Origin of the sequence: Stieleria magnilauensis (genome assembly GCA_007753675.1) — a bacterium.
GTDB lineage: Bacteria > Planctomycetota > Planctomycetia > Pirellulales > Pirellulaceae > Stieleria > Stieleria magnilauensis.
In genome coordinates, this window is sequence record CP036432.1 from 7,106,072 (window position 1) to 7,567,444 (window position 461,373).

Annotated in this window: 307 protein-coding genes (2 of these 307 only partly in view); 163 read left to right on the top strand and 144 right to left on the bottom strand. The window is 59.2% G+C overall.

Annotated elements, in window-relative coordinates; genetic code table 11:
* The 4 genes from TBK1r_RS25415 to TBK1r_RS25430 all read left to right on the top strand — a co-directional run.
* Positions 1-739, top strand: the 3' portion of a protein-coding gene (locus tag TBK1r_RS25415) for an alpha/beta hydrolase (protein WP_419580386.1). The gene continues 86 nt to the left of window position 1, outside the view; 739 of the gene's 825 nt are visible here — the last part of the coding sequence; its start codon lies beyond the left edge, outside the window; it ends in the stop codon at positions 737-739.
* Positions 740-769: 30 nt separating this feature from the next.
* Positions 770-1,186: a response regulator gene (locus TBK1r_RS25420; protein ID WP_095739134.1), complete on the top strand. Its 417-nt coding sequence runs from the start codon at positions 770-772 to the stop codon at positions 1,184-1,186.
* Positions 1,183-1,608: a DUF423 domain-containing protein gene (locus TBK1r_RS25425; protein WP_145217273.1), complete on the top strand. Its 426-nt coding sequence runs from the start codon at positions 1,183-1,185 to the stop codon at positions 1,606-1,608. Before TBK1r_RS25420 ends, TBK1r_RS25425 begins: the two co-directional genes overlap by 4 nt.
* Positions 1,609-2,078: 470 nt before the next feature.
* Positions 2,079-3,350: a hypothetical protein gene (locus tag TBK1r_RS25430; protein ID WP_145217276.1), complete on the top strand. Its 1,272-nt coding sequence runs from the start codon at positions 2,079-2,081 to the stop codon at positions 3,348-3,350.
* Positions 3,351-3,439: 89 nt separating this feature from the next.
* Here the strand turns inward: TBK1r_RS25430 and TBK1r_RS25435 are convergent, their stop codons facing one another.
* Complete coding sequence (locus tag TBK1r_RS25435; RefSeq protein WP_145217279.1) at positions 3,440-3,949, bottom strand: response regulator; 510 nt, start codon at positions 3,947-3,949, stop codon at positions 3,440-3,442.
* A 457-nt stretch (positions 3,950-4,406) separates the two neighbouring features.
* Between TBK1r_RS25435 and TBK1r_RS25440 the strand changes: the two genes are divergently transcribed.
* From TBK1r_RS25440 to TBK1r_RS25465, 6 genes are all read left to right on the top strand, one after another.
* Entirely contained in the window at positions 4,407-4,973 is a 567-nt protein-coding gene (locus TBK1r_RS25440; RefSeq protein WP_145217282.1) for a type 1 glutamine amidotransferase domain-containing protein, read from the top strand.
* Between the two features lie 423 nt (positions 4,974-5,396).
* Positions 5,397-5,879, top strand: a complete 483-nt coding sequence (locus TBK1r_RS25445) for a pyridoxamine 5'-phosphate oxidase family protein (protein ID WP_145217285.1) — start codon at positions 5,397-5,399, stop codon at positions 5,877-5,879.
* A gap of 78 nt (positions 5,880-5,957) precedes the next feature.
* Complete coding sequence (locus tag TBK1r_RS25450) at positions 5,958-6,614, top strand: hypothetical protein (RefSeq protein ID WP_419580387.1); 657 nt, start codon at positions 5,958-5,960, stop codon at positions 6,612-6,614.
* A 32-nt stretch (positions 6,615-6,646) separates the two neighbouring features.
* Positions 6,647-6,814, top strand: coding sequence for a zinc ribbon domain-containing protein (locus TBK1r_RS25455; RefSeq protein ID WP_372895244.1), 168 nt, complete (start codon positions 6,647-6,649; stop codon positions 6,812-6,814).
* Between the two features lie 83 nt (positions 6,815-6,897).
* Positions 6,898-7,242 carry a DUF4235 domain-containing protein gene (locus TBK1r_RS25460; protein WP_419580388.1) on the top strand — a complete coding sequence of 115 codons (345 nt, stop codon included), beginning with the start codon at positions 6,898-6,900 and terminating at the stop codon, positions 7,240-7,242.
* An 83-nt stretch (positions 7,243-7,325) separates the two neighbouring features.
* Positions 7,326-8,447, top strand: a complete 1,122-nt coding sequence (locus TBK1r_RS25465; RefSeq protein WP_145217291.1) for a carboxylate-amine ligase — start codon at positions 7,326-7,328, stop codon at positions 8,445-8,447.
* 17 nt (positions 8,448-8,464) lie between these two features.
* Here the strand turns inward: TBK1r_RS25465 and TBK1r_RS25470 are convergent, their stop codons facing one another.
* The 4 genes from TBK1r_RS25470 to TBK1r_RS25485 form a co-directional block, all read right to left on the bottom strand.
* Positions 8,465-9,850 (bottom strand): phospholipase D-like domain-containing protein, encoded by a 1,386-nt coding sequence (locus tag TBK1r_RS25470; protein ID WP_145217294.1) that lies wholly within the window; start codon positions 9,848-9,850, stop codon positions 8,465-8,467.
* Positions 9,851-9,991: 141 nt separating this feature from the next.
* On the bottom strand, positions 9,992-10,699 hold the full coding sequence (locus TBK1r_RS25475; RefSeq protein WP_145217297.1) for a CAP domain-containing protein: 708 nt from the start codon (positions 10,697-10,699) through the stop codon (positions 9,992-9,994).
* 38 nt (positions 10,700-10,737) lie between these two features.
* Positions 10,738-11,286, bottom strand: a complete 549-nt coding sequence (locus TBK1r_RS25480) for a DUF421 domain-containing protein (protein ID WP_145217301.1) — start codon at positions 11,284-11,286, stop codon at positions 10,738-10,740.
* Between the two features lie 4 nt (positions 11,287-11,290).
* Positions 11,291-12,163, bottom strand: coding sequence for a DUF1206 domain-containing protein (locus TBK1r_RS25485; RefSeq protein ID WP_145217304.1), 873 nt, complete (start codon positions 12,161-12,163; stop codon positions 11,291-11,293).
* Positions 12,164-12,192: 29 nt separating this feature from the next.
* On the opposite strand from TBK1r_RS25485, the gene TBK1r_RS25490 reads away from it, so the two are divergent.
* Both TBK1r_RS25490 and TBK1r_RS25495 read left to right on the top strand, forming a co-directional pair.
* Positions 12,193-12,384 carry a hypothetical protein gene (locus TBK1r_RS25490; RefSeq protein WP_145217307.1) on the top strand — a complete coding sequence of 64 codons (192 nt, stop codon included), beginning with the start codon at positions 12,193-12,195 and terminating at the stop codon, positions 12,382-12,384.
* A gap of 49 nt (positions 12,385-12,433) precedes the next feature.
* Positions 12,434-12,766, top strand: coding sequence for a hypothetical protein (locus TBK1r_RS25495; protein ID WP_145217310.1), 333 nt, complete (start codon positions 12,434-12,436; stop codon positions 12,764-12,766).
* 319 nt (positions 12,767-13,085) lie between these two features.
* Here TBK1r_RS25495 and TBK1r_RS25500 read toward each other — a convergent pair whose 3' ends face one another.
* Complete coding sequence (locus TBK1r_RS25500; protein ID WP_419580389.1) at positions 13,086-13,835, bottom strand: DUF998 domain-containing protein; 750 nt, start codon at positions 13,833-13,835, stop codon at positions 13,086-13,088.
* 269 nt (positions 13,836-14,104) lie between these two features.
* On the opposite strand from TBK1r_RS25500, the gene TBK1r_RS25505 reads away from it, so the two are divergent.
* Entirely contained in the window at positions 14,105-15,214 is a 1,110-nt protein-coding gene (locus TBK1r_RS25505) for a baeRF3 domain-containing protein (RefSeq protein WP_145217313.1), read from the top strand.
* Positions 15,215-15,314: 100 nt separating this feature from the next.
* Here the strand turns inward: TBK1r_RS25505 and TBK1r_RS25510 are convergent, their stop codons facing one another.
* Positions 15,315-16,373, bottom strand: coding sequence for a sodium:calcium antiporter (locus tag TBK1r_RS25510; protein ID WP_145217316.1), 1,059 nt, complete (start codon positions 16,371-16,373; stop codon positions 15,315-15,317).
* Between the two features lie 411 nt (positions 16,374-16,784).
* Here TBK1r_RS25510 and TBK1r_RS25515 point away from each other — a divergent pair, with 411 nt between their 5' ends.
* From TBK1r_RS25515 to TBK1r_RS25535, 5 genes are all read left to right on the top strand, one after another.
* The gene (locus TBK1r_RS25515; protein WP_145217319.1) at positions 16,785-17,144 is read left to right on the top strand and encodes a hypothetical protein; all 360 of its coding nucleotides are present in this window, start codon (positions 16,785-16,787) and stop codon (positions 17,142-17,144) included.
* An 81-nt stretch (positions 17,145-17,225) separates the two neighbouring features.
* The gene (locus tag TBK1r_RS25520) at positions 17,226-17,402 is read left to right on the top strand and encodes an AI-2E family transporter (RefSeq protein WP_145217322.1); all 177 of its coding nucleotides are present in this window, start codon (positions 17,226-17,228) and stop codon (positions 17,400-17,402) included.
* 183 nt (positions 17,403-17,585) lie between these two features.
* The gene (locus TBK1r_RS25525) at positions 17,586-18,644 is read left to right on the top strand and encodes an NAD-dependent epimerase/dehydratase family protein (protein WP_145217325.1); all 1,059 of its coding nucleotides are present in this window, start codon (positions 17,586-17,588) and stop codon (positions 18,642-18,644) included.
* 5 nt (positions 18,645-18,649) lie between these two features.
* Positions 18,650-19,282, top strand: coding sequence for a vitamin K epoxide reductase family protein (locus TBK1r_RS25530; protein ID WP_145217328.1), 633 nt, complete (start codon positions 18,650-18,652; stop codon positions 19,280-19,282).
* Positions 19,282-19,629, top strand: a complete 348-nt coding sequence (locus TBK1r_RS25535) for an SPW repeat domain-containing protein (RefSeq protein WP_145217331.1) — start codon at positions 19,282-19,284, stop codon at positions 19,627-19,629. Before TBK1r_RS25530 ends, TBK1r_RS25535 begins: the two co-directional genes overlap by 1 nt.
* 4 nt (positions 19,630-19,633) lie before the next feature.
* Here the strand turns inward: TBK1r_RS25535 and TBK1r_RS25540 are convergent, their stop codons facing one another.
* Positions 19,634-21,226 (bottom strand): glycoside hydrolase family protein, encoded by a 1,593-nt coding sequence (locus TBK1r_RS25540; RefSeq protein ID WP_145217334.1) that lies wholly within the window; start codon positions 21,224-21,226, stop codon positions 19,634-19,636.
* Between the two features lie 400 nt (positions 21,227-21,626).
* Between TBK1r_RS25540 and TBK1r_RS25545 the strand changes: the two genes are divergently transcribed.
* Positions 21,627-22,358, top strand: coding sequence for a CDP-alcohol phosphatidyltransferase family protein (locus TBK1r_RS25545; RefSeq protein ID WP_473772459.1), 732 nt, complete (start codon positions 21,627-21,629; stop codon positions 22,356-22,358).
* 16 nt (positions 22,359-22,374) lie between these two features.
* On the opposite strand, the gene TBK1r_RS25550 is transcribed toward TBK1r_RS25545, so the two are convergent.
* Both TBK1r_RS25550 and TBK1r_RS25555 read right to left on the bottom strand, forming a co-directional pair.
* A complete protein-coding gene (locus TBK1r_RS25550) occupies positions 22,375-23,346 on the bottom strand; it encodes a diacylglycerol/lipid kinase family protein (RefSeq protein ID WP_145217337.1) in 972 nt (323 codons plus the stop codon).
* A 7-nt stretch (positions 23,347-23,353) separates the two neighbouring features.
* A complete protein-coding gene (locus tag TBK1r_RS25555) occupies positions 23,354-23,539 on the bottom strand; it encodes a hypothetical protein (RefSeq protein ID WP_145217340.1) in 186 nt (61 codons plus the stop codon).
* Between the two features lie 160 nt (positions 23,540-23,699).
* On the opposite strand from TBK1r_RS25555, the gene TBK1r_RS25560 reads away from it, so the two are divergent.
* The 5 genes from TBK1r_RS25560 to TBK1r_RS25580 all read left to right on the top strand — a co-directional run bounded on the left by TBK1r_RS25560 (position 23,700) and on the right by TBK1r_RS25580 (position 27,517).
* Complete coding sequence (locus tag TBK1r_RS25560) at positions 23,700-24,449, top strand: phosphatase PAP2 family protein (RefSeq protein ID WP_145217344.1); 750 nt, start codon at positions 23,700-23,702, stop codon at positions 24,447-24,449.
* A 209-nt stretch (positions 24,450-24,658) separates the two neighbouring features.
* Positions 24,659-25,576, top strand: a complete 918-nt coding sequence (locus TBK1r_RS25565) for a YihY/virulence factor BrkB family protein (protein WP_145217346.1) — start codon at positions 24,659-24,661, stop codon at positions 25,574-25,576.
* A 171-nt stretch (positions 25,577-25,747) separates the two neighbouring features.
* Positions 25,748-25,939, top strand: a complete 192-nt coding sequence (locus TBK1r_RS25570) for a hypothetical protein (RefSeq protein WP_145217349.1) — start codon at positions 25,748-25,750, stop codon at positions 25,937-25,939.
* A gap of 262 nt (positions 25,940-26,201) precedes the next feature.
* Positions 26,202-26,990, top strand: a complete 789-nt coding sequence (locus TBK1r_RS25575) for an SDR family oxidoreductase (protein WP_145217352.1) — start codon at positions 26,202-26,204, stop codon at positions 26,988-26,990.
* Between the two features lie 38 nt (positions 26,991-27,028).
* Positions 27,029-27,517: a DUF1269 domain-containing protein gene (locus tag TBK1r_RS25580; protein WP_145217355.1), complete on the top strand. Its 489-nt coding sequence runs from the start codon at positions 27,029-27,031 to the stop codon at positions 27,515-27,517.
* 18 nt (positions 27,518-27,535) lie between these two features.
* Here TBK1r_RS25580 and TBK1r_RS25585 read toward each other — a convergent pair whose 3' ends face one another.
* Positions 27,536-32,737: a chemotaxis protein CheB gene (locus TBK1r_RS25585; protein ID WP_145217358.1), complete on the bottom strand. Its 5,202-nt coding sequence runs from the start codon at positions 32,735-32,737 to the stop codon at positions 27,536-27,538.
* A 340-nt stretch (positions 32,738-33,077) separates the two neighbouring features.
* On the opposite strand from TBK1r_RS25585, the gene TBK1r_RS25590 reads away from it, so the two are divergent.
* Together TBK1r_RS25590 and TBK1r_RS25595 are read left to right on the top strand one after the other, a co-directional pair.
* Positions 33,078-41,399 carry a tetratricopeptide repeat protein gene (locus tag TBK1r_RS25590; protein ID WP_145217361.1) on the top strand — a complete coding sequence of 2,774 codons (8,322 nt, stop codon included), beginning with the start codon at positions 33,078-33,080 and terminating at the stop codon, positions 41,397-41,399.
* A gap of 1,082 nt (positions 41,400-42,481) precedes the next feature.
* Positions 42,482-43,732: a Na+/H+ antiporter NhaA gene (locus tag TBK1r_RS25595; RefSeq protein ID WP_372894311.1), complete on the top strand. Its 1,251-nt coding sequence runs from the start codon at positions 42,482-42,484 to the stop codon at positions 43,730-43,732.
* A 61-nt stretch (positions 43,733-43,793) separates the two neighbouring features.
* On the opposite strand, the gene TBK1r_RS25600 is transcribed toward TBK1r_RS25595, so the two are convergent.
* From TBK1r_RS25600 to flgB, 12 genes are all read right to left on the bottom strand, one after another.
* Positions 43,794-44,861, bottom strand: coding sequence for an EscU/YscU/HrcU family type III secretion system export apparatus switch protein (locus TBK1r_RS25600; RefSeq protein ID WP_145217363.1), 1,068 nt, complete (start codon positions 44,859-44,861; stop codon positions 43,794-43,796).
* A gap of 3 nt (positions 44,862-44,864) precedes the next feature.
* Positions 44,865-45,635: a flagellar biosynthetic protein FliR gene (locus TBK1r_RS25605; RefSeq protein ID WP_145217366.1), complete on the bottom strand. Its 771-nt coding sequence runs from the start codon at positions 45,633-45,635 to the stop codon at positions 44,865-44,867.
* Positions 45,632-45,901 (bottom strand): flagellar biosynthetic protein FliQ, encoded by a 270-nt coding sequence (locus TBK1r_RS25610; protein ID WP_095739164.1) that lies wholly within the window; start codon positions 45,899-45,901, stop codon positions 45,632-45,634. The genes TBK1r_RS25605 and TBK1r_RS25610 overlap by 4 nt, the downstream gene beginning before the upstream one ends.
* 15 nt (positions 45,902-45,916) lie before the next feature.
* Complete coding sequence (locus TBK1r_RS25615) at positions 45,917-46,642, bottom strand: MotE family protein (protein ID WP_145217368.1); 726 nt, start codon at positions 46,640-46,642, stop codon at positions 45,917-45,919.
* Positions 46,643-46,645: 3 nt separating this feature from the next.
* Positions 46,646-47,080, bottom strand: a complete 435-nt coding sequence (locus tag TBK1r_RS25620) for a flagellar FliJ family protein (RefSeq protein ID WP_145217371.1) — start codon at positions 47,078-47,080, stop codon at positions 46,646-46,648.
* Positions 47,077-48,378 carry a FliI/YscN family ATPase gene (locus TBK1r_RS25625; protein ID WP_145217373.1) on the bottom strand — a complete coding sequence of 434 codons (1,302 nt, stop codon included), beginning with the start codon at positions 48,376-48,378 and terminating at the stop codon, positions 47,077-47,079. The genes TBK1r_RS25620 and TBK1r_RS25625 overlap by 4 nt, the downstream gene beginning before the upstream one ends.
* A 1-nt stretch (position 48,379) precedes the next feature.
* Positions 48,380-48,982 (bottom strand): FliH/SctL family protein, encoded by a 603-nt coding sequence (locus tag TBK1r_RS25630; protein WP_145217376.1) that lies wholly within the window; start codon positions 48,980-48,982, stop codon positions 48,380-48,382.
* A gap of 1 nt (position 48,983) precedes the next feature.
* Positions 48,984-49,997 (bottom strand): FliG C-terminal domain-containing protein, encoded by a 1,014-nt coding sequence (locus tag TBK1r_RS25635; RefSeq protein ID WP_145217379.1) that lies wholly within the window; start codon positions 49,995-49,997, stop codon positions 48,984-48,986.
* A 20-nt stretch (positions 49,998-50,017) separates the two neighbouring features.
* The gene (gene fliF, locus TBK1r_RS25640; protein WP_145217382.1) at positions 50,018-51,550 is read right to left on the bottom strand and encodes a flagellar basal-body MS-ring/collar protein FliF; all 1,533 of its coding nucleotides are present in this window, start codon (positions 51,548-51,550) and stop codon (positions 50,018-50,020) included.
* A gap of 70 nt (positions 51,551-51,620) precedes the next feature.
* Complete coding sequence (gene fliE / locus TBK1r_RS25645; protein WP_145217385.1) at positions 51,621-51,944, bottom strand: flagellar hook-basal body complex protein FliE; 324 nt, start codon at positions 51,942-51,944, stop codon at positions 51,621-51,623.
* The gene (gene flgC / locus TBK1r_RS25650; RefSeq protein ID WP_145217388.1) at positions 51,944-52,375 is read right to left on the bottom strand and encodes a flagellar basal body rod protein FlgC; all 432 of its coding nucleotides are present in this window, start codon (positions 52,373-52,375) and stop codon (positions 51,944-51,946) included. The genes fliE and flgC overlap by 1 nt, the downstream gene beginning before the upstream one ends.
* 55 nt (positions 52,376-52,430) lie before the next feature.
* Positions 52,431-52,784, bottom strand: a complete 354-nt coding sequence (gene flgB / locus TBK1r_RS25655; RefSeq protein ID WP_095739173.1) for a flagellar basal body rod protein FlgB — start codon at positions 52,782-52,784, stop codon at positions 52,431-52,433.
* 283 nt (positions 52,785-53,067) lie between these two features.
* On the opposite strand from flgB, the gene TBK1r_RS25660 reads away from it, so the two are divergent.
* From TBK1r_RS25660 to TBK1r_RS25670, 3 genes are read left to right on the top strand one after another with little or no spacing between them, the layout of a single operon-like run.
* Positions 53,068-53,841, top strand: a complete 774-nt coding sequence (locus TBK1r_RS25660) for a motility protein A (protein ID WP_095739174.1) — start codon at positions 53,068-53,070, stop codon at positions 53,839-53,841.
* 4 nt (positions 53,842-53,845) lie between these two features.
* Positions 53,846-54,499 (top strand): flagellar motor protein MotB, encoded by a 654-nt coding sequence (locus tag TBK1r_RS25665; protein WP_145217391.1) that lies wholly within the window; start codon positions 53,846-53,848, stop codon positions 54,497-54,499.
* Positions 54,496-55,239, top strand: a complete 744-nt coding sequence (locus TBK1r_RS25670) for a flagellar motor protein MotB (RefSeq protein ID WP_145217395.1) — start codon at positions 54,496-54,498, stop codon at positions 55,237-55,239. The genes TBK1r_RS25665 and TBK1r_RS25670 overlap by 4 nt, the downstream gene beginning before the upstream one ends.
* On the opposite strand, the gene TBK1r_RS25675 is transcribed toward TBK1r_RS25670, so the two are convergent.
* Positions 55,240-58,500 (bottom strand): dockerin type I domain-containing protein, encoded by a 3,261-nt coding sequence (locus TBK1r_RS25675; RefSeq protein WP_419580390.1) that lies wholly within the window; start codon positions 58,498-58,500, stop codon positions 55,240-55,242.
* 439 nt (positions 58,501-58,939) lie between these two features.
* On the opposite strand from TBK1r_RS25675, the gene TBK1r_RS25680 reads away from it, so the two are divergent.
* The gene (locus TBK1r_RS25680) at positions 58,940-60,628 is read left to right on the top strand and encodes a hypothetical protein (protein ID WP_145217402.1); all 1,689 of its coding nucleotides are present in this window, start codon (positions 58,940-58,942) and stop codon (positions 60,626-60,628) included.
* Positions 60,629-60,833: 205 nt separating this feature from the next.
* On the opposite strand, the gene TBK1r_RS25685 is transcribed toward TBK1r_RS25680, so the two are convergent.
* Both TBK1r_RS25685 and TBK1r_RS25690 read right to left on the bottom strand, forming a co-directional pair.
* Entirely contained in the window at positions 60,834-62,873 is a 2,040-nt protein-coding gene (locus TBK1r_RS25685; RefSeq protein WP_145217405.1) for a M13 family metallopeptidase, read from the bottom strand.
* Positions 62,874-63,568: 695 nt separating this feature from the next.
* Positions 63,569-64,996 (bottom strand): sulfatase family protein, encoded by a 1,428-nt coding sequence (locus TBK1r_RS25690; RefSeq protein WP_419580391.1) that lies wholly within the window; start codon positions 64,994-64,996, stop codon positions 63,569-63,571.
* 241 nt (positions 64,997-65,237) lie between these two features.
* Between TBK1r_RS25690 and TBK1r_RS25695 the strand changes: the two genes are divergently transcribed.
* The 5 genes from TBK1r_RS25695 to TBK1r_RS25715 all read left to right on the top strand — a co-directional run bounded on the left by TBK1r_RS25695 (position 65,238) and on the right by TBK1r_RS25715 (position 73,086).
* Entirely contained in the window at positions 65,238-67,064 is a 1,827-nt protein-coding gene (locus TBK1r_RS25695; RefSeq protein WP_145217408.1) for a peptidylprolyl isomerase, read from the top strand.
* Positions 67,065-67,911: 847 nt separating this feature from the next.
* Positions 67,912-69,306 (top strand): aldehyde dehydrogenase family protein, encoded by a 1,395-nt coding sequence (locus TBK1r_RS25700; protein ID WP_145223028.1) that lies wholly within the window; start codon positions 67,912-67,914, stop codon positions 69,304-69,306.
* 71 nt (positions 69,307-69,377) lie between these two features.
* On the top strand, positions 69,378-70,967 hold the full coding sequence (locus tag TBK1r_RS25705; protein WP_145217411.1) for a phytoene desaturase family protein: 1,590 nt from the start codon (positions 69,378-69,380) through the stop codon (positions 70,965-70,967).
* Between the two features lie 83 nt (positions 70,968-71,050).
* A complete protein-coding gene (locus TBK1r_RS25710) occupies positions 71,051-71,875 on the top strand; it encodes a lysophospholipid acyltransferase family protein (RefSeq protein ID WP_145217414.1) in 825 nt (274 codons plus the stop codon).
* Positions 71,872-73,086 (top strand): glycosyltransferase family 2 protein, encoded by a 1,215-nt coding sequence (locus TBK1r_RS25715; RefSeq protein ID WP_145217419.1) that lies wholly within the window; start codon positions 71,872-71,874, stop codon positions 73,084-73,086. The genes TBK1r_RS25710 and TBK1r_RS25715 overlap by 4 nt, the downstream gene beginning before the upstream one ends.
* A gap of 110 nt (positions 73,087-73,196) precedes the next feature.
* On the opposite strand, the gene TBK1r_RS25720 is transcribed toward TBK1r_RS25715, so the two are convergent.
* From TBK1r_RS25720 to efp, 3 genes are all read right to left on the bottom strand, one after another.
* Entirely contained in the window at positions 73,197-74,621 is a 1,425-nt protein-coding gene (locus TBK1r_RS25720; RefSeq protein ID WP_145217422.1) for a class II fumarate hydratase, read from the bottom strand.
* A 103-nt stretch (positions 74,622-74,724) separates the two neighbouring features.
* Positions 74,725-76,071, bottom strand: a complete 1,347-nt coding sequence (gene mgtE / locus TBK1r_RS25725) for a magnesium transporter (protein ID WP_145217425.1) — start codon at positions 76,069-76,071, stop codon at positions 74,725-74,727.
* Positions 76,072-76,641 carry an elongation factor P gene (gene efp, locus TBK1r_RS25730; protein ID WP_095737819.1) on the bottom strand — a complete coding sequence of 190 codons (570 nt, stop codon included), beginning with the start codon at positions 76,639-76,641 and terminating at the stop codon, positions 76,072-76,074. It abuts the gene before it with no gap.
* Positions 76,642-76,800: 159 nt separating this feature from the next.
* Between efp and epmB the strand changes: the two genes are divergently transcribed.
* Both epmB and TBK1r_RS25740 read left to right on the top strand, forming a co-directional pair.
* On the top strand, positions 76,801-77,844 hold the full coding sequence (gene epmB / locus TBK1r_RS25735; protein WP_145217428.1) for an EF-P beta-lysylation protein EpmB: 1,044 nt from the start codon (positions 76,801-76,803) through the stop codon (positions 77,842-77,844).
* A gap of 126 nt (positions 77,845-77,970) precedes the next feature.
* Positions 77,971-79,635, top strand: coding sequence for an ABC transporter permease subunit (locus TBK1r_RS25740; protein WP_372895014.1), 1,665 nt, complete (start codon positions 77,971-77,973; stop codon positions 79,633-79,635).
* Between the two features lies 1 nt (position 79,636).
* Here the strand turns inward: TBK1r_RS25740 and TBK1r_RS25745 are convergent, their stop codons facing one another.
* Complete coding sequence (locus TBK1r_RS25745; RefSeq protein WP_145217431.1) at positions 79,637-80,305, bottom strand: glycine zipper domain-containing protein; 669 nt, start codon at positions 80,303-80,305, stop codon at positions 79,637-79,639.
* A gap of 560 nt (positions 80,306-80,865) precedes the next feature.
* Here TBK1r_RS25745 and TBK1r_RS25750 point away from each other — a divergent pair.
* Positions 80,866-83,316: a YidC/Oxa1 family insertase periplasmic-domain containing protein gene (locus tag TBK1r_RS25750; protein WP_145217434.1), complete on the top strand. Its 2,451-nt coding sequence runs from the start codon at positions 80,866-80,868 to the stop codon at positions 83,314-83,316.
* A gap of 65 nt (positions 83,317-83,381) precedes the next feature.
* Here TBK1r_RS25750 and TBK1r_RS25755 read toward each other — a convergent pair whose 3' ends face one another.
* Together TBK1r_RS25755 and TBK1r_RS25760 are read right to left on the bottom strand one after the other, a co-directional pair.
* Positions 83,382-84,617, bottom strand: coding sequence for a PHP domain-containing protein (locus tag TBK1r_RS25755; RefSeq protein WP_145217437.1), 1,236 nt, complete (start codon positions 84,615-84,617; stop codon positions 83,382-83,384).
* Positions 84,618-84,709: 92 nt separating this feature from the next.
* The gene (locus TBK1r_RS25760; protein ID WP_145217440.1) at positions 84,710-85,471 is read right to left on the bottom strand and encodes an exodeoxyribonuclease III; all 762 of its coding nucleotides are present in this window, start codon (positions 85,469-85,471) and stop codon (positions 84,710-84,712) included.
* Positions 85,472-85,800: 329 nt separating this feature from the next.
* Between TBK1r_RS25760 and TBK1r_RS25765 the strand changes: the two genes are divergently transcribed.
* The gene (locus TBK1r_RS25765; protein ID WP_145217443.1) at positions 85,801-86,577 is read left to right on the top strand and encodes an RNA polymerase sigma factor; all 777 of its coding nucleotides are present in this window, start codon (positions 85,801-85,803) and stop codon (positions 86,575-86,577) included.
* A 92-nt stretch (positions 86,578-86,669) separates the two neighbouring features.
* On the top strand, positions 86,670-88,541 hold the full coding sequence (locus TBK1r_RS25770; protein WP_419580392.1) for a serine/threonine-protein kinase: 1,872 nt from the start codon (positions 86,670-86,672) through the stop codon (positions 88,539-88,541).
* A 47-nt stretch (positions 88,542-88,588) separates the two neighbouring features.
* Here the strand turns inward: TBK1r_RS25770 and TBK1r_RS25775 are convergent, their stop codons facing one another.
* On the bottom strand, positions 88,589-89,341 hold the full coding sequence (locus TBK1r_RS25775) for a ThuA domain-containing protein (RefSeq protein WP_145217449.1): 753 nt from the start codon (positions 89,339-89,341) through the stop codon (positions 88,589-88,591).
* Between the two features lie 143 nt (positions 89,342-89,484).
* The gene (locus tag TBK1r_RS25780) at positions 89,485-90,843 is read right to left on the bottom strand and encodes a DUF4912 domain-containing protein (RefSeq protein WP_145217452.1); all 1,359 of its coding nucleotides are present in this window, start codon (positions 90,841-90,843) and stop codon (positions 89,485-89,487) included.
* Positions 90,844-91,774: 931 nt separating this feature from the next.
* Here TBK1r_RS25780 and TBK1r_RS25785 point away from each other — a divergent pair.
* The 10 genes from TBK1r_RS25785 (at position 91,775) to TBK1r_RS25830 (ending at position 99,951) form a co-directional block, all read left to right on the top strand.
* Positions 91,775-92,134: an AtpZ/AtpI family protein gene (locus TBK1r_RS25785; protein ID WP_419580393.1), complete on the top strand. Its 360-nt coding sequence runs from the start codon at positions 91,775-91,777 to the stop codon at positions 92,132-92,134.
* Positions 92,135-92,216: 82 nt separating this feature from the next.
* On the top strand, positions 92,217-92,681 hold the full coding sequence (locus TBK1r_RS25790; RefSeq protein ID WP_419580394.1) for a hypothetical protein: 465 nt from the start codon (positions 92,217-92,219) through the stop codon (positions 92,679-92,681).
* Positions 92,682-92,701: 20 nt separating this feature from the next.
* Positions 92,702-93,745, top strand: coding sequence for a F0F1 ATP synthase subunit A (gene atpB / locus TBK1r_RS25795; protein WP_145217461.1), 1,044 nt, complete (start codon positions 92,702-92,704; stop codon positions 93,743-93,745).
* 93 nt (positions 93,746-93,838) lie between these two features.
* A complete protein-coding gene (atpE, locus tag TBK1r_RS25800) occupies positions 93,839-94,084 on the top strand; it encodes an ATP synthase F0 subunit C (protein ID WP_095737805.1) in 246 nt (81 codons plus the stop codon).
* A gap of 119 nt (positions 94,085-94,203) precedes the next feature.
* A complete protein-coding gene (gene atpF / locus TBK1r_RS25805) occupies positions 94,204-94,854 on the top strand; it encodes a F0F1 ATP synthase subunit B (RefSeq protein ID WP_145217464.1) in 651 nt (216 codons plus the stop codon).
* 33 nt (positions 94,855-94,887) lie between these two features.
* The gene (gene atpH / locus TBK1r_RS25810; protein ID WP_145217467.1) at positions 94,888-95,514 is read left to right on the top strand and encodes an ATP synthase F1 subunit delta; all 627 of its coding nucleotides are present in this window, start codon (positions 94,888-94,890) and stop codon (positions 95,512-95,514) included.
* A gap of 86 nt (positions 95,515-95,600) precedes the next feature.
* Positions 95,601-97,115 carry a F0F1 ATP synthase subunit alpha gene (gene atpA, locus TBK1r_RS25815; protein ID WP_145217470.1) on the top strand — a complete coding sequence of 505 codons (1,515 nt, stop codon included), beginning with the start codon at positions 95,601-95,603 and terminating at the stop codon, positions 97,113-97,115.
* 40 nt (positions 97,116-97,155) lie between these two features.
* Positions 97,156-98,040, top strand: a complete 885-nt coding sequence (gene atpG, locus TBK1r_RS25820; RefSeq protein WP_145217473.1) for an ATP synthase F1 subunit gamma — start codon at positions 97,156-97,158, stop codon at positions 98,038-98,040.
* A 72-nt stretch (positions 98,041-98,112) separates the two neighbouring features.
* A complete protein-coding gene (atpD, locus tag TBK1r_RS25825) occupies positions 98,113-99,561 on the top strand; it encodes a F0F1 ATP synthase subunit beta (protein WP_145217476.1) in 1,449 nt (482 codons plus the stop codon).
* Between the two features lie 3 nt (positions 99,562-99,564).
* Positions 99,565-99,951: a F0F1 ATP synthase subunit delta/epsilon gene (locus TBK1r_RS25830; protein WP_095737799.1), complete on the top strand. Its 387-nt coding sequence runs from the start codon at positions 99,565-99,567 to the stop codon at positions 99,949-99,951.
* A 68-nt stretch (positions 99,952-100,019) separates the two neighbouring features.
* Here the strand turns inward: TBK1r_RS25830 and TBK1r_RS25835 are convergent, their stop codons facing one another.
* Together TBK1r_RS25835 and TBK1r_RS25840 are read right to left on the bottom strand one after the other, a co-directional pair.
* Positions 100,020-101,225: a tetratricopeptide repeat protein gene (locus tag TBK1r_RS25835; RefSeq protein ID WP_145217480.1), complete on the bottom strand. Its 1,206-nt coding sequence runs from the start codon at positions 101,223-101,225 to the stop codon at positions 100,020-100,022.
* 27 nt (positions 101,226-101,252) lie between these two features.
* Entirely contained in the window at positions 101,253-101,852 is a 600-nt protein-coding gene (locus TBK1r_RS25840) for a DUF456 family protein (RefSeq protein ID WP_419580395.1), read from the bottom strand.
* Between the two features lie 475 nt (positions 101,853-102,327).
* On the opposite strand from TBK1r_RS25840, the gene TBK1r_RS25845 reads away from it, so the two are divergent.
* Positions 102,328-103,587, top strand: a complete 1,260-nt coding sequence (locus TBK1r_RS25845; protein ID WP_419580396.1) for a M20 family metallopeptidase — start codon at positions 102,328-102,330, stop codon at positions 103,585-103,587.
* A gap of 58 nt (positions 103,588-103,645) precedes the next feature.
* Here the strand turns inward: TBK1r_RS25845 and TBK1r_RS25850 are convergent, their stop codons facing one another.
* From TBK1r_RS25850 to TBK1r_RS25870, 5 genes are all read right to left on the bottom strand, one after another.
* The gene (locus TBK1r_RS25850; protein ID WP_145217489.1) at positions 103,646-104,590 is read right to left on the bottom strand and encodes a CHAD domain-containing protein; all 945 of its coding nucleotides are present in this window, start codon (positions 104,588-104,590) and stop codon (positions 103,646-103,648) included.
* A 354-nt stretch (positions 104,591-104,944) separates the two neighbouring features.
* Positions 104,945-105,532 (bottom strand): hypothetical protein, encoded by a 588-nt coding sequence (locus TBK1r_RS25855; RefSeq protein ID WP_145217492.1) that lies wholly within the window; start codon positions 105,530-105,532, stop codon positions 104,945-104,947.
* 165 nt (positions 105,533-105,697) lie between these two features.
* Positions 105,698-106,417, bottom strand: a complete 720-nt coding sequence (locus tag TBK1r_RS25860; protein WP_145217496.1) for a hypothetical protein — start codon at positions 106,415-106,417, stop codon at positions 105,698-105,700.
* 204 nt (positions 106,418-106,621) lie between these two features.
* Positions 106,622-109,087: a polysaccharide biosynthesis tyrosine autokinase gene (locus tag TBK1r_RS25865; protein ID WP_419580397.1), complete on the bottom strand. Its 2,466-nt coding sequence runs from the start codon at positions 109,085-109,087 to the stop codon at positions 106,622-106,624.
* A gap of 186 nt (positions 109,088-109,273) precedes the next feature.
* A complete protein-coding gene (locus tag TBK1r_RS25870) occupies positions 109,274-110,731 on the bottom strand; it encodes a tetratricopeptide repeat protein (protein ID WP_419581595.1) in 1,458 nt (485 codons plus the stop codon).
* Between the two features lie 158 nt (positions 110,732-110,889).
* Between TBK1r_RS25870 and TBK1r_RS25875 the strand changes: the two genes are divergently transcribed.
* Complete coding sequence (locus tag TBK1r_RS25875) at positions 110,890-112,050, top strand: multiheme c-type cytochrome (protein ID WP_419580398.1); 1,161 nt, start codon at positions 110,890-110,892, stop codon at positions 112,048-112,050.
* A gap of 169 nt (positions 112,051-112,219) precedes the next feature.
* Here the strand turns inward: TBK1r_RS25875 and TBK1r_RS25880 are convergent, their stop codons facing one another.
* The 5 genes from TBK1r_RS25880 to glgP form a co-directional block, all read right to left on the bottom strand.
* Positions 112,220-113,485 carry a DUF1559 domain-containing protein gene (locus TBK1r_RS25880; RefSeq protein ID WP_145217505.1) on the bottom strand — a complete coding sequence of 422 codons (1,266 nt, stop codon included), beginning with the start codon at positions 113,483-113,485 and terminating at the stop codon, positions 112,220-112,222.
* Between the two features lie 485 nt (positions 113,486-113,970).
* A complete protein-coding gene (locus tag TBK1r_RS39110; RefSeq protein ID WP_419580399.1) occupies positions 113,971-114,117 on the bottom strand; it encodes a hypothetical protein in 147 nt (48 codons plus the stop codon).
* 49 nt (positions 114,118-114,166) lie between these two features.
* Positions 114,167-114,349: a hypothetical protein gene (locus tag TBK1r_RS25885; RefSeq protein WP_145217508.1), complete on the bottom strand. Its 183-nt coding sequence runs from the start codon at positions 114,347-114,349 to the stop codon at positions 114,167-114,169.
* 222 nt (positions 114,350-114,571) lie between these two features.
* A complete protein-coding gene (locus TBK1r_RS25890; RefSeq protein WP_145217511.1) occupies positions 114,572-115,702 on the bottom strand; it encodes a glycerate kinase in 1,131 nt (376 codons plus the stop codon).
* An 85-nt stretch (positions 115,703-115,787) separates the two neighbouring features.
* The gene (glgP, locus tag TBK1r_RS25895) at positions 115,788-118,010 is read right to left on the bottom strand and encodes an alpha-glucan family phosphorylase (protein ID WP_145217513.1); all 2,223 of its coding nucleotides are present in this window, start codon (positions 118,008-118,010) and stop codon (positions 115,788-115,790) included.
* Positions 118,011-118,278: 268 nt separating this feature from the next.
* Between glgP and TBK1r_RS25900 the strand changes: the two genes are divergently transcribed.
* Positions 118,279-119,403, top strand: coding sequence for an acyl-CoA dehydrogenase family protein (locus tag TBK1r_RS25900; RefSeq protein WP_145217515.1), 1,125 nt, complete (start codon positions 118,279-118,281; stop codon positions 119,401-119,403).
* A gap of 72 nt (positions 119,404-119,475) precedes the next feature.
* Here TBK1r_RS25900 and asnS read toward each other — a convergent pair whose 3' ends face one another.
* Entirely contained in the window at positions 119,476-120,870 is a 1,395-nt protein-coding gene (gene asnS, locus TBK1r_RS25905; protein WP_145217518.1) for an asparagine--tRNA ligase, read from the bottom strand.
* 176 nt (positions 120,871-121,046) lie between these two features.
* Here asnS and TBK1r_RS25915 point away from each other — a divergent pair, with 176 nt between their 5' ends.
* Together TBK1r_RS25915 and TBK1r_RS25920 are read left to right on the top strand one after the other, a co-directional pair.
* Positions 121,047-125,084, top strand: coding sequence for a DUF7133 domain-containing protein (locus tag TBK1r_RS25915; protein ID WP_419580400.1), 4,038 nt, complete (start codon positions 121,047-121,049; stop codon positions 125,082-125,084).
* 958 nt (positions 125,085-126,042) lie between these two features.
* On the top strand, positions 126,043-127,437 hold the full coding sequence (locus TBK1r_RS25920; protein WP_145207138.1) for an IS4 family transposase: 1,395 nt from the start codon (positions 126,043-126,045) through the stop codon (positions 127,435-127,437).
* Positions 127,438-127,672: 235 nt separating this feature from the next.
* Here the strand turns inward: TBK1r_RS25920 and TBK1r_RS25925 are convergent, their stop codons facing one another.
* Positions 127,673-129,382 (bottom strand): IS1182 family transposase, encoded by a 1,710-nt coding sequence (locus TBK1r_RS25925; RefSeq protein ID WP_419580133.1) that lies wholly within the window; start codon positions 129,380-129,382, stop codon positions 127,673-127,675.
* A gap of 355 nt (positions 129,383-129,737) precedes the next feature.
* Between TBK1r_RS25925 and TBK1r_RS25930 the strand changes: the two genes are divergently transcribed.
* Positions 129,738-130,490, top strand: coding sequence for a hypothetical protein (locus TBK1r_RS25930; protein ID WP_145217524.1), 753 nt, complete (start codon positions 129,738-129,740; stop codon positions 130,488-130,490).
* Positions 130,491-130,553: 63 nt separating this feature from the next.
* On the opposite strand, the gene TBK1r_RS25935 is transcribed toward TBK1r_RS25930, so the two are convergent.
* From TBK1r_RS25935 to TBK1r_RS25945, 3 genes are all read right to left on the bottom strand, one after another.
* Entirely contained in the window at positions 130,554-130,904 is a 351-nt protein-coding gene (locus TBK1r_RS25935; RefSeq protein ID WP_145217528.1) for a P-II family nitrogen regulator, read from the bottom strand.
* Positions 130,905-130,948: 44 nt separating this feature from the next.
* Complete coding sequence (locus TBK1r_RS25940) at positions 130,949-131,980, bottom strand: Gfo/Idh/MocA family protein (protein WP_145217531.1); 1,032 nt, start codon at positions 131,978-131,980, stop codon at positions 130,949-130,951.
* A 61-nt stretch (positions 131,981-132,041) separates the two neighbouring features.
* Complete coding sequence (locus tag TBK1r_RS25945) at positions 132,042-132,938, bottom strand: AAA family ATPase (RefSeq protein ID WP_145223037.1); 897 nt, start codon at positions 132,936-132,938, stop codon at positions 132,042-132,044.
* Between the two features lie 170 nt (positions 132,939-133,108).
* Here TBK1r_RS25945 and TBK1r_RS25950 point away from each other — a divergent pair, with 170 nt between their 5' ends.
* Both TBK1r_RS25950 and TBK1r_RS25955 read left to right on the top strand, forming a co-directional pair.
* On the top strand, positions 133,109-134,812 hold the full coding sequence (locus TBK1r_RS25950) for an outer membrane protein assembly factor BamB family protein (RefSeq protein WP_145217534.1): 1,704 nt from the start codon (positions 133,109-133,111) through the stop codon (positions 134,810-134,812).
* A 75-nt stretch (positions 134,813-134,887) separates the two neighbouring features.
* Positions 134,888-135,970: a hypothetical protein gene (locus tag TBK1r_RS25955; RefSeq protein WP_145217537.1), complete on the top strand. Its 1,083-nt coding sequence runs from the start codon at positions 134,888-134,890 to the stop codon at positions 135,968-135,970.
* Between the two features lie 14 nt (positions 135,971-135,984).
* Here the strand turns inward: TBK1r_RS25955 and TBK1r_RS25960 are convergent, their stop codons facing one another.
* Entirely contained in the window at positions 135,985-137,262 is a 1,278-nt protein-coding gene (locus tag TBK1r_RS25960) for a hypothetical protein (RefSeq protein WP_145217541.1), read from the bottom strand.
* Positions 137,263-137,792: 530 nt separating this feature from the next.
* Here TBK1r_RS25960 and TBK1r_RS25965 point away from each other — a divergent pair.
* Complete coding sequence (locus tag TBK1r_RS25965; RefSeq protein ID WP_145217543.1) at positions 137,793-139,019, top strand: outer membrane protein assembly factor BamB family protein; 1,227 nt, start codon at positions 137,793-137,795, stop codon at positions 139,017-139,019.
* Positions 139,020-139,211: 192 nt separating this feature from the next.
* Here the strand turns inward: TBK1r_RS25965 and TBK1r_RS25970 are convergent, their stop codons facing one another.
* Both TBK1r_RS25970 and TBK1r_RS25975 read right to left on the bottom strand, forming a co-directional pair.
* Entirely contained in the window at positions 139,212-140,477 is a 1,266-nt protein-coding gene (locus TBK1r_RS25970; protein ID WP_145217546.1) for a lactonase family protein, read from the bottom strand.
* A gap of 377 nt (positions 140,478-140,854) precedes the next feature.
* Positions 140,855-143,059, bottom strand: coding sequence for a transglutaminase family protein (locus TBK1r_RS25975; RefSeq protein WP_419580401.1), 2,205 nt, complete (start codon positions 143,057-143,059; stop codon positions 140,855-140,857).
* A 151-nt stretch (positions 143,060-143,210) separates the two neighbouring features.
* Between TBK1r_RS25975 and TBK1r_RS25980 the strand changes: the two genes are divergently transcribed.
* From TBK1r_RS25980 to TBK1r_RS26080, 20 genes are all read left to right on the top strand, one after another.
* Positions 143,211-143,870, top strand: a complete 660-nt coding sequence (locus tag TBK1r_RS25980) for a bifunctional 4-hydroxy-2-oxoglutarate aldolase/2-dehydro-3-deoxy-phosphogluconate aldolase (protein ID WP_145217553.1) — start codon at positions 143,211-143,213, stop codon at positions 143,868-143,870.
* The gene (locus TBK1r_RS25985; RefSeq protein ID WP_145217556.1) at positions 143,867-144,958 is read left to right on the top strand and encodes a sugar kinase; all 1,092 of its coding nucleotides are present in this window, start codon (positions 143,867-143,869) and stop codon (positions 144,956-144,958) included. Before TBK1r_RS25980 ends, TBK1r_RS25985 begins: the two co-directional genes overlap by 4 nt.
* A 17-nt stretch (positions 144,959-144,975) precedes the next feature.
* Entirely contained in the window at positions 144,976-147,006 is a 2,031-nt protein-coding gene (locus TBK1r_RS25990) for a glycoside hydrolase family 127 protein (protein WP_145217559.1), read from the top strand.
* Positions 147,007-147,249: 243 nt separating this feature from the next.
* Complete coding sequence (locus TBK1r_RS25995; protein ID WP_419581596.1) at positions 147,250-148,824, top strand: alpha-L-fucosidase; 1,575 nt, start codon at positions 147,250-147,252, stop codon at positions 148,822-148,824.
* A 584-nt stretch (positions 148,825-149,408) separates the two neighbouring features.
* Complete coding sequence (locus tag TBK1r_RS26000) at positions 149,409-165,830, top strand: Ig-like domain-containing protein (protein ID WP_419580402.1); 16,422 nt, start codon at positions 149,409-149,411, stop codon at positions 165,828-165,830.
* A 30-nt stretch (positions 165,831-165,860) separates the two neighbouring features.
* Positions 165,861-166,484: a hypothetical protein gene (locus TBK1r_RS26005; protein ID WP_145217565.1), complete on the top strand. Its 624-nt coding sequence runs from the start codon at positions 165,861-165,863 to the stop codon at positions 166,482-166,484.
* Positions 166,485-166,752: 268 nt separating this feature from the next.
* Positions 166,753-169,041, top strand: coding sequence for a glycoside hydrolase family protein (locus tag TBK1r_RS39500; RefSeq protein ID WP_473772460.1), 2,289 nt, complete (start codon positions 166,753-166,755; stop codon positions 169,039-169,041).
* 304 nt (positions 169,042-169,345) lie between these two features.
* Complete coding sequence (locus TBK1r_RS26020) at positions 169,346-170,821, top strand: sulfatase family protein (protein ID WP_145217568.1); 1,476 nt, start codon at positions 169,346-169,348, stop codon at positions 170,819-170,821.
* On the top strand, positions 170,822-173,548 hold the full coding sequence (locus tag TBK1r_RS26025) for a hypothetical protein (RefSeq protein ID WP_145217571.1): 2,727 nt from the start codon (positions 170,822-170,824) through the stop codon (positions 173,546-173,548).
* Between the two features lie 348 nt (positions 173,549-173,896).
* Positions 173,897-175,540 (top strand): Glu/Leu/Phe/Val dehydrogenase dimerization domain-containing protein, encoded by a 1,644-nt coding sequence (locus tag TBK1r_RS26030; protein ID WP_145217575.1) that lies wholly within the window; start codon positions 173,897-173,899, stop codon positions 175,538-175,540.
* Between the two features lie 382 nt (positions 175,541-175,922).
* The gene (locus TBK1r_RS26035) at positions 175,923-176,555 is read left to right on the top strand and encodes an RNA polymerase sigma factor (RefSeq protein ID WP_419580403.1); all 633 of its coding nucleotides are present in this window, start codon (positions 175,923-175,925) and stop codon (positions 176,553-176,555) included.
* 19 nt (positions 176,556-176,574) lie between these two features.
* Positions 176,575-180,885 (top strand): protein kinase domain-containing protein, encoded by a 4,311-nt coding sequence (locus TBK1r_RS26040; protein ID WP_145217581.1) that lies wholly within the window; start codon positions 176,575-176,577, stop codon positions 180,883-180,885.
* Between the two features lie 229 nt (positions 180,886-181,114).
* Positions 181,115-194,812: a putative Ig domain-containing protein gene (locus TBK1r_RS26045; protein WP_145217584.1), complete on the top strand. Its 13,698-nt coding sequence runs from the start codon at positions 181,115-181,117 to the stop codon at positions 194,810-194,812.
* A gap of 220 nt (positions 194,813-195,032) precedes the next feature.
* A complete protein-coding gene (locus TBK1r_RS26050) occupies positions 195,033-195,662 on the top strand; it encodes a hypothetical protein (RefSeq protein WP_145217587.1) in 630 nt (209 codons plus the stop codon).
* 67 nt (positions 195,663-195,729) lie between these two features.
* Positions 195,730-196,245, top strand: coding sequence for a hypothetical protein (locus TBK1r_RS26055; protein ID WP_145217590.1), 516 nt, complete (start codon positions 195,730-195,732; stop codon positions 196,243-196,245).
* 80 nt (positions 196,246-196,325) lie between these two features.
* Positions 196,326-196,985, top strand: coding sequence for a dockerin type I domain-containing protein (locus TBK1r_RS26060; protein ID WP_419580404.1), 660 nt, complete (start codon positions 196,326-196,328; stop codon positions 196,983-196,985).
* A gap of 163 nt (positions 196,986-197,148) precedes the next feature.
* Positions 197,149-197,376, top strand: coding sequence for a hypothetical protein (locus TBK1r_RS26065; RefSeq protein ID WP_145217598.1), 228 nt, complete (start codon positions 197,149-197,151; stop codon positions 197,374-197,376).
* A gap of 278 nt (positions 197,377-197,654) precedes the next feature.
* Complete coding sequence (locus tag TBK1r_RS26070; protein WP_419580405.1) at positions 197,655-199,142, top strand: sulfatase; 1,488 nt, start codon at positions 197,655-197,657, stop codon at positions 199,140-199,142.
* Between the two features lie 91 nt (positions 199,143-199,233).
* A complete protein-coding gene (locus TBK1r_RS26075; protein ID WP_145217606.1) occupies positions 199,234-200,418 on the top strand; it encodes a ThuA domain-containing protein in 1,185 nt (394 codons plus the stop codon).
* 4 nt (positions 200,419-200,422) lie between these two features.
* Positions 200,423-201,016, top strand: a complete 594-nt coding sequence (locus TBK1r_RS26080) for a YdeI/OmpD-associated family protein (protein WP_145217609.1) — start codon at positions 200,423-200,425, stop codon at positions 201,014-201,016.
* A 120-nt stretch (positions 201,017-201,136) separates the two neighbouring features.
* Here the strand turns inward: TBK1r_RS26080 and TBK1r_RS26085 are convergent, their stop codons facing one another.
* Positions 201,137-202,186 (bottom strand): glycoside hydrolase family 5 protein, encoded by a 1,050-nt coding sequence (locus TBK1r_RS26085; RefSeq protein ID WP_145217612.1) that lies wholly within the window; start codon positions 202,184-202,186, stop codon positions 201,137-201,139.
* Positions 202,187-202,397: 211 nt separating this feature from the next.
* Here TBK1r_RS26085 and TBK1r_RS26090 point away from each other — a divergent pair, with 211 nt between their 5' ends.
* Both TBK1r_RS26090 and TBK1r_RS26095 read left to right on the top strand, forming a co-directional pair.
* Positions 202,398-204,665, top strand: coding sequence for a sulfatase-like hydrolase/transferase (locus tag TBK1r_RS26090; RefSeq protein ID WP_145217615.1), 2,268 nt, complete (start codon positions 202,398-202,400; stop codon positions 204,663-204,665).
* Between the two features lie 31 nt (positions 204,666-204,696).
* A complete protein-coding gene (locus TBK1r_RS26095) occupies positions 204,697-205,389 on the top strand; it encodes a phospholipase D-like domain-containing protein (protein ID WP_145217619.1) in 693 nt (230 codons plus the stop codon).
* A 215-nt stretch (positions 205,390-205,604) separates the two neighbouring features.
* Here TBK1r_RS26095 and TBK1r_RS26100 read toward each other — a convergent pair whose 3' ends face one another.
* Complete coding sequence (locus TBK1r_RS26100) at positions 205,605-206,672, bottom strand: alpha/beta hydrolase (protein ID WP_145217622.1); 1,068 nt, start codon at positions 206,670-206,672, stop codon at positions 205,605-205,607.
* 319 nt (positions 206,673-206,991) lie between these two features.
* On the opposite strand from TBK1r_RS26100, the gene TBK1r_RS26105 reads away from it, so the two are divergent.
* The 7 genes from TBK1r_RS26105 (at position 206,992) to TBK1r_RS26135 (ending at position 218,532) form a co-directional block, all read left to right on the top strand.
* Positions 206,992-207,978: an AAA family ATPase gene (locus tag TBK1r_RS26105; protein WP_095737955.1), complete on the top strand. Its 987-nt coding sequence runs from the start codon at positions 206,992-206,994 to the stop codon at positions 207,976-207,978.
* 91 nt (positions 207,979-208,069) lie between these two features.
* Positions 208,070-209,020, top strand: coding sequence for a DUF58 domain-containing protein (locus TBK1r_RS26110; protein WP_145217625.1), 951 nt, complete (start codon positions 208,070-208,072; stop codon positions 209,018-209,020).
* Positions 209,021-209,142: 122 nt separating this feature from the next.
* Positions 209,143-210,324, top strand: coding sequence for a DUF4381 family protein (locus TBK1r_RS26115; RefSeq protein ID WP_145217628.1), 1,182 nt, complete (start codon positions 209,143-209,145; stop codon positions 210,322-210,324).
* Positions 210,317-211,348 carry a VWA domain-containing protein gene (locus TBK1r_RS26120; RefSeq protein WP_145217631.1) on the top strand — a complete coding sequence of 344 codons (1,032 nt, stop codon included), beginning with the start codon at positions 210,317-210,319 and terminating at the stop codon, positions 211,346-211,348. The genes TBK1r_RS26115 and TBK1r_RS26120 overlap by 8 nt, the downstream gene beginning before the upstream one ends.
* 1 nt (position 211,349) lies before the next feature.
* Complete coding sequence (locus TBK1r_RS26125) at positions 211,350-215,270, top strand: VWA domain-containing protein (RefSeq protein WP_145217634.1); 3,921 nt, start codon at positions 211,350-211,352, stop codon at positions 215,268-215,270.
* Positions 215,270-217,285, top strand: coding sequence for a BatD family protein (locus TBK1r_RS26130; protein WP_145217637.1), 2,016 nt, complete (start codon positions 215,270-215,272; stop codon positions 217,283-217,285). The genes TBK1r_RS26125 and TBK1r_RS26130 overlap by 1 nt, the downstream gene beginning before the upstream one ends.
* A gap of 467 nt (positions 217,286-217,752) precedes the next feature.
* Positions 217,753-218,532, top strand: a complete 780-nt coding sequence (locus TBK1r_RS26135; protein ID WP_145217640.1) for an SH3 domain-containing protein — start codon at positions 217,753-217,755, stop codon at positions 218,530-218,532.
* A gap of 152 nt (positions 218,533-218,684) precedes the next feature.
* Here TBK1r_RS26135 and TBK1r_RS26140 read toward each other — a convergent pair whose 3' ends face one another.
* Positions 218,685-220,088: a DUF1501 domain-containing protein gene (locus TBK1r_RS26140; RefSeq protein WP_145217643.1), complete on the bottom strand. Its 1,404-nt coding sequence runs from the start codon at positions 220,086-220,088 to the stop codon at positions 218,685-218,687.
* A 3-nt stretch (positions 220,089-220,091) separates the two neighbouring features.
* Positions 220,092-223,268 carry a PSD1 and planctomycete cytochrome C domain-containing protein gene (locus TBK1r_RS26145; protein ID WP_419580406.1) on the bottom strand — a complete coding sequence of 1,059 codons (3,177 nt, stop codon included), beginning with the start codon at positions 223,266-223,268 and terminating at the stop codon, positions 220,092-220,094.
* Between the two features lie 143 nt (positions 223,269-223,411).
* On the opposite strand from TBK1r_RS26145, the gene TBK1r_RS26150 reads away from it, so the two are divergent.
* Entirely contained in the window at positions 223,412-224,176 is a 765-nt protein-coding gene (locus TBK1r_RS26150) for an AraC family transcriptional regulator (RefSeq protein ID WP_145217645.1), read from the top strand.
* 117 nt (positions 224,177-224,293) lie between these two features.
* Positions 224,294-224,740 carry a universal stress protein gene (locus TBK1r_RS26155; protein ID WP_145217648.1) on the top strand — a complete coding sequence of 149 codons (447 nt, stop codon included), beginning with the start codon at positions 224,294-224,296 and terminating at the stop codon, positions 224,738-224,740.
* Between the two features lie 209 nt (positions 224,741-224,949).
* Here TBK1r_RS26155 and TBK1r_RS26160 read toward each other — a convergent pair whose 3' ends face one another.
* From TBK1r_RS26160 to TBK1r_RS26170, 3 genes are all read right to left on the bottom strand, one after another.
* Positions 224,950-226,800 carry a Xaa-Pro dipeptidyl-peptidase gene (locus TBK1r_RS26160; protein WP_145217650.1) on the bottom strand — a complete coding sequence of 617 codons (1,851 nt, stop codon included), beginning with the start codon at positions 226,798-226,800 and terminating at the stop codon, positions 224,950-224,952.
* Between the two features lie 341 nt (positions 226,801-227,141).
* The gene (locus tag TBK1r_RS26165) at positions 227,142-228,626 is read right to left on the bottom strand and encodes a DUF1501 domain-containing protein (protein WP_145217652.1); all 1,485 of its coding nucleotides are present in this window, start codon (positions 228,624-228,626) and stop codon (positions 227,142-227,144) included.
* A gap of 1 nt (position 228,627) precedes the next feature.
* Entirely contained in the window at positions 228,628-230,940 is a 2,313-nt protein-coding gene (locus TBK1r_RS26170; protein ID WP_419580407.1) for a PSD1 and planctomycete cytochrome C domain-containing protein, read from the bottom strand.
* A gap of 616 nt (positions 230,941-231,556) precedes the next feature.
* On the opposite strand from TBK1r_RS26170, the gene TBK1r_RS26175 reads away from it, so the two are divergent.
* The 4 genes from TBK1r_RS26175 (at position 231,557) to TBK1r_RS26190 (ending at position 235,056) form a co-directional block, all read left to right on the top strand.
* Positions 231,557-231,937: a hypothetical protein gene (locus TBK1r_RS26175; RefSeq protein ID WP_145217656.1), complete on the top strand. Its 381-nt coding sequence runs from the start codon at positions 231,557-231,559 to the stop codon at positions 231,935-231,937.
* A gap of 797 nt (positions 231,938-232,734) precedes the next feature.
* Positions 232,735-233,151 (top strand): hypothetical protein, encoded by a 417-nt coding sequence (locus tag TBK1r_RS26180; protein ID WP_145217658.1) that lies wholly within the window; start codon positions 232,735-232,737, stop codon positions 233,149-233,151.
* A 1,011-nt stretch (positions 233,152-234,162) separates the two neighbouring features.
* Positions 234,163-234,399 (top strand): hypothetical protein, encoded by a 237-nt coding sequence (locus tag TBK1r_RS26185; protein WP_145217661.1) that lies wholly within the window; start codon positions 234,163-234,165, stop codon positions 234,397-234,399.
* 105 nt (positions 234,400-234,504) lie between these two features.
* Positions 234,505-235,056 carry an ankyrin repeat domain-containing protein gene (locus TBK1r_RS26190; protein WP_419580408.1) on the top strand — a complete coding sequence of 184 codons (552 nt, stop codon included), beginning with the start codon at positions 234,505-234,507 and terminating at the stop codon, positions 235,054-235,056.
* Positions 235,057-235,107: 51 nt separating this feature from the next.
* On the opposite strand, the gene TBK1r_RS26195 is transcribed toward TBK1r_RS26190, so the two are convergent.
* Positions 235,108-236,982, bottom strand: a complete 1,875-nt coding sequence (locus tag TBK1r_RS26195) for an alpha/beta hydrolase (protein ID WP_419580409.1) — start codon at positions 236,980-236,982, stop codon at positions 235,108-235,110.
* A 460-nt stretch (positions 236,983-237,442) separates the two neighbouring features.
* Here TBK1r_RS26195 and TBK1r_RS26200 point away from each other — a divergent pair, with 460 nt between their 5' ends.
* The 3 genes from TBK1r_RS26200 to TBK1r_RS26210 all read left to right on the top strand — a co-directional run bounded on the left by TBK1r_RS26200 (position 237,443) and on the right by TBK1r_RS26210 (position 241,910).
* A complete protein-coding gene (locus TBK1r_RS26200) occupies positions 237,443-238,993 on the top strand; it encodes a Do family serine endopeptidase (protein WP_145217668.1) in 1,551 nt (516 codons plus the stop codon).
* Positions 238,994-239,136: 143 nt separating this feature from the next.
* Positions 239,137-240,546, top strand: a complete 1,410-nt coding sequence (locus TBK1r_RS26205; RefSeq protein WP_145217672.1) for a sensor histidine kinase — start codon at positions 239,137-239,139, stop codon at positions 240,544-240,546.
* Between the two features lie 8 nt (positions 240,547-240,554).
* Positions 240,555-241,910 carry a sigma-54-dependent transcriptional regulator gene (locus TBK1r_RS26210; protein WP_419580410.1) on the top strand — a complete coding sequence of 452 codons (1,356 nt, stop codon included), beginning with the start codon at positions 240,555-240,557 and terminating at the stop codon, positions 241,908-241,910.
* Between the two features lie 163 nt (positions 241,911-242,073).
* Here the strand turns inward: TBK1r_RS26210 and TBK1r_RS26215 are convergent, their stop codons facing one another.
* The 4 genes from TBK1r_RS26215 to TBK1r_RS26230 form a co-directional block, all read right to left on the bottom strand.
* Entirely contained in the window at positions 242,074-243,114 is a 1,041-nt protein-coding gene (locus TBK1r_RS26215; protein ID WP_419580411.1) for an SMP-30/gluconolactonase/LRE family protein, read from the bottom strand.
* A gap of 337 nt (positions 243,115-243,451) precedes the next feature.
* The gene (locus TBK1r_RS26220; protein WP_145223049.1) at positions 243,452-244,846 is read right to left on the bottom strand and encodes a DUF1501 domain-containing protein; all 1,395 of its coding nucleotides are present in this window, start codon (positions 244,844-244,846) and stop codon (positions 243,452-243,454) included.
* A 59-nt stretch (positions 244,847-244,905) separates the two neighbouring features.
* A complete protein-coding gene (locus tag TBK1r_RS26225) occupies positions 244,906-247,860 on the bottom strand; it encodes a PSD1 and planctomycete cytochrome C domain-containing protein (protein ID WP_473772524.1) in 2,955 nt (984 codons plus the stop codon).
* Positions 247,861-248,201: 341 nt separating this feature from the next.
* The gene (locus tag TBK1r_RS26230; protein WP_473772461.1) at positions 248,202-249,227 is read right to left on the bottom strand and encodes an alcohol dehydrogenase catalytic domain-containing protein; all 1,026 of its coding nucleotides are present in this window, start codon (positions 249,225-249,227) and stop codon (positions 248,202-248,204) included.
* Between the two features lie 190 nt (positions 249,228-249,417).
* Here TBK1r_RS26230 and TBK1r_RS26235 point away from each other — a divergent pair, with 190 nt between their 5' ends.
* Positions 249,418-250,272 carry a sugar phosphate isomerase/epimerase family protein gene (locus TBK1r_RS26235; protein ID WP_145217682.1) on the top strand — a complete coding sequence of 285 codons (855 nt, stop codon included), beginning with the start codon at positions 249,418-249,420 and terminating at the stop codon, positions 250,270-250,272.
* 413 nt (positions 250,273-250,685) lie between these two features.
* Positions 250,686-251,750 (top strand): beta/alpha barrel domain-containing protein, encoded by a 1,065-nt coding sequence (locus TBK1r_RS26240; protein ID WP_145217684.1) that lies wholly within the window; start codon positions 250,686-250,688, stop codon positions 251,748-251,750.
* Between the two features lie 152 nt (positions 251,751-251,902).
* Here TBK1r_RS26240 and TBK1r_RS26245 read toward each other — a convergent pair whose 3' ends face one another.
* Positions 251,903-253,048, bottom strand: coding sequence for an SGNH/GDSL hydrolase family protein (locus TBK1r_RS26245; protein ID WP_145217687.1), 1,146 nt, complete (start codon positions 253,046-253,048; stop codon positions 251,903-251,905).
* Positions 253,049-253,565: 517 nt separating this feature from the next.
* Between TBK1r_RS26245 and TBK1r_RS26250 the strand changes: the two genes are divergently transcribed.
* Positions 253,566-254,963, top strand: a complete 1,398-nt coding sequence (locus tag TBK1r_RS26250) for a hypothetical protein (protein ID WP_145217690.1) — start codon at positions 253,566-253,568, stop codon at positions 254,961-254,963.
* Positions 254,964-255,115: 152 nt separating this feature from the next.
* Here TBK1r_RS26250 and TBK1r_RS26255 read toward each other — a convergent pair whose 3' ends face one another.
* The 14 genes from TBK1r_RS26255 to TBK1r_RS26320 form a co-directional block, all read right to left on the bottom strand.
* Entirely contained in the window at positions 255,116-255,385 is a 270-nt protein-coding gene (locus TBK1r_RS26255) for a hypothetical protein (RefSeq protein WP_145217694.1), read from the bottom strand.
* 33 nt (positions 255,386-255,418) lie between these two features.
* Positions 255,419-258,772, bottom strand: coding sequence for a M56 family metallopeptidase (locus tag TBK1r_RS26260; protein ID WP_145217697.1), 3,354 nt, complete (start codon positions 258,770-258,772; stop codon positions 255,419-255,421).
* On the bottom strand, positions 258,769-259,152 hold the full coding sequence (locus TBK1r_RS26265; RefSeq protein ID WP_145217700.1) for a BlaI/MecI/CopY family transcriptional regulator: 384 nt from the start codon (positions 259,150-259,152) through the stop codon (positions 258,769-258,771). The genes TBK1r_RS26260 and TBK1r_RS26265 overlap by 4 nt, the downstream gene beginning before the upstream one ends.
* Positions 259,153-259,327: 175 nt before the next feature.
* The gene (locus tag TBK1r_RS26270) at positions 259,328-260,353 is read right to left on the bottom strand and encodes a SecDF P1 head subdomain-containing protein (protein ID WP_145217703.1); all 1,026 of its coding nucleotides are present in this window, start codon (positions 260,351-260,353) and stop codon (positions 259,328-259,330) included.
* Positions 260,354-260,953: 600 nt separating this feature from the next.
* Positions 260,954-261,604, bottom strand: a complete 651-nt coding sequence (locus TBK1r_RS26275) for a hypothetical protein (RefSeq protein WP_145217706.1) — start codon at positions 261,602-261,604, stop codon at positions 260,954-260,956.
* Between the two features lie 114 nt (positions 261,605-261,718).
* Positions 261,719-263,152, bottom strand: a complete 1,434-nt coding sequence (locus tag TBK1r_RS26280) for an NAD(P)(+) transhydrogenase (Re/Si-specific) subunit beta (protein WP_473772462.1) — start codon at positions 263,150-263,152, stop codon at positions 261,719-261,721.
* A gap of 68 nt (positions 263,153-263,220) precedes the next feature.
* A complete protein-coding gene (locus TBK1r_RS26285) occupies positions 263,221-264,756 on the bottom strand; it encodes a Re/Si-specific NAD(P)(+) transhydrogenase subunit alpha (RefSeq protein WP_145217709.1) in 1,536 nt (511 codons plus the stop codon).
* A gap of 125 nt (positions 264,757-264,881) precedes the next feature.
* Positions 264,882-266,408: a glycerol-3-phosphate dehydrogenase/oxidase gene (locus tag TBK1r_RS26290; RefSeq protein ID WP_145217712.1), complete on the bottom strand. Its 1,527-nt coding sequence runs from the start codon at positions 266,406-266,408 to the stop codon at positions 264,882-264,884.
* Entirely contained in the window at positions 266,395-267,903 is a 1,509-nt protein-coding gene (glpK, locus tag TBK1r_RS26295) for a glycerol kinase GlpK (RefSeq protein ID WP_145217714.1), read from the bottom strand. Before glpK ends, TBK1r_RS26290 begins: the two co-directional genes overlap by 14 nt.
* 537 nt (positions 267,904-268,440) lie before the next feature.
* On the bottom strand, positions 268,441-268,656 hold the full coding sequence (locus TBK1r_RS26300; RefSeq protein ID WP_145217716.1) for a hypothetical protein: 216 nt from the start codon (positions 268,654-268,656) through the stop codon (positions 268,441-268,443).
* Positions 268,657-269,012: 356 nt separating this feature from the next.
* Positions 269,013-269,711 (bottom strand): hypothetical protein, encoded by a 699-nt coding sequence (locus TBK1r_RS26305; protein WP_145217718.1) that lies wholly within the window; start codon positions 269,709-269,711, stop codon positions 269,013-269,015.
* Positions 269,712-269,891: 180 nt separating this feature from the next.
* Positions 269,892-270,998 carry a zinc-binding dehydrogenase gene (locus tag TBK1r_RS26310; RefSeq protein ID WP_145217720.1) on the bottom strand — a complete coding sequence of 369 codons (1,107 nt, stop codon included), beginning with the start codon at positions 270,996-270,998 and terminating at the stop codon, positions 269,892-269,894.
* Positions 270,991-272,364, bottom strand: a complete 1,374-nt coding sequence (locus TBK1r_RS26315; protein WP_145217722.1) for a DUF5690 family protein — start codon at positions 272,362-272,364, stop codon at positions 270,991-270,993. Before TBK1r_RS26315 ends, TBK1r_RS26310 begins: the two co-directional genes overlap by 8 nt.
* Before the next feature lie 108 nt (positions 272,365-272,472).
* Positions 272,473-273,354, bottom strand: a complete 882-nt coding sequence (locus TBK1r_RS26320) for an inositol oxygenase family protein (protein WP_145217724.1) — start codon at positions 273,352-273,354, stop codon at positions 272,473-272,475.
* Between the two features lie 203 nt (positions 273,355-273,557).
* Between TBK1r_RS26320 and TBK1r_RS26325 the strand changes: the two genes are divergently transcribed.
* Positions 273,558-274,982 carry a hypothetical protein gene (locus TBK1r_RS26325; RefSeq protein ID WP_145217726.1) on the top strand — a complete coding sequence of 475 codons (1,425 nt, stop codon included), beginning with the start codon at positions 273,558-273,560 and terminating at the stop codon, positions 274,980-274,982.
* Positions 274,983-275,017: 35 nt separating this feature from the next.
* Here the strand turns inward: TBK1r_RS26325 and TBK1r_RS26330 are convergent, their stop codons facing one another.
* The 5 genes from TBK1r_RS26330 to TBK1r_RS26350 all read right to left on the bottom strand — a co-directional run bounded on the left by TBK1r_RS26330 (position 275,018) and on the right by TBK1r_RS26350 (position 284,312).
* A complete protein-coding gene (locus TBK1r_RS26330) occupies positions 275,018-279,577 on the bottom strand; it encodes a PVC-type heme-binding CxxCH protein (protein ID WP_419580413.1) in 4,560 nt (1,519 codons plus the stop codon).
* A gap of 59 nt (positions 279,578-279,636) precedes the next feature.
* Positions 279,637-280,374 (bottom strand): tRNA (5-methylaminomethyl-2-thiouridine)(34)-methyltransferase MnmC2, encoded by a 738-nt coding sequence (gene mnmC2, locus TBK1r_RS26335; RefSeq protein WP_145217730.1) that lies wholly within the window; start codon positions 280,372-280,374, stop codon positions 279,637-279,639.
* A gap of 216 nt (positions 280,375-280,590) precedes the next feature.
* The gene (locus TBK1r_RS26340) at positions 280,591-280,908 is read right to left on the bottom strand and encodes a WYL domain-containing protein (protein ID WP_419580414.1); all 318 of its coding nucleotides are present in this window, start codon (positions 280,906-280,908) and stop codon (positions 280,591-280,593) included.
* 121 nt (positions 280,909-281,029) lie between these two features.
* Complete coding sequence (locus tag TBK1r_RS26345) at positions 281,030-282,328, bottom strand: DUF1501 domain-containing protein (protein WP_145217732.1); 1,299 nt, start codon at positions 282,326-282,328, stop codon at positions 281,030-281,032.
* 31 nt (positions 282,329-282,359) lie between these two features.
* Entirely contained in the window at positions 282,360-284,312 is a 1,953-nt protein-coding gene (locus TBK1r_RS26350; RefSeq protein ID WP_419580415.1) for a DUF1549 and DUF1553 domain-containing protein, read from the bottom strand.
* A 1,093-nt stretch (positions 284,313-285,405) separates the two neighbouring features.
* Here TBK1r_RS26350 and TBK1r_RS26355 point away from each other — a divergent pair.
* The 3 genes from TBK1r_RS26355 to TBK1r_RS26365 are packed head-to-tail and all read left to right on the top strand — an operon-like array spanning position 285,406 to position 287,845.
* On the top strand, positions 285,406-285,963 hold the full coding sequence (locus tag TBK1r_RS26355; RefSeq protein WP_145217736.1) for a hypothetical protein: 558 nt from the start codon (positions 285,406-285,408) through the stop codon (positions 285,961-285,963).
* A gap of 3 nt (positions 285,964-285,966) precedes the next feature.
* The gene (locus tag TBK1r_RS26360; RefSeq protein ID WP_145217738.1) at positions 285,967-286,947 is read left to right on the top strand and encodes a hypothetical protein; all 981 of its coding nucleotides are present in this window, start codon (positions 285,967-285,969) and stop codon (positions 286,945-286,947) included.
* Positions 286,948-286,954: 7 nt separating this feature from the next.
* On the top strand, positions 286,955-287,845 hold the full coding sequence (locus TBK1r_RS26365; RefSeq protein WP_145217740.1) for an alpha/beta hydrolase: 891 nt from the start codon (positions 286,955-286,957) through the stop codon (positions 287,843-287,845).
* 28 nt (positions 287,846-287,873) lie between these two features.
* Here the strand turns inward: TBK1r_RS26365 and TBK1r_RS26370 are convergent, their stop codons facing one another.
* The gene (locus TBK1r_RS26370; RefSeq protein ID WP_145217742.1) at positions 287,874-289,364 is read right to left on the bottom strand and encodes an SLC13 family permease; all 1,491 of its coding nucleotides are present in this window, start codon (positions 289,362-289,364) and stop codon (positions 287,874-287,876) included.
* 586 nt (positions 289,365-289,950) lie between these two features.
* Between TBK1r_RS26370 and TBK1r_RS26375 the strand changes: the two genes are divergently transcribed.
* Positions 289,951-294,660 carry a PVC-type heme-binding CxxCH protein gene (locus tag TBK1r_RS26375; RefSeq protein ID WP_419580416.1) on the top strand — a complete coding sequence of 1,570 codons (4,710 nt, stop codon included), beginning with the start codon at positions 289,951-289,953 and terminating at the stop codon, positions 294,658-294,660.
* A 510-nt stretch (positions 294,661-295,170) separates the two neighbouring features.
* Complete coding sequence (locus tag TBK1r_RS26380) at positions 295,171-296,703, top strand: hypothetical protein (RefSeq protein WP_145217747.1); 1,533 nt, start codon at positions 295,171-295,173, stop codon at positions 296,701-296,703.
* Positions 296,704-296,740: 37 nt separating this feature from the next.
* Here the strand turns inward: TBK1r_RS26380 and TBK1r_RS26385 are convergent, their stop codons facing one another.
* Positions 296,741-297,157, bottom strand: a complete 417-nt coding sequence (locus TBK1r_RS26385; RefSeq protein ID WP_419580417.1) for a response regulator — start codon at positions 297,155-297,157, stop codon at positions 296,741-296,743.
* A 413-nt stretch (positions 297,158-297,570) separates the two neighbouring features.
* Between TBK1r_RS26385 and TBK1r_RS26390 the strand changes: the two genes are divergently transcribed.
* From TBK1r_RS26390 to TBK1r_RS26400, 3 genes are all read left to right on the top strand, one after another.
* Complete coding sequence (locus TBK1r_RS26390; RefSeq protein WP_419580418.1) at positions 297,571-300,921, top strand: sulfatase-like hydrolase/transferase; 3,351 nt, start codon at positions 297,571-297,573, stop codon at positions 300,919-300,921.
* Positions 300,922-300,983: 62 nt separating this feature from the next.
* Positions 300,984-301,730 (top strand): metallophosphoesterase, encoded by a 747-nt coding sequence (locus tag TBK1r_RS26395; protein ID WP_145217754.1) that lies wholly within the window; start codon positions 300,984-300,986, stop codon positions 301,728-301,730.
* A gap of 204 nt (positions 301,731-301,934) precedes the next feature.
* On the top strand, positions 301,935-303,056 hold the full coding sequence (locus tag TBK1r_RS26400) for an ATP-binding protein (RefSeq protein ID WP_145217756.1): 1,122 nt from the start codon (positions 301,935-301,937) through the stop codon (positions 303,054-303,056).
* Between the two features lie 847 nt (positions 303,057-303,903).
* Here the strand turns inward: TBK1r_RS26400 and TBK1r_RS26405 are convergent.
* Together TBK1r_RS26405 and TBK1r_RS26410 are read right to left on the bottom strand one after the other, a co-directional pair.
* On the bottom strand, positions 303,904-304,935 hold the full coding sequence (locus TBK1r_RS26405; protein WP_145217758.1) for a hypothetical protein: 1,032 nt from the start codon (positions 304,933-304,935) through the stop codon (positions 303,904-303,906).
* Positions 304,936-305,051: 116 nt separating this feature from the next.
* Positions 305,052-305,504 (bottom strand): hypothetical protein, encoded by a 453-nt coding sequence (locus TBK1r_RS26410; RefSeq protein ID WP_145217760.1) that lies wholly within the window; start codon positions 305,502-305,504, stop codon positions 305,052-305,054.
* A gap of 318 nt (positions 305,505-305,822) precedes the next feature.
* Between TBK1r_RS26410 and TBK1r_RS26415 the strand changes: the two genes are divergently transcribed.
* Positions 305,823-306,986: an ISAs1 family transposase gene (locus TBK1r_RS26415; RefSeq protein WP_145207505.1), complete on the top strand. Its 1,164-nt coding sequence runs from the start codon at positions 305,823-305,825 to the stop codon at positions 306,984-306,986.
* A gap of 488 nt (positions 306,987-307,474) precedes the next feature.
* Positions 307,475-308,386: an alpha/beta hydrolase gene (locus TBK1r_RS26420; RefSeq protein ID WP_145217762.1), complete on the top strand. Its 912-nt coding sequence runs from the start codon at positions 307,475-307,477 to the stop codon at positions 308,384-308,386.
* Positions 308,387-308,687: 301 nt separating this feature from the next.
* Here the strand turns inward: TBK1r_RS26420 and TBK1r_RS26425 are convergent, their stop codons facing one another.
* Positions 308,688-312,176, bottom strand: a complete 3,489-nt coding sequence (locus tag TBK1r_RS26425) for an aminotransferase class I/II-fold pyridoxal phosphate-dependent enzyme (RefSeq protein ID WP_145217764.1) — start codon at positions 312,174-312,176, stop codon at positions 308,688-308,690.
* Between the two features lie 325 nt (positions 312,177-312,501).
* Here TBK1r_RS26425 and TBK1r_RS26430 point away from each other — a divergent pair, with 325 nt between their 5' ends.
* Positions 312,502-313,764 carry a hypothetical protein gene (locus TBK1r_RS26430; protein ID WP_419580419.1) on the top strand — a complete coding sequence of 421 codons (1,263 nt, stop codon included), beginning with the start codon at positions 312,502-312,504 and terminating at the stop codon, positions 313,762-313,764.
* Between the two features lie 246 nt (positions 313,765-314,010).
* The gene (locus tag TBK1r_RS26435) at positions 314,011-315,684 is read left to right on the top strand and encodes a cation:proton antiporter (RefSeq protein WP_145217766.1); all 1,674 of its coding nucleotides are present in this window, start codon (positions 314,011-314,013) and stop codon (positions 315,682-315,684) included.
* Here TBK1r_RS26435 and TBK1r_RS26440 read toward each other — a convergent pair.
* Positions 315,673-317,151, bottom strand: a complete 1,479-nt coding sequence (locus TBK1r_RS26440; RefSeq protein ID WP_145217768.1) for a sulfatase — start codon at positions 317,149-317,151, stop codon at positions 315,673-315,675. The two genes, TBK1r_RS26435 and TBK1r_RS26440, sit on opposite strands and share 12 nt — an antisense overlap.
* Positions 317,152-317,281: 130 nt before the next feature.
* Between TBK1r_RS26440 and TBK1r_RS26445 the strand changes: the two genes are divergently transcribed.
* Both TBK1r_RS26445 and TBK1r_RS26450 read left to right on the top strand, forming a co-directional pair.
* The gene (locus TBK1r_RS26445) at positions 317,282-318,460 is read left to right on the top strand and encodes an FG-GAP repeat domain-containing protein (protein WP_145217770.1); all 1,179 of its coding nucleotides are present in this window, start codon (positions 317,282-317,284) and stop codon (positions 318,458-318,460) included.
* Between the two features lie 220 nt (positions 318,461-318,680).
* Positions 318,681-319,739, top strand: a complete 1,059-nt coding sequence (locus TBK1r_RS26450; RefSeq protein ID WP_145217773.1) for an ROK family protein — start codon at positions 318,681-318,683, stop codon at positions 319,737-319,739.
* A gap of 113 nt (positions 319,740-319,852) precedes the next feature.
* Here the strand turns inward: TBK1r_RS26450 and TBK1r_RS26455 are convergent, their stop codons facing one another.
* The gene (locus tag TBK1r_RS26455; RefSeq protein ID WP_473772463.1) at positions 319,853-321,418 is read right to left on the bottom strand and encodes a sulfatase; all 1,566 of its coding nucleotides are present in this window, start codon (positions 321,416-321,418) and stop codon (positions 319,853-319,855) included.
* Between the two features lie 111 nt (positions 321,419-321,529).
* Here TBK1r_RS26455 and TBK1r_RS26460 point away from each other — a divergent pair, with 111 nt between their 5' ends.
* Positions 321,530-322,393: an ABC transporter ATP-binding protein gene (locus tag TBK1r_RS26460; RefSeq protein WP_419580420.1), complete on the top strand. Its 864-nt coding sequence runs from the start codon at positions 321,530-321,532 to the stop codon at positions 322,391-322,393.
* A 270-nt stretch (positions 322,394-322,663) separates the two neighbouring features.
* Here TBK1r_RS26460 and TBK1r_RS26465 read toward each other — a convergent pair whose 3' ends face one another.
* The 6 genes from TBK1r_RS26465 to TBK1r_RS26490 form a co-directional block, all read right to left on the bottom strand.
* The gene (locus TBK1r_RS26465; RefSeq protein ID WP_145217777.1) at positions 322,664-323,350 is read right to left on the bottom strand and encodes a 3-keto-disaccharide hydrolase; all 687 of its coding nucleotides are present in this window, start codon (positions 323,348-323,350) and stop codon (positions 322,664-322,666) included.
* 68 nt (positions 323,351-323,418) lie between these two features.
* Entirely contained in the window at positions 323,419-325,569 is a 2,151-nt protein-coding gene (locus TBK1r_RS26470; RefSeq protein ID WP_419580421.1) for a Tex family protein, read from the bottom strand.
* Between the two features lie 78 nt (positions 325,570-325,647).
* On the bottom strand, positions 325,648-326,745 hold the full coding sequence (locus tag TBK1r_RS26475) for an NHL repeat-containing protein (protein ID WP_419580422.1): 1,098 nt from the start codon (positions 326,743-326,745) through the stop codon (positions 325,648-325,650).
* 50 nt (positions 326,746-326,795) lie between these two features.
* Entirely contained in the window at positions 326,796-328,268 is a 1,473-nt protein-coding gene (locus TBK1r_RS26480; protein WP_419581597.1) for an RtcB family protein, read from the bottom strand.
* A 21-nt stretch (positions 328,269-328,289) separates the two neighbouring features.
* Entirely contained in the window at positions 328,290-331,334 is a 3,045-nt protein-coding gene (locus TBK1r_RS26485; protein ID WP_419580423.1) for a CHAT domain-containing protein, read from the bottom strand.
* Positions 331,335-331,637: 303 nt separating this feature from the next.
* Complete coding sequence (locus TBK1r_RS26490; protein ID WP_419580424.1) at positions 331,638-333,200, bottom strand: UxaA family hydrolase; 1,563 nt, start codon at positions 333,198-333,200, stop codon at positions 331,638-331,640.
* A 283-nt stretch (positions 333,201-333,483) separates the two neighbouring features.
* Between TBK1r_RS26490 and sucC the strand changes: the two genes are divergently transcribed.
* On the top strand, positions 333,484-334,671 hold the full coding sequence (gene sucC / locus TBK1r_RS26495) for an ADP-forming succinate--CoA ligase subunit beta (RefSeq protein ID WP_145217783.1): 1,188 nt from the start codon (positions 333,484-333,486) through the stop codon (positions 334,669-334,671).
* Positions 334,672-334,798: 127 nt separating this feature from the next.
* A complete protein-coding gene (gene sucD, locus TBK1r_RS26500; RefSeq protein WP_095740718.1) occupies positions 334,799-335,671 on the top strand; it encodes a succinate--CoA ligase subunit alpha in 873 nt (290 codons plus the stop codon).
* Positions 335,672-335,958: 287 nt separating this feature from the next.
* Here sucD and TBK1r_RS26505 read toward each other — a convergent pair whose 3' ends face one another.
* The 4 genes from TBK1r_RS26505 to TBK1r_RS26520 form a co-directional block, all read right to left on the bottom strand.
* Entirely contained in the window at positions 335,959-336,384 is a 426-nt protein-coding gene (locus TBK1r_RS26505) for a hypothetical protein (RefSeq protein ID WP_145217785.1), read from the bottom strand.
* Positions 336,381-337,481: a hypothetical protein gene (locus TBK1r_RS26510; RefSeq protein WP_145217787.1), complete on the bottom strand. Its 1,101-nt coding sequence runs from the start codon at positions 337,479-337,481 to the stop codon at positions 336,381-336,383. The genes TBK1r_RS26505 and TBK1r_RS26510 overlap by 4 nt, the downstream gene beginning before the upstream one ends.
* A gap of 1 nt (position 337,482) precedes the next feature.
* A complete protein-coding gene (locus TBK1r_RS26515) occupies positions 337,483-337,758 on the bottom strand; it encodes a DNA-directed RNA polymerase subunit alpha C-terminal domain-containing protein (protein ID WP_145217789.1) in 276 nt (91 codons plus the stop codon).
* Positions 337,759-337,926: 168 nt separating this feature from the next.
* Complete coding sequence (locus TBK1r_RS26520; protein WP_145217791.1) at positions 337,927-342,693, bottom strand: DUF4332 domain-containing protein; 4,767 nt, start codon at positions 342,691-342,693, stop codon at positions 337,927-337,929.
* A 375-nt stretch (positions 342,694-343,068) separates the two neighbouring features.
* Here TBK1r_RS26520 and TBK1r_RS26525 point away from each other — a divergent pair, with 375 nt between their 5' ends.
* Together TBK1r_RS26525 and alaS are read left to right on the top strand one after the other, a co-directional pair.
* The gene (locus TBK1r_RS26525) at positions 343,069-343,938 is read left to right on the top strand and encodes a hypothetical protein (protein WP_145217793.1); all 870 of its coding nucleotides are present in this window, start codon (positions 343,069-343,071) and stop codon (positions 343,936-343,938) included.
* 78 nt (positions 343,939-344,016) lie between these two features.
* Positions 344,017-346,848 carry an alanine--tRNA ligase gene (gene alaS / locus TBK1r_RS26530; RefSeq protein WP_145217795.1) on the top strand — a complete coding sequence of 944 codons (2,832 nt, stop codon included), beginning with the start codon at positions 344,017-344,019 and terminating at the stop codon, positions 346,846-346,848.
* A 285-nt stretch (positions 346,849-347,133) separates the two neighbouring features.
* Here the strand turns inward: alaS and TBK1r_RS26535 are convergent, their stop codons facing one another.
* Entirely contained in the window at positions 347,134-347,577 is a 444-nt protein-coding gene (locus TBK1r_RS26535; protein WP_419580425.1) for a TM2 domain-containing protein, read from the bottom strand.
* Positions 347,578-347,735: 158 nt separating this feature from the next.
* Between TBK1r_RS26535 and TBK1r_RS26540 the strand changes: the two genes are divergently transcribed.
* The 7 genes from TBK1r_RS26540 to TBK1r_RS26570 all read left to right on the top strand — a co-directional run bounded on the left by TBK1r_RS26540 (position 347,736) and on the right by TBK1r_RS26570 (position 356,540).
* Positions 347,736-348,209: an HD domain-containing protein gene (locus tag TBK1r_RS26540; protein WP_145217797.1), complete on the top strand. Its 474-nt coding sequence runs from the start codon at positions 347,736-347,738 to the stop codon at positions 348,207-348,209.
* Positions 348,210-348,495: 286 nt separating this feature from the next.
* Complete coding sequence (locus TBK1r_RS26545) at positions 348,496-349,494, top strand: glycosyltransferase family 2 protein (protein WP_145217799.1); 999 nt, start codon at positions 348,496-348,498, stop codon at positions 349,492-349,494.
* Positions 349,491-351,059, top strand: coding sequence for a hypothetical protein (locus TBK1r_RS26550; protein WP_419580426.1), 1,569 nt, complete (start codon positions 349,491-349,493; stop codon positions 351,057-351,059). Before TBK1r_RS26545 ends, TBK1r_RS26550 begins: the two co-directional genes overlap by 4 nt.
* Positions 351,060-351,176: 117 nt before the next feature.
* A complete protein-coding gene (locus TBK1r_RS26555; protein ID WP_419580427.1) occupies positions 351,177-354,542 on the top strand; it encodes a hypothetical protein in 3,366 nt (1,121 codons plus the stop codon).
* A 42-nt stretch (positions 354,543-354,584) separates the two neighbouring features.
* On the top strand, positions 354,585-355,046 hold the full coding sequence (locus TBK1r_RS26560; protein ID WP_145217803.1) for a hypothetical protein: 462 nt from the start codon (positions 354,585-354,587) through the stop codon (positions 355,044-355,046).
* Positions 355,047-355,147: 101 nt separating this feature from the next.
* Positions 355,148-355,513 carry a DUF2200 domain-containing protein gene (locus tag TBK1r_RS26565; RefSeq protein WP_145217805.1) on the top strand — a complete coding sequence of 122 codons (366 nt, stop codon included), beginning with the start codon at positions 355,148-355,150 and terminating at the stop codon, positions 355,511-355,513.
* A 133-nt stretch (positions 355,514-355,646) separates the two neighbouring features.
* Positions 355,647-356,540 (top strand): DUF4349 domain-containing protein, encoded by an 894-nt coding sequence (locus tag TBK1r_RS26570; protein ID WP_419580428.1) that lies wholly within the window; start codon positions 355,647-355,649, stop codon positions 356,538-356,540.
* Between the two features lie 292 nt (positions 356,541-356,832).
* Here TBK1r_RS26570 and TBK1r_RS26575 read toward each other — a convergent pair whose 3' ends face one another.
* The gene (locus tag TBK1r_RS26575) at positions 356,833-358,542 is read right to left on the bottom strand and encodes an IS1182 family transposase (RefSeq protein WP_419580133.1); all 1,710 of its coding nucleotides are present in this window, start codon (positions 358,540-358,542) and stop codon (positions 356,833-356,835) included.
* Positions 358,543-358,901: 359 nt separating this feature from the next.
* Here TBK1r_RS26575 and TBK1r_RS26580 point away from each other — a divergent pair, with 359 nt between their 5' ends.
* On the top strand, positions 358,902-359,162 hold the full coding sequence (locus TBK1r_RS26580) for an acyl carrier protein (protein ID WP_095741252.1): 261 nt from the start codon (positions 358,902-358,904) through the stop codon (positions 359,160-359,162).
* Positions 359,163-359,200: 38 nt separating this feature from the next.
* Positions 359,201-360,631 (top strand): phytoene desaturase family protein, encoded by a 1,431-nt coding sequence (locus tag TBK1r_RS26585; protein WP_372897144.1) that lies wholly within the window; start codon positions 359,201-359,203, stop codon positions 360,629-360,631.
* A gap of 349 nt (positions 360,632-360,980) precedes the next feature.
* Here the strand turns inward: TBK1r_RS26585 and ppdK are convergent, their stop codons facing one another.
* Entirely contained in the window at positions 360,981-363,620 is a 2,640-nt protein-coding gene (gene ppdK, locus TBK1r_RS26590) for a pyruvate, phosphate dikinase (protein WP_145217807.1), read from the bottom strand.
* A gap of 412 nt (positions 363,621-364,032) precedes the next feature.
* On the opposite strand from ppdK, the gene cysS reads away from it, so the two are divergent.
* The 3 genes from cysS (at position 364,033) to ruvA (ending at position 366,951) form a co-directional block, all read left to right on the top strand.
* Positions 364,033-365,601, top strand: a complete 1,569-nt coding sequence (gene cysS, locus TBK1r_RS26595; protein WP_145217809.1) for a cysteine--tRNA ligase — start codon at positions 364,033-364,035, stop codon at positions 365,599-365,601.
* Positions 365,602-365,660: 59 nt separating this feature from the next.
* A complete protein-coding gene (gene ruvC, locus TBK1r_RS26600) occupies positions 365,661-366,140 on the top strand; it encodes a crossover junction endodeoxyribonuclease RuvC (RefSeq protein WP_419581598.1) in 480 nt (159 codons plus the stop codon).
* Positions 366,141-366,321: 181 nt separating this feature from the next.
* Positions 366,322-366,951 carry a Holliday junction branch migration protein RuvA gene (gene ruvA, locus TBK1r_RS26605; protein ID WP_145217813.1) on the top strand — a complete coding sequence of 210 codons (630 nt, stop codon included), beginning with the start codon at positions 366,322-366,324 and terminating at the stop codon, positions 366,949-366,951.
* Here ruvA and rny read toward each other — a convergent pair whose 3' ends face one another.
* Positions 366,952-368,541 carry a ribonuclease Y gene (gene rny, locus TBK1r_RS26610; RefSeq protein ID WP_419580429.1) on the bottom strand — a complete coding sequence of 530 codons (1,590 nt, stop codon included), beginning with the start codon at positions 368,539-368,541 and terminating at the stop codon, positions 366,952-366,954. It abuts the gene before it with no gap.
* A gap of 311 nt (positions 368,542-368,852) precedes the next feature.
* Between rny and tilS the strand changes: the two genes are divergently transcribed.
* Entirely contained in the window at positions 368,853-369,908 is a 1,056-nt protein-coding gene (gene tilS / locus TBK1r_RS26615; protein WP_145217816.1) for a tRNA lysidine(34) synthetase TilS, read from the top strand.
* Positions 369,909-370,047: 139 nt separating this feature from the next.
* Positions 370,048-372,153 carry an FAD-dependent oxidoreductase gene (locus tag TBK1r_RS26620; protein WP_145217818.1) on the top strand — a complete coding sequence of 702 codons (2,106 nt, stop codon included), beginning with the start codon at positions 370,048-370,050 and terminating at the stop codon, positions 372,151-372,153.
* A gap of 197 nt (positions 372,154-372,350) precedes the next feature.
* Here the strand turns inward: TBK1r_RS26620 and TBK1r_RS26625 are convergent, their stop codons facing one another.
* Entirely contained in the window at positions 372,351-374,063 is a 1,713-nt protein-coding gene (locus TBK1r_RS26625; protein WP_145223074.1) for a cation:proton antiporter domain-containing protein, read from the bottom strand.
* A 353-nt stretch (positions 374,064-374,416) separates the two neighbouring features.
* On the opposite strand from TBK1r_RS26625, the gene TBK1r_RS26630 reads away from it, so the two are divergent.
* Entirely contained in the window at positions 374,417-374,986 is a 570-nt protein-coding gene (locus TBK1r_RS26630; RefSeq protein WP_145217820.1) for a GNAT family N-acetyltransferase, read from the top strand.
* Between the two features lie 518 nt (positions 374,987-375,504).
* Here the strand turns inward: TBK1r_RS26630 and TBK1r_RS26635 are convergent.
* Together TBK1r_RS26635 and TBK1r_RS26640 are read right to left on the bottom strand one after the other, a co-directional pair.
* A complete protein-coding gene (locus tag TBK1r_RS26635) occupies positions 375,505-377,298 on the bottom strand; it encodes a 30S ribosomal protein S1 (protein ID WP_095736354.1) in 1,794 nt (597 codons plus the stop codon).
* Positions 377,299-377,953: 655 nt separating this feature from the next.
* A complete protein-coding gene (locus TBK1r_RS26640) occupies positions 377,954-379,057 on the bottom strand; it encodes a glucose 1-dehydrogenase (RefSeq protein ID WP_145217822.1) in 1,104 nt (367 codons plus the stop codon).
* 362 nt (positions 379,058-379,419) lie between these two features.
* Here TBK1r_RS26640 and TBK1r_RS26645 point away from each other — a divergent pair, with 362 nt between their 5' ends.
* The 11 genes from TBK1r_RS26645 (at position 379,420) to TBK1r_RS26695 (ending at position 390,047) form a co-directional block, all read left to right on the top strand.
* Positions 379,420-380,127, top strand: coding sequence for a helix-turn-helix transcriptional regulator (locus tag TBK1r_RS26645; protein WP_145217824.1), 708 nt, complete (start codon positions 379,420-379,422; stop codon positions 380,125-380,127).
* A gap of 60 nt (positions 380,128-380,187) precedes the next feature.
* The gene (gene sufC, locus TBK1r_RS26650; protein WP_095736312.1) at positions 380,188-381,012 is read left to right on the top strand and encodes a Fe-S cluster assembly ATPase SufC; all 825 of its coding nucleotides are present in this window, start codon (positions 380,188-380,190) and stop codon (positions 381,010-381,012) included.
* Positions 381,013-381,123: 111 nt separating this feature from the next.
* On the top strand, positions 381,124-382,536 hold the full coding sequence (sufB, locus tag TBK1r_RS26655) for a Fe-S cluster assembly protein SufB (protein ID WP_145217826.1): 1,413 nt from the start codon (positions 381,124-381,126) through the stop codon (positions 382,534-382,536).
* A gap of 216 nt (positions 382,537-382,752) precedes the next feature.
* A complete protein-coding gene (gene sufD / locus TBK1r_RS26660) occupies positions 382,753-384,072 on the top strand; it encodes a Fe-S cluster assembly protein SufD (RefSeq protein ID WP_145217828.1) in 1,320 nt (439 codons plus the stop codon).
* Positions 384,073-384,195: 123 nt separating this feature from the next.
* Complete coding sequence (locus tag TBK1r_RS26665) at positions 384,196-384,516, top strand: metal-sulfur cluster assembly factor (protein WP_095736315.1); 321 nt, start codon at positions 384,196-384,198, stop codon at positions 384,514-384,516.
* An 11-nt stretch (positions 384,517-384,527) separates the two neighbouring features.
* Positions 384,528-385,544, top strand: a complete 1,017-nt coding sequence (locus TBK1r_RS26670; RefSeq protein WP_145217830.1) for an ATP-grasp domain-containing protein — start codon at positions 384,528-384,530, stop codon at positions 385,542-385,544.
* A gap of 197 nt (positions 385,545-385,741) precedes the next feature.
* Positions 385,742-386,758, top strand: a complete 1,017-nt coding sequence (locus tag TBK1r_RS26675) for a hydantoinase/oxoprolinase family protein (protein WP_145217832.1) — start codon at positions 385,742-385,744, stop codon at positions 386,756-386,758.
* Between the two features lie 96 nt (positions 386,759-386,854).
* Positions 386,855-387,430 (top strand): amino acid kinase family protein, encoded by a 576-nt coding sequence (locus tag TBK1r_RS26680; protein WP_419580430.1) that lies wholly within the window; start codon positions 386,855-386,857, stop codon positions 387,428-387,430.
* The gene (locus TBK1r_RS26685; protein ID WP_145217834.1) at positions 387,427-389,160 is read left to right on the top strand and encodes a carbamoyltransferase family protein; all 1,734 of its coding nucleotides are present in this window, start codon (positions 387,427-387,429) and stop codon (positions 389,158-389,160) included. The genes TBK1r_RS26680 and TBK1r_RS26685 overlap by 4 nt, the downstream gene beginning before the upstream one ends.
* Positions 389,161-389,419: 259 nt before the next feature.
* Entirely contained in the window at positions 389,420-389,812 is a 393-nt protein-coding gene (locus TBK1r_RS26690; RefSeq protein ID WP_145217836.1) for a hypothetical protein, read from the top strand.
* A 4-nt stretch (positions 389,813-389,816) separates the two neighbouring features.
* Positions 389,817-390,047 carry a DUF5989 family protein gene (locus TBK1r_RS26695; RefSeq protein ID WP_145217838.1) on the top strand — a complete coding sequence of 77 codons (231 nt, stop codon included), beginning with the start codon at positions 389,817-389,819 and terminating at the stop codon, positions 390,045-390,047.
* A 384-nt stretch (positions 390,048-390,431) separates the two neighbouring features.
* Here TBK1r_RS26695 and TBK1r_RS26700 read toward each other — a convergent pair whose 3' ends face one another.
* The 3 genes from TBK1r_RS26700 to TBK1r_RS26710 are packed head-to-tail and all read right to left on the bottom strand — an operon-like array spanning position 390,432 to position 393,300.
* Entirely contained in the window at positions 390,432-391,682 is a 1,251-nt protein-coding gene (locus TBK1r_RS26700; RefSeq protein ID WP_145217840.1) for an MlaD family protein, read from the bottom strand.
* A gap of 2 nt (positions 391,683-391,684) precedes the next feature.
* Positions 391,685-392,488 (bottom strand): ABC transporter ATP-binding protein, encoded by an 804-nt coding sequence (locus TBK1r_RS26705; protein WP_145217842.1) that lies wholly within the window; start codon positions 392,486-392,488, stop codon positions 391,685-391,687.
* On the bottom strand, positions 392,485-393,300 hold the full coding sequence (locus TBK1r_RS26710; protein WP_236649088.1) for an MlaE family ABC transporter permease: 816 nt from the start codon (positions 393,298-393,300) through the stop codon (positions 392,485-392,487). Before TBK1r_RS26710 ends, TBK1r_RS26705 begins: the two co-directional genes overlap by 4 nt.
* A 431-nt stretch (positions 393,301-393,731) precedes the next feature.
* Here TBK1r_RS26710 and ileS point away from each other — a divergent pair, with 431 nt between their 5' ends.
* Positions 393,732-397,241, top strand: coding sequence for an isoleucine--tRNA ligase (ileS, locus tag TBK1r_RS26715; protein ID WP_145217844.1), 3,510 nt, complete (start codon positions 393,732-393,734; stop codon positions 397,239-397,241).
* Positions 397,238-397,822 carry a phosphoribosylglycinamide formyltransferase gene (gene purN / locus TBK1r_RS26720; protein WP_145217846.1) on the top strand — a complete coding sequence of 195 codons (585 nt, stop codon included), beginning with the start codon at positions 397,238-397,240 and terminating at the stop codon, positions 397,820-397,822. The genes ileS and purN overlap by 4 nt, the downstream gene beginning before the upstream one ends.
* An 18-nt stretch (positions 397,823-397,840) precedes the next feature.
* On the opposite strand, the gene TBK1r_RS39115 is transcribed toward purN, so the two are convergent.
* On the bottom strand, positions 397,841-397,972 hold the full coding sequence (locus tag TBK1r_RS39115) for a hypothetical protein (RefSeq protein WP_419580431.1): 132 nt from the start codon (positions 397,970-397,972) through the stop codon (positions 397,841-397,843).
* 238 nt (positions 397,973-398,210) lie between these two features.
* Positions 398,211-399,662 carry a sigma-54-dependent transcriptional regulator gene (locus tag TBK1r_RS26725; RefSeq protein WP_145217848.1) on the bottom strand — a complete coding sequence of 484 codons (1,452 nt, stop codon included), beginning with the start codon at positions 399,660-399,662 and terminating at the stop codon, positions 398,211-398,213.
* Between the two features lie 306 nt (positions 399,663-399,968).
* Between TBK1r_RS26725 and TBK1r_RS26730 the strand changes: the two genes are divergently transcribed.
* Complete coding sequence (locus TBK1r_RS26730; RefSeq protein WP_372895148.1) at positions 399,969-400,610, top strand: response regulator transcription factor; 642 nt, start codon at positions 399,969-399,971, stop codon at positions 400,608-400,610.
* Between the two features lie 5 nt (positions 400,611-400,615).
* On the opposite strand, the gene TBK1r_RS26735 is transcribed toward TBK1r_RS26730, so the two are convergent.
* The 9 genes from TBK1r_RS26735 to TBK1r_RS26775 all read right to left on the bottom strand — a co-directional run bounded on the left by TBK1r_RS26735 (position 400,616) and on the right by TBK1r_RS26775 (position 413,871).
* On the bottom strand, positions 400,616-402,223 hold the full coding sequence (locus TBK1r_RS26735) for a sulfite reductase subunit alpha (protein WP_145217852.1): 1,608 nt from the start codon (positions 402,221-402,223) through the stop codon (positions 400,616-400,618).
* A 55-nt stretch (positions 402,224-402,278) separates the two neighbouring features.
* Positions 402,279-404,093, bottom strand: a complete 1,815-nt coding sequence (locus tag TBK1r_RS26740; protein WP_419580432.1) for a NirA family protein — start codon at positions 404,091-404,093, stop codon at positions 402,279-402,281.
* An 18-nt stretch (positions 404,094-404,111) separates the two neighbouring features.
* The gene (locus tag TBK1r_RS26745) at positions 404,112-406,388 is read right to left on the bottom strand and encodes a molybdopterin oxidoreductase family protein (RefSeq protein WP_145217857.1); all 2,277 of its coding nucleotides are present in this window, start codon (positions 406,386-406,388) and stop codon (positions 404,112-404,114) included.
* Between the two features lie 12 nt (positions 406,389-406,400).
* Positions 406,401-408,113, bottom strand: a complete 1,713-nt coding sequence (locus TBK1r_RS26750; protein WP_145217859.1) for a DmsC/YnfH family molybdoenzyme membrane anchor subunit — start codon at positions 408,111-408,113, stop codon at positions 406,401-406,403.
* 15 nt (positions 408,114-408,128) lie between these two features.
* Positions 408,129-408,980 (bottom strand): hypothetical protein, encoded by an 852-nt coding sequence (locus TBK1r_RS26755; RefSeq protein WP_145217861.1) that lies wholly within the window; start codon positions 408,978-408,980, stop codon positions 408,129-408,131.
* Between the two features lie 21 nt (positions 408,981-409,001).
* Complete coding sequence (locus TBK1r_RS26760; protein WP_145217863.1) at positions 409,002-409,853, bottom strand: ABC transporter ATP-binding protein; 852 nt, start codon at positions 409,851-409,853, stop codon at positions 409,002-409,004.
* A gap of 245 nt (positions 409,854-410,098) precedes the next feature.
* Positions 410,099-411,031, bottom strand: coding sequence for an ABC transporter ATP-binding protein (locus tag TBK1r_RS26765; protein WP_145217865.1), 933 nt, complete (start codon positions 411,029-411,031; stop codon positions 410,099-410,101).
* Positions 411,032-411,072: 41 nt separating this feature from the next.
* Complete coding sequence (locus tag TBK1r_RS26770) at positions 411,073-412,188, bottom strand: ABC transporter permease (protein ID WP_145217867.1); 1,116 nt, start codon at positions 412,186-412,188, stop codon at positions 411,073-411,075.
* 219 nt (positions 412,189-412,407) lie between these two features.
* On the bottom strand, positions 412,408-413,871 hold the full coding sequence (locus TBK1r_RS26775; protein WP_473772525.1) for a CmpA/NrtA family ABC transporter substrate-binding protein: 1,464 nt from the start codon (positions 413,869-413,871) through the stop codon (positions 412,408-412,410).
* Positions 413,872-414,512: 641 nt separating this feature from the next.
* Between TBK1r_RS26775 and TBK1r_RS26780 the strand changes: the two genes are divergently transcribed.
* Complete coding sequence (locus TBK1r_RS26780) at positions 414,513-416,243, top strand: alginate export family protein (protein WP_145217869.1); 1,731 nt, start codon at positions 414,513-414,515, stop codon at positions 416,241-416,243.
* Between the two features lie 332 nt (positions 416,244-416,575).
* Here TBK1r_RS26780 and TBK1r_RS26785 read toward each other — a convergent pair whose 3' ends face one another.
* The 4 genes from TBK1r_RS26785 to TBK1r_RS26800 all read right to left on the bottom strand — a co-directional run bounded on the left by TBK1r_RS26785 (position 416,576) and on the right by TBK1r_RS26800 (position 421,234).
* Positions 416,576-417,010, bottom strand: a complete 435-nt coding sequence (locus TBK1r_RS26785; RefSeq protein ID WP_145217871.1) for a globin family protein — start codon at positions 417,008-417,010, stop codon at positions 416,576-416,578.
* An 87-nt stretch (positions 417,011-417,097) separates the two neighbouring features.
* Positions 417,098-417,715 carry a Tll0287-like domain-containing protein gene (locus TBK1r_RS26790; protein WP_419580433.1) on the bottom strand — a complete coding sequence of 206 codons (618 nt, stop codon included), beginning with the start codon at positions 417,713-417,715 and terminating at the stop codon, positions 417,098-417,100.
* Positions 417,716-417,761: 46 nt separating this feature from the next.
* Positions 417,762-419,180, bottom strand: coding sequence for a cytochrome c3 family protein (locus TBK1r_RS26795; RefSeq protein ID WP_145217873.1), 1,419 nt, complete (start codon positions 419,178-419,180; stop codon positions 417,762-417,764).
* Between the two features lie 2 nt (positions 419,181-419,182).
* A complete protein-coding gene (locus TBK1r_RS26800; RefSeq protein WP_145217875.1) occupies positions 419,183-421,234 on the bottom strand; it encodes an FAD-dependent oxidoreductase in 2,052 nt (683 codons plus the stop codon).
* 438 nt (positions 421,235-421,672) lie between these two features.
* Here TBK1r_RS26800 and TBK1r_RS26805 point away from each other — a divergent pair, with 438 nt between their 5' ends.
* From TBK1r_RS26805 to TBK1r_RS26815, 3 genes are all read left to right on the top strand, one after another.
* The gene (locus TBK1r_RS26805) at positions 421,673-423,010 is read left to right on the top strand and encodes a L,D-transpeptidase family protein (RefSeq protein WP_419580434.1); all 1,338 of its coding nucleotides are present in this window, start codon (positions 421,673-421,675) and stop codon (positions 423,008-423,010) included.
* Positions 423,011-423,155: 145 nt separating this feature from the next.
* Positions 423,156-423,713 (top strand): orotate phosphoribosyltransferase, encoded by a 558-nt coding sequence (gene pyrE, locus TBK1r_RS26810; RefSeq protein ID WP_145217877.1) that lies wholly within the window; start codon positions 423,156-423,158, stop codon positions 423,711-423,713.
* A complete protein-coding gene (locus TBK1r_RS26815; protein ID WP_145217879.1) occupies positions 423,713-424,375 on the top strand; it encodes a DUF8091 domain-containing protein in 663 nt (220 codons plus the stop codon). Before pyrE ends, TBK1r_RS26815 begins: the two co-directional genes overlap by 1 nt.
* A 2,667-nt stretch (positions 424,376-427,042) precedes the next feature.
* Here TBK1r_RS26815 and TBK1r_RS26820 read toward each other — a convergent pair.
* The 4 genes from TBK1r_RS26820 to TBK1r_RS26835 all read right to left on the bottom strand — a co-directional run bounded on the left by TBK1r_RS26820 (position 427,043) and on the right by TBK1r_RS26835 (position 437,148).
* Positions 427,043-427,483 carry a hypothetical protein gene (locus TBK1r_RS26820; RefSeq protein WP_145223082.1) on the bottom strand — a complete coding sequence of 147 codons (441 nt, stop codon included), beginning with the start codon at positions 427,481-427,483 and terminating at the stop codon, positions 427,043-427,045.
* Positions 427,484-430,867: 3,384 nt separating this feature from the next.
* A complete protein-coding gene (locus tag TBK1r_RS26825) occupies positions 430,868-432,346 on the bottom strand; it encodes a hypothetical protein (RefSeq protein WP_419580435.1) in 1,479 nt (492 codons plus the stop codon).
* A 132-nt stretch (positions 432,347-432,478) separates the two neighbouring features.
* Entirely contained in the window at positions 432,479-433,153 is a 675-nt protein-coding gene (locus TBK1r_RS26830) for a hypothetical protein (RefSeq protein ID WP_145217881.1), read from the bottom strand.
* A 206-nt stretch (positions 433,154-433,359) separates the two neighbouring features.
* Entirely contained in the window at positions 433,360-437,148 is a 3,789-nt protein-coding gene (locus TBK1r_RS26835; protein ID WP_145217883.1) for an outer membrane protein assembly factor BamB family protein, read from the bottom strand.
* Between the two features lie 269 nt (positions 437,149-437,417).
* Here TBK1r_RS26835 and TBK1r_RS26840 point away from each other — a divergent pair, with 269 nt between their 5' ends.
* Positions 437,418-438,800, top strand: coding sequence for a mechanosensitive ion channel family protein (locus tag TBK1r_RS26840; protein ID WP_145217885.1), 1,383 nt, complete (start codon positions 437,418-437,420; stop codon positions 438,798-438,800).
* Positions 438,801-439,034: 234 nt separating this feature from the next.
* On the opposite strand, the gene TBK1r_RS26845 is transcribed toward TBK1r_RS26840, so the two are convergent.
* The gene (locus tag TBK1r_RS26845; protein WP_145217887.1) at positions 439,035-439,334 is read right to left on the bottom strand and encodes a hypothetical protein; all 300 of its coding nucleotides are present in this window, start codon (positions 439,332-439,334) and stop codon (positions 439,035-439,037) included.
* Between the two features lie 527 nt (positions 439,335-439,861).
* Between TBK1r_RS26845 and TBK1r_RS26850 the strand changes: the two genes are divergently transcribed.
* Positions 439,862-440,137 (top strand): RNA recognition motif domain-containing protein, encoded by a 276-nt coding sequence (locus TBK1r_RS26850; protein ID WP_145217889.1) that lies wholly within the window; start codon positions 439,862-439,864, stop codon positions 440,135-440,137.
* 120 nt (positions 440,138-440,257) lie between these two features.
* Here the strand turns inward: TBK1r_RS26850 and TBK1r_RS39120 are convergent, their stop codons facing one another.
* A complete protein-coding gene (locus TBK1r_RS39120; protein WP_372898769.1) occupies positions 440,258-440,401 on the bottom strand; it encodes a hypothetical protein in 144 nt (47 codons plus the stop codon).
* 42 nt (positions 440,402-440,443) lie between these two features.
* Between TBK1r_RS39120 and TBK1r_RS26855 the strand changes: the two genes are divergently transcribed.
* Positions 440,444-440,869: an STAS domain-containing protein gene (locus TBK1r_RS26855; protein WP_419580436.1), complete on the top strand. Its 426-nt coding sequence runs from the start codon at positions 440,444-440,446 to the stop codon at positions 440,867-440,869.
* A gap of 93 nt (positions 440,870-440,962) precedes the next feature.
* On the top strand, positions 440,963-442,108 hold the full coding sequence (locus TBK1r_RS26860; RefSeq protein WP_145217893.1) for a zinc metalloprotease: 1,146 nt from the start codon (positions 440,963-440,965) through the stop codon (positions 442,106-442,108).
* 256 nt (positions 442,109-442,364) lie between these two features.
* On the opposite strand, the gene TBK1r_RS26865 is transcribed toward TBK1r_RS26860, so the two are convergent.
* Positions 442,365-442,871, bottom strand: a complete 507-nt coding sequence (locus TBK1r_RS26865) for a hypothetical protein (RefSeq protein WP_145217895.1) — start codon at positions 442,869-442,871, stop codon at positions 442,365-442,367.
* 220 nt (positions 442,872-443,091) lie between these two features.
* Here TBK1r_RS26865 and TBK1r_RS26870 point away from each other — a divergent pair, with 220 nt between their 5' ends.
* Positions 443,092-444,006: a hypothetical protein gene (locus tag TBK1r_RS26870; RefSeq protein ID WP_145217897.1), complete on the top strand. Its 915-nt coding sequence runs from the start codon at positions 443,092-443,094 to the stop codon at positions 444,004-444,006.
* Between the two features lie 298 nt (positions 444,007-444,304).
* Positions 444,305-445,855 (top strand): hypothetical protein, encoded by a 1,551-nt coding sequence (locus TBK1r_RS26875; RefSeq protein ID WP_145217899.1) that lies wholly within the window; start codon positions 444,305-444,307, stop codon positions 445,853-445,855.
* A 331-nt stretch (positions 445,856-446,186) separates the two neighbouring features.
* Here the strand turns inward: TBK1r_RS26875 and TBK1r_RS26880 are convergent, their stop codons facing one another.
* The 5 genes from TBK1r_RS26880 to TBK1r_RS26900 form a co-directional block, all read right to left on the bottom strand.
* Positions 446,187-447,644, bottom strand: a complete 1,458-nt coding sequence (locus tag TBK1r_RS26880) for an IS1380 family transposase (RefSeq protein ID WP_145208447.1) — start codon at positions 447,642-447,644, stop codon at positions 446,187-446,189.
* Positions 447,645-448,311: 667 nt separating this feature from the next.
* Positions 448,312-449,412: an alanine dehydrogenase gene (gene ald, locus TBK1r_RS26885; RefSeq protein WP_145217901.1), complete on the bottom strand. Its 1,101-nt coding sequence runs from the start codon at positions 449,410-449,412 to the stop codon at positions 448,312-448,314.
* A gap of 237 nt (positions 449,413-449,649) precedes the next feature.
* Entirely contained in the window at positions 449,650-450,840 is a 1,191-nt protein-coding gene (locus TBK1r_RS39125; RefSeq protein WP_419580437.1) for a hypothetical protein, read from the bottom strand.
* Positions 450,746-452,110: a hypothetical protein gene (locus tag TBK1r_RS26895; protein ID WP_145217903.1), complete on the bottom strand. Its 1,365-nt coding sequence runs from the start codon at positions 452,108-452,110 to the stop codon at positions 450,746-450,748. The genes TBK1r_RS39125 and TBK1r_RS26895 overlap by 95 nt, the downstream gene beginning before the upstream one ends.
* Before the next feature lie 5 nt (positions 452,111-452,115).
* Positions 452,116-452,760, bottom strand: coding sequence for an RNA polymerase sigma factor (locus TBK1r_RS26900; protein ID WP_145217905.1), 645 nt, complete (start codon positions 452,758-452,760; stop codon positions 452,116-452,118).
* A gap of 278 nt (positions 452,761-453,038) precedes the next feature.
* Here TBK1r_RS26900 and TBK1r_RS26905 point away from each other — a divergent pair, with 278 nt between their 5' ends.
* On the top strand, positions 453,039-453,725 hold the full coding sequence (locus TBK1r_RS26905) for a rhamnogalacturonan acetylesterase (protein WP_419580438.1): 687 nt from the start codon (positions 453,039-453,041) through the stop codon (positions 453,723-453,725).
* An 87-nt stretch (positions 453,726-453,812) separates the two neighbouring features.
* Here TBK1r_RS26905 and TBK1r_RS26910 read toward each other — a convergent pair whose 3' ends face one another.
* Complete coding sequence (locus tag TBK1r_RS26910) at positions 453,813-454,304, bottom strand: hypothetical protein (protein ID WP_145217907.1); 492 nt, start codon at positions 454,302-454,304, stop codon at positions 453,813-453,815.
* 310 nt (positions 454,305-454,614) lie between these two features.
* On the opposite strand from TBK1r_RS26910, the gene TBK1r_RS26915 reads away from it, so the two are divergent.
* On the top strand, positions 454,615-455,967 hold the full coding sequence (locus tag TBK1r_RS26915; protein ID WP_145217909.1) for a hypothetical protein: 1,353 nt from the start codon (positions 454,615-454,617) through the stop codon (positions 455,965-455,967).
* Here TBK1r_RS26915 and TBK1r_RS26920 read toward each other — a convergent pair.
* Positions 455,959-456,906, bottom strand: coding sequence for an amidohydrolase family protein (locus TBK1r_RS26920; RefSeq protein WP_145217911.1), 948 nt, complete (start codon positions 456,904-456,906; stop codon positions 455,959-455,961). The genes TBK1r_RS26915 and TBK1r_RS26920 overlap by 9 nt on opposite strands.
* A gap of 205 nt (positions 456,907-457,111) precedes the next feature.
* Between TBK1r_RS26920 and TBK1r_RS26925 the strand changes: the two genes are divergently transcribed.
* Together TBK1r_RS26925 and TBK1r_RS26930 are read left to right on the top strand one after the other, a co-directional pair.
* The gene (locus TBK1r_RS26925) at positions 457,112-457,528 is read left to right on the top strand and encodes a hypothetical protein (RefSeq protein WP_145217913.1); all 417 of its coding nucleotides are present in this window, start codon (positions 457,112-457,114) and stop codon (positions 457,526-457,528) included.
* Positions 457,529-457,672: 144 nt separating this feature from the next.
* Positions 457,673-458,869 (top strand): phosphorylase family protein, encoded by a 1,197-nt coding sequence (locus TBK1r_RS26930; protein WP_145217915.1) that lies wholly within the window; start codon positions 457,673-457,675, stop codon positions 458,867-458,869.
* Positions 458,870-458,878: 9 nt separating this feature from the next.
* On the opposite strand, the gene TBK1r_RS26935 is transcribed toward TBK1r_RS26930, so the two are convergent.
* Together TBK1r_RS26935 and TBK1r_RS26940 are read right to left on the bottom strand one after the other, a co-directional pair.
* Positions 458,879-460,147: a tetratricopeptide repeat protein gene (locus TBK1r_RS26935; protein ID WP_145217917.1), complete on the bottom strand. Its 1,269-nt coding sequence runs from the start codon at positions 460,145-460,147 to the stop codon at positions 458,879-458,881.
* On the bottom strand, positions 460,144-461,373 hold the 3' portion of the coding sequence (locus TBK1r_RS26940) for an ATP-binding protein (RefSeq protein ID WP_145217919.1). 153 nt of this gene lie beyond the right edge of the window; only the last 1,230 of its 1,383 coding nucleotides appear in the window; its start codon lies beyond the right edge, outside the window; the stop codon is at positions 460,144-460,146. The genes TBK1r_RS26935 and TBK1r_RS26940 overlap by 4 nt, the downstream gene beginning before the upstream one ends.

Genomic DNA, 461,373 nt, shown 5'->3' on the forward strand with positions numbered 1-461,373 from the left:
GCCGGTAGAACACGACGGCGAGGCACCGAGCAGTTGGTCCGCGGCGATCCGTGCCCAGACCTTTTTTGTGCCGCTGCATTACGAAGCGAACTACCGTTACCCGTTGATCGTCTGGCTGCACAGCGACGGCTTCAACGAAAACCAAGTTTGTCACGTGATGCCCCACGTCAGCTCGCGGAACTACTTGGCCACTGGCCTTCGCGCCCCGATGGCGTCCGACGCGTCGGGCCACCGGTTTTGGTGGAGCAACTCGGCGGCAGCCTTAGAATCGGCAGAGCGAAGTGTGCTCGCCGCGATCGACCGTGCCGCAGATCAATACAGCATTCATGCCGAACGCATCGTGTTGGCGGGGTACCAAAGCGGTGGTACGATGGCGACGCGGATCGCGATGCGTCACCCCGAACTGTTTGCCGCCGCAGTCTCACTCGGCGGCGCGTTCAATCTGCCCGCCCATCCCGAGTTAGACCGGCAGCGGTTAAAGGAACGACGATTGCCGATGCTGTGGCAGCGATCCATCGAAAGCGAGTTCTACGACGAGACGCGTTTGGTTTCCGAAATTCAAGCCGCCAGCTCAATCGGAGCACAACTGGAAATTCGCCAGTATCGCAACGACGACGAAATGAATACCGTCGTTTTGTCGGATCTGGACCGATGGGTCATGAATCATGTGGTGAGCGGTGCTCCAGTTGCTAAACTAAGCCATTGGGATACAAGTCCGACTTCGTTCTCGGACAACTAAACTTCCAGTTTCACCTCCAGGTTCCACTGTATGGCCGACGAAGACTCTGACGATCTCCCCGAAGTGGTTCAAAGCGATCGCGGTGCCAAGATTTTGATCGTCGACGACGATGTCGAAATCATCGAGTCGGTGCGTTATGCGTTGGAAGACGCCGGGTACGAAGTCGTCGTTGCCCGCGACGGAAACCAAGGCTTGGCGTTGGCCGAACGCGAATCCCCGGACCTGATCATCTTGGACATGATGATGCCCAAACGCAGCGGGTTCCTGGTGCTCGAGAAGCTGCGGCGGATGTCCGAAACCATGGTGCCGGTGATCATGATCACCGGCAATGAAGGCAGCCGACACAAAGCCTACGCCGAACTGCTGGGCGTCAGCGAATACATTCGCAAGCCCTTCCAAATGGACAAGCTTCTGCGCGCCGTTGACACCCAACTGACTTCGGCATGAACCCGCCCCTCCGATTCCTGCTCGTTGCCGCCGCGATCGCCGGCGCCACGGGTGTCTCCCTGGGTGCCTTCGCAGCCCACGGTCTGGAGGGGTTGCTGCAGTCCCAAGGGCTGGAGCCCGAACTGATCGCAAAACGCGTGGGGCAATTCGAAACCGGATCGCGGTACCACCTCGTGCATGCCGTTGCCCTTTTAGCCCTGGCGGCCTGTGGCACCAACGCGTCCTCGTTGATCGTAAAATCCGGTTACTTGTTCGTGGCCGGCATCGTGCTGTTCAGCGGCAGCCTGTACCTGCTGGTGTTGACCGAAACACCTTGGATGGGCGCGATCACGCCGCTGGGAGGTGTTGCCTGGATCGTCGCCTGGATCTTGCTCGCGTTCGCGACTCCCAAGCGGCCGGATGAGTCCACCACGCCTGCGTAACCGAGACGTCACGCAACGCACGTCGTTGAGGCAATGTCCCTCGCTGACGCAGCTAACCTGAAGGGATTCTGACTCCATCGACAGGCCGCAGGCCTGGTCGCCAATCCGACAGGATGCTCGACAGTCGTTCGGCCTAGTCACGTGTCGCATGCCGGCCGTGAATCTGCTTCGACGGATCGCAGCGTGAACCCGCGGAATTTTCGCACCCTGTCATCCGTGGGTTCGCGCCGCCATCGCTGGGGAATCTTTTGGGCACGGTCTTTGCATCACCGGCAGGTGGTCACCTACCGCGTGCTTATTCGAATTGGAGATTGCCAGCGCCCTCCGAACCAGCGCCACCCAATACAAAGCCTCCTCGCCATGCCGGCCTTGCCATCTCGGCATCATGGTCTCCCGCGATTGGATCTGCACGACTAAACCCGCACGAAAAGCAACCAACGTGTTGCCACCCAAAGCCACCGAGTCGTTCCATGAGACACCAACGAAACCTTCTTTACTTCGCCGCTTACATTGTTCTGTCGATGGCGGCACTGATGACCGTCAAGGCGGAGCAACCATTGCAAACGGCCCCGGCGGTGCCTGACGGAGCGGCCCAAGAGATCAGCGACTGGGCCCTGGCAGGAGTGATTTGGAGCGATGCCAGTCTCACCAAAAAGCTGGCCATCGAGGCCGCCAAACGTAGCGAGTCGAACGAACAGAAAAAACAACTGCAAGCCATCGCCGAGCAGTCAAACCAAGTGATTGCTGAGTTGGAGGCGTTTGGTTGGACACAAGTCAAACGCTCCGCCAACTCGACCGTTGACCGCGATTCCGAACGTGCGCTGCCCGATCCGAAAACAGTCGGTGCCGCCCTGGCAAAATCGATTGATCGCCCCAAGCGTGATCAAAATGCCCGCCCGTCCAACGACGACAAGGCATCCGAACGCGCATCGTCGTCACGCCGTTCGTCACCGGCACGAACCGCTGCCGACGCCAAAGGGATTAAACGGCTCGACACCGAAACTCCGGCAGGTGTAGACGATCCGGGGCTAGATGACGAACGAACCGCCGACAGACCGCGATTGGATATCGATCAGTACCGTGTAGACGACTACATCGACGAGACACAACGTGAGGCCGGCAATTTGGCCGACGCAATCGAAGACGGGACGGAAGCTGCGATCGCTGCCGCCGCGGGACGTCGTGCCGTCAGCGGCCCCGTGGCCGGACGGATCAGCCTGCGTGAAGCCCAAACACGTTCGGCAACCTTGCCTTATTCAAAAGACTCAATCTACGATCGCGATGATTATGATCCCGATGCGGACTACAACATCGACAATCCGCTCGGTACGGAATTCACTAACCCGGAAAGCGTCGATTCGGGTGACGGTGATGATGACATCGACAGAGACAATCCGGCAATAGTCATTGACGGCGAAGATGAACTGACCGCCGCGCTGCAACGCGAGAATCGCTCCACTGCTGGCTCTACCGCCCAATCGGCACAAACCACTGTTGCTGCAGAAGCCACTGTCGATCTAGATCGCTATACCAGCGATCGCTCGGGCCATCTTCAAGATGCAAATTGGGTGCAGTTTCACTTGAACGCCAACCAAGCGACGTGGTCTCGTTTCACTACCCGGGACAACCTCGTCGAGCGAACCGGTGATGCGGTCACGAAGCTAAAAGCCGACGCCGCGGCTGCCCTGCACGCGACCGACAACCCCAAGCTGGCGAGCATCCTGAAGAAGATCGTCGAGTAATTCAGCTGGTGAACATTGCCGTCAACTCACTTTCGTCTCGGGTGGCCTTCATCACCAAACCCGCCCGAGGCGAGTTGACGACAAACCGGCTATCGAGGCCGCTTGCCTTTGGCGACAGTCTTGATCAGCCGTCGGAGTGTCGGTGAGATCACTCCCTCGCCGCACGGAATGGAATCCGAGTCTGCGACGCTGATTTGCTCCAGACACTTTTTTCCTGCGATTAAATCGAGGATGACCGAAAGAGTCGTCTCCCTGTCGAGCGGCTTTTGAAGCAATCCATCGCCACCCATCCTGCTCACGACGTTGAATGTCTGGCCATCGAGCAGGCTGGTCATCACCAGAACGGGCAGTTTCCGAATCCGCTCGTTGTCGGATTGGCGAACCTTCTCAAGAAGCTCCAGTCCGCACAACAACGGCATCTCCAGGTCCGTCACCAGCAGATCGGGCGGATGGTTTTGAATCGATTCCCATGCTTCTAACCCGTTTTCGGCCAGCACGCAATCGAAACCGCAACCGTCGAGCCATTTTCCAACCTTTGCTCGCGACGATCGCACATCATCCGCAATCACACATCGTTTGGGGAGGGCAACGTCCGTCATCACAGGCTGAAGCAGAAAGGGAGTGAATGCGGGTTCTACTGTGATTTTGATTGGGTTTTAAGAGTGCAACGAGAGTGCAACTCTCGTGCCCTTGGCGGACCGGCCTGTCGGGCATCTCCAGCGAATCGATGCCATCTCCATAGCAGTCTTAACAGCAACGCACCTCGTCCACCACTCAAGCGGGACGGTTTGTCCTGACAGACTCTGTTCCTGACACACTCTTTTCGCGGCACATCGTTCTTCGCCGTCAACCGCTGCGTTCGGTGAGTGAGACGAACGCTGTTCGAGAATGCCTCGCACTGGTCACTGATCGACCGGCGATACCGGGCCGAGCCCACCGGTTGTGGTGACGGCAATGGAAAGCCGCCTTTGGCATGGAAACTGCAACGTCAGTCAGCAACGACAGTCAATGCAACCGCTTCTACACGAACCATCGTGTCCCGTTCCGGAGAACAAGATGAGCAAGCAATCGCTCCAACAAAAACGAATCGCATTTCTCGCAACCGACGGCTTCGAGCAAGTGGAGCTGACCAAGCCCTGGGAAGCGCTCAAAAACGCCGGTGCTGAGGTGGTGTTGGTGTCACCGAAGTCCGGTGAAATCCAGGGCGTGAATCATGACGAAAAGGCGGACACGTTTCCAGTCGATCAGTCGGTCCACTCGGCATCCGCCGAACAGTTCGACGGACTGGTGTTGCCCGGTGGTGTTTTCAATCCAGATGCGCTGCGGATGTGCGAAGATTCCGTCAGTTTTGTGCGAGACTTTTTTAAACAACACAAGCCGGTCGCCGCCATCTGCCACGGGCCTTGGACGCTGATCGAAGCCGACGTCGTCCGGGGACGCAAGGTAACGTCGTGGCCGAGTCTGAAGACTGATTTGATCAACGCCGGAGCGGAATGGGTCGACGAAGAATGCGTTTGTGATCAGGGCTTGGTGACCAGCCGAAACCCCGACGACCTGCCAGCGTTTTGTGACAAGGCGATTGAAGAATTCGCCGAAGGTCGCCATGCCGAGCAAACGACATAAACGCGTTTTGCAACTGCTCCGAATACCCAACAGGCAACGCCGTGAAGCATTTATTAGCGGTAGGGCGCGAGCCCTCCGGTGTTTCGGGAACGATGAGGGACCGGAGGGCTTGCGCCCTGCCGCTAACACCTCATTTTTTAGCGGTAGGGCGCGAGCCCTCCGGTGTTTCGGAAACGATGAGGGACCGGAGGGCCTGCGTCCTGCCGCTAACACCTCATTTTTTAGCGGTAGAGCGCGAGCCCTCCGGTGTTTCGGAGACGATGAGGGACCGGAGGGCCTGCGTCCTGCCGCTAACACCTCGTCAAACGCGGGGAATCAATGCTTCACCGCGTTGCCCAGCAGGGACGCCGTCGGCCGATCAGCCGACGGCGACCCTGACAAGCTGGCGATTCAGTGACCAAGCACTCAACAAGGACTAGGACCATGAACACTCATAAAAAACTGATCGACTTACTCAAAGACTTCGACACAGCGATGCTCGTCACCCGCAGCGTCGATGGTTCAATCAACGCCCGTCCGATGGCGGTCGCACAGGTGGAATCAAACGGTCAAATCTGGTTTGTGACCGAACGCGACTCCGGCAAAGTCTCCGACGTGGCACTTGATTCAGAAGTTGCCGTGACCATGCAAGCGTCAAATCAATTCGTGTCGATCTCCGGGACTGCACATCCGATCGATGATCAATCGAAGCTGGACGAACTCTGGAGCGAAGGCTGGAAGGTTTGGTTTCCCGACGGCAAGTCCAGTGAAAAGATTTTATTGCTGCGGATCGAACCGTCACGGGGCGAATACTGGGACCACTCCGGTCTGACCGGTGTGAAGTATTTGCTGAAAGCCGGCACCGCCTATTTGCAAGGCGAACGTCCCGCGACTGACGCCGAAACCAACGCCTCTGTTTCGATGTAAACCCGCGCAAGCTGTGATGGAGACAGGGCCGGATACCGGCCCCTCATCAACAGCACCACGTTTTTCACTCCCCCAAAAATGACCGAGAAAACCATGCGACTCGCTGCCTCCCTACTAACGATGATGTTCGTCACAATCGCAATCGCCGATGACGGGTTGTTTGACGACAATGACAACACAACCGCGGCGGGCGACGTTCTCGAAGCCCGCGGCGAACTGGCCACCGGCCTCGGCAAAGGTGCCTATCTAAAATCTCTGTCAGCCGAACAGTTGCAAGAAGCTATTTCGCTACGCCTCAAGAATCGCGAAGAGCGGGTTGAGCAGTACTATAAACTGCGAGATCTACGGGACGCGGAAATCGCGGAGGAACACAAGCCGCTATCGGAAGAGAAGCGTCGTGAAATCGGCAAACGGATGGCCCCGGACCGATTGCAAGAAAACCAGATCGATCGACAGTCCGGCGAACTCTACTGGCCTCAGCCCCTGGACCATGACGCCCTTGAACCTTACCGCAAACCGATCGAAGAAACGTTTGCGAAGCGTTCCAGCCCCGGGGAAACGTATCGGCGGATGGATTACGCCAAAGTCCACCGGATGGTCAACCTGATCCACGAAGCGGTGGATTCGATCAAAGACCAACTGGATCCCCAAGAGTTCACCGCTTTAAAAAGCTATCTCCGTCAAATCGATTATGAAGCCAGGTTCAACGGCTCCGACGAGAGGATCGACTACTGATGAACACTGACAAATCCGCTTCGCCGTTGAACATGACTCCCTGTCCGCGCTGCGGCATTGATGTCCACGACCGCGCGGTCGCATGCCCCAACTGTGGCACGAAAATTTACGTGAACTCGCCCGCCGATATCACGCCGACCAGGCACCCGCCTGGTTCATCCAACGACCGCTCGGTTCAAAACCGACCAGATGGTCGCTAGGACGGTGTGACACCTCAGGGAGTGTTTTCCCCACAAACCTCTTCTTCTTCCGCTGCCAGAATTGACCTATCGAGGAACCAACAATGATTGAACAGATGCAAGAAAAGCTTAGCGATTTACGCGACACGGCGGCGGACCGCTTTCACGATGAACCGGATGGACGCAATACCGGGATCGGAAAAACGGAGAACTTGCTGGCCTACGCGGCCGCCTTGGGCGCGACACTGGTGGCACGCAACGCGCTGCAAGCCGGTTGGCGAACCACGCTCAATCGCGAGCCACCGAAGAATCCCGCCTCTCCGGAAGTGGATTGGAAAGACGCGTTGCTTTGGGGTGCCGTCTCCGGCGCACTCGTTGGCATCGTGCGAATTGCTTCGCGGCGTGCCTCTTCCGGCGCTTACAACCGCTACGTGTCGAAACGACGCTGAAGTGCCTTTTTTTAGGATCGACCTCTTAAGTCCAGGGGCTTTCACTGCCCGCAACTCGCTTCTTCGAATAAGGAAATGACGCCATGGCCCCCTCCATCCCTTCAATTGGTGTCGAAGAAGAATACCAGCTTGTCGATCCCACCAGCGGACGACTGTTACCCAATTGCAAACGGGTGATCGAACAGATCGGTAAACAGACGACGGCGGAAATCCAACACGAACTTCACCTCACTCAAATCGAGATGGCGTCGAAGGTTTGCAAGACACTGGACGAGGTGCGTCGAAGTGTCAGCATCGTGCGCGGCGACCTGATCGTCGCGGCGGGCAACACGGGCTCTGCTCTGGTCGCTGCCGGAACCAATCCATTGCCCGTCCCCGCTTCGGACTCCTTCACTCCCAAGCGGCGCTACCAAGTGATGAGCCAGCGATTCCAACAAATCGCCCGCGACATGCTGATCTTCGGTTGCCACGTCCACGTCTCAATGGAAGATCGATCCATGGGCGTGCAGGTGATGAATCAATGTCGTCGTTGGCTGCCGATTCTGCAGGCACTGTCGGCCAACTCACCGTACTGGGATGGAGAAGACACAGGATACGCGAGCTATCGACGAGAGCTATGGGCGCAATGGCCGATGGCGGGACCACCGCCGCATCTCGATGACCTCGCCGACCATGAAGCATGTGTCGATGAGTTGGTGCGAGCCGGGGCGATCAAGGATGAAAGCTTTATCTACTGGGACATCCGTCTGCCAACCAAAGTCCCAACAATTGAGTTTCGTGGTGCCGATGTGATGTTGGCGGTGGAAGAGACCGTCGGTTATGCAGGCCTGATAAGGGCCATCGTGATGCAAGCGATGCAAGACATCCATTCGAATCGAATCAACCGACCGATACGACCGAGTTTGCTGTCGTACGCGATGTGGCATGCCGCTCGTTATGGCATCAGCAAGGACCTGGTGGATCCACTAACCTGCGAAAAGCTCGCCGCCAAGGAAGCTGTGTTTCGGTTACTCGACGAGGTGCGTCCGTCTTTGGAAAGGGCCGGCGACGAGCAGTGCGTCAATGGTTACGTCCAGCGGCTCTTTGATGTGGGAATCGGAGCAGACCGACAGCGAGCAGCAGTCGGTCCGGATGGCGACGTGGCACAGGCGGTGCATTACGCTATCAGCGAAACGGGACGCAGTGCGGTGGTCAACGAATGCTGAACGTCTGAAAGCTCGGCCTACAGTTCGGATGCAAACATTCGGACGGCGGTCGCCATTGCCGACTGAAGCCTGGTCCGTTCCTTCGATTTGGATTCACATTTGTTCGCCAGCTGTTCAAACCAATCGCTCACCACAGCGATGGTCTCTTTGTCGTGAATCGCGACCGACAACTCGTAATTCAAGTAGAACGAACGGATGTCGAAATTGGCCGAGCCGACCAAGGCAACCAAATCGTCGACGATTCCGATTTTGGCGTGCACCATCCGGTCCATGTGTCGATGGATCTTGCAGCCCTTTTCGACCAGATCCTCGAAGTAGTCTTCGCGGGCATAGTCGACAGGTCTCAGATCGCTGACCTGTGGGATCAGGATTTGAACGTCGATTCCCCGCCGGCACGCCATCTCCAGCGATTGCATCGCGTGGGGTGGCGGCACGAAATAGGGCGTGCAAATCCAGATGCGATGTTTGGCTTGATTGATGGCGCACTGCCAAAAGTCGGCAAGGATTTCCTCGGGACCGTCTGGACCGATCGGCACGACCGTGATTCGTGAACCGCTATTCGAATCCGCCCTGTCGTTCTCGGTCAATTCACTCGGCGGCAAGTCTTCATCCGTCTCAAAATTCCAATCGCTGCAGAAGACAGACTGCAATTGAGTCGCCGCGGGGCCTTCGATGTAAAGGCTCATGTCAACCCACGCGTCTTCATCAGGCGGATCGGCGAGTTCGTCTTCGACGATGTTTGCCCCTCCCAAAATAGCCCGTTCACCGTCGACCACCGCCAGCTTTCGGTGGTTGCGAAAGTTCAAATAGGCGAGCCGCGAAAGTTGGGACATGCGTTTGAATCGATGGACACGTCCACCGGCGTCCTCCACACGCTGCAGCAGCTCCTCGGACAGGAAGAACGATCCAAAGCCGTCGACCAGCAACCGGACCTGAACTCCGCGACGGGCTTTGTCGCACAACAGATCGACGAGCTTGGTACTGCTATCCTTCTCATCCATGATAAAGGTCATGACATAGATGGCTTTCTCCGCACTGGCAATCAGTTCGATAAACGCATCGCGAACCTCTGGCGGATCACTGAGCAATCGAACTTGGTTGCCCCATGTCGGTGGGCACAGGTCTCTCGCGACCAACAGCCGCTCGACCGCGTCGCGTGGCTCTTCGGTGGCACCTGGAAAATTCGGAATCTCCACCAACTTGCGGGTCACGTGCTCTTCAGAAATCTTCCGCCCACCGAGCCAGAGAAAAAGCAGCAGACCGATGGGCGGAGACAGCAGAATCAGCCCCAGCCAACCGATTCGACCAACGTTATGACGTTCCTCATTACGGATCATCGTCATTGCCAGGATCGTCAGGAAGGCTCCGACGACCGAACTGATGTAAGCGACGATCCAAATCATGACGAAGTCCTTGGCGGTCCGTGTCCGGCTGAAACAGGAAGAGCAAAACTGAGCAATTGTTCGTCGGTTTGTGTAGTGGACCCCGCGTGCATGCGGCAGCAACCGTCCACCCGACGCCTGATGCTGACGCATTGACGTTTATCAACGACTCAGTCCATCGTCTGAAATGGACAGTTCGATGGAGTCTTTGACTTCAATTTTCGAATCCGATCCGGTCAAGCTTAACGTTGCCGGGAAACAGCGTTTCATGGTGATGATGGAGCGTGATGGAAGTTCGACTTCGTCTTCGCTGTCGTTGGAGGTGACGACGAGGGTTTGATTTTGTTTGGTCAGGTTGGTCACTTTGACTTGGATTGCAGCTGATTTCGGCCGTCCGAACAATTGGACGGCGTAATACGTCACGCCATCAGTGGTCGCGACCGAAACGCCGGTTTCGGTGACGAAGTCGGCCAAAATGTTTTCCCGGTGTGGCGGTGATTCGATCCAGCCTTGCACAAAGACTTCGGTCAGCGACTCTTCCGTCACCTCGCCGGTGTTCGTGCGGTAGGCGATATTCTCCCGCACCACGCAATACTGGTAACCGGCGTCTTTGGCACGCTCGGCCGGTGTGCGGCCGTCGGCATGGTGACCATACTTTCCCGACTCGGCCATGAAAGTTGCGAATTTGGATGCCGTTGCGACCAAATCATCGTTCGAACCGACCGGCGACAGGCCATGTTTTTCCCGATAGTCGTTGGTCTGATCCACGATCGCCTGCTGCACTGCTTCAACCATCTTGCTCTCGGGATCGTCAGCGTGGATCACCGTGCTCACGGCGACCAGCAGGAGGAGGGCTGCGGATTCTCGCATTTTAGAATTCCAGTGGTGGTTGGTAACGGGATAACGGTCTAACGACTTTCGAACAATCGTTCTGCGCCGATGACGGAGCCGAAGATCGCGGGTTCTATTTTGGGTTCGTCGGCGGAGTGCAAGACGGACACGTCACCCGTGGTCTCAAACACTACCGCTTTGACCTGATCGAAACTCATCGCATTGGCTTCCCGGAGCTTCGCAAAAAGATCACTTTCAGTCATGTTGGCTTGGCGAAGATTGTCGTGCAGAATTTCAGGGCCAGCCATCAGCAACAACGGCTGATTGTCGATAGCATTGCTGACCCGGTTAGAACGCACCCTGAGTGCCGCCAGGATCCACTGGCCCCCGAACAGACAGAGGATTGAGAACAGTCCCATCAAAAGCGTCGGCGACGGTCCGGAAACGGTCGACCCGAACATCGATCCGACGGCAATGGTCATTGCAAAATCGGCCGCAGACATCTTCGAAAAACTGCGTAGACCCACGATTCGTGTGTAGACCAAAATGCTGGCGTACACCACCATCGCTGACAGGGCAACCATCGCCAGGTCTTCCGCAGTGGCGGAGATCCATTTTTCAAACATCGGATCACCCTACGTTGAACTTGCGGAACCAACCCAACAGCATCGAGTGGACCGCGTAGCACATCAGTCCAAACCCGGTGATGCCGAGGAGGACCTTTCCGTAGGCTTGTGAGGCGATCGCAGCCAAGGCGTCACTCATGCCGGCGATCTCACCATCGGACGTCCCCTGGACTGCCGAGATGGTGATGAAGGTGCCGATGATTGCGAATGCGATGCCGCGCGTGCTGAGCCCCATTCGGCCAACGTGCAGTGCAATCGTGCGAGTCGTCTCGCTCATCGCGTCCAAATCATACTTGGTCATGAACTTGGCCTGATACGCCTTGTAGACCAAATAGAACGCGACCCCGATGGTGATGACGCCCGCAATCGCGAGCACGATTCGTCCCCAAGTCGAATCCAACAACCAACTGCCAGGCCCACCCTGGGAGTTCCCCGAACTCGACGTCAGCCCCAAAGCCATCGATCCGGCATATCCGCCGAGTGCAAGGTATGTCAGTCCGCTAATCACGTATCCGATGCGTTTGAAAATGCCCTTCAAGTCCCGCCCCTCGCCTTCGGTATCTTTCGCCGCTTGCACCCATCGCCATGCGGTGTAACCGAGCAACCCGATCGCAACCAAACCAAGCAACAATCTGCCAAAGGGTTGTTGCCCGATCTCTTGAATCGCTTCTCGTGACCCCGAGATTTCCCCACCCGCCCCGATCGCCAACTTGAAGGCCAGGAAGCCGATGATGAAGTAGACGACACCCTTGGCGACATATCCCGAACGCCCCAGTGTTTCGATCCACGACGGGACCTCCGGCATCGAACGGGTCTCAAATCCGTGCCACGAGGGACGGTTGGATGCACGGGACGTCGAAGCTTGATGGGTGGACATGAGACGAATTCCAATGGGAACGGAGGACGGTGGATCTGGACAGTGGACGTGGACAGTGGACGTGGACGGTCGACGTGGACGGTCGACGTGGATGGTGGCAAGAGCAACCCCAAGCCCTGTCGCTGCCTGGGGGCAAACAGCGTGCCAAGGGATGTACCCCGATTCACTGGGTCGTTTATTTGGCACAGTGTTTGCTTCATCTGCCGCTGAGCCGGCGTTAGTCGACGTCCGACTGCACGGCAAGAGAACGAAACCAACGAGGAAACCAAAATGAAGTATGCACTGAGCCTGTTGATGCTGACCGCTGGAATGACCATGGTTGGATGCAATGACAGCGTGTACGACGAACAAGCAGACGCCGTCCGCGAAAGCTCTCAGGAATACGCTGAAAGCGTTCGCGAACAAGCCGACAATCAGGCCGAACAGGTCGAAGACCGCTATGAAGCTGCCAAGCCGGCGTTAGAAGAAGCGGCCGATGAGAAAGCGGATGCGATCGAAGAACGCGGCGAAGAGAAAGCCGACGCAATCGAAGAAGCCGGCGAACAACGCGCTGACCAACTGGAAGAGATGGACGATGAGGAAGTCGTCGAAGAAGTCGAGTGATCCGTCGCCGGGATAAACACGCCCACGCGTCGACAGCTTCTTTTCCCCGTCGCTTTCTCAGAGAATTTACGGTCTGTTGAACCAGCCGACCTTGCCAATGCAACGCGATCAGGTCAGGTGCGACGTGTAAGCGGGGGGCACCACGCGGCCCCTCGCGAACGCGTGCGGGCTTCAATCGACAGGCCATTTCGACACCGGCAGTGGTCACCCCACTGCCGGTTTTTTTGTCGGGAGCTTTCACCTCACATGAAACGCACCGCCCGTCACGTCACTGCCTCGGTCAACCGAGTTGTCCCGGACTGGTCCGTTATCCGCCGGTTTACGATCCCCGCCGCCAGCCATCATTGGCCGGTAATTGACCATCTGGTCGCTGATCGTCCAACACCAACTCGGACGCGTACGCCAAGACGTCCACAGCGATTTCAGCAACGATCACACGTCCTTTCGCGAGCCAGGCCGCCGCGAACGACCACACCGCGATCGATTCCATCCACAGCAGAAAATTAAAATCGTTGAACCACTGCTTCCATCGGCCGCCGAGTAGAAACAAATACGCGGCCATGGCGACCATGCAGAGCAAGATGACCAATCCACTGGCTCGGTAGATCCAACTCCGCTCACGCAGGTGTGGCTCTTGTTCAAGTCTCGCGTCACGCGGGAAGTGGTACAGCGAGTAACACGCCAGCGTCAGAAAGAACACACCACCGCTGACGGTATGCAAATAGCCGCTCAGCGATTTTTGCACAAGCGGATCGCTGGCATAGTCCAGCGGGAACAAGGCGATTCCCAACGCTGAAACGCCGCCGACATTCGCCGACCAGTTTTCCACCCAATCGTAGCCGCGATAGCAGAATAAAAACACGCCGATCGCACACAAGGTCCCGACGAACACATCGCGCATCGGCGTGTGGTAGTAACTGCTCATGTTGTCCTGAATCGGGACGCCGGTGAGCCAACCGCCGCCGACAAGCATCACAGGGAGCGCCAGCCCGCTCAACCCCACTGCACGCCGGATCGTCAGATACGAAGCAACCAACGTGCTCGTACTCGCGGGCGCATCATGAATCACTTGAGTGCCTGGATAAGGTGATGATCGATCAGATCCGTCAATTTTAGAGCATGTCGCGTGCCATTGACAATCGCGGCTTCGCAATCGGGTCTTCGGTACTCTCCGAAGTATTCTCGACGTCGCTTGCCGATCCGCACCGTAGGCACCCGCGACTCCACCAAGGCATTCGGCATCGCGTTTGCAACTGAGTTTGAGATCAATACCGCTAAACTTAGCGGTATTGAGCTTGAGATAGCAGAACGTTTCCTCCCTTTCAAAGCGAGATGGCGATGTCCACGATCACCAATGAACTCACACCAACGCGTCTGAAAACGGGCGATTTGAAAGAACTGGCCAATACAAGTGCGAATCCTTGTGTCTCGATCCTGATGTCGACCTATCGAAGTGGCCCCGAGACCCAACAGAATGCGATTCTTTTCAAGAATCTACTCGGCGACGCGAAACGGCAACTCGAGGCGGCCGGCCATGAGTGTTCGATCGTTGCCCCCCTTGAATCGCTTTCCGCCAAGTACGATTTCTGGCAACATCAAAGCGAAGGACTGGCCATCTTTGTGACACCCGACAAAACACGTCTTGTTCGCGTCAACCGATCCTTGCCAGAACGTGTCTTCGTGGGGGAGACGCTTTGGCTGCTACCGTTGGTCAGGCAGTGGAACACGGGCGACACCCAGTTTGTTCTCTCGTTGACCTGGGACAGTGCCAGCCTGTTCCGATTCGACGGCGAATCGCTCGAACTGATTGAGACCGACGTGCTTCCAGCCACCTTTCACGACCTCGTCGTGCCGCGTGATCCCGAAGAGAGCTTGCAGAACACGAGCCACCGCAGCCACGGAGGCGCCGGGGCGACGTCGACGGCGATCTATCACGGCCATGGAGAAGGCGAAGATAAAATTGAGGCGGATCGAGACCAGTACCTTTCGCTGGTCGGCGATCAGGTTGCCGCCGCGATTTACAACACCGGCATTCCGTTGGTGTTGGTCGCGACAACCGAAGTGGCGGGCCATTTCGAAGCAACGACCGACGTGAGCGTCGACGCCAGGATCGAAGGCAGCCCCTCTCAATGGAGTGACCAGGAACTGCGGGAACGAGTCCTCCAAGCGGTTTCCGACCAACCGAGTGGTGGCAGCGAAGAGGATCTGGACCAGTTCGCCACCGCCATCGCGCAGTCACAAGGATCCAGCAAGCTCTCAGAAATCGTCGCCGCCGCGGCCAACGGACGCGTCGATTCGTTGTTGATCTCCGCGGACGAAACGGATACCGACGCGACGCAACGGAACACGGCTGTCGTCGAGACCCTGCGTCAGGGAGGACGCGTTTACCGGTGCGAGCCGGATCAGATGCCGGACAACGTAGCGGTCATGGCCATCTTCCGTTACTAAGCGACGAGCAGTCAATGGCTGGTCTATCACCAACCAAACCGGGCGGTGATTGACCGCAATGGCGGTCGCCGGAATCCTGGTTCTACAGCGTGGAGTAAATTTACAGCGTCGAGTAGATCACCAATCCGATGCCGTACACCAGCAAGACGGCAAACGAGTCGGTGCCCATCCCCAGAATCGTGCGGTCACGCCGCTCCAGAATCCCCCACAGGTACAGGCTGGTGACGACAATCCCCAGCGCGGCGAGGAAGCCGGACGGCGGGGCCATGGCGTCAAAAATCGCACCGTCGCGATAGGTCAGGTCGGCCGGCAAGAAGAGCGCGATTTCAATTGAATTGGTCCCCAGAATGTTCGCCGCTGCCATACTGTAGGCTCCGAACCGAACCGCCGAATACGTCGTGCTGACCTCCGGCAAACTGGTTGCCAACGCGACCAACGTCGCTCCGACGAGACTCTGCCCGATTCCGGTTTGTTCGGCAATCGCTTCGCCGGTTTTCGCCACGAAGAATCCTCCGATCAGGACGGCAAGTGAGGCGATCGCGAAGAAACCGACCAACGCCCCGGTCGAGGTTTCTGCGTAGTCGGATTGGTAAGCATCCTTGAGATCACGCGCCGATTCGGGCGGCTGGGCCAAGTCACCGCTCGGTTTCCAGCGTGGGTCGCCTTCGTAACGATAGATCACCCACACGGAAAAGACATAGAAACCGAAGATCACCAGCGGCCACAGGCCGACGTGCGCGATGGACCCCAATTCGCCGCTGCTGAGCGCCGCCGCCGCAAGCGCGATCAGCGCGATCAACATCACCCCAACCATCAGCAACGAGGAGCGAGGTGAGAACAATGTCAGTGCTCGGCCTCGCAGCACCACCGCGTCGATGATCCCCAGCACCGCTATCTGCATGGCGACTCCGCCAAGCAGGTTCGCTCCGGCCAGCTGCGCCGCACCTGAGTACGCGGCTGTACAGGTCGTTGCCATCTCCGGCAGGCTCGTCGCCCCACCGAGCAACAGGGCACCGGCAAAGGCTTCACCGATCCCTGTTCGATCGGCGAATAAGTCGACGTAATGGCTAAGTTTTGCGCCTGCCAGCCAAACCAGGATCGCCCCGGCCACGAAGATTGCGGCGTTGGCCAGCAACGGAAGTTCCAAGAAAGAAATCATGCTCGATCGCCGGTGCAACGAACATGCCAGTCGGGTCGTATCGAGCGTTCACGCGACCAGTACCTGTGTGATGCACCTGGGTGACAAGAACGCCAGTCCATCCGACATTGTCCCCCCAAGGGCACGCCGCGTCGCGATGCATTGGCATATCGATTGCTCTCCATCCCGGATGCAGAAACCATTCCGGGGCAGTGGAACGGGCCCCAACAGCAATTCGATTGAGCGACTGTTGGCGATCCTTTGACACTGCACCTGACACTGCATTCCCAATCGAACTGGCTGGTCAAATTTTGATCGGCTTGGTCGCTGGGGATGACCGCTTGTTTGCCGGTGACGTTGAAAAATGATTCATCAATCCACCGCAACACTCGGTCAGTGCTTACCAATGAACTTCACACAGAAAAACGAAACATGAGCAATACAAATCCGCAGATCGAAAAACAACTCGACAAACTTGCCTCGATCTGTTGCACGCGGCTGGAGCACTCTTCGACGGATCCGACATTGGAGGATTCGTCAATCGACGAACTACTGAAGTCGCTGTTGATGAGTGGCTATGCTCGCCATGCCGACCGGTCGTTACAAGTTGACATCGAGAATCGCGTCAAAGACATGTGCCGTGAACCGGCGATGCATCGGGGCGGCGGGTTGTCGGGACTGACCGAGCAATTGCAAAACAAGTTCAACCAACTGAAAAGCTGGGAATCGCGTCAACCCGACGACAAGAGCAAGGCCAAAGCGGCCAACATCAGCTCAGCGACGGACGCGTGAGCCACTCGTTGCCCCCAAAGGGACTCGCCACGCTCCCACAACAGCTCTGTTGGATCGACACGATGGAGTGATCCTACCTATGTGATCGGCAATCAAGCAAAGCTACATCCATTGGTTGCGTTGGTGACCGTGTTGGGGGCGCTCAAGTTGATGGGGTTGTGGGGCATCTTCGTCGGCCCAATGGTTGCCGCGTTCTTTTATGCCCTGCTGAACATTACCCGTGATCGTGTTGCCAACCAAAGACAGCTGGCTGCATGACCGCGGCTTGCAAGTGCGGAGTCATCGCGGCCATTCGCAGTGTCTTGGCGTTCGCAGTGTCTTGGCGTTCACAGTGTCTTGGCGTTCGCAGTGTCTTGGCATTCGCAGTGTCTTGGCATTCGCAGTGGCATGGTGTTTGCAGAGTCAAAGAGGCGTACGTTTTCTTTCCAAGCGGAGTGATTCATGTCTGTACCACGTCCTGCCGTCATCGTCACGGGAAGCTCGGGTCTGCTGGGGCAACCGGTTTGCCGTGCGTTGGCCGATCGCGGTTATGAAGTGTTCGGATTCGATCGAGTCGGATTGCCTGAGCCGCCGAAAAGCCACGCCAACGTTTATGACATCGAGTGCGACCTGACCAGCTACGAAAATGTGCGAGGCGCGGTCGCGGATGTTCGACGACGCACCGATGGCAAGCTCGCCAGCGTCGTTCACCTGGCGGCGTACTACGATTTCTCCGGTGAGGACAGCGAAGCGTACGAAGAAGTCACGGTCAACGGAACCGATCGGTTGCTAAACGCGCTGGACGAGTTTGAACTGCAACAGTTTATTTTCAGCAGCACGATGCTGGTGCACGAACCGTGTGAGCCAGGCCAACACATCGCTGAAAATGACCCGCTGTTAGCGAAGTGGCCTTATCCCGAAAGCAAAATCCGAACCGAACGGCTGATTCGTGAGGGTCACCCCGGCGTGCGATCCGTGTTTCTGCGGATCGCCGGCGTCTACACCGATTACGGGCGTCAACCAACCATCGTGCAGCAGATCAAGCGGATCTACGAAAAGGATTTTCAAAGCTATTTCTTTCCCGGCGATACCGAGACCGGACAATCGGCCGTTCACCTGGACGACGCGGTCGATGCGGTCGTGGCCACCGTCGAGCGTCGCGATCAGATCGAAGCCAAGACGGCCATCTTGATCGGCGAGCCGGATCCTCCCTCTTACGAAACGCTTCAAGATCAAATTGGGCGTCAGATTCATGGCAAGGAGTGGACAACGCTGTGCGTTCCAAAACCACTTGCGAAAGTCGGCGCGTCGGTCACCGACACGCTGTCCGATGGCGAAGCGTTCATCAAACCGTTCATGGTCAACATGGCCGACGACCATTACGCACTCGATCTCTCGCGGGCTAAAGAAATGCTGGGCTGGGAACCCAAGCACCGACTGATCGATCGGCTGCCGAAGATCATTGACGCGTTGAAACAAGATCCCGATCTGTGGTATCGCAAGAACGGTCTGAAACGATAGCACCGATGTCGCACGCAACACTTCCTGTCGACGACTTGGACCGCAACGTCCCGCCCTATCAACACAACCCCTCGGCGTGGTCACAGCGAATCCCGATTTGCATCCTGGCGTTCGTCGCCGCAGCCATCTCCGCGCACCTGTCGATGTACCAGTGGGGGCTGATCGACACCGCCTGGGATCCTGCCTTTGGCAGTGGCACGGCCGAGGTCTTGAAGTCAAAAACGGCCACGCAGATGTATGCCATGATCGGCATTCACGATGCGGCGCTGGGAGTCTTGGCCTACCTGGGGGACGCCATTTTGGGTTTTGCCGGATCGACGCGTCGCTGGCAGTACCGCCCCTGGTTGGTGATCCTGTTCGGGATTGACGTGATTCCGCTGGGCATTGTCAGTGTCGTGTTGGTCTTGATCCAGGCGTCGATTATCGGTTCATGGTGCTTTCTGTGCTTGGTAACGGCGGCGATCTCGTTGATCCTCGTCTATTGGGCGTGGGATGAAGTCCGGGCGTCGCTGATGTACTTGTGGATTGTTTGGAAACAGAACCACAATTGGCGACTACTGTGGGATGCGTTTTGGGGCAATCGTTGCGAAGCGATCGATCACGCCGCGGAAACCTTGTTGTCGCGGGGGACTGCGTGATGTGGGGACGCGTCGTTGAGATCATGACCGCGGTGTGGCTGGCGGCCAGCCCGTTTATCTTTCAGGTGCAAGGCAGCGATTCTTTTGTGCTGATCGATTCGTTGGCTGCGTTGCTGATTGTGATTCTGTCAGGGTTGTCGTACTGGCATCCGACCCGGCATGCGCACTTGCTGATCCTGGTCGTCGCGACCGGGCTGACGTTGTGGGGGCGTTTCGCAGATGCTCCCCCGCCACCGATTCACCAAAATCACATTGTCGTCGGTCTCTTTCTACTGATGATCGCCATCATCCCGAATGAAGCCTCACGCCCGCCCCACGCCTGGCGATCGCCTGCCGAATCGCATTAATCGGTCAGCCGCTGGCCAGATGTTCGTCGGTTTGATTTGGTGGTGCGAGTCGTTCCAATTGGATTTCGGAAACTCTTACTTTCGCCGTCTCCAAATAGACGCCCATCTTTCCCGTGTCAAAACTCTGGTCGGCCAATGACAAAACGACTCGGCCATTGACCGACACTTCGATGTAGCTTCCGAAAACGATCAGCCGCACGGCGATGGCGTTGCGAACCTCGGTGTACCAGAAACCGGATTGCAGCGGTTGAAACTGCATCATCTGTTCGCCACTCCCGTCTTCACCGGTTCCCCAAGCCCGCAGCTGGGCGACGCCTTTGAGGATGTCCAGTGAAAGGTAGTACCCATCGCGTGTTTCGGGATCGATGCGAAAGACCAGTCCGCACTTGCCGAGCCCCTGCATTTCCAACTTGGCTTGAAATCGAAAGTGGTCCAACCGGTCATCGAACAAGAAGGCCTGAAACCCACTTTCACAGGCCAGGTCCAGATGCCCGCCTTCGACGCGACACTCTCGCATCTGCGGCCCCACGTCATCGATCAGACTGTGAATACACTTCGCATCGAGTGATTCTCGCAAGTATTGGTTGATGCCTTCGAACGTCACCGCTCGCAGTAATCCGTGTTCGTTCTTGACCAGACGTTTGGGCGGCAGCATCAAGTTTTCCGCCGTTCGGTCTTCCCGATTCATCGAATAGAAATTCCACAGCAACCATCCTTGATCGTCACGGCAGACTCGACCTGCATAGTTGCCTTGGGGCAGCAACACGTTGTCGTGATAGCTTTGCCAACGGTGGCCGATCTCGTCGGTGTGCCAGTAACGGATTTTTGCGTCTTCGCGAATACTACCGATCAAGTAATGATCGTCGTCGACGACGATCAAATTCGGCACTTCGATATCATCGTACAATCGCGGGTGGTGCAGCGGCGGGTGCGCCACGAAATGGTTGGGTTCGACTTCCTTCATCAATGCGACGCAGCCGCGGCGCACGACCGGTCCCGTCTTGACGCGTCCGGCCGCCATCAGCCAGCCATCGTTCCCATCATGATGGTAGAACGGATCGCGAAAACTGACCCAGTGTCGGCCCTCGGTGAGCGACGCTTCGTAATACTTCGGATCCGGCTCCAACGGGAAACAACTCGTTGGATCAAACATCGCATGGCGGGCATCCGCGGACGTCGCCCGACTTTGCTGTACCGCACGCTTGACACGCTCAGGGTCCCTCGGGCCGCGGTGATCCTCCCACCGGACCGGGGCCTTTTGCCAATGAAACAGATCGTCGCTGACCGCCATCCCCAACCGCTGAAAGTTGCCTTGGTCGCGCCGCGACAGGCCGGTGTAGAACATCCGCCAGCGCCCGGGATGATAGGGATCGGGCGAAACATGCATCGTCCACAGCATCAAGTCGTCCCAACTGCCCGGATCGCCGATGAACAGCGCGTTGTTGACTCTCCGCCAATTCAACGCGTCGGTGCTGACGGCGTGGGCGATGAAGTCGTGGTTGGGCAGGACGAGGTGGAACAAGTGGTACAGGCCGTCGTGAAACAAGACGTCCACGTCGCCGATCGTTTTTCTGCTGCCATCAGTTTCTGCAAACATGGTCAATAATGTACACCAACTCGGTCGCGACGCCCCACCCCAATTGCTCTGAAGCCGACTCGGCTCCGCAGCCAATCGCAGCTCACCGCTCGCATCGCGCACTGCTCACATCGCGGTCTGCTCGAAAATCCGTCGCGAGGGTCAATGAGCGACCGGCGGACGAGTGGAGAGACGCGCCTCTGCCGGCGCGGTCAAGGAAATCCGCCTTTGGCATGGGAACTGCTTTGGTTGGCTCCGGACTGCATCGAATCGCGCAGGGCGGTTGAGTCGTCGAGTTGCCAACCGACAGAAACACCTCCCCCCCGGGCGTCCGATCGACATTCAAGAATTCTTGCCCGCCTGGGAAGCACCCTTCCAACTCAATTTTGACGGTCACCACTGAAGAGAATGAAACGCGATCGTGATTAGCAAGTCAACGACATCTGATTTCGCATGGGCTTCTTACGGTGTCCACTTGCTGACTGCGTCGGGGATCGTCCCCGCAGGCCTGGCAATGGCCGAGATCGTTTCCCCAGACTGCGATCCACGAATCGTATTCGTCTACCTGTTGTTGACCAATGTGATCGACGCAATCGACGGTCCTTTGGCGAGGCGATTCGAAGTCAAATCGCGAGCCCCGGCGTTCGACGGGCGGACGATTGATGATTTACTGGACTACCTCACCTTCGCGTTCATTCCGTTGATGTTGATCTGGCGGATGGATTGGCTGCCGCAGGGATGGGGTTGGACGGTCACGTTGGCGATGGGAAGCAGCTTGCTCGGATTCTCGCATCGCCACGCGAAAGACGAGGACGGCGGATTTTTTCGGGGCTTTCCATCCTACTGGAACATCTTTGCGTTCTACGCGGGGATTCTGTTCGTGTGGGGCGGTGGTTGGGCGGTGGCCTTCTTGATGTGGACGCTAAGCGTGATGACCCTCAGCCCGCTGCGATTCATCTATCCCAACCTGGCTCCAAGACGTTTGCGCAGAATTCTGCTCGGCGGAGCAGCGGGTTGGGTCGCGGTGATGATCTTGATGCTCTATCCATACCCCCACTCGCCGGGATGGCTTACCCTGGTTTCATTGGCCTATCCGCTGTTTTACGTCGCCGCCTCGTGGCAACTGGCTTCCAGCCACGGAAAAACAACCTGATTGGGAAGATCGTTTCCTAACCGAGTTCGGCCCGCTCGACATGGGATTGAAACTGCCTGCCGACAAACATTTTGATCGGCGCCGGCTCGACACAAAACCGGATTGGTTCCGCGTTTACGATTTCTCCGTCGAGTGTGAAACGCATCGACGGACTGGATTGCAGCTCTAGACGCTTGGCTTGTCGATGAATCACTTGATCACACTCCCCGAATGTTCCGGTCAGGTTGCGTGTCACAATCTCGGCCATGTCGGCGACCGTACCATCTTTGATCAAGACGATGTCTAGCAATCCATCGGTCGGCGACGCCCAGGGAGCAACTTCGATCCGTCCTGCGTTGGTACGGCCGTTGGCGACCAGGATTGCCCAGCTATCAAGTTCCAACTGCTCGCCGTCGATGTCGACTTGAACCCGATAGCTGATCATGTCCGCCAATACGGACACCGCACCGCGAATGTAGCTCATCGCGCCCCAGCGTTGTTTGATTTCGTCGGTCATCAGTTCCGACACTCTCACGCAATTCCCGCCGGCAGCAACGTTTGCAAAGTACTGCTGAAACCCATCGGCGTGCACCTGCACGATGTCGATGCTCAGCGGCTCGCTTTGGCGCATTTGCTGGACCGCTTCGGCGACCTCATCCGAAATCGCGAGCGTGCCTGCAAAGTCGTTGGCCGTCCCCAGTGGAATGATCGACAGACTGGGACGCGACCGAGCATCGACTTCCATCAAAGCGTTCACAACCGCGTTGACGGTACCATCGCCGCCGGCGGCGACGACGGTGCGGCAACGAGAATCGATGATCGCTTGTGGCAAATCCAACTCGCGACGGATTTTTGTCCATCGCGTTGCAAAACAAGACAGTAGTTGGCGAAGCTGGTCGATTTGAGCCGCTCTCCCCGATCCGTCATTCCAGATCACGTGGTAGTCCAGCTCCAGCAAAGCCGATCCAGTCCACTCGTCGTGGAGCAGATGGTTCGTGATGGCTGCCATCCGTTGTTCAATCCTGCGAAGAATCTGACGTTTGCTCGGCTCGGGCCGCCTCGATGCTCCGCTTAAGACGTTTGGCAGTTTCCTCGCGATACCTTTCGATCGAGGTCTCGTCGGCATCTTCGATCAGCGGAGGGCCTGCGACAAACGGGTGCGTGACGCCATGGACGGTCTGGATATTGATGGTATTGGTCATTGTCTTATGATCAGTTTTGAAGTGAGGTGAAAGGATTCTTCGGAGACACTCATGCAGATGCCGTGCCATTTCGACGTCTCGTCGCGACCGCCGTCTGGCGCCGACAGCACGAGACAGGTCCCCCGACTGATCGGCATGCGACTTGCGAAGGAAATCGAGCATGAAGACCTTCCGTAATCGCAAATTCCATCCACACCTCGTCCGCCTGGTCCGCTTCTTCCGTGACCGTGAACCGATTGTGCTGCTAGGACTGCTGGTCGTCGTACTGGCGGCATGGGGTTTTATCGAACTGACGGACGAAGTTTTGGAGGGGAGTACCGATTCGATTGACCGTTGGGTGGTGCTCAGTCTGAGAGATTCCGCTGATGTCTCCGATCCGGTCGGACCGACCTGGATGGAGGAAGCGGGACGCGACTTGACGGCGCTTGGCGGAATATCGGTCATGTTGATCGCCGTTGTATCAGCGGCCGGGTTTCTGGCGATCAATCGCGCTTATCGGACCATGGTCGTTTTGGTGGTGTCGACGTTGAGCGGAATGGGCGTGAGTTTGTGGATGAAGTCGCTGTTTGCTCGTCCACGCCCCGACTTTGTCCCCCATCTGTCGCACGTCTACACCAGTAGCTTCCCCAGCGGACATTCAATGATGGCGGCACTTGTCTATCTGACCCTCGCGGCGCTGATCGCTCCGGTGCTGCGGCACTTTTGGTTGCGGTTCTACACGCTCGCCGTCGCGGTCATGTTAACGGTGTTGGTCGGAATCAGTCGGGTTTACATGGGTGTTCACTATCCCACCGATGTCTTGGCCGGCTGGGCAGCCGGATTGGTCTGGGCGCTGGCGTGTTGGCTGATTGCCCGTGCGGTCAAGACAAAGCGTGACCGAACAAGGCCCGAGGGGGCCGAGCCACCTTGAATGACGACGGCGGAACGTCAGGCCACAAGCCTCCCACGGCGGGCAAGTCTGGCCTGGCATCTATGAACGTCACGATTGCGAAGAGAGCACTTGTCTGAGCACATCGCTGAGCACTGGCCTGAACAATGCTGGCATGGAATTTGCCCCGTTCCCGGGACATCCGCCTCACTGAAAACTGAATCCGGGGTCGCTCCACCGGCACCACGACGATGGACTTTCTGAAACAAACCTTCGAAGAGTTTATTAACGACCGCTGTGCGACCATGGCAGCGGCGCTTGCCTACTACACCGCCTTTGCGCTTCCGCCGTTGCTGTTTCTGTTGCTGACCGTGCTGACGTTCGGATTGTCGCTTGCGTATGAGTCCGAAAACGCCAAGCAGCGGGCACAGGCGGTGCTGGAAGATCAAGCCACGGAAATGCTCGGCAACGAATCGGCTGCGGAGGGGATCACCACGATCCTGCAGAACAACCGTGCATCCGGAGGGACGTGGTGGAAGTCCTTGATCAGCTTTGCGGGCATCATCGTCGGGGCAACCGGAGTCGTCGGGGCGTTGCAAGATTCACTGAATCGAGTCTGGCAGGTGAAACCCGACCCGGACACGTCCAGCATCCTGACGATCTTGATCAAACGAATCATCTCGTTGGCAATGATTCTGGCGCTCGGCTTTCTGCTGCTGGTTTCCATTGTCGTTTCCTCGGTGCTCTCCAACGCGGGAGAACAACTGGGTTCAATCCTGGGAGTCGACGTGGGAGTCGCTGCAATCATCAACTACCTGGTCCAGGCCGCGGTGGTGTTTATCGTGTTTGCAGCCATCTTCAAGTTCATGCCCGACGCGGTGGTCCAGTGGCGCAATGTGACTGCCGGCGCAGCGATCACGACGGTGCTGTTTCTGGTGGGCCGCTATGCGATGCAGTTCTATTTCTCGTACAGCGAGCCGGGGGCTGAGCTAGGCGCAGCGGCGGCATCGCTCGCAGTGATTTTGGTCTGGGTTTATTACTCGTCGATGATCGTGCTGCTGGGCGCCGAGGCCACTCAGGTGTATGCGGTCCGCTATGGGAACGGTATCCAGCCGGCGAGCAATGCAGTGCGCGTGGTCGAAGAGATCCGTCGTCCGGAAGCGGGTTAGAGCCCAACCCTGTCTTCGGCCGATGACACGACCGACATTCACTGTCGGCTTGCTGTTTCGCCGATTTTTGGCGCGCCCCTTGCAACACTTCTTCTCAACAGCGTCACTCGGGCGCAGGGCGGACGTTTCGACGATCGCCGATTCAGCGACTCAACCAAAAGGTAGACAACCATGAAGACGAACACGCAACGAAACGATTCCAACGACTCGCGTGAGCGACGACGATGGGTTCTCGCCGCTGCTCTCGGCGCGATGATCCCCATCGTTGGTCAAATTACGACCATCCAGGCCGATGAACCATTCGGACATCACAACCAGTACTACGAAGAAGATGCTTGGTGGGACGTCAGCGAATGGCGTTGAAGCAGTAACGTGCCTCGACCTGTTGGTTTTACCGATACGCGTCCAAGTACTCGCTGGCGTCGGCCCGACGGCGTCAGCGAGAGGCTTTCCTAAGCAACGAGCGGGAAATGAGAGTCGCATTGTCTTGGATCGCTCGTTGCTAACACGACTTGATGGGTTCGACCAATGCGCATCTGCCCGGCGTCGGGCAGGTGGTTTTCGCCGTGTAATTTACCCACGGCCGGATCGCCGAACGACCGGCCACTTTTAGGATGACCTGCTGATGAAGATCGATCTGAACGACCGGGTGATCATGATCACCGGTGGAAGCGAAGGGATCGGAAAGGGAATCGCGGACGTTGCCGCGCGATGCGGGGCAACCGTCGTGATCGCCAGTCGTGACGAAGACGACATGCAAACCGCCGTCGAATCAATTCAATCTGAAGGCGGCAATGCATCGTGGGTCAGAGCCGATGTGACGCAGGACGATCAAGTCGCCGATGCCGTCCAAAAAACCATCGAGCGATATGGTCGACTTGATGGACTCGTCGCAAACGCGGGAATCAACGGAACCTGGGCGCCTGTGGACGAATTAACGCCGGAAGAGTGGCGAAAAACGATCGAGGTCAATTTGACCGGCACCTATTTGAGCGTTCATCATTGCGTACCGCACCTCCGCAAGGCGGGCGGCGGCAGCATTGTGATCATGTCTTCGATCAATGGAACGCGGACATTCAGCAATGAGGGGGCGACGGCATACGCGGCGAGCAAGGCTGGCCAATTTGCGTTGGCGAAAATGCTGGCCCTCGAACTCGCCCCGTCAAAAATTCGCGTCAATGTGATCTGCCCCGGCGCGATTGAATCAAACATTCACGGCAAGACCGAACGTGAAAACCTCGAACGCATCGAAACTCCGGTGATTTATCCCGAAGGAGAAATCCCACTGACCGGAGGTGACTTCGGCACTCCTGATCAAGTCGCCAGCCTAGTGGCGTTTTTGATGAGCGATTTGGCCAGTCACATCACCGGCACCCCGGTGTGGATCGATGGCGGCCAATCACTGATCCGCTAACCACACCTTTGAACCGTCAACCCCAAGGAAACCCAACCGTGACTCAGAATTGCCTGATTGCCGAATTTAATAACGAAGAAGACTTTCGAACCGCGATCGAAGTGCTGGACAAGGCACATTTCACTGAAGACGAAGTATCCATTGTCAGGCATGCCGACGACGAAGGTTTGTCAGAGCTTGACGCCGCACAAGACAAGACGCCGGTCTCGCCGTCGAGCGAGAAGACGGCGGCAGCGTCGACGGTGGCGGGTGGAACACTCGGCGCTGCACTCGGTGCGATGACTTTGATGGGCCCCATGCTCGTCGCCGGGCCGATTTTTGGAATGACAGCCGGGGCCGTCGGCGGCGGGCTGCTCGGTGCGGTCGAAAGCTGGGGCGTTGATGATCAGGTCGCCGAGAGTTACGAAGCCAAGGTTCGCGACGGGGCGAGACTCTTGATCGTCACCGGTGACGACATCCGATTGGCCGACGCTGAGAGCATGTTAAAGACCACCGGACCGACCTCGCTGGAAACGTTTCAACGGTGATGCGCCGTCGAAGCGGACTTACGGCGCGTCACCTGACGTCGCCTCGCGTATGACACGGAGCATCTTTCCCGCATCGATCGGTTTGGACAGGTAGTCGTTGCAGCCCGCTTCCAAGCATCGGTTCATGTCACCTTGCATGGCATCGGCCGTCAAGGCGATGATCGGACCACGGTATCCGATCTCGCGCAGTTTTTTCGAAGTCGAGTAGCCGTCCAAATTGGGCATCTGCATGTCGAGCAAGATCAGATCCGGACAGTCCCCCGTTTTCAAACATGCGGTCAGATGCTCGACGGCGAGCAACCCGTCCTCGCACTCATCCACCGTCGCGCCGGCTTTGGAGAGGATGTGCTTGCTCAAATAACGGATGTCTTGTCGGTCGTCGACGACGAGGACATGGCAAGAGAGTTTATGCGGTTGTGAATCCTCAAGCGTCGATTCCGAACCGTCGTCTGGGCGGGGTTCGACGTAGCGGACCAGATCCGATTGAGAGACATCGCCCGTTGCGATACGCAGCGTGAAGGTACTGCCGACGCCTTCGGTGCTGCTGGCGGTGATGTGGCCACCGAGCATCTCGGCCAGCCGTTGACTGATGGCAAGGCCCAGGCCGGTGCCACCGAAGTGGCGGGTGACGCTGGCATCGCCCTGTGAAAACGGTTTGAACAGTTGCGACATCTGATCGTCTGAAATGCCGATCCCCGTATCGATAACATCGAACTGCAACTGCTGCAATGCAAGATCGAACCGAATGCGAATGTTCACCCGGCCATGCTTGGTGAACTTGATCGCATTGCCGACGAGATTGATAAGAATTTGTTTCAGCCGTTTCGCATCGGACCGGATCATCTTGGGCAGTTTACCGTCATACTCGATATCCAGCGTCAAGCCGCCCTCTTTCGCCCGGACTTCCATGATGCTTCTGACGTCTTCGATCAATCGGCTGGGTTCGAAACATTCCTGTTGGACCTCCAGTTTCCCGGCTTCAATTTTGGACAGGTCCAGAATGTCATTGATGATTTCCAGCAGGTAATCCCCGTTGCGTCGAATGGTCTGCAGGTATTGCAGTGACTCCTCGTGATCGACCAGCTCTTTTAACAATTCGGCGTACCCCAAGATGGCCGTCATCGGCGTACGGATCTCGTGAGACATATTCGCCAGAAACTCACTTTTGGATGCACTGGCTTGATGGGCTCGCCGTTCACTCTCGCGGAGAGCTTCGGCCTGCAAATGCTCCTCGGTCGAATCCCAGTTGACGCCGTACATTTGAATCACTTTCCCCTCGTCACGAACGACTTCGCCGAGTCCGTTCATCCAGCGAACTTCACCGTCGGGGCGAATGATGCGGAACTCGCTGTCGTAGGTGTCCAACCCCTCGATCGCATCTTGCCACGCCTGTTTGAGCGGTTCGACATCGTCGGGATGCACCAGGGAGAAGAACAGATCGGGACATGCTTCTTGGTCCGCTTGGATGCCGAGCAGCTCGTACAACGCGGGCGTCCAGACGCTCTTCGTCGGAGTCCATTCCCATGCGGCCATGCCGCCGGCACGCAACGCCATCTCCATCCGGCGAGTCACTGACCGCTGTTCCTTTTCGATCTTGACCCGTTCGCGAATGTCGACACCCGATGGGACCAAAAATTCGATATTGCCTTCGGCGTCAAAGACCGGCGCGATCATGAAATCGATCATCACTCCGTCGCTGCCGTGTGCGAACAGTGACACGTCATACCGGACGACCTCCCCGGCAAAGGCACGGGCCATGGCCTCTCGCGTCTGCTGCACCACTGCCGGGTCGTAGTTCCACCAAGGTGCTTCGGCAAAGGGCTTGCCGATCACATCCTCTCGCCGAGCCCGAGCGATCTCCAGCGACCCGTCGTCAATTTCTACCAACAGCCCCTCGCGGTCGATCACACCGACCAAGCCCAATTGGTTGTTGATGACGCGACGAAGGTGCGCTTCGCGGTCGGCAAGGTCCAGTTCGCGACGCTTCCGCTCGGTGATGTCGACGACGACGCCGTTGAAATCCTCGGCCACACCCGACGCCGACATCCGGACACGGCCACGAGCGCGCAGGTGCCGCACCTCTCCACCGGGTAGATGAACGGGATACTCCTCGTCATAGATATGCCCCGTCGCGATCGCGTTTTCGATCGCCGACGAGATGTAGTCTCGAACCGACGGATCGATACGTTGCAAAAAATCATGGAGCGTTGGTTCCTCGTTTTCGTCAAACCCGAACAACCGGTTGAGAATCGGGTTGCTGATCGGATCTGGCGACTGCAAGCTCCAGGTCCAGGGCGCCACGTCGGCGACCTCCAAGGACAACTCGAGCCGGTCCTTGGCATCGGCCAGTGCGGTTTCGGCGTCTCGACGCTCGGTGATATCGATAAAGGTGACCACACATCCGACCAATCGCCCGTCTCGAATCTGCGGATGTGACCAATACTCCACATCAAACGACGACCCATCGGCACGCCAGAAGCGTTCGTCATCGACGTGCACCTGTTTCCCGCTGCGAAAGGCCCGAGCGATTTGGCATTCCTCGGCAGGGTACGTTGACCCGTCCCGATGCGAGTGGTGGATCATGTCATGCATGCACTGCCCAAGAAACTCGTCCGCACTTTGATAGCCGAGCAATTTGGCACAGGCAGCGTTCGCAAAGATGCATCGGCCCTCGAGATCAATGCCATAGATGCCTTCGGCGGTCGAACTCATCAACGATGCCAACATGGCCTCACGCTCGACAAGTTCGGAAACATCGACGAAGGTCACGACGATGCCATCGGTTTCACCAGGCTGGGATCGGTAGGGCGAAATGCGACGAATGTAGGATTTGCCGGATTCGGCAACAATGGTGTCTTCAATGACACCGGTCGAGTCAACGGAGGCAGGATCGGGTAGCGGGGGCATGTCGTGGACGCGCGGGACAAAATGTTCCAGCGGTCTGCCGACGTCCGTCGGGATCAGTGAGTAGATTTCCGCTATCGCCGGCGTGAAGCTTCGGATCCGCCGATCGTTATCGAGAAACACGGTCGCGATCTGCGTGCTTCGCAGCAGGTTCTCCAGATCGGCATGGGCGCGTGCCACGGCCTCACTGCCGGCTCGAATCTCCTCCTTGGACGTTTCCAATTCCTCGTTGGCCGATTGAAGCTCTTCATTCATCGACAACAATTCTTCGTTGGACGATTTCAGCTCCTCGTTGGCCGCTTCCATGTCTTGGAGCGTCCGCTCCAGATCGCTTCGAGTCGATTCGAGTTCACGCTCCAATTGGGCGATGATGACATCGGCGTCTTGATCGCCGGTGGAGGTGGCGTCCGGTGGCTGATCGAATTCTTCACGCCGCATCGGTTCGCCGACGTCATGAAACACGACCATGAACAACTCATCGTCCTCTCCCAACTGGGGCATCGGCTGGACGGTCAACATGACCCGTTGCATCAGATCATCATCGCGGATGGAAAGATTGTCGTGCGTGATCCGTCGACGCAATTTCTTCGCCTCGTTGAGAGCGGCTCGCAAGCCGATCCGCAAACTGGGCAAGGCCATTTTGACGATGTTGTTGTGAAAATCTCCGCCGGAGACTTCCAGATACTTCGAGATGCCATCGGAGGCGTTCAGAACCGTCCCGGTCTGATCGATCACGACGGCCTTGGGCGTGAACTCGTCCAACAAGATGCGTTGACGGATGACGTTCAAATCGATCGTCGCATCGGATTGTGTCTCGCCGCCGTAAACCGGCTTGACTTCTCCGTGGCGTGTCACCAGCGCACTGATCGATCCCGTCGCAGTGCCCTTGCGTTGTGAGATGCGGCACTTGGTATCGAATGGCTTGAACAGTTCGCCGTGAGACGAAACGGTTTCGCTGGGGCCGAGAAACAGGAACCCCGCCGGCCGCGTGGCGTAGTGAAACAGCGGAATTAATTTTTCTTGTAAATGCTCGCCCAGGTAAATGAGCAAATTCCGACACGAGATCAGGTCCTGTCGCGAGAACGGCGGGTCACTGATCAGATTGTGCTTGGAAAAGAGCACGAGTTCGCGGATCTCTTGAGTGACCTGATATCGCTTGCCGCGTTTGATGAAAAACCGTTTCAATCGCGACGAGCTGACGTGATCTTCAATTCCGGTTGGATAAGATCCCACCCGCGCGATCTGCAACGCGCGATCGTCGATGTCGGTCGCAAAAATCCGGACTTCCGGCGGTTCGTCCAGTTCGTCGATCTGCTCGCGACAGAGCATGGCCAAGGAATAGGCTTCTTCACCGGTGCTGCATCCGGCCACCCAAATTCGGACGACGTCTTGGGGACTTCTGCCTTCAAAGATTTTCGGCAGGACCGTGGTTGCGATCGCGTTGAAGGCTTCGGGGTCTCGAAAAAATGCGGTCACACCGATCAACAATTCGCGAAAGAGCGCACGCGTTTCCTCTTCACTCTTTTGCAAGTGAAACAGATAATCGCTGGCTGTTGCAATCTTCAAAACGTGCATCCGTCGCAGGATACGACGCATCAGCATGGTGATCTTGTAATGCTGGAAATTATGGCCGGTCGCTTCCAAAAGGTGCTCTGCGATCCGCGGAACCGCCTCAGCGATTTGGTTTCGGACGCGACCGACGGATTCCTCGTCGCCGTATTGAGACAGATGAGCCGTGTACCGTCTCACTTCTGCCGCCATCTCGCTCGGACGGCAGACGTGATCGGCCACCCCCATCGTGGCGGCGCTGCGCGGCATGCTGTCATATTTTGCCGACGCGGTGTCCTGGGCAAACGTCAGCCCTCCGGCATCCCCGATCGCCTTCAGCCCGACGGTTCCGTCGCTACCGGTTCCCGACAGGACGATCCCGATGGCACGCTCGGCTTGATCCTGGGCTAACGAATGAAAAAAGTGGTCGACCGAGGTGAGCTGACTTTTGGCGCTGTCGGGGACGATCGGCAGAAGACCGCCGTGCGTGACGTCCAGAAAGCGTTTTGCGGGGGCGACATAGACACAACCGGGCCGGAGTTTCGTCCGCTCGGTGACTTCGACCAACGGCATCTCCGTCGCCGCAGCCAACAATTCACGGAGCAACGTTTCGCTGGCAGCATCATGATGCAAGACGAGAACGATCGCCAGATCCTCACACCTGCCCAGGTGCTTCAGGAACTCGCAAACCGCTTCCAGCCCACCCGCCGACGCACCGATACCGACGACGAGTGGTATTTTGTTCGCTTTCATTGACTGGCTAGTCATGATCGGTTTCCAAACCGCCGGCGCCACTGCCGAGGGTTGTCATCTTGCCGCCAGCAAATCGCTCTCCAAACACGTTGACACTGCCCCGGATGACCTTCATTGGCGATACTCCAAACAAACAGAAACGACACGCCGGTCAATTGGAAGCGACTCAAGCGGTTTGGTCAATCTGGAAACAGGCAATCACCCCGGCCTGACGCAGAGAATGTTTTTACAGTTGGTTTAGGCGGAGTTCGTCCGTCGGTCGGTTGTCATGCGTTAGAGTGGTAGAAAACCTCTTCTGGCCCGGCACGCTGCTTCGATTGGCGGTCGGACGCCTGCTACTGTGGAGTATCGACAGATGGCTCGAATCGGCTCGAACGTGTTGCGTGGGGTGTTCCTGGTCTCGCTCATTTGGGGTGGCGTCGGGACGGGCGTCGCCGCCGACCCCGGCGGTCCGGTGGACTCCGACGGACGCCCCTCCATCACCAGCGTGGTCCGCATTCCGACGGCCGTTCACGACGCAATGCAGGCGCGACGGTACCAGGACGCCGTCAAGGCGATCGAGTCGGAATTGCAGAACGACGCGGTCACCGCGCCGGACTACTTGATTTATTTGAAAGCGCTCGCGCTATCGCACGCCGATCAACGGGACGATGCCGTCGCGGCCTATCTGGAACTGGAAAACCGGTTCCCCAAAAGCGAATGGGTCAGCCGATCCAGGTTCGGGCGTGCGGCCGTCGCGGTCATGAATCGTCAGTACAACGTTGCCGGCGAAATCTATCAACGCGAAGCCGAACGATTGCTCTCACGCGGCAGAAAAGACGAACTCGCAAAAATCTATCTGGAGTTTGCCGACCGGTTCTTCGAGGGTGTCCCCGCCAACGATCCCTCTCGTGCCAAACAACCCGATTACAAACAGGCGTTGGAATACTACCGCGAGGCCAACAAGCTTGGACCGACCGTTCGCCGCCGGCAGCAAATTGAATTTCGCGTGGCCCGCTGTATCGAAGCGCTCAATCAACTCGATCAGGCCGCCAAAGCCTACCAAGACTTCCTCGCCCAGCACGGCGATCCGAGTCCAAAATCCGGGGTGTCCGCGTCGATCGAACTGCAGTCCGACGCGATGTACCGACTCGGGTTGGTCCAGCTCGAAAACAAGCAGCCATCGGCGGCGCGTCGGACCTGGCAAGACTTTCTGTCCAAACACGGTCCACCGCTCGACCCAAGCGACGCCTTGGCCGACCGACTGGCCAATGCGACGTACCGACTGGCCCACACCTACGGGCTGCCGAACCCGGCAACCGACGGGAACCTCGAACTCGGCGTCACACTGGCGGAACGGTTCCTCAAAGCCTACCCCGACCACAAACTCGCTCCCAAGGCCGAGCTGGAGATCGCCCAAGGCTACGAATCGCGGCGACGCAACGTCCAAGCGATCGACCGGTTGGAAAGTTTGATCGCCAATCCAGACTATCGAGGATCCGACCAACTGGCGATCGCACGACGCATGCTGGGGCAGTCGTATTTCGCCCAGAACGAATTTGACAAAGCGATCGAAGCGTGGAAGGAATTCCTTGAAAAACATCCGACCGATTCACAGTGGCCCGACGTTCAACAAAAGATCATCGGGGCCGAATTCGCCGCCGCCCAATACGCGCTCAACGAAAAAGACTTCGCCAAGGCCAGGGCGCTCTGGCAAACCTTCCTGAACAAGTATCCGCTGGACCAACGGGCGCCGAGCATCCTGTTGCAGTTTGGCGAAATGAACAAACGCGACGCGCTGGATCGACATCAACAGCGTGTCGACGCGGCGATCAAGAAGGGCCAATCCGGGGCCGAGATTCGACTCAACCAAACCTGCCGAGACCTGCTGGAAGACGCGATCGCTGATTGGCAGCGTCTGGTCGAAAAGTACCCCGACACCAACCAGGCCTCACTGGCGTCGTTGCGGATCGGGATCACCTTGGAAGAACAACTTGAGCGCCGCAAGGAAGCCCTCGAGTCGTACAATAAGGTCAAGGGAGCCAGTGAAGGCGCCGCCAAACAGCGGATCGCACGGTTGACCCGCCCGGAGTTGCAAGTGATGACGAAACGCAAATTCCGCAGCGACGAACAGGCCGGAATTCTGCTCACGACGCGGAACTTGGAAAAGGTTTCGGTCGCCGTCTACACGATCGACATGACCGATTACTTTCGAAAGATGCACTTGGCCACCGGCGTCGAAAAGCTGGACATCGCATTGATCGACCCCGACCAGCAATTTGAACATTCGGTCGATGATTACGAGCCGTTCAAACGGATCGATCAGGAGGTCACGATTCCGATCGATGGGCCGGGCGTCACCGCGGTCACCGTCAGCAGCGACAAGATGGAAGCAACGACCATGGTCGTCGTCAGTGATTTGGACATCCTGGTCAAATCGTCTCGCAACGAATTGTTTTTGTTCGCGCAGAACATGCGAACCGGGAAACCGGCCGAGGGAGTCAGTGTGCTGGTCAGCGACGGTGCGTCGGTGTTCGAGGAACTGGTGACCGATGCCGAAGGGATCGTGCGCTCGCAGTCGAAGCGTTTGCGTGACATCAAAGACTTGCGCGTGTTTGCCGTCCACGAAGGCCAGATCGCATCGACGGTGACCAATCTGAACGGCCTGGATTTCGCCGTCGGCTTGGTGCCCACGGGATACCTGTTTACCGATCGTCCCGTCTATCGACCGGGGGAATTGGTCAACATCAAGGGCATCGTCCGGTGGGTGGATCAAGACCGATTCACGTTTCGCGAAAGCGAGACGTTCTCATTGGACGTTTACGATGCCCGCGGTCGAAAATTGAAGACGGAAAAGGTGACACTGAACGCGTTCGGTTCGCTTCACACCAACATGGTGCTGCCGCCCAGCGCGGTGCCCGGACGATGCCGGATCCATCTGCATCGACGCTCCACTCCGAATCAACCCGAGTTGTCCTTTGAATCGCAATTCGAGGTCAAACAATTCAAGCTGGAACCGGTACAGCTGACGATCCAGACCGATCAAGACGTGTACTTTCGTGGCGACGCAATCACCGCCACTGTTGCGTTGAAGTATTATTACGGCGCACCGCTGCCGGGTGAAGAAATCAGCTACTCCATCGGCGGCGAAAGTGAACGCCAGATAGCGAAAACCGATGCCGACGGGAAAATCGAACTCAAATTTCCGACCCGCCGGTTCAGCGAATCACAAGCGATCACGATCGATGTCGCGTGCCCCCAACGCAACGTCGCCGAATCCCAACGGGTCTTTCTCGCCACACGCGGATTCAACGTCAACGTCACCACAGGCCGATCGGTCTACATCGCCGGTGAAACCTTTGACGTAACGATCAAAGTGGTCGACCCGGCGGGCAAACCGGTCGGAACGGCGGTCCAGTTGGAGGTGTTCGAAGTCACAGGGGCAGAGAGCGCGAACCAGACTGGCAACCAAGTGACCGCGCGACGCAATCGGAGCGGTCGAACGGGAGAGCGGCGGGTGGAAGCCTTCGACCTGACGACCGATGCCGAAGACGGGCAAGCCAGCGAGACGGTCCAGATCGAACGCAGCGGTACCTACATCGTGCGGGCAACGGGCAATGACCGATTTGGGAATTCCGTCAGCGGCCAGGCACGGCTGCAGATCTCGGGCGACGACGACACCACGCGGCTGCGGATTTTGGCCGACCAGCACAACTATCGCGTCGGCGACAACGCCAACGTGCGGTTGCACTGGCGCGATGCCCCCGCATTGGCGTTGATCACGTTCGATGGAGCGTCGGTGCTGGGCCACCGCTTGGTGCAACTGAAGCAGGGGGAAAACAAGATCGACATCCCGATCGACGCGGATCTGGCGCCGAATTTTCATCTGTCCGCCAGCGTGATGCAGCGCAGCAAGTTGCATCATGCCCTCAGTGGTTTCGTCGTCACCAAACGATTGCAGGTCAAACTGACGCCGTCGACAACGGATCTCAAGCCGACCGACCGCGTCAAGGTCGACATCGAAGTGACCGACTCGAGTGGCCGTCCGGTGGCCGCGGAGCTGGCGATGTCGTTGGTTCAGTCGAGTTTGCTCGATCGGTTCGGCTCCGCCGGCCCCGAGATCATGACGGCGTTCACCAGCGGGCTTCGTCAACGACGAATGCGGCAAACCTCCAGTTGCGAATTCAGCTACGCCACCCAGACTCGCTCGATCAACGAAGCCTTGCTCGTCGAAGCGGAACGCCGATCACGGCGATTGGCCGAGGCGGGCGCGATCGTGGACCTGTTCGCTGACAACGACGTCTCCTTGGAATTCGCGGAGATCGCAGGCGACGTCATCACCGAGGATGAACCGTTCGATCGAAATCAAACCGTCGACTTCGGTTACGCCGGGGGCGCGACGTCTTGGCGCTCTCTCGACGCCAATTTCGACGTGGACAGCGACGGTGCAGTGGAGCAGATGCAGCAAGAACTCATGATGCAGCGGCAATGGTCGCGTGGATCGACGGCAACGTCCAACGCATTGTCGTTGTACGTCCAAATGAACGGCCGGGGCGGCGCATCGCGAGGCCGCGGCATTGAAGCGGCCCAACTGGGTGACCGCCCCTGGAATCAGGATGCGTGGTTCTGGGGTGCAAATGCCCCCGCATCGATCAGTCAATTCGGTCGTGTCGACAGCAAGTCGTTGCAACGCCGCGATGTCACCATCAACGGGTTGACCCTGGATGGAAAACTGGTGGTGGTCAATGGAATGAGTGACGATGAAGTCAACCGATTGAACCAGTTCACCGGCGTTCGAATGTTTGGCCAAGCGATCAGCGGCGAGACCGGGTTTTGGGACCCCGTCATCGTGACCGACCAAGACGGCAAGGCCGAGATCGAAATCACCATGCCGGCCGTCTCAACCGCCTGGAAACTCAGTGCAAGCGCAATCAGTAAGGACACGCTTGCCGGCTCGGAGTCGGTCGAGCTGACCACGCGTAAAACGTTGTTCGGACAACTACGCGTTCCGCAAGCGTTTACTGTTGGCGACAAAGCGGACATTCAGGTCGAAGTGCACAACTCGCTGGAAGGCCCGCGGACCCTTCAAGTGGCGCTTAAAGCAACGATGGGAAACCAGTCGCTGGAACAGAACAAGACCCTCGAAGTCAAGGATGCCGGGATCGAAACACTGACGTTTCCCATCGAGATCGTTGAATCGGACCAAGTGGAATTGGAATTAACGATCGCGAGTGAAGGCGTCGCCGGGGACACCCATGTTTCCACAGCCGAGGTCCTGCCGTATGGATTCCCGGTCTATCAAACCGCAAGCGGGGCTGCGTCCCAAAACACGCTGGCATTGATTCAATTGGAACCGAATCAAAAAGCGCGCGGTCAGTCGCTGGAATTGATGATCGGCGGTGACCGACAGCAGTCATTGCTGGACAGCCTGTTGCGTGGCGAGACGTATTTGCCGCTGCGTTGTGTGCCGACCAGTTTGCTCGCTCGCAGCGTGTCGGATTGTCTCGGAGGCGTCGCGATGCTGAACCATCTCCGCCGATCCGCCCAACAAGATTCACCCGAGGGCGCGCAAGTCAGCGGCATCGTCGCCGCTGCGGTCAGCCATCTGATCGCGTCGCAGCGGGACGATGGCGGTTGGAGTTTGGCGGGTCATTCGGCCGGCCCGGCTGATCCGATCAGCACGGCACGCGCGATGTGGGCGTTGGTCCAGGCACGACGCGCGGGATTCGCGGTGCCGGAGCGACAATTTGAATTGGGTGTCGCGTCACTGAAAAAGGCGTTTGCCGGCGAAACCGATTTGAACCGTCAAGCGGTGCTGTTGGCGGCGTTGGCCGAGTGTGGAGCCGGCGATTTTGCACTGGCCAATCGGTTGTACCGTGAACGCAATCGATTAGACGATTACGGCCTGGTGCAATTGATGTTGGCTCTGACGGCGCTTCAGCACGACGAGATGGCGGCGGAACTACTCCCGCTGGTCAATCTCGACGCGGCCGGCGGGCGACCGAGTGTCGGCCGGACCTCGGTGGAACTCGCCGCGCTCGAGTTGATCGCGTTGCAACGGATGGAGCTGCGACCAGAGCTGAGGGTAAAACTTGCCGAGCGGCTGATGGCCGCGCGGGCCGGTTCACGCTGGCCGGTGGAATCGGATAACGGTCCGGCAATCGCAGCGTTGGCGGCGCATTTCGGCCAAAGCCCGCCGCAGCGGGAGCGGGTTGAAGTGACGATTTACGTCAACGGTGAACCGCTGGAACCGTTGACGCTGGATCCAGGTGCGGAGAGTCGCCGTATCCGCGTGCCCGATGAGATGCTCGTCGACGGCCAGCAACGGATCGAATTTGAGTTGGAAGGTCGCGGCGAATTTTCTTACAGCGCCGTCCTGACCGGTTTTTCAGATGCCGACTCGATCAGCAGCACCACAAAAGACTGGTCGATCGGGCGACGTTACGAACCCGATCAATTGCGCGTCGACGGCCGGCCGATTCTCCGCGGATACCGCGTGATCGATGGCAGCCACCCCTGGGCGCCGAACAAGTTGAGCCAGCTTCCCGTCGGAGCGCGTGCCCTGGTCACGCTGACGCCACGGGTCCGCTACCAGAATTCGCGTCCGCTGCGGACGTACTTGATGTTGGTCGAGCCGATCCCGGCGGGTTGCACGATCTTGGAGGAAACGATCAGCGGCGTGTTCGATCGCTACGACATCACTCCCGGTGCGATCACGTTTTACATCGGCGATTCGAAAACCCCCGGTGACATTCGTTACTCGTTGGCGGGCTACTTGCCCGGCAACTACCGGACCGCTCCTGCGGTCTTAAAAAGTTACTATTCACCCTCGGAGATTGCCGTCACCGAGCCGCAATCGTTACGCGTGCTGCCACTCGGTGAAACGTCCGCCGACGAATACAAGCTGACCCCCGACGAGTTGTTCGAACTCGGTAAAGTTCATTTCGACAAGGGCGAATTCCAGAAAGCATACGATTCACTTCACCAATTGCACGAGAACTGGCAGCTTCAGACGGCCCCCTATCAAGAAACGGTGTCGCTGCTGTTTCGCGCCTCGATGAAACTGGGCAACGATGCGGAGATCGTCAGATTCTTTGAGATCATCAAGGAACGATTCCCCGAAGTCGAGTTGTCGTTTGAGGAAATTTTGACCGTCGCAAAGTCGTATCGAGAAATTGCCGAGTACGAACGCAGCTACTTGGTTTATCGCACGACCGTTCAAGCGAGTTTCGAAAAAGAGAATCAGGTCGCCGGTTTTTTGAATGCGCGCGGCGAGTTTCTGCGAAGTGTCCAAGCGATGGAGTCATTGCTGCGTGATTACCCCGCTGAATCCTATGTCGCCACCGCCAGTTATGCGCTCTCCCAAGAGGTCTATCGGCGAGCCGAGACGGTCGCCGAGGATGAGAAGTTGATGGAGTCGGGGGTCACGCGTGTCGATTTGATCGACAGTTCGATTCGCAAGCTCGACGACTTTGTCACCAACTGGCCCGAAGACCCGTCCAGCGATCAAGCCAGCTTTGCGCTCGCGACGGCATTGATCGATCTGGAGCAGTACACGCTGGCGATTCGACGTGGTCAGCAATACGCCCAGCGTTATCCCGACAGCCGGTTGCTCGATTCGTTCTGGTACATGATCGGATTCTGCTACTTTGAACTTCAGGATCACGAGCAGGCGCTTCGGATGTGTCAGAAGGTTGCCGAGGCAACGTTTACGGATCCCCAATCGGGTGCGTCGCGCCAAGCGGATAACAAGTGGGAAGCCGTCTACATCATGGGGCAAATCCATCACAGTCTCGGTCAGGCGGCCAAGGCGATCGATGAGTACGCCAAAGTAAGCGACCGATTCAAGGATGCAGCGGAAGCGATCGAATTCTTCAGCCGTCAATCGGTATCGTTGCCCGATGTGACGACGCTGTTGGCCAAGGACGAGAGTGAAGTGTTACTGCAGCACCGAAACGTCTCGTCGGTATTAATCAAGGTGTATCGGATCGACTTGATGAAGTTCGGGTTGACGCAGCGGAATCTGGACAAGATCACCGCGATCAATCTGGCGGGGATCAAACCGTATCACCAAGAGACAGTCGAACTGGGCGACGGAAAGGATTACCGAGACCGCGAAACGAAGATCGCATTGCCGCTGAAAGAGCAAGGCGCCTATCTCGTCGTCGGACGATCCGACAATCTCTACACGTCCGGGCTGATGGTCGTCAGCCCACTGGCTTTGACGGTAGAAGAAGATTCCGTGTCGGGCCGGGTCCGCGTCAGCGTCAAGGATCAAACCGCGGATGCGTTTGTCGGCGACGTGCACGTCAAGGTGATCGGCTCGGCCAACGACCAGTTTGTCTCCGGGCAAACGGATCTGCGCGGGTTGTTCGTCGCCGACGGGATCGAAGGGACCAGCACGGTGATCGCGGTCGGTCAAAACGACCAGTATGCGTTTCACCGCGGATCGGTCTTCCTGCAGCAGCCGCGCGAAGAAGAACTGAACCGACAACCCGCTCAGGCCAACGACCCGTTCGGAGGTCCCGCCGATGCCCTGCCTCAACAACCCGCCGCGGGGCAAAACGTGAAAGGCGGCAAGGCATTGCTGAACAATCTGTTCAATCAGAACGGCGTCTTTCAGCAGGAGCAAAAGATGAACATCGAGGGGTTGATGAACAATCGTCGCGAAGGCGTGCAATCCAAAGAAGCGTATTGATCCCGCTCTGGTGTGCAGGCTTCAGCCGCCCATTTCGCTGCTTCGCAGCGCGAGCAGATGCGTCTCAAGGCTGGACACCAACCTGCGCTGGTGTGCAGGCTTTAGCCGCCCATTTCGCTGCTCCGCAGCGAGCAGATGCGCCTAAAGGCTGGACACCAACATGGGCTGGTGTGCAGGCTTTAGCCGCTCGTTTCGCTGCTTCGCAGCGAGCAGATGCGCCTAAAGGCTGGACACCAACCTGCGCTGGTGTGCAGGCTTTAGCCGCCCATCTTGCTGCTTCGCAGCGCGAGCAGATGCGCCTAAAGGCTGGACACCAACACGCGCTGGTGTGCAGGCTTTAGCCGCCCGTCTTGCTGCTTCGCAGCGCGTGCGGATGCGCCTAAAGGCTGGACACCAACACGCGCTGGTGTGCAGGCTTCAGCCGCTCGTCTTGCTGCTTCGCAGCGCGTGCAGATGCGCCTAAAGGCTGGACACCAACCTGCGCTGGTGTCCAGGCTTTAGCCGCTCGTCTTGCTGCTCCGCAGCGCGTGCAGATGCGTCTCAAGGCTGGACACCAACACGCGCTGGTGTGCAGGCTTTAGCCGCCCATCTTGCTGCTTCGCAGCGCGAGCAGATGCGCCTAAAGGCTGGACACCAACACGCGCTGGTGTGCAGGCTTCAGCCGCTCGTTTCGCTGCTTCGCAGCGAGCAGATGCGCCTAAAGGCTGGACACCAACCTGCGCTGGTGTGCAGGCTTCAGCCGCTCGTTTCGCTGCCTCGCAGCGAGCAGATGCGCCTAAAGGCTGGACACCAACACGCGCTGGTGTGCAGGCTTTAGCCGCCCATCTTGCTGCCTCGCAGCGACCCGGATGCGCCTAAAGGCTGGACACCAACGGCATTCACGCTTCCCTCGCCAATGACGGCGAGTCTCACGCGTGACGGTTGTCCCTCAGTCTTGGCGATCCAACGTCAATGGTTTGCGATTGAGGGGCAATCGTCAGTCATGCCGGCGAACTTCTGGCGCCCCGCTTTAACCGCGAACTACGCTTGCGAGACCTCCAAGATAGTGCTTCCCTACCAAGTAGATGATGAGATAAAGCCTGATGGCGACAGCATCGACGAATGCGAATCCGGTTCGATCATTCCTATACAACAACTCCATGTTCCTGGTCCTGGGATCGTTGGCTGCCTTGTTATGGGCCAACGCCGATGGCTTGTTTTCCGGGCATTCGTATCACAACTTTGTGCACGTCAACCTGTGGCCGTTTGCCGGATCGGGGCACGGCGATCACGGCGGTCATGGTTTGACATTCCACTTTGTGGTCAACGATATTCTGATGGCATTGTTCTTTGCCATTGCCGCCAAAGAAGTTTGGGAATCGATTTTGCCCGGTGGGGCACTCTCCAACATGCGGACCGCCGCGACACCCCTGTTGGCAACCGCCGGCGGTGTGGTCGGTCCTTCGGTGGTCTATCTGGTCGGTGCCGTTGCCGTGGGGCAATACTCCGAACTTGGAAACGGATGGGCGATCCCCTGTGCGACCGACATTGCCTTCAGCTATCTGATTGCGCGTTTGATCTTCGGCAACGGGCATCCGGCGATTTCGTTCTTGCTGCTGTTGGCGATTGCCGACGATGCCTTGGGGCTGGCGATCTTGGCGGTGTTCTATCCGTCCAGCGAGGTCAACCTCGCGTGGTTGGGCCTGACGGCGATCGCCGTCACGACAGGCTTGGGTTTCAAACGCAGCGGGATACGAAATTTCTGGTGGTATTTGGCCATCCCGGGAATCATGAGTTGGATCTCGTTCTACATGGCCGGCATTCACGCGGCACTCGGTTTGGTGCCGATCATCGCCACCTTGCCCCACGCGAACACTGATGCGGGACTGTTTGCCGAAACCGGTGAAGAAACAGATACATTGAACCAGTTCGAGCATTGGTGGAAAGAACCCGTCGAGCTGATCTTGGGTCTGTTCGCCTTGGTCAACGCCGGCGTGGTGTTGTCGAGTGTCGGCGCGGGAACCTGGCTGGTGACCATGGGGCTGTTCGTGGGCAAACCCCTCGGGATTTTCGCTTTCAGCTACTTCGCCGTTCGCGTGTTAAAACTCGATTTGCCCGGCGGAATGAACCTCAAACACGTCGCAGTGATCGGTTGCATCGCCAGCTTAGGGTTCACCGTGGCCCTGTTCGTCTCGACCGCTGCATTCCCGAATCCGGGTCCGATCCAAGACTCCGTCAAGATGGGCGCGTTGCTGAGCTTCCTGGCGCCGGTCAGCGCCTTGGCGACGGCCTGGTTGATGGGCATTCGCCCGGCGTTCCTGGGCGGTGGCGAGGACGTTAGCCCGGACGCGTAGGCAAGAGTCGCCGCGTTGCCCCTTCGCAACGCACGTGTGCTGACCTGATCGCGTTGAAGCGTTAGATCGCCGAACGCATGCGATTGACGAAGTTCAGGATTTCGGCGACCGCCTGGTACAACTCGAACGGGATCGCGTTGCCGATTTCGACATTCTTGAACAGGAATCGCGCCACCGGTTTTCTCTCGACCACGGGCACACCGTTTTCCTTGGCGATCGCGATGATCTTTTTCGCCACGAAGTCCGCTCCCTTGGCGATCACGATCGGTGCTTCCATGTTGTCGCGGTCGTATTGAACCGCGACGGCGAAGTGGGTCGGGTTGGTGATGACGACGGATGCCTTGGGCACGTCCGAAAGCATCCGCTTACGCCCCATTTCGGCTTGCAGTTGTTTGATCCGTGCCCGAACCATCGGATCACCCTCGGACGATTTGTGTTCCTCCTTGATGTCTTGCCGGCTCATCTTCATGTCTTCCAGGTGTTTCCATTTTTGGAATCCCAAGTCGACCATGCCGATGAAGGTGATCGTGGCGGCGATGGCCAGTGAGCATTGGACCAACAATCCGCCGAGAAAGAACATCAGTTCTTGAATCGAACCGAATCCGGAGGTCGTGATCTGGTCGATCTTTGATTGACCGACAAACACGGCGATGGCGACGATGACGGCGGCTTTGGCCAGCGAAAGTGCTCCGCGGACGGCGCTCTGCATCGAGAAGATTTTCTGGAACCCCTTGATCACGCTCAGTTTGTCGACATTCAATTCCAAGGGTTTAAAGCTGAGGTTGAAACTGGTTTGCAGCAGTCCGGTGGCTGCCGCGAGAATGCCCAGGGGAGCGACAATCGCCATCACGGCCGCACCGATGCGAAGGGTTTCGTCGATAAAGGCTTTGACCAGCAGACGAGGATCAACCACCACTTCCTCAAATTCGGTCATGCGGTGTTCGATCGATCCCGTGAGGGTGCCAAAGAACCAATCTCCCAAGGACCAATAGAAAAACGCGGTCGTCGCCAGAATCACTCCGCCGACCAGCTCCGCGCTGAACCCGATTTGGCCGTCCTCGCGGGCTTTGCGCAACCGCTGCGGTGTTGCTTCCTCGGTCCTCTGATCGCGATCTTGATTCTCGGCCATCGATCACCCCAACAACGATTGCATCAGGTATTCGATGTCTTCTTGCACGCGATAGAAATAGATTTCGACCGCACCGAACAGGATCGGGCAAAACAGAAACAGCAACAGGCCGCCGAAACCGACGCGGATCGACATGCCGACCGAAAACAGATTCATGGCCGGCGCGGCACGATTGAGAAATGCCAGGACCAGCGTGACCAGCATCAGCAGCACCATCAGCGGCGCGACGATCAACAGCCCGTAATCGCTGGTCCGATTGAAGGCAGTCACCAATTCTTCGGTGGGCAATTCGAGCAGGCCCACCCGCGTCATCGTCTCGTTGAACGAAAGGTGCAGCGAGAGGATGATGAAGTGATGCAGATTGAGAGAAAAGAACAACAGCATCGAAAAGGCTTCGAAAACGCGTGAGACCAGCGTTGACGAATCCTGGCTGCCCGGATCGCTGATCGCAGCGAGGGAGAGCCCGAGTTCCTGGGCGATGTAAGACCCGGCGATTCGCGCCGGCCAAAAGAACAGCCCCAGCACCAGGCTGAGTAACAAGCCGATACAAATCTCTTTGAACACCAGGAACAAGAACAGCAAGCTGCCGACGTCGTCGAGTGATAGTTGGGGCATCACGTTCTTGGCGTCGGCCAACCAAAAAACAGAGAGCGCTGTCGCCAGTCCCGCTTTGACCTGATTGGGAAGTTGTTTTTTGCTGAACAGCGGAAAAAACGCAACGAATACCGAGACGCGGGCGAGCACCAATAAAAACAGGACAACGTCGCCGGTCATTTCACAAATTCGACCATTTGTGTCATCAAGCCCAGCGTGTAGTTCTGGAGCGTGACGAGGTACCAGTTGGACATGAAGATCAGCACGAAGACCACGCAAACGATTCGGGGTGCAAACGAGAGTGTTTGTTCCTGGATGCTGGTGACGGTTTGGCCGATGCTGATCAGCAAGCCGACAACCAGGCTGACCACGACGACCGGCGCGGTCAGCAGCAACGCCATCGCGAAAAACTCACGACCGATCAGTACGACGTCTTCAATTTCCATCCTTGGATCCGGTTGCTATTTGTTTGTCAAGGCTTCGATCAACTGGTCGACCAGAATGGGGTCGTTCATGGCGCCCAGGATCTTCGACTTTTGGCGGTCGGGCATCTTCTGCAGCAGCGAAGCGGCAAAGCCCATCTTGCCGTTGTTGGAAAACTCGCGAATGTATTCGGCGGCCTGTTCGGGTTGCAGGCCTTCGAACCAGCCTTTGACTTCATCGGCTTGGGTGTCAGCGCTGGACACCGTGTTGACCTTCTTGGTGTCCGCCTTTTTGGTCAGTTTTTCGAGTTCTGTTTTTTTCTGTTCGACGTCGGACAAGGTCGATTTCAATTCTTCGGTCATCCGGCTCAGCATGTCCAATTTGGTGTCGATGCCTTCGCTGAACGCACGCAATTCGTCCTGTTCGGTGGCCAGGTCATCGAAGATCAATTTGACCCTCATCTCGTCGCGTTTGACGCGTTCTTCGCGCTCGGCGAGTTCCTGCTCCATGCGTTTGATCGAGTCGCTCATCTGCAGCACGGCTTCGACCGAGACGTTGTTATCGGGGCGAAAGGAGACGGGGACGGCATCCCCCTGGGGATCGATCGCCTCGTCGGCGGCGAGTTCGCCCCGCGGTTCGGTCGGATCGGCCGAGTCGGTGGCTTCCAGATCGGCGGGCGTCTTTTTGAGCAGGAACTGGGTTGCACCGGCAGACAAGCCGAAAATGACGGCGCAGGTAATCATCGCCGTAATGATCGCTTTCATGTTCTAATTCCTTGCGTACTTTTTAAGCGCGTTTTCATCTGCCAATAACATTTGTTGCGTCATGGCGTCTGCATCAAATTCGAGCCTTCGCTGGTCCATCAGGATTTCCAGTCCGCGAACCCGCGTGCGTTGATCCATCACGCGCGAACGCGCCTCGGCACGCTCGGATTCGCATTTGGAGAGGACTTCGCGGACGATTTTGATGGAACGATCGATGCTGTCGATCCAGAGATTGGTTTGCGTGAGCGATTCAATCGAACAGTCCTGGTTGATTTCCAGTCCCTGCCGTTTTAGCGCTTCGAATTCATCGAGTCGTTTTTGGTGCGACGCCAACATCGCATCGATGCGAGCGAGTTCTCCGATCAAAACATTCAACTGGCTGGTTTCCAGCGAATGAATGCGACGAATTCGATCGATCTTTTTCTTTAATTCGCTCATTGTGGCTGCCCGATCAGTTGGTGCAGCCTACTGAGACCGGCTTGGGTCGACGCCAAGGTGCTCGGTGCGTCCATGGCCTGTCGCAAGAACCGGTTGACCTCGGGGTAGGTCTCAATCGCGCGATCGGAATCCGGCATGGCGCCTTTTTGGTAGGCGCCGATTTGGATCAGATCTTCGACTTCGAAGTACTTTGCCAAGACCCGGCGGATGCTGGCGGCTTGCTGCTGATGCGGTTTGTCGGTGACCTCTTTGAACAGCCGGCTGGCGCTCTTGAGCACATTGATCGCGGGAAAGTGGCCTTCGTGGGCGAGTTTTCGATCCAGAACGATGTGTCCATCCAGGATCGCCCGCGCCGAATCGGCGACCGGTTCGTTCATGTCGTCGCCGTCGACCAGCACCGTCAGTAAACCGGTGATGACGCCCTTGTCGCTGGTCCCGAGCTGTTCGAGCAACTGGGCCATCTTCTGGAACACGCTGGGGGTGTAGCCGCGAGACGTGGGCGGTTCGCCGAGCAGCAGCCCGAGTTCGCGTTGTGCGTGTGCCAAACGGGTCAGGCTGTCGAGCATGAACAGGACGTTCATGCCTTGCGAGCGAAACCAACTGGCGATCGCGACGGCGGATTCGCTGGCACGGATCCGGGCCAAAGGCGGCTGGTCGGAGGTCGAGACGATGACGACGGATCGGGCCAGGCCTTCTTTTCCCAGCGTGTCTTCGATAAAGGGACGGACCTCTCGCCCACGTTCGCCGATCATGGCGACGACGTTGATGTCGCATAAGGCGTGTTTGGCGATCTCGCCCAACAGTGTGCTCTTGCCCACACCGCTGCCGGCGAACAGTCCGACCCGTTGGCCTTGGCCCATCGTCAGCAACCCGTCGATCGAACGGACGCCGGTGACGAAAGGCTGGCGGATCAGCGGACGTGTCAGTGGATCGGGTGATTCAAAGTGCAGTTCGGCCGTCGCGTCGCAATGGATCGGACCGAGTGAATCGATCGGGCGTCCCAGCGAATCGATGACACGTCCGAGCAGTTGGCGACCGACAGGGACACGCATGCGTTTGCCGGTGGACACCACGACGTTGCCACGTTGAAAATCGACGCCGGAATGATACGGCATCAACTGCGCTTTGTCGTCGTTGAACCCGATCACTTCGGCCAACACGCTCTGACCGGTCGACGAGGTGATTTGCACCAGCTCACCGAGCCCGGCATCGATGGTCGCACACATCCGGCCTTCGACGCTTTGCAAGCGCCCGGTCGCTTGAAGCCATTGGTCGTTTCGCAGCGTCGACGTCAGCATGCTAGGCGTCTCCCCTGATCATCGACATCTGTTTCCCCGCGGCGTCGAGGAACGATTCCAGTGACGCGAGGAACCCCTTGCCGTTGGATTCGATTCGGCAGTCGCCCGGCTGGACCGTGGCATCGGCTTGAATCTCGATCGCCTCGTACTCCACTTGGGACAACCAGGATTCCAACGGCGTGACACAGTCCGGGTTCACGAAGATGACCGCGGATTGGCTGGGGTGCACTTGGCGAAGCAAAATGTTTGCGAAGTGTGCGACGCGTTCTTCGACAAGGCTGCTGTCGCTGCCGAGAGCCTGTTTGGCCAATTGCGTGGCCGCCGCGGTCAGCTGCACACCGATTGAGGAAAACTCTTCATTGAGTTTGGCGTCGAGGTGCTGCAGTTGCTGCTCGATCGATTGCAGTGTCTTCAGTGCGGAGGCGGCGATGTCGTCGCGGGACTCCGCGGCGGACCGGGCGTTCGGATTTGATGCTGCCGGAGCATTCGCCGAGACATTCATCGCGGCGCTGGACACGCCACTGGTCGACGGCATCGCAAGTGGGCCGCGTGCGACGGTGACGTTGGCCAGGGATTGATCGAAGGGGATTTGAATCACAGCCATATCAATCGATTTTCACCTCACCGGCTTCGCACAGGCCGGCCAAGATTTTGGCAATCGAGCCCCGTGCCTCCATGATTTCCTCTTCGGTCGCGTTGGTCTTGAATTCCATTTCCTCTTGCAGCGACTCTTTGGCCCGTTTGGACATGTTGGACAAGATGAACGTCAGCAAGGATTCATCGACCTGCTGGAGGGCACAGACCAGGGCATCGGTCTGGCATTGTCCGAGCAGTTTTTGCAGGTCTCGGTCACCGAGTTTCTCGATGTCTTCGAAGCGGTAGAGTTGATTTCGAACGGTTTCGGCCAGGTCGCTGTCGCGTTTTTCCAGTTCGTCGAGCATCGGTTTGCGGAGCGCCCTGGGAAGCGAACGCATCAGGTTCGCCATTTGGGAGGTGGTTTCCTGTTCGGTCTCACGCTCTTCGACCTGGAGCGACAACTGCAGTGCTTTGGCGAGAATACGTTCTTGGATCAACGATGAAACGGTCAGCGGCTGGGCCAGTTGCAGGAACACGTTGGGGCGAACCGCTTCGGGCAGGAATTCGAGTGTTTTCGCGGCGTGTTCGTTGGCCAGTTTGCGCAGCACGATCGCGGTGGCGACCGGGTTTTCGTTCTTGAGCGCCTGGGCGACTTGATAGGGGTGCATCAAGTTGAGATCGCGAACGGTGTCGCCGGTCAATTTTGGCGGTGTGAAGCGTTTGGTCGGTTCGATTTCGACGTCAAAGCTTTCTTCGGCGATCTGCAGGATCTTGGGGCCGTCGTCGTCGTGCTGCTCGTCTTCCGGCGTGGGGTCCTTTTTATCGACCGTCTGCAGAGCCATGTGGAAGTAGTCTTCAAAGTCGCCGAGGACCATATCGACTTCTTCCTGACTGGGCGGATAGGACTCAAAGTCCTTGAGTGCCTGATCGAGTTCGTCCAAGGCTTCGCCGGAGAGATCTTGCCGGGCCATCTCGGTGGCCTCGTCCCCCATCAGGTGCAAGAGCAGCGCGAGACGCTCGGGTCGAGTCAACATCATCTTCATCGTTGCCAACCCTCCTGTGGTCACGCGGCGTTGCGTTTATCGGAATCTCGATCGGAATCGGCTCCGGACCAAGATCGAACGACCTGTGCAAACACTTCGGGGTTTTCTTTGATCATCCGGGACAATTCGCTGACGTTTTCCAGGCGGGTACCGTCGATTTGTTGATCGGCTCCGATGCCGCCCGGTTTGCTGGCCGGTCCGAACCGGCGAAGCAGCATGAGGCCTAACACAAAGGCCAGCAGGGCGGCAATCGCAAGTGATGCCTTTTCAACAATCGACGTGATCTTGGTCCAGTCAAACGTACTTTCCGGAGCCGTCATGGTGAGCAAGGGCTCGGGAAATGGCAGGATTTCGACGGAAATGGTGTCGGTGTCGTCGCGAAAACCGACCGCATTCTTGACAATCGCGCTGACTTTTTCGTTCAGCCCCGGCGTCAACGCGCCGTCTTCGCCCTTGATGCCGTTGGCTTCGGAGTTGACCAGGACACTGACGCTGAGGAAATTGCGGACGGGCGTGGAATTGGCTTGCGTTTCTTCGGTGATCGGGACCAGGTAGCTGGTTTTGACGTTTTCGGTCTTGTTGAGAATGTTGCTGGTGCCGGTCGCCCCCCTGCGTGAATTCAAATTGGACGCAACTCCCGCGGCACCGACGGCGGCCGGGGCGGTGTTGGTGGTCGTTTCGGAGATCAAGTCCTCTTGGCTGGGGACGGCGCCGTCGGCGTCGTATTTGGTGGTTTTGGTCGAACCCTGGGTGAACGTCATGTCCAAGCTGACTTGGACACTGGCGTTGCCATAGCCAAGGAACTGCAGCAGTTGCGATTCGGCCTTGTGGGCCAGTTTGCGTTCGGCCTCGGCGATGTACTCGACTTGGCTACCGATTTGCTGTGCCTGCTCGTCCGGCACGGTATAGCTGCGACCGTCTCGGTCGGTGATTTGAACGGCTTCGGGACGCAGGTCTTCGACGGCATAGGCGACAAAGGAAGCGATCGACGCGGCTTGCTGGTCGTTCAACCGGGCTCCGTAACGCAGGGTCAGCATGACGCTGGCCGAGGGCGGAGAGGTTTTGCGTTCGAACGGGCCCTTGTCGGGAATGTTCAGGTGCACGTCGGCGTTTTCGACGATCTCGAGTTTCTTGATCGTCGAGGCGAGGCTTTGTTGCTTTTGCAAACGCGCTCGGTTGCGGCGTTCGGTCGGGCTGCCGAACGCACCCCCCATGGGCAGATCGGCGACGGCCCCGGCGTCTGCAACGCCATTGGTGCGTGCCAACAAACGGGCTTTGGCGAAATCGCGTTTGTCGACCAACAGATTCCCGCCGGCTCCGGAGAGCTGGTAATCGATCCCGGCCTTGTCCAAGGCGTTGATCACACGATCGACTTGGTCCCCTTCGGCCTGGCTGACCAGCACGACGTAGCTGGGTTGGACCGACCAATAGCCCACGCCTCCAACGGTGACCGCACACAGCACCGCCAACAGCAGGATTCCGATCCTTGCTGAAGGAGAGCTGTGCCGCCAGATATTCAGGAGGGCATCGATATAGGGCTGGATAACGTTCAAGGCAAATCAAGCAAGCGAAAGTCGCGTTTGGGAGGTAACACGAAGGTCGTCTAAAACTGCAGGGGGTTGGCTAGAATTGCATGCGCATCAGTTCGTTGTAGGAATCGACGATTTTGTTGCGGACTTCCATAAAGACTTGAAACGACATCTCGGCCTTGACGACCTCCATGACGACTTGCTGGACGTCCTGGTTTTCACCCGAGACCAGGCCTTGGATCGCTTCTTCGGATCGGATCTGGTCTTCGTTGGCACGGGCCATCAGGTCCATGAACAGATTGCGATCCCCCGCCTCGGGCTTTTCGACCGCGGTGGGGAAGGCGATGTTGGGCGACCCCGTCGTGGTGACGGGGTTGGTGGCCAACGGATTCGGACCGATGGGGGGCAGGGCAGACATCACTGGCCTCCTTGGAGCAGTGTGAGCGTTTGTTCGACCATCTCTTTAAAGACGCTGATCGCTTTGGAGTTCGCTTCGTAGGAGCGACTGGCCGTGATCAGGTCCACCATTTCTTCAGGAATCTTGACGTTGGAGAGTTTCACGAAGCCGTTCTCGTCGGCGTGTGGGTGCGCCGGGTTGTACAGGGTCGGAAATTCGCTGCTGTCGCCTTCGACGCCGACCACTTCGACCCCGTGCATCGCCGCACTGCCATGTTTTCCATGGGCGTGATCCAGCCCCGCAGCAAACACCACCGCCTGTCGACGGTAGGGCTCGCCGGTGTCCGTCATCGTGGTGCCGGCATTGGCGATATTGTTGGCCGTCACCTCCATCCGAAACCGCTCGGCGGCGAGGCCGGAGGCGGCGATGTCAATCGTTGGAAATCGAACCATCAATGCGTTCCTTCGTCACTGTGTTTGATTGTCGGGGTAACTCTCAAAACCACCCCTAGCCTGAAATGGCACGCCGCATGGTGGATACCCTGGATGCCAGTAAGTGCGAAAAGGCTTGAAACGCCAACGCGTTCTCCTTCAGTTCCGCCACTTCCTTCTCCAAGTTGACATTGTTCCCGTCCACCCGCTCTTCCAATCCCTCCAAATCCTTGACCGGCAATTCAGTGCCAGCCCCGTCCTTGGCCTCGGAGGATTGAAGCTGAGCCAACAAACGCTCAAATTCCAAACGCTTGGTCTTGTATCCAGGCGTGTTGACATTAGCGATGTTCTGGCTGACAACGCGATGGCTTTTTTCCGAAGCGTTGACGGCCGAGCCCAACAGATCCATTTGGTAAAATATTCCAGACATACCGTTTGTATCGGCCTGTTAAGCTGTCCGGGTTAAGGACAAGTTGCGGAGAATGTTGGCGAAACCCCGTCTCGGCGCCGTCTGTCGGTGAGGGTGTTCCCTCAATTAGGCCATCCTGTGGGGCTGAGTCGATGGCAATTCGGTCGATCTCTACCGGTGAACTAAGAATCGAAAGACGGTTTTGATACTCGATTCCAACGCAGACCAGGATGCCTCCGCACGGGCCCCGGCTGCGAACACTAAGGGGCGGCAATTCGGTGTCGCGGGGGAGAACTCGGCTGTAATGGATATCGCAACAATCATCGGACTGATCCTGGGGTTCGGTCTGATTCTGGCCTCGATCGCGATGGGTGGAGGCGGCCTGGGGCCGTTCATCGATCCCCCCAGCATGATGATCGTATTCGGGGGTGCGACGGCGGCCTCCCTGATCAACTTTCCCCTCAAGTACAACCTGGGCGCCTTCGGCGTCATCTTGAAGTGCTTCCTGTTCAAGTTGCCCAGCGCCCAGGAAACCATCGCGCAATTCAAAAAGTTCGCCGAAGTCGTTCGTAAAGACGGCTTGCTAGCATTGGAAGATCAAGCCGCCGAGATCAAAGACGACTACATGCGACGGGGCTTGGAATCGCTGATCAGCGGCGTCCCGGCCGAAGACGTCGCGCGGACGCTGGAAACCGAACTGGCGTACATCGAGCAACGGCACGTGACGGGCAAGAAGATCGTCGACTCGGCCGGTGCAGCCGCGCCCGCGTTCGGCATGATCGGCACCCTGATCGGTCTGGTCCAGATGCTTCGCTCGTTGGACGACCCCAGCAAGATCGGTGGCGGGATGGCGACCGCGTTGTTGACAACACTCTATGGAGCATTGATCGCCAACGTGGTCTGTATTCCGCTGGCCGGAAAGCTGGAAACGCGCAACCAGGAAGAAACGATGATTCGTGAATTGATCATTCGCGGCATCGCCCTGCTCGGTGAAGGCGAGAGTCCACGGGTGGTCGAAGAAAAACTACTCGGGTTCCTGTCTCCGAAATCTCGCCGATCGATTTTGGCAAAGGCTTAGACCGATGGCGAGCGATACCCCAGACGACCCGCCGGAAGACATCCCGGCGTGGTTCATGACGTACAGCGACGTGATCACGCTGTTGATGACGTTCTTTATTCTGTTGTTGACGTTTGCCACGACCGAGCCGGAGCGGTTTGAAAAGGTCACCGCCAGCGTGTTCGGCGCTGCCGGAGCGACGGGTGTGGCGGGTCATGAGCATGACAAGTTGGATCGCAACTCGTGGAGCCAACGGATCCGTCCGCGGGCGGCTCGGATCGCGATGCAGGGCAGCGAAATGCCGCCGATCGAAAAAGAAATGACGACCAAAGCGATCGGACGCGGTTTGGAAGCAGTCAGCGAACAGGCCAGTCAAAAGGACGTGATGAAGTCCTACGCCTTTGAAATGCCGCTGGACAAACTGGTCGATCGCAATCTGAAACTCACCCAACGCGGGATGCAAGTCGCCGCCAAGTTGTCTGCTCAATTGAGGTCGCTTAGCATTCACTGCACGTTCGAAATCTCGGACCGTGACATGGACCAGCGGGTCTGTGCGCTGGCAGACCATCTGTACCACGTCGAACGCGCCCGTCCGGGGCAAATCGGAACCAGCGTCGCCGACAACGTGACTTCGCGAATGGTTCGAATCGTGATTGAAAAATACGAGGGCAACCGATGAGCAAACGGAAAAAGCTGGCGCCGAGCGTTCCCAGCAAGGCGTACCTGGTTTCGTTCGGCGACACGATGACGGCACTGCTGGCGTTTTTTATCGTGCTCAATTCATTGGCCAAGGAACAGACCGGGGCGAACATGCACTCCGGTACCGGCTCCTTCGTCAACGCATTCTCCAGCTCCGGCCAACCCGGTCATCTCAGTGGCAGCCGCTCCAACGAGGTGATTCAGCAAGAAGCGCAAAAGCCGATCTATGCCCTGGCGGAGAACATGGAGGACAAGTCGGATAAGAACGTCGGCCCCGACGACGTCAACGAACACCAGCGGGTCATCGACCGCGAGAAAGAGCAATTCCAAAAATTCCTTACCGAGTTGGAATCGCAGTTGGACCTGGACGCGCTGCCGAAAATCGAAGACCAGGTCGTGTTCGATTCGTTCGAGCCACCGGATGCGGCCACCGGGAAACTCAGCTTGCACGCCGTCCAGCTGATTTCCGAAGCGGTGTCGAAGCTGCGTGAACCCGGCGTGACGCTGGAAATCGTACTTTGGGCGGACATGCCCCGGGCGTCCAGCTTAAAACGAAAGCTGGACAAATCCGTGGAACTGCGTCGTGAAGTCGAGCGGACGTTCTGGATGAAAGCCACCCAAAAGACTCGAATTCGCTACCGCGTCAAACCATGGCTGTTCGCCGACGCCAAACGACCGTACTTGTCGGTAATCCTGGGCAAGACGTCCGAGGCGCCCTGATCACTCCTTCGATTCATCGAGCAACGTGATCAGCTCGTCGATGGCACGAGTCAGTTCGGGGTTCTGGTCTTCGTCCCGGATCTGGTGAAGCCAATCGGTTGCTTGGATCGTTTGCTCATACGTCAACGTCGCATCAGCTGTGGTGACGATCGCGGATCGATTTGCGGACGTGCCGGCGATGGCCGGTGCATCGTTGATCGGGCCGCTGGTGTTCTGGTTTTCGCCGCCCTGTGATGGGTCAGCCTGTGGTGCGTTCACCAAGGGTGTGTTTTGCAAGGGCAAGCCGGACGGGGCGCGGTCGGCAGGAGAATTTTCGGCGGTCCCTTGGTCGTTGGAATCACCAGCATCTGGCCCGGTCGCGGGACTGTGGTTGCTGCCGCCGACGGTTCCGCCGTTCTGGAGCGTGTTGAGAATATTGATGACCAGCAAGGCATCCAGCGCGGTGACTTGTCCGTCGCCGTTGACGTCGTATCCGTAGCCGGGGTCACCGGGGCCGACCGGACCGGGACCATAAATGTTCAGATAATTGATGATGGCCAGTGCGTCGAGCGGCGTCACGGTTCCGTTGCCGTCGACGTCGTAGGGATTGTCATCGTTGTGGAATGGCGTTTCGTTCTCCAGGACTTCGATCACAAACGTGGCCGTGACGGCATCGAAGACGGCCGACGTGTCTTGGGCGGTGATCGTCAGTTCGATCTGTTCAGCGGCCGAGCGACGGACGAATCGATCGTCCAGGAGTTTCAGCTGTGATCCGTCGATTTCGAAACGTGGATCGTCGACGGTCAGTTCGTAACTGTCAGCGGCCGCGAGACCATCGAGATGGACATCCCCGACCTCCGCCCCCGATTCGAGTTCCATCACCGTCTGGTTGGACAAGGTGATTTCGGTGACCGCTTCGGGGACATCCACGATCGGGACGCGCATCTCGGTCGACGTGGTGCTTCCCGCATTGTCGCTGGCGGTGACCGTCAGAACGACCACGGATTCGGCTTCGTAGTCGATCGATTCACCTTCCTTGAGCGAAAGTCGGTCCCCGTGGACGACGAATCGCTCGTCATCGACCGAAAAGGTCAGGGTCTGACCGCGATCCTGGTCGAACGCTTCCAATTCGGCCACGAACGCTTGTTCGTCGTTCTCCATCACCATCGTGTAGTACGCCATCAGATCCATGACCGGATCGTTTTCATCCAGGACCGGGACCACCAGGTCGTGGCTGAAGTACTGTCCGGCGTCGCGGTCAAATCCCGCCACGAGCAGATAGATCTCTGGTTCGACCTCGTAGTCCAGGCCTCCGTTGACGAACACCAGCATGCCGTCTTCAATCATGAAACGCGGATCGTAGACTTCCAGGTCGTAGTCGTTGTTGATGTCGGCGTCGTCGATGTGAAGCGCACCGACTTCGTAGCGGCCTTGGGCGTGCTCGGGGACACCGTCACCGAGGAGTCGGATGCCGCGCGGCAGATCGGGTTGGGGGGCGATCGAGACGCTGAATTGAATCGGCTGGGAGGGGGCTTGTCCGTCGTGGAACCGGACAGAGAAGGAGTCGATGCCGTTGTAGTCGGCATCGGGCTGGTACTTCAGGCCGCCGTCGGGACGGAGCGTGACCGAACCGTGGGCGGGTTCTTCAACGATCAATGAAATCAGCCGGTCTCGATTGGCGTCGGCAACCAACGCGGCGATTTCAGACGCATCGATTTCGAACGTCGCGTCTTCGCGAATGGACGCATTGAATCGATCGGGGACGCTCGGATGGTCGTTCTCGCCATCGACTTGCACGCCGAATTCGATCTCGACCTCGTCGTCGTCACGTTCCACCACGACGCGGTGCGCCACCGGTTGATTTAACTTGACCGATGAGGTTCCGGAGTCACCCAGCAGGAACAACGAATCCAGCGACGGACCTGGGACAATGCCGACCGGATTGCCCATCGATTCGGTCTCGATCGGAAGGCTCGTCAAAAGCTCGCCGTCGCGGATGTCGTGTAGCAACAGCACAAAGCCCGAATCGCGGGAGGTGACTGTCGCAATGGCCTCTTGTCCGGGAATGAAACTGGACGGGCCGGGCATTGGGGCAAAGCGGTGCAGGGGGGCGAAGCCGGCGTCGACATCCAGGATGCCCACGTCGCCTTCGGAATAACGCACCGCTAGCAGTCCCAAGGCATCATCGAAACTGAGCAACTCCGTCGCGCCGACGATTACCGTTTCGGTGCCGGAGATCCAGCTGGCCGCTTCGTTGCTCCACAACGTCGCCATCAATGCCGGCGTGAAACCGTCCTCGCCGGCGGCCATCGAGCCGGTCGTCGCGACCTGAGGCCACGCCATCACGCTGCGGCTGCCGATTTCTCCGGGAGCTGTCGACAGATCGACCGAGTGGACCGACGCGAGCACTTGGGTGCTGGCCGGGACGGTGACACGGGTCGGCGTGACTTGTGCGTAAACCGGCAGGTCGCCGGAGCTGGACGGCGTGATCCGCAGCGTATGAATCGTACCGGGGTCGCCCTGTTCGCTGCCGGCAGCGATCACGACGCCATTGCCGTCGGCTCCGACGGCGGATTGGGGAGCTGCGAACGCACGCGGGTCGGCCGAATATTGGATCAAACGCGGACCTTCGCCGCCGGCCGGCACCAACCAGATGCCTGATCGCTGTTGTCCGACTTCGGCGAAGGTGCCGGTGATGATCGACGCCGAAACCCCACCGGTCGGGCCGTTGGCGGTGGCGGTGACCAGTGCCGTCGCGGTAAAGCTCAGGGGGACCTGTGACGTTCGGGTGCCAGCGGTATCGACCTGCACAAGCGTGTCCTCGGTCAACACGCCGAGCTGATTGCCGGCCAGGATCGCATCGATGGGCGATTGAAACGACGCCGGCAACGGCGTCTGCACGGCGCCCACCGGAAAGGTTTGTCGTTGCTGCTGCGATCCGTCGAACAACCGCACCGGATACGTCCCGGCCGCCAGATCGTCGAACCGGAACTGGCCCTGGTCATCGCCGATCGCGTAGGGTTCGCCCGGGTCCAGGTTGGCGTTCTCGTTGGCATCGATGTACGCCAGTCGCGAGTCGAGCCGGACTTCCGAAGGGTCCGGACGCATCGAGCCGTCGAGGTCGTGGTAGACCGACCCGCTGATGACCGCCAGCAGACGCCGCTGTCCCAGACTTTCAAAAATCAGTCGACGACGACGGCGTGACGACCGCGCCTTTTTCAACTCGCGTTCGCCGGTGGCTGATTCGTCGCCACCCTCCTGCTGGGAAATTCCAGCATCCAACCGACGCGAACGATTGCTCGCGTTGCTACCTTTCGTTGATCGCCGGCGGGATCCCATTTCGTTCCGGTGAATTCCTAAATGGTGGAAGGTTCGGCACACCCCGTGCGGGTTCAGCTGCCCGCGCGCACAGCTCGATGCCGAGACCTCAGCGTTGACTTCGACTGATCGTTTGGCGATTGGTTCCCACCGAGGGGGGTGTTTTTCTGCACATTGAGAAACTTTTTTACATTCTCCCAACTTGGTGGAGATGCAACACTCGCCGCTGAAGGCGTCTATGATACGCTGTAACCGGCAATTGCGGTTGAGAAATTGACCGCTTTTGAGCCGATTGAGGCACCACTTTTAACGCGTCAATCGTGGCTCCGCCCCGCAGACTTCAGCCCCGCAGATGAGGGACGGTCGGCCGTCTCCTTCGTCGCAACTTCTGACGAGATCGCACATGGCTACTCTTTTGATGAACGTTCCGCAACGGTTCGGGTACCTGTTTTGTTTGCCGAAGGCCGCGGCAATGCCGCTGGTCGTGATCGCGATCGCCCTGGCCGGGATCGCCTACTCCGCCCCCCCCGCACATGCCCAAACCGAAGGCTACGAGGACGAGATGGGGATGGAGGGGTACGAAGACGAGATGGACATGGAAATGGGCATGGAGGAATACGACTCCGACATGTACGGATCGTCGGGTCCGGGTGGACGCTCCCGGTCGGGACGCGGCATGTCCACCCAAGACCTGGTCGCCGCACGGCTCTCCGCAGCCCTGACTTCGGCGTTTGAATCGACGAATTTCGCGACCTTGGCCGATCCGGCTGCCGCGCCGCCGGTCCAAGCCGGCCCCGTGTTGCTCAACGATGCCATCGTGGCCTACGCCAAAGGCAAACACGAACTGGCCATGCGGCTTTACTTTGGCCACATCGTCGCCGAGTACGAATCGGCCCAGAACCAGCTTCAACTGGTCAAGTACAGCCCCCTGATGAAACGCCCGACGTGGCAATTGCGTTGGGGCATCTCGTACGCCGTGCGCGGCGACGCGACCGATCCGCAACCGATCGGTGACGTCAATCCGGCCGGACGCGGCGGATTCGGCAGCGGCTTCGACGACAGCGGGATGGAAGCCGGCATGGATGACTTTGGGATGGAAGAAGATTTCGGCGTGCCCGGCGGAAGTCGTGGCCCCCGCGGCAGTGGCGGACCGGGCATGGAGGGCATGGAGGACATGGATAGCATGGAAGACATGGACGGCATGGATGAGATGTACGAACAGGAAATGATGATGATGGGCTCCGGCCGTGCCCGCACGCGTGCCGCTGCCCCGGCCGCCCTGAGTCCGGCCGACAGGCTCGCCGCCCTCGACGTGACCATGCTCAGCGAAGAAGCCGAAACGAGCCTATCCAACACCTTGGGAATGGTGACCACCATCCTGGGCGAAGAGTTTGATCGACGTTACACCCAGGGCGACTTCGGTCGAGCGATGACGGATGTCACCGCCGAATCGGGCAGCGTGGAAACGGTCTCCGAAGAGTTTGTCCAGCTGATCGAAAGCGCAGGCGACTCCCTCCCACTGTGGCGGCCGGGAATCGTGTTTCTCGGCGAAGGCGACTCGTCGGACAACGTCCGACGGGCTCAAAAGGCCGGCTTGGATCTGATCATCCATCTCGATGTCCTGCTCAAACCGCTGCGTGGCGAGTACACCCAAAACATCAGCCGCTGCCGGTTGCTGCACGTGCCGACCGGCAAATCGCTGGGGGTCTCCAAGACGATTGATTCACTCGAATTCGCCCAGAAAGCTCGGACGAAGAACATGGCCTCCAGGGACTACATCGGCGAGCAGTTGGCCAATTTCTTCGGAATCATCGATCGGGAAACCATCACCACGGAACTTCCCAGCTTGACCCCTGCCATCGCCAGCAAACGAATCGGGTCGCTGTTGGCCAGCGGAGGCGGGCTGAATCTGCGAACGCTCGCCGAAGTTCGCTTGTTCCAATCCCAGCAACTGCTCAACGAAGATGAAGTGCTGACGGCCTTCGACATCGTCGGCGGCGAGGAAGCGATGGCGCTGATCTACGGATCCGAAGAGGAACGTTTGCGGATCGTTCGCAAATGGGCCGCCGGACGCACCAGCGACGAGGAGTAGCCGTCGCTCCGTCCGCTCGTTACCAACGCGTTCTCGATAACCGAATCATTGGAAGTGGCAGAATCATGCGGGAGAATCATTCTGCCACCCCCGTCTTGCCAAGACCGCCGTCTGGCGACGGCAGCGACGCAGTCATCGTCCGCTCCGTGCTATCCGCTCCGTGCTATCCGCTCCGTGCTAAAAGCTAATAGCTAATAGCTAACACCTACCAGATTCGTACGCGGTCCTCGGGAGCAACGTACAACTCGTCGTCTTCGCTGACCTCGAAGGCTTCGTACCAGGCATCCATGTTGCGGACGATTCCGTTGACGCGAAACTCGCTGGGGCTGTGGGGATCGACGTTCAGTCGCCGCACCAATTCGGGGTCGCGATACAACCGTCGCCAGATTTGGGCCCAGCCCAGGAAGAACCGTTGGTCACCGGTCAGGCCGTCGATGACCGGAGCGGGGGAGTCGCCGAGGGACAAGCGATAGGCGGCATAGGCGACACTCAATCCGCCCAAGTCGCCGATGTTTTCCCCCAGCGTCAACTCGCCGTTGACGTATTTCCCTTCGATCGCTTCGAAACCGTTGTACTGCTCGACCAGCCCGCCGGCGCGTTTCTCGAATTCCGCCCGGTCTTCTTCGGTCCACCACATCCGCAGGTTGCCGTTGCCGTCAAACTTGCTGCCCTTGTCATCGAACCCGTGGCTGAGTTCGTGACCGATCACGGCGCCGATCCCGCCGTAGTTGACCGCATCATCGGCAGCCAGGTTAAAAAAGGGCGGCTGCAGGATTGCCGCGGGAAAGACGATTTCATTCATCGTCGGGTTGTAGTAGGCATTGATCGTTTGCGGGGTCATATGCCATTCGTTGCGGTCGATCGGACCGCCCAGCTTGTTGAGGTCACGCTCGTATTCGAACCGGGCCGACGCCAACAAATGATCGCCGAGCACGCCGTCACCGATTTTCAGTTTGTCGTAGTCCTTCCACTCGTCGGGGTAACCGATTTTGGTCGTGAACTTGGACAGTTTTTCGAGCGCCTGTTTCTTGGTCCCTTCGCCCATCCAGTCGCGTGACTCGATGCGGCCTCGGAAGGCACGAATCAAGTTGTCGACCAATTCGTTCATCCGTTTCTTGGCGACGGGTTTGAAGTGTTTTTCGACATACAACTGGCCGACCAGTTCGCCCAGCACACCGCCGGTGACGTCCACACCGCGTTTCCACAGTGGTTGCTGGACGTCGATTCCGCTGATCGCCGTGTCGTGGAAATCGAAATGGCGTTTCTCGAGTGTTTCGCTCAGCCCCGACGCCGAACCGTCGATCGTGTGGTAGGTGAAGTAGTCTTTCCATTGCTCGATCGAAAACTCGTCGAACAGCTCCGCCAACGCTTCGATGTAGGACGGCTGTCGGACGACGACGGTGTCGAGGGCGTCGATCCCCGCGGCTTGGGCGTAATCGAACCACTTCATCGTCCCCAACATCGCATCGATTTCGGCATGCGTTCGTTGGTTGTAGGTGGCGATCGGATCACGGTTTTCCGTTTTGGTCCAATGAATCTTGGCGATCCTGCTTTCGATGTCGACGATCGATTTCGCCGCCGCCTCGGGGTCGGGGTGGTCGACAAACCGCAGCAGATCGGCGATGTACGTGTGCAGTTTGTGGCGCAGCTCGACGTAACGTTCTTCGTTCAGCAAGTAGTAGTCGCGGTCGGGCAGCGACAGGCCCGATTGCGTCACGTAAACGGTGTAGGCATCGCTGTTTTTGGCGTCGATCGACACATAGGGAACCAGCGGCGCTCCGACGCCGGCGCGGCGCAGCGAGCCGATCGTGGTAGCCAGCGAGGTTTGTGAATCGACCGCCGCGATCTCCGCCAGCAACGGTTCGATCGGGCGGAGCCCTGCGGCGTTTCGCGCTTCCAGGTCGAGCACACTGCCGTACAAATCGCCGACTTTCTGTTTCGGCGTGCCCGGCGCCGCGTTGGATTCGGCCGCCTGTTCGATCAGCGTTCGAACTTGGGCACGCGTGTTGTCATCCAGAACGGTGAAGATACCGTAGTTTGATTTGTCCGATGGGATCTCCGTTTCGGTCAACCAACGATCATTGGCATAGCGATAAAAATTGTCACCCGCAGCGACCGAATCACTGAAGATCGACAGGTCGATGCCGGAGACTTTTTCGGCGGACTTTTCTTCAGCGACAACAGGCGAGAACGAGGCACAAGCGGCGAGCGTGACGACCGACAAACTCTTGGCGAAAAAACGCATCGGGAACTCCGTTTACGGGACGAGTCGGGGTGCAAGGGTTGCGACGCACGATTCTACGCAGAAACCCGGCCAGGTCGTACCCGCACGACTGGGTGCTGTCACGGAATTTCGACGCACACGCTGGTGACCAGCGTTCAGACGATTCCCGCTCGCTGCGGAGCAGCGAAATGGGCGGCTAAAGCCTGCACACCAGCCAAACGTTGGTGTCCAGCCTTCAGGCGCATCCTACTCGCTGCTCCGCAGCGAAACCGGGCGGCGGTTGCCTGCACCCCAGCGCACGTTGGTGTCCAGCCTTCAGGCGCATCCTACTCGCTGCTCCGCAGCGAAACCGGGCGGCGGTTGCCTGCACCCCAGCGCACGTTGGTGTCCAGCCTTCAGGCGCATCCTCACGCGCTGCTCCGCAGCGAAACCGGGCGGCGGTTGCCTGCACTCCAGCGCACGTTGGTGTCCAGCCTTCAGGCGCATCCTACTCGCTGCTCCGCAGCGAAACCGGGCGGCGGTTGCCTGCACTCCAGCAAACGTTGGTGTCCAGCCTTCAGGCGCATCCCACTCGCTGCGGAGCAGCGAAATGGGCGGCTAAAGCCTGCACACCAGCGCACGTTGGTGTCCAGCCTTCAGGCGCATCCCGCTCGCTGCTCCGCAGCGAAACCGGGCGGCGGTTGCCTGCACACCAGCGCAGGTTGCGTCACCCTCGATTACCGATGGTCGCGGCACCAGTCTTTGGTGTGCACGCCGCTGCGGATTCGCCATTCACGCAACTCGTCGAGCAATCGCCGTCGGTGCAATTGAGCCGACGGCTCGTCCCAGAGGTTGTTCAATTCGTCGGGGTCGGCGACTAAATCAAACAGCTGGCCGTGGGGTTCGTCGAGAAAGTGGACCAGCTTGTGGGTCTTGTCACGAACCATCGTCATGAACTCACAACCGGTCAACACCGCATCTTTGACCTGTTCGCAATACACAAACGGGCGTCCTTGGAACGAGTCGGGGTTTTCCAGTGCACCGGCCAACGAGACGGCTTCCAGGTCCGGGGGCACGTCGACGCCGGCCCACTCCAGAATCGTCGGCCCCAAGTCCATCTGCTGCACCAGACCGTCGACCCTCCGGCCCTGATCAAACCGGCCGGGTGCCCAGACGATCATCGGGACGCGGGTGATCTGTTCGTACATCGTCCACTTTTGGCTTTGGCCGTGGTCGGTCAAGCAGTCCCCGTGGTCGCTGGTGAAGATCACGATCGAGTTTTCTGCGTAACCGCCCGCTTCGAGTGCCGCCATGATCTGGCCGACCTTTTCGTCAATCATCGTCACGTTGGCCAAGTAATACGCGCGCTGACGCTGGCGCTGCTGTGGCGCCACGTCCAACGGCATCACCACCGAATCATGGTCGACCTGCGAATTGTGAACCCGCAACTCTTGGAGCGCCGGAGGTTGCCCGTCCAGTTCCTCTCGGGTGACTGGAATCAACGGCAAGTCCTGTTTCAGGTAACGTTCGGCATAGCGTGGCACCGGATCGTAGGGGGGATGCGGTCCGGGGAACCCGATCTGCAAAAACAGCGGGTCTTTCTTGGGCGTGGACTCGATCCACCATTTGGCCATGTCCCCGACGAAGAAGTCCGGGTGGGTGTCGTCGGGCAATTCCCAGTCGAACGCGCCGAGCGACTCGTTGTAATCGGGAAGTTTGCGGTATTGCTCGCGTTGCTGCTTGACCAGTCCGCGAAAGCGAAGCGCCTTGTCCCATTCGTCAAAGAAGTAGCGACCTTCCAGATAGCGGTCTTTGTTTTCGACGACAAATCGCTCGTGAAAGCCCAGTTCGGTCAAAAACGGCCAGGTGTGCATTTTACCTATATTCGCACAATAGTAACCTGCGTCGTTGAGCCGCTCGATCCAACTCCTCCGCCAGCGATCGGCGTTTTTGAGGATTCCGGTCGTGTGGGGAAAGTATCCCTTGAACAGGCTGGCGCGGGCGGCGGCGCAGGATGCTGCGGAGACGTGGCACTGATCGAACGAGACGCCTTCGCGGACGAGTCGATCCAGGTGGGGCGTGTGAACGTGCGGATAACCCAGCTCCGCGATCGTGTCATAACGTTGCTGGTCGGTGATGATGAAGATGATGTTGGGGCGTTGCACGTCGGCGAGTCTTCGTCGGGGGATTCGATGGGGACGGGAAAGGATCTGCGATGCAGCCTTATTGTCGAACGTGATCGCCAATCTTGCCACCGCAGTGCGGCGGGTCGGCAGGATTGGGATTCGACTTGAGGCGAAACGGAAATTTTTCTACTTTCGCGGGTCAGTCGACCGGACCGAGTAGTTTTCCGGGTCGATTCCCGCAACGCATGACCCGTGCGAACGATTCAAAGGAGTGATCGCCATGGTTTCTACGAATAGGCAACGCAACATCCGTTTTGCCGTTGGCTCCGCCCTTCCCACCCAAGGCTTTTTTGCCGCCCTCGTTTTCTCTGCCGCGCTCTTCTGTTCGGCCGCTGTGTCCGTATCGTCCGCGGTCGGCCAGCAAAGCAATTCGGTCGTCGCGGTGGTCAACGCCGATCCGATCACCCGCCAAATGCTTTCAACGGCAACCTTGGAACGTTACGGCGAAACGGTTTTGGACAACGTGATCGTCAACCGCCAGCTGATTCTGCAGGCCTGCAAAGACCGCGGTCTGGAAGTGACGCAAGCCGAAGTGGGACAAGAAATCCAACGTTTGGCGACCAAGTTCGGCTTCAGCGTGCCGGACTATTTAGGTCTGTTGCAAGAAGAACGCGACATTGATCCGGGCCAATACGGCCGCGAAATCGTGTGGCCGATGTTGGCACTGCGAAAACTGGTGGCCGATCAAGTGGAGCCGACCGAAGACGAATTCAATCGCGCGTACTTGGCCCAGTACGGCGAAGCGGTGAAGTGCCGGATGATCATGGTGGCCGACGAACAACGAGCACGCGAGCTGCACCAGCAAGCGACGACCACACCGGCTGCCTTCGGTGCACTCGCCAAAGCGCACAGCGAGGACGAGGTCAGCGCCAGCGTCGGCGGATTGATTCCCCCGATTCGACGCTACACCGGCGATTCCCGTCTGGAAGAAGCCGCATTTGCACTGGCCAACGACCAAATCTCGCCCGTGATGCAATTGGCCGATCAATGGATTTTTCTACAAGCCGTTCGACGCATCCCGGCCACGACGCCGCCGATGACGGCGATGCCGACGATTCGCGAACAGATCAGCGACCGAATCCGTGACCAAAAGATGAAGGGTGCCGCGAGCGAATTGTTCGCGAAACTGCAACGGGACGCCAACCTGGTGAAAGTCCTCGGCAACGCGGAGCTGATGCAACAGTACCCCGGCGTCGCGGCGATCGTGAACAACCAACGCATCAGCATCGCCCAATTGGCCGCCGAGTGTGTCAAGCGACACGGCAAAGACGTCTTGGACGGTGAGATCAATCGAAAGCTGCTGACCCAAGCCCTTTCCAAAGCCAAGAAGACGGTCGCCGAAGCGGATCTGCAAGCCGAGATCGCACGCGCGGCGAAAAGCTATGGCTACATCCGCAGCGATGGGTCAGCCGACTTGGCAGCCTGGACCGAATCGGTCACCAGCGACGGCGACACGACCTATGACATCTACGTCAAAGACGTCGTTTGGCCCAGTGTTGCACTGAAGAAGCTGGTCGAAGATCGCGTGGCCGTCACCGAAGACGACATGCAGCAGGGCTTCGAATCGAATTTCGGTCCCCGCGTGGAAATCCTGGCCTGTGTCTTGAGCGACCAGCGGACCGCACAAAAGGTCTGGAAGATGGCCCGCGATAACCCGTCGGAAGAATTCTTCGGACGTCTGGCCGAGCAGTACAGCATCGAGCCGGTTTCGGCCAGCAACAGCGGCAAGGTTCCGCCGATCCGTAAGTACAGTGGCCAGCCAACGATCGAGCGTCAAGCGTTCGCACTCAAGCAAGGTGAACTCAGCGGGATCATCGCGACCGGTGACAAGTACATCATCATGAAGTGCCAGGGGCGGACCAAACCGATCGTCGCCGACATCGAAGCGGTTCGCAGCGAACTGGTTCGAGATCTGACGGAAAAGAAGTTCGCCGCCGAGATGGCCAAGGAATTCGATCGACTCAAGGACACCGCCCAAGTCGATAATTTCTTCGTCGCCGCCAAAGAGATCGCTTCGGTCGCACCTTCGGGACAATCGACTCGGTAGCGTCAGACCACTACCGCTAAGCTAACATCAATGCGTTGCCCGGACGCTGCCGCGAACCGGCTGATGTCAATCGATTATCAGCCGTTTGGCGCGAAGCCTACGGGCCCTCACCTGAGGAAGCAACGCTTCACTGAGCAGGAGTGAGATTGAGACAGAGCGAACGCTTCGTGCGTTGTCTCCATTGAGGAGGGGAAGTCGCGTGTTGACGGAAGGGCGCGAGGCCAATACCGCAAAATCGAGAAGCAAAATTAAACACCATGGCTCCCCTCTCCCCCGATTCCTGACGAGCCTAAGCGAGTCAGGAATTGGGGGAGAGGGGCTGGGGGGTGAGGGGGAATCATTCTGTGCGCGGCTGCTGGATGACGGCGACGATGCGTTCTCGAAACCCGGTTGGATTTGGCGGGATGTCGTACGCTGGATTGCGAACTGCATCAAATCGACTCAGCAGAAATCAACGGTGTATCGCCCATCGGATGCTCACGTCGAAACTTTCCTCCGGCGCAACCACGATTGCGCGCCATCAGCTAAACCGAGTTTTCAAATTCATTCGATCGGCCGCGCTGATCACGAGCAAACCCGTTGGCCTTGTGATTGCACCGTTGTCTGGTCATGCGGATTCCCCCTCACCCCCGGCCCCTCTCCCCCAAACAAGCCTCTACCCTTCGCAACGTTTTCGTTTACTAAAATCAGTTGGCGCGCATGATCAATCCGAATCGACCAAGAGGCTTGTTCAGGGGAGAGGGGAGCCATTTTTGGGTAAGTCGCTTCTAGAATGAGCCGTATGGATCGTTCGCACGATCCACTCCACCCTTCGAAAACCACGCCGTGGTCGGATACAGTGGGTGGGATGTGGCAACAACTCTCTTCCCAAAAACGATGCCAAATCGTCGGCTCGGTCGCCGCGGCTCTCTGTGATCGATCCGACGAACTGATCCAGGCTTGCAGCTCCGATCAACGCACCGATCCGGTCGAAACGATCACCAGCGAGTTGCTTCCGCTCTGTGCGGCGCTGCGTTTTTTGGCCAAACGCGGCGCTAAGATCCTTGCACCGCGACGTGTCGGGATGTGGCGGAGACCGGCTTGGCTGATCGGCGTGCATTCGGTCGTTCATCGTGTGCCGCTGGGCAAGGTGCTTGTGCTCGGCACATGGAACTATCCGCTGCTGTTGCCGGGCGTTCAACTGGCCCAGGCACTCGCCGCCGGCAATCGAGTTCTGCTGAAACCCGCCGTCGGCACCGAACAAGCCTCCACCATCCTGGTCGAGTGCTTTCATGCGTGTGGCGTCCCGGCTGATCAACTGGTCTTGCTCGACTCGGATCCCTCCGCGGCGGTCGGTGCGATCGCCGATGGAATGGATTTGATCGTGCTGACAGGGGCTGCGGAGACGGGCCGAAAGGTGTTGCACGGCGCCGCGGACACGTTATCCGCTTCCATCATGGAACTGAGTGGCTGCGATGCGGTGGTCGTTTTACCGGGCGCTGACGAGCGGCGGTTGATCGATGCGCTGCGGTTCGGATTGAGTTTCAACGGCAGCGCGACATGCATCGCGCCGCGGCGATTGATCCTGCCGCGCACCGAACACGACGCGATCCTCGACCGGCTGCAAAAAACGCTTGCGGATCAACCACCGGTGATCGTCCACCCCGCGGCCCGTCAATCGGTCGCCGACCAGATTGCGAAAGCGTTGCAGGCCGGTGCGGTTGATCCGATGGGGCGATACTGCGAAACCACGCTGCGGGACGAGGGAACGATGTATCCGTTGCTGTTGGACCGGGTCTGTGAAGACCACGAGATCGCGTCAGCAGACATTTTCGCGCCGGTGCTGTCGGTGATCTGTGCCGATGACAACGATCACGCGATCCGACTGGTCAATGATTGTCCCTACCGGTTGGCCGCCAGCGTGTTCGGACCGAACTCGGCGGCCGCTGACGTGGCCACTCAACTGAATGTCGGAACCGTCACGATCAATGACTTGATCGCGCCGACGGCGGATCCGCGATTGCCGTTCGGCGGACGGGGGCAAAGTGGATTCGGGGTGACGCGTGGGCCGGAAGGCTTGCTGGCGATGACGGCAGCGAAGGTGATCAGCCGACGCCGCGGGCCGATCGCGCCGCATTTGCGGCCCCGCTCCGAATCCGACCAGCAGATGCTGCACGGTGTTTTGCAGGTCTTGCACGGCGGCGGAGTCCGAAAACGACTCGCCGGGTTGCGGCGGATGGTCGGGGGCGTCAAAAAGACATAAGCCACCCGTGCAAGCGCCGCAGGCTTCCTACCCGGCTATAGTCCAGCGTATCCATCCAATCGAGAGCAAAGATGATTGCAGCCGATTCCAAGAGTTTGAACGTCATTGTCGTCGGTAGCGGCCTGGCGGGTCTGTCGAGTGCTTGTGTGTTGGCCGCCCGGGGACATCGCGTGACCTTGTTGGACAAGAACGATTGGGTGGGTGGAAAAGCGGCCCAGCACTGCGCCGACGGCTACCGATTCGACATGGGGCCGACGATCTTGACTGTGCCGAGCGTGTTGAAACGCGTCTTCGCCGAAGCCGATCGCAAGATGGAAGACTACTTGGAAATCTTGCCGCTCGATCCGCAATGGCGCTGCTTCTTTGAAAGCGATGGCAAGGGCGGCAAAGTCGAAGAAAACACGGTCCTGGACCTGGTCTCCAGCACGCCGGAGATGAAAGCCCGCCTGAAAGCGTTCACCGGCGGCGACGTCAATTCGGACGGCTATGAGAAATTCATCCAGTTGAGCGAACACCTGCACGGCGTCTCGGATCGGTTTTTCTTTTGGCGATCGATCGGCGGTCTGGGGGACACGATGGACGTCGGCGGAGCGTTTTCGTTGAAAGTGCTCAAGGACGTGCTCTCGCTGAGGATGGGTAAAAGCGTCGCGTCGGTGGTGCGGTCACATGTCCCGGATGCCCGCGTCGCTCAAATGATGGACCACTTCACCCAGTACGTCGGCTCGTCGCCCTACGCTTCACCGGCCGTCCTGTGCAGCATCGCCCACATGCAAACCGAAGAAGGCATTTGGTATCCGGTCGGCGGAACCCGCGCGGTCCCCGAAGCGCTTTGCAAACTGGCCCTTGAACTGGGCGTCGAAGTCCGCACCGGGGTCGACGTGATGAGGATCCAAACCAGTGGCAATCGCGTCACCGGAGTGATCACGGCATCGGGAGAGACGCTGCCGTGTGACGCCGTGGTCAGCAACTGCGACGCCGTCCGAACCTACCGCGAACTGCTGCAAGACACGCCGCAATCGACGAAGTTTGAAAAGAGCAACACCTACTCCCCGGCCTGCAGCGGAGTCGTGTTGTACCTGGGGCTCAACCGACGCTACGAACAACTGCTGCACCACAACTTTGTGTTTTCTAAAGATCCCGAGCAGGAGTTCGAATACATCTACGATCGCGGCGAACCGGCGCCCGACCCGACCGCCTATGTCTGTGCCCCGGCAATCAGTGAGCCGGAGGTGGCGCCGCCGGGTTGTGAGTCGTTGTACATTTTGGTCCACACGCCTTACCTGCGCGAGCATCATGATTGGAAAAAGATGCTGCCGGAGTATCGCGAAGTGATTCTCGACAAGATGGAATCCTGCGCCGGGACGAAGGGCATTCGCGACGCGATCGTGCACGAATCGGCGTTGACGCCCGAGGGCATTCACAACCGGTATCGAGTGCTCAACGGTGCGATCTATGGGCTGGCCAGCCACGGCAAGTTTCTCGGCGCGTTCAAGCCGGGCAATCGCCGCAAGGATCTCCGTGGACTGTATTTGGCCGGCGGAGCTGCACACCCCGGCCCGGGCATGCCGATGGTGATGATGAGCGGCTGGATTGCGGCCGATTCGCTGGACCAGGATGTCCGCGGTGGCAAACTGACGCCGCTTCGATCCGGTACAACTTGAATCAGCGATGGGACGGATTGCCGACGTGGGACGGACTACGAATCCGTCCCACCCACCCCAACACTATTGCCCCATCGGACACCATGACGAAGGCTGATGTGCGAGAAACGCAAGGCGACCAATTGCTGGTCAAGAAACCGGCCGCCTGGTTCCTCGGCGGTTTCCACGCGTTCTTGCGACCGTACCTACGTCGTCACTTTCATTCCATCGCCATCGATCGGTCGACGCACCCGGCGGCCGACTTTGCCAGTGACGCACCGTTGATCGTCTACGCGAACCATCCTTCGTGGTGGGATCCGTTGATCGCACATTTTCTGCACCGGACGCTGTTCCCCCAACGCCATTTCTTTGCACCGATCGATGCCGAAGCCCTGGAACAATACAGCGTCTTTGAAAAGCTCGGCTTCTACGGCGTTAAACTCTCCAGCACATCGGGGGCCGCGTCGTTTCTCAAGAAAAGCGTCTCGATCTTGAATCAACCGGACTCGGCCATCTGGATCACTCCCGAAGGCCGGTTCGCGGACGTGCGTGACCATGGCGCTGAATTGATGCCCGGCCTGTCGCACCTGTGTAAACGTTTCGACCATGCCGTCGCGCTGCCGTTGGCGCTGGAGTATGTGTTTTGGGAGGAACGGTTGCCCGTTTGCCTGATCTCGCTGGGCGTGCCGATGCGAACGGGAGACCATCCGCAGTGGTCCAAGCCGGATTGGGCCAAACACTTAGCCGGCGGGCTGCGCGACGCCCAGACGCGGTTGGCCGAATTGACCATCTCGCGATCATGCGAACCGTTCGACAACCTGCTCAGCGGGACACGTGGAGGAGGCTGGGTGTACGATTCTTGTCGACGTGTCAAAGCGATGCTGACGGGCAAGTCCTTCAAGGCCGGTCACGGAGACCATTTTCAATGACCCTGTTTTTGGCGATCGCGGCTTTGGTGTTGACGAGCTTTCCAGCCGCGATGTTCGTGGCCAACCTGCGGTTGTTTCAATGTCTCGGCACCATCAACACCAATATCAACCGTTGGTGTCCAGGCTTTAGCCGCATTCTCAGCCGCGCCCACCGCCGTCAGGCGGAACGCCAACCTATCCTGACCGATGCCTCTTCACCGCCGAGCGTCTCGGTGTTGATCCCCGCTCGCGACGAAGCGTCCGGCATTGCCGACTGTCTGCGAGCGGCCCTGTCGAGTGAAAACGTCGCGGTGGAAGCAATCGTGCTCGATGACGACTCCTCCGATGCCACAGCGGAGATCGTGACCGAGTTTGCACAACGCGATCAACGTGTTCGGTTGATTCACGGAAAACCATTGCCATCCGGTTGGAATGGAAAACAACACGCCTGCTGGCAACTCGCCGGCGCCGCTACTAGCGAACGATTGGTGTTCATCGACGCCGATGTTCGCCTGGCGCCCGGCGCGTTGTGGCGGTTGATGCAGTACCAGGATCAAACGGATGTCGGCCTGCTGAGCGCGTTTCCCCACCAGATCACCGGGACGTGGTTGGAGAAATGGTTGATCCCGATGATGCATTTTATTTTGTTGTGCTACCTGCCTTTCGCGCGGATGCGTTCCCATGGTGACGCAAGTCTCGCCGCCGGTTGCGGGCAATTGTTTCTTTCCACACGCGATGCCTACCGAAAGGCGGGCACCCACGAGGCGATCAAACCATCGCGACACGATGGAGTGAAATTGCCGCGCGCGTATCGATCCGCCGGCATCATGACGGACGTGGTCGACGGGACGGAACTGGCGGATTGCCGGATGTACCGGGGAGCGGCCGAGGTGGTTCGCGGCGTGCTGAAGAATGCGATCGAAGGGATCGCCAATCCACGCCTGATCGTCGTGTTTACCGTCTTGCTGCTCGGGTGCAGCGTGCTGCCGTTGGTTGCGTTGGCCGTTTCGGTCGCTGAGCGGAATCCGGTTGCGATCACGATTTCAACACTGGCGGTGGTGTTGGCCCACGTGCCGCGTTTCATCGCCGCGGCGCGGTTGAGACAGTCGTGGTTCGGGGCGTTGTGTCACGTCCCGGCGACGATGACGTTCGTGGTGCTGCAATGGATTGCGTTGGCCAATCACCTCGCCGGGCGTCAAGTCGCCTGGCGCGGGCGAACGGAATCAACGTAGTCGACGACACCGTAAAATCGGTTGCCAAATCCCGCAGAAAAAGAATCGACGTCCCGTACCTCCACGCAGGCGTGTTCCCAAGCGGAGCCGGGGAACAAGCCGAAAAACGCTCAGCCCTGCGGCTCGGTCATCTTCCAGGGGTCCAGGGCATCGGCCAAAACGTCTTCGGCCAAGATCCCTTTCTCAAGACACAGTTCGCGAATCGTCTGACCGCTCGCGAAGGCCTCTTTGGCCAACTTCGCCGCCTGTTCGTAGCCGATCAACGGATTCAAGCTGGTGCACATCGACAGGCTTTGTTCGACCGCCGCGTTGCAGGATTCTTCGTTCGCCTCCATCTCCTCGACACAGAATTCGACGAACGCATTGGAGCCGCTGCTGAGCAAGGCGATCGATTCGAGCACGGTGTGGGCCATCACCGGCATCATGATGTTCAGCTGAAAATTGCCGCCGGCGGCGCCGCTGAGCGTCATCGTGCCGTCGTTCCCGATCACGCGGGCGGTCAATTGCATCATCGACTCGCACATCACCGGATTGACCTTGCCGGGCATGATCGAGCTGCCGGGTTGCCGCGACGGAAGCTGCACCTCGTAGAACCCGCAACGTGGACCGCTACCCAACCAGCGAATGTTGTTGGCCAGGTTGAACAACGTTTGTGCAATGCATTTCAGTTCGCCGTGCGATTGAACCAAGGCGTCGCGTTGGGCGTTGGCTTCGAAATGGTTGACCGCGTCGATGAACGCGATGCCCGTTCGCTGTTGCAGTGCGGCAGCGACACGGGCGCCGAATTCGGGGTGGGTGTTGATTCCGCTGCCGACCGCGGTTCCGCCGACGGGCAATTCCAACACGGCATCGCGAGCCACCTTGGCCCGCGCAATCGACAGTTCCACCTGCCGCGCGAATCCGCCGAACTCTTGACCGAGCCGCAGCGGAGTGGCGTCCATCAGGTGGGTCCGTCCGATCTTCATCACCTTGTCCCAAGCTTTCGCCTTGGTGATCAAGGACGCGTGCAGAGACTCCAGTGCCGGGATCAGCGCGGTCTGGATTTGAACGGCGGTCGCGACATGAATCGCGGTGGGGAAGGTGTCGTTGGTGCTCTGCCCCATATTGACGTGGTCGTTGGGGTGGATCGGTTTTTCCAATGCCATCCGATCACCGCCGGCGATTTCGATCGCGCGATTGCTGATCACTTCGTTGACGTTCATGTTGCTGCTGGTGCCGCTTCCGGTTTGGAAGACGTCGACCGGGAATTCAGCAGCGAGTTTGCCTTCGATCACTTCTTCGGCGGCGGCCAGCATGGCTTCGACCTGAGAATCCGTCAGCGGGTTTTTGCCGCTGCCGGTCAATTTGCCGAGGTCTCGGTTGGCGACGCCGCAGGCGTGCTTGACCATGCCCATGGCGCTGATCATGGTTTGCGGCAGCCGCCACCCGCTGATCGGGAAGTTTTCGACGGCGCGTTGGGTCTGGGCGCCGTAATAAGCGTCGGCCGGTAACTGAACGTCACCCATGGAGTCGTGTTCGGTTCGATAATCCGTCATGGCAGCTGCGGTGGAGTTGGTGGGAAGAAATGAACGAACCGAAGTTTACCGCCACCACAATGACTTGAGAATTGGTGTGCGGGCACGCACGCCCGGCATCTCGTCAGAGCATCACTCGAGCGATGTTGATGTAGATCACGATGCCCAGGATGTCGACGATTCCGGCGACGAAGGGGTTGCTCATCATGGCGGGATCCAGGCCGAGTTTCTGGAAGATCAACGGCAGCGCGGCGCCGAAGAAACAGCCGACGATGATCACGGCCAGCAAGGTCAGCGGGATCACCAGGGCGGCAAACGGTGTCGGCGCCATAAAGATCGCGACCGAATAACCGATCGTCGAAAGGAAAACGCCCAACACGCAGGACACCACGATCTCACGCTGAATCACGGTCCGCCAATCCGTCAATTCCAACTGGCCGCCGGTCAGCGCCGTGATCACCAGAGTCGCCGACTGGCTGCCGGAGTTTCCGCCGGCGCTGATGATCAGGGGAATGAACGAGACCAGCCAAATATAGTTTTGTAGCTCTTCGTGATAGTGTTCCAGCGCGAACGCGGTCAGCAGCGCGGCGAAGAACAAGATGATCAGCCAGATGCCCCGCTTCCACGACAGCGTCAGCAAACCAATCCGCAAGTAGTCTTGTTCCAGCGGTTCGACGGCGGCGATCCGATGGGCATCTTCGGTCAGCTCTTCTCGAACGACGTCGATCACGTCATCGTGGGTGATGATCCCCAGCAACTGACGTCCCGAATCGACGACCGGGATGGCGAGCAGGTTGAATCGCTCGACTTTTTCGGCGACCGATTCCTGATCCTCGTCGACTTCAGCGACAATGACATCGGTCTCCATCATTTCGCCGAGCGTGCGTTCGGTACGGGATAATGATGAAACGAGTTGTCGCGTCGACACGATGCCTCGCAGCAGGTTGTCGTTGTCGACCACGTACAGGTAGTAGATCGTTTCCAGCTCGCTGGCCTGTTTGCCGAGTTCCTTGAGCGCCTCGGACACCGTCAGCGACTCGGCGAGCATCGCGACTTCCGACGTCATCAACGCGCCGGCGGTGCCCTCTTCGTAGGAACACAGTCGCAAGATGTCGCGGCGGTCTTCGACCGGCAACAGCGGCAAGATCGCCTTGACGCGTGCCGGAGAAAGTTGCTGAATCAGGTCGACGCGATCGTCCGATGCGATCCTGTCGACCAACGTGGCGACTTCGCGCGGCTCCTGACTCTGCAACAGATCGACTTGTCGCTGCTCGTCGAAGTAGGAGAAAATCTCCGCGCGTCGATCCAGATCCGCGTACTGCAACACCGACCACAGGTCGACGTCATCGAGCCCCTCCATGAATTCCGCGGTTCGTCCGGCATTGAGCGCCGTGCAGAACTCGACCAGCTCGGCCGAATTACTTTCGGCCAACATCTCTCGGAGTTCGGGAAGCAGGAGAGGGTTGACCATTTAGTTACTGACGCGTTCGCTGTACTCGCCCGTTCGCGTGTCCACTTTGATCACATTGCCGGTCTTGATGAATCCGGGAACGATGAACTCCGCACCGGTCTCGACCGTCGCCGGTTTGGTCACGTTGGTCGCGGTGTCACCCTTGGCGCCGGGGGCGCAATCGGTGACTTCCAATTCGACCATGGTGGGCGGTTCGACGATGATCGGGTTGCTGTTGTACGTCGTCATCGTGCAGATCATGCCGTCCTTGAGGTACTTCCAAATGTCCCCGGCGACGTTCTCGGGCACTTCGTATTGCTCGAACGTCTCTTGATGCATGAAGACGTAGTCCTGACCTTGGCGATACAGGAACGACACGTCGGTGGTCTGGACGTCGGCGGCTTCCAACGAATCGCCGCCCTTGTAGGTTCGATCCAAGGTGGTGCCCCGAATCAAGTTTTTCAGTTTGCACTTGTAAAGCGCGTTGCCTTTGCCCGGCTTGACGAACTGCATGTCCGTCATCAGGTAAGGTTCTCCATCGATTTGGACTTTCAGCCCTTTTCGGAAATCGCTGGTGTTGTAAGTTGCCATCGGTTTGTCCGGCTCCGTGATACAGACTTCTGCGGGGGCGATCAGGAGTTTCAATGACTCCCATCGGGGCGAGAGTTTACCGAGCAGGGGCGGTTTTGTCCCGACCGGGTAGAAGCTAGTTTTCTCGAACCCTCCAGAAACCGCCCCGGGATCGGATCCATGTCACCTTCTGATTGTTCGCCCACCGCCACTGCACCGAAAAACGGCGCCCGCTGCTTCGCCGCGAACCCCCGCCAGGTCGGCTGGCAGACCGCGATGAAACGGGCCATCCGCTCTCAAAGCGAGCTGCGACGGTTGCTGGGCCTCGCGGCGGACCCCCAGGCGGAGCGGGCGGAGGCGTTCCCGACCTTCGTGCCCCTCGAACTTGTTTCCCGAATCACCCCCGGCGATCCCGACGATCCGATCTTGCGCCAGGTCCTGGCCACCGCGGACGAACTCGCCGAGCGGCCCGGGTTCGTGTCCGACCCCGTCGGTGATTTGCCGGCCCAACGAGGCGGCGGGCTGTTGCACAAGTACGACGGGCGGGCCTTGATCGTCACACATGGGGCCTGTGCGGTGCATTGTCGCTATTGTTTCCGGCGCGAATTCCCCTACTTGGAAAACGGATCGCGGAAACAGTCCTGGGCGCCTGCCTTGCAATACATACAGGACGACGAATCGATCGAAGAAGTGTTGCTCAGCGGGGGCGACCCATTGACGTTGACCGATGACGTGTTGGCGGAATTGATCGACCGAATTGAAGCGATCGACCACGTCCGCCGGCTGCGGATTCACACCCGACTTCCGATCGCGATTCCGCAACGGGTCACCGCCGAGCTTGTCGACCGACTGGACCACTCGCGTTTGGCCGTCTGGGTCGTCGTGCACAGCAACCACGCCCAAGAAATCGATTTCCGCGTCGTCGCGGCGCTGGATCGGTTGAGGCGTGCGGGGATCTCGGTGCTCAATCAGGCGGTCCTGTTGGCCGGAGTCAACGATTCGGTCGACGCACTGGCAAGTCTGTCGCTGAAATTGGTCGATTCGGGCGTCGTGCCGTACTATTTGCATCAACTCGATCGCGTCCGCGGAGCCGGCCATTTTTGGGTCGACATCGAACGCGGCAAGCAGCTCCTCGAGCAACTGCGGGCCAGGCTACCCGGCTATGCGGTCCCAAAATATGTGATTGAGCAGGCCGGCGAAAACTCCAAGACTCCGATCGCGTAGAATGTCGGAGCGGAAAAGGGGTCAGAGCGGAAAAGGGGTCAGGCACCGTCGAAACTGACAGGGCAATCAGGAATTCCCGCCCACTTCGACCCGCCCACATCGATTTGTGCGCAAGCCCCCGTCGGCATGTCCCGTGATACGGAAGTCTTTTCATTCATGTACGTTTTCGAAAACCCGGTCCTGCAACGTGAATTACTGGTCAATCTGCGCACCAAGCGAGCGTTCGTGCTGCTGGCCGTCTACCAGTTACTGTTGGCGACGGTGGTCGTCGCCGCCTGGCCCTCGGACCAGCGACTGGACCTGACGTCCAACCCGCCCTCGGCGACGAAGTTGGTCAACCTGTTTTTTCTGGGGCAATACGTGATCGCTTCGCTGATGGCCCCCAGCTTTGCGGCGGGCACGATCGCGGGTGAAAAAGAGCGCAAGACGTATGAGATGTTATTGGCCAGTCCGTTGCGGCCCGGCGCGATCATCATCGGCAAGATCGTCGCTTCGCTGACCCACATCGGTATGCTGATCATCGGTTCGCTGCCGATCATCGTCTTGTGTCTGCCGCTGGGCGGCGTGAGTGTTTACGAGGTGTTGGCCGCCTATTTGGGATTGATCATTTCGGTGGTCCTGTTCGGCGCGATCGGCGTGATGGCCAGCAGCTATTTTCCGCGGACGAGCAGTGCGTTGGTGGTCAGCTACCTGGCGATCTTGCCGTTGGTGATCGGCGCCTGCCTGTTTTGGGCCTCGATGGCCAGCGAGGGTGATTTGCGGCTCAAGATCTCCGCGATCGTCTTTCCCGCCTTCGGGTTGACCGCCGTGATCTTGATGGGAGCCGCCGCAGCCGGGCGCATGCTCTATCCGCCGGACGTGGGCAGCGAAGGCAAAGAAGTGATCGATTTGGAACGTGAAGCCGAAGAGGCGGTCGGGTTGGTGATCCAACCGGACCAGTTTCCCGACCGATTGTTTGCACCGCCACGGAAAGACGAAATGATGGCCGATGGTGCGAATCCCGTCTACGACAAAGAACTGCACAGCGAGATCTTCAGTCAGGGCACGTTGATGCTGCGTCTGGTGATCCAGATCAGCATCTTGTTGGCGATCCCGATGATGGGCGTGTTCTTGTTCTTTAAACAAGAGCATGCGCCCTGGTTCGGCGTTTACGTGATCGTGTTCAACATGCTGGTCGGGCCCTCGTTCTTGGCCAGCAGCATCACCAGTGAACGCGAACGTCAGACCTTGGATCTCTTACTGACGACGCCGCTTTCACCCGTGCAGATTCTGTGGGGAAAATTTGTGGTGCGGTTTCGAATCAGCTTTGTATTGACGTCGTTTCTGATGTGGCCCTTGATTCTCGGTGCGGTGTTGAACACATCGTTTTGGTCCAACGGCTTGACGGTGCTGGGCATGTTTTTGATCATCGCCGTGGTCTGTTTGGTCAACTGTGTGATCGCGCTGGCGTGCAGCCTGTTCACACGCAAGTCTTCGATCGCTTTGTTGACGACCTATGCCGTACTGCTGTTGCTGTATGTCGCACCGCCGGCGCTCTCGACCTTGGCGAGAACGCTGGAAATGTCCGCCCCGGTGATCGCCCAGGCCGATTGGACCGGAGTGGCGAGCCCGTTTTCGGCGCTGTTCGCGTTACCGCTGAACGAAGAAATCGCGCCGGAGAACCCGGAGGTGAATGCCGGGAAATTGCACATCGTGGTCGGCTACTTTGCCTTCAGCGCGCTCATGGTGATGGCGGTCACCGCAGCCATGGTGCTGCGACTGAGGGCGCGGCAAGGTTTGTCCGACGGCTAAATCAGTGGTGGTAATAGAACATCGGCCGACGCCCGTGCCGATAGTGCGGCGGCGGATAATGCGGCAGCGTGTGGTGCTCGATGATGATCGGCGCCGGGCGATAGATCCGTTGCTCGACCACCGTTGGCGCCGCGGGAGCAACGGTGACGGGTGCGGGCGAACTTGGTGGGCCGGCGGATTGCAAGGCCGTGATCACGCTTTCGCTAACGCCCTGCTGGTGCAAGGCAATGATGTCGGCGACGACGAGTTTACCGAGGTAGCCGCGCTGCCGAACTTGATTGATGATCACCTGATCGCTGAGTCCACTGCGCGACATCGAGATCACGTCCTGTAGCGTGACGGCGGATTGCTGGACCGCGGCCTGCTGCTGGGCGGCATACTGCTGCCGTTGCGCCTGGTAATACGCCGCCCGCTGTTGTTCGAGCGCCGCTTCTTTGTCGGCCGCGTTACCCAAGATGCCTCCGGCCACCGCACCGACCACGCCACCGATCGCCGCGCCCGCGCCGGCTTCATCGTTGTGATCCCCGATCAGCCCTCCGGCGATCGCGCCGGCGATCCCGCCGAACGTCGCCCCGCGTTGCTGATTCGCCTGGGCGAGGGCATCGCGAGGGGTGCAAATGGCGATCAATACCAGCGAAAGCATCAGGCCGAAGGGTCGTGTGGAAGTCATCCTTGAAATTCCGTCTCCAAAAGGGAAGTTGGCGGGCTGGAAATAGCAGAAGGGACGCGGCGGCGTCAATTGAAAGTTGGTTGGAACGAAGCTCCGCAAACTTCCCCTGGTTTTCCCAACCGACAGGCCGTTTGGGTCGGGACCCGTAGGCTCGCGCCCAAACGGCTAATCATCGTTTGACATCAGCCGGTTCGCGCCAGCGCCCGGGCCTCCTCGTTGATGTTAACTTAGCGGTATTGGATTTAAGCCCTCGCGCCGTAGCAGGGGGCCGGCTGGCGCCCCTCGCTCACGCGTTCGGGCTAACATCCTCGCGTTGATTCGGGTACATCAACGAAATCGACAGGCCGCTCGCCGGCTTCGCCTTCCCAAGATCCGCCTTGGGGGCCAGAATACGCGCCCGGAACGCCCGTTTTTCCTCCCAATTGAAAAACCACCACCACACCATCACTCCCTGGCACTCCCTGGCACTCCCTGGTGCCCAGGACTGAATCCTGGCGTGTCGAACCGCGTCAAATCCCTGCCGGTGGACTTCCCTCCATCTCAACCCAACCGGATCGATCGTGGATCGCCGCACCTACACGTTTGTCGTCGCATCGGCGGCTTTCCTCTTTTTTTATCTGTCCCTCCGCGCCGTCGTCGCACCGCCACAGCCCGAACAGGCACCACTGGCCGAACAAGCTGCCGAGGTTGCCGAGGCGACCGACGACAACGCCGCGGCCACCGCCCCGGTCGCCCCGACCAGCGAAGAAGTGCTGGGGGGCGGCGATGCAGAGACAGAAGAAGAGGGAATCCAGTCGACCAAGGGTGCGACAAAATGGTTCACCATCGGATCCATGGATCCGGCCGACAAGCACAATTTGCTGATCACGTTCCGCAATCAGGGCGGTGCGATCGAGCGGATTGAGATCACGACCCGCAACGAAGAAGGCAGGTTTGCCTACCGTCGCGTCGACACACGCAGCGGCTATCTGGGCTACTTTGCCGGCCGGGCGAACGCCCAGATCGACGGGGTCACGGTCAACGTCGTCGGCCCGGGCACGCCCGCCGCGCTTGCCGTCGCCACCAGCGGTGAAAAAGGAATCGAGGTCGGGGACGTGATCGTGGCGATCGGCGAAACCCCGATATCCTCGGTCGACGACATTCAAGAATCGCTGGTGACCACGAAACCGGGCGATACGGTGACCGTGGAAGTCGTCCGAAACGGACAGACGGCAAAAACGTTGCTGTTTGAAGCCAAGCTGACCGAGCACCCCTTGGATCTGATCCGGCTGGCAGACTACGGCGGCGAAGACGAAATCCCGGGCAACCTGTCGCGTCTGTCCTGCCTGGTCACCCTGGCTCAAGTCGGCCGCAAGGAAATCCCCATCGGCGAGCGTTCGCTGCAAACCTTGGCCGACCCGGAAACTCAAATGTGGACGGCCAGTCAACAAACCGGTGACGACGGAAGCGAAACCATTCGGTTCGAGACGACGATCGGCTCCAAAGCCCTGCAGCCGATCGGCGGCGAAGCGGTGCGGATGACGCGATCGTTTACCCTGAATCCGCAAAGCTATGTCGTCGACATGGACGTCGAGGTCGTCAACCTCGGCGAGACCGCACAAAATCTGGCGTTGAGACTGGAAGGCCCCAACGGGATCACGCCGGAAGGGTGGTGGTACAGCAACAAGATCAGCCCCAACTTCAGCGGTGCGGCGGCCCGCGATGTGGTTTATCGCACCACCGCCGATGGACATAGCCTGGTCAGCGGGATGACGCTGCTGAAAGAAGCGCGCAATGACCCCAAGGACCCCAACTACGCGATCTTTGCCTCCGACAGCGGCGAGGCGGGGCGAGATCTAAATTACATCGGTGTCGACGCGCAGTATTTCGCCGTCGCCTTCATGCCGCCCGAGGAGAAGACGTCACTGGGGGCGTACGACCGGGCCAGCGCGACGATCGTTGCCGATGAATCGGACGTGGAAAAACACAAAGAGCGCGCGATCAACGTCTCGTACTTCTTGAACGGCAAGACGATCGAGGTTCCTCCGGGCCAGGCCTTTGGTCAGTCGCTGCGGATGTACGCCGGCCCCAAAGAACCCGAGTTGCTGGAGCAATATGGCATCGGCGACTTTGTGTACTATGGTTGGTTCTCGTTCTTTTCCAGCCTGCTCTCCGGACTGCTGCACATTTTGCAAAGTATCGTCGGCAACTACGCCGTCGCCATCGTCCTGCTGACGGTGATCGTCCGCGGTTGTATGTTCCCGCTCAGCCGTAACGCGGCGGTCAACGCGCAGCGGATGCAAGAGCTGGCTCCGGAGATGAAGAAGATCGCGGAGAAATACAAGGACGACATGGAAGGCCGTTTGAAGGCTCAGCAGGCATTGCAAAAGCGAGTCGGGTTCAATCCGCTGGCCGGCTGCTTGCCGATGTTTTTGCAGTTGCCGATTTTCATGGGGCTGTACCGCGCATTGTCAGTCGACATCGACCTGAGGCAAAAACCGCTGTGGTCGCCCAACGGCTGGGCGTCCAACTTGGCCGCCCCCGATCAATTCATGTACTGGGGCGACTGGATGCCGGAATTCATCGCCGGTCGCGGCACGGGCTGGCTGGGACCCTATCTGAATATCTTGCCGATTTTCGTCGTCGTGCTGTTCATCACGCAGCAGAAACTGTTCATGCCGCCGGCCACCGACGAACAGACCGCGATGACTCAAAAAGTGATGACGATCATGACGCTGTTCATGGGTCTGTTCTTCTTCCGAGTCCCCGCCGGCTTGTGCATCTACTTCATCGCCAGCAGCATGTGGGGCATCGGCGAACGCTTGCTGGTCAAGAAGACCCTGCCCAAGGGCAAGCACTTTGACCTGGACGCCGACGGCGAGGTGATCGACGCGGTGGCCACCAAAAAATCAGGCAACGGCAAGAAAACGCTGACCGAAAAATTGCTCGACCAGGTGAACCAGAAAACGCCGGAAGCCCCGGTCGCGCCGCCGAGCAAACGCAAGCGTCCGCCGAACAAGAAGAAACGTTAACGGCCTGCCTTCCACGTCCCCCCAAGGCCGCCGTCTGGCGACGGCAGCTACGCAATCAGCATTCGTTACTTTGACCAGCCGACCGGCTGGGTCCAAGCCTGTTGCATCTGGTCTTTGAAAGACGGGTCGACGTGCGGCTGGTCGCTGGTGACCAACGCCCTCACATACAGTTCCTTGCCGGTCATTTGGTAGCTTGCCGAGGTTCCTTCGTGCGAGCTGACGACGACGCCGATCCGATCGTGATCGGTTGCCTCGCCCTTGAGCGTGGCGATGAAATCCGTTCGGTAGTTCACGCCGTCTTGAGCCTGTATCTCGAGCGTCAATTTCCGAGTCGATTCGTCGAAGCGGACATCGTCCAATGTCACGCCGCTGGAGGCATAAAAGTCGCCACGCTTCATCGCCTGGATCAAGTGCTCCGGCGTCAGGAAGCGACTGCGAACCATCACCCAGCCGCGTCCCGGGCGTGATCCCGGTTTGCCGTGGTACTCGTGAGAGTCATCGGTGGCCAGCCCCATGATCGGTGCGACGCCGGCAATTCCACAGCGGATCGCGTTGATCTGGTCCCACATCTGCTCGATGCTGGGGTGGTCTTTGTCACCGAGTTGATTGACGCCGGGGTGACCGTTGTAGACTTCAAAGAATCGCTCCGACACCACCGCGGCCAAGTCTTCGGCGGTCATCGCGTAACCGAAATTCGGGTGATTGATATGCGGCAACACCTCTCGTCCGTGCGCCTTTTCATGTTCCAGGATGATTCGCAGGTTGTTCTGCATCGCTTCACGAACCGTCGCGCCGCCGGCCGGCGCGATCACTTCGGCCAGATTGGTCGCGTTGATGTGAACCGGCTTTCCTTCGGACCGATCGCTGATCTCTTCGGCGGGGATCATGATGAACCGCCCACGCTCCTCGACCAGGTGGCGAAACTCATCGAGTGGTTTTAAACGCACTTCTTGGTCGCCGGTCTCAGGATTGGCACGCTGCTGCACCCAATGATCCCCGAACCGATCTCGATAGCGATCGACGATGCCGTCATCGCTGCGGGCGACGATCGCCTGGACACTCATCCAGCGTGTGCCTTCACTCAGCACGTTGTGATCGGTCAAGGCCAGGAATTGGTAGCCTTGCTCGCGATACCAATCCGCGATCATCTCCGGAAACTGGTCTCCGTCACTCCACAACGAATGGGTGTGCAGGTTGCCCTTCCACCACCGCACCTCGTCGTTCATCACGGGGTCGCCGGCGGTCGCGATGACGGGGGACACGCCCAGGCAGGCGATCATCAAACAAAGCAGTCGATTCATAGTCAATGTCTATTCGCAGTAAAAGAAAACTCAGGTTTCCCACCAGTCTACTTGAGATTGCGATGACGGTGATTGGGCGCAGCGTGGCTTCGTCACGGCACCAGCGTCAATTCGACCGGGCAGTGGTCCGAACCAAAGACATCGTGATGGATTTTGGCACCGGCCACACGATTCCAGAACCGTTTCGACACCCAAAAATAATCTAAACGCCAGCCGATATTCTTCTCGCGTGCGTTGGAGCGATAGGTCCACCACGTGTACTTGCCGGGGCTTTTGTCGAACTGACGAAACGAGTCGATGAATCCCGCTTTGGCGATGTTGTCCAACCCCAGACGCTCCTCGTCGGTAAAGCCCGCGTTTTTGCGGTTGGACTTGGGGTTCGCCAGATCGATTTCCTGGTGAGCACAATTCACATCACCGCAAAAGATGACGGGTTTTCGACGATTCAGTTTTTTGAGGTACGCCAGGAAGGCGGCATCCCACTGCATGCGATACTCCAACCGCACCAGTCCGCGTTGCGAATTGGGCGTGTAGACATTGACCACATAAAAATCGTCAAACGTCGCGGTCACCACCCGGCCTTCTTGGTCGTGATCCCCATCACCGATCCCCAGCACGGTCTTGTTGGGAGCGACTTTGCTCCAGATCGTTGTGCCGCTGTATCCCTTTTTCGCCGCGCAATTCCAGGTCTGGTGGTAGCCGAGTCCATCGACCCAATCCAAATTTACTTGTTGCGGTTCGGCTTTCGTTTCCTGCAAACACAAGATGTCGGGCTGATGGTCTTCGACAAATTGGCGAAACCCCTTGTCCATCGCTGCACGGATGCCGTTCACATTCCAAGAAACCAGTTTCATTGTTCAATTCGTTCGAGTTCGGCTGAGCGGGCGATCGGAGCAATACCGCTTCGTTACGCGTCGCTTCCTTCTGTCGGGGCCCGTAGGCTCGCGCCAAACGGCTGATCATCGTTTGGTATCAGCCGGTCCGCGCCAGCACGAGCGGCCTGTCCATTTGTCTTAACTTAGCGGCATTGGGCGATCGGGCGGAAATCGGACGATGCTAAGTCAGTCGCGACGCGCTGGCAAGAACCGAACGCCGTGGCCCCCACGATTAAGCCATCGATCGATCAGGTGGCTACAATGGCGATCGCCATTCGTTTTCGCCGCTGCCCCACCTTGTTTCAATCATGACACTTGCCGGACGCCTTCCCTCGACGCGCTGGAGTTTAGTCATTCGCGCCGGCGAGACCTCGGGGGATTCATCGGTTCGGCGTCTGGCACGACAGTCGCTCGAAGAACTCTGCGCGATCTACTGGCCCGCACTCTACGGATACCTGCGCCGTCGCGGACGATCGCGTCAGGATGCCGAAGACCTGATTCAAGGATTCTTTGCCAATTTGCTTGAGCGGGATTCGATCGCGGCCGCCGATGCTTCGCGAGGCCGTTTTCGGGCGTTCTTGTACGCGTCGCTGGACCATTACGTGGCCATCGAACATCGTCGCGAAAACGCGTTGAAACGGGGCGGGGACGCGACAACGTTTTCTCTCGACCGCGAATCGCTGGACCACTTCGACCGCTCGTTCCCTGCCGACGCCCTCGCCGACTACACCGGTGACCCCGCCACCCTGTTCGATCGCCAGTGGGCGTTTTGCCTGATCCGCCAAACGCTTGCCGAACTCGAGCGGGATTACCAGGCCAAGGGCAAAGGGGAATGGTTTTCTAAACTTGCCCCCATGTTGACCTCGACCGAGGCCGACGGGCCGTCGCGTCAGCAAATCGCTTCCGAACTGGGGCTGTCCTCGACGGCCTTGAAAGTCGCGATCCATCGGTTGCGCGCGACGTATCGAAAACGCTTGCTCGATGCGGTCGCCCAGACGGTTGAAAACCCCGCGGATTCGGGGCGGGAGCGACAATGCTTGTTCGACGCACTCGGCGGTGAATTGCCAGGGCCAAGCCTGCGTTGAAATTGTTTTAATTTTTCTGTAACCCGGCGCAACTACCTGTGTAGGAGACAACAGAGAGCCCCTCGATGTTCCTCCGAACGGACGATTCCACGATGACTGACGCACCCTGTCCCCGCTGCGGCACGCCGATTCCCACCGACCCAGCGTCGCAGGATGATGACGCGCTGTTGCAATGCCCCCGCTGCTTGCTCAGACCGCCGTGGGACAAACCGCATCCCGTGGCCATCACGCTCGGCCCTGGCCAGAGCTTTGTCCCGCCATCGACCGAAGAGTTGTCCGAACAGATCACCGGCTATGAAGTCGAAGCGTTGATCGGTCAGGGCGGCATGGGGGCGGTTTATCTCGGCCGGCAAAAGTCGCTCGATCGCGCCGTCGCCATCAAAATCCTGCCTCCGCAAATCGCCGAACGCGCCGGTTTTCGCCAACGGTTTGCCCAAGAAGGCCGGGCATTGGCGAAATTAAATCATCCCAACATCGTTGCCGTCCATGACTTCGGCCAAGCCGGCCCCTACGCCATGCTGGTGATGGAACTGGTCGAAGGGGCGAATCTGCGCGAGGTGCTGGCCCAAGGAAGGCTTGCGCCGGCCGAGGCGTTGGAAATCATTCCACAACTCTGTGACGCGCTGTCCTACGCACACGACGAAGGCGTCGTGCATCGCGACATCAAACCAGAAAACCTGCTGTTCGACAGTCGAGGCAGATTAAAGATCACGGATTTCGGGCTGGCCAAGCTGGTCGCCAACAAGACCGCCGCCGACGCCGAGGATGCCACAACGACCGATGAGGATTCCCGTTCGCCCGACCCGACACAAGGCGTGGTGGGAACGGTGCACTACATGGCACCGGAGCAACTGGAAAACCCGCGTTCGGTCGATCACCGCGCCGACATCTACGCGCTCGGCGTGGTGTTTTATGAAATGCTGACCGGTGAATTGCCGATCGGTCGATTCGAACCACCCAGCCAATGCCTGCAGAGCAATGGCCGCGAAAGCACTCCCAAGGTCACGATCGATGTCCGGCTGGACGAGGTGGTGCTTCGAGCGCTCGAAAAACATCCCGAGAAACGCTACGCCTCGGCCTCGGCGGTGATGCACGACATCGATGAAATTGAAAAGCATCCCCGATCGCCCGGTCGTGACCACACGCTGCCCGATGATCACCCTCACCGCGTCCGCGAAACGATTCACCGCGCGGGCCAAACACTGGGTGAATTCGCCGCAACATCGATCGCATCGTCGGGCCATTGGATCTCACAGGCCCGAACAAGCTGGCTGCGTGACCCTCGCGTCGAGACACCGGCTTATGTCGGCGCCGGGATCCTTGCCCTCGGTATTGTCGGTGCGTTCTTCGTTGGAAGTGGACCCGGCAATGGCGAAGTCGGGGCTGTTTGGTTTGCCGTGGCTGCAATCTTGGCGATCATCTTGTCAAGAATCTCGCTGGCCCGCGAGTCGGGGTCCGAGGGCGGGTATCCGATCCTGACCAGCCGGTTTGTCCTCGGCGCTCTGTACTTGCTCGTCGCCGTTCCGATCCTGATCGCCCCGGCCATCGCCACACCAGCGCTTTGGATGGAGATCTACGACGATCCCAGGGACATTGGACGGCTGGGCTGGCTTCGCGACTGGGTTCAGTTGGTCTCGCTGACAGTTCTCGTGACCGCGACAGCCTGGCTCGTGTTGCTCGGCGTGCACGTCGCGTTTCCGCGGCTGTTCACGACCGTCTTTCGTCCCTTCGTCGGCGCCTGCTCCCGTGTTGCCGCGATTTCGCTGGCCGTCTTTTTGGTCACACTGATCGCAGCGGCAGGCTTCCTACTTCGCCAGATGCCCTACCAAAGCTACACGCCGGGCACTGAAGTGGCCGAAGCCGACTGGGACAAACTTTCGCCGCGAGATTTCAGAGACATGCAGAATGAACTCGCTGATCGACGACGCGCCGAACGGACCTTCGAACGGACCTTCGAACGATAGCGGGCCACTGCTTCAGCAGCGACTTGCGCGCAGCAACTTGCCTGACGTTACTTGCCGGCTGCCCAAACCGTTCCGTTGACGATCAGGTTCAGAAACACCTTGTCTTCAAACGTCTCATTGGAGTGGCCGTACGTGGTGCCGAACACGCGGGCCTTTCCGTACTGGTTGGTCCAGATGACGGGATGCTCCTTGCCGTCCTTTTCACTTTTGCTGGTCGCCAAAGCGGTCGCGCTGGGCCACAGTTTTTCGATGATGTAAAGCTCATCGAACTGGATCACGTGGCCGTCGGGAAACGACTTCATGATCGGATGATCCTTGGCTTTCACATCCACCTTGTACGAACTCTTGTGGTCATGACGCTTGCTGGTCACGCCCAGCAATTGCCGCCAGTCATCGATCGTCGCGTCGCGATAGGTGTGCATGGCACAGTGGATCACGACTGCGGGCAATCCTTCGAAGTGCGGTCCGGTGATGGTGCGGATGTACTCGGCATCGGTCGTCTTGGCGAAGCACTCGTTATGAATGCAGACGTCGAAGTTTTTGGCCCAATCCGATTCTTGATAGAAATCAATCTGCGCGTCGGTGCCGTTGCCGCCCTCGTTGACCACCGTCCAATTCGCCGCGACGCCTGCTTTTTCAAACGCCAGCTGCAAGGACTTGGTTTGAAAGTCATAGTCGTGACAGCAACCGCTGGTGATCAGCAGAATACTCAGCGGTTTGGAATCGGCAGCGGACGCGGTGACGGCGCCGACGAGAAACAGACAAACAAAGCTGATCGAAGCGAGAAGGTTGCGCGGCATGGAGGTGTCGGGATTGATGGGTGAAAAGAAAAGTAGCGGAACCCGCCAAGCGTTCCGTCGGTGCGGTGGACACCGAAAGTCTTGGCGGCTTCCGCTACGAGAGCCATTAAGCGTGTGATGCTGAGCGCGTGATGCGTTGAACGCTACATGTTGTCCTTGACGTCGACCGCTTCCATCACCTTGGTGTTGCGTTCCACGGCGATCACGGTGGTCCGCTGTCGCATCCCGTCGCGGCTCTCGGCCGTCACGGGCAACACTTGGCGCTTATCGGGCAGCTTCATCCGAACGGTAAACGTTCCGTCGCTCTGCAACTTGACGGGGCGTCCACCGAGTGAGACCGACGATCCCGAGGCGGTTCGGCCGAACACGATCAGTTCCGCGTCGACTTCAAACGGCAACTTGCTTTGCCGCAACAGCGTCGGATCGGCCGTCAATTGGCCCTGTGAACCACGCGTGGGCATCGAACGATGCAGCCGCTCTTCGAAGATCTCCTTCAAGTCGCCGCCGTCGGTGTCGTAGCCACCGCTGAGCGAGTAGATTCGCTCGTAATCATCGGCGATGTCATGCCAGTGCTCGTCCAGTCGCTCGCACTCACCCGGGCTGGGCGTTTCGACGATGTTGCTGCGGCAGATCGAATGAAACTGATCATCGGAGGTGATGTACCCGATCGCGACGCGGAATCGAGTCGGCGGATTTTGGACATCGATGTACCAGGTGTCGACGCCGCCATGAATCGGGATGTCGCGTTGGACGGTTTCGGCGATGTTGTTGGCGACGTCTTCGACTTCCATCACCCGCAGCACGGGCTTGGCCGTGTGCCAACGCTCGGCCAGCGACGATTCGGCTCGGGCGACACTCGCCCGAGTGATCTCCCAGGTGGCTTGCAACCAATAAGAATCGCGAACCATCAAGACGATGCGGTCGCGATGGGGCTCGCCGGCACGCGTCCGCTGGGGGCCATTTTGAACCGCCGAGCCGCCGACGAGTGTGCCGGTGGAAAGGTCGCGGTGCTTTTCCGCCTGCTCTTTCTGGCGACGAAGCTGCGCCCGGATGCGAGCGGTCTTTGCCGAAACCTTGGGGGCTCGCATCTCCGGCAGTGGGCGGTCGTTGAGTGAAACGTTTCGCCGCGATCTCGGCTTGACGCTGCGTCCCGGCTTGCCGGCCCCAGCCTGTGAACTGGACGCCTGCGAGCTGGACATCGACTTGGCTTTGGAGGCACCGCCATCACCGCTCTTGTCCGCCTGGGTCTTGGGTCGCCGCACGCTGCGAGGTGATGCGCTCCGGGCTGAACTCGATTTCGCCGCCACCCCATTGCCGCCGGAGGTCCGCGACGAGGAAGTCGCGGGGGATTTTGATTTGCGACGCAGCCGCCGCTGAGTCTTGCTGATCGCGTCCACAAGCTCTTCCTTCCGCATGCCATGCCATCCGGCGATGCCATAGTTCTTGGCCAGAGAGGCGAGTTCACGCCGCGTCTGTGACTTGAGATCTGCCGTTTTGATCAAAGTACTATCTCCAGATGTGCTAGTCGTGCTGGCCAGCCACTCGTGAACATCGCTGCAATCCACAAGTTAAGTCGGCGTTATCGTTGTGACTCGTTCGCTTTCCGGCGGGGCAACGCTCAACGCTGCGACGGCCTGGGACGAAACGATTGGAAAAGCCCTGACCTCGAGGGGTCGGCTCGTCCGCGTCTTGGTGGGTGGTCTGCTGCCCATCTGATTTCCAGAAACCGGTGCGTCTTCCCCCGTAGAGAGGGGAGTTGGCGGGGTCACCTTGCCGCTCAGGAACCATTAACGGAGCAATCAACACCGCAGTCATTATGCCAACGCTTTGAAAAAGTTCCAGAGTCGTCCGGTAGGATTGCCGGGCTTGCGACGAGATTTTGGCCGGAAACCGCAGGAAAGACAGGGAAAACGATCGCAAATTTTCTGCGGATTCCAGACGCCATTCTAGACACAAGGTCTACTTCAAGTCACCTGGGGGGGTCCGTTCGCGACCGAGGGCACACGCATCAGGTTAAGCCCTCGGTTCGCCATTGAGGTGAAGTCACCCTCCCTTGGGGAGGGTCGCGGAGGAGTTTGCGACGACGCGGGGAGGGTGCTTTGCCGTCGTTGTTGGCACCGGTGGGCACGCCGGCCGCGGAAAACCTCCCCTCGCTGCGCTCGCCCCTCCCGCACACAGGAGGGTAACTTCGAAACTTGATGGTCATGGGCCCGTTCGCGACTGAGAGGCGCCGAATTTGAGCGGCCGGCGGGTGCGGCTATCGGTCGCCCCTCCTATCCCTCTCCGGCTCACCAATCACACTCTACCGGCGTCACGTGATGAAAGCAGACTCCGCCCGGGCCGTGATCGAACAACACGTCGATGCGGCGCGGGAAAGACAGGACGACTGAAAGACAGTCAACTGGACTTGAGAACACTGAACAAAGGTGCAAAATGCCGCAACACGATCGGTCGCCAGAGCGACCGGACCGGCGGCGAGATGCCACCGGCGAAGTGCCCGGCACGACACTCGGGCGGTCTCCGGTTTGGATCCGCCTGTCCGGTGCCGGCTTGGAGCTCGCCTTCATCACGATCGTGTTTGGTGCCATCGGCGCTGCGATTGACCGCCACCTGCAATCGGCTCGACCGATTTGCTCGGCCATCGGCGGACTACTCGGCTTCACCCTTGGCATGATTCGATTCATCCGTTTGGCGACTTCGATTTCGAACCGGCAACGACAGATCGAGCAAAGCCAGCCGAGCGACGACAAGCCTGACGAGATACCGCCAGCGGAGAATCCGCCGCACGATTGAAAGGTGGCGACTTCCGCCACGGCGACCTGAACTCCACCATCCATGCCCATACCAGTTCCGACACCGTCGGACCGATAATCCGTTGACCACCCTTCGCACTCCCATCCTGAATGCCACCATGGTCAGCTGCCGGCCTTACCTGTGCTGTCTCGTCGCGATTGCGATCGCGTGGGCGATCGGGATGCTGGCGAGCTGGACGCTCGTTGCCAGCGGCGTGCTGACGGCCAATGCGTCACTGCTGGTGGTCATCGGCCTGGGCAGTGGCACAGTCGCCGTTGCCGGCGGATTGCCAGGGGTTGCGACGGAGATGTTGCCAAGCCGGGACGAGTCCCCGGCACGAATCACGTTCGGTTTTTCTGCCGGAGTGATAATTCGGTTGTTTGGCACTGTTGCACTCCTTGGTCTGTGTAGTTATCACTTGCCCGCCGCCAAGAAGGAAATCGCGGGAATGATTCTCGCGTGGTATGTCTACCTGACTTCGATCGACGTCGTCGCCCTGGCGCTGCTGTTGCCACGCCGAGATCGAGCGGCCACCACAAGAAGCTAAATAGCCAAGCATTCAAATCAATGAATCTGTTATTCGCATCTGCCGATGATCCACTGTCGCACGTCGTGCCCCACGCGTTGCACCACGAGCCGCTGTTTACCGTGAACGTGGGTGGTCCGGAGACGAACATTCCGGCGTTGTTCATCAAGGACGGCCAATACAGTTTTTACATCACCAACCATTTGATGATGACCGCCGTCACGGCGATCGTGGTGATGTTGGTGTTCAGCTACGTCGCAGCGAAGATTCGCGTCAAGGGTGAAGGCCTGCAAGCCTACCAGACCAAGGGTCGACTGGCGCAGTTGTTCGAGACCGTTTGCTGGTTCATCCGAGATGAGGTGGCGCGGCCGAACTTGCACGAGCTGACCGACAAATACATTCCGTACATTTGGACGGTGTTCTTCTTCATCCTGTTCTCCAACGTGCTGGGCCTGATCCCGTTCGGCAGCGGTCTGCACATGGCCGGGCTGATCTGGAGCGACCACGCCAGCCACTACGGCCATTTCGGCGGCACGGCGACGGGCAACCTGTCACTTAACGCGATGTTGGCGATTTGCAGCTTTGTCGCGATCTTGTTCATCGGGATCCGAGAGACCGGTGCGAAAGCGTTTTTCTCCCACTTCAATCCGATCGGCTGGGACGGCCCCAAAGCGATGTCCTTCGGCCTCGGATTGCCACTGTATGTGCTGGAGTGGTTGGGCTTGCTGATCAAGTGCGTCGTCCTTGCGATGCGGCTTTTCGGGACCATGATGGCGGGACACCTTGTCGTCGCGGCGATCGTCGGCCTGGTGTTTACGGCCGCGTCGGTGTCTCACCTGCTGGGCTATGGCGTCGGCATCGCGGTGATCATCGGCTGCATCGTGCTGACCTTGCTGGAGCTGTTCATCTGCATGCTCCAGGCCTTCATTTTCACCTTCCTGACGGTCCTGTTCATCTCGACCGTTGCGGCACACCATGGCGACCACGGCCATGAACACGAACACGATCCGTTCAGCGATGAATCGCAGATGGATCTGGATAAGTTGATTGAACCGTCGCGGCTGGCCGGATTGGCCGATGCGTAACGAATGACTAACCCTTTGACCTTTCCCCTTTTTTGTGCGTCCGTGCCTTTGCGAAAAGACGGGCGACGAGAGAATTCTAGGAGCGAACCTGAGATGTTTGAATTCGCAATGATGCTGGCTCAAGAGGCTGCAGAATTTGGCAAGATGGGTGTCGGTATCGGCATCGGCCTCGTGATTTTGGGTGCCGGCTGGGGCATCGGTCGTATCGGTGGCGGCGCCGTCGAAGCGATCGCCCGTCAACCCGAAGCAAGCGGAACGATCAGCACCCAGATGCTGATTTCGGCCGCACTGATCGAAGGTGTGACCGTGATCGCGTTGATTTTGATGTACCTGCTGTAGTTCGCACGAACTGTAACAACTAGAGAGATCGGCCGCGTGTTTCGGTCGGTCGCCTCGCTTTCGCGGCAGTGAAGCCGAGGCGGCACTCCGATTCCGGTTGCCCACCCTTAGGTAATTTGATGTCGTATATGCGTTTTGCCGTGATGGCTATCGCCGTTTGCTTTGTTGCCGTGGGCCCGCCCGTGGCGCTGTCCCCGATGTCGGTGCGAGCCGACGAGGTCGCTGCGGAATCGCACGAAGGCGAGGTTCATGGTGACGGTGCGCACGAAGCATTGCCGCCCATCCTGTCGTTCGATCCCGGTGCGGCGGTCATCAACCTGGCGATCTTCCTGGGGACCTTTGCGGTGCTCGCGAAGTTCGTCTGGCCGGTCATCCTGGGCGGCTTGAAGGCGCGCGAGGAAAAGATCGCTGGTGATCTGGAGCAGGCTCAGGCATCCAACCGCAAGGCGGAAGCCACCCTAGCCGAGTACCAGAAGAAGGTGCAGGAAGTGGCCAACGAGGCGCAAACGATCCTGGCCGACGCGCGGCGTGACGCCCAGGCGAACGCGACAAAAATTGTCGAAGAAGCCAAAGCCGACGCGCAGCGACAAGGCGAACGTGCCCTGGCCGACATCGAAACGGCCAAAAAGGTGGCGCTGGCCGAAATCGCCAGCCAAACTTCCGTGCTGGCCATGGGAGTCGCCAAACAGGTCGTCGGACGTGAACTGAACCCCGAGGATCACGCCGAATTGATCAAGAAGGCGCTCGAGCAAGTCCCGAGCAACAACTGATCCGAGCCAGGCGAAACACCTTTGGAAATAGCGATGGATACTCCCGACGACGTAAAACATGAAACGGTGATGGACACCGGAGCCGAGCAGCTGGGGAAAACCTACGCGCAAGCTCTGCTGGCTGCCGCCCAAAAAGCGGGGCGGACCGAACAGATCGTCGACCAACTCAATCAGGTGGTCGACCAGTACCTGCGCAAAAGTCCTCCGCTTGCCGCCGCGTTTGCTTCGCCGCGAATCGATCTGCACGAAAAGCAACGGGTCATCGACCGAGTCTTCGGCGGTGATTTCGATCCGCTGTTGCTGACGTTTTTGAAGGTGATGGCGTCGCGTGGTCGGCTCGCCCATGTCGCAGCGGTTCGCGAGGGCGTGTTGACGCTGTTTGACGAAATGAGCGGCCAAGTGCTGGCGAAAGTCAGCACCGCCGTCCCGCTCAGCGACGGCCTGCGTGCGTCGATCAGCGAAAAACTGGGGACCGCAACGGGAAAGAAAGTTCGACTTCAGGAAGTCGTCGACGCCGACTTGATCGGCGGCATGGTGATCCGAATCGGAGATACGGTTTTCGACAATTCCGTCGCCAATCGCTTGAATGGCATCGCCAAACGAGCCAGCGAGGGATTTTCGGCCAAGATCGCTGAGAAATTCGATCAATTGACCCAATAACACTCGGAAGCAGCCTCCGCCTGATCAGGCCCCGCTTCCACAATCGACCTATCAAAACCACAAACACTCTGACGCATTAGATTGCCATGAAATTTAGCAGCGATGAAATCGCATCGGTCTTGCAACAGGAGATCGAAAACTTCGACAGCAAGATCGACGTCCGCGAAGTCGGTACCGTCCTGGAAGTCGGTGACGGGATCGCGCGTGTGTATGGTCTGTCCGGTGTGATGGCCGGGGAGATGGTGGAGTTCCCCAACGGTGCGATCGGCCTGGCGTTCAACCTGGAAGAGAACAGCGTCGGGGTGATTATTCTCGGCGACTACCTGACGATTCAAGAAGGCGACGAAGTCAAGGCGTTGGGAACGCTGTTGAGCGTGCCGGCCGGCGATGCGGTCATCGGGCGCGTCCTCGACCCGCTCGGCAACCCGCTCGACGGCAAAGGCCCCGTGCAATCGGACGTCACCCGCCCGGTGGAAATCATCGCGACCGGTGTCGCCGAACGGCAACCGGTGACCCAGCCGATGCAAACCGGCATCAAAGCGATCGACGCGATGACGCCGATCGGTCGCGGTCAACGGGAGCTGATCATCGGCGACCGAAAAACCGGTAAGACCGCGATCGCCATCGACGCGATCTTGAACCAAAAGGGTCAAGACGTGAAATGCTTCTACGTCGCCATCGGCCAAAAGGACAGCTCGGTCGCCGGCGTCGTCGACGTGTTGGAAAAATACGGTGCGATGGAATACACGACCGTTGTCGTCGCCGGAGCCAGTGCGCCCGCCCCGCTGCAATACGTCGCGCCCTACGCCGGAACCGCGATGGCCGAACACTTCATGTTCAATGGCGGCCATGCCCTGATCGTCTATGACGATTTGAGCAAGCAAGCGGTTGCCTATCGTCAAATGAGTCTGTTGATGCGTCGCCCGCCGGGCCGCGAAGCATTCCCCGGTGACGTGTTCTACTGCCACAGCCGTCTGCTGGAACGCTCGTCCAAGCTGTCCGACGAACTCGGCGGTGGCTCGATCACCAGCTTGCCGATCATCGAAACGCTCGAAGGCGAAGTTTCGGCGTACATCCCGACCAATGTGATTTCGATCACCGATGGCCAGATCTACGTCCAGCCCGACCTGTTCTTCTCCGGCGTTCGCCCGGCGATGAACCCCGGGATTTCGGTCTCTCGCGTCGGTGGTGCGGCCCAGATCAAGGCGATGAAGAAGGTCGCCGGCGGTTTGCGATTGGACCTCGCGGCGTTCCGGGCCTTGGAAGCGTTCGCCCAGTTGGGCACCGACCTCGACCCGGCCACCCAAGCCCAATTGGACCGTGGTTACCGGATGGTCGAACTGCTCAAGCAACCCCAGTATCAACCGCTTTCGGTCGCCGAACAGGTCGTCAGCTTGTACGCCGGTACCAAGGGCCACCTGGACGATGTTGAAATCAAAACCGTCCAACAATGGGAAAAGGACTTCTTGCAGTACATCAACGACAAGCACGCTGCGTTGCTGGATTCGTTGATGGAACAAGGCGATTTGACCGACGACGTCGTCAATACGCTGGAAACTGCCATCAAAGAGTTCAAGGCCGGCTACACGCCGACCGCCTGATCTCATTCACTGAAAACATTCCGTCCTCGTTTAACGATTCATGGCCAACGCAAGAGCGCTTGATAAACGACGCAAGTCGATCCGCAACATCCGCAAGATCACGCGGACGATGGAGCTGATCGCGACGGCGCGGTACAAGAAAGCGATGGACCGGGCCCAAGCCGCGACCGCCTACACCGAACAGATCACCCGGATCGTCGGGCGTCTCGCCGCTGCCGGCCTGGATGTCCAGCATCCGTTGCTCGAGCAACGTGACGAAGTCAAGAACGCACGCGTCCTGGTGCTGACCAGCAACCGCGGCCTGTGCGGCGGATACAACGGCTCGGTTCTGCGTGAAGCGATGCCGCGGATCAGAGAATTGAAGGAATCGTTGCCGAACGTCGATGTCGACGTCAGCGGGAAACGAGGCGTCGATGGGCTCGCGTTCCGCGGCGTCACCACCGACGAAAAACACCTCAATTTCGAAGACCAACCGGCCTACGCCGAGGTCGAAAAAATCGCCGAATCGTACCTGTCCCGGTACATCACCGGCGAACTGGACCGGCTGGACGTGATCTACACCAAGTTCATCAGCACGTCCAAGCAAATCGCCACCGTCGAAACGCTGCTGCCGCTCGGTTCGCTGGGCGATGACGCCGATCAAGACGATGCCGGCGGCACCAACGTCGAATACGAATTCCTGCCCTCGGCGGAAAGCATTCTCGAAGAAGTCGTGCCGACCAGTTTTAAAGTCCGCCTGTTCAAGTGTTTCTTGGACGCCGCGGTCAGCGAACAAGTCGCGCGGATGATCGCCATGAAGGGCGCCACCGAGAACGCCGGCGACATGATCAAACAACTCTCGATGACTTACAACCGGGCCCGACAGAGCCAGATCACCGGCGAGATCATGGAGATCATCGGCGGCGTCGAAGCTTTGGAAGGTTAAATCCACACACTCTGGTGACCGGTCGCACCAGGCGGCCCGCCCCACAACACGTTTTTAGCGAAGAAGAATAGCATGTCCACCGCAACCGAAACTCGCGTCGTCGGCAAAGTCACGCAGGTCATCGGGTCGACGTTCGACGCCGAATTCCCCGAAGGCCAAATGCCGAAGATCTACAACGCTCTGGAAGTCAAGAGCGAGCACAAAGGGGTCTCGATCGACTTGGTCGGCGAAGTCCAACAGCACCTCGGCGGCGGACGTGTCCGTGCGATCGCACTGGGCAGCACCGACGGCATGATGCGTGGCATGGACGTCATCGATACCGGCAAACCGGTGTCGGTCCCCGTCGGAAAAGAAACGCTCGGTCGCGTCTTCAACGTGCTCGGCGAACCCATCGACAAACGTGGCGAGGTCAACGCCGAAGATTACTGGCCGATTCACCGTCAAGCACCGCCGGTCAACGAGCTGTCGACCAACACCGAATTGTTCGAAACCGGGATCAAGGTCGTCGACCTGCTGACCCCCTTCGTCCGCGGTGGGAAAGCCGGGCTGTTTGGTGGTGCCGGCCTGGGCAAGACCGTGATTCTGACCGAATTGATCGCCCGGATCGCCAGCAGCCACGGCGGTTACTCCGTGTTCGCCGGTGTCGGTGAACGGACCCGCGAAGGCACCGACCTGTGGTTGGAAATGCAGGAAACCGAAATCGGTCAAACCGGACGCAAGGTCATCGAGCAAACCTGCATGGTGTTCGGCCAGATGAACGAGCCGCCGGGATCCCGTCTTCGCGTCGCCCTGTCGGCGTTGACGATGGCGGAATTCTTCCGCGACACGACCGGAGCCGACACGCTGTTGTTCGTCGACAACATCTTTCGTTTCTCCCAAGCCGGTTCGGAAGTGTCCGCGTTGCTCGGACGGATGCCTTCGGCGGTCGGTTACCAACCGACGCTGGCGACCGAAATGGGTGCCCTGCAAGAACGAATCACGTCGACGAAAAAGGGTGCGATCACGTCGGTTCAAGCCGTCTATGTGCCCGCGGACGACCCGACCGACCCCGCCCCGGCAACCGCCTTCGGCCAGTTGGACGCGTTCATCTATCTGGAACGATCGATCTCGGAAAAAGGGATTTATCCCGCCATCGACCCGTTGGCGTCCAACTCGCGGATTCTCGATCCGCAGTACGTCGGTGATCGCCACTATGCGATCGCACGTCGCGTCCAGACCACGCTGCAACGCTATCGCGAACTGCAAGACATCATCGCGATTCTGGGTGTCGACGAATTGAACGAAGACGACAAGACGATCGTGCACCGTGCACGCCGAATCGAACGATTCCTATCCCAACCCTTCTTGGTCGCCGAAGTCTTTACCGGAAAGGCCGGTGAGATCACGCCGCTGGAAGATACGATCCGCAGCTTCGAAGAAATCTGTGACGGCAAGTGGGATCACCTGCCCGAACAAGCCTTCATGTACGTCGGTTCGATCGAACAGGCCGAGGCACAAGCCAAGAAGATGGAGAAGAAATAAGCCATGGCGATACGCTGCATCGTAGTCACGCCCGAACGCACCGAAGTGGATTGCGAAGCCGATTCGGTGACGCTGCCCATGTACGACGGATCGGTCGGCATCCTGCCCGGTCGCGCCCCGATGATCGGTCGGTTGGGTTTCGGCACGCTCCATCTGGCTACCGCGGCGGGTCCGCAGCGGTACTTCGTCGACGGCGGCTTCGCCCAGGTCGAAGGCAACGTCGTCAGCTTGCTGACGTCACGCTCGATCTCTGTCGATCTGCTCGATGTCGGCAAAGCGGAGGAGGCGCTCGAAGTCGCTCAAGAGATGCCGGCTTCGACACCCGAGTTGGCACAACTGAAGGACACCGCCGTCCGACGCGCCCGCGGTCAACTACGCTCAGCCCGCTAGGCTTTGTCCAGGACCGCTCTTAGCACGTAGGGCATGCTGTGCATGCCTGCTGTCACGCACAGCGTGACCTACACGCTATCTCGATCTCGTCCTTCATCCGGCGAGACCACCGCCACGATCCCGGCGAGATCCTTGTGTTGTTCCTGCCGGAAAGCACACTCGTCAAATGCGACGATCTGCCAACCCGCCTCGACGATCACCCTGCGCACATAATTCGGTGAGTGGAGGTACCGATGATTCCGTGAAACGACAACGTCATCGGAGTTGCTGCATTCAATCGTGAACGCGAAATGGCCGCCGTCCTTGATTCGCCCGCGCGCCGCAGAGAATACCGGCAGCAAATCGCCAAAGTAAATCAAGACGTCGGCGGCGAGGATCAAATCATACTGGGCTTGCCGGGACAAGAAATCCAGCACATCGGCACAATGCAGCTCGTCATAAACGTTCTTGACCTTGGCCTTCTCCAACATCCGCGTCGACAAATCAACGCCAACCAACCGTTGGGCCATCGGTCGGAACGGTCGACCGCAAAGTCCCGTGCCGCACCCCAGATCCAGAATTTGCAAGTCGTTCCGCGATTCACAACGATCGACCGCGCGGTACAGCAATTCGGGGCCTGAATACTGCAGCGCGCCCAGGTGGGTCTCGAACGTTTCCGCGTAATCATCGAACGTTTGGGTGACCATTGTCGCGGGCGTCGCCGGCGGTGGATCCTTTCCTGTCAGGGACGACAAGTTAAAACAGTTTTCAAGATTGTCGGGCTCGCGTTTAAACAGAATCTTGCGCGCGGTGATGGCATCATCGAGATCCCCGTGTCGCTCCGCCGTCTCGGCGAATTCCAACAGTAGCTCGCTGTGATCGATTCCCGCCACGATCAGCTCGCGATAACACTCCAAGGCCCGAGCCAGTTGCCCCGATCGTCCGGCGACGGCGGCCAAACCGCGGAGGGCGTCGAAATACTTGGGACGCAACTCGATGGCACGTTCAAAGGCAGCCGTCGAATCGTCAACGTCTCCGGCATGGGCGCAGATCACCCCGAGCAAATAAAACGCTCGCTCGAACGAAGGATCAAGGGTGGTTGATCGTTGGCAGCAGCGGCGTGCTTCCTCCAGATCGCCGCAGCCGAGATGCGCTTCAGCCAAGGCACGAAACGCTGCCGCCGATTGGGGCGACAACCGAACGGCCTGCTGCAAGACCGCAATCGCGTCTGGGTGCCTCCCCGCCGACAGCAGGTCGAGAGCCGTTTGAAGCATCGCGTCATTGGTTTCCGGCATGGCTTGCTAGATTAATTGCGGGCTGGATTAAACGAGGACGGCGGCTAAGACAAGGATCACAATCAGCAGCCCCGCACTGACTTTCCCGAGCGTGCCGAACGTTCGGCCCCAGAAAGTCGAGTGTCCGACCGACCAGTTTTCTTTCCAGGACCTGCCGTCGGACCATTCGCCGTACATCGCACCGGCGGCCGCGCCGATTCCGCCAAACAGGATCGCCGCGATGACCGATCCGACCACGGGCACGGGGACCCCCACAACAGCGCCGGTGATCGCGCCGACCATCGATCCGATGATCGAATACAGCGTCGATTTACGACTCGCCCCGGCCCGCTTGGCGCCGGCGGCACCGGCAAGAAACTCAAACAGTTCGCCGACCAATGCGATCGCAAATCCGGCCAACACCGGACCGTAACCGATCGCCAAACGCCCCGTCGCCGGTCCCAACCAAGCGTACAACGCGATCAACAACACACAGATCCAATTGCCCGGCAGCGCGATCAGGTTCGTGATCCAGGCCGCCAAGCAACCGAGAACCAGCCCGATTGCCAACAAAATGACGCCGGTCGTTTCCAGCCACGGAGTCCACCCGTCGGCGGTTTCAGCAAAGAGCAACACGGCGGCGGTCATGAAACCTGATGTAAACGTGAACGGTGAAGAGGTTGGAATCCTGGCACGTATTAGACACCGATTCATCCACCGTTCCCAGGCAAGGCCGTTCCCAGGCAAGCTAGACGCTTACCCCACACTGAAACGGTACAATGGTTGCACTCCTTTCGTTCTTCACCAACCACGCGTTCGGGAGCCAGCACCATGTCCACTCCAGTCCAAGCCACGTTCGCCATCGCATTGCTCGCGATGGTTGTCGGATGCGGCGGCAAGCAATCCGTCATGACCACCGAAGACGGGGAACAAGTCACGGTATGATCGCTTCATGGCGGATGAGGCCGCGTCGGATCTAGCAAGAGAGGTGATCGGTGGAACGCTCGATGAATAAACAACCTGACGACTTGGTCCGACTGGACGTCAGCGTTCCGATCTGGGATCGCTTCTTTAAGGTCGCTCCATTGGTCGTGATCGGAACGCGGGAATGGGACGCCGAATCGTGAACAAAGCAACCGCAGGAAAGCTCTTCAGCTGGTTGACGGCACATCAGGAATCCATGGTGCGGCTGGCCCGCGAAACGGCACTGATCGAATCACCGTCGGCCGACCCCGCGACTCAAGGCCCGGTGTTTGATCGGTTCGAGGCCGAACTGAATTCCATCGGATTCCGCTGCCGGCGTTTCCCGGGCAAGACCTCCGGCGGCCAGCTGTTGGCCATGCCGGGCGACCCGAGTTCGCACACCGACCGACAGCTGCTGTTGGGACACTGTGACACAGTCTGGCCGGTCGGCACCCTGGCCAAAATGCCGGTCGAATCTCGTGACGGACGGCTGCATGGTCCTGGCGTGTACGACATGAAAGCGGGTCTCGTCCAAGCGGTGTTCGCCCTACGTGCGCTGCGTGAACTGGGGCTCACTCCGTCGGTCACACCGGTGTTGTTCATCAATTCCGACGAAGAAATCGGCAGCGGCGAATCGGCTTGGCGAATTCAAAAACTGGCCCAATGCGTCGACCGCGCGATGGTGATGGAGCCGTCGCTCGGCCCGGAAGGACGGCTGAAGACGGCTCGCAAGGGCGTCGGCCGATTCGTGATCACGATCAGTGGCAAAGCGGCCCACGCCGGCTTGGATCCCGACAAGGGGATCAGCGCGATTCTGGAACTCTCGCACGTCGTCCAAACGCTGCATGCGTTGAACGATCCAGAAGCCGGCACGACGGTCAACGTGGGCACGATCGATGGCGGTGTCCGCCCGAACGTGGTTGCCGCCGAAAGCCGCGCCGAAGTCGATGTTCGCGTCCGTACCGAAGCGATCGCGCGGCGAATGGAACAGGCCATCTATGCGATGCAGCCCACCGTGGCGGGGACGCAAATCAAGGTCACCGGACACATCGGCCGCCCGCCGCTGGAGCCGACGCCACGCAATCGAGCGCTCTGGCATCGCGCCCAAGCAGCCGCCGATGTGTTGGGGATTGAAATTCGCGAAGGCACCGCCGGTGGTGGTTCCGACGGCAATTACACCAGCTTGCACACCGCGACGTTGGACGGTTTGGGTGCAGTCGGTGACGGAGCCCATGCGCTGATCGAACATGTCATCGAAGACAAGATGCCTGAACGCGCCGCGCTGTTGGCGTGCTTGCTGATGGGAGCTCCGATCTCGGATCGCGACAGCCCACCAGACCCCAACGCCTGGGCCGAATCGGTGGCGTTCACGCCGGACGATTCCATCAACTCGGAAGTGACTTCAACGGACCGACGATGAGGTGCCAGCGATGTGTGAAAACAAATATACGTTCGGATTGCCGACGGACGGCTCTGATTCACCCGGCGTCCTGCAGAATCCGCTGGACCGCACGCTCAATCTGGTCGGAAAAGTTCGGTGTCCACCAATCCTGAAAACGCTGCTCCACCTGTTCCATCATTCGCTTTTCCTTTCTCGCGAGCGATCTGAATTGCTTTGCACGACTGGATCTGGTTTCCTTTCGCGCCAACCGTTTCATGCGCTCACGCGCAATGGCATGGTCGTGCAGTTCCCCCAGCACCTCTTGGACGTTGCAAAGGACCGGATAGATCCGGGTGCGAACCTCGGCGGGCAAGACGTCACCGAGCAGCTCGATGGTGTATCGGAATCGCTTTGCCTGGATACGAAATCGGTGCAATTGGTCGACGCGGTCAAGATCGCGATTGGCGTGTTTGAAGAAACACCGTGAATGATGGGCGAGTTGCATTTTTGCAAACCCATTCAAGTCCTGTTGCGATTGGCAGCGGATCGCGCCGAGCAGTTTCTTCACGCGTCTTGCCAAATGGTCCTTATCCATCAGTGCGCGATTCAAGTCCGCGATCGATCTCCGAGCCTTTCGCCGCAACGGTGTTAATCGTCGCATCAACCGCTTGTGTTTTCGCGAATCCGAGTTGCGATAACGGAGGGCGAGCACGTCCAGATCACGAGCGACACCGGCAACCTGACGAATGCCTTTCATCCGCCGCTCCATCCGACGCGCCAATTTGCCAGGCAAGACGTCCTTGTACAGATGCAACGCCGCGATGACCCGTCGCGTGCTGACGCGTAACTGATGCACGTGTTCGATCGATGCGTCCGACCGCGCACTCGCCCGGGGCAGATAGTACAACACCGCCGCGAGCCGGTTGGAGAGGGTCAGTCGAGCGGCGGTGGCGACGCAGCCTTCGGCGTTTTCAAGACGCACCCATTTCCCTGAATCCTGAGCAGCCAGACCGCGTTTTGATTTGTCACGCTTGGAAGACATGGAGCAGATAAAAATCGCAGTTTAGGATGCAGCATGGCGTCGTCTCTCGAGCCGCCATTGTACTCCATCCCATGCAGCCCCTTCGGGCAACGCTGTGAAGCATTTTTAGCGGTAGGGCGCAAGCCCTCCGGTGTTTCGGCAACGATCAGCGACCGGAGGGCTTGCGCCCTGCCGCTAACAACTCGTCAAACGCAGGGAAGCATTTTTAGCGGTAGGGCGCGAGCCCTCCGGTGTTTCGGGACCGATCAGCGACCGGAGGGCTTGCGCCCTGCCGCTAACAACTCGTCAAACGCTGGGAAGCAATGCTTCACAGCGTTGCCCTTCGGGAATCGGGTAGTTGGTCGACGTCCCGAGTCACTGGAGGTCCGAAAACCGCTTTCGAATCCTGTCCAGCTCGCGGCGGTACCCTTCCGCGTCACCGAATTGGCAATACAGACACTGCCGCGTATGGCAGCCCTTCGCCCGCCGCGCATGCTTGATCGGGCACCAGTACTGTTCGGTCCGGGAAGCGATTTCCCGGGCATAGGCCAGCACGCCGTTGGAGTAACCGCAGTACACGCAGTTCAGTTTTTCGATCCCATTGAGATAGGCCAACTGGTACCGATCGATGACCACGTATTCGTGTCGGTAGACGCCGGGAATCCGATAGACCGGAAAGCAAAGCCACTGGTAGACCGTCACGAATAGATCCAGCATCGCGATCGGGATCAACAACGCATAGATCACCGGCGCGATGAGCACCGTCATCACCGTCGAACCGAGCAGGTAACGCCAAAGGGAGGTTGCGAAGGCGCGATGGCGACGGCGGAGATCCGCGTCGAAGACCACGTTTTCACGTTGCCGCTGGTCGGGAGGTTCACCCGCCGAATGGTGGATTTTCTCCGCCACGCTGCGCTCGAGTGTTTGGATCTCGGCGATCAGCTTTTCGAGGGGATGACTCATCCGCGTCGGACTGCTGGTTAGGGGGAATCGAGCACGGATCAGATCACTCGAACGACTCGTGCCCAGACGGTGCCTGGGAACAAGCAATCAAAGCGTGCCCGAGGGCACGCTTTCGTTTCGGCCAACGACAACAACGTGCGATGACGCACGTCCCGTCATTCCCATTCAATCCGTCATCGCCATTTTTGCGAATTGGATTCTCTCATATTCTTCGTCGGGCGATTGCAGCAACGCTTGCACGGACGGATCGATCAAGCTTTCCAGCCACTGCCCGGGGGGAATGTCATGGGACCGTTCGGCGAAGCAATCGAAGGCATTGAGGAAGACTTCTTCGACGATGTCGGACACTTGAAAGGGGTGCTCCAACCGCGAGCCGATTTCGGGGTAGCGTTCGATCCAATGGCTGATCCGCGAGGCCAGCGAGGACTCGAAGACATCCATTTCATGGCGAAACTGCTGGTAATCGTCATCGCCTACGGCTTGGACGATGGCCTCGACATTGATTTCGCCCAGGGGGGCGACATCATGTCGGGTGCCCGCGGCGAGTTTCTCGGCCTCCTCGCCGACCCGCATCTGGCGTTTGTAGGCGCGAACCTTCTTGGTCAGTTTTCGGATACAGCTTTCGAACGCCGGATGCACCTTGTGGTGACGTTCGCCGGTGAACAGCATTTTCCCGGAGAGCCCTAGACTGGTTTTGACGTGGTAGTCACGCGCTTTTTGATGATGGACGACCGTGATGTGCAGATCTGACACAGGGAAGTCCGCCACCAGGTTGCGCAACGTGTGGAGATCGAGTTCCATGTCTTCGATCTGGTCGGCCGACAATTCGCAGCCTTTGGTGTCCAGTTCAATTCTTAGGTTGTAGCTCTCGTCGGAAAACGTCATTGTTTAGCTCCTCTGCAACAATTGGATGCGATGGTGTACCGGTCAAACGTCGTCGAAGTTGCACGTTCGATCCGATACGTCGCGCGACAGCAACGCCTGCTGTCCGTGATCGCACTCAGGTAAGCAAAGCCTGTGCCGCGTTGGGCGAAACCGCACGCTTTAAGAGCTTTTCTGAACCGGGCGATTCCGATCGTGATGGCAGCGTCAATGCGACTGCGATTTCGAATCGGTTTGCTGCAGGTGCGGTTTCCCCGGCCGAGTGGCCTCGCTCGCGGTGACCAGGTCGACCCGTTCCAGGTTCTTTGTGCCGGTCACGATGTAGGTATCCTGGGCGTTGACCTCGCGTTGATAACGGCGGCGATACCGGTCGCCGTAGCCGTAGCCGATCGACTGGTAGCTTCCGCTAGCACTGCTCTGGTAAGACGCGGTGGAGTGGGGCGCGGTGAACTTGTTGATGACCACGCCCATCACCCGTGATCCGGTCCAACGCAGCATCGCGACGGCTTCTTTCGCGTTCGGTTTGCAACGACGTTGGATCCGCATCACCAAGATCGCGGCATCAACATAGGTGGTCACGATCGTGGGATCGCTGACCATCAGCAGGGGAGGCGTATCGACGATGATAAAGTCGTAGTTGGCCCGCGCCCATTGGAAGACGTCAGCCAGTTCGGCCAACGTCAGCGCCTCGGCGGGGTTGGCCGGCAGCGGACCGCAGGGCAGGATGTCAAGGTTCTCGATCGGCGTTTGATGGACCGCCTGGGCGGCGCTCAATTCACCGTTGAGCACGTTTGCCAAGCCGATCTTGGTCTCCAAATTAAAACGCAGCGAAAGTCTCGGGCTTCGCAGATCCAAGTCGATCAGCAGGGTGCGTTTTCCCGACTGGGCGATCGAGCAACCGACGTTGGCTGCCAGCGTACTTTTTCCGTCACCCGGCAAGGGGCTGGTGATCTGAAACACCTTGCTGTCGGTTTGTCGACGATCCAATAGCATCGCCGTCCGGACGGCGCGCACCGCTTCTGCCGCCGGTGAATGTGGCCGATGGATCACCGCCAGCTTGGGATCCAATCGCGCAATCGAGTTGGTGGGCATTTGCTTTCGTTTAGGGCTGCGTCCCCCGTCAACGGGAATGTGCGTCAGCACTGGGGCCTGCAATTCGTGTTGAATCGCTTCGGCGCTGCGAAAGGTCTTCGCGCCGGCTTCAAACAGCAGCGCCAACAGTCCGCTCAATCCGAGACCCAGCATGGCGAACACGGCCAAATCTTTCTTCAAATCGGGACCGGTCCGGTGGGCTTTGCCGGTCGCCAACAGCGGTTCGACAAGGATCCCGCCGTTGATGTCGATCAATTCCAGGGCGGCCAATTGCTGTTCCAATTGGATCAACATGCCTTGCAGACTGGCGATGCGTCGACGGAACGAGGCGTCGGTGTCTTCAAATTTTTTCAGCTCATCGGCGGCCAGTTTTTCGGCATCAATTTTCCGATCGACTTCGGCGAGGTCTTCGTTGGCGACACGCAAACGTTCGCTCAATCCGCGAATGTAGGCGTCGACCGCTTCACCGGCACGCACCACCTGGGCTTGGGTCGATCCGTTTGCCTCAGCGATCTGTTGGCTCTGCTCGCTCAGTTCTTTGCGGCGTCGGTCGACCTGGGCGATCAACTCGTTCAATTTGCTTTGGGAACTTTCGATCTGCGTCACGATCGATTTGACTTCGGGGTGCGATCGACCGTACGCCATCTCCAATTGTTCCCGCCGGATCACCAGCGGAACAAGCTTCTTTTCGACCTCGATCTTTTGCATCTCCAGATCGTCCGTTGCCAGACGGTCGGTTGATTTCCCATTGAGCATCAAACGCGAGTCTTCGAAGACATCACTGAGTTGGCCGATGATCATCGCCACCATCAGCGGATTCTTGTGACGGCTTCGCATGCTCTCTGCGAATCGCAATTCACCGTCGAGCTGACGCTGCTTCTGCTCCAGTTGATCGCGAAAGGATTGCAGTTGAAACTGACGGTGACGGTGAGGATTGACGACCTGGCCATTGGGATCCCATTCCAACGGGGCGCCTTCTCGAAACGTCTTGTAGGCTTCTTCCAATTCAGCCTGTTGCGGCAAGAGTTTTTCTTGAGCTTGGCTGACCAATTGCTCAAATTCATTGACCCGCAACTCACGTTCTTCTTGGAAATGGGAGCGGATCGAATCGCTGACCGCGTTGACGGCGGCGACGCAAACCTCTGGATCGTGTCCGTCAAAATGGACCGCTGCGATCAAACGGTCGCGAGAGTCCTTCAGATCTGTGATCGTTTGAAATTGAATCCCGCCCCGCACCATGGCGATGAATTGATCGTTGGTCAGTTCCCGCAAGGCCGGAATCGACCGCAGCTGTTCGTTTAGATGGACCCGCCCGGCGATCGCATCGGAACTGATCAGCGATTGCATCAGATTGCCGCTGGGGATTCCGCCGCGGACGAGACCGGTGGACGTGTCGAGCGTCAACGGTGTATCGGTCTTGAACATCAGCCGGGTCGTGGCACGATAGGTCACCGTTTTCTGCCGGTTGACCCAATATCCCAATAGCGTTCCGATCGGCAGCAAGATTGCGATCAGCCATTTGTAACGCCACAAGACCGTTCCGATCGCCTCCCCCTGTAATCGTCCACCATCACGTTCCATCGCATGACCGGTGTCAGAATGAACGTGTGGAGGCTGTGGTTCCAACATGGAGGGTGGCGGAGGCTAGAGGCAGCGAGGCGGGAGCGGAGCAGGGGTGATGATCTGGTTGACTCTAGGGCGGAATTAGTCAAAACGACGACGTTCGAGCCGCCCAATTGATGGCGGACTTCCCTCGTCGGCCGTTGATCAGTCCAACGCATCCACATCGACATCGCAGAGCACAAACGTCCGCGTCGCCTGTCCGCGGTCGGCTTTCAGCCATTGCCTGCGTTCTTGTGCGATTTCGCCTAAGATTCGCTGTGCGTCGGCCGGGGCGATGGCCCCCGCTTCGCCGGCGTAGGCGAGTTGAATCCCACGCCAGCCCAGCGCTTCCAGGGGACGATGGAGTTGTTGCAGCAGTTCGGCCAGCTGCGACAACCCTGCGGCATCGCGGGTCTCCTCCGATGCCATCGCGGCGCCGATCGTGGTGGTTTTCCGGATCGTCTCGGCCCTGCGGCTGGTCGCCTCCGCTTCGTCGACCGCCCCTAACTCACGCAGCGACTGGCTCATCAACGCATAAGCGTGAGGATCGGTTGGATCGCGAATCACACATTCGCCAAGCGCTTTGACGGCTGCGGCGTGCTCGCCCTGAAGCGCCGCCGCGACGCCTCTGGCCAGCCAGGCGTCGGGGTATCGATCAACCGCGTCGGTGCTGCCGGCGATCCAGTTCCCCAGCGCCTCGCCGTCGTCGAGTTGGGCATAGGCACGTCCCAGCAAAGCGTCTTCTTCGGCGCTGCGAACTTGAGATGCTTCCAGACGCGATCGAACCGATGCCCATTGATCGCGGCTCACCTCCACCCGCGCCTTGCCCAACGTTCCGATGGGATCAAAGCTGTCCTTGGTCACATCACCGGGGAAGGGGTGCGAGATGGAGAGCAGCGCCCGGAGTTCGTCTTCCATGATGTCGCCGAGAGAACAGAGCCGGCTCAGGTGCTCGGCGGCTTCGATGCGTCGCCCTTGCCGCAGCATCAACCGTGACAAGTTACGGTGCACCAGGGCGGCATCGGGTACCTGGTCCAGCAACTTTCGATAGCGTTGTTCGGCTTGGGAGTACTGCCCGAAGCGGACCATCCATTCCGCCGTCTGCCCCAACACGGGCAGCCGAACATCGGGAGTCGTCGTCGCCAATTCGTCGAGCATCATGATGGCCTCCGGAAAACGCTTGCGATTGCCCAAGACCAGCGCCATCAGAAAAACGACTTGCGGGTCATCGGGGGCCAGCCGCATGGCCTGCCGCGCCAAATGGAATGCCTGTTCATCCTGTCCGGCTTGCAACGCCAGCATCGCTTGGCGGTGAAGTGTTGCGGGATCCGGCGCGGAGGGCTGGTCCGCTGCCGCGATCGACTCGGCAGGTGTCGGCGTCGCCTGATTCGACGGTGCGGGTGCATTGTCCGCAGGTGCATTGTCCGCAGGTGCCCTGTCCGCAGGTGCCCTGTCCGCAGGTGCCGTTTCCGCCCCGCTCGGATTCGCCGCGCTCGGATTCGCCGCGTCGGTGGGAGCTGCCTGCGACGGCGTGGGTGACGCCTGCTTTTTGTCACAACCGCTCCACACGGCAACCGACAGGACGAGGCACGCGGAAACAACGATGCTCTGGTGAGGTCGCACTTTCAATCGACTGTTCCCCTGCGCTGGTATACTTGCTTTCTGGCGTTTCATTGATTGTCGGTCGAATCGCCTTGCGGCACAATTGGGAAGTTCGTCGTCGACTCGGCGGATGAACGTTGGCCGTGACAAACCATTGGTGCCCCTTGGGAGTGAGACGGGTGAATCGTGGACTGATCCTTCCCAGCGCGGGCGTTTGCTTGATTCTAATCGCGTTTGCGGCGTTTCGCGGACCACAGGATCTCGCGGACGTCGACGCTCGGATGACCGTTGCCGCGGATGATTCGACGGGCAAGGCGTCATCCGCCCCCACGCTCGTCGGTCGTCAGGTCTGTCGCGAATGCCATGCCGAGAATTTCGCTTTGCATGCCCAGCATGGTCATGCATCAACGTTTCATCTGGTTTCGCAAACCGATCTTGCCGAGACGTTTGACGGCCAGTCGTTCGACGCAGGCGAGCCGTACGGGACGTACCACTATCATGCCGAGGGAGAAGGCAGACTCTCGGTCTCGCTACCGGAGCGGTTTGAACAGGATCGTTTTCCGCTGCAGTACGCGCTGGGCTCGGGACACCATGCCCAAACGATGCTAACGTTGACCACGGCGGTCGACGGCCAAACCGAGGGGATCGAACACCGTGTGACCTGTTATTCCGATGGACGTCTCGCTCTGACGCCGGGACACGCGAACAAAACCCCCCACGATGCGTTGGAGTACTTTGGCGATTCATCGCGGGGCGAACCACTGCAGCGGTGCATCTACTGCCACACGACGAGTGCGAAGATTGTCGGTGAAACGATCGTCGACCTGGTCTCGAGTATCAATTGCGAGAAGTGTCATGGCCCGGGCAGCGAGCATGTGCGGGCGGCGCGATTGAACCCCACCTCGCCGCCACCCTATTCGGTCGGCGAACCGAGTTGGGACACCGAGTCGGAATTTCAGCTCTGCGGAGATTGTCACCGATTGCCACGCAGCATCTCCGAAAAGGAGATCCGAGACTACCCGAAACTGTTGGCGCGGTTTCAGCCGGTCGGACTGTTGCGCAGTCGCTGTTATCTGGAATCCGATCGCCAGCTGAAATGCACGACCTGTCACAACCCACATCAAACCATCCACGCCATCGAGCGATCCGAGCACGAGCAACACTGTATCACTTGCCACCAGCCTGAAGTCGCCGAGCATGTCGCCTGTCCGGTTTCACCAACAACCGGCTGCATCGAATGTCACATGCCGGCCGTCGAACTGGACGAGGGGCTGCAGTTCCACGACCACTACATTCGAGTGCATGAACCCACGCTGCGAAGCAGCCAAGCGGGCGGGTAAAGCCTGCACACCGGCCGCACGTTGGTGTCCAGCCTTCAGGCGCATCCCCACGCGCTGCGAAGCAGCAAGACGCGCGGCTGAACCCTGCACATCGGCGCGGCAAAAAAAAATCCTCGCCCATGTTTGATGGGCGAGGATGCGATTGAATTCGAAGCGAACGCGAAGCCGCTTACTGGTTGAGTTGCTCTTGGATCGTTTCGCCGGAGGCTTTGGTTCCCAACGCGCCCCACAAGCCATAAGGGCTGACTTGACCGGGGCTTCTTGGTCCGCCGCCTGCGTTGCGTCGCACTGCACCGGCGTGAGAGTCACCCGCTTCGACCGAATCGGTCATGAAGACCACGGCACCATCGACCATCAAGATGTGAGCTCCGCCTTGGTGGTTGCTGCTCGGCGGCATCGTTCCGGGACCATCGATCCACTGTCCGACACAAACCTCTCGGTTCGGTGGCAACACCGTGAACACCTGCGTGCAGTGGGCACGGAAGTTCGCCCAAGCGGCACCACGAGCTTCGTGGTTGTTTTGGCTCAGCACTTCGGGATTGTTGCAGTCCGCACCACCGTTGCACCAAAACTTGGGACGATCCGGATCGATCTCGTTGTTGTCCGCACACAAGGACGGATTGTTGTTGACCTGGTTTCCGCCACGACGGTTCCAGGACGCCGCGGTTCGAATGTCACGGTCACCCAGGTCCGTTTTGATTTCGCCCATCGCGATGGTGTTGGACAAGCCGTCCAGGATGTCACGGAACTTCGCCGCCCTGCGAATCATGAACGCACCCCGGCTGACGGAATTAAAGTTCCGGACTCCACCGGCCCCATTCGGCGTCAGATCTCCACGCTTCAACGCGTGGTGCCAAGGACTCGGCGAGTCGCCCATGCAGACCGCATAGTTGGTCCGTCCCAGTGCGGGCAGCCCAGTGCCGGGGTCGCTGGGGCAACGCAGCGTCGGAATCTCCGTCGACCACGGGATGTACCCTGGGTTTCGGGAAAAGTTGCGAGGGTTGGGCCCCATCGCAGGCCAACGCTGCGGGTTGGTCAATCCGGTGGTGCCGGGAGGCGCCGCGCCGGTGACCGTCTTGGTGCTGGGGTTGGAAACTTCCGCCCAAATTCCCTGCTGCTCGAAGAACGCCGTCAGCGGGACCAAGGCGCTCAAGCACTCGTGGTTGGCATCGTTACCCGTCCGCCACCAGCGATTGTTTTGCAAACCGATTCCCGTTCCGCCGCCATGCACGGGTAACTGCTTGAAGGCCGAATGATAGTTGTGGACCGCAATTCCGATTTGCTTGAAATTGTTACTGCAGCTCATCCGACGAGCTGCTTCACGGGCGGCTTGGACTGCGGGTAACAGCAATCCGACAAGAATACCGATAATGGCGATGACGACGAGGAGTTCGACAAGCGTGAACCCTGAAGTCCTTCTGAATCGTTGATTCATAGACCGTTCCTTTGGATAAGGGGATAAGAAAAGCGATGGCGCCAGCCTAACAAAGAAATCCTTCCCGTTAGCAAGAAAAATCTCGTTTTCGGCGAAACCAGCCCCCCGGAATAATGGAGGGGGCCATCAAACTGCCCCTCTCCATCACATCTGTGTGGTCGACAATGGGGAACGGCTCGGCCGACGCAGCGGCTACACATGGGTGCAGTGCCAAGAGAGGACGCGTCAGGCCCCGTCGATTCCCGCCCTTCGTCCCGAATGAGCGTAGCGAACGAGACGACGCGATCATGGCATGCCACAATCGACGCCAGGACAAGGCGTGCGGCCGTTCGCCCGAAACCTCGTCGTGTGGTAGCGGTGAATGCCTGTTTTAGAGGGCCTGTTGTAGACCAGGGCAAGGCCCATAGGCTCGCGCCAAACGGCTGATCATCCATGGAAATCAGCCGGTTCGCGCCGACGCGAACGGCCGCTTCGCTGGTCTTGACCTAGCGGTATGGGTCTCTCGCTCGGGACGGCACCGGCGTGAATGCCTGGGCGCCGTTTTCGGAAAGCGATCCGCTGCGTCGTTTCGCCGCGGCAACGAAACGCGGACGCGGCAGCATCGGCCCACCGGCGCCGCCGCGGTTCATCATCAACGATTCAGAGCGACGTCGCCGTTTGGCAGCGACATCCAGCCCAGAATCACTGCATCGATTTTTCCATTTCAGCGTTATATTCTTCCTCGGTCATTCCCGCCATCGCTGGGTCTTCCTCTTCAACGGGAGGAGCTTCAATCACTTGAGTTTCGCCGCTGCCACCGCAACCGGTCAGCGAAAGCGTCGTGAAACACAAAGCAGCCATCCACAACCAAGCAAACTTTTTCATCGGTTAAACCTTTCAGAATAAAATGAGTCAGAACGCGCGTGCTGGGCAGTGGGGCATCCTTGAACAGATGCCGTCTGCGTCAGCCGCGTTTGCACTCACCATAACTCACCGCCGGCCGCAACGCGAGCAGCGTGCCGATCCGACCGGGACGATTTTTTTTCAGTCGCGGCAACCGGACAGGTTCAGTCTGGCCCGAAGCGTTGTCGCCCCGTTTCGGTATCGTCAGCCCGCCTTCAGCAATTGCTCCGCGGCATCGATCAGCAACGTCTTGGCTTGACGGATCGTTTCGCCCACCGATCGGCCCGGGTCGTGAATCTGTCGCACTCGGGTCAGCCCCAGGTCCTCGACCGATGCATTCTCAAGCGCCAACACGCCACACAGCGCCGCGACCGGCACGTGATACTTTTCTCCGACGTCGGCAACCCCGCGAACCAGTTTCCCGTAGGCGGTTTGATCATCGATCTTGCCTTCGCCGGTGACGATCCAGTCGATGGTGCCGCCGGACAACAAAGATTCCACCCCGGTCAGCGAGAGCACAAACTCGATCCCCGAGAGGAACTCGGCGTGCAAAAACGCCTTCAATCCGTACCCGGTCCCTCCGGCAGCGCCGGCTCCCGGAACGTCGGCGACGTCCAATTGCAACTCTCGTTGGACGGTTTGCTGCAGTCGATCCAGGCCGCGATCGAGTCGCACGATCATCGTTTGGTCGGCACCTTTTTGCGGCCCGTAGACAGCAGCCGCTCCTTCAGGACCCAGCAGAGGGTTGGCGACATCGTTGATCGCGAAAACGCGAGCCGACGAGAGTTCAGGCAGCACACCGGACGCATCGATCGAAGCGATTTGCTCCAGCGCCCCGCCGGTCGACGGCAGCGTCGCACCATCGGCATCGAGAAATCGGTAGCCGAGGGCCTCGGCGATTCCGATGCCGCCATCATTGGTTGCGCTACCGCCCAATCCGATGTAAAGCGTTTTGGCACCGCGGCGCAAGGCGTCGGCGATCAGCGTGCCGGTTCCCAGCGTCGATGTCCGCGAGGGCTCGCGTTCTTCGGCCGCCAGCAGTTCCATCCCCGATGCCCGAGCCATTTCGATGTATGCCGTGCCGCGACTCGCGTCAAACCCATAGTCCGCCTGGATCGGACGACCGAGTGGATCGGTCGTTTGGCAACCGATCGCTTCGACGGACGCATCGCTCTTGCGAATCGCATCGAGAAACCCGTCGCCACCATCGGACGCCGTGATCGAATGGATCTGGATCCCCGAGTCGAACCGCCGCAGCCCCGTCTCGATCGCTTCGATGACTTCGGTTCCCGTCAGCGAACCTTTGAACTTATCGGGGATGATCAAGACATTCATTGGAGCCCACGCGGCGGAGACGGATAACAAGTTTCAAATTTCAAGTTGCTAATCGCTAATCGCTAACAGCTAATCGCTAACAGCCTCACCGATACCGCATTTCACACGTCACACCACCGGCGGCCCAGACGTAGGATTTCGCGGTGTAATCGGCCACCATGCGATGGCTGCTGAATCGCCACGCCAGTGTGCTGATGCTGTTCATCATGCGTTTGATCCAGAACTTCGGCAGCCCATCACTGTCACGCGTGTAGAAACACGGGATCACTTGTTCTTCCAGCGTTTTGTAGAGGGCTTCGCCATCGCGTTGATCAGTGATTTCGTCACTGACGTGTGAGCGGCCGTTGCCGATGGCGAATCCGTTGGATCCGTTGAAGGCTTCGCCCCACCAGCCGTCCAGGATGCTGCAATTGAGACCGCCGTTGAGCACGACTTTCTGGCCGCTCGTCCCGCTCGCTTCCAACGGGCGACGGGGGTTGTTCAACCACACGTCGACGCCTTGAATCAGATGACGGCAGACGTTGATGTCGTAGTCTTCGACGAAGGCGACGCGACCGGCGAAACGGGGATCATGCCGCAGGTTGGCGATCTCTTGAATGAATTTCTTGCCGGGTTCATCTTTCGGGTGGGCCTTCCCCGCGTAAATCAACTGTACCGGACGGTCGCTGTTGCCGAGCAGTTCGGCGATCCGATCGATGTCGCTGAACAACAGATTGGCACGTTTATAGGTCGCGAATCGGCGGCCAAACCCGATCGTCAAGATCCGCGGGTCCAGGATGTGTCGCGCCGCTTCGACCACGCTGTCACTTTCGCCACGCCGTCGGCATTGTCGGCTGAAGCGACGTCGCACGAACGAAACCAAGTTGTGTTTGAGTGAATTGTGCGTTTCCCACAGTTCGCCGGGGTCGACGTCGTGGATCGCTTGCCAGGCATCGGGTTCCTGCAGCCGGTGCTTCCAGTCGGTGTGGAAGTGCTTGTCGTACAACGTCTGCATTTGAACGGCTAACCAACTGGCCACGTGCACGCCGTTGGTGATGTGTCCGATCGGCACTTCATTCTCGGCGCGGTCGGGCCACATCGATTGCCACATGCGGCGCGAGACGACGCCATGCAGACTACTGACCGCGTTGGCGCATCGGCTCATCTTGAACCCGATCACCGTCATGCAAAACGATTCGTTGTCGTTGTCGGGATCGACACGGCCCAGGGCGAGCAATTGTTTTTGGCTGATGCCGAGGGAATCGCGGAGCGGCCCCAAGTGTTCTTCGACCAAGGCGGGCGGGAAACGGTCATGTCCGGCGGGAACGGGAGTGTGCGTGGTGAAGCAGGTGGCGCGGGCCGACAACTGAACGGCGTCTTCGAACGTCATCCCGTCGTTGTCCATCAACTGTTTGACCACTTGCAAGGAGCCGAACGCGGAGTGTCCTTCGTTGAGATGATAGACGCCGGGGTCGATCCCGAGTGCGGCCAACGCCTTGACGCCGCCCACGCCCAAGACCAGTTCCTGACGAATTCGCGTGCGTTCATCGCCACCGTACAAGCGGCTGGTCAATTCGCGGTCTTCCGGCTTGTTTCCATCGACGTTGCAATCGAGCAGATACAAACGCACTCGTCCGACATGCATCAGCCAGACTTTGGCCAGCAGTTGTCCGTCGCGGGTGTCGATCGCCACCGTCAACGGTTGGCCGTCTGAATCCAACGCCGCTTGGATCGGCAGATTTTCGATCTTCGTTTCCAGGTAATCTTCACCTTGGAAACCGTCTTCGTCCAAGTACTGGCGAAAATAGCCTTGGCTGTAATACAGCCCGACGCCGACCAACGGGACGCCCAAACCCGAAGCACTTTTAATATGGTCGCCCGCCAACACGCCCAACCCGCCGCTGTAGATCGGAATCGATTCGTGAATCCCAAACTCGGCCGAAAAATAAGCGACCGGCTTGGCCCCCAACACACCGGCGTTGGTCGACGCCCAGGTTTGAGAGGAATTGAGGTACTCTTGCAGGCGACGGTAGGCGTAATTGATGCGGCTGTGGAGCACCAACTCGCCGGCGCGGTCGGCCAGTCGCTCCGGCGTCATCTCACGCAACAAGGCCACCGGGTTGTGTCCGAGTTGTCGCCAGCGAATCGGATCGACGTCACGAAAGATCGCGTCGCATTCCGGATGCCAGCTCCACCAAAGGTTGTTAGCAAGCGTCCAGAGCTTGCCATACAAGTCGTCTGCATGACTGAGTTCGCTCACGAAATCCGACGTCCCCGCCGCAGGGCTAGACGAGATATTTTTGGTGGGCGGCAATTCGGTTTGGCTCATAGCGTTCCCGTCGCACAATGTAGAGAAGTCAGTGTCGCACTTAGCGAACGTTCCTGAAGGGCTCAGGACTCTGTTGTCGACCACTTGCCCCCACGAATCAAGCAACGGTCGTCGCAGGGGCGGGCAATCTTCCAAAGTTTCCGGACTGGGGTGTCGTCAAACGGTTTGGTTTTCCCCTACAACCTTGCCAACTCGCCGCAAAACGTCCAACCTAACGATCTCCGTCCAGGCAATCTCGGCCCCTGGCTCCTTTTGCAACACTCCCGACATGCGTCATTCCACCACAAGCGCCGACTTCGAGTCTTTGTTGGAAACACTCGCCTCGCAGGCTTCCAGATGGCGGACGACGAGTGATTGGCCTGCGGACTCGCTGTTGCGATGCGGCCAGCACGGCATCTTTGGCGGCCTTAGCGGGATCTCTCCGACGTGGACCGACCAGCCGATTTGGACTGCGGTCGATCAAATCGAGACGCTGATTGGTCTGGCCCGGGCGGACTTGTTGACCACCTTTGTGATCACTCAGCATGTCGGCGCGATCAAACGGATCGCGGCGTCGGATCGGCTGGCCGCTGGCGGCAACGCTGCCAGCGTCTTACAAGAATCCGTGCTACCGACGCTGATCGATGGCACGACGATCGCGTCGGTGGGCATCAGTCATTTGACGACCAGCCGCTTGCACTTGGGACGCCCCGCCGTCGTCGCGACTGCGGCCGAGCAAAGCGGCGAATCGGGCTATCGCCTGTCGGGCACCATTCCCTGGGTCACCGGAGCGCCCGCGGTCGGGTACGTCGTCGTCGGCGCGACATGCGAGGACGCGACGCAGATCCTGGTCCTGATCCATCCGTCGGACGAAGGCGTCCAACGCGGCCGCGGCGCAGAAATGGTCGCCATGTCGGCCAGCTGCACCGATGCGATCGAGCTGCACGATGTCTTTGTCCCCGAGGGGCGAGTGCTTTCAGGTCCTCGTCAAAACGTTTTGACTCCGGCCAAACCGAACGGATCCGCCCCGACCGGGGCCGGCGGACTGCAGACCTCCGCACTCGCACTCGGTTTGTCCTACGCGGCGCTGGAGTATCTGCGTGAGGAATCCAGCCGGCGTGGCAACCTGATCCCGATCGTGGACCGATTCAATGACGAACACCAACGGCTGCACCAAACGATTCGAGCAGCCGCGGGAGGAGACAGCGGTCAGGATTCAGCAGCCATCCGGACACTGGCCAACGGCTTGGTCCAGCGGACGACCAATGCCGCCATGACGACCGCCAAAGGAGCCGGAATGATGATCGATCATCCGGTCGGTCGCTGGTGCCAGCAGGCATTGTTCTTTCTCGTCTGGAGCTGCCCCCAACCGGTCGCCGACGCACACCTCTGCGAATTAGCTGGATTGGACTAAAGAAAAGGCAGAATAATAGAAGCGGCAGCCGGACCACCGCACGTCCTCTCCTTGTCTCCTCGTCTCCTTGTCTCAAAACTCCGCACTCCCCGGCGTCCTGGGAAACGGGATCACGTCACGGATGTTTGCCATCCCGGTGACGTATTGAACGGCGCGTTCCAGCCCCAGGCCGAATCCGGCGTGCGGGACCGTTCCATACTTCCTCAGGTCAAGGTACCACCAATAGTCGTCTTCGCTGAGTGATTGTTCAGCCATGCGTTTGCGGAGCATGTCCAAGCGTTCTTCGCGTTGGCTGCCCCCGATGATTTCGCCCACGCCCGGCACCAGCACATCCATCGCGGCGACTGTTTTTTCATCCTCACTGACGCGCATGTAGAACGGTTTGATCGTTGCGGGGTAGTCGGTCAGAATCAACGGGCCGCCGACGTGCTTCTCGGTCAAGTAGCGTTCATGTTCGGCTTGCAGGTCACTGCCCCAGGCGATCTCGTAGTCGAACTTCTGCCCCGACGATTCCAACACCTTGATCGCTTCGGTGTACGTCATGTGTTGGAACGGTTGGTCGATCACGCCGCGGATCTGGTCAATTTTTCCCTTCTCGATCCGTTGATCAAAGAACTCCATGTCTTCCCCGCAACACTGCAAGCATTCGGAGAACACCTGCTTGAGAAACTGTTCGGCGAGTTGCATGTTGTCGGCCAAGTCAAAGAACGCCGCTTCGGGTTCGACCATCCAGAACTCCGCCAGATGCCGACTCGTGTTGCTGTTTTCGGCGCGAAAGGTCGGGCCGAAGGTGTAGATCCGTCCCAGCGAGGTCGCATAGGTTTCGCCTTCGAGTTGCCCGCTGACGGTCAGGAAGGTCGGCTTGTCGAAGAAATCGAAAGAAAAATCGACCGGCCCGCCGGACTTGGCCAATCGTTCCAAGTCCAGTGTGGTGACGCGGAACATCTCTCCGGCACCCTCACAGTCGCTGGCGGTGATGATCGGCGTGTTGACGTACAGGAATCCGTTTTCGTGAAAGAAGCGGTGAATCGATTGACAGATCTGGTCGCGGACTCGCATCACCGCGCCGAGCGTGTTGGTGCGAGTACGCAGGTGTGCCCATTCACGCAGTTTTTCGAAGGAGTGCCGTTTTTTCTGCAGCGGATACGTTTCCGGGTCAGCCCAGCCGAGGACGCGGACGGCGCTGGCGTGCAGTTCCGTGGCTTGCCCCTTGGCCGGGGAGGCTTGCAATTCGCCGCGAACGACGACGCTGCAGCCGGCGGTCAACTTTTGGATTTCGCTGGCGTAGTTGTCCAGTTCACCCGGTGCGACGACCTGCAGGTTGCCCAGCGAAGATCCATCGTTGATTTCGATGAAGCTGAAACCGCCTTTGCTATCACGGCGTGTCCGAATCCAGCCGCGGATCTCACAGGGACGGCCGGCCGACTCGGCAAGACGAGCTTGTTTGACGGGAATCCAATCACTCATTGCGGCGCACTTCTTCTAGGGGATGGAGTCGTGACGGGGTGGAGGAAAGCGGCTGGGGAACACTACCGGCCCATCGAGTCGATGGCAATGTGGGAATCGATCTTGCATCGATTTCCCCGCCCCACCTATGTTGCCAAAGTATTTTGTCGCACACCCCTCCACAAGATGATTGCGCCATGGACGGCAGTTGGAACGAAAATCGAACTCGTGTTTCGAATTCACGTCATTCACTTCTTCGTCGGCGACGCACGGGTCTTCGTCGGCAAGGCACGGGCATCACCTTCGCCGCGCTGATTCCCTTGATCGCGTCGATGGTCCTGGCCGGTTCCGGCGACCTCCGTGCCGACGAGGCGGAATGGATCTGGGCGCACGGCACGACGGCGGAACAGCCGATCGCGTTGGGCGCGCAGTGTTTTTTCCGCAAACCGATCAACCTGCGGGTGCCCGCCGAAGCCCGGATCGAGATCGCTGCGGACGACCAGTATGAATTGTTCGTCAACGGGCACGCGATCGGCACGGGCCAATCGTCTCGGACCGTCGACGAGTATGACGTCAGCGAGTATTTCGAGGTCGGACGCAACATCGTCGCGGTGAAAGTCCGTAATCGTCGCGGCGACACCGCCGCACTTGCCGCTCGCGTTTCGGTCCGGCCGGAAAATAGCGACAAGTGGTTCACCTTTAGCTCCGACGCCTCCTGGAAAACCAGCACCGACGACAGCGAGCTGTGGGAAACCGTCGTCTTCAACGATCGCTTGTGGGGATCGGCGGCGGCCTTCGGACCGCTCGGCGACACCGCCCCGTGGGATCGCGTCGAAACCGAACCCGAACGCTCCGTTGCCGCATCATCCAAACCCGCCCCATCCGCGCCTCCGACTCCACCGGCACCGGTCGCCGCCAGCACCGGCCGATCGATCATGGCGTCCGGTGGACTGGCCGGGCCAAACCAACCGAACCAAACGCCCCCTCCGGCCGCACCCACGCCCCAACAGCGGGAACGGTTTCAAATCCAAAAAGGCTTCGGCGTCCAACGCATTCTGTCCGACGACAAGATCGGATCGGTGATCGCGATGACCTTCAACGAATTCGGCCACCTGTTGATCTCCAAAGAAAACGGGCCGCTGCTGCTGGCCTATGATGACAACGACGACGGTGTCCCCGAAACGGTTCGCACGTATTGCGACAAAGTGAAATCATGCCAGGGCATTCTGGCACTCAACGGCCAAGTGTTTGTCACCGGCGATGGCCCCGAAGGCCCGGCGTTGTACAAGTTGTCCGACAGCGATCGCAACGGAACGCTGGAGAAGGTTGAAGCGATCGTCAAATTCGTCGACGCGGCCGGTCGCCCGGCACGTCCCGGTGAACACGGTCCGCACGGTTTACGATTGGGTCCCGACGGCATGATCTATGTCGCACTGGGCAGCCACGTGCAAGCGGTCGGCGAAATCGGCGACGGACAAACCTATCGCGATGCCTACGAAGGCGACTTGCTGCCGCGTTACGAAGACCCCGCCGGTCACGGCCAAGGCATCAAGGCGCCCGGCGGAACCATCGTTCGAACCAACATCGACGGCAGCGTCATTGAACGCGTCGCTGGCGGACTGCGAAACCCCTACGACATCGTCTTTCACTCCGGCGGTGCCATGTTCGTGCACGATGCCGACATGGAAGCCGACGTCGACACCGCATGGTATCGTCCCAACGCCGTCTTCGATGTCACCGAAGCGGGTGAGTTTGGCTGGCGCACCGGTTGGGCGAAATGGCCCGAGTACTATTACGACCGCCTGCCCGACATGCTCGACACCGGACGCGGCAGCCCGACCGGAGGCGTCTGCTACGAACACTACGCGTTTCCCGTCCGTTACCAAAACACACTGTTCCTGGCCGACTGGAGCGAAGGACGCATCCTGAATGTTCGTCTGAAACCACGTGGGGCGAGCTTTGTGGCCGACAGCGAAGTCTTCCTGCAAGGCCAACCGCTGAACGTCACTGACTTGGAAGTCGGCCCCGACGGCGGGTTGTATTTCTGTACCGGAGGCCGGTCGACCGCCGGTGGCGTCTACCGCGTCATCTACAAGGGCGAGGTGCCCGACCGGATGAACAAACTCGGGACGGGAATCGCCGCCGCCATCCGCCAACCGCAAGTCGAATCGGCATGGACGCGTCAAAAGATCGCCTCGATCAAAAGCGAACTCGGTGACAGCTGGAACCAACTGGTCGCCGGTGTCGCCTACAGCGATGACAACCCTCCGGACTACCGTGTCCGAGCGATGACGCTGATGCAACTGTTCGGCCCCATCCCCAGCGAAGACCTGTTGCTGGAACTCAGTCAAGCCGAAAGCGAACTCGTGCGTGCGAAGTCCGCGCTGATGCTGGGCCGAGCCCCGGGGCCGCGCGGTGAAAAACGCCTGGCAGAACTTTTGGTAGACGACGCGCCGGCAGTCCGACGGGCTGCATGTGAAGCGATGCTGCGAGGCAACATCACACCCGAGAATGTCGACGGCCTGTATGAGGTGATCGCAAGCGGTGACCGGACGCTGGCGTTCGTCGGCCGCAAGCTGCTCGAACGAATGCCCGCCGAAACCTTCCGCGACGAAGTGCTCGGCACCGACCAGACACGCGTTGCCATCGTCGGCATGCTCGCCTTGGTCGATGTCGACCACAGTGAAAAAACAGCCTTGGCGGTCTTGGAACGCTGCAGCGAAATGATGACCGGCTTCCTCAGCGATGCCGACTTCATCGATGTCCTGCGGCTCTGTCAGGTGACGCTGCATCGCAGCGGCCTGGATCCCGCAAAGGTCGCCCCGCTGGACGCACAGATTGCCGAGGAGTTTCCTGCGGGCGAACCGAGAATCAATCACGAAGTCATTCGGCTGGCCACCTACCTCAGTTCCGAATCCTTGGCCGATCGCGCGATCGAGTACCTGGAATCCGACGCGCCGCACGAGACGCGCACCCTGGTGGCGATGTGCTTGCAATCGATGTCCGACGGATGGAACGCGAAACAACGCTTCGCGATCCTCAAGTTCTTTGAAAAAGCGGCCAACCGATCGACCGCCGGCTCGCTGCCGATGTACATGACCAACGTCACCCGTGACTTTGCATCCACGCTGTCCGCCGATGACTTGCAAGCCATCTTGGAACAGGGACACGTTTGGCAGAATGCGGCCTTGGCGGCGATCTACAAGGTCAAACAACCGATCGATGCGCTCACGACCGAAACCTTGATGTCGCTGGACAAAAAGATCCGCGATGACCAAAACGGACGCGACGTCCAGCGACGCCTGCGGACCGGCATCGTCGCCTTGCTGGCTTCGTCCGAAGAGCCCGAAGCCCAAGAGTACTTGCGTGAACTTTGGCGCGATGAACCACAACGCCGTGCCGTCATCTCGATGGCCTTGGCGGTCCACCCCGAAGGCGAAAACTGGGACTACCTGGTCCGCAGTCTGAACATCCTGGACGACGAAGCCGGTGAAGAAGTCGTCGGCGCGCTGCAAAAAGTCGACGTCGCGACCGATGACCCGATGGCGCTGCGTCACCTGATCTTGCTCGGTGTCCGCGCCGAAGCAGACGAGCGGCCGTTTGAAAAAATTGAACAGCTGCTCGAACACTGGACCGGGATGGAACGCCCGGCCGGCGGAAAACAATCCATGCGTCCGTGGCAAAAATGGTACGCCAGTGTCTACCCCGATCGTCCGCCGGCTGTCTTGCCCAAGGCCGATGAATCACGCTGGGACTTTGAGCAATTGGTCACGTATCTCGATAGCGACAAGGGTCGCGTCGGAAACCCCGCCGCGGGCAAAGCGGCGTACACCAAAGCCAGCTGTGCCCAATGCCACCGCTTCGGCAACTACGGCGAATCGATCGGCCCGAGTCTGTCGGGCATCGCACGGCGATTCACCAAACGGGAAATCGTCGAATCGATCCTCTACCCGGCTCACGTCGTCAGCGACCAATACGCCAGCAAGAAAGTCCTGACCTTGGACGGCAAAATCTTTGTCGGCATGGTCAGCGAACAATCCGATGGCACGCTGGTGGTTCGTGACGCCAGGAACAACACCGCGATGATCGAAGCGTCGGAAGTGGACCAAATCCTGCCGAGCACCAGCAGCATCATGCCCAGCGGGCTGATCGATGAGCTGACGCTGCAGGAGATCAGCGACATGATGGCCTACCTGGGAGTCGTCCCCTCGGCCGAAATCGCCACCCGCCCGTAACGGAACTCGGGGAGATCGGGTGACCCACGAGACGCGACCCCGACGGGCAATGCTGCGAAGCAGTTGTTAGCGGTAGGGCGCGAGCCCTCCGGTCCGTCAGCGCGTTTCCAACGCCGAAACCGGACGGCTCGCGCCGTTCCGCTAACACCAGCAGGCAACGCTGCGAAGCAGTTGTTAGCCGCAGGGCGCGAGCCCTCCGGTCCGTCAGTGCGTTTTGACGCCGACACCGGACGGCTCGCGCCGTTCCGCTAACACCAGCAGGCAACGCTGCGAAGCAGCTGTTAGCCGCAGGGCGCGAGCCCTCCGGTCCGTCAGCGCGTTTTCAACGCCAAAACCGGACGGCTCGCGCCGTTCCGCTAACGCCAGCAGGCAACGCTGTGAAGCAGTTGTTAGCGGTAGGGCGCGAGCCCTCCGGTCCGTCAGTGCGTTTTCAACGCCAAAACCGGACGGCTCGCGCCGTTCCGCTAACACCAGCAGGCAACGCTGTGAAGCAGTTGTTAGCGGCAGGGCGCGAGCCCTCCGGTCCGTCAGCGCGTTTTCAACGCCAAAACCGGACGGCTCGCGCCGTTCCGCTAACACCAGCAGGCAACGCTGTGAAGCAGTTGTTAGCGGCAGGGCGCGAGCCCTCCGGTCCGTCAGCACGGTTTCAACGCCGACACCGGACGGCTCGCGCCGTTCCGCTAACACCAGCGGGCAACGCTGTGAAGCAGTTGTTAGCCGCAGGGCGCGAGCCCTCCGGTCCGTCAGCGCGTTTCCAACGCCGACACCGGATGGCTCGCGCCGTTCCGCTAACACCAGCAGGCAACGCTGTGAAGCAGTTGTTAGCCGCAGGGCGCGAGCCCAATGCCACCTATTCTGGACCCTATCGGGTGGCGCGGTCCCAAAAACCCGGTTTTGGCACGATTTTTGCGCCTGGCAGGTAAGTTTACACTTACTGCCTTTCTGACTGGGAATCGCCATGGTCGACCCGACGACACTCGGTGCCGATGAAGAGTCTCGCTTTGGCAAAGCCAAAGCGTTGCTGGCTGAGCTTCTTGAATTACCCAAACTACAACGGGTCTTTGAAGATCACGATTGTGCCAACGCGCGGATGGTCTATACGCAGGCCCCGACCCTCTGGCTACTCGTTTTACAACGGCTCGAAGGAGGCATCTCACTAACCGATGCCGTCGCAGATTTGCTCAAAAATCATACGGATATTTTGCCTGACAATCGAAGGGTTCAAGAGAATCGCCTTTCCGAAAACAATTCGGCCTACAACGCCGCCAGAAAAAGGATTCCGCTCGCTGTCGTGGAAGAGTTTTCCCATCGAATCTGCGATCACCTTGCTTCCCGCGCTCCCAAAGCCTTTCTCGATCGACGTGTATTCATTATCGATGGGACGACGATCACGCTTCCTCCGACCGAAGCACTTCAGAAAGCGTTCCCGCCGGCGTCCAACCAACACGGAGAGACGGTTTGGCCTATTGCGAGATTGCTGGTCGCAAATGAAATGCAGACCGGGTGCGCGTTGTTGCCGCAAGTCGATCCGATGTACGGAGCGGACAACAAAAGTGAACTTGAGCAAGCCAAGCCGATTATTGAACGACTCCCGAAACGCTCGATCGTTCTGGCTGATAGCGGTTTTGGGATTTTTAATGTCGCCCACCACTGCCAATTACATCATCAAGACTTCGTGCTGCGGCTGACCAAACAGCGATTCAGGTCGTACCGCAAGTCGGCTACGTTGGTCGACCAAGGGGACGGGTACAAGACGTTTCACTTGATTTGGCGGCCGACACCGAAGGACCGCCGAACCAATCTCGATCTTAGTAAAGACACGTCTATCGAAGTCTTTCTCCACCAAATTGAACTTGAAAATGGAGACACGCTGGAGATCGTGACGAGCCTTGAGACGGACGCTCACTCGGCCGCTGCCCTGTACGTTCGTCGCTACGATGTGGAGTTCGATATCCGCGATGTCAAAGTGACGATGGACACAGAAAACATTCGCGCCAAGAGTGTCGACACGGTGATGAAGGAGCTAATGGGATCGATCATCGCTTATAATCTTGTCGCTCAGCTACGCAAACAAGCAGCGAAATTGATTCGAGTTGACCCTCGCGAGCTCAGCTTCACGGGAGTTTGGACGACGTTCAAGCATCATCTGCTACGTGAAAAGCTTACGACCCTGGAGGAATGGAGGCTGGCTTATCACGGCGCTTTGGTGAGCGCAGCGGGCCGCAAACTTCCCAATCGAAAATTGCCTCGCAGCTACCCACGCATAGCCCACCCGCGGCGCCAAAAGACAACGAAATTCCAGAAGTCACTTCGAAGAAAAAAACAGCAGCCCGATGATATACCACCCGAATGACCACAAAGTAGGTGGCATTGGGCGCGAGCCCTCCGGTCCGTCAACGCGTTTCCAACGCCGACACCGGACGGCTCGCGGCCTGTCGATTTAGTTCCTGGGGACGGTTGATTCGATTTTGGTTCCGGACGAGGCTTTTATGGTGCTATGCGGGGCATCCAGAGTCGTTGGTAAGCGTGTTGACGGGATCGTGGCGTTCGCTTGTGGCGGATTTCGTTCGAAATGCCCCCTATCTCCCCTAGTTTGCTGTTCCGAGCGATTGTGTCGCCGCGGCGGCGCGCAGCTTCGCCAAGTAACTCATGATTTTCTTCAGATTGAATCCGGTCGCCGCCCAGCGCCATTCTTGATTCACACCTGCGATACCTCGAAGCAGGAATCGCCGCATATCAAGCGTGCTCTTGATCACGGCGAAAGGCGTTTCACCGAAATGCTGACGACGAGAGTAAGCCTCTTTGGCTGCAGGCGTTTCCATTCGCGCACGCTGCCGACGTCGCGCTCCTTCATGCTCATCATGCATCGTCTCGCGACCACGTGGCGGGCCAGGCTTGCGACCACGTCGCTTGCCCGCTCGCTTGTCCGACGAGGTCGCTTCGCTGGACTCCTGGGACGATGCCTCGCTGCTGCTTGCCTCGTCTTTTGGCTTCACGTTCTTGCGACAACGCCCAGCCAGCGTGCAGCCCTCGCATTCAAAACAGGTGTAAACCTTTCGCTGCACCGGAGAGCCGTCGCCATGCGTCGTGTTCTCGGTCGTCCGATGTGAAAGCACTTTGCCTGCCGGGCAGTAATAGCAGTCGTTCGCTTCGTCGTACACAAACGCTGCTTTGTCAAATCGTTTGGTTTGTGGATTAACCGGCAACTGATCAATCTGATCGGCGGCAACGGGCTCAGTCAAATCCGAACGCTCGGCAGGGTTGTTCTCGCGATTGGTTTCGGCAAGCGGGCCAATCAGTTCGATCTGTTTTTCCTCAGCCGCAGTGAGGTTTTTGCCCGTCGTGTAAGCCGAGTCAGCCATGACTCGCTTAATGTCAATTCCAAAGTCGTTGGCCACACAGTCGACGATGGTGGCAAATTCGTGGTGTTCGACGTTGCCGATCAAGACGTCCGCCGCAACGATCAGGCCGCTCTGCGTTTCGGTCGTCGCCATCGGAGTAAAGTTGGCTGCGTAACCACCCTCCTTATTGGGAAGAATGCGACTGTCCGTGTCAGTCTTGGGTAACTGGGCGGGGCCCTTCGTCCCATTTTTCCTGCGGACTTCGTCCATCGCATTGACCGTCTCCAGATGAGCGGCCAGTTGTGAGCGGCGTGACTTCAAGTTGGCGACGGCGGCGGGGAGGCGGTCCGCCGAAACGTCCTGGCCGATGAGATCTTCGTCGCATGCGTCGTTGACTTCGAAGGTTTCCAGGGCCTCATCAATTTGCGCGTCAAGTTCTTCGAGTGCTTTGGCTAATCGTTTGGCCGTCCAAGTCTTGTATTTGTTGGCGTCAGCCAGGATGCGTGTGCCGTCGATGCACAGTTCCGAGAGATTGGCGATCCCCAGGTTGATCGCCAGCTTGACCATTTGTTTGAAGATGCCTTTGACTGCATCACTATTGTTTCGGCGGAAGTCGCTGATCGTGCTGTGATCGATGCGGCGACCGCTGCTAAGCCAGATAAAATCGATCGAATGCTTGAGTTCGTATTCAATGTTCCGGCTGGATCGGATTCGCCGAATCATGGCAAACAGCAGGATCTTTGCCATTACGCTGGGATGGATCGGCGGCTGACCGAATCCGCCGTTGTAGGCCGCCTCCCAATCAGTCCAGTCCATCTGATCGAGAATCTCGTCGACCAAGCGAACGGGATGATCCTGAGGGATGAGTTCCTCCAGGGCGGTGGGAATGAGGACCAGTTGCCCGCGTGGTGTAGGAGCTTCCTGCCAATAGCTGGTCTTGGGTTGTCTCTGGCTCACTGGGCAAGCCTCCCTGCGTGAGAAGTGAATCGCGACGACGATCCGCCAAGAATAGCAAACATCGTGACGATGCCTACTAAGCCACCTCCCCTCGTTTTGTGGATACACTAAACCGACAGGCCGCTCGCGCCGTTCCGCTAACACCAGCAGTGCCAGCGTCGCTGGTATGCCCCCGACGGACGTCAAATCATTGACATCGCCACCCGCATCCGTCATTATAGACATGCCGACTTAATTGTGGCGTGGGTTTCAAATTCTGTGTCTTTCGAACTCGGGGGCAAGCATGGCAACCGCAACGACGCTCGTTCTGTTACTGCTGGGGAGTCAGGTTTCAGACGCTGGAAGAATCGCGAGCGTGAGCGACAGTGCGGACGAACGATTGGCTTACATGCAGAAGACGGGCTCGTCTTACCAGGTGACCGTTGGAGAAAAATCGAGCCGACAACCCGTGACGTTTCGCAGCAAGCCTGTGCTGCGATTCACCAACCCGGTCAGCGGCGTCGTTGACGGCGGGTTGTTCGTTTGGGAAGACAACGAAAAACGCCCCGTCGCTGCGGCGCAGATTTTTATCATTCCGCAAACCGATGATGTCTGGTTGCACGAATTCCAATCCCTTTCCACACGACCGTTGAGGTTTGAATACAACGGCCGTGCGGCGTGGGCGCCCGCCGAGGCCGGCGTCAGTTTCAAGCCGATTCCCGCCGCGGCAAAGCCCGCGGCGACTGAGCCGGCGCGTCTGCTGCAAATGCGCCAACTCGTCCGTCGCTTCTCGGCAAGCGATGATTTCGAAGGCGGTGACGAGGACCGGTTGCGGCTGATGACGACACCGATCGCACGCTACCGGGACCAGACGACGATCGACGGCGCCGTGTTCGTGTTCGCCCACGGCACCGACCCGGAATTGTTCGTGATCATCGAAGCACGTCCGCCCCAGGACGACCAGACAGCGACATCGGACGCCACATGGCACGTGGCGTTGGCCCCCATGACCTCTTACGCCCTGCAGGCCCATTTGGACGGAAAGCCCTACTGGAGCGTTCCTTGGCGCCAGGAGCCGATTCCCGTGACCGCAACGTTCAAAAACTTCGTCTTCCCACCGAAGCACTGAGCGGCAATCCATTTGCGGATGGTTGCTCGATCGAAAGCAACGGTCTGATTGCCTGCGGCCGGCTTAACCCGCCGAGTTGTACTGCGGCGGGGGACTGGCGATGTCGATGACTTCGGCCACCGGCAGGACGAAGATCTTTCCGTCGCCGATCTGGCCCCTCGACCCGGTCAATGCGTTGCGGCTGATCACGTTGATCACCGTTTCCAATTCGTCCTCGTGCACCAACACTTCCACCGCGACTTTGCGCAACAAGTCGACCTTGTATTCGTTGCCGCGGAACAGTGCGGATTTTCCATGTTGGCGGCCATAGCCCATCGCATCACAGACGGTGATGTCATCGAGCTGCAATTCGCGCAAGGCGTCTCGCACGGTGGAGAGTTTGGTGGGTTGGATGATCGCGACGACGACTCGCATGATGAAATCACTCAGCGGTGTATTCTAGATCGTTGGTGAACGATTCAGCGGGACGGGGAAGGGGCGTCGGGACGCACGTCACACTCTACCACGACCGGCTGCTTTCGCCGAGCCGATTCGGCCAGGGCGTCCAAGACCGTTTGAGTTCGTAACGCCAACTGATTGAATTCATCCAGTGGCTGCTGGCCGATCAGTGCTTGGATCATCCGTTGTTCTTGACGATCGGACGATTCGTGAGACTGAACCTCGCCGTTGGCGTCATGCACCCAAAACCGAGTCGGTCGTTCCGCCCAAGGCCGTGTGAAGTCGTCGCAGATGACCGACGCGTCACTGCCGGCGACTTCAAACCACTTTCGGGTCGCCGTATCGTAGCCGCATGAAAAACTGGCCGTCAGATCATCGTCAAACCAAAGCATCGCGTTGGTGCGCAGCGGCACCCCGTTCTCTTCGATGCAATCGGCAAAAACGCGGTGGGGGCTGCGACCGGCAAAGTAACACGCCAGTCCCGCGGTGTACCAACCGAGGTCTAACAAGCAGCCGCCGCCCAAGGCGGGATCCAAGCGATGCTCGCCGGACTGAAAGGGTCGATAAAACGAAACCGCGGCGGTGATGTGTCCCAACCGCCCCAGTCGCCCGCCGCTGGCGAGCGCCCGCATCTCTGCGGTTCGTCGATGGTGCAGCCAACCGGTTGCGTCCAGCCAGCGGACGCCGTGTCGCTCGCACGCTTGAGCGATCTGGTGGGCTTGGTCGGCCGAGGTCGCCAAGGGTTTCTCGCACAGGATGTGCTTGCCGGCCTCCGCCGCTCGCACGCACCACTCGGAGTGCAAAGACGGTGGCAGGGACAAGTAAACGGCATCGATGTCGTCGCGGTCGAGCAACGCTTGATAACCCTCAACTGCCGCGGGGATGCCGTATTGCGAGGCAAACCAATCCGCCCGCTCTTGCGATCGACTGGCGATCGCAGTGACGGACACCGCATCGGTCGATTGCAGATCGGCAACCAAACGACGCGTGATTCGGCCCGTGCCCATCACGCCGAAGCGGGTGGGAGCGGAGTCGGTGGGAGAAGCAGTCATCGAGACTTGGAATCCGGGGTGGGATGGTTGGCGTTAGACGCGTGCGTTTACACGAGGGTGTCTAAACAGGGACGGGGATGCCGCGCAGCAGTTCCGCCATCAGCTGTTCAACGGTGTCACGGCTGGAATTGGCGGAGAAATCATCGACGAGCACGCGGTGGGAAAGCGTGGTCACGGCCAGCGATTTGACGTCATCGGGCGTGACAAAGTCGCGTTGCTCGGTCACCGCGCGGGCCTGGCAACCGCGGTAAAAACTGAGCGCCGCCCGGGTGCTGACCCCCAACCGAAACACGTCGGTTGTCCGCGTCAGTGCGACGATTTCCAGCAGGTAGTCTTGCAGCGATTCGTCGACACGCACCGAGCGGACGGCCGCTTGCGCCGACACCACCTCGTCCGCCGTCACGACGCTCTTGATCGAATCGACGGGTTCGCCGGTGCGATGCGATTGCAACACCATGCGCTCACTGTCACGCTCGGGATAACCGATGCTCGTCCGCATCAAAAACCGATCCATCTGACTTTCCGGCAACACGTACGTGCCTTCGAATTCAAACGGGTTCTGGGTCGCGACGACGATGAACGGTTTCGGCAGGGGGTACGTGGTACCGTCCGCGGAGACTTGTCCGTCACTCATCGCTTCGAGCAACGCCGATTGGGTCCTCGGTGGAGCGCGATTGATTTCGTCGGCCAAAACCACATTGGAAAAAATTGGCCCCCGGGTGAATTGAAATTCACGGGTATCGCTGCGATAAATCGAGCTGCCGGTGATGTCGCTGGGCAACAGGTCCGGTGTGAACTGAATTCGGCTGAATTCGGTATCAATACTGCCCGCCAACGCCTTGGCGGCGAGCGTTTTGCCCACGCCGGGGACGTCTTCGAGCAGTAGGTGTTCCCCGGCCAGTAACGTCAACACGATCGAGCGAACCGCCTCGTTTTTCCCCAGAATGACCGTTTCCATGTTTTCCCGCAGCCGTCGAGCGGTCTCGTAAGCATGCTGCATCATCGATAAAACAAGATCGGGGAAGGGACGGCGAATCAGTGGTCGCCCATATTAACCCAGGTGTGACCGGTGGCGGAACCCACGGCCGAGAACGCTGCTGCCGAAATGATTTTTGGAGAAAAGAGCCCATGGCGGAGTCAATTCAACAGGCCCCGGACGAAAATCGCGACGATTCATCGACCGAACCCGATCGGCCCGCCGATGTGCCTGCGACCAGAAAGCCGAAATTGGTCAACGCTGCAATCGCGTTCGCCCTGGCCGTCGTGATCACGGCCGTGGCGCAATACTTTGCACCGTCGTTCGATCACCAGAACGCCAACTTGATCGGATTGGCCTGTCTGTCGCTCGCCTCGCTGTACGTCTTGTTTAGTTTCCATCGGTTGGAAAGCTGGTCCGGCCACCGCTGGCGAGTCCCAACCTTAACCGTGGCCGCTGTCGCGGTTTTTTGGACGACCTTTCAATTCGATGGTTTTAGCGGCGAAATGCTTCCGCTGTTCCGCTGGCGGTTCGCCAGCGAATCGCCACACGAATTGAAATCGGTCACGCCCGGCGCCGTCGACGTGGGCCAAACACAGAGCGAGCCCCCGGCGTCCGAAACGCCGACCGAGACACCGATCACCGTCGCTGCGTCGCCCCAGTTTTTGGGTCCGAATCGCAACGGCGTCTATCCCGAACGCAGATTCGCCACGCCGACGTCCGAATCCCAGGTCGATGTGTTGTGGGACCAGGGAATCGGTGAAGGCTGGTCCTCCTTCGCGGTGGCCGGCGAGCATGCGATCACGTTGGAGCAACGCGACGACCAGGAATGCTTGACATGCTATCGGCTTTCCGACGGCGAGCTGGTTTGGATGCTGCAACACGCCGGGCGCCATGAGAACCCGCTCGGCGGGATCGGACCTCGTTCGACCCCGACGATCCAGGGCGATCGAGTCTACGCGACCACCGCGACGGGGTTCTTGTGGTGTGTGGATCGATCGACCGGGACCGTGCACTGGACCGCCGACCTGTTGGAGCTGGCCGGCTGGAGCGATCAAGATGCGTTCGAGGTCGCCGCACCCTGGGGCTATGCCTGCTCGCCGCTGCTGGTCGACGGTTTGTGTGTCACCAGCCTCGGCGGCCCCGGCGTTGACCAACCCGTTCGCTCACTGGTGGCGCTGGATGCGGAATCCGGAAATGTGGTCTGGCAGGCCGGTGACGACCAACTCAGTTACGCGTCGCCGATCGTGGCGACACTCGACGGCGAACGCCAAATCGTTTCGGTCAACGAGAAAACCGTCAGCGGACATCAGATTCACGACGGATCGGTGCTGTGGACCTTTTCATGGCCCGGCTCGACCAACACCAGCGCGAATTGTTCGTCGGCGGTGACCGTCAGAGAAAATCGCGTCTTGGTCGGAAAGGGCTACGGCGGCGGCAGTGCGCTCGTCAGCGTGACCAAGGACAGTACCGGCTGGACGACGTCGGACGTGTGGCGAAGCAACCGTGTGTTGAAGACCAAATTCAATCACACCTGTGTCGTCGGCGACGTCGGCTACGCCATCGGCAACGGCTCGCTGCAGGCGGTCAACTTAGAGGACGCGACGACGTATTGGACGCAACCGAGACGAAGCCGCACCGGGCAGGGACAAGCCGTGCTGGCCGGTGACGTGTTGGTCGTCCAGGACGAAACGGGTGACCTGGTGTTCGTCGACGCGTCCATCGATGACTATCACGAATTGTTTCGCATGCCCGCACTGGACTCAAAGACCTGGAACATTCCCACCGTCGCGGGCCGCCACGTGCTGGTCCGAAACGACCGCCAAGCGATTTGTTTCCAATTGCCGGAGAAATAAAAAGTAACGCCAGCTTTCAGTTTGCAATTGGACCTGCCATCGCAAGCTGGAAGCTGACGCCACTGGGGTCCAGCCATGACGTCACCAACCGCATCTGCCGTCTCGTCGACGCCCTGGCTGTTTAGCCGGTCGGTCGACCTGATGACCTTCGGTGGCAGTGCGCTGCTGGCCCTGGCAATGCTCGGCGTCGGGGGTGTGTTTGGCTGGCTGCACCAAGACACGCCCAGCTGGACCTGGGTGGTCGCGATCCTGTTGATCGATGTCGCCCATGTTTACGCGACAGGCTTTCGCGTCTATTTCGATCGCGCCGAACTGGCACGACGTCCATGGTTGTACGCGTTGACGCCGGGATTCGCGTTTGCCATCAGCTGGGCGCTGTACAGCGAAAGTGTCGATGTGTTTTGGCGATGCCTGGCCTATTTGGCGGTGTTTCACTTCATCCGCCAACAATACGGCTGGGTGGCACTGTACCGCAACAAAGCCGGCGAAACGAATCGCTGGGGCCGCTGGATCGACACCGCAGCGATCTACTTGGCGACCGTGTACCCGCTGGTCTATTGGCACTGTCACTTGCCCCGAGAATTCTGGTGGTTTCGCCCCGATGACTTCGCGTCGTTTTCGCTGGACTGGTCGGCCTATCTGGCACCGTTCTACTGGTCCGCGATGGCGGCGTATTTCATCAAAGCGATCGGGTTGGCGGTGACGAAACGTCAATTCAACCCGGGCAAAGATCTGGTCGTGGCGACGACGGCATTGTGTTGGTACCTGGGAATCATCACGTTCAATTCTGATTATGCCTTCACCGTGACCAACGTGATCATCCACGGGATTCCCTACATGGTGCTGGTCTACTGGTACCACCAGACATCCACACCAACGCAATCACGACCGCTGCCGTCGGTGGCGATGCGACTGTCGCGGTTCATCGGATTGATTTGGATCTTGGCCTACGTCGAAGAATTGGTCTGGGACCGCGGCGTTTGGCACGAGCGGTCCTGGTTGTTCGGCGCGCCGTGGAACCTGGATTCGGTCGAGACGATTCTGGTGCCGTTGTTGGCCGTTCCGCAGATCACACACTATGTACTGGACGGCTTCATTTGGAAGCGGCGAACGAGCAGGAAGTTCGCGACGTTGGCGAGCCCGACCGGGGCCGGCTGAATCCGCCACAGGCCCTACAGCGTTTCGGTGCTCGCCCAGGACGCCGGCAATCCGTCGATCGTTTGACGCAGGATCGCAAGGATGGACGCACGGTCGTCCGAACTCAAGTGACGATACTCGTCGGAATCGTCTTGCCCGCTCAACACCCGCCACAGCCGTTCATAGACCTTCGCTTGCAGTTGCTCATCGAGCGCCGAAAATGCCGGGGAATAGATCGTGTAGCTGCAGGGAAAACGGAACAGACGCTTCTTCAGATCGAACTGTCGCAATGATTTTCCGTCGGCGGTCGTCGGGCCTTTGGCGACAAAGTCCTGCTGAAACTGATCAGAACCCTTGATCTCCGATTCCAACCTCGCTTCATCAACAAACAACAGATGGTCGACGACCAACTTGGCCGATTCATCGATCACCGTGTCCAACTGCGCCCGTTGGCCCGGTGAATCCGTCGACGTGTAGCGTGCCCGCCGCACGGCATAGTTCGCGTCGGTCAAACGATTGTGCATCTCCACCTGATGCTCCAAGACCATCAAGGCCACGATATCGCTGCCGGCGACGGGCCACCGTGAAAGGTCGAACTGGCGACGAAGGGTGTCCGCGTTCGACTCGCCCAGCGAAACGAGTTCGTCGCCATCGAGAAACGCGTTGCCCATGTGTTTCATCGATCCGTGGTGGCCGGTCACGTACCAACCGCCCCAGCGTTCTTCGAGGGGACTGGTGTGGTCGGTCACGTACGTCTCGAGCAACAAATTAATCTTGCCGCTGCTACGTGCCATGACACTTTGAACCGTGTGCACGGGGATCTTGCCGTGATCGACCGTTTTTTCATGGCAGCCCAAGCAGCGAAAGTTTTCCCGCCGCATGTACGGTCGTCGCGGAGTCATCTGGATCGTGTAGTAAACGGCGCCGAGGTTGGGGTCGGCCACCGAGATCTCCAACAACGAACTGCCGCGCACCCATCCGACGTACACTTCATCCCCAAAGTAAATCGCTCGGGGGTTGGTCGGTGAAATCCGCCCGGTCTGTAAACTGGTCTTGGAAAAGACGAGGGCTTGGGACGAAATCGGAACGTCCAACTCGCTGAGGATCGATCGCAGGTAGCCGTACCCGTCTTCATAGACCAATTCCAGCTCCCCCGAATCCACTTTGTCGATCATCGCCGTGACGCGATTGTTCCCCTTGGTTTCGGTGTAATTGATCGGCGCTTCGTCCAGACGTGTTTGGGCGTGGCACAGCGACTGGGCGGCCACGAGCAACACGAAAGCGAGAAACCGCAGCTTGATGAGGTCATGCATCGGAGGTGGGATCGATTTGAACCGAAAGGCGGGTGGGACAGCAATCCAGGGCGAGTTCACGAGCGAGTCTACGCCCCTTGGTGGGCACTCGCCAGTCTATCTTAGCGACACATCGAATGTGCGCGGACGGAAAAGGCGGCGATCACTTGGACGGGAAGCGTCCTGGAGATTCGGGGGTCGCGCACACCGGATCGGTGTGCAGACTTGATGGGTCAAAAAATTGATGGGTCAAAAAATAGGAAACCTCGACGAATCCGGTCGTCACCAACCCATTTTTTGACCAACCCATTTTTTGACCAACGCATTTTTTGACCAACCGCTCCCCGCCGCCCAAACGGCTTCGGCACGCCAACGCCATGCGTCCTCATTCCGGAAACCACTGACCTCGTGCATGCGATCGAGTCGAGCGAATTCTGTCGCGAAATTGGCCGTCTAGTTGAGAACGCTCCCTGGTCAACTTATGATGCATCCAGGCACCGCCTTCGAATCTCTCCCAGCTCTCCCACCCGATCGCTCTGGATCACCTACTGATGCGCACCGTCGTCGCCGTTCTCATCGTGGCCGGTTTCACCGTCACGTCATTCGCTTCCAATTGGCCGGAATTCCGAGGGCCATCGGGAGACGGTCATGCCGCTGACGCCAAGTTGCCCGTGGCGATCGACGAGTCGGTGGTCAAATGGAAAACACCGATCCACGGCAAAGGCTGGTCTTCGCCGGTGGTTTGGGACGACCAGATCTGGCTGACGACGGCGACCGAAGACGGGACGCGGATGTCGGTGATCTGTGTCGATCGCAACAGCGGCAAGATCCTGCACGACAAGGTGCTGCTGGAAAACGACTCGCCCGCGTTCTGCCACCCGATGAACAGCTATGCGACGCCGACGCCGGTGATCGAGGCCGGACGAGTCTACATCCACTTCGGCAGCTACCTGTCGGCCTGCCTGGAGACGTCGAATGCGGAAGTCATCTGGAAACGCGAAGACCTGGAATGTGATCACCACCGCGGCCCCGCGTCGTCGCCGATATTGCATGACGGCAAGTTATTCATCGCCTATGACGGATACGACGTTCAATATGTCGTGGCACTCGATAAAGAAACCGGCGAGACGATCTGGAAAACCAAACGCGAGATCGACTATGGCACCAACGACGGTGACCGGATGAAAGCCTATTGCACCGGCCAGGTCATCACCGTCAACGGCCAAGAACAATTGGTCTACCCCAGTGCCGTCGCGACGATCGCTTACGATCCATCCAACGGCCAACCCCTTTGGACCGCCTACCACGAAGGCATGAACGCGTCGGCCCGGCCGCTGTACGGCGAAGGGTTGGTGTTTATCACCAACGGAATGGGGTCCATGATCGCGGTCAGCCCCGATGGGAAAGGAGATGTGACGGGGACACACATCGCATGGTCGGCTACCAAGAGCGTCGCCAAGAAATCGTCCCAGTTGCTCGTCGACGGCTTGCTGTACATGAACAGCGACGACGGCGTGATCTCGGCACGCGATCCGAAGACCGGGGATGTCCTCTGGCAAGAACGGGCCGGTGGATCCTTCGCCGCCTCACCGATCTATGCCGATGGCCGGATCTACGCCTTCAGCACCGAAGGGGACATTCTGACGTTCAAACCCGGCGAGACCTACCAGGAACTGGCAAAGACGACACTCGGCGACGGATTCATGGCCTCACCGGCGGTCGTCGGAAACCAATTGATCCTCCGCAGCAAATCCGTTTTGTACCTCATCGAGCAGTAGCGTCATGCTTCATGCCAACAGGCCGGAGTAGCGGCAGGCGGCAGGTTGGACATGTTACTTACCGGCCGAAAAAATTGATTGGCCGAAAAAATTGATTGGTCAAAAAATTGATTGGTCAAAAAATTGATTGGTCAAAAGATTTGTTGGCCATTAGACGGCGTTGGCGGTGCGTTCTTCGTTGCCGCGGTGGCATCAACGTGGGGCTGCCAGATCCAGGAAGACCATGTGCGATGGGTTGCCGACGGCGGCGTAGTGGCCGGTGAACTGCAACTCGCCTGTCTTGCGATTGACGTTGAAGATCGCGATGTGGTCGGCTCGCTGATTCAAGCAGTAAAAGAATTGTCCGGTGGGATCAAAGCTGAAGCTGCGTGGGTAATTCCCTCGCGTCCACTCTTCGCCCACAAACGTCAGCTCTCCGTCGTCACCGACGGCAAAGATCCCCACGCTGTCGTGCAAGCGGTTGCCGGCATAAACAAACCGGCCGTCGTCGGACACCAAGATCTCTGAACAGAAATTGCTACCGACGAACTCCGGCGGCAGCGTCGAGACGGTTTGCCGCGCGGCCAAGCGTCCCGCGTCGGCGTCGTAGTCAAACAAGACAATCGTCGAACCTTCTTCCTGGATCGAATAGAACCAGCGACCGTTAGGGTGAAAATGGAAATGCCGCGGCCCATCGCCCGGTGGCAACGAAATCGCCGCCGGATCGTTGGGGGTCAAGACTCCGGTTGGTTCGTCGAATTGCCAAACAAAGATCTTGTCCAAGCCCAGGTCGGCGTGCAGCACATACTTTCCCGAAGGATCGGATTGGATCATGTGGGCGTGGGTGCGATCGTGGCCGCTGATGGCAAAGCTGCCCGCCGGCGCGTGGGTCGCCTGTGTCGGCCCGATCGTGCCGGCGTCCTGCTTGACCTGAACCGGTTCCCCCAATCGCCCGTCCGCGGCGACCGGCAGTACCGCAACGCTGCCGCCGAAATAGTTGGCAACCAGAACAAACCGTCCGCTGGGATGAATGCTGATGTAGGTCGGGCCGGCACCGCCACTGCGGACGGTGCCCATCAAGGTCAACTTGCCGCTGGATCGATCGATCGAAAACGTACTGACCGAACCTTCCTTGCCTTCACCGACCCGATCGGTTTCATTGGCCGAGTACAGCCGCGTTCCCGCAGCGTTAACGGCCAGACAACTGGGACTTGTCCCCATCCGCTCTGTGCCGACCTCCGTCAACTCTCCCGTGCCGCGATCGACTTGAAACAGATGGATCCCCCGCCCATTGCCCGGCGGCAGATCGACTTGAGTCGGCAGCACGTCCTGAAGCGGCGAGCTAAACGTGCCGACATAGGCGATCAACGGTGGGGCATCAGATTCTGCCTGGGCAACACCGTGGGCCACCGGGCCGACCGCGGCCAAGGCGACCGAGGTTTTTAAAAACGAACGTCGAGATCGAGAGAGTTGATTCATTACAACAAGTCACCGAGGGCGGGTAGGAGGGCGAGGACAGGGCGATCATTGTGATCGAAAGTCGATGGCTGCAACAACCCGCTTGGGGCCTGTTGATGAAAGCGGATATCCGCCAGCGCAGCGGTGATTCGCATCCGGGTGGATGGAGGAAACGCAATTGGGTCAAAACATTTTGTGGTCAAAAAATGACAGCACCAACGCAATCATCTTGGCATGCACAGCATGCCCTACGCGGCTAACGCAGCCCTATTGGCATGCACAGCATGCCCTACCCGAATGCACCCCATTTTTTGACCACCCCATTTTTTGACCAACAAATCTTCCTACCCCAAAATCTTCCTACCCCAAAATCTTCCTACCCCAAAATCTTCCTACCCTCAAAGCCTGTCGATCAGTGCCGATCGCAACCGCTCGGTCTCGCCGCGATCCAGTCCCGGTGGATCTTTTTCCAACAGCCATTGGACGTCCTCCAACCCCAGATTGATCCTTCCCGTCATCCCGCGCAACTGGGCTCGCAGCATGCGATATCGGAACTCTTCTGGATTGACCGCAACGATGGCGTCACAGTAGCGGAGCATTGCCTCGCCGTCGTTCTGGCGTCCGGCGACGCCGATCAAGTTATTCAGGATTCGGCTCAGGATTTCGATGTCGGTGGTGGCTTGTAAATCGGAAGGCCGGAGTGCTCGCCCGCCATGCAGCGCGACGATCTCGACGGCATCGGCGCGGCTGAGCAACTTGCCCCGCTCGAAGACGTCGATCAACTGTTCGTTCTCGTCATCGATAACGTGCTTGGACACGAAGTGCCCCGGCAAGCCGACGCCCTCGACCTTCATCCCCAGCCGACGTCCGAGTTCGATGTACAAGACGGACATCGTGATCGGCAGCCCTTCGCGATCGTCGATGACGCGATTCAAGTGGCTATTGGCGGCGTGGTAGTACTCGCTTCGACTGCCGTGGTATCCGTTTTCTTCAAACAGATAACGATGCAGGGCGTCGCGTTTCTCGGTCGCCGACGCGTCTTCCTTCAGTGTTTCCTGGATTTCTGCTGCCATTTCGTCGACGCGAGCGCGATAGGCATCGACATCCAAATCGGGGCTGTCCAGTCTTGCGATCAACAGCGATCCGACCAGCAGGCGTTGATCGGCGTCGGTTTGATCGAGTCGACTCAAACGATCGATCGTCTCGGCACGTTCGACGTCGTCGGCAAGCTGATGAAGTCGCTTGGCCTGTTTTTCGAGCTCGATCGCGCGTCGCGTCAATTCGCGTGATGCCAGTTCGCCCGACTTGCCGAGTTCGCGAATTTGATCGGTCCCGATTGAATCGAGGGGCAGCGCGGCGATCTCGAGTTCCGCGAGCGTGTTTTCGGCGGCTTCGGACAACATCGGTGAGGGCAACGCGGTGCCGAGCTGAAAGCCCGAGAATTCCGGCTCGGTCTCGCGAAACTTTGCCAGCCCGACTTGGCCTTCGGTGAGTTGTTGGTCATCGGATTCAATCACCATGCGTCCGTTGACAAAGCACATAATCGTGTCCGTCTCGATACGCACTTTCAATTGGTTCCATTGCCCGGGCAGATAGTGTTCCGTTTCCACTTCTTTCAGGATATCCCAGGAATACACCGACGCGCCGCGAAAGCACGTCAATCGCAACCGTCCGGCACTGGCGTAGAAACCGTAATGCTTATTTTGGCCGTCGCTGTGGAACGCCAATCCGGCGGCGCCGGATTCGTCATCCAGCCGAACCATCACGGCGACTTCAAAGGGGCGCTGGGGAACCTCTCGTTTGGACAGCAGCAATGAACGTCCGCCGAATCCATTGCCCTGGCCCAAAGCGACGATTCGTCCGCCGCGTTGCTGCCAGCGGGATCCCATCACGGGCGTCCATCGGTCCGCGTTGATCCGGCCGATCCGAACCCAGCGATCGATCGCGACGGGGTTTGGGTTCTCACGCAACGCGACCAGTTGGCTGACCGGGATGGCGAAACCCAAGTTATCATCGATGGACGATTTCATATTGATGATGCCATGCACTCGGCCTTCCAGATCGACCAGGGGGCCGCCACTGTTTCCCGGTTCGATCGGCATCGCCAACTGCAACAACTCGCGGCCTTCGACTTCGCGTCTGGCCGACACGATGCCTTCGACCACGCTGTTTCGCAGCCCCAGCGGATTGCCGAAGGCCAGCACGCGGATGCCTTGCTGAGAGGTATCGTCCTCGGCGAAAGGGAGCGCCGGCAGCTCGCTGGATCCGGGATCGACGCGAATGATGGCCAAGTCACTGGCGACGTCGGAGGCCTCAACGGCGAGGACTCTCAATTTTTTTCCGCCGGCCGTCTCCACCGTAAACGGACGTCCCTCGTTGATCACGTGAAAGTTCGTGGCGACCAGTCCGTCGGAATCGATGATGAATCCGGTGCCGATTCCCAATGGTTCACCGTCGCGGCCCCGGACCCGAATCGTTGTGACCGAAGGACGGATGTTGGCAATCAGTGATTGGTGGGATTGGTCGTCGGCCGGCAACGGAGACGCCGTGAAGACCGCGGTGATCATCAGCAGCGTCAACAGAATCAAATCGAATCGGTGCACTGTCACTCCTTGCATAAAAGAATCGTTCATGCCCTATGATAGCGGGATGCCAACGGATCATCAGGTTTCGCGTCGGGAAAAACAGCGGCGCGGACCGATTCTGCATGCGTTGCTTCGTGGGCACCGACAAGTATCAGGAGGTTGAGGATCGATGAGTGAGTTTCCCAAAGAGATGTTGCATCGGCTGAAAACGTGCGGCGTTGTCGCCGGTTTTTCGGTCGACAAGGTGGAGCATGCGGTGCCGCTGACCAAAGCGTTATTGGACGGGGGAATCAACGCGATTGAATTGATGCTCCGCACGCCGGCGGCAATGGCGGCGGTGATCGAAATCTGTGCCGAGGTGCCCGAGATGTTGGTCGGGGTCGGGACGATCCTGAGCCCGGCTTCGGTGCGGGAGGTCAAAGCCGCGGGCGCGGATTTCGGTGTCGCACCGGGAATGAATCCGCGCGTCATCGCTGCGGCTCAGGACATCGGCCTGCCCTTTGCCCCGGGGATCGCGACGCCGACGGATTTGGAAGCGGCCATTGAACTGGGCTGTCGCTTTGTCAAATTCTTCCCCGCCGAAGCGATGGGAGGCGTCACGTACCTGCGCAGTTTTGCCGCTCCCTACAAACACCTGGGCATCCAATACTTTCCGCTGGGCGGCATCAACGCCGACAACATGTCAGAGTACCTTCGCGAGCCCAACGTGCCGGCGGTCGGCGGATCGTGGATCGTCAAACAATCATTGGTAGACAACGAAGACTGGGCGGGAATCAGCTCCCGTGCGGCCGACGTCATGGGTAAATTGGAAAAGGATCAACGAAAATGAATCAAGTGGTCGTCAGCTTTGGAGAAATCATGGGTCGTTTGGCAGCACCGGGACATCTGCGGCTTCGCCAAACGCGGGAGTTGGAAGTCACCTATGCCGGGGCGGAAGCCAGCGTCGCCGAATCGATCAGCAACTTCGGCGGTGCGGCCCGCTTCGTCACGGCGCTACCCAAGCATGCATTGGCCGACGCGACGATCGATTCGATCCGCGCCCTTGGCGTCGATACCCGCTACGTGTTGCGGACCGACGAAGGGCGGCTGGGTCTGTATTTTTTGGAAACCGGCGCCAATCAACGCCCCAGCAATGTGATTTACGACCGTGCCGATTCGGCGATCGCGATCACCCCGGCGCAGCGCTACGACTGGGACGGGATCTTTGACGGCGCCCAGTGGTTGCACTTGTCGGGGATCACGCCGGCACTCTCCGAGAGCGCCGCCGAGGCGACATTGATCGCGGCACAAAAAGCCCAAGCCGTCGGTGCGACGGTGTCGATCGATCTCAACTTCCGCAGCAAACTGTGGAAATGGAACGCCACCCAAACACCGCGCCAACTGGCTCAGGCGACGATGCGAACGATCTTGCCTTTCGTCGACGTGGTGATCGCCAACGAAGAAGATTGCCATGATGTGCTCGGCATCCAAGCGGGCGAGACCAACGTCCACGCCGGAGCGTTGGACACGTCACGCTATCCCGATGTGGCGCGCCAGCTCGCGACGCAATTCCCCAACGTTTCCAAGGTCGCCATCACGCTTCGCGAAAGTCTCTCGGCGACACACAACAATTGGGGCGCGATGCTGTATGACACGGCATCCGATCAGCCCGTGTTCGCGCCGCTCGATGCGGACCACCACTACCAGCCCTATGAAATCAAAAACATCGTCGACCGGGTGGGCGGTGGCGATGCGTTTGCCGCGGGACTGATCTTTGCGCTGACGACACCTGACTTGAGCGAGTCGCAAACGGCGTTGAACTACGCCGTCGCCGCATCCTGTCTCAAGCATTCAATCAAAGGGGATTTTAACTACTCCACGCGAAACGAAGTCGAGGCCCTGATGGGTGGCTCTGCGTCGGGACGCGTGGTCCGATGAAACGGATAATTGGTCCAATGAAAAACGTACTCCTGATTCTATGTAGCCTGCCCCTGCTGTGCCTGTCCCAGACCGATTCGGCCCATGCTCAGCAGCGAGGCGTGATCAACAATGCGGAAAGCCCCCACGTCAAACTGAAAAGCATCGACATCGGCGATTGTCAGTGGACGTCAGGCTTCTGGGCCGACAAGTTCAAGCTGTGCGAAGAGGTGATGGTTCCGCACATGGGGATGCTGCTCAAGGGTGACCGCGGGCATGCGTACAACAACTTCAAGATCGCCGCGGGTCTCAAACAGGGCACACACCAAGGCATGCACTGGCACGATGGTGACTTCTACAAATGGATGGAAGCGGCCATGTATGTCTATGCCATCAACAAGGATCCGCAGATTCTGGAAGAACTGGATGAAATCATCGCGGTCATCGGGCAGGCCCAAGCAGACGATGGCTACTTGTCGACGCAAATCACCATCCCCGGACTCGAGCGGTTCTCCAATCGACAGTTTCACGAGCTCTACAACAGCGGGCATCTACTGACCAGCGCCTGCATTCACCATCGGGTCACCGGCAAGACCAACTTTTTGGACATTGCCGTCAAGCATGCCGACTATCTGTATGACCTGTTCGAGCCGCAACCGAAGGAACTAGCGCGGTTCGGATTCAATCAGACGCAAATCATGGGACTGGTCGAACTCTACCGCACCACGAAGGACAAGCGGTATCTGCAACTCGCCGAGATTTTCATCAACATGCGAGGAAAATCTCCGCCGGTGCCCGATGACACCGTGCGATACAAAATGGTCGGCGACATGGTTCAGGAACGCAAGCCGCTGCGGAAAGAAACCGAGGCAGTCGGCCATGCCGTGTTGGCGTTGTACTTTTATGCCGGTGCCGCCGATGTCGTCGCGGAAACGGGAGAACGGGCATTGATCGATGCCCTCGATCGACTTTGGGACAACGTGGTCCACAAGAAAATGTACATCACCGGTGCTTGTGGCCAAACGCACCATGGTGCGTCCAGCCGCGTCGACTTTGTCCACGAAGCATTCATCGGCGAATACATGATGCCCAACTTGACGGCCTACAACGAGACCTGTGCAAACCTTTGCAACGCGATGTTCAGCTTGCGCATGTTGGGGATTCACGGCGAATCGAAGTACGCCGACATCATGGAACTGGTGATGTTCAACAGCGGCCTGTCGGGGATCAGTGCCGACGGGACGCACTACATCTATTCCAACCCGCTGCGTGTGATCCACGGCGCCCGCGACTACTCGGCGCTGGTCACGGAAACCCCCGATCGCCAACCTTATCTCGAATGTTTCTGCTGCCCGCCGAATCTGGTCCGCACGGTGGCCCAGTTGTCCGGCTGGGCGTACAGCCTGTCGCCAGACGGTGTGGCGGTAAACCTGTATGGCGGCAATCGACTCGACACAACATTGCTGGATGGATCGACACTCAAACTGACCCAGGACACACACTACCCGTGGGAGGGCGCGGTCAAGATCACGATCCAGTCATGCAAGCCAACACCGTTTGAAATCATGTTGCGGATTCCCGATTGGGCCGAAGCAACCGAACTGCGCGTCAACGGCAAGGACGTCGGTGTCACGGCACGACCGGGAACGTACGCCAAGATCAAGCGATCATGGAAATCCGGCGATGTGATTGCGATCGACATGCCGATGGAAGCCAAGTTGATGGTCGGACACCCTCGTATCGAAGAGATTCGCAATCAGGCGGCGATCAAACGTGGGCCGGTCGTGTACTGCATCGAGTCACCCGACCTGCCAGAGAACACCAAGATTCTAGACGTCTTCCTGCCCACGGACATCGAACTGAAAACCAACGACGAGCCAACGTTCCTGGGCGGGATGACGACTTTGACCGGAAACGTGTTGCTCAACGCCAATCCACAAGTCGCCCTGTACCAAAATTTGGAAAAGCCAGCGTGGAAAAGCGTGGAAACCAAATTCGTGCCCTACTATGCCTGGTCCAACCGAGGCCGAAGTGAAATGTCGGTCTGGTTGCCGCTGGTTTGGAAATAGAGTCTTGAATCCTCGGACCAGCTCGGAAAGCGGCCAGAGCCTGATTTCACCGACGGATTCTGCCGATGAGGCAAAAATTGACATGCAAATGTCAATCTTGGCTATGGGATTCGACACCGCCTGTGCGACAATGTTTGCCCCGCCAAGCTGCCGCAAACCTGTTTCCCCATGAGTCCGGTGATGTTCCCGAGAAGGCTTCTAAGTACCGCGATCGCGCTGCCTACGATTTTGCTGCCCGCGATGATGTTGTCCGCGTTGATTTCGTGCCGTGGGTTCGCCGAGCAACCGCACCCGGCGACCCTGCCACATCCGGCGGTCGCCCCGGCCCTGAAATCCATTCAGTCGGTCAACGCGAGCGGAAGATTCAAACCGGAGTGGAAGTCGCTCGAGCAGTACCAGATCCCGCAGTGGTACAAGGACGCCAAGTTCGGAATCTTTATCCACTGGGGAGCGTACAGCGTTCCCGCCTACGGCAGCGAGTGGTATCCCCGGCAGATGTACATCAATCTTCCGCGACGTGGCGACAATTTCTTTGATCATCACATCAAAACGTACGGACCGCAGAGCAAATTTGGATACAAAGACTTCATCCCGCAGTTCAAGGCGGAGAAGTTTGACGCGGCCCGCTGGGCAAAGTTGTTCAAGGAGACCGGTGCGCGGTACGTCATCCCGGTGGCAGAACACCATGACGGATTCCCGATGTATGACTGCTCGTTCACACGCTGGGATGCCTCGGAAATGGGACCGAAGCGTGACGTGATCGAGGAGCTGTCGGTCGCCGTTCGCAACGAAGGCATGAAGTTTGGTGTCAGCAGCCACCGAGCGTTCAACTGGATGTACTACGTGCGTGACAAATCGTTCGACAACGCGGATCCGCAATATGCCGATCTGTATGGGCGTCCGATGCCGTTTCTCTTTAAAGCCGACGCGTGGGACTACAAGAGCCACTTCGTCCCCCAAGACGAACAGTTCAAGGATGACTGGCTGGCTCGTTCCTGCGAGTTGGTCGACAAGTATCAGCCCGACATCTTCTGGTTCGACTTCGGGATCACTCCCGGATTGCAAACCACCAACTACGAAGACAATCCGTTCGCCGGACACCTGAAGCAGTTTGCGGCCTACTACTACAACCAAACGGCAAAGCAATCGGGCCAGCCCGGGGTGATCAATTACAAGTGGGAAGCGTTCCCCGAGTCGGCCGCCGTTCTGGACAAAGAACGATCCAAGATGGCCGAGATCCGCAAGCCGTTCTGGCAAACCGACACCGCGGTCAGCGCCAGTTCATGGGGATACACGCGGAACCAACGATACAAGACGCCGGAACGATTGATCAATGATCTGGTCGATATCGTCAGCAAAAACGGTTGCCTGTTGCTGAACGTCGGCCCCCGCGCCGACGGCACAATCCCCGAAGAAGACCAAGCGATCCTCAAAGCCATCGGAAGCTGGCTGAAGATCAACGGGGAATCGATCTACGAGACCACCTACTGGAAAACGTTCGGCGAAGGCCCGACCGCAGTTTCCACCGGGCACACTTCGGAAGCCAAGGACAAACCGTTCACCGCAGCGGACCTTCGGTTCACCGCCCGCGGCGACGACACGCTGTATGTCACCGGGCTGAAGTGGCCGTCCGGTGGACGCATCACGGTCAAGACATTGGCCAGCGACAGCGAACACTATCAGGGTGAAATCAGGTCGATCACGATGCTGGGGTCCGACCAGAAACTGGAGTGGTCGCGCGACGAAAACGGGCTCACGGTGCAACTGCCGACGACCAAACCGTCCGAGTTTGCCTATGTCTTGAAAGTCACCCAATAGCCGAAGGAATCGGGCAGCCTCAGGATGAGCCTGTTGTGGCGTACGCTTCCAGCTTGCCAATCGAGCGCAAGCATCGGGAGCATCCAGCCTGCGAATCGAGTTGGAAAAAGATTTGCCAGTGGATCAACGGCCTCTCCGTTTGTCTTCATTTAGCGGTGTGGGGTTGCATCCCGCACACGCTAGCACGGGCCACGCAGCGTCTCTCGCTGACGCGTCGCACTTGATGTGATCGCGTTGAGTTCGCAAGATCGACGAACTCGACAGGCAGCCAAGACAGGGGCGAAAAACCGTTCCAGTTTATTTCCCCCAAAGTTAAACGAATTCGTATCCCTTTCGATTGACGGGTTCATCGGCCCTCCAGATAATCTGCTTCGTGGTGACCATCTGTCGATTGGTCACTGGCGTTCAATCTAAGGTGCCATGCCATGGGTACGGTAGTTTCCGGGTTGGGTGCTTCTCTCACTTTGCCGAGGCGGCAGCGAGCAAGCAAGTGGAAGGGTTTTTCGAAGACTCGCCGTTCCATCAATCGCCGTTCGAGGGCGCTGCATTTAGAGCGGCTTGAATCACGGCAACTTCTTGCCGCGGTGATCCAGGACGCGAGCGTCTCGGGCAGCGGTTGGAACTCGGTTTTCCAAGATCACCTCAGCTCACAAGGACTCGGAACCATTGGGTTTCGTCTGCTGCCCGGACAAACCGCGCAGGTGTTGCCCTGGAAAAACTTGAACCAGGTCAAGTTCAAGTTCAGCGAACACGTTAACGTCCGTTTCGATGACCTTCGTATTCAAGGGGTCAATTCCGGCTTGGCCATCGTGCCGCGTGCGGAGGACTTGCACTACGACGGCAACACTTTCATCGCAACCTGGACGCTACCGAGCGAATTAGGCAAAGACAAGTTTGCCATTCGATTAAGTGATCGCATCACCAACGGCATCGGGACGTCGCTCGATGGAGACTTTCTGGGGGCTTACCCGACGGGCAATGCCACACCAGGCGGCGACTTCGTCTATACGTTCGACGTCGTCCCCGGGGACGGGGATCGCAACGGTGTGACCAACGTGATCGATGGGATTGGACTTCGCAGCCGACTGTTTGCCCGCCCGGCCAACGACAACTATTCCGCCTACTTCGACTTCGACGGATCTGGACAAATCAACGTCTTGGACGGATTGAGGATTCGCGAAAACCTGTTCGCGCGGTTACCGGCGGGGTCACTGGACTTGACAGGGCCGACGCTTCACGCCGCCCTGCTGAACGACACCGCACCGGGAGGGCTGACGAACACCGATCGCCTGACCTTTGATGCAACCATTTCGGGAACCGTTTCGGATCCGTTGGGGTCCCTTTCGGTGGAAGCCCATCTGGACGGCACGACGACGATCAGCGTCCCGGTCAATCCTGACGGCTCGTTCTCCTTCGATCCCAAGACGATCCCGGGGTTTGCCGATGGCGGCCATCAGGTTCGCATCGTCGCCCGCGACGGTTTTGGCAATCCGACCTCCCTGAATCTCGATTTCATCCTCGACACCTTGCCTCCCGCAGCACCCGCGCTCGATCTTTCCGCGGGCTCTGGCGCTGTCGGGCCGCGAACCACCAACGCATCACGCGTCACCTTGGTGGGCAGTACCGACCCCAACGTCTCGGTCGCACTCGCCCCGGTTGCTGCGACATCGCTTAGCTCTAATACCGGTGCCGTTCAGTTCGCGTCCGTTGAACTTCAGGTTGGCTCGAATCCATTCACAGCAATTGCCACCGACGCGGCCGGCAACTCGACTGTCGCCAATTTTAATCTCGAGCGAGTGATTCAGACCGGCTCGCAGGATCCGGTCTTGCGTTGGAATCAAGTCACCCTCGATGCGATTACCTTTGATGCATCGTCACCGACCTACGCGTCACGGGCAATAGCGATCGTTCATGCGGCGATCTATGACGCGGTGGCTTCGTTGGAGGGACGTCCCGGATACTACGTTTCGTTGCTGCCGCCGCCGGGCGCCTCTTTGGAAGCGGCCGTCTCCGGCGCCGCCTACCACGTTTTGAATGACTTATATCCGGGGCAACAATCCTTCCTGGATGCCAACCTGCAGGCGGCACTGGCGGTCGTTCCCGAGGGCTCTGGCAAGACTGCCGGCGTGACGTTCGGCCGGTCCGTCGCCGATGCGATCCTCGCCATGCGGGCGGGTGACGGCTGGAATGCGTTCGTGGACTACGTTCCCGGCACCGTTCCCGGTGCCTGGCTTCCCACCGGCCCGACCTATGCCCAGGCACTGCATCCCCAATGGGCAAACTTGACGCCGTTTGCGATGACGACTGCCGACCAGTTCTTACCGGCCGGGCCGCCGGACCTTTCCAGCCAAGCGTGGGCGAACGCTTACAACGAAGTCAAGTCACTCGGTCAACTGAACAGTCCCTCTCGAACCGCCGATCAAACCGAGATCGCCCGGTTCTGGGCTGACGGCGCGGGAACCTCAACCCCCGTCGGTCACTGGAACGTGATCGCCGGCGACGCCGCACTCACGGCGGGCAACAGCATTTCTGAAAACGCGAGACTGTTCGCTGCGCTCAATCTCTCCCTCGGTGATGCCGCGATCGTCGCTTGGAACGCGAAATACCGGTATGACTTTTGGCGCCCCGAGACGGCGATCCGCGCGGGCTCCAGCGACGGCAACGCCGCAACGCTCGCGGATCCGTCGTGGACGCCGCTTGTGATTTCACCACCGTTTCCCGAATACGTTTCCGGACACAGCACCTACAGCGGCGCAGCAGCAGCGATTCTGACGGCGACGTTCGGCCCCGGCTTTTCCTTCGTCGCCACCTCGGCGAGCCTGCCCGGCGTCAGCCGCGCGTTCAACAACTTCGACGAGGCGGCTGAGGAAGCGGGCCGTAGCCGCGTTTACGGCGGGATTCACTACGACTTCTCCAATCGAGACGGGCTGGAGGCGGGCCGGTCCCTGGCTTCTTATGTGCTCGGCACCTTCACGACGTCGGTCGATCAAATCGCTCCGACGGTCATTCTTGTTTCGCCTAACACGGCGATCGCGACCCAACAAAACGTGACCGTGACCGGCCGGGTGCTCGACAACCTCTCGGGCGTCGCGACGTTGGAGGCACAACTGGACAACGGTGCGTTTGGCCCCTTGAGTTTCGATGCCGATGGAAACTTTTCCGTCCAAACCACCTTGCCATTGGACGGCACGGCAGACGGCGCGCACGCGTTGAAGTTGCGCGCGACCGACTACGCGGGCAACACGTCCGGCATCAAACAGTTGGACTTTGTGCTGGACACCATCGCCCCGGCCTTGACGGTTGACCTGCCGCCGGCCGGCGCAACCCTGGCCGCCGGGGCAAGGCTAACCGGCAGCGTTTCGGGTACCGGCGCGGCACTCGTGTCGCTGACCTACAACTTCAACGGCGGAGCCGCCCGCTCGTTCCTGACATCGAAGGCGGGTGGTGCGTTCAACACGGCACTTGATTTATCGACGTTGACCGCCGGGACGCACACGTTGAACGTGGTCGCGCGCGACGCGGCAGGCAATGTCACCACCGTTTCTCGTTCGGTGACGCTGCCCGAGCTGATTCCGCTAACCATCACACACGTCACCCCCGCAGCGGGCTCCAGTGATGTGGGGTCGACCTATCGACCACAAGTCTTCTTTTCGCGGCCCGTGAACGTTGGCTCGCTCAATGCGACGAACTTCTATGCCACCGACACCACCGGAACCAAGATCCCAGCGAGGATCGTTCCCGCCGCCGATGGTCGTTTCGCGTGGCTGTTCTTCAACCAACCCCTACCGAGTGCATCGACGGTCACCGTGCACGTCGTCGGTGACACGATCTTGGCGGCCGATGGTGGTCAACCGCTTGATGCCGACGGAAACGGAACAGCCGGAGGAACGTTTTCTTATCGCTTCACGACAGTCAGTCTGGTTCCGCTGGCGGGCACCAGTCTGTCCGGGCGGGTCTATGATCCGGGCGTCGATTTAAAACCGATGACCTTTGACGATTTCCGTGCCGGACCCGATGGTGCCTTGCACACCGCGGACGACATCTTTTTGAATCCGCTCGCGGGTGTCAAAGTCTTCATTCTCGGTCTCGAGAACCAATCCGTGACGACCGATGCTCAAGGCTATTTCAGCTTTGCCTCGGTGCCGGCGGGAAACATCAAATTGGCGATCGACGGCCGCACGGCGACCAATGCCCCGGCAGGATTCTATTTCCCTGAAATGGTGATGGACCTGGAAATCCTGGTCGGACAGGCGAACACCGTGATGGGCACCATGGGAACGCGGGCACAGCGCGAAGCGAACCTGGATCGGTTAGAAACCTACCTGCCGAGAATCAAGTCTTCGATCCTGCAGTCGGTCAGCGATTCGGCCGCCACCACGATCGGTGTCGACGCTGAATCCGCACCGAATCTGACACCACAGCAACGGCAGTACTTGCAACTGGAAATCCAACCGGCAAGTCTGATCGGACCAGACGGTCAACCGATCACAGGTGGACAGGTGGGGATCAGCGCCGTCCCGCCGGAACTGGTCCGCGACATGTTGCCCGCGGGGCTGTTGCAGCACACCTTTGACATCACGATTCAAGCACCGGATGCGGCGGCCTTCGCGACGCCGCTGCAGATCACGTTTCCCAACGTGTTCAACGCGGCTCCCGGCACGAAGCTGAATTTCTTGAGTTTCGATCACACCACGGGACGACTGGTGATCGAAGGCACGGCGACGGTTTCCGAAGACGGTCTGTCGGTCACCTCGGATCCCGGAACGGGAATCACCAAACCGGGTTGGCATGGACTAACACCGCCAATCACGCAACCAAAAAAGCCTGATGATTGCACACCATTTCGAGGATACAACGCATATATCGTTTGCGCGAAGGCCTACTTCTCAACGTTCGTTTCAAATTTCAAGAACACCTTCAACTACGCATCGTCAAAACGCGCGGCGGAGGCAGCGAGGGATGCCTGTGTCAAGGTTGCTGAATTGTGTGCTGGCGGTGGTTCTAGTGGCGGCACGGACGGGAATGCCCCTCCGCCATTTGAACTGAACACGGAATCGCAATCGAATCTTCCGATCAGCGATCCTCTGTTGCAATTGATTGCGAATATGAGGGCAATCCAAGACTCAATCCAAACAGATCTTGATCTGTCGCAGGACATTGCAAATCAGATTGAGCAATTGATAGGAAACGCCCAAAGCGAAGCGGAACTAACCCAACAGCAGCGTGATCAATTGGCAACGCTGGAGTCAAATCTGATCGCTCTGTTTGAGGGGCAAACTCCGGCAGAGAGATTCGCAGCCAGAATGGCTGAATACGAAGACCTGTTGTTCGATGCGGACCTGGAACTTCAACATTTTGTCAGTGAAAAGTACTTTTACTATTTGGAGAACTTGGATAACGGATTTGTGATCCGAGGCACTACGGAACGCGACGGATCGATAACTGACATCGCCCTGCAGCCAAACTCGCATTATCTCCTGCGTCTGGTTGGTGCATCCAGTTTTCAAGTCCGTGAAACGATCGTCATTACAGCCTCTTCGGGTGAGTCAACTTCGATCTGCTTCCGACCGATCGTTGTTGACTCAAGCGTTGATTCTGATTTTGATGGCTTGACCGACCTAGTCGAATCGATCATCGGCACCAATCCGACGAATGCAGATAGTGACCTCGATGGTATCTCTGACCGAGCCGAGATCGAGCAAGGTCTTGACCCGCTCTCCGGTTTGGCGTTTCCAACCGGCGTGGTTGCGTCTCTGCTGATTCAGGGGGAAGCCACTGAGATCAGACTGGTGGGTTCAGTTCTTGACACCGGTGACCAAATGGCATACGTCGCCACCGGTAGCTATGGCCTTGCGATCATTGACGTCAGTCAACTGCAAATGCCGGTCGTAGTCAGTCAGCTCATGCTCAACGGCAATGCCCTTGATTTAGACATCTCGCCATCACAGAATCTTGCCGCGGTCGCGACTGGGATCTACGGGATACAAATCGTCGATGTCGCCGCTGCGACTTCGCCGACGTTGCTGCAGTCGGTGCCATTGCCGGGCGGCGCCACTCGCGTCGAAATCTATGACGGCCTCATCTATGCAGGGTCGCCGCAAAGCGACCGACTGCACATCATCGATTTAGCTACCGGCGAGTTGCTCGAATCGATCACCATCGGCGGCGGCATCGTCGACCTGGCCCGCGAAGGTTCCCTCCTGTACGCGCTGACCGGCAACCAACAACTTCGTGCCATCGACATCAGCCATTTCAGCGCGGTCGTGCGCGGCTCTCTGACGTTGCCGCAAGCCGGCCGCAAAGTGTTCGTCGGCAACGGGGTCGCCTACATCGGCGCCGACCCGGGTTTCGGACAAGGGTTCATGACGGCCAATGTGGCCGATCCCGACAACCTGATTCTGCTGAGCGATGTCGACGCCAATAATATCGCCGGCACCGCAATCGTCGCCAACGGTTCCGGTTTGGGCATCTCCGTCGGCGATCTGGGCTTCGGCGTCGACAGCGTGCTGCACGTCGTGGATGTCTCCGATCCGACCAATACAAGTGCTTTCGTAACACAGTATTCGTTGCCGTCCGATCCACGAAGTGTCGCCTTGGGCGCCGGCATCGCCTTTGTCGCCAACGGTGTCAACGGATTGCAAGTCGTGAACTATCGTTCGTTCGATAATCTCGGCCAAGCTCCCGTCATTTCGATCTCAAGCCCGGTTCAGGATATTGATGGGGGCGCTGCCGGCATTCAGATCGTCGAAGGAACTTCGATTCCGATTCAAGTCTCGATCACCGACGATGTCCAGGTTCGAAACGTCGAACTCTTGGTCAACGGACAAGTCGTGCAAAACGACGTGGCGTTCCCCTTTGACTTCATCGCCATCGCCCCCGCATTAGCCGGCGGCCCCTCCTCGGTCTCCATCCAAGTTCGGGCAATCGACACCGGTGGCAATACCTCGCTCTCGAACATCTTGTCCTATGACTTGGTCGCCGACTCCATCGCACCATCGGTGGTCGGCACGACCCCGCAATCCGGTCAGAAGGTTTTCTTCACCCCGTCGATTGATGTTCGCTTTGACGAACCGTTGAACACAGCCCTTGTCAACGCGGGCGGTGTCTCACTGATTTTCCTCGGCGCCGACGGAGTGGTTGGCGGTGGCGATGACCAGACGGTCCCGCTGCGATCCGTCGAATCCCGAGTGCTGGGACGTCGCCTTTCGATCTATCCGGCCAATCTGCTGGACACCGGAAACTATCAGGTCACCCTCGACCCGTCGATCGTCGCCGATCGCGCCGGGAACCACCTTGCCGCCCCCTTCAGTTTCGAATTCACAATCCGTCCGGCCAGTGATTTGAAGGCCCAGAGCGGGTTCCCAAGGGTCGGGCGTGCACCGTCGGCCAATGCCGGTCAAGAAATCGGATTCCATTTTCCCGGCGGTGTCGATGAGAACTTGCGAGTGACCTTTCCCACAATCGATGTCAATGGCAACCTCGGATCAATTGAGGTAGCCCCGTCACGATTCGACGGCATCGTCAACAACGCCTTCTTTGTCGTCCCGATGAACGCCACAACGGGAGACATCAACAGCACCGCGTTTGTCGACGGGCCATTGCCATTGCAGATCGTGCCGACGCTTAACGACGTGCGGCAGGATTCGACGCCTTACCACAACGGACAGCTTGTGTTGTTCGGCAGCGGTTTCGCCGAAGGCGGGGTGACGATCCACTTCGGTGCCCAGTCGTTGATCGACGGCAGTACCTTCAGCGGACCGGATGTGTATTACAGCGCCGACTTCAGCTTCGAAAACGGCAGCATCTACTTGACCGTTCCAACCGCAGTGCCCTTCGGTCCGATCAGCGTCAGCACCCTCGGTGGCACCAGCGCCGCGTTCCCGTTGACCTTCAGCGGCATCACTTCGACCGCCGACAGCGGCACGCCCGCCGACGCGTTGGCGGCTTCCGCCAACCCCGGGCAGGCCATCACACTCTCCGGCAGCGGCTTCGATGCGTCCAGTGACGTCGTGTTCCAAGTCATCGACATCAACGGCATCGTCAGCCAACAAGTCGTTCGCCCGCTGGCCGTTGAACCCGATGGATCGCAACTGACCGTCGTCGTCCCGATGAACGCCTTCACCGGAACCGTCGGCGTCGTCGGCGACCAGAACAACACCCAAGCACGCTTGCAGATCGTGCCGGTGCTCGACAACGTCGACTTCACCTCGATCGCCGCCGACCGATCCAGCGGACAAGTCATCCTGTCCGGACGCGGATTCGTCGAAGGCAACAACAGTGTTTACACGTTCGGTGGCATACAGTTGACCGATACGGGTGTCAGTGAGGGTCCCGACGTGTACTACAGCGTCGATTTCGGCTTCCACAACGGCACTGTGCACCTGGCTTTACCGACCGACGGCAACTTCCACGGCGCCGTCACCGTCATGACCGCCGGGGGAACCAGTGCGGCCTTTGCGGTCGGTTACAACGATCTGATCGCTCTGGCTGCCAGCGGAACGCCCGCCAACGCGGCAGATGCTTCCGCCAACCCCGGACAGACCTTCACGGTCAGCGGAACCGGACTGAGCATGACGACCGATCTGCTGGCCCAGTACCTTGACCTCGGCGGAACACTGCAAACGCAGTTGCTCAATCCGCACTTCGTCAACGTTGCGGGAACCGAAGCCACCTTCCTGGTGCCGAAGTATTTCAACGGTGCGTTCTCCGTCCATGTCATCGGTTCGGCTGCCGAGCACCTGCTGCAGATCGTGCCGATCGTCACCGGCCTGAACGTCAACGGCAACGGCGCAGTCGAAGTGTTGGGCAGCGGTTTTGTCGAAGGCAACAACAGCCTGTACGTCTTCGGAAGTTCACAGCTGACCGACATCGACGTCAACGCCGGACCGGACGTCTACTACAGCAGCGACTTCAGCTTCCAGAACGGACGCGTGCTGTTGAGTCTGCCCAGACACGGCTTTGAATCCTTCACCGCAACAACTACAGGCGGCAGCAGCGTCGCGATCTCGACCCACTTCCTGCATCCCGCCGCAGGCATTCTTTATGACGTGGCCGTCGATCCGACCAACGGCAAGGTGTTCGTCGTCACCATCTCACAAATCCTGCAAATCGATCCGGCCAACGGCCAGACCCTGGCGGCGTTCAGTCTGCCCGGCGGCAACAGCGGCAACACGGGGCTGCAGGTTCTGCCGACCGCGATGACGCTCTCCGGAGTCGCGATACCGGCCGGAAGCCTGCTGGTCACCAACGGCGGCGCAAGCACTGACAAGGTCTATGCGGTCAACCCCAACACCGGCGTCATCCTGGCCACACGCGACCTGGGACTCAACCATGATCCGGTCGCCGGAGTGTATCACCCGACCAGCGGCAGCCTGTTCCTGCTCGACGGCAGCCCCGATCAGTTGCTGCAGATCGATCCGACCAGCGGCGCTGTGTTGAACAGTTTTGCACTGCCGATCGACGTCAACTACGGCGGACTGGCCATCGATCCGGTCACCGGCAACCTCTGGATCGGATCCAGCCAAACGACCTCGGTCAGCGAATACACCACCGCCGGCGTGCTGGTCCGCTCCGTCAACCTGTCCGCTCAAGGACTCGGCAACGAACTTTCCGGACTGGCCTTCGATGCGGCCGGTCGACTGTTCGTCAGTTCCAACAACGGCGTCGTGTACCGTCTGGACCTCGCGCCGATCGCCGCTCCCGCTCCCGTTTTGTCGTCGATCAGCGCGACCGCCAAGGACGGGAATCCGGCAAGCGGTGCCACCGCATCGGCCAACGTGGCCCAGTCGATCGAACTGATCGGAACGAACTTCACCGCCGCCACACGCGTCGTCTTTTCGACCCGTGACAACCACGGTGTCGTCGGCAGCGTGGAAGTGCTACCGACGGCGGTCCGTGGTGACGGCACGCGATTGGAAGTGATCGTTCCGGATCTGGCGCAGACCGGATCGGTGTCGCTTCTCGGTGGCAGCGGCGGTGTCGACTTGCACATCGTCCCGGTGCTCAGCGGCATCAGCGGTCGCGCCGGAGTGGACGCCTTCTTCAGCCTGTTCGGTTCGGGATTCATGGAAGGTGCCAGCACGGTCACGATCGGAGGCGTCACGCTCACCGATCAGTACACCAACGCGGTCGACGGCGATGTCTCGGGCAGCCGCAACAGCCAGTTCGATTTATTGGCCCGGTTTGCCGTCGAAGGCACGATCACGGTGGCGACCGCCGGTGGTTCGTTCAGCTTTGTCGGTCCCGTGGACGCCTTGCCGCCGTTCGTTGAATTTGGCGGCATCAGCGCCAATCCCCAGAGCGGTGTCGCGGTCAATGCGTCGGTCGCGTCGGCCAACACCGGTCAGCCGATCACGCTGATCGGCCGCGGTTTTACCAGCAACACGCTGGTCCAGTTTGAAGCGGTCGATGCGAGCGGCGTGGCCGGACGCTTGGTCCGCAGCGGCACGATCAACAGTGACGGCACACGGTTGACCGTCACCGTCCCCGCGCTGGCCCGCAGCGGGATGGTGAAAGTCATCGGCAGCACTGCCGAATTCCCCCTCCAGATCGTGCCGACGCTGCGTTCGGTCGGTGGATCGGTAACAGCGGGCAACTCGATTTTGTTGGAAGGTACCGGACTGGTCGAAGGCGGCTTGACGGTCACGATCGATGGTCAGGTTGTCAGCGGCCTTGATGTCTTGGTGATTTCCGATCAGGGACTCGACCAACAAGTCGTCGACCTGACCGTGCCCGCCGGAGTCTCGGCCGGAGTGGTCGTGGTCAGCACGGCCGGAGGCAGTTTCACGCTCCGTCCGGCCGCGACGATCGTGACCGAGTCCGACCTGTTCCTCGGCCCGGACACCGGCGACACGCTGGCGACCGCGGAGGTGCTCGTCGACCTTTTGATCAACCGTCGGCTGAACGTCCACTCGCAGAGCATCGGTGACAATGATTTCATTGCCCAAGACGTGGACCTGTATCGATTCACGGCCAATGCGGGCGATGTGATCGGCATCGATGTGATCCGGCAGGCCCCCTTCAGCCTGGTCAACTCCTACGTTCGCCTGTTCGATGCCACGGGCAACGAATTGGCATCCGACGTCAATAGCGGACCGGACGGCAATTCGCGTTTGACCGATGTCCGCTTGCCCGCCGCCGGCGATTACTACATCGGCATCAGCAGCTGGGTGAACAACGGCTACGATCCCTCAGTCGCTAATAGCGGCGCAAACGCCTTCTACACCGGCCCCTATCAGTTGACCGTCCAACGCGTCGACGGCGGCAGCACGTCGCTGACGGGCATCGTCGCTGCGGCAGACAGCGGCACGGCGGCACGGTCGGGCATCGCCGCGGCCAATGTGGGTCAAACCATCACGATCCAAGGTGCCGGGCTGCAGGACGGAGACCGGGTCGTGTTCACCACCATCGACCTCAGCGGCAATCTCACCACGTCAGTCGTGACGCCGACGTCGGTCGCCGCTGATGGCCTGAGTCTGGAAGTCCAGGTCCCTTTCAACGCGGCCAGCGGCATGGTCCGTTTGGAACGTGAAAACGTCGGCCAGTTCTTGCAGATCGTGCCGACGCTTCACGACGTGCGTCAAGATTCGACGCTTTACCACAACGGGCAGCTTGTGTTGTTCGGCAGCGGTTTCGCCGAGGGTGGCGTGACGATCCACTTCGGCGCCCAGTCGCTGATCGACGGCAGCACCTCCAGCGGACCGGATGTGTATTACAGCGCCGACTTCAGCTTCGAAAACGGCAGCATCTACTTGACGGTTCCAACCGCAGTGCCCTTCGGTCCGATCAGCGTCAGCACCCTCGGTGGCACCAGCGCCGCGTTCCCGTTGACCTTCAGCGGCATCACTTCGACCGCCGACAGCGGCACGCCCGCCGACGCGTTGGCGGCTTCCGCCAACCCCGGGCAGGCCATCACACTCTCCGGCAGCGGCTTCGATGCGTCCAGTGACGTCGTGTTCCAAGTCATCGACATCAACGGCATCGTCAGCCAACAAGTCGTTCGCCCGCTGGCCGTTGAACCCGATGGATCGCAACTAACCGTCGTCGTCCCGATGAACGCCTTCACCGGAACCGTCGGCGTCGTCGGCGACCAGAACAACACCCAAGCACGCTTGCAGATCGTGCCGGTGCTCGACAACGTCGACTTCACCTCGATCGCCGCCGACCGATCCAGCGGACAAGTCATCCTGTCCGGACGCGGATTCGTCGAAGGCAACAACAGTGTTTACACGTTCGGTGGCATACAGTTGACCGATACGGGTGTCAGTGAGGGTCCCGACGTGTACTACAGCGTCGACTTCGGCTTCCACAACGGCACTGTGCATCTGGCTTTACCGACCGACGGCAACTTCCACGGCGCCGTCACCGTCATGACCGCCGGGGGAACCAGTGCGGCCTTTGCGGTCGGTTACAACGATCTGATCGCTCTGGCTGCCAGCGGAACGCCCGCCAACGCGGCAGATGCTTCCGCCAACCCCGGACAGACCTTCACGGTCAGCGGAACCGGACTGAGCATGACGACCGATCTGCTGGCCCAGTACCGTGACCTCGGCGGAACACTGCAAACGCAGTTGCTCAATCCGCACTTCGTCAACGTTGCCGGAACCGAAGCCACCTTCCTGGTGCCGAAGTATTTCAACGGCGCGTTCTCCGTCCATGTCATCGGTTCGGCTGCCGAGCACCTGCTGCAGATCGTGCCGATCGTCACCGGCCTGAACGTCAACGGCAACGGCGCAGTCGAAGTGTTGGGCAGCGGTTTTGTCGAAGGCAACAACAGCCTGTACGTCTTCGGAAGTTCACAGCTGACCGACATCGACGTCAACGCCGGACCGGACGTCTACTACAGCAGCGACTTCAGCTTCCAGAACGGACGCGTGCTGTTGAGTCTGCCCAGACACGGCTTTGAATCCTTCACCGCAACAACTACAGGCGGCAGCAGCGTCGCGATCTCGACCCACTTCCTGCATCCCGCCGCAGGCATTCTTTATGACGTGGCCGTCGATCCGACCAACGGCAAGGTGTTCGTCGTCACCATCTCACAAATCCTGCAAATCGATCCGGCCAACGGCCAGACCCTGGCGGCGTTCAGTCTGCCCGGCGGCAACAGCGGCAACACGGGGCTGCAGGTTCTGCCGACCGCGATGACGCTCTCCGGAGTCGCGATACCGGCCGGAAGCCTGCTGGTCACCAACGGCGGCGCAAGCACTGACAAGGTCTATGCGGTCAACCCCAACACCGGCGTCATCCTGGCCACACGCGACCTGGGACTCAACCATGATCCGGTCGCCGGAGTGTATCACCCGACCAGCGGCAGCCTGTTCCTGCTCGACGGCAGCCCCGATCAGTTGCTGCAGATCGATCCGACCAGCGGCGCTGTGTTGAACAGTTTTGCACTGCCGATCGACGTCAACTACGGCGGACTGGCCATCGATCCGGTCACCGGCAACCTCTGGATCGGATCCAGCCAAACGACCTCGGTCAGCGAATACACCACCGCCGGCGTGCTGGTCCGCTCCGTCAACCTGTCCGCTCAAGGACTCGGCAACGAACTTTCCGGACTGGCCTTCGATGCGGCCGGTCGACTGTTCGTCAGTTCCAACAACGGCGTCGTGTACCGTCTGGACCTCGCGCCGATCGCCGCTCCCGCTCCCGTTTTGTCGTCGATCAGCGCGACCGCCAAGGACGGGAATCCGGCAAGCGGTGCCACCGCATCGGCCAACGTGGCCCAGTCGATCGAACTGATCGGAACGAACTTCACCGCCGCCACACGCGTCGTCTTTTCGACCCGTGACAACCACGGTGTCGTCGGCAGCGTGGAAGTGCTACCGACGGCGGTCCGTGGTGACGGCACGCGATTGGAAGTGATCGTTCCGGATCTGGCGCAGACCGGATCGGTGTCGCTTCTCGGTGGCAGCGGCGGTGTCGACTTGCACATCGTCCCGGTGCTCAGCGGCATCAGCGGTCGCGCCGGAGTGGACGCCTTCTTCAGCCTGTTCGGTTCGGGATTCATGGAAGGTGCCAGCACGGTCACGATCGGAGGCGTCACGCTCACCGATCAGTACACCAACGCGGTCGACGGCGATGTCTCGGGCAGCCGCAACAACCAGTTCGATTTATTGGCCCGGTTTGCCGTCGAAGGCACGATCACGGTGGCGACCGCCGGTGGTTCGTTCAGCTTTGTCGGTCCCGTGGACGCCTTGCCGCCGTTCGTTGAATTTGGCGGCATCAGCGCCAATCCCCAGAGCGGTGTCGCGGTCAATGCGTCGGTCGCGTCGGCCAACACCGGTCAGCCGATCACGCTGATCGGCCGCGGTTTTACCAGCAACACGCTGGTCCAGTTTGAAGCGGTCGATGCGAGCGGCGTGGCCGGACGCTTGGTCCGCAGCGGCACGATCAACAGTGACGGCACACGGTTGACCGTCACCGTCCCCGCGCTGGCCCGCAGCGGGATGGTGAAAGTCATCGGCAGCACTGCCGAATTCCCCCTCCAGATCGTGCCGACGCTGCGTTCGGTCGGTGGATCGGTAACAGCGGGCAACTCGATTTTGTTGGAAGGTACCGGACTGGTCGAAGGCGGCTTGACGGTCACGATCGATGGTCAGGTTGTCAGCGGCCTTGATGTCTTGGTGATTTCCGATCAGGGTCTCGACCAACAAGTCGTCGACCTGACCGTGCCCGCCGGGGTTTCTGACGGAGTGGTCGTGGTCAGCACGGCCGGAGGCAGTTTCACGCTCCGTCCGGCGGCGACGATCGTGACCGAGTCCGACCTGTTCCTCGGCCCGGATACCGGCGACACGCTGGCGACCGCGGAGGTGCTCGTCAACCTTTTGATCAACCGTCGGCTGAACGTCCACTCGCAGAGCATCGGTGACAATGATTTCATTGCCCAAGACGTGGACCTGTATCGATTCACGGCCAATGCGGGCGATGTGATCGGCATCGATGTGATCCGGCAGGCCCCCTTCAGCCTGGTCAACTCCTACGTTCGCCTGTTCGATGCCACGGGCAACGAATTGGCATCCGACGTCAATAGCGGACCGGACGGCAATTCGCGTTTGACCGATGTCCGCTTGCCCGCCGCCGGCGATTACTACATCGGCATCAGCAGCTGGGTGAACACAAGCTACGATCCCTCAGTCGCTAATAGCGGCACGAGCGCATTTTACACCGGCCCCTATCAGTTGACCGTCCAGCGCGTCGACGGCGGCAGCACGTCGCTGACGGGCATCGTCGCTGCGGCAGACAGCGGCACGGCGGCACGGTCGGGCATCGCCGCGGCCAATGTGGGTCAAACCATCACGATTCAAGGTGCCGGGCTGCAGGACGGAGACCGGGTCGTGTTCACCACCATCGACCTCAACGGTAATCTCACCACGTCAGTCGTGACGCCGGCTTCGGTCGCCGCTGATGGCCTGAGTCTGGAAGTCCAGGTCCCTTTCAACGCGGCCAGCGGCATGGTCCGTTTGGAACGTGAAAACGTCGGCCAGTTCTTGCAGATCGTGCCGACGCTTCACGACGTGCGTCAAGATTCGACGCTTTACCACAACGGGCAGCTTGTGTTGTTCGGCAGCGGTTTCGCCGAGGGTGGCGTGACGATCCACTTCGGTGCCCAGCCGTTGATCGACGGCAGTACCTTCAGCGGACCGGATGTGTATTACAGCGCCGACTTCAGCTTCGAAAACGGCAGCATCTACTTGACCGTTCCAAACGGAGTGCCCTTCGGTCCGATCAGCGTCAGCACCCTCGGCGGCACCAGCGCCGCGTTCCCGTTGACCTTCAGCGGCATCACTTCGACTGCCGACAGCGGCACGCCCGCCAACGCCCTCGAGGCTTCCGCCAACCCCGGTCAGGCCATCACGCTCTCCGGTAGCGGGTTCGATGCGTCCAGTGACGTCGTGTTCCAAGTCATCGACATCAACGGAATCGTCAGCCAACAAGTCGTTCGCCCGCTGGCCGTTGAACCCGATGGTTCACAACTGACCGTCGTTGTCCCGATGAACGCCTTCACCGGAACCGTCGGCGTTGTCGGCGACCAGAACAACACCCAAGCACGCTTGCAGATCGTGCCGGTGGTGACGTCATTCGACCTAACGGGAGGCAACGGGTCCGTCACGATCTTTGGCAGTGGATTGATCGAGGGTAACGATAGCGTGTACACCTTTGGAACGACGCAGTTGACCGATAGCAGCGTCAGCGGCGGTCCCGACGTGTACTACAGCGCTGACTTCAGCTTCCAAAACGGACGTGTGTTCTTGAACCTGCCACCGCACGGCTTTGGGGAACTCATCGTGACGACCGCTGGCGGCAGCAGTGTGCCGATCGCGATGGGTTTTGCGTTCCCGGCTGTGGGTACGATTTACGATGTGGCGTTGGATTCGGTCAGCGGCGACCTGTTTGTAGCGACGTCTTCGCAGATTTTGCGTGTCGACGCGGTCAGCGGCCAAACGTTAGCGGCGTTCAACCTGCCCGGCGGCAACAGCACCAACACGGGGCTGCAAGTTTTGCCGACCGCGATGACCCTCGGCGGAGTCGGTGTTTCCGCCGGAAGCCTGCTGGTCACCAACGGCAGCGTCAGCTTTGACAAACTGTACGCAGTCGATCCCACGACGGGTGTGATCCTGGCGACACTCGATCTGGGACAAAACATCGATCCGGTGGCCGGTGTCTACGATCCAACCAGCGGCAGCCTGTTTCTGCTTGACCGCAACGCGAACCTGCTCTGGCAGATCGATCCATCGACCGGCGCCGTCCAAAACAGCTTTGCATTGGCAATCGACGTCTTCCACGGCGGGCTCGCACTTGATCCGGTCAGTGGCAACCTGTGGATCGGTACTAGCCAAAGCACAACGGTCAGCGAGTACACCCTGACCGGATCGCTGGTTCGCACGGTCGATCTGGCGGCGCAAGGACTCGGCAACGAGCTCACCGGTCTGGTCTTCGATTTGGCCGGCCAGCTACTGGCGGCGTCCACGCTGGGCGTCGTCTATCGATTCGATTTAAACGTCTAACCCCTTACTCATGAAGCAACGATAGAGTCCATGTCCTCAACATTCTGGTCAAAAACATCGCGTTATGCGATTTGCGTTTTTTTGGCGTTCAGTTGGACGGAGTCCCGTGCGGCGATCGTCACCATCGGGGATTTCAGCACAACACCTTCTGGCGTTGCGCAGTCGGGCAGCGTCGATATCTTCATCGAAGATGATGGATCGTTGCCGATTGAAGTCGCGGCATTCCAGCTCAAGGTCACCGTCGTCGGCGGAGACGCGGGCGCCGTTCTGACCGGTTTTGGAGCTCCATCGAGTCGCCCTTACGTCTTTTCCGGTGCGTCCTCCATGCCGGCCGGTCTGATCTCGAATGATTTCAAAATCGTCGAACTCGGTGACTTTTTGCTGTCCGGAAGCAGAAATGTCCTCGGTGGCGAAGGGCTCGGAAGTCTGCAATTTTCGATCCCAGCCAACGCAACGAAGAATTTCAAACTGGACCTCAGCCTGAATCCGCAAGACACGTTCCTTGCCAACGGTGCCGGTCAAAACCAGCCGTTCACCATTCGAGGAGGATCCATTTCTGTCACGGCCATTCCCGAACCGAGTGTCGCCGCGCTGCTGCTTTGCGTCCCCGCAATGTACGTTTGCATGACGAGGCGACGGAGGAGAAGTGCCTGAGACCGGCGAGACGCGTCGGCCAACGGCGTCCCCGGGCGACGCATCGGGAGGATTTAGGAGGAGGAAATTAAGATTGCTGCAGGGAAACGGACGACGGGTTTAGAATTGACATGCAAATGTCAATCTGGGCTATGGGAATCTGCTTCGCCCATACGACGATGTTTGCCCCTCCAAGTTGCCGCCAACCTGTTTCCCCGTGAGTCCGGTGATGTTCCCGAGAAGGCCTCCAAGCGCCGCGGTCGCGCTATCCGCGTTCGTTCAGTCCGCGTTGCTACGTTCATCGATTCTGCTAGTCGTCTCGCTCGTCTCTGTTGCGTCGGCACAGGACTTGAAGATCGAATTTGCCAAGGTGCTGCGGCAGTCAACCTTCAAGAGCGAATCCCATAGCATCTGGGGCGGTTCGCTGGTCAAGGGTGACGACGGCTGGTACCACTTGTTTTACAGCCGCTGGCCCAAACACCTCGGCTGGGCCTGGGTCACCGATTCTGAAGTCGCCCACGCGGTCTCCGACAGCCCCTTCGGGCCCTTCCAATTCAAAGACGTGGCGCTGCCCCGTCGCGGACGTGAGTTCTGGGACGGCTGGTGCACCCACAACCCGACGGTCCACCGTTTCGGTGACAAGTATTACCTGTATTACATGGGCAATACCGGCGACGGAATGGTCACGGGCACTCCCGGCAAAGAGAAACTGAATTGGAATCATCGCAACAACCAACGCATCGGCGTCGCGGTGGCCGACAGCCCCAATGGCCCCTGGGTTCGCAGTGACAAACCGCTGCTGGATGTCAGCCGCGACGAGGCCGCAATCGACTCATTGATGACGTCGAATCCGTCAGTCTGCCAACGCCCCGACGGCGGATTCTTGATGGTCTACAAAGCGGTCGGAAAAGAATACCCGATGCCCAACGGCGGCCCGGTGGTCCACGGTGTGGCAACGTCGGATCACCCCACCGGACCGTTTAAAAAACACGACCGTCCGATCTTTACGTTCCAAGGCGAACGTTTTCCGGCGGAAGACCCGTACATTTGGCACCAAAACGGAAAGTACCGGGCGATCGTTAAACGGATCAAACACGAAGGCAAACAACGCGTGTTCTCGTTGGTGCACTACGATTCGGTTGACGGTTTCGATTGGAAACCCGCTAAACACCACGAGATCTCCGAACGCATCGTTCAATGGGAAGACGGAACGGTCGAGCAGTTTGAACACCTGGAACGGCCGCAGGTGTATTTGGAAAACGGCGTCCCGATCGCCTTGCTGTGTGCCGCCGATACCCGCGACGCCAATCGCGTCCGGCATTCCTTCAACATCCAGATTCCGCTGCGTGTTTCATTGATGCCGGCAGCGGCCGATGAGCCTGCGGCCAATGATGCAGCGGCGGGATTCCCCTATGTGTTGCCAAAGCAGAAACCGGACCGCCCACTGAGCGAGGCGATGCGGCGCAACTACGACGCCTATCCCGCGCCCCGACCCGAAGACAACGAGTTGTACACACGATTCAAATACACGCCGCTGAAGGGCTTGGATGATCACGGCGGCGATGGAACCGTCTCACGTCGTGATCCATCCAAAGTGATTTTCGAAAACGGCAAGTACTACGTTTGGTACACCAAACGCAACACCCCCACTCCGCCCCAAGGGCCCGACGGGTTCACCGACACGATTCCCTCAAGCGACTGGGATCTGGCCGACATCTGGTACGCCACCAGCGAAGATGGATTCAGCTGGGACGAACAAGGCGTCGCCGTCGCGCGGCCCGAAAAGCCGTTGCTCGGATGGCGATCGGTCAGCACACCCGACATCCTGGTTTGGAAAGGCAAGTACTACCTGTATTACCAAGGGTTCAGCGAGGCCAGCGGGACGCGTGGCGATGACTGTCCCGTTGCAGTCTCCTACGCTGATTCGCCCGACGGACCGTGGACTGCCCATCATCAAGTCGTCCTCCCCAACGGCGCCGCGGGACAGTGGGACCAGTATTCAGTCCATGATCCCTACCCGTTGGTCTATCGCGGAAAGATCTACCTGTATTACAAGTCCGACTTCGACGGCGACCCAAACCTGGTCCGGATGCAGGGGCTTGCCATCGCCGACGATCCGTTGGGCCCATTTAAAAAACATCCGCTCAACCCCGTGATCAACTCCGGGCACGAAACGACGTTGTTTCCGTTTCGCAATGGGATCGCCGCGTTTGTCATCCGCGACGGTCTAGAGCACTCCACCATCCAATACGCCCCCGACGGCGTCCATTTCAAAATCGCATCGATCGTTTCGCTGATGCCCAACGCGGGCGGACCGTTCATCCCCGACGCGTTTACCGACACGCAAAACGGCCGCGGAATCACCTGGGGACTGTCACACTTCACCAACGTCTCCACCTGGGACAAGAACCACGCCATTCTTGCCAGATTTGATTGCGATCTCTCGCTCGATGTCAATGATCCGGAGATGAAACGCACCGGCGATTATCACAAACCGGACGTGTTTTTTGAACAACGTTTAAGCAGCAAACAAAAGGCACGGATCGAGGACGAGAACAAGACGCTGATGAAACCGTAGTGCTCTGTTCAGATTTGAATTGAGGGTTGTGCTTTTGGAGCAGAAAAAAGTCAGGCTGTAATTTGAAGTCAGGCTGTAATCTGCGGAGTGATGAAATTGTACTGTGTCCTCGGATGCACTTTGCCCACGGATGGCAGCGCGAACCCACGGATGACAGGGTGCCAAAAATCCGTGGGTTCGCGCTGCCATCGGTGGGTATTCTTTTCGATAGTTAGCCTGGCAAAATTACTGGAGTGCTTCGTCGCGATGGAGTCTCTACAATGGCTGCACTCCACTCAACCTTCCACCCACGACTCTCCCACTGATGTTCCGCACCTTTTTGCTCGCTTGCCTGCTGACAGCTTCGCCTCTGCTCTTTGCCGACGATCGGCCCAACATCGTTTGGATCATTCCCGATGATATGTCGGCGAATTTCTCGTGCTACGGCGAGACCGCGATCCAGACGCCCAACGTCGACCGACTCGCCCAGCGCGGTGTGAAATTCAATAACGCCTTCGTTACCGCGCCGGTCTGTTCGACCTGTCGATCGGCGTTCATCACGGGCATGTATCAAACCAGCATCGGTGCGCATCATCACCGCAGCGGTCGTGGGGAACTCAAGATCAATCTTCCCGACGGCATCGAATTGGTGCCCAAGTTGTTTCAACAGGCCGGTTACCACACGTCGATCACCGGTTGGCCGCTCAACGGAAAACTCGGCAAAACGGATTACAACTTCCAGTGGGATGAATCCGTCTACGACTCCAACGATTGGGCCACACGAAACGAAGGGCAACCCTTCTTCGCGCAGATCCAAACACAAGGCGGAAAACTGCGTGGCAAGGACGCCGAGGGCTGGAAAAAAGTTTCCGCGGCGGCGGAGAAAACACTCGGCAGCCGCACACCGAACAGCGCCGTCAAGTTGCCGCCCTACTACCCCGATCATCCGGACGTCGTCCGCGACTGGGCGGCTTATCTGGATTCCGTTCGCATGACCGACGTGATGGTCGGCGAAGTGCTGGCCCGCTTGGAAAAAGAAGGCGTGCTTGAAAACACGATCGTGTTGTTCATGACCGACCACGGGATCAGTCACGCGCGTGGCAAACAATTTCTGTACGACGAAGGGCTGCACGTCCCACTGGTGATCGCCGGCCCCGGCATTCCAGCCGGCACCGTTCGAGAGGATGTCGTCGAGCACATTGACATCGCCGCGTTGTCGCTCGCCGCCGCAGACATCGCGCTCCCCAACTCGATGCAGGCCCGCGACATTTTGGCCGATGACTACGCCCCGCGCGAAGCCGTTTTTGCCGCCCGAGATCGTTGTGACGAAACCGTCGACCATATTCGCAGCGTCCGCACCAACGATTTCAAGTACATCCGCAATTTCCTGCCCGAGCGGCCTTACTTGCAACCCTGTGCCTACAAGGACGCCAAAGCAATCTTGATCGCACTGCGCGCAGATCACGCGGCCGGCAAACTGAACGACACCCAGGCGTTGCTGTTCCGCCAGACCCGGCCGACCGAAGAGTTGTACGACCTGAAAAACGATCCGCATGAAATTCACAATCTGGCGGGCGATCCGCTGTTTGCCGCAAAGTTGACAGAGATGCGTCAACGGCTGGACGTCTGGATGCAAGAAACCGACGATCAAGGGCGACAGGCCGAATCGGAACAGATGTACGACAGCGACATGAAGGTCTACACCGACCGCCTGAGCTTGCCAAAATTTGATCCCAAGCAGCTGACAACCGTCCAGAAAAACATCGCCCTGATGAAGCAATGGGCCTCCGAAGGAAAATAAATGACTGACTCATCGATTGATCGGCGTCAATTTGTCAAGCGATCCGCCGCGCTGGCTTCGGCGGGAATGACCCTCGCGCACGCCGGCTTGGCGACCGCCGCATCCAAGTCTGGCGTGACCGAGATCACCTTCCCCCGGCAAGACTCACTGGTTCATCCGCCCGAGTGGGAATCGTTGAACCCGGGTTATTGGAAAGTCGAAAACGGTCGCTTACGTCGCCGGTTGTCGAACGTCGGTGATCGCGCCCGCCGCACCGGATTTCCGTTTCACGCTGAATCCAAGGGCGGTGTGATGGAGACGGAGTACGATCCCTCACTGCCGGCGGGGATTCTGTATCGGCGCGATCAGTTTTTGAGCGGCCGGTATTCGATCGACGCCCAATTCGTCTACCACGCCGACGCTGCCGATCCGGCCCCAGGGGACGACCCTGCGTGGAAGATGTACCAGCGCGGTAATGGACTGATGGGGATTGCGATCGGAGCGAAGAATCTGCTGGAAAGTTTCAACAAAGTCACCAATGCGACCCAAATTGCTTGGTCGGACGACGGAAAACTCCATGTGATCTCTCGTGGAAAGGCGAAGAAGGGGGCCGGGCGGCAACAAGCCGGTGCCGAACACGATGCGTTTGATTTGTCGCCAGGCGATGTCGTCCACTTGCGAGTCGACGTGGTCCCCGCCGGCCAACACGCCCAGTTGTCTGTCGTCCTGTCTCGTGGCAGCGACACGGTTCGATTGACTCAAAAGGTTCCCGTCGGCCAAACCGAAGGCTATGTCGGAGTGCTGGCGCGTGGGCTGATCGACTTTAGTGTCAGCGCGCTGACGATCGAAGCGGAGGAAGCGCCACCGCTCGCCGTGCAAACCAGCCCTTGCCTGGCCTGCTACGCACTCGGTGACACGCTGCAGAAAAACGACGCCGGCGAGTGGACGGTTCGCTTCGTCGGGATCTTCGAAAGCGATGGGGAACAAGCGGAACTTCGAATCGCAACGTCCGAACGCCCGGCCGGCGGATGGAAGTCGGTGACCGTGGCGGGTCAGGCAAAAATCATCAACAACGACTTTCGTCGCAACACCGCCGTGATGGAAGCCGTCTTGCCTGAGAACCCCGGCGCGACCGACCTCTACTACACCGTTTGGAAGGATGGGGTCGACGTGACGGCGGATCCACGCATCGGCACGGCCGCCGTCGGCCCGGGGACGGGATTGGTCGGCGATGTACCGGACAGTGGAAGCTATGTCGGACGCCTGCCCCGACTCGTCGCACCGTATCGGCTGTGTGGTCTGTCCTGCCATGCCATCACCAGCGGTCTGCAACAGAAGACCGACAACGGGTACACGATCACCGGCGGCAACAACGTTTGGCAATTTCGCGACCAACCGACCGAAGGCGCCTACTCCCATTTGGAAGCGTACGATTTCCAAGTGATGGTCTGGGAGGACGACGTTTGGTACATGGAACTGGTGTTGTATCCGCCCAGCACCGATGACGCCTACAAGATCGTCACCCAATCGATTTGTGGCCCGACCAGCCGTTGGCAATTGATGCGCCACTGGAACGTGATCAATCCCGGTGACCATGATTACGGCATGGACGACGTCAAAGGTCCCGAACAGATCATCATTCGGCGACAAGATGGACTGGGGCAAGACGCGTCGTACATGCGACGCAACTTCCAAATCGTCCACCACCTGATCACCGGCGACGAAGAGGTTGATCCGTTGGCCAATCCGAAGAAGTGGCGGGCTTGGAAAATGCCAAATCGCGACTTCACGTTCGTGATCACGGATTCACGATTGTGGCGAAGCAGCCAGAACGTCGACGTCTGGCGCGAGCAGGGCTGGGGTGCCTTCAAGAGCCTTTATGACCGCACCGACCCGACACGCAGCCTGCTGGGCGAAGAACAATTCGCCTGGTTACAAGAACTGCTCGCCACCGATTCGTCTCGATTGATTTGCTTGACCGGAATCAACGGCTTGCACACGATTTGGACCGGCGGACGGGGCGATTTCGAAAGCGGCAAACATCCGATGAAGTTCAGCCAACGCGATCGGGTGACCGCCGACTATGCCGGCTGGGTCAAAGCCGGTGCCGATCGCGTGCTGGAATTGCTGGGCGGGCGCGACGGCGTCGTGACCGTTTACGGCGACGTCCACAACGGTTCGATCATGACCAACCAGACCCATCGCGTGATCGAATCCAGTTTTGGTCCGATCGGTCGCAGCGGGGGTCGCGGCGTGATTCCGGGGTTCGGACCCCAGATGAAAGACGTCGATGGACGCGATCTGACGATTCATTGCCTGTATCACAAAGAGTTTTCCGATCCGAACCTGTCGCCGCACGCCGACGGTGAACCGTTCTACTGGAACTTCCTGGAAATGGAGTTCGATCCTGGAAAAGAAGATCCGTCGATCGACCTGCGGATCCGCAACTTGGTGGATCCGCCTCAGCAAACGCCGCGCGGAGGAGGATCGCTGCAAACGACCGCGTCGCAAACGGGGCGTCATCCTGCCAGCCGGCTGCCTGAAATCAAAACGATTCCCGGTGCCGAAGTTCAGATCCTGGACCTGAACGGATGCCCGATCCGGGGCACCACCAGCCTGGATGATGGCAGGATCGTGGTCGGCGGATTGGTCGACATCGATCCGGGCGCAGAAGTCCTGGTCCTCGCCCATCGCGGCGAACTGTCAGAGGTCAAAAAAGTTCAGACCCTGCCCGTTGACGCGGGATAAGCCGCCAGCCCGCCATCCGCACCAGCCTCTTCAACACGAACTCGCACGGGCAGGTGCGACCGATCGCAGTACATGGATGCGCAGTGCATGAAGGATCGATCCGTGACACGCTTGGAACCGGTACCGCGCAGCTGTCTCATCGGTCCTGTTGGACTTGACGAGCGTTCTTCAGAATTGCGTCGGGGAACGTCAAAACAAAGTCGATTCGTGATCGTCTCCGTCTTAAACGCTCTCGTTTTGTTGCAGCGGACTCTCCAAGGGTACATACTCAACGAGTGACCCCAGCGCGTCGTCATGCGAAACGCAGGTGGTCGGCTCCCGTGCCTGTTTTCGACAAGGAGTGCTCCGATGGCGTCTGCCAAGGTTTTGCTAATAGAAGACAGCCAAGTCGACCGCATGGTGATCAAGGGGCTGTTGTCCAAGGCCGTCGGCGTCCCGTTTCATGTGGAGACGGTCGAAACGCTGGCCGAGGCCCTTTCCGCCATTTCACGCGGTTCGTTTGACGTGATCCTCTCGGATCTAACGCTGCCGGATAGCCAGGGACTGGACACGTTCATCCGAGTGTCCCTGGCCGCCGGCGATGTTCCCGTGGTCGTGTTGACCAGCAGCGATGACCTGACCCTGGCCGCCAAAGCGGTGGAAGAGGGTGCGGAGGCTTATCTGGTCAAAGGAAAAATTGATGCCAATCGACTCGGGCGCTCGCTTCGCTATGCCATTCAACGCACCGCGGCGGAGCAGGCCGAGTGGCAATCTCCCATGTATCACTTGGCCAAACAGCAGTTCTTGAAGGCCGCACAGATCGTCGGACTCGATGACAATTTGCGCGAGCGGCTGCTGTTTCCGCAGCGAACCCTGACCGTCACGTTTCCCTTCCGACGCGATGATTATCAGGAAGTTGAAACGGTGTTTGGTTATCGCGTGCAACATCTGCTGACCATGGGCCCGACCAAGGGAGGCATCCGATATCACGAAGACGTCAACTTGGGCGAGGTCTCGGCGTTGGCGATGTGGATGACCTGGAAGTGCGCCCTGATGCGTTTGCCGTTCGGCGGGGCCAAGGGAGGTGTCCGCATCGACCCGACGATTTTGACCGGCCACGAACTGCAACGATTGACGCGTCGCTTCACCACCGAAATCCTGGACATGATCGGCCCGGACAAAGACATTCCGGCCCCCGACATGGGCACCAGCGAGCGTGAGATGGCGTGGATGATGGACACGTATAGCCAGCAGATCGGCTACACCGTCCCCACCGTCGTGACCGGCAAACCGGTTGTCCTCGGTGGATCGCAAGGTCGCAGCGAAGCAACCGGGCGCGGACTGGTGTACTTGATCGCTGCAGCGGCCGAGCACCTGGAGCTGAATCTCAATGGCAGCACGGTCGTCGTGCAGGGATTCGGCAACGTCGGCAGCAACGCCGCGCGGTTCTTGGAAGAATTGGGGGCTCGGGTGATCGCGGTCAGCGATGTCACCGGCGGAATCTACAATCCACACGGCCTGTCCGTGTCGTCGCTGCTCGCCTACACACGCGAGAACCGTGTGTTGGCCGGCTACCCGGATGGTGAAGCGATCAGCAATGAAGCGATGCTCGAGTTGCCCTGTGACATTCTGGCTCCGGCGGCAATGCAGAACCAGATCACGCAGGCCAATGCCGATCGCGTCAAGTGCAAGATCCTTGCCGAGGGCGCCAACGGACCGACCACGTTGGAGGCCGATGAAATCTTGCACGACCGAGACATCTTTGTGCTGCCGGACATTGTCGGCAACGCCGGCGGCGTCACCGTGTCGTACTTTGAATGGGTGCAGGGGACGCAGAACTACACATGGACGCTGGACGAGATCAACAGCCGGTTGCACACGATCCTGGTCGACGCGTTCCGCCGCGCGCTCGACCGCTCGGCACGCCAGAGCATCGACTTGAGGACCGCCGCACTGATCGAAGGCATCCAGCGTGTCGAGCAAGCCAAATTAGCCCGCGGCCTGTTTCCCTAGCGGTCGCGTCGCCGTTCGACGATGGCTCCACTCCATTCGCCACCAACCGCACGCATCTGAGTGTTGGTGTCTAGGCTTTAGCCGATTCTCCTTGACACGCCGGACGCCCAAGGCGTCACGGGGATGCGCCTAACGGCTGTACACCAACACGTCTGCCCGTGCCATCAGACGTGAGCGGCTCCTCCATTGTTCCTACCACCAAAATCTCGCGTCTCATTTCTATTCCCCCACATCTTGCCCAACATGGCGCATTGCAGCAATCTTGCAATTCCACGCAAATTCGGAAGTCTACTTTCGGAGGTGCTGTGGCTATATTCGGTAGAGTGAACAGCGTCCTGTTGTCTGTTCTCACTGCCCGCAATACGCCGGAGCAATGTCGACCGTGTCTGATTCAAGTGTCACCAGCCTTCTTCACAGAGCCAGCGCGGGCGAACGTCGTGCGGTCGAACGGCTTCTGTCGAAGTACCGAGACCGGCTGAATTTGATGGTGAAGGTGCGTTTGGACAGCCGATTGGCGGGACGACTGGACGCCTCGGACGTGGTTCAAGACACGCTGTTGCGCGCCGCACAGCGATTGTCGGAATTCGAAACATCACACGTTCCGTTTTATGTCTGGCTTCGACAGATTGCCAGAGACCGTCTGTCGGAACTCTACGAACGGCATGTCACTACGAAAAAACGTTCGGTGTTGCAGGAGCAAGTTTGGGGTCTGTCCCAAGATTCGATGGCCCGCATGACGCAGCTGCTTGGCGGGACAACCGGCGGCCTGATCGACGGTGCGATCAAGAAAGAAATGCTGCTGCGTCTCGATCGAGCCCTCGACCAATTGCCCGATCAGCAACGTGAGATTTTGGTCATGCGATACCTCGAACACATGAAAGTGGCGGAAATCGCGGTCGCCTGCGGTCTGAGCGAAAGCGCGGTAAAAATGCGTCAATTACGCGGCGTGGAGCGTTTACGAAGCCTGCTTCGCCGCGACGATTCTGGGTCGGCCGCATCCGTTCGAGGAACTTAGGGGAGTTTCAAATTTACCCATGGGTTCATCGGCCGACGCATCGGAATCCGAATCGGATCTCGCGGATCTTGTTGACGAAATCATCGATCAACTGCGATCCGGGGAGAACATTGACACCGCTGAGTACGTTCGACGCTTTCCCGGGCATGCCGACCGGATCGAACGATTGATCCCCACGCTGCGGTATCTCGGTGAAGTCAAGGACATCACGATCGGTGATTCCTTGACGAACGATGCCGACCTCAGTGCGAATCTTGGCGGCTCGGACGACGCGCTGCTGTTCGAGCAACTGGGCGACTTCCAGATCGTTCGTGAAATCGGCCGTGGCGGGATGGGGATCGTTTACGAAGCGAACGAGGTCTCTCTGGATCGACGGGTCGCGCTCAAGGTGCTTCCGTTCGCGTCGATTTCGAGCGAACGTCAGCTGGCCCGATTCAAGGTCGAAGCTCAAGCGGCCGCCGGATTGCACCACTCGGGAATCGTTCCCGTCTATTCGGTCGGGTGTGATCGTGGCGTGCACTACTACGCGATGCAGTACATCGATGGCACCAGTCTGGCCCTGGTCCTGAAGGAGTTTCGGCTCGCGTCGACGCGGCATTCCGTTTCGATCGGCGACCCGGGATCCGCCGAACGAACCGAACCGTCGACTCATTCGCCCGCCGAACAGCCCTCCGGTCCGTCAAACCGAGCCGGCAGCGGAGACGTGAGTGGTTCAGAATCTGCAAGTGAAGCTCGGCAACACTTTCGATCGATGGCGAATCTAGCGATCCAGGCCGCCGAGGCGCTTGAGCATGCCCATCAAAGTGGAGTGATTCATCGGGACATCAAACCGGGTAACTTGCTATTGGACGGCGAGGGCAAGTTGTGGATCACCGATTTCGGGCTGGCTCGTATCGAGCAAGATTCCGAGTTGACGATGACAGGCGACCTGGTCGGCACACTTCGGTACATGAGTCCCGAGCAGGCGACATCAAAGAGTTCTGCGGTCGACCACCGCTGTGACGTGTATTCGCTCGGCGCGACGCTCTATGAATTGCTGACGCGTCGACCTGCCTTTGCCGGAGACGACCGACAGGATCTGCTTCGCAAGATCATCAGTGTCGATCCCGTCCCGCCATCCAAATGGAACCCTCGCATTCCGGGCGACCTGGAAACGATCGTGATGAAGGCGATGGAAAAAGATCGCGATGCCCGATATGTCGACGCGCAAGCGATGGCGGACGACTTGCGCTGTTATTTGGAAGATCGACCGATCGCCGCACGACGCCCCACCAGCCTCGCCCGCATCCGTAAATGGGGGCGACGGCATCCGGCAATCGTCAGATCCTCGTTGGCAATGTTGTCCGTGATCGCGCTGGCATGGATGATCGGCAGCGTGCTGATCGTTCGGCAGTCGGCAAAGACTCAGGCCGCTTTGTCTCGGGCCACCGAAAACTTCAAACAGTCCGAGTCGAACCGAGCCAGAGCGGAAAAAGCGATCGACCGCCGCGAGCGACTACTGTATGTCCGTGGTCTCGGGCTGGCTGCCAAAGCCTGGCGTGATGGTGACGGAGCGGGTGCGGCGGCCTTGATGCGTTCCAACCCGGCCTATCAATCGCAGCCGGGATTGCGAGGGTTCGAGTGGCACTTTCTGGACTCGTTGTTGTTGCCGCCCGACAACGTTGTGTTCCAGTCCGATCAAGAACTGACCGCATCGGCCGTTTCCCGCGACGGTAATCTGATCGCGATCGGTGACGCCGAAGGGACAATTCGCTTGATCCGTGCATCCGGGAAACCGTTGAGTCTCGATGGACACCGTGGCCCCGTTCAGTCGCTGGATCTGGATAGCAACGACCAGCGGTTGGCAAGTTGCGGCGAAGACGGCACCATCCGCATTTGGGACGTGGCAAACGGACAAGCAATCGACGTGATCCAATCGGGGCATGAAGGAAAACCCGTGTTTGCCGTCCGCTATTCGAACGACGGAACGTCGTTGGCAAGCGGCGGTGGCGATGGCAACGTTCGCCTTTGGGAAGTCGTCACGATGGCGGTGCTGGTCGGGCACCGTCGCGATGTCCGCACGGTCGAGTTTGCTCCCGATGATGCGACGATCGCGTCGGGAAGCAACGACCGCGACGTTCGAATCTGGCGTGTCGCGACCGAAAAGTCGATTCGAAGGCTGCGCGGCCACACCGGGATGGTACTTTGCACCACGTTCACCGCTGACGGCCGCTACCTGATCAGCGGAAGCAACGACCACACGATTCGGTTTTGGAATCATGCCACCGGCGAGGAAGTCTGCGTCGTCCGCGAACACCGCGACGGCGTTCAAACGCTCGCGATCCTCGCCGATGGAGGAATCGTTGCCGGTGATCGAGGCGGGAATCTGCGGATTTGGCGGATTCGCGGCAGAAAACCCGTTGATCGATTCCAGAACGATGGATTCTGGAGATTCTTGTCGGTCCAACTGTCGCCCGATGGAAAATCATGGGCTGGGCTGACCGAGGATGGCAATTTGATCCTACGTGATCTGGCGTCCCGACGAACCCGCGTCTTGCTGAACGACATCGCGGTTCAGATCCCGATTGCCGAACGTGAACAATTGGCGTTTTCGCCGGACGGATCGCGACTGTTCTGCGTGGATCGAATCGTGACACTCCCGTTCAATTGGGGCGACGAACTGCAACCGCCGCTCAAGCTGCAGATCCCCGTGGGTGCCCCCGGTTGTTTTGCGCCGGAGGAAAAGGCTATCGCCGTGGGCAGAGACGGATCGATCCAATCGTATGATGTTGAAACAGGGAAACGACTGCGAGAATTTGATTCGCCGATCGGAGCGATCACGGGTCTGCGTTTCTCCGATGACGGCAATCAGTTGTTCGGCTGGGCACTCAAGGGGCCGATCGTCCGTTGGGATTGGCCGGGCGGGGAGATCGCCGAGACGATCGATCATCCCCACGATCAAATCATCGACCTGGAACCCTCGCCCGACGGAAACTCGATCGTGGCGTGCGGAACAGATGGTGCTGTCACCGTTCGGGACGAGGACAGTTTGCGGTGGCGGGAACTGGACCTTGGCGAGCGTCACTGCAGCAGCGTCAACTGGTACGACCGGGGAACCACACTCGCGTTGACCGCACCGGGGCTGCAAGATTTCCTTTACCGATTGGGGCCGGACGGCTTCATCGAAACGCTTGCGGACAATCAGGACGCAACGCAAACGGAAGTCTCCCGGAAACGCCGTCTGTTCCTCAGCAACGTTCGAGGCGTCCGAGTTGAAGTGCTGGACCTCGACCGGCTCGATGTCACCTCCGACACGAACGAACTGCTGCAGGGTCACAGCGATCAGATTTGGTCGCTCTCGGTCACGGGTGACGGAGAGCACACGCTGACCGCCAGCCGCGACGGAACGCTCCGCCGCTGGTCCCAACCGGTCGACCGCTGGGGATGGCTTTCGCGACGCCGTCACGTCGACTTTCGCGTCGATGACTTCGCCTGGTCAGACGGTCAGAAGACGCTGGGAATCGCAGAGATCGGCCGCGGCCTGATCTATCAATGGCCCGGTGGGAAGCTGCGGCACCATTATCGATGGTGGGGAAACTCCGGGCCCAACGCCATGGGATTTGCGTTTGAATCGGTCGCAATGGCGCCCACAGGCGGTCGACTTGTCACCGGGCACCGTGACGGTTCCCTCCGCTTTTGGTGGCCTTCGCCGGGGCCGCCGACTCACATCATCCAGGCGATGGAAATCGATTCGGGCGTGACGGCGATCACGTTATCGCCGGACGGACGATGGCTGGCCGCCTGCAGTCGGCGGGGAAACGTCGTCAAGCTCGTTGACACGGCAACGTGGCAATCGACATGGTCCGCGCCGGCGGATGATTGCGATGACTTCGCGTTTTCGTCCGACGGGCGATGGCTGGCGTACTGCGACGGAACAGACGCGGTGTTGGTCTCGGTCTATCCTTTTCGCGAAGTCCAACGATTCAGCGGCCATTCGCTGACGGTGAACGGGTTGGCGTTTTCGCCCGACGACCGCCTGTTGGTGACGGCATGTGAAGATCGCAAATTGCGGATCTGGAATCCGGAAACGGGGGAATTGCAGACGACGCTCCGGGGGCACGCCGCACCGATCGGCCGTGTCACGTTCACGCCCGACGGCACGACCATGGTGTCCGGTGACGCCGATGGCGTGATCAAGTTGTGGCACTTGGCGACGGGCCAGGAACTCTACACGCTTGCCGATCTCGATTTCGGGATCGACAAACTCTCCTTCGATGCCGGCGGCCGCGTCCTGGTCGCCCTCTCCTCCGACGGTCACATCCACGTGTTCGATGCGGAATCGCGGCAGTAGCGTCTGTCACAGCGCGACTTGGACCGTGGGATCGGCTTCCAGCCAGGCGTGTCCGGAAATGACAGGCTGGAAGCCTATCCCACTGATTTTCGCGTCATCTGACAAAACGCGACATTTTTCCGGTGACGTTCTGGTTTGCTTTTCCCGGATCAGTCTTGGGGCCATTCCATTCGAACGATCCGGTGTGCCGCGGCATCTCGGAATTGTCGACCTTCGAGACTCCTGATCGATGACACAAGAAACTCTCCCACGCAAACCGAATCGACTCGTTTTGCGACGTAGTCGGCATGGCAACCGAAGACGAAAGACGCGGCGATCGTTGATGCAGGCGCTGGAGCCCCGGATCGTTCTCGATGCGGATCCCGGCAATGTGTTTGCTCACCTGTACGGCGAGATCGAACGGCCATCCGGAAGTTATGAAATCCCGTTCCAGATCAACTCCGATACCTTTCTCAGTGCCCGGGGAACTCAGGTATTGGGATTCAAGGTGGATTCGGGCGAGAGCGGAAGCCTTGATCCTGCGTCGGCAAAGATCCGCCATTCCAATGGCACGTACCTCGCACTGAACTTTTCCGACGATGATCTTTCACCAGGCACATCCAGTCTGGTCGTTGCCGAACTCGTCCCTGGCGACTACACACTTGAGATCAGATCCCAAAACGAGACATCTGGAGCGTTCGACGTCTCAGTTTTCTTGGCGGGAGACTTGAATGGTGACGGTGCGGTTCAAATCAGTGACCGCTACGATCTGATTCGACTGCTGCGATCTCGATCGTATCGGGTAGAAGCCGATGTCAATCTGGACGGATTGCTGACATCGTTTGACACCGCTCATCTACTTCGCAACTACGGCGTAAGCACTTCGATTGAGCCGCTGGCGTTGGCGGCGGGACTCGATCCCGGGGCTCAGCAGACGCTTCCCGATGGAACGCCTGTGACGGCACTTGACGCTCAGCGCGTCTCGGGACTGACGAACCCGGGAGCCAACATTGGCGTCGACTTTGACGCTGATCCAACGATCGACGTGAATCTGTTAGTCGACGCGACCGGTGAATTCTCGACTCCGGTCACCTTGACCGAAGGCCCCAATCGGATCAGCGTCTACGCCACGGACAGCTTCGGGCAATCCGCTTCGGTCGTGCTTGATGTGGTCCTGGACACCACCGCTCCGGCTTTATCACTCTCCCTTGCGGCCGACTCGGATAGCGATCCGATCGGTGATCTGCAAACAACCGCCGAATCGGTCACCCTCGAGGGTAGGACGGAAGCGGGGCAGCCGGTGCAATTATTTCGCAACGGCGACTTGATCAACGTTGTCGCTTCGATGACCGCGGACGCCGATGGAGTTATCCAGTTCGGCGGGCAACCACTACAGCTTGGAGGCAATCTCTTTACTGCGATCGCAGTCGACTTGGTTGGAAACTCCGCCCAAACCAATCTGGAAGTCACGCGAATATCTGGCGATACCACTGCACCGTCGATCGATCTGTCATTGGTTGACGACACGGGCGTCAGCCGTACCGACCACATCACCCGCGATGCGCGGGTCATCGGGCAAATCAATGACGATAGTGACCTCGCAACCGTTCAAGCAACTGTTGACGGCGTGATTTCTGGTTCGCTGGTGGATGTCACGTCGTACCTGCAAAGCGACGGCAGCATCTCGTTTGATTCGACGCTGCTTTCAACGTTGAATGGTGGTCCGATTCCCGACGGCGACTTCAGTCTTCGCGTCGTTGCGGCCGACGAGTTTGGCAATGAAAGCAGCCATTCGATCGCGATCACGCTCGATACGGTCGCTCCCAATGTGGACATCGCGTCCCCGATCGATGGAACGATCACAAACACAAGCGTAACGGTTTCCGGGCAGGCCACCGATGACGGATCCGCGATCGTCTCTTTGGAAGGCAAGTTGGACCAACGTGATCTGTTCTCGATCGGTTTGGACGCGACGGGTCAATTCAGTTTCAATAGCGCAATTGTCGGCGGCGCGACCGATGATGGTCCGCACACCTATGCGTTGCGGGCGACGGACTTGGCCGGGAACGTGTCCGGCTTTCAAGCCGTCAACTTCACACTCGACACGCTTGTACCCGTTGTCGCCATCACCGCGCCTGTCGACGGATTGCTGACGGCCACCAACGTTTCGGTAACGGGGCAGGCGTCGGATGTGGGCGTGGGACTGCAATCGGCACGGGCGAGGATTGACCAAGGAGAGTTCTTTGCAGTGTCGCTCGATGGTGCGGGGAACTTCAATTTCCCGACGACGTTTCAGGTCGATGGCAGCAACGACGGTACGCACACGGTCGAAGTTCAGGTGAGCGACCGGGCGGGGAATGGGTCGGAACTTGCCAGTGTTTCTGTCCTGCTGGACTCCACGGCTCCGGGTGCCATTTTGTCTTTGGCCGAGACATCCGATACCGGTGTTCTCGGTGACGGTTCGACTCATTTGGATGTTGTCACCATCGAAGGCCAAACCGAACCGGACGTCACCGCCGTGTTGTTGGCTGACGGTCGGACGACCCAAGCTGACACGATCGGAAAGTTCACTTTTGCCGATGTCCCGCTGGGGCATGGCGAAAACCGTGTGGAGGTTCGACTAACGGATGCGGCTGGGAATTCTGCAATCGTGGCGGAAGAATTCGTGCGAACTGTGGAAGTCACAGAGTTGGTCGAACGCACGGATTTCACGGTCTCCAAGGAGTTTGCGATCACCGTTCCCGCCGAACCGTCTTATGTCCAACTGACCTACAGCGACCTGCACTTCGATCAAGCAGACGACTTCATCAACGACGCTTTTGAGATCGCTCTGGTCGATGAAGCGGGAAACTCGCTCGTTCATGCGATCACTGGATCCGCCGACGCGGCTTTCAATTGGACCGAAGGCGAATCCCCCGCGCTCGGTGCCAACACCTTGCATGCAGGTCAAACCGTCAAGATCGACTTGACGCACATTGCCGCCGGCACGAGCGCGACATTGATCGCCAGGCTTGTCAACAATGACAACGACACGATGACGTCGGTCACCGTCCGGTCGGACGGGATCTTTAGCGGATCACTGGGAACACCCGTTGGGACGAATGTGGTCGAGTCGATTGGTGGAGGTGCTTCGGGAGGTTTCGCTGCGGAGCAGACAACCGCCGCCAACCTCACAACACGGAGCGGACCAGCGCAATCGTTCACCGGTTCCTTTGACGTCAGTGTCGATGCCGCTGGCAGTGAAATTGGAAGCGGCGAGCCGTCGCAACCGATCGAGATCGTGGGCTCGCCGGCGTTCGCAACGAACGTGGTTGCTGGAACGTCGAATCCATTGAACTATTCCGGAACCGATTTCTGGTTCGCGACGGAGAGCTCCGATTGGGGAACGTTCTTGATCACCAGCGATACCGCAGTGACGGGAACGTTCGAGGAGGATTCTATCTTCGGGTCTGATGGCACCGTCCTCGTACCGGGCTACACCGAAACATTCTCGGCTTCTCCCGGGAATCCAGCAAAAATTGTAGCGCGGTCCAGCGGACATGCTCGGATCACGGCGTCCGGTGACGTCTCCGTTGTTGCACTTGATGCGATTTTCGGCAAAGCGACGGCGGTCATTCCGACCGAAGCACTCGGCACGGACTACATGGTTCTCGGCTGGCCCAATGAGGACAACTGCCCTTGCATGTCGTATAGCCAATTCGAAATCAACGCAATCGAGGATGACACTTCGGTCACCATCACAACACGTGAAACACTCGCAGACACCTCCGGTCATACGGCATTCAATGGGTCACTCCGGCACGAAGTTCCCAACCGAACGTTGCCCACCGGAGTCCCTGTCACAATGACCTTTAACAAGGGTGACAACCTCTCTGCACTCGTTAATTATGACGTCAACTCCACGATTGTCACGTTGGATGATCTGACAGGCACGACGATTCAATCAGACAAACCGATCTTCGTCACAGCGGGAAGCTCTGGGGAGCTCATGGAGCAGATGCCTTCGGTCAACACTTGGGGAAGTCATTATTTCACGCAGCCAATTCCGGCGTTCGATGCACCCTATACGATCCGGGTGCTCGCTGCGGAAGATGAGACCGATGTTTTTATCGATGGGCAACAAGTTGCCACGCTTGACTCCGGTGAACTGCACCAGCAACAACTTTCGGAGACTGTCGAAATCACCTCGACGAACCCAGTGCTGGTCGGACAATTAACTCACGTCCCGCCAAACGAACCATTTTCGGGTGCAGTCTCGACGCTCGTTCTGACGCCGGTTGAGCAATACGTCGACACGCACCGCATTGTGATGCCGACTCACGAATGGAACTCGATCCCCATTCAGAATTTGGGCATCGTCGCCCCGTCGGCGGCGATCGGAACACTGACGATTGACGGTGAACCGGTGCCGGCAGGACTCTTCGAACCGATCGGAGACAGCGGATTTGTTTCGGTTCCCCTGGAGGTAGAATCAGGGGATCACTTTCTGACGGCGGCTGTGCCATTTTCCGCAGCCGTCTATTTTTTCGGCACGTTTGATTCAGAACGTCGAGTTACCGCCTATTTCTACGGATCAGGCGGCGGGCTAGCTCCGATCGCTTCGGTGGATTCTGTGCTGCTATCCACCGACACCGCTCTCAACTCCGTTGGTCGCGAGGCGACGTTGCGATCGGTCGTGTTGGACGAAATTCAGAATCCATTGCCCGGTGTGCGCGTCGACCTGGTCATCGAGGGTAGCAATGAATCAGTCGGACATGGCTACACGGACGAGAACGGAATCGCGACGTTTACCTACACCGGAGGGTTGCCCGGACTGGATCAAATCCGGGCATCCGTCGGGCAAGTCCATGACTCGCTCGAGTTGGAGTGGGCGTTTCTCGCTCCTCCGACGATCACGATCGACAGTCCCGCATCGGGAGGAACGGTCACCGCAGGCAATTCCGTCCTGGTCACGGGAACGGCTTTATCGCACGCTGACGGAGGACCGATCACGCACGTTACGGTCAATGATGGACCGGTTGATGTACTGGACCCGAGCGGAAACTTCTTTGCAGCCTTGGCGATCGAACCCGGACTCAACACGTTTGCATTCACGGCCTACGACACTTTCGGTCAATCGGATACCGAAACACTTCACCTGTTGGGCGTCTCATCGGGGCAACCTGACCCGATCTTTGACGTCGTGTCCGACGTCTCTGGTAGCTTGGTCGGCCGTTATGGAAAGACAACCTATAACGCCCGGGCGAAATTGTTGTACACCGAATTGGCCATCGAAAACGACGGCGACTATCCGGTCGATGTCCCGCTGGTCGTCGGAATCACCAACCTGAGCGATCCATCCGTCCGAGTGCGTGGATTCGACGGTCGGACGGCCGACGGCGTTCCGTTTTTCGATCTCTCCTCGCGAGTTTCCGATGGCACGCTCGAACCGGGTGAATCCTCTGCCGGGCGAATGATTTCGTTCTTTGATCCCAACCAGACGCCTTTTACCTATGACGTGGTCGTCCTGGGCAAACCGAACGAGGCTCCGGAAATCCTGACGACCCCAATCGTGCAAGCAACACTCGATCGACCCTACCGCTACGACGTGGACGCGATCGACCCGGAGGGCAGCGCGATTGCGTATCGGTTGCGGTCGGGGCCGTCTACTGCGGCAATCGATGCGCAAACGGGCGTCGTCACCTGGACGCCGCAAACCGGCGATGCAGGGACACATGTCATGATTGTCGGCGCCGAAGACGGACGCGGCGGATCAACGGAGCAGCGATTCTTGTTGTCGGCCGTTGCCGCACCTCCGAATCGACCACCGCAAATCCTGTCATCGCCCGTCGTCGACGCCTACGTGGGTGAGACCTATCGCTATCAAGTCAATGCGGCCGATCCCGACAACGATTCGTTGACCTATCGATTGCAACCGATTCCGCCCACCGATGTGTCTGTACTTAATCCGGGCTTCGAAGACGATGTGCTCATTTCAGGCGGCTTCCGCCAAGGGAGCTTTTCGGGTTGGGAAGTCGTCGGACGGGGTGGCGTGTACAATCCGACGAGCAGCGATTTCCCCAATGGCAATGCGTCTGAGGGCAACAACGTTGCGTATCACTTCGGCGGAACGCTTTCGCAAACGCTCACATCGCCACTGGAGGCAGGCAAGCTTTACACCCTTGAAGTGGATGTCGGCAGGCGAATTCGGTACGAATTTCCTGGCTATTCGGTTCAATTATGGGCAGGGGACAACCTGCTCGCAGAGGACCGTTCTCTCTCGCCTAGTGAGGGAACCTACGAAACTTCAACGGTCCAGTATCACGCCGCCCGCGACGATGCCGACGCTGGGGCACTTCTCAAGATTGTGCTGGTCTCGGAGGGTTCCCTGGCAATCTTTGACAACGTCCGATTGACGGCGAGACCGCCGTTTCCGACCGGAATGGAGATTGATCCGATCAGCGGACAGATTGAGTGGACGCCAACGCTTGATCAACTCGGCGCCGTTGAAGTGTCCCTCATCGTCGACGATGGCAATGATGGCGTGATCAATCAAAACTTCGCCATCAATGTCCGCCCGAGTCCAGGAACCTTTGCGCCCTTCATTTTATCCACTCCCGTTGTACAGGCAGCCAGTGGTAGGTCCTATCTCTACGACGTGGACGCGATTGACCCAGACGGCGGCGGTGTTTCTTATCAGTTGATTCAATCGCCGAACGGGATGATGATCGACCCAAGCAGCGGCGTGATCACGTGGAGCGCTTCATCGTTGACCGGGGGTGATCACACCGTGGTCGTTCATGCAACCGATGAGTTCGGAGCGTTCGACAGGCAGGAATACGTTTTGTCGGTGATCGACGGAGGTTCGATTTCGGGTTTGAAGTTCCATGACCTCGATGGTGACGGTCTGCGTGACTTGTCCACCCATCATGAACCCGGTCTGATCGGTTGGACGATCTATCTGGACGACAACGACAATGGAATCTTAGACGGCCAAGAACGATTCACGACAACGGATGCGACAGGACGATACCAGTTCGCCGGCCTTCCGGCAGGGGACTACGTCGTCCGCGAAACGCATCGGACTGGGTGGCAACAAACCGCTCCCATTGAAAGTGTCTATCGTGTCCAGGTCGCCGCATCAGGCCCAGTGGAAGGAGTCGATTTCGGGAACGTTCATGTCCCCTACGGAGCAAATCTGCCGCCACAGTTCACGAGCACGCCGGTCGACTCGGTCCGCCTGGGCGACGATTGGCTCTATCAGGCCACCGCCGATGACCCGACCAACGACCCGCTGACGTATCGTTTGTCGGTCCGCCCAGCGGGCATGGTGATTTCAGAATCGACCGGCTTGATCAGCTGGACGCCGGACGCACAGCAAATCGGGTTGCATCAGGTGATCGTCGGGGTATCTGACGGACGTGGAGGCGTTGATCTCCAGAAATTCCAGCTCAACGTCACGGGCAATACGCCGCCAGTGATTTCCAGCTCGGCGCCTCTGCAAGCCGTCGCCGGACTTCCCTATCGGTATTCCGTCTCGGCTCAAGACGCTGACGAGGAAACCATCGCCTATCAGCTCCAATCCACGATCCCCGGGATGACGATCAACTTGGGCACCGGTGTGCTGGATTGGTCTGCGCCGACACTGGGAACACACGAGGTCACGCTGACGGCAGCCGACGGACGTGGAGGCATCGCGACACAGAGCTTCACCTTAGACGTCGTCGCGGATGCTCCCAATGTGCCACCGGAAATCCGATCCACGCCGCGCGAAATCGCCGTGATCGGACAGAACTATCGCTATCGGGTCGCGGCGGAAGACGCGAACGCGGATCCACTGGAATACCTGCTTGAAACGGCTCCGGCAGGGATGAGTGTCAGCGAGAATGGATTGGTGCAGTGGGTGCCTGCGCGAACACAGTTCGGACTTCACGACGTCGTTTTACGTGTCGACGACGGTCGGGGCGGAGTCGCCCGCCAAGAATTTGTGATCAACGTCCAGACTGATTTAGTCAACGACCCGCCCGAGATCATCTCCAATCCCAGGCAACTGCTGACACTCGGCGACGACTATGTCTATGATCCGCGCGGCTTTGATCCCGACGGCGACGGGCTTGTCTGGTCGCTTACGACCGCACCGCGCGGCATGTCGATCGATACCGAATCGGGGTCCATCCGCTGGACACCTGACGATGATCAGCTCGGTTTTTTTCCCGTCACCGTCGTCGGCGAGGACGGGCAAGGCGGTATCGGGGAGCAGTCCTACTCGATCCGGGTTCAATCGAACAACCTTCCGCCGTTGATCACCTCGACGCCGCCGACGATCGCCTACGTCGGCCACCCGTTGACCTACCACGTGGATGCGGACGATCCCGACGGATGGGTCTTGAGTGTCTTTGAGTATAAAGTCAACGGACCGGATGGGATGAAGATTTCGAACAGGGGTGTCCTGCAGTGGACACCGACGGCGGATCAAGTCGGCAGGCAGAACTTCATCGTCGTCGAAGTCTCCGATGGCACGTCCGCTTCGCTTCAACCTTTCATCATTGAAGTTCTCAATGAAGCTCCGAACGCATGGCCGGTGATTACGTCGACACCACCGCCGCTCGCGACGATCGATCAGCCCTACCGCTACGAACTGGCGGCTTCGGATGCGGACGGCGACGCCACCGTGTTTGAACTGATCGACGGACCGACGGGCATGCAACTGGTCGGTGGCGATGAACTGCAGTGGACGCCCACCGAAACCCTGCTCGGTTCACACTGGGTCACGGTTGCCGTCAGCGACTCCAAAGGAGGAGTCGGCCGACAGCGATTCAGCGTCGAGGCTGCACGAAATGAGCCGCCGGAGATCACCTCAACTGCGGTGACCACGGTGTCCGCCGGAGCACGCTATCGATATGACGTTCAAGTCGATGATCCGGACGAGGATCTGATCAGCTTTCGTCTCGCCTCAGCTCCAGAGGGAATGACGGTCGATCCACTCGGCCGTATCCAATGGAATCCTACCAACGCTCAGATCGGGTCTCATCCGATCGAACTTGTGGTGACCGATGGTCGCGGAGGAGAAGACCGCAGCACGTACACGATCGATGTCACCGCCGACTCCAATGCTCCGACCGTACGGATCACGCTCAGCGACAATCCGGTCAACCTTGGCGGACAAGTGGATCTGATCGTCACGGCGGTGGATGACGTCGGCGTTGATTCAATCAACGTGACCGCTGGCGGATTGCCGATCGTGCTGGACAGAAACGGAAGGGCGACTTTACCGGCAGACGTGGCCGGATCGCTTGATCTTGTGGCGACCGCAACCGACGCCGCGGGCAACATCGGCCAAGCAACGGAGACCTTGCTGGTCGTCGATCCGAACGACACGGATGCCCCCGTGGTCAGCATTGATTCACCAGACTACGGAGGCCTGCTCACCGGACCGATCGATGTGGTAGGCACCGTCGCGGATGATTCACTGCTCGGATGGACGTTGTCCTTCGCACCGTTTGTCGGTGGACCGTTTGTCGAAATCGCCAACGGAGACCAACCGGTCGTGGGCGGCGTCCTGGGCCAATTCGATCCGACTCTGTTGAGCAACGACAGCTACGTGCTGCAGTTGTACGCAGAGGACGCCAGTGGGAAATCATCCCTCGAACAAATTCTGGTCGAGGTGACCAGCGATCTGAAAGTCGGCAACTTCACGCTTTCCTTTACAGACTTGTCGATACCGGTCTCCGGCATTCCGATCGTTTTGGCGCGCACCTATGACTCGCTCAATGCCCAAACCAACGATGACTTTGGGTTTGGCTGGAGAATGGAGTTTCGCGATACGGACCTCCGATCCAGCGTCGCCAAGACCGGTGCCGAAGAGGACCTGATCTACAATCCGTACTACGACGGCGCGCGGGTGTACGTCACCGTCCCCGGCGGACGACGCGAAGGGTTCACGTTCCGCATGACGCCCGCGCCCGGCATCGGCGCGGCGCTGCTGGGGATCTTTCGCGGCGAATTCGTGCCCGACCCCGGTGTCGACAGTGCACTGACGTCCGGCAATTATCAATTGCGTGCGGGCACGTTCGGCGAAGCGATCGACTATACCAGCGGATTGCCATTCAACCCGGCCTCGCCGCTCTTCCATGGCGGATTCACCCTGACCAGCAAAGAAGGTATCGAGTACGAAATCGCCGGCGACAGCGGCGACCTCTCATCCGTCAAAGATCGCAACGGCAACACGCTAACTTTCACCGACCAAGGCGTCTTCAGTTCGACGGGGCAAGAGATCGCCTTTGAACGGAACGCCGCCGGTCTGATCAGCGCCGTGACCGATCCGGCAGGTGGCCGCATCGAGTATCAGTACAGTGCGGCCGGTGACCTAACATCCGTCACCGATCGCGAAAACAACACGACAACGTTCAAGTACGAACAACCCGGTCGGCCGCACTACCTGACCGAGATCATCGACCCACTCGGACGGACCGGGATCCGCAGCGAGTACGACAATGCAGGCCGTTTGATCAAAATGATTGACGCCGACGACGAAGCGATCGAGTTGATTCATGATCCCGCCAATTTCGTCGACACCGTTCAGAACCAACTCGGTCACCAAACGACCTACGAGTATGACATTCGCGGCAATGTGGTCACGGAAATTGACGGCGAAGGCGGCATCACTCGCTATACCTACGACGACCCCAACGATCCGACTCTCGAAACGTCGATCACAAAAGTGCTCGCAGACGGCACCCAATTGACGACAACGATGCAGTACGACGCGGATGGAAACCTGATTGTCGAGACCGATCCGCTGGGTCGCCGAACGTTCAGCACCTTCGACAGTTTCGGCAACGTGCTGACCACCACCGACGCGCTGGGCAACACGACGGCCAACGCCTACGACGCCCGCGGCAACCTGCTTTCGATCACCGATCCGGTGGGCCAGGTCACGAGTTTCACCTACGACGCTTCCGGCAACCCACTGACGATGTCACTGCCCGGCGGAAACACACAGAGCTTCACCTACCATGGCACGGGATATGTGCTGACGCAAACCGATGCGTTGGGGCACAGCACAACGTTTTCCTACGACGCTCTTGGCAATCAGTTGACCGAAACGCGTACACAAACCACACCGACCGGGACGCGGACGATCGTGACGGCGTCCGAGTATGACTCCGAAAGTCGCGTGCGATTCCGTCGCCTGTACGAAGACGGTCAACTGCAGTGGCAGACCGAAACGCAATACGACGTTGTCGGAAACCGAGTCGGTGAGATCGATGCACTCGGACGCTTCACCCGGTCGGTTTACGACGATCGTGGATTGTTAGTGGCGATGGTTTATCCCGATGCCACACCCGGCGACGACAGTGACAATCCGCGAACGATGACGGAATACGACGCGGCGGGCCAAAAGATCGCCGAGATCGATGAACTCGACCGTCGCACAGAGTACGTCTACGACAAGGCTGGTCGTCAGATCGCGATGATCTATCCCGATGGCACACCTGGCGATCCCACAGACAACCCGCGCACCTCGACGGCATACGATGCGGCGGGCAGGACGATCGCTCAAGTGGACGCGCGTGGAAATCGCACCGAGTTTGTGCTCGACGCAGCGGGACAGCAGGTCGAAGTCATCTTTCCCGACGGGACTCCCGGTGACTTGAATGACAATCCGCGCTCACTGACGGAGTACGACATTGCTGGACGAAGCATCGCGCAGACTGACCCGCTTGGCAACGTCACGCGATTTGAATACGACGACGCTGGCCGCCCCTTGCAAACTTTCTTCGTCTATAGCAGCAGCACGAAAAGCGTCTTTGACGATGCCGGACGCCTTACCAGGCGAATCGATCAAGCCGGACGGGGCACCGAATACGAATACGATGCAGCAGGCCGATTGACCGCGGTGATTCTGCCGGAGGTTGATGATCCGATCACCGGCACCCGCGTTCGTCCGCGAACGGAGTATGAATACGACGAACTCGGCAATTTGGTTGTCCAGCGAGACGCGCGAGGCCGAGAGACCTTGTTCGAGTATGACGGCCAAGGCCGACGGACCGCGACGGTGCTGCCGCTGGGTCAACGATCAACAACGACCTACGACGCGGTCGGAAACGCGATCAGCACGACCGACTTCAACGGCGACACGATCGGATTCGAATACGACGCCCGTGATCGCCTGGCCATGAAAGACTTGCCGGGAACGTTCCCCGATGTCGCGTACAGCTACACGATGACCAGCCAACTAGCGACGGTGACGGACGGCCGCGGCAGCACCACCTATTCGTATGACGCACAAGATCGATTGATCTCGCGTACCGATCCGGACGGAGCCGCGATCGGGTACTCCTACGACTTGGCGGGCAACCGCACATCGGTCACGACGCGAGTCGGATTGAATCCGCCCCGCGTGACCGGATACACGTTCGACGAACAGAATCGCATGGCGACGGTGACGGATCCCGAGAGCCTGGTCACGACGTACCGCTACGACGCGGCGAGTCGCTTGGTCCAGACAGCGTTTCCCAACAACACGGTCGAAAACCGTAGCTATGACGACCTTCACCGATTGAAGTTGGTGGAGACCCGCAACGCGACGACCGATGAGGTCTTGGCGAGTTTCGGCTATGAGCTTGACGAGGTCGGAAACCGCATGGCGATGATCGAACATGACGGCCGCCGAGTCGAGTACGAATACGATGAACTGTATCGCTTGACCGGCGAGACGATCTTTGACGCCGGCAGCGCAACGGCCAACCGTGACGTGGACTACGTCTACGACATCGTCGGGAACCGAATGGAGCGAGACGATTCCGCCGAAGGAGCAACGACCTACACCTACGATGACAACGATCGGTTGTTGACCGAAACCCTCGCCGGCGACGAGACCCGTTACGCCTACGACGACAACGGCAACACGCTTTCCAAAACATCTCCGACCGACACCGTCTTCTACAGCTGGGATCCCGAGAACCGTCTGATCGCCGCCGACACCGACGGCGATGGCAGCGACGATGTGACGTATCAGTACGATCACGAAGGCATGCGAGTCAGCAAGACGGCAGACGGCGAAGAGACCCGATTCCTACTCGACAAGAACCGCCCCTACGCCCAAGTCCTGGAGGAATACACGCCCGGCGGCATCGTTTTGAAAGTCTCCTACGTCCACGGCCACGACCTGATCTCCCAAAACCGCCACCCCGACACCGGTAAGTCCTTCTACCACGTCGATGGGATCGGGAGCACGAGGGCATTGAGCGATGCGTTAGGCATCATCACCGATTGGTATACCTACGATGCGTACGGGCAGATGGCTGGGCAGGCGGGGACGACAAAGAATGAGTTTCTGTTTACTGGCGAGCAACGAGACTCGGAGATCACATTCGACTACCTAAGAGCTCGGTTCCTCGACCCCAGTCTCGGGCGATTCATGAGTCGCGATCCGTTTCCTCCGATAGTGAGTCTTGCAGCCAGCATTCATCGTTTCGCCTATGGATATGGAGATCCGATTAATCGAATTGATCCGAGTGGCAAATTCCCTAGTTTGCTTAACACAACAATCGCTACAAACCTGCGTGCATTCTCATTCGGCGACCTGCAAAAAGTCGCGGTTGGAGTTGTGAAAGTTGCCGCTGTGCGTGTCATCGGAACAGGGATCATCGAACCTGCCAATTCGCTTCGCAATCTAGCACTTCTTGAAATCGCGAATGGGAATGATTGGTTTGCTCTTTTCAATGAGGCATCCGCAATCCGATCGTTCGGCTTTGCACTTGTGCATTCAGTTTTGGAAGCGGCGTCTCTTGGCGAAGGATTGATGGGGGGGATTCGTTCACTTACAGGGTCCGTTCACAACCTTGTGAAGCTCTCTCAAACACCCGGAGCTTTGATCGGCGACTTGGTCAATGATGCGCGGGCCGCGGCAGATGCGATCAACTCCCTCCTGGATCACGCGGGCCCGCAGAAACCCGGGGAGTAGAAAAGAGGGGGCAGTAAGTTGAAATCAAAGCGGTCAGAAGATTCAAAGGGGCCAGAAGATTCAAAGGGGCCAGGCCTCTTTGTTGAGGCGAGGGTGGCGTTCTTTCCGTAGCCGACCGCGTTGACTGAGGAGAGAGAGATAAATGGCAGGCGGAGCACGCCGTGCCGGGGTTATCAGGATTGAGAGTTTTGGTTCGTACTTCACTGTTGGGATTTGCATCATGAATTGTTTTCGTTTGATGGTTTGTTTGGTTCTGGGGGCGTATGTTTCAACGAGTGCGAGTGCCGGGGTGATGTCGCTGACCCTGGACTCACGTGGTGTGGATTTGAACGCACTGGAGCTTGGTGATTCCGTCACCATCGATGTGTTACTTGACCGCTTGGGGATTGGCAAACTGACGGACTTAGGCGCGACGGTGACCTTGTCCTCGACAAGTCATCTGAGTGATCCTGCGGTCAACCCGATCGCCGGCGACATCGTTCCCGATCCGTTGGACGTCCTTTTTTCCGGAGGTTTTTTCAATGACTCGGTCGATGCCCAGTTCACGACGTTCTTTAGTTTCGTGCCGGACCCTGAGATCAATTCCGATGGCGTGTTCTTCTCCTTCGATTTGACCGCCATCGCGGCCGGCAGCGGCAGTATCGGGTTCGACCTCTTCAGTCCTTTCGCGATTGCCGCTGACGATCCGCTGAATCCGATTTTTGACATCGATACGAGTGAATTGAACTACACGGTCACAGCCAGCAACGCCGTCCCCGAGCCGGCTTCGTTGCTCTGTTTCGGTTGCATCGCAGTGGCAAGTCTGACGCAACGGCGGCGATGCCGCAGTCGACGGTCACGCCCCGCATGAGATCGCCATGAGTACGCGTGTTGGAGAACAGGGGCGTGAACAACATGCCCTAACGGGAACGAGCCACATGAGATTTGAAACGCTTGAATCACGGCGACTGCTTGCCAGTTGGATGAGCGTGTTGCCCAGCGAGCTCCGCTTCGCATCGGTTGCGCAAGCGTCAAGCGGCGGCAACCTTTGCCTCGCGTACGTGAGCGCCGACGTTATCGGTACCGCAAAAATCACCCCATCATCGACTTCGGAAGTCGACCTGATTCCGATCGAGCCGCAACCCGAATTCCGCTCTCCCTTCGACGTGACCGATGCCGTTTTCCGCGAAGACGGCCTATTCGAAATGGTCGGCTCTGCTGTCACTGATCGATCTCTTCGCGGCGGCAACGGAGAACCGACCTCGTGGACCGAGGAAGTTCCCAACGCATTGGGGCTCGATTCGACCATTGCCGGGAATGCCGGTGCGTTCCACGCAGTCCATCGTGATGGTCGGTCGGTGAAGACGATCTGCAACCGATCATTCACGAGTCGGGGCAAACCTCGCCGCTACCGCTGGGTGAACACCACGCCATCGGCGCCGCGCTGGACCTGAATGATCACCGTGTCGTCGGATTTGCTGATGATGTAGCGGTCGTTTGGAATCGATCGGCCGAAGGTTGGACGCTGCATCTTTTGGATCAACCTGACGATTCGACATTCGGATCGGCCAATACAATCTCAGACTATGGAATCTCCGGAGGATCGTATCAGCGAAATGGGGACGGGCGAACGGTCGGCGTGTTGTGGAATCGCGATGGCAGCATCTTGCGAGAATTCCCCTCTGACGACGACACGGCGGTGACGCACGTGATCGATTCGCTCGCCGCGGTCCGAACCGAACACGGCAGCCAGATCTATCACCCGACAGACGGATCGCTGACGGACGTCGATGACTTCCTGAGAGAACTTGGTCAACTGAATGTCCCTGACGGGCCGCTGATCTTGATCGACCTGGAACTCAGCGGTGATCGGGAACAGATCTTGGTACTATTGGAATCAGCGTCAGAATCGAGCCGCCAGCAATACGTGGCGAGCCTCGATGTGAATCGACTCGCCGTCAGTTGGCAACACCCTTGGAACCGCTACGACGTCAACAGCGACGGCGTTGTGAGCCCAAGGGACGCACTGACGGTCATCAACCGTTTGGCTCGTGACCCATCCAGCGAATTACCCAGCGGTGGGACTCGTGAAAGTCCCTACTACGACGTTACCGGCGATGCCATGGTCAGCCCACGCGACGCGCTCGTTGTCATTAACAATTTGGAGGCCACGTCTTATCCAGTGACAAGTTGATCACATCGTGCTCGATCGTGATGTCGATGGACAAGACGACGGACGATTCGGCCTACGGTTCCTGAAGCAGATCTGAGACGGGAAATGAGAAACGAACGTGGATTCGCAGACCAAAATTCAACCCAAGGTCAACGCACCTTCAAAAACATAAAGAGGTTTCGTCATGAATGAGATTCCCAGTCGGGGTTCGTATTGGATGTTTCAAAAAGTTGCATTGGCGATTGGAGTCGCAGTTGCATTACTCGGCTTCTTGATCCAGAACTCCATCGTTTTGGGGGCCGGCCTGTTGACGCTGGTTCATGCCTTGGTCGCGACTGCCATCATTGCCGTCGAAGATCGACGTTCGCTCGCGGCTGCGACGCGAAACCAGACGGAATCTGAAACCATGTGAGTTCGGACAGTGCGACTCACGCGGCGAGTCAGATCCACTGTGGCGGCAACGGAATTTGCCGGCAACCTGGATCTGTCCAGACGGAGTGAGCCGGGGCTTCACTCGCAAATTGGCGGGTTTCACGTCGTTTGGCTCGATCGGGCGACTCGATCGGTTCGTGCGATCCGTCGTAGATCTTGCCGAGAATTCTCGAGAAGTGTGTCGGGTCGCGGCAGACGTGATGATGATCGAATATGATGATTCGGTTCGTTGTTTCAACATCTTTCGGTTGCCGCCCCATGCTCCCACGTCATCTGCTTCACCGAATCGCTCGTCTCGCGTTGCCAGCCGCGGCATGTCTGTTGATGCAAAGTCTAGTTCCCACGATCCTGAAGGCCGAATCGGCGAATCGACCCAACATCGTCTACATCATGGCGGATGACCTGGGTTGGTCGGACGTCGGCTACAACGGCGCGGAGTTTTACGAAACGCCGAACATCGACGCGTTGTGTGCATCCGGCATGGAGTTCACGTCCGCTTATCCCGGGGCAGCCAATTGCATGCCATCACGCGCCTGCATCATGTCGGGCATGTACGTGTCCCGCACCCAGATGTGGACACCCGGGATGAGGGCCAAGGGAGACTCTTCGAAGATGAAGTTTCTGGTCCCACGCAACAAGGACAAGAAGGGTGATGGCGTCTTCCCCTCCAAGGGCGCCCTCCCGCCGAGCGTGATTTCGATCGCAGAAGTACTCCATGACGCCGGCTACAAAACCGCCCATTTCGGCAAATGGCACCTGGGCCCCGATGGACAAGGGTTTGACGTCAACGACACCAATGGGTTGGGCGCCGGGCTTGGCCAAAAATTCTACGGCAACATCGACGTCGCCGAAAACCTGACCGATGCCGCCTGCGAGTTCATCGACCAGAATCGCTCGAATCCGTTCTTTATTTATCTATGCCATTGGGACGTGCATTCGCCGATCCGGGCACGCAAAGAGGTTGTCGCGAAGTACAAGAAAAAACTGGAAAGTCGCGATTGGGATCGCAAGTGGAACCCGACCTATGCGGCGATGATCGAAGCGGTCGACACCAGCGTCGGCCGTGTCCGCGAGAAGCTCCAACAACAGGGGCTGACAGAAAACACGGTGTTCATGTTCACGTCCGACAATGGCGGTGCTTCCGGGGTCACCTGGTGTGAACCGCTCAAGGGAGCCAAGGGTGCATTTTACGAAGGCGGGATACGCGTTCCGGCTTGCGTCAGTTGGCCCGGCGTGGTCAAACCGGGCAGCACGTGCGACACGCCGAACACGGGTGTCGATTTGATGCCGACGTTCGCGAAGTTGGCCGGTGCGATACTGCCCACCACCCAGAGCGTCGATGGCAGATCCTGGGTGCCACTCTTGTCGGGTCGATCCCTTCCCGAGCGCAACATTTTCTGGCACTATCCGCTGTACCTGTCCGGTGCCGGATACAACCAGGTCATCCCGGTCTTCGGAACGGAGCAGATGCATTGGCGGGCGACGCCTTGCAGCGTGATCCGTCGCGGCGACTGGAAATTGATCCAGTTCTTCGAGGACGATTCGGTCCAGCTTTACAATCTCCGTTCCGATCTCGGCGAGCAAAACGACCTTTCCAAGTCCGAGCCCGAAAAAGCGGCCCAGATGCTGGAAGAGCTTCGGCAATGGCAGAAAGACACCCAGGCGGTCATCCCGACCAAGCTGAATCCCGATTTCGGCAAGTCCAGCGGCGGTCAACGCTCAGCCCCAAACAAGAAGCGATCATGATTGGTCAGCCTCACGATTTGAGTAGCGCAATCTGTCAACGTTCAATACAACATTCCCATTTTACAATCCACTCACTGGAGCGACATCACCGATGAAAGCTTGGATCTTATCACTCGTCACTTTGCTGGCCGTCTCCCCGACGATGGCCGAATCGCTCGTCTATGAAGGAACCGAGGGGATCGGCAAAGGCAAGCACCTTGTGTTTATCGCCAACGACCACGAGTATCGTTCGGAGCAGACGTGCCCGGCGCTGGCAAAGACGTTGGCCAAACACCACGGATTCCGCTGCACGGTTCTGTTCGGCGTGGATGACCAGGGGGCGATCAAGCCGGGTGCCCGATCCGTGCCCGGCATGGAAGCACTCAAGGACGCCGACATGCTGTTCTTTTTCACGCGGTTCATGAACCTGCCCGACCAACAAGCGGATCTGCTGGTCGATTACTTTGAACGTGGCGGACCGGTCGTCGGGGTGCGGACCTCGACGCATTGCTTCAACGGCCAGAAAGGGAAATGGGCGAAACTGAACTTCAACTATTCCGGCGATGACTATCACGGCGGCCTGGGCGAACAGGTCTTTGGAAACACCTGGGAGAAGGAACGTGGGCAAAGCCATTATGGAACCAACCATCAAATGGGCAGCCGCATCACACCGGCGGCTGGCGCGGCGGACCATCCCATCCTGAGGGGCGTCGAGCAGATCCACGCCTACTCCGGCGCCTACAAGTCGCACCCGCCCGCCGATGCCGTCCCGCTGCTGGAGGTTCAGGTGCTCAATACGTTCGGCCCCAGCGATGACATCAACACCGAAAAGCCGTTGGTCAACGCGGGCTGGGCGCGCGATTGGTATACCGCTCCGTCGGGAACGAAGCAGGACGCCCGTGTCGTCTACGCCTCCTTCGGCGCCTCGGAAGATCTGCTCAGCGAAGACGGGCGTCGATTTTTCGTCAACGCATGCCTGTGGGCGTGCGGGATGGAAGACGCCATCAAACCGAACCTGGACGTCAGCATCGTCGGCCCCTACGCACCGACCCCGTATTCCAACGGCGCCTTTTATTACGAAGGCGTCAAACCGGCGGACCTGGCCGGTTGGGACTCGCGCGTGATGCCCGCTTCGGCTCCGCTGGCGGGAGTGGATGACGCCAACAACGCTCGCCGACGCATGGGCGCGCTGGCCAATCGTCCCGAACTGAAAGCGCAACTTGCCGAGAAGTATCCCAACCTTTACGGCCCCGACGCCAAATTGCCACAGGCACCACCGCGAAAGAAAAAGAAATAGCGACATGAAACGCTTCAAGACCGTCGATGACTTCATCGCCGGATCTGAGAACTGGCAAGATGAATTGAAACGACTTCGCGAGATCTTGCTGTCGACCGAACTCGACGAGACGGTGAAGTGGGGCGCGCCCTGCTACACCTTCCAGGGAAAGAATGTGGTCGGGATCGGCGCGTTCAAATCCTATTTCGGGTTGTGGTTCTTTCAAGGCGGCTTGCTAACGGATCCGGCCGGCGTCTTGATGAATGCTCAAGACGGCAAAACGAAAGCCATGCGTCAGTGGCGTTTCCAGACCAAGCAGCAGATCAAACCTCGCACCATCAAGGCCTACGTCAAGGAGGCGATCCAACTGCAGCTTGCCGGGCACGAGATCAAACCCGTCCGCGGGCGACCGCTGATGATTCCACCGGAGTTGCAGACCGCGTTCGCCGACGACCAAGCCGCGCGAGCCGCCTTCGACGCACTGACCCCAGGCAAGCAGCGTGAGTACGCCGACTACATCGCCGACGCCAAGCGCGACGCGACGAAAGCATCACGCATCGCGAAGATTTTGCCGATGATCACCCAAGGACAGGGGCTCAACGACAAGTACCGATCATGAAACGTGGACGAGGGTGAATGGCACTGGGATGCGTGTTGGTGTCTAGGCGTTTGGGATGTCGATTCAATTATCGCGGATATGGCAGTAATAAAATCGACTTCCGTAATCCATGCTCCAATATCAACGCGACTGCATCAGGGCTCCCATCAAATCGCTTCGCCACTGTTTCTTGTCCGGATCGTAGAGTCCGAATCCGGCAGCGAATTCCCAGTACGCCCAACTCATCTGATGACGCTCGGCTTCTTCGACGACCGCCCGGGTCCAGCGCACACGGCTTTCTTGCGGTGCGGCACCGTAGGCTCCGAACTCGCCCAGGAAAATCGGCCGGGAGTGTGACTTGCCCCACTCGGAGGCTTGTCGAATTTCTTTCGCCAGCGCCGCCCGCTCTTCTTCGCTGCCCCATGTTCGTCCGCGAATCGCCCGCACCCTCGGTCCGGCCCAGGACGCTCCCTGATGGGTAAACTCGTGCGGGTTGTACATGTGAACGGTAACGATCAAGTTGGGATCGGCGGGAAGATCCAGCTGCGGTAAGGTGGCGATGTTATTCCACCGAGTTGGGCCGACGATCACCGGTCGTGTCGGATTGCTCGCCCGCACGGCGGCCAAACCTTGACGCAAGATGTCGTTCCAATGGTCATTCAATTCGTCGTGCGGTTCGTTGTGCAATTCAAAGTACAGCCAATCGCCCCGCGACCGATATCGCTCGGCGATCTGCTTCCAAATCGCGCTGAACCGTTCCGCATGCGATTGAGGCTGACTGTCCAGTCCATCGTAGTGATGAATGTTGAGGACCACGTTCAGCGTTTCCTGTTCGGCCCGATCGAGCCAACGGTCGACGCGAGCGAAGAAAGCGGGTTCGATGGTGTAGGGTGCTTCGGTGGCGGCGTAGTCCGACCATTTGACCGGGATCCGAATGCTGTCGAATCCTGCCTGACGGATCAGCTTCAGATGCGATTCCACGATTTCGACGCCCCAGTTATCGTTGCGTGGCACTTCCAGAAAGTTGCCAAGATTGACCCCGCGACCCAACCGGCGGTTGGCCTCAAAAATGTCGTCCCGTTGAGTCTCCTCGTTGGGGCTCTCATTGGGCTCCACGGCGGCCAGCGTGGATCCCGCCAACGCAACGAGCAGGACCGTGAATCGGATCCATCGACCAAGTGTGTTCATCATTTCGACCTCGAAACGGTCACGAAGGCGTCGTCTTGGCGGCCAGTGTGCTGGCCGACGTCACCGGAATCGGTTCAGTATAACCATCGTCCCCACCGTTTTTCTGGGGGAGTGGTTCATCAGGCAAAACGGCTGGGCAAATTGATTTACAATCGTGATCGGACTCCAATCGCGGATCGAACTCGTTACGAACGCCGACCACCAAGATGCACCGATGAAACTCTTTCCCTTGTTCCTTGCGTTGACCGCGATTTCCAGCCTGTGGTGTGGTCCTGGCGTTTCGAGCTTGATCGCCGATGCCCCGCGGCCCAACATTCTTTACTTCTATGTCGATGACATGGGTTGGGGGTCGATCGGACCGAACGGCCAAGCCGATCGCCGCGCAAAGGATCTGCCTTCGGTGCGAACACCCAACCTGGATCAACTCGCCGCGCAAGGATTGAACTTCACACGCGGCTATGGATGCCACGTGTGTTCGCCTGCCCGATCGTCACAGCAATCGGGTTTCCACCAAGGGCACACGTTCGCCGATCGCAATGACCCCGATAACGCCAAGAAGGCGATGCGGGCGGATGACATTTTGATGGGCGATGCGTTGTCGGCGGCCGGTTACGTGACGGGATACTGGGGAAAATGGGGATACGGAGGCTCGAAGGATCAGGCCAACCCCGTCATCGACAATGTGCAAACGCTGCCGACCTCGCATGGATACCGACACGTCTTGGCCGAACTGCATCACGTTCGGGCGCACACGTTCTTTCAGCCCACGTTGTGGAGCGCGCCTGCGTCAGCCGGTGCCGTCGGCGGCATCGAACTGGTCCCCAACTCGATGGCTCGCTACCAAGGTCGCCCGGACTATCCGGCCGTCCCGGCGTTGCAGGATCACGCCGGCTATCCCAAAACGGCATACTGCGATGACTGCTACGCCTTCGCCGCATTAGACTTCGTTCGCGACCAGGGACAAAACTACAACCGATCCGGTCAACCGTTCTTCGGCCTGCTTGCCGTGCAAATCCCCCACGCCCCGTTCGGTGAAATCGAGCGTCTGCCTGAGTGGGACAAAGCCTACGCCGACGACCCGCACTATGCGAATCTTGCCGACCAGACACGTCAATGGGCCGCGATGGTCACGCGCATCGACGCCCACTTCGGCAATATTTTGGCGGCGTTGGAAGACCCGAACAACGACGGCGACAAATCCGACTCCCTTGCCGACAACACGCTGGTGATCTTTCAAAGCGACAACGGCGGTCCGGGCGGCAAAAACCTCATCGAGCTGGACGCCAACGGCGGACTCCGCGGGACCAAGGGCAGTATTCAGGAAGGCGGCATCCGCGTGCCGCTGCTGATGCGTTGGCCCGCCATGATCCATGACCAATCGCCTTTGAAAGCCGGCACCGATGTTGATCGCGTCGTCGACGTGACCGACTTGCTGCCGACGTTCTGTGAACTCGCCGGCGTCGAGGCGCCGCTGAGCATCGATGGCGTGTCCCTGGCACCGACGCTGACCGGCAGCGGCCGACAACGCACACGCGACTTCATCATCCACGAAGCCGGCAACGGTCAATCGATCATCCGTGGCACTCAGAAACTAGTGCGGACCAAGAAAGGTCTGGAACTCTATGACCTCCAATCCGACCACGCCGAAGCCAATGACATTGCCGCCGCGCATCCCGAACTGGTCAAAGAACTTGAAACGCTGCTGTTGGGCGAGCGGGTCGATGAGCCACGTGGATTCGCCAACACCTATCATCATTGGACGGGGAAAGACGGTGCGTCGACCTCTGACCCGGCCAACTGGTCGGACTACCGTTATGCCAACGCGGGCATCACGTACATGACCGACGACGGTGCCCCGCAATTGTCCTGGACCGCTCGCATCGACAACAAGGGCGATCATCCCAACACCGCCCACGCCGACCGCGACGTGGAATTCCTGGGTCTGGCAATCCGCGGTGGGGCTTCAAAAAACGCTGCCCAGTCGTTGGCGCTCGGACCAAACGTGAACCTGACCGGACGCAACGAAATTCGAATCGGGCCGAATGGGGCGGTGAAGTTGAACGGGGGAACGATCTCGACGCTGCGCTGGATCGAAGTTCAAGCGGAAGGCGCGGTCGAGGGCACCGGCACGATCGAGGGCACGGTGTACAACGAGGGAACGGTCAGCGTGGCCGGAACCGACCGGCCGCGATTGAACATCCAAGGCGACTATCACCAACCCGATCAAGGCACACTAAGCCTCGCCGGTGTCGGCCAAACGCAACCGGCAGTTCAAATCGCCGGCACTGCGTCACTGGCGGGCGAGCTGGTCGTGGCGACCGGCGACAGGTTCAAGCCGATCCCCGGTCGTTCCTATGTGGTCATCACGGCCGACCGAATCAAGGGATCGTTCAGCAATCCTGAAAACGAAGTCGTTTGCGCCGACGGAACACGATTCACGATCGAATACTCTGACGATCACGTCTCGCTACGGTCTCGATGAACGCCTGAGCACAACGGGAGGACTCTGTTTCATGTCGAATGGCTCGATCGAAGACGCTTTAAGAATCACGCTGGCGGACTACCGTTTGACGCGTGGCGAGAAACAATCGCTCGCCAAAGTCGTCGAAAAGGTCGGTGGCGATGAACGGCAATTGGCGTTCGCCCGCAACTTCGCATTCAAGCTGGTACGAGAACAGCTCGGCGGTCCAAACGATGCCGAACTGATCGACTGGTTGGAAAACGTCCTGAAGGTGCTGGTGCCGAAAGACGCCCCGGATACCAGCAAGGTTCGATCCGAAGCGTTTTTCAGTCCCAACGACGAATGCGTCGCTCGAATCAATCGTTTGTTCCGGTCATCACGCAAGTCGGTGGATGTCTGTGTTTTTACAATCACCGACGACCGGATCAAAGACGCGATCCTGGCGGCACACCGCCGACGCGTCGCCATTCGAATCATCTCCGACAACGACAAGTCCACGGACCTGGGTTCCGACATCGACCAGCTGGCACGGCTGGGCGTCCCGGTCCGCGTCGATCGTACCGACTATCACATGCACCACAAATTTGCAATCTTCGACAGACGACAGCTGCTGACCGGAAGCTACAACTGGACACGAAGCGCGGCGAAGTACAACGAGGAGAACTTTATCGTCACAGGCGACGCGGCGCTGCTGGGGTCGTTTCGCAAAGCATTCGACAAGCTTTGGCAGGAGCTGGGGAGTTAGGGACGCGGTCAGCGGGGGAAGGAGATGGCAGAATGATACGGGGCAGAATGATGAAGGCAGGGAGGTGGGGAAGCAGGGAGACTGGGAGATCGGGAGATTGGGCCGCGCGATAGATTGGAAGAAGAACCGCGGAGTCCCTACTGTCTTCCCATCATTCTGCCCCCATCATTCTGCCCCCATCATTCTGCCCCCATCGTTTTGCCCTGCTCCAACCGTCAATCCCCTTCGTACCCGCGCCACATCCAGACCAACGTATCGGCGAGGGTGTGTTCGAAGACGCGGCGGTCGCAGTGTCGTGAGGCGCGGCTGAAGACGAATCGATAGTCATAGCCTTTGGCCTTCAGCGCCGCGGCGGTCCGTCGATTAGCCATCACCCAGTTGTGATACGTCTCTTCAGGGTCGTTGGCCCGATTATCGTTTTCGGCCACGTGGGTGAAAATTCGCAGCGGTTTCTTCTCACTGTTCTCAATCAACTTCAAGCCCGAATGGTATTCCCAGGCACCCAGCGGGTACGCGGCCTCTTCGGCCGCGTCATCATCTTGCTGGTCGACAAAGGTGCCCGAATACGTGATCAGACGACGAAAGAGATCGGGACGGAACCAGCCCATCGTCAGCGCCGCGGCGCCACCGCTGCTGCATCCCATCACCGCCTTGCCCCAGGGGTTCTCCGTGAAGGCGATGTTCGGGTAGGCGGCTTTGATTTCAGGGTTGTTGAGCACCGCCGGCAAGACTTCGTCGTTGATGAAACGGGCCAGACGATCCGACATCGTGTCATACTCCAGCCCTCGTTGGCTGCCGTAACTATCGTTGCCACCGTTTTGCACGGCGATCGTGATGAAGGCGGGAAGTCGACGCTTCGGATCCTTGGAAATCGTCAGGTTGTCCAGAGCATTGCGGACCAGATCCAATCGACTGGGGCCGTCATGCGTCACCAGGATCGGGGCTTTGGTGCCGTCCCGATAGGCAGCCGGAACGTAGACCCAAATCTTCCGCTCGGTTCGGACCGGCTTCTTCGGGTCCAGGGTTTTGTCGTCACCGCGGAAGATCTTGCTGTCGGCCAATCGCATCGAGAACTCGAACAGCTTGCCCTTGGGGTTGCCGCGATCGGTCAAGTCGGGATCGAGTTTGTAGTCGGGGCCGATGGTGTAATCGCCGTTGCCTTCGCTACCCGGTGTCTCGCGATCATCGTCGGCGACGCCGGACAAGGGGAACGTGGTCGATGCAAGCAAGATCAAGAGGAAAACGTGGAACGGTGCGAGGCGAAGACGTGTGGGACGGTTCATGTTGCAGGACGTGGGTTCACAAAGGCGGGAAGGGGACGGGAATGCTTCCGTGCGGAACAAATGTAGCGTCGATCCAACGGCCCGTTTGGTTCGGAGGAAGCGAGGGTTTAGGTTTTTGGAGATTTGCGACGGGGGGGATTGGAGGTGGCAGAATGTTCCAGTGGTCCAGGTGGGTGACTCGTTCCATTTCCTCTATCCTCTGAGAGTCTCCGTCGAACCGGAGATTGATCTTTTACGTAATTCCGTCTGTAATACCGTTTCAGGCCGCCCGGTCAGGATGCCGGCCGAATTGACACGCACCGTTTTCATCGCGGAGACCATGAACGCACCCCAAATAGACGAACAGATTGCCAAGTACTCGCAAATGTGCAACCGGCTGGCGGACGAGGTCGGGCGACTGCTGGTCGGGCAGGAAACGATGGTTTCACGTCTATTGATCGGATTGTTGACCGGAGGGCACGTGCTGCTCGAAGGCGTCCCCGGATTGGCAAAAACGCTGACCGTCAGCAGTCTGGCCCAGGCGATTCGGACCGACTTTTCACGCATCCAGTTTACCCCGGATATGCTGCCGGCGGACGTCATCGGCACCGAAGTCTTCAACCCCAAAGAAGCGACGTACAGCGTCAAACGCGGACCGATTTTCGCCAATTTAATTCTGGCCGACGAAATCAACCGCGCCCCGGCCAAGGTCCAGAGCGCCTTGCTGGAGGCGATGCAGGAGCGACAGGTCACCATCGGCACCGAGACCTTCAAGTTCCCCCATCCGTTCTTGGTGATGGCGACACAGAACCCGATCGAGCAAGAGGGGACGTACCCGTTGCCCGAGGCTCAGGTCGACCGGTTCATGCTCAAAACCAAGATCGATTATCCGTCCCGTGAGGACGAGCGAAAGATCGTCGACCGGATGGCCGGCGGCAAAGCGATCCCCGAAATCTCGGCCGTCACATCGCCCGACGAAATCATGGAAGCCCGCGCGGTGGTCGAGAAGATTTGGTGCGACGACAAAGTCCGCGATTACGGCATCGACGTGGTCCGTGCGACACGTGATGCCGTCGGATCCGGAGTCGCGGCGCTAGAAAACATGATCGAAATGGGGGCCAGCCCACGCGCGTCGATCTTTCTGCTCAAAGCCGGCAAGGCGCACGCGTTCTTGGAAGGACGCAGCTATGTGACGCCGCACGACATCAAATCGTTGGCCCCGGACGTGTTGCGGCACCGCGTCGTGTTGACATACGAGGCGGAAGCCGAAGGCAAATCGGTCGACGACGTGATTCGCCAGATTCTGGACAACGTCCCGGTGCCCTGACCGGCACGCGTTCGTCACGGCAGTGGGAGGAAATTACTTTACGCGAAATCATCGCTGATTCTCGCAATTCTGGAAGCTGACGCCACCGATCATGTTGCCTCGCGAAGTCATTCGAAGAGTCCGAGAGATCCAAGTTCGAACCGGTCGCCAAGTGGCCGATGTTCTCGCCGGCCAATACGTCTCGGTGTTCAAAGGCCGCGGCATCGAGTTCGACGAAGTTCGACCGTACATCCCCGGCGACGACGTACGCACGATTGACTGGAACGTGACCGCTCGAATCGGTGAACCGTTCGTCAAGCGATACGTGGAAGACCGACAATTGACGCTGATGGTCATGGCCGACGTGTCCGCGTCCCAGGATTTCGGTTCGGGCCAGCGGAGCAAACGTGACGCGACGGCGGAACTGAGCGCGCTATTGGCGTTTTCTGCCACACTCAACGACGACAAGATCGGACTGACGCTGTTCCACGGCGCGATCGAACAATACATTCCGGCTCGTAAAGGCCAGCGGCATTCGCTGCGGGTCATCCGCGAAGTCCTGGCGCACGGAAAGGTGGAAACGCAGGCTCCGCGAAAACGCCGCCGTTGGCTGCCGATGGGACGCCGCCGCGCCTGGTGGCGAACCGGACGCCAAGCGACCAACATCGCCGGGGCGATGCAGTTTCTGATGTCCGTCACCTCGCGGAAATCGATCTGCTTTGTCATCAGCGACTTCCTGGGTGATGGATATCTGGAAGCCATGCAAAGTGCCAATCGCAAACACGACGTGATCGCGGTGTTGGTCACGGACCCCAAAGAACTGGAGTTTCCCAGTGTCGGCTTGGTCAATTTGGAAGACGCAGAAACGGGGCATATGGTTCAATGCGACGCAGGATCGAAAACGTTTCGCGATCATGTGGCCGCGGCCGCCGAAAAGCGAGTCGACGACCTGCGCCGCAGTTTCGGTCGTTCCGGAATCGATTTCATCCACATCGACGCGCAAGGCGACGTCGTCGATCCGCTGGTGAAGTTTTTCCGCATGCGTCAACGGAGGATGCGATGATGAACGTCAAGGGAGAAGATTGTGCATGGCCATTGGCCAAATCCGACCGTGTTGGGATTTTTCCCCTGGGGCGACGCAACCTCGCAAAAGCTCGGTTGGCTTGCCCCAGGCTATGGATGTGCATGCCCGTTGGGCAAAAGGCGACTCGCGTCGACACCAGTGCCTGCCAGGCGTTGGTGTCTACACCTCTATCACGCGTCCGAGCTGATCTGAGCGAAGCGTTTCGGCCAACGGCCATAAACAAATGCTTTCGATTTGCACTGCTCCTCGTCATCCTCGCGACCCTGACGCCGTCCGCCGCTGCCGAATCGATTCAGCAGCAGCGGCAATCGGGACCGGTGTCCATCGAGGTGACGCTGGAACCGAAAGAGCCGGTGATCGGGGACACTCTCACGCTCTCGATCCAAGTGACGGCTGAGAAGGACGTCGAAGTCTTGATGCCAGATTTCGGTGACGCGTTGGACCGTTTTTCCATCGTCGATTTTGCGCCTCGCGAAACGATCGATGATGCGGGGCGAACGGTAGCCAAACAAACCTATCGACTCGATCCGCCCTCCTCGGGCCGGCACGTGATTCCGCCGATCTTGATCGAATACGTCGACCGCCGCCCCGGCCAGCAACAGGCCCCCGAGGGTTTGGACGCCTACGAAGTCCTGACCGATCGCATTCCATTCGAGGTCGCATCCGTGCTGCCCGACGATGCGGCGGTTGATCTGAAGCCGCCGATGGAGCGGTTGGCCCCAATCCAACCACCGGCGCCATCACGATGGCCGCTCTTCGTTGCGATTTTGGTACTTGTGCTGGTGTCGCTACCGTTTGTCTGGCGAGCCATCGCGGCGGCACGGCGACGCAAGCGCCGGCGATCGGCCTACGACGTCGCAACGGCGCGACTCGAAAAGCTGTTGCGGGAACCACGATCGACGGGACCACAAATCGATGAGTTCTATGTCGGGTTGTCCTACATCATTCGCAAGTACATCGAAGACCGATTCGAAATGCGCGCGCCCGAGTTGACGACCGAAGAATTCCTCGCGTCGATCGGACAGTCACCGGATTTCTCGGCCGACCACCAAAGCCTGTTGCGCGAGTTTCTTCGCCAAGCCGACTTGGTGAAGTTTGCCCGCGCCCAACCGTCGGGCGACGAGATCGAACGAGCGATCGGCAACGTCCAGCGTTTCCTGGAAGACACACGCGAAAACGCCCCAATGATCAGCGACGAGTCTGCCGAGTCGGACTCCGAGGACGACACGCCGCCGGAAGGTGCAGGGCCGGAACGCCAGATCGAGGAGGCCGCACATGGGTGAGATCGAACTGCGTGACCCCGCGTTCCTGCTGCTCGCACTGCTGGCCCCCTTCGTGTTTTGGCTGGCCCGCCACAACCCGTCGCGGATTCGTTACTCCTCGGTCGCGATCGTTGAGGCCGCACCACGATCGCTGCGGGCGAGACTGGCGGGACTGCCCGCGCTGCTGATGGCGCTGGCGGTGTTGCTGATATCCGTGGCGATGGCGGGACCGCGGACGCCTGACGCGGAAACGAAGGTCAGCCGCGAAGGCATCGCGATCATGATGGTGCTGGACCGCTCGGGATCGATGCAAGCCCGCGATCTGGTGCAAGACGATTACAGCGTCGATCGGTTGAGCGTGGTCAAGGATGTCGTTCGCGGTTTTGTCTTGGGCGAAGGCGAGTCGGCCGGAGAAGGGCGTCCCGATGACACGATCGGATTGATCGCTTTTGCGGGCTACGCCGACAGCCTGTGTCCGCTGACGTTGGACCACGGCAATCTGACGACGATGGTCAATGATCTGGAAATCGTTTCGACGCGTGAAGAAGACGGCACGGCGATCGGAGACGGGTTGGCGCTGGCGGTCGAGCGGCTGCGGCGGAGCGACGCCAAGTCGAAGGTGGTGATCATGCTGACCGACGGGTCTCACAACGCCGGGGTCGTCGATCCAAAACAGGCGGCGGAGGTCGCTGCGGCGAGCGACGTGAAAGTCTATTGCATCGGTGCGGGAACCCAGGGGCGGGCGCCGTTTCCCGTACAAGATCCCTTCACCGGTCGGACCGAATTACGGCTTTTCGAGGTCGATCTGGATGAAGACACGTTAAAAATGATTGCCGAGACCACGGGCGGTCGCTATTTCCGCGCGACCGACCGCGAATCGCTCGGCGAAGTGTACGCGGAGATCGACGCATTGGAGCGAACCAAGGTGACCGAGTTTCGCTACTTGCAATACAACGAACACTACCGATCCTTCTTGCTTGCCGGGCTGTTGTTGGTCGGCGTCGCGGCAACTTCCAAGGCCAGTTTGTTCAGGACGCTTCCGTAAGATGTCGGATTTTCGATTCGCAACGCCAGGTTGGTCGGCGGCCCTGTGGGTCGTCTTGGCAACCTTCATCACGCTGCTCTACCTGGAGCAGCGACGTGGTGATGCGCTGGCGAGATTCCTGTCGCCTGTCATGCAACCGCGACTGGTCTCACGTTCGTCGTTGATGCGTCGCTCGATGACGACATTGCTGTTGGGACTCGCATCGGTTTGTTTTGTCCTGGCACTGATGCGACCGCAATACGGATTGACCTACGTCAAAGCGCCACGCGTCGGTGCGCAGATCATGTTTTGCCTGGACGTCAGCAAGTCGATGCTGGCCGAAGACGTCGCGCCGAACCGACTGGAACGCGCCAAAGCCGACATCACCGACTTGCTGACGTTCTTGGATGGGGATCAAGTCGGATTGATCGGGTTTGCCGGACGGGCGAGTGTGCTGTGCCCACTGACACCAGACTACGGCTTCTTCAAATTGGTGCTCGACGGCGCCGGTCCCAACAGCGTCGGACGCGGCGGCACCCGATTGGAAGAACCTCTCCGCAAAGCCTTGGACGGATTCCGTTCCGAAAGCGATGTCTCGCGCGTCGTGTTTCTGATCACCGATGGCGAAGACCACGATTCGCACCCGTTGGATGTGGCCAAGGACGCGATCGAACGCGGAATCAAAATCGTCGCCGTCGGCCTGGGCGATGAAGCGGGCAGCGAGATTCGCATCACCGATCCACGAACGGGCGTGCAACAGCAGGTGCTCGATGCGGACAACCGTCCCGTCGTCACGCGTTTGGACGGAGAAACACTTCGCGAACTCGCCTTGGCGACCGAAGGCGTTTATATCCCCGCGGGAACGGGAACCCTGGATCTGAAATCGATCTACGACGCCCACATCCAGCCGCTGGTCCGCGGAGAATTGTCCACCGAAGGTCGCGCGATCCGGCGCGATGCGTTCCAGTGGCTGATCCTGGCCGGGCTGATCCTGCTGGTCGCCGCCGTCGTCCTGGGCCACCGCCGTGCTGCCGATGCGATCGTACAGCCAGACGGACTGCCGGATGGAAAGCGGGAAGTACCGCAGCAAGCAACGCCGAACGATGCGGCCGCGAAAGTCGCGTTGGTGCTGCTGATCACAGCGACGCTGTCTCCCGGTACCGCGATCGCCGACCAAACCGCAACCGATCAATCCGCACCGGCGATCGCTCCAGCGGACAACGCGTTAGACAACGAGGCGACCGACGCAGTCGCGATCGTCGACGCCGACGAACCGATGGACGCTCGGGAAAGCTACAACCGAGGACTCGATCGGCTGAGTGGCGATTTGGATGAAGCCGAACGTTTGCTCAGCCAAGCCCGTCGAGACGCCGGCAGCGACGGTGAAGTTCGGTTTCGGGCGACGTACAACCTGGGCTGGGTCGAAATCAACCGCGCCGATGCAATCATCGAAGAAGAACCCGAACAGGCGCTCCAACATCTGCAACGAGCCGCGGGGTGGTTCCGAGACGCGATCCGATTGCGCAGCGACGCCGACGACGCACGTCACAATCTGGAAGTCGTTCTACTGCGAATCACGCAACTCCGCGATCAACTGATGAAACAGGACGATCAAGACCTGACGGCCCAATTGGACGCCTTGATCGCCGCTCAACGCCAGACCATCAGCAATCTCCGCGCGCTCGTCCAACAGATTGCCGAGAGCGACGATCCAAACATCGCTGATCAGCACCGAACATCGTTCCAACGATTGGCCATCGATCAACGCGTCGCACTGTCGGACCTGCAGGGTTTGGTCGAACAGGCTGCCGGCGAATTGGAAACATTGGAATCCAAAGCAGAATCCGAACGAACACCGGAAGAAAACATCCGTATCGCACAACTGGCCAGTTTATTGAGCTACCTGAACCAGGGCAGCCAACGGATCGGTCAATCTCGCAGCCAACTTCGTCGCCGTCAGGCATCACGCGGGTTTCGCCGCGCCGCGACGGCATTGAACCAATTGAAACGCGCCCGCGATCAACTGCGCCAGCCGTTGGAAATCTTGGACGCTCTTTCGAGAGACATCACCGAGACGGCACAGCACACCGCACTCAAGGCGATGGAAAGCCGAGGGATCGGCGGACAAGACGATTCACCTGTGATCCCCCGATGGATCGATCAGGAGTTCTTAGCCGACTCCCAAGCCGATCTGACCGGCCGCACCGAAGAGCTGACCAACCGGCTTGCGGCCGGCCTGGACAGCACCTCCCAAGACGATGCAGCAGCCGACATCGACGCCGAGCAACAAGCGTTTTTTGAGAAACTCAGCCGGGCAATGCCGCACCTGAACGCGGCCACCGATGCGTTGAAGACCGCGGACGAGAAACTTGCCTTCCCCGATTACGCCGCCGCAAGCGAACAGCAGGTCAATGCGCTCAAAGAATTGCAACGGGCACGGGAACAGTTTGCGGACTTGAAAACCCTGATCGAATTGGCCTACGCCGGTGAACAGGAAATCGGTGCTGCGTTGGCGGAACTGATCGGTCAACCGGAGACGGCTGAATCACCGGCTTCCGAATCAGCAGCTTCCGAATCACCGTCCGCCGAGGCACTGCCCGCCGACGCCGTGAAACAGCTCGTCGATTTCATCAGCGAGCGTCAGGCGGAAAACCTGCGACGCATGCAACGGTTGCGAGACGAGATTGTCGCCGAGACCGCCAAAGCTCAAGCCTCGCAAGACGAATCCGCCGAACAAGAATCGGCCGATCCAGCAAGCGATGAACCGTCTCAGGAGATGCAACGACTCACCCTTGCCATGCAACTGGCCGAACGCGCGAGCGAACAGATGAACGCCGTCGTCGCGAATTTACCAGACGAGAACGCTGGCAAGCCCACAGAGCCTCCCCTAGTAGCGGAAGGGCGCAAGCCCTCCGGTCCCCCACAGGCCCCGCCTTCCACAGAGCCTCCCCTAGTAGCGGAAGGGCGCAAGCCCTCCGGTCCCCCACAGGCCCCGCCTTCCACAGATCCGCCCCTGGTAGCGGAAGGGCGCAAGCCCTCCGGTCCCCCACAGGCCCCGCCTTCCACAGATCCTCCCCTGGTAGCGGAAGGGCGCAAGCCCTCCGGTCCGCCCCAGGCCCCGCCTTCCACAGATCCTCCCCTGGTAGCGGAAGGGCGCAAGCCCTCCGGTCCGCCCCAGGCCCCGCCTTCTGAAACGCCGCAACCCTACGCACTCTCCCAAACCCATGCCGAAGCAGCCATCGAGACGCTGCAGGATCTTCGTCGCCTGTTCTTTTCGATCGTCGAACACCTGCGAGAAACCGCGCAGCGTCAGGCCGGGATCAACGACGAAACCGAGCAAATGGCTGCTCTGCAATCAGAATCAGACTCCGAACGCCAACGCGCCGATGCAGCCGAGTTGGCGTCACGACAAAATGATCTGTCCGAGATTGCCGGGCAGATCGCATCCGCGTTAGAACAGCTGGCCGATGCATCGACAGATCCGCCGGCCGACCCCGGCGGACAAGCGGCTCCCGTCGATCCCCAGCAACAAGAAATGATCCAGCAGAACGCCGAAAAAGCAAAGAAAGCAGCCGGGCTGGTCAGGGAATCCACCCAACAGATGGACAAGGCATCGGAACAACTCAGCCGTGAGGATCCACAAATCGACCAAGCGCGACCGCCGCAGGACCTGGCGCTCGAAAAGTTGATCGAAGCGCTGCGAGAACTGCAACCGCCGCAGCAAGACCAATCGAATCAGCAGCAGAACCAACAGCAGCAACAACAAGACCAACAGCAACAGCAGTCCGACCAGAACCAACCCCAAGAGCAGAACGAAGAACAAGACGCGCAAATGGATCCGTCACGCGTTTTGCAAGCCGTCCGAGACCGTGAAGCGCAACGACGGCGTGAGCGGGACCAGCGTCAGCGCGCCGGACAGATACCGGTGGAAAAGGATTGGTGATGCCCATGAACTTGCAAGTCAACAACGAACCGAAAGCAAACTTCGTCGCGATGTCCACTCCGGCGCGGCCCGCTATCGCCATCGCGACGTGCGCCAAAGCGTGGAGCCCCCGCCGTCTCACGCTAGCAGCGGCGCAGTCAGTCCTGCTCCGCAGCTTGCTCACCTCGACAATGGTCCTGCTGTGGTGGGCGACATCTGCCGCTGCGCAAGACGTGAACGTCCAGGTGGCGACCGAAGAGCCACCACACTATGTCGGCGTCAGCGTGATCGTTCAGTTGACCGTCGATGGACTGGAAGCAGATCCGCAACCGCAATGCGTCGCCGAGTCCTCCTCGCCGGACGTACGGGTTCGATTGGCCGGGATCAGTCCGCGAATCGTTCAACGCATGTTTCAGTCGGGCACCCAGATTCGACGAATTCAACAAGTCACCCACACCATCCAATTTCGCGTCACGGCCAACCAACCGGGAGACTACGAAATTGGCCCGTTCGTGATCACCCAAGGCAATACCGAAAAGCGCGTGGACGCGATCACGATGTCTTTCGCCGAAGTCCCGACGACGGACGACATGCGGATCCAATTGCAACTGCCCGAATCCGCTTATCCCGATCAACGCGTTCCCGTCACGATTCAGTGGTGGTTCGCTGGCGACACCGACAACGTCAATCAGCTCCGAATCGATGGGACGATGTTGGACGAATTCCGATTCGCCCCCGACCGCACGCCTGAGCGGGGCGGATCACGATTGCCGATCGAGACCGAGGAGGGCACGATCGCATTGGCAGCCACGGCGGAACGCAAAACCGTCGACGGCACGGAATTCACCGTCGTTTCGGCACAGCGGACATTGATCCCGAACCGGCCGGGTACGTACGAGATCGCGCCGATCACCGCGACGATCCAGTGGGTCACGCAGTGGGACCAGCGTCGGCGATCCCCGTTCGGTGATTTCGGGATCGGCGGTTCGCTGCTGGAAGAAGCCTTCGGCGGTCGCCGTCGTCCGGCGAAAGTCGAGTTATTTCGCGCCGAAGGCGAACCGTTGACGTTCGAAGTCAAACCGTTTCCCAGCCAAGGCCGTCCGGAAAGCTTTTCGGGGGCCGTCGGGAACGGGTTTTCTCTCGATGTCTCCGCCGATCGCACTGTTGTTCGAGTCGGCGACCCGATTCGTTTGACGCTGCATCTGCGTGGGGATGGGAATATCGAAGGTGCGACGCTGCCACCGCTGTCCGCCGATGGTGGTTTGGATCCCGGGCACTTCCGATTGCCCGAAGGCGACGTGACCGGCGTTCTGCAGGACGATCAAGACGGCAAGCAGTTTGTCGTCTCGGTCCGCGTACTCGATGAGAGCATCAACGAAATTCCGTCGATCGCTTATTCATGGTTTGACGCCGAAAAAGAACGTTACCAAACCACTCGATCCGAGCCGATCGCGCTGCGTGTGATGCCGGCACAAGTCGTCGGAGCGGACGCGGTCGTCAGCAGTCAATCCGCTCCCTCACCGAACGACACCGTAGCCAACGATCCAACCGCCCAATCAGCTCGCTCGAGCGGTCCGCGCAGTTTTTCGCTCAGCGGTGCCGACTTGGCGATCGAACGTGATCCGCAGCGTTTGCTGACGGGATCCACCAGCCTGCTGGCCCGTCCGTCATTGCAAGTTGCCGGATACGCTTTGGGATCGCTGTGCCTGATCGTCGCCCTGGTCGATCGAAAGCGGCGTCAAGTCGACCCTGCGATTCGGCAAGCGTCGGCTGTCGTGCGGACACAACGGGGACGCATTGCCGCGGCCGAACGGTTACCGGAAAAGCAAGCCGCCAAACAGATCGCCGAAGCACTCCGCGTGGCCCATCTCGAAATTCCCGAGACGGACCGTTCAGCCATCCAACCGATCATTGCCGAGTGCGAAGCGATCGCTTACAAGCCCGGTGACGACGCCGATGCAAGGATTTCGCCGGACCTGTTGGGTCGCGCCTTGGCAGCCATCGACTCCCTGAAACCAAGCCACTCCACTGCATGATGCGGCCGATCGCTCTTCTGTTCGTCTTGATCCAAGTCCTTTGCGGCGTGGCAACGTCTGTGGCTGGAGACACTGCGCCCGGTGCGACTTACTTTGGCACTGATGGTGCTAGCGGAACGGCGCAAGCCGTCCGGTACCGACTCGACAACATCCTGGCAGACCGGAGGGCTCGCTCCCTACCGCTAACAATAAGTGGTAGCGGAACGGCGCGAGCCGTCCGGTTCCGGCTCGACAACATCCTGGCAGACCGGAGGGCTCGCGCCCTACCGCTAACAATAAGTGCTAGCGGAACGGCGAGAGCCGTCCGGTACCGGCTCGATAACATCCTGCCAGACCGGAGGGCTCGCGCCCTACCGCTAACAATAAGTGCTAGCGGAACGGCGCGAGCCGTCCGCTTCCGGCTCGACAACATCCTGGCAGACCGGAGGGCTCGCGCCCTACCGCTCACAATAAGCACTCCGATTGGAATGAACGTACGTGGCTTTGACACTGCGTCCGCGGCCGGGGACACCTTGCAGCGGGCGATCCAGGCGTACCGGTCGGCCCTGGACGAGGTGCAGCGCGATCGACGTTTGGAATCCTTTTCCCGCGCCGAAACCCTGTTCACGCAAGTGATTGCTGACCAACGGTCTCGAACGCCGAATCAGCTGCCGAGTGCCGACCTGTATTTCAACCAGGGAAACGCGGCCTTGGGAGCGGAACATCTTGGTGCCGCAATCCTGGCCTATCGGCGTGCCTTGGCGATCGCACCCAATCATCGGCGTGCGCGCCAGAACCTCGAATTCGCCCGCACGTTGCTGCCCGATTGGGTTCCCGTTCCGGAAGGAGATGCGATTTCATTTGGATCCTTCTTTGATTGGATGCAAACGATTCGGGCCGGCCAGTGGAACGGAATCGCCGCGATCATGTTTTTGCTGGCGATGGCACTGGCGGCGTTTTATTTGCGAACGGACAAGACCGTGGCACGCAATTTGGCCGTCGTGCTTCTGATCGTCTGGATCGGCGTGCTCGCACGATCCTGGATGCATCGAAGTGATGCGACCGAGAGGATCGCGGTGGTGATTCTTCCCGAAGTCACCGCGCGGTCGGCCGATTCGATCCATTCGCCGGCAACGTTTCGCGAACCCTTGCCCGGCGGCGTGGAAGTCACCGTGGTGGAGGACCGCGACGAGTGGGTGCGAGTGCAATTGTCCGATGGCCGCGAAGCCTGGCTGCCGGCATCGGCCATCGAAATCGTGGAACCGTAGCGGACGCGGCCAAGGCGTTCGGCACCGCCCCGTCCCGAACGAAACTTTTGGCGGCCTGTCGATTGAGCGGTATTGACCGACAGCCCGCCAGCCCACGGACGGCAATTCAACGTCTCCGCCTGAGCCCAACCGATGCGACGTGTCTTAATCGATCACGCCAGCACCTTTTCGACCACGTTGCCGTGCACATTGGTCAGCCGAAAGTGAAACCCTTTGTAGCGAAACGTCAGCCGTTTGTGGTTGATCCCCAGCAGGTGCAACACCGTCGCGTGAAAATCGTGGACATGGAAAGGATCTTCCGTTGCGGTGAATCCGAAATCATCGGTCACACCGTAGCTGCATCCCGGTTTGACGCCGCCGCCGGCCATCCATAACGGACCGCTTTTGGTGTGATGATCGCGTCCGCTCCCTCCCTGAGACATCGGCGTGCGACCGAATTCGCCGCCCCAAATCACAAGTGTGTCTTCCAACATGCCACGTTGTTTTAGATCTTTCAGCAAGGCCGCACATCCTTGATCGACCTCCTTCGTTCGCGCCGTGATACCTTTGACGACACCGCTGTGATGATCCCATCCGGTATGATAAAGCTGGATGAAGCGGACGCCCCGCTCGGCCATCCGGCGTGCCATCAAACAATTGGAGCCAAAGCTGCCATCGGGTTTTTCATCGACGCCGTAGAGCTTTCGCGTGGTCACCGACTCTGAAGCGAACTCGGCCAATTCCGGTACACTGGTCTGCATTTGAAAGGCCAGTTCATACTGATTGATCCGGGTCAAGATCTCGGGATCATCGACCTGATCATGGTAGAGTCGATTCAGCGATTCGATCGATCGGATCGTTTCGGCTTGACTGGTCGCGTTGATGCCACTGGGAGATTTGAGATAGTTCAGCGGTTGCTCACTGCCGTAGAATTCCACGCCTTGATGTTTGCCCGGCAAGAACCCGTTGTGCCACGCCGTGGTCGGAATGGGTTGGCCCAAGGGACCACTTCGCATGACCACAAAGCTTGGTAAATCGTCTGTCTCGGCGCCCAAACCGTAGGACAACCAGGAACCCATGCTCGGTCGTCCCGCGATACTGAACCCCGTGTTCATGAAGGTGTGCGCGGGGTCATGATTGACCTGATCGGTTTGCAAGGTGCGAACCACGCAAAGATCGTCGGCGACCGTCTGAAGATGCGGCAACAGGTTGGAGATTTTTTGGCCGGATCTGCCACACGGCTTGAATCCGACGTCTGTCCCGAAACATTTGAGCGCCTCGTATTGAAGAAAGGCCAGCTTCACGCCATCGGTCAACGACTTTGGAATCGCTTTCCCGTTGAGTTCGCGGAGCATGGGTTTGTCGTCAAACGTTTCGAACTGACTCGGCCCCCCAGACATGTACAGGTAAATCACTCGCTTGGCTTTGGGCGGATGATTCGGAAACGAAAGCTGCGACGAGGATGCGGCGGACGTTGACTCGCCGAGCATCGACCCGAGCGCCATCGCGGCGATACCGCCGGCGGACCGCCCAAAGAAATGGCGGCGTGTCACATCCAAAATGGCAGAATGATTCATGGTTCAGGACCGGCTCAGGAATTCGTGGAGGTTCAAGATCGCACGCGCGACCGCGGTCCAAGCCGCGATTTCGGGTGCGTCGGCGAGCGAAGGAGGCGAGGCTTGACCGATCGCAACCAGCCTCTGTGCATCATCGACGGCGGTCTGATAGTGGGCTCGTTGACTGGTCAACAGCTTTTCCAACACATCGATCTCATCCGCCGAAGGCCGGCGTTGCAGCGACAACAAGAACGCCGATTCGATCCGTTCTCGATCACTGCGATCCGAGGCGTCGCAGATCCGCATCGCCAGCACGCGTGCCGCTTCGACAAAAATCGGATCATTCAACAACGACAGTGCCTGCCCCGGCGTGTTGGTGATGTTCCGCTTCGCCGTGCACTCTTGACGCGTCGGCGCATCGAACGCCAACATCGTCGGATGGATGTTCTGACGCTTCCAGAATGTGTAAAGGCTGCGATCGTACTGCGCCGCGTCGGGACTGGTTTCCCAAACCATGTGACGACTTCCATACATGACCTTGTCCGAACGTGACCAATAGGGATCCGGTTGATACGGAAAGAAACTCTCGGTAGGAATTTGCTCCGTGTCACGCAATAGCCCCGCGGCGTGCAATGCCGAATCGCGGATACTTTCGGCGTTCAACCGAAAACGACTTTGCCTGGCATGCCAACGATTGCCCGGGTCACGCTCTCGCAGATCTTTCGATGGAGTGGACCTTAGTTGGTAGGCCCGGGTCGATGTCAACAATCGCACCATGTGGTCGCGGTCCCAACCGCTGTCGCGAAACTCACACGCCAGCCAGTCGAGCAGAGCCAGGTTGGACGGCCAATCGCCTTGGGTGCCGGAATCTTCCAGCGTCTCGCTCAATCCCCGGCCAAAGAATTGGTGCCAGAGCCGGTTGACAGACACGCGTGCGACCAGCGGGTGAGCGTCTGAGAAGAGCCAGCGTGCCAGATCCAGACGCGTCAACGGTTGGGAACGTTCGGCAACCTGTACTGCGTTGAGAAATTCTGGAAACGCCGGCGAGACGATCGGACCAGATTCGTCTTGATAATCACCGCGGTTGAGCAGCCGCGTCGTCTTGCGCTGACGTGCCTGCCGTGACACGAGGACCGGCATCGCTCGAGCACGCATCAAAAAGAGTTCCGATTCCAAGCGTCGCAACTTGGTCATCTGCTCGTGTTGAGTTTGCTCACGAAACGCATCGATGACCAGTTCTCGCTGCAGTTCATTCCGCTTGCTCGCGTCGGCCTTGAGCGCCGAAGCGACGAATTCAGCCCGGCTCTGATAGACCTGTCGGTTCATGGGTTGTTCCCACCAGCGGCGGATGGCGGTTTCGCCCAGCGCGAGTGCGGTCGCCTTGTCCGTACGCAGTTCCAACCCGCTGTCACCCCAGCCCACCCGGCCGCCGCTGTGCAACCAAGCCATGCCGCAGCGTTCGAAGGTCTTGCCGCCGACCGGTGGAATCTGTTTGCTAAAGGGGACGCGCAAACGTACCCAACCCGACTGCTGCGGAAGGTCACCGAGCCGCAAAACACGCTCGGGATCACTCCAGGTGTGTCGCTCGGCCAGTTGGCCTGACGTGTCATCGCCCCAGTAGTAGGTTTCGTAGTTGGCGGTGTTCCACCCCAGCCGGCCGTAGTCACCATTGGAGACTTGAAACCCGATCATGTCCGGGAGATCCTCTTCATCAATCCAAACGTCGACGTACCAGGCGTCTTTCGCCTCTTCTGTTTTTTGCCCACCAGGATTGACGTAACCGGTCATCAATTCCGCGGCGTGATGCCGGTGAAGTCGCTTGGGCTCGCTGTGGGTCTGGCGAGCGAATCGACCATCCAGGTTCGCGGCGAGAAACTCTCCTTCCAAAACGCGGGCTGCCGGTAGCTGGGCGGGAATCCAGACGAAATCCGATCGCGATTGAGAATCTTTCAGTTTGCTGAGGATGGCGGTTTCCCATTCCGAGATCTCGTCGATCGGTTTGGCAGCGATGGCCTGCTTCAACTCGTCGATTTTTTTCGCGAGCTGGCGATCTCGGCGTGCCGCTTCAGCGTCATCGTGGACATAGTGCAGGGGTTCGCGGCGATCGCCGGGCGTGTACACGCCGGCTTCGACCAAGTCATCAAAAAACGCGGCCAAGCTGTAGTAGTCTTTGGCAGAGAACGGATCGAACTTGTGGTCGTGGCATTCTGCGCAGCCGGTCGTCATCGCCATCCAAACCGTGCCCAAGGCTCGGACATGTTCTCCCTTGAGCTTGTACAGTTGTTCGGTCTCAATCGCACCGGCTTCGCAATTGGTGTTGACGATGCGGTTGTATCCCGACGCGATCAGTTGGTCGTCGCTGGGATCGGGAAGTAGATCGCCGGCCAACTGCTCGATCGAAAACTGATCGAATGGCATGTTTTGATCAAACGCTTTGATGACCCACGCCCGGTAGGCGCCCGACGCGATCGGTTCGTCGCTGACAAACCCGCTGGTGTCGGCCCAGCGCACCAGATCCAGCCAACGGACGGCTTGGTGTTCGGCGTAGGCAAGCTGTGACATCCAGCGATCGCGAAACTCAACAAAGTGTTGCTCGCTGGGATCTTGCTCAAACGTCGCCACTTCCTCGGCCGTCGGCGGCAATCCGCGCAAGTCAAAACTGAGCCGGCGCAATCGTTCACGCGGAGTGGCGATAGAAACCGGCGCTGCGCCGTGTTCGGCCCAACCGGATTCCAACAGTGCGTCGATCGCAGCGGCTGCCCGCCCTTGCTTTGACAGCCCCGTGCCGTCTGCAGAAGCGGAGACTTCGGGGCGTTCAAGAGACCGCCACGCCCAGTGTTGCTGGTACTCGGCCCCCTGATCGATCCAGCGTCGGAGCAGGTCGATGTCAGCGGGCGAGAGTTGTTTGTCGGAGTCAGGCGGCGGCATGATTTCGTCCGGCGAATCACTCAGGATGCGACGCACGAATTCAGACTCATCGGACTCGCCGGGGACGATCACACCGCTGTCGGTCGCACCGTCGTAGGAATCCAGTCGCAGATCGGCTTCACGACTCGATTCGTCGGGGCCATGACAGAGCAAACAGTTCTCGCTCAGGATCGGTCGGATGTCGCGATTAAAATCGACGCGTTCTTCGCCGGCCGCCACAACGGGCAGGGCAATCATCAACGTCAACAGCACTCGTGTCAGGGGATTCATCATCGTGGCGTAAGCTTCCAGCTTGCGAATTCGGTACTCCGCAACCGGGAGGCGTCCGCCACCGGCCTGCGTGTTCAGCAAAAAGTCTACCCGCTCCGGCCAAGAACTTCTTGGACGGATCTCGATGAGTTTGGTACATTTTGACCATGGCCGAACCACTGTCCCACCTAGTCCAACAGCGGTTTTTCCGAAAACAACCTCTCGCGGAATCGTTAATTGCATTGTTTGACGCGCTGCCACAGACGTACTTTTACGCCAAAGACGTCGACAGCCGTTTTGTAAAGGTTAACCAACAATTCCTGGACAACCATGGGCTTGCCGATGAGTCCGAGGCGATCGGCAAAACCGACCATGATCTCCATCCACCGTTGTTGGCCAAAGCCTACATCGAGGAGGATCGACGTGTGATGTCGAGTCGCCAGCCCCTGCCCGGACAGGTCTGGCTGGTGCTCCATCGCCGTCAGACCCCGCGATGGTATGTGTCGACCAAAACCCCCCTGTACAATGCCTGTGATGAGGTCATCGGCATCGCCGGCGCGATGTACCGCATTGAGCATCAACAAGAGCTCACGCGGCACCTTCAAGAATTATTGCCCGCGGCACGGCACATCGAATTGCACTACAACGAACCGATCTCGATGGCGGAGATGGCGAGTTTGACAGGGCTTTCCTCGACGCACTTCAATCGACGCTTTCGGCAATTACTGCGGATGACCCCGATGCAATACTTACGCAGCATCCGCGTTCAGGCGGCACGTGATCTTCTGACGACCTCCTCCAGAACGCTTGCGGAAATTGCAGTAGCCGTCGGATACACCGACCAAAGTCACTTGACCAAACGGTTTCGCGAAGTCACCGGCATCACGCCCGCCGCCTACCGCCGCCAGTTCGTGAAATCCAGTAACGAGTGATGTTGCGATCGGATTCCGAAACACTGCGGCAGTTGGTACCCTTTAGAAATGCGAGCGTCGTCGGCTCAATCGGCCAACACCTCGCTTTTCAATCCCTGTATTTGCTGAGACGTTGCGATGGTGAATGATTTGACACCGATCTCGGAGATTCTGGTCCCCGTTGACTTCAGCGAGTGTTCCAGGCGAGCATTGCACTATGCCATGCGGATCGCCGCAGCGAGCAATGCCCACATCCACCTCTTGAACGTCATCGATGATCCCACGTTGATTCACCAATCGACCGATCAAAAGTTTCGTGACCGGCAAGCTCATGAAATCGAAGAACAGTTCCTGAATGTGATGAGCCCCGAGGATCGCGCGCGTTTCCGGACGACGACCAGCATTCGCTTCGGAACGGCCTATCACGAAATCGAAACGTACGCCAAAGAGCACGAAATTGAATTGATCGTGATGGGAAACTCCGCCCGCTCCAGTCTCTCCAGCGCCATCCTGGGCAGCGTTTCCGGACACACGATCCGTCACGCAGTCTGCCCCGTCATGACGGTGACGAATCACTGCGAGTGACGTAGTCGCTTTTTGCCCAAAGGGCATGCATATCCATAGCCTGGGGCAAGCAAACCGAGCATTTGCGAGGGTTGCGCCGCCCCAGGAAACGCGGTGTAGATACCAATGCCCTAGCAGGAGGGTCGAGCGAAGCGAGGCGAGCGTTTCCGTTGCACCGCATCAACCGATACGAACACCAAACGGGGTGCTCCTAGTCCGCCGTCTCGCGTTCAAAGCGCCTTTTCGAAGGCCTCTTTGCCGCCGACGATCGGCAGCGAAACGGAGGTGCCGCCCAAGTCGATCGTCAACTCCGTCCCGGGTGTCGGGTGCAGTGTGAAATCTTTGTCGCTGGACAAGATCATCAATCCGATCTGCTGGCCTTTGGGGATGACTTGATCGTCGGGCTGAAGATCAAACGACACCTCGTAAAACGTTCCCGGCTCCAACGGTTCGCTTTCAGTCATCGAGTTGCGGTTTTGCGGGTCAGCCCAACCACGGGTAATGATGTTGTCGGTGATCTTGGCGTTCTTGTCATTGTTCCACGGCAACGAGACCAGCCAGACCGACAGATTGGCAACGGGTTTACTGCTGGCCAGTTTGATCGTGATGCGAGGCGTTCCGGAAAGATGAATCGGCTCCTTGAATTTTGGAGTCGTGTAGATCAATCGGTGCTCGGTCCATTCGGCTTGAGCCAGCGAGGCACCATCGAACGAAAAATTGTCGACCAGCGTCTCGGTGCCGGCGTCCTGAGTCGCTTGCGTGCTCAGCGATCCCCGTTCGGGTGCGCCGCCGGACAAATAAAACGTGACCGGTGACGCGTCTGGATGGGGGTAGTCGGGATAGGACGTCGGTTTGTCCTGCTTGTCGCCTTCGCGAACGATCCACGCACGCGGGTCCTTTTCGACACCGTTTTCGACGCCGTGCAAGTAACGTGTGAACCAGCGATTCATCATCGTCATCGGCGGTGGTCCCCCGTGTCCGCCCTGATGGAAAAACGCTTGCGTCGGAACACCTTTCTTCTTGAGCGCCTCGTAGATTCGAACGCTGTGCTCGGGGACCACATTCCAATCGTTGAAAGCATGAGCCATCAAGACGGCGGCCTTCAACGGTTCCAGATCATTCAAGTAGTCTCGCCCCGCCCAGAAATCGTTGTAGTCACCGTTGACCCGATCGAACTGGGTCAGCATCTCCTGATCACGGACAGTGCAATCACAGTACTCACGTCGCGCTTCGTTGCCGCTGTGGATGAAGTCGTACAGGTAGTCGATGTCTTCGCCCAGATAACCGTAGGGATGCCGCACCAGCCCGTTGGATCGGTAGTAGTGATAGTACGATGTGTTGGGCGCGACCGGGATGATCGCTTCCAATCCATCCACGCCGGTCGTGGCCGCCGCCAGCGGGATTGTGCCGTTGTAACTCGTTCCCGTCATCCCGACTTTGCCGGTGCACCAATCGGCGGTGACTTTTTCATTTCCATCGGGAGTCGTAAACCCATCGGCACGACCGCACAGCCAGTCGATCACGGCCTTGGGTGCCAGCGACTCGTTGTCGCCGCCCACAGTGGGACACCCCTGGGACAGTCCGGTTCCGGGAGACGAGGAATGAACCACGATGTAGCCGCGTGGCACCCAATCTTTTTCGTGCCGCTTGGAGATGATCGGACGCATCCCTGTTCGCTCGACGGCGTCAAAGTGTTTTCGTTCCGGTGGGTCCTCGCCGAGTTCCTGTCGCGGGTTCCAAAAATACTCGTCTCCCTTCGCGCCGGTACCGGCAAAGTAGGGACTGGAGTTATAAACGACGGGCAACTTCAACCCTTCGCTCTCGGTTTGCCGTGGACGCGTCACGCTGACATGCATCCGATCCAGTTTGTCGTCTCCGTCGGAATCAAACTCCGTCTCGACCCACAGATCGTGCCGAATCCAATAGTCTGAATCTTCAAACGCTTTGACCACCTGGGCTTCACCGTCCTTGAACACCGGCTTGGCCGGTTCCTTGGCCGTCGCGATCGATCGCCCGGCAACGAGACAGGTGACCAGGCTGATGCAAGCGAATGCAGTGCGCGTCAATCGAGAGGTGTGCATGACGGATCTCTTTAGAAGTCAAACTTGAAGTTGGCACAGAAAGACGACACGATTCGTTCAGGAATGCCGATTTGCCGTCAGCTATTGCATTGTCGTAAAAACGGAAGTTTCATCCAGGTGCTGGAGACGAAAGGGTCAAAAAATGGAGTGGTCAAAACATTAGGCCTCTCAATAAACCCTCTCCACCTTCCTGCGGCGATCTTCCTACCCAACAAATCTTCCTACCCACAAATCTTCCTACCCACAAATCTTCCTACCCACAAATCTTCCTACCCACAAATCTTCCTACCCACAAATCTTCCTACCCACCATTTTTTGACCAACCAATCTTCTTCCCCACCTCACGACCGGACAATGTCGTCAATCACGTTGCCGTGGACATCGGTCAGGCGGAAATAGCGTCCTTGGTATCTGTACGTTAACTGTTCGTGGTCGATGCCCAATTGCGCCAGAATCGTGGCTTGCAAGTCGTGGACGTGGACGGGTTTTTCAACGACGTTCACGCTGTATTCGTCGGTCTCGCCATACGTCATCCCCCCGCGGATGCCACCGCCGGCCATCCAGTACGTGAAACAATTCGGGTGGTGATCGCGTCCGTACACCTTGTCCGTCAGTTTGCCCTGGCAGTAAACCGTCCGCCCGAATTCACCGCCCCAAATCACCAGAGTCTCATCGAGCATGCCGCGTTGCTTCAGGTCGCTCAGCAAGGCCGCGGTGGGTTGATCGGTGTCACGACATTGCGAGGGGACTTGTTTGGGAGCGTTGTTGTGGGCGTCCCAACCGCGGTGGTAGAGCTGAATAAACCGCACGCCGCGTTCCGCCAAGCGCCGTGCCAACAGACAGTTGTAGGCGTACTTGCCGACTTGCGTCGCCTGAGGCCCGTACAGATCCAGAACCGATTGCGGTTCGTCGTTGACGTCAATCAATTCCGGCACACTCATTTGCATCCGGTACGCCAATTCGTACTGGGCGATCCGAGTCGCGATCGTCGGGTCATTGAACTGATCGGCGCGGTCTTGGTTCAATTTCTCCACTGAATCCAACATGCGTCGGCGCTGGGTGCGGGTCATTCCGGCGGGGTTGTAGAGGTCCAGGATCGGATCCCCCTGGCCGCGGAACTTCACGCCTTGAAAGCGGCCTGGCAAAAAACCGGCACCCCACAATCGGTCATACAGCGGCTGGCCGGCTTTGGCCGATCCGTTGGACGTCATCGCGACAAACGCCGGCAGGTTGGCGTTCTCGGTGCCCAAACCATAATTCACCCAGGCACCCATACTGGGGCGACCGGCGATCACCGATCCGGTTTGGAACAAGGTTGCCGCCGGATCGTGATTGATCGCTTCGGTGTGCATGCTTTTGATGACGCAGATCTCATCGACCACCTTGGCCAAGTGCGGCAGGGTTTCGCTGAGCCAAATACCCGACTGCCCGTGTTGCTGAAACTTGAACGTGCTGGGCGCGACGGGAAACGACGTCTGGCCCGATGTCATCGTCGTCTTTCGCTCGGCCGGATAGACCGACAGCGGCACCTCTTCGCCGAAACGCTTGGCCAGCTCCGGTTTGTAGTCGAACAGATCCATCTGCGACGGGCCGCCCGACTGGAACAAGTAGATCACACGTTTGGCTTTGGGAGCGATCGTGGCAAAGGCCGACGCGTCTGCTGCGGGTAGCGCGTTCGCTTCGGCCGCCCCGACCAGATTCCCCCCGCCGGTCAGATTCCCGTCGCCCAGCAGGGTCCCTGCAGCGATCGCCCCCAGCCCCAACGTGCTGCCGGACAGAAACGCTCGTCGGTTGTGCCGTCTCTTGAATTCTTCCAAAGGGTTCATGTCAATTCTCCGCAATGGCCTCGTCGAGGTTCAAGATTGTATTGGCGACCAGTGTCAGCGCAGCCAATTGGCTCGGGTCTAACCCCGGCGTATTGGGCGTTTCTCCGACGGACAGCAATTGCCGCGTCGCCTCGGTGTGCTGTTGAAACTCATCGTGATAGACGTTGAAGTCATCGACCAGGACGGCCAGCTCTTTCGGCCTTGGTTGTCGACTGGTCACCAACCGGAACGCCAAAGCGATTCGCCGGGCGGGTGTTCGTCCGTCGGGTTTCATCACCCGCTGGGCCAGATGCCGCGCCGCTTCGACGAAGGTGATGTTGTTCATCATCGTCAACGCTTGCAGCGGCGTGGTCGTTTCGTCGCTCCGTACGATACAGGTTTCACGTGCGGCGGCGTTGAAGGCCATCATCGTGGGTGGCGGAACCGTGCGTCGCCAATACGTGTACATGCTGCGTCGATACAGTTTTTCTCCCGTGTCCTGTTTGTACTTCGCGTTCGAGATGCTGCTCCAGATCGCCGGCGGCATGTACGGTTTAACCGAAGGCCCGCCGATCGTATCGCTCAACAAACCGCTGGCGAAGAGCACCGAATCGCGGATCGCAAACGGCGAGAGACGTTTTCTTGGGCCTCGCGCCAACCAGCGGTTTTCTGGATCGCGTTCACGCAAGGCGTCGGACGCGGAAGACTGCTGACGATAGGTTGCACTGGTCACGACCAACCGGTGCATCGCCTTGACATCCCATCCGCTACGGATGAATTCCGTTGCCAACCAATCGAGCAACTTCGGATGGCTGGGCAGTTCGCCTTGCACGCCAAAGTTCTCGCTGGTCTTGACCAACCCGACGCCGAAGTGGTGCTGCCACAGTCGGTTGATCGTCACGCGCGCCATCAGTGGGTGATCCGGATCGACCAACCAACGAGCAAGCCCCAGCCGACTGCGCGGCCAGTCATCGTTCCAGGCTCCCAAGACCGCCGGCGTCGCGGGCTGCAGTTTTTCCGACGTGTCCGGGTTGTCGTACTGTCCCCGATCGAGTCGATACGTGTCGCGTGGTTGATCCAGCTCGTGCAGCACCATCACGGTGTCTTCGCCGCCGGGTTGCGGACGCGGTACCGACGTCTGCACGACTTTGATCTTGACGGGTTCAGGAACGACGAATTTCAAGTCAGCTTCGGATAGGTTCGGCCATGTCTGGGGTACCTTGATAAACGGCGGGCTGTTGCCGTTATTGGGACCGAGCCCGGCTTCATCGATGTTGTTGAAGAACGCGAACAGACGGTAGAAATCTTTCTGAGAGATCGGGTCGTACTTGTGGTCATGGCAACGCGAACAGGTCATCGTCAGCCCCAGGAACACGGTGCCGGTGGTTTCCACGCGGTCGGCGACGTATTCGACGATCCATTCGTCCGGGATCGAGCCGCCTTCGGAATTGATGCGGTGATTGCGATTGAATCCCGTTGCGACTTGAGTCAGGAAATTGCGGTCAGGGATCAAATCGCCCGCCATCTGCTCGATGACGAAGCGATCGAATGGCATGTTGTCGTTCAATGCGTTGATCAGCCAATCGCGCCACACCCACATGTAACGCAAACGATCGTTCTGGTAGCCGTCGGTATCGGCGAACCGAGACGCTTCGAGCCAGTCGACGGCCATGTGTTCGCCGTAGCGAGGTGACTCGAGCAATCGGTTCACCGCGCGTTCGTACGCGCCGCCGGATCGATCGTTGATAAATGCATCGAGTTCTTGAATCGTCGGAGGCAAACCGGTCAGATCAAAACTGACGCGGCGCAGCAACGTCGCTCGGTCCGCCGGCGGCGAGGGACTCAATCCCTCCGATTCCATTCGCGCCAGCACCAATCGATCGATCGGGTTTTGTGGCCATTGATCATTGGCGACCGCTGGCAGATCGGGACGCAGCGGCGGAATGAAGGCCCAGTGTCGGTCGTCCTTGGGCCAGTCCGCTCCCTCGGCCAGCCATCGTTTCAACGTTTCGCGATCCCGCCGCCGCAGGCGTCGATTGGAATCCGGCGGCGGCATCCGCACATCCGGATCGTCGCTGGTCAGACGCTCCAGCATGTCGCCCGACGTCAACACATCGGCGGCCAAAGCGGCCTCGCGATCATCCAGTCGAAACCCGCCCTCGCGCGCATTGGCATCGGGGCCATGGCAGTGGTAACAGGCATCGGACAGGATCGGCCGGATGTCGGCGGCAAAATCGAGCTTGGCGGCTGTCTCCGGCTCCGCGGCCGGCACGGACCCGCGGAGCCCCACCAGCAGAACGGACAATACCGCGACTGGAAGTCGAAATGCTTTCACGTTCAAAAAGGCTCTCAGGGATGGAGTGCAACCGGAGCGGTCGGGCAGGGCCCGCTCGGTCGCAGAGCGGGAGGGGTGCAGGCGAGGCATCACGAAGGGGCGGCTTCCTCGCGATACACCCATGATACACCTCGACCGATTGGCGGACACGCTAATTTTGAGGCACGCGGGGCGAACAACTAGCGAATTGAGTCGGTGCGGAGCCGAGCAGGCGTCCATCCCATTGGGAGACATCTCCCGTTCCATCGCCGGCAACTCCCGGCCTGCCAACCTTTCTGGAACCGCTGCACCGTCGCGTCACCAACCTTGCGTCGCACCTTCACGCTGACCAGGAAACGGCACTCTGGCGAGTGAATGATTGCACCGTCCGGCACGAACCCGTAAGATTGGGTGGCAGGAGGTATTCCGCGGTCCGACCGGGGAATATCGGCTTTTTACCTCGGTCGTACGACCAATCAGTGCTCCGCAGTCGACGAGTCGAGTTTGTATTGGAGTTTGGTCCATCGCGCCGACGCGGTGACCACCGCCGTTATCCCATCTAAATTTCGTGAATGCGTCCGATCCACCACGCTTAACATTCGCGGCTAGTCGATGGCGATTCTTTATCGCCACTACGATGAGCAGCTTGTCCATTGGTATCGTGATCTATTGCCTTACCCACTGGTTACAAATCCCTTATGGCTGGGCGTTGTTCATCGTCGTGATACGTGCGGCGTTCTGGGCCTGTGCGGTCGATATTCACAACTTCGACATCAAGGTAGATGGGCGGACGCTTTCTGGACCCACATTGATCTTCAGCTCTCAGCCAGTATCCATTGATCTTGGCGACGTCGATCCGGAATTTGTCAGCGAGTGGATGGGTACTTTTTCAGTGCACGATTCCACTGGCAACGATGTGATGGCACACTACCGGTACTACTTGCCGGAAGACCGTTTGGTTCTTCGTGGTCTGATCGAGCGTCTTCGTCGTCCACGACCCACAGCGTCTGTGGGATAACCAGGGTATCCACACGGAGCGGGGCTTGCGGTCGAGTTTGAAATGGACAACTTGACTCTTCCCGCCCAATACTGCCGGCCGTTGAACTTAATCGAATTGCTCTCCGCTTCAGCGGTTGATCTGCGGTGGTGGTAGGCCGGCGATGCGTGAGACTCCGGGCTGTAAGGCTGACGCCAGCTTCTTGAATCTTCTGGCCGCAGTTCGTCAGCGTGTTCATACAGTCGCCGTCTTGAACTCTTGTGGCCCATTGTGTGATCCGCAGGCGCATGACTCCCCCGTCACTTGCGTTGTGTGGTCCGCGGCGTTTTTCTTTGACTCAAAGACGAATCCGACCGAACGCACGCTCACGCCGTCCCTGGGGAGTCGAGCGCCCACGGATATTGGAGGTGCACCCATGAGATCAAGACGCCGTTACCAGCACAGCGCTGATGAACTGCGTGCAAGAGAGTTCGGAAGCGGACGGTACGGAGTAGGGGGGGAGCGTTGTGACCGCGGGGACTGGAATTCGCTACGACCCCGTCCGGGGTCGTGGAGTGGGTTGGGGGCGTGTCCCGGAGGTGACGCTGCGCTGACCTCCGGCTACTCGCTGTGATCCCTCCGGGATCAAGGCGGGACTCCCCCGCCACTCGCGAGTGTGAACGGGTATATTGGCAGACTGCGGCGACCGCTTGGGCGGCCTTCTTGGCCAGACGCGCGAACCGACCAGTGCGTCATAGCCGCGGAAGCGACGTCTCCTGCGTTCTACGATCAATCCTTCGTCGCGCCACGGTGACTGCAGGCGTTCGCCACTGAAACTCATGACCAACAACCCCTACTCCTCTCCGACGACCGACGCGACCACCGATCATGCAGCTTCCACGGTTGAGTCGGGAGCGTCGGTTGTCGAGCTGGCAAAACCTGTGTTTCTTGCGTGGGAGCGGCTTCGTATCGCCTACATCCTGCTGCTCGGCGCGTTCACCGCGATGCTTGCGATGCCCGGCGTGATCTCCAATGGGCCGCAACTGCTCACGTTTCGCGGCCTGATCATGATTGCGGAAGGTGCGATTGTCGCAAACGTCCTCTACTTCGCTGGACCGATTGTCGAGACTTACGTACGTTGGCTTGGATACGATCGCACGTGGGTGCGATGGTTCTTATTTGCCGGCGGGACGCTGTTGACGGCACTCTTCGCACTTGTCTCGCTGGCGTCCGGGTTGATCCCCAATCAAAATTGAGAGCTGTCACGCACGCCTTTTGCTGACGAAGCATGAATACACTGCCAACGTTGTTAATCGTCGCATTCATGCTTGCCTCTGACGCGAGTGCCGAATCGACTACATTTTTCATACACCACACTTCACGACCACAGAATCCAAGATTGTCCGCCGGGACGGGTCTGACCATGCTCTGGTGGTTGCCGAGCTCAGACGTGACGAACCGACGGATACACGGAAGACCTCGGCACAGTCAATGCTCAAGCCTGAGTCAACCGCTCGCTCCCCGTGATCTGAGTCACATTGCTTGAGATGCCTCAGGCCGACAGGCTGACGCCAGCATCTTGAATTATCTGGCCGTGAGTCGTCAGCGGTTCGGTGCGATCGTCGTCTTGATCTCTCCTGGCCCATCGTGTGATCCGCAGGCGAGAGACGCCCCCGTCACCCGCGACGGGTGGTTGAAGGTGTATTTCTTTGACTCAAAGACGAATCCAAACGAACGCACGGCGCGCCGATCCTTGGGAGTCGAGCGGCTTGGGAGGTTTGAAGTGCACCAATGAGATCAAGACGCGGCTTGCAGCTCGACGCCAATGAACGGCGTGCAATATATTCATGAAGCGGACGGTTGGGACGTAGGAGCGACGAGCGTCGCGAACGCGTGCAGTCAGCGGCGGGCCTGGGTGATGCCCGGAGGGCAGGCACAGTGTTTGCCGGCGGCGTGAGCCGCCGGTGGAGAGTCCGCTCCGACGCAACAGCCCTGGAAGGGCGACAGAGTTCGTCATGCAGCGGCCTCGACCCGATGCACGCTCTGTCGGCCTTCCAGGCCTGCGCCGCCGTGGCATCGGACTGCCGGGCCCTGACGGACCCGGCAACACGCTCGGACGCGTCGCCGCAGCCACATGCCTCGGGTGAGCGTTTTATACTTGCGTTGGTCCAATACGAAGTAAATGCTGGAATGTGGCACTGTTTTTTCGCCAAGAGTTGCGTCCATGGCACGAATACCAGACATCGAACAAACGCTGGAGAAAACCAATGAATCATGAAACCGAGAACGCTGAGCAGCTCCACTACCGCAGATCCCGTCGTGCGGCATGGTGGGCTTCCGCTGTCTGCGGCGTCTTGGGCATGGTCTCGTTCGCTGCGGGGCCATTCGATCAAGGCTTCGGTGGTCTTTGCCTGTTCGTTGCGGTTGCGTTGTTCGTGTGGGGGCTAGATTATCATCGGCGACTCAAGCCCGTCGGTGCGGAGACAACGCCAGCACGGCGATAAGTGGGGAACGCGGATCATCGCGAATGACTCTGTCATGACTTGCCCCATCTAAATTCGTGTGTTTAACTTCTTTCGTGGTTGCTTTCTTCTCCGGATGCTCGCGACATGAACATGCCAGACGTCGACACCTTGATCGAACTGATTCGCGACCACCGCAGTCGGGAAGCGTTGGAAATGCTCGATGCATGTCCGGGCTTGGCTAAGGAACGCTCCAGGCGATCGGGACAACTTCACGGCGCGACACCACTTCATTGGGCCGCGCATCGGAATGCCACGGAAGTCTGCCAACGCCTTGTCGAACTGGGCGCAACGGTGAACGATTCGGCGAGTGATTGGTGGCTGACGCCACTCTCTTGGGGCGCCGACGCGGGAAGCGCTGATGCGGTTGAACGACTGCTTGAGCTGGGTGCCGATGTCAATCAAGATGCCATTGTCGGTACGACCGCTCTTCACGCCGTCGCGATGGGTGGGTCCACTCAAGGAAAGGGTGATCCGGACGCGTATGAACGAACGGCGGAAATCCTGATCCGTCATGGTGCCGACATCAACCGACGGACAAACAAACAGCGAACACCGCTGGATGAAGCCATCGACAACCAAAATGTTGCCGTCGCGAACGTGCTGCTGCAACACGGCGGTCAGCGCTCCGAGACGTGATTCCGGGCCCTGACGGACCCGGCAACCACTCTGTCAGCCCGCTGGGCTGGATCAGCGACTTCCTTCGACGATCACGTTGGTGGTTCCGTTTTGCAAATCCGCCAGCCAACGCGCACACGAACGCGTCCATTGCGCGAAAGGGCCTCCCGATTCACGCAACCCCTTGCCGTGGCCGCCGCTGGCGTACACGTGTAGTTCTGCCGGCACCTTGGCGCGGTGCAGATGCAACAGGTAGTGCAACGAATCGGGGGCGAACCGATCATCCGCCGCGACCGCCAAATAGAGGGGCGGATAGTCCTGGCTAGATTTCAAGGGTTGAATCATCGGATCCAAGCCGTCCGCGGTGTCTTCGGCGGTCAAGTAGGCGGGATAAATCAAGATCGCGAAATCGGGATCGGCCCGGACCGCATCGATCGAATCAGCCGGTGGGTAGCTTTGCCGGTCCGAATGATGAACGGTCAACGCCGCCAAGTTGCCACCGGCGGAAAAACCGAGAACGCCAATTTGTTGCGGGTCGATGTTGAACGCATCTGCCCGACCGCGCACCAGTCGGATCGCACGCTGGGCGTCTTGCAGCGCGACCGCGTGCTTGTCCAACCCGTCGCGGCGCGGGACGCGGTACTTGGTGACAAACGCCGTGATGCCTTGGTCGCACAGCCACTGAGCGATTTGAGTGCCTTCGTGTTCCGCCGCCAAGGCGTTGTAGGCCCCACCGGGAAAGATGACCACGGCCCGACCGTCGGGATGTGCAGGGCGCCAAACATGGATCGTCGGGCGAGAGACGTTGGTGATGCGAACCAGCCCATCGGGCCGCTGTGGAAGCTCCTCCTGCAGCGCCGCTGCGGGATCGTCATCGCGTTTGCCGTCGCCGGGCCAGATCGAGATGATTTCCGGTGCCGGTTTGCGGAGCGCCGCCAGTTGCCGATCGCCCTCAGTCCAATCCGACGGGTGCACCTCCGCGTCTGATTTCGTTGCCGCTAACTTCACCGTTTCCGTTTTCGACACCTCCTGCTGCCCCACGCGTCGTTTTAAGAACGTGGCTTCCAGGCGATCCAAGAATGCGTTGCTCTCATGTTGCATGGCCTCGGTGAACAGCCCTTGGTCCTTCAAGAAGCGAGCGGCCGGACGGACGAACTCCATCAACGGATACTTGTCAAAACAGCCGCCGTGGCCGCCTTCGGGGTACACGTGAAGCTCCGCCGGAACTTTCGCTTGCCTCAGTTGCAACATCGTGTTGACCGCTCCCCAAGTGAATTTGTCGCTTCGGGTGACCGTCATCAACGTCGGCGGCGTCCGTTCGGGGCTCAACTGATCAAGGTGCAGATGCGGATCGGCAGTCAACGACTCCGTCGGCTGCGTCAGGTACGCCGGGTACATCAAGACGACCGCGTCGGGGCGCGCGCTGATTGTGTCCGTCGCGTCTTGTGCCGCGTACGTCGACTCGCCGTGATTGTTGGCCAGATTGAATGCCAAGTGACCGCCCGCGGAAGATCCGATCATGATGATCTTGTTCGCATCGATGCCGAGGTCTGCCGCGCCCGTCCGCAACAGTCGCACCGCGCGTTGGGCATCGCTCAATGGCACCCGATGACCGGGATCATCCGCCGCTCTGGGAACGCGATACTTCAGCACGGCACAATGGGCGCCGATGGCTCCGGCCCAGTGACAAATATCGACGGCGTTGGGCAAGGAAAGCCGTCCATAACCTCCGCCGGGTGCGAACAAGATCGTGGTCCCGGTCGCTTCGACGCCCGCCGGCGGCGCAAAGAGAATCATGCTCGGTTCCGTGACATTGCTAATCGCAGGCTTCCCGCTCTTCGAATCGCCCACGGTATCGGCCGGGACTTTTTGAGTCTGTTTTGAAGCTGCCTCCTCGTCGGGCCAAAGCGGGATGACGACGGCATCGCGATCGAGCAGTTGTTGCATGGCTTGCTCGCCGGGGCTTTCGGCGTGGGACCGTTGGCCAACGAAACAAGTTGTCAGCAGGAGCGAGCTAAAGAGGATCCGCAACATGATGGTCGGGCTTTATGATCAAGGTGTGAAACGTAGCACAAGGCAGATGTCATCCGACAGCAAGTGCACGTCATGGATGCGATCGCCACGGCGTCGGCATTGTAAACCAGATCGCATCGTTGCGTTCGGCGCAAATCCGATCATCTCCCGCTGGGGCATTCTGCCCCGCCGCGACTTTTTGGGACGGATCGACTGGATCGAGTCAATCGCCCGAGGCCAGCAATGAAAATCGTTTGGTGCCGCAAATAACGGGACGAACGCAGATTCCGAGTGCAACCATGCCGCTCTGGTACGGGGCGTGCCTATCAGACGGATCGATGACGCGGCGTGTTGCCGCTGCAACCTCCTCCGTCTGATTGAAGGACATCAAACCATGAAGAAGCACAAGAGCCGTCTAAGGACAGCACTCGTCGCGGCACCATTGACGTTGGCAGCAACCGGTCTGTTGATGGCAGCTGCTCCGATGACCAAAATTGATACCACACCGGCCCCGGCCGCGGTGACACGCCCCGCGCCGTCACCGGCGATCACGCCCGAACAGCTGAACATCGCCAATTCACTCTCGCAAGCGTTTCGCAATGTTGCCGATCGCGTCTTGCCGGCCGTCGTGGCCATCGAGAACCGCCCGGACACGTCCTGGCGTGCCGCCAAAGCTGCTCCCGACGGCAACTCGAAGAATACGCCCAATCCGTTCAAGGGGACACCGTTTGAAGACATGTTCCGCGACGGACAAATCCCGATGCAACCCGGCATGACCCCGCGTCAGGCTCCGCGTTCGCAAGGCGGCATCGGATCGGGCGTGATCATCGACACGTCGGGGATCGTGTTGACCAACAACCACGTCGTCGAAGGCGGCGGGACCGTGATCGTGAAGACCCACGACGGCCGCGAATTTGAGGCGGTCGAAGTGTTCACAGACCCGAAAACCGACATCGCCGTGGTCAAGATCAATGGCGACGATTCGTTGACCGCCGCGAAACTCGGCGACAGCGACACGACGTCGGTGGGCGACTGGGTCGTCGCACTCGGACAGCCATTCGGGCTGGAAAGCACCGTCACGGCAGGGATCGTGAGCGCGAAGAATCGCGGCATCGGCATCACCGCCCGTGAGAACTTCATTCAAACCGACGCGGCGATCAACCCCGGCAACAGCGGCGGCCCGTTGGTCAACCTGTACGGCGAAGTGATCGGGATCAACACCGCGATCTCGTCTCGCGGCGGCGGAAACAACGGCGTCGGATTCGCCGTGCCGTCCAACATGGCCCGTTGGGTCAGCGATCAATTGGTTGCCAGCGGCACGGTGCAGCGGGCTTACTTGGGCGTCGCCATTCAGCCGGTGTCCCATGAATTGGCCGGCCAGCTCGGCGTCTCTCCCCGAGGCGGTGTGGCGGTCACCAACGTGTTCCCCGACACGCCGGCGGCCAAGATGGGTTTCCAGTCGGGCGATGTAATCGTGAAGTTCGGATCGACCAAGGTCGCCACCCCGCAACAACTGCAACTGGCTGTCGAACGATCGGCGATCGGGCAGACCGTATCGGTGGAGATCGTGCGTGACGGGAAAACGGTCGCGTTGACCTATGAACCCGAAGCGGCACCGAATGACTTTGCCGATGCCGGACCGAAACAGAAACCCGACGGTGTGAAGATGCAGTCGCTGGGCATCGAAGTCACTCCGTTGACCGCCGACGTCGCCAAGCAACTCGGCCTGGATGAGTCCGCGGGCGTCGTGGTCACGCGAGTCCAGGAAGGCAGTCGCGCCGAGCAAGCCGGACTGAGCCCCGGAATGGTGATCGCCCAGGTCAATCGACAAGATGTCTCGACGATGGCCGAGTTTGAAAACGCGGTCAAATCGGACGAGGACGGAACCCTCCTGTTGTTGGTTCGCAGCGAACGAGGCTCCCGCTTCGTTGTCATCGAAGGATAAGATTCCCCACCCGAGCAAGGAGGCGCGAACCACATGCGACCAACGTCCCCGCGGCGTTGGTCGCTGTTTTTGCTGGCCCACGTTTTGACGGCCGATGCCAAAGGGTATCCTGGTGACTCGCTTCGATCGACGAGGAATGACCGATGAAACTTGCCGCCAAATTAATCCTCCTGTTCATGCTGGGCGTGCTGGGCATCGTCGCCCTGTTCTCCTGGCAAACCATTCGACGACAACTTAAGTGGGACGAAGAGCTACGTGCCAATCACGTCGATGACGTCGTCGGAGCGCTCAAGCCCGCGATCGACGACGCCTATCGCAACGGCGGTGTGGTGACCATTCAACAGGCCATCGAAGTGACCGCGCGTCATATTCCCGGCCAAGAACTGCGTTGGGTCGAAGGCGTGCCGGCCGGCGATTCGGAAACCAAGATCACGTCGCGAAAAGTCTCTCGAATCTCCGTTTCCGACAAAGACGGCGAAACCGTCGCCCACACGTTTGTCCCGTTGGAAATCGACGGTTCGCAAGCCGGCGGCGTGGAAGTGTCTCAATCGATGAAGCACCAGGAACAATTCATACGCGATTCCATGATCGCATCTCTTCTGTCGCTGCTCGGCGTTGCCGCCCTGTCCGGCATGATGATTTACTTTGGCGGCGTCCAACTGGTCGGCAAACCGCTCGAAAAGCTGATCGATCAAGTCCACCAGATCGGAGAAGGCAAGTTGCCTCAACCGCCCGCCTTAAAACGCAGCGACGAACTCGGTTCGCTGGCCGAAGCGATCAGCCAGATGAGCCGACAGCTGGACCAGCAACAGAACACGATTCGGCACACCGATCGGCTGGGAACCGTCGGCACGCTGGCCGCCGGCATGGCGCACGAGATGGGCACGCCGCTGAATGTCGTTGCGGGCCGGGCCAGTCTGATCGCGAGCGGAAAACTGTCGCCCGAGGAAGTCCGCCAAAGCGCTCAAACGATCAAGTCCGAAGCCGAACGCATGACAACGTTGATTCGTCAGTTGTTGGATTTTGCACGCCAATCGCCGACCACCCACACACGGATCGACATCGGCCAAATCGCGCGGACCACCTGCGATCTGATCGAACCGATCGCGGATAAATCGTCCGTAAGAATTGATCTCCGCCGCGACGATCAAGCCTACCCGATCCGCGGTGACGCCACTCAGATCCAACAAGTGCTGACCAATTTCCTGACCAATGCGGTCCAGGCCATGCCCGACGGCGGCACGGTCACCGTGGCCCTCGAGCGACGACAGTCCTCGCAGGGCGATCGGATGGTGGTCCACGTGACCGATCAAGGCCGAGGCATCCCGCCGGAACAACTCGATCACGTCTTCGAACCGTTCTACACCACCAAGGATATTGGACAGGGGACGGGGCTCGGACTGTCGATTGCCTACGGGATCGTGCAAGAACACGGCGGGGACATCGACGTTCAAAGCAAAGAAAACGCGCAAACCACGTTTAGTGTCTCCCTGCCCGCCGCCGAAGAACCATCAGCCGCCGCCGAAGAACCATCAGCCACCGCCCCATCATGAACGGAACCATGTCTAACCCGAACGTCTTGATCGTGGACGACGAACGAAACATGTGTGAGTTGATCGAAACCGATCTGCGACTGCGCGGGATCAACAGCCGATGGTGCCTGTCGGCAGCAGACGCGGTGGAGGCCTTGCACCAGGAAAATTTTGATGTGGTGCTGACCGACGTGAAAATGCCGGGCACGACGGGTTTGCAACTGTGCCGGCAGTTCACCGAAACCAGGCCCGATGTGCCGGTGATCGTGATGACCGCTTTCGGAACGTTGGAAACCGCGATCACGGCGATGCGCGCCGGCGCATACGACTTCATCACCAAACCGATCGAGATGGATCTGCTGGCGATCACCTTGCGGCGGGCGATCGAACATCGCCAACTGTCCGAGCAAGTCCGATTGCTGAACGCATCGTCGGACGACATCGGCGCGTTCGGGGAAATGATCGGCAAGAGTCCCGCGATGGTGAAACTGTACGAACAACTGCAACGTGTCGCACAATCCGATGCCGCGGTTCTGATCTGCGGCGAAAGCGGAACCGGTAAGGAACTTGTCGCCCGGTCGATCCATGCCAACAGCCGGCGCAGCGAGCAACCGTTTGTCGCCGTCAACTGCGGCGCGCTCAGTGAAACATTGCTCGAGAGTGAACTGTTCGGCCACGTCAAGGGAGCCTTCACCGACGCGCGGAGCGAACGTCGGGGGCTGTTTCTGGAAGCCAATGGTGGAACGCTGCTGTTGGACGAAATGGGCGAGATGCCGATGCCGATGCAGGTCAAATTGCTTCGGACCCTGGAAGAACGATCGGTCCGTCCGGTGGGCAGCGACAAGGACATCCCCTTTGACGTTCGTGTCTTGACGGCAACCAACCGTGACTTGGAAACTTCGGTCGCCGAGGGGCGATTCCGCGAGGACCTGTTTTATCGGATCAACGTGATCGGCATCCAGTTGCCGCCGCTGCGAGCCCGGGGAACCGACACGCTACGACTGGCAGAGCATTTCTTGAAACAGTTTGCCAGATCCGAACGCAAATCGGTGGACGGGTTTGCCGAAGGCGTGGCCGAAAAATTGCTCGCGTATTCTTGGCCTGGTAACATTCGCGAGTTGCGCAACGTGATCGAACGCGCCGTCGCGTTGACGCGTTACGACAAGATCACGATCGAAGACCTGCCGGAAAAAATCAGCAACTTCTCCGCCGGCACGCTGTTCATCGGCGGCTTGGATCCGAGTGAATTGGTCCCGATGGAAGAAATCGAACGCCGCTACATCAACCATGTGCTCGAAGCGGTCGGCGGCAACCAGACGCAAGCCGCCCGAATCCTCGGACTGGACCGAAAGACGATCTACCGCAAGTTGAAACAGGACACGTAGGTCACGCGGTGCGTGACGATTGGCCAGACACGTAGGTCACGCTGTGCGTGACGGTCGGCCAGACGCGTAGACACGTAGGTCACGCTGTGCGTGACGATTGGCATGCACAGCATGCCCTACTTGCTCGGGGTAATGCATGACGGACCACGTCACACCCTCGCCCTCACTTCAACGGTAACCCGGTCAGTTTTTCGCCGTTGGTGTCGAGGATTTGAAAGTGGTGGATGCCGACTTTCTTGCCGTCGGTGTATTTCCAAACCACTTGTTTGTCGCGTGTGACTTCAAACATCTTTGGTGCCGCGGGATCCTTTCGTCCGCCGGCATAGCTGGTGATCACCACGTTGCCGTTGGGCAACACTTGGCTGCCGCAAGGATCTTGCAACCAGGGTCCGGGCAGGTCGTCGTTGGTCAATTGCCAAACGATTTTTCCAGACGCATCGAAGTCGACCACTCGGTTTCCGTGTGTGCAGCACACCAGGGTCTGGCCGTCGCCATGGCGGATCGCGGTGAACGGCCAAGTGTGGATGGCATGCTCGGTATCGCCGGACACGGTTGTGTCGAGCTGACCGAGGACTCGGCCCTTGGCGTCGTAATGAAAGACCGCGAAATCAAACAGATGCGGCGCCAAGTACGTCCCGTCGGCCAGCTTTCTGGCCATCCGCGTCTGCATGTGATGGTTTTCTTTTTGACAGGCCAACGGGAACTCAACCCGCACCGCTCCGGAACGATCCACCTCGATCAACCGCGGGTTCGTGCCGGCTTCGGTGATCACGAACGTCCCATCGGCCGTCGGCTGGGCGCTGTTGACTTCCGACTGCGTGCCTTTCCAGATCAGTGTTTCCGTTCCGTCGGGAGTGATTTCAACGACGGCACCGCCGGAGTATCGTTTCCCCTTGTTGAGTGTCAGGACGATGTTGCCGTTTTCCAGAACGTATCCATCGCGAGTGGCGTGGGGGTAGGTCCATGTTTTGTTTCCATTGCCATCGACGATATACGTCGCTCCGCCGCAAGCGAGAAAACCATGGGTCGTCGGCTCGGCGGCATGGGACGCGGAGAAGGTGATGACGCAGCACAACACGGCGGTGATCGATCGAACGAGATTTCTGCAGCGTCGGACGGGCCCGGTCTCCGTTGTTCCGTCGAGGGTTTGGGTGACAGCGCGTGGCTGTTGGTCAACGGACGTGATTGGGTGTTGGAGATTCATTTCGCACTGGGGAATGTTGGGCGTTGGAAGGGGTAAGAGCGGCAGGGCGCGAGCCCTCCGGTCTTTCATGGCGAAACCGGACGGCTCGCTCCGATCCGCTAATTGTTTTAGTGCCAAAGCAAGTGGCATGGGGTTACTGGTTTGTGGTCGCCGGCGGAGCCGGCGGGGGTGGCAAGCAGGGTGCTTAAAACGCTGTCTGGTCGCCGGCGGAGCCGGCGAAGGTGGCAAGCAGGATGCTTACCCCACTGTTTGGCCGGCGAGGATGGCAAGCAGGATGCTTACTCCACTGTCTGGTCGGTGGGGGTGGCAAGCAGGATGCTTGCCCCACTTCGGAGCATCACGCGATGATGTCATGGACCACGTGGCCCTTGACGTCGGTCAGCCGCATGTCGCGTCCGCCGAATCGGAAGGTCGACCGGGTGTGATCGACGCCCATCAGATGCAGCATCGTCGCGTGCAGATCGTGGACTTCGACGCGGTTTTCGATCGCCTTGTAACCGAACTCGTCGGTCGCCCCGTACGTGGTGCCGCGTTTGACGCCACCGCCGGCCATCCAGACGGTAAACCCAAATTGGTTGTGGTCGCGTCCGTCCTTGCCTTGGGCAAAGGGTGTGCGTCCGAACTCGCCCGCCCAAACGACCAATGTCTCGTCCAGCATTCCGCGCTGGCGAAGGTCTTTCAACAGCGCGGCGATGGGCTGGTCGACGGCGCGGGCGTTGTTTTCGTGGCCCTGTTTCAGGTTCCCGTGTTGGTCCCACCGGTCACCGCCGACCTTGGGGCACGTCAGCTCGACAAACCGGACTCCACTTTCGATCATTCGACGAGCAATCAAGCACTGCGCCGCATAAATCCGTGTCGGTTCGTACGTTGATTCCATCCCATACATTTTTTGGACGTGGGCGGGTTCGTCCTTGATCGACATCACTTCCGGAACCGCCATCTGCATCGCATAGGCCAGTTCGTAATTTCGGATTGCAGAATCCAGGCTATCGTGCCGGCCGAACTGTTGGGAGGCAAAGCCATCCAACTGGCCGATCAAATCGAGTTTCTCACGCTGGCGCTGCGGAGACGACTCGGTCGGCGCGATGTTGGCGACGCCACTTCCGGAAGGTTTGAACACCGATCCCTGGTAACTGGCGGGCAGAAATCCGCTGCCGAAACAATCCAGTCCGCCGGGCGGGATCAGTCCACCGTTGATGACGACAAAACCGGGCAGGTTTTGGCACACGCTGCCCAGCCCATAATTGACCCAGGCCCCCATGCTCGGACGACCCTGCAGACCGCTGCCGGTGTGCAGAAAGTAGTTGGCAAAGGTGTGTTCGGGAAACTCCGACACCATCGATCGCACAACCGCCAGCTCATCGACACAGGTCGCCACGTGGGGAAACAGGCTGCTGACGGGGATGCCCGATTCACCGTGCTGCTGGAACTCCCAGGGGCTCGCCAGCACCGTGCCGTTGTTGTTGAACTGAGTCGGTTCGACGTCGAACAAAGTGCCGGGGTCTTTGCCGTTGAACTTGGTCAACAGCGGTTTCGGATCAAAGGTATCAACCTGCGACGGTCCGCCATCCATGTACAAGAAGATCACATTCTTGGCACGCACTTGGTGATGCGGGCCGTGACCGGCTTTGCCGAGTTCCTCCGATTGAGTCGACTCCAAAGAATAAGCGGCGTCCTGTGCCAAACCGGCCAACGCGACGGCCCCAAAACCGCTGGCGCAGCGTCGCAGCATGTCGCGACGCGAACTCGGCTGGGCTTGATAGCGTTGGCAGGGAAAGAGAGAGTGCTTGGTCATCGCAGAAAAATAAACTCCTTGGTGTTGATCAGCGCGTGGGCGAAATCGCTCCACAATTCGGCGTCGTCGGGATCCACTTGGCGGGCGTCGCGTTGGGAATCCAAGAACGCCTGGGCGACGGCCAGTTCTTGTTCGGTCGGTTGTCTGGCAAAGGCCGACGTGTACATCCAGCGGATCCGCGGCTCACTGGACGAGTGCAACGAGCGAGCCCGGTCGGCCCATTGGCCGGCCAATTGAACCACCAACGGGTCGTTCATCAGAATCAATGCTTGGGCGGGGACGTTGGACACGTTGCGTCGCCCCATCGTGCTGAACGGAACGGGCGTATCGAACGTCAACATGAACGGCGAGAGAAAGTTGCGTCGCACCGCGGTGTAAATCGATCGTCGACGTGCTCCATCAAGCGGGCCACTCCGTCCCGGCCGGCCACGTCCATCCATGAACGCCGTCAGGTGAATCGGAATCGGCTCGCCGAATTGCACCGGGTCCAAGGCTCCGGAGATCGACAACAGTGCGTCCCGAATGACTTCGCCTTCGAGGCGTTTCGGGGGTCGGTGGTGAAAGAGCAGGTTTTTGGGATCGGCGGCCACCGCGGCGGGATCGGCCAGGCTGGACATCTGATAGGTGCGAGAGAGCACGATCCGTCGAATCATCCGCTTCAGACTTTGCCCATCCTGACGGAATTGGGTGGCCAGGTGATCCAACAAATCCGGGTGCGTCGGTCGCTGGCCCAGCACGCCGAAATCGTCGGTGGTGGGCACGATGCCTCGGCCGATCAAGTAATGCCAGATTCGATTGACGATGACGCGAGACGTGAGCGGATTGCCGGGATCGTTGATGTGTTCGGCCAGTTCCCGTCGTCCACTGCCCGATCGAATTTCCATCGGGTCGTCACCGGAAACCGCGGTCAGAAAATGTCGCGGTTCGATCTGGCCGGGCTTCGATGAATTGCCACGAATGTAAACCGATGCGTCTTCGCCTGTCCCATCGAGCATCGCCATGGCCAGTCGAGATCGGTGCATGATCTGAGACTGCAGTTGTGATCGTTCTTGAGACCACAGGCGGGCGATTTCGGAAAGCTCGTCCGCCAGGATCTCGCGGGCCTGGCTTGCCATCTTCTCCACGCCGGCGGCGATTGACTGTTGTCGCTGCTGGAGACGTTGTCGATCCGATTTCGATGCCCCTTGCGTGATCAACGAAACTTCCAGCTGGGCATTTTCGTCCGGGGTGAATTCCAGGTGCAGCCGATGGCCGACGTAACGATTCAGATTCAATTGCACCCAATCATCGGTCGCTTTGATCGCCTTGATCGTCTCGCCGTGCAGCGGGCCGGCGATCAAACGGTGGGAGTCCACGCAGGCGACGACGTGACCGGCACCACGCACCCGACAGGCGACGTTGCCGTCGGTCAAGGTGAACGTCGGCGTCCGCAAGGTGCGTCCGCTACGGGGCAGATTGGCCAGCCGACTGCGGTTGTTCATCCCTGTCTCGCTGACCGACTGCAAGCCGTTCCAAAAGGGATCACTGACCGCTGCCGAAACGGAGGTGAATTCAATCACCGGCTTGTCGTCCTTTTCGGCAACGATGCTTTGTCCGGCACGCCGCGGCCGGTCTCCGAACAGAAACCCGTCTTGATAGAACTGGTCCGCGGAGAGGGTTTCGTAGTCGAACACGATCGCCGCGGCCAACTCCGGTTTCATCGGGGCGACGGGCTCGGGCGCTAACTGACGTTCGACCAGTAGTTGTTCGACCGAGCTTTGATACTTGGCATCGACTGCCGACAGGCTATCGGCGATCTTGCGATTGTGTTCGATCGATTCGAAACGGACCTGCCGGTAATCGCTGCCTTGCAGGAAGCCGGTCAACGAGTAGTAGTCGGCGGTCGAGATGGCATCAAACTTGTGATCATGACAGCGGGCACAGGACACGGTGACACCCAGGAACGCTTTCGACATGACATCGATCATGTTGTCGAAGCGGTCGCTCTCGTCCTTCAAAATATCCACCGGAGAATGGACCCATTCGCCGAGAAACCAAAATCCGGTGCCCAGAATCGATTCATTGAATCCCTCGTCGGGGTTCGTCCGTGGCCGTTCCAGCAGATCACCGGCAATGTGTTCGCGAATCAATTGGTCGTAGGGCACATCGGCGTTGAGCGCGCGAATGATGTAGTCGCGGTACTGGAACGCGTTGGGTGCATCGTTGTCAAACTCGTGGCCGCGCGATTCGGCGTAGCGGACCAGGTCCAACCAATGACGGCCCCACCGTTCGCCGAAGTGCGGAGAGTCGAGCAGTTCGTCGACGAGTCGCTGCAACGCTTGGGGAGACTGGTCACCGAGAAATCGTTCGGCCTGTTCGGGGGTCGGCGGCAAGCCGATCAAATCAAAGCACACGCGTCGCAGCAGCGCCGATCGGTCTGCGTCGGTGGACGGTTTCAGCCCCGCCTGTTCGAGCCTGTAAAGCACGAAATGGTCCAGCGACTGTCGCGGCCAGGTGTCGTGTTTCACCTCGGGAGGCTGGGGCGATCGAATCGGTTGCCAGACCCAGTAGTCCTGGGAACGTTGTTCGAGATCAAACTCGGGCCGTGTCGCCGTCTCCTCCGGAGCGTCTTCGTGCGGCCAAGGTGCCCCGATCTCCACCCACCGCTCCAGCGTCTCGATGTCCTCCGCGGGCAATTTTCCCTTGGGCGGCATCTCATACGATTCATACCGAACCGCTTCAATTAGCAAGCTGCCGTCGACATCGCCGGGAACGACCGCTTCGCCGGAATCGCCCCCCCGCAGCATCGCCGCCAAACTGTCGACCCGCAGCCCCGCTTGCAGTTTCTTCGAATCCGCGCTGTGACACGAATAACAATGCTCTGCCAACAGCGGACGGACTTCCTTTTCAAAGAATTCCAATTGTTCCCCGGTCGGTGACACCGCCGGCGACTCGGCCGGAGCAATCCCCACCCATGGGCAGGCCAAGAAACCGAGGGTCAACACACAGCGCCAAACAAATTGCCGAATCGAAGTCACTTCTTCTCCACGTTGATCGAACCGGGACACGCAAACCAGACGGTATTCTACCTGAAGAAGGACGTCGAGCGGAAAAGGGGTCAGGTACCAAAAACGAAGTGTCCCAACGGGGCTTTGCATTTTTGGTACCTGACCCCTTTTCCGCGGCACCTGCCGGAGTGCTGGGGTGGGGTTTGCATCATAGTGATGCCGATGAGAAACCGTGAGGGGAAACTGCGACAGCGGGCCAACCATTTACGACGCAGCGGCACCCCACGCGACTCAGCCTGGACGCATCACGGAGCGTCCATCACGATCACCTTGGCACCGCGCACGTGGCCCTGCTTTAGTTCCAAGAGTGCCCGGTTGGCCTGTGCGAGCGTGTACGTCTGCACCTGCGGTCGGATCGGGATCTCCGCCGCGATCGGCAGAAACTCGGCGATGTCGTTGTGCGTGATATTTGCCACGCTCTTGATTTCTTTTTCCATCCACAAATGATCGTGGTAACAAAGACGGCTGAGGGAGTCCTTGTCCGCGTCCTCCTTGCCGATCGCGTTGATCACCAATCGCCCGGCCGGTCGCAGATTCCGCAGCGCTTCGACAATCGGCTTCCACGCCGGCGTGGTGTCGATGACTGCGTGCAACCGTTCCGGCGCACGGTCCTCGATCGCGCCCGCCCAGTGTGCCCCCAGTTCCAACGCAAACTCTCGGGAACGTTGATCACGGGCAAACACATAGATTTTTGTTCGCGGATATAAATGCCGAGCCAACTGCAAGACCAAGTGTGCCGAGCCGCCGAACCCGGTCAGCCCCAGCAGTCCGCCGTCAAACAGATTGGCCAGCTTGAGCGTTCGGTACCCGATACCCCCGGCGCACAACAACGGTGCCGCTTCGGCGTCGCTGAAACCGTCGGGAATCGGATACACGTATCCCGCGTCGGCGCGCATGTATTGGGCGTAGCCGCCGTCGACATCACGCCCGGTTGCACGAAATGAGCCACTCAGGTTCTCCAGCTTGCTTCCCGATGAAGAGTAGATCCAGCCGACGCCGACTCGCTCTCCGACGGTCCAATCGGTGACTCCGTCTCCCAATGCAACAATCCGACCCACGACTTCATGCCCGGGCACCACGGGCAAACGCGGCGGAGCGGTTCGGCCTTCGATTTCATCCAGTTCCGTGTGACAGACACCACACGCCAACACCCTCACCAACACTTCCCCGCGACGCGGATCGGGAATCGGCAATTCGACCGGCTCAAGTGGCGTCTGGCACTCGTCGAGCGACACGATCCGTGGCAGCACCATTGCATTCATCATGTCCATCAGTTTTTCTCCGGACGTTCCCCATCCAAACCCCATGCCTTGTCAGAGAGCAACTGACATGCCGCTGATCAATGACCGCCGTTCGGCACATGTTTTGCTTCCAGAAACGCTGATTCGACGCACGACGTTGCAGCGTCGTGCGTCCGAGCCGAGAGATCCAATCGGCCTGGTTTGATGGGGAGTGAGCAACATGATTGAGTGGCCGATCGGTCTTTCCACGGGGTGTTTTTATCGCCACAGCATTTTCGATTGCCTGGAACGAATCCGAGCCGGGGGATTCAATCTGATCGAAATCTGCTCGTTTCCGTCGCACCTGGATTACCACGATTTTGAGATGGTCAAACGTGCCGGTGATCTGATTCAGCAATTGAAGATCGAGCCGTATTCGTTCCACGCACCGTTTGCCGAACAGATCGATATCACATCCCCCGATGCGAACATTCGCAATCGATCGATCGAAGAAATTGTCACCGCCGCCACGGCAGCCGCAGAGATCGGTGTTCGCTATTTCGTGATCCATCCGGGCCCCGAACAACATGACCTTCCCGAAGAGGAGCGAATGCACCGCATGGAACTTGCGGCCCACTCGCTGAATCTGATCACCAGCGAGTGCGTTGAACTGAACGTGGGACTGGTGCTGGAAAACATGATGCCACACCTGTTTTTCGGCAAACCGCGAGACGTTCTTTGGATCTTGGGCGCGATCGAAAGCACCGATGTCGGGATCTGTCTGGACACCGGGCATGCCTACCTTTCCGGCGATCTGCTGTCGGTCGCCCACAAGCTTTCCGGCCACCTGTGGATGGTGCACGCCAGTGACAACGGCGGCGTGGAGGACGACGATCTTCCTCCAGGCGACGGCACGATTGAGTGGGAGCCGTTCATCAGGCAGCTCGATCGCGTTCACTTCGAAGGCCCCATTATCTTGGAACTCAACGGCAACTCCGATCCCGAAACCACGCTGGATGGGGCACAGCGAGGCAGTCGCTTCATTCGCGAAGTCAAACGTCGCGTCGAAGGTGCGAGTTCGCACATAACCGTCTGAGGGCACGAATCCGGCGTGCGAATATGACCAGAGGTGTGCGGGTCGCCGGAGGGATGAACGTTTGCGATGTGGCTCTCAAAATTCCACCGGTTGTCCGATTTGCCTCAACAAGTGTCTACGCCCACAGGCCGAGAACGATGCCTCGGGGACCGTGGAGGCGCCTTGAAAGCGGTGCGGCGAGCACGGGGCGAAAAAAGAACAGAATTTGTGTTGTGGAAGCGATTCCGCGACCCCCACTCGGCACAAGAGATGCATCATTGATGGGGCGCAAACTGGGCCTCCCGATGGAGTGGGTGTCATCGTTTGACGTTTTCCTTTATGCAGGAGCGTCCCGGTCAAAATCGCACCACGTTCGCGCAACTTTCCCCTGGCGTTGGACTCCGATCGCGCCAAAAGATTGACCAGGTAATTCGATGAGCATCGATCTGAGTACCAACTTTGGCGGCTTGCATCTCAAAGCCCCCATCGTGGTGGGCTCGTGTCCCATGACGGCAGAGGAACCGAGTCAAGTCGCGTTGGTTTCCGCCGGCGCTGGGGCGATCGTGCTGCCCTCGCTGTTTCAAGAGCAGGTGTTGTTGTGGAATGATCGTCACGGGATTGCGCTTTCGCAACAGGATCAATCGTTGCTCAAACGCAGCCGCCGCGTGCCGGTGGAGAACGCCGGATTCGATGCCGAGTCCTATTTGAAAATGGTCACGCGGGCCAGCTCACAGCTTTCGATTCCGGTGATCGCCAGTCTGAACGGGGAGAGCGGCGGCAATTGGTTGGACTTTGCCAAGGAAGTCGAACAGGCCGGTGCGGCGGCCATCGAGTTGTGTTTACAGCCGCCTCCACCAAGCGTGTACGGCACCGCTCGCGAGGTCGAAGACGCGGTCGTCGAGGTGGTGACGAAAATCGATCACGCCATCAAGATTCCGCTGTTTGTCAAGCTGCATCGCAGCTACACCCGACTCAGCCAACTTTCGTGCCGGTTGTTGTCCGGCTCCCAGGGTTTGATTCTGTTCGGCCGATTGCCCGACACCGACATTTCGCTGGACACGTTCGAGCTGAAATCGGAATGGACGCTCACCGAACCGGGAACGGTCAGCAAGATCATCGGGCCGGTGATGCAAGTCCACAGTTACTGCCCCGGCATGCCGTTGGCTGCCTGTGGCGGGATCGGTACCAGCATCGATGTCGTGAAAGCCTTGCTGGCCGGAGCCGACGTCGCGATGGTCACCTCGGCGGTCTGCCGCGAAGGACCGACGGTCGTTCGCACACTAATCGATGGACTGCGGAATTTCATGGAACGCCATCGCATGAAATCGCTTGATGACCTGTTCGAAAATCGCCCGCTGGAATTTGACTCCGAATCCCAACGCAATGATTACCTGAAAGGATTGACGGCACGATTTGATCCCGCCGAAGTCCGCAGCAACGTCTCGCGTCTCCACGGCGACCGCTGGGGCCATCCGACCAGCGATGTCGTGGATGGCTGAACGGCCGGCCGATCAAGCGTACTGGCATCGTACCTGTTAGCGGAACGGCGCGAGCCGTCCGGTTTCGACGTGCAAGACCGGAGGGCTCGCGCCCTGCCGCTAACAATGAACAACCCGTTTGGTGTCAACGGAGGCGGCACTAAACGCAATGCCTACTCGACCAGCAACGCCGACAGCACTTGGGCGTAAACCCGATGCCCGAAGTCGTTGGGATGGTTGACGCCGTTGCCGGTCAGGTCCGAATCCTTTTTTCGCTTCATGAATTCGCCCCAAACGCTGGTAAGATCCGCCAGCGCGATGCCGGGTTCACAAAGGGACGCCAACTGATCGCGGTACTGCGGAAACACGTCGTGATTCAATCGCACCCAATCGCGATTGCCGAGCATCGGCGAGATCAAGATGAATTCCGCATGGGGGCATTGCGCTCGGGTGTTGTTGATCATCGTGGCGGTATTCTCGCCAAACTCCTCGGCCGAACGCCCCGCCGAATCGTTCATCCCAAAAGCCAAGATCACCAGGTCCGGCTGGCACGCGGTGACTTGATCGATCATGGTGATGCCCCACGGGGTCGATTGGCCACCGACTGACAGGTTCGTCAGTTCGACGTCCGATTGAAAATGACGGCGAAGATGCTCCGCGAATAAATCCTGGTAGGCCGGTTGAAACGGTGCCCCACCGCCCCATCCGGATGCGTTGCAACCGGTGGAAATACTGTCGCCAAGTAAAACAATGGAAACCGCGCGGCGGTCACGCAATTTTTGCAGCGTCTTGGGAAGCGAAGCGGGGTCGAACGATGGCATCGAAACCGGCCACGCTGTGTCGGCTTTCCTGTACGTCACATGGGTTTGCATCTGGTGATATTCCAACTTCGCGCCGAACAGGATCTCGCCATTCCCGTCACGGTGCGTCAGTTGATGTCGTTGCGACTTGGCCGGACGACGCAGCGCCGACGGCGGGGTCGTGACCACACGTGACCCCACCGGGATCACGATCTCGCGAGTCCCGGGAACGAATCGATAGTCAACGCCTTGTTGATACGTCATGTCACCCGATGAGCTGCGCACCGAGACGATTTCGCGGATTGGAAACAGCACCAAACCGCGAGCTTCGTCCGACTCGGAATCTCGCACGAACAACACGGATTCCTGATCGACAACGTCACCCCTCCAGAACGGTCGCAGTTGATCCGCGGAGTACTGCCATCGGGTCGCTTGCCCCACCTGGTCCTGAGCTGGCGAATTGCCCGCCAGAATAAGTGTGCTGACGAGGACGAAGGGATGAAACGACAGGGATTGCATGATGACCACGTGAAGGGGTTGGCTGAATGAACACAGAGCGGACGTGCCATTTATACTTGGTCTCGCCGCGTCGGTGGGCAGTCGCCAACAGCGATGAAATCAACAAGCCGCGAGTCCTCCGGCATCCTGGCGTTGACCGGTTTGGGGGCTTGGACACTAAACGAGGTGTTCTTTGTTAGCGGCAGGGCGCGAGCCCTCCGGTCTTTCAACGTGTTGTTGAGCCGAGACCGGGCGGCTCGCGCCGTTCCGCTAACGAGTAGGTAGCATTGGTCACGGGCGAATCCTCGCCATTAGCCCGCATTTCGAAAGCAGCCCCGGTCAGCCGGGGGTGATCCCACGAGCCATCGCCCACGTCCGCGGCAATTAGACAAAGTGTTCCCTGGATCTGTCGATTCTATTGCGGACAACGGGCCGCGGCACGATACAATCCAAGTTCGATTTGAATCACCTCGACATCCTGCACAAACACGGTCGTGTTCTGCGACCTCATCATCGAACCATCCATTCGAGCACGATCATGACGAAACGATCATTCCCCGCGCGGATTCGGCTGACTTTCTTGACACTGGTTGTTGCCGTCACCAGCGCGCCGGCTCCATTAGAATTGGTCCAGGCATCCGAGCCGACGACGGCGTTGCAGTTGTTCGAAGAACGGATCATGCCGATCTTTCGCTCGCCCAATCCGTCCAGTTGTGTGCAATGCCACCTGTCGTCGGTCGACATCAAGGACTACATCCTGCCCTCACATACCGACACGTTCCTCGCGCTGCGGGCGGACGGCTTGGTTGATGTGGAGGCTCCCGAACGGTCAAAGATTTTGACACTGATTCAGATGGGCGAAAAAGATTCTGATCCGTTGGCCAAGCGGATTCACGCGAAAACGCGGCAGGCCGAATACGAAGCGTTCTCCGCGTGGATCAAAGCCTGTTGCAGTGACCCCGTTCTGGTTTCACGCTCGGCGCCCGAGCAACTCGCGGCGGTCGGACCGGCCAAACCGTTAGAAGTCGTTCGCCATGCCCGCAAGAGTCGCGTGCTGGAAGCCTTCACTCGAAACGTTTGGTCGCAGCGGATGCGTTGTTTCCCCTGTCACACGCCTGATGAAATTGACGCCGACAATCCAAAGCATCAAAAGCCGGCCGAGCGTCACGGTGAACTCGTCAAAACCTACGGCGCGCGGATGAATCTGTTTCGCGAAACCCCCGAAGCGACGCTCGCGGCATTGGTCGCCAGCAGCCGCAAGCAAGATGGGAAACGATATCCGTTGATCAACTTGAAAGATCCGGCCAAGAGCCTGTTGGTACTCAAGCCGACGGCCAAATTGCCACCCAAGCAGGACGACGGCACACTGGGCAAGCCGTCTTCGGCCGACCCGGTCTCCCACATGGGAGGCATCAAGATGCACGTCGATGACCACTCCTACAAATTGTTCGTCGCTTGGCTGGAAGACTACGCCGCGGTGGTCGGCGACCAATACGCGACGGCTGACGAATTACCCTCGGACAACTGGATCCCGACCCAGCGGATCTTGCGGGTCAAAGGGACGCCGGCGGATTGGAAACCGGGCTCCGTCGTCCAACTGTTCGTTCACGGCAAAGATCCGTCAGGCAATTGGTCTGACGATCCCGTCGCATTCACGCAATCGGTCGTGACCCCCAGAGCGATGGTCAACGGAGCGCTGTTATTGATCGCGTCGAACCTCAGTCCGGAACAAGAGGCCGCCGAGGATGCGTTTCCGCTGGCCGCGGGCGAGTACCTGGTCAAGGCGTACGTGGACACCGAAGGCAAACTCAAAACGGCTCCATCGCAGCTGCTCGAATCGTCCGACTTCGCCGGGCAAGCCGTGATCGACGCAAAATGGTTACTCGGTTTTCCCCAGGCAGAAACCTTTGAAGGCGCCCGGTTGGTCAAGCACTAGTGCTTCGCCGCACCTTGGTTCTCGGGTAGGCGGTAGTGGACGAGGCGACGAGTCCCCTGCCAATATGCCGACGAAAGAGGACTCGTCGCCTCGTCCACTACAGGGGACTCGTCGCCTCGTCCACTACCCGAAAACTGCGCTGCGATAGACCACTAGGTTTCCGTGATCGCGTACAGCCCGCCACCGTCGTGGCGTAGTTTTCCTTGGCGGGCGAGTTCTTGCCAGACCGCCTTGGGAAACTGATCCGGCGGACGGATCGCGGCAATGCTGGATTTTCGGCCCGATGACATCGGTCCGTGCCCAAGGCTGGATTCTTCATCCAGTTTCATCAGCTTCAATCGTTTGCGAAACGCCTTCATCGCCAACCGAAGCTCTTCTTTGGAAGGGGCTTCGGGCTCGGGCGTGGTTTCCGGATCAGTCATCGTTGGTTCCTGTGGAGAGTGGATCGGCGCTGCCTATTTTGGTTTGTAACGCTCATCATACAGCTGTTGGTGCGTCTTGAGTTGGTTGCTTGAAATCGAGAGCGTTCCGACGTCGACGCGTCCCGACCGAGCTTCCGGAATAGGTGTCTGCCAATAGAAGTATTTCGTTTCCGTCTCGGCATCCTGGCGAACGGCGACGGCGTATTCCAGTCCGGCGACGGCTTGGACTTGGAAGCTTCCATCCTCTCCGATCGGTACGGTGTCCGTTTTAAATTGGCCGAAATCGCCCGATCCGATCAAACGCGTGGTCAGGCCGACCGTAAGCCCGGTCGCCGGCGTACCGTCGAGCATCACGCGCCCGCTGACGAGCCACGGATCACGCAACACCAGCTTGATGGGGGCGTCGGAATCCGGGTTGATCGTTGCCTGGGCTGCCGTGAATCGAGGACGCGTGGAGGAGCTTTCGTCGTCAATCTTCGTCACGCTCACTGTCCCATGTTCCCAGGTTGATCGATGCAGCAGCAAGGCACACCGACCGTCCGGCCCCGTCTTCGCCGACTCTGCCAGCGTCTGCGGCAAGTGATACGTTCGGTTATCGCGCTTGAGCGTCTCAATAAAACCACAATGAATCCAAACACCTTCCACGGGTGATCCGCTGGTGTCGACCACCGTCACCCAGCGGACGGGAATGCTTTGGACCTGGAAGTCCGGTACCTTTAAATCGAAGCGGTCGTCGGCTTCAATCGCTTGAGTCATTTGCGGTGGTCTCGAAGTCTCGGCATTGAACCGATCGGTCATCCACAGATCCAGTCCGGGTGAACTGCCAACGACCGTTAGAAAGCCCTTTTCTTTTGGAACCACCATTCGCCACTCGCCTTGTGCGTCGGTCGTGGCGCGGAGCAACGTGTCCTCGAGATGGTCCGCCTGACGATGCCAGCAAACTTGGACATCCGCGACTCCCTCGCCATCACTCGCCCGGACGACCCGCCCAGATGCCCGAGTGCCCTGCAGCGTCTGCAACCGCAAGCTGCGCCGGTCGATCACGGATTCGGCCTCCGCCGACGTTGCCAACGGCAGCAATCCGGACTCAAACGGGAATCGCGCGACGAATTGAACCCGGCCGTCGTCTCCTGCCGCCTCCCGCAAAAACTCCTTCGTGGTGCGCAGCTCTCCGTCATCGGAAACTTGAAATCGTTGCGACTGCGCTTTGCCCCGCGGCGTCAACGCAGAAAGCGAGAATTGTTTCACCGCTTCACCGGCTTCATCTTCAACGGCGACCGAGACGAGCAGCAGTCGTCGCAACTCGATCGTTGCGGGTGAGACATACTCATCGGCAACATGTGTCGCCATGATTCCCCGCTGATACTTCGGCGCAGAGAGCCGAAGGAGTCGTGGGAACGATTCGCTTTGGCGAAGGCCTAACACCAGTGAAGCGTTCTTCGGCATCTGAAAGGCAAAACGCCCGTCGCTGTCGGTTCGCGCCAGCAATTGGAGTTCATCGGTGGGAAAACGAAAGACGTGGGATTGCTTCGGAAAGCCTTGCTTGCTGCCGCGGAAAAACGGCCCCGCGTCAAAGTCGACACTTTCCGGCACGTTGATTTCTTTTACTGCGACACGGACATCGCCGATTCCGCTTCCCGCCGGCGTCACCACCTGAGCCGCTATTTCTTCGCTGCCAGGCAGTTGAATATCGATCGATGCTTTCCACGGAGTGGGTTGTCGGCGATCGAATGAGGACAGCGCGTAGGCCCCTAGTCCAAGCCGATCGTTTGGATCAGCCACCAGAACCTCCCATCGAGCCAGACCGAGTGATTTGAGCCGAACGATCGGAATGCCCCGGATGTGGTAGCGGCCCTGCTGATCGGTCGTCGTTCGGGCAACAATCGGCGGAGGCAGGTAGCGGCCGCTCGGACCGCGGAACGCCACGAATTCGCGAATCAAGACAACGGCGTCGGCAATCGGCCCCGACGGGTCAGTCACACGGCCTTGGAACTCGATGTCGATCCTGTCTTGGTCATCGTCATTATCCGACGTCGCAAGTTCGACCGCCTTGAATTGATCATACAAGCCGACATCGGTGGATCGTTCGTCAGTCGTTGCCGCAACGTCCGCCGCAACGTCCGCCGCAATGTCCGCCGCAATGTCCGCCGAAACGTTGTCGGACTGCTGCGTATTCGACCGTTGTGGGCGCGGAGTTTCCGCTGTCGTCGGCGTTTGACCCGTGACGACCTGGAAATGAATCCCCGTCAACGTGATCAACGAGAAGACGATACCAATCACCGGCACAGTCCACCTCGATTGTGGGTCAACATTCAACCTCGGGTCCAACAGACGTCCAATGCGGTTTTGCAGATTCGTACCCGAATGGACCGCGGCGACTGGCTGTGAATCCGAGGCGACGATGTTCTGCGTGATCTCCAAAAGGCTGCGCGAGTACGCGGACGCCCGTTCGCCGGATCGTACGACCGCATCATCCGCGGCGTCTTCTCGCGATCGCCGCAGTTGCCATCGAGCCCAATGCACAGAAGGATGAAACCAATACACGGCAGTCGTGATTTCTGCCAACCAATTCCAACAGGCGTCACGTCGCGCGACGTGTGCCATTTCGTGCAACAGGCAATGCCGCTGCTGATCGACCGTGAAGGATTCAAAATCGATCGGAACCAGCACGATTGGACGAATCACGCCGAATGTCAGCGGCATGGAAACGTCCATGGAGACTCGACATTGCGGCGGACTCCGTAAACCTAAACGAGCTGCGCACGACTGGGCGAGTGCCCGGTGCTCCTGAGAGAACGAACTTGCATTACTCGCAAATCGTCTCAATCGAAGCCCGCTGACAACGATTCTCGCCAGCCAGGACAGCAATCCAACACCGTAAACAACGATCATGATGAATACGATCGATGACTCCTTCGGCACGATCACGCCGGGACGCTGACGAGTCGACGCCGCCGCTACCACGTCCGACATGGGAACGGCTGGTGCCGGCGATGCGGCCGTCCGGGGTGCTCGATCGAGGCCAGAAGCGTTCGCGTCCGTCGCATTCCACGGTCGATCAATCGGGGCTTCCACTGCGAGACTTCGTTCGCTGCTGTTGCCAGCACGATCCCTCAGCACTTGAGTCTCGTTTGGCGTCGATGATTGGACCTGAACCGGAATCTGAATCGGAATGGCGGTCAGCAGTTGTGGGATCAACAGCACCAACGCACCAAACGCGCCGATCCAAACGCAATGACGTACGCTCGATGACCGCGATCGGGCCAACCTCTGGATGATCCACGCCGTCAAAACCACCACGGCGGCACGGATGATCCAGACGCAAAGCAGTGCAAACGATGGATGGGAATCGCCCCACGCCATGAATTGCTCGATCCACACGCTCATGGCATCTCCCTCCGCTCTGCTTCGGCAATCAATTCACGCAGTCGGTTCAATTCGTCTTCTTGAAGACTCGTCTTCGGATCCGACAGATGCGACGCCAGGGCTTGCTCGACCGAGCCGCCGAAGAAAACATCCAAGACATGCTGAAACGCCTGCTTCGCGGCGCGCTTTTTGGGTTGAACCGGCCGATACCGGTAGTGCCTCCCCTGGCGTTTAAACTTGACGAACCCCTTTTCGCCCAAGATCCGCAACAGCGTTCGGACCGTGGCATCGGACGGATCACCGGTCATGGCGAGCCGCACCTCAGCCGCGGTCGCTTCCTCCTTGACATACAAGATGTCGACGATTTCCCGCTCGCGACGACTGAGTTGTTCCACCCCCATCGACACCACCTCGACCAAAACGCCGACAAGAAATTTTTAACACTTCAAAGTCAGTCTGACGGTCGGTCGATCCGCTGTCAACGATTTTTTTGGACATTGCGAAAAAGTTGCAAGTTGCCGATGCCGTCGCTTGGGTGGCACACGTTACTCGCTTGCCACGATTGAACCATGCGTGTCACAGCGGCCACTGCAATAGCGGCTTGGTCAGCGTGACCGGTTCTCGCCTGACGGGTTGCTCGGGCAACTCGATCGGCAGACGTCCGGCCTTGAGCACGGCGATGATCGTCTGGACCTCGGCTTTTTCGAAGTCGCCTGTAATCACTGCCTGCTTGCGGATCGGTTGCAGAATCTTCGGCGCGGTGATCAAGACGTCATCGAAGATGATCCCGAGCCTGGTTTGCCGCTGACCGACCGGTACATAGCGTTTGGTCAACGTTTCCAACGCGGTGCTTCCCTGCGTCGTGAATTCCAGCGAAACCGCCAGTTGACCGTTTGCATCTTCGGTTATCGCGGCGAAGCTGAGCGAATCACCGTCCAGCTGAACGTCCGGTTCGACGATCGCCAAAGCTTCCAATCCGGTGACGTTGTTGTCGAACATCCATTGTCCCACATCGACTTGCCCCTCGGAAGTTTGCAGCGACGACGCCAAGTCGACGAGCGCACCGGTTTTAAAATCTCGCAGGATCAACCCCTGCGGTTCGATCTTCGGCTTCGGCCAACCCGTCATCGGATCGATGGATTGATCGATCAACGCCCATCGGCCGACCAGGGCGTCCGACGCGTCTCGAACCTCCAGCGAACGATCACCGCTGTCGATCTGAGCGCTCGCCGCATCGATCACGGCGTCGTGGCGTCCTGGTTGGGCGAGCGCCAGAAATCGCAAATGTCCCTCGTGGTGCAGCAGGGTCGCGATCGCATCCAGCTGCGCGCTGTCGGTGGTTTCCAAGTCGATCTGCAGTTTCCTGCCGTCCTCAATCACTCGGATCTCTTTCGCCCCATCGAAGAACCCGTTTAGCCGCCGCTCGACAGCCGAGACGATTTGATCCGCACGAACATCCGATGATTCGATCTGATACTCGATCCGCGTCCCTTCCACCGAGGTCTTGGCAAAGAACACCAGCCCGACCGCAATCGCGACCCAGACCGTGACGGCAACCGCGAGGATGGTCTTGCGGCGTGAAGGGGGATGATGTTGGTTCACCAGTCCTCTGCTCTTCGGGTAGTGGACGAGGCGACGAGTCCTCTGCTTTTCGGGTAGCGGACGAGGCGACGAGTCCTCTGCTTTTCGGGTAGCGGACGAGGCGACCAGTCCTCTGCTCTTCGGGTAGTGGACGAGGCGACGAGTCCTCTGCTTTTCGGGTAGTGGACGAGGCGACGAGTCCTCTGCTCTTCGGGTAGTGGACGAGGCGACGAGTCCTCTGCTCTTCGGGTACCGGACGAGGCGACGAGTCCTCTGCTCTTCGGGTAGCGGACGAGGCGACGAGTCCTCTGCTTTTCGGGTAGTGGACGAGGCGACGAGTCCTCTGCTCTTCGGGTAGTGGACGAGGCGACGAGTCCTCTGCTTTTCGGGTAGCGGACGAGGCGACCAGTCCTCTGCTCTTCGGGTAGTGGACGAGGCGACGAGTCCTCTGCTTTTCGGGTAGTGGACGAGGCGACGAGTCCTCTGCAGTCGGCATCTTGGCAAGGACTCGTCGCCTCGTCCACTACCGCCTACTCGAAACGCAATGCAAGGACTCGTCGCCTCGTCCACGACCGCCTACCCGAAACGCAAGGTGACAAGGAATACCAGGACACTGTCCCGCTACCGCAACGCCGTCAACAGATCTTTGACCTGTTGGTGCACATCGCTGGTTGCTCGGACGACCAGGACACGCCGCATGGCAAAGTAATGAATGGATCCGACGCCGCCGCGTGATTCCCAGAAATCGGGTGCCACGATCCGCTCGATCAATTCCACCAGCTGCCATCCCGCACCCCCGACGGCTCCTCCGCCGGATGCCCCAACGGCAGATCCCGTCTCGGTCGCGCGCGATGTCGACTCGGCTGAATCGTTAGACGCCGTGTTGATCGCCGACTCAATCGCCGCATCGACTTGTTGAGACAGCCCCGCGGGACGGGGAATCTCTTTGCGACCGAGTTGAATTTCTTTTCGGCGTGCGATGGTCAGTAGGCGTCGCCGTACTTTCGCGGCGTCGCCTTGGAGCATTTCGCTGGTCGCGTAACGTGGATCGCTTCGCAGAACGACATACAAATCACAAAGCGCGGCGACGGCATCGTCATTGGCTTGGCCTGCGGTAGCGTTCGCTTCCAGACGCAGTTGTGTCCGGGTTTGTTGACGCAGCGACGTGGTCGAAACCTCGGCCGCAGCGACGCTGGTCAAACCGATGACGCTGGTGAAACCGACGAGGCAGACCATAGCCGCCAGCGCAGCGGTCTTAATCTCTTGAATCATTTGTGTACCCCGCGAGGTGATCAAGAACGAAAAGGCGTCCGGCTGGTCGATGTGCGCCGACAGACTGGCAGCGTATCCCACATCCCAGCCCCGACAAAGGTTTCGGGCCAGGGCCTAACGTTGCAGTCCTCGCAGGATCGCGTCGACGTTTTCCTTGGCGTCACCGAACAACATGTACGTGTTGTCTTTAAAGAATAACGGATTTCCGACACCGGCGTATCCGGTGGACATGCCGCGTTTCATCACCACGCAGGTTTTGGCCGTCCAGACTTCGATCACCGGCATGCCCGCGATCGGGCTATTGGGATCATCCAGTGCGGCTGGATTGACGATATCGTTGGCCCCGATCACCAGGATCGCATCGGTATCAGACATGTCTTCATTGATTTCGTCCATTTCCAAGACGATGTCGTACGGCACGTTCGCTTCGGCCAGCAACACGTTCATGTGCCCGGGCAGGCGTCCGGCGACCGGGTGAATGGCAAAACGGACTTCCTTGTTGCGTTTGAGCAGCGTCTTGACGACTTCGGCAAGGGAATGTTGTGCTTGAGCGACCGCCATGCCGTAGCCCGGGACGATCACGATGCTTTGTGCTTCTTCGAGCATCGCGACCGTCTCGTCGACGCTGAATTCCTTCGTCGTCCCCTCGACCACGGCGGCCGGCCCGCCCGCGCCGCTGCCGAACCCGCCCATGATCACGCTGAAAAAACTTCGGTTCATCGCCGCGCACATGATGTACGACAGAATCGCTCCCGAGCTGCCGACCAGCGCGCCGGTGACGATCAGCAAGTGGTTCTTCAGCATGAATCCGGCCGCCGCGGCAGCCCAGCCGGAATAGGAGTTGAGCATGGAAACCACCACCGGCATGTCCGCACCGCCGATCGCCATCACCAAGTGAACACCGATCAGCGACGAGATCGCGGTCATGATCAACAGCGGTATCAGCGCATCACCACCCTCGACACGGCAGTACCAGATTCCCAGGCCGACACAGGTGAGCATCAGGACGACGTTCAAGACGTGGCGACCGGGCAGCGTCACCGCTCGACCACCGACAAGTTCGGCCAATTTCAAGAAGGCGACGATCGATCCGGTGAAGGTCAACGCGCCGATGAAGACGCCGACGTAGATCTCGATTTTGTGAATCAGCATCTCGCCGTCGGGGACAGCGATCCCGGGTTCGATGTGGCTGGAGATGCCGACGAAAACGGCCGCCAATCCCACAAAGCTGTGCAGCATCGCCACCAGTTGTGGCAGATGATCCATCGATAAACGCGCGGCCAACCGGGCACCGATCAAGATCGCCGGCAAGATCGCGACCGCCATCCAGAGGTACCCGCCGTTCATCACTCCAAAGACGGTCGCCCCGACCGCCAGCACCATGCCGATGATCCCGAGCAGATTGCCACGCTTGGCACTCGTTTGGTGGGACAACCCGGCCAAGGAGAAAATGAACAGGACCGCCGCCACGATGTACGCGACCGTGGCCAGGGACTGGTTCAAGGGAAGCGTCTCGGAAGCAATCACGAGTGGGTGAGAAAACGGCATGTCTTTCATGTACGGGGGCAAACGATCATCCAAACAACAGAACATCCAACATCAGACGTGCAGCCACATCACTTGCGAAATAGGCTGAGCATGCGGTGCGTGATCAGAAAGCCGCCGGCAATGTTGAGCGTCGCGACAAAGATTGCCAACCCGCCCAACCATGCTGCGACCGGGTTGGTCGCCCCGATTTGAACCATCCCGCCGACGATGATGATGCCGCTGATCGCGTTAGTGACACTCATCAACGGGGCATGCAGCGAGGCGGTCACGTTCCAAATCACTTGCCACCCGATCAGACAGGCCAGCAGAAAGACGGTGAAATCGGTGATGAAACCCTGATCGCGCGTCAACGCGACTCCGACCAACAGCACCGCCGCGATCACCATCAGGGCGATGTCAAAGGTCCCGATTTTCTTTTCCACCACGGCGGACGGTGCGACCGACTCCACCACTTTCTCTTTGGGGGCTGCGGAGACGGAAACCGGCGGCGGGGGCCAGGTGACCTGACCGTCCTTGACGACCGTCGCACTGCGGATCACGTCGTCGGTCATGTCGACGCTGAACCTCTCCGCGCCGCCCATCTCGTCCAACAAGTGATAAAGATTGGTCCCATACAGCTGGCTGGACGTGTGTGCCAATCGGCTGGTCAGATCGCGGTAGCCGACGATGTGCACGCCTTCGACCTTGGTCACCTCATCGGGAATCGTCGCCTCGCAATTACCGCCTTGTTCGGCGGCCAAATCGACGATCACGCTGCCCGGACGCATCGAACGGACCATTTCGTGCGTGATCAATTTCGGCGCCGGTTTGCCGGGGATGAGTGCCGTGGTGATGATGATGTCGACCTCTTTGGCCTGGGCGGTAAAGAGTGCCATCTCGGCATCGATGAATTCCTTGCTCATCGTTTTGGCATAGCCGCCCGAAGTGCCGCCGTGCTCGTCGCCCTCGAATTCCAACATCAGGAATTCGGCGCCCATGCTTTTGACCTGATCAGCAACTTCGGGACGCACGTCGAAGGCGCGTACGATGGCCCCCAATCCCCTGGCGGTCCCGATCGCGGCCAGTCCCGCGACGCCCGCGCCGATGACCAACACCTTGGCCGGCGGGACTTTTCCGGCCGCGGTGATCTGGCCGGTAAAGAAACGCCCGAACAGCCCGGCCGCTTCGACGACGGCCCGGTACCCCGCGATGTTCGCCATCGAGCTCAATGCGTCCAACTTCTGTGCCCGGCTGATCCGTGGCACCGCTTCGATCGCCAACGCCGTCGCCTGCCGAGCAGCGATCTTCTGCAACAACGCTTCGTTCTGGCCCGGTGCCAAGAAACAAATCAGTGTTTGCCCCGCCCGCAGCTGTTCGATCTCTCGATCCTGCGGCCGGCGGACCTTCAGCACAATGTCGGCTTCCGTCCAGATCTCGGCCGCTTCATCGCAAAGGGTACAGCCGGCTTCGCGATAGCTCTCGTCATGAAAACTCGCGGCATCCCCCGCACCGGATTCCACCAAAACCTCGAACCCGAGCTTCTGGATCATCCGTCGTGCCGTTTCAGGTGTCGCCGCCACACGACACTCCCCGGGATCAATTTCCTTGGTGATGCCAACTTTCATTTGCCGCCTGTCCCTTCGAATGCAACGGATGGGAAACCCCCAACCTTCTGGCGCATCTAGGATACCATTTCCATCGGAGTCCGTTCAGCTCGCAAGTGGCGTAAGCTTCCAGCTTGCGAATCCCGTTACGTCGGAAGGTAATGCCGGGCAACAGCCTCAAACGCCGCGAGTTGTTCGTCACGCCACGCCGAATCGGTTCCCAATTCGTCGGACAAGATCTCCGCGACTGTGGGTGCCGCATCCAATGCAAGCTGGGCGTTGAGAAACAGTGTCCGGGTGCGGCGGGCCAGGACATCTTCGACCGTTCGTGCCATTTCGTTGCGGACCGCCCAAACCACTTGGGAACGACGCATGTCCAGCGACGGATGAACCGGCTGGGCCAACGCGGGATCGTCCTGTTCCAACTGGTCGATCGAAGATTGATCGGCCCCCTCCATCCGCAGCGATTCGGTCACGCACGGCGTGGCGGACAGATCGCCCGTTTCAATCGCCTTGTCGACACAGTCCTCGGCCATCTTTCGCACCGTGGTCCACTTCCCTCCGGTGATCGTGATCAGTTTCGACGTCGAGAGCCGGATCACGTGATCTCGCGAAAGCGATGCCGTTCGCGAGGACTTGTCGCCTTTGACCAGCGGTCGGATGCCCGTGAAAATGCTCAGCACGTCGTGGATCGTCGGAGGTCGCGACAAGTACTCCGCCGCGGTCTCCAACAAGAACTGTATCTCTTGCGGTTGGGGCGACGGTTCGGCAACGGCGTCGGGGATCGCAGTGTCGGTGGTTCCGACCAGAATGTGATCGTGCCAGGGGACAAAAAAGATCACGCGTCCGTCGGAGGTTTTGGGAACGATCATGGCGGTTTCGCCGGGATAGAGTTCCTTGGGCAACACCAGATGGATCCCTTGGCTGGCGGCAACCATTGGCTGGCACTCCGCATCGTCGAGCAATCGAACCGCGTCACAAAACGGGCCGGCCGCGTTGACGACCGACCTGGCCGCGATCTCGAACCGTTGCCCCGATTCCTCGTCGGTCGCAACCACGCCGCCGACCAAGCCCTGGTCGTCTTTGATGAATCCGGTGCAAGCCATGTGATTGGCCAAGGTGGCTCCGTGCTGTGCCGCCGCACGGGCCATGTCGATCAATAATCTCGCGTCATCAAATTGGCCGTCATGGTAAAGCACCGCGCCACGCAAACACTCTTTCCGCAACGCCGGCGACAGTTCGAGCGCCCGCCGCGCGGAGATGCGCTGGGAACGGCCGAACCGGTTGCGTGTGGCGAGCAGGTCATAGACTTTCAGACCGATGCCATAAAACATCCATTGCCAAAGGTTGCGGCAGGGAATCAAAAATGTTTGGTCGTGAACCAGATGAGGCGCGTTTTCGAGCAACAACGATCGTTCACGAAGTGCGTCACGAACAAGCGTCACGTTGCCTTGTTTCAGATACCGCACGCCGCCGTGCACCAGTTTGGTGCTACGGCTGGACGTCCCGCTTCCGAAATCGAATCGCTCCAGCAACACGACGTCCAACCCACGACTGGCGGCGTCGAGTGCGACGGCGACACCGGTCGCCCCACCGCCGATCACCGCGATGTCCCACGGTGTTTGACGGTCACGGATTTTGGCGAGCGATTCGGGCCGATCAAGTCGCGTCATGGTGCTGCTCCGGTTGCCATGATTTGGAACGTTCAAGCGCCTCGGCCCATCGCTCTCTTCGCAGCGACACGTCCGCGTCCGACATCGCCGGTTCAAACACACGTTCGGTTTTCCAGATCGAAGCGATCTGGTCCAGATCCTGCCAAAAACCGACCGCCAGTCCGGCCAGATAGGCCGCCCCCATCGATGTCGTCTCCGTCATCTGCGGACGGACCACGGGAGTCTTCATGATGTCGGCCTGGAATTGCATCAACAGATCGTTCGCCGAGGCGCCGCCGTCGACACGCAGCTCCTCGATCGAGATTCCGGCGTCCTGCTGCATCGCGTCCAACACGTCGGCAACTTGATAGGCGATCCCTTCCAACGTCGCCCGCGCGATGTGCCCGCGATTGGTCCCACGCGTTAACCCCACAATGGTTCCGCGGGCGTAGGAATCCCAGTGCGGAGCCCCCAGTCCCGCCAACGCCGGAACGACATAGACGCCGTCGCTATCGGGCACGCTGCGGGCCAGGGGTTCGATTTCAGAAGACGACTGGATGATCCCCAACCCGTCGCGCAGCCACTGGACGGCGGCACCGGCGACGAACACGCTACCTTCGAGCGCATACTCGCGTTTCGCAGACGTACTGGCGGCAACCGTCGTCAACAGCCGGTGCTTGGACACCAGCGGTTGGTCGCCGATATTCATCAGCATGAAACAGCCGGTTCCGTAGGTGTTTTTAGCCATCCCATGACGCGTGCAGTTCTGACCGAACAGCGCAGACTGCTGGTCACCGGCGGCACCGGCGATCTTGATCGGTCCTCCGAACCACTGCGTTTCGGTCTCGCCATACACATGGCTCGACGGAAGCACTTCGGGCAAGATCGCTGCGGGAATTTTCAACAATTCCAACAGCTCATCGTCCCACTGACCGGTCGCGATGTCCAACAACATCGTGCGTGAAGCGTTCGTGATATCGGTGACATGAACACGACCGCCGGTCAGTTTCCAAATCAACCAGCTATCCATCGTGCCGAACGCGATCTCGCCGCGTTCCGCCCGCGCCCTGACGCCCGGCACCTGGTCCAGCAACCAACGAATTTTGGTCGCCGAAAAGTACGCATCGATCAGAAGCCCCGTCTTGGACTGAATCAGATCTGAATGACCTTGGTCGCGGAGTGCATCACAGAATTCCGACGTCCGCCGGTCTTGCCAGACGATCGCGTGATGAATCGGCTCGCCCGTGGATCGATCCCACAGCAAAACCGTTTCGCGTTGGTTGGTGATCCCGATTGCCGCCAGGTCGTCTGCCGCCAGACCACAGGACGCCATCAACTCCTGGGCGACGGCGAGCTGTGATTCCCAGATTTCGTTGGCATCATGTTCGACCCAACCGGGCCGGGGGTAATGTTGCGTGAATTCACGCTGGGCGACGCCCAACACCGCCCCCGATTGCTCAAACGCGATCGCTCGTGAACTTGTCGTCCCCTGGTCCAATGCAACAACAACGCCCATCGTGTCCGCCTGAAAAAGTGAAATGGATGACTGGAACGGTAGTTTAACAGTTCTGGTGACGAAGACGGATTGAATTGATTTGCCTTCTCTCTTTCAGTGGCGTCTGGTCGGAGATTGGAGGTAGGAAAATCTTGGAGGTAGGAAGATTTCGTTCCTTCCCGTCAAAGCCTTTGGCCGCAGACACGTTCGTGTGCTAGGTCTCGGTCCACGTCGGAGAATGGTAAAAAAATGGTGGTGACCGAGGAATCGTCGCTGCGAGGTGACTCCATTTTTTGACCAACGAATCTTTTGACCCCAGCCATCTGCCCCAGCTCTGTCTGCATGCCGACGGGGACAATTCAAAGAACTTACTTGTTGAGTGGGACCAATTCGCCCCAGCTAGATTTCACCGCTTTCTTCTAGCGATCGCACATGAAATCGGGATCAGGAGCAATTCAAATTCGGACAGGCAACTCCAAAACACCCCATTCTACCAAAACGGCTCCTGACCCTTTTTCACCTCCGTCATCGCAACGCTTCGAGACAGGGTCCATCCGCCTACATCGGCACGCTTGGTTGTCGCTCGAAACCGACGACGTGAAGCAAATACAGGTCGTGGGTGCGGTCGGTTTCCGGCTCGATCAGGACCATGAAGTGTTTGCCGACGGCCAGATTCTCGGGGTGCTTGACCTCCCATTGCTCCCCGTTGCTCATCTTGATGATAAACGGCTGAAATGGGATCGCGGTCAACAGCTTGGTCAATTGCTCTTTCATGCCACTATTCTAGCTTCCGAACGTCCGGGAATCCAACTCCCGTATCAATTCAGAGAGCTCGGCATCGTCCAAGTGATCGCGGAGTCGTTGCTGCAAGGTTGCTCCATTTTTTGACCAACGAATTTTTTGACCCCCAGCCATCTGCCCAACGTCTGTCTGCATACGGACTGGGACAATTCAAAGAACTTACTTGTTGAGTGGGACCAATTCGCCCCAGCTAGATTTCACCGCTTTCTTCTAGCGATTGCACATGAAAGAGGGATCAGGAGCAATTCAAATTCGGACAGGTAACTCAATAACAACCCACCCTACCAAAATGGCTCCTGCCACCTTGTTCCACCTGCACCGGAAACACATTACGAGAGTGTCCCGCCGACGAGTTGCGCTCGCAGCGTTCTGAGCTGGGCGAGGCGTTCTTCCAATTGAGCGATCTGTTGGTCGATCGATTCGACGTTCCTCGCTTCGACCGGCATCAGCAGATCGCCCCGGTTGGCGTCGGTCTTGCTGATCCGGTGCAGGATCGGAATCACAATCGAGATCGCGGCGACGACAATTGAGTGGGCTGCGAGAAATCGCCACAACAGTTCCGAGTTGATTTCGAAGACGATGACCGTCGCGATCAACAGGGCCAAACCAAAGATGATCTGGGTTCCGAGGAAATAAACCCAGCGAAATCGGCTGGCCAGCTTGGCGATCGACAGCAGCGAAACGTGGATCGTCGCGATCCCGATCGAAATCAACACCGTCGTCGTTTTCCAGTAGGCTTCCGAACCGACTTCGATCCAGATCCCAAACAACATCAACGCGGTCGTCACCGCCGTTAGCACCAACCCGGACTTGGGCATCAGGTTCAATCCCGACGGCGTCCGGGAAAGGTCACAGGCCAACCCGCAAACGCTGGCCACCGCGAAGATCACCGTGGTCAAGATCACCCGGACCTCCAGCCATCCCCAGTTGCCCCGCAGGACCAATACGATCCCCAACAGCGCGCTCAACAGGACGGATCCGATCAATAAATACAGAAGCGGCTTCTTGAGATTGCTACGGGGGCTCATGGGAGAGGCTCCTAGGCGATTGGTACGTTCCCGACGCGGTTGCAAATCATTGTCTACCGGTCAGGAGAGCCCGAAGCGAGCGGGGACGTGCACAAAAAACCGCAAAAGCCCTTTACGCCGAACCCTCGGCATCGAGTTCCCGCGTCAGGAATTCGGCGAATCGTTCCAGCGGCGGGGTTTTCAGGCCGGCGACTTTGGTCGTACCGCGACGCGGATCGGGCGATGCTCAATGGAGTATTCGATCGCCGCGTTGGTCTCCGACAGGTCAAACGTCCGTGCAACGAGTTCGGCGAACGGGTACTTGTGGTGGCATCGGCTGATGAAATCGATCGCGCTGCGCAAATCAACGGGCGCGTAGTTGTGGACACCGATGATCGACAACCACTTGCGAACGATGCTGGTCGGATCCAGCTGCACCGGCCGTGATTCCATCACCGAACCGACCAAGATCACGCGTGCACCGACGTCGCCGACTCGACACGCCGTTTCGATCGCGTCGGGCGAACCGGAACATTCCAAGATGACATCAAAGGGTACTTGGGTTGCCCCGATCGAGTCCACTGAAAGGGCGTCCGTCGCGCCAAACCGTTTGGCAAGCTCCAGCCGCTGCGGGTCGACGTCGCAAATCGCCACCTGCTTCGCGCCCGATTCTTTGCCCAGTGCGACAGCCGTCAATCCCAGCATGCCGGCGCCGAATATCAAGATCCTTTGATCGGAAACGTCGCCCGCCATCCGATACGCCGCCGCGATGGTGGACGTGGCACAATTGATCGGGCTGGCCACTTCGTCCGGTAGCTCGGCCGGCAACCTGGCGATCGTCGTGCCGCGTCGCAGCAGAATGTACTCGGCCAGCCCGCCGCTGAGCGCCTCGCGACCGTCGGCGACCGAATGGCCATATTTCACCACCTGACGGCACTTTTGCGGCATCCCCGACAGACAGCGGTCGCATTCAAAGCAGCTGACGCAGACCGACCACGTGACACGATCACCGATTCCAAGCGGTTGCCCCTCCACGTCCCTCGGACCGGGATCGGCGAGTTCGACGATTTCACCGACAACCTCATGGGCCAAGATCGAGGGCGTTGGTTCGATGCGCAACCCTTTCAACGTATGAAGATCACTGCCGCAAATCGTGCAGAGCCGAATCCGAACCAGGGCTTCACCGGCCAACAGACTCGGTCGCGGAAACTCCTCCATCGAAAGAGGTTGACCGGCGCGGTGAAAGACCGCCGCTCGACACATTTGGGGTTGCATCGGTGATGGCGTGGTCAGACGACGTTCAGACATGGCCGCGTCCCACTTCGACGGTTTCCACCGGTTCGGAATTCGACGCCATCCGATTCCGCCCCACGTCCGCTGCCGTATCGTCGACCTCGATGACCGCGCGGAAATAACGTAGCGATAAACACAAAACGGCGATCGAGATAAAGCTTGAAACCAGCAGAAGCATCCGAAAGGACGGCATGACCGAATCCGGCGAGGGGAGCGTCATTCGGATCGACAACACCAATGCGTAACCCAGATACCCGACGGCGTCGGCAACGTACATCAAAAACACCACATTGGCAGGATGACGCGACGCCGCGACCAGCCGTTCGAAGACGGTGGTGTGAAACGCGACGTAGGGGACGTACATGCCCACGCCGCACGCAACCATGAACACGAACGGAGAGATCAGACCGCCGGACTGCATTAGCGCCGACGCACCGACGATTGAAAATGCACCGCACATCACGATCGTCACGATGCGCACCGCCGCCATGTTGTGACGGATCCAAACGGCAAACGCGTTGAACATCGTGACCACCAAGGCGACGACCATCTCCGATCGGGCAAAAATCGAAGGCGTATCGCCGACCCCCAGGTCGCGCCAGATTTCTACCGCGAAATCGTCTCGTACGGTTCGAATGATGGTCAACGCCACGTAGACAAAAATCAACAGCGACAACCCCGGCCAGTACTCCAACCAAAATCGACGACGATCCTGGCGGGTCATCGCATTTCTGTCGTTGCGGTGTCGGCGATCCGTTGGATCGGGAGGCGGTGTGGACTGGAGCAACCAGACCGAGACCAACAGGGGCAGCAAGAAAATCAATCCGACCAGCATCGGCATCTGAAACTCGCTGACGCCCCAGTCCTGGATGATCCACCGTCCGACGGACTTCACCACACCGGACGCGATGATGAAACTCGCACACAACGCCGCCGACAACGCCTCGGTCTGTTTCCTGCCTTCCAAATAAGACAGCACCAGCCCAAACACCATCCCCAACGGAAAACCGTTCAAGAACAACAAGGGGGCCTTGAGGACGAGCGGCGCGTAGGCAAAACCGACCAACGCCAGTTCCGCCGTTACGATCAACCCCACAATGGCGACGGCACGTCGATGACGCCGCATCTCCGAGACGACTTTGATGCCGACAAACTTGGAAATCATGTAGCCGGCCAGTTGTGAAATGACCAGCACCGATTTCAGCCCCATCCCCAGCAGCTCCTGCCCCTCGTACGTTCCCGCGGTGAACGGCTTGCGAAACGCGTACATGCAAAAGTACGTGCTGAACGCCGCAACCGCGGCCAGCAACAGTCGCGAGCGGGGGTTGCTGCCGTCGGAAGGAACGTCTGCCGAGGCGATGTCAGAATCGGTGGAGGGCACGGCAGGGAACTCGGTGGACCGGATTGATCACGTCGATGTCGCGACAACCGCTCGGCAAGAAAAAGGGCGACACGACCGGGCCGCAAGATACCGGATTCGGATCAAAGGTTACCAATCGAGCGTCCCCGGAAGGAACTCATTAATCAGTTCTTCATAGAAGGGTCGCAAGGCGTCAACATTGGGCCGGCTATCGCTTTTGGTATACAGGTCATACGGGTTGAAGGCCCGCACCCACTTGAACATCCGATGGTCGTGATCACTCATCAGATGGTCATACGCCGATTCTCGATGACCAGGATAAAATGAATGGTAACGGATCATTGCCAGTGCTTCTGGGGGCAACCGATCTTTGACGACGTGGTACAAGTACTCGTCGTGTCCCCAGGAGAGAAACACGTTGTCGAGCCCGATGCCTGGCGAATAGACGCCGTACTCGGTGTTGTATCGCGGATCGCTCGAATCGGGGTTCTCGGCAAAGAATTCGGGGAACACGATCCGATCGGAAAACCGGCAACCGACAGGAAACGTGTCTCCGACCACCGCCCATTGGGGTTCACCGAATAGGCACAACACTTTGCCGAGATCGTGGATCAATCCCGTCAGGATGAACCAGCGGGGATGACCGTCGGCGCGAATGGATTCAGCGGTCTGCAACAGATGTTCGATCTGAGAAAGGTCCGTGTCGGGATCACTTTCGTCGACCAATTGGTTCAGATACTCCATCGCCTCCCAAACAGTCATCTTGCGATGTCGCAGCGGCAGAAACTGCTTTCGTTTCTGTTGCACAAAGTCGTAGGTCTGATGCCGGTGATTGAGCTGATAGAATTCACGGACGCCGGGCTTCGTGTCTTCGCCATAATTTCGAAACGCTTCGGCCGGCTTGTTCGGTTCGGGATAGCGTCGCACCAAGTCCGCCTCCCAGTCATCGAGGTCCTCGAGCGGTTTGGCGGGATCGGTCGGATGATTGGCGGGGTTGGTGGGCAGTGACATCGTCGATTGCGGGCGAGAGGATCAAGGGTCGAGCGGAAAAGGGGTCAGCGGAAAAGGGGTCAGGCACCAAAAATGCGAAGCACCCTTTGGGCCATTTGGTTTTTGGTGCCTGCCCCCTTTTCCGCGGCCGGTTTCACGGCGTCATCCAGTTTACACTTTAGCGAAGCGGAGAGAGTGTCGTGGTACTTGGGGGAGAAAAAACAATGCGTGATCATGGCGACTACGAATCCTACCGTGGCATCCCGCCGCTGGCCGGACTTTGTTCGATGGCGCGTGCGGTCGATGGCACGTGGGATCTCGATCAAAGCTTGCGACGGCTCAAACGGCTTCACTACGTCCTGAAGCGTTTGCATGAAACGTTGACCGCCAAGATCACCGCGGAGCCGATCTACGAATTGAAGACGGCGTTCAGCTACCACGCATACCTGTGCGCCGAACAGGTGTCGTTGATCCGTCGTCGTGTCGGTGAGATGCGAGAACCGCCGCTGGGACTGGACGTGATTCCCGATCCGGCACTTGAGCGTTTGATGGACGAAGTGATCGCGGCACCGTCGACGCCTGATTTGCTCGCCGGCATCTATGGCGTCGTCCTGCCCGCGGCGTGCGACGCTTGCCGGCGATTGCAAACCGATGCGCATCCGCTGGCCGACGCGCCGACCGTTCGCGTCGCCAAGCTGATCGCGTTTGAACTCCAAGACGTCGTCACCTTCGGCACCGAAGCACTCCGCTGTTTGGACGACGATTCCACGCAAGCCGACCGCGAGCCCTGGATCGGACACTTGAACCGGTGTCTGCAAGCCGCAGGTCAACTCGACGGCGTCGAAGCCAGCGACGAATCGGTCCCCGAGCCTTGGCACAGCGCCCAACCCTACCAGTACGACAAGGAACCGCGCCGCGACGAACGCTTTCGCGACCCCTACAACGCCGGCGTCAACCCGGAAGTCTTCTTGTACGACGAACAGTTCTCGGCGCAAGACAAGACGCTGATGATGTACTACAAACGGCTTCGCGAAATCGATGTGCCGGAAATGATGGCCAGCATCCTGGTCGAACTGCGCGACGAAGAACCCTGGGAATTCCACATGGAGATGTCACGTCAACTGTGGGACGAAGCCCGACACGCGATGATGGGCGAAGTCGGCTTTGTCGCATTGGGAATCGATTGGCGAACCATCCCGATTAATTTCACCTGGTCGCGCAATCTGAATCTGCAACTCGACGCTCGCCAACGGCACGGGGTCCTGTTTTTCATCGAACAAAACCTGATGCCGCGCAACGGAAAACGCTACGAATGGGAGGTCGCCAACGAGAGCGGCGATCCGCTGTCCGCCCTGTTCCAAGATTTCGATTGGGCCGATGAAGTCCTGCACGCTCAAATCGGCCGCCGTTGGTACGTGCCGCGATACAAGACACTCAAGGAGGCCCTCGACTACGGCGATGATTGCTGGTCCAAGGTGCTCAGCCATTGGAAGTCCTACCGCGACCAAGGCCTGACGCAGCATCACAACTGGTGGCCGGAACTCTACGCAAAAGCCTGCCAGATCTGGGGCAAAGATCCCGATCCAAGGGCGTTGGAGTTCCAAGCGACGTACGAAGACACACGCGCCGATTTGGCAAAGCTGGATTAGGGCTGGATCTTGCGAGCGGAAAAGAGGTCAGCTCGTTACAACTTTCCCAGATCCCTCAACCAAGCCACCAGGTCGGCGAGTTCTTGTTCGCTGAGCGTTGTTTCCAGACCTTGGGGCATGATCGAAACCGTGCTCGGTGAAAGTTCGTCGATGGTGTCGCGTCCGATCACGATCGGATCTCCGGTTTGCTGTTGCAGATGAATCGAATCGCGTGTCTCGCGAGTGATCACGCCGGAATAGACCTGACCCGAATCGGTCAAAACCGTGTGCGATTCATATTGCCGCACGATGCTTGCCGACGGAAAAACGATCGACTCCATCAGATCATGCACCGACCGGTTGACTCCAATCGTTGTCAGATCGGGACCAATCGTCCCGCCAACCGCTCCGACGCGATGGCACGTGGCACACTTCGATTTTTCCGAAGCGAACACCGCTCGACCACGCTCCGGATCGGCGTCTCGCACCAGCGGAATCAATCGATCCAGTTTCTGTATCCGTTGATCGTCAAGCGATTCCAGCCGATCGAGCAATGCGTTTGCGCGAGGCAATAATTCGGCGGGGAATCGCTTGATCACGTCGGAGACCTCGGTGGCGGGCAGACGATCGAAGCTGCGTGCCGTCTCGAGCGCCTCCAAGAAGGCTTCGGCGACGTCGACTTGGAGCGCGCGGCCGTAGGGTCGGATCAGGTCACGCAGTGCGGCCGGGCCGGCGCTCGACAGGTAGGGGGCCAGCGTCTGCAACTGATCCGGGCTAAGCCGAGACGTGGAGATCATCTGCGCCACCTGGCTCGCTTCGGTGGGCGCACCGCCGCTGAGCAATTCCAATAGAATTGCCAGCCGATCGCCGCTCAAGGATGCCGCGTTGTTTTCCACCGCCGCCAAGGCGCTGACCCGTTTGATCCCCGATTGCGTTTCGTCACGGCTGATCGCAACCAACGTCTCATCAAAAGCGTCAGTCTGGATGGCTGCCACAGCAGCGATGGCAAGGCGTGCGACCTCCGTCTGATCGGATTGCAACGCACGGGTCAACGGTTCCTTCCAACTCGGATGAAGACTCGGATCGTCGCTTCGGGCGATCGCAGTCAACAGCAACTCGCGAGATTGGAGGGGCTCCGAATCGCTGAGTCTCCGCCCCATCTCTTCGGCCACCGGTTCGGTCACCGCGAAAGCGGACGCGAGTTCGATGATCAGCGACGAGCGGGACGACGCCGCATCCGGCTCTGCCAACCAGTGACGGATACGTTCAGCAACAAGCGTTGCGGTCGCGGCCAGTCCCGCGTTTGGATGCTCGTCGAGTGTTGCCGCCCGCGCCCGTTGGGACAGGATGGCGGCCGCTGTCCGTTGCAAATCTGTGTCGTCGGTATCAAGCATCTCGGCTGCCGTGTCAGACGGGACCACAACGCCATCGGTTTGATTGAGCACCACCAAACACACACGCCGCACGCGCGGTGAAGCATGACTCAATCCGCTCTGCAAGGCGTCGAGATCATTGATTTCGATCAGTGCGTAGGTGATGGCGTGTTCGAGTGATCGATCCAGTTGACGACCTTCAGCCAACGCGGTGATCAATGCGTCCGCGGCATCGGCATGCCCGATGCGGCCGAGTGCTGTGGCAGCTTCACGGCGTACCGGCGGCACATCGCTGGCCAGTCGCTGGATCAATTCAGCAACCGCGTCGGCGTCGGGGTAGGTGGCGATCGATCGGCAGGCGATTTGACGGACGCTCGGGTCACGATCGTCCAATGCAATGCGAATCGCCGCCCGTGCGGCACTCAGCGAACCATCGTCACCGACGATTCGCGTCAACGCCCAGAGCGCGTTTTGGCGGACCCGGATGTCGCTCTTCATCGATCTCGCCAATGCCGGCACGACCCGCTCGCCGCGCCGCGCACATTCGCTGATCGCCCGCTCTCGCACCCGGTGCCGGGTGTCATTGAGATGCCGGATCAAAGCGGTGTCCGACAAGGACTCCCACTTGATCCGCTTGCCCCAGGGATCGACTTGCGTCGTCATGCCATCGCGACGAACGCGGTAGATACCTCCCAGGACATCGGGTTTCGACATTTGAGATGTCGGGCAACCGCGATAAAACCATCCGCCGGTGTCGACGACCAGCAAGCTGCCATCGGCGTCTTCGATCACATCGGTGGGATGGAAATCGTCACTTGTCCCCGCCAGCAATTCCTGCTGAGTTGCTTCGAATGTCGATCCGCTACGTTGCAGTTGCACGCGAACCACTTTGCCGGAATTGAAAAACGTGGCGAGGAACTGATCACGCCATCGATGATCAATGACGCCGCTGCGGTATCGGGTGATCCCCGAGACGGCGACGTGACCGAAACGATGGATCGGACCGAGTAAATCGCCGGTGACTTTCAATTCCTCCAACACACGCTCTCGGTGGGGATAGGCACCGCCATAAAGCCAATGCACCAGTGCGTCGACGCGTGGGCGGTTGTAGAGAATATTGACGCTCCCGATCATTTCGCCTTCCTCGGTAAAGTCGACTTCGACCGGGTTGTCCATGCCGCCGCCACAGTGAATGCGAACATCTGATCCATCGGTGCGACACGAGAACAAATACGAACCATCGCGTTTGCTGGTGATGTTGCCGTCTTCGTCTTTGAATTCGTGGCCGTGATAACCGTCGCACCAATACAAACGCCCGTCGGGTCCGAAGAAGCATCCATGGATGCTGGCGGCGTTCCCGGTGTAGCCGAATTTCGTCACGATCTTTTCGCGGAGATCGGCGACGCCATCATCGTCGGTGTCTTCCAGTCGCCAAATGTTGGGCGGCGAGGCGACGTACAACGCTCCATCGTGCCAGACGCCTCCCATCGGGTACGTCATTTTGTCGGCGAACACCGTCGACCGATCAAAGTGTCCGTCGCCATCGCTGTCTTCAAGCATGCGGATGGCATTGGGCAATTGTTCCTCCAGCTCTTCCGCACTCAGGTTCACCCCGGCGTTGTTGCAAATGAACAGTCGCCCTCGGTCGTCCAGACATCCCATCGTGGGATGCGTGACCAACGGAGGCCCGGCGACGAGTTCCGCCGAAAAGCCTTCGGGCACTTGGATCTCCGCCAGTTGAAACGCCGTCGGTCGTGGCGGTGGCGGAACCGGTTCGGACTGCGCGAGTTCTTCATCGATTCCGACGAAGAGTCTCGTTTGCGAACCGCCGCCGTTCCACATGTCGTATCGTTCGACGGCGTGACGATCGTAGAACGCATCGAGCTGACTTTTTAATTCGGCGGCTGTTGCACGATGCGTCGTGTCGTCGACCAGATTATAGAACTCATCGGGATCCGATTCCAAGTCGTAGAGTTCGTGGGGGCCGTTGGGATGACGGTGAATGTACTTCCAACGTTCGGTGCGGATGCAACGCAGACCTTCGAACTCGTAGAAGACCGGTTTTTCAGACCCCGTCCCGTCCGACGCGCCGGTCAGTTCTGCGCTGAAATCGTTGCCGGGCGATGGCGGACTGGACGGCATTTTGTCCGCCAAATTCAAATACTTCAACAACGTCGGCATGAAGTCATAGTTGGTGACCATCCGATCGGTTTTGGCATTGGATCGAATCCCGCCCGGATGACGCCAGATCATGGGGATCCGCATCGTGCCGTCGCGGGCGGTGACGGGCCGCGTGTGGTCGCCCATTCCGAAAAAGCCGCCCTGGCCACCGACCCAACCTTGGTCGGCGACAAAGACCACGATGGTGTTGTCATCGATTCCACAGCGTTTCAGCGTTTCCATGACCGTACCGACGCCGTCGTCGATGCCACTGACTTCCGTCGCGACACGCCGGATGGAAACCGGGTTGTTGTGGTAGTCACGGTTGCTGAATTGCCAAGGATGCGTCGGCTCGCGTGGGAACGACAGCAAGTCCTTGTCGGCATAATATTCCGCGTGACGATTGCGGCCTTCGCGAAGCAGCAATCGGCTCAGTGAATACGGACCGTTGTAAGAGAGGAACAGAAAGAACGGATCGTCTTGCTGTGTCTGTGACTCGATGAAACCAACCGCGTGCTTGGTCCAGAAATCGGTCAGGTATTCGGGCTCCTTGCGGATCTTTCCGTCTTCGATGATTTGCGCATCGTAAAACGTACTCGTGCCGCCGTGGGGCATGGTGATCCAATAGTCGTCGAAACCTTCTTGGGGACGCAGGTTGTCACCGAGGTGCCACTTGCCGACCAATCCGCAGGCATAGCCCGAATCGCGCAAGACCTCTGGCAGCGAGGTCACTTGATCGAGCGTGCAACGTGCATCGGGACCGACTTGCAAACGCCCGCCGCCGAGAAAGCAATGCACGCCGTGTTGCGAGGGCAACAACCCGGTCAAGAACGTTGCACGCGTCGGCGAGCAAACAGGGTTGGACGCGAACGCGCGGGTGAACAACGTGCCTTCGGATGCCAGACGGTCAATGTTCGGCGTGCGGATGTCGCGATTGCCGTAACAGCCAAGTGTCCATGCGCCGTGATTGTCGGTCATGATCAGCACGACGTTCGGGCGATCACCCGCGACCGACCGCAGCGGCGAGAGTGCTAAGACGAACAACAGGATGACGGGCAGGTTTCGCAGTCGCGGGCGTGGCATCGTGAAGGACCGTTCTCTGGCAATGGTGTGGACCAAGCAACACGCAGAGAGTTTAGCAGCTAGACCGGCGACGCGATGATGACTTCGCGTTTTCCGCCCACCGGCCCGGGAACACGTTGGACCTGCCATCCGGCCTGCTCCAAAGCGTCTCGAACGGGGCGGCTGCAACTGTAGGTGGTCAGTTTGCCGGTGTCACGGATGACCCGACGCATTGATCGAAAACAATCGCACGTCCAAAGTTCCGGTGCGCTCTCGCAGCAAAACGGATCGTAGTAGATCGCATCAAACGGGCGTTCGGATTCATGACTCCATTGGCGAACATCCGCAACTTCGATCGTCACGTTTCGACGTGCATCGAGTCGCCAACGGTATGTTCCCGGCGGCACCTCGTCTGGAAGCGAGCGGCGAAAGTCCAAATAGGCATCCACGAGGCCGGGCCGGGAGGTCCAATCGTGAGGCTTCAGGTATTGCAGTGTCGCCGCGCCGATCCAGTCCGTTTCGATGGCGACATAATCCAGCACCGCGTCTTGGACGACGGCGGCGTCGAGCGTCATCAACATCGCCATCGAAGTTCCCAGGCCGATCTCCAGCACCCGCGTCGGCTGTTGACCGCCCAGTCGCTCCGCCACACCGCTGTTGCGCAAGTAGACGTGCCGGGTTTCCGACGCCGCGCCGCACCCGCTGTGAAAAGCGTCGTCGCTGCCGGCACGCACCAGCGTCAAGCTGCCGTCATCGGTCACCTGGACGATCAAGTCCTCGCGGTCGCTGGGAAAGGTTTCGCGGACGGGAATCGGCATGCGCGGAGGAGGCTGAGGGTCAGGCTGTCACTTGCGGGACGATGAAACCATTATTGGGCCCACGGATGGCAGCGCGAACCCACGGATAGTTTGTGGGCCGCGGAAAAGGGGTCAGGTACCAAAAATGCGAAGCACCCTTTGGGCCATTTGGTTTTTGGTACCTGCCCCCTTTTCCGCTCGACCAACGCAACCCCCAACATTAAGAATGTCAGAGCCCTAAGCCAGACAGGCCACGCCGGCGTTGCAAACGCTGGTGGCGGGAACCGCGGGAACGGGCGTAGCCGGTTCGATCGTCTGCATCGGCATCGGCATGATGACTTCGGCGGCCGGGATCAGCCGCACATCTTCGCACCGCGACAAGTAGAACTGACGAGGTTCTTCGCGGCACAGACACAGCGCTAAGAAGCGATCGGTCCCGACGAATCGAATCGGGCTGACGATTCGTCGGGTGCGGTTTCCTTTGGAATCGGAATAGACCATTTCGATGACAAAAGTTTCCGAATCGAACATGGCGCGTCGTAATACGTTTTTCATGGCTTGTCCCCCTGAAGGTTGGTATGCAAACCGGACACGGCATTTTGGGTCGGCCGAATCGTCCGTCGCGGGCAGTTGTCTGCTTGCGAAAGAAGTATCAGGGGGCGCCGGACACATTCGGTCACGCTAGTAACGCGGCGATCGGATCGCCGTTGCCGCCGATCTTGAAGGGGCGTCCGTTGGGTGCGAATTGCTCTTTCTGCAGCGGTAAACCGGCCGCCGCAGCGATCGTCTTGTTGAAATCGCTGACCGAAACGTGGTCCTTGTCGACCGAGAATCCCTTTTTGTCGCTCGCCCCGTAAACCTGGCCGCCCTTGATGCCGGCCCCCATCAACAGCGAACAAAACGCGCCGGGGTGGTGATCACGCCCGCCGTTGACGTTGATCGACGGTTTGCGTCCGAACTCGGTCGTCAGCACGACCAGGGTTTCGTCCAGCAATCCGGTGCGGTGCAAGTCTTTCAGCAGGATCCCCAGCGCGGTGTCCAAGTGTCCGGCTCGATCATTCAGCCGCGAATAGATGTCCTGGTGCATGTCCCAGCCCCCGTAGGAGACTTCGACGAACCGTGCACCGCCTTGGACCAATCGTCGCGCCAGCAGACAGCCTTGCCCCAGCGTGTTGTTCCCATAGGCATCGCGAACGGCTTGGGGTTCTTCCTTGATATCGAACACTTTCAAGTGCTCGCTGCCCATCAGATTACGGGCTTCATGGTACAGCTGGTTGTAGGCTTCGATTCTCGTGTTGCCGCGATGCGACGTTTGGAAATTGGTGTCGAACCGTTCGGCCAGCATCAACCGTCTGGCGAACAATTCGTCCGGCAGGTACTTGGGCAGTTTGATGTTTTGAATGCCCGCGTTAGGGCTGGCGACGGGGACCGGTGAGAGCGACGGTTCCAAGAATCCCGCGCCGGGATGCCGATTGGCCCCTCCGATCACGTAGTTGCCCGGCAGCTCACGATTGAGTCGTCCCTGTTCGGCCACCATCCAACCGCCCATCGCCGGGTGCTGGATGCTGTTGATTTTTTTGTAGCTCGTCCGCATCAAGTACTGGCCTTTCTCGTGAGCCCCCGTTTCGGTGCTCAGCGATCGAACGACGGCAATCGCGCCGGCCAGGTACGCGAGTTTGGGAAAGCGATCACCGTAGGCGATGCCGGGAACGCGGGTCTGACTCGGCTTGGTTTCGCCGGCTTCGGGGACACCCGTCTTCGGATCGAACGTGTCCAGGTGCGTCATCGCACCTTCCATGAACAGATAAATGATGTGCTTTGCTTTTCCCGTTGCGGTGTCGGCCGCCTTGGCTTCGCCGAGCGACGCCATCGCGCCGGATCCGACGGCGCCGCCGAACGAGACGCCGAGGCACTGATTGGCCACCTTGCGCATGAAGTCCCGGCGGCACTCGTTGGTCGTTTCTGGAAGAGGCATATCGATCGCTTTATTACAGACAGGTGACAGGTTATTGAACGAACAAGAATTCACGGGTGTTGAGTAACGCCCAAATGATGTTGCCATAGCCGACGTTGTCGTTGGGCGTCCGCGACAATTCTTTGGCGGCCAGCAGTCGGTCTTTCGATGACGGCCGTCGCGCCAAAACGCTCATGAAAATCGCATCGATGCGGTCGCGCGTGCTATCGATCGCCAAGACGTCGTCGACGATCGCCGAGCCGCGTTCGAGCATCACGTGGGTGATGGGGCCGTTGAACATGGCCAGAATCTGGGGCACCGTCGCTTCTTTCTCCGCCCCGTCAATCGTTTCTCGATCACTTTGACCGAACTGACGCAAAAAATGGTCGGCGCGTTGCGGCGCCGGCAACTCGCTGGCCCGACACAGAATGTTGCCCTGGTAGGCGTGCTTGTTCAGTTCACGGTTGTACGCCGACAGAAAATACGTCTTCGCAAACCGCTCCGATTGGGCTTTAGCTTGCTCAAACGTCAGGCTCGTGAAATCGACGTCCAGGTACGGTTTCAGTTCTTCGGCTCCGGGACGTTGAAACGGCATCGGATTGCGGACCGCCAAGGTCAACATCGAATCCCAAACCTGCTCGGCCGTCATGCGGCGAATCGTCGGTCCGGGAAAGTAGTAAGGCTCGCCGCTGGTCAAGTCGTAGTCTGAGGCAGCGCTTTGGTAGGTGCGGGAGTAAAGGATGATCCGAATCAGGTCCTTCAGGTCAAAGCCCGATCGCACCAGTTCCTTGCCCAAGAATTCCATCGCCGGTTCGTTGACGCAGGGATGTTCGTCACGAAAATCGTCGATCGGTTCGACGAACCCGACGCCCAAGAAGCGTTGCCACAGGCGGTTGACGATCATGTTTTGAAATCGTTGATTGTCCGGGCTGGTCAACCAGGCGGCGAACTGGTGGCGTGGCGAAGCGTTTTTTGCTTTGGAAGGAATCTCGCCCCACAAAACAGCCGGCTCAATGACCGCTTTCGGCTTGGCATCGGCGTAGGCATAGTCGTGGGGCAGTCGTAGCGTCGCCTTGAATTCCGAAACGCTGTAGGTATTCGCACGGATCATGCGTTGGAACGCGCCGGGCACACGCCCCTTGTCATAGTGCTTCCGAGCTTCATTGATCATCGCGTTGGCGGGGTTCGTTTTCTCGTAACCCGGATCACCCTTCTTGATGCGAGTTCGCGTTCCGGCCGTCAACGCCGCCAGTTCGTAAAATTCGTACTGCGTCCACTGGTCGAACGGATGATCATGACACTGGGCACAACCGATTTGGGTGCCCAAAAAGACCCGTACGGTGTTGTCGATGTACGGCAAGGGCATGCCGTCGTCACGCAGCTGATAACCGGTCGCGGGATTTTCCCAGACCTTGCCGTCGGCCGTTAGCATCTCATAGACCCACTCGTCATACGGCTTGTTCGTGCGGATCGCGTCCTTGACGTACGCCAGAAACGGCTCGGCAACGATGTTCGGCTGCGGACGTTCTCTCAGCCGAAGGGTGTCGGCCCAAAAGTTATACGTGTGGCTGACGTAGTCGGGGCTGCTGAGCAACGTGTCGATCAGCTCGATGCGTTTGTCGGGGTCGCTGGAATCCAGAAAGGACTGCGCTTCGGCGAACGTCGGAATTCGCCCCGCGACGTCCAAGTAGATCCGCCGCAGGAAAACATCGTCTTCGACATAGGAATTGGGAGACTGTCCCAACTCGGTCAGTTTTCCTTCGATCAGCGAGTCCAGTTCCGCCGCGGCCAGTTCCAGTTCCGTCCGTCGCTCACGTGACGCCGGCGCGACGTCCATCAAATGCGACGGTCGCTGGCGGACACTTTCGGGAAGCCGGATCTTTGGGGGGGCCGGTTTCGCTTTGGGTTTCGGTTTCTGCGCCGTTGCCATCAGCGGCCAGAGGCTTGAAACCACAACGATCAGAACCAGCAACGAAATCGGCCGTCGAATCACTGAGGAAGACATCAAGAATCGCGAATGCATGAACGCCAGACCTAGCCGTGTTTTGAAGAGAAATCCGTCACCCTTGAACGGGTCAAAGGGACGATTTGTACCCCATTTTAGCTCAAGACATGGCGAATCCCCAACGGATTCGCGTAAGCCATCCGGCCAGGGGGTGCCGGCTGCTCGCGTGAGGAGGTCGTGCGGTTTTCACGATTCAACCTCCTGGCAGGACGGTCGAGCGAAGCGAGGGGCAGACGCACCAGGTTCAGCCGTCGGTTCGCCATTGAGGTGAAGTCACCCTCTCTTTGGGAGGGTCGCGGAGGAGTTTGCGACGACGCGGGGAGGGTGCTTTGGCACCGGTGGGTGCGGAGCCGCGGAAACCGTCCCCTCGCTACGCTCGACCCTCCCAGGGGGCATTCGTATCTACACAAGTCGCTTTTTGCCCAAAGGGCATGCATATCCATAGCCTGGGGCAAGCAAACCGAGCATTTGCGAGGGTTGCGCCGCCCCAGGAACCGCATCGCAATGAGGTTAGATTTGGCCAACGGCCATGCACAACCTTCGCGTTTGTGCGAGGCATTTGTATATGGCCGTTGGCCAATCCCTCTCGTTCTCGTTTGAGGACCTTGGGCGATGCCCAAGGCTATGGATGTAAACGGCCGTTGGCCGAAGCCATCCACTCAGAACAGATCTGACATGCAAAAGATGTGTCGATACCAATGCCCAGGGGCAGAGTGACGAAAACCCCTTGTGATCCACGACTTAAAAACTGCACGACCTCCACACGGGAGGGTTACCTCTTAACTTGATGCGTATGGGGTCGAGCGAAGCGAGGGGGGTCGAACGGTCAATCGCAGTGTTCACTTCGCCGATCTGGCAACGCTGTGAAGCATTTTTTAGCGGTAGGGCGCGAGCCCTCCGGTGTTTCGGGAACGATGAGGGACCGGAGGGCTTGCGCCCTGCCGCTAACACCTCGTCAAACGCAGGGAATAAATGCTTCACAGCGTTGCCGACCAGAGTCGCGACCCGAGCAGCGAAGAAAACCCGTTCCTGGCTACACTGGACGGGAAACGCGTCTTTCGACCGCTCCCCCCGCTGTGCTACAACCGGTGACATGTTGGGTGAAATCAAAGTTGGCCGATGTAGCCGCCAGTGCTACCGCGAAAAGCGACCGCTGAAAGAAGGCGAGTGGTACTACAGCGTCGTGCTGCAGAACGACGACGAGGATTACGAGCGCCGCGATTACAGCGCCGAGGGCTGGGAAGGCCCCCCGGAAGGCAGCCTGGGGCATTGGAAGTGCCGGATGCCGATCGCCGGAGAGAAAAAACTGGTGCTCGCGCCGCGCGCCGTGCTGATCGGCTTGTTGCGTCAGATGGAAGACATGCCCGAACAGGCGAAGACGCGGTACCTGTTGGCGTTGATTCTGCTTCGTCGACGATTCGTCCGCGTCATCACCGGACCGCCGCTCGCCGCAAACGATCCCGGCACGCCGAATTCGGAAACGCCGAATTCGGAAACGCCCGGCCCCCAGATGATGCATTTCGAAGTCGTCGATGACGGTTCGACGATCGACGTGGCGGAGTGCCAGATTGCCAAGAGCGAAGCGGAATCGCTGAGTGAATCGCTAAGCGAGTTGTTGTATTGCGAAGCGAGCGAAATTCAACAGGAATGATCGATGAGATTCATTGACGCAAGGATGCGTGCACTGACTTGGCTGCTGATGCTCGGCGTCTGTTTCGTCTCCGGCGGGGCGACGTGTGCCCGACGCGATGCGACGCTGCAATTGCCACCCCCGCCACCGGTGCTGCCGCAAACGCCGACTTTGGAACTCGTCACCGCGGCCGTCAATCGCACTTCGGCAATCCGAGAACTGTCGACCAACACCGCGTCGGTCGATGTGCTCAGTATGCCCGCGCTGCCGAAACTGTCGGCGACGATCAACCTGCGCAAAGAACGCGACTTCCGTCTCAAGGCGAGTCTGCCGATCGTGATGGGGTCCGGATTGGACATGGGCAGCAACAACTCCCTGTTCTGGTTCGAAGTCCCGGAGGGGATGGGGCGGTTGTTGTACTTCGCCCGACATGATCAATACCGCCAGCAACTCGATCGTGCCGTGTTGCCGGTCGATCCGACCTGGGTGACCGACGCGCTCGGGCTGGTACAGATCGATCCCAATCAAGTCGTCGCCGGGCCGGTCGTGCGTCCCGACGGAAAGCTGGAGATTCGGACCGTCTTGCCGATGCCCGCCGGAACGTTCCAACGTGTTTGCTACATCGACGCCGCCGCGGGTCATGTCACCGATCAATTTCTGTACGCCCCCGCGGGAGGCCCACCGATCGCCGAAAGCCACGCCTCGAATCATCAGTTCTATGTCGACCACAATTGCTCGCTGCCGCACACCGTTGAGTTTTCACTGACGCCCCGAGCGGGAGAACCCTTGTCGATGCGGATTGACGTGGGCATCTATGCGGTCAATCAAATCTTAAGCGGCGATCCGAACTTGTTCGTGATGCCACAAGGCGCCGCCAACGCGATCGATCTGACAACCCTGTCACCGGGCAATGCCGCCATGGTCGCACCGACCCACTATCAAGTCCCCGCCACCTACCAATCCGAACCCGCCGGCCCAATGCCCTACCGAGGCCTGGTTCGATAACAACGCAATGCCCTCCTCCCATTCCACCAAACCTGCGCCGTTTGCCAAAAAGGTGACGGACACCTTTTTCTGTGTGGTGGCTCTCTGGGGACTTGGGGTGCAGCCGTGTTGCGCTCAAACCGTCAGTCATGTGAGAGACCTGCAGACGCCCGCGGTCAGCGATGGAATGCCGGCTGCAGGAAAACGCGTCAAACAAGTTCATCCGGACTATGCGGGCTCGAACGTCTACCACCTGCTGTATCTGCCGACGGATTGGAAACCGGGTCAGTCCTATCCGGTGATCGTTGAATACGCCGGCAACAAGTACCGAACCAGCCCCGGAACGGTCGAAGGCAGCAACCTCGGATACGGCATCTCCGGCGGCAAGGGTGCCATCTGGGTCTGCATGCCGTACGTCAACAAGACAGAGATGCGGAATCAGGAAACCTGGTGGGGCGATGTCAACGCGACCGTCGATTACTGCAAGGACATCGTCGCGAGCGTCTGTGATGACTACGGCGGCGACCCGGACCACGTTTTCATCGCCGGTTTTTCACGCGGAGCGATCGCCTGCAACTTCATCGGCCTGCATGACGATCAAATCGCGTCACTGTGGCGAGGCTTCTTCTGCCACAGCCACTACGATGGCGTCAAACAATGGCCGTATCCCGGCAGCGATCGAGCTTCAGCGGCGGAGCGGTTGAGTCGACTGGGTGATCGACCGCAATTCATTAGCCATGAAAACTCGGTCGATGCCACACGCAATTACTTGGCGAAGGCGATGCCCCACGGCAACTTCACCTTCCAACCGTTGCAGGGCTGGGATCATACGGACACCTGGGTGCTGTACGACGTCCCGGAACGAAAACGACTCAGAGACTGGTTCCGCGCACAGCTTTCGGCGGACAGTGCCGAATGAGACGCGGCCGCGCGTTCGCCATGCGCGTTCAACGCCACTTGTCGGGGAACTGACCGATCTCGATGCCCCAGACCACCGGCAAGATCCAGTAGACGAAGGCCGTCAACAGCAGGATCGAAATCACGTTCATCCAAATTCCCGCGCGCACCATGTCGGGAATCCTCAGGTATCCCGATCCGAACACGACCGCGTTGGGCGGCGTTGCGACCGGCAGCATGAACGCACACGACGCGGCAACGGTCGCACCGACCATCAATAGAAACGGGTGCACGTTCATTGCAACCGCCATCGACGCCAGGATCGGCAACAACATCGACGTCGTCGCCAGGTTCGATGTGATTTCGGTCAGAAAGTTGACCGACGCGACCAGGATCAGCACCAGCAACAGCATCGACACCGACTGCAACAACGTCGTTTGCGAACCGATCCAAACCGCCAAGCCGCTCGACGTGAACCCTTCGGCGAGCGCCATCCCACCGCCAAACAGCAAGACGATCCCCCAGGGCAACTGTTTGGTGTCTTCCCACACCAGCAGCGGTTCTCGTTTTCCATCGGCGTCCACCTTGCCACTGGGAATCAAAAACAGACACAGCCCGCCGGTCATGGCGATGATCGTGTCATCAAGCAGCGGAAAAAGCCCTAGCTGGTTTTGAACAAACGAACGGCTGATCCACGCAAACGCGGTGAGCGAAAACACGGTGAGCAGAAGTTTTTCTTCGAGCGAAAACGACTTCAACGCGTCGAGTTGCTTTTGAATCTCCTGACGCCCGCCGGGAAACGTTTTGTGGCGGAAGTGAAAGGCGAAACGCGTCAGATAGACCCAGCAGAGCGCGAGCAAGATCAGGGAGATCGGCAGTCCAAACTTGAACCACTGCAGAAAGCTGATTTCCACCCCGTAGACTTCTTGCACCACACCGGCCAACACCAGATTGGGCGGCGTTCCGATCAGGGTCGCGATGCCACCGATCGAAGCGCTGTACGCGATCGCCAACATCAATGCCTTGCCAAAGATCTGGTTTTCGCTGGCGTCGGTTTGTGGATTGTCACGCAACTGGGCGACGATCGCCATTCCGATCGGCAACATCATCACCGAGGTCGCGGTGTTGGAAATCCACATCGACAGCCCCGCCGTGGCGACCATGAACCCCAAAATGATGCTGGTAATGTTCGTCCCGATCAGCTTGATGATATTGAGCGCGATCCGCCGATGCAGATCCCACTTTTCGATCGCAATCGCGATCAGGAATCCGCCGATGTAAAGAAAGATGTACCGGTGGCCGTACTGCGACGTGGTCGCCTGCAACTCCACCGCCCCGGTCAGCGAGAACAGCACGATCGGCAGCAGCGCCGTCGCGGCAATCGGGATCGCTTCGGTCACCCACCAGACGGCGATCCAGGTCGTCGCGGCGAGCACCGCGTTGGCTTCCGGACTCAACCCCTGCGGATGAAAGAACAGCAGAATCAGAAAGAACAGAACGGGCCCGGCGATTCGTCCGACAAGCTTGGCTGAAAAGATCATGGAGTGTAGTTGTCTCGCCGGTGAACGCGACGGCCGCAAATTGACGGGGGCGTGTGATTGGACGGGCCGGACACTTTATCAGATCACGGCAGTCATGACACACTCGTTGGACCAGGACCGGAAATACAATCACGCGATTGACCATCGGCAAGCATTGGCCGTCGGCAAGCAATTCCGTTGAGCCAATCTTCCTACCTCCAAAATCTTCCTACCATTCCCCGATTGAGTCGCTGGGAATCTGGGGAGGGATGGCAGAATGATTCGGGGCAGAATGATGGGACTCGAAGGCAGGCGCCCGATGCGGGAAGGAATGAGACAATCTTGCGCAGTCCTTGGGGGAGCCTGAGGGGCAGTGCGTTCCTGAGCGGCACCGGAGAACGTGGGCGAAATCGATCCTACCGCTCACGACATCGGTTATCCTAGTAAGCCCTTCCCAGGCGTTCGGCCGCGGAAAAGGGGTCAGGTCCCTAAAATGCGAAACACCCTTTGGGCAATTGTTTTTTGTACCTGCCCCGTTTTCCACTCGACAATAAGCCCGCCTGCCTTTGCACTCCCTCCCACGATTCAGCCCCCGCCCGATCTCCCGATGAAACGTTCTTGCGAATTGCTCTCGTTCACGATACTGGTTTCCTTCGTCGCCGCCTTGGTGCCGCCCCCGCTTGCCGCCGAGACGCCAACGCCGCGATTCCAGAAACTCGTCCTCAGCGAATCCTTTCACAGCGAGGGTGCCGACGCCGCAGACTTCAATCGTGACGGGCACCATGACATTGTTTCGGGGCCATACTGGTACGAAGGCCCCGACTTCCGCACGCGTCATGCTTATGCGGCGGTCAAGGACTATTCGATCAAAGGCTACTCCGATCACTTCTTTTCCTTCGCACGCGATTTCAACGGCGACGGACACATCGACATTTTCTCGGTCCCGATGCCTGGGACGGCCGGAGTCTGGTACGAAAACCCCGGTGACGCGAACGCATCCTCTGTTTGGGCCAGCCATGTCGCCTTGTCGAGTGTGGACAACGAGTCGCCGACGTTGGCGGACATCGACGGCGACGGAATCGACGAACTGGTTTGCATTCACCAGGGTCGCTACGGTTACGCCCAACCGGACAACGCCGACGCGACGCAGCCGTGGCAATTCACCGCCGTCAGCGACAACCGAGGTTATGGGCGATTTACGCACGGCCTGGGTGTCGGCGATGTGGACGGCGACGGACGCCCCGACCTGTTAGAGAAAGATGGGTGGTGGCAACAAACCGAAACGGCGGGCGCTCCCTTTACGTTTCACCCGGTGAAATTTGCCGCGTCGGGCGGTTCGCAAATGTTCGCCTATGACTTTGATGGCGACGGCGACAACGACGTGCTGTCCGTCCAGAACGCACATGGTTATGGATTGAGTTGGTTCGAACGACGCGGCTCCGGCGACGAGTTCCTGTTCGTCGAACACCAAATTCTGGGACGCCAACCGTCCGACAATCCGTACGGTCTGGCGATCTCGCAGATGCACGCGGTAGCCTTGACGGACATCGACGGCGACGGCGTCTTGGACATCGTGACGGGCAAACGATTCTGGGCGCATGGCGGGAACGACCCGGGTGCCAGCGAATTGCCGGTGCTGTATTGGCTGCGAACCGTGCGGTCCGATTACGGCGTCGACTTTCATCCCCATCTGATTGACGTTCGCGTCGGCGTTGGGACTCAGCTGACAACGGCGGACATCGATCGCAATGGTCACGTCGATGTGATCGTCGGCAACAAACTGGGCACCTACGTGCTACTCAATCGCGGCACCACCGAACCGACTCCGACGCCCTCGACAACCGCGCCGCATCTGGTCGGCAGTGACGAGTTTAAAAACGCGGTCCGGACGACGCAGCCACTGACCCCGGAACAGGAGCGACAAGCCTTCGTCCTGCCGGCGGGGTTCAAAGTCCAACTCGTCGCGTCCGAACCTGAGATTGCCAAACCGATGAACATGGCGTTTGACACCAAAGGCCGGCTGTGGGTCAGCAGCAGTGTCGAGTACCCGTTTCCCGCCGCCGAAGGCCAGGGACGCGACACGATCAAGATCCTGGAAGACACCGATGCCGATGGTCGCGCCGACAAAATCACCACCTTCGCCGACGGACTGAATATCCCGATCGGGTTGTATCCCTATCGTGACGGAGTGATTTGTTACAGCATCCCGAACATCTGGTGGTTGCGTGACACCGATGGCGATGACAAGTGCGACACACGCGAAATCTTGTACGGCCCGTTCGACTACTCGCGTGACACGCACGGCATGTGCAACGGATTCACCCGTGGACTCGACGGTTGGCTGTATGCCTGTCACGGATTCAACAACCAGTCTTCGGTGACCGGCAAAGATGGCCACACCGTCACGATGCATTCGGGCAACACCTTTCGCATTCGAACCGATGGTTCGCGAATCGAGCACTTTACCGACGGCCAGGTCAATCCGTTCGGGATGGCGATCGATCCGAACGGCGATTTGTTCACCGCCGATTGCCACACCAAACCCATCACCTTGCTGATGCGTGGCGGCGTGTACGAGGGTTTCGGCAAGCCCCACGACGGACTCGGATTTGTCCCCAACGTGATGGACCATCTGCACGGCAGCACGGCCATCGGCGGGATCGCGTTGTATCACGACGATGCGTTTCCGCCCGTCTTCCACGGCAACGCTTTTGGCGGCAACGTGATGACCAGTCGGGTCAACCGCAATTCGATGCACCATACCGGATCAACCGTTTCGGCTCGCGAAGAATCCGATTTCATGATCTCCGGCGATCCCTGGTTTCGTCCGGTTGATTTGCAGACCGGTCCCGATGGAGCCCTGTATGTTGCCGATTTTTACAACCGCATCATCGGCCACTACGAAGTCGGACTCGATCACCCCGGACGTGATCGCCATCGAGGCCGTATCTGGCGGATCGTCTATGACGATGATGCGGGGACGCGTCGCGATATGCCTGCCGTCGCCTCATCGGATCCGCCCAAGCGTGAAGACATTTCCCCGCTTGCTCGTGCGATCGAGCAACTGGAATCGGCGAATCTGACGCAGCGATCGATCGCTTCGGATCAACTGGTCGATCAGTTCGGTGCGGAAGCGATCGAACCTGTTCGTCAAGCGCTGACGCGTTGCCAGAACCCCGACGCCAAGATTCACTTGCTGTGGGTGTTGCACCGTTTGGCAGCGATCACCGATGGCGAAATCCAAGCCGCTGCGCAGGACGAAAACGCCCGGGTGCGTTCGCATGCGATGCAGATCATCGGTGCCAATGACAACGCTGGCGAATCGTTGCAGGAATGGTTGGCCGTCGGACTTCACGATTCCGACGCACTGGTCCGCCGTCGTGCAGCGCTGGCCGCGGCAATGTTCCCCTCGCTGCAGTTGACCAAGGAACTGATGGAAACGCTGCATCGAACGCCGGCGTCGGATCCACACTTGAGGCATGCGATTCGCATGTCGTTGCGTGACCACTTACGTGACGCCGAACGCTTTCGCGTCTTCACGGCGTCGCTACCGCCCCGCGATACGAAGGCTGTGATCGATCTGTGCCTGGGCATCAAAACCGACTTTGCCGGAGAGTTCCTGGCGCCCCATGTGACCGAACTGCAAGGCTCGGACCCCGATCAGCTTTCGACCTACCTGTCATTCGCCGCACGTTATGCATCGCCGGAACACCTGGGCACCATCTCGCAAATGGCGCAAACGCGTTTCGCGGACAACCCTGACTTCCAGCAGGAATTGCTGCGGTCGATCCAGACAGGACTTCGCCAGCGCGGCATCGTGTCTCCACCGGTCGTCGTCGCTTGGGCAACCCGATTGGCTCGGTCGTACCTGGGCATTCCAGGCGACGGTGATGCGCTACCCGAACGCCCCCGGCAAATCGGTTGGACTTATTTCCCGTACCCCGCAACCCCCGACCATGGCAACCCCTGGGTGCTGTCGACCAAACGCAATTCGGCCGACGGCGAGCAAGCGTCGAAACTGCACAGCAGCTTCCCGACCGGGGAATCCAAAACAGGGATCTATCGAAGTGACTCGTTTCGGTTGCCAGAGGAATTCTCGTTCTATTTGGCCGGCCACGACGGGTCCCCCGACAAACCGATTCAGCGATTGAACCTGGTGCGGGTGCGGGACGCCGCCACTCAAGCGGTACTGCAAAGCTGGAGTCCTCCACGGAACGACACCGCGCAAAAGATCACTTGGAACTCTGCTGACGCAGCGGGACGCGAGGTGTTCGTCGAGTTGGTCGATGGTGATACGGCTGGGGCTTACGCATGGATGGCCGTCGGACGTTTTTCGGTCGAAGGTTTGAACCCGAGCAACGAAGCGGCACGTTTCACTCAGGCGGCCCGGTTGATCGGAGAGTTTCGCATCGCCGAACTCGCCGGCGTGGCGAAACAGATTCTCGCAGATCCGGATTCCAGCGGTGCGTTGGCAGCGGAATTCGCCGCCGCGTTGGTCGCCTTCGACCCCACGTCGCAACGATCCGCGATTGCCGAGTCGCTCTCGATCAACGGCATTCATCGAACTGTGCGTGGCGAACTCGCCAACGTTTTGTTGAACCCCAAAGACGACACGGTGGCCGAGACGCTGGGCAAGGTCACCAAGCTGGCGACCGCGGCGGAACAATTACAGATTGCCGGAAAGCTTTCGTCGGATCAAGCCGGCGTGGAAACGCTGTTGATGCTGGTCGAAGCCGGTCAGGCGTCACCCCGTTTGCTGGTCGCTCCGGCGGTCCGCGGCAAACTGGATAGTCTGGCGACACCGGAACAATCGCAGCGGATCTCCGAGTTGACAAACGATTTGCCGACCGAAGATCAGACCTTGATCGCTGCGATGAACACTCGTAAAGCCGCGTATCTGGTCGGCGGCGGTGACGCGACCGCCGGCAGCCAGTTGTTCGCCAAACAGTGCGCCGTGTGCCATCAGGTCGCGGGCAAGGGAGTCGCGGTCGGACCGAACCTGGACGGCGTCGGCAATCGCGGTTTGGACCGGTTGATCGAAGACGTGCTGACCCCCAATCGAAACATCGACGCCGCGTTCCGCGCCAGCGTGGTGTTGACCGAGGACGGGCAAGTTTACAGCGGGTTGATCAAACGGACCGACGGAACACAGCTGGTGATCGTCGATCAGACCGGCAAGGAAATCAGCGTTTCGGTCGACGAGATCGTGAGGCAAAAAACGGTTGCGACCTCTCCGATGCCCGCCAATTTTCATGAAACGCTGGATGAAGGGCAAACCAGAGATCTGTTGGCGTACCTGTTGTCGTTGACGCATTAGTATCCGCGTCCCGCTCATATTCCGCGTAGTGGACGAGGCGACGAGTCCACTGCGGTCGGCATATTCCGCATAGTGGACGACGCGACGAGTCCATTGCAGTCAGCATATTCCGCGTAGTGGACGAGGCGACGAGTCCACTGCACTCGGCATATTCCGCGTAGTGGACGAGGCGACGAGTCCACTGCACTCGGCATATTCCGCGTAGTGGACGAGGCGACGAGTCCACTGCCGTCAGCATATTCCGCGTAGTGGACGAGGCGACGAGTCCACTGCAGTCGGCATATTGCCAAGGACTCGTCGCCTCGTCCACTACCGCCTACCTGGAGCGCGAGGTGACACGAAGCCAAGGACTCGTCGCCTCGTCCACTACCGGCTACCTGGAACGCAAGCAGGAATTTTACCGGGCTACCTGTCGCACTTCTCATACCATTACAGCGGCGTGAATGAATCGGTTACGATGATGGGTTGGCGGACTCTTTTTGAGGTTCTAGGCATTTGCGGAGCAAGACGATGAATCGAACAGCAGGCACCCCACGGCGAAGTTTTTTGGGCGTGTGTGGCGGGGCAACCGCCGCGTTGGCGTTGAGCGAGCTTGACATCATCAACCATTTGCCGCGTGTCAGCGCCGCCGAGGCGACACTTGGCCAACAAGCCGTCCGTTTTAGCGACGATATCGAACCCTTGGTGCGATTGCTCGAAGAGACGCCGCGCAATCGGGTCGTGGAAGTGTTCGCCGACAAAGTCCGCAGCGGCACTTCCTATCGAGAAGTCCTCACGGCGTTGCTGTTGGCCGGCGTCCGCAACGTCGAACCAAGGCCGAGTGTGGGTTTTAAATTCCATGCCGTGCTAGTCGTCAACTCGGCGCACCTGGCCAGCCTGGCATCGCCCGATCAAGACCGTTGGTTGCCGATCTTCTGGGCGCTCGATTACTTTAAATCGTCCCAAGCCCGCGATGTCCAGGAAGGCAATTGGACGATGGCAGCGGTGAACGAATCGTCCGTCCCGGCACCGCACCAGGCACGTCAAGCGTTTGTCGATGCGATGGACAACTGGGATGTCGATGCGGCCGACGCCGCGGTCGCGGGACTGGTCCGTTCCGCCGGCGCGAACGAAGTGTTTGAATTGATGGCCCATTACGGATGCCGCGACTTTCGCAGCATTGGGCACAAAGCCATCTTTGTGGCCAATAGCTTTCGCACCTTGCAATGCATCGGCTGGCGGTATGCCGAACCCGTGTTGCGTTCGCTGACCTACGCGCTGTTGAATCACCACGGAGAGCCCAATCCGTCGACCAGCGACTTGACACCCGACGCGGCGTGGCGGGTGACCGATTCATTCGTCGACGGCTTCGATGATCAATGGAACAGTGGCAAACTGGATCCGTCGGTCACCGTGGCACACTTGCAAACCTTGCGTGACGCCACCCCCGAACAGGCAGTGCGCGAGACAGCCAAACTGCTTCAGTCCGGCATCCATCCCCAATCGATCGCCGATGCGTTGTTCCTATCGGCCGGTGAGATGCTGATGCAGCAACCCGGCATCATTTCGCTGCATTCATCGACGACCACCAACGCGATGCAGTACGCCTATCGGACGGCCCGCGATCCGAAGACCCGTCTGCGGCTGCTGTTGCAGAACGCCGCGTTCATTCCCCACTTCCGATCGTCGATGCAGTCGCGCGGGAAGGTGGCAACAAAAACCATCGATCAGTTGCAAGACTTGGAAGCCCCCGAGCAGGCGACCTCGGTCACCAAGATTTTTGAACTGATCAACGACAATCGTGAGGAAGCATCACGCGGCGCGATGGCGTTTCTGGCAACCGGCGGCCAGGCCGAACAAATGATTCACACCGCCCGCCAATTGGTGTTCCTCAAAGGCAACGATTCCCACGATTACAAATTCAGTTCAGCCGTGCTGGAAGATTTCTACGCAGTCTCGCCGAAGTTCCGCAACAGCTATCTGGCCGCGTCGACCTATCTGTTGCCCGGAAGCCGTGACCGTGATAACGGACTGGTCGATCGCATTCGATCCGCGGTCGGGTAGGGGGCGCCCGGTGGGCCGTCAACTGCTACCGAGGGTCTTATTCGGACTCGCGGATCGTTTCACCCTGCAGCAAGCGATTCAATTGCTCGGAGAATTCGTGCAGATCGAGTGGCTTGACGAGCACGCAGTCCGGGCAGACGCCCGACGCCAGCTCACGGCTCTCCATGTCGATGCTTCCGGTGATCACGATGACGGGCGTTTCCGGTACGATCTTTTTGATTTCTTGAGTCAGCAGCAGACCGTTCATCTCGGGCATATTCATATCCGTGATGACCAGGTCGAAGTCTCCGTTGCGGACCATTTCCAAACCCTCGGCCGCGCTTTCGGCACAATCAATTTGATAGCCAAGGGTTTGCATCAGCACCGTCAGCGACTTGAGCCCGAGGACGTCGTCGTCGATGCACAGTAACTTGATACCGCCGTGTCGATTCATCAGCTCAGCTGAATTTACCACCCCGAACTCCTGTCTCGGATCGATGTGTTCCGAATAAATGTGACCGCTATAAATGCGACCGCTTTGAAACGGCAGCGGGGAAGTGGTTCCCGTCACCGAAACGTGATCGTGCCGAAGCTGTGATCATACCTTGTTTGTCACACGGCGGCGCCAGTTTTTTTGATAATCACAATCGGCGATTGGACGGCTCATTCTGTTTGTTAATGCGTTCAACGACAACCGGTCGCGCACTATCGCAACTTGTCTTACTTATTCCGGGGGGAACTCATCGCGATGGCCTCACGAGGAAAACAATCGGCGTGGTCACGTTGGCTGGACCGCCGGAGGAAAGCTCGTTCGCAGAGCAACTTTGCTATAGTGCAGTGGATTTGAATACACCGACGTCATCTCTTCGACTCTTCATAAGTGCCATCATGAGCTTCACTTCGTTGCGGCATTCCGCGGCCAATAATCCGGCTTTCGATCACGTGGTCCCTGTGCGTTTTGGTATCACGTTTGCAGCTGCATGCGTGGTATTGATTGCGACCGTTTTCGCCCAGTCTGCGTGCGGTGCTGACGTGGGGACTCGGCCCAACGTCGTCGTGATCATGACGGACGATCAAGGGTATGGCGACATGTCGTGCCACGGTGACCCACATCTACAAACACCGCACCTGGATGCCCTTCACGCGCAATCCATTCGATTCACTAATTTTCATGTCTCACCGTATTGCACGCCCACACGTGCGGCCTTGATGACCGGTCGCTATCCGGCTCGCACGGGCGCTTATCGCACCTCGTCCGGCCTGACGTCGCTGCACCCACGCGAAAAGACATTGGCGGATCTGTTCTCGCAAAACGGTTACGCGACGGGGATGTTCGGCAAATGGCACCTCGGTGATTGTGCTCCGTCGCGTCCGATGGATCGCGGGTTCGATCGATCGGTTTGGCATCGCTGCGGCGGATTGACTCAGATTTCGGACTATTGGACAAACGACTACTTCGACGACACCTATCTGGTCGGAGATCGCTGGAAGCAATTCGACGGTTATTGCACGGACGTCTGGTTTGACGAAGCGATGAGCTTCATGAGCGAAGCCGCTCGCGATGCTGGCGGCAATAAACCGTTCTTCGTCTATCTGGCAACCAACGCGCCGCACGGTCCTTATCTGGTTGCGGACAAATGGAAACAGCCCTTTCTGGATGCGGGGCTGCCGGCAACCCAGGCGGCTTTCAAGGGGATGGTCGCGAATTTCGATTGGAATCTCGGCCGGCTGCTTCGCTGGATGGACACCGAGCAACTCGCCGACGATACCGTGCTGATTTTCTTGACCGACAACGGCACCTCGGCCGGAACGATCTTTGGCAAGGGAGGACGCATCACCGGCTGGCCCGTCGACGCCCGCGAGAATGCCGGTCGGCGTGGCGGAAAGAGTTCCGCCTACGATGGCGGCCATCACGTCCCGTTGTTCCTTCGCTGGCCGAAGGGCAATCTCGGCTCGCCACGCGGGATCGACACGCTGTCGGCACACCTGGATCTGACGCCCACCTTGATCGATCTGTGCGGTCTGAAACGCCCAGCCGATTGGCCCGCACTCGATGGACGCTCGTTGCTGCCCCTGATCACCGATCCCAATCCGGATTGGCCGGAGCGGATTCTGCATAGCCAGATGCATGGCGGAAACGGCTTCGTCAAACCGGGCGATCCGTGGGAGATCGGTGTCGCGATGACCCAGCGATGGCATCTCGTCGAAGGTCGCGAACTGTATGACATGCAGAACGACCCCACACAGCGAAATAATGTTGCCGAAGACTATCCGGACGTCTTCGCGAAACTCAACCAGGCCCACCTCGACTGGTTCGATTCGGTCAAGGCGGGAATGCAACCAACTCGCATCTTGATCGGATCGGAGTTGGAGAATCCGACCCCTTTGACCAGTCAGGAATGGGTGATGCCCGGTGGAAACCCGCCGTGGGCACACGCCCATGTCGTCAAACGGATGATCGCCAATGGTCCCTGGTGGATCGATGTGGCCAAGCCCGGCAACTATCGGTTTTCACTTTCGCGCTGGCCGGACTACCTGGAACAACCGATCGATTCCACCGCGGCCGGAATCGAGATTGCCGGCCGAACGATGGAACGGCCGATCGAGGCTCCCGGAAAGACGACGTCGGCCGAGTTCGAAGTGGAATTGCCGGCCGGCCCGTGCGAATTGTCGACTTGGCTGGAAACCCCAGACGGCAAGCGACACGGCGCCTATTTCGTGACGGTCACGCGTTTGCCCAACACGGACGATCAGACCCCGGCGGTCCTTTGGACGCAGTACGGATTGAGCGACCGCACCGTCAAATTGACCGCCCACACTGACGCCGATCCGCTCAATCCCAGCGATGCGACCGTCAGATTGCAACTTTATCGTGAGAATCAGTGGTCGACCGAAGCGGAGGCGCGCGTTGATCCGCTCACTGCGATGGCAACGTTCCGGTTGGAAGATTGGGATGCAACACAGAGCGTTCCATATCGCGTCGTCAGCGGACAGAGCCGTTGGCAGGGTGTGATTCGAAAGGAACCGACGGACCAGCCGGTGTTGAAATTGATGGTCGTGGCCTGCGTCAATGACAAGTTTTTTCCGTACACCGAAGCCGTCGCCCAAATGATTGGGCAAGACCCCGATCTGGTGTTCTTTGCCGGAGACCAAATCTATGAAAGCAACGCGGGCGGCGAAGTGATCACGCCTCAAGACGAATCCGAAGTCCCCGCCGGCATGGCCAACTACCTGGCCAAGTGGCGAAAGTTCGGACTGATCTTTCGTGATCTGCTGAAAGACCGGCCGTCGATCATGATCACCGATGACCACGACGTGTATGCCAATGACTTGTGGGGCGACGGTGGGCGTCGGATGACCGGCGACCGCACCACGGGCGGCTACCCGGCCGATCCGATGTGGGTCAATGCGGCCGAGTTGACTCAAACCGCCCATCTACCCGACCCCGCATCGCCCGGCCCCTGGGGAGATGGCATCAACGCGTACTTCACGTCACTCGACTACGGCGGGGTCTCACTGGCGATACTCGAAGATCGAAAATTTAAATCTCCGCCCAGCGAGGTGCTTTCGGCGGCCATCGAGGATCCCGAATCCGACGCCCCCAATCGGACCCTGGAAGTCATCATGGATCCTGCCTTCGACGCGGCTAAGCTGGACCGGCCCGACCTGCAGTTACTCGGCACAGCCCAAGAGGACTTTGTCCGCGCTTGGGCCCGCCGGGTCGAGCAACGCAAACAGTTGGCCGCCGTCCTGAATCAGTCGCCGTTGGTCAACATCGCAAACTACGACACACGCTTCGGCGACATGGATTCCAATGGCTGGCCGCAATCCGCTCGGGACCGGGCGTTGCGTGCGATCGCGCCGTCGCAGGCCGTGATGCTTTCCGGCGACATCCATTACGGAACTCTGGCGCAATTAGGAATCGATGACTGGGGGGACGGTCCGTGGTCGTTTTCGGTGCCCGCGTTTGCCTCCGAACAGAACCGTCGCTGGGGGCCGAACGAGCCAGCCCAAGGCCGGGAGATCCCTGGGATCGAAGGCTCTGGAAACCACCACGACCGCTTCGGCAACAAGCTGACCGTTGCCGCCACTGCGCCGGGCAAGCAAGGCTATGGAATGGTGCTGTTCGACAAACCCAACAGCCGGATCACGCTACAATTACACACGCTGGATTCGGACCGCAAACCGGATCAGGAACAAATCCCGGGATGGCCGCTGACCCTGGATGTCCGGCATTGACAGGTGGATTGATGTGCAGTGTTCGCAACCCGCAGCGTGGACGAGAGGTGAGTTGAAACAGAATGACGAGTGAATCGGAAACGACAAACGCTTATTTCGTCTCGGATCTGCATCTGTTCTCCAATCGGTCGACCGGAGACCTGATCCTGCCGGAACTGCGTGACAGGGTTCGCCAAACACACACGGTGGTTCTGGGTGGCGACATCTTTGATTTCAAATGGAGTACCCACGAGAGCGATGAGCGGTCGGTGGAAAAGGCCGTCGAGTGGATCGAAGACCTGTTGGAGCAAAATGCCAATTGCGAGTACCACTACATTTTGGGCAACCATGATTCACGCCCCGAATTCGTCGAGCAATTGGACGCGTTGGCGTCGCGACATCCAAATTTCACGCGGCATCGCTACTTTGCCCGTCTAGACAACTGCCTGTTTTTGCATGGCGACGTCGCCGACGGACCGCTCGATCACGCGCGACTGGATTCGCGGCGACAGAAATTCGAGCGGAAGAAGAAAAAGACCGGGTTGTGGCACGTCGCCTATGACATGGCGATTCATGCGCGGCTGCATCGATTGGTGGTGCTCTCGATTCGAGAGATGAAAGTGCTGCGGCGGATCAACGCGTACGTCGAACGAATCGGCCACGGACTTGACGATGGCGTGACAGATGTCTACTTCGGACACACGCATGTCGATCTGGATGGCATTCAGTACCAAGGGCTTTGCTTTCACAATGGTGGTGCAGCCATCCGCGGCATGAAGTTTCGAATCGTCGAAACAACGCTCAGTGCCCCTGCCACCGTCCGCGCCTAAGTCCAAGCACACGAGCTCACGCGTGCTTGGTATGCCACGTGCACGACAACCAAGTCACGGGCGTCAGGCGAATGGGGATGCGTATCTTGCACATTAAGTCGAAGTTTTGTGCGTTGCTGCGCATCAAAGAGCGCTATAATCAAGAGTCGCCAACCACTAATCGCTGGTTCCGCTGGCAACAATCTACTGTCCCCTGAGCATCCGATGGCAGTTACCAACGCGTTGAATGGTTCTACGCAGATCCATCCCAGCCTGGACTTGGCGGCAAAAGTGCTCGATTCGCTGACGGTGTCGTTGGCGGTGATTGATTCAACCGGGGCGATTGCTGCGACGAACCAGGCGTGGGACGATTTTGCGCTGCAAAACGGCGGCCGGCCCGCAGCGACCGGTGTCGGGGCAAACTACCTGGATGTCTGCCGATCGACTCAGGGGCCTGACGTGTTTTACGCCGAACAGGCCTTCCAGGGAATCAGCGATGTGCTGCACGGCAAGCGACAGGTGTTCACGCTCGAGTACCCATGCCATTCACCGACACAGCAACGTTGGTTCATGCTGCATGTTTCACCCTTGAGATACGATCCCGACAAAGCGGTGACGGCCCACCTGACGATCACCGATCGCAAGCTGGTGGAAAACAAATTGGTCGAGTCGACTCGGTTGGCGGCGATCGGCGAAGCGATGAAGGGCTTGAGCCACAAGGGCCGAAACTCGCTCCATCGCGCCCAAGGTTTCATCGATTTGCTGCGATATTCCATCAAGCAAGACGCCGAGGCGACAAAGTTGCTTGACCGCATCGAACTCGCCCAACAACGCTTGGTCGGTTTGTACGAAGAGGTGCAACGCTATGCCGAGCCGATTCAACTGTCGTTCTCCACCGGCCGGTTGGATCACGTGGTCGAGGAGGCTTGGGCATCCCTTTCCCCGTTTGAAGATCGATTAAGGCTGCAGCACCTGGTGCGAGGAATGGAGTTGGATTGCGAAATGGACCGTGACGCGATCTGGCAAACACTGAAGGTGATCTTTAGTAACGCGGCCGAATCCGGCCCATCGACCACGCTGGTCGATGTTTCCTATCAACCGGCCCAATTGAGCGGCCGCGCGGCGATCACCATGGTCATCAGCGACAACGGCCCAGGGATCCCTGGGGCGGATCAGGAAAAAGTTTTTGAGCCCTTTTACACAACCAAGACCATGGGTACCGGCCTGGGTCTGGCCACGGCCCGTCGGATCGTCGAAGGGCACGCCGGCCGACTGGCTGCCGGCGCTTCCGTCTTAGGCGGTGCGTCCTTCTACTTGACGCTGCCAGTTCACCAGTTGGTTCGCTGACAGCGTCGCGCTGCATCAACGTTGAGATTTAGGATGCCGCGTCGCGAGCAGAGGAGGATTCCTCGTTGAGTCGATGAAAAACACGGCGGACCACACGACGCGAGTGACGGGGGAGCCGTGCGCTTGTGGATCGCAAAAGGGTCACGAGAGATCAAGACCGCGCCGTTCCGCCGCGCGGAAGCGAGATGCTTATCCCGAAGGGATCACAGCGAGTAGCCGGAGGTCAGCGCGGCGCCACCTCCGGACAATGGCCCCGATCCTCCCCACACCCCCGGGCGGCAACGCTGTGAAGCATTTATTCCCTGCGTTTGACGAGGTGTTAGCGGCAGGGCGCTAGCCCTCCGGTCCCTCATCGTTCCCGAAACACCGGAGGGCTCACGCCCTACCGCTAAAAAACACTTCACAGCGTTGCCCGGACGGGGTCGCGGTGAGGATCCGAAAGCCCGGCGGGCTGACCGAGTGATTGCCGGGCCCGTCGGGGCCCGGGCAGCAATGCAATGTCGGCGCAATCCTGGAAGGCTGACACAGCTCGCACCGGTTACGTCGTGGCAGCATTGACTGTGTCGCCCTTTCAGGGCTAATGCAACAAAAAGAGTCTCTCAACCGGCGGCTCACACCGCCGGCAGACACTGTGCCTGCCCTCCGGGCATCACCCAGGCCGTCCATTTCACCAATCACCCGCACGCAGTTCATCGGCGCTGTGCTGGCCACGGCGTCTTGATCTCATGAGTGCACTTCAAATGTCTGGCGGCGCTCGCCTCCCAAACTTTGCCGCGTGTGTGTTCGGGGCTGGCAGGCGAGCCATGGAAACCTCCGGGCTGAGCGGGTGCACGCACGCATTCTGCACCTACTGCGATTCGTCGGCCAGCTCGGCAGGCGTTTTCCATGGCGTCCCCGTCATTACCCCGCCGGGTTTGCCGTAGCTGTCAAAGTAGAACTCGTAGAGCGGAGAAAATTGGGGGCGGAAATCATCCAGCGAGCAGCGAAAGAAGTCGTCGGGAATCTGTTTGCCGATCCGCCAATCGAAGACCCAGTGATGATGTTCTTGTTTGTGCCCGTAGGGGCTTCCTGAAGCCGCCTTGATCAGGTGCGGCAGGTACTTGCCCGACGCAGCATGTTTACGCCACTCGATTTCTGTTTCCGCGAACAGCCTGGGCATCTGCTCGATCTGGCTGACATATTTAACTTTGACCGGCAGGTAGTCGAATGCTTTGGACTGCAACAGTTCGATTTCGAAGTCGAGTGTGTAATGCTTCCAACGCCACCGGCTACGCAGATCGCCTTGAGTAATAGTTTCGGCTTCCAACAGTTCACTTTGCTGCAGGTAAACTTGTTCGATCCAGCCGTATTGATCTTCGGGGTTGCGAAGAAACATGGCGTGCAATACCAAGTCGTCGAAAGGATCAAAGCGGACACCGGACAGCCGTTGCTGCTTAATGAAGTCGGGAATGCTCTGTTGCTGTTCGCGAACTTTGTATCCATGTCGTGAAACTGACCCGGCTCGTCCTTTCGTTTCTCCTTTGCACTCGTACAGTTCGACCCAGTACTGAAATTCGTAGGTGCGGCTGGACGACTCAGGTCCCATCACTTTGCCGGACGCACGATACGTCAGATTCTTTTGCTTGTCGGCTGCCTGCAATCGGTAGATGCGATCAATCTGCAGTGGTGGTCGCTTGACCTTGGCGTCGTAAATCGTTTGGCTTTCTCCTGTGACCATCAGTGTGTAGCGTTTCAGCACACTGTCGCGGAGCAGCGTCAAGTCGGTCAGCCCCTGAAGCACCTGCTCTTTGGCGGAAGGGGAAATCGCAGGCTCGTCAGCGGATAAGGAGCCGTCGGACAGCAAGCCGTCGGACAGCAAGCCAGCGGCTGCGAACAGCATGGTGAAAACAATGGAAGGGTTAAGAAACCGCATTTTCAGATCCTGCCACAATCAAGATGCATTGCCTCACGGACGTGGTTCAGAAGGGCCACGCCCGGTTCAATTCTACCCTCACGCTACATACCGAAACATTGGACGCCACTCAGTTCGACAATCTCTACCGATTCTTCGTGACTTGCGTTATCGATATCACCTGTACACTTCCAATAGGTTTCAGCCCATTCGCAATCGCAATCTCCCTCGGAATAGCAAATGTAGGTATCTGGATTGGCTTCATCAGGTTCTCTTCCTTCTTCGTTAAAGCCTGCGTCCCGCTGCTCCTTGACGGTCGCGTTGTAGTCATCACCATGGTAGAGCCATGTCTTGCCCGCGCAGACCGCTGCTGTTTGGGGGTTTCCGCATTGATACGTCTTGACGCCACCGCTTTGGCCAGTCCAACACGTTTCTGTGTAAGTCGTATCGCACACGCGAATCCAATTGTATGGAACGACGTAGCGTACACAGTCTCCCTGTGCTATGGCCCCGCCTCCTGTGATCGCGATCAAGCAAGCCAACGTAAAGAATCTCATGTTCTACCCCTTACTGATTGAGCGTTCGAATTTCAACCTGTCCGCCAACAACCTGTAAGGTCGCGTAAAGTGGAAGCTTCGAGACTGTCTTGTTTGTCAACAAGACTTCATTCTTTCCACCTTCGCTATTTGGATCCGCTGAATATAAAATGCCTGTCAAACAGGTCAGCAAGGTAGCGAAGAAAACCCGTACGATCATGCCTGCCCCCGGCGTCACGACGATCGCACCAAAATCTGGTTTCAGTATTCGTCGAAGCCTTGCCTCAGTGAACCCCTCTGCCAATAAATTCAGCCAGACTGGTTTTTCACTGCCCTGTTATGGAGATGGCAATGGCTTCCCAAATCGATGTGTTTCACGAGTGTTTTGATCAGGTCGGCGACCCGCGAGTCGCAGGCCGGACAATCCATCCACTTAACTCGATTCTGTTTTTGGTTGTCTCGGCGGTCATCGCAGGCGCGGACGGACCTGATGAGATCGAAAGCTTCGGTGGTGAGAAACTGGATTGGCTATCCAAATTCGCCGACTTTGATGCCGGCATTCCGTCTCACGATACCATCACGCGAGTGTTGTCCCTGATCAAACCAGCCGAGTTTCAGAAGGCGCTGCTTCAATGGCACGCTCATCTCTGCGAGATTAATTGGGATCACGCCAGCAAGGACGACAATCGTCCCGTTCACGTTGCGATCGATGGCAAGACGGTGCGCGGATCCTATACCGATGCGGAGAAATCTGATGCGATTCATATCGTCAGTGCCTGGGCGACCGCAAATGGTGTCACGCTTGGGCAAACCGAGGTCGACTCAAAGTCCAACGAAATCACGGCAATTCCCGAATTGCTCGATCTAATCGACTTACGCAATTCGATCGTGACGCTCGATGCCATGGGATGCCAAAAGTCGATTGCTGAAAAGATCGTCGAGGGAGGTGGCGACTATCTGTTCGCTGTCAAAGACAACCATCCCAAGCTCTGTGCTGCCATCGCCGATCACTTTGAGATGGCCCATAACGATGGGCTCACAGCCCACGGTGTTCGGGCAATGACGACCACAGGAAAGCAGGCCGCGCGTGAAGAGGAACGCTTCTATGCGACCTGCCCAATTCCAAAAGCACTTCGCGAACTGACCGACCAGTGGAAAGGAGCAAAAAGTATCTGCCAAGCGAATACTTGCACGACTCGTGGTGACCGGCAATCAAGCGATGTTCGCTACTACATTTCGAGCCGACCGGCGCGGGTGCATGAATTCTCAAATTGTGCTCGTAGCCATTGGAGTATAGAGAGCATGCACTGGGTCCTCGATGTCGTGTTTCATGAGGACTCCAGTCGGCTCCGAACCAAGAACGCGACATCGAACATGAGCTTTGCTCGTCGGTTTGTGACGACGCTTCTCAAGCGAGACACTCGGAAGAAGAGCCTCAGGCGGAAGCGAAAAATCGCTGGCTGGAACAGCGAATTCCTCGAGAAACTCCTGTTTGCAGCCTAATTTTGGTGCGATCGTCGTGCCCCCGGCGTCGTGTGGATGTTACAGTCGAGACTGCTTCTACTGATGTGGGGTGAACTTATTGGTTTGCCGAATTGCATCCAAGAAAAATTTAGAAATATTTTTAGAAAAATCGAGTGTGACCTGAACCTGATCGAAAACCAGCGCTCGGAGAAAGTACGAGAACGTTCCTTGCAGTGATGAGGGGATGAACGTCGAGCGGCGAGGTCAAGGTGTGTACGAAGTGGCCAAGCAAACATCGCCGCGGCACGTTTGAAGATCATGCCGAGCTTCGTCACCAGCTCGCACCAACCGTGACTGTCCAAGCCGATCCGTCTCAAGATCGGAGCGAGATGCTCTGGGATCTGACCCGCCTTCTGCTTTTCCCATTCCATCAAGTTCAACGGTGGGCGTCACCGGGTGTAAACTATGTTTCGCATCACGTGCATCATGACAAATTTGCAACACATTCCCACTTTGGCATTCCTTTCATGAACTTTGGATTTCGACTTTGTTGTTTGGCATTCCTTTCGATCGCGGTCTCTGTCTGCAACGGAGCACCGCCTGCGGGCTCGACGACTGAATCGCTGTGGCCCGACTTGCCGCCGGGCACCACGCTCCGCGGTGAAGGCGACGTTCCGCAGTTGATCGTGACGCGAGTCGAGTCGGAGACGCCGACCGCGGCGGTGGTGATTCTGCCCGGTGGCGGATACGGCGGGCACGCGATGGATCACGAGGGCTATCAATTCGCAGAATGGTTCCAGTCCTTGGGCGTCAGCTCGGCGATTTGCACGTACCGGCTGCGGGGAAAAGGCAATGCCGGCAAAGGCTACGGGCACCCCGCGCCGATGATGGACGCACAGCGGGCCATTCAAACCTTGCGAGCCCGCGCCGAGGAGTGGAACATTGATCCGCAGCGGATCGGCGTGATCGGATTTTCCGCCGGTGGCCACCTATGTTCGACGGTCTCGACCCACTTTGCGGACGCCGATCCCGCAGCGGAAGACCCGATTGCACGGGTTTCGTCACGACCGGATTTCAGCATCTTGTGCTACCCCGTGATCGCATTCGGCAAACCGTACACCCACAAGGGCAGCCAACGAAACCTGATCGGCGCGGAGCCAGACGCGGCGCTGTTGGAATCGCTGTCGAACGAAAAACAGGTGACCGAGAACACACCGCCGGCGTTTCTGTTCCATACCGGTGAAGACACGGCGGTTCCGGTCCAGAACAGTCTGGATTATTACCTGGCGTGTGTCCAGAACGGCGTTGCGGCCGAGTTGCACGTCTTTCCGGAAGGCCGTCATGGATTGGGACTGGCGCAGCAGTTGCCTGGGGCGAAACAATGGCCCGATTTGTGCGCCGATTGGTTGCGGCGGTTGGGCGTCGTGACGACGAAGTGACGGATGCCGGTCCACGCCAGCGCCCAGGTTTGCACATTGTTCTCAGCGTAGCGGTAGGGCGCGAGCCCTCCGGTGTTTCGGGAACGATGAGCGACCGGAGGGCTTGCGCCCTGCCGCTAACACCTTGTCAAACGCAGGGAATAAATGCTTCACAGCGTTGCCCTCCGGGGTCGCGGCAGATGGGAGGTCGGATATCCGGAGGTGTCGCTGCGGTCACCTCCGGCTACTGGCTTTGCCCCCGTCCGGGGTCCTGCCTGCGACCAGAGATTGCCCGTTGGCTCGCACCCGATCACGACGTCCCTTACGCCGAGGCGGCGGCGCCGAAACCGAGTTCGACCAGGTGGTGCGAGGTGCGGGAGACGGCAAAGCGAATCTGCTCCTCGGAGTGTTCGCTGGTCAGGAAGAAACGCAGGCGGGCGGCGGATTCATCGACGGCCGGATAGAGGATCGGTTGGACGTTGATTCCATCGGCTTTCAAGCGATTGGACAAACGCAAGGCGACCATCGAGTTGCCGGTGATCACCGGCACCACGGGTGTGCCTCCGCTGGCCCCGGTATCGAGTCCGGCTTCTTTGCAGAGCGTTAAAAACAATTCGCTTCGTTGCCGCAATCGCTCGACGCGTTCGGGTTCTTTTTCCAGAGTTTCAATCGCCGCCAACGCCGCGGCGACTTGAGCCGGTGGCATGCCGACGCTGAAGACAAATCCGGGGGCGGTGTAGCGCAACAACTCGACCAAGGCGTTGGAGCCGGCGATGTAACCGCCGCAGGACGCGGCCGATTTGGACAGCGTTCCCATCCAGATGTCCACGTCGCGGGCGTCGATGTCAAAGTGCTCGGCCATGCCGCGGCCATGCCGCCCCATCGTTCCGAAACTGTGCGCCTCGTCGACCATCAACATCGCCTGGTGCCGTTTCTTGACCGCGATAAACTCGGGCACGTTGCTAAAGTCGCCGTCCATGCTGTAGACGCCTTCGACGATGATCAGCACGCGACGGTATTTCGAACGGACTTCGGCCAGCGTTCGATCCAGGGCTTCGTAGTCATTGTGCGGGAACGGCCGGCGTCGGGCGCCCGAGAGCAACGCGCCTTGGACGATGCTGTTGTGCGACAGCGCATCGTGCAGAATCAAATCGCCTTCGCCGACCAAGTGACCGATGGTGGTCTCGTTCGTGGCGTGACCGCCGACCATCAGAATCGAATTGTCGACACCGATGAATTCCGCGATCTTCCGTTCCAATTGACCGTGGATCGGTTTTTCACCGGACACCAGTCGGCTGGCCGAGACGCTGGTGCCGTACCGTTTGACCGAATCGGCGGCGGCTTGGGAAACGTCCGGATGGCCGCTCAGGCCCAGGTAGTTGTAGCTTGCAAAGCTGATCAGTTTTTGCCCGTTGATGACGGTTGTGTCGGCGACAATGCTGTCGTGGACGGTGAAATACGGGTTGGGCACGCCCGTCATCCGCATCTGCTCCATCGTCGCTTTCAGCCGGCGATACTCGGCGAATTGCTCCACGCGATCCTCCGGCTCCACGCCCACGTCTTGCGGGGCCGGTCGTGATTCGGCGCCGGCGGAGAGGGTTTCGGTGGAAACCTCGGTCGTGCCGGAGAGCATGGCTTCGGCGCGTGCATCGGCACCCGGCGGCAGGTAACGCTGGACGGCCAGCGCGGTTTGGCCGATCGTCTCGATCTCGTCGAGGACCTGTTCGGGGAATCGCCCGCCGAAGGTCCGTTCGAGGTTCCGTGCGATCTCCAGTCGCTCGAGACTATCGAGCCCCAGATCGAGCACGATGTTGGTGTCCAGTTTCAGCGACTTGGCGCGTTCACCGGCGACGCTGCGCACCTGATATTGAATGGCCGCGACGACCAGCGGATTGACGTCGGCATCGCTGATGCTCTCGCCTCGCCCTCCGGCTGCGGCGGCTTGCATCATCGGCATCGCTTCGTTGACCGCCACGCCGATCCCGGCGACTTCTTCCCAGCGGACCCACTTGGCGATCAATTTCAGTTCGTTGTCACGAACAGCGTGCAGACAGGCATGTCGCTGAATTTTTCCGCTGCTGGTCTTCGGCACGCTGCTGTTGCGGACCAGATAAACCGCGTCGGGCGGCAGATCGTGTTCGTCGGTGACGGCACGTCGGATGGATTGGATCTGGGCGTCCCAATCGACATCGCGAACCCGTGCCGCTTCGGCAACGATCGCCAATTGTTCGCGACCGTCATGTTCCATCGCAAAGGCGCCGACCGCTCCGGCCTGGACGATGGAGCTGGCCCGCTCGACGGTTTCTTCGATGTCCTGGGGATATCGATTGACCCCACGGACGATGATCATGTCCTTGAGCCGACCAGAAACGTAGAGCTGACCGTCGAACAAGAATCCCAAATCGCCGGTGCGCAAGAACGGGCCACGCCCGTCTTCGGTCATCGCTTTGAAGGTTCGCTCGGTCGCCTCTTTCCGCTGATAATACCCGGCGCCGACCGAGGGACTGTCCACCCAAATCTCACCGATCTGGTCATCGGCGAGCACCTGTCGGGTGTCGGGGTCAACGATCAGCACCGTTTCGTTGGGAAGCACGGCGCCGCAACCGACCAATTTGCGCGCCGCGGGGTCGTCTTCGGCACGCGGGACGACGTGTTTTTTATCGAGTTCGAAACGATCAAAGCAGCGCATCACGGGACGCGGATCGCTCGGGCCGCCGGTCACGATCAGCGTCGTTTCGGCCATCCCGTAACACGGCAAGCTCGCCGAGGAACGAAACCCGTACGGTTCAAACTTGCGCCGAAACGCTTCCAAGGTATTGGGGCGAATCGGTTCGGCACCGTTGAACGCGATCTCCAACGTGCTCAGGTCCAACCCGTCCATCTCCCGTTCGGCGATCTTGTCGACACACAATTGATAAGAAAAATTGGGGCCGCCGGTGACCGTGACGCCATAGTCGGTGATCGCACGCAACCACCGCACCGGCCGTTGCAGGAACGTCATCGGACTCATCAGCACGTTGGTGCAGCCGAGGAACAGCGGCATCAGAATGCCGCCGACCAAGCCCATGTCGTGGTAGGTGGGAAGCCAGGACAGTCCGATCGTTTGCGGCTTGGGTTCGAACGCGTGCCAGATCAGTTCGGCGTTGGCGACCAGGTTCCGCTGGGTCAACATCACGCCCTTGGGCGATCCGGTCGAACCGGAGGTGTATTGCAGCACACCCAGCGTGTTGCCATCGATCGCCGGTTCACGGTAGCGATCCAGGTCGCGGCAACTGGGACTGTCGGTGCCCAAGATCTGCACGCCGACCAGGTCTTCGTGCCAGGTTTGGCCGGTCAGACGTTCGGCAATGCCGCACGTCGTCAACGCCCACTTCGCATCGGCATCGACGACGATCGAACGGATCCGAGACGCTTTACGATTGGATCGTGGCGGAAACGCCGGGACGGCGATCGCGCCGGCGGCATGACAGGCGAAGAAACCGACGATGAAATCCAAACCGGGCGGGTACAACAACAAGACCCGATCGCCCGGTCGAATCCGACACTTGCCTTGAAGGTACCCCGCCAGCGCGCGGACTTCCTGCCACAGCTCATCGTAGGTGAGCGAGGTGTCGTGTGTCTCGACGTCTGTGAAACGGAACGCCACCGAATCGCTGCGATGCTCGGCCCAATGCCGGAGAATCGCCACGTAGTGATCCGTTGGGGGAACGACGCTGCCAAAAAATTGCTTAAAATCCACGAACCAAACCAACGCGTGAAAACGTTTTGTCGAACAGCCCTGGCATCCTGCCAGTGTCCCTTCCCGATCCATGGGACGATCGACGAAATAAAGATCGGTCGACCGTCGGTCTCCATCGGACGTCCCCACCCCTGTCGCCCAGATTCAATGGACGACAGTGGCGTTCCCGGTGGGGGGGAGATCCAAATATGACGGTCAAACGGCTCCTGACGCGACGATACAGGATAGTCTGTCGGCACCACCCTTTACGACGCCCCAATTCTACGAAAAATCACCAGCACTCGCCGCGGCCGCGCCATTCACGGCATTTTCGGGGGGGATCCCCCACGCAAACGTCGCCTCGGCCCCTTCCACCCTTCCGCTCGTCCCGCTTTCGGCATCCGTCTTGTCTTGTGAAATGAAAACCGTTGTCTTGCTGACCCTGCTGTCTGTGACCGTTCCGACTGCACTCGGTGCCGCGGAATCCGCGGCGACCGTGGAAACCAAAATCGACCAAGCCTGGACGGTCGTTTGGGACCGGTTCTTCCAGCCCGATTCGCAAACGTTCATGGATTACCTGAGCAGTTACGAACCGGGCAAGGAATTGTCGCATCTGCCGACGGCGGAAGAGGTCGCCCGACAATACCCCAATCCCTGCGGCTACAGCACGGGGATGGAAGACGGCATGATTCTCGGTGGTGCGATGCTGAGCACGCTGTGCGATCGGTTTGCCGTCACGGGGGAAGCGAACCTGCGCGGGCGGGCGGCCGAAGTGTTCGCCGGGATACGTCGCTGCGCGACAGTGCATGGGGTGCCGGGATTCATCGCCCGAAATGTTTGCCCGGAGGACCGCAAAAGCGTCTACATCAATTCGTCTCGAGACCAATACACTCACTTCGTCCATGGGCTCTGGAAGTACTACCGCAGCCCGCTAGCCGACGAGGCGACCAAGGTCGAGATTCGCGACATCTTGGCGGCGGTGGCCGAGCGGATGATCGAGTTCGTCACGCCGGAGAACAACTATGACTTCTGCCGGGCCGATGGTTCGCGTTGCCCGCTGGGCATCTGTCGGATGTGGAAGGTTCAGGCTCACGAGGCCGCCCGGCTGCCGATGATCTATGCCGCCGCCTGGGAGACGACCGGCGAACCGCGTTACCGCCAATTGTGGCGTCAGTATGTCGCCGAGGCCGTGAAGCAATCCGCGGCGCCATCCAAACACAACGCGGCCTACGCGCTGTTGCAAATGCAGTGTTCGTTGGAAGTGCTCTACGAACTGGAACCCGACAGCGAATTGAAAGCCGAGATCCATCACACGATGGAACACGTCAGCTCGCTCGCCGCCCCCCGACTCGACCATGTCATGCAATCCATCGCCGGTAAAAGCGAGCAACAGCTGCAGATGCTCGGCCCCGATTGGCGGCAGGTCAAGGAGTGGATCAATCAAGCCGGCTACCCCAATCCACAATGGGGACCGTATCGCGAGATTTGGCATCTGTTCCGCGAAGCCGGCGAGTCGGCACTGATTCCGATGATGGTGCACGACGCCTCGATCGACGCGACGCAACAGCAGCATTTGGAACGCCTGATTCTGCAAACCGACTACTTGCACAATTCCAGCTGCGGCATCGTCTACCACCTGGCGGCGTATTGGAAAGCGCGACGCGTTGCGATGCTGCCGTAGTGTTTTGTCCGGATTTGAAATGAGGGTTGCGTCTGTCGGACGGAACAAGCCCATGCTTTGCCTTGCGGGGCCAGACGGTGATTTGGTTGCGGGTTTTGACGTGACGATAGGGCGGGTTCAAGGCGGCGGACCCCACCGCTACTCTGGAAACCGCGGCCGGCTGTGATGACAAAGATTTCGATGGCCGCCACATTTGAGTCTGATTCTGCCTGATCCCCGTCACTTTTGTCCGACACGGAAGGACTTATGGAACTCTGGACGATTCTTCGAGACATCGTGGTGCTGTTGGGGGCATCCCTGATGGTCGGCGGCGTGTTCTCGCGATTCGGGCAGAGTCCGATTGTCGGTTACCTGTTCGCGGGCATGATGCTAGGCGGGCCGGGGAGCCTTCACGCGGTCGGTTCGGAACATGAGATCGAGGCGATCGCGGAATTGGGGGTCGCGCTGCTGCTCTTCAGTTTGGGGCTGGAGTTTTCGGTCCAGCGGCTGAAGAAGCTGGGTACGAAGCCGCTCATCGGTGGAGCCTCTCAGGTCGTGCTAACGATCGCGTTGGCCTTTGCCGGTGCTCGCCTGTTTGGTTTGGGTGGCAAAGAATCGGTCGCGTTTGGTGCGATGGTCGCGCTCAGCAGCACGGCGGTGGTGCTGAGAATTTTGTCCGAGCGCGGTGAAGTGGAGATGCCGCATGGCCGGAACTGTTTGGGCGTGTTGCTGACCCAGGATATCGCGGTGGTGCCGTTGGCCTTGTTGATGACGATCATGGGCGGGGAGGGCAGTGCCAACGAGGTCCTTTGGAACATCGGCCGTCTGCTGTTGATGGCGGGCGGATTGATCGTCGGCTTGATGCTGTTGACCAAGATCGCAGTGTTGACGCTAGGCACGTTGACCTTGCACCGCAATCGCGAATTGACGGTGATCTTCGCCGTCGTGACGGGCTTGGGCGCCGCCTGGGCTTCCCACGCGGCCGGGATCTCGCCGGCGCTGGGAGCGTTTGTGGCGGGCATGTTGCTGGGCAGCTCCGCATTCGCCACACAGATTCGCGCCGACATCTCTCCCTTGCAAGTCGTCTTGTTGACGTTGTTCTTCGGCGCCGCCGGGATGGTGGCCGACCCGATTTGGATCGTGACGAACGGTCACATCGTTGCAATGGTCGTCTTCGCCTTGGTCACCGGAAAGATGCTGGTGATCTGGGTGATCTTTGCCCTGTTGGGACAAACGACTCGTGTGTCCGTCGCAACGGGGCTGTGCTTGGCCCAGGTCGGTGAGTTTGCCTTCGTGCTGGGAAGTATCGGTCGCACGAGCGGGGTGGTCAGCGAAGACACTTATGCGTTGGTCGTCTCCGCGTCGATCGTTTCGTTCTTCTTCAGCGCGTTCCTGGTGCCGGCGGCACCGCGTTTAGGGAACTGGGTGGCCAACCTGACGGGGGCACAGCGGCAAGTCGCGGACGAAGCCAGCGAACGCACGCCGCCACCCGATGTTGCGATCATCGGATTCGGCCCGTCCGGCCAGATCGCGGCACGACCACTGGTGGACAAAGGGCTGCGGGTCACGATCGTCGAATTGAACCAAGTCGGCGTCCGCAAGGCCCAGCAGTTGGGCTTTCACGCGGAGATCGGCGATGCCACTCAGAGCGACGTGCTCGAACACGCACGGCTGAATGAATGTAAAGCCATTGTCATCACCGTCCCCCATCACCAATCCGCGATGACGATTCTGAAGCATGTCCGCCGCAACGCACCGTTCGTTCACGTGATCGTTCGGTCCCGCTATGAAGTTCACACCGACGACTTTCTGTCCGCCGGTGCTCATGTGGTCACGGGCGACGAACAGCAAGTCGGTGAAAGCCTAGCCGGTCACCTCCATCAATGGCTGGTGACTCAGGAACCCGGATTCGAACCGCCGAGCAGCGACTCAGTTCTTTGACCGGAGCTGGCGATCGAACTGCACCTGGACGCGTCGGCTGCCCGCGGGAACAGCACCCGCTTGTTCGATTCGGTCGCGCAAGTGTGCTGCCAGGCGACGGCGTTGCGTTTCGTACGACGGATCGTCGGCCACGTTGTTCATTTCGGCAGGGTCCTTTGCTACGTCGTACAGCTCGACACCCTCGCTGCCATCGTTTCCCCAACTGGTGTAGCGAAAATCCGGTGTTCGAATGCTATAGCCGATGTCGTATTGGGTGAAAGCTGATTCACGTACGATCTCGCTGGGATCTCGGAGCGCCGGCACCAGGCTGACACCGGAAATCGACGGGGGAACCGGCAGGCCGGCCAGCTCGGACAGCGTGGGGTAGAAGTCGACCATTTCCGCCATCGTCTCGGCAACGCCACCGACATGGACGCCGGGTCCGGCGATCACCAAGGGGACGTGCGTGGCGTTTTCAAACAACGTCGTCTTTTGGTAGTGGCCATGTTCGCCCATGTGATAACCGTGGTCGGAGGTGAACAGGACGATGGTGTTGTCGTCGAGTCCGGTTTGCCGGAGCGCGTCGAGTATCGATCCCAATTGTGCGTCGGCAAAGGAGATCGATGCGTAGTAGGCTTGAATCGCTTGTCTGGCAACGATGGGGTCCAGGTTGAGTTGTTCCTTTTTCCGACTCAACGACTTTGCCGCAGGCTTGGGGATCGTTTCCAAATAACCCGTCGGCACGGTCGGCACATCAATCTGATCGATCGGGTACAGGTCGAAGTATTTCTTGGGCGCGACGTAGGGCGTGTGGGGACGATACAATCCGACGGCCAAGAAGAAATTTTCGCCGGTTTGGGCGTACCGTTTCAATCGTTTGATCGTTTCGGCCGCCGCGATGCCATCGGTCTGTTCGGCATCGGTGCCTTCGGCCGCAAGCCAACTGAGCGTCCCGCCGTATTGCCCCGGTCGCAAGGTGATCACTTGGTCTTGATCGATCACGTCGCGACCGCGTGGATTGATGGTTTCGTTCCACGAATAAGGATCGTCATGGCCACCGGTGCCGATGTGCAGCGGAACGTTGTAGTGATAAATTTTTCCGATCCGTGTGGCGAAGTAGTCGGCATCGCGAAAATGCTGTGACAGCGTGTTCACGTTGGGAGCGCGTTCGCGAAGATGGATCGCGTTTCGATGGATCAGCGTTTGATCCGGGTACCAGCCCGTCATGAACGAGGCTCGGCTGGGGCCACAAAGTGGATATTGGCAATGCGTATTGGCGAAGCGGACTCCGCGTGCGGCCAACGCATCGATGTGCGGCGTTTTCACTTGGTCGTGCCCATAACAACCGATGTCGCAATTCAAGTCGTCGCAAATCAGAAACAAGACGTTCGGCCGTTCGGCGCCTGAGCAGATTGCTGAGCCTGTCAGGCACCACGCCAAACAAGCGGCCGCGACGAGCAACGCTGGCCTGATTCGAAGGTGGTTCATGGTGAGTCCGATAGGGAAGGTTTCGATGTGGGATGGACTGGAAGGGGAATGGCGAACCAATTATTGCAGAAACCGTGTTATGATGCGGTGAGCGCACTGCCCACGTTTCATTCGATCAGGAACAACCGTCATGTGGAAATTCTCGCTCGCTGTCTCCTGCCTGATTGCGTCGACAATGCTTGCCGAGTCGACAGCGTTTGCCGAGCCGATCCCAGAGTTTTCGTGGAAGGCGGTGGAGATTGACCAAATCCAAATCGGCTACGGCATCCAATTGGCCGACGTCAACGGCGACGAAAAAACCGACATCGTGCTGGCCGACAAGAACACGATCCAGTGGTACGAGAATCCCAGTTGGACGAAACACGTGATCGCACGGGACCTGACCCAACGCGACAACGTGTGCGTGACCGCACGCGACATCGACGGCGATGGCAAATGTGAAATCGCAGTCGGCGGTCAATGGAATTATCGCGAAAGCGTCAAAGACGGCGCCGTGTTCTATCTCGTTCCGCCGCAGGACCGGACGGAAATGTGGCGAGCGGTCAAGCTGCACAACGAGCCGAGCACCCACCGCATGCACTGGGTCCTCGGAACGAACAACGAGTACCAATTGGTGGTCAAACCCTTGCGTGGCAAAGGCAGCGTTGACGGAGACGGGCCAGGGTTGAAGGTGTTGGCCTATTCCAAGCCCGAGGATCCCGACGCTCCTTGGCGTTACGATGTTGTCTGCGATTTCCTGCACCTTTCGCACAACTTTCATCCGGTCAATTGGGATGACGATGTCGAAGAGGAACTGATCATTGCGGCCAAAGAAGGTGTTTGGCACTTCGACCGGCAGCGTGATGGCTGGACGTCGACTCAGCTGACCGACCAGTTTGCCGGGGAGATTCGCGACGGTCGCCTTCCCGGCGGCCAACGGTTTATCGCCACCGTCGAGCCCAAGCATGGTCAACGCTGTGCCGCGTACCGCCAGCCGGATCAAAAGGGAGGCCTTTGGACGCCGCTTCCGGTGCTGAGCGATGAACTCAAAGACGGGCATGCACTGGCGGTTGCCGATTACCTGGGCGTCGGGTCCGATCAGATCGTCGTCGGCTGGCGGGCGATGAATGAGCCGGGCGTGCCGGGAATCATGATGTTTACGCCGACCAACGACGAGGGAACCGAATGGCGTCCAACTCGGATCTCCGGTGAACGGATCGCCGTCGAAGACCTGAAGGCCGGCGACTTGAACGGCGACGGCAAGGTTGACCTGGTCGCCGCGGCACGGCAGACGAAGAACCTGGTGATCTTCTTCAACGAAACGAAATAAAACGCACACCCATCGGCGATGGTCCGAGACTTCGATCGGGCGTTTTAGCCAATGGGTTTGGAAACTTTCGCATAAACGTCTATGCTTGCCGATCATCCTTCCGCCGGGATGCTTGAAAATCGACCGGCAGAAGTCTCCTCGGAATGACACGCCTGGTGAGGACGGGGTATTTTTCCCGTCCAAGCCACGACGCTGGCCTTTGCAAACGGACACCGAAGCAGTGAAGTATCGTATCGGCATTGATGTTGGTGGCACGACAACGACGATCGCAATCGGCAATGATGCACGCGAGGTCGTCGTGGTATCGGAGCAATTTGAGTCGCTAACAGCGTCTGGCCCGCAGTCCACCTCCCAAGCCATCTTGAATCAGATCGAAACGAGTCTGACCGCGATCGGCGGAACGACCGCCGACATCATTGATGTGGGATTGGCGACTCCGGGACCGGCGACGCTGGACGGCGTGCTCCGCAATACGCCCAACTTGGACCCCGCGTTGTGGAACGGATTTCCCTTTCGAGCCACCCTGGAAGAACAGATTCGCCAGTGGTCTGCCCGCGCATCGGTTCATTACATCGGCGATGGCCAGGCAGCGGCGTACGGTGAGTATTCGATTCGCAGCGGTGCGGTGACCTGGGACCGCGTCGGACCGATGGCCGCCGGCCTCAAGCCGCTGTCCTCGCTGTTCATGTTGATCGTCGGCACGGGACTGGGCGGCGGACAAGTCCAAGACGGCCGCGTGGTGCGTGGAAAAGAAGGACGAGCCGGGCATGCGGGACACCTGCTGCTTCCTCCGTACGCGTTTCGCTACGAACATGACCAACAACTGCGCGTCGGCAACGCCATGTGCACCGCCGAGTCGGCGATCTCACTGACCGGATTGACTCACCAGTTGGAGTATCGGTTGACGCTGCCGCAATGGGCTGACCATCCGCTGCAGTCGGTTGCCGGATCGACGCGCGACAAAGCCAAATCCTTGCGGGGACTGGCATCCCAAGGCGACCCCTTGGCGATGGAATTGTTTGATGACCAAGCCCGTGCCCTCGGGATCACGCTGCTGGACCTCAATTACGTCGGCGACTTTGATTTGCTGATCATCGGCGGCGGCGTTTGCGACCTCTCCGCCGACGTCAAAACGCGTTACAAGCGGATCGCCGAAGAAGCGTATCAGGAATACGCACTCGATGGATTCAGGGACCTGGATTGCCTGGAATTTTCAAGCTGCGGTGACGAGTCCCCCGTGATCGGTGCGTTGGCGTTTGCGTATACCGCGGCGCTGTAGCAACTCAGTAAGAGTCGAAGTGATAGCGGAACGGCGCGAGCCGTCGGGTGTCAGCTTGAAAGAACGGAGGGCTCGCGCCCTGCCGCTAACACAGATATCCCGCCCACCCCGAATCAATTCAACTTGTCTTCGGGCACGATCTTTTTGTTTTCCCAATAGAAACCGTCGGCCCGTTTTTCAAGGATGCGTGCCGCGCTGCCAGGGGCCAAGGGGGCTTCCTGTTCGGGCAAATACGCACTCAGTCGGTCGATCACTTTTCGGTATCGCGCCGACTGCTGTTCGCTGAGGTCACTTTGGGCCAACAGGTTGGTGTACTCAAACGGATCAGCGACGGTGTCGTAAAGTTCTTCGGCACCGTCGGCGTAGACCACGTAGCGCCAGCGGGTGTCACAGACCGAGTGGTTGCCGGCGTTGTGCGTGCAAATGGCGGGGCGTTCGCGGGGCTGGTCGGGATTGACGAGCTGCGGCACCAAGCTGAGTCCTTGCTGCCCCTCGGGGATCGGCAATCCTGTCAACTGAGAAAGCGTCGCGTACAGGTCGAGCAACTCGGCCGGCTGATTGCACTTGGCGGCTTCGGGGACATCGAACGCGGTCAATCCCTCGGGCACCGAGATGATCAACGGAACGCGCGTGCTGTGACGCCACAGACTGTTCTTTCCCGAGATCGCTTTTTCGCCCATGTGATATCCGTGATCACTCCACAACACGACGATCGTGTTGTCGGCCAAACCGGAGGCGTCCAATTGATCCAAGATGCGTCCCACTTGGCTGTCGACGAAACTGACCGACGCCAGATACGAACGCGTCAGGTTCTTCAGCTGGTTGTTTTCTCGCAACCAACTCGTTCTGGGTTCGGGCAGGTACCAGTGGATGTACCACGACGATTCCGACGTGTCGTCGCGATCACCTTTCCGAATCGGCGGCAGGATCAACGATTCTTCCGGGTACATGTCGTACCACTTTTGCGTCACGTAGCAGGGCACGTGCGGCAAGAAGAATCCGGCGGCTAGAAAGAACGGTTGGTCGGGCGTTTTAGACAACTCATCCAGCTGGTCGACCGCCCAACTGGCGATCGCCCAATCACCCTTGTCTTCGTCCTTGTGCGGAAACGTTCCCCAGTCCATCAGCGGATTGTTGCCGCCGGGGGTAGGGCCGATCAATTTCTGTTTGGGTCGGGCACCGACCGACGACGGCGGTCCCCACACGTCGGCCTCTTGTGCGGGCTTGTTGCGACGTCCATTTGCCCCGTGGTGAATCTTACCCCCGATCAAGCTCTTGTAGCCGTGGGCGCTGAAGTGTTGCGGCATGGTGACCAGCCCGGACAATTCATCAACGTCGCGAATCCAGGGCCTCAACCCGTAAACGCCGGTCGTGGTGGGCCGACGCGCGGTCATGATGGCGGTTCGACTGGGATTGCACAGCGGAGCCTGACAATGGGCGTTGGTGAACGTGACGCCGCGGGATGCCAGTCGAGCCATGGCGGGTGTTTTGACCTGCGGATGGCCGCCGAGAGGTTCGACCCAATCGTTCAAGTCGTCGATGGCGATCATCAACACGTTGGGCCGCGCCGCTGGCGTCGATTCGGCGTCCGGGTCCGCCGAGGACGCTGCGCTGTAGCTAACGAAAACAATGCAGGCGACCTGCATGACTTTTAAAAGGGACGATCGAAAAAGATTCACGGTGGATCGGGCGGATACGAGGTGGGAAGCGGGGGACTGGGGACGACGAAACGGTCCGCGTGGCTCATATTGTACAAGCTGGACGTGGGCACTGGTGGATTTGATTCCGTCTTGCGTTTTTCGTTTTTTTTGGAGCAGACACCCATCTTGGACACACCACTGATTGAAATCGAAAACGTGTCGGTCTTTCGGGAACAGACTCAGATTCTGCGTGGGGTCTCGGTCCGCATCCCGCGCAAACGCCACACCGCGGTGCTGGGGCCCAACGGGTCAGGAAAAAGCTCGTTGCTGAAATTGCTGACGCGTGATTTTTATCCGTCCGTCGAAGCGCAAGGGCACCAGGGCACGGTCCTGATCTTGGGGGAATCCGATTGGGAGGTCAGCCGGCTGCGTCGTCGCATGGGAATCGTGACGCCGGCACTGGATTACGAGTTCAGCTCCGGCCGGACCGGTCGGATGACGGTCAGCGAGGCGGTCGCCAGCGGATTCACAGCGACACGTTTGAAAGAATTTGGCCCCCGCGTGGATCAAGCCATGGCCGATGCCATCGCCGGCGCGATCGAGACGGTCAAGATGTCGGACCTGAGCGGTCGCACGCTGAGCACGCTGTCGACCGGTGAACGACGACGGGTGATGATCGCCCGGGCCATCGTGCACGATCCCGATATCTTTGTGCTCGACGAGCCGACCAACGGATTGGACATGACCGCCCGCGCCCTGTTTTTGGAGATCCTCGATTCGATCACCAAGCAAGACGCGATGATGATGGTCTTAGTCACCCACCACATCGACGAGATTCCGCCGGCGATGAATCACGTCATCATGCTCGATCAAGGACGCGTGACGTTCGACGGTCCCAAGGCGGACGGGCTGACCGCTCCGCGGATCTCGTCGTTATTCCGTGCCGACGTACACGTCGATGCGCGACGTGATGGCTGGTACCGTTCGGAGATGGTGGGATTGTCGCAGGGGTGAGGCACGGCCGGTAGGCTCGCGCCAGACGGCTGATCATCAATGGACATCAGCCGGTTCGCGTCAGCGTCCGGGCGTCCCTCAATTTCGATTTAGCGGTAGGGCGCGAGCCCTCCGGTGTTTCGGGAACGATGAGGGACCGGAGGGCTTGCGCCCTGCCGCTAACACCTCGTCAAACGGTGGGGGAAAATGCTTCGCTGCGCCCCCGTCCGGGGTCGAGGGGTTATTGCGCGTGCTCAGCATGCCCTAGGGGGCCAAGACGATTCCGTCACACTACAGCGGCTTGATCTTCAAGTTGCGCCAGCGGACTTCGTAGGTCTCTTTCTTCTTACCGATCCCGTGGACCTGCAACCCGATCATCCCCTTGGGATGGGTTTTGTAGATTTCGTCATCGGTCAAATCAGCGATCATTTCGCCGTTGATCCAGACTTTGATGTTCGGCCCTTGGGCGATGACCAGGTACTGATTCCATTCGCCGTTTTTGAAGTGGTCGTGTTGGTTCACCGCTGGGTCTTTCGACTGGGGCTCGGGTGACAACCAACCCCGTCCGGTGGCTTCGCCATAAATGAAGCCGGCTTGTCCCGGTCCGGATTCGATTTCGACTTGCGGTCCGTACAGACGACCACCGTAGGAGTTCTTGGCGTCGGCGTCTTTCAGCAGCGAACGGATCTGGACGCCGGAGTTGAGTCGGTCATCGACCTTGACCTCGAACATCAATTCGAAATCGCCGTAGTGCTTGTCGCTGGTCAAGAACGAGTTGGGGCTTCCGTCGGCGGTTTTACCAACGATCACCCCGCCGTCTTCGACCTTGTACGTCGCGAAGCCGCTTTTGACGGACCAGCCGTCCAAGGTTTTTCCATCGAACAATTCCGTCCAACCGTCTTCGGCATGGGACACGGTGGTGGACAACAGGGAGAAGACGCAAACGGTCAGCAGGGACGTAACGGATCGGCGAAGCATCAGGTGTCTCAAAAAAGGTAGGTACAAAAGGAGAGGGCCAGATTATAGATCAACGGATCGCAGCCGGGTCAAAACTTTCTGGTCAACGAAATCCGCTTTCGGGGGATGTCAACCTCCAGCACTTTGACCCTGACCACGTCCCCGACGGAAACGACCGCGTTCGGGTCGGAAACAAACTGATCGGCCAACTGGGAAATGTGAATCAGCCCATCTTGGTGGACACCCAGGTCCACGAACGCGCCGAAGTGGGTCACGTTGGTGACGACGCCTTCCAACACCATGTTGGGTTTGACGTCGCCGATTTCGCTGACCGAATCATCGAACTTGACCGCCCGAAACTCGCTGCGCGGATCGCGTCCGGGTTTGCCCAATTCCGCCAAGATGTCTTTGACCGTCGGAATGCCGAACGTTTGATCGGCAAAATCTTCGGCCTGGATCTTCTGACAAACCTGTGGATTCCCGATGATCGCCGACACGTCGGATTTCAGTTGCTTGGCGATTCGCTGGACCAGCGGGTAGCTTTCGGGGTGAACCGCGGACTGGTCCAACGGTTGGTCACCGCCGCGAATCCGCAAAAAACCGGCCGCTTGCTGGAACGCTTTCTTGCCCAATTTGGGGACCGACGTCAGCTCCGATCGACTGGAAAACCGACCATGGGAATCGCGATAGTCCACGATCCGTTCGGCCAGCTTCGGTCCGATCCCGGCGACATGCGACAACAGCGAAACACTGGCCATGTTCAGATCGACACCGACTTGATTGACACAGGATTCGACCGTGCGGTCCAGGCATTTTCGCAGCTGGGTTTGATTGACGTCGTGCTGGTACTGTCCCACACCGATGGATTTCGGATCGGTTTTGACCAGTTCGGCCAACGGATCTTGCAGACGCCGGGCGATACTGATTGCGCCGCGGACAGTGATATCCAAGTCCGGAAACTCCTTCACCGCGATCTCGCTGGCCGAATAGATCGACGCCCCCGATTCGCTGACGGTCGCTTTGGTGATGTCCAGTTGATGGTCTCGAATCAAAGCGGTGACAAACGCATCGGTTTCGCGTGATGCCGTCCCATTGCCGATCGCGATCAGTTCCACGCGATGCTTTTTGATCAACGCCAACAGTTTGTCGCCGGCGGCTTTGGTATCGCTTTTGGGTGGCGTGGGATAAATGGTAGTGTTTTCACGAAACTTTCCCGTCCCATCGACCACGGCGACTTTGCAACCGGTTCGAAACCCAGGATCAATCCCGATCGTCACGCGCGGGCCTGCCGGTGGAGCCATCAGCAGCTCACGCAAGTTCTTGCCAAACACCTCGATCGCTTCGGCATCGGCGCGTTCTTTCAATTGTCCCAAGACCGACGATTCGGTGGCCGGCATCAACAATCGCTCGTAGCAATCTTCGACACAATGGTTGAGTTCGGCGGAGAATTCCGAGTTCCGGTTGGGCACCAGCTTTCGTTTCAAATCCGTCAGCTCTCGATCGCCTTCCAGTTCCACGCCCAGACGCAGAATGCCTTCGGCGGAGCCCCGCAGCATGGCCAACAGTCGGTGCCCGGGAATGCGATTGACAGACTCCTGTCGTTCGAAATACTGGTCGAACTTCTCTGCACCTTCGGCAGATTTCTTTCCTCGTTTGACGACCGAAGTGACCTTGCCGAACTTGGTGGCCTGGTCGGCCAGCCACGTCCGCGTTTGCGGGTCGTCCGACCACTGCTCGGCGATGATGTCCATCGCTCCGGCGAGTGCGGTCTGGCCATCGGGGACTTCTTTGTTCGGGGCGACGAAGTCATTGAGGACGTCTTGCTTGGAACGATTTAATTTTTTCTGGCTGAGGATCAGATCGGCCAGCGGTTGGAGGCCGCGTTCCCGCGCGATCGTGGCCCGCGTGCGTCGTTTCGGTTTAAACGGCAGATAAATCGCTTCGAGTGTGCGAAGATCGACGCATTGTTCGATCTGCTTTCGCAGCGCGTCGGTCAGCTGCCCCTGTTGATCGATGGTTTTCAGCACCGTCTCCTTACGGGCGGCCAGCGCGTTGGCTCGCTCGAGCGCGTCTTCGATCGCCCGTAACTGGATTTCGTCGAGCGTGCCGGTCGCTTCTTTTCGATAGCGTGCGATAAAGGGGATGGTGTTGCCGGCTTCGAGCAATTCGATCGCCGCACGGACCTTGTTGAGCGGCAGATCGAGTTCGTCGGCAATGCGTTTCAGTGTTTGTTCGTCCATGGCGTCGCGACCTATTCCTTGTGCGTCTGAGGCGGTTTTCGAAGCGTGATTCCTTGGATCGGCATTTATAGCGAAACTTTACCGGCCGGCCAGCACGCGGTGGTTTTCTGAATCGGAAACGAAATACACGTCTTCGTTGCCTTCCCGCGACAGCACGGCGGTTCCGTGGGGGCGTTTCATTTTGAAAGGAATCTTCATCGTATCGATCACGTTGTTTTCCAAGTCGACGTATCGCATCGCTTGGTTTTCGGTGTCCACCACCAACAGGTTGCCCGCCGAGTCCACGGCGATGCCCTTGGGGCCCCGGAACGTTGCCGACAACGGATCGCCGCCGTCGCCGCTGTGTCCCTTTTTGCCCGTTCCCGCGACACGACGGATCCGGCCTGATTGACGATCAATGCTCCACACGCTGTTGCCTTCGCGCAGCACCAACCAAATCGCCTGCTCGTCGATGGCCAGCGATCGCGGACCAAAGACAGAAACATCGGATGCCAACTCGCCTTCTTCGGGAAGCTTGCGTTGACCGTCGCCGGAGACGGTGGTCACGATCCGGGTTTCCAAATCGATGCGCCGCAGACGATGATTGGTGGTGTCGGCAACCAACAAGCCTCCGTCGCCATCGAGCACGATGCTGTGGGGCTGGCTGAATCGGGCCTTGTCCCCGGTCTGCCCATCGCCACGAAACCCTTCGACTCCGTCCCCGGCGAGGGTCTCGATCACTCCGGTGGCCGCATCGATTCGACGGATGCAATGATTGCGTGTGTCGGCGACAAACAAATTGCCGTCGCGATCGGCGCGGATTTCGTGCGGCGCGTTGAACGTCGCTTCGATTGCCGGGCCGCCGTCGCCACTGAGTCCCTTTTCTCCGGTGCCGGCGATCCGCCGAATCGTCGTGCCGTTGTGATCTGATTTCCAAATCGAATGGTCGTCGACGGTGCTGAAAAAGATCCCATCGGCGGTGACCTCGATGCCGTAAACGTTTTGCAATGCAACCGTCGTGGGATCCGAGGGTCGGACGGCGATCGGCGAATCCGGTTTTCCGGTTCCGGCGAAAACGGACCAGGATCGGGAATGGGACGTTTGCGCGTGGACCGCCGATCCGGCTGCGGCGAGTTGAATGATGAAGACGGCTGTAAAGACAAGTCCGAAGGAAGGGAACCGAAGGGTGAATCTCACGGTGCTTGAATCCTGAAAGCGATGTGATGGGCGGGCGATCGGCGCCCATTCTAGTCGTCGGCGGCCGCGCCGTCTTTGATCACAAATTTCGCTTTCAACCGAGCAACCTCTTCGGCCAAGCCGGCCTGACGCACGCTCCGGAGCACCTCTTGAAAATCCTTGTACGCGTCGGGTGCTTCGTCGCGGGGATAGGCACTGCAATTGCTGATCACGTCATGCTCGGCAAGGCCTTGATCGATTTCGTGTTGCACTAATTGTTTCTTGGCCTTGGTGCGACTGAGCCGACGTCCCGCGCCGTGATTGACGCTAAAGGCCGCTGCCGCCGCTCCCGCGTTTGCCACCATCACGCTGGACCCATCGCGTGGATTTCCTGGCAGCAGGATCGGGTGTCCGGTCGATTCAAACCGCGTGCCGACCAATTGTGAATGCCCGGCCGGCAACGCGCGGGTGGCGCCCTTGCGATGGACCCATTGGACCTGTCCATCGATCGGTTCTTGACGGGCGATGTTGTGCGAAATGAAATAAATCAAATCGCCACGCACCCCGGGAAAGACTTCGCGAAACGCTTCCAGTACCAAGTCGTTGATTAGCAGATGATTGACGGTGGCAAAGTTGGCTCCCATCGCCATGTCACACAGATAGTCACGGCCTTCGGGTGAATCCACCGGCGCATAGACCAGTTGGGGATCACCAGCGGGGAACGCCAAACCCTGTTTTTGGAATACCGTTTTTAACGAACGGAACTGCGCCACGGCCAAGTCGTGCCCGAAACCACGTGAACCGCAATGCGATAAAAAGGCGACGCAGCCAGCTTTGAGCCCGAACGCTGCGGCGAGATCGCGTTGCGAGTCGACCAGCTGGACCACCTCGGCTTCGCCGAAATGATTGCCGCCACCGTAGCTGCCCAGTTGGCGATACTTGGATTCGATGCGATCGAGTTTATCGCGGGTCCGTCCCATCCATTCCAGCCGCGCCGCCAACGTGTCGGAGCTGCCATCGGGTGCCGTGTGAGACGCATCCTCGCAGGCGTCGGCCCAGGATTTCGAGATCCCGAGTTTCTTCAGCACCTGTTTCGACGCCCCCTCGGTCGCGATTTGAAACCCCAGTTTGCCGTCGACACGTCGCGACTTGGGGGCATGGCGTTGCCCGCGTCCGGCGCCGGTGGGAACACGTTTGCAAATCGCGCGAATCAGTTTTTTTCGAACCGGCAACGACTCGATTGCGTCGGCCGGCAAATCCATCTGCAACAGACTCATGCTGCACTTGATGTCGACGCCCACCGGTCCGGGATAGATGTGGGTGGGAGAAACCATGACACAGCCGACCGGCGCGCCGTAACCGACATGGGCGTCGGGGTTGAGCACGACGCGTGAAACACCCGGTGCGCGGCGGCTGTTGATCGCCTGGGCCAGCGTCTCGCCGCCGAACGACTGACGAATGGGCTCGGTACCAATCACGGTGATCGGCGAAAGGTCATCGCCGACCGGAAGGGTCGCCAAGGCGTCCCCCGTGACGGTCATCATCTCGTGCGTCGTGTCCACGCGTTAATTCAGCGGTGCGGCGTGCAGGTAAGTCGACCAGAAAAACGGTTCATCTCCGGTCAGTGTCTCCCGTTCTTGATCGGATCCGGACAGGGTAGGTTCGCCTAGCGGCGAAATTTCACTGCGGCGGAGGACACTTTTGGCCCGCGTCAAAGCATCGGCGGCCCCCAAAAACGGCAACTCTTGGACATATTCACGCAACAGGATCGCCGTCGATTCTCCGCCCACCGCCCAGCGGCTGAGGATCACATCGCGGACACCGCTGTACTGGAACGCGGCGATCGTGTGCATGATCTCGTGGCCCGAGACGCCTTGGCTGGTGTCCAGGTTGGAACGAAAACCGGGCAGAAAAACAGTGGCGGGCGTTCCCGGGGGATACCCCAACCAGGATCGCAGCCGGCCTTGCCGCAGCGACGCTTCGTAAGCGGCAAGCGGCGAATCGAGCACCGAAGCGGGGTTGGGCGTCACCGGTTCACCGACCAGCAGATGCCCGGCAACCTCGCCGCTGCGGCTGGTCGGGATCGACGCATCGGCGGGCAGACGGACGGCGGCACCGGCGTGAATGGAATCGAGGATCGATTTCACCAACGATGCATTGGTTTCCGCGTCGCGTGGGGCGAAGAATTTTCCGGCCGTCATGGCGATGACCGGGTTGGTGGTTTTCGACGCCGTCGGATAGATCGCCAGTGAAGGCGTGGCGGCGTAAGACACGTTGATCGAATCCCCCAGCAACGGCGAATCTCGTTCATCAGTCGGAAGCAGCTCAAAGGGCAGGTACCAGAGCAGCGAATCGGGGATCACGACCAGGTGTTTGATTCCCGCCAGTCGTCCGGTGATCAGCGGCCCGGTGCCGGTCGCGATCAAACGGTCTCGCAACGCGACCGCGTCGTCGCGCCAGCGGTCGTCTTCGGGCAGCCGCGCGCCACGCGTCGGTGCCGCCCCGATCCCGCGCGTCAGCTTGGCGATTTCGCCGGCGATGCGGCTGGAACCCTTGATCGGCCAATAGGTGGATTTCTGTTTGGTGCACAGCACGACGTGGAGCACACTTCCGTCCTCGCAAAACGCCAGGATACCGACGTCGTCGGCCAGCACCGCAGTGGGTTGTTTGTCATCGAGCGGATGGGGCATCACGACGGGCAGCTCGTTGCGATCGATGGCAATCGCCCAGGCTTGGGCATCGAGTTGATCGATGCGGTTTTGAACGAGCGCCGGATCGGCGCCGGCGGCGGGTTTGGCATCCAACGCGGCTTTGGCGGCGTTGCGGAGGTCACGAATGGATTTATCGGCTGCGTTGCGAAATTCAACGACTTTCTTTTCCAGCAATTCGTCCGGCATACGCGAGAGCGCCCGCACTTGCATCACGCGTCCGCCCAACGGCAACTGGCTGCGAATCCGTCCCGCTTGCAGGTCTTCGATGCGTGCGAGCACGTCTTGGCCGCTGTCGCGTGAGGCCGCGGTACGCAATCTGGCCAGCCGCAGCATATCGCGATCGGCGATCACGCCGGCGATTGCATCGACGGGGTCGCGTCGCCAAACTTCGATCGGGGGATCATCGGCATAGCGAGACAGCAACACATCGGCAGACTGGCCATCCAGATTTCGCCCCAACGCCAACCGCACACGCTGCAGTTGATACAGTCGCGGCATCGAGATCAGCGACCGTTTCCGCAGCCGGCTGTTGGTCGCAAACTGAAAGATCTGTGACAAGCTCTCGTCCCAGGGGCGGGCCGCACCGGTATCAGCCGACGTGTTGGCCGCGCGGGTGGCCAAGCGGGCTGCGACGTAGGCGCCGTAGGCATCCAGCCGGGGTTGAAAAACGTCGCGCCGCATCGCGATCGATTTCGCTTCGCCCAATCGCGCTTGGGCCGAGGCAAAATCGCCCGCCGTGACAGCGGCATCTGCCGAAGCGATCAGGCAGTGCAGGGCGGCCAGTCGCGATTTCCGCAGCAGGTTGGTCGCGGCGACTTGTCCGGCCTGTTGGACCACCGCGGCGTCTTTGGCCGTCGCGCAACCGGCGGCCAACTGCAACGCTTCGCCGACCCATTCGAAATAATCCATCGACGCGGCCTGGTTCGTGATCGCCAAACACAATGGGATCGCCGCGGCGGGTTTGTCCGATCCGGCCAGCGCCGATGCGGCACAGAGCCCGGTGATCGGGGTGATCGGGTGAACGCCCCCGTTGTACATTGCCTTGGTCGCGGCATCGGTCACAGCCTCTTCATCTTGCATCGCCCCGAAACGCTCGGCCGCCCGCATCGCACCGATCAAACTGCGCGCGATCGGCAATTGCAGCCCGGCAGGATACTTGGTGCTATCGAGCAACTGTGTCGCCAACGCGTCGCCTTCGGCAAGCGGCCCTAGGATGATGCGTCGACGGTAAGACGCGATCGCCAGCCCGCGCAAAATTTCGATTGCGTCGATGGGCTTGATGTTCAACTCTTCGATGGTGCCGCCCTGAGCCAATCGGGCCTCGGTCAGTTGCTCACCGGAGTAAAATTTAATCGTTCGGGTGACGGGCAATCGATTGACGGCGTTGGCCTCAGGCCACAAGTACTGCTTCGGTGCATTTTGGAACTGCGACATCAGGACTTCCGACCACACCGGACGCCCCAGCCAACCGCGATAGCGAATCGCGATCTTCAACGACATATCCAGACTCTGCATCGCGCCTTCCAAGTCGCCGAGTCGGTACTGGCATTCGCCCATCATGGCGAACACCGGAATCGCATCGATCCAATGCCCGTTGATGTCTTTGCGGGTGCGCGAGATCGCAACGTCAAAGGCATCCATCGCCCGTTCCAAATCACCGCTGCGGTAAACTTCCAAGGCGAAGTAATACTCCGGTGACGGATAACCGCCGCCCATCGGCTCGCGGCCCAAGCTCGGCCCAAGCCCTGCGCCTTGGCCCAGCGCCGTCTCCGAGACAGAGAGCGACACGAGCAACAACAACATCGCGGAAAACATGCGGCCCGAGCGGGTCGAAGAGAAGAATCGCGCCATCATGCTGGTGTGCCTTTTGGGATTTCGGCTGGGGAGAATTCGGTTCACCGACTCAATCCGGGGCAACGGTCCAGGAACGAGATCGGTGCGTGCGCGTGCGAGGCAACACGGCGCGGGGGCTTTTAGTTTACGCCACGGTTAGGCTGCGGTCGAATCTGGACCGGGGAAGTCGCGGGCAGAGCAGCGGGACAGATCGAGCTGCGGGAGAGCCGGTCCACGAAAGCGGCGGCCCCCCCGAAGAAACGGGACACTCAAAGATTGGTGGGTTTCTTTTCATCCTGACGGCCCATGAACGCCTGATCGGCCGCTTTCCCATCATTCCTTGCGACTGACGCGTTCCCAGGTGCGCTGTCACAGCGTGGGGCCGACGGTCCAGGGAACGAATTCATGGTCGCCAAAACCGTTTCGTTCGCTGGCCGTTTGTTCGCCGCTTGCCACCCGCAAGGCGAACTCAAAGAATTCGTCGCCGAGTTGCTCGATCGATTTGCCGGCGATCGCTTCGCCGGCATTCAGATCCATGTCGTCACGCATGCGGTGAAACAGGTCGCTGTTGGAGGCGACCTTGATCACCGGGGCCGGCTTGCAGCCGAAACAACTGCCGCGGCCGGTGGAAAACATCACCAGATTCGCTCCCCCGGCGACCTTTCCGGTCACGCTGGCGGGGTCGAACCCCGGCGTGTCCATCACCGTCAGCCCCTTGGCGGTCACGCGTTCGGCGTAGTCATACACCGCTTCCAATGCCGTCGAGCCGCTCTTGGAAACCGCGCCGAGCGATTTTTCGGTGATCGTCGACAGCCCGCCGGCTTTGTTTCCGACCGACGGGTTGTTGTTCAGCTCGCCGCCGTAGTGGGCCACGTACCGCTGCCACCAATGCAACAGGTCGACCAATTTCTGCGCGACCTGCGGTGACCGACTGCGATCGCACAGCAAGTGCTCGGCGCCATACAGTTCGGTCGTTTCCGAGATGATCGACGTGCCGCCGCACGCCACCACTCGATCGGAAACGATTCCGATGGCCGGATTGGCGGTGATTCCGGAATAGCCGTCGCTGCCACCACATTCGACGGCGATCGAAAGCGCCGAGGCATCGGCGGTGGTTCGGGTGGCCTGGTTGGCCAAATCCAACACCTGTTCGAGCATCCGTTCGCCCCGGGCAATCGTGGCCTGCGATCCGCCTTCGGTTTGCATGGTCAACATCGGAACGCCGTCGTCGCGGGTCAGGGGCCGGCCGTCGGGAGCATGCAGCGGAACGATCCCGTGATGTTGGGCGAGATAGGCGGGCGTGTTTTGTTCGCAACCCAGGCCGATGATCAGCCGTCCGCCGACGTTGGGATGGTCGGCGTAACCGGCCATCGTTCGAGCGATCATCTGATGCTTGCGTCCGTCGAACTCGATCGCACAGCCGGTGGTGTGCGAGGCCGCGAACACGCCGTCGACATTGGGCCAACGCCGCAGACGCTGTTCGTCAAATCGCGCCACGATCTTGTGACAAACCGTCGCGCTACAGTTGACCGTTGACAAAACCGCCACGTAGTTGCGTGTGCCGATTCGCCCATCGGGTCGAACGTAACCCTGGAAAGAACGTCGCAGGGGCGAAGGTTTTGCGGGCGGGTTGGTCGACGTGATCGTCACGGCCACGCGATGCCGGTCTTGCAAATTATGGGTGTGGACGTGGCACCCTGGTTGGATGGATTCTCGAGCGATTCCGATCGGTTGGCCGTACTTGCGAACCGGCGTCTGGGCGGGGATCGGGCCGATGGCAAACTTGTGCCCGGTCGGAATCGGGCCGGCCAGCGTGATCGGGTTTCCGTCGACCCGCAGCACCTGGCCGGCGACGAGTGGCTTGGTCGCAATGACCACGTTGTCGTCGGCGTGCAATCGAAGGTAGTCGGGCATTTCTTTGACGTTGCTCATCACGTAATCACGCTGCCTATGGTTCCGGCGCCAGCGGCGCGAACGTATATTCGCGGACCCGTAGCCGGAGCACCAGGGTACAGCATTTGCTGGGATGTTTGCCGCAGGGACAGTCTTCCTTTGCGAAGGGAGTCTGTCACTGACGACCTGTCCTTGCAATCAAGCTTTGGGGCTCACACGCTTCGGGGCGTCTCGGCAGCTGGAGCTGTCGTGAACAGGGGTTCGGGCTGACGAAGCCGTCCCACCGATACATCGTCTTCCACGCACGCGGATCGAAACCTCGATGAAAATCCACGAATATCAAGGCAAAGAACTTTTCCGACAGGCCGGAGTGCCGGTCTTGGACGGCATCGTCGCCACCACGCCCGACGAAGCTGCCGCGGCGTACGAAAAACTGGGTGGTAAGATCGCAGTCGTCAAGTCACAGATCCACGCCGGTGGACGGGGCAAGGGCACGATCATCGACAACCCGAAACAGCACGGTGTGGTGCTGACCAAAAGCGCCGACGAAGCTCGGGCGGCCGCGGAGGGATTGCTGGGAAAGAAACTGGTCACCATCCAGACCGGACCGGCCGGCCAAACCGTCAACAAGGTGTTCGTCGAAGCCGGCTGTGACATCGCCCGCGAGCTGTACCTGGGAATCGTGCTCGATCGCGCCGTCGCCAAACCCGTGCTGATGGTCAGCACCGAAGGCGGCATGGAGATCGAAACGGTTGCCGAAAAGACCCCCGAACTGATCCACAAAGAACACTTCGATCCGGCCGTCGGGCTGGAAGCCTACCAAGTGCGAAAGCTCTGTAAGAAGTTGGGCATCAGCGGCGCAGCAGCCAAGGCGGCGGCGAAGTTCATGCCGGCGATGTGCCGGTTCTACGTCGATTACGATTGCGAATTGGCCGAAGTCAACCCGCTGGTCATCACCGGCGATAACCAAATGATCGCCCTGGACGCCAAGATCACCTTCGACAACAACGCCCTGTTCCGCCATCCCGACTACACCGATCTGCGTGACCTGGCCGAAGAGGAAGAGAGCGAGCTTCGCGCCGGCAATGCCGGACTGAGCTATGTGAAACTGGAAGGCAACATCGGCTGCCTGGTCAATGGTGCCGGGTTGGCGATGTCCACCATGGACATCATCAAGTACCACGGCGGCCAGCCGGCAAACTTCTTGGACGTCGGCGGCAGCGCCAACACCGAACAAGTCACCGAAGCGTTTCGGATCCTGTTGTCCGACCCCAACGTCAAGGGCGTGCTGGTCAACATCTTCGGCGGCATCGCCCGCTGCACCACCATTGCCGGTGCACTGATCGAGGCGAGCAAGACCGTCGGCTTTGACGTTCCACTGGTGGTTCGTTTGGAAGGCACCGAAGTCGAAGAGGGACGCAAGATGTTGGCCGAAAGCGACGTCGATGTCATCAACGCGACCGACATCACCGACGCGGCAAAGAAGATCGTCGCCGCGACCGGGGTCTGATCCCAATTTTGAAACCTGAACTCTCAAGTTTCATCTGGGAAGCTTGAGATCGGAAATCCGAAGTGCTGCACTTCGTTTCAACCATTCAACCAATCGCACACCTGACTCGACTGAGACGAACCTTCCGATGAGTATTTTGATTGACGCGAGTACGAAAGTCATCTGCCAGGGCATCACTGGCAGTGCGGGCAAATTCCACACCCTGGGCTGCCGCGATTACGGCACCCAACTGGTCGGCGGCGTGACGCCGGGCAAAGGCGGCCAAGACGTCGAAGGGATTCCCGTTTTTGACACCGTCGAAGAAGCCGTCGCTGAAACCGGCGCCGACGCGACCATGATCTTTGTCCCCCCGCCGTTCACCGCCGATGCCATCCTGGAAGCACTCGATGCCGGCATCAAGGTGATTGCCGCGATCACCGAAGGCGTGCCGGTCATCGACATGGTGCGGGTCTACGAAAAGGTCCGAGCCAGCGACGCAGTGTTGATCGGTCCCAATTGCCCCGGCTTGATCACCCCCGGCCAGTGCAAGATCGGGATCATGCCCGGCTACATTCACAACCCCGGCAAAGTCGGCGTGATGAGCCGCAGTGGGACGCTGACTTACGAAGCCGTTTGGCAAACCTCCGCACTCGGACTCGGGCAGAGCACCTGCGTCGGCCTGGGCGGCGACCCGATCGTGGGGACCAGCTTTATCGATCTGCTGAAACGCTATCAGGCGGATGATCAAACCGAAGCGATCTTGATGATCGGCGAGATCGGCGGATCGGCCGAAGAGGAAGCCGCTGCGTTCGTCAAGGAACACGTCACCAAGCCGGTCGCGGCGTTCATCGCCGGCCGGACCGCACCTCCCGGAAAACGCATGGGCCACGCCGGTGCCATCATCAGCGGCGGAAAAGGCACGGCAACGGAAAAGGTTGCCGCACTGGAAGCCGCCGGTATCACCGTCGCCCCGACCCCGGCCGACATGGGCCAAGCCGTCGTCGACGCGATGAAAGGCTAGCCGTCTATCGCAGCTCCATCTTCGAGTAGTGGACGAGGCGACGAGTCCTCTGCTCCATCTTCGGGTAGTGGACGAGGCGACGAGTCCTCTGCTCAATTTTCGAGTAGTGGACGAGGCGACGAGTCCCCTGCCAATCTGCCAACTACAGAGGACTCGTCGCCTCGTCCACTACCGCCTAGCCGAAACACTACCGCCTACCCGAAAAGCCCGAGGCAACAACGCTTCGCTTCGCAGGGTCGAGATACAGCATCACCCGCGGTGCGGTTGGCGGCCCCGACACCGGCATTTCACTGCGAGGGACGACTGCGGCGTTCATCACCGACGACGATGACACTGCCCTTGTGAATTGACTGCGGGGCGACGAGATAGAACGGCTGGTCGGCAACGATTTCTCGGCCGTCACTGAGGAACAATCGCATCCGCACGCACCACCGCAGACGGATCAGCCGGCCGTGATAACTCAACGGTGTCGCTGGCAGCAAGCAGGAGAGCGAGTGCTTGTCGGCCAGCCCGAAGCGGCGAATCTGCTCTTCCTCATAACGCTCAAAATGGTGCACATGCAGGTCGGTGTCGCCCTTGCCCTCGGAATACCAGAGCACGGAGATCTCGATCGCACTGAGCGAATCCAGCGTGACGCGGGACACCCGCCAGGTCGCTGAGAGCTCTTTTCCGCCCTCGTAGATGCCGTCCTCGCGGCACAACGACACGCTCACCGCGGGCTGCGTTTCGGAGGCAAGCCTGGAGGATGAACGACGACGGGATAGCTTCGGCAGAACGATGGCCACGGACGGGCTTCTCCAGAGACGATCACTTTCCATCGCACCGCGTTATGCGATGCCACAAAGGAATGCATCACATTGGATGGAAGGTCGATAGTGAATTGTTGCTCCCAAGGTGCCTGCGGGTCAACTCGAACATCACGTTCGGCACACAATTCTTGCGTGAAAACTTCATATCGTTCCACCCGGACATCCGTCCCTTGGCGATAAACCGTCTCTTCCTCGCATGCGACACGCACACGCAGCCGTCGCAGCCGCAGCCGTCCGGATTGTGAAACGAACAGGCGGTATTTGCAGCCTGGGTAGAGCGGATGGTCACTGATTTCGACAATCGTCGGCCCAATCCCCGCCGATCGACGCAGCTGGGCCAAAAAATACCGAAACGACCAATAACCGACCCCGCCAAACGGTAGAAGCAGTCCGGTCAGAATATAACGCGGACTCGAATGCCAGAATCCGAGCACGACCACGGCCAGCAAGACGAACCAAACCGCGTTCCAGAGCAATGCCAGCAGCGCCGGGCCGACCAGCTCGTTGCCCGATGTCCCCTCGGCGGCTAAACGGTACGTCAAACGCTCGCCCGGACTGTCCGTCAGCGCGTTGCCGCGTGGCACCGATGGCATCTTTTCGATCTCAGTCGCCGACGGAACGATGATCTCGATCGACGACGCCCGCTTGGCCATGGCCGACCGGCGCTCATTGCTGGCCCCCACGCGAACCAGGCGATAAATCAATCCGCCCGCGCCGGAACCGATCGCTGCGACCCCCAAGATGCCGAAAATCCAGCTCGCCAAGCCGCCCCCCTCAAGTTCTTCGGGGGTAACGGCTTCGGGCTGGATTTGCGTTAACTCTTTGAGTGTCTCCAGCTGGTCCCAGGAAGACAGCTGGCTGATCACCACCAACGACACGACAAACACGCCGACCAAGAAAACGCCGCTGTAAAAGGCGGTTTCCCAGAGCAGGCTGCGGAGCTCCGTGCCGATGAACCGCTTTCCCCGTTTCTTGCTCCAGGGTCGAAGAAAGCGCGCCATATCAACGGGGTTGCTGAGGTCGTCGGCTGGGGCGATAGAACCCAAGCTCTTCCAACGCTGCGTAAACTTCACCGAGAGTCTTCTCGCCGAAGTTGCTGATCGACAGCAAACGCTTGGGCGTCGCGCCCAACAGATCACGCACCGTCAGGATACCGGTTTCTTCAAGACAATTCGTCGTGCGAACCGACAACCCCATCTCGGCGATACTCAAATCCAAACGCTCGTTGCGCAGACGAGCTTCCTCGTCGGCGCGGCTCAGTGGAATTCGCGTGCTCATTCCAAACTCCTTTTGGTCGGGCAAATGAAGGGTGGCAAGATTTGTCGAGAGAGTAAGCGATGATCACGCAGTTGGCAAAGAGCCTGGATCGAAAATCCCACGTTTTGCGGGAATCACTGTTGGCTTGTGGGTGCTACGGTTTGCAAGCAAACAAGAAAGCACCGACACCTACGCCGCAACCAATTCGCGACTCAACGCCGCGTACTGAATCCACTCGGTGACCTCGTCCAGATCCGGCAACTGGCCTCCGCGGATGATCCGCTTGCCTTCGTTGCTTCGGGCGACCGGGTCGATCAACGCGAACAATTCACTCGGGTCATACTCCGCGACTTCCTCCGCCGTCGTGACATCCGCAGCCACCAACAGCTGCGCGTCGTGCCCACGCAACATCGGGACTCGGCAAACCAAGATCGCCTGGTTTTGCCACGCCGTGATCACCTCCGCGTCGATCCGTCGGTGATCCAAGCGATCGGCCAAGTCGGCCGCGTCGGCACGGAGCAGGTCGTCCACGGTGACGATGTCGACCGCTTCAAGTCGTTCAGCCATTCGTGCTCCGATCGACGGCGCGTCCACGATGGGACTGTCGCGTTGGAGATAAAAACGAAGTTCCTTGTCGCCGGTTTCGGAGTCGAACGACTGAGTCTCGTCACGCATCCGCTCCCGTCGTCGCGAACGCTCCGAGGAAGAACGCCCCGAAGACGACCGCTCGGATCCGCGTCGTGACGAGCGGCTGCTCGAACGTCGCGACCGCGACTCGCCGTCGCGACGGCTTCGCGTGCGGTCGCTTCGCTCGGTTTCAGAATCGCTGGTCCGGTAGTTCTGATCCGCGGTTTCCGTCGAATCCGCTTCGCGGCGCGAACCCGACTCACCGACGCGACGGCTGCGTCCGTCGGCACCGATGTCGTGGCTGCGGGCGGTGCCGTTGATGGATCGACTGCCGTTTCGAGCCCCATTGGAATGCCCATTGGTTCGACCATTGGACCGGCCCGGCAGTCCGCCACTGCGTTGTCGCGAGCCGGATGAACGCCGGCCTGTTCGGGATCGATTGGATGAGGCACGGACGACGTTTCCGTTGTCATCGACGAATTCGTATTCATACCGATCGTCGTCCAGCTTGGCATCGAGCGGCTTGCGATCGCGTGGCTGGCGGAGCACCCGACCGTCGACCGTTTGGTGATCTCGCGCCATGCCCAGCGGGTTGTCGTCGGTGTCGACGTTTGCCGCCGCGATCCAGCTGGTGATCCGCGAAAGCTCGTAGCTGGTGCCGCTGAGCAGGATCCGCTGCCCGCGTTCGGTCGCCAAAAACGCTTCCACGCGGTCGAGCAGATCGGCCGGGTCGATCGACGCCAAGTGCCCCGCATCGGCGATTCCGCATCCGACCAGCACCCGGGCGTCAAATCCACGCAGCTGGGGGACATGGCAAACCAAGCGGCTCTCGGCCTGCCAACGCCGAATCGTCGCCGCGGTCACGCCGGCCAGCCCGAGCGAATCGGCCAGCCGGTTGGGATCTTGGTTCATCAGATGATTGATATGCGTGACCTGCAATCTGCGCAGACGCGCCGCGGCAACCGCGTCGATCGAAGGCGCTTGATCGATGGGGCTGTCGACGGACAGGAAAAACGGGGACACCGGTCCGCGATGGCCGGCCGCCGGGTCGCCTGATGGCTTGGATTGCAGGTGCTCCGCCGCCGACCGAGACGCGGCCGCTGGAGCACGGTGACCGTGCATCGCTGGGGCACTGCGCACCGATTGCGTCGCCGGCGCGGTCGTGTAGGAATCGGCGAAATAATATCCGTCGTGCCAATGCCCCGCATCGTGTTGCGATGGATCAACGAACGTCGGATCCGGAGATCCCGCCGGCATCGACGCCCGATAGTCCGTCGCCTGCGTGGCGGGAGCAACCGGTGCGGCTAGTGATGCCGGCCCCATGTAAGCAGATCCCATGTAGGGCGTGTCTGTGTAGGGCGAGTCTGCGTAGGGAGAGCCCGGATACGGCGCCGGTGAATGAGCCGAGACGTGAGCGTTGTGTCGACCGGACAGCGATTCAGCGTAGGGTGAAATCCCGTACGCTTCCTGCCAGACTGCGTCCAGGTTGCGATTGATATCGGCCAGCGAGGCACCGATCGGCAGGTGATCAAAGTACTCGTCGTGATAGCGGTCGACGAAGGCATCGCTGTGCGACATCGGATCATGGGAAGCGACGCCATTGGAACCCAGACCATGGGACGTTGGCGGCAAGTGCGGCGGCAAGTGCGGCGGCGTGTGGGGACCGGCGTACGCTTCGTCCGAAAAATGCGGGCTCCAAAGCGGTCGGTGCTCGTGTCGGACGCGTTGACCATGGATCGTAAACACCTGGCCTCCGTGGCGAGCGACTTGGTCGGCAAACATCGAATCGCTGGCCAACAAGACGACTTGCCGTCCATTTTTGGCAAAGTCGTCCAGTGCGGCGAGCACCGAAAGGTTGACGCCCGCGACAGGCGAACCGCCGGCATCGATGGGGTAGTCTGCGGGAATCGCACCCAACGTTTCGCCGACCTCTTGATGCCGCAACAGTTCGCGCGGGACTTCGATCACCAGCGGGATGGCGCGTCCGGTCCGGGCCAGCAAGTCGGCGGCGGCCATGCGTAGTGCCAGTGCCGCCAGCGCTCGATCGGCCGCGGGGCAATTCGCTTCTTCACGCCCATCGATCTTGGCAAACCCGACTCGCGTCGCCGTCTCGACTTGATCGGGGGCGGTGGTGAAATCGGCGTCGTTCCAATCCAGCCGCGACAACCGGCCGCCGGAGAGCCGGACCAACCATTGGCTCGCTTCATCGGCCAACGGAGACGCCGAGCGGGACACCGCTTGGGGCACGCCGAGCATTTTGATCAATTCGGCCCGACGACGTTTCAGCCATTTCACCCGCGGCGTCTCGCCCAAGCTCGGCTCGGCAAGCGAGTCGAGGGCTCGCAATTCAGACTCAACCGCGTCGATCTCCCGTTGCAGCATCGCGGGATCCCACGCGGCTCCGCTTTGCCCCAGATAATCGCGGCCCAGGTCGGTGTAGCTAACGTCAACGCCAGCCCATGGGGAAGCATCCAGTCCCGGGTAGGCGGATTGTGCGGCGGGGCTGATCGGCTGGGCCAGCATCTGACGACGCAGCCGCGCCGCCCGGGCGACACAGCGATCGAGTTGTGCGGTGACTTGATCGAGTTCCTTGCTCCGCGCGATCGCTTCACCATCTAGGTGATTGATGTACCAGGCCGACCAGGTTTGCCGATGATAGGCTTCGTCCAACCAAGACGGATAGCGGAGCCGTTCTGCCAACTGGCGATTGCGAACCAAGCCTTCGCGATAGGCCAGCAGCCGCTCGATCGTCGCGACGACCCACTGTTCGCTGCGTCGCAAGTCGTACAACTCGTGGTCTCGACGCACGGCCAGTGCCTGTTCGGCGGCGCGTGCTTGTCGCGACGGCTCGGTCGCGGGATAAGCAAACCGGAATCCGTGCCGACGAACATTTTGCAAGTCGTCTCGGATCGCGCGGAGCGAGTGCACCAGCGAGTGGCTTCCCCGATAAGCCAGATCCGCAGGCAGATCGCGATACCAGACCGGAGCCGCCGAGTGGGGGTGATCGTAGCGGGCCGCAAGCCAATCGACCTGGCGCACGATCGCTTCGATCCGCAGATCGATTTCATCCGGCCAACGCGACGGGCGGGCCCCGGTGGCAAACGCCGCCCACGACGCAGCCATCGAAGGGTCATCGGCGTAGTGATCGAGCGAGGAAAGAAAGTGGTGCATGCGCTCGCGGCGCAGCATGTGTTCCGACATCGGCAATGCCCCGGCCTCACGCAACGGCCGGTCGAACGCGTCGCGGTGAACGGCGGAGGAGATGATTTCGCGCAGACCGGACAACTCCGTCATCACGCGACGCCAGCGAGTGATTTGGGCATCGACGTCAATTAATTTGCGGCGCAACTCGGCGTCGACGTCCAATGCCGCCCCGTGGCTGATCGCCCGGCCGCCGGCCAGTTCGGCACCTGCGTCGCGGGCATAGGGCGACGCGGTGATCGGTGCGGTGTACCGAACGCGATTGCGATCGAATTGCAGATGGGCCAGCCAGCGAGACAGTTCACTGTGCCGGACACGAAGCTGCCAAATCTGATCGTGAAGCTCGGCCAGTTCGGCACCGATCGGCGCGTTAGAGTCGGGCCGCTGTGCGGAGTGCTGTGCTGATCGCTGTGCCGATTGCAGGGCCGCCAGACGGGACAGCAACTGTCGTCGCCGCGTCTCGACGGATTCGGCGTCCAACACGGAGGGATGCGGGCCGGCGGAGGTCTGCCGAATCGATGCCAATTCGGCTTCGATGCGGGCCAGTTCGTCGCGCATCGCACGTCGCGGCGCGTGCTGGTCGGCCGATGCGGCCGGCGAGAGCCCGCTGACGGTCGAACGATTGACGGGCAATCCGGCGAACAAGGCGGGATCGCCCAGTCCGCTGCGGAGGCAGGCTGCGATGACTCGAGAAATGCTGATCACGGCGGTGTCGGTGACGATGCCGTCGACGATCGACTCGGGAATGCGAATCGATTCCAAGGCGCGGGTCGCGTCGGTCGAATCGGCGATCCCGTTGATCCAGCTGCCGTGCAGCCAATCGAATCGATGCGAGGCCTCGCCGCGGGATTCGAATTCGATGGTCCGTCGTCCGCTGGGCGTGCCGTCATGTTCACGCCGGCAATGGATTTTTCCGTTGCGGTCGGCCCAGACCACGCGGCCGGCCGAGGAACTCATCATCCCCAGCGGGTAGTCGCGTCGGATCAGCGAGTCCCGGATGAAGCGGACGATCGCCGTTTTCCCAGAACCCTCCGGCGTGCAAATCACGTTCAAGCATTCTGAGAATGGCCCCAGCTCGACACGAGTCAGGGGGCCGTGAGTGTCGATATCGATCCGGTCCAACAACATGGTCGGGCTCCTCCTTGGCCACAGCAACAATACATTTTCAGCGGCCCGAACGACGGCCAAAATTCATTTCGACGTTGCGGGAAACGGGCAGCTGGGATGCGGGATCGGGGCACTTTAGTGAAAGTCGTGTTTCACGAAAAGAGGAATCTGCGGCCGCCTTGTCTTGACGCGCCGCCCGCAAAATTCGTAGTCCAGGGGCGTGAAACGACGCCTGATCGCGGTCGCCGACGTTCGCCATGACGCTGACGGGCCGATGCCGTTTTTGGCCCCCGACACATCCGATTCTTTTCCAATATGCTGCCCATGCCGCGATGCCACCTCCCGCCGCGATCGAATCGACCGCCCGGCAATCCCCGCCGTCGTCGCCCCCTGGCGATGCCCCTGTGGCTTGTCGCGCCCCTTCTGGCCGCCCCGATCTTGCTGGCCGGCTGTGCCTCGTGGTCCAGCTGGCCCGGCCATGACGATCCGCATCAAGAAACCCGCGCGGCCGCATTACCGCTGAAAAGAATCCCACGCTCGATCGAGCTGGAAACGCGTTTTGTCCAGATCCGCTTCGACCCGACCGATCCCGACCAGCTGCAATCGATGTGGCAATGGGTGGACGAAACCGTGCTGCCGCCGGAAACCCGAAAGGTGCTCTATCACAACGGGTTACGGATCGGAAAAGCGGCTCAGACGGACCGCTTGGTCGGCAAACTCGATTCGCTGCAATCGGCCCAACCGCCCGACGTCGTCGCCGAATTCCTGAGCTCGGTCTCGGTTTCCAGCCACCAATCCGAAGGCTCCAAGACGATCCCGATGCGGCTGGGAAAACGCTACGAATTGCCGGTCCGATTGCCGGTGCAAGGCGACCATGTGGTGATCATCCACGAGGAACCGCAACCGGTCGGCCAAACGCTGCGAGACCCCCAGTTTCTGTTGGCGGTCACGCCCCAGCCGGGCAGTTCCGCCGCCCAAATTCGCCTTCGAGTCCGCCCCGAAATCCAGCACGGCGACATGCAGCAAGACTGGGTCCAGGGGGATGCGGCCTTGCGGATCGACGTTCGCCGTCAATCCTGGTCGCTCGATGCGATGGAATTTGAACTGATCGGCGGCGAGGGCGACCTGTTTGTGATCTCCGAAACGGCCGACCGGAAGGGGCTGGGCACGGAGATGTTTGGGGGCAAAAACGTCGACCAAATGGAGCAACAAACGGTTTTGCTGATCCGCATCGCCAACGTCCCGACGCCCGCGGAAAAGCTGTAACGCTCCGTCTACGAGAAATCGGATCCATCCGATATCATCGGCGGCACTGCACTTCTTTCAATCTCCGTGCGTTGACCCATGAAAACCGACGAACTCCGCGAAAAATATCTCGAATTCTTTGAATCCAAGGGCTGCGTCCGAAAGCCCAGCGATGTGTTGGTCCCCACCTGGGACCCCTCGGTCCTGTTCACCCCGGCCGGGATGAACCAGTTCAAGGATCACTTTCTGGGCAAAGTGAAACTCGATTTCACCCGCGCGACAACCTGTCAAAAATGCCTCCGAACCGGCGACATCGATAACGTCGGCCGGACCGCCTATCACCATACCTTTTTCGAAATGCTGGGGAATTTCTCCTTCGGCGACTATTTCAAAAAGGAAGCCATCGCGTGGGCCTGGGAGTTCTTGACAGCGAAAAAGTGGCTGGCCATCGACCCGGCTAAATTGTCCGTGACGGTCTACAAAGACGATGACCAAGCCTATGACATCTGGAAAGAGTCGATCGGGCTGCCGGACGATCGGATCGTGCGGATGGACGAAGACGAAAACTTCTGGCCCGCCTCGGCACCCAGCGAAGGCCCCGACGGGGTCTGTGGGCCGTGCAGCGAAATCTATTATCACCTGGATGATGGCAGCGACGTCGAAATCTGGAACCTGGTCTTCACCCAGTTCAATCGCGTCGGCGATCCGCCGGACAATCTCAAACCCCTGCCCAGCCAAAACATTGACACCGGCATGGGCCTGGAACGAACCGCCAGCGTCCTGCAAGGCGTTTCCACCAACTTCCACATCGATTCACTGCGGCCGATCGTCGATGCCGCCGCGGACGTCGTCGGCGTGCACTACGACCCGGACAGCGATAACGGTCGGCGCCTGCGGCGGATCACTGACCACGCACGGGCGTGCGCCTTCGCGATCCACGAGAACGTCTACCCCGGACGCGACAAGGCCAAGTACGTCGTCCGTCGTCTGATCCGACGCGCGGTGTTGGACGGCTACCAGATGGACCTCCGCGAGCCCTTCCTGCACAAGCTCGTTGCCGCGGTCGCCGACGCCAGCCGAACCGCGTACCCGGAACTGAGCGAAACGATCCCACGCGTCAGCGAAGTCATCGAGTCGGAAGAGAACGCGTTCTTCGGAACGATCGACGGCGGCATGAAACGTATCGGTCAACTGTTCGAAGAGATGAACGAAGAAGACGCGGTGATGGTCCCCGGTAAAGAAGCCGCGGAACTGAACACGACCTATGGCGTCCCGCCGGAGTTGTTGCAAACCCTCGCCGCCGAGAAGAATTTCACCTTCGATTGGCCGGGCTATCGCGACGCGATGCACGAACACGCGATCGCCAGCGGTGCCGGGCAAGTCGAATTGTTCCAGACCGGTCCCCTGGAAACACTCAAGGAAGCTCTGCGTGAAACACCGTTCGTCGGCTATGACACGACCGAGACGACCGCGACGATCAAGGGCATCATCACCGGCGACGGCAAAGACAAAGACGACGAAGGCCAGTTGCTGAGCCGCATCAGCCGCCCTGGCGACGCTGAATTCCGTTTGGTGCTCAGCGAATCCCCGTTCTACGGCGAATCGGGTGGCCAGGTCGGCGACATCGGTGTCATCCGCTCGGATGATTTCGAATTCATCGTCCACGATACCCAGAAACACGGCGGCCTGATCGTCCACCACGGCAAGCTGACCAAGGGTGAAATCAAAGAAGGCGCGAGCTGCAAAGCCGTCGTTGATACCGAGCGACGCGGCGCACTCGCCCGCGCCCACTCCGCCACCCACATCCTGCACCACGCACTGCACACCAACATCGGTGACCACGCCCAACAACAGGGCAGCAAGGTCGAAGAGGATCGTTTGCGTTTCGATTTCACCAACCAAAAACCGATTCCCGACGACGTCTTGGTCAAAATCGAAAGCGACGTGATGACGCGGATCGACGAAGACGCCGAGGTCTCGTGGCAGACCATCCCGCTGGCCGAAGCTCGCAAGGCCGGTGCGATGATGTTGTTCGGTGAAAAGTACCCCGACCCCGTCCGCATGGTCTCCATCGGCGACTACAGCAAAGAGCTTTGCGCGGGGACGCACGTGACCCGTTCCAGCAGCGTCCAAACGTTTGAATTGATGGCCGAAGAAAGCGTCTCTGCCGGCACACGTCGAATCGTTGCCCTGACCGGCGCCCGCGCCGAACAGCATCGTCAACAGACGCAAACGTTGCTCGCTGATATCGCCGCGCGACTCGGTACCGACCCGGCACGCGCCGGCGGTGCGATCGAACAGTTGGCCGGCGAAGTCCGACAACTGAAGAAGGAACTCACCAGCGGTAAACCGTCCGAGCATGCCGACACGTTTTCCGTCGCCGCGGATTGCCCCGCCGCGGACGTCAGCGATTATCCCAGCGTCCGCGCCAGCGTCCGTGAGATCACGCGACGGCTGAACGTCTCTCAAGACGAAGTGCTCGCGCGTATCGATTCGATGCTCGCCGACCGCGCCGGCTTGGTCGCGCAATTAAAAGAAGCCACCGCCGGCGGAAAGATCACCGCGGATGACTTGATCGGCAAAGGGGAAAAGGTCGGCGACGATTTGATCGTTGTCGCGGAAGTCCCCGGTGCCAACCCGAACGTCATGCGAGGCTGGATCGATCAGATCCGAAAAAAATCCTCCGGCGGATCGGCCGTGCTGCTCGGTACCGTCCAAGGCGACAAGGTGGTCCTGGTGGGAGGCCTCAGTCACACGCTGGTCGACAAAGGCTTGAAAGCCGGCCAATGGGTCGGCGCGGCCGCCAAGATGGTCGGCGGTGGCGGCGGTGGTCGCCCCGACATGGCCCAAGCCGGCGGCAAAGACCCCAGTAAACTGCCCGCCGCACTCGACGCCGCGAAGTCGTCGATGCGGGAACAACTCGGCGCGTAAGCGTTGTGCCTGACGAGACTTTGGTCGTTCTGGTTCCGTGGTGGATCAAGAATCACTCGGCTCGGTTCGCCAAAGGCGATCAACAACATAGCCTGGGGTGAGACCGGATGAGCCCCGGCGAATCCGGGCGTAACCCCAGGCTATGTTGTTCATGCCCTTTGGGCAAATGCTGCGGAACGGTTTCCGCCTAAGAGTCGGACTGGGTGCAACATTCAATTTTTCGAACGCCAGGCGGAGCCTGGCCACGACACAGGACACGCTGAAAGCCTATCCTCCTCCGCTCCCCTACTCCCAGGCGTTCAGTTCATCGATCTGCTCATTCAACGTCAGCAGGTCATAGACGAACCCGACTCCCAGCAGCCCACCGGTCAGCAGGTACAGCACACCGGTAAAGATCTTGCCCATGTACAAGCGGTGCACACCGAACAGCCCCAGAAACGTGTGCAGCACCCAGCAAAGCGTGTAATCGAACCGTCCCCTGCGGTACCGCCGTGACGCGTCTTCGGCCATCGACGGGATCAGGAACAGGTCCACAATCCAGCCGATCAAGAACACGCCGCCGGTGAAAAACCAAATCACCCCCGTGATCGGTCGGCCGAAATAAAACCGGTGAGCACCAAAGATGCCGAGGATCCAGTAGAGATATCCGATCAGCACCGGGTGGGTCGGCGACGTTTCAGTGGCCACACTGTGGTCGGGGTGGGGATAACTGTCAGTAGCAGCGTGCATGGCTCGGCGATGCGGTGGAAAGGACGATTGGGTGACAGCGGGAGGTCTTTTTGGCACAACACTCGCCGCCGTTGCTGTGATTCGCAAATCGTGTTCCAGTCTTGGCATCGGCCGGAACCGTTTCACTGAACTTCCTCCAACCGTAGGAACCCCACACCATGCCTGCGACACTCGAAGACGCAATCGCTTTGGCCGCGACACACTTCACCGGAATCACCGACAAATCGGGGCAGCCCTACATTCTGCACTGCATCCGTGTGATGATGGGCGTGGAGTCGCTGGACGCCAAAATGGTTGGCGTGCTGCATGATTTGGTCGAAGACACACCAGTCACCCTGGACGATCTTCGATCACACGGATTCAGCGATCGGGTGGTCCAAGGCGTCGATCTGATGACCCACCGCAGCGAGACGTCGTACCAGGACTACGTGATTCGGTTGCGAGAAAACGAACTCGCCCGGCAAGTCAAATTGTCCGATTTGCGCGACAACCTCTCCCTGGACCGCGTGTTGCTCCGCGGCGAACGCTTCCAACGAGACCTCTCACGCGTGGGCAAGTACGTGGCGACCCATCGATTCCTGATCGACGAAATCGACGAAGCTGCCTACCGCGAAATCATGGAGCGTTTGTAGCCGCGCTGCCGCTGTTCGCGGAACGGCGCGAGCGGTTCATGCTTCACAGTGGTGTTAGCGGCAGGGCGCAAGCCGTCCGGTCCCTCATCGTTCCCCGAAACACCGGAGGGCTCGCGCCATGCCGCTCAAAAAATGCTTCAAAGCGTTGCCCGAAAGGCGTCGAAGCAAAACGCGCTAGAACCCTCGATTTCCGCCTGCGGCCCTGTCCGGGACAAAACGAGCGCATTTCTGCTAGGATGCTCCGTCCCCCTTTTTGACTGGTCAATCGCTTGCTGAGACAGCTTTGATGAATGGTTTTCCGGGATCCGCGACGTTCGTGATCCCCACAATGGACGAACAAGACACCGTGGGCACGTTGGTCGAAAAGATCGGCGAGGCCTGTCGCGGCATCGACTTGCCCCACGACGTGCTGTTTATCGATGACGGCTCCACCGATCAGACCTGGGCCCGGATCGAATCGCTGGCCGACCAACACGATCACGTTCGCGGCATCCGGTTTCGACGAAACTTCGGCAAAGCGGCGGCGCTCTCGGCGGGGTTTGCGCAGGCCACCGGCGAGGTCGTGTTCACGATGGACGCCGATTTGCAAGATGATCCGGTGGAGATCCCCGCGTTCATCGACAAACTGAACGAGGGCTTCGACGTCGTCAGCGGCTGGAAACAGAAACGCAAAGACGCGCTCGACAAGACTCTGCCCAGCAAAGTGTTCAATTGGCTGGTCAGCCGGATGACCGGCGTGCACCTGCACGACCACAATTGTGGGTTCAAAGCGTACCGCGGGCCGGTGACCAAAGACGTCACGTTGTACGGCGAGCGACACCGCTTCGTTCCCGTCTTGGCCGCCGCCCGGGGCTGGCGCGTCGCCGAGATCCCCGTCGTTCACCACGCCCGCCAATTCGGCCGATCCAAGTACGGCGTCTCGCGACTGGCCAAAGGGTTCCTGGACCTGCTGTCCATCTTTTTCTTGACGACGTTCGGCAAGCGGCCCTTCCATTTTGTCGGGGCGATCGGCTTGCTGTTCTTTTTGACCGGTGGCTTCGGGCTGGTTTATCTGTCTGCGATGTGGGTGATCTCGCGACAATTGGAATCGATGAAAGACGTTGATCTGCACGCGTCGGCGTTGTTTTACTACTGCATCACCGCGCTGCTGCTGGGGGCACAGATGTTCCTGGCCGGGCTGTTGGCCGAGTTGATTGTTTCCTTGTCTGAACAGTCCAAGCACCCCTACAGCATTCTGCAAGACACCGACGCGACTGCGAGATCGGCCGGCGGAGGTCAGCGATGAAAGATGCAAGCGAAACGGGGATTCCGATCGCAGGTGTCTACACGCTGTTGATCGTGATCGCACTGTCGGTCGTCTCGGGCCGCATCGCCACGGTCATCAGCCGGGAAGGCGACACGCCGTTCTTGAGCGCGAACGATCGATCCCGCTGGTGCACGATTGCCGCGTTGGTCGAAAACGGAACCTATCAAATCGATCCGTTCCTGGAACGTCGCGGGATCAAACAGAATCGCCGTCCCTGGGCGACGATCGATCTGGTTCGGCATCGCGGCAGCGACGGACAGTTGCACTACTACAGCAGCAAGCCGCCGCTGCTGCCGACGATCTACGCCGGGGTGTATTGGTGTGTGTCGCGGACCATGGGGATGTGGCTGAGCGATTACCCGATTTATGTCGGCCGAGTGATCCTTTGGCTGGTCAACGTCCCGACGCTGTTTGTGTTCTTGATCTGCACCATTCTCGCCATCGACCGCGTCACGCACTCGGTTTGGGCAAAGTGTTTTCTCGCCGCATCGGTCTGCTTCGGCACGATGTTGCTGCCGTTTTCGATCGCCCTGAACAATCACTTGCCGGCGGCCGCGTCGGCTGCGGTGGTGCTGTACGTCTTCGTGCGATCGCTCCAGCAGCCGACTGGCCACGGATGGTGGTTGCTAGCCGGACTGGCGGGCGGATTCACCGCCGCCAATGAATTGCCGGCGCTGTCGATGACCGTTTTCTGGGGCGGACTGTTGTTGCTGGTCCAGCGGCGGTCACTCCCGGCCTACTCCGCCGGTGTGCTGATTGTCGCGGTGGCATTTTTTGCGACCAATTGGATCGCCCACCAAAGCCTGCGGCCGCCGTACACGCACCGCGGCGACGGGGAACTGATCACCACACTCGACCACGCCAAAACGACTGACGATCAATTGCGATCGGCATTGGCGGCGCACGATTTGGCCTCGGACCAATCCCGGATCGAAACCGGCCCGTCACGCGATCCCCAGCGGACCCGGGTGGTCGTCGACGGGAAACAACAATTCGGCCTGATTCGCAGCGCCGACGGACCGTCGCAGCTACGGCATTGGGACGATTGGTACGACTATCCATCCAGCTATTGGGTCGACGGGAAACGCCGGGGCGTCGACGTCGGCGAACCGTCGCGACTGGTTTACGCCGCCAACATGACGGTGGGGCACTACGGGATTTTCTCGCTCACCCCGATCTGGTTGCTGATGCCGATCGGATTGCTCGGATTGCTGTCATCACGCTCCACGGAACTGCGTCTGCTGCTCGCCGTGATCGCGTTGGCGACGGTTGTTTGTGCGGTGTTTTACGTGCTTCGGCCGGAGATCGACCGCAATTACGGCGGGGTCAGCGTGAGTTTTCGTTGGATGCTGTGGTTTGCACCGCTGTGGTTGTTCGCGATCGCCGGGCCTGTAGAGTGGCTCAGTGGTCGTCCGTGGGGGCGGTGGCTGGCGTATGTTTTGCTAGCAGCCAGTGTGACTTCGATGTCGATCTCGCTCGACGGTCCCTGGCAGTCTCCTTGGCTTTACCGGTTTTGGCAGTATTTGGGCTGGCTCGCCCCGTAAATCAGGCACTACTATCGTGTCGTCGGACGGACCGCCAATCCGTCTGGCACCCAACAGAAAGACGGATTGGCAATCCGTCCCCACGCTGGCTCGCATTCCACCGGGGCTAGAGACTCGTTGAGCGGCAAGGAAGCCGAATCGAAAGACATCGCAACATCGGGAAAGTCCTCTCGATGGATGGTCGTTGCGCTGTTGATTGCGGCGATCGTTTTCATCTTTCGCTTCATCGCCCCGCAGACCGTGGGGGAACAGGTCCGACGTCATGTCGAGCAGACGTTTCGCGACCACTATCCCGATCTGGAAATCTCGATCGGTCGTGGCCGTGTCGAACCCAACATCGGATTGATCCTGGATGACATCCGGATCTTGCAGCCGAGCAAATCCGAGTCGGCGGCGACGCGGCGGGCGCGCACCTTGAGTGACCGTCTGGGCATCACCGCCGACGCTTCACGCGAGCTGGTGCGGATTGGCCAAATCGTGGTGGTGGCGAGCGCCGACATCTCAAAACTGCTTGAGAAAGAAAACCCACTGGTCACCCGTCGGATCGTGATCAGCGGCGTTCGCGCCCACGCCTGGCTGGATGAAGACGGCAAGCTCTCTCTAGAATCGCTGTGGCCAATGCCGACGTTTGGCAAAGTCGCTTGTCCCAGGATGGAGGTTCGCAACGCCAAACTGGTGCTGGCCAACGAGTCCGCGGATTCACGCCCGATCGAAATCGATGTCGCCCAAGCGGTGATCTTGAAGCAGTTCGCTTGCGAGACCGATCCCGCCGGATCAGTCGACATCGGGTCTTCGGCCGGATCCGCCAGCTCGTGCTCTTCGACGATCACCGCCAATGGCACCGCGGCCTTTGCCGAGCATTTTGCGTTGCAGATCACCAGCGACGGCAAGCAAACCGATGTGCGGGGTGAAGTCCGCGGCGGAAAACTGACCGGCGAACTGATCGATCGCTTGCCGGCGCAACTGCAGGAAAAACTAAAACCGCTTCGAGGTCTGGAATTGCTGGCCGACACGACGGCGATCGCGCGGATTCAGCCCGGCCATCCGATCAACTTCGCAACCCGCAGCCGCATTCACGACGGTCGGTTTCGGCACCCCAAGTCGTCGATGCCGGTCAAAGAGATTCGTGGCGTGCTGAGTTGTCGTCCCAGCGGCGTGCAGCTGGAATCCTGTCAGGCGTTTTGGGGCGACGCGCGGATCAAGCTGGACGGCTACACCGTGGGTTATTCCCACCCCATCGAAGCTCATCTCGATGTTTCGGCCTACAACCTGTTGCTGGACCAACGGTTCGCCGCCGTGATTCCCCAGCGGTTGGAAGCCGGATGGAAGAAATTCGAACCGCGCGGATTGATCGACGTCACCAACGCACACTTTGACATCGTCGGCGAGCAGATCGAAACGACCGCTGAAATCACCTGCAAGGGCGTCGAGCTGAACTATGAAAAATTCCCCTACCCGGTCCGGCAGATCACCGGAGAGCTGTTGATCAAGGATCAGCGTGTCCAAACAAAACTGGCCAGCGGGCGGATCGGTGGCCAGCTGATGCAGTGCGTGTTCGACCTGCCGCTGCGTTCCGACTCGCAACAGCAACGCGTGTTCTCGGTGGCGATGGCCGGACCGATTGCGATTGATGGCGAACTGTTGAACGCGTTGTCGCCGCGCGGGGGCGAGGTCACGGCGCTGGAGCGTTTCATTCGCTCGCTCAACCCGCTCGGAGCGATCCATCTGGTCCGTGGCACGCTGCGGACCGACGCGGATGGAATCAAGCATCAGGACATGGAATTAAAAGTCAGCGATGCGACGCTGCGATTCGACGCCTTTCCCTATCCGCTGTACAACGTCACCGGCGACATTCGGGTCGTCGATGATCACGTGACACTGACGGGATTCCAAGGCTCCAATGCCAACGGCGGAGTGATTCGGTGCGAGGGCGACTACCGAATTCCCGCCCGCCGCGACGAACCGGAGAAAACAGAATCCATCGCGTTAACTTCGCGGCCGTCGTTGGTCTTGGAGTTCGATGCCACCCGCATTTCGCTCGACGAAGCGCTTCGCAGTTCGCTTCCGCCGGCGTCGCAACAGACCTGGGACAACCTCGCTCCCAGTGGAGTGCTCGATTCGCTGAGCATTCAACTGGTTCGCGACGCCACCGAGAGCCCGTTGAAGCTGAACGTCGCTGCAAATCAATTTGATTCCAAGCGAATCGGCTCGGACACCTTGCGATTGCAACCGATCGCCCTGCCGTATCGATTGGACATCGTCGAAGCCGCGGTTCGATACGAAGGCGGACGTGTGATGATCGACGCGATTCGCGCCGAGCACGGTCGATCGGCAGTCTCCGCCGACGGTGGCTGTTGGCAGCTCAAGGACGGTCGCTGGTTGCTGAGTGTCGACGTGCACAACGGCAGTCGATTGATTCCTGACGCCGAATTGATCAACGCGTTGCCCGAACAGATGCGTGGAGCCATGCGTGGGTTGAACCTCCGCGGACCGGTCGGCCTGAGTGGACTGACCGAAACGCTGCTCTCCGACGACAGCCACCCCGACCCGATCTTTGGCTGGGACCTGCAGTTGCAATTAGAAGGCAACCGAATCGGCGACGTCGGGCCGGTGCACGGGCTGCGCGGGGAACTGTCGGTCAAGGGTCGCAAGGACGCCCGCGAGATCGCCGCCGAGGGCGAAGTCCGGATCGATTCGCTGCACATCAATGATCTGCAAATCACCCGGCTGCGCGGCCCCTTTCAGATGCTTGACGATCGTCTTCGACTGGGAGGCATGGGTCGCAACGGCGAGTTCCAACAACCGATCGAAGGCCGATTGTTCGACGGGACGATTCGCATGGATGGCAACGTGACGCTCTCGGACGCCAATTTTGATGTGCGGCTGGCGCTGATCCAGGCCAAACTGCCGGTGTTGCTGGCCGAACTGGGCCACGGGATGAGCGATTTGACCGGCTCACTGGTCGGCAGCATGAACCTGGAAGGCGTGCTCGGGACCACCGACTTGCTGCGTGGCCAAGGCCATGCCGTCATCACCGATGCAAACCTTTACCAGGTCCCGGTGTTGATGCAATTGTTGAATGTGCTATCGATCACGCCGACCGAAGACGTCGCATTCACCAACGCTGACATCAACTACCGGCTCAGCGAAAACGAGATCTTTTTTGATGACCTGAAACTCTGGGGCAGCCTGATCGCGCTGCACGGAAACGGCATGCTCGATCGCCGCCGCGAACTCGATTTGACCTTCAACACCCGCGTCTCACCCCGCAACACCTTCACCCGGATCTTGCGTCCGCTGATGGACCAGCGTTACACCTTGTGGACGGTCGACGTGACCGGACCGCTGGATGACCCCAACATCGAACGCCGGGCGCTCGACGGAGTCGGCCAAACCATTGAGCGGTTATTCCAAGGCATGAACACCGCCCCCGACGCGAAACGCAAAGACCGCTCGGCCGGCATCGGACGGATGCTACAATAGCGTGGCCCAGTCACAACCCATAGTACCGCTCGAAACCACTTCATGCAGATCTCGATTCGCAGCGTACTGTCACACGTTGCCTTGTTCGCTCTCTGCATCGCTGGCTTGGTTAGCGGCCCGCCCATCACTTGGGCTGGCGTCGCAGCGATTGCGATCCTGTTCATTGTCTATGCAATCAACTTTGCGGTCACCGGGCACGAAACGCGTACCTTTGCGATCGGGGTTCTAATTTCGGCAGGCGCGTATCTTGCGCTCACCATGTACGCAAGCGAGAACGAGTACGCGGCACGAGGCGGACGGCTGCCAACAACCGTGCTGGCGCAATCGATGCTGCAAACAAGGTACAGCGGAAAGTCGATGGCGATCGGCGCGTTTTCGGATGCACTCGACGGCGTTCGTGATACGCTCCCCCTCGTTCACCTCTCGGTTGCACTCCTCCTCGGTTATGCCGGTGGTTTCTACGCGATCTGGGTTTCCCGTCGGCACCGGACAGACGGCGGATGACGCTGGCTTCGTCTGGCAGGATCCGTTCTACTTCAGTCAACACCGCGAAAGATTTTCCTACAGTCTTGCTGACACGAACTCAGCAGAGTGGGTGACCCATCATGAACCGCACCAACAACCCCGACGAGCGAATCGCACAGATGACGTTTGCGTCGGTGTATCCGCACTATCTTGCCAAGGTTGAAAAGAAAGGCCGGACGAAGGACGAGCTGCATCAGGTGATCAGGTGGCTGACCGGATTCACCGAAAAGACGTTGCAGAAACACATCAGCGGCGAAACGACGTTTCAACAATTTTTCCAGGCGGCGAAGGTCAACAAGAACGCGCATCTGATCACGGGCGTCATCTGCGGCTATCGGGTGGAAGAGATCGAGAATCCGTTGACGCAGCGGGTCCGCTACATGGACAAGCTGGTCGACGAATTGGCGAAGGGGCGAAAGATGGAAAAAATATTGCGAGCGGAATGAAAATCCCTCGCATGCCTCGGTTCGCGAAGATTCAAGGAACCTGCGAATTTCTGAAAAAACTGAAATCCGGATCGGTTCCCCGCTCGTCTGATCGGTAGTGCAAGCCCGTACGGCCCCCTCCGAGGACGAAAACGTGATCCTTCAAGCGAACTGGAAGACCTTGCTCGCCGCCGTCACTTTCTGCGTGCCGCTGTTGGGGTGTGCTCAAGACCACGGCAACGCGGACTTTGACCAGATGCTCGAGCATGCCGAATCGTCTGCGGCCGCCGAAACCACGCCCGTCGCGTTGGCGACCGGAGGCGAAGCGGTCGAGCGATCGGTCTCCAACCGCAAGATCATCTACACCGCCGATGTCGAATTGGTTGTCGACGATTTCGCCGTTTTCGAACGACAGATCTCCGGCGTGATTGGCAGCCATGGCGGCTACGCCGCCGAGCGGAGCAGCGACCGCCGGCACGGCGACCATCGCGGCGGGACCTGGGTGATTCGCGTTCCCGTGGCGAACTACGACGCCTTCCTCTCCGGCTTGGATTCGCTCGGTTTTGCCCGATCCCGCAGCGAGACGTCCGACGACGTCACCGAGGCCTACGTCGATTTGGAAGCACGCATCAGCAACAAACAAAAATTGGAAGAACGCATCCTCGCGATGCTGGAAGAACGGCCCGGCAAGCTCACCGATTTGATGGAGATCGAACGGGAACTTTCACGCGTCCGCGAAGAGATCGAACGCATGGAAGGTCGAATGCGTGTGTTGAAGGACCAAACGTCGCTGGCCACGGTGACCCTGCGGGTGGTCGAAGAAGCGACCTACGAACCGCCGGCAGCACCGACGTTCAGCGACCGAATCGCTGCCACGTGGGGCGGTTCGCTCCGATCGATCGGCCAAATCGCGACCGGATTGGTGATCGTCGCGGTCGCCTTGGCCCCGTGGGCCGTCATGCTGGTGCCGATCGCGTTTCTGGCGTACCGGTTTCGAACACGCTGGCTGGGCGCCCGCTCGGTGTTCGTCCAATCCCGCACGCGTTAGTGCAATGCCACCCACTTTGGCACTGAGGGAGGTAGCGGAACGGCGCGAGCCGTCCGGTTTAACCTTGAAAGACCGGAGGACTCGCGCCCTACCGCTAAAACAAAACGAACGTTGTTAGCGGAACGGCGCGAGCGGCCTGTCGATTTAGTTCCTGGGGACGGTTGATTCGATTTTGGTTCCGGACGAGGCTTTTATGGTGCTATGCGGGGCATCCAGAGTCGTTGGTAAGCGTGTTGACGGGATCGTGGCGTTCGCTTGTGGCGGATTTCGTTCGAAATGCCCCCTATCTCCCCTAGTTTGCTGTTCCGAGCGATTGTGTCGCCGCGGCGGCGCGCAGCTTCGCCAAGTAACTCATGATTTTCTTCAGATTGAATCCGGTCGCCGCCCAGCGCCATTCTTGATTCACACCTGCGATACCTCGAAGCAGGAATCGCCGCATATCAAGCGTGCTCTTGATCACGGCGAAAGGCGTTTCACCGAAATGCTGACGACGAGAGTAAGCCTCTTTGGCTGCAGGCGTTTCCATTCGCGCACGCTGCCGACGTCGCGCTCCTTCATGCTCATCATGCATCGTCTCGCGACCACGTGGCGGGCCAGGCTTGCGACCACGTCGCTTGCCCGCTCGCTTGTCCGACGAGGTCGCTTCGCTGGACTCCTGGGACGATGCCTCGCTGCTGCTTGCCTCGTCTTTTGGCTTCACGTTCTTGCGACAACGCCCAGCCAGCGTGCAGCCCTCGCATTCAAAACAGGTGTAAACCTTTCGCTGCACCGGAGAGCCGTCGCCATGCGTCGTGTTCTCGGTCGTCCGATGTGAAAGCACTTTGCCTGCCGGGCAGTAATAGCAGTCGTTCGCTTCGTCGTACACAAACGCTGCTTTGTCAAATCGTTTGGTTTGTGGATTAACCGGCAACTGATCAATCTGATCGGCGGCAACGGGCTCAGTCAAATCCGAACGCTCGGCAGGGTTGTTCTCGCGATTGGTTTCGGCAAGCGGGCCAATCAGTTCGATCTGTTTTTCCTCAGCCGCAGTGAGGTTTTTGCCCGTCGTGTAAGCCGAGTCAGCCATGACTCGCTTAATGTCAATTCCAAAGTCGTTGGCCACACAGTCGACGATGGTGGCAAATTCGTGGTGTTCGACGTTGCCGATCAAGACGTCCGCCGCAACGATCAGGCCGCTCTGCGTTTCGGTCGTCGCCATCGGAGTAAAGTTGGCTGCGTAACCACCCTCCTTATTGGGAAGAATGCGACTGTCCGTGTCAGTCTTGGGTAACTGGGCGGGGCCCTTCGTCCCATTTTTCCTGCGGACTTCGTCCATCGCATTGACCGTCTCCAGATGAGCGGCCAGTTGTGAGCGGCGTGACTTCAAGTTGGCGACGGCGGCGGGGAGGCGGTCCGCCGAAACGTCCTGGCCGATGAGATCTTCGTCGCATGCGTCGTTGACTTCGAAGGTTTCCAGGGCCTCATCAATTTGCGCGTCAAGTTCTTCGAGTGCTTTGGCTAATCGTTTGGCCGTCCAAGTCTTGTATTTGTTGGCGTCAGCCAGGATGCGTGTGCCGTCGATGCACAGTTCCGAGAGATTGGCGATCCCCAGGTTGATCGCCAGCTTGACCATTTGTTTGAAGATGCCTTTGACTGCATCACTATTGTTTCGGCGGAAGTCGCTGATCGTGCTGTGATCGATGCGGCGACCGCTGCTAAGCCAGATAAAATCGATCGAATGCTTGAGTTCGTATTCAATGTTCCGGCTGGATCGGATTCGCCGAATCATGGCAAACAGCAGGATCTTTGCCATTACGCTGGGATGGATCGGCGGCTGACCGAATCCGCCGTTGTAGGCCGCCTCCCAATCAGTCCAGTCCATCTGATCGAGAATCTCGTCGACCAAGCGAACGGGATGATCCTGAGGGATGAGTTCCTCCAGGGCGGTGGGAATGAGGACCAGTTGCCCGCGTGGTGTAGGAGCTTCCTGCCAATAGCTGGTCTTGGGTTGTCTCTGGCTCACTGGGCAAGCCTCCCTGCGTGAGAAGTGAATCGCGACGACGATCCGCCAAGAATAGCAAACATCGTGACGATGCCTACTAAGCCACCTCCCCTCGTTTTGTGGATACACTAAACCGACAGGCCGCTCGCGCCATTCCGCTGGCTACCTCGGTGCCAAAACCGGGCGTGGCGATCGGCGTCACCGGGGTCGGGCCGCTCCGCCTGCGGGGGCCGGAGCCGCCCATGCGTCTCGCGGCCCGAAAATCAAACAGCGACAAAAAACCTAAGTTTCGGGCACTTCGAAATTTGATTCCCAGGCGGTAAGATGGTCGGTCCGGCAAGTTCTGTTCCGCCCCGATTCATACCAAATCCCTGAAAGCAATGACGCCTGCTGAAATCCGCGACGAAATCCTGGACATTCTCGAAGACATTTCGCCGGACGAAGACCTGGACGATTTGAAGGACGAGGTTGCGTTCCGGGAGCAGTTGGAGCTCGATAGCATGGACTTTTTGGACATCGTGATGGAGTTGCGAAAGCGGCACCGTGTCCAGATTCCCGAGGAGGAGTACGGGGAGCTTGCCAGTATGGCGTCCACGGTGGCGTATCTTGAACCGAAGATGCGTGACATCGTCAAAACCTGATCCTGCGGTCCGTCGACTCCACACGCGTCGAATTATCTGTGACCGACCCGAACGCAGCCAAGAACAGCGCCGACCACTACGACACGATCATTATCGGTGCCGGGATGAGTGGTTTGGCGGCCGGGATCCGTCTGGCACACTACGACCAGCGGGTCTGTATTCTTGAGCGTCACTACACCATCGGCGGGCTGAATTCGTTTTACCGGATGGGCGGCCGTGACTATGACGTCGGTCTGCACGCGATGACCAATTTCGCCAAACGTGGGACCAAGAAAGGTCCGCTGGCAAAGCTGATTCGTCAGTTGCGGTTCCGCTGGGACGACTTCAAGCTTGCCGAGCAAATCGGTTCGTCGATTCGGTTCCCCGGCGTGTCGCTCGATTTCAGCAACGATATCGGGTTGTTGGAAAACGAGATCGCCGAGCGGTTCCCCGGTCAGGTCGATGGCTTCCGTTCGTTGTGTGATTCGCTGTTGGATTATTCCGACATGGATGGAGCCGATGAGCGTTTCATGCGTTCGGCCCGCGAGGTCATGGCCGAGCACATCAGTGAGCCGTTGTTGATCGAAATGTTGCTCTGTCCGCTGATGTGGTACGGCAACGCTCGCGAAAACGACATGGACTTCGGTCAGTTCTGCATCATGTTTCGGGCCTGTTATCTGGAAGGGTTCGGGCGTCCGTTCAAGGGTGTGCGGGTGATCCTGAAGAACCTGGTCCGCAAGTTTCGCGGGCTCGGCGGCGAGTTGAAGCTTCGCAGCGGCGTGTCGAAGATTCATGTCGAAGGTGGACGTGCGGTCGGCGTGGTCTTGGATGACGGGACGGAATTGACGGCGACGCGCATTCTTTCGTCGGCCGGCAATGTCGAAACCATGCGGATGTGTGACGACATCACCGAAGTCGACGTCGCACGCGCAGGAAAGCTGTCGTTCATCGAATCCATTTCGATCCTGGATCGAATGCCACAATCGTTCGGGTTTGATCGCACCATTGTTTTCTACAACGACAGCGATGCGTTTCATTGGAAACGCCCAGACGACGAGCTCTGTGACGCGCGGACCGGCGTGATCTGTTCGCCGAACAATTACATCTACGAAGACGACGAGGGCGATCTGCCCGACGGCGTGTTGCGGATCACGACGCTTGCCAACCATGATCGATGGTGCGAGTTACCCGAAGCAAAGTACCAAGCCGAAAAGGTGCGGCAGTACGATCTGGCGGTCGCGTCGTCGGTGCGTTTCATGCCCGACTTTCGCCAGTACGTCGTCGACACCGACGTGTTTACGCCCAAGACCATTCGGCGATTCACCTGGCATGACAACGGTGCCGTCTACGGGGCGCCGACCAAGCAACTCGATGGCACCACGCACCTGCCGAACGTTTTCTTGTGCGGCACCGACCAGGGGTTCGTCGGCATCGTCGGCGCGATCGTCAGCGGCATCAGCATGGCCAATCGGCACTGTCTGCAGCCGTAGCGGGTTGCATCAGCGGCCTGTTGGTTGGGTCGTTGCCGAAATCATGGTGAGCCGATGGCGCTAGCCCAATGCCATCTACTTTGGCGCCAAACGGGGGGCTTTTGTTAGCGGCAGGGCGCGAGCCCTCCGGTCTTTCAAGGTTAAACCGGACGGCTCGCGCCGTTCCGCTACCTCACTCAGTGCCAAAGTAAGTGGCATCGTAGGTGGGTCTTGAAACTTGAAACTTGACCCGCAGGCTTTGCGAAAGGCCCATAAAAAAAGACTCGGCTGAAGACAGCCGAGTCTTTTCAGTGTTTGCTTGGCGGGCAGGTGATGCGATGCATCGCACCTGCCCGGCGTGCTTCGCGTGCTAGCTGTTGGTGATCGCAGCTTGAGCGGCGGCCAGTCGGGCGATCGGGACCCGGAAGGGGCTGCAGCTGACGTAGTTCAGTCCCACTCGGTGGCAGAACTCGACGCTGCTCGGGTCGCCGCCGTGTTCGCCGCAGATGCCGATCTTCAAGGCCTTCTTGGTAGAGCGGCCTTTGGTGACACCCAGCTCGACGAGTTGTCCGACACCGGTTTGATCCAGGGATTGGAACGGGTCGACATCCAGGATTTCTTGCTCCAGGTAATCGGGCAGGAAACCGCCGATGTCGTCGCGGCTGTAGCCGAACGCCATCTGGGTCAAGTCGTTGGTGCCGAAGCTGAAGAAGTCGGCGTGCTCGGCGATCTCGTCGGCGGTCAAGCAGGCGCGGGGAATTTCGATCATGGTTCCGATCGAGATATCCAGGTCGCCGTCGAACTTCTTCGCCGCAACGGTCGAGGCAATCGTCTCCTCGACTTTCTTTCGCAGCAGTGCGAGTTCTTTGTAGGTTCCGACCAGCGGGATCATGATCTCGGGGTGAGCCTTGATCTTTTTCTTGCCGCAGTTGATCGCCGCTTCGGTGATCGCTTGGACCTGCATTTCCAGGACTTCGGGATAGGTGATGCTCAAGCGGCATCCCCGGTGTCCGAGCATCGGGTTGGCTTCGTGCAGCGCTTCGATGCGTTTCTTGATGTCCGATGCTTTGACGCCCAGTTCAGTGGCCATCTCTTTTTGAGCGGCCGATTCGTGGGGCAGGAACTCGTGCAACGGCGGGTCAAGCAAGCGGATCGTCACGGGCAGTCCGGCCATCGCTTTGAAGATGCCTTCAAAATCTTTGCGTTGGAACGGCAGCAACTTGGCCAGTGCCTGACGGCGTTCTTTTTCTTCTTCAGCCAGGATCATCGACCGCATGTGAATGATGCGGTCCGGCTCGAAGAACATGTGCTCGGTACGGCACAGTCCGATGCCTTCGGCGCCGAAGTCACGGGCTCGCTTGCTGTCGGCGGGTGAATCCGCGTTGGTGCGAACGGCCAGCGTGCGGTACTCGTCGGCCCATTTCATCAGCTTGGCGAAGTCGCCGGACAGCTTGGGCTCTTGTGTTTCCACGGCACCCAGCATGACTTCACCGGTGGTTCCGTCCAGGCTGATGACGTCGTTGACGCCCAGGGTTTGCCCGTGGACCTTCATGCGTTTTTTCTTTTCGTCGATTTCGACGTCGGAGGCACCTGCGACGCAGCACTTGCCCCAGCCTCGGGCGACGACGGCTGCGTGGCTGGTTGCACCGCCGGTGCTGGTCAGGATGCCGACCGCGGCGCTCATGCCATCGACGTCTTCGGGGCTGGTCTCGCGACGAACCAGGATGATGTTTTCGCCGGCGTCTTTGCGTTCACGGGCTTCTTCGGCCGTGAAGGCGGGTTTGCCGACGGCGGCACCCGGTGAGGCGTTGATGCCTTTGCAAAGCACTTCGGCGGCGTTGCGGGCGGTGGTTTTGAAGCTGGGCAGCAGCAGCTGCGTCAGCGCGTTCGGGTCGACTCGCATGACCGCTTCTTTTTGGTCGATCAGCCCTTCCTTGACGAGGTCGCAGGCGATCTTGACTGCGGCGATGCCGGTTCGTTTGCCGGTTCGCGTTTGCAGCATGTACAGCGTGCCACGTTCGATCGTGAACTCGATGTCCTGCATTTCGGCGTAGTGATTCTCGAGCGTCTTTTTGACCTCGAGGAGTTCCTTGTGGATCGCGCGATTCCACTTGGGCATTTCGGCGACCGGTTGCGGGGTGCGAATCCCCGCGACGACGTCTTCACCCTGAGCATTGATCAGGAATTCGCCGTAGAACTTGTTCTCGCCGGTGTTGGGGTTTCGCGTGAACGCGACGCCCGTTCCCGAATCTTCGCCCATGTTTCCATAGACCATCGATTGGACGTTGACGGCGGTTCCGAGCAGGTGGCGGATCCCTTCGATCTCGCGGTACTTGACCGCCCGATCGGTGTTCCAGGAGCCGAAGACGGCTTCGATCGACAGTTCCAGTTGTGCGACCGGATCCTGCGGGAACATCTCGCCGGTGTGCTGCTTGTAGACTTCTTTGTAAGCCTCGCACAGTTCTTTCAGGCCCTCGGCCGGCACTTCCGTGTCATCGGAGACGTTGTACTTTTTCTTGATTTTGTCGAATGCGACTTCGAACTGGTGGTGGTCCATCCCCATCACGACGTCGCCGAACATGTTGATCAGGCGGCGGTAGGCGTCGTAGGCAAAGCGTTCGTTTTTGGTCGCCTTAGCCAAGCCTTCGGTGGAAATGTCGTTCAGGCCCAGGTTCAGGATGGTGTTCATCATCCCGGGCATGCTGACCGCGGCTCCGGAGCGGACGCTGACCAGCAGCGGGTTGGAGTCGTCGCCGAACTTCTTGTCGAGTTCTTTTTCGAGTTTCTTGATCGCTTTGCCGACCTCGTCCATCAGGCCCGCGGGCAATTGCTTGCCGGCCTTGTAGTACTGGTCGCAGACTTCGGTGGTGATCGTGAACCCGGGGGGGACCGGGAGTCCGATCGAGGTCATTTCGGCGAGGTTCAGTCCTTTTCCGCCGAGTAGAGCTTTGGGTTTGCCTTTGCCTTCGGTTTTTGTTTTACCGAAGTAATAGACCATCTTGTTCGCCATGGTTGTTCTCTATCGAAACCGTCTCAGAAGGGGCGTGAGCAGGCGGTGGGTTCGTCGCTATCCGTAGTCAAAACAAGGACTTACGTCTATCGACGCCGCTTGAGCTCGTGGAGAATTAAGGAGTCACTCGGGAGTCATCGGGGGCGTCTTGCTCGGCATGGTGGTGCCGCGAATCGCGGTCGCAATTCGCCTGAAGTGCCCGATTTATTTCACCTCGGTCCGGCCAAGCGGGCGTAAATCTATTTGCGACAAGCGGTTTGGTCAATGAGAGGGGCACCGGGAACCTGGGCAGGGCCGCGGTTTCTTTGCACGCCGAGGCAATGTGCGGGATCAATCGGGCTCGGCGAGATCCGCTCGCGTCCCTACAATTCGCTTCTTTCCCCGAGTCACTCCACTTTGCCCGCCGACCACCGTGACAAAGCCAACCAGCCAACTTCGCGTTTACAACACGCTGACGAAAACCAAACAGCCGTTCGAGCCGATCGCTCCGCCCGCCGTCGGGATCTATCTGTGTGGACCGACCGTCTATGCCGAATCCCACATCGGTCACATGGTCGGCCCCGTCATTTTTGACACCGTCAAACGCTACCTGCGGTACAGCGGCTACCAGCCGACCTGGGTGGTCAACATCACCGACGTCGACGACAAGCTGATCAACAAGAGCAAAGAGCGGGAGCTGCCGGTTTCTCAGATCGCCACGGAAATGACGGCCGACTACTTGGCCAACCTTCGCGAACTGGGCGTCAACCAGATCGACTACATGCCGCGGGCGACCGATCACATGCCCCAGATCATCTCGTTTATCGAGCGGTTGATCGAAAAAGACCACGCCTACGAAGTCGATGGCGACGTTTTCTTCGACGTCGTCAAAGACCCCAACTACGGTCAGCTCTCCAACCGCAGCGTCGACGACCAGCAGGGTGAGGGCGGCGAGGCGGCGGCGAAAAAACGGTCCGCCGGCGATTTCGCGCTCTGGAAATCCGCCAAGCCCGGTGAAATCTCCTGGGACAGCCCCTGGGGCCGCGGCCGACCCGGCTGGCACATCGAGTGCTCCGCGATGAGCCACGAGATCCTGGGCACGACCTTTGACATCCACGGCGGCGGGCTGGACCTGATGTTCCCCCACCACGAAAACGAGCTGGCCCAAAGCGGCTGCTGCCACGACGCGCCGATGGTCAAGTACTGGATGCACAACGGCCTGATGCGGTCCGAAGGCAAAGGCAAATTGGGCGGCAAGGGCGATCGCGAAGAATCGGCCGAAGAAGCAGCGGCCGGAAAAATCAGTCGCTCCAAGGGCGACGGCGGCCTGAGCGCGCTGATCCGACGCCACACCGGAACACGGATTCGATTCTTCCTGCTGCGAACCCATTATCGCAGCACCATCCTGTACAGCGAAGAAGGGCTGGAAGAAGCCGGCGCGGCGCTGGACGGTTTTTATCGATTGTTTGATCGGTTTAAAGAGATCTCGGGAATCTCCTTCTACGGAGACGGCGATCTGAAACCGGCGAAAACACGTGCCGGCGGCGAGTTCGATCCCGGAAAGGACACCTTGCTCGACCAGGTGCACCAGCTACGGGAAAAGTTCATCACCGCGATGGACGACGACTTCAACACCGGTGCCGCCATCAGCGTGCTGTTCGATTGGTTGCGGTTGCTCAATCGATTCATCGACGAAAAATCACTCGCCGCCGGAGCGGATGCGTCCTCGCCCGAAGTCGTCTCGCTGATCGCCGCGATGCGATCGTTGAAAGAGCTGACCAATGTGTTGGGATTGTTCGACAAGCCGCCGGTCGCCGGTGGAGGTGATGAAGTCGCACAAGAGTTGCTCGACAAGACGATTCACCTGTTGATCGATCTTCGCAAGGAAGCCCGTGAGCGCAAGGACTATGCGACCGGTGATGCCATCCGCAATCGACTCAGCGAACTCGGCGTTTCCCTGTTGGACAAGAAAGATGGCACCAGCTGGGAATTGACCTCATGAGTTCGCGGGCGGCGGTCAAACTGGGCGGCGCCGCGGCCAGCCAGGCGCCGGTCACGATTCTGGGCATCGACCCGGGATTGAACACGACCGGTTACGGTGTCATTCGCGTCAGCCGGGGGCAATTCCAGTTGATCGAAGCCGGGATCGTCCGCAGCAAAGCCAAAGCGTCGATCGAAGAGCGGCTGCTGGAGATTCACACCGGCGTCACGGAGGTGTTGGAGCAGCACAAGCCGGATTTTCTCGCGCTCGAACAATTGTTCTCCCACTACTCGCGGCCCAAAACGGCCATCCTGATGGGGCATGCGCGAGGCGTGATCTGTTTGGCCGCGGGCACCGCCGGCATTGCCGTCAAAAGCTTCGAACCGACGAAGGTCAAGAAAGTGATGACGGGCAATGGGCACGCCCCGAAGCATCAGATTCAATTGGCGGTGAAATTGCAATTGAACCTGTCCGAGGTCCCCGAACCGGCCGACGTGGCCGATGCCTTGGCGATCGCCGTCTGCGGTTTTCACCTCAGCCACAATCCATTGTTGGCATGAGGTGGATCGAGCGAGCCAAATCGGCAATGATCATCTCGTTCCAATGCTCGGATTTCCATCGGCGAAGAATAATCACGGTGGAATGCTTCACCGCCGCATCACCTGCCACGGAAGGTCTTCCGCACAGACCAGGCGGAGCCTGGAATCGATTCCTTCCCCCCCTTTCAAACGGCCACAACACGTGATTCTGAACATCGCCGGAAAACTGACCCAAGTGACCGAGTCGTCGATCGCGATCGAGTCGGCACCTTTCGAGTACGAGGTCTTGGTCGGCGACTACACCCGTCGGCAGTTGCAATCCAAGGTCGGTCAATCGATCCGTTTGCACACGATGGACTACATCGAAGGCAATGCGCAAGGTGGCGGCCGGTTGACGCCGCGGCTGGTCGGGTTTGCGACCGAGCCCGAGCGTCAGTTCTTTGACCTGTTTTGCAGCGTGGACGGTGTCGGCGTGAAGAAGGCGCTCCGCGCGATGGTTCGGCCGGTCAAAGAGCTTGCTGTGATGATCGAACAGCAAGACGCCAAGGGGTTGTCGGCGCTGCCGGGAATCGGGCCGGCGACCAGCGAGCGGATCATCGCCAAATTGAGGCGAAAGATGCCGCGGTTTGCGTTGATGGTTGATCAGGCCGGCCCGACCGGCGAGACGGATTCGGAAAGCAATCACGTTGTCAGCGAGACGTTCGACGCGCTGATCACACTCGGTCACGCCGAAGCCGAGGCGCGGCGATTGATCGATGAAGCGTTGGCGACGAAGAAGAAGTTCAAAGACACCGAAGCGTTGCTGACGGCGATCTATCAAAAGTCGGTTTAACTACTTGGCGACTTCGGTGAACGCGGTTTCTCGGAGCACGGTGACTTTGATTTCACCGGGGTACAACAGTTCGCGTTCGAAGGCTTTGGCGATCTCGTGGCAGACGACGGCGGCTTGCTCGTCGCTGGTCGTGGTGCTGTCGATGATCACCCGCAGTTCGCGGCCGGCGCTGATGGCGTAGGCTTCGCGCACCCCTTCGAACCGCCGGGCGATCGATTCGAGTTCTTCCATGCGTTTGATGTAGCGTTCCAGCGATTCGCGCCGCGCACCGGGGCGACTGGCACTGCAGGCGTCCGCGGTCGCGACGACCATCGTGTAAGGATGTTCGACGACGATTTCATCGTGGTGTCCCAGTGCCGCATGAACGACTTCGGGGCTTTCGTTGTGGCGCCGCAGCAGGTCCGCACCGATCTTCGGATGGCCGCCTTCCAACTCGTGATCGGCTGCTTTTCCGATGTCGTGGAGCAAGCCGCAGCGACGGGCCACGTCGCCGCGCATCCCCAGCATTTCGGCGATCATCCCGGACAGGAACGCGACTTCGACACTGTGCCGCAAAACGTTTTGGCTGTACGAGGTTCGGAAATGCAATCGGCCCAGCATTTCGATCAACCGGTCACTCAGTCCGGGAACGTCGACTTCATCGGCCGCCTCACGTCCCTTTTGAATGATCAGCTCGTTGATCTGTTGTTTGGTTTCTTCGACGACCTCTTCGATCTTTGACGGATGGATGCGACCGTCGGCGATCAAGTTGGCCAGGGAGCGACGGGCGATTTCGCGGCGCACCGGATCGAACCCGCTGACGATCACTACACCCGGTGTGTCGTCGATGATCACGTCGATGCCGGTGGCTTTTTCAAACGCGCGGATGTTGCGGCCTTCGCGACCGATGATCCGGCCCTTCATGTCGTCGGTCGGAACGTCGACGGTGCTGGTCGTCGAGTCGGCGGTGTAGGCCGAGGCGTACCGCTGGATCGCGGTCAGCAACATTTCGCGGCTCTTTTCCTTGATCGTCTCGTTGATCTGTTTCTTTTTCTTCAGCAACAGCTTCCCGCGTTCGTGTTCCAGTTCCTCGTCGAGCGCTTTCATCAATTGCTCGGCGGCTTCGGCTCGGGTCATCCCCGAGACCGCTTCGAGAACCTTTCGTTGCTTGCGTTCGAGCGTCTTCAGCTCGTCGCGTTGTTCGGCGAGCGATTTGAGTCCCGCGTCCAACCGTTGCTGGCTGTTTTCCAGCCCGCGTTGCTGCTTGCGTAAGTCCGCCTCCTGGTTGTCCAGCTGTTCGGCTCGGCGATCGAGGGTTTGTTCTCGGCTCAATTGCAGACGCCGAGCTTCGGCCAGTTCGGCCTCTCCCCTGGTCTTGATTTCCAGTGCTTCTTCCTTGGCCTCCAGCAGAATCTGTGTCTTCAGCGCCTCGGCTTCGCGATTCGCCTCGTCCATCAACTTGTCAGCTTTTTCCGCCAGCCGAATCTTGTAGGCGGCGGCTTTCCAGCGTTGATACCCCATCATCAACACTGCACCGGCTAGAACGCCGGCGAGTGAATACAGAAAGAAAAGTTCGTCGAGAAATGATGCGAGGGGCAGGACGTGGGGCAAGGGAGCCTCGGATAGCATATGAATTGCGCAGTCGCGTTCGGGCAGTCACGCTCGTGCAGGTGCGCTCAGGTGGATGGAGGAGACCGGTCGACGAGGTGACGATCGCAGGTGAAAACTCGGCGACGGTTCGAGGAAGATCCTACCAAATTTCCTTTCGCCGTGGGTGGTTGGTTGGGCAGCCACACCGGTTGCGATTGCCGGCCGTGATTCTGCGGCTGAGTCTCCGGGGTCCCCCCGAATCGGATTGTTTTTTACAACTATGAGCCCGCCCGGCCAGGCCACCAGACCGGCTTTCTCCAGCCCCTGATTCCATGACCAATCCACCTCCCTGGCAGAACGTTCGCGACGCGATCGAATCGGCGTGGCCGGCGTCGGGTTATCGGGATCTGGGCGTCGTGGTCGGTTGTAGCGGGGGTGCCGACAGCGTCGCGCTGCTGCGGTCGCTGGTCGAATCGGTCCGCCAACCCGCCGCCCCCTCGCCGCCGCGGGGCTTCCTCGTCGTCGCTCATTTCAACCACCAGTTTCGCGGCCGGGAATCCCACGCCGATGCCGAATTCGTCCGGCAATTGGCCGGTCAACTCGCGGTGCCGCTGGAAACGGAATGTGGCCAGGGGGCGGAGCAAGACGAGGAGTCTGCGCGGAATGATCGCCGCGAGTTCTTTCGCACCGTCATGCGGCGACACGGTGCCCGCTACTTGGCCCTGGGACATTCCCGCGACGACAACGTTGAAACCGTCTTGTATCGGCTGATGCGTGGAACCGGACCGGCGGGGATGGCGGGGATCGCGTCCTTTCGCCCCTTCTCGGACGATCCCTCGGGTAGCGATTTTGTGATCGCGCGACCGATGCTCGACCTCGGCCGCGACCAGATTCGCGAGGCCCTGCGGTCGATCAATGCTCCCTGGCGAGATGATGCCTCGAACCGATCCAACGCCTATCGGCGGAATTGGATTCGAAACGAGTTGCTGCCGACCATGCAATCACAGTTTCCCCAGGCCGTTCCCGCCATCGCCCGCGCGATCCAAGGCCAACGCCAATGGCTCGACGCCTTGCAGCCGGTCATCGATCGCTGGTTGGCGACGGTGCAAATTCGGGAAAAACCGCTCACGCTGCGACGCTTGGATCGAATCGGCGGCGAGGCGGAAACGGAGCTGACCGCCACACCGCTGCGGGACCAAGCCGTCGCGATCGAGGCCCTGCGGCGGTGTTGGCAGCGATCGGGATGGCCGCTGCGGGACATGGGCCAGTTTCATTGGACGCGCGTTTTCGAAATGCTCTGCGGTCGCGGCCCCGATGCTTTGACGTTGCCCGGTGCGGTCGAAATCCGTCGCGATCCGGAATCGTTGACGCTAGTCCGGCGTCACTGAGCATGGATTAGACTACCGTCTGCCTGAGTTTCTCTGCCTGGGCCTCGCTGCCTGGGCCGGCCGGACGTGTTGATTCGCTCGGCTCGCCGGACCGCGACACCCCACCATTCCTGTCCTTCTTTCACCAAGACATCCGCCCATGAAAACGAAATTCTTGATCGCGTTGGTTCTCGCAATTCTTCCCCAGGGTTTGGCGGATGCCGCCGAGCCGGCCACGGCGGACGTGGTGATTTATGGCGGAACCTCGGCTGCGGTAACTGCCGCGGTGCAGGTCAAGCAGATGGGCAAGTCGGTCGTCATTGTCTGTCCCGACAAACACCTCGGTGGTCTTTCCAGCGGCGGGCTGGGGTGGACCGACACGGGTAAAAAAGAAGTCATCGGCGGATTAGCCCGTGACTTTTATCATCGGATTTATCTGGAATACCAAAAACCGGAAGCATGGAAATGGCAGTCCCAAGACAGTTACGGCAACAAGGGACAGGGCAATCGGGCGATCGACGGCGAGAATCGGACGCAATGGATCTTTGAGCCCCACGTCGCCGAGAAAGTCTTCGAAGACTACGTGAGCGAGTTCAACATTCCGGTGCACCGCGACCGCTGGCTGGACCGCCAATCGGGCGTCGAAGTGGTGGACGGCAAAATCGCCTCGATCCGCATGCTTAACGGCGAAACCTATCGCGCCAAAGTGTTTTTGGACGCCACCTACGAAGGGGATCTGCTGGCGGCTGCCGGCGTCCCCTATCACGTCGGCCGCGAGTCCAGTGCACAGTACGGCGAAAACTGGAACGGGGTGCAAACCGGAGTCTTGCATCACCAGCATCACTTCGGCGATCTGCCACCGATCAGTCCGTACCAGACGCCTGGAGACCCTAGCAGCGGCGTCCTGCCCCGGATCAGCACCGATCCGCCCGGTGAGAAAGGTGCCGCCGATCACCGAGTTCAAGCGTATTGCTTTCGAATGTGCTTGACCGATCATCCCGACAACCGTGTCCCGTTTGCCAAACCCGACGGTTACGACCCGTCACAGTACGAGTTGCTCGCGCGCATATATCAGGCCGGCTGGGATCAGACGTTTCGCAAATTTGATCCGATCCCGAATCGAAAGACCGACACGAACAATCATGGTCCGATGAGCACCGATAACATCGGATTCAATTACGACTATCCCGATGCCTCGTACGAGCGCCGCCGGGAAATCATTCGCGAGCACGAAACGTATCAAAAAGGGTGGCTCTATTTTCATGTCACCGACCCGCGCGTTCCCGAAGAGATTCGCACGAAGATGCAATCGTGGGGGTTGGCCGCGGATGAATTCACCGACAACGGCAACTGGCCGCACCAGATCTACGTGCGTGAAGCGCGGCGGATGATCGGCCAGTATGTGATGACCGAAAACGAGTTGCAAAAACGACGTGCGACGCCCAAGTCGGTCGGAATGGGGTCGTATTCCATCGATTCGCACAACGTCCAACGCTACATCACGCCCGAGGGCCACGTGCAAAACGAAGGGGATATCGGTGTGTCGACCGGCGGTCCGTACCAGATCTCCTATGACTCTCTGATCCCCAAGCGATCCGATTGCACCAATTTGCTGGTGCCGGTCTGCGTCTCCAGCTCGCACATCGCGTTCGGTTCGATTCGGATGGAACCCGTCTTCATGATTCTCGGTCAAAGTGCGGCGACCGCAGCCGTGCTGGCGATTGAAAATGGATCCGACGTCCAGGATGTCCGCTACGAAGCGTTGCAAGAACGGCTCTTAGCCGATGGTCAGGTGCTCGAGTACGAAGGCAGTGGCAGCGGCGGCGCGGGGTTGCGGCCCGGTGATTTCTCCGGGGTCGTGTTGGACAACACGTCGGCGAAACTGGACGGTTCATGGCAGACCAGTCAAGCCAACGGTCCGCATTTCTTGACCGGCTATCTGCATGATTCCAATGCGAACAAAGGTAATTCCCGCGCGGCGTTTGAAATCAAGCTCGATGCCGGAACCTACGACGTACAAGTGGCATATCCGGCCAACAACAATCGCGCGACCAATGTTCCGGTCCAGGTCACACATGCCGATGGGACCGATTCGCTGACGCTCAATCAGCGAAACAAACCGGCGATCGAAAACGCGTTCAGCTCGCTGGGGCGATTCCGCTTTGATGCCACACAACCGGCCCGCGTCGTGATCGGCAATCAGGCCACCGACGGGTACGTGATCGTCGATGCCGTTCGATTCTTGCCGGTCAAAACCGGTGAATGAACGGCCTGTCGATTTAAGCCCGCATGCGTGAGCAAGGGGCTGCGTTAGCTAGGGTCCGCGTTAGCTAGGGGCCACGCAGCGCCCCTCGCTTACGCGGCGCACCTCGCCTGCGCGTCGCACCTGGCGTGATCGCATCGAATTCAGAAGATCGACGAAATCAACAGGCCGTGAAGCAGCCGCACGAATGCCCAATACCGCTAAGGTCTCAGCCCTGCCTGATCCGCGGCGTCTTCGAGGAAGTAGTTGATGTCGGCGTGCTTGTCCGCGTGCAGGACCTCGTAGGCGTGGGCTGCGCTACGGGCATGATAGAGTTGCTCGACGAGGTTGGCGTCGCGGGTGATGGCCGTCGCGAAGGCGGAGAGCACCTGCAGGTGGCGGTTGCGTTCCAGTTCCGGTGTCGCCAGCAGCAACACGGCGTGGACGCGACGGTCGTCGAAGGTATCAAATTGCAGGCCTTCGGCGCTCAACCCCAAGACGCCGCGTATCTCGTCGCCTTCGCCATGGTCCAGGATGGCGTGGGGGATCATCAGCCCTTGTCCCAGGTAGGTCGACAACTCGGCGTCACGGGCCAGCACTCGTTCAACAAATTCATCCTGTGGAAGTTCCATCTTGGATGTCGCGTAAAGTTGCGACACAAGTTGTCGAATGGTCGCTTCGCGATCGCTGCCGGTCAGCCCGACCGTAATCCGCTGCTCCTGCAGGAAGTCCAGTAGCCGGGGGCGGTCCTTGTGGTCTTCGCCCGATCGGACCAGTGCGAATCGTGTGGCGCTCGGTCCGAGCAGCTGATTGATCGCCAGTGCCGACAGTCCGACCGTGTTGACGACCGTTCGGACCTCTTCGCTGAAGCCCGAGTTTTCACCCGTCACCAGCAGGATCAAGCCGACCGCGACGCCGCCGTGTGGCAGCAGTGCGATGCCGAGGTAGCCGCGGACGTTGTCGGTCACCCCGGACAACGACATCGCGGAAAACGCGCTGACGCATTTGCCGATCAATCGCGCGGTGAAATACAGTCCGACCAATGCGGCCGCGCTGGGAACCAAACCGAAATCCAGTCGCATGCCGGCGAACGTAAAGAACAGGGCGAACAGCGCGCCGCCGATGGTTTGCAAATAGGCTTCGCCCGATCGCACCAGGTCGTGCTGGAAATTGGTCAGCACGATGCCCGCGAAGGTGCACGCCAAGATCCCTCCGGAGGTGCCGAAGCCGGCAGCCAGCCCCCATGAGCCCAGCACGGCGGCGACGATCGTCGGTCCTAAGAACGCCGGGCTGACGACCGTTCGCGTCAAGAGGATCGCGATGAATGCACAACCGCCGCCGATGACCAGTGTCACTCCAAACTGAATGAACACACTTTGCAACGCGTGTGTCCAGCCTGCCTGATTACCCAGAAACGTGGTGATAAAAACAAACACGGCAACGGCGACCATGTCGATCAAGCCGATCGCAGCCAGCAAGGTGCGGGTGAGAATGCCACGAGCCCGAGCTTCTTGAATCACCAGGACCGTTGTTCCCGGTGCCCCCGCGATCGCGATCGCGGCCAACAACAGCGCCGGCTGAGTCGTCATCACGTCGCCGCCAGGGACCAGTGGCCCGGCAAAATAAAGCAAGGCACCGACCAACACCGGCGTGATCAACGTCTCGCCCAGCAATAACAGCCCGATGCGTTTGCCGGTGTTGCGTAGGCTGGCAAAATAGAGCGTTGCACCCACCGTGAATGCAATGAACCCCAGCACGAAGTGCATGTAGGGCAAAAAACGATCCAAGGCTTTGGGGTCCACCCCCGTGTCCATCCCCGGAAGGGCGATCCAGCGGAGCAGAATGCCCGTCGCGATCCATCCTGTCACCTTCGGCAAGCGGAGGAGGGCGAACAGTTCGCCGCCGATGATTCCGGTCACCAAGACCGTTGCCATATTCAGCAGCGGATCTTCGAGGTGAAGGTTTACCGAAGCGTGAAACATTTTAGGTGTCCTCGCCGATGTAGTTCAGGACGGACGCCCGCCAACAATACGAAAAGCCGATCAATCTACAAACAAAACCACAATGGCACCGCATGTTTCACAGCAGGCGGATCATCTCGCCGCATCGCCGATTCAGCCGCCAATTCAGGCACGGTGCGACACTACTTTAAAGCCTTCGGTTGTCAGCCGATACCGTACCGGCCTGTCGATTTAATCGATGTGGCGGATTGATCCGGTGCCCGATTACATTGGTAGACGTTCCCTTGCGTTGCGAGCGATCGAATCGAAACGGAGGACGGCGGGGCATGGCGATTACCATCAAACCAACTGAAATCGCAGACATCGACGCGATCTTCGCCCTGCGAAATGACCCCGATGTGTTGCGCCATCAGTACCAGCCCCGGAAAGGCGAGACGCCGGCGTCGTTCGAAAAAAAACTGGCCGGTCACCCCAATGTCCTGGGCATCTCCTTTCGTTGCACGTCGATCTTTGACGACGGCGTTTTGGTCGGGCACGTGATGCAACATTTTGGTCCGGGGCCGGAGGGAGGACGCCGTTCCTGTGAGTGTGGATGGAACCTTGCCAAATCGCATTGGGGCCAGGGGGTGATGCCCCGGGCGCTGACTGAGTTGTTCGCCCAACTGTTTGATGAAGATCCCCGGTTGATCGTTTTCGCGTGTTGCTTTGCATCCAATCACCGTTCGCGCAGGGTGATCGAAAAACTGGGATTCCAGCCTGACCGAATGCACTGGATGGTTTGGTTGACCCATCTGGTTCGCAGTCATGGGCGACGTATCGAACAATATCGGCTCGATCGGCTACGGTATCGTCGAGCGGTTGCGCGGATGGCCCCGCCGAGCGAGTCCGATGGATGAACACGTGGCGTCAGCTTCCCGCTTGTGCGTCCTTCGACACCCTTCGGGGTCGCGTCTGACGGGGACCGGATGTCCGGAGGTGTCGCTTCGCTCACCTCCGGCTACTGGCTTGGACCCCGTCGGGGTCATGCCGCGCACGTTGGCACGAAAGGGTGGTAGCGGAACGGCGCGAGCCGTCCGGTGGCAGTGTCGAAAACGCGGTGATAGACCGGAGGGCTCGCGCCCTGCCGCTAAATCGACAAGCTTTGACCAGCGCAGAGCCCGTAGGCTCGCGCCAAACGGCTGATACTCGTTTGGCATCAGCCGGTTCGCGCCAGCGCGAGCGGTGCCCCTCAATCTCGATTGAGCGGTAGGGGGGCGCGAGCTTACGGAGCCAGCCCGGATCGCGCAAGCGTAAACGAGAGGGTTTGATCGCGTCGTTGCTGTCGCCAAAAAAAAAGCGGAGCCGGTGTCGGCTCCGCTTTGGGCAGGTTTGATGTTGAGCCCGATCGATCTCGGTCGGGCTTTCGGGGGCTGGATCAGCCGCCGGTCGGGAACAGTGGGCCTTCGCCGCTTCCCAGGCCACCCTTCAGGTCGCCTTCTTGGGACGGCATGCTGCCGGTTTCGGCGGCTTCGGCTTCCGCCGCGGCGCGTTCTTGCTCTTCGCCCCAGTCGACGCGTTTGAGCGAAAGGCCGATCTTGCGCTCGTCGGTGTCGACACGCAGCACCTTGACTTCGATCTCGTCGCCGACCTTGACGACTTCTTCGGGGTTCTCGACTTTGTGCTCGGCCAACTCGCTGATGTGCAGCAAGCCTTCCAAGCCGTCTTCGAGACCGATGAAGACACCGAAGTTGGTGATCTTGGTGACGTTGCCTTTGACCAGTTGGCCGGGCTGATACTTGTCCGGAATGTCGCCATCCCAGGGGTCGTTATCGAGCTGCTTGAGTCCCAGTGCGATCCGGCGACGTTGTTCGTCGACGCTCAGCACGCGGCACTGAAGCTCTTGGCCTTTTTCCAGCAACTCGCTCGGATGACCGATCTTGCGGGTCCAGGACATGTCGCTGACGTGCAGCAGTCCGTCGATGCCTTCTTCCAGTTCGATGAAGGCACCGTAATTGGTCAGGTTGCGGACCTTGCCGGTCACGTCGGTACCCTCGGGGTAACGTTCCAGCACGTCGTCCCACGGGTTCTTTTGGGTTTGCTTCATGCCCAGCGACAATTGCTGGCCTTCCGGGTCGACGCCCAGGATCTTGACTTCGATCTTGTCGCCGATGTTGACCAGTTCGCTGGGGTGATTGACCCGTTTGGTCCAGCTCATCTCGCTGATGTGCACCAGGCCTTCGATGCCCGGTTCCAGTTTGACGAACGCACCGTAGCTCATCACGTTGACGACTTCGCCGTCGTGATTGGAGTCGACCGGGTACTTCTCTTCGATGTTTTCCCACGGGTTGCGGTCTTTCTGCTTCAGTCCGAGCGCGATCTTTTGTTTTTCGCGATCGATGTGCAGCACCTTGACTTCGATTTCCTGGTCGATCGACACCATTTCGGTCGGGTGCGAGATGCGTTCCCAGGCCATGTCGGTGATGTGCAGCAGGCCGTCGATTCCGCCCAGGTCGACGAACGCACCGAAGTCGGCGATGTTCTTGACGATCCCTTTGCGGATCTGGCCGACTTCCAGTTCTTGCATCAAGTACGCGCGGTCTTCTTCGCGTTGGTTTTCGATCAGCGAGCGTCGGCTGATGACGATATTGCGACGGGTGTCGTCGATCTTCAGCACTTCGGCTTGGATCACGCGGCCGATGAAATCGCCGATGTCGCCGGGGCGTCGAATGTCGACTTGGCTGCCCGGCAAGAAGACGTTGACGCCGATGTCGACCAGCAAACCGCCTTTGATCTTTCGGATCACGGTCCCGGTGACGACCTGGCCTTCGCCGATCTTCTTGATGATGTGTTCCCACTCGATGATCTTTTCCGCTTTGCTCTTGCTCAGCGCGATCATGCCGTAGGGGTCGTCGGCGGCTCCGTAGTTGTCTTCCATTTCCTCGATGAGGACCTGGACGGTGTCGCCGACAGCGGGTTTCGCTTCGTCGGGGCCCCATTCGTTCAGGTTGACCGTGCCTTCGCTCTTGAAGCCGACATCGATCAGGGCCCATTCGTCGTTGATCTCGACGATTTTGCCGTCAACGATTCGCCCTTGGGCGTAATCTTGCTGCTCGGCGTGCTGCAGGAAATCGAGCAGCCAATCCTCCGTTTCCTCCTCTGGCGCCAAAACGGCCAGATCGTTGAGCATGTCGTCGTCTTCGAGGGAACGGATCAGATTGCGGTTGACCATGAAATTTTCCGATTCGGAATCCGTCAATGAGTCCAGGAGATGCCGGCGGACCGAACGTGCTGGTCCGGTGGGAAGGCGGCGAAACATCACGCCGCGGCAAAAGACTCTTCTGCCGTCAAACGTCCCGCAGGTGAAGGGCGGTCTGGATTTCGCGGGCGACAGATTCGTGGGTTGGAGGAATGAAATAACATCCGCTGCGGACGTCGCCCCTAAATGATGAAGGTCACGACGCATACCGGCGGTGAATGCTGACGCGCCGCCCGTCGTTGACGGACACACGTTCACTCACACCAGGCGCAGGGTCGGGCAACATGCCCGAAAATGGTAGCGCGGAAGATTACCAAACGCCGGCCCCCCCCACAACAGCATTTCTCGGGATCTTGCCTCCGTTTGACAGAGATGTGTTAGCGGAACGCCGCGAGCCGTCCGGTTTCGGCGCGAAAGCACCACGATGGACCGCAGCGCTCGCGCCCCATACCGCTCAATCGAGATTGAGGGGCGCCGCTCGCGCTGGCGCGAACCGGCTGATGTCAAACGAATATCAGCCGTTTGGCGCGAGCCTACGGGCCCTGCGCTGGTCAAAACTTTGTCGATTGAGCGGTATTGGGCTCGCGCCCTGCCGCTAACAAGGGCAGCTCGTTCGACAGAGCGTCCATCAGCCCTCGGCGATATTCACAAACACCTTCAATGCGTCTTTGTCTTCCACTAGCAATCGCATCATTTCTTCGTATTGGTCCAGTCCGTCGACCGGGTGCGTCAGGATTTTGTCCAGCACGCCGGGGAACATCATGTCACCCAACGCCAGGTCCCGGATGCCGCTTTCGAAGTGCGTGCGGTTGGCGTTGACGCTGCCGAGCAACAGTTTGTTGCCGAGCACCCAGTTCAGGTTGACGCTGTCGGAGGGGATTTCGATGTTTTCGTCGCCCCCGGTGATGCTGGTCCAGACGACCACGCCGTTGTGGCCGACGTGTTGCATCGCCTGGAACGCCAGTTTGCTGCTGCCGGTCGCGTCGACGATCAGGTCCGGTTTGCCCGTGTTGGCGACCAATTCGTCCATGTTGGTTTCCCGCGTGCTGATGTAGTTGGCTTCCATCCCCGCGACGATTTCACTCTTCAGGTTCGGGGCTTTTCCCCGCGCCAGTGTGTAGACGTCCAGGCCGCGAAGTTTCAGGATCAACGTCGTGAGCAAGCCGATTTGGCCGGAGCCGAGCACGTACGCCAGCCGCGGTCGCCAGACCTTCATCCGGTGCTGGGCCTCGTAAGCCTGTTGGACCGCTTTGGCCGCACAGCTCATCGGTTCTTGCAGCACGTGCAAGTGCTTGAGCCCCTCCGGGACGCGGACGATGTATTCCTCTTCGTCGGCAAATTTCTCCGTCATAAACCCGTGACGCAGGTTGATGCCGCGCTCGTAGTACGTCTCCTCGCTGGTCATGTCGTTGGTCCCGATCACGTCATAGATCGAGCCTCCGGGGCGGCGAACCGTTGCGGTGACATAATCGCCCGGCTTGACGCGGCGGACGTTGGGGCCGACCGCTTCGACGATTCCGAAGGACTCGTGGCCGATCACCAGGTAGTCATCGCCCTGGGGCGCATTGCCGTACAGCGCCTCGTTGATCTCGCGGTCGGTCGCGTCCACCCCGACCTTCAGGGTTTTCACGAGCACCCCTTTTCCGTCGGGGAATTGGTCGAGGGAGGGTTCTTCGATTTCGGTCAGGTGAACGCTATTGGGGGTGCCCGGGGTAACCGCGACAGCTTTCATCGTTATTGGCTCGGGGGGAGAGTCATTCGTCAGGTGGTGGGCCGTCGGCAAGGAGATGGCCTTCGGCGGACGCGGAATCGTACCAATCGGACGGATCGGTGTTCAGGGGGCGCGGGGCTTGGCATCGCCGTGAGGCGGTCGTCAGTCGAAACCCTCCTGGCGAGGTTGTGTCGTTTTCGGCGTCACGCTCATCGGGCACCCATGCCGGTTGCAGCGGGCTAACGGCGTCGACGTTCCCGTTGACGCGGTGCTGGGGAGGTTCTGTCTTTCTTTTTTAACAACGATGGTTGTCAAAAATCGGTTGTGCTGTAACAGTAAGGGTGTCGTTTTTGTGTTTTCCCGTTCCCCGAAAAGGCCCCGCGATGAAATCTGAGCCGCACCCGGACAGCGGACCGATCCGCTCGGTCGATCGCGACTTGTTGCTGGCGATGCGCAGCGGCGAGCTGATCGGAATTGGGGAATTGACGGAAAAACTGGACGTCACGGCGACCGCCGTCCGTCAGCGGATCGAGCGTTTGCTCGCTCGTGGGCTGATCGAGCGGGAGAAGGTCGTCGCCGGTCGGGGGCGGCCCACGTATCGGTATCGGATCACCGACCAAGGCAAGCGGATCAACACGGCGGATTCGACCGAGTTGGCCGAAGCGATGTGGCACGAAATGCTGTCGATCGAGGACCGGGACTTGCGAAACCGCATGCTCAGCAGCGTGGCGACGCGGCTCGGTCGCGAATACGCCGCGCAGCTGGACGAGAGCGCGCCGCTGGAGGAACGCATGCGTGTGCTGTCGCGGTTGTTGTCGTCGCGTCGCGTGGTCAGCGATGTCCGTTCGGCCGGCGAGTTGCCGGTGCTGGACATCAACGCCTGTCCCTATCCGACGCTGGCCGACGGAAGCGAAGATCACACGATGTGTCACCTCGAGGAACAGGTGCTCTCGGAGGCACTCGGCAAACCGGTGCAGCTCAGCCAATGTCGTCTCGACGGCGATGCGTGTTGCCAGTTTTCACCGGCTTCCAATGTCCCGGCTTCCAATGTCCCGGCAGCGAATCTCACCTCCGACGGCTCGACGAACTGACCCGAACGTTCCAATCAACCATTCAATCACCCTTCACCACCCACCATTGCAACCATAGTCATGACTCACGTTCTGAAAATTGAAGACCTGCACGTGTCGGTCGGCGACAAGCCGATCCTCAGGGGCGTCAACTTGACCCTCAATCACGGCGAAACCCACGCGCTGATGGGCCCCAACGGCAGCGGGAAAAGCACGCTGGGTTTGGCGATCATGGGCCACCCCGGATACGAGGTCACGTCCGGTTCGATCACGCTGGATGGGAAAGACGTGTTGGAGATGGCACCCGACGAGCGGGCTCGCGCGGGGATCTTCATGGCGTTCCAACGACCGATGGCGATTCCGGGTGTGAAGATGGCGGACTTCCTCCGTCACGCGACCACCAACGTTCGTCGCCCGGATCGAAAAGAAGGCGAGGAGCTGATTCCGATGCGTGAGTTCCGCAAGGAGCTTCGCGAGAAGATGGAGCACCTGCGAATGGACAGCGAATTCGCCCGACGCTACGTCAACGATGGTTTCTCCGGCGGCGAAATGAAACGCGCCGAGATCTTGCAGTTGGCCATGTTGCAACCCAAATTTGCCGTCTTGGATGAAACCGATTCGGGGCTGGATGCGGACGCCGTCCGTTTGGCCAGTGAGTCGATCGCGGACATCGGGCACCAGAAAATGGGACTGCTGATCATCACCCACCACGACAAGTTGCTCGAGCACAATCCGCCGGATTTCACGCACGTCATGCTGGGCGGACGGCTGGTCGAAACCGGCGGCAAAGAACTCGCCGAAGAGCTGCATCAACACGGCTACGACCGGATCCGAAAGGCCTATCCGGATGCCGAAGCCCTGAACCAAAAATTGCTGGCCGAGGAAGCCGAAGAAGCGCTGGCGTGATGAAACGCTGGCTTGGTTAAACGCTGGCTTGATGAAACGCCGGCACTGCCCCAGAAGACCCGGCACCCTGAAACTTACGAATCACTTCCATCTCCATTTTGGAGCTTTGATATGTCAACCGACGCACCTGCCGAACCCAAGTCGGAAATCGGCGAAATCAACAAGTACAACTTTCGCACCGAGACCACCGGCGTCTTCAAGGCAAAAAAGGGGATCAACCGCGACATCGTCAACCAGATCTCCGATATCAAGAACGAACCGGATTGGATGCGAGAGTTCCGACTCCGGTCTCTCGATATCTTTGAATCCAAGCCGATGCCCAAGTGGGGCGGATCGATCGATATCGATTTCCAGGACATCTTTTATTACCTCAAGCCGACCGATCATCAGGGAAAGACTTGGGATGATGTGCCGCAGGAGATCAAGGACACGTTCGACAAGCTGGGCATTCCGGAAGCGGAAAAGAAGTTCCTTGCCGGTGTGAAGGCTCAGTTCGAAAGCGAAGTCGTTTACGGATCGCTGGAAGAGGACCTGGCGAAAAAAGGAGTGATCTTCACCGACACGGACACCGCAGTCCGCGAACATCCCGAACTGCTGCGAGAGTACTTTGGCAAGATCATCCCGCCCGAAGACAACAAGTTCGCGGCGCTCAACAGCGCGGTCTGGTCCGGCGGTTCGTTCATCTACATCCCCAAGGGCGTGTCGATTGATTTCCCGCTGCAGGCGTATTTCCGGATCAATGCCGAAAGCATGGGGCAGTTCGAGCGGACGCTGATCCTGGTCGATGAGGGTGCCAACGTGCACTACGTCGAAGGCTGCACGGCGCCGATGTACAGCACCGAGTCGCTGCACAGCGCGGTCGTCGAGGTCGTCGTCAAACGCAACGCACGTTGTCGCTACACGACCATCCAGAACTGGGCCAACAACATTTACAACCTGGTCACCAAACGGGCGTACGCTTACGGCGACGCGACGATGGAGTGGGTCGACGGCAACTTGGGCAGCAAGTTGACGATGAAGTACCCCGCGGTTCACATGATGGAGCCCGGTGCACGTGGCGAGATCCTGTCGATCGCGTTCTCCAGCGCCGGTCAACACCAAGACGCCGGTGCGAAGTTGGTGCACGAGGCGCCCAACACGACCGGTCAAATCATCAGCAAGAGCATCAGTAAAAACGGCGGACGCAGCAGCTACCGCGGTTTGGTCTCGGTGCATCCCGGCGCCCACAACAGCAAGAACAATGTCGTCTGTGACGCGCTGATTTTGGACGCGGAAAGCCGTAGCGATACCTACCCGTACATCGAAGTGAGCGAGCAGGATGTTCAAATCGGTCACGAGGCCAGTGTGTCTCGGATCGGTGAAGAGCAGATGTTCTACTTGCTCTCGCGTGGGCTGACCGAGCAGGAAGCGAGCACGATGATCGTCAACGGATTCATCGAGCCCCTGGTCAAGGAGTTGCCGATGGAATACGCGATCGAAATGAACCGTCTGATCCAACTGCAAATGGAAGGCAGCGTCGGATAGCGGCGACGGTGTGGGCTCGGCTTCCAGGCTCGTCGGGCTCCGGCTCGATAGGTTCAACGCCACCCCACCGGTCTTTCCAGCAAATCAATTGACCTCGTTCCTGGGCTCCCGCCCGGGGACTCACTCAATCGCAGGCTCCGCCTGCCTTCCCCATTGGCACCTCGGGCCGGCAGCCATGTCGCCCCCACAGAATCAAAACCAAGCAAACGAATTTCCATGTCACAAACCATCACACACGCTTTTGATGCCGCCGGGTTTGACGCGTTACTTGCCAGCCAGTCCGAGCCGGATTGGTTGACGACGCTGCGTCGCGAAGCGTTTGAACACGCCGAGGCGATGAGTTGGCCCGAGCGTCGCCACGAGGAGTGGATTCGAACCGACATCCGCATGTTCCAACTCGGTAAATTCGGGTTGCCCGTGCTCGACCCGGCCGATTGTGATCTGACCGAAACCGAGCAGCTGCACCAGTTGGTCGAAGGTGTCGAGTTGGGCGGTCGAATCGAGACGGTCGACGGTTGCATCACGAAGGAGTCGCTGGACGAAGAGTTGGCGGCCAAGGGCGTCGTCTTCGGCAGCCTGTCGAAACTGGCCCAGTCGCACCCCGAACTCGTTCGTCCGTACTTGTTCACGGCCTTTGATCCCGATCACGACAAATTTGCCGCGCTCCATGCGGCGTTCATGTCCGGCGGGCAATTCCTGTACGTGCCCCGCGGAGTTGTCGTCGATCGTCCGCTGCACATCGGGTCGATCTTGACCGACGGCGGCACCGACACGACGCACACGTTGGTGGTTCTGGAGGATGGTGCCGAAGCCACCTTGCTGCACGAGTCCAACAGCACCGACGCGGGTGGTGCGGGTCTCCATCTGGGGTCGATCGAATTGGTTCAGAAACCAGGATCGAACCTTCGCTACGTCAATCTGCAGGAGTGGGGGCACAAGACCTACCACTTCGCCCAGCAGAAAGCGGTGATCGACCGCGATTGCTCGCTGCAATGGACGATTGCGGCAATGGGCTCCTCGCTTTCGAAGGTCAATCAGTCGGTGGATTTGGTCGGTCCGGGGGCCCACAGCCAAGTCAACGGCGTGATGTTCACCGAAGGCCGTCAGCATCTTGCCTACCACACCTTGCAGCACCACAAAGCGGAGAGTTGCCGAAGCGATTTCCTGTACAAAGCGGCCCAGCAGGACAAAAGTCGCACGGTCTGGCGGGGGATGATCAAGGTCGACCCGGCGGCTCAGAAGACCGACGGTTACCAGCGCAATGACAATCTGGTCCTGTCCCACCACGCTCGGGCAGATTCGATCCCGGGATTGGAGATCGAAGCGGACGATGTCCGTTGCACCCACGGCAGCACGACGTCCAAAGTGGACGAGGATCAAATCTTTTATGCCCGTTGCCGCGGTTTTACTCGGAAGGAAGCAACCCGTATGATTGTGACCGGGTTCTTCCAGCAGATTTTCGACCGAATCACGATCGATAGCGTGCGGGAAGCCCTCGGCGCGGCCATCGCCCGCCAAGTCCGAGAATACGAATAAAAAATTCAGTTTCAAGTTTCTGGTTCCGTGTTTCATGCTCCAGCATGAGACTGCACAACTTGAAACCTGAAACTTGAAACCTGAAACCCGATACTTGAAACCTGAATCGCCCGGAAAGAAGACATGGCACTTGCAGAAGACAAGGTTCGCGAATCGCTCAAGCAGGTGATCGATCCCGAGTTATACGTTAACATTGTGGACTTGGGGCTGATCTATGTCGTCGCGATCGGGGACGAGAAAGAAGACGGGCGTCACGATGTGACGATCGAGATGACGATGACCAGTCCGATGTGTCCTGCGGGACCGCAATTGGTTGCCGGGACGAAAGCGGCTGCCGAGGAACTTGAGGAAGTTGATTCGTGTGAAGTCAAAGTTGTGATGGAACCGGCGTGGTCGCCGGATCGGATGACGGACGAAGCACGTGATCATTTGGGCATTTTTTAAGGGATTGTGACTTGAAGGTTTTCGTCGGGGAATACATCTGCGGCGGCGGCGTCGCGGATCAGGCGATCGACCAGATCCCGCCTTCTTTGCGGAAGGAGGGAGAGGCGATGCTTCGCGCCTTAGTGGAAGACCTTTCGGCGTTCTCCGAAACGACGGTCGTCCTCGAAGACCGCTTCGAAGTGTCCGTCAACGCCACGCATACCGTTGCCTTCGATGCCGAACGCCCGCTCTGGGCGCAATGGGTCTCCGCCGCCAAAGACTGTGACGCGGCGTTGATCATCGCGCCCGAAAGTGACGGGTTGTTGGCCAAGGGCGTGGCTTCGTTGCGCAGCAGTGGCGTGGATGTGATCGCCGGAAGCGGTGATTTTCTTCGCGTGGCCAGCGATAAACTGCTGACCGCCCAGGTGTTGCACAGCTCCGGTGTCGCTCATCCGCCGTACATCGCCGTCGGCGACGAACGGATGGTGGGCTTGGTAGCTGGCTGCGAGCGATTTGTCGTCAAACCTCGCGACGGTTGCGGCACGCTTGCGATCGCGACGTTCGACGATTTTCGCGAGGCCCGCAAATCACTCAATAACAATTCGCTGATGCAAGGCTGGGTCCCCGGTCGCAGCATTTCGATTTCACTGCTGTCCTCCGGCAACTACCAGACGTTCTTGCCGGCGGTGTCCCAAGAGATCAGCGATGGAATCTGTGAGTACGTCGGCGGTTGCGGACCGCTGAACAACAACGCCCAGCGGCGTGCCACCGCACTGGCCGCCCGAGCGATCGCCGCGATGCCGCCGACCGCACGCGGCTTCGTCGGCCTGGATTTGATCTTGGGCGAAACCCCGAGCGACGACTACATCATCGAAATCAATCCCCGGCTGACGACGTCCTACGTCGGTTTGCGCGAGATGATTCACGGAAATCTTGCCGCCCGTTTGTTCGACATCGAAACCGGGCCGGTCAGTTGCAAGGCCAGCGTGAACTCGGTCCATTGGACGGCCGACGGCAAAGTGAAAATCGACACGCCGCAAACGGTGTGAAGCGCCGAGATTCTCTCATTGAGGCCCGTAGGCTCGCGCCAAACGGCTGATCATCGTTTGAGATCAGCCGGTTCGCGTTAGCGTCCGGGCCTCACGTCTTAGGGTGACTTAGCGGTAGAACGTGAATTTCTTCGGGTCACGAACACAACCAACCGCTGGCTCTTACCGTCAGCATTCCACGCCCCATTGCGCAGCCAATGTCGAATCCCACCCCCGCATCGGAACCTGTCACGTTGGGGGTCGACATCGGCGGGGCGAACTTGAAGTACGCCGACACGCAAGGCAATGTGTCGTCAGTCGAATTTCCGCTTTGGATGCGACCGGATGATCTCGCCGGCCAGCTGAAAGCTGACTTCGCCGCCTTTCCCGATGCCTCACGCGTCGTGGTGACGATGACCGGCGAGCTGGCGGATTGTTTTCTAGATCGTTGCGTCGGCGTGCAACACATCGTCGATCAGGTCTGCCGTGCGGTGAAGCAATGTGGAGGGTCGTCGCCGCTCTTTTATGCCGTCGATGGACACGTTCATTCCGCGGCGTGGGCGATGGAACACGTCGATCTGGTTGCCGCGGCCAATTGGCATGCGCTGGCGAAGTGGGTCGCCCGACGTTTCGCGTCGCAGTTGTCCGGGGGCGGATTGCTGGTCGATATCGGGTCCACCACGACCGATCTGATTCCGCTGTGTGACGGTGGAGTGGCAACCGCAAGCCGGACCGATTTTGATCGGTTGTCCGAAGGCGCGCTCGTTTACCTCGGCGGCGGACGGACTCCGGTTTGTGCGTTGGTCGATCACTTGGATTGGCAGGGGCATCCAGTTGCGGTGATGCGTGAAGTGTTTGCCACGATGGATGACGTGCGGTTGTTGTTGGGTTACCAGCCTGGCGACGCTTCGGATTGCCGCAGCGCCGATGGCAAACCACGCGACGCCTTTCATGCCGCCAATCGAATCGCACGGATGATCGGGCTGGACCACCGAACCGTTGACGTGGAAAACGCGAAACAACTGGCGATCCAAGTGCACCAGCGGGCCCAGGCGATCGTCTCCGAGGCGATTGCGGCGTTCGGCGGGCGTGGACCCCTGGTCGTCAGCGGGCACTGCAGCGATTTACTTCCCATCGATAGCGATGGCCGCCAACGGATTTCACTTCCCGCGATTTTGGGTGATGATGTTTCTCGTTGCGCACCAGCCTTTGCGGTTGCGCACCTTGTGGGATAGGCTTCCAGCCTGTGCATTGAATCTGCCGCGGGCAGAAAACGTCTTCCTTCCCATTTTCGGTAGCGGTTGCCACCCTTTTCATCGCCACCACCAACCATGCGACGAGTCATCAAAATCGGCGGGAGTCTGTTGTTGCGAGACGCGCTCTCGGATTCGATTCAGGCATGGGCCGTGAGACAACCGCCCGCACAAACGATCGGGATTGTCGGTGGCGGTGAATTGATCGATGCGGTGCGTCGTTTGGATGCCGCCTTCCCCAGTCCATCGAGCTGGCTGCATTGGCAGTGCGTCGGGCTGTTGCGGACGACGTTCGAGTGGCTGGGCCCGCAGTTGGATGGATGGCAACTCGAATCGACTCCCGAGCAGTTTGAGCGACTGAAACGCAGTCCAGAGTGTCACAGCCATCTGGTCGCGGTCGACGCGTTCTATCATGCCGCGACAGAAACACCCTTGCCCGAAGACTGGACGACGACGACGGACGCGATTGCGGGTTGGTTGTCCATTTTGGTCGGTGCCGATGAGTTGGTGCTGCTAAAATCCTGTGACGTCGACGCGTCACGTTCGCTGGCTGAATTGGCCGGCCAAGGTGTTGTCGACGCAGCTCTTGCGTTGTTGGCCGACCAGTTGCCGCCGATTCGCTTTGTCAACCTTGCCGCCGAGGCCGATCGATGACGGCAATCTTGGGTCTGTCCGCTTTCTATCACGATTCCGCCGCGGTCCTTTTGATCGATGGCGAAATCGTTGCCGCGGCGCAGGAAGAACGTTTCACTCGCAAAAAGCATGACGCGGCATTTCCGATCCACGCGATCGAGTTTTGTTTGCAGCGGGCGGGGATCACCGCCGACGAACTGGACCATGTCGGTTTTTATGAAAAGCCGCTGTTGAAATTCGACCGACTGTTGGAAACCTATCTGTCGTTCGCGCCGCGGGGATTCCGGTCGTTTTGGAAAGCGATGCCCGCGTGGATGACAGAGAAGCTACATCTGAGACGCGAGATCCGACGCGGACTTGGAAATGGTTTCAAACGCCGCATCGCGTTCTGTCATCACCACCAGTCTCACGCGGCCAGCGCGTTCTTTCCATCGCCCTTTGATCAGGCCGCGATTTTGACGATGGACGGCGTCGGTGAATGGGCCACGACCACGATGGGCGTCGGACAGGGGAACAAGATCCAACTGACCGATGAAATCCGGTTCCCCCACTCGCTCGGATTGCTGTACTCCGCGTTCACGTACTACTGCGGTTTTCGCGTCAACTCCGGCGAATACAAATTGATGGGCTTAGCACCCTACGGGCAACCGAAGTACGTCGATGTGATCAAAGACCGGTTGTTGACGATTCATGAAGACGGTTCGTTCCATCTGAATCTGGACTACTTCGGATACTGCCAGTCGTTGCGGATGACGACGCCGAAGTTTCATCGATTGTTCGGCCGACCGCCGCGGCAGCGCGACAGCGAGATCGAGGATCTGGACCGCGACTTGGCCGCTTCGATCCAGGTGGTGACCGAAGAGATCGTGCTGCGTTCGGCGCGGCACCTGTACGAAAAAACAAAGTCCAGCAACCTGTGCTTGGCCGGCGGCGTGGCGCTCAACTGTGTCGCCAATGGACGCGTGCTTCGCGAAGGCCCGTTCGATTCGATCTGGATCCAACCGGCTGCCGGTGACGCCGGCGGCGCGTTGGGCGTCGCGCAGTTCATCTGGCATCAATTGCTGGACAAGCCGCGACAGCCGACCAAAAACGATTCACAACGCGGCAGCCTGCTCGGGCCGGAGTCTTCGAGCGATCAGGTGCAGTCGGTGCTTGATCGGCAGGGGGCGGTCTATGAAGTGATCTCGGATCCGGCAGAACTCGATCGACGGACGGCCGCGCTGCTGGCTGAAGGGCTGGTGGTGGGACGGTATGCCGGTCGGGCGGAATTCGGACCGCGGGCGCTGGGCAATCGCAGTATCCTCGGCGACCCGCGTTGCAGTGACATGCAGTCGACGATGAATTTGAAGATCAAGTTTCGTGAGTCGTTTCGTCCCTTCGCGCCCGTCGTCTTGCTCGATCACGTCGGTGAGTTTTTTGATTTGGCCGATGGACACACCAGCCCCTACATGTTGTTGGTTTGTCAAACCAAAACCGACGCGCTGCCGGCGGTCACCCACGTCGATGGATCAGCTCGCGTGCAAACCGTCGACAAAGAAAAGAACCCGCGATTCGAAGCGTTGCTCGCTGAATTCCATCGGCAGACCGGCTGCCCCGTGCTGATCAACACCAGTTTCAACGTCCGCGGTGAACCGATCGTCGGATCGCCGGAGGATGCGTTTCGGTGCTTCATGAAAACCGAGATGGATGCGCTGGTCATTGAAGATTGTTTGCTGGTGAAGGAAGGGCAGCGCGGGGGGCAGGCAGAATGATGGAGAAAGAATCCCAGCGGGAAGCGTCAGCGATCGGCGCGTGCTCGGGATTACACGCAGTGGGAAAAGGGGCAAAACGATGGGGGCAAAACGATGCGGAACTGCCGAAGCCACAAGATATAAATAGGCGTGGATTTGGAATCGTTTCTGCGGGGGCAGCTTTCCTGTCTTTTATTGTTTTGCCCCCATCGTTTTGCCATGCCTTTTAGCCTGCGACGTCAACCAACTCCACGAAACCTCGGTTCCACGGCAATTCACAATGAAACCACCCACAGATTCCCAACGACGCTATTTCGGCGTCGCCATTGCGGCGGCGTTGTTGATGCTGGCCTGGATCGCGTGGCGTGCGATCGCCTCGCCGATTGTGTCCGGTGGACTGGCCGTGGCCGCGTTGGTCGTCGCGATGGTGTATTATTTAATCCCGGCGTCTCAGCCGAAACTGATGGCGTTCTTCCACGCGATCACGTATCCGATCCGCTGGACCGCCACCCTCGTCGTCCTGGCGATCGTCTACTATGCAGTGGTCACGCCGATCTCGATTTGGTTCCGCGTGACGGGAAAATCGATCCGCACGAACGCGTCCGATTCCAAATCGAATTGGCGATCGATCGACTTACCATCCGACCCGCAATCCTATTTTCGAACCTTTTAGAACCGTGAAGACTCCACCGGCCGATCCCACCGAGAAACCTGAAGACGAAGTCACCGAGTCCTTCGATTCGATGGCTGACGGATCGGATCCGGGCATCTTTCAGGAGTTCATCTGGTTTGTGAAGTACAACAAGAAATGGTGGCTGACGCCGATCCTGGTGGTGTTCTTACTGCTGGTCGTCTTGGCCTTCCTGACCAATTCGCCCGCTGCCCCGTTCATCTACACCCTGTTTTGAGTCTGCGTTTTCCTCCAGAACGTCGCCGACGATGATGGTCGACGGAGATTGCGGAGCAGCAGATTACACGCAGGAAATCGGGGGATCTGTCAGCAGAACCGGGGATTCGGTGTGAAAAAGGCAGAATGATGGGGGCAAAACAATGGGGGCAAAACAATGGGGGCAAAACAATGGGGGCAGAATGATACGGGGCAGAATGATGGAGTAGCAGCAGGGACGTCGCAGGCCTGACTCAGATCGATTGCCCCACCGCTCGACTCCCACTCTCCTTGTCTCCTTGTCTCCTTGTCTCCCCGTCTCCCCCAAACGCGGATGCAGGAGCAACCGTGACCACGCCGACCGCCACACGGCACGCCGCGTGTGAACGTGCCCGCGACGACGGTGCTACTTCAACCCCAGCCCGCTGCCGCGTTTGTCGAGTGCTCCCTTGACGCCTAATTGGCGTGGGTCGCGGGCGATTTTGTCGCTGAAGATTCGCACGTCGTCCAGGATCGGTCGGATCTTGGCGGTTGCCAATTCGACGTTTTCGATCGTGCGTCGGATCTGCCAGTAGATGTCTTCATCATCGAGCAACCGGCGGATCGTTCCGTTGCTATTGTTCAACCCGACGCCGAATCGTTCAACTTCCAGCAAGGTTCGGTCCAGGTTGGCCAAGCTTTTCAGGACTTGGACCACCAATTGATCGCTGTTTTCTGCGATCGGATCGGTGATGGTTTCGATGTTTTCAATCGCTCCCTGAGCGGATTCGATCGCGTCGCGGACGCTGTCGATAGTTTGGTCGACGTTCTGAACCGTTTTCTCCGCCGCGACGCCGACGTTTTCGAATCGTTGTCCGACGCGTTCAAAACTCTCGAACGTCTTTTGTGTCGATTGCAATGTGGTTTGGGCTTCGGTCAGCACGAGCGGAAGCTCACGAAGCGCTTCGGCCAGGCTGTCACGCAGTTCCGGATTGCCGATCACGTTGCGAATGTCACGCATCGCACCCTGAAACTCGATCAGCGCGTTTCGGGCGTCTTGTGCAACGTTGCCCATCTGGCCTTCGGCGTTCTGGACCACACCGTCCGCGTTCTGGACGAGTTGATTGACGTTGTCACCGACCGATTGCAAGGCTCCGCTTGCGGACTGTACCGCCTCCAGTGTTTCACGGACTTCGTCTTCCAAGTTGAACACCAAACTGAAGGGGTCGGAGGCCGGTGTTCCATAAGAGATTAGCTGTTCGTCGGTGTACTTTTCATCGCGAATCGTCTGCAATCGTTCTTTATGGATCTCCTGCAATTCGTCTTCGGTTCCTTTGACGAACTCCAGTTTCGCATCTCCGGTGATGATCGATTTCGTTTTGATTTTGGGAAGGTATTCATGTGTCAAGTTGTTCTGGTATTTGGGATCGATGCCGATGGTCAGCAAGACATCGTTCTCACGCAGTTCTTTGTCGATGACGCGTCCGATTTCAACACCCCGCAACAGCACTGGCGAGTTGGAATTGATGCCCTCTGCGGTCGGAAACTGAACCAGCAGTCGGAATTCACCGGTCAGCACGCGCGGCACGGCCCCGAACAAAAACGTCAAGATGATTCCGATTCCGATGGCGGCGATGACCAGTACGCCGACGCCGAATTTCAGTCTGCTATCGTCCATGATTAACCCGTTATCTCCATCAGACGCTGACCGGCTTCGCCGCGAACGAATTGACGCACCCGCTCGTCTTTGCATTGATCCAGCCCAGCGGGTGGACCATCGTAGAGCACCTGTGGTTCGTCTTTGTCCAGTCTTGCTCGCGGGTAAAACATCAACACGCGGTCAGACACCTTTTGGGCCGTTCGCATGTCGTGCGTGACGATCACACTGGTGACCGGATAGCGACGGCGGACGTCCAGCATCAGTTCATTGATCACGTCGCTCATGATCGGATCCAGCCCCGTCGTCGGCTCATCGTAGACGACCAATTCGGGCTGCAAAATAATCGCGCGGGCAATCCCGACACGCTTGCGCATCCCGCCGCTCAATTCACTCGGTCGTTTCGAAATCACCGTGGGCGGCAGTCCTACTTCTTGAAGGTGTTTTAAGACGCGTTCGTGAATCTCGTCATCATCGGCGGTGGTCGATTGCCGCATCGGAAACGCGACGTTGTCAAAAATCGTCATGCTGTCGAACAGTGCCGCATTTTGAAAGACGAACCCGAACCGTCGGCGGACGTCGCTGAGCGCCGGCGGCGACAGTGTTGAAAGGTCGTGCCCGTCAAAACGAAGCGTTCCCCGAGTCGGTGGGATCAGCCCAACGATCGTTTTCATGAACACGGTTTTGCCGCAACCGCTTTCACCGATCACCGCAACCGTCTCGCCGGCTTCGATCGAAACACTAATGTCTTTCAAAATCTTTTGGCCGTGAAAATCGACATGCAAATGCTGTACGTCGATCAGATGTTCCGCCGCAGGGTCACTCATAGGATGTTCGCTCCCGCGGGGTACATGGCGAAATAGATTTTGTCCAAGATGATGTTCAAGAACAAATCAATGGCCAAGATCATCACGAACGAATACACGAACGCCTGCGTCGCCGCTTTGCCGACGCCCTCGGCGCCCGGTTTGCAATGAAATCCTTGGTAACAGCTGATCACGGCGATCATCCCGCCAAAGAAAACGCTCTTGAAAATCCCGCTGAATAAATCGAATCCGACCACGCCGTCGCGGGAGTGCGTCAGATAGGCCGCATGATCGATGTCCAACACCATCACGCTGTAGAAGTAACCGCCGACGATGCCCATGAAATCCGCCATGATCGTCAGCGCCGGAATCAAAAAGATGCAGGCCAAGAACCGAGGCACCACCAGGTAGTGAATCGGATCGGCACCCATCGTCGTCAGCGCGTCGATTTGTTCGGTCACACGCATCGTCCCCAACACGGCCGCCATCGCGCTGCCGACCCGGCCGGCTAACATCGTCGCGGCCAGCACTGGACCCAGCTCACGGACCAGCGAGGTGTTGATCACGACACCCAGATGGCTTTCCAATCCGATCGCGTGAAACTGGTAATAACTTTGAACGGCCAGCACCATTCCGATGAAGGTTCCCGTCAACGCCACCACCGGCAGACTGAGCACACCGATTTGATAAAAGTTCACCAGCAACGTGCCACGCTGCGGCAACCGTGTGAAAATCCAAACCAGCATCTGCCAAGCGAACAGGGCGATGTCGCCGACCGTCGCCACGCCATTGACGACCGCCGCTCCCCACTGAACCACCCAGGCGTAAAGCATGTCCCGTATCGTGACGGACCCGTTCTCGGGCCGTCGTGGCGCTGGATCGTTTTGTGTGGAAACCGAAAGCGACATCAACTGGACAGCGAGAGTTTGGGGGGCGGAGCGTCGAGTCGAAGCTACACAAACAAGTTTATCGGCAAGGTTGACTTTGCGGATGAGTGAAAATGTGCGGGGGTGGTGGCGGCAGTCGGGCGGCGAGCCGCCAACAGGAGTTCGTGCCGGGATAGGACCCATGCGACCGATAGGACTCATGCGTCCTATTTGTCCCATTGGTCCTGTTTCGTCGCTGGCTCATCAGGGGCACGATGATCCCGCCAAAACCGATCCGCGTTCCCCCCAATACTCCGCCTACGTCAAACGCCGAAATCCCATTACAATCCCGCTTCGCATTCGCTCCGAAAAACCCGTTTCAGCTTCCCATGACAACGATGTCTGACTCCGCTGCCCCGTTTCGTGCCGCCCCCGCCAGCCCCAAATTTCCGGCTCTGGAAGAGCAGATTCTGGAGTTTTGGCAGCAAAACGACGTCTACAAGCGATCCTTGGAGCGCCGCGCTGATGCACCTCCCTTTGTGTTTTTCGAAGGCCCCCCGACAGCCAACGGGATGCCCCACCCGGGCCACTGTCTGACCCGCGCGATCAAGGACGTCTTTCCCCGCTACAAGACGATGCGGGGCTTCCGTTGCGAACGAAAAGCGGGCTGGGACACGCACGGGTTGCCGGTCGAAGTCGAGGTCGGCAAAGAGTTGGGGATCCACAGCAAGGAAGAAATCGAGGCCTATGGTGTCGAGCCCTTCATCCAAAAATGCCAGCAATCGGTCTGGCGTTACATGCAGGAGTGGCAGCGGCTGACCGAGCGACTGGGATTCTGGGTCGATCTCGAACAGGCCTACGTGACCTATCACCAGAGTTACGTCGAGAGTGTTTGGTGGAGTCTGAAAAACCTGTTTGATCGCGGGCTGCTCTACCAAGGCCACAAGATCGTCTGGTGGTGGGCTCAGGGTGGCACGGCCCTCTCGGCAGGGGAGGTAGGCCAGGGCTATCGGGAGGTCGCCGATCCGAGCGTGTATGTGAAATTTCCGCTGGTGGATCAACCGGCGCGAAGTCTGCTGGTCTGGACGACAACCCCGTGGACGTTGCCCAGCAACATGTACGCCGCCGTTCATCCCGAACTGGAGTACTCGTTGGTCAAGCACGGCGAAACCGGCGAAGAGTTTTATCTGGCGTCGGCGTTGGTCGAAAAAATCGCCGACAAGGCGAAGTGCGAATTCGAGGTTTTGGAAACGTGTCGCGGCACCGATCTGATCGGTCTTCGCTACACGCCGCCGTTTGACGGCTACCTGAAATCGACCGGCGACCCGATCGGGACATTGAAGGCCGCCAGCGGTGACTCCAAAACCGAGCACCACTACTGGCGCGTCGTTGCGGCCGACTTTGTCACCACCGACAGCGGTTCGGGCATCGTCCACCAAGCGGCGGCGTTCGGCGAAGTCGACTATGAAGTCTATGACGAACAACGGCGACGTTTTGTCGAAGGCGAACAACCCGAATTGCTCTGCGCGGTCGGCCCGGACGGAAAATTCAACGAAGCGGTTGCGGACGCGTTCCTCGGTGTCTGGGTCAAAGACGCCGACAAAGCACTCGCACGCGACCTCAAAGACCGCGGGTTGATGTTCTTGCAGGAACAGTACCTGCACGATTACCCGTTCTGTTGGCGGGCCGATCAAGATCCGCTGATCCAATACCCACGCCGCAGCTGGTTCATTCGCACGACCAAGTTCCGTGACTTGATGCTGAAGAACAATTCCCAGATCGGTTGGCAGCCCGAACACATTCGTGACGGGCGGTTCGGGAACTTTCTCGAATCGAACGTCGATTGGGCGCTGTCGCGCGAACGCTACTGGGGCACGCCGCTGCCGATCTGGGTTTGCGAAGAAACCGGGCGGATGGAAGCCGTCGGCAATTACGAGGAATTGCTCGCCAAACCGGGGATCCAAGGCACCGAAGTCTGGCTGGAAGCCAAAGCGGCCAATCCGGAACTGGTCGACGATCTGCGGGTCCACAAACCGTACATCGACGAAGTCACTTATGATTCGCCGTTTGCCGATGGCAAACGGATGCGACGGGTCAGCGAAGTCATCGATTGCTGGTATGACAGCGGTGCGATGCCGTTCGCCCAGTGGGGGTGGCCGCACACCGGTGACCAACAATTCCAGTCACAATTCCCCGCCGACTTCATCAGCGAAGCGATCGATCAGACCCGTGGCTGGTTCTACAGCCAACTGGCGATCGCAACGATGCTGTTCGGTGAAGGGGCATCGGTCGCCGAACCGGGGACCGACGTCGAAGCGCTGAAGGTCAAAGAGCTCGACTACCCGCTGCCGTTCCGCAACTGCATCGTGCTCGGTCTGATGCTTTCCCAGTGGTGGGAGCATGAAGACGACCAGAAAAAGAAAACGATCCTGTTGGAAGAGTCCGAGACCAAGCAACATCCCGGCAAGAAATTCAACAAGCAAGTCGGCAAGATGTCCAAGAGCCTGCGGAACTACCGTAGCCCCGAAGAGATCTTTGACCGCTACGGGGCCGACGCGCTGCGGTGGTACCTGTTTGCCAATCAGGCGCCGTGGAATTCCATCATCTATGCCGAGCAGTCGATCAAGGATTCGATCCCTGAGTTCCTGCTTCGACTGTGGAACACCTTCAGCTTCTTCACGATCTATGCAGAGATCGACGGGTTTGATCCGCGTGACGCCGTCGCCGCCGACGAGCAACTGACGCCGGGGTCGCTGGCGTCGGCGCCAAAATACCGGCCGGCATCCCAGCGTAGCGAGATCGATCGTTGGATTCTGTCGGAACTCAACCAGGCGACCGCCAAGGTGATCGACCGCATGGACGCGCTGGACAACTACAACGCCTGCCAAGCGATTTCGACGCTCTTGGACGGATTGAGCAACTGGTACGTCCGCCGCAGCCGCGATCGGTTTTGGGCCGCCGACAAGGATTCGCAAGAGAAACATGACGCCTATTGGACGCTGTATGAAACGCTGTTGGAGCTGGTCAAGCTGGCTGCGCCCTTCACGCCGTTTCTGGCCGATACGCTTTGGCAACGTCTGACCGAACCCTTCGGCGACAAGACGTTGTGCAGCGTCCACCTCTGTGATTTCCCCGAGGTCGACGCCGAACGGATCGATACCGATCTGTCCGACTCGATGCGACTGTTGCGCGAGATCGCTTCGCTGGGACGCGCCGCACGGGCCAGTGAAAAGTTGAAGGTGCGTTTGCCGCTGTCGGAAGTCACGGTGATTCTGACCGACGATTCCCAGATCGCTTGGCTGCAAAACCACGACGCCCTGGTGCGTGAAGAGTTGAACGTCAAAACCGTTCATTACACGACCGAAGGCGACCAGTATGTCCAATACACGGTCGTGCCGAACTTCAAACGACTCGGTCCGAAAGTTGGCAAGCAGGTGCCGGCGGTCAAGAAGGCACTCGCCGATGCCGACGGAAACGCATTGCTGAGCCAGTTGCAATCCGACGGCGTTGTGAAACTGCAGCTCGGCGAAAACACGATCGAGTTGGACGGGGACGACATCGAAGTCCGTTTGCAAGCCAAAGAGGGCTGGGCCGCCGCACAGGGGCTCGGGTCCGTCGTCGTGTTGCACACCGAGGTCACCCCGGAACTGCAACGCGAAGGAATCGCCAACGATCTGATTCGCGTGATCCAGAATCAACGCAAGGCGATCGATTGCCAGTACACCGATCGGATCCGCGTCGCCGTCGCTTCGGCCAGTGATGAGGTGACCCAAGCGATCGAGGAACACGGGGCGAACATCTGCAACGAAACGCTGGCCGACTCGTTGGAGATCGGCTCGATCAAAGGTGGCGATTCGGCTGCGTCGGAACACGGTGAAGTGTTCGTCGCTAAGGCGACCGCGTCATGAGCGGAGACCCGACCCAACTGCCGATCGCCGTGTTTCTAAGCGGCGGCGGCAGGACGCTGGAAAACCTGTTGCGGCATCGCGACGAGCACGAGCTGCCGATCGATGTCCGTTTGGTGATCAGCAGTCGTGACGGTGTCCGTGGCATCGACATCGCTCAGAACGATGGCATCGAGACGCTGGTGGTTCGCAAGCGTGACCATGACGATGCGAGCTACAGTGACGCGATGTTTGAACCGGTCCGCTGCTGCGGTGCGAAGTACGTGGTGATGGCGGGGTTTTTGAAGCACGTGTTGATTCCCGACGATTTCGAAAACCGCGTGATCAACATTCATCCGTCGCTGTTGCCGGCGTTCGGGGGCCAAGGCATGTATGGCCACAACGTTCACGCCGCGGCGATCGAGCGTGGTGTCACGATCAGCGGTTGCACCGTGCACTTCGTCGATAATCAGTACGACCATGGTCCGATCATCTTGCAACGCGCCTGCGAAGTGCGTGCCGAGGACACGCCCGACAGCCTCGCCGCCCGGGTGTTCGAGCAAGAATGCGAAGCATTGCCGGCGGCGCTGCGGACGCTGCTCTGAGACAACGTCTTTCACAATTCACAGTGCAGTGGGGTAAGCATCTTGCTTGCCTTGCTCGTCGGCTTCGCCGACGACCCCGCGAGGCGGGTGCTTCTGGGCCAGGGTGTTGCCAGGCAGAGCCTGGGAGCAGGACTGCAGTGGGGTAAGCATCTTGCTTGCCTTGCTCGTCGGCTTTGCCGACGACCCTGCGAGGCAGGGCCTCCGGGCCAATGTGTTGCCAGGCGGAGCTTTGGAGTAAGATCGGGAGGTCACGCGGAGCGTGACGTAAGGCAAGCTGGAAGCTTACCCCACTTTTATCTCCCGCTTGTTCCCAGGCGGATTGGAGGAAGAGGACCGGGAGGTCACGCGGAGCGTGACGTAGGGCAAGCTGGAAGCTTACCCCACTTGGTTAGCCTTCCAGGGCGAATTGCAGCCGTGGATCGTCCAGACCCAGACGCTTCATCTTTTTGTAGAGCGTCGTGCGATTGATCTCCAAGGCATCGGCCGTTGCGGCTCGGTTCCAATTGTGGCGGCGGAGGGAATGCAGGATGATCTCGCGCTCGGGGCCTTCGAGTGCTTCGCGTAGACTCTTGTTTTGATAACTGGCCGGTGTCATCGCGAACGGCTTGACCGTGTTTTCGCCGGCGGCCTGTGGGATCGCCGATGCCAGCGGATCAGCCACGCGGCCCAAGATCTCCGGCGGCAGATCTTCCAGTGTCAGCACGTTGTCGCGAGAGAGCAGCACCGCACGTTCGACGACGTTTTGCAATTGTCGAACATTGCCGGGCCAACGATACGATTGCAGGGTCGCCATGGCGTGTTGATCAAAGCCTTCGATTTCCCGACCGCACGTTTCAGCCGCCTCGCGCAGGAAGTGGTCGACCAACAAGGGAATGTCGCCGACACGCTCACGCAGTGATGGCAGGACGATGTTGACGACGTTGATCCGGTAGTACAGATCCTGTCGAAACGAACCCTCGGTCACCGCACGGGACAGGTCTTCGTTGGTCGCCAGGATCACACGGGTATCGACCGAGTGTGTGTGCGTGCCGCCGAGTTGTTCGAATTGAAATTCCTGAAGCACACGCAGCAGTTTGACTTGCATCGCCGCGGTCGCGGTTCCGATTTCGTCGAGAAACAAGGTGCCCTTGTCGGCCAATTGAAACTTGCCGACCCGGTCGCCGCTGGCACCGGTGAAGGCGCCTTTGACGTGGCCGAACAATTCGCTCTCGAGCAGATTGTCCGGTAGTGCCCCACAGGCGACTTCGACGAACGGTTTGCCACGGCGGGAACTACGTTCGTGGATCGCGCGGGCGATCATGCTTTTACCCGTTCCGTTTTCGCCGGTGATCAGGATCGATGCCCTGGCATCGGCCACACTGTCGATCACATCGAAGATTTTCATCATTCGATAGTCGTGACTGAGAATGTTCTCCAGCCCGCTTCGGCTATCGAGCCGCTGACGAAGCTTCTGGTTCTCCAGCGTGATGTCTCGTTGAGAAACGGCGCGGCTGATCGCCAAGTTCAATTCGTCGTCGATCAGCGGCTTGGTCAGCAAGTCGAACGCGCCGGCTTTGATCGCTTCGATCGCCGTGTCGGGGGTCGCGTATCCGGTCATCACCAGCACCGTGGTTTCCGGGTGCTTTTGCCGTGTGTGGTGAATCAGCTCGAACCCGTCTTCGTCACGCAGGCGGAGATCCGTGATCACCAAGTCGAAGCGATGTTCATCCTGGCTCGCCTTGGCGCCGTTTAAACAGTCCGCAATGTGGACCGTGTGCCCGATTTCCCGCAGCCATTCGGCCATCGACTGGACCAAGTGCCAATCATCGTCGACAAGCAAAATGGAGGCGGGTTGATTCATGTCGGGCGTGGGGATCGTGCGAGGAATGGGGCCGAGCGCGGTGCAGCGCGTTCTCTCTCACGTTTTCCTAGGTCGCCGTTAGCGTCAGGGCAAAATCCAAATCACGCGTTTCATTCTGCCTGCCCCCCGATCTTACCCCTGCCGTAGTGAACTTGTACTTATTTTAGGGGGTAGGGGTGGGGCGATATGCGAAAAATTCTCGTATTAACCCCACACTCCAGGCGCAAATACGCCATTTTTAGGAGTGTTCGCTCCTGGCGTTTGCAGGAGCGGTTTGGAATCAAAACAGAGGCACGTAGGATCGCAATGTCGTTAAAAACGCTGGTCGTCGACGACCATGAAGCAGCTCGTCTCGGGCTCATGGAATTATTGGTCGGGACGGCGATCAGTGTCGCGCAAACGGTTCCCGACGGTGAGAGCGCGCTGCGGTATCTGGACGAAGACCGCTTCGACGCGGTGCTGATCGATGTTCAGATGAAGAAGATGGATGGTTTGACGCTGTTAACGTCGATTCGCCAAGCGCATCCCAACTTGCCGGTCGTCCTGATCAGCGCGTACGACTACCCCGTTTACCTTGCCCGCGCGGTTGCCAATGGGGCTCACGATTACGTGCTCAAGAGTGATTCGGCAACCAAGATCGAACAGACGCTCAGTCATGCGTGTGAGAACGGATCGGCGTACCCGGGCGGTCGTCTGGACAACGTCCGCAAAAAGATGTCCGAGACGATCCGCTCGACACAACTTCCGCCGGAATTGCCGGTGACGTCTCGCGAGGCCCAGGTGCTCCGTCACATCGCGTTCGGGTTGAGCAACCGGGAGATCGCCAAGTCGTTGGGGATCAGTGTCGAGACCGTCAAGGAACACGTGCAGAACATCTTGCGCAAGACGGGGGCCTCGGATCGCACCGACGTTGCGGTCCGGGCCGTTCGTCTGGGGTTGGTCGACTAGAAGTCTTAATACACGTCGCGGACGTAGCGTTTCTCTTTGCTCAGTTTCGCGACATAGTCGGCGGCGGCCTGTTCGGACAGCCCGCCTTGGGAGGCGATGATCGACTTGAGCGTGCGATCGACGTCGACGGCCATGCGGCTGGCGTCGCCACAAACGTAGAAATGGGCTCCCGCTTGCAGCCAGCTCCACAGTTCGGCAGCGTTCTGCTTCATGCGATCTTGGACATAGACTTTTTCCGTCCCGTCGCGACTGAACGCCGTGTCCAACCGGGTTAACAATCCGGAGTCGAGGTACGACTGCAATTCCTGCTGGTACAAGAAGTCGGTGGCGGCATGTTGGTCGCCGAAGAACAACCAATTCTTGCCCGTCGCCTTGGTCGCCTCTCGATCTTGCAGAAACGCCAAGAACGGAGCGATGCCGGTTCCCGGACCGACCATGATCATCGGCTTGGTGGGATCGGCAGGGACGGTGAACCCGCCGTGATTGGCTTGCGTGAACACGCGGAGGGTCGCTCCGGGTTCCAAGCGATCGGCGAGCATCGTGCTGGCGGCGCCCTTTCGCAATCGTCCGTTTCGATCGTAGGTGACTTTGCCAACGGTCAGATGGACCTGGTTGCCGACGCACGCTTGGCTACTGGCGATCGAATACAGTCGCGGGTTCAAGGGCGAGAGTGTTTCGAGAAACTCGGTGGCACTGATCGGCACATCGCCTGCCAGCTGCAAGACATCCAAAACGTCAAAGCCCTCCGGTGCACCTTCTTCGAGCATTTGTGAGAGCTGCGATTTTATTTCTGGATCGGAAACACGGCTCAGTGCCAGTTCCAATAACTCGTCGCTCGGGTCTCTCAGGCAAAAGTCTTCGCGGAGCGCGTTGGCGAGTGATTTGGGGTCGCCCGCCGGGGTGACGGTCAGCAGATTGGGATCGGCGCCGATGGCCGCGACGATGGTTTCGACCAATTCGTCACAGTTGGTCGGGTAGATTCCCAGCGCGTCACCGACGTCGTATTTGATTCCTGAATCTGCCAGATCGATGGCGATGTGTCGTGTGTCTTTGGCCGAGCCTTCACCGTTAAGCGGTCTCGATTCGATCAACTTGGCTACGTACGGCGTTTTCCGCGAGTATCCCGGTTGCGACGACCCGTTGGCCGCGCTGCCGTTGGCCGGTTTGACGGGCGATGCGCCGCTGTCACCGGATTCCTTGAGCACCTGTTTGATCATTTTCGCGGTTTCTTTCCCGCCGGGACTGCAGAGCGTCAGGTTGGTTTCTTCCCCCGATGCGATGGCTTCGCTGTAGGACTTGCAAAGGTAGCCGCAGGAACCACAATCCAATTGCGCCATCGCCGCCATCAAGCGTCGCTCGACGGGCTTGCCGTCGGCCAACTGCATGCGATCGACGATCGGCAGTGAATCGTCGTGCCAGGGAAAGTCTTCCTCTTCTTCCTTGTTCTGTTCGACAACACCCGGCAACGCGTCGGCTGAAAGGCCGGCGGCGTTCATCACGGCCGAGGCGTCGCCGCCGGGTTGCATGCCCATCATGCCTGAGAAAAAACCGTTCAGCCAGGCACGTTGTTCGTCGTTGAAAGGTGCCGTTTCAGGAATAAAGCTGGTTGTCATGGCGGTCAATTGGGGGAAGGAGTCGAATCTTCTTGGGTTGTCAGTGGAGAGCGGTTCAAACCAAGGCTCTGGCGAGGGCCTTCAATTCGTCATCGGAGGATCGAGACGTGAATTCAACAAACGTCTCGCCCTCGTGTCGTTGTTCCAGATAACCGCCGATGATGGCGGAGACCAGGTCAGGCAAATCTTCGTACGCGACCGATTCAAAGATCAGCCGAGCGATGCCCTGGCGGTCGCCCCAGCCGCCGCCCAGGTGCACGTGGTACCCGTCGACCATGTCGTCGCCTTTCTCGACCTTGCAGCCGAGCAGACCGATGTCACCGATGTAGTGCTGGGCACAACTGTGATGGCAACCGGTCAGATGGATGTTGATCGGGCTGTCGAGTTTGAATTGAGACTCAAGGTGCCGGGCCAACGCCATCGCCTGGGTTTTGGTTTCTGCCGCGGCGAATTTGCAGCCGCCGCTACCGGTACAGGCCACCAGTCCGGCTCGAAAGCTGCTCGCTTCGTAACCGAGTCCGAGTTCGGTCAGTCGTTCCTTGACCGCATCGATGTCTTCGTCGGCGAGATTGGGGATCAACAGGTTTTGCCAGACCGTCAGACGGATCTCACCGTTACCAAACTCGTCGGCGATTTGCGCCAGCCCGCGAGCCTGGTCACTGGTCATGCGTCCGACCGGCAACACGACGCCGACGTAGTTCTTCTTCGTTTGGGCTTGAGGGTGAAACCCGATATGGGCCAAACGGTCCTCCGCGACCGATCGGGTCAATTTAGATTCGTCGAAACGGCCCAGTGTCCAACCGAGTTGTTCTTCGACGGCGGCGACAAATTTGTCGAATCCCCAGTCGTCCAGCACATACTTCAGTCTCGCTTTCTTGCGATCGGTGCGATCACCGGATTTGACGAAGACGCGAACGATGGCGCCGGCGACGGCCAGGCATTGGTCGGGGCGAAGCAAGACGCCGGTCGGACGGGCGAAGTCTTTGTGCCCGGTGATGCCGCCGAGGGTGAGTTGAAAGTACACGCCGGCGGGAAAGTCGGCCGTCGCGTGTTCTTCGTCGATGCGGACCGCGTGAAAGCCGATGTCGTTGGTGTCGTCCAGGGCGCTGATGGTGCCCCCGCCGTCAAACGCGATGTTGAATTTTCGCGGCAGCCCATACATTTCTCGACTGTTCAAAATGTAGTGGTGCATCCGCTTGGCCAAAGGAATCGTCTCGATCAATTCGCACGTGTCGATACCCGATAGCGGACTTGCCGTGCAGTTGCGGATGTTGTCACCGCCCGAACCGAGGCTGACGATATCCAATTCACGCAACCCGTACAGAATGTTCATCGCTTGATCGGCGGGGATCTCGCGGTATTGCAGGTTGGCCCGAGTGGTCACGTCCATAAAACCGCCGGCCGAACGATCGGCCAGGTCAGCCAGCCCTGACAGTTGCCAGGCCCGAAGCGATCCACCCGGAATCCGCATGCGGCACATGTAGCTGTTCTGTGCCGGCGCGACGTAGAACAGACCGTGGAATTTTTGCAGGAACACGTCGGTCCCTTTGGGGAACTCGCCGGCATCACTACGGGCCTGCATCTCGTCCCAGATGTCCAGCGGGTTCTTCTCTCGTTTGGCGAGTTCTTCCTTGCAGAGTGTCTTGCCGGCGGACTCAGTTTCTTGCTGGGCGATCAGTGCGATCTTTTCGGGGCCGACCGGCAGCGTCGTCGTCGTGGTGCTGCCGACGGTGATCGATGCATCGCCGCCGCAGCTGCTGCCGTTGCTGATCACCGGCAATCCGCTGACGGCGCGCGCCACATCCGCGCCGAACGCGAATCCGGAAAGAAATTGTTTTTGTTCCTCGGTGAACGCTTTATCGTTGGACATGGTCAGACGGGTCGTTGATCAGTGGGTTGAGGCGGATGAGGCTTTGCCGATCGCCACGGCACAGTCCTTGAAACTCGGTTGCCGTGAATGGGGATCGAAATGCCGCAGTGTCAATTCATTGATGATGTCGTAGTGCATCGGGATGAACGCTTGATTTTGCTGGACGGTGGGTGTGACCATCGCGGTGACGAAGACTTCGCCGCGACGCGAACGCACCGACACCATGTCACCGTTGTGAACACCGATCAAACTGGCGTCGGTCGGATGGATTTCGACATACGGCCGCTCGGGGTAGAGCTTTCGCAGAACCTTGCTCTTGCTGGTTCGTGTTTGCGTGTGCCATTGGCTGACCGTGCCGCGACCGGACATCAACAGCGTCGGGTAGTCTTGGTCCGGCGGTTCGGGCATCGGAGTGATGTTGTCCACGATCAATCGCGCCTTGGCGTCCGGATGACAGAACGATCCGTCGGCAAACAGTCGACGTTCCTGGGGCGGCGTCGCGTGTGCCGCTGCGTCTTCACGCGACCATGGCCACTGGATGCCGCCGCATTGATCCAGCTGCCGATAGCCCTTGATTCCACTGATGTCACAGGGGCGGCCTTCGCTGGCCGCTTGCATTTTTTCGAACACGGCTTCGGGGTGTGTCCAATCAGCAAACATGGCTTCGACACCCCAGTAGGCGGCGATGGCACGAAAGATCTGGAAATCCGCCAGCGCTTCTCCGGGGGCTTTGCGGACTTTCTTGAGCAGCCCGTACCGCCGTTCGCTGTTGATGAACGTGCCTTCTTTTTCGCCCCAACCCGCCGCCGGCAACACCAAATCGGCGTGTTGTGCGGTCGCGGTGGATGCGTACATGTCTTGCACCACCAGGAAGTCGAGCTTGTCGAGCAACTCCTTGAAGTCGCCTCGGTCGATCCAGCTGTGTGCCGGGTTGGTGGCAATCACCCACAGCCCTTTGATTTCGTCGTTGCGGATCCCTTCGACGATTCGGTCGTAGGACCAACCGGTTTCGGTGGGGATTTTGTCCACATCGATCCCCAAGATGTCGGCGACACGTTGGCGATCTTCGGCCGATTCGAACTTGTGGTGGCCGAATAGGTTGGTCGTGCTGCTCCACAACCGCGAGCCCATCGCGTTGCACTGTCCGGTGATGCTGTTGGCCCCGGTTCCGGGACGTCCGATGTTGCCGGTGATCAAGGCGATGTTGATCATCGCCTGGGCGGTTCGAGTTCCCTCGTAACTTTGATTGACGCCCATCGTCCACCATAGCGACGCCGCCTTTGCCTGACCGATCGATTCGGCGGCGCGACGAATCTCGTCGGCGGAGATGCCGGCAGCGGGGCCGACGGCGTCGGGGGTAAACGCTGCGACGTGGGCGGCCAGATCATCGTATCCGGTCGTGTGTGCCGCGATGAATTCGTGATCGATCAAATCCGATGCGATCAGGTGCTGGGTGATCGCATACAGAATGGCCAGATCGTTCTTGGGACGCAGCTGCAAATGCTGGGTCGCGGCCATCGCCGTTTCGGTCCGGCGGGGATCCAGCACAATGATCTCGGGCGAATTGGGATTGCGGAGCACGCGTTCCCACATGATCGGGTGCCCGATGCAGGGGTTTGCGCCCACGAAAACCAGACAATCGCTCTGTTGGAAATCGTCATAGGTGTATGGCGGCGCGTCGAACCCGAACGATTCTTTGTAGGCGGTCACGGCGGTGGCCATGCACTGCCGCGTGTTGCCGTCGCCGTGCAACATTCCCATCCCGAACTTTGCCAGCGCGCCGAGGAACGCCATCTCTTCGCAGGGGATTTGCCCGGTGCTGAGAAACGCGACCGAATCGTTGCCGTGTTCGGATTGGATGGCCTTGAAACGTTCGGTAAAGGTCGTCAGTGCGGTGTCCCAATCGACTCGTTTGAGTTCGCCATGGGAGTCGCGCAGCAACGGGTGGGTCGCTCGGTCATCGGCGTCGAGCACCTCCAGGGCTTCCCACCCCTTGGGGCAAGCCATGCCCAGGTTGACCGGGTAATCGGTTTCGGGAGTCAACCCGACGGCTTGTCCGTCGCGGACGTGAAGCCGTAGTCCGCAACCTGTCGCACAGTAACCGCAGGCGGCCACGGTGGTTGTTTCGGCCCGCAACGACTCGGGTGTCATCCCCAGCCCATGATCGCCCGGGTTGAGCAGCAGTTCGCGGGTCATCTTGCCCGTGCGAGCCTGCAGCAGCTGGGGAAGCTCAAACGACTTCGGGCGACGCTCTTCGCTTAGTTGCGTCAATGATTTGGGGGTTCCAATGCTCATTGCGGTGGTCTCTTAAAGTGTGCCCGGCATGCGGTCGTAAACAACGCTTTGGAAATACAGCAGACGTTCCAGGTTTTCACCGGCGATCCAAACGGCGGCCGACAGCGCGGCACAGCCCGCACCGACCAGGGGCAAAAACGGACACAACATGAACGCCAGCCCGGCCAGCAGCGTGGCGACGACGGCACTGAAGTTTCTCATCCGCAACGTCTCGCCGAGATGCTGATGCACCAGCCGCCGCGAACGCCGGTCATAGGGATCCTCGGAACCGTCAGGGGCGCGATACAACCGACGTTCACGCGTCCATTTCCACCAGCCCGCAACGGCACCGGCCAAGCACAACAACGCGGCGGTGACGCCGAATCCGGTCAACGCAAACACGACCGCCGCGACGATCGGTCCGCAGGTCAGCGACGTGCCGAAGAAACGCGGCAACGTTCGCCCGCTTCGCCAAGGCCGCCGCTTGGTGGCGATGTAAATCATCGCGCTGCAATACAACCCCGCCAGCCCGACCGGAATCGACGCGACCAGCAACGCCCGTCCGGCCCAAGCGGGGATCCATTCGGTCGGAATCCATTGTTGGATCGATGTCGGGATCCAATCCCAGACCACCGGCAGCAACAGCAGCGCGATGGCACCCGCCAGCAGCCCCATGAATTTGCCCAGGACGACGGCTTCGCGACTGAGCCAACTGGTTTTTAATCCCAAGAACACACGCCACATGCGAAGCGGTTGTCCGAGGTGCAGCGGTGCGATCCCGAGGCCCATGTTGCCGATCGCGAATGCCGAAAGCGCCGCGGCGATCGGCACGGCGTCAGGGACGCTGATTCCCACCGCGGTCAACACCAAGGTGGCGAGCGATTCGGCGATCAGAATGCCGACGGCGATCTGCGTCGCGACCAGCATCACGGCCAACGGCCAATGACTTTCGGCAACCTCGTCGACGTTCTCGTCTTGGGGACGTGTCAGCGCGGGATCGAGCGAGGTTTCCGCAACATAACGTGTGGTCGGTCGCGTGATGACTGACGACGGTGACGAGGGGACGAGCGTGTCTTGCCCGGCAACTTCGACATCCCCGGTGGGAACCACGGTGATGCGAATCGCCTCGTTCGGACAGGATTGAACGCAGGCCGGTGCTTCACCAACGCTCAATCGTTGGTGGCACATGTCACACTTGCGAACGATGCCCAAGCGATCGCTGTATTGCGGCACTTCGTAGGGGCACATCATCGTGCAGTATTTGCATCCGATGCATTGGTCGTCCAAGTGGCGCACGATCCCCGTGACCGGGTCTTTGTCGTAGGCCTTGACCGGGCACCCGTTCAGGCATCCGGGGTCTTCGCAGTGGTGGCAGGCGGTGGTGACATGTTGGATCGCGGCGGCGTCGGCATAATCGGGATCGCCGATCAGCAGCGTCCCGACTCGGCGCCAGGATTCGTCTTCCTCCAATCCGTTCAGCGTGTGGCAGGCCACCACGCAGGCTTTGCATCCGCTGCACGCATTCAGATCAACTTCGAAGGCGAATTGTTCGTTCGGTCCTGGGGCCGTCGCCGGCAACAGGCTGCGATAGTATTTTTCTTGTGCCGGTGCGGTCGTCGTGCCGGACGACTCGTGGTCGGTGTGCCAGTCGCTGAACTGTTCGACGGCGCTGAGCTGTTGTTGCTCATGCAGCAGTTGCCCGACCAGTTCGGGTTGTCGGTTGACGACGGGAAGCATAGTGCTCATTGCGTTTCTCTTCCCTTACAGCAACAACGTCAGGATATTCGTCATGCGATCTTGTTCAAAAAACGGGATCGCGACACCTTTACAAGGCGATCCACCGCGGAAGGGACGACCCGAGTAAACGATGTCGGGATCCTCGCTGATCGTGGCGACACCGGACGTGTAGGCCAGACCGGGAAGCGTGCCTTCCAACGGTACGGTCTGGTCGACCTCGTACATCAGCGATTGTTCCAGGCGTTGATAGGCGCGCGATTCCAACAGCAAGTGGTCCTCGGCGCACCGCCAGACCTCGTACCCGCGAGCGATCGGGGCGGAGTCGGAGCTGATCAGAACGGCCGTCGCCAGAAAGTCTTCGCCGAAGACCGGGAGTCCGATCGCGACTTGCAACGATTCGGCGGACGCACCGGCGGCACGCAGGAAGCCGGGATGACTGGGAAGGTTGTCGTGGATGACAAAGCTGAGGTTGCGCCAAACCTGTCCGGGCAATCCCATGCCCTTTTCGAAACGCACGAACGAGCTGACGTTTTGGAATCGATCCAGCGGACCGTAGTAGCCCTGCGTGAGGTTCAGATCATCGAATTCGCTAATCGGCTGCCAGATCTCCATCACCCCGACGGTCTCGTCGCTGGCGCTGCCGACCCAAACGATCACTGAAGCGATCTCTTCGCAGCGATAGATGGGAACGCACATCGCGACCGCGTCTGCTTCGCCCTCGACGGACTGTTTGATCGTGGGCAATCCTGTCTCGAGCGAGGCGGCGATCGCGCGATCGGCGACCGGGATCGAGCAAGTTGGTGACGCACCGCTGTCGTCGATCTCCAACACGATCATGTTGGTCAAGAACGAATGATTAGATGTGGCTGTGATCATAGTGTTCCTACGGCTTCGCGATTAAACGCCGACCGCTTCGGGCTCCTGCTCGGCTTGTTTTTTCGCCTCCAACGCTTCCGCATCGGCTTTTAATTTCTTGTGGTCTTGGTCCTCGAGGAACTGAATCATGTCGCCCCGCAAGTCGTAGTACTGGGGATGATCGAGGACTTCGGCGCGGACCCTTGGTCTGTCAAACGGCATTTCAAACACCTTGCCGACGCGTGCCCGCGGACCGTTGGTCATCATCACGACCCTGTCGCTCATGAACAGCGCTTCGTCGACATCGTGCGTGATCATCAACGTGGTGACTTTGTCGCGGACGAGGATCTCCAACAGGATTTCTTGCAGTTCCATCCGGGTGAGCGAGTCGAGCATTCCGAACGGTTCGTCCAACAGCAACATCTTCGGTTTCAAGGCAAACGCCCGCGCGATCCCGACGCGTTGCTGCATGCCCTGGCTGAGTGCCGAGGCCCGCGTGTGGAGGCTATTGCCGAGACCGACTAGGGTCAGGTAGTACCCGGCGATGTCGTGCCGTTGGGCCTTGGTGCCGTGCGGATAAACCTGGTTGACGCCCAGCAGCACGTTCTCCATGGCCGTCATCCATGGCATCAAGCATGGCGATTGAAAGACCACGCCACGGTCCGGACCCGGCCCTTCGATTTCGTGGCCGTCGATGACGATGCCGCCGTCGCTGATCGGGTTGAGTCCGGCGGTCATGGTCAACACGGTGCTTTTACCGCACCCGGAATGGCCGAGCAGACAGATGTACTCGCCTTTCGCCATGTTCAAGTTGAATTCTTCGACAATGACCGCGGGCCCATTGGGCGTGTCGTAGGTCTTGCCGAGACGAAACATTTCTACATAACCGGCCATGGGTCCGCCTTGTGGGGTTCTGTGGTTGTTCGTGTTGGTGTGTGGAAGGAGTCAAGCCGGTACGGGGCCGGATGACAGGCGGGAAACCTTTCCCGCGGGAGTCAGCCCAATGCCACTTGCTTTGGCACGACAGGCGTTAGCGGCACGGCGCGAGCCGTCCGATTTGACCGTGAAAGACCGGAGGGCTCGCGCCCTGCCGCTAACAAAAGTTCCCCGGTTGGCGTGAAAGTAAGTGGCATTAATGATTAACCGGCCCGTCCGCGAGGAACTCGCAGACTTCGCGGTTGCAGTTCGGGTAATTCGATGGGCGGCGCTTCGGACGCCAACGCTTCGTCGTCACGCGACTTCTGTCGCACGGCGACCAGGTAATTGGTGACCGCGTTTCGCAACCCCTTGAAGGTCTCGTTGTGGTTCAGCGCGGTCTTGTCTCTGGGACGCTCCAGCTCCACCGAAAATGCCGGGCCGAGCGATGCGTTGGGTCCCGGGTTCAGCGGGACAATCCGATCGGCCAACAAGATCGCTTCGTCGACGTCATTGGTGATCAGCAAGCATGTCTGCCGTTCTTCTTCCCAGATCTTGAGGATCTCTTCCTGCAGCACGCTACGGGTCAGGGCATCGAGTGCGGACAATGGTTCATCGAGCAGCAGAACGTTGGGTTTCATCGCCAGGGTTCGGGCCAACGACACCCGTTGACGCATCCCACCGGACAACTCGTGGGGACGACGATGCACGGCGTGTGACAAGCCGACCATTTCAATGAATTTTTCGACATGGTCGCGTCGCTCGCCGCGTGACCAATGCTTGAACACTCGATCGACCGACAGGGCGATGTTGCCGCGAACGGTCAGCCAGGGCAGCAGCGAATAGTTTTGGAACACGATGCCGCGTTCTTGGCTCGGCCCCTTGATGATTTCGTTGTCCATCACGATCTCGCCACTGTCCGGGATCTCAAGTCCGGCCAGCAACTTGGTCAACGTTGTTTTTCCGCTGCCGGAGAAACCGACGATCGCCAGGAATTCGCCCTTGCGCAGATTCAGATTGATATTGCTGAGTACTTCGTTGCGCGTGACACCACTCCCATACCCTTTGCAGACCGCCCGCATGGAAATCAGCGGGTCGGGCGGCGCGGGTCTGGCAATCGCTTTGGATCGGGGTCGATCAAGAACTGCGACGCTCATCGTTTTTCTGGGGGTGTGAGGATTCGAGAGAAAAGAATGGGTTAGGCAGCTTGCGGGTCACCGAAGCTGACCAGGTTCCGCATGAAGATCATGATTCGATCGAGCAACAGTCCGATCAAACCGATGATGATCACGCTGAACGCGATGCGGGCGTAGGTCTGGCTGCTACCGTTTTGAAACTCGTCCCAGACGAACTTGCCCAAACCGGGGTTTTGGGCCAGCATGTCGGCGGCGATCAACACCATCCAACCGACACCCAAACTGATCCGCAGTCCTGCGAACATCAGCGGCAAACTGGCCGGCAGAATGATCTTGAACAGTTGTTGGCTCCAGGAAAGTTTCAGCACGCGAGCCACGTTCATGTAATCCTTGTCGACGCTTGCCACGCCGAGCGTGGTGTTGACCAGCGTCGGCCACAAGGAACACAACGAGACCGTGATCGCGGAAATCAAAAACGCTTTGTCGAAAAAGTTCTCGCCGGGTTTGGTGCCCGAGTAGGCCCAGACGATGATCAGGAAAGCCAGTGGCAACCAAGCCAGCGGGCTAACCGGTTTGAAGATTTGGATGAAGGGTGTGAGTGCCGCGTTGCACCAGGGGCTCATGCCGCAGAGTACGCCGATCGGGACGGCGATCAACGTCGCGATGGCGAATCCGACGAAGACGGTTTTCAAACTGGTGATGATCTGGTCGACGAACGTCGGGGCGCTCGACGGACGATAGTTGGCTGCTTGAACCGCTTTCTTCTTCAGCACCAAGGCGTTTGCCAGCAGTGTTTCCTTTCGCTCGCCGGTTGCCGATTCGGCCTGCTTGGTCACCGAGTTGGCTTGGGCCAGCAACGTGACCGCTTGCATCGTTTTTTCCTGCTTGACCTTCAGGTCCTCGGCACGCTGGGCCGAATGCATGGCGAACAATTCCTTGCCGGCCGTCCAGGTGTCGGTCGGGCTGGGCAGTTGCATGCTGTCGGTGACCACCGTGCGGGCGGCAGCCGACCACAGCAGCAGGAACACGGCGACGGCCGCGACGGGCAGGACCACGAATTTCGCGATCCCTTTGAGTTGTTCTTTGACGTCTTCGCCGGCGAGCAGTCTGACGAACGGTTCCAGCGCGGGAAGCCCCGCGACGTCACAGAACTTCAGTGCGTTTCCTCTCCAATTCATACGATTCGCTACAAGGTGGTTGGGTATAGGAGTGTGGGATGGTTTCAGTGTTCGGGATCCACGGCCGGGTCGGACGTCTGGCACCGGACCGAGACGTCCGACCCGAATGGCCGCTTCCCGAACATGCAACGGCGAGGCGGTCACCGCGGCATGCACATTTCAAGAGGCTTGGTCGGCGCGACCGACGTCCGTGCAACGTCGATCGCGCCGAAGGGTGATTCACTGCTTCGCCAGCGATTCGGGATCTTTATTGCCGATCTCAAATCCGTTGACGTAGCCCACCGGGTCTTTGGCGTCGTATCGAGTGCCATCGATGAATTCCGTCGTCGCAGCTCGGTAGCCGTCGTAGTCCTCGGCGGGAAAGTCTTCGGCAGACGCTTTGCCCTCGGCGACCAACATCGCCGCGGCCTTGCGATAGATTTCGGGTTTGTAGATCTCCTTGGCCGTTTCCGCGTACCAACTCGCGGGTTTGCCTTCGGTGATCTGGCCCCAGCGCCGCATCTGCGTCAAGAACCAGATGCAGTCGCTGTAGTGCGGGTAACTGGCGTAGTATTTAAAGAAGACGTTGAAGTCGGGCATCGGGCGGACGTCGGTTTCCTGGAACACGAACGTGCCGGTCATGCTGTTGTCGATCACATCTTCGTCCGCTCCGACGTAATCTTTCCCCGACAGAATCTTGGCGGCTTCTTGGCGGTTGACCAGCACGCCGTTCTCATCGGTTGCGTCGAGCCATTTGCCGGCGCGGATCAAAGCCTTGATCACCGCGAGGTGCGTGTTGGGGTGTTTCTCGTCCCACTCTTTGGTCACGCCGAAGACTTTCTCGGGGTTGTTCTTCCAAATGTCATAGTTGGTGGTGACGGGAACACCGATGCCTTTGACGACGGCTTGTTGATTCCACGGTTCGCCGACGCAGTAACCGAGGATCGTCCCTGCTTCCAGCGTGGCGGGCATCTGGGGCGGCGGGGTCACCGAGAGCAACACGTCGGCGTCGACGGTCCCTTGGATGTTTTCTTCGGTGTACATCCCCGGATGAATGCCCGCGGCGGCGAGCCAATATCGAATTTCGTAGTTGTGCGTGCTGACGGGGAAAACCATCCCCATGTTGAAGTCCTTGCCCTCTTGCTTGTACGAATCAACGATCGGTTTGAGCGAGGTCGCGGGAATCGGATGCGGCGGGGTATCCGATTTCAGTGCCGGGTCATTCTCCTGCATCTGTTCCCAGATTTCATTGCTGACGGTGATCCCGTTGCCGTTGTAATCCAGGCTGTAGGCGGTGATCACGTGAGCTTGGGTGCCGAACCCGATCGTCGCACCGATCGGCTGACCGGCCAGCATGTGGGCGCCGTCGAGTTGGCCGTCGATCACTCGGTCCAGCAAAACTTTCCAGTTCGATTGCGCTTCGATTTCGACGTTCAGACCTTCTTCTTCGAAGTAGCCCTTCTCTTTCGCAATCACCAACGGGGCGCAGTCGGTCAGTTTGATGAAGCCGAATTTTAAGTTTGGTTTTTCGACGTCCAGTATTTCCATCACCGCGGCGCCGGCTTCGCTGTCGTCGCCTGGGGTGGTTTCAAGTTTCGCTGCGGCGGCTTCGAGGTCTTCCAAGGAGATGTTGGAATCAGAACAGCCGACCAGCAGGGTGCTAATCGAAATCAGCGTGCAAGAGAACAACGCTGTCGAGAACAGACGCCGCAAAAGTTGAGAGGGAACGGATTTCAAAGGCACTTGGATATACTCCCAGTGGAGAATCATGGAAAAGGTGTGGCATTTTCCGATTCAGCCGCGCTTGGCATCGATGGGATGAATCAGAGACGCAGGACTACTGCATCGTCTGTCGGGGTGGGCGAGGCACGCCTTGTGCCAAAGCCGATGTCAAGATCGGGGGGGATCGACAACGTGAGGGAGGTGCGACACAGTGGCCGAGCAAGGTGGAACGATTCACCATAAAGCCAATTGGCGTGAATTCACTTGACAGGGTGTGGTGGTGGTGATCTGCACCCATTGCGAGCAGCTTCTTGGAGCCCCTGCCCAAGAATCGTGCGAGGGGATTGCTGCTCGTTCCTGAACGTTCGGCACGCGACTTTAACGATTGTCGTGACTGTTCACGGTTCGAAAGATTCTTCACCAATCGACGTCATCGATGAGACGATAGAGCACGACATGACGCTCGGATTCGCCGGAGCCGACGCAGATGTTCACCTGGATGGATTGAAACCGATTGCGACAGGCGGTTGCACGGCTGGTTTCGACCCATCAGGGAGCTTGACATTTCATTCATCGTCACCTTCATGGTGACTTACCGTTCCGTAAGGAAGGAGTCCTACGTGATGCCTCCACATCAACACGCTCGCCGGCGCACCCTCGCGTTGGCGCTACTTGCCGGCTTGACCGCCGCCCCCGCGGCATTCGCCGAAACCCCTCACGGCCTCGTCGAGACCGTCGTGCTCGACGCGACCGACACGCCCCAAGGCAACGTCCAACTCGTCGTCGACGCACAGTACGGTGATGAACAGTACGATGGCGCACGGTACGATGGTGCACAGTACATCGCATTTCAGGATGAGCCCGCGCCACTGGTGGATGCCCCCCAAGCGGCCCCGCCGGAGCCCGTCGCGATCGACGAGCCGGCTGCCTCGGCGACGGTCGATGCCGCTTCGATGGCCGCGCCCGTGGTGACGAGTTGCAATTGCTGCACCACGCCGTGTTGCACCAAGGCCAAGAAAGCCGCCGCGACCGCAGCGATGAAAAGTGCTTATGCGGGTGTGTTCTACGCCAACAACTTTAGCTATCTCAACGACCCCTGCTACGACGGCCCCTCGTTCTTTGGCGACTCGCTCAAGGGCATGATGGGCGGCAAGTTGGACATCGGTGGTGAAGCGCGGATGCGTTACCACTACGAGAACAATCACCGCGGTCTCGGGCTGACCGGGGTCGACGACGCGTTCTTCCTGACCCGCTACCGCATGTTCGCGAATCTGCGAATCAACGAGTACTTCCGTGCCTACGGTGAGTACCTGTACGCGGATTCGGGCGGCGAGACCTTCAACAACCGACCGATCGAAGAGAATCGCGGTGAAATCCAAAACCTGTTCTTGGACACCAAGCTGACCGAATCGCTGAATCTGCGCTTGGGACGGCAAGAATTGTTGTTCGGCGACGAGCGATTGATTTCACCATTGGATTGGGCCAACACCCGACGCTCGTTCCAGGGCGTTCGCGGAACGTACAAGGGCGATGCCTGGACCGTGGACGGATTCTTCGTCAACCCGCTCAATCGCAATGCCGCCAACGAAAGCAAGATCGACGACGCCAACGAAGATGTCGACTTCTATGGCGTTTACGCCAGCAACAGTGGGACCGCTCTGGGGACCGTTGACGCCTACTACCTGGGATTGAACAACCAGGTGCTCGATTTCGACTACCACACGCTCGGATCTCGCGTCGCCGGGGCGTCCGACGCCGGCGTGCTCTATAACGTGGAAGGTGGCGTCCAGTTCGGTTCCAACAGCCCCGGCTATGGCGACCACAGCGCCGGATTCTTTACCGGCGGCTTGGGCAAGCAGTTGAGCATCTGCACCGGTTGTGGCGAGTGGAAACCGACCGTTTGGTTCTGGTACGACTGGGCGTCCGGCGGTGACGATTTCCCGGCCGCACGTGGCGACGACAGTTTCGACCACCTGTTCCCGCTGGCTCACAAGTACCTGGGTCTGATGGACTTGTTCGCACGTCGAAACATCAATGACGTCAACTTCCAGTTCATCACGCCGGTTTTGGGTGACAAGGTCAAGCTGTTGGTGTGGTACCACCACTTCTTCCTGGATCAAGCGACCACGCCGTATGGTGTGACCGAGGCACCGTTCAATGCCGTCGCCGCCGCCGGGGACAAGGAGCTGGGCCAGGAGATCGATTTGGTGCTGACCTGCGGAATCAACCCGCGGACCAATGTCCAGATCGGCTATTCGCACTTCCGCGCCGGCGACTACTACGACACCACGGCGGGAGTACCGACCAACGCCGACGCCGATTTCTTCTGGACGCAGTTCCAGTGGCGATTCTAGGCTAGACAGTCGCTGATCAATGAAACGTTGAAGCCGCTTGCGAAGTACGATTCGCAAGCGGCTTTTCTTTTCGCAGTGTTTGCCCAAAGGGCATCGACAACGCAGCCTGGGGTCAGGGAACGAGCGCAGCGGAGTGACCGCCACCCCAGGAAAGAAAGCCCAAACGGCCTCTCCCCCATTCGATCGGCCGGCGGCAAAGCCGCCGGCCGATCGAATGGGGGAGGTTTTCGGTTGGTCACAGACCTGGGGTTACGCCCGGATTCGCTGGGGCTCATCCGGTCTCACCCCAGGCTATGTTGTGGATGCCCTTTGGGCAAACGTGTCCCCCGCAATTAGCCGGCCGCTGCCGTGGACGCATCGCTTTCATGTGCGGCGTCCAACATCACGTTGCTGAGCGTGACGTAGGTGATCGTCCAGGCCTGCTTGACCTCGTCGGTAAAGGCCTCGGCAAGCCCTTGCTGGAGCGTCCAGAGCAACGCCTCGCCGACCGTCTGGTAGCTTTCATCGGGGACGCCGTACTTCACGTGCCGCCGCCCCAGTTCTTGGACCGCCGGCAGGATGTCTTCCAGTTTGGTCAGTGACGTGACGGCCAAATTTAACGTCGCCATCAGCTTCTTGCCCTGCTCTTTCATGTCACCCTTGAAGAGCGGTTTCAGGGAGGGATCGAGCTCAAACAGGCGGCCATAAAACAGTTCTGCGGCTTGCTCGGAAATCGGTTTTACCTTTTCCCAAGAAGACTGAACCAAATCGATTTGCTGAGGAGTCATACGTCGTTCACTTGTGGTTACGAGTTAATAACAGAGGGTGGGATGCATCCATGCGATTGATGTAGCGAAGGTTGGGTTGAGTGGCGATTAAAGTGGGACGCGGACCAGCACACCGCCCATCACGTCGTCTTTGCCGAATTCGGGATAGTCGTCGCCGCGATTGGGGTGTTCGTTGTGGCAAGACCAGCAGGCCTCGGCGACGGCACGGTCGGGGTAGACGGCGACGAAGTACTTTTGGTCGCCGAGTTCTTCTTCTCCGTAAAAGTTCTCACCGGGGTTGTCGCTCAGGTAATCGAGCGCTGTCTGTTCCAACTCAGTCTTGGCCTGGTGCTGTTCGTTGAGCGGCCATTTACTGCGAAGGGCGTAGGTGAAACCGGCTTCCGGATTTTCGTCGACCAACTCGGCACCCATGCGGAACATTTGCGCCGGCAACGGAATCGAGTTCTCGGTGTCTTCCCAGTATTCGAACGCTTTGACGGGGGCGTCCTGTTTTTGCAGATTCGTCACGACGTGCGTCGCGTACACGGTCCGGTCGGCCATCATCACCGCATGCACGCCGTCGGCAAATTGTTGGGGCGTGATTCCACCGGACGGTGTCGAACTCGCTTCGCTGCTGGTGCAGCCCGGTAGCGCGGCCAGTGGCAGTAGCGTGCACACCGAGAGTGCCGCCGCGGCGAGTTGTTGGTTGCGATTCAATTTCATCATGAAAATCCTTCAAGGGAACGAGGCAAAAAAAGAGAGAAAAACAGGGTCATGGTTTTTGAAGACGCGCCTCGCGTTTGGCCCGACGCTGCTCGAACCACTGGTGCGCCATCTGCACACTTTCGATTCGTTCGGTCGGGGCATCGCCGAAGCACGATGTGATCGATCGGGGATCGGCCAACGCGCTGAGTGAATATTCCAGTCCGTGGCAGTGGGTGCAGACCTGTCGGGCCATCGTTTCATTGGGACGCAGGCTCGCGTTCTGGTCATGGTTGACCCAGATCCCGGTCTCGCCGTCGATCCGGGGCAGATGACAGGTGGCACAGGAAACGCCGCTGCCGACGGCACCGCTGCCGGCCAATTCGTCCTGCCACAGCGTGGCGTGTGAGCTGTCGCGGTAAGCCAACGAATGGTCATCGGCGTGACACTGAAGACAGGCTTCCGCGGCGGCGAATTGCGTGTCGAATCGATGGCCGGGATGACAGGCGTTGCAATCGAGTTTGGCATGGGCCTGGCCGGCATGCATCGGCAATCTCGCCTGGTCGGGCGTCATCGCGGGCATCCCCACGGCCAACCGCATTCCGTGTTTGCCGGTTTGGAAGCTGGCGACTTGGTCGGCATGGCATCGCTGGCAGCTTTCCATGGCGACAGTCTCGGACCATTGTGAATCATCCTTCCCGCCGTGGCAGTGCGTGCAGTTGACGCCTGCGAGTGCGTGGGCGGTTGTCGCCCAGTCGTCCAGCACGCGTTGATCGACGGCTTCGGCGGGAGGATGGTCGGCTTCATCGATCCCCAGCGGGCGGTCAGGACGAAAGACGCCCGAGAGCGATGCAGCGGTCGACCGTCGGGGCAGTGAAGCGAGTTCTAGATGATCGGGCTGTCCGTGATGATCATCGAGGTACTTTTCATAAAGCGCACGGTTGTCGTGGTAATTGTGACACCCCGCGGTCGCACAACTGTCGTACGCCATGTCGCGGTGGCTGGGGCGTGAATCGGCGACCTCTTGATGACAATGCCAACAGTAATCGGCCGGCATGGTCAGCCCCATCGTGAGCGTCTGTTCGGGCACGTGTTCTTGATGGCAACTCAAGCAGTTCTGTGCGTCGAGCACCGCCAGTCGCTCGGCGTTGGTCGGGTCGCGGAATTTCTTTGCCGGGTGTGTGTCCTTAGCAAGATCCAACTGTTCGCCATGACAGCGGATGCAGGCATCTTGCATGACGTCGGATCCACTCGGCCCGTCCGCCGATCGCCCCGGGTCATGACAGGCGTTGCAGTCCAATTCGATCTGATAGTGTCCGTGCGTCGTTTCACCGGGCAGCCAAGCGGTCGAGCTGATCGAAGCGGGAGCGACCAACCCGAACCCGAAGTAGACGGCGATCGAGAGATTGATCGCCGCCCACGTCAACCATTTCGGTGCGTGGGGAGACTGGCGAAACGCGTTCCAGATCGATCGGATTTGAATGCTCATGATCAATCGCTGAACCAATAAAAACCGAGCACATGAAGCGCGATCAAGATCGGCAACGGCCAGGTCACCCAGAGGTGAATGCGGGTCAATCGGGGACGCCAGCGGCGAATCCACATCCCCAGATTTCCCGACGCGCGGCTCTCCATGCTGCTGGCGATTCCGGCCACCGCGCCCAACGCCGCGGCGGACAAGAAGCAGACCGCGAGCAAGAAATTCAGGTTGTGTCCCAGCCGCATCCCGGTGTGAATGGCGACGCCGAACAGCACGGCCATGCCCAGCACGCCGTGCGCGGCCCGCCAAAACCCGTACGAGCCCCAATGAAACCACGTCAGGCGTTTGCGGAGCGAAAAGACGAGCCCCAGCAGCGTCAAGCCGACCAAGGTGAATCCACTGACCTGGCGACCGAGATCCCCGCGCCAAATTGTCTCGATGTTTCGCCACGACGATTGCACGCTGTCAGTCAGCGGGATCGGCGGAACGACCAGCCAAGCCAGACTGGCCAACAACGCGATCACGCTGGCCACCCACATTGTCTTGGCCCCGGGGACCGTGATCGGTTCCGCCGCTGCGGCGCCCGCCAACTGGCCGACCAGACCGCGACAGCTGCCGCAGGCGGTGGACGCACCGCATGCCGACGCGATTTGTTCGACGTCTTGTTTGCCGTCATCGATCAATTCGACGATCGTTGATTTGCTGACCGACAAGCACGAACACACGATCGCGTCGGCCGGCCAATCGGTGACCGGCATCGCCCCGCCGGGGGACCACGGGGATCCCGTGTTTAAGAATCGTTTGCGTTGCCAAGGCCACAGTCGCGCCCGTTTGGCGATCGCCTGTCTGACTTGTGGCAATTCATCCCACGGGCCGACACACGACGCGCCGACGATTCGCCCCCGCTCGGTCAACAGTTTTCGATATCCCGATTCGTCATGGTGTGTCACTACGTTGCCGCCGGCAAATTCACCGATCGTCGTGCCCAGCGTGGCGACTTGCACCCCCATCAGTTTCAGTTCTGCCGATTCGTCGGCACCCGCGAACGTCGTCTCACCGCCGGCCAGTCGCTGGGCCAAGACATCGGCCATGCGAAAGCAAGGTGCCGCGAGTCCGAAGACGTGGTCGTGGAACGAGGCGCACTCGCCAATCGCAAAGATGTTCGGATCGCTGGTCTGCAAACACTCGTTGACCTTCACGCCGCGGCGCGGTCCGATCTCAAGCCCCGCTGATTCGGCCAGCATGTCGTTGGGACGCACGCCTGCGGCGATGACCAGCAAGTCGACGTGCAGATCACTTGCGTTGGAAAACTCAATGCAAATCCCGTTGTCGACGACAGCGATCGATTCGGTGCGGCGGACGAGTTGAACGTCCACGCCCATGCTTTGAATCTTGCGTTTGAGTAGCCCGGCCGCGTCGGCATCGAGTTGCCGCGGCATCAATCCCGGTGCCATCTCAATCACGCTGACCGACAAACCCAGATCCATCAGGATTTTGGCGGCTTCCAATCCCAGCAAGCCTCCGCCGATCACGCCGCCGCGACGCACGTTTCGTGACGCGCAGTAGTCGCGAATCGATTCCAGGTCGGCGATGGTGCGATAGACGAAAACTCCTTCGCTATCAGATCCCTTGATCGGAGGCACGAAGGCGTGGGATCCGGTCGCCAACACCAATTGGTCGTAGCTATAGAACGAGCCGTCCTGATCGAACACCATGCGCTGCTCGCGATCGATCCGCTCGATGCGACGCCCTGTGATCAGTTCGATGCGATGTTTTTGGTACCAATCCCGCGGTGCCAACAGCAGTTCATCGGCCGATCGACCATCAAAGTAAGTCGACAAGTTGACTCGGTCATACGCCGGCAGCGGTTCGTCACCGATGATCGTGACGTCATAGCCCTGGATCACGCCGCTGCGGACGAGGCGATCGCAGAGGCCAAAGCCCGCCATTCCGCCTCCGACAATCACCAACCGGGGGCGTTGTGGGGGCGTGACGTGACGCTGGGCGGCGGTTGGACCAACCTGTTGACGATTCGCGAGAGGGGCGTTCAGCGCGGCAACCATGTCCGGGTGGAGGTGAAACCGGGGGAAGAACCGAGGAGATCGACTTCGGTTGACCTCCATGGCCAGACCCGCCTTGCCTAGCAAGGGCCGACCGAGTCACCGCCGCACGCAATCGTTGCGCCAATCCGCACAACTAGGAAAGTTCATTGCTGCGGCGCTGGTCGAATTCGACACAGAGCAAGGCGAAGGTTTTAAAAATATCCCTTAGCGTGCAGGTTTTTGTGAGCGGCCGGGAGACGGCGTCCGTTCTCACCAGCGCGAAACGAGTGCAGGTCCGGGCGGGTCTGCCTAAGATCGCGGCAGTGGATGGTCGATGACCCGGCGTTGGACGGGAATTCTCGCAAACTGATCTGGAAACGCGGGGGAAGATTCCGCTAGACGTGATCCTTGACCGTTCACCCGCTTGATTTTCGCACGAATCCGTCATGGAGGACTGTCGTGCAAACGATAAAAACCGCCGCTGTTGTCGTTCTGATGCTGACCGTCTTGTACGGCGGTTATGTGTCGTTGACCACTCCGCCCGAACCGCTGCCCAATGAGATCGAGGAGATCTTGGTCATTGAAGAAGCCGGCGGATCGGCCTTTGGGTCCGGCGAAGCGGTGGCAAGCGGATTGCAACTCGATGAGCCCCCGCCGGGCGTTTTGACTCCGTCGACCGACGCCATGGCACAGCCGGCTCCGCTGCCGAGCCCAGCCGCCAACTCGGTCGTCAGCGGGCCCTTCAACCCGGCACCGCGGCCGACTCCCGCAGCCAATCCCAATCCCAACACCTTCGGCAGTTCCTTCGCGGATCTACCTCCGAAACTGGAATCCTCCGCCGATCGCGAGTCGTCCGGCTCGGCGACCATCACCAAGCTACCCGCGGTCGATCCGAATGCACCCGGCGTGACACCCGGACCGGTGGACTCGTACGCTACGACGCCCGGTGAGTTCCGCTTGCCCGATCCGACGGCCGCCGCTGCGACCTTCGATCCGACGCGTGGTGCTGCGTTTGAAGGGGGGCCGGCCGGATTCACGATGACCGACAAATCGCCTGCGACGGCGGTCGAAACGCTGGGGAATCCCCCCGCCGAGGAAAACCGTGGATTGATCAATGCGTTCAAGACGGCCGACACGATGTTTGTCAAGGGCCAGCTGAAAGAAGCGCTTGCCACGCTGAGCGTCTTTTACGGGATGCCGAACTTGTCGCCCGATCAGCGGCAACAATTGCTCAGCCGACTCGATCCCCTGGCCCGCGAAGTGATCTACTCGCGTCGGCACTTGCTCGAGCCGCCGCACCGCGTGACCGCCAGCGAAACGTTGCTGGAGATTGCGGACAAGTACCAAGTGCCCTCGCAATTGCTGGCCAACATCAATCAGGTGGATGATCCGGTCACGGTGCTTCCGGGAACGGAATTGAAAATCGTCCGCGGACCGTTTCGCGCCGAGGTTGATTTGAGCGGCCAACAACTGACGCTGTTCCTCGGCGATCTGTACGCCGGGCGTTTCGAAATCGGTGTCGGCAATGATCCGGCGCCCAAACCGGGGACCTACACCGTCCAAGAGAAACAGACGTCGCACGTGTACTACGACCGGACCGGTGTGCCGGTTCCCGCGGGTAGCCCCAACAACCCCTACGGCAAGATGTGGCTGGACCTGGGGGGACAGATCAGCATCCATGGCAGCCCCAACACGGTGCAGCCGACCGACGCCGGGTGCATCAGTGTCGCCGGTGACTACGCCGATGACATCTACGGGATTCTCAGCCAGGGTTCCTCTGTGACGATTCGCCGATAACAATGCCCACACAGGCAGCTCGTTTGCCTGGTAAAAGGGGTCAGGCCTCTTTTTGGCATCCATCGGGATCGGTCAGGCCGGCAACGGCCTTGACTGACAGAACGTAGGCGCCCCCGAGGCGCCAAAGCACGTAGGTAATCATGGCATGACGTACAGCAAACAAGCATTGATTGAACTCCTGGGTTCCGAGGCACTTCAGCGTGGCGAATTCACGCTGGCGAGTGGAAAGAAGGCCTCGTACTACCTTGATTGTCGGCGCATCACGTTGCATCCCCAGGGCGCCAATCTGGTCGCCGCCGGGATGTTGGCGGAGATTCAGGCATCCGGTCCGCTGCCGGCCGCGGTTGGCGGGATGGCCATCGGCGCCGATCCGATCACCGCCGCGATCGTCACCGTGGCCGGGCAACAGAATCTTCCGCTGAAAGGTTTCATGGTCCGCAAGGAGCCGAAGGGACACGGCACGGGCAAACAGGTCGAAGGACCGGTCGAACCCGGCCAGGAAGTCGTGATCGTCGAAGACGTGATCACCAGCGGCGGCAGCGCGCTCAAAGCCGTCGAGGCGGCCGAAGCGTTCGGTTTGAAGGTCCGTGAAGTGATCGGAATCATCGACCGGCTGGCCGGTGGCGAAGCCGCGTTTGCGGCCCGCGGATTGAAACTCAAGACGCTGACCACCATTCGCGATTTCGGGATCGAGCCGGAATAGTGGAAACGTCGCTGCATCAACAGTTGAAACTCCACTACGCCTGCGACGCGTCGCAAACGGAAGTCGTCGTCGGGCGTTATCGGATTGATGCAGTTCGAAATGATGAATTGATCGAAGTGCAATGCGCGTCGCTTTCGGCGATCAAATCCAAAATCAACGCGCTGTTGAATCGCCACACTGTTCGGGTGGTCAAACCGATCATCCTGCGAACTCGGATCGCCAAGAAGAAGAACGCCCGCGGCAAAGTGACGTCGCGGCGGATGAGTCCCAAACGCGGTGACACGTTGGATCTGTTCGAAGATCTGATCTATTTCACACGTGTGTTTCCGCATCCGAACCTGATTTTAGAATTGGCGTTCCTGCACGTGGAACAAACACGCGTCCCCGGTCGCCGACATCGTCGCCGCTGGCGCAAAGACTATCGCGTCGCGGATGTTTCACTCGAACAGATCGAATCGACGTTGGAACTTCGCAGTGCCGAGGACCTGTTTGAACTGGTCGGACTCGATCGCCAGACCGAGTCGTTCACGACCGAAGACATCGCCCGCGTGACCGGCCGCCCCAGGTGGTTCGCCCAAAAGATCGCCTACGTGCTCAAGCACACCCAGGCGATCGAGCCGATCGGACGCAACCGATCCGGCATTCTGTATCGCGCGGCGTAGCGCATGCCAATGGCTGGCATCCCTCCGCGACCCTCTCAAACACGCAAAATTCGCGTCGTGGCCGGGAAAAGCTTATGAAATAGCTTGAAACGTCGAGTGAAAGGTGGGCTCTTTCCAACCCGTGAGCAACGTTTTGGCTTCTGACGTTCCGTCGAGACCCACCGTGATGACCGTTTTTATCGCTATCACCATCGTTTGGATCATTGTCACGCTGGTCGGCCATTTGTCATGGCTGGCCGTCGCGGCACTCTTCCACGCGATTGCGGGTCGCGACGAGGCGGCGACAACAGTGATCGATCGCGGCGAGGATGCTCAGGCCGCAAACCGTGTGATCAGCCGCATGGCCGCGGCGCTGCTGATCAGCCCCGCCGAAGCGCAGAAACTCCGCGGCAAGATCAACCAGCTCGATCACGCCACCTGGCAGAGCACCGCCCAGCCGACAGAAGTCCAGCGGGATCTCGAAGGTCAAACCCCGGCCGCGGCGTCTGAGGTTGCCCCGATCGCTTCGTCCGCGGCTGCACCGTCGGCACGCATCAAAAACGATGCCGCCGGCGCGCGACAACCTACCCTCGACGAGTTTTTAGCGCCGCGTCCAACTGCCGCCGCCGCCACGCCCGCCGCCGCCGACACGCCCGTCGCCGAACATTCCCAAGCGACGGCCCAACCGGTTTCTCAATCGCCGACCGTTTTTTCGCCGCGTGCGTCGCTCGGCCAATCGCTGGCCGAATTCTTGGCGGCACACAACATCCGTTGGGGTGAGTTGATCGCGGGGCTGCTGATCGTCGTCTGTTCGATCGGACTGGTGATGAGTTTGTGGACCACGATCACCCAAATGCACCGCGTGATCCCCTCGTTGATTTTTCTGACCGGCAACACCGCGATCTTTGGCGCCGGGTTGTACACGCTGTTTCGCTGGCGGTTGCAGGACACCAGTCGGGCGACGCTCGTGATCGCGATGCTGTTGGTGCCCTTGGGGATCTTGACCGGGCTATCGACCGGAGGGATCGACGATGCGTCGGTGATGCTCAACGATCCGATCACCGTGTTGTCGATTCTGGGTGCCGGCGCGATCTACATCACGTTGATTTGGCAGTCGAGTCGCGCGCTGGTCGGTTCGTCCGGCGCCCTGGCGATGACGCTCGGTGTCGCCGGCCCGGCCGCCGTGCTGCCCCTGGTGCCTGCCGCGGTCCGCGTTTGGGACGCGTCGGCTGGATATGTCGCGTACGGGGGATCGATTGCCGTCGCGCTCGCGATCACGTTGTTGATTCCACGAAACGCCGACGGGCGACTGAAAGGCAACACGTCGTGGCGCCGCGCGCTGGTGATCGGTGTTTCCACGTTTACCCTGGCCGTGCTTGCCGGATACGTCGCCTTCATGTTGCGGAGCTTTGAATCGGGTTGGCTGGGGATCGCCGTGTCGACGCTTCCCGGCGTGGTGCTGTTGGCGGCGGCGGCAGGCTCTTTGGCGGGCGATCGCCGACGCCCAAAACTGGCGCTCGCGGGAACGGTGATGGCGTCACTGGGGCTACTGGCCGGCGGTGCGCTGTTGATCCCGATGATGACATCGTCGCAGTGGCTTTGGACCTGGGCGGTTTCATTTTCAGTTGCCGCTGTGCTGGCGGCCTTTCTTCTGAATGCTCCGCGTTGGACGGTGATCGCATCGGTCCCGGTCTCGATGGCGTTCTTGCTGAGTTCGCCGGCGTGGGCCACGGATCTCGCCTGGTCGCAGTTTCCGATCTGGAAGCGTTTGGTCGGTGGCGAACCGATGTTGGCGTCGCTGTGCATCGGTGTGGTCACGATGGGGATCGCGTTGCTGTTGCGTCCGGCGGATCAACGCAAGGCAATGACCTGTACCGCGGGCGCGTGGTTGGCCTACGCAACCGCCAATGCCGCCTTGTTGACGGTCGCTCCGACGAGCTGGATGGGAGCGATTCCCGGTTGGGTGTTGCCGGTGTTGCTGGGGCTGGCCGCCGTTGCCCTGGTCGTCGCTGCCACCCGGATCACGTTGCCGATCGATGCCAAGCTGGTCGCGGGAATCGGTTCGGCGGTGATGTTTGCCTTTTGGTTATCGATACTGAAACCGCTGGTCATCGGACAACCCTTTCCGGGTTGGATTCCCGCGATGTGGACGCTGCTGGCAACCGCGGGTGCGGGGATGGTTGCCGCGGAGACCTTGTGGAAACAAAGCACGTTGGCGACGGCGTTTCGGGCGACGGCATCCGGATTCCTGCTCGGTGCCGCGGCGGTTTCGATTTTGTTGGTGTTTGAGGCGACGGACGTTGAGGCCGTTCATCATGCCAACACACTCAAAGCGATCGCCGTGTCGTTTTCCTGTGTGCTCGCCTGGCTCTGGATCGGACTGACCGATCGTAACACGCTGCATCTGTCTTATGCCCGGTTTCACCTCATCGTGACGGCCGTCATGGTGGGCCATTATTGGTTCAATGATTCCTTGCTGACCGTTGCGGCATGGCGCAGCGGCGAGGCCTTGTGGGCGTGGTCGGGACTGGGTTGGTTGGTGGTCGTCGCGATCACCGGCCGGGACGCCCTGATCGGAGCGTTGAAAAACGTTTCGGAGGGATCGCGAGTTTCATCCTTCGTCGCTCGTTTCAGTTGGTACAACTCGGCCGAACACCCGTGGGACGTCCTGACTCGAGGGTTGGTCATTCAGACGTCAACGGTGTTATTGGGATTGGGGGCCGCGTTGGGGTTCGGTTCGTTGGTGGTCACCGTCGGTTCGGGAACGGCGACGAGCCTGTTCAACGGATTGACACTGCCGATCGCCGTGCTGTTGGTCAGCGGTCTATTGTTGCACGGGCCGGTGTTGCACGGGCCGGTGTTGCACGGGCCGGTGTTGCACGGGCCGGTGTTGCACGGGCCGGTGTTGCACGGGCCGGTGTTGCACGGGCTGGCGTTGCATGGGCCGGTGTTGCGTGGGGGCGGCCGCCGCGACGCAGTGTTCTTCGGCCAGCGATCGGTTTTACCCTGTCTGCATTGGGCCAGCGGATTCGGTTGGATCGGATGGCAGGTCGGGATTCGGATGTTGGTCGACCCGTCGGAACAACTCGTTTTGGCGACTTCATTGGCGGCGGCGGGTTGCTTTGCCATCGAGGTATTGCGACGTGAATCCGAATCCGGCGATCACGCTTTTGTGTTGGGCGGTTCGACCGCCGGCGGTGTGTTTGCCGCCATTGGATTGGCGTTCCTCGCTGTGTCGTCCGGTTGCCTGTTGAGCAGCGGTTGGGTGCCGATGGTGCAGCAACGTGTTCGGCCAGATCAATTCGTCACGCTGTCGGTCGCGGCCTGGTGGGCAACCGCTGCGATTCTGTCCGGCTGGCTCGGCCACCGCAATCGCAGCGGCGTGTTGGCGATCGTCTCGGCAATGCTGGTTCCAGCGGTGGTGATCCTGGTGATGCCGCTTTGGGTACCGGCCCAGTGGTGGGTTTGGATTCAATCCGCGGCGATCGCCAGCGGCGCGTATGCCGTCGCGTTGCGATTCATTCCTCCGCGTTTACGATCCGATCCCGATCAACCGATGCTGCCTCGGGCGATCGATGTGTCGCTGGTGGGCTGTACCGCCGTTGCGATGGTGACTTCGCTGGGCTTGATCACGGGCATCGTGTTGCGAGACGCATCGTGGATGCAGTTGCATCATCCGACGGGATGGGTGCTGTCGACGATGACCGCATGCCTGATGCTGTTTTGGAATCGACTTGCCGGTCCGGCACTGCGGCTGGCCGGGCCGATCTCGTGGCCGATCATGCTCAGCTTGATGTCGGGCCACGTCGCGATGTGGTTCTCGTTGCTCGCGGCGCCATCGATGTTGCCGCATCAATGGTTGCCGATGGTCTGGACGACGGTGGCAGCGGTTTCGATTCTCGAAGCTTGCCGCGTTGCGTTTTGGCAGAATTCATCGGTTCGTCTGGACCGATGGCACGCCGGGCTCTTGATCGTTGGGGCGACGCTGTTGTGTTTATTTGACGGTTCGATGACCCGTGATGCCACGGTCGGTTTGATCGCCAGTATCGCCGGCGGGATCCTGGTCACGACACGTGCCGTGTTGGCCAACGGGGAGGTTCGACGCGGGCTGTCGATCACGAAACGATCGACGGTGATCACGCGGATGTTCAGTTGGTACGCGGTCGCGAGCGGGTCGGTGTTTGTGTTTCAAATCGTCGAAGCAAATTCTCAATCGGAGTTTGTGCTTTGGACGATGCTGCTGTCGTGGATCGCGGCCTGGGTTTTGGTTTGGCGATTGGGCTGTCCCGACCAAGAGTCGGTCGAACCGGATGCGCGGCGGAGTCGTGCGATGTTGCCCGACAGCGAGGCCGCGATGTTGGTGCTGGCGGCGTTGTCACTGGAGTTGTTGGCCGTGATGATTTCGGCGGTCGATTTCGCCCCGTTGGCGGTTGTGGACGACCCCTTGCTGTGGCTGCGATTGGGGATCGGTCTTGCCGTCGCCCTCTCAGCCAGTTTTCGGCAGGGACGTGCCTCGGTCGGCGAGACAGCGGTGGCGACCGTTCTCGTTTCGGCGACGCTGCTGGGGATCCGAATCGGAGTCGACCGGTTCGCCCGCAGCGAAACCTTGCTCACCCTCGTTTGCCTGGTCGCACCGATGACGCTGGCCGTGATGGTGTTTTCCGCAGCGGGAATTTGCCGCGTGATCAATCGGATCGGCGTCCAGTGGAGCGGCTTGGTGGCCGAGGGGCAGCGACCGGCGTCGATTTCGATTCCGCGTTTCGCAGGCGTGTTGACCCGTGTTGCGACGGGCACGGTGATCTTGGTCGTCGCACTGACGAGTTATTTGTTGTTCGAATACAACTCCAACACCATGGTTCCGGTTGCGATCTGCGGCGTCGCCTTGTTGGCCGCTTCGCTGGCGGAATTGGCCGAGCGGACGGGGCGTGAGATCGTTCGACACGTGGCAATGTTTGTCGCGTTGGCATCGATCGCGATGTGGGCCAGTGTGAACGTGGGCAATGATGCTCATCCGATGGTTTCGCTCTCCACACGTTGGTTCGTGGGCTGGGTATTCGTCGCGATCGGATTGTCGTTCGGCGTACCCAAGTTGCTCGGTGCGGACATCTTGGAACGATGGAAGAACGCCGTTCGAAGCGGATTTGTTTTGGCGATCTCACTGGCGATGGTGTCGTTGGTCGCGACGTTGGTCCAAGAAGCGGTCGTTCGGGTTGCCGGCCAAACTGACCAGCTGGTCAAACCCCTGATGTTGGGAATGGCGGCGACACTGGCGCTGTTGAGCGTGATGTCGACGTTGGCGGGGATTTTGAGTGGACCGGGGTATTCGTACCGAGACGCCTGGAAACTGACGGATCGGCAACGCGCCGCCTTGGTCGTTGCGGCGCAGGTGTTTGGCGGATTGACCTGGTTTCATCTGTTCCTGTGCAAGAGTCCGTTGGCGAGTCTGGGGTTGCGAGCGTATTGGCCGTACGTCGTGATGACGTTGGCGTTTGCCAGTGTGGGAATCACCGAATGGGCGCGGCGCCGTGGCGATGAAGTGCTTGAGAAAACGCTCAAGCAGACCGCTTTGTTTTTGCCCTTGGTTCCCGTGATCGGGTTCTGGCTGAGCGGATCGTGGGTGTCGTCACTGTTCGGCGAATCCGACGGCAGTCGATGGACCTACATCCAGGGCCGCGTGTCCTATCAAGGTTTGTTGATTGCGGCGGCGCTTTACTATGGCGTCGTGTCGTTCCTGTGGAAGAGCGACCGGGCGCGGCTGGTTTCGATCATGATCGGGAACGTGGCGTTGTGGGTGATCTTGGTCCAAACGCCGAACTGGGACTTCCTTTCCCATCCACAGGCTTGGTTGATCCCGCCGGCGGTCTGCGTGTTGGTCGCGACGCATTTTCACCGGGATGCACTGGGGGCAAAGACCGCGGCCGCGATTCGTTATGCGGCGACGTTGACGATCTATGTGACCAGCACGGCGGACATGTTGGTTCAAGGGGTCGGTTCGACGATCCTTGGCCCGATCGTCTTGATCGTGCTGGCCTTGCTGGGAGCGGGCGCCGGTGTGGCTTTGCGTGTCAAACCGTTCCTGTACCTGGGGACGACGTTCGTGTTAATCGGCGTGACCAGCATGGTCTGGCATGCCCAGCAACAAATCGGTGCCGTTTGGCCCTGGTGGGTCTTCGGCATCAGCAGCGGCGTGATGCTGATGGTCGGGTTGATGGCGATCGAAAAGAACAAACCGAAGCTGCGGCGCATCGCGACGGCGATGCAGCAATGGGATGCTTAACGACATTGATCGATCCCCCAACGCTGCGTGATGAATCATTCGCAAGGCCATCTCTGCTGAGACTCGCCCTGTGACGGCTGTTCCGAACGAACGTTCGCTGCAAATCACATGCCCTCGATTTCGGCTGTGGGGGCAGCCCGAATCACGTCATGGCGGAGAGACAACGTGCATTTCCGCACGCGATTGATTCCACCGGGCACAGTGGACGCGGCTGCGAGTACAAGGCCACGGGATCGCTACTGAGCTAACCATCCCGATTCGGCTGCGACGAGCGCTTCGTATTGTGCGATGCGTTCTTCGTCGCCCAGTCGCCTCAGGTTTTCCGCCAACAGCACGTTGTCGGCGACCCGGAGAAAGCGATTGTACTTCACGTTTTGCTTGGTCGAATCCGGTTTGGGCGTATCGGCCAGTTCACGATACCGTTTGTAGTCTCGATGCTTCTCGATCGCTGCCACAAACTCCCCAGCACGTGACGTCATCAATTCAATCGAAACGGGATTGACAACATTGGCCAGTTCCGGCCACCTGCGTTTCAAATTGTCGGCGATCTTTCGTCGTAACTGTTCCGACGACGATTCGGGGGCACGGCGGCGGGAACGTCCGCGGCGGCGTCCCTCCTCGAGCGCCTTCCAGGCGTCGACCAACCGATCGTTTCCTGTCAGGTTCAGCTGTTCGGACAGGCCTTCGAGGATCGCTGCTTGCGTCGTGGTGGCCAGGCTGAGTACCAAGTCATACGATTCTTCGTTGGAGAGAAGTTCTGAATCCCCTTCCGCGAATTTACTGTACTGGCTTAGAAACTCGCCCGATGTTTTGATCGGCAAATCAATCGTGTCGGCGGTCAAAATCGTGTAAGCATGGGCCTCGTCGAACGAAACGACGCCGTCGTGGTTGTAATCGGGCGGGTTGATCGGATCGCCCGTTCGCGACCGGCCGGACAGTGCTGCCCAAAAATAGGTGCTGTATTCGACATAGCTCGATTCGTCGACTTCCGGTGTGCAACCGGCCGCGGGGCGATCGTGGACGGTTGCGAAGAACGCGCAGCGACGTTGCGGAGAAAGCCCCCGATCGGGTTCACCGCCGTTGTAGATCAGTTTGGCGAACCCGCCGGAGTGGCACTGAACCATGATCGCGACCACGTCCACTCCGACCGCAAGCCCATCGAGCAGGCTAACAAACTCCCGCATCTTGATCGATGAATTGTTCCACGTTGCGATCGTCGTGTTGTACGGATCCTTCGAGTCGGCACTTCGGTTGCCGTGGGCGGTGACGAACAGCAGCAGCCGATCGCCAGCGGTCATCGTGACGCCGATTTCGTCGAACCACTTGCGAATGTTTTCCGGTCGTGTGCTGCCGCGCACTTCTGGGATGCGATGATTGCGATACGACAATCCCAGTGATGATCGACTGCCGAAGAATTCTGCCATCAAACGATTCGCTTTGGGAATCGTTTGTGGATCCATGACCTGTACGTCCGCGCCGTTTGCGCTGCCGTCGGAGAAATAGACGTCGTTGTGCGTCTGGTCCAGATTCGTCTCGTCCAACACCCGCTGAAAGAACAGCACGTTGTTTTCCAGCGACGCTTGATTGCCCGACGGGGAGTATCCGCCGCCGATGGTCAGAAAGTAATCGGCCGCCCGCGCCGGCAGCGGTGCCAGCAGTGCCGACGCGACCGCACAACAGGACAACCGAATCGTTCGAGAGGACGTTCGTCGCATCGTTCCGCCGCTTTTGTATCGGTGAGGGTTCTGGCCAAAAGGTCGCGTGAGTCGCGTCTCCGATCCCATTGTAACGCCAATTCAATCCGCGTTGCGCCGAAATGATCCAACAGCCGAGTCGCCAAACGGTCGTTACCGAACGCTCCGATCGGATTCGCGACGGAGCGGGACGATCTGGATCGCGTTGAACATGGAATAGGAACTTCCGTCGCGATGGCTGATGAATTTGACGTCGTTTCCACGCCAAACGTCGAAGTCGAATGTCACGTATTGAATGCCTTCGGTCATCGGCTGCGACCGATAGCCGTGGGAGCCGTCGTTTGCCGTCGCCTTTTTGCCGATGCTTTCATCGGCGATTCTCAACTCGATGTTGGCGTTCTGATCGGGTGCGTCGCCATGGGCATACACGTACGCCCGATAGTGTCCCGGTTCCAAATCCAGGATCGTCACTTCCAAATCCTTGCAGCGGCAATTGTCATAGATGTAGCCATGGAAAACGCCCGACTGGCCTGCGATCCCCCACGCTCCGTCGTGTCGTGAAATGCGCAGACGCGCCGTGCTCGGACGCATGTCACTCAGCCGCATGAAGTCTTTGGCCGTGGTGCCGACGCTGACGAAGTTCCAGACGTCTCCGCTTGATCCGACGACGCCATCGTAGTGCCCGACGCCGGGGTCATGGGCAAAGCCGATATTCAACATGCCTGTCGACCGTGACTGGGCCGACGCGCCGACGCCGCTGACGAGCGACGTGATGATCGCGAGCCCAGCGTGTAACAAGCCGTGGCGTAACTTGAAGGAACACAACATTGCACCAACCTGTTGAGCGAGGTGTCAGAAGAAGTGAGGTCCGGCCAGTGATCCACGTCCGGTCTCCAGTTCACACCCTTTTTTGATAACAAAGTGCATTCGATCTGATGGGCCCGAAAGCTCTAAAATCAGAAAGCTTTTACATTTCACCGCCAGTCCCGAGTCTCCATGCGGCGTGCTCAGTGCGGCATGCTCAGTGCGGCGTCTCAGTGCCGAGTGAGCTTGATGCCCGAGAGGACAGGAACGCCTTGCTTGGCGATGAAGTTGACCTGCAATTCGTTGCGGATCTCGACGTCGTGGAACGTCAGCGTGGACGTGGTGTGGTCGACGCCGTCGATCGTGACGTTTTCGGCGACGCGTTTGTTTTGCAGATGGACGTCAAACACGCGAACCTCTTTCTCGCCCGGTTCGGGAGCCGCAAAGACCAGTTCGATGGCGTAGCGTTTCGCTTCGCGCACTTCCTGCTGCTCGCTGGGGGCATCGTCTTTGTCGGTCAGCACCAGTGCCAACCGCAGTTCCGTGATGCCGTCGGCTCCCGAGGCTGCGACCCACGGCCGATCGGCGAAGGGGGCGGTGGACGAGTGGCGGGAGAAATAACGTGTGTCCGGGTTCGTTGTGACTGAAAGTGGTGGTGAATCGCCGGCGACGACGGGGTGTTCCAACCACAACATGCCGTCTTCGTCACGACGATCGCCGGGGGCGCCAAAGTTGATCGCCAGGTTGCGAATCATTTCGCCGGGCCGGGTGTCCGAGGCGCCATTGTGCACGCTCCACGTTTCGATCTCCGGCATGTGGACGAGCGCCAACGACGTTTGGTTTTGATAGGCGCAGCTGCACGTGCGGGTGTAGTCGGGGGCGTTCAAGACGCCGTTGGCAACGACCAGATTGGCCGTGCAACCGGATTTGAATCCGCCCAAGTTTCCCGTCCCCGAATGGGTCAGTAAATCGTAGAAGCCCGCCGCGCCGGAGCGGAACGTTAGCAGGTTCTCGCTGGCGATGATGTTGTTGCAGCCGTACGCACGGGTGATTTTCCACGGTTCCGATTCACCGGTTAGCGGATTTTCGAGCAGCTTGGGCTTGCCGGTTTCTAAGAAAAAAGCACCGGCGGATTCGGAGTAAGAGTTGGCGTTGGTGATGATCAAATCGTTGTGCAAGATGCACGGTCCGGAATACTGCAACGACGGATTGCTCCATTTCACCGATCCGTCGTCGCCGTGGTAGACCGCCATGCCCGCGGCGACCTCGTCGGCCAACCGGTCGCTGGCCTTGGCACCGGCCTGGAGCAGCAAGTCATGTTGCTCGGAATAACCCAGCCAACTGCCGAAGATGTTGTCGCTGATTTCCCAGGCTTGCTCTCCGGTTTGAAAGTCAAAGGCCACGATGCGGTAGGTGTCGCTGCGTGACCGACCGCGACGCAGCAACGTGTCGGCGATTTGTTTGGGCGTGCGATCGAGGCAATAGACTTTACCGCCACCGGCGACGATTCCGTTGTGCCAAAAACTGTGACGGGCGTCGACTTGCCAGAGTTGTTTGCCGCTGTGCCGATCAAATCCGACGAGCGCCACGCTGGCGGCGCGATCATAGCTTTTGGATCCGAAACCGGCTTTGTTGGATTTCAGTTTCTTGTCGGAATCGAAGGAGAGATTGTTTCGCTCGCGATACATCGCGAATCCGAGGCCGCCGATCAAGACGTCTTTGTAAACCCCCAGATAACCCCACTGCTCTTGCGCGCCGGTCGGTGACGGTGGAAGCTGGAAATCGGTGATCAACTCTCCCGTCGCCGGATCAAGTGCGTGGCAAACGCTTCCTTCAACGATGTAGACACGGTCCTCGGTGACGACGTAATTCGTGCCGCGAGCATTCGCACCAGGGATATGCACCTGGTTGTACTTCGGATCAAGCGGCAGGTTCTCGTAGGTCTGGTCGTAGTAAACGTCATAGGTGCCCAGGTCGGCGAAGTCGCGTTTCCAGAGGACGCGGCCGGTGTAAACGTCGCGGGCGCTCAGCGAGTTCATGCCCTGAATAAACAAGCGGCCGCCGACCACCTGTTCCGGTGGACCGTGCCCGTGTCGCGGCAGCACGTCCATGTTGCTGCTGCCCCCGAACCACAGCACACCCAACGGCAGCTTGACACGGGAGTCGTTGGATTTGACGGTGTTGGCGATGTCGCCGTATTGATGGGTCCAGTCGGCTGATCCCGGCAGGGCACCCGCGCGGCGCACGACCACGCCGTGCGAGCCGGTCGTGACGACGGCTTGTTCCAGATTCATCGCATCGACGCGTTGTGCGATCGCAGCCTGATTGTCGCGACCGAGCAGATGCATGACGCCGCCGTAGGGGCGTACGGATTGATAGATGGATTGGATTTCGGCTTCGTTGAGCGTTTCCGAATCCGCAACGAATGCCATGTTCGCGACGTAGTTCGGTGGTTGGAATGATCGGGGATCGCCGTGGTGGACCGTGACGCGGCCGTAATAGCCGGCGGCGTCCAGACGTCGGCGCGTCCGATCGATCGCGGCGGCATCCGTGTCGACGATCGCCAGTTGCACAAACGGTGACTCGGCCGCCAGGGCCATCGCCGTCGGATCGTCGCAGCGACCGAACCAGAATGCGTATCCGGAGGCATCGCCGGTGGCCAGTAGTTCGTGAACGATTCGATGCGCGGAGTCGGAAACGTTCCGCGGACCCGTCGGCAGCAAGTTCAGTTGCACACGTCGCGGATAGGTGTTATTGCTGCGGCGACCGTACGCCAGCAGTTGCCCGTCGATCGAAACGGCAAACAGTTTGCCATCGGCAACGATCAATCGCTCGATCGGCTTGTCGGTCGGAATTGATTTCACGATCCTTGCGGGGCGGTCTTCGTCGGGCAATTGAATCACGGTGATCTGATTTGCCCCGGCCGCGATCAATTGGTGGCCGGCCAAAATCAAATCGCCGCTGCCGTCGGCCTCGATTTCCCAATCCAGTTTTTGATCGGCTCGGTAGGCTCGTACAAGGCTGCGATCGTCTTTGGATTCCGCGGAATAGACGGTGCCGTCGTGCAGCACGGGTTCGTTGGGCATGAACGCGGTTTTGACGCCGTCGTCCAGCTTGAAGGCACGCGTTCCTTTCTTGCGCGTGTGAACATAGAAGTGTTGGTGGTCCGCGGCGACGAAGGAACCACCGGTTCCTTTTCCCCCGGCGTTTAGTTCGAAGTAACGCATTTCACCATCGCTGCGCTGAAACACGGCGGGGACAGAGCGACCTCCCGGCACGATCAACAGCGACTCGGTTGCCACCAATGCCCCCTGTGGCGCAACCCCGGCAAACGACGGGGCGCTGTGCGGCTGTTTGATGTACTGCGAGCCGGTGCGATCGTTGACCCAGCGGACTTCGCCGGTCTGTGCATCGAGTGCGTAAATGAATGTGCCCATGAAGGGCCAAATGCTGGCGGCAAAGTAGACGGTGTCGTCACGCACGACCGGACCACCGCGGGCCGGCCAGGCCGAGGTCAGCCGCCGATTGCCGATCGCGTGCTGTGAACTCGGCGCGCCGTTGAATTTCCACCGCAGTTTTCCGTCGGCGGCATCGACGCAGTACAAGTAGCCGTCGTCGCTGGTGAAGTAGACCTGCCCTGCCGATCCCACCGGTGGCATGCGGACGGGGGCTTCGGTGTAAAACGTCCAAAGCTCTCGGCCGGTCTCGGTATCCATCGCGACCACCTTATCGCGGTCGTTGAATCCGATGATCAGGCGACCGTCGATGACGATCGGTTCGAAGACCCGGTCATACGTCATCAAATCCAGGTTCAGCGGATCATCCCAAGCCTGAGTGCGTTCGGAGAACTGTTTCTCCCAAATCAGGCCCAATTCGCTGTCCAGCTCGTTCGGGCTGGCAGCCGAGCGGGCGGCGTCGTATCGCCACATCGGCCAGTCGTCGGAGACAACGAGGGACGACGTCAGGATGATCAGGAGGACCAGGCGGGAGACGTAGTTCGCGAGCCTGCGAGCGGTCATTCGAATTCCAGGAGGGTTGAGTGGCGGGAGCGCCAATGTGATGGCGCTGGCTCTGAGGGTCCGTCCGCATTCTCGGCCTTTCAAACAGGGCAGGAGCGGACAACGGCGGGAGGAAGGACGGGTGGGCGGATAGGCTGTCTGTCACGTATTCCTGCCACCGATCTCGGACATCTTACCCGGCAACGACTTGGCAATCAGCGCGAAACCTTAAGAATGAAGGCATCTTCATTCCAATTCGGATGCCGTCGACACATCAAGCGGAATTTCAAATGTTTTTTTCCAGATCCCTTCTCGTTGCGATCGCGATTTTCGCCTTGTGGCCGGTGTCGCTATCGGCCCAGTCGGCCGGCGACTCCGGCAGAGATTCCTCCCCGCCCGCCGTCCGAATCAACGACCCGCAGATCCCGATCGATCGATTGCAGATCAAGGTCAAACCGATGACCAAATCGGAGCTCCAACGCGAGGCCGACGCGTGGTTTCGATTGCTGCGAAAAAAGGGCGGGCAAATCGCCGAGGCTCGCTTGGGGGTGAAGCAGGTGATCAGCGATCTGGAAACCACGGCTGCTGAAGCGACCGACGCTGCCGGAGCGACGACGGGTTCGGAAACGGCGGACGCCGGCGCCGAAGTCGAGATGGCGGAAGCGAAGCAAGGTCTGCTGGCAGACGTCAATGTCCTTCAGGATGAGCGGACGGCACTGAGCGACCGGCTGGAAGTTGTGCTCACGTCGCTGGAACGAAAGGGAGGCGACGCTGAAGAGTATCGCAGCTACATCGCCGCGGTCTCGGGAATCGAATTGGACACCTCCGATATCGAAGCGGCTTGGTCGGGGTTTGTCGGTTGGTTGTTGTCCAAGGAAGGCGGTCAGCGTTGGGCTTGGAATCTGGCCCAATTTGTTGCCGTACTGCTGATCACGGCCATCGTCTCGCGAATCATCGCCAAGAGCGTCAACTGGGTGCTCGATCGCAGGGTCAAGATCTCTCAGTTGGCTGAGCGGATGATTTCCAATTCGATCAAGAATGTGGTGTTTGTGATCGGGTTTGCGGTTGCACTGACCACGCTGGAGATCGATATCACGCCGATCGTGGCGGCGATCGGGGCAACCGGACTGGTCGTCGGTCTGGCCCTGCAAGGCACGCTCAGTAACTTTGCCAGCGGATTGATGATCCTGGTCAATCGTCCTTTCGATGTCGGCAACGTCGTCACGGCCGGCGGCATCACGGGGACGGTCGACAAAATGAATTTGATCTCCACCACGTTCCGGACCTTCGACAATCAAACGATCCATGTGCCCAACAATTCGATCTGGAACAACGTCATCACCAACATCACGGCCAACGAAAACCGTCGCGTCGACATGGAATTCGGGATCGGGTACGGCGATGACTTCGAGCAAGCCGAACAGATCATCCTGGAGGTGGTCAAGTCGCACGACCTGGTCTTGGAGGATCCCGCACCAGTCGTCGTGACCCATGCCCTGGCGGATTCGTCGGTCAACATCGTCTGTCGACCCTGGGCCAAGACGAGTGATTGGTGGCAGGTCAAAACCGACGTCACTCGCGCCGTGAAGCGTCGCTTCGACGAAGCCGGTATCTCGATCCCGTTCCCCCAACGAGACGTCTACGTGCACCAAGTCGATGCGTCGGCGAAGTAGTCGTGATTGAGGGGCAGCGGAACGAACCTCGCAAAACACCCGGGAAAAATGCTTCATCGCGTTGCCCACTCGCGATCAATCTGAGAGACGCGTTTCTAGGAACCCGTTTGTGTTAGCAATTCGCCGTCGTTGGAAATCAGCTTGGAAAGCTCAGGAAGCTGTCTCGTCCTGAGCTGATCGTAGAGCGTTTCGCGATCGTCACCTAGCGACTCGAGAAACGTCTTCCGCGTCGATTCAAAGACGCTCTCGGTGCCTTCGGTGACCGACCAGCCCGACTTCTTCCAGATACCTGGGCGGATACATCTTTGCTTCCTGCAGGCAAATCGCCGCGGCGCGTGCCTTCCCAGACTCGTCGAGCGGTTTGAGCACGTCGTGGTATCGACCGGGCGGAAGTGCATCGCGATGAAAGACAAGCGTAGCGCCGGAATAGTCGCGGAACGATCGCAGCAGCGAATCGAGCGTTGGTTCGCTCGCGATCGTCGATTCGAACGCCAGCGATGCAAACAGGAATACCAGAAAACCGATTCGTTTCATCGTCGTCTCGGCAGTCGAAATTGATGAGATCAGGTGACGTTTCCATTGCATGGGCACCCAGCACGTTGCATGGGCACCCAGTTCGCTAAAAATTATAAACGATCTTTGACGCTCCAAGCCGTGCTTCGTGCAACGGTTACGTCGACTGGGCTTTTTGATTTAGACAAAGCGGCTGGATTATCGGCCGCACACCGTCGATTAACGTTATAGTGTTCAGTGTCGTGATTCATGGTGCAGGCCGACGAGTGTTTTTACACAGCCTGCACCTCCGCGACCCAGGAAGATTGAGAGAGCTTTGGAAAAGTAGTTTCGGACAGTTGTTGTAACGGATGAGTTGGATTTTCGTTCCGGGCTGAGCTTTTCAAGTTCTCTGTGATTGATCCTTTCGATTCTTCTGGCGCTCGAGGCTGGAAATATTGGGTGCACCGCACCTCTTCTGAGTCCACGATCCATCGATCGCGGACCTCTCTTTTGACTCCTGAAACGTTTCCGTGAACACGGATAACACCTCAAAAAGGAGTTCAAGTATGAACATTTATGTTGGAAATCTTAGCTTTGACGCTACCGAAAACGACGTCGAAACAGCCTTCGGCGAGTACGGCGACGTGAAGTCGGTCAACGTGATCAAAGACCGTGAAACCGGTCGTTCACGCGGATTCGGGTTTGTCGAAATGCGAGACCGCGAAGCCGGCTTGGAAGCGATCAGCGGCATCGACCAAAAATCGATCTGCGGCCGCGACGTGACGGTCAACGAAGCCAAACCGCGCGAAGAGCGTGGCAATGGCGGTGGCGGACGTTGGTAACGACCGCTGAGGAAAAATTGAACGCGACGTGAATCGTCGCGTGGCATTCGCGTTTTGGGCGCCGCTGGCAAACGCCGCCGCCCACCACGCATGCCGACCGCCTGATCACCCGTGTGTGCATCAGCGGACTTCTTTTGTCAAAGCAGGTGCCGTCTTGGTGCGTCGCCGCGACAACGAACGATCGCCGAGTCCGTCGTCCAGCGACGCCTCCATCGCGACGTTTGACGGGCGTGTCCGATCGACCGCCCGCAACTTGTCCGTCATGGCCTGCGAGCCGGCGGATGTACCCGAATGAAGAGATTGGCCATGGCAAAATACCGACACCGAACGTTTGAAATGTTTGAGTTCCATGACGAGGCCGCGGCCGCCCTGGCGGTCAAACCGCGTGAACCGGTGCGTCCCCTCGGCAACCTGGATGGAGAACCGATGGAGAGCCTGAACATCGCGGTTCTGGGGCCGATTCTCCATGTCCGGTTCGATCCCGACGTCCTGGACGGCGAAGAAGAATCGGAGAGCCAACTGCGCGGTGACCTGACGCGGCTGGCCAAATGGCTGCAGAACGACAGCCGCGTGATCGTGGATTTCGACGGGCTGAGTCTTTTCTCGCCGGCGTCGATCGAAGCCCTGGAAACGTTTTATCAGCGGCTCAAAGCTAAGGGCAGCCGGCTGGTGCTCTGCAATTTGGACGCCGACGTGAAAGCCTCGTTTTATCCATCGCGCCTCCCGCGCTGATGTCGATGCCGATCGAGTTGCCGGCGCGGCTGAGAAGGGTCTGCTAAAATCGGCTCTTGCTTTAGCCCGATTCCCTTCGATGCACTGTCCGACATGGCAACTGGTACCCCATCGCCTGCGTTCTCGTCATTCCAGCTGCGAGATTCCTGGAAAATTCTGGCGTACGTTGTCCTCTGGTGCGTTTTGACACTCAGCGCCGCCGACGTCGTCGCGCAGGGAGCATCGATTCCTGAAGCACAGATCGTTCTGTTCACGCCCAGCGATGTTCAGCCGCCACCGCGCGCTGGCTATTTGAATCGTCTGAATCAATTCGGTTTATACGCCGAACAGTTTTTCCATCAAGGGCTGACCGATTGGGGGTATTCGCCGGCACGGAAGGAAATCTTCAATCGCGATGGTGACGGCAACATCGCGGTGATTCACGTGAAGGGAGAGTTGCCGGCCGCCGGCGGCGCCTACAAGAAACAGTGGATCAGTCGGCAGGTCCACGACAAACTGAAACGCGACCACGGCATCAAGATCGCCGGGAACCTGTATTGGATCTTCGTCTACGTCGGTGATCCGCCGGTCAGGCATGACAGCTATCGCGGATCGGGCAATTCCAAAGACGGCGGCTGGGCTGTCTTGAACTACACCAACCTGCCGGGAAAAATTTCACCGCGCAGCCCAATGGTCACGCCGCTCAATGACAAGCTGACGCTGAAGGGGTGTATCCACGAGTTCGGTCATGCTTTCGGGTTGCCTCACATCGGACCGAAAGTTGAACTGGGCAAGGGCAATACATTGATGGGACCGGTCAATCGAATTTACGCCTCCCATAAAATGCCGAACCGGACCCAGGCGTACCTGTCCGAAGCCAGCGCCGCGATTCTTTCCACCCATCCCGTCTTCACCGGTGACCCGACGGCGCGAAGCACGCTGCCCAAGACGAATTTTCGGCAAGTGAAGGCGGACTACGATCGCAAGTCCCACACGATTGAAGTTCGCGGGCGACTGGAAACCGATTTCCCGGTTCATCGTGTCGTGGTGATCGATGATCGCGATGACAAAATCGGTGGCTACTGGGTCAAGGGCTTTGTCGCCGAAGTCGACCCGCAATCGCGTTTCTCCGTCTCGATTCCCAATCCGGGTCGCAAGGGACAACTGAAAATACTGGCCGTTTACAAGAACGGTGCCTTTACGGGTAACGGGACCAAACGCGGGATCGACAGCGCAACGCTCGTGCCGTATCGCTTTTAGTGCTCGTCAACGTTTAGATTGAGGGTGCCGCGGAACAGGGGGCAGGCTGTAACTTGCGGAAAGGTGAGACGATTGATGGGCCCACGGATGGCAGCGCGAACCCACGGATTTTTGCACCCTGTCATCCGCGGGTTCGCGCTGCTATCGGTGGGTAAACTTTTCGATCGATAGCCCGGTAAAATTGCCGGATTTCTTCGTCAGAGTTGAATGTAGCTCGAGCAAGAGTCGTGGCAATCTGCGAGCTTTTCCGCTCCGGTCAATCGCCATCGGTTAGGTGTTGGATTTGAACTCGCTGGTTCTTTTTCAAGACCAAAGCAATCCACGACGCGATTTCGTTGTTGATCTGGTTGGGGACATAGGTCAGTTTGACGAGATGCTTTTCGGACGGGTCGTCGCCGATGATCGAACCCACGACGAGCTTCAATCCCTCGGCTCGCGTTCCATCGGCAAGCTGCCAGTGGTAGTGAAAGTGGCGTTCGAATTGGTATCGGCCGTAGCGCTGCGATTCTCCGGAGACCGAGTGCCCCATGGCCATCGGCGGATCGATGGGATTGGCGGCCTGGAGTTGATCCATCACGCTGGGGATTTGCATCAGACGCCGACTGAGTTCGCTGTCCAGCGCTGCGACCTGATCGTCAAGTTCCTCGAAGGACGTTTGATGAAGTCGGCGTTTTTCCTTTTGGTTTGCGATCAGCAGGCTCCAGGCGACCGCAAGGCCACACACCGTGACCAGGACGAGCAACGTGCGTAATCGAAATTTCATCGGTTCTGCCGGTGGTTTTTGCACGGATTCCGCTACTGGAACGAACGGTATTACGGTCCGTTTTAGCGGGCCGGCCGGCGGGATGACATCTTGATGCAGAAAAAACATCACTCAGCTGAATAGACAAAGTGTCTTGAATGCCTGTCGCGCAGCGGGTAGGCTGAACACGAATCTCATCGAGGTCTGAATCAGAACCGTCCCCATCTGCCGGAGTTTCGTGATGAGTCAAACAACGTCGCCGTGGCTTGTGGCGGGCGGGCTTGTCGGGCCTCGATGCGTCGTCGGGCCTCGATGCGTCGGGGCCGGCTGGTTGGTGCTGGTGTTGGCCGTTTGCGTGATGGGGCCTGCGGAAGCGGACGATGCGACACTTGATGCGACGGGGACCGAGGCTCGTGTCGCCGATGCCCTTCGGATCACCACGGACGCGGCTCGTCAGTATGACATGCAGATCGCCGGGTCATCGCCGCGGACCCTTCGACTGCATCCGGCATCGATCTTAAAGTGGTCCAATCCGGTTGCCGGAGAAGTTTACGGCAACGTTTATCTGTGGACCGATCAGGGGCGTCCACAAGTCATCGGCTCGCTCTTTCAATGGTATTCGCCGATGACACACGGTTCTCACGAATTCCATTCCGTTTCGAGCGAACCGCTGGTCGTCTCACGTGGTGGTGTGCGCGTTTGGACGACATCGGCTCCAGGGGTGCGATGGCATCCGGTTGCCCAGTCGCCTTCGGTTGCCGATTCTCCGGCGGTCCGACTGCGTCACGCGCGGGCCATTTCCAGGGACTTTCAAATTGAAAAGACGGACCGGGATGGTGTTTCGCGGCAGCTGCGTCTGCTCGCTCAGCCGGTCTTCCGCTATGGCGGTGACGCGTCCGATGTCATCGATGGCATGCTCTTTGTCTTTGTCCAAGGCACCGATCCGGAGGTGTTTTTAATGGTCGAGGCAAAACGGGGCGGAGCTAAACCACAGTGGCAATTTGCGTTGGTGCGAATGAACAGTGTCAGGTTTGTTGCCAGCTATCAGAACCAGGAAGTTTGGCGCACCGAGATCTGGCCGTGGAGCAAAGTCAAGAACGGTCGAGAAACCTACACGTCCATCGGCCCGTTCGAGCGTGACTCCGTCGGGCGATAACAAACGAATCTCAGCCGTCTGGCGCGAGCCCAATACCGCTAAGTGAACATCACTGATGGGGCCCGGACGCTGGCGCGAACCGGCTGATATCAAACGAAGATCAGCCGTTTGGCGCGAGCCTACGGGCCCTCCCCTGAGGAAACGACGCTTCACTGAACGGTGTCGGGGACGGCACGCTGGCGATGCGGAATTCGCTTCCGACTGCGGCGTGTGTTAGGTTGAATGCGACTCGCGGTCTCAATTGCCCGCGAAAGCTTCTGCTGCGTGACAGGTTTCAGACTCTTTCCGGAGAAGAACGATGCAGTTTGACGATCGCCGCCGATTTTTGGCCAAGGTTGGAAGCGGGATGTTGGTGGGCAGCCTGGGAGCCTCTCTCGCCGGGGATTTGGGAATCTCGTCGGCTTGCGCGGAGGATCACGACGGTCGGTTGACGTTCGGCGACATGGAGCCGTTGGTCGCGCTGATGCAGGAGACACCGTTGAATCGATTGCAGCGTGTTTTGCTCGATCGCATCGACGGGGGCACTGAGTTGCGGACATTAATCGCCGCCGGGGCTCTGGCAAATGCACGTACGTTTGGAGGCCATGACTATGTCGGATTCCATACCTTCATGGCGCTTTCACCTGCCCTGGAGATGTCGACGGAGCTGCCGAGTGAACGACGGGCGCTTCCGATCCTCAAGGTTCTCTACCGAAATACCGATCGGATCCAACAATTCGGCGGGTCGAGCCGTGAAGTGCTCAAACGTCTCGATACGTTAAAACATGAGGGGGCTCGACCGACCGGGCACGCATTGCAAGCGGCGACGCGCAAGGCGGATGTGGAGCAGGCGGAGCGGATCATGGCGTCGATGGCGGACCAACCGGCTCAGCGGATCTTCAACAAGGTGCAGTTTCCCGTTCAAGATGACGCGAACGTCCACCGCGTGGTGCTGGCGTGGCGAGCCTGGCTGGCGATCGATCTGATCGGCCAGCAACATGCCAGTACGCTGTTGCGTCAGTCGGTCCAGTTCTGTTTGCAGGATTCCAAGAATCGTCTCGAAAAGGGACGACCGGATCCTGAACTATGGGTGCTGCTGCCCAAGCTGCTCGATCAGTACAAGTTGATCGGCAAGCCCGTCGGCACGCGGCGAGGAGACGACCAATGGATCGAGGAATTGGCGTGGACGTTTTTCCGGAGCAATCGCAGCCAAGCGGCGGACGCGGCCGCCCAAGTGTTGGCCGAAGGCTACGAGCCGGACCAGATCGGAGAAGCGATGTCGATCGCTGCCAATTTGCTGTTGCTGCACGACCCGGGACGGTCACGGGATCAAGACGGTGACAAGGTCAAAGGGTCCGTCCACGGCGCATCGGTCGGCGTCCACGCGTCCGATGCCGCCAACGCGTGGCGCAACATTGCCGCGGTCAGTGATCAACGCAACACGATGGCCAGTTTGATCGTCGGCGCTTATCACACCGCCGGTCAGAGCCCGCATGTCCGCCCGGAACGGTGGCCGTTGAAACAAGACGCCGTGGAAGCGATCGACGATCAATCGGAGCTCTTAAAGATAACTGAAGGTGCGGTCCGTGGCCGCGATCAAGCGCTCGCCGCCGCTGCCGCACAGCGGTATGGAGAACTTGGTGGTTCTCCGCGGCCGCTGTTTGATGTGCTGCTCTCCTTTGCGACCAGCCAAGACGGAGCGTTGCATGCGGAAAAGTACTACCGCACGGTGACCGAAGAGTTTGCCAAAACGCGACCGTCGATGCGGTGGCGTCATTTGGTCGGGTTGGCCAGGGTTTCGGCCAGCGAATACGGGACGCCCGCGCCGGGGTACGAGGAAGCCTGCGAACTGATGAATGTCGACGCCTAGTGCGTTGTCCGAACGGGTTCAGGTACGAACATCACAGGCTCACGTCACAAGGGATGCAGCGCACGTTGGTGTCAAGCCTTCAGGCGACTCCCTGTCGCTGCTACGCAGCGAACCGAACGGCTAAAGCCTGCACACCAGCGCAGGTTGGTGTCTAGCCTTTAGCCCGGATATTGCATCCGCTGACTGGTTGACTCTGATTTTAGACTGAGTTACGGCGAGGCTGTCCACGATAGCCGGTTTTTGCTGCAATCGATTCGCTGCGGGCAGAGGGCCCCCTACCCCCAGACGACCGGAAGTCGCTGCGCGGTGCCACACGATGCGATGGGAGTGGCTAATCGCTACGGCACAGACGTGCCAGCACCTGATTGAACAGCGGTTCCCAGGGGCAATGGCTGCAAAGATGAAATACCACCCGACGACAAGTCACTCGAACTCGGGCTGCTATTTTCAACAGTCGCAATCGAATCGTGTCCACACGTAGACGACTCTGTTTCGTTCCACTCAGGCCCAGGCGACGCAACCCATCGAGTAGAACGTAAGCAAATGATGAAAGCATCACGCGGAACTGATTGGCAATAAAACGGGTGCAACTGGTGCGATCAGCGAACAGACAAAGCTGTTGCTCTTTGATCCGATTCTCCATCTCGCCACGCATGCAGTAGTGCTCTCGATAAAACTTCTCCGGGTCATAAGCGACAGAGCACCATGTCCCTGGAGTCTTAACTTGTAGCGGCTGCCTTTTGCCATCGACCATCGGTCGATGGTAGGTCGTGTCGACAATGTCGTCACTTGAGAAACAGTTTGTTACGACGAAGCGAGGATTGGGGCCTTTGGCGGTATACTCTGCTTTGCCGACCACCCAGCGATGGCGGTCCCACGTCCTGCCGGTGCGATAGCGAAACCACTTGTAAAAGGCTTGTTTGCCACCACGGTGGAATCTCTCGACTCTTGCGCGAGTCATTTCGCAGGCAATTTGCTTGACCAAAACCTTATTCTTGGGCAAACCAAAGACGTAGTGGACATCGTTTTTGTCGCACCAGCGCATGAGGCGTTCGATCGCAAAACCTCCGTCACCACGAAGGGTGATTTTGACCCGAGGCCATCGTTGGCGGATCCTTGCAACAAGCAATTTTGTGATTCCGCGTGCGTGATGGCCATCACCGAGGTTGGCTGGACGAAGATACGAGACGAGAAGTTGGTCGCCGCAAAACACGTACAGAGGTTGGAAGCAATAGCTGTCGTAGTAGGCATTGAAAGCCTTTTTATCTTGATCGCCGTGTACCTTGTCGTCCGTTGCGTCTAGATCGAGTGTGATTTCATCAGGCGGGGTGTCGAAGCTGTCAAGAAAAATGTCGACGAGGATCTTGCTGAGTTCGAAGAGTTCTTTTTTGGTGATTCGGTTTTCAAATCGGGAATGAGTCGAGGGGCTCGCCAGAGTGGGATCCCAATCGTCATCCGACCTGTCATTGATTCGAGGGGGCCGTCCGGCGGCGACTTGAAAGGCGGCATCATCGCGAAGCTGCTGTTGATCGTTTGCGTCTTCGTATCCGGCCGCGATCGCAAAGATTCGACTGATAAGGATTTCCGCTTGAGAATGAACGGTGTGAATCGGATCACGCGGGTCGTGAATCGCTTGGTCGATCCGCTTGATCAAATTGAGCTTTTTGTCGACTTCGCGAAGCAGGACGAGGCCCCCATCGGAAGTGAGCGATCCGCCGTCGAAATCTACCTCAACGGCCTGCCTTCTGAGGCGTTTCAATGCGGGACGATTTCGTTTACGCTTTGTCATTGCCGAAAGCCTTGGTTTTGTGGTCTATGAAGTGTCGTAACTCCAATAGATACACGAACTAAGGCTTTCGCGCTATAGGGGCAGTCGAATAAGCGGATGCAATATCCGGGTTAGGCGCATCCCCACTCGCTGCGGAGCAGCGAAATGGGCGGCTAAAGCCTGCACACCAGCGCACGTTGGTGTCTAGCCTTTAGGCGATTCTCGGTCGCTGCGGAGCAGCGAAATGGGCGGCTAAAGCCTGCACACCAGCGCAGGTTGGTGTCTAGCCTTTAGGCGATTCTCGGTCGCTGCGGAGCAGCGAAATGAGCGGCTAAAGCCTGCACACCAGCGCACGTTGGTGTCGAGCCTTCAGGCGATTCCCGGTCGCTGCGGAGCAGCGAAATGAGCGGCTAAGGCCTGCACACCAGCGCAGGTTGGTGTCTAGCCTTCAGGCGATTCCCGGTCGCTGCGGAGCAGCGAAATGAGCGGCTAAAGCCTGCACACCAGCGCAGGTTGGTGTCTAGCCTTTAGGCGATTCCCGGTCGCTGCGGAGCAGCGAAATGAGCGGCTGAAGCCTGCACACCAGCGCAGGTTGGTGTCTAGCCTTTAGGCGATTCCCGGTCGCTGCGGAGCAGCGAAATGAGCGGCTGAAGCCTGCACACCAGCGCAGGATGGTGACGTCGCGATTCTACCAGCCGGAATGCGTCATCCCGAAGGCGTTGGCGACGGCCGCGTTGGTGATGGCGCCTTGGTGCACGTTGACGGCTTCTCGCAAGGGGCCGGCGGCGTCGATCGCGGCTTGGCCGCCGAGTTCCGCCAGGCGGATCACCCAGGGCATCGTCGCGTTGCACAGCGCGAACGTGCTGGTGCGGCCCACTGCGCCGGGCATGTTGGCGACACAGTAATGCACGACATCGTCAACGATGTAGGTCGGGTTGCTGTGCGTCGTCGGACGTGTGGTTTCAATACAGCCCCCTTGATCGACGGCGACATCGATCACGACGCTTCCCGGTTTCATCAAACGCAGGTCTTCCTTGCGAACCAGTTGAGGCGCTTTGGCACCGGGGATCAGCACCGAACCGACGACCAGATCGGCTCGCTGGATTTGATCCAAGATCGTGTGGCGATCACTGTACAACGTATTGACGTTGGCGGGCATGATGTCGTCGAGATAACGCAACCGATCCAGGTCGACATCCAGAATCGCGACATCGGCTTGAAAGCCTGCCGCGATCTTTGCCGCGTTGGAGCCGACGATGCCACCGCCGAGAATCGTGATGTGTGCCGGCGGAACTCCGGGCACTCCGCCCAGCAAGATGCCGCGACCCATCTGGGGGCGTTCGAGGTACTTGGCGCCTTGTTGAATGCTCATCCGCCCGGCCACTTCGCTCATCGGCGTCAACAGCGGCAAACGCCCCTTGCTGTCACGCAAGGTTTCATACGCGAAACACGTCGCGCCGGTGTCGATCATCGCATCGGTCAACTCGCGGCTGGCGGCGAGGTGAAAGTAGGTGAAGAGCAATTGGCCCGAGCGGATCAAGGCAAACTCTTCGGGTTGTGGTTCTTTGACTTTCACGATCAGGTCGGCCTGCTCGAACACGTCCGCACCCGACGCGACCATTTCCGCTCCGGCCCGCAGGTAGTCGTGATCGGGGAGCCCCGATCCCAGTCCCGCGGAGGATTCGACGATCACACGGTGACCGCGGGCCACCAATTCTTCGACGCCGACCGGCAGCAGGGCGACGCGGTATTCATCGGATTTCACTTCCTTGGGAACGCCAATAATCATCTATCGAATCTCTGGTGGTTGGTCCGCAATCTTCGCCGCGACAACAGGCATCCCGTAGGAGAGCACAGCAAGTCGATGGAGGTTAAGCGTAGCGAGACGCGGCATCGGTTCCAAGGCTCCGCCACAGAACCGCAGGCGAAGTAGGATGGGATGCCGTTGCGTCCTTCGTAGGGCGAGGCGACGGACGCCGTGCGGCCCCTCGCTAACGCGTGCGGGCTGAAATGGACAGGCCGTCCCTCACTCCACCACGTGCCAGCGGACGAGCATGGCCAGGTGCGACAGGGCTTCGCCAGACGTGATGCTGGAGGTGGGGCTGGTGACGGCCACACTACCCGCCAAGGTCCACTTGTCGGCAACGGTGGCGATGGAAGTGGCCAGCTCGGCGGTTTCCAGTTCTACACGGTCCATCGACTGTCCGGTGCCGAACGTCGCCGCAACGACTTCTTCGGGGCCAGAGGCGAGTTGGATTCCCAGGTGGAGTCGTCCCTTTTTACCGTCCGCGTCGATCTCCGGTTTGATTCTTCCGAACAGTCCCAGCAGCGGTGAATAGGTTTCGGGACGGTAGGCGGTCTGATTGCCGGTGTTGACGTCGATGGTTCCGTTGGATCCCACCACGGGGGTCAAGGAAACCACATAACTGCGACGCAAGCCCGATGAAACTTTCGCGACCCGGTGGTTATCGCAACGCAGCGACAGCCGCGCCGCCGAAGCATCGTTGGCAAGTTTTTCGAGGGACGCCGCGTCCGAGGCGAGCGCCGTCGCCGATTGCTCGGACCCGACTTCCACGATCCGCACGTCGACTTGAACCGTGGGGCTGGTGTTGTTGCCCACTCGCAGCAAGTCCAACAGCTGCGTGACCCTGGTGTGGACGGCTTGTGTGTGCGTGACGATCATCATCGATGCGACGATCGACAGTTTGCCACCGGCGCCGTCAATGGTCAGCCACGCGGTGTCATCATCAGACAGATGGTCAAGCACCACTTGTTCCAAGGCTTCGCGGGTCATACGACTGGGCAGATAGGTTGGACTGGGACCGGGCATTCCCCCCATTCCGCCACCCATGCCTCCGTCGAGCTGCGGCAGGATGTTGTCGGGGATTCGGAAGAAGCCACCTCCGCCTCCCATGCCGCCTCCGCCTCCGCCTCCCATGCCGCCACCCATGCCTCCCAATCCGCCACCCATTCCGCCGCCAAACCCGCCGACGGACGTCCGAACGGTCTTGCCGGCTTCTTCCGCGTCGTCGGCCAACATGCTAGGGGCGTCCAGTAGATCGGCGATGTTGTAGACCTTGGTCACATACGGTGCCGAGGGGGCGCCCCCGCCGACTTGGGCGTCAGCCGATGTCATGCCGAGTGTCAGCCAGGCGAGCACAGCGGTAGTCGTCCAGAGCATCCGAGAATTGTTGCTGCGAAGTGTTAGAGCGTTCATGAGGGGTTCCTTTGGAGTCTTCGATCCATTGTTGAAGGGTGGGTTGAATGTTGGCGAAGTGCATGCGGGCCGAAACGAGTGCCGGCGTCAAATCTTGACGAGCAGCGGCTTGTGCCAAAAACGCTCGGGCCTGCGGCGTGTTTCGCGACAGCAGCACCAGGTAGGCGGGCTGGCGAAATCGGCCGCGCAGGATCATGGACGCGAGCACTTGATCGAGCTGTTCGCCTGGAACCGATGCCAACACAAAGGCCGCGGCGGTTCGTACCGGCGCATTGCGTTCGCGCATGCGCATGATCAGTGTTTGAAGGTGTGACCGATGGAGTTCTCGAGACGCTGCCCCGACTGCGGACCTCCAACGCGCGTCCTGGGCCAGTTCCAGCAACACCTCGACGCCTTCGGGATTCGGAGACGCTGCAATGTTTCGGCACAGTCGCGTTCGATCGGGATCGTCTTGCGCGTAGCGAATCAACTCGATCGACTGTCCCACCGTGGCCTCGGTGGCCAAGCGTTCGAAAGCCATCGCCCGGACCGACCGATGCGACAGCCAATGAAACAGAACCGCGCGTTGCGAATCGGCGGCAGCGGCGCACACCAGATCAAACGCCTTTCTTCTCTGCTGCGGGTCGACCAGCTGCGGCACGAGCGAAACCGCGGCGCGCTGCGAGCGGGCGTCTTGATGAGCGAGATAGTCGCGTGATTGACGCCACGAATCGCTGTCGACTTCTCCGGCTCGATCGACGAATGCGGCGAACTCGGCCAATCGCTGTTCATGATCGATGACGGGCTGACCGGGGCGCGCCGGTGTGCGGGCGAGCTTGGCAGGTTGAGGGACCGGTTCCGGTCGGGGCGGACTGGATTGAGTCCGTTTGCCTTTGGGGCTGGGCGACGGGGACGGTGAAACGACACCGGCATGCGTCTTGGGCTGATCGGGGGCGTCGATCGGACTCGGCCGTCGCTGCGCGGTGGCTGCGTCTGCTAAGTCCGTCGGGGCGTGGTTGGTCGACGAATCCGGCACGGTGACGGCGGCGACGGAGGTGTCTTGTTGTCCGGGGTCGTTTCGAACCCACATGGCCGCCCCACCCAGGATCACGAACAGCCCCATCGCAGCCAAGCAGAGCGTCACACGTTTTCGCCGCACGACACGTCGTCGCGACAACACCGTCCACTGTTGCTCACTTTGACGCAGCAATGGATCGACGGCGCCGGAGTGGTCGGGGGCGTCCGCCGGATCGCTGGCGCGGAGCAGTTGATCAAGTTTATCTGGATTCATAGTGGTCAATCCCGATCGTCGAGAACAAAGGGCTCGAGCAATTCACGCAGTCGTTTCCGCGCGGCATGCAAATTGGCGTGAACCGTTTGCGGCGTGATGTCCAGCAATTGCCCGACTTCACGTGCGGTCATGTTTTGCCACACCATCAGACCAAACACCTCGCGTTGTCGATCCGGCAGCTCTCGCACGGCCGCCGCAACCACGCTGCGCACCTCGGCGTCGAGCACCTGTTGAGTCGGGCCGCGTTCCGGGGTGACCAGATTCTCGCTTTGCGAATCGCATCGGCTGTGTCCATCACGCTGGATGTCTGGTGGCGGAGGCAGGTTTTCTTGCCGGCGTCGTTGGGCGGCCATCCCATCGCGAACGGCGTGAATCACGATTTTGGTGAGCCACGTGTCGACATGCGATTGGCCTCGAAATTGGCGCCATGATTTGGAAGCTTTCAGCAATGCGTTTTGAACCGCCTCGGCCGCGATGTCCTCATTTCCGGACAGCCGTCGTGCGATCGCGATCAGTTTGGGCAAACCCGCCGAGACCGCTCGGGAAAATTCGGGTTCGGTCAGCGATTCTTGCATCGACGCCCGCCGCGTGGATGTGCGTTGACAGACCCGACGATCTTCGAACAGACTGTCAAACGCGGCATCCATCATGAAACTCGGTGGTTAGCGACATCCCCTTAGACCGATCCGGACCCCAAAACCTCAAAAAGAAAATCGGCTGGCAACCGATTTTAAACGACTATTCTATGTCGCCGCGCGCCGCTGTGGTGTGGCAGCCCCGATCCGGCCGATGACGGCACTCTGCGGCGGGCTGCCAGAATCGGGCTCGCGAACCAGCCCCATCCAGGCCACGAAAGACTCCTCACAATGACCCGTGCGATCAAAGCTGTGGCGAAACGAACGAATCAACGACCAAGGTAATCCCTCTCGTGAGCAAATACGTACTACAACTTTCGTTTGCGTTGACAAGCTTGTTCCTCGGTGGGCAAGCGGTGATGGCACAAGCTCATCCCCTGAGAATCGGATTGATCGGTGACTCGACCGTCGCGACGACGTATGGATGGGGTCCCGCGTTTGAAGACCGCTGCACGGAGCAAACGAAAGTGCTTCATTTCGCAAAGAATGGAGCCACACTTGAGTCCTTGTCGAAAAAATTTGACGAGTTGCTGCAGCAGAAGCCGGACTATGTCATCATTCAATTCGGCCACAACGACCAGAAGCGTTACGGCCCGGACGTCTATCGAACCAAGCTGACTTCATACGTCGAAAGGGCGAAGCTGGCCGGCGTCAAGCCAATCGTTTTCAGTTCGGTCACGCGTCGGAATTTCGGCGACGACGGAACGATCCTGCCTCGGGAAGCAACGTTGAAAGCCGCCCTGCCGTCGTACGCCGCAACGGCTCAACTCGTTGCGAAGCAGCAGGGGGTGCCGTTTGTTGATCTGTATGGCATCAGTGTGAACCATCACAACACAATCGGCCCCCAGGAAAGCCGGCAGTACAACTTCAATCCTAGCGACACCACCCATTTCAGTCCCGCAGGAGCCGCCGCGACCGCAGAGCTGATCATCAAGGCGCTCAAAGTCGCGGTGCCCGAACTCAATGGCTGTTTCAAATGAGCCGATGAATCTTCCGGCGGGACGGCGACCACTCTGTACGTGTGGAGCAACCGTTCGCGTCGCGACGACGAGTTTCCCCAGGTGACTTCAATTATTCTGGGCCAAACGTCGCCAGATCAGCGCGACGAGCCAAAACGAAAAAACCACGGTCGGGGAGTCCCAGTCGGACGTCAGAATCTCCATCTTGCCGCGGCGGGTCAACGGATGATTGGGCCGCATCGTGGCGATTGATTCTTCGCCTCGCCGTAGCGTATAGCAGCGTGTGAATGCCGAATCAGTGGCCAGCAACAGCGGACCGCCCGGCGCATCGATGTCAAAGGATCGCCAGAACACCGATTGTTTTTGCGCCGAGGCGACTTCGGTTCCCTCATGTTCCAGCGTCCAATGTCCACTAAACACGCCCTGTTTCTTGACCGCGAAAACGACGCCGTCGACTACGATTGAACCCTGCTCGCTGGACGATCGCAGCCTGGTTTCTCCGTTGAGAACGTCTCCCTTCAGATAATAATTCCACGAACACACGCCTTGCGGCAGACATTGGATTGTCGTGCTCGTCTGGTTTGAAGTCGTGCTGGACATGGACAACGCGCCGACAGGGATGGATGGTGGATGGGATTCGTGACCGAGACTTTGTCGACCGGCTGTTCTCACTGGGCCGATTCCAATCGGAAAGGGGGCGCACCATTGCAATGCAGCTTTGGATTGACTGTAGCCGGGGATTCAATGCGCGAGCAACCGCATCGTACCAGGCTGCGCCGGCACGCTCACGTCGTTAGAATGGTTCGGACACCAATCTATCGAATCGATCGTTGCAAAACGGGTTGCCCCCATGGCGTCTGACGCATCACCCAGATCATCATCGTCAAGCAAACGAACCCTCATTGCGCTGATGGTCTGTCTCGGACTCGCCGTCTTGCTGTGCGGCGGTCCGCTGACATGGTGGGCCGCACGACGCTCGGCCGCCAGCGCCGAAGTTGCTGATCGCCGCGAAGAAATCCGTGCGCGGGGGCTGCCGATTGACGACGCATCCATGGAAGCCTTTCGTGTCCGAACCATGGGGCACGAAAAATCGCAACGCTGGATGAACGTCTTGGAGGAAATCCAGTCGCAGGCGTTTGAGAATTCCTGTCGTGGCGTCCCCGTGGTTGGCATTACCGAAGAGGATGCCGATTACGTTTATGGTCAACCCTATCGCTTTGACGATGAAGTGCGACAGTTTCTTGGCCAGTGGGCGGAGCTGCGTGAAGAGATTCATGACATCACCGAGGGGACGGGCCCGATTTGGACGGACATCCAGATGGATTCCTTCAACACCCTGTTGCCATACGTCCAGTCTTCACGCAGCGTGGCGAGATTGCTGTCACTGGAGTTTGAAGACGCGCTCCGGCGTGATGATCGCCGGCAAGCGTTCGGCAGCATGATGGCCATGCTCGGCGTGGCTCGGGCGTTCGAAAAAGAGCCGCTCATCATTTCGCAACTCGTGGTGATTGCGATTCACTCCATGGCGTTGAAACACGTCAAGGTAGCGATCGAGCATGATCTGTTCGACGAGATGCAGCTGAAAAAAATCCTCGAGCAATTGCGCGCCTTTGACGATTTCGGGACTCGTTACCGGCTCGCCATCGTGGGAGAACGCGCCATGTCGCAACCGGTCTTCGATGATTTGCAGCGTCTTGGGGAAGACGTCGGGATGCCGCCGGGAGGATTCAACCAACGGCCGATCGATGCCCTCGCTTCATTGGAGATCATGGAGAAAGCCGAATCGATCACCACCGATGACCTGTCTGACTTCTTTATTCACACGGCCGCACTCGATTCGGATTTCAATCAGCAAATCCAACGGGCCGGCTGGCTGAAAAAGCTGGAGACGATCGTGACCAGCCTGACGGTTCCGGCGCTCGGTGCGGCCGGCAAAGCGTTCGTGCGTTCGGCGATGGAGAATCGGATCGCCAAGATCGGCATCGGGCTCCGGCTGTTCGAAAAACGTCATGACCGCTGGCCCGCCAGTTTGGACGAACTGACTGCCGCGGACTTGGACGCTACCTTGGGCCCGATCGATCCGACCGGCAACGTGCCCTTCGGCTTCCGCGTGATCGACGGCAAGGCACAGGTTTGGGGATTTGACCCGCAAAGCCCCGGCGACAGCACGCCGTCCGAGCCGATCGATGTCGACCAACTCGACGCGCATGAGGAACACCTGAAGTACTGGTCTTGGGAATTGCAGCCGGCCGAGTCACCGTAGGTGCTGCGGGTTGATCCCATAGACTCGGATCGCGTTGTCACGCATGCCCTTTCGCAGCGCCGAGTCTCCTTTGGATGCCAAGAACTCCTGCACGATTCGAACCACATCGTCGACGCTGCCGAAGTGCGTGCTGACGCCCCAGTTGGTCGCAAAGATCACTCGGTCTTCGCCGAACGCCGCAAAGCAGGGTTCCAGCACAGGGAGGTACGTTTGCAGATCGGTGGGGGCTTGTTCGACGAACGGCTTGGTGCCGGCGAAGTTGACGATGCTGGAGATTTTCATGAAGACGTTTTCAAACGTCGCGCAACGGGCGACCGCCTGTTTCCATTGATCGCTCACCTTGCCATCGACCATGTTCGCGCGAAAGCAGTGATTGATCACAATCTTTAGCCGTGGAAATGTGGCGGCCAACTCGGCGACGTCGTCTGCGTGGCTCGGTTCGATCAGCAGATCAACGACCATTCCATCGGTTTGGAGCGTCGCAAGATTCTTGCGCGCCGTTTCGTTCTTGAGGTAACCGGAAAGTTCATCGAACCGAAATCGATAACCGTTCAGGTAGCCGGTCTGCTTGTACCGCCGGTGATGCGTTTGGAAATCTTCCGATGAGAGGTCAGCGCGAGCGACATAGCCGCAAACGAGATCGGACTTGGCTTGATCGAGCAGCCAGTCGTTGAATTGGGGTTGGTCCTGGTCGACGGCCTCAACGACCAACGTGGATTGAATGCCCAGTCGATCGGCGAGTTCGCGGTAGTCCTCGGGAACGACGACGTGGCCGAGCGTGTTCTGAGGTTCGCGTTTGACCGTTTGATTTTCCAGGGCGATCTGCTCGCGACCCTTGAAATGGGTGTGCGGGTCGATGATCCACGGCTGTTCGGCGATCGCCGTGATGGAAGTCAATGCCAGCACCGATAGCGATGCCGCGAACTGCAGAACGTTCATGAGGGGGGCCAATGTTGGAATACCGGGGCAACGACGGGCGAGGCGATGCCCGTCTCGACGCAATGATAACCCGAATGCGATGAGTTGGTCCCATTTTGGTCGATCCCGCCCCGACGGACCATCTCACCTCCCAAGTGCAATTCGCGGAACATCGATCCGGCGGCGGGGTTACACGGGAGGAAGGTCGCATGCCCAAGGAGTCCCAATGAATCGTTGCAGCCGATATTTGTGTTGTTCAGCACTGTTGCTGGCGTTGATTGTCGGGTCTGGAAACACATCGGCGCAGGAGCGGTCAGAGTCGACGTCGACGGTTGCCAAGCTGCAAACCCATGCGATTCCCGATGGATTTCCACCGGACGTTTTAGCCCAGTTTGCATCGGTCGTCCCCGTCGAGAGGATGATTTATTTTGCCGAACGACGCCAACTGGTGGTCTATGGGAAACCAGAATTACAATTGGAGGTGATGAAAAGGATAGTCGCCGTTCCCCGCGAACAGCGTCCGCCAACGACAGCCGCAGTAGAACCTCCTGGGCAAGTCAAGGCCCTGTCGTTGCCGCGCCGCCCCGTGACGATCGTTCATCTGAAAGACCTGGATCTCTTGCTGATTCGATTCGGTCGTTGACCAGAGTTCCACGTGGTGGGACACACCGCACCTGCCGAGCGAGCGCGATGTGAGCATCACCGCGCGTGCCCGGTGGCATGCACCGCATGGCCCACGCTGCGACTCGACTAGCCGGCGGATCGGAGATCGTTCACAATTGCGTTCATGCATGAAACCTTTCGAATCGATCCGAATGTGTCCGAACAGGGGCTCGGTGAGCAGATCGCCGCTGCTTGCGAGCAGATGGAGGAAACGTATGCCGACGGTTTCTATTCCAAGTTGACCGTCTATCGGCATTGGTCCAAGCACAATCCCGAGTTGTCCGGCAAGATCGCCCGGCCGCGCGCCTATCGCTGGTACTTGCGCCGCGAGTTACTGAAGCTGGCCCGGCGTGGTGCGGAAATCACGATCGCGCGTTCGCGTCCGCGGGTCGATTTGAATTCTCCACAGTTGTTGGAGATGATTGATGAGACCGATTTTGATTTGACCCGCAAGAAGGTCTTTTTGTTCGGCCCCGAACGCAGCGAGTTGTCGATCAAGCGGCTGGAGCATTACACCGGGACCAATGCGGAAGACTTTCAACGTTACGTGCTGTTGACCAACTACAACATGCACATCGCGGCGTTCATTCGTCAGTTTCCGGATTGCGAGCGGTCCAAGCGTGACGATGTGCAGATGCCGACGCTGCATCATCGGGAACCGGACAATCGCGGCATCAGCATCGTCAACATCGGGGTCGGTCCGTCCAACGCCAAGAACTTGACGGATCATTTGGCGGTGCTGCGTCCGGACGCGGTGTTGATGGTGGGGCACTGTGCGGGGGTACGGAACCATCAAGAGATCGGCGACTTTGTTTTGGCATCAGGCTACATGCGGGGCGATCACTTGCTGGACGAAGCCTTGCCGCCGGCGGTGCCGATCACGCCCAGTTTTTTGCTCAATCGCGCACTGGCCAGCGCGCTCGACGAAGCGGAATTGCCTTACCGGATCGGTGCGGTCTACACGACGGCGGATCGGAATTGGGAGCTTTCGCTGCGCAAGGCATTGGATCATTTGCGAGTCAGCCGCAGCATCGCCGTCGACATGGAATCGGCCACGGTCGCCGCCAATGGTTTTCGATATCGAATTCCCAACGCCACGCTGTTGTGTGTCTCGGACAAACCCTTGCACGGGCAACCCAAACTGCCTGGTGCGGCGAGGGCCTTTTATGACGAAACAAAGAAACAACACTTGGCCGTCGCGACCAATGCCATCGCCAGGATCAAGCAGGAGTATCCCGATGGATTGCCCAATAGCGATATTCGAGCGCCCGAAGAGTCGCTGCTGGAAGGTCCCGACGGGAGTTCCAAGGAATCCTGGTAAGGAAGCCGATCACCTGCGATTCTGGGCGACGGCCAGGTAACCCGCCGCGACCTGCAGTCCGATGATGCTCCAGTTGAAATTTCGGAACGCTCGGGCCAGCGGGACGCCGCTGTCTTGGGCGACCGATTGAACGACGCCGTAGACCGGAAGCAGTCCGACCAGCAGCCCCAGTCCCCCGATCAACAGACCGCGTTTGGAGGTCGGCATCGCAAAGGCGGCGGTGACCGGGACGCACATCAGCGTCCAGTAGAACGCGACCACGGCAGCGGCAAACCAGCCACCGATCGCAATCGAGTAGATCGCCCCGCCAGCGGCGCAGATCAAACACGATGCCACCAGATTGGATCGCCAGATCATTCGAGACGTCAGCAGGTGACGCCCGAAATGGTGAAACCGCAGCAACGTGTTGAAGATCGCGTCGGAGGTCCACGTCAGGACGGCAAACACCATGTATGCCATCAAGATCAGCGGGATGAAGGGCCGAATCCATGGCACGCTGTCGCCGGCACCACTGAGCACTTGGATCAACAGCCAGGCTCCGAAGATGATCGCGAATTGATGTTTCCGAGAAAGTCGGCTGAGCGCGATGTGGAACTTTCGGACCGAGCGAAACAGCAGGCTGCGGCTGCTGATCGCGTCGATCATTCCTTCGCGGGCCAGTTCGTTGGTCGGGTCCAATCGCAACGCTTCGCGGAACGCATTTTGGGCTTCCTGGTACTTGCCCGAGTTCAGTAGTGCCCAGCCGTGCGACGAGTGTGCGTACGAATCGTCGGGGCTGTTCTTCAGGTTTTTGGCGGCCGATTGAAGCGCTTCTCCGGTGCGGCCGAGACGTTCCAACGCGATCGTGCGGATGTTGTTGCAGCCGGCGGATTCCGGGTCGATGGCGAGTCCCTGTTCGGACAGACTCAGCGCGGTCGACCAGTCGCGGGTCGCCAATTTAATTTGCGCCGCTTGTGCGAAGTAGTCGGCGTCGTAAGGGTCCAGCCGGATGGCTTGTGAGATCGCTTCGTAGGCTTCGTCAAAATGGTTCCGTTTCCAAAGCACTCGGCTGCGGACGAAATGCACAAACGGGGCGTCCGGTTCCGCCGCGACGGCCAACTCGGCTTCGCGGGTTGCGTCTTCGTAGCGTGATTCATCGGTGGCGGCGCAGATCGCCAACAGCGCATGGGCGAATCCGTCATCAGGATTCTCGGCCAGCATCTGACGGATCTCACGCTCGGCCATATCAAATCGCCCTTGGCCGATCAGCAGCTGGGCGCGGTCGTAGCGTTGTGTCATCGCTTGATCTTCAGGTAGTCCAAAATCGGGTCATAAGCACCGCCTTCGTTGGAATAGAGCGCGTGGTTGCGTGCGGTGGAAAACCATTCGCCGGTGCTCGGTCGACAGCGTTTGACGGCCGACATCAGATCACCCGTCGTGATCGGTTTGGGCAATCCCGTTTTCACTGCTTCCTTCAATTTCGTTTCAACCGCGGTGTCGACGACCGAGTTCAAATCCGCACCCGAAAAGTCCGCGGTTTTGGCGGCGAGTTTTTCCAGGTTGATCTTCTCCGTCGGCTTTCCGGCAAGTGCCAGTTTCAAGATTTCGATGCGAGCTTCCGCGTCCGGCGGCGGGACAAAAATGATTCGATCGAATCGGCCGGGGCGACGAAACGCGCTGTCCAAGTGCCACGGTGCGTTCGTGGCGGCGAGAAACAAGACGCCGTCATTGTCCGTCTCCACGCCGTCCAGCTCGGACAAGAACTGATTGATCAGATGTCGGCCGCTGCTGCGACGCATGTCCGATCGGCTGGCACCGAGCGCGTCGACTTCGTCAAAGAACACGACGCAGGGACGGTTGCGACGGGCTTGCTGGAACAGATTGTGGAGGTTCTTTTCGCTGTTGCCGACCCACATGTCCAAGACATCGCTGATTCCGATGCTCAAGAATCCCGCATCGATTTCTCCGGCCGTCGCCCGCGCGAGCATCGTTTTGCCACATCCCGGCGGCCCGTACATCAAAATGCCTCCGCCGACTTTTTTTCCGTAGGCGGCAAACATCTCGGCATGTTGCAGCGGATAGATGATTTTGACGCGGATGTCTTCTTTCACATCGGTCATGCCGCCGACATCGTCGAACTTGATCGACGGGGTCTCCAGGTCCGCGAATGATTCGTCGTCGATGTCCTGTTGGTCGAACCCCGCTTCGTCAACGTCGTCCAGCCAGCTGGCCGGTGTACGCTGGGCGGACTCGTCGGACTCGGATTCGAAGTTCAGGCCGAGCAGGCTTTCGAACGCCGCATCCGACAGATCGGGGTCGGCGTCGATCGCGTCTTTGTATTGATTGATCGCCGATCGAGTTTCGCCCTGGCCATGGAGCACACGGGCGTGCAGCAACAACGCCTCGGCCGGCGGATTTTTTTCGGCGACCAATGTTTCAAGGATTGCCAGTGCGTGCGAAAGCCGATTGGCGCGTCGGTAGCTGTCGGCGAGCCCGAGTTGCAGTTGGGTGTTGCCGGGGTGATG

Bases quoted from the DNA above. Each gene is read 5' to 3' on its own strand.
- TBK1r_RS25460 (WP_419580388.1), top strand. From the start codon at position 6,898: ATGATTGAACAGATGCAAGAAAAGCTTAGCGATTTACGCGACACGGCG.
- TBK1r_RS25445 (WP_145217285.1), top strand. From the start codon at position 5,397: ATGAACACTCATAAAAAACTGATCGACTTACTCAAAGACTTCGACACA.
- alaS (WP_145217795.1), top strand. From the start codon at position 344,017: ATGAAAACCGACGAACTCCGCGAAAAATATCTCGAATTCTTTGAATCC.
- TBK1r_RS25635 (WP_145217379.1), bottom strand. From the start codon at position 49,997: ATGAAGATGATGTTGACTCGACCCGAGCGTCTCGCGCTGCTCTTGCAC.
- TBK1r_RS25555 (WP_145217340.1), bottom strand. From the start codon at position 23,539: ATGACCAATACCATCAATATCCAGACCGTCCATGGCGTCACGCACCCG.
- TBK1r_RS25625 (WP_145217373.1), bottom strand. From the start codon at position 48,378: ATGCTGACGTCGACGCTGCGAAACGACCAATGGCTTCAAGCGACCGGG.
- TBK1r_RS26550 (WP_419580426.1), top strand. From the start codon at position 349,491: ATGAAAGATGCAAGCGAAACGGGGATTCCGATCGCAGGTGTCTACACG.
- TBK1r_RS26730 (WP_372895148.1), top strand. From the start codon at position 399,969: ATGTCGTTAAAAACGCTGGTCGTCGACGACCATGAAGCAGCTCGTCTC.
- TBK1r_RS25745 (WP_145217431.1), bottom strand. From the start codon at position 80,305: ATGACTTCCACACGACCCTTCGGCCTGATGCTTTCGCTGGTATTGATC.
- TBK1r_RS26050 (WP_145217587.1), top strand. From the start codon at position 195,033: ATGAATTGTTTTCGTTTGATGGTTTGTTTGGTTCTGGGGGCGTATGTT.
- TBK1r_RS26285 (WP_145217709.1), bottom strand. From the start codon at position 264,756: ATGAAAGTTGGCATCACCAAGGAAATTGATCCCGGGGAGTGTCGTGTG.
- TBK1r_RS26900 (WP_145217905.1), bottom strand. From the start codon at position 452,760: ATGATGGATGCCGCGTTTGACAGTCTGTTCGAAGATCGTCGGGTCTGT.
- TBK1r_RS26020 (WP_145217568.1), top strand. From the start codon at position 169,346: ATGTTCCGCACCTTTTTGCTCGCTTGCCTGCTGACAGCTTCGCCTCTG.
- TBK1r_RS26480 (WP_419581597.1), bottom strand. From the start codon at position 328,268: ATGATGACCGTCACGGGGGACGCCTTGGCGACCCTTCCGGTCGGCGAT.
- TBK1r_RS25670 (WP_145217395.1), top strand. From the start codon at position 54,496: ATGAGCAAACGGAAAAAGCTGGCGCCGAGCGTTCCCAGCAAGGCGTAC.
- TBK1r_RS25610 (WP_095739164.1), bottom strand. From the start codon at position 45,901: ATGGAAATTGAAGACGTCGTACTGATCGGTCGTGAGTTTTTCGCGATG.
- TBK1r_RS26095 (WP_145217619.1), top strand. From the start codon at position 204,697: ATGTCGAATGGCTCGATCGAAGACGCTTTAAGAATCACGCTGGCGGAC.
- epmB (WP_145217428.1), top strand. From the start codon at position 76,801: ATGTCACCTTCTGATTGTTCGCCCACCGCCACTGCACCGAAAAACGGC.
- TBK1r_RS26535 (WP_419580425.1), bottom strand. From the start codon at position 347,577: ATGCACGCTGCTACTGACAGTTATCCCCACCCCGACCACAGTGTGGCC.
- TBK1r_RS26345 (WP_145217732.1), bottom strand. From the start codon at position 282,328: ATGCCTCTTCCAGAAACGACCAACGAGTGCCGCCGGGACTTCATGCGC.
- TBK1r_RS26710 (WP_236649088.1), bottom strand. From the start codon at position 393,300: ATGCTTTACGCCTGGGTGGTTCAGTGGGGAGCGGCGGTCGTCAATGGC.
- TBK1r_RS26380 (WP_145217747.1), top strand. From the start codon at position 295,171: ATGAATCGAACAGCAGGCACCCCACGGCGAAGTTTTTTGGGCGTGTGT.
- TBK1r_RS26725 (WP_145217848.1), bottom strand. From the start codon at position 399,662: ATGAATCAACCCGCCTCCATTTTGCTTGTCGACGATGATTGGCACTTG.
- TBK1r_RS25715 (WP_145217419.1), top strand. From the start codon at position 71,872: ATGACCCTGTTTTTGGCGATCGCGGCTTTGGTGTTGACGAGCTTTCCA.
- TBK1r_RS26785 (WP_145217871.1), bottom strand. From the start codon at position 417,010: ATGACTCCTCAGCAAATCGATTTGGTTCAGTCTTCTTGGGAAAAGGTA.
- ileS (WP_145217844.1), top strand. From the start codon at position 393,732: ATGTCTGACTCCGCTGCCCCGTTTCGTGCCGCCCCCGCCAGCCCCAAA.
- TBK1r_RS26260 (WP_145217697.1), bottom strand. From the start codon at position 258,772: ATGAGCGTGTGGATCGAGCAATTCATGGCGTGGGGCGATTCCCATCCA.
- TBK1r_RS26235 (WP_145217682.1), top strand. From the start codon at position 249,418: ATGATTGAGTGGCCGATCGGTCTTTCCACGGGGTGTTTTTATCGCCAC.
- TBK1r_RS26110 (WP_145217625.1), top strand. From the start codon at position 208,070: ATGTTGCCTCGCGAAGTCATTCGAAGAGTCCGAGAGATCCAAGTTCGA.
- atpB (WP_145217461.1), top strand. From the start codon at position 92,702: ATGAATCTGTTATTCGCATCTGCCGATGATCCACTGTCGCACGTCGTG.
- TBK1r_RS26630 (WP_145217820.1), top strand. From the start codon at position 374,417: ATGGCGATTACCATCAAACCAACTGAAATCGCAGACATCGACGCGATC.
- TBK1r_RS26855 (WP_419580436.1), top strand. From the start codon at position 440,444: ATGGCAAAATACCGACACCGAACGTTTGAAATGTTTGAGTTCCATGAC.
- TBK1r_RS26850 (WP_145217889.1), top strand. From the start codon at position 439,862: ATGAACATTTATGTTGGAAATCTTAGCTTTGACGCTACCGAAAACGAC.
- TBK1r_RS26130 (WP_145217637.1), top strand. From the start codon at position 215,270: ATGCCCATGAACTTGCAAGTCAACAACGAACCGAAAGCAAACTTCGTC.
- sucD (WP_095740718.1), top strand. From the start codon at position 334,799: ATGAGTATTTTGATTGACGCGAGTACGAAAGTCATCTGCCAGGGCATC.
- TBK1r_RS25550 (WP_145217337.1), bottom strand. From the start codon at position 23,346: ATGGCAGCCATCACGAACCATCTGCTCCACGACGAGTGGACTGGATCG.
- TBK1r_RS26365 (WP_145217740.1), top strand. From the start codon at position 286,955: ATGCCCTCCTCCCATTCCACCAAACCTGCGCCGTTTGCCAAAAAGGTG.
- TBK1r_RS25585 (WP_145217358.1), bottom strand. From the start codon at position 32,737: ATGACTAGCCAGTCAATGAAAGCGAACAAAATACCACTCGTCGTCGGT.
- TBK1r_RS26300 (WP_145217716.1), bottom strand. From the start codon at position 268,656: ATGAAAGAGCAATTGACCAAGCTGTTGACCGCGATCCCATTTCAGCCG.
- TBK1r_RS26510 (WP_145217787.1), bottom strand. From the start codon at position 337,481: ATGGCGCGCTTTCTTCGACCCTGGAGCAAGAAACGGGGAAAGCGGTTC.
- TBK1r_RS26255 (WP_145217694.1), bottom strand. From the start codon at position 255,385: ATGACTGATCCGGAAACCACGCCCGAGCCCGAAGCCCCTTCCAAAGAA.
- TBK1r_RS26875 (WP_145217899.1), top strand. From the start codon at position 444,305: ATGCAGTTTGACGATCGCCGCCGATTTTTGGCCAAGGTTGGAAGCGGG.
- TBK1r_RS26275 (WP_145217706.1), bottom strand. From the start codon at position 261,604: ATGATTCAAGAGATTAAGACCGCTGCGCTGGCGGCTATGGTCTGCCTC.
- TBK1r_RS25945 (WP_145223037.1), bottom strand. From the start codon at position 132,938: ATGGAAACGGTCATTCTGGGGAAAAACGAGGCGGTTCGCTCGATCGTG.
- TBK1r_RS25615 (WP_145217368.1), bottom strand. From the start codon at position 46,642: ATGAAAGCGATCATTACGGCGATGATTACCTGCGCCGTCATTTTCGGC.
- TBK1r_RS26330 (WP_419580413.1), bottom strand. From the start codon at position 279,577: ATGCCACGCCCGCGACTGCGAAACCTGCCCGTCATCCTGTTGTTCGTC.
- TBK1r_RS26700 (WP_145217840.1), bottom strand. From the start codon at position 391,682: ATGGACGATAGCAGACTGAAATTCGGCGTCGGCGTACTGGTCATCGCC.
- TBK1r_RS25765 (WP_145217443.1), top strand. From the start codon at position 85,801: ATGACACTTGCCGGACGCCTTCCCTCGACGCGCTGGAGTTTAGTCATT.
- TBK1r_RS25680 (WP_145217402.1), top strand. From the start codon at position 58,940: ATGGCTACTCTTTTGATGAACGTTCCGCAACGGTTCGGGTACCTGTTT.
- TBK1r_RS26100 (WP_145217622.1), bottom strand. From the start codon at position 206,672: ATGAACCGTCCCACACGTCTTCGCCTCGCACCGTTCCACGTTTTCCTC.
- TBK1r_RS26045 (WP_145217584.1), top strand. From the start codon at position 181,115: ATGACACAAGAAACTCTCCCACGCAAACCGAATCGACTCGTTTTGCGA.
- TBK1r_RS25755 (WP_145217437.1), bottom strand. From the start codon at position 84,617: ATGAATCGACTGCTTTGTTTGATGATCGCCTGCCTGGGCGTGTCCCCC.
- TBK1r_RS26580 (WP_095741252.1), top strand. From the start codon at position 358,902: ATGACGCCTGCTGAAATCCGCGACGAAATCCTGGACATTCTCGAAGAC.
- TBK1r_RS25890 (WP_145217511.1), bottom strand. From the start codon at position 115,702: ATGAATGTCTTGATCATCCCCGATAAGTTCAAAGGTTCGCTGACGGGA.
- TBK1r_RS25660 (WP_095739174.1), top strand. From the start codon at position 53,068: ATGGATATCGCAACAATCATCGGACTGATCCTGGGGTTCGGTCTGATT.
- TBK1r_RS39120 (WP_372898769.1), bottom strand. From the start codon at position 440,401: ATGACGGACAAGTTGCGGGCGGTCGATCGGACACGCCCGTCAAACGTC.
- TBK1r_RS26920 (WP_145217911.1), bottom strand. From the start codon at position 456,906: ATGAACGTTCTGCAGTTCGCGGCATCGCTATCGGTGCTGGCATTGACT.
- TBK1r_RS25595 (WP_372894311.1), top strand. From the start codon at position 42,482: ATGGCGACAGCATCGACGAATGCGAATCCGGTTCGATCATTCCTATAC.
- atpE (WP_095737805.1), top strand. From the start codon at position 93,839: ATGTTTGAATTCGCAATGATGCTGGCTCAAGAGGCTGCAGAATTTGGC.
- TBK1r_RS25830 (WP_095737799.1), top strand. From the start codon at position 99,565: ATGGCGATACGCTGCATCGTAGTCACGCCCGAACGCACCGAAGTGGAT.
- TBK1r_RS25465 (WP_145217291.1), top strand. From the start codon at position 7,326: ATGGCCCCCTCCATCCCTTCAATTGGTGTCGAAGAAGAATACCAGCTT.
- TBK1r_RS26915 (WP_145217909.1), top strand. From the start codon at position 454,615: ATGGTCTGTCTCGGACTCGCCGTCTTGCTGTGCGGCGGTCCGCTGACA.
- TBK1r_RS25665 (WP_145217391.1), top strand. From the start codon at position 53,846: ATGGCGAGCGATACCCCAGACGACCCGCCGGAAGACATCCCGGCGTGG.
- TBK1r_RS26755 (WP_145217861.1), bottom strand. From the start codon at position 408,980: ATGATCACAGCCACATCTAATCATTCGTTCTTGACCAACATGATCGTG.
- ald (WP_145217901.1), bottom strand. From the start codon at position 449,412: ATGATTATTGGCGTTCCCAAGGAAGTGAAATCCGATGAATACCGCGTC.
- TBK1r_RS25560 (WP_145217344.1), top strand. From the start codon at position 23,700: ATGAAGACCTTCCGTAATCGCAAATTCCATCCACACCTCGTCCGCCTG.
- TBK1r_RS26090 (WP_145217615.1), top strand. From the start codon at position 202,398: ATGAAACTCTTTCCCTTGTTCCTTGCGTTGACCGCGATTTCCAGCCTG.
- TBK1r_RS26070 (WP_419580405.1), top strand. From the start codon at position 197,655: ATGCTCCCACGTCATCTGCTTCACCGAATCGCTCGTCTCGCGTTGCCA.
- TBK1r_RS26910 (WP_145217907.1), bottom strand. From the start codon at position 454,304: ATGTCCAGCACGACTTCAAACCAGACGAGCACGACAATCCAATGTCTG.
- TBK1r_RS26760 (WP_145217863.1), bottom strand. From the start codon at position 409,853: ATGGCCGGTTATGTAGAAATGTTTCGTCTCGGCAAGACCTACGACACG.
- TBK1r_RS26200 (WP_145217668.1), top strand. From the start codon at position 237,443: ATGAAGAAGCACAAGAGCCGTCTAAGGACAGCACTCGTCGCGGCACCA.
- TBK1r_RS26360 (WP_145217738.1), top strand. From the start codon at position 285,967: ATGAGATTCATTGACGCAAGGATGCGTGCACTGACTTGGCTGCTGATG.
- TBK1r_RS25885 (WP_145217508.1), bottom strand. From the start codon at position 114,349: ATGAAAAAGTTTGCTTGGTTGTGGATGGCTGCTTTGTGTTTCACGACG.
- glgP (WP_145217513.1), bottom strand. From the start codon at position 118,010: ATGAGCCAAACCGAATTGCCGCCCACCAAAAATATCTCGTCTAGCCCT.
- TBK1r_RS25570 (WP_145217349.1), top strand. From the start codon at position 25,748: ATGAAGACGAACACGCAACGAAACGATTCCAACGACTCGCGTGAGCGA.
- TBK1r_RS26065 (WP_145217598.1), top strand. From the start codon at position 197,149: ATGAATGAGATTCCCAGTCGGGGTTCGTATTGGATGTTTCAAAAAGTT.
- TBK1r_RS26520 (WP_145217791.1), bottom strand. From the start codon at position 342,693: ATGTTGTTGGACCGGATCGATATCGACACTCACGGCCCCCTGACTCGT.
- TBK1r_RS26685 (WP_145217834.1), top strand. From the start codon at position 387,427: ATGACGGCAATCTTGGGTCTGTCCGCTTTCTATCACGATTCCGCCGCG.
- sucC (WP_145217783.1), top strand. From the start codon at position 333,484: ATGAAAATCCACGAATATCAAGGCAAAGAACTTTTCCGACAGGCCGGA.
- TBK1r_RS25900 (WP_145217515.1), top strand. From the start codon at position 118,279: ATGCGTCATTCCACCACAAGCGCCGACTTCGAGTCTTTGTTGGAAACA.
- TBK1r_RS26895 (WP_145217903.1), bottom strand. From the start codon at position 452,110: ATGAATCCAGATAAACTTGATCAACTGCTCCGCGCCAGCGATCCGGCG.
- TBK1r_RS26770 (WP_145217867.1), bottom strand. From the start codon at position 412,188: ATGAATTGGAGAGGAAACGCACTGAAGTTCTGTGACGTCGCGGGGCTT.
- TBK1r_RS25530 (WP_145217328.1), top strand. From the start codon at position 18,650: ATGTCGCACGCAACACTTCCTGTCGACGACTTGGACCGCAACGTCCCG.
- TBK1r_RS26405 (WP_145217758.1), bottom strand. From the start codon at position 304,935: ATGCTGTTCGCAGCCGCTGGCTTGCTGTCCGACGGCTTGCTGTCCGAC.
- TBK1r_RS26540 (WP_145217797.1), top strand. From the start codon at position 347,736: ATGCCTGCGACACTCGAAGACGCAATCGCTTTGGCCGCGACACACTTC.
- TBK1r_RS25565 (WP_145217346.1), top strand. From the start codon at position 24,659: ATGGACTTTCTGAAACAAACCTTCGAAGAGTTTATTAACGACCGCTGT.
- TBK1r_RS25710 (WP_145217414.1), top strand. From the start codon at position 71,051: ATGACGAAGGCTGATGTGCGAGAAACGCAAGGCGACCAATTGCTGGTC.
- TBK1r_RS26930 (WP_145217915.1), top strand. From the start codon at position 457,673: ATGCATGAAACCTTTCGAATCGATCCGAATGTGTCCGAACAGGGGCTC.
- TBK1r_RS26055 (WP_145217590.1), top strand. From the start codon at position 195,730: ATGAGATTTGAAACGCTTGAATCACGGCGACTGCTTGCCAGTTGGATG.
- TBK1r_RS26155 (WP_145217648.1), top strand. From the start codon at position 224,294: ATGGTGAATGATTTGACACCGATCTCGGAGATTCTGGTCCCCGTTGAC.
- TBK1r_RS25835 (WP_145217480.1), bottom strand. From the start codon at position 101,225: ATGCCGGAAACCAATGACGCGATGCTTCAAACGGCTCTCGACCTGCTG.
- TBK1r_RS26185 (WP_145217661.1), top strand. From the start codon at position 234,163: ATGAATCATGAAACCGAGAACGCTGAGCAGCTCCACTACCGCAGATCC.
- TBK1r_RS26215 (WP_419580411.1), bottom strand. From the start codon at position 243,114: ATGAATCTCCAACACCCAATCACGTCCGTTGACCAACAGCCACGCGCT.
- TBK1r_RS25995 (WP_419581596.1), top strand. From the start codon at position 147,250: ATGTTGTCCGCGTTGATTTCGTGCCGTGGGTTCGCCGAGCAACCGCAC.
- TBK1r_RS26740 (WP_419580432.1), bottom strand. From the start codon at position 404,093: ATGTCCAACGATAAAGCGTTCACCGAGGAACAAAAACAATTTCTTTCC.
- TBK1r_RS26280 (WP_473772462.1), bottom strand. From the start codon at position 263,152: ATGCCGTTTTCTCACCCACTCGTGATTGCTTCCGAGACGCTTCCCTTG.
- TBK1r_RS26525 (WP_145217793.1), top strand. From the start codon at position 343,069: ATGCCCCTGTGGCTTGTCGCGCCCCTTCTGGCCGCCCCGATCTTGCTG.
- TBK1r_RS26375 (WP_419580416.1), top strand. From the start codon at position 289,951: ATGAAACGTTCTTGCGAATTGCTCTCGTTCACGATACTGGTTTCCTTC.
- TBK1r_RS26705 (WP_145217842.1), bottom strand. From the start codon at position 392,488: ATGAGTGACCCTGCGGCGGAACATCTGATCGACGTACAGCATTTGCAT.
- TBK1r_RS26160 (WP_145217650.1), bottom strand. From the start codon at position 226,800: ATGCACACCTCTCGATTGACGCGCACTGCATTCGCTTGCATCAGCCTG.
- atpF (WP_145217464.1), top strand. From the start codon at position 94,204: ATGTCGTATATGCGTTTTGCCGTGATGGCTATCGCCGTTTGCTTTGTT.
- TBK1r_RS26125 (WP_145217634.1), top strand. From the start codon at position 211,350: ATGTCGGATTTTCGATTCGCAACGCCAGGTTGGTCGGCGGCCCTGTGG.
- flgC (WP_145217388.1), bottom strand. From the start codon at position 52,375: ATGGTTCGATTTCCAACGATTGACATCGCCGCCTCCGGCCTCGCCGCC.
- TBK1r_RS25455 (WP_372895244.1), top strand. From the start codon at position 6,647: ATGACTCCCTGTCCGCGCTGCGGCATTGATGTCCACGACCGCGCGGTC.
- TBK1r_RS26115 (WP_145217628.1), top strand. From the start codon at position 209,143: ATGCCCGTTGGGCAAAAGGCGACTCGCGTCGACACCAGTGCCTGCCAG.
- TBK1r_RS25535 (WP_145217331.1), top strand. From the start codon at position 19,282: ATGTGGGGACGCGTCGTTGAGATCATGACCGCGGTGTGGCTGGCGGCC.
- TBK1r_RS26140 (WP_145217643.1), bottom strand. From the start codon at position 220,088: ATGAATCATTCTGCCATTTTGGATGTGACACGCCGCCATTTCTTTGGG.
- sufB (WP_145217826.1), top strand. From the start codon at position 381,124: ATGTCAACCGACGCACCTGCCGAACCCAAGTCGGAAATCGGCGAAATC.
- TBK1r_RS25970 (WP_145217546.1), bottom strand. From the start codon at position 140,477: ATGAATCAACTCTCTCGATCTCGACGTTCGTTTTTAAAAACCTCGGTC.
- atpA (WP_145217470.1), top strand. From the start codon at position 95,601: ATGAAATTTAGCAGCGATGAAATCGCATCGGTCTTGCAACAGGAGATC.
- TBK1r_RS26880 (WP_145208447.1), bottom strand. From the start codon at position 447,644: ATGACAAAGCGTAAACGAAATCGTCCCGCATTGAAACGCCTCAGAAGG.
- TBK1r_RS26835 (WP_145217883.1), bottom strand. From the start codon at position 437,148: ATGACCGCTCGCAGGCTCGCGAACTACGTCTCCCGCCTGGTCCTCCTG.
- TBK1r_RS25865 (WP_419580397.1), bottom strand. From the start codon at position 109,087: ATGGAACGTGATGGTGGACGATTACAGGGGGAGGCGATCGGAACGGTC.
- sufD (WP_145217828.1), top strand. From the start codon at position 382,753: ATGTCACAAACCATCACACACGCTTTTGATGCCGCCGGGTTTGACGCG.
- TBK1r_RS26665 (WP_095736315.1), top strand. From the start codon at position 384,196: ATGGCACTTGCAGAAGACAAGGTTCGCGAATCGCTCAAGCAGGTGATC.
- TBK1r_RS26415 (WP_145207505.1), top strand. From the start codon at position 305,823: ATGGAGATGGCAATGGCTTCCCAAATCGATGTGTTTCACGAGTGTTTT.
- TBK1r_RS25775 (WP_145217449.1), bottom strand. From the start codon at position 89,341: ATGCCGCGCAACCTTCTCGCTTCGATCAGCTTTGTTTGTCTGTTTCTC.
- TBK1r_RS26560 (WP_145217803.1), top strand. From the start codon at position 354,585: ATGCAGATCTCGATTCGCAGCGTACTGTCACACGTTGCCTTGTTCGCT.
- TBK1r_RS25620 (WP_145217371.1), bottom strand. From the start codon at position 47,080: ATGAGCGAATTAAAGAAAAAGATCGATCGAATTCGTCGCATTCATTCG.
- TBK1r_RS25965 (WP_145217543.1), top strand. From the start codon at position 137,793: ATGCGCACCGTCGTCGCCGTTCTCATCGTGGCCGGTTTCACCGTCACG.
- asnS (WP_145217518.1), bottom strand. From the start codon at position 120,870: ATGAGTGATTGGATTCCCGTCAAACAAGCTCGTCTTGCCGAGTCGGCC.
- TBK1r_RS26735 (WP_145217852.1), bottom strand. From the start codon at position 402,223: ATGACAACCAGCTTTATTCCTGAAACGGCACCTTTCAACGACGAACAA.
- TBK1r_RS26075 (WP_145217606.1), top strand. From the start codon at position 199,234: ATGAAAGCTTGGATCTTATCACTCGTCACTTTGCTGGCCGTCTCCCCG.
- TBK1r_RS26005 (WP_145217565.1), top strand. From the start codon at position 165,861: ATGTCCTCAACATTCTGGTCAAAAACATCGCGTTATGCGATTTGCGTT.
- TBK1r_RS25470 (WP_145217294.1), bottom strand. From the start codon at position 9,850: ATGATTTGGATCGTCGCTTACATCAGTTCGGTCGTCGGAGCCTTCCTG.
- TBK1r_RS25915 (WP_419580400.1), top strand. From the start codon at position 121,047: ATGGACGGCAGTTGGAACGAAAATCGAACTCGTGTTTCGAATTCACGT.
- TBK1r_RS26245 (WP_145217687.1), bottom strand. From the start codon at position 253,048: ATGCAATCCCTGTCGTTTCATCCCTTCGTCCTCGTCAGCACACTTATT.
- TBK1r_RS25685 (WP_145217405.1), bottom strand. From the start codon at position 62,873: ATGCGTTTTTTCGCCAAGAGTTTGTCGGTCGTCACGCTCGCCGCTTGT.
- TBK1r_RS25985 (WP_145217556.1), top strand. From the start codon at position 143,867: ATGAATCAAGTGGTCGTCAGCTTTGGAGAAATCATGGGTCGTTTGGCA.
- TBK1r_RS25955 (WP_145217537.1), top strand. From the start codon at position 134,888: ATGACGTCACCAACCGCATCTGCCGTCTCGTCGACGCCCTGGCTGTTT.
- TBK1r_RS26545 (WP_145217799.1), top strand. From the start codon at position 348,496: ATGAATGGTTTTCCGGGATCCGCGACGTTCGTGATCCCCACAATGGAC.
- TBK1r_RS26025 (WP_145217571.1), top strand. From the start codon at position 170,822: ATGACTGACTCATCGATTGATCGGCGTCAATTTGTCAAGCGATCCGCC.
- TBK1r_RS26765 (WP_145217865.1), bottom strand. From the start codon at position 411,031: ATGAGCGTCGCAGTTCTTGATCGACCCCGATCCAAAGCGATTGCCAGA.
- TBK1r_RS26635 (WP_095736354.1), bottom strand. From the start codon at position 377,298: ATGGTCAACCGCAATCTGATCCGTTCCCTCGAAGACGACGACATGCTC.
- TBK1r_RS26175 (WP_145217656.1), top strand. From the start codon at position 231,557: ATGAGCAGCTTGTCCATTGGTATCGTGATCTATTGCCTTACCCACTGG.
- TBK1r_RS25420 (WP_095739134.1), top strand. From the start codon at position 770: ATGGCCGACGAAGACTCTGACGATCTCCCCGAAGTGGTTCAAAGCGAT.
- TBK1r_RS26395 (WP_145217754.1), top strand. From the start codon at position 300,984: ATGACGAGTGAATCGGAAACGACAAACGCTTATTTCGTCTCGGATCTG.
- TBK1r_RS26325 (WP_145217726.1), top strand. From the start codon at position 273,558: ATGCGTGATCATGGCGACTACGAATCCTACCGTGGCATCCCGCCGCTG.
- TBK1r_RS26795 (WP_145217873.1), bottom strand. From the start codon at position 419,180: ATGAGCATTCAAATCCGATCGATCTGGAACGCGTTTCGCCAGTCTCCC.
- TBK1r_RS25980 (WP_145217553.1), top strand. From the start codon at position 143,211: ATGAGTGAGTTTCCCAAAGAGATGTTGCATCGGCTGAAAACGTGCGGC.
- TBK1r_RS25630 (WP_145217376.1), bottom strand. From the start codon at position 48,982: ATGGCTGTGATTCAAATCCCCTTCGATCAATCCCTGGCCAACGTCACC.
- TBK1r_RS25740 (WP_372895014.1), top strand. From the start codon at position 77,971: ATGTCCCGTGATACGGAAGTCTTTTCATTCATGTACGTTTTCGAAAAC.
- atpG (WP_145217473.1), top strand. From the start codon at position 97,156: ATGGCCAACGCAAGAGCGCTTGATAAACGACGCAAGTCGATCCGCAAC.
- TBK1r_RS26620 (WP_145217818.1), top strand. From the start codon at position 370,048: ATGAAAACGAAATTCTTGATCGCGTTGGTTCTCGCAATTCTTCCCCAG.
- TBK1r_RS25495 (WP_145217310.1), top strand. From the start codon at position 12,434: ATGAAGTATGCACTGAGCCTGTTGATGCTGACCGCTGGAATGACCATG.
- TBK1r_RS26645 (WP_145217824.1), top strand. From the start codon at position 379,420: ATGAAATCTGAGCCGCACCCGGACAGCGGACCGATCCGCTCGGTCGAT.
- TBK1r_RS26165 (WP_145217652.1), bottom strand. From the start codon at position 228,626: ATGAACCCTTTGGAAGAATTCAAGAGACGGCACAACCGACGAGCGTTT.
- tilS (WP_145217816.1), top strand. From the start codon at position 368,853: ATGACCAATCCACCTCCCTGGCAGAACGTTCGCGACGCGATCGAATCG.
- efp (WP_095737819.1), bottom strand. From the start codon at position 76,641: ATGGCAACTTACAACACCAGCGATTTCCGAAAAGGGCTGAAAGTCCAA.
- TBK1r_RS25525 (WP_145217325.1), top strand. From the start codon at position 17,586: ATGTCTGTACCACGTCCTGCCGTCATCGTCACGGGAAGCTCGGGTCTG.
- TBK1r_RS26230 (WP_473772461.1), bottom strand. From the start codon at position 249,227: ATGGACATGATGAATGCAATGGTGCTGCCACGGATCGTGTCGCTCGAC.
- TBK1r_RS26750 (WP_145217859.1), bottom strand. From the start codon at position 408,113: ATGAGCACTATGCTTCCCGTCGTCAACCGACAACCCGAACTGGTCGGG.
- TBK1r_RS26370 (WP_145217742.1), bottom strand. From the start codon at position 289,364: ATGATCTTTTCAGCCAAGCTTGTCGGACGAATCGCCGGGCCCGTTCTG.
- TBK1r_RS25575 (WP_145217352.1), top strand. From the start codon at position 26,202: ATGAAGATCGATCTGAACGACCGGGTGATCATGATCACCGGTGGAAGC.
- TBK1r_RS25695 (WP_145217408.1), top strand. From the start codon at position 65,238: ATGGTTTCTACGAATAGGCAACGCAACATCCGTTTTGCCGTTGGCTCC.
- ppdK (WP_145217807.1), bottom strand. From the start codon at position 363,620: ATGGCGAACAAGATGGTCTATTACTTCGGTAAAACAAAAACCGAAGGC.
- TBK1r_RS26470 (WP_419580421.1), bottom strand. From the start codon at position 325,569: ATGGACGAACAAACACTGAAACGCATTGCCGACGAACTCGATCTGCCG.
- TBK1r_RS26690 (WP_145217836.1), top strand. From the start codon at position 389,420: ATGAAACCACCCACAGATTCCCAACGACGCTATTTCGGCGTCGCCATT.
- TBK1r_RS26135 (WP_145217640.1), top strand. From the start codon at position 217,753: ATGAACGTACGTGGCTTTGACACTGCGTCCGCGGCCGGGGACACCTTG.
- mgtE (WP_145217425.1), bottom strand. From the start codon at position 76,071: ATGGTCAACCCTCTCCTGCTTCCCGAACTCCGAGAGATGTTGGCCGAA.
- TBK1r_RS26105 (WP_095737955.1), top strand. From the start codon at position 206,992: ATGAACGCACCCCAAATAGACGAACAGATTGCCAAGTACTCGCAAATG.
- TBK1r_RS25880 (WP_145217505.1), bottom strand. From the start codon at position 113,485: ATGAATCAACGATTCAGAAGGACTTCAGGGTTCACGCTTGTCGAACTC.
- TBK1r_RS26220 (WP_145223049.1), bottom strand. From the start codon at position 244,846: ATGCTGCGACGCTGCGCCAGCGGTTTTGGGGCCGTCGCGTTGGCCGGT.
- TBK1r_RS26410 (WP_145217760.1), bottom strand. From the start codon at position 305,504: ATGAGATTCTTTACGTTGGCTTGCTTGATCGCGATCACAGGAGGCGGG.
- TBK1r_RS25760 (WP_145217440.1), bottom strand. From the start codon at position 85,471: ATGAAACTGGTTTCTTGGAATGTGAACGGCATCCGTGCAGCGATGGAC.
- TBK1r_RS26925 (WP_145217913.1), top strand. From the start codon at position 457,112: ATGAATCGTTGCAGCCGATATTTGTGTTGTTCAGCACTGTTGCTGGCG.
- TBK1r_RS25840 (WP_419580395.1), bottom strand. From the start codon at position 101,852: ATGACCGCCGCCGTGTTGCTCTTTGCTGAAACCGCCGACGGGTGGACT.
- flgB (WP_095739173.1), bottom strand. From the start codon at position 52,784: ATGTCTGGAATATTTTACCAAATGGATCTGTTGGGCTCGGCCGTCAAC.
- TBK1r_RS26830 (WP_145217881.1), bottom strand. From the start codon at position 433,153: ATGTTGTGTTCCTTCAAGTTACGCCACGGCTTGTTACACGCTGGGCTC.
- fliE (WP_145217385.1), bottom strand. From the start codon at position 51,944: ATGTCTGCCCTGCCCCCCATCGGTCCGAATCCGTTGGCCACCAACCCC.
- TBK1r_RS26490 (WP_419580424.1), bottom strand. From the start codon at position 333,200: ATGAGCAACGTCAAAGAAATGCCCGACTACCTTCGATTGCACGCCGAC.
- TBK1r_RS26145 (WP_419580406.1), bottom strand. From the start codon at position 223,268: ATGATGAATCCCCTGACACGAGTGCTGTTGACGTTGATGATTGCCCTG.
- TBK1r_RS26180 (WP_145217658.1), top strand. From the start codon at position 232,735: ATGACCAACAACCCCTACTCCTCTCCGACGACCGACGCGACCACCGAT.
- TBK1r_RS25705 (WP_145217411.1), top strand. From the start codon at position 69,378: ATGATTGCAGCCGATTCCAAGAGTTTGAACGTCATTGTCGTCGGTAGC.
- TBK1r_RS25600 (WP_145217363.1), bottom strand. From the start codon at position 44,861: ATGGCCGAGAATCAAGATCGCGATCAGAGGACCGAGGAAGCAACACCG.
- TBK1r_RS26465 (WP_145217777.1), bottom strand. From the start codon at position 323,350: ATGCTTCGCCGATCCGTTACGTCCCTGCTGACCGTTTGCGTCTTCTCC.
- TBK1r_RS26080 (WP_145217609.1), top strand. From the start codon at position 200,423: ATGAAACGCTTCAAGACCGTCGATGACTTCATCGCCGGATCTGAGAAC.
- TBK1r_RS25700 (WP_145223028.1), top strand. From the start codon at position 67,912: ATGTGGCAACAACTCTCTTCCCAAAAACGATGCCAAATCGTCGGCTCG.
- TBK1r_RS25860 (WP_145217496.1), bottom strand. From the start codon at position 106,417: ATGACGTTTTCCGACGAGAGCTACAACCTAAGAATTGAACTGGACACC.
- TBK1r_RS26205 (WP_145217672.1), top strand. From the start codon at position 239,137: ATGAAACTTGCCGCCAAATTAATCCTCCTGTTCATGCTGGGCGTGCTG.
- TBK1r_RS39110 (WP_419580399.1), bottom strand. From the start codon at position 114,117: ATGATGAACCGCGGCGGCGCCGGTGGGCCGATGCTGCCGCGTCCGCGT.
- TBK1r_RS26120 (WP_145217631.1), top strand. From the start codon at position 210,317: ATGGGTGAGATCGAACTGCGTGACCCCGCGTTCCTGCTGCTCGCACTG.
- TBK1r_RS26680 (WP_419580430.1), top strand. From the start codon at position 386,855: ATGCGACGAGTCATCAAAATCGGCGGGAGTCTGTTGTTGCGAGACGCG.
- TBK1r_RS25855 (WP_145217492.1), bottom strand. From the start codon at position 105,532: ATGAGTCATCCCCTCGAAAAGCTGATCGCCGAGATCCAAACACTCGAG.
- TBK1r_RS26445 (WP_145217770.1), top strand. From the start codon at position 317,282: ATGTGGAAATTCTCGCTCGCTGTCTCCTGCCTGATTGCGTCGACAATG.
- TBK1r_RS25950 (WP_145217534.1), top strand. From the start codon at position 133,109: ATGGCGGAGTCAATTCAACAGGCCCCGGACGAAAATCGCGACGATTCA.
- TBK1r_RS26210 (WP_419580410.1), top strand. From the start codon at position 240,555: ATGTCTAACCCGAACGTCTTGATCGTGGACGACGAACGAAACATGTGT.
- TBK1r_RS25540 (WP_145217334.1), bottom strand. From the start codon at position 21,226: ATGTTTGCAGAAACTGATGGCAGCAGAAAAACGATCGGCGACGTGGAC.
- TBK1r_RS25785 (WP_419580393.1), top strand. From the start codon at position 91,775: ATGCCGCAACACGATCGGTCGCCAGAGCGACCGGACCGGCGGCGAGAT.
- TBK1r_RS26625 (WP_145223074.1), bottom strand. From the start codon at position 374,063: ATGGCAACGGTCTTGGTGACCGGAATCATCGGCGGCGAACTGTTCGCC.
- TBK1r_RS26515 (WP_145217789.1), bottom strand. From the start codon at position 337,758: ATGAGCACGCGAATTCCACTGAGCCGCGCCGACGAGGAAGCTCGTCTG.
- TBK1r_RS25485 (WP_145217304.1), bottom strand. From the start codon at position 12,163: ATGTCCACCCATCAAGCTTCGACGTCCCGTGCATCCAACCGTCCCTCG.
- sufC (WP_095736312.1), top strand. From the start codon at position 380,188: ATGACTCACGTTCTGAAAATTGAAGACCTGCACGTGTCGGTCGGCGAC.
- TBK1r_RS26250 (WP_145217690.1), top strand. From the start codon at position 253,566: ATGACGAAACGATCATTCCCCGCGCGGATTCGGCTGACTTTCTTGACA.
- atpD (WP_145217476.1), top strand. From the start codon at position 98,113: ATGTCCACCGCAACCGAAACTCGCGTCGTCGGCAAAGTCACGCAGGTC.
- TBK1r_RS26825 (WP_419580435.1), bottom strand. From the start codon at position 432,346: ATGCGACGAACGTCCTCTCGAACGATTCGGTTGTCCTGTTGTGCGGTC.
- TBK1r_RS25850 (WP_145217489.1), bottom strand. From the start codon at position 104,590: ATGTCTTCCAAGCGTGACAAATCAAAACGCGGTCTGGCTGCTCAGGAT.
- pyrE (WP_145217877.1), top strand. From the start codon at position 423,156: ATGACGTACAGCAAACAAGCATTGATTGAACTCCTGGGTTCCGAGGCA.
- TBK1r_RS26435 (WP_145217766.1), top strand. From the start codon at position 314,011: ATGGAACTCTGGACGATTCTTCGAGACATCGTGGTGCTGTTGGGGGCA.
- TBK1r_RS26640 (WP_145217822.1), bottom strand. From the start codon at position 379,057: ATGAAAGCTGTCGCGGTTACCCCGGGCACCCCCAATAGCGTTCACCTG.
- TBK1r_RS25990 (WP_145217559.1), top strand. From the start codon at position 144,976: ATGAAAAACGTACTCCTGATTCTATGTAGCCTGCCCCTGCTGTGCCTG.
- TBK1r_RS25515 (WP_145217319.1), top strand. From the start codon at position 16,785: ATGAGCAATACAAATCCGCAGATCGAAAAACAACTCGACAAACTTGCC.
- glpK (WP_145217714.1), bottom strand. From the start codon at position 267,903: ATGGGCGTTGTTGTTGCATTGGACCAGGGGACGACAAGTTCACGAGCG.
- TBK1r_RS25605 (WP_145217366.1), bottom strand. From the start codon at position 45,635: ATGACCGGCGACGTTGTCCTGTTTTTATTGGTGCTCGCCCGCGTCTCG.
- TBK1r_RS25475 (WP_145217297.1), bottom strand. From the start codon at position 10,699: ATGCGAGAATCCGCAGCCCTCCTCCTGCTGGTCGCCGTGAGCACGGTG.
- TBK1r_RS26355 (WP_145217736.1), top strand. From the start codon at position 285,406: ATGTTGGGTGAAATCAAAGTTGGCCGATGTAGCCGCCAGTGCTACCGC.
- TBK1r_RS26400 (WP_145217756.1), top strand. From the start codon at position 301,935: ATGGCAGTTACCAACGCGTTGAATGGTTCTACGCAGATCCATCCCAGC.
- TBK1r_RS26030 (WP_145217575.1), top strand. From the start codon at position 173,897: ATGGCGTCTGCCAAGGTTTTGCTAATAGAAGACAGCCAAGTCGACCGC.
- TBK1r_RS25935 (WP_145217528.1), bottom strand. From the start codon at position 130,904: ATGCGAGTCGTCGTCGCGATCATCCAACCCACCAAACTCTCCACCGTG.
- TBK1r_RS25505 (WP_145217313.1), top strand. From the start codon at position 14,105: ATGTCCACGATCACCAATGAACTCACACCAACGCGTCTGAAAACGGGC.
- TBK1r_RS25450 (WP_419580387.1), top strand. From the start codon at position 5,958: ATGACCGAGAAAACCATGCGACTCGCTGCCTCCCTACTAACGATGATG.
- TBK1r_RS26675 (WP_145217832.1), top strand. From the start codon at position 385,742: ATGTCGAATCCCACCCCCGCATCGGAACCTGTCACGTTGGGGGTCGAC.
- TBK1r_RS26290 (WP_145217712.1), bottom strand. From the start codon at position 266,408: ATGACGCGACTTGATCGGCCCGAATCGCTCGCCAAAATCCGTGACCGT.
- TBK1r_RS25960 (WP_145217541.1), bottom strand. From the start codon at position 137,262: ATGCATGACCTCATCAAGCTGCGGTTTCTCGCTTTCGTGTTGCTCGTG.
- TBK1r_RS25720 (WP_145217422.1), bottom strand. From the start codon at position 74,621: ATGACGGATTATCGAACCGAACACGACTCCATGGGTGACGTTCAGTTA.
- mnmC2 (WP_145217730.1), bottom strand. From the start codon at position 280,374: ATGCCGATTCCCGTCCGCGAAACCTTTCCCAGCGACCGCGAGGACTTG.
- TBK1r_RS39125 (WP_419580437.1), bottom strand. From the start codon at position 450,840: ATGAACGCTCTAACACTTCGCAGCAACAATTCTCGGATGCTCTGGACG.
- TBK1r_RS25940 (WP_145217531.1), bottom strand. From the start codon at position 131,980: ATGACTGCTTCTCCCACCGACTCCGCTCCCACCCGCTTCGGCGTGATG.
- TBK1r_RS26820 (WP_145223082.1), bottom strand. From the start codon at position 427,483: ATGGCAAAGCAACCCGCCGCCGCCAATGAAGTCGCCAAAACGAGTTGT.
- TBK1r_RS26565 (WP_145217805.1), top strand. From the start codon at position 355,148: ATGAACCGCACCAACAACCCCGACGAGCGAATCGCACAGATGACGTTT.
- TBK1r_RS25430 (WP_145217276.1), top strand. From the start codon at position 2,079: ATGAGACACCAACGAAACCTTCTTTACTTCGCCGCTTACATTGTTCTG.
- TBK1r_RS25510 (WP_145217316.1), bottom strand. From the start codon at position 16,373: ATGATTTCTTTCTTGGAACTTCCGTTGCTGGCCAACGCCGCAATCTTC.
- TBK1r_RS26430 (WP_419580419.1), top strand. From the start codon at position 312,502: ATGAAAACCGTTGTCTTGCTGACCCTGCTGTCTGTGACCGTTCCGACT.
- TBK1r_RS26745 (WP_145217857.1), bottom strand. From the start codon at position 406,388: ATGAGCATTGGAACCCCCAAATCATTGACGCAACTAAGCGAAGAGCGT.
- TBK1r_RS39115 (WP_419580431.1), bottom strand. From the start codon at position 397,972: ATGCTTACCCCACTGCAGTCCTGCTCCCAGGCTCTGCCTGGCAACACC.
- TBK1r_RS26310 (WP_145217720.1), bottom strand. From the start codon at position 270,998: ATGTCTGAACGTCGTCTGACCACGCCATCACCGATGCAACCCCAAATG.
- TBK1r_RS26240 (WP_145217684.1), top strand. From the start codon at position 250,686: ATGAGCATCGATCTGAGTACCAACTTTGGCGGCTTGCATCTCAAAGCC.
- TBK1r_RS26320 (WP_145217724.1), bottom strand. From the start codon at position 273,354: ATGTCACTGCCCACCAACCCCGCCAATCATCCGACCGATCCCGCCAAA.
- TBK1r_RS26800 (WP_145217875.1), bottom strand. From the start codon at position 421,234: ATGGTTGCCGCGCTGAACGCCCCTCTCGCGAATCGTCAACAGGTTGGT.
- TBK1r_RS26265 (WP_145217700.1), bottom strand. From the start codon at position 259,152: ATGGGGGTGGAACAACTCAGTCGTCGCGAGCGGGAAATCGTCGACATC.
- TBK1r_RS26190 (WP_419580408.1), top strand. From the start codon at position 234,505: ATGAACATGCCAGACGTCGACACCTTGATCGAACTGATTCGCGACCAC.
- atpH (WP_145217467.1), top strand. From the start codon at position 94,888: ATGGATACTCCCGACGACGTAAAACATGAAACGGTGATGGACACCGGA.
- TBK1r_RS25435 (WP_145217279.1), bottom strand. From the start codon at position 3,949: ATGACGGACGTTGCCCTCCCCAAACGATGTGTGATTGCGGATGATGTG.
- TBK1r_RS26420 (WP_145217762.1), top strand. From the start codon at position 307,475: ATGAACTTTGGATTTCGACTTTGTTGTTTGGCATTCCTTTCGATCGCG.
- TBK1r_RS25590 (WP_145217361.1), top strand. From the start codon at position 33,078: ATGGCTCGAATCGGCTCGAACGTGTTGCGTGGGGTGTTCCTGGTCTCG.
- TBK1r_RS26790 (WP_419580433.1), bottom strand. From the start codon at position 417,715: ATGATGAAATTGAATCGCAACCAACAACTCGCCGCGGCGGCACTCTCG.
- TBK1r_RS26195 (WP_419580409.1), bottom strand. From the start codon at position 236,982: ATGCAACAACTGCTCGATCGCGATGCCGTCGTCATCCCGCTTTGGCCC.
- TBK1r_RS26305 (WP_145217718.1), bottom strand. From the start codon at position 269,711: ATGAGCCCCCGTAGCAATCTCAAGAAGCCGCTTCTGTATTTATTGATC.
- TBK1r_RS26865 (WP_145217895.1), bottom strand. From the start codon at position 442,871: ATGAAATTTCGATTACGCACGTTGCTCGTCCTGGTCACGGTGTGTGGC.
- TBK1r_RS26860 (WP_145217893.1), top strand. From the start codon at position 440,963: ATGGCAACTGGTACCCCATCGCCTGCGTTCTCGTCATTCCAGCTGCGA.
- TBK1r_RS26870 (WP_145217897.1), top strand. From the start codon at position 443,092: ATGAGTCAAACAACGTCGCCGTGGCTTGTGGCGGGCGGGCTTGTCGGG.
- TBK1r_RS26350 (WP_419580415.1), bottom strand. From the start codon at position 284,312: ATGTCTTCCTCAGTGATTCGACGGCCGATTTCGTTGCTGGTTCTGATC.
- TBK1r_RS25770 (WP_419580392.1), top strand. From the start codon at position 86,670: ATGACTGACGCACCCTGTCCCCGCTGCGGCACGCCGATTCCCACCGAC.
- TBK1r_RS26440 (WP_145217768.1), bottom strand. From the start codon at position 317,151: ATGAACCACCTTCGAATCAGGCCAGCGTTGCTCGTCGCGGCCGCTTGT.
- purN (WP_145217846.1), top strand. From the start codon at position 397,238: ATGAGCGGAGACCCGACCCAACTGCCGATCGCCGTGTTTCTAAGCGGC.
- TBK1r_RS26040 (WP_145217581.1), top strand. From the start codon at position 176,575: ATGGGTTCATCGGCCGACGCATCGGAATCCGAATCGGATCTCGCGGAT.
- TBK1r_RS25920 (WP_145207138.1), top strand. From the start codon at position 126,043: ATGGTCGACCCGACGACACTCGGTGCCGATGAAGAGTCTCGCTTTGGC.
- TBK1r_RS26935 (WP_145217917.1), bottom strand. From the start codon at position 460,147: ATGACACAACGCTACGACCGCGCCCAGCTGCTGATCGGCCAAGGGCGA.
- TBK1r_RS26085 (WP_145217612.1), bottom strand. From the start codon at position 202,186: ATGATGAACACACTTGGTCGATGGATCCGATTCACGGTCCTGCTCGTT.
- TBK1r_RS26425 (WP_145217764.1), bottom strand. From the start codon at position 312,176: ATGGATCGGGAAGGGACACTGGCAGGATGCCAGGGCTGTTCGACAAAA.
- TBK1r_RS25480 (WP_145217301.1), bottom strand. From the start codon at position 11,286: ATGTTTGAAAAATGGATCTCCGCCACTGCGGAAGACCTGGCGATGGTT.
- TBK1r_RS26845 (WP_145217887.1), bottom strand. From the start codon at position 439,334: ATGAAACGAATCGGTTTTCTGGTATTCCTGTTTGCATCGCTGGCGTTC.
- TBK1r_RS26840 (WP_145217885.1), top strand. From the start codon at position 437,418: ATGTTTTTTTCCAGATCCCTTCTCGTTGCGATCGCGATTTTCGCCTTG.
- TBK1r_RS25425 (WP_145217273.1), top strand. From the start codon at position 1,183: ATGAACCCGCCCCTCCGATTCCTGCTCGTTGCCGCCGCGATCGCCGGC.
- TBK1r_RS26780 (WP_145217869.1), top strand. From the start codon at position 414,513: ATGCCTCCACATCAACACGCTCGCCGGCGCACCCTCGCGTTGGCGCTA.
- TBK1r_RS26390 (WP_419580418.1), top strand. From the start codon at position 297,571: ATGAGCTTCACTTCGTTGCGGCATTCCGCGGCCAATAATCCGGCTTTC.
- TBK1r_RS25440 (WP_145217282.1), top strand. From the start codon at position 4,407: ATGAGCAAGCAATCGCTCCAACAAAAACGAATCGCATTTCTCGCAACC.
- TBK1r_RS26340 (WP_419580414.1), bottom strand. From the start codon at position 280,908: ATGAAAAACGTATTACGACGCGCCATGTTCGATTCGGAAACTTTTGTC.
- TBK1r_RS26150 (WP_145217645.1), top strand. From the start codon at position 223,412: ATGGCCGAACCACTGTCCCACCTAGTCCAACAGCGGTTTTTCCGAAAA.